This is a genomic window from Streptomyces sp. NPDC029139 (genome assembly GCF_055564335.1).
Genome location: NZ_JBVHWN010000006.1, coordinates 1 through 375,208, shown reverse-complemented (window position 1 = coordinate 375,208; position 375,208 = coordinate 1). Strand labels below are relative to the sequence as shown.

The 375,208-nt window shown below is 72.6% G+C and carries 347 protein-coding genes, 6 pseudogenes and 1 riboswitch; of the genes and pseudogenes, 167 read left to right on the top strand and 186 right to left on the bottom strand.

Going from position 1 to position 375,208, the window contains the following annotated elements:
- Positions 1 to 190: 190 nt before the first annotated feature.
- Complete coding sequence (yicI, locus tag ACZ4VW_RS17540; protein WP_467963167.1) at positions 191 to 2,452, bottom strand: alpha-xylosidase; 2,262 nt, start codon at positions 2,450 to 2,452, stop codon at positions 191 to 193.
- Positions 2,453 to 2,543: 91 nt separating this feature from the next.
- Positions 2,544 to 4,067 carry a xylulokinase gene (gene xylB / locus ACZ4VW_RS17535; protein WP_467963165.1) on the bottom strand — a complete coding sequence of 508 codons (1,524 nt, stop codon included), beginning with the start codon at positions 4,065 to 4,067 and terminating at the stop codon, positions 2,544 to 2,546.
- A gap of 382 nt (positions 4,068 to 4,449) precedes the next feature.
- Here xylB and xylA point away from each other — a divergent pair, with 382 nt between their 5' ends.
- The 13 genes from xylA (at position 4,450) to ACZ4VW_RS17470 (ending at position 19,511) form a co-directional block, all read left to right on the top strand.
- The gene (gene xylA, locus ACZ4VW_RS17530; RefSeq protein WP_467963163.1) at positions 4,450 to 5,619 is read left to right on the top strand and encodes a xylose isomerase; all 1,170 of its coding nucleotides are present in this window, start codon (positions 4,450 to 4,452) and stop codon (positions 5,617 to 5,619) included.
- Between the two features lie 215 nt (positions 5,620 to 5,834).
- Complete coding sequence (locus ACZ4VW_RS17525; RefSeq protein ID WP_467963161.1) at positions 5,835 to 6,476, top strand: GntR family transcriptional regulator; 642 nt, start codon at positions 5,835 to 5,837, stop codon at positions 6,474 to 6,476.
- Positions 6,477 to 6,492: 16 nt separating this feature from the next.
- Positions 6,493 to 7,401 (top strand): dihydrodipicolinate synthase family protein, encoded by a 909-nt coding sequence (locus ACZ4VW_RS17520; RefSeq protein WP_467963205.1) that lies wholly within the window; start codon positions 6,493 to 6,495, stop codon positions 7,399 to 7,401.
- Positions 7,389 to 9,236 (top strand): L-arabinonate dehydratase, encoded by a 1,848-nt coding sequence (gene araD / locus ACZ4VW_RS17515; RefSeq protein ID WP_467963159.1) that lies wholly within the window; start codon positions 7,389 to 7,391, stop codon positions 9,234 to 9,236. The genes ACZ4VW_RS17520 and araD overlap by 13 nt, the downstream gene beginning before the upstream one ends.
- Before the next feature lie 89 nt (positions 9,237 to 9,325).
- A complete protein-coding gene (locus ACZ4VW_RS17510) occupies positions 9,326 to 10,273 on the top strand; it encodes a carbohydrate ABC transporter permease (protein ID WP_467963157.1) in 948 nt (315 codons plus the stop codon).
- Positions 10,273 to 11,181, top strand: coding sequence for a carbohydrate ABC transporter permease (locus ACZ4VW_RS17505; protein ID WP_467963203.1), 909 nt, complete (start codon positions 10,273 to 10,275; stop codon positions 11,179 to 11,181). Before ACZ4VW_RS17510 ends, ACZ4VW_RS17505 begins: the two co-directional genes overlap by 1 nt.
- Positions 11,178 to 12,341 carry a Gfo/Idh/MocA family protein gene (locus ACZ4VW_RS17500; RefSeq protein WP_467963155.1) on the top strand — a complete coding sequence of 388 codons (1,164 nt, stop codon included), beginning with the start codon at positions 11,178 to 11,180 and terminating at the stop codon, positions 12,339 to 12,341. Before ACZ4VW_RS17505 ends, ACZ4VW_RS17500 begins: the two co-directional genes overlap by 4 nt.
- Positions 12,338 to 13,177, top strand: coding sequence for a DUF6807 domain-containing protein (locus ACZ4VW_RS17495; protein WP_467963153.1), 840 nt, complete (start codon positions 12,338 to 12,340; stop codon positions 13,175 to 13,177). The genes ACZ4VW_RS17500 and ACZ4VW_RS17495 overlap by 4 nt, the downstream gene beginning before the upstream one ends.
- Positions 13,174 to 14,850 (top strand): glycoside hydrolase family 43 protein, encoded by a 1,677-nt coding sequence (locus ACZ4VW_RS17490; protein WP_467963151.1) that lies wholly within the window; start codon positions 13,174 to 13,176, stop codon positions 14,848 to 14,850. Before ACZ4VW_RS17495 ends, ACZ4VW_RS17490 begins: the two co-directional genes overlap by 4 nt.
- Complete coding sequence (locus ACZ4VW_RS17485) at positions 14,847 to 16,187, top strand: ABC transporter substrate-binding protein (protein ID WP_467963148.1); 1,341 nt, start codon at positions 14,847 to 14,849, stop codon at positions 16,185 to 16,187. The genes ACZ4VW_RS17490 and ACZ4VW_RS17485 overlap by 4 nt, the downstream gene beginning before the upstream one ends.
- Complete coding sequence (locus tag ACZ4VW_RS17480) at positions 16,184 to 17,002, top strand: rhamnogalacturonan acetylesterase (protein WP_467963146.1); 819 nt, start codon at positions 16,184 to 16,186, stop codon at positions 17,000 to 17,002. The genes ACZ4VW_RS17485 and ACZ4VW_RS17480 overlap by 4 nt, the downstream gene beginning before the upstream one ends.
- Positions 16,999 to 18,288, top strand: coding sequence for a pectate lyase family protein (locus ACZ4VW_RS17475; protein WP_467963145.1), 1,290 nt, complete (start codon positions 16,999 to 17,001; stop codon positions 18,286 to 18,288). The genes ACZ4VW_RS17480 and ACZ4VW_RS17475 overlap by 4 nt, the downstream gene beginning before the upstream one ends.
- Positions 18,289 to 18,389: 101 nt before the next feature.
- Positions 18,390 to 19,511 carry a pectinesterase family protein gene (locus ACZ4VW_RS17470; RefSeq protein ID WP_467963144.1) on the top strand — a complete coding sequence of 374 codons (1,122 nt, stop codon included), beginning with the start codon at positions 18,390 to 18,392 and terminating at the stop codon, positions 19,509 to 19,511.
- A 44-nt stretch (positions 19,512 to 19,555) separates the two neighbouring features.
- On the opposite strand, the gene ACZ4VW_RS17465 is transcribed toward ACZ4VW_RS17470, so the two are convergent.
- From ACZ4VW_RS17465 to ACZ4VW_RS17445, 5 genes are all read right to left on the bottom strand, one after another.
- On the bottom strand, positions 19,556 to 20,197 hold the full coding sequence (locus ACZ4VW_RS17465; protein WP_467963142.1) for a hypothetical protein: 642 nt from the start codon (positions 20,195 to 20,197) through the stop codon (positions 19,556 to 19,558).
- Positions 20,197 to 20,727, bottom strand: a complete 531-nt coding sequence (locus tag ACZ4VW_RS17460) for a SigE family RNA polymerase sigma factor (RefSeq protein ID WP_467963140.1) — start codon at positions 20,725 to 20,727, stop codon at positions 20,197 to 20,199. The genes ACZ4VW_RS17465 and ACZ4VW_RS17460 overlap by 1 nt, the downstream gene beginning before the upstream one ends.
- Positions 20,708 to 21,763 (bottom strand): LacI family DNA-binding transcriptional regulator, encoded by a 1,056-nt coding sequence (locus ACZ4VW_RS17455; protein ID WP_467963138.1) that lies wholly within the window; start codon positions 21,761 to 21,763, stop codon positions 20,708 to 20,710. Before ACZ4VW_RS17455 ends, ACZ4VW_RS17460 begins: the two co-directional genes overlap by 20 nt.
- A gap of 132 nt (positions 21,764 to 21,895) precedes the next feature.
- The gene (locus tag ACZ4VW_RS17450) at positions 21,896 to 22,738 is read right to left on the bottom strand and encodes an SMP-30/gluconolactonase/LRE family protein (protein WP_467963136.1); all 843 of its coding nucleotides are present in this window, start codon (positions 22,736 to 22,738) and stop codon (positions 21,896 to 21,898) included.
- On the bottom strand, positions 22,735 to 23,505 hold the full coding sequence (locus tag ACZ4VW_RS17445) for an IclR family transcriptional regulator (protein ID WP_467963134.1): 771 nt from the start codon (positions 23,503 to 23,505) through the stop codon (positions 22,735 to 22,737). The genes ACZ4VW_RS17450 and ACZ4VW_RS17445 overlap by 4 nt, the downstream gene beginning before the upstream one ends.
- 189 nt (positions 23,506 to 23,694) lie before the next feature.
- Between ACZ4VW_RS17445 and ACZ4VW_RS17440 the strand changes: the two genes are divergently transcribed.
- The 6 genes from ACZ4VW_RS17440 (at position 23,695) to mmsB (ending at position 30,915) form a co-directional block, all read left to right on the top strand.
- Positions 23,695 to 24,849: a mandelate racemase/muconate lactonizing enzyme family protein gene (locus ACZ4VW_RS17440; protein WP_467963132.1), complete on the top strand. Its 1,155-nt coding sequence runs from the start codon at positions 23,695 to 23,697 to the stop codon at positions 24,847 to 24,849.
- Positions 24,846 to 25,856 carry a zinc-dependent alcohol dehydrogenase gene (locus ACZ4VW_RS17435; RefSeq protein ID WP_467963130.1) on the top strand — a complete coding sequence of 337 codons (1,011 nt, stop codon included), beginning with the start codon at positions 24,846 to 24,848 and terminating at the stop codon, positions 25,854 to 25,856. The genes ACZ4VW_RS17440 and ACZ4VW_RS17435 overlap by 4 nt, the downstream gene beginning before the upstream one ends.
- Positions 25,857 to 26,040: 184 nt before the next feature.
- Entirely contained in the window at positions 26,041 to 27,009 is a 969-nt protein-coding gene (locus tag ACZ4VW_RS17430; RefSeq protein WP_467963128.1) for a hypothetical protein, read from the top strand.
- 2 nt (positions 27,010 to 27,011) lie between these two features.
- A complete protein-coding gene (gene chvE / locus ACZ4VW_RS17425; RefSeq protein ID WP_467963126.1) occupies positions 27,012 to 28,121 on the top strand; it encodes a multiple monosaccharide ABC transporter substrate-binding protein in 1,110 nt (369 codons plus the stop codon).
- A complete protein-coding gene (gene mmsA, locus ACZ4VW_RS17420) occupies positions 28,118 to 29,677 on the top strand; it encodes a multiple monosaccharide ABC transporter ATP-binding protein (RefSeq protein ID WP_467963124.1) in 1,560 nt (519 codons plus the stop codon). The genes chvE and mmsA overlap by 4 nt, the downstream gene beginning before the upstream one ends.
- A gap of 8 nt (positions 29,678 to 29,685) precedes the next feature.
- A complete protein-coding gene (gene mmsB / locus ACZ4VW_RS17415; RefSeq protein ID WP_467963122.1) occupies positions 29,686 to 30,915 on the top strand; it encodes a multiple monosaccharide ABC transporter permease in 1,230 nt (409 codons plus the stop codon).
- Positions 30,916 to 30,991: 76 nt separating this feature from the next.
- On the opposite strand, the gene ACZ4VW_RS17410 is transcribed toward mmsB, so the two are convergent.
- The 8 genes from ACZ4VW_RS17410 to ACZ4VW_RS17375 form a co-directional block, all read right to left on the bottom strand.
- Complete coding sequence (locus ACZ4VW_RS17410) at positions 30,992 to 32,038, bottom strand: rhamnogalacturonan acetylesterase (protein ID WP_467963120.1); 1,047 nt, start codon at positions 32,036 to 32,038, stop codon at positions 30,992 to 30,994.
- Positions 32,039 to 32,051: 13 nt separating this feature from the next.
- Complete coding sequence (locus tag ACZ4VW_RS17405; protein ID WP_467963119.1) at positions 32,052 to 34,787, bottom strand: exo-rhamnogalacturonan lyase family protein; 2,736 nt, start codon at positions 34,785 to 34,787, stop codon at positions 32,052 to 32,054.
- A gap of 113 nt (positions 34,788 to 34,900) precedes the next feature.
- Positions 34,901 to 35,467, bottom strand: coding sequence for a hypothetical protein (locus tag ACZ4VW_RS17400; RefSeq protein ID WP_467963117.1), 567 nt, complete (start codon positions 35,465 to 35,467; stop codon positions 34,901 to 34,903).
- Positions 35,468 to 35,471: 4 nt separating this feature from the next.
- Positions 35,472 to 36,362: a carbohydrate ABC transporter permease gene (locus ACZ4VW_RS17395; RefSeq protein ID WP_467963201.1), complete on the bottom strand. Its 891-nt coding sequence runs from the start codon at positions 36,360 to 36,362 to the stop codon at positions 35,472 to 35,474.
- A 17-nt stretch (positions 36,363 to 36,379) separates the two neighbouring features.
- Positions 36,380 to 37,393: a carbohydrate ABC transporter permease gene (locus ACZ4VW_RS17390; RefSeq protein WP_467963115.1), complete on the bottom strand. Its 1,014-nt coding sequence runs from the start codon at positions 37,391 to 37,393 to the stop codon at positions 36,380 to 36,382.
- Positions 37,394 to 37,404: 11 nt separating this feature from the next.
- A complete protein-coding gene (locus ACZ4VW_RS17385) occupies positions 37,405 to 38,658 on the bottom strand; it encodes an ABC transporter substrate-binding protein (protein WP_467963199.1) in 1,254 nt (417 codons plus the stop codon).
- A gap of 190 nt (positions 38,659 to 38,848) precedes the next feature.
- Positions 38,849 to 40,357 carry an arabinosylfuranosidase ArfA gene (gene arfA / locus ACZ4VW_RS17380; protein WP_467963113.1) on the bottom strand — a complete coding sequence of 503 codons (1,509 nt, stop codon included), beginning with the start codon at positions 40,355 to 40,357 and terminating at the stop codon, positions 38,849 to 38,851.
- Between the two features lie 219 nt (positions 40,358 to 40,576).
- Positions 40,577 to 43,480, bottom strand: a complete 2,904-nt coding sequence (locus tag ACZ4VW_RS17375) for a glycoside hydrolase family 48 protein (RefSeq protein WP_467963111.1) — start codon at positions 43,478 to 43,480, stop codon at positions 40,577 to 40,579.
- 265 nt (positions 43,481 to 43,745) lie between these two features.
- Between ACZ4VW_RS17375 and ACZ4VW_RS17370 the strand changes: the two genes are divergently transcribed.
- The 4 genes from ACZ4VW_RS17370 (at position 43,746) to ACZ4VW_RS17355 (ending at position 49,337) form a co-directional block, all read left to right on the top strand.
- Complete coding sequence (locus tag ACZ4VW_RS17370; protein ID WP_467963110.1) at positions 43,746 to 45,275, top strand: cellulase family glycosylhydrolase; 1,530 nt, start codon at positions 43,746 to 43,748, stop codon at positions 45,273 to 45,275.
- Positions 45,276 to 45,290: 15 nt separating this feature from the next.
- Positions 45,291 to 47,018 carry a glycoside hydrolase family 6 protein gene (locus ACZ4VW_RS17365; protein ID WP_467963108.1) on the top strand — a complete coding sequence of 576 codons (1,728 nt, stop codon included), beginning with the start codon at positions 45,291 to 45,293 and terminating at the stop codon, positions 47,016 to 47,018.
- Positions 47,019 to 47,173: 155 nt separating this feature from the next.
- Positions 47,174 to 47,386, top strand: coding sequence for a DUF4287 domain-containing protein (locus ACZ4VW_RS17360; RefSeq protein ID WP_467963106.1), 213 nt, complete (start codon positions 47,174 to 47,176; stop codon positions 47,384 to 47,386).
- Between the two features lie 100 nt (positions 47,387 to 47,486).
- Positions 47,487 to 49,337, top strand: coding sequence for a hypothetical protein (locus tag ACZ4VW_RS17355; protein ID WP_467963105.1), 1,851 nt, complete (start codon positions 47,487 to 47,489; stop codon positions 49,335 to 49,337).
- 174 nt (positions 49,338 to 49,511) lie between these two features.
- On the opposite strand, the gene ACZ4VW_RS17350 is transcribed toward ACZ4VW_RS17355, so the two are convergent.
- The 5 genes from ACZ4VW_RS17350 to ACZ4VW_RS17330 form a co-directional block, all read right to left on the bottom strand.
- Positions 49,512 to 49,778, bottom strand: a complete 267-nt coding sequence (locus ACZ4VW_RS17350; protein WP_467963103.1) for a hypothetical protein — start codon at positions 49,776 to 49,778, stop codon at positions 49,512 to 49,514.
- Between the two features lie 53 nt (positions 49,779 to 49,831).
- Positions 49,832 to 51,235 (bottom strand): FAD-binding oxidoreductase, encoded by a 1,404-nt coding sequence (locus ACZ4VW_RS17345; protein ID WP_467963101.1) that lies wholly within the window; start codon positions 51,233 to 51,235, stop codon positions 49,832 to 49,834.
- Between the two features lie 180 nt (positions 51,236 to 51,415).
- Positions 51,416 to 51,925, bottom strand: a complete 510-nt coding sequence (locus ACZ4VW_RS17340; RefSeq protein WP_467963099.1) for a DinB family protein — start codon at positions 51,923 to 51,925, stop codon at positions 51,416 to 51,418.
- A gap of 72 nt (positions 51,926 to 51,997) precedes the next feature.
- The gene (locus ACZ4VW_RS17335) at positions 51,998 to 52,264 is read right to left on the bottom strand and encodes a hypothetical protein (RefSeq protein WP_467963097.1); all 267 of its coding nucleotides are present in this window, start codon (positions 52,262 to 52,264) and stop codon (positions 51,998 to 52,000) included.
- Between the two features lie 68 nt (positions 52,265 to 52,332).
- Positions 52,333 to 53,097, bottom strand: a complete 765-nt coding sequence (locus ACZ4VW_RS17330) for an alpha/beta fold hydrolase (RefSeq protein ID WP_467963095.1) — start codon at positions 53,095 to 53,097, stop codon at positions 52,333 to 52,335.
- 255 nt (positions 53,098 to 53,352) lie between these two features.
- Here ACZ4VW_RS17330 and ACZ4VW_RS17325 point away from each other — a divergent pair, with 255 nt between their 5' ends.
- On the top strand, positions 53,353 to 55,851 hold the full coding sequence (locus ACZ4VW_RS17325) for a SpoIIE family protein phosphatase (protein WP_467963093.1): 2,499 nt from the start codon (positions 53,353 to 53,355) through the stop codon (positions 55,849 to 55,851).
- 43 nt (positions 55,852 to 55,894) lie between these two features.
- On the opposite strand, the gene ACZ4VW_RS17320 is transcribed toward ACZ4VW_RS17325, so the two are convergent.
- Positions 55,895 to 56,113 (bottom strand): hypothetical protein, encoded by a 219-nt coding sequence (locus tag ACZ4VW_RS17320; RefSeq protein ID WP_467963091.1) that lies wholly within the window; start codon positions 56,111 to 56,113, stop codon positions 55,895 to 55,897.
- 188 nt (positions 56,114 to 56,301) lie between these two features.
- Between ACZ4VW_RS17320 and ACZ4VW_RS17315 the strand changes: the two genes are divergently transcribed.
- Positions 56,302 to 56,559 carry a type B 50S ribosomal protein L31 gene (locus ACZ4VW_RS17315; RefSeq protein ID WP_467963089.1) on the top strand — a complete coding sequence of 86 codons (258 nt, stop codon included), beginning with the start codon at positions 56,302 to 56,304 and terminating at the stop codon, positions 56,557 to 56,559.
- A 181-nt stretch (positions 56,560 to 56,740) separates the two neighbouring features.
- On the opposite strand, the gene ACZ4VW_RS17310 is transcribed toward ACZ4VW_RS17315, so the two are convergent.
- Both ACZ4VW_RS17310 and ACZ4VW_RS17305 read right to left on the bottom strand, forming a co-directional pair.
- Entirely contained in the window at positions 56,741 to 57,238 is a 498-nt protein-coding gene (locus tag ACZ4VW_RS17310) for a peptidylprolyl isomerase (RefSeq protein ID WP_467963083.1), read from the bottom strand.
- Positions 57,239 to 57,296: 58 nt separating this feature from the next.
- A complete protein-coding gene (locus ACZ4VW_RS17305; protein ID WP_467963081.1) occupies positions 57,297 to 57,515 on the bottom strand; it encodes a hypothetical protein in 219 nt (72 codons plus the stop codon).
- A gap of 172 nt (positions 57,516 to 57,687) precedes the next feature.
- On the opposite strand from ACZ4VW_RS17305, the gene ACZ4VW_RS17300 reads away from it, so the two are divergent.
- Positions 57,688 to 58,209 carry an AMIN-like domain-containing (lipo)protein gene (locus ACZ4VW_RS17300; RefSeq protein ID WP_467963197.1) on the top strand — a complete coding sequence of 174 codons (522 nt, stop codon included), beginning with the start codon at positions 57,688 to 57,690 and terminating at the stop codon, positions 58,207 to 58,209.
- A 110-nt stretch (positions 58,210 to 58,319) separates the two neighbouring features.
- Here ACZ4VW_RS17300 and ACZ4VW_RS17295 read toward each other — a convergent pair whose 3' ends face one another.
- The 7 genes from ACZ4VW_RS17295 to ACZ4VW_RS17265 form a co-directional block, all read right to left on the bottom strand.
- A complete protein-coding gene (locus ACZ4VW_RS17295; protein ID WP_467963079.1) occupies positions 58,320 to 58,820 on the bottom strand; it encodes an NUDIX domain-containing protein in 501 nt (166 codons plus the stop codon).
- 140 nt (positions 58,821 to 58,960) lie between these two features.
- The gene (locus ACZ4VW_RS17290; protein ID WP_467963077.1) at positions 58,961 to 59,854 is read right to left on the bottom strand and encodes a YhjD/YihY/BrkB family envelope integrity protein; all 894 of its coding nucleotides are present in this window, start codon (positions 59,852 to 59,854) and stop codon (positions 58,961 to 58,963) included.
- A gap of 160 nt (positions 59,855 to 60,014) precedes the next feature.
- The gene (locus ACZ4VW_RS17285) at positions 60,015 to 60,383 is read right to left on the bottom strand and encodes a luciferase domain-containing protein (RefSeq protein WP_467963075.1); all 369 of its coding nucleotides are present in this window, start codon (positions 60,381 to 60,383) and stop codon (positions 60,015 to 60,017) included.
- A gap of 134 nt (positions 60,384 to 60,517) precedes the next feature.
- A complete protein-coding gene (locus ACZ4VW_RS17280) occupies positions 60,518 to 61,717 on the bottom strand; it encodes a PP2C family protein-serine/threonine phosphatase (protein WP_467963073.1) in 1,200 nt (399 codons plus the stop codon).
- A 149-nt stretch (positions 61,718 to 61,866) separates the two neighbouring features.
- Positions 61,867 to 62,904 carry a glycoside hydrolase family 43 protein gene (locus ACZ4VW_RS17275; RefSeq protein ID WP_467963071.1) on the bottom strand — a complete coding sequence of 346 codons (1,038 nt, stop codon included), beginning with the start codon at positions 62,902 to 62,904 and terminating at the stop codon, positions 61,867 to 61,869.
- Between the two features lie 92 nt (positions 62,905 to 62,996).
- Entirely contained in the window at positions 62,997 to 63,308 is a 312-nt protein-coding gene (locus ACZ4VW_RS17270) for a hypothetical protein (RefSeq protein WP_467963069.1), read from the bottom strand.
- 316 nt (positions 63,309 to 63,624) lie between these two features.
- Positions 63,625 to 64,491 carry a helix-turn-helix domain-containing protein gene (locus tag ACZ4VW_RS17265; RefSeq protein ID WP_467963067.1) on the bottom strand — a complete coding sequence of 289 codons (867 nt, stop codon included), beginning with the start codon at positions 64,489 to 64,491 and terminating at the stop codon, positions 63,625 to 63,627.
- Between the two features lie 320 nt (positions 64,492 to 64,811).
- Here ACZ4VW_RS17265 and ACZ4VW_RS17260 point away from each other — a divergent pair, with 320 nt between their 5' ends.
- The 3 genes from ACZ4VW_RS17260 to ACZ4VW_RS17250 are packed head-to-tail and all read left to right on the top strand — an operon-like array spanning position 64,812 to position 67,281.
- Complete coding sequence (locus tag ACZ4VW_RS17260) at positions 64,812 to 65,681, top strand: AAA family ATPase (RefSeq protein ID WP_467963066.1); 870 nt, start codon at positions 64,812 to 64,814, stop codon at positions 65,679 to 65,681.
- On the top strand, positions 65,678 to 67,054 hold the full coding sequence (locus tag ACZ4VW_RS17255; RefSeq protein WP_467963064.1) for a vWA domain-containing protein: 1,377 nt from the start codon (positions 65,678 to 65,680) through the stop codon (positions 67,052 to 67,054). Before ACZ4VW_RS17260 ends, ACZ4VW_RS17255 begins: the two co-directional genes overlap by 4 nt.
- 17 nt (positions 67,055 to 67,071) lie before the next feature.
- Positions 67,072 to 67,281 carry a helix-hairpin-helix domain-containing protein gene (locus tag ACZ4VW_RS17250; protein ID WP_467963062.1) on the top strand — a complete coding sequence of 70 codons (210 nt, stop codon included), beginning with the start codon at positions 67,072 to 67,074 and terminating at the stop codon, positions 67,279 to 67,281.
- Positions 67,282 to 67,285: 4 nt separating this feature from the next.
- Here ACZ4VW_RS17250 and dnaK read toward each other — a convergent pair whose 3' ends face one another.
- A complete protein-coding gene (gene dnaK / locus ACZ4VW_RS17245; protein ID WP_467963060.1) occupies positions 67,286 to 69,178 on the bottom strand; it encodes a molecular chaperone DnaK in 1,893 nt (630 codons plus the stop codon).
- A gap of 247 nt (positions 69,179 to 69,425) precedes the next feature.
- On the opposite strand from dnaK, the gene ACZ4VW_RS17240 reads away from it, so the two are divergent.
- Positions 69,426 to 70,574 carry a baeRF2 domain-containing protein gene (locus tag ACZ4VW_RS17240; protein ID WP_467963059.1) on the top strand — a complete coding sequence of 383 codons (1,149 nt, stop codon included), beginning with the start codon at positions 69,426 to 69,428 and terminating at the stop codon, positions 70,572 to 70,574.
- 375 nt (positions 70,575 to 70,949) lie between these two features.
- Here ACZ4VW_RS17240 and ACZ4VW_RS17235 read toward each other — a convergent pair whose 3' ends face one another.
- Positions 70,950 to 71,153, bottom strand: coding sequence for a cold-shock protein (locus tag ACZ4VW_RS17235; RefSeq protein ID WP_467963057.1), 204 nt, complete (start codon positions 71,151 to 71,153; stop codon positions 70,950 to 70,952).
- 78 nt (positions 71,154 to 71,231) lie between these two features.
- Between ACZ4VW_RS17235 and ACZ4VW_RS17230 the strand changes: the two genes are divergently transcribed.
- Positions 71,232 to 71,816, top strand: coding sequence for a nucleosidase (locus ACZ4VW_RS17230; RefSeq protein WP_467963055.1), 585 nt, complete (start codon positions 71,232 to 71,234; stop codon positions 71,814 to 71,816).
- A gap of 40 nt (positions 71,817 to 71,856) precedes the next feature.
- Here the strand turns inward: ACZ4VW_RS17230 and ACZ4VW_RS17225 are convergent, their stop codons facing one another.
- Complete coding sequence (locus ACZ4VW_RS17225; protein WP_467963053.1) at positions 71,857 to 72,837, bottom strand: GlxA family transcriptional regulator; 981 nt, start codon at positions 72,835 to 72,837, stop codon at positions 71,857 to 71,859.
- A 52-nt stretch (positions 72,838 to 72,889) separates the two neighbouring features.
- Between ACZ4VW_RS17225 and ACZ4VW_RS17220 the strand changes: the two genes are divergently transcribed.
- Positions 72,890 to 73,303 carry a cupin domain-containing protein gene (locus ACZ4VW_RS17220; protein ID WP_467963052.1) on the top strand — a complete coding sequence of 138 codons (414 nt, stop codon included), beginning with the start codon at positions 72,890 to 72,892 and terminating at the stop codon, positions 73,301 to 73,303.
- Positions 73,304 to 73,325: 22 nt separating this feature from the next.
- On the opposite strand, the gene ACZ4VW_RS17215 is transcribed toward ACZ4VW_RS17220, so the two are convergent.
- Positions 73,326 to 74,516, bottom strand: coding sequence for an alpha/beta hydrolase family protein (locus ACZ4VW_RS17215; RefSeq protein WP_467963050.1), 1,191 nt, complete (start codon positions 74,514 to 74,516; stop codon positions 73,326 to 73,328).
- A 161-nt stretch (positions 74,517 to 74,677) separates the two neighbouring features.
- Between ACZ4VW_RS17215 and ACZ4VW_RS17210 the strand changes: the two genes are divergently transcribed.
- The 4 genes from ACZ4VW_RS17210 to ACZ4VW_RS17195 all read left to right on the top strand — a co-directional run bounded on the left by ACZ4VW_RS17210 (position 74,678) and on the right by ACZ4VW_RS17195 (position 77,776).
- A complete protein-coding gene (locus ACZ4VW_RS17210) occupies positions 74,678 to 75,463 on the top strand; it encodes a DeoR/GlpR family DNA-binding transcription regulator (RefSeq protein WP_467963048.1) in 786 nt (261 codons plus the stop codon).
- An 82-nt stretch (positions 75,464 to 75,545) separates the two neighbouring features.
- Positions 75,546 to 75,923 (top strand): DUF4406 domain-containing protein, encoded by a 378-nt coding sequence (locus tag ACZ4VW_RS17205; RefSeq protein WP_467963046.1) that lies wholly within the window; start codon positions 75,546 to 75,548, stop codon positions 75,921 to 75,923.
- Complete coding sequence (locus ACZ4VW_RS17200) at positions 75,920 to 76,615, top strand: NUDIX domain-containing protein (protein WP_467963045.1); 696 nt, start codon at positions 75,920 to 75,922, stop codon at positions 76,613 to 76,615. The genes ACZ4VW_RS17205 and ACZ4VW_RS17200 overlap by 4 nt, the downstream gene beginning before the upstream one ends.
- A gap of 330 nt (positions 76,616 to 76,945) precedes the next feature.
- Complete coding sequence (locus ACZ4VW_RS17195) at positions 76,946 to 77,776, top strand: hypothetical protein (RefSeq protein WP_467963043.1); 831 nt, start codon at positions 76,946 to 76,948, stop codon at positions 77,774 to 77,776.
- A gap of 31 nt (positions 77,777 to 77,807) precedes the next feature.
- On the opposite strand, the gene ACZ4VW_RS17190 is transcribed toward ACZ4VW_RS17195, so the two are convergent.
- From ACZ4VW_RS17190 to ACZ4VW_RS17175, 4 genes are all read right to left on the bottom strand, one after another.
- Entirely contained in the window at positions 77,808 to 78,380 is a 573-nt protein-coding gene (locus ACZ4VW_RS17190) for a dihydrofolate reductase family protein (RefSeq protein WP_467963042.1), read from the bottom strand.
- Between the two features lie 139 nt (positions 78,381 to 78,519).
- Positions 78,520 to 79,629: a PP2C family protein-serine/threonine phosphatase gene (locus ACZ4VW_RS17185; RefSeq protein ID WP_467963040.1), complete on the bottom strand. Its 1,110-nt coding sequence runs from the start codon at positions 79,627 to 79,629 to the stop codon at positions 78,520 to 78,522.
- Positions 79,630 to 79,716: 87 nt separating this feature from the next.
- The gene (locus tag ACZ4VW_RS17180) at positions 79,717 to 81,234 is read right to left on the bottom strand and encodes an MFS transporter (protein WP_467963039.1); all 1,518 of its coding nucleotides are present in this window, start codon (positions 81,232 to 81,234) and stop codon (positions 79,717 to 79,719) included.
- Positions 81,231 to 81,908, bottom strand: coding sequence for a TetR/AcrR family transcriptional regulator (locus ACZ4VW_RS17175; RefSeq protein ID WP_467963038.1), 678 nt, complete (start codon positions 81,906 to 81,908; stop codon positions 81,231 to 81,233). The genes ACZ4VW_RS17180 and ACZ4VW_RS17175 overlap by 4 nt, the downstream gene beginning before the upstream one ends.
- A 298-nt stretch (positions 81,909 to 82,206) precedes the next feature.
- Between ACZ4VW_RS17175 and ACZ4VW_RS17170 the strand changes: the two genes are divergently transcribed.
- On the top strand, positions 82,207 to 82,791 hold the full coding sequence (locus tag ACZ4VW_RS17170; RefSeq protein WP_467963037.1) for a TMEM165/GDT1 family protein: 585 nt from the start codon (positions 82,207 to 82,209) through the stop codon (positions 82,789 to 82,791).
- 86 nt (positions 82,792 to 82,877) lie between these two features.
- On the opposite strand, the gene ACZ4VW_RS17165 is transcribed toward ACZ4VW_RS17170, so the two are convergent.
- Complete coding sequence (locus ACZ4VW_RS17165) at positions 82,878 to 84,074, bottom strand: DUF6924 domain-containing protein (protein ID WP_467963036.1); 1,197 nt, start codon at positions 84,072 to 84,074, stop codon at positions 82,878 to 82,880.
- Between the two features lie 97 nt (positions 84,075 to 84,171).
- Here ACZ4VW_RS17165 and ACZ4VW_RS17160 point away from each other — a divergent pair, with 97 nt between their 5' ends.
- Together ACZ4VW_RS17160 and ACZ4VW_RS17155 are read left to right on the top strand one after the other, a co-directional pair.
- Positions 84,172 to 84,789 (top strand): TetR/AcrR family transcriptional regulator, encoded by a 618-nt coding sequence (locus ACZ4VW_RS17160; RefSeq protein ID WP_467963034.1) that lies wholly within the window; start codon positions 84,172 to 84,174, stop codon positions 84,787 to 84,789.
- Positions 84,773 to 86,428, top strand: a complete 1,656-nt coding sequence (locus tag ACZ4VW_RS17155) for an acyl-CoA dehydrogenase family protein (RefSeq protein ID WP_467963033.1) — start codon at positions 84,773 to 84,775, stop codon at positions 86,426 to 86,428. The genes ACZ4VW_RS17160 and ACZ4VW_RS17155 overlap by 17 nt, the downstream gene beginning before the upstream one ends.
- Before the next feature lie 45 nt (positions 86,429 to 86,473).
- Here the strand turns inward: ACZ4VW_RS17155 and ACZ4VW_RS17150 are convergent, their stop codons facing one another.
- Entirely contained in the window at positions 86,474 to 87,349 is an 876-nt protein-coding gene (locus ACZ4VW_RS17150; RefSeq protein WP_467963031.1) for a DMT family transporter, read from the bottom strand.
- Positions 87,350 to 87,708: 359 nt separating this feature from the next.
- Between ACZ4VW_RS17150 and ACZ4VW_RS17145 the strand changes: the two genes are divergently transcribed.
- Complete coding sequence (locus ACZ4VW_RS17145) at positions 87,709 to 88,026, top strand: cupin domain-containing protein (RefSeq protein WP_467963029.1); 318 nt, start codon at positions 87,709 to 87,711, stop codon at positions 88,024 to 88,026.
- 103 nt (positions 88,027 to 88,129) lie between these two features.
- Here the strand turns inward: ACZ4VW_RS17145 and ACZ4VW_RS17140 are convergent, their stop codons facing one another.
- Positions 88,130 to 88,651 (bottom strand): nuclear transport factor 2 family protein, encoded by a 522-nt coding sequence (locus tag ACZ4VW_RS17140; protein ID WP_467963028.1) that lies wholly within the window; start codon positions 88,649 to 88,651, stop codon positions 88,130 to 88,132.
- 65 nt (positions 88,652 to 88,716) lie between these two features.
- The gene (locus ACZ4VW_RS17135; protein ID WP_467963026.1) at positions 88,717 to 89,223 is read right to left on the bottom strand and encodes a tetratricopeptide repeat protein; all 507 of its coding nucleotides are present in this window, start codon (positions 89,221 to 89,223) and stop codon (positions 88,717 to 88,719) included.
- A 169-nt stretch (positions 89,224 to 89,392) separates the two neighbouring features.
- Between ACZ4VW_RS17135 and ACZ4VW_RS17130 the strand changes: the two genes are divergently transcribed.
- Positions 89,393 to 91,009, top strand: a complete 1,617-nt coding sequence (locus ACZ4VW_RS17130) for an extracellular catalytic domain type 2 short-chain-length polyhydroxyalkanoate depolymerase (RefSeq protein ID WP_467963024.1) — start codon at positions 89,393 to 89,395, stop codon at positions 91,007 to 91,009.
- A gap of 258 nt (positions 91,010 to 91,267) precedes the next feature.
- On the top strand, positions 91,268 to 93,772 hold the full coding sequence (locus tag ACZ4VW_RS17125) for an ATP-dependent Clp protease ATP-binding subunit (protein WP_467963022.1): 2,505 nt from the start codon (positions 91,268 to 91,270) through the stop codon (positions 93,770 to 93,772).
- Between the two features lie 324 nt (positions 93,773 to 94,096).
- Here the strand turns inward: ACZ4VW_RS17125 and ACZ4VW_RS17120 are convergent, their stop codons facing one another.
- Both ACZ4VW_RS17120 and ACZ4VW_RS17115 read right to left on the bottom strand, forming a co-directional pair.
- Positions 94,097 to 94,660 carry an MBL fold metallo-hydrolase gene (locus tag ACZ4VW_RS17120; protein ID WP_467963021.1) on the bottom strand — a complete coding sequence of 188 codons (564 nt, stop codon included), beginning with the start codon at positions 94,658 to 94,660 and terminating at the stop codon, positions 94,097 to 94,099.
- Between the two features lie 227 nt (positions 94,661 to 94,887).
- Positions 94,888 to 95,682: an ArsR/SmtB family transcription factor gene (locus tag ACZ4VW_RS17115; protein WP_467963019.1), complete on the bottom strand. Its 795-nt coding sequence runs from the start codon at positions 95,680 to 95,682 to the stop codon at positions 94,888 to 94,890.
- 139 nt (positions 95,683 to 95,821) lie between these two features.
- Between ACZ4VW_RS17115 and ACZ4VW_RS17110 the strand changes: the two are divergent.
- The 4 genes and pseudogenes from ACZ4VW_RS17110 to ACZ4VW_RS17095 all read left to right on the top strand — a co-directional run.
- Positions 95,822 to 96,957: pseudogene (locus ACZ4VW_RS17110) on the top strand (FAD-dependent monooxygenase); the annotation flags it as partial.
- Positions 96,958 to 96,998: 41 nt separating this feature from the next.
- Positions 96,999 to 97,568 (top strand): PadR family transcriptional regulator, encoded by a 570-nt coding sequence (locus tag ACZ4VW_RS17105; protein ID WP_467963017.1) that lies wholly within the window; start codon positions 96,999 to 97,001, stop codon positions 97,566 to 97,568.
- A gap of 256 nt (positions 97,569 to 97,824) precedes the next feature.
- Positions 97,825 to 98,280, top strand: coding sequence for a peroxiredoxin (locus tag ACZ4VW_RS17100; protein ID WP_467963015.1), 456 nt, complete (start codon positions 97,825 to 97,827; stop codon positions 98,278 to 98,280).
- Between the two features lie 102 nt (positions 98,281 to 98,382).
- The gene (locus ACZ4VW_RS17095) at positions 98,383 to 98,787 is read left to right on the top strand and encodes an SHOCT domain-containing protein (protein WP_467963013.1); all 405 of its coding nucleotides are present in this window, start codon (positions 98,383 to 98,385) and stop codon (positions 98,785 to 98,787) included.
- 180 nt (positions 98,788 to 98,967) lie between these two features.
- Here ACZ4VW_RS17095 and ACZ4VW_RS17090 read toward each other — a convergent pair whose 3' ends face one another.
- The 4 genes from ACZ4VW_RS17090 to ACZ4VW_RS17075 form a co-directional block, all read right to left on the bottom strand.
- On the bottom strand, positions 98,968 to 99,339 hold the full coding sequence (locus tag ACZ4VW_RS17090; RefSeq protein ID WP_467963011.1) for a peptidase inhibitor family I36 protein: 372 nt from the start codon (positions 99,337 to 99,339) through the stop codon (positions 98,968 to 98,970).
- Complete coding sequence (locus tag ACZ4VW_RS17085; RefSeq protein WP_467963009.1) at positions 99,339 to 100,037, bottom strand: hypothetical protein; 699 nt, start codon at positions 100,035 to 100,037, stop codon at positions 99,339 to 99,341. The genes ACZ4VW_RS17090 and ACZ4VW_RS17085 overlap by 1 nt, the downstream gene beginning before the upstream one ends.
- Positions 100,038 to 100,423: 386 nt before the next feature.
- Positions 100,424 to 101,200: a polysaccharide deacetylase family protein gene (locus tag ACZ4VW_RS17080; protein WP_467963007.1), complete on the bottom strand. Its 777-nt coding sequence runs from the start codon at positions 101,198 to 101,200 to the stop codon at positions 100,424 to 100,426.
- 228 nt (positions 101,201 to 101,428) lie between these two features.
- Entirely contained in the window at positions 101,429 to 101,788 is a 360-nt protein-coding gene (locus ACZ4VW_RS17075; RefSeq protein ID WP_467963195.1) for a hypothetical protein, read from the bottom strand.
- A 188-nt stretch (positions 101,789 to 101,976) separates the two neighbouring features.
- Here ACZ4VW_RS17075 and ACZ4VW_RS17070 point away from each other — a divergent pair, with 188 nt between their 5' ends.
- Entirely contained in the window at positions 101,977 to 102,498 is a 522-nt protein-coding gene (locus ACZ4VW_RS17070) for a DUF6328 family protein (RefSeq protein ID WP_467963005.1), read from the top strand.
- Between the two features lie 9 nt (positions 102,499 to 102,507).
- Here ACZ4VW_RS17070 and ACZ4VW_RS17065 read toward each other — a convergent pair whose 3' ends face one another.
- From ACZ4VW_RS17065 to ACZ4VW_RS17055, 3 genes are all read right to left on the bottom strand, one after another.
- Positions 102,508 to 104,055, bottom strand: a complete 1,548-nt coding sequence (locus ACZ4VW_RS17065) for an ATP-dependent DNA ligase (RefSeq protein ID WP_467963003.1) — start codon at positions 104,053 to 104,055, stop codon at positions 102,508 to 102,510.
- A 179-nt stretch (positions 104,056 to 104,234) separates the two neighbouring features.
- Positions 104,235 to 105,218: a DUF6397 family protein gene (locus ACZ4VW_RS17060; protein WP_467963001.1), complete on the bottom strand. Its 984-nt coding sequence runs from the start codon at positions 105,216 to 105,218 to the stop codon at positions 104,235 to 104,237.
- Between the two features lie 129 nt (positions 105,219 to 105,347).
- A complete protein-coding gene (locus ACZ4VW_RS17055) occupies positions 105,348 to 105,761 on the bottom strand; it encodes a roadblock/LC7 domain-containing protein (protein WP_467962999.1) in 414 nt (137 codons plus the stop codon).
- A gap of 137 nt (positions 105,762 to 105,898) precedes the next feature.
- Between ACZ4VW_RS17055 and ACZ4VW_RS17050 the strand changes: the two genes are divergently transcribed.
- The gene (locus ACZ4VW_RS17050; protein ID WP_467962997.1) at positions 105,899 to 106,324 is read left to right on the top strand and encodes a PPOX class F420-dependent oxidoreductase; all 426 of its coding nucleotides are present in this window, start codon (positions 105,899 to 105,901) and stop codon (positions 106,322 to 106,324) included.
- 65 nt (positions 106,325 to 106,389) lie between these two features.
- On the opposite strand, the gene ACZ4VW_RS17045 is transcribed toward ACZ4VW_RS17050, so the two are convergent.
- From ACZ4VW_RS17045 to ACZ4VW_RS17025, 5 genes are all read right to left on the bottom strand, one after another.
- Positions 106,390 to 107,025, bottom strand: coding sequence for a GTP-binding protein (locus ACZ4VW_RS17045; RefSeq protein ID WP_467962995.1), 636 nt, complete (start codon positions 107,023 to 107,025; stop codon positions 106,390 to 106,392).
- Positions 107,006 to 107,422, bottom strand: coding sequence for a DUF742 domain-containing protein (locus ACZ4VW_RS17040; RefSeq protein WP_467962993.1), 417 nt, complete (start codon positions 107,420 to 107,422; stop codon positions 107,006 to 107,008). The genes ACZ4VW_RS17045 and ACZ4VW_RS17040 overlap by 20 nt, the downstream gene beginning before the upstream one ends.
- 28 nt (positions 107,423 to 107,450) lie before the next feature.
- Positions 107,451 to 107,885, bottom strand: a complete 435-nt coding sequence (locus ACZ4VW_RS17035) for a roadblock/LC7 domain-containing protein (protein ID WP_467962991.1) — start codon at positions 107,883 to 107,885, stop codon at positions 107,451 to 107,453.
- The gene (locus ACZ4VW_RS17030; RefSeq protein WP_467962989.1) at positions 107,882 to 110,911 is read right to left on the bottom strand and encodes a sensor histidine kinase; all 3,030 of its coding nucleotides are present in this window, start codon (positions 110,909 to 110,911) and stop codon (positions 107,882 to 107,884) included. Before ACZ4VW_RS17030 ends, ACZ4VW_RS17035 begins: the two co-directional genes overlap by 4 nt.
- 120 nt (positions 110,912 to 111,031) lie before the next feature.
- On the bottom strand, positions 111,032 to 111,901 hold the full coding sequence (locus ACZ4VW_RS17025) for an MHYT domain-containing protein (protein ID WP_467962987.1): 870 nt from the start codon (positions 111,899 to 111,901) through the stop codon (positions 111,032 to 111,034).
- A gap of 151 nt (positions 111,902 to 112,052) precedes the next feature.
- On the opposite strand from ACZ4VW_RS17025, the gene ACZ4VW_RS17020 reads away from it, so the two are divergent.
- From ACZ4VW_RS17020 to ACZ4VW_RS17005, 4 genes are all read left to right on the top strand, one after another.
- Positions 112,053 to 112,649, top strand: coding sequence for a class I SAM-dependent methyltransferase (locus ACZ4VW_RS17020; RefSeq protein ID WP_467962985.1), 597 nt, complete (start codon positions 112,053 to 112,055; stop codon positions 112,647 to 112,649).
- A gap of 190 nt (positions 112,650 to 112,839) precedes the next feature.
- Positions 112,840 to 113,145 carry a hypothetical protein gene (locus tag ACZ4VW_RS17015; RefSeq protein WP_467962983.1) on the top strand — a complete coding sequence of 102 codons (306 nt, stop codon included), beginning with the start codon at positions 112,840 to 112,842 and terminating at the stop codon, positions 113,143 to 113,145.
- Positions 113,146 to 113,244: 99 nt separating this feature from the next.
- Positions 113,245 to 114,168 carry a hypothetical protein gene (locus ACZ4VW_RS17010; protein WP_467962981.1) on the top strand — a complete coding sequence of 308 codons (924 nt, stop codon included), beginning with the start codon at positions 113,245 to 113,247 and terminating at the stop codon, positions 114,166 to 114,168.
- Between the two features lie 132 nt (positions 114,169 to 114,300).
- The gene (locus tag ACZ4VW_RS17005; protein ID WP_467962979.1) at positions 114,301 to 115,707 is read left to right on the top strand and encodes a tannase/feruloyl esterase family alpha/beta hydrolase; all 1,407 of its coding nucleotides are present in this window, start codon (positions 114,301 to 114,303) and stop codon (positions 115,705 to 115,707) included.
- A gap of 21 nt (positions 115,708 to 115,728) precedes the next feature.
- Here the strand turns inward: ACZ4VW_RS17005 and ACZ4VW_RS17000 are convergent, their stop codons facing one another.
- The 3 genes from ACZ4VW_RS17000 to ACZ4VW_RS16990 form a co-directional block, all read right to left on the bottom strand.
- Entirely contained in the window at positions 115,729 to 116,274 is a 546-nt protein-coding gene (locus tag ACZ4VW_RS17000; protein ID WP_467962977.1) for an MOSC domain-containing protein, read from the bottom strand.
- Between the two features lie 145 nt (positions 116,275 to 116,419).
- Positions 116,420 to 116,602: a hypothetical protein gene (locus ACZ4VW_RS16995; RefSeq protein ID WP_355114793.1), complete on the bottom strand. Its 183-nt coding sequence runs from the start codon at positions 116,600 to 116,602 to the stop codon at positions 116,420 to 116,422.
- Between the two features lie 16 nt (positions 116,603 to 116,618).
- A complete protein-coding gene (locus ACZ4VW_RS16990) occupies positions 116,619 to 117,698 on the bottom strand; it encodes a fatty acid desaturase family protein (protein WP_467962975.1) in 1,080 nt (359 codons plus the stop codon).
- 276 nt (positions 117,699 to 117,974) lie between these two features.
- Between ACZ4VW_RS16990 and ACZ4VW_RS16985 the strand changes: the two genes are divergently transcribed.
- Together ACZ4VW_RS16985 and ACZ4VW_RS16980 are read left to right on the top strand one after the other, a co-directional pair.
- A complete protein-coding gene (locus tag ACZ4VW_RS16985; RefSeq protein WP_467962973.1) occupies positions 117,975 to 121,004 on the top strand; it encodes a DEAD/DEAH box helicase in 3,030 nt (1,009 codons plus the stop codon).
- Positions 121,001 to 122,296: an SWIM zinc finger family protein gene (locus ACZ4VW_RS16980; RefSeq protein ID WP_467962971.1), complete on the top strand. Its 1,296-nt coding sequence runs from the start codon at positions 121,001 to 121,003 to the stop codon at positions 122,294 to 122,296. The genes ACZ4VW_RS16985 and ACZ4VW_RS16980 overlap by 4 nt, the downstream gene beginning before the upstream one ends.
- 53 nt (positions 122,297 to 122,349) lie before the next feature.
- On the opposite strand, the gene ACZ4VW_RS16975 is transcribed toward ACZ4VW_RS16980, so the two are convergent.
- Positions 122,350 to 123,042, bottom strand: coding sequence for a hypothetical protein (locus ACZ4VW_RS16975; protein WP_467962969.1), 693 nt, complete (start codon positions 123,040 to 123,042; stop codon positions 122,350 to 122,352).
- 213 nt (positions 123,043 to 123,255) lie between these two features.
- Positions 123,256 to 124,110 (bottom strand): bifunctional 5,10-methylenetetrahydrofolate dehydrogenase/5,10-methenyltetrahydrofolate cyclohydrolase, encoded by an 855-nt coding sequence (locus ACZ4VW_RS16970; protein ID WP_467962967.1) that lies wholly within the window; start codon positions 124,108 to 124,110, stop codon positions 123,256 to 123,258.
- Positions 124,111 to 124,137: 27 nt separating this feature from the next.
- Positions 124,138 to 124,244, bottom strand: a riboswitch (ZMP/ZTP riboswitch).
- Positions 124,245 to 124,374: 130 nt separating this feature from the next.
- Here ACZ4VW_RS16970 and ACZ4VW_RS16965 point away from each other — a divergent pair.
- Entirely contained in the window at positions 124,375 to 125,679 is a 1,305-nt protein-coding gene (locus ACZ4VW_RS16965; protein WP_467962966.1) for a GAF domain-containing protein, read from the top strand.
- A 46-nt stretch (positions 125,680 to 125,725) separates the two neighbouring features.
- Positions 125,726 to 127,249, top strand: coding sequence for an acetaldehyde dehydrogenase ExaC (exaC, locus tag ACZ4VW_RS16960; protein ID WP_467962964.1), 1,524 nt, complete (start codon positions 125,726 to 125,728; stop codon positions 127,247 to 127,249).
- Between the two features lie 4 nt (positions 127,250 to 127,253).
- Here exaC and ACZ4VW_RS16955 read toward each other — a convergent pair whose 3' ends face one another.
- Positions 127,254 to 127,787, bottom strand: a complete 534-nt coding sequence (locus tag ACZ4VW_RS16955; RefSeq protein ID WP_467962962.1) for a hypothetical protein — start codon at positions 127,785 to 127,787, stop codon at positions 127,254 to 127,256.
- A 225-nt stretch (positions 127,788 to 128,012) separates the two neighbouring features.
- Here ACZ4VW_RS16955 and ACZ4VW_RS16950 point away from each other — a divergent pair, with 225 nt between their 5' ends.
- Positions 128,013 to 128,390 (top strand): FKBP-type peptidyl-prolyl cis-trans isomerase, encoded by a 378-nt coding sequence (locus ACZ4VW_RS16950; RefSeq protein ID WP_467962961.1) that lies wholly within the window; start codon positions 128,013 to 128,015, stop codon positions 128,388 to 128,390.
- Positions 128,391 to 128,406: 16 nt separating this feature from the next.
- On the opposite strand, the gene ACZ4VW_RS16945 is transcribed toward ACZ4VW_RS16950, so the two are convergent.
- The 9 genes and pseudogenes from ACZ4VW_RS16945 to ACZ4VW_RS16905 form a co-directional block, all read right to left on the bottom strand.
- Entirely contained in the window at positions 128,407 to 129,234 is an 828-nt protein-coding gene (locus ACZ4VW_RS16945; RefSeq protein WP_467962959.1) for a PaaX family transcriptional regulator, read from the bottom strand.
- 60 nt (positions 129,235 to 129,294) lie between these two features.
- Positions 129,295 to 130,002, bottom strand: coding sequence for a maleate cis-trans isomerase family protein (locus tag ACZ4VW_RS16940; protein ID WP_467963193.1), 708 nt, complete (start codon positions 130,000 to 130,002; stop codon positions 129,295 to 129,297).
- A 167-nt stretch (positions 130,003 to 130,169) separates the two neighbouring features.
- Positions 130,170 to 131,069 carry a fumarylacetoacetate hydrolase family protein gene (locus tag ACZ4VW_RS16935; protein ID WP_467962957.1) on the bottom strand — a complete coding sequence of 300 codons (900 nt, stop codon included), beginning with the start codon at positions 131,067 to 131,069 and terminating at the stop codon, positions 130,170 to 130,172.
- Positions 131,070 to 131,085: 16 nt separating this feature from the next.
- The gene (locus tag ACZ4VW_RS16930) at positions 131,086 to 132,204 is read right to left on the bottom strand and encodes a cupin domain-containing protein (RefSeq protein WP_467962955.1); all 1,119 of its coding nucleotides are present in this window, start codon (positions 132,202 to 132,204) and stop codon (positions 131,086 to 131,088) included.
- Complete coding sequence (locus tag ACZ4VW_RS16925; protein ID WP_467962953.1) at positions 132,201 to 133,229, bottom strand: carbon-nitrogen hydrolase family protein; 1,029 nt, start codon at positions 133,227 to 133,229, stop codon at positions 132,201 to 132,203. Before ACZ4VW_RS16925 ends, ACZ4VW_RS16930 begins: the two co-directional genes overlap by 4 nt.
- Positions 133,230 to 133,243: 14 nt before the next feature.
- Positions 133,244 to 135,610 (bottom strand): oxidoreductase, encoded by a 2,367-nt coding sequence (locus ACZ4VW_RS16920; protein WP_467962951.1) that lies wholly within the window; start codon positions 135,608 to 135,610, stop codon positions 133,244 to 133,246.
- Positions 135,601 to 136,278, bottom strand: a complete 678-nt coding sequence (locus ACZ4VW_RS16915) for an acyl-CoA thioesterase (RefSeq protein ID WP_467963191.1) — start codon at positions 136,276 to 136,278, stop codon at positions 135,601 to 135,603. The genes ACZ4VW_RS16920 and ACZ4VW_RS16915 overlap by 10 nt, the downstream gene beginning before the upstream one ends.
- Positions 136,264 to 137,898 (bottom strand): annotated as a pseudogene (locus ACZ4VW_RS16910) (AMP-binding protein); the annotation flags it as partial. The gene ACZ4VW_RS16915 and the pseudogene ACZ4VW_RS16910, both read right to left, overlap by 15 nt.
- A gap of 112 nt (positions 137,899 to 138,010) precedes the next feature.
- Positions 138,011 to 138,394: an ATP-binding protein gene (locus ACZ4VW_RS16905; RefSeq protein ID WP_467962949.1), complete on the bottom strand. Its 384-nt coding sequence runs from the start codon at positions 138,392 to 138,394 to the stop codon at positions 138,011 to 138,013.
- A 353-nt stretch (positions 138,395 to 138,747) separates the two neighbouring features.
- Between ACZ4VW_RS16905 and ACZ4VW_RS16900 the strand changes: the two genes are divergently transcribed.
- Positions 138,748 to 139,701 carry an alpha/beta hydrolase fold domain-containing protein gene (locus ACZ4VW_RS16900; RefSeq protein WP_467962947.1) on the top strand — a complete coding sequence of 318 codons (954 nt, stop codon included), beginning with the start codon at positions 138,748 to 138,750 and terminating at the stop codon, positions 139,699 to 139,701.
- Between the two features lie 226 nt (positions 139,702 to 139,927).
- Complete coding sequence (locus ACZ4VW_RS16895) at positions 139,928 to 140,671, top strand: phosphatase PAP2 family protein (protein ID WP_467962945.1); 744 nt, start codon at positions 139,928 to 139,930, stop codon at positions 140,669 to 140,671.
- 227 nt (positions 140,672 to 140,898) lie between these two features.
- Here ACZ4VW_RS16895 and ACZ4VW_RS16890 read toward each other — a convergent pair whose 3' ends face one another.
- The 3 genes from ACZ4VW_RS16890 to ACZ4VW_RS16880 form a co-directional block, all read right to left on the bottom strand.
- On the bottom strand, positions 140,899 to 141,906 hold the full coding sequence (locus tag ACZ4VW_RS16890) for a LacI family DNA-binding transcriptional regulator (protein ID WP_467962943.1): 1,008 nt from the start codon (positions 141,904 to 141,906) through the stop codon (positions 140,899 to 140,901).
- A 160-nt stretch (positions 141,907 to 142,066) separates the two neighbouring features.
- The gene (locus tag ACZ4VW_RS16885; protein ID WP_467962941.1) at positions 142,067 to 143,620 is read right to left on the bottom strand and encodes a carboxylesterase/lipase family protein; all 1,554 of its coding nucleotides are present in this window, start codon (positions 143,618 to 143,620) and stop codon (positions 142,067 to 142,069) included.
- Between the two features lie 98 nt (positions 143,621 to 143,718).
- Complete coding sequence (locus ACZ4VW_RS16880) at positions 143,719 to 144,444, bottom strand: phosphatase PAP2 family protein (RefSeq protein ID WP_467962939.1); 726 nt, start codon at positions 144,442 to 144,444, stop codon at positions 143,719 to 143,721.
- A 584-nt stretch (positions 144,445 to 145,028) separates the two neighbouring features.
- Here ACZ4VW_RS16880 and ACZ4VW_RS16875 point away from each other — a divergent pair.
- The 3 genes from ACZ4VW_RS16875 to ACZ4VW_RS16865 all read left to right on the top strand — a co-directional run bounded on the left by ACZ4VW_RS16875 (position 145,029) and on the right by ACZ4VW_RS16865 (position 149,167).
- Complete coding sequence (locus ACZ4VW_RS16875) at positions 145,029 to 146,306, top strand: MFS transporter (protein ID WP_467962937.1); 1,278 nt, start codon at positions 145,029 to 145,031, stop codon at positions 146,304 to 146,306.
- A 254-nt stretch (positions 146,307 to 146,560) separates the two neighbouring features.
- Positions 146,561 to 147,481 carry a 5'/3'-nucleotidase SurE gene (gene surE, locus ACZ4VW_RS16870; RefSeq protein ID WP_467962934.1) on the top strand — a complete coding sequence of 307 codons (921 nt, stop codon included), beginning with the start codon at positions 146,561 to 146,563 and terminating at the stop codon, positions 147,479 to 147,481.
- A 102-nt stretch (positions 147,482 to 147,583) separates the two neighbouring features.
- Positions 147,584 to 149,167, top strand: a complete 1,584-nt coding sequence (locus ACZ4VW_RS16865; RefSeq protein WP_467962932.1) for a carboxylesterase/lipase family protein — start codon at positions 147,584 to 147,586, stop codon at positions 149,165 to 149,167.
- 62 nt (positions 149,168 to 149,229) lie between these two features.
- On the opposite strand, the gene ACZ4VW_RS16860 is transcribed toward ACZ4VW_RS16865, so the two are convergent.
- Entirely contained in the window at positions 149,230 to 150,438 is a 1,209-nt protein-coding gene (locus ACZ4VW_RS16860; protein WP_467962930.1) for a PucR-like N-terminal domain-containing protein, read from the bottom strand.
- On the bottom strand, positions 150,435 to 150,587 hold the full coding sequence (locus ACZ4VW_RS16855) for a hypothetical protein (RefSeq protein ID WP_467962928.1): 153 nt from the start codon (positions 150,585 to 150,587) through the stop codon (positions 150,435 to 150,437). Before ACZ4VW_RS16855 ends, ACZ4VW_RS16860 begins: the two co-directional genes overlap by 4 nt.
- Before the next feature lie 184 nt (positions 150,588 to 150,771).
- Here ACZ4VW_RS16855 and pgfA point away from each other — a divergent pair, with 184 nt between their 5' ends.
- The 8 genes from pgfA to ACZ4VW_RS16815 all read left to right on the top strand — a co-directional run bounded on the left by pgfA (position 150,772) and on the right by ACZ4VW_RS16815 (position 161,583).
- Entirely contained in the window at positions 150,772 to 151,758 is a 987-nt protein-coding gene (gene pgfA, locus ACZ4VW_RS16850; protein ID WP_467962926.1) for a cell envelope lipid trafficking protein PgfA, read from the top strand.
- A 191-nt stretch (positions 151,759 to 151,949) separates the two neighbouring features.
- Positions 151,950 to 153,212, top strand: a complete 1,263-nt coding sequence (locus tag ACZ4VW_RS16845; protein ID WP_467962924.1) for a glycosyltransferase family 4 protein — start codon at positions 151,950 to 151,952, stop codon at positions 153,210 to 153,212.
- Complete coding sequence (locus tag ACZ4VW_RS16840) at positions 153,209 to 153,928, top strand: class I SAM-dependent methyltransferase (RefSeq protein WP_467962922.1); 720 nt, start codon at positions 153,209 to 153,211, stop codon at positions 153,926 to 153,928. Before ACZ4VW_RS16845 ends, ACZ4VW_RS16840 begins: the two co-directional genes overlap by 4 nt.
- On the top strand, positions 153,925 to 158,229 hold the full coding sequence (locus tag ACZ4VW_RS16835) for an alpha-(1->3)-arabinofuranosyltransferase domain-containing protein (RefSeq protein ID WP_467962920.1): 4,305 nt from the start codon (positions 153,925 to 153,927) through the stop codon (positions 158,227 to 158,229). Before ACZ4VW_RS16840 ends, ACZ4VW_RS16835 begins: the two co-directional genes overlap by 4 nt.
- Positions 158,229 to 159,539 (top strand): condensation protein, encoded by a 1,311-nt coding sequence (locus tag ACZ4VW_RS16830; RefSeq protein ID WP_467962918.1) that lies wholly within the window; start codon positions 158,229 to 158,231, stop codon positions 159,537 to 159,539. The genes ACZ4VW_RS16835 and ACZ4VW_RS16830 overlap by 1 nt, the downstream gene beginning before the upstream one ends.
- A gap of 206 nt (positions 159,540 to 159,745) precedes the next feature.
- Complete coding sequence (locus ACZ4VW_RS16825) at positions 159,746 to 160,441, top strand: class I SAM-dependent methyltransferase (protein ID WP_467963189.1); 696 nt, start codon at positions 159,746 to 159,748, stop codon at positions 160,439 to 160,441.
- 4 nt (positions 160,442 to 160,445) lie between these two features.
- Positions 160,446 to 161,327, top strand: a complete 882-nt coding sequence (locus tag ACZ4VW_RS16820) for a hypothetical protein (RefSeq protein WP_467962916.1) — start codon at positions 160,446 to 160,448, stop codon at positions 161,325 to 161,327.
- A 49-nt stretch (positions 161,328 to 161,376) separates the two neighbouring features.
- Positions 161,377 to 161,583 (top strand): Trm112 family protein, encoded by a 207-nt coding sequence (locus ACZ4VW_RS16815; RefSeq protein WP_467962914.1) that lies wholly within the window; start codon positions 161,377 to 161,379, stop codon positions 161,581 to 161,583.
- Between the two features lie 58 nt (positions 161,584 to 161,641).
- Here the strand turns inward: ACZ4VW_RS16815 and ACZ4VW_RS16810 are convergent, their stop codons facing one another.
- From ACZ4VW_RS16810 to ACZ4VW_RS16800, 3 genes are read right to left on the bottom strand one after another with little or no spacing between them, the layout of a single operon-like run.
- Positions 161,642 to 163,954 (bottom strand): ABC transporter permease, encoded by a 2,313-nt coding sequence (locus ACZ4VW_RS16810; RefSeq protein WP_467962912.1) that lies wholly within the window; start codon positions 163,952 to 163,954, stop codon positions 161,642 to 161,644.
- Positions 163,955 to 163,957: 3 nt separating this feature from the next.
- Positions 163,958 to 164,716 carry an ABC transporter ATP-binding protein gene (locus ACZ4VW_RS16805; protein WP_467962910.1) on the bottom strand — a complete coding sequence of 253 codons (759 nt, stop codon included), beginning with the start codon at positions 164,714 to 164,716 and terminating at the stop codon, positions 163,958 to 163,960.
- Entirely contained in the window at positions 164,713 to 165,228 is a 516-nt protein-coding gene (locus ACZ4VW_RS16800) for a PadR family transcriptional regulator (RefSeq protein WP_467962908.1), read from the bottom strand. Before ACZ4VW_RS16800 ends, ACZ4VW_RS16805 begins: the two co-directional genes overlap by 4 nt.
- 124 nt (positions 165,229 to 165,352) lie before the next feature.
- On the opposite strand from ACZ4VW_RS16800, the gene ACZ4VW_RS16795 reads away from it, so the two are divergent.
- The 11 genes from ACZ4VW_RS16795 to ACZ4VW_RS16745 all read left to right on the top strand — a co-directional run bounded on the left by ACZ4VW_RS16795 (position 165,353) and on the right by ACZ4VW_RS16745 (position 179,340).
- Positions 165,353 to 166,627 (top strand): ABC transporter substrate-binding protein, encoded by a 1,275-nt coding sequence (locus tag ACZ4VW_RS16795; protein WP_467962906.1) that lies wholly within the window; start codon positions 165,353 to 165,355, stop codon positions 166,625 to 166,627.
- A gap of 230 nt (positions 166,628 to 166,857) precedes the next feature.
- On the top strand, positions 166,858 to 168,513 hold the full coding sequence (locus ACZ4VW_RS16790; RefSeq protein ID WP_467962904.1) for a glycoside hydrolase family 13 protein: 1,656 nt from the start codon (positions 166,858 to 166,860) through the stop codon (positions 168,511 to 168,513).
- On the top strand, positions 168,510 to 169,832 hold the full coding sequence (locus tag ACZ4VW_RS16785; RefSeq protein ID WP_467962902.1) for an ABC transporter substrate-binding protein: 1,323 nt from the start codon (positions 168,510 to 168,512) through the stop codon (positions 169,830 to 169,832). Before ACZ4VW_RS16790 ends, ACZ4VW_RS16785 begins: the two co-directional genes overlap by 4 nt.
- Positions 169,833 to 169,842: 10 nt before the next feature.
- Positions 169,843 to 171,207, top strand: coding sequence for a carbohydrate ABC transporter permease (locus tag ACZ4VW_RS16780; RefSeq protein ID WP_467962900.1), 1,365 nt, complete (start codon positions 169,843 to 169,845; stop codon positions 171,205 to 171,207).
- Positions 171,204 to 172,067 (top strand): carbohydrate ABC transporter permease, encoded by an 864-nt coding sequence (locus ACZ4VW_RS16775; RefSeq protein ID WP_467962898.1) that lies wholly within the window; start codon positions 171,204 to 171,206, stop codon positions 172,065 to 172,067. Before ACZ4VW_RS16780 ends, ACZ4VW_RS16775 begins: the two co-directional genes overlap by 4 nt.
- Before the next feature lie 408 nt (positions 172,068 to 172,475).
- Positions 172,476 to 173,243 (top strand): GntR family transcriptional regulator, encoded by a 768-nt coding sequence (locus ACZ4VW_RS16770; RefSeq protein WP_467962896.1) that lies wholly within the window; start codon positions 172,476 to 172,478, stop codon positions 173,241 to 173,243.
- Between the two features lie 59 nt (positions 173,244 to 173,302).
- Complete coding sequence (locus tag ACZ4VW_RS16765) at positions 173,303 to 173,530, top strand: 4Fe-4S dicluster domain-containing protein (RefSeq protein WP_125741086.1); 228 nt, start codon at positions 173,303 to 173,305, stop codon at positions 173,528 to 173,530.
- Between the two features lie 14 nt (positions 173,531 to 173,544).
- Positions 173,545 to 174,897, top strand: a complete 1,353-nt coding sequence (locus ACZ4VW_RS16760; protein ID WP_467962894.1) for an ABC transporter substrate-binding protein — start codon at positions 173,545 to 173,547, stop codon at positions 174,895 to 174,897.
- Positions 174,894 to 175,805, top strand: a complete 912-nt coding sequence (locus ACZ4VW_RS16755; RefSeq protein WP_467962892.1) for an ABC transporter permease — start codon at positions 174,894 to 174,896, stop codon at positions 175,803 to 175,805. The genes ACZ4VW_RS16760 and ACZ4VW_RS16755 overlap by 4 nt, the downstream gene beginning before the upstream one ends.
- Positions 175,802 to 176,557: an ABC transporter ATP-binding protein gene (locus ACZ4VW_RS16750; protein ID WP_467962890.1), complete on the top strand. Its 756-nt coding sequence runs from the start codon at positions 175,802 to 175,804 to the stop codon at positions 176,555 to 176,557. Before ACZ4VW_RS16755 ends, ACZ4VW_RS16750 begins: the two co-directional genes overlap by 4 nt.
- Positions 176,558 to 176,580: 23 nt before the next feature.
- Positions 176,581 to 179,340 (top strand): fumarate reductase/succinate dehydrogenase flavoprotein subunit, encoded by a 2,760-nt coding sequence (locus ACZ4VW_RS16745; protein WP_467962888.1) that lies wholly within the window; start codon positions 176,581 to 176,583, stop codon positions 179,338 to 179,340.
- Positions 179,341 to 179,360: 20 nt separating this feature from the next.
- Here the strand turns inward: ACZ4VW_RS16745 and ACZ4VW_RS16740 are convergent, their stop codons facing one another.
- The 5 genes from ACZ4VW_RS16740 to ACZ4VW_RS16720 all read right to left on the bottom strand — a co-directional run bounded on the left by ACZ4VW_RS16740 (position 179,361) and on the right by ACZ4VW_RS16720 (position 184,045).
- Positions 179,361 to 179,702, bottom strand: coding sequence for an alpha-amylase (locus ACZ4VW_RS16740; RefSeq protein ID WP_467962886.1), 342 nt, complete (start codon positions 179,700 to 179,702; stop codon positions 179,361 to 179,363).
- A 135-nt stretch (positions 179,703 to 179,837) separates the two neighbouring features.
- Complete coding sequence (locus ACZ4VW_RS16735; protein WP_467962885.1) at positions 179,838 to 180,398, bottom strand: GNAT family N-acetyltransferase; 561 nt, start codon at positions 180,396 to 180,398, stop codon at positions 179,838 to 179,840.
- 53 nt (positions 180,399 to 180,451) lie between these two features.
- Complete coding sequence (locus ACZ4VW_RS16730) at positions 180,452 to 180,844, bottom strand: DUF2267 domain-containing protein (RefSeq protein ID WP_467963187.1); 393 nt, start codon at positions 180,842 to 180,844, stop codon at positions 180,452 to 180,454.
- A 338-nt stretch (positions 180,845 to 181,182) separates the two neighbouring features.
- Positions 181,183 to 181,617 carry an Hsp20/alpha crystallin family protein gene (locus ACZ4VW_RS16725; protein WP_467962883.1) on the bottom strand — a complete coding sequence of 145 codons (435 nt, stop codon included), beginning with the start codon at positions 181,615 to 181,617 and terminating at the stop codon, positions 181,183 to 181,185.
- Between the two features lie 187 nt (positions 181,618 to 181,804).
- Positions 181,805 to 184,045, bottom strand: coding sequence for a glycoside hydrolase family 9 protein (locus ACZ4VW_RS16720; RefSeq protein ID WP_467962881.1), 2,241 nt, complete (start codon positions 184,043 to 184,045; stop codon positions 181,805 to 181,807).
- Positions 184,046 to 184,315: 270 nt separating this feature from the next.
- Here ACZ4VW_RS16720 and ACZ4VW_RS16715 point away from each other — a divergent pair, with 270 nt between their 5' ends.
- Both ACZ4VW_RS16715 and ACZ4VW_RS16710 read left to right on the top strand, forming a co-directional pair.
- Positions 184,316 to 185,452: a glycoside hydrolase family 12 protein gene (locus ACZ4VW_RS16715; protein WP_467962879.1), complete on the top strand. Its 1,137-nt coding sequence runs from the start codon at positions 184,316 to 184,318 to the stop codon at positions 185,450 to 185,452.
- Between the two features lie 155 nt (positions 185,453 to 185,607).
- The gene (locus ACZ4VW_RS16710) at positions 185,608 to 186,750 is read left to right on the top strand and encodes a lytic polysaccharide monooxygenase (protein WP_467962877.1); all 1,143 of its coding nucleotides are present in this window, start codon (positions 185,608 to 185,610) and stop codon (positions 186,748 to 186,750) included.
- 97 nt (positions 186,751 to 186,847) lie between these two features.
- Here the strand turns inward: ACZ4VW_RS16710 and ACZ4VW_RS16705 are convergent, their stop codons facing one another.
- Complete coding sequence (locus ACZ4VW_RS16705; protein WP_467962875.1) at positions 186,848 to 187,906, bottom strand: hypothetical protein; 1,059 nt, start codon at positions 187,904 to 187,906, stop codon at positions 186,848 to 186,850.
- A gap of 198 nt (positions 187,907 to 188,104) precedes the next feature.
- Here ACZ4VW_RS16705 and ACZ4VW_RS16700 point away from each other — a divergent pair, with 198 nt between their 5' ends.
- Positions 188,105 to 188,560 (top strand): SsgA family sporulation/cell division regulator, encoded by a 456-nt coding sequence (locus ACZ4VW_RS16700; protein WP_467962874.1) that lies wholly within the window; start codon positions 188,105 to 188,107, stop codon positions 188,558 to 188,560.
- 112 nt (positions 188,561 to 188,672) lie between these two features.
- Here ACZ4VW_RS16700 and ACZ4VW_RS16695 read toward each other — a convergent pair whose 3' ends face one another.
- The 5 genes from ACZ4VW_RS16695 to ACZ4VW_RS16675 form a co-directional block, all read right to left on the bottom strand.
- Complete coding sequence (locus ACZ4VW_RS16695) at positions 188,673 to 189,626, bottom strand: aldo/keto reductase (protein ID WP_467962872.1); 954 nt, start codon at positions 189,624 to 189,626, stop codon at positions 188,673 to 188,675.
- A 52-nt stretch (positions 189,627 to 189,678) separates the two neighbouring features.
- On the bottom strand, positions 189,679 to 190,191 hold the full coding sequence (locus tag ACZ4VW_RS16690) for a DUF6328 family protein (protein WP_467962871.1): 513 nt from the start codon (positions 190,189 to 190,191) through the stop codon (positions 189,679 to 189,681).
- 53 nt (positions 190,192 to 190,244) lie between these two features.
- Positions 190,245 to 190,928 carry a DUF4230 domain-containing protein gene (locus ACZ4VW_RS16685; protein WP_467962869.1) on the bottom strand — a complete coding sequence of 228 codons (684 nt, stop codon included), beginning with the start codon at positions 190,926 to 190,928 and terminating at the stop codon, positions 190,245 to 190,247.
- Positions 190,929 to 191,050: 122 nt separating this feature from the next.
- Positions 191,051 to 191,494, bottom strand: coding sequence for a hypothetical protein (locus ACZ4VW_RS16680; RefSeq protein ID WP_467962867.1), 444 nt, complete (start codon positions 191,492 to 191,494; stop codon positions 191,051 to 191,053).
- A gap of 326 nt (positions 191,495 to 191,820) precedes the next feature.
- On the bottom strand, positions 191,821 to 192,450 hold the full coding sequence (locus ACZ4VW_RS16675; RefSeq protein ID WP_467962865.1) for a hypothetical protein: 630 nt from the start codon (positions 192,448 to 192,450) through the stop codon (positions 191,821 to 191,823).
- Positions 192,451 to 192,611: 161 nt separating this feature from the next.
- On the opposite strand from ACZ4VW_RS16675, the gene ACZ4VW_RS16670 reads away from it, so the two are divergent.
- Positions 192,612 to 192,953 carry a YkvA family protein gene (locus ACZ4VW_RS16670; RefSeq protein ID WP_467962863.1) on the top strand — a complete coding sequence of 114 codons (342 nt, stop codon included), beginning with the start codon at positions 192,612 to 192,614 and terminating at the stop codon, positions 192,951 to 192,953.
- A 72-nt stretch (positions 192,954 to 193,025) separates the two neighbouring features.
- Here ACZ4VW_RS16670 and ACZ4VW_RS16665 read toward each other — a convergent pair whose 3' ends face one another.
- A complete protein-coding gene (locus ACZ4VW_RS16665; protein ID WP_467962861.1) occupies positions 193,026 to 194,837 on the bottom strand; it encodes an ATP-binding SpoIIE family protein phosphatase in 1,812 nt (603 codons plus the stop codon).
- Positions 194,838 to 195,280: 443 nt separating this feature from the next.
- On the opposite strand from ACZ4VW_RS16665, the gene ACZ4VW_RS16660 reads away from it, so the two are divergent.
- On the top strand, positions 195,281 to 195,847 hold the full coding sequence (locus ACZ4VW_RS16660) for an LppU/SCO3897 family protein (protein ID WP_467962859.1): 567 nt from the start codon (positions 195,281 to 195,283) through the stop codon (positions 195,845 to 195,847).
- A 126-nt stretch (positions 195,848 to 195,973) separates the two neighbouring features.
- Positions 195,974 to 197,440 (top strand): aminotransferase class I/II-fold pyridoxal phosphate-dependent enzyme, encoded by a 1,467-nt coding sequence (locus ACZ4VW_RS16655; RefSeq protein ID WP_467962857.1) that lies wholly within the window; start codon positions 195,974 to 195,976, stop codon positions 197,438 to 197,440.
- Here ACZ4VW_RS16655 and ACZ4VW_RS16650 read toward each other — a convergent pair.
- The 5 genes from ACZ4VW_RS16650 to ACZ4VW_RS16630 form a co-directional block, all read right to left on the bottom strand.
- Positions 197,350 to 197,745: a hypothetical protein gene (locus ACZ4VW_RS16650; RefSeq protein ID WP_467962855.1), complete on the bottom strand. Its 396-nt coding sequence runs from the start codon at positions 197,743 to 197,745 to the stop codon at positions 197,350 to 197,352. The two genes, ACZ4VW_RS16655 and ACZ4VW_RS16650, sit on opposite strands and share 91 nt — an antisense overlap.
- Positions 197,717 to 198,295 (bottom strand): RNA polymerase sigma factor, encoded by a 579-nt coding sequence (locus ACZ4VW_RS16645; RefSeq protein ID WP_467962853.1) that lies wholly within the window; start codon positions 198,293 to 198,295, stop codon positions 197,717 to 197,719. Before ACZ4VW_RS16645 ends, ACZ4VW_RS16650 begins: the two co-directional genes overlap by 29 nt.
- 197 nt (positions 198,296 to 198,492) lie before the next feature.
- Positions 198,493 to 199,971 (bottom strand): glutamate-cysteine ligase family protein, encoded by a 1,479-nt coding sequence (locus ACZ4VW_RS16640; RefSeq protein ID WP_467962851.1) that lies wholly within the window; start codon positions 199,969 to 199,971, stop codon positions 198,493 to 198,495.
- 131 nt (positions 199,972 to 200,102) lie between these two features.
- Positions 200,103 to 201,173 (bottom strand): hypothetical protein, encoded by a 1,071-nt coding sequence (locus ACZ4VW_RS16635; protein WP_467962849.1) that lies wholly within the window; start codon positions 201,171 to 201,173, stop codon positions 200,103 to 200,105.
- A 3-nt stretch (positions 201,174 to 201,176) separates the two neighbouring features.
- The gene (locus tag ACZ4VW_RS16630) at positions 201,177 to 202,112 is read right to left on the bottom strand and encodes a serine/threonine-protein kinase (RefSeq protein ID WP_467962847.1); all 936 of its coding nucleotides are present in this window, start codon (positions 202,110 to 202,112) and stop codon (positions 201,177 to 201,179) included.
- 311 nt (positions 202,113 to 202,423) lie between these two features.
- On the opposite strand from ACZ4VW_RS16630, the gene ACZ4VW_RS16625 reads away from it, so the two are divergent.
- The gene (locus ACZ4VW_RS16625) at positions 202,424 to 202,816 is read left to right on the top strand and encodes a hypothetical protein (protein WP_467962845.1); all 393 of its coding nucleotides are present in this window, start codon (positions 202,424 to 202,426) and stop codon (positions 202,814 to 202,816) included.
- 69 nt (positions 202,817 to 202,885) lie between these two features.
- Here ACZ4VW_RS16625 and ACZ4VW_RS16620 read toward each other — a convergent pair whose 3' ends face one another.
- Together ACZ4VW_RS16620 and ACZ4VW_RS16615 are read right to left on the bottom strand one after the other, a co-directional pair.
- Entirely contained in the window at positions 202,886 to 203,512 is a 627-nt protein-coding gene (locus ACZ4VW_RS16620; RefSeq protein ID WP_467962843.1) for a flavodoxin family protein, read from the bottom strand.
- A 33-nt stretch (positions 203,513 to 203,545) separates the two neighbouring features.
- Complete coding sequence (locus ACZ4VW_RS16615) at positions 203,546 to 204,019, bottom strand: hemerythrin domain-containing protein (RefSeq protein ID WP_467962841.1); 474 nt, start codon at positions 204,017 to 204,019, stop codon at positions 203,546 to 203,548.
- A gap of 217 nt (positions 204,020 to 204,236) precedes the next feature.
- On the opposite strand from ACZ4VW_RS16615, the gene ACZ4VW_RS16610 reads away from it, so the two are divergent.
- The 3 genes from ACZ4VW_RS16610 (at position 204,237) to ACZ4VW_RS16600 (ending at position 205,589) form a co-directional block, all read left to right on the top strand.
- Positions 204,237 to 204,722 (top strand): flavin reductase family protein, encoded by a 486-nt coding sequence (locus ACZ4VW_RS16610; RefSeq protein ID WP_467962839.1) that lies wholly within the window; start codon positions 204,237 to 204,239, stop codon positions 204,720 to 204,722.
- A gap of 86 nt (positions 204,723 to 204,808) precedes the next feature.
- On the top strand, positions 204,809 to 204,964 hold the full coding sequence (locus tag ACZ4VW_RS16605; protein WP_467962837.1) for a hypothetical protein: 156 nt from the start codon (positions 204,809 to 204,811) through the stop codon (positions 204,962 to 204,964).
- A gap of 169 nt (positions 204,965 to 205,133) precedes the next feature.
- Positions 205,134 to 205,589, top strand: coding sequence for a VOC family protein (locus ACZ4VW_RS16600; protein WP_467962835.1), 456 nt, complete (start codon positions 205,134 to 205,136; stop codon positions 205,587 to 205,589).
- Positions 205,590 to 205,662: 73 nt separating this feature from the next.
- Here the strand turns inward: ACZ4VW_RS16600 and ACZ4VW_RS16595 are convergent, their stop codons facing one another.
- Positions 205,663 to 205,854, bottom strand: coding sequence for a CsbD family protein (locus tag ACZ4VW_RS16595; RefSeq protein ID WP_467962833.1), 192 nt, complete (start codon positions 205,852 to 205,854; stop codon positions 205,663 to 205,665).
- Positions 205,855 to 206,235: 381 nt separating this feature from the next.
- Between ACZ4VW_RS16595 and ACZ4VW_RS16590 the strand changes: the two genes are divergently transcribed.
- The 15 genes from ACZ4VW_RS16590 (at position 206,236) to thpR (ending at position 215,180) form a co-directional block, all read left to right on the top strand.
- On the top strand, positions 206,236 to 206,499 hold the full coding sequence (locus ACZ4VW_RS16590) for a GlsB/YeaQ/YmgE family stress response membrane protein (protein ID WP_467962831.1): 264 nt from the start codon (positions 206,236 to 206,238) through the stop codon (positions 206,497 to 206,499).
- A 90-nt stretch (positions 206,500 to 206,589) separates the two neighbouring features.
- Positions 206,590 to 206,922 (top strand): gas vesicle protein GvpO, encoded by a 333-nt coding sequence (gene gvpO / locus ACZ4VW_RS16585; protein WP_467962829.1) that lies wholly within the window; start codon positions 206,590 to 206,592, stop codon positions 206,920 to 206,922.
- A gap of 65 nt (positions 206,923 to 206,987) precedes the next feature.
- Positions 206,988 to 207,428, top strand: coding sequence for a gas vesicle structural protein GvpA (locus ACZ4VW_RS16580; RefSeq protein WP_467962827.1), 441 nt, complete (start codon positions 206,988 to 206,990; stop codon positions 207,426 to 207,428).
- A complete protein-coding gene (locus tag ACZ4VW_RS16575; RefSeq protein WP_467962825.1) occupies positions 207,425 to 208,144 on the top strand; it encodes a GvpL/GvpF family gas vesicle protein in 720 nt (239 codons plus the stop codon). Before ACZ4VW_RS16580 ends, ACZ4VW_RS16575 begins: the two co-directional genes overlap by 4 nt.
- A 5-nt stretch (positions 208,145 to 208,149) precedes the next feature.
- Positions 208,150 to 208,416, top strand: coding sequence for a gas vesicle protein GvpG (locus ACZ4VW_RS16570; protein WP_467962823.1), 267 nt, complete (start codon positions 208,150 to 208,152; stop codon positions 208,414 to 208,416).
- Complete coding sequence (locus ACZ4VW_RS16565; protein ID WP_467962821.1) at positions 208,413 to 208,727, top strand: gas vesicle protein; 315 nt, start codon at positions 208,413 to 208,415, stop codon at positions 208,725 to 208,727. Before ACZ4VW_RS16570 ends, ACZ4VW_RS16565 begins: the two co-directional genes overlap by 4 nt.
- The gene (locus ACZ4VW_RS16560) at positions 208,724 to 209,581 is read left to right on the top strand and encodes a GvpL/GvpF family gas vesicle protein (protein ID WP_467962819.1); all 858 of its coding nucleotides are present in this window, start codon (positions 208,724 to 208,726) and stop codon (positions 209,579 to 209,581) included. Before ACZ4VW_RS16565 ends, ACZ4VW_RS16560 begins: the two co-directional genes overlap by 4 nt.
- The gene (locus ACZ4VW_RS16555) at positions 209,578 to 209,799 is read left to right on the top strand and encodes a gas vesicle protein (protein ID WP_467962817.1); all 222 of its coding nucleotides are present in this window, start codon (positions 209,578 to 209,580) and stop codon (positions 209,797 to 209,799) included. Before ACZ4VW_RS16560 ends, ACZ4VW_RS16555 begins: the two co-directional genes overlap by 4 nt.
- Before the next feature lie 20 nt (positions 209,800 to 209,819).
- On the top strand, positions 209,820 to 210,161 hold the full coding sequence (locus ACZ4VW_RS16550; protein WP_467963185.1) for a gas vesicle protein K: 342 nt from the start codon (positions 209,820 to 209,822) through the stop codon (positions 210,159 to 210,161).
- Between the two features lie 39 nt (positions 210,162 to 210,200).
- Positions 210,201 to 210,584, top strand: a complete 384-nt coding sequence (locus tag ACZ4VW_RS16545) for a hypothetical protein (RefSeq protein WP_467962815.1) — start codon at positions 210,201 to 210,203, stop codon at positions 210,582 to 210,584.
- A 49-nt stretch (positions 210,585 to 210,633) separates the two neighbouring features.
- Entirely contained in the window at positions 210,634 to 210,891 is a 258-nt protein-coding gene (locus ACZ4VW_RS16540; RefSeq protein WP_467962813.1) for a WhiB family transcriptional regulator, read from the top strand.
- Between the two features lie 267 nt (positions 210,892 to 211,158).
- A complete protein-coding gene (locus ACZ4VW_RS16535; protein ID WP_467962811.1) occupies positions 211,159 to 211,419 on the top strand; it encodes a DUF6479 family protein in 261 nt (86 codons plus the stop codon).
- 259 nt (positions 211,420 to 211,678) lie between these two features.
- Positions 211,679 to 213,055, top strand: a complete 1,377-nt coding sequence (locus ACZ4VW_RS16530) for an AMP-binding protein (RefSeq protein WP_467962808.1) — start codon at positions 211,679 to 211,681, stop codon at positions 213,053 to 213,055.
- 150 nt (positions 213,056 to 213,205) lie between these two features.
- Positions 213,206 to 214,090 (top strand): DUF2382 domain-containing protein, encoded by an 885-nt coding sequence (locus tag ACZ4VW_RS16525; protein ID WP_467962806.1) that lies wholly within the window; start codon positions 213,206 to 213,208, stop codon positions 214,088 to 214,090.
- Positions 214,091 to 214,559: 469 nt separating this feature from the next.
- A complete protein-coding gene (gene thpR / locus ACZ4VW_RS16520) occupies positions 214,560 to 215,180 on the top strand; it encodes an RNA 2',3'-cyclic phosphodiesterase (RefSeq protein ID WP_467962804.1) in 621 nt (206 codons plus the stop codon).
- A gap of 27 nt (positions 215,181 to 215,207) precedes the next feature.
- Here the strand turns inward: thpR and ACZ4VW_RS16515 are convergent, their stop codons facing one another.
- Entirely contained in the window at positions 215,208 to 216,659 is a 1,452-nt protein-coding gene (locus ACZ4VW_RS16515) for an amidase (RefSeq protein WP_467962802.1), read from the bottom strand.
- 189 nt (positions 216,660 to 216,848) lie between these two features.
- On the opposite strand from ACZ4VW_RS16515, the pseudogene ACZ4VW_RS16510 reads away from it, so the two are divergent.
- The 5 genes and pseudogenes from ACZ4VW_RS16510 to ACZ4VW_RS16490 all read left to right on the top strand — a co-directional run bounded on the left by ACZ4VW_RS16510 (position 216,849) and on the right by ACZ4VW_RS16490 (position 222,479).
- Positions 216,849 to 216,921 (top strand): annotated as a pseudogene (locus tag ACZ4VW_RS16510).
- A 57-nt stretch (positions 216,922 to 216,978) separates the two neighbouring features.
- Positions 216,979 to 218,133, top strand: a complete 1,155-nt coding sequence (locus ACZ4VW_RS16505; RefSeq protein WP_467962800.1) for a leucine-rich repeat domain-containing protein — start codon at positions 216,979 to 216,981, stop codon at positions 218,131 to 218,133.
- The gene (locus tag ACZ4VW_RS16500; RefSeq protein WP_467962798.1) at positions 218,130 to 220,064 is read left to right on the top strand and encodes an ankyrin repeat domain-containing protein; all 1,935 of its coding nucleotides are present in this window, start codon (positions 218,130 to 218,132) and stop codon (positions 220,062 to 220,064) included. The genes ACZ4VW_RS16505 and ACZ4VW_RS16500 overlap by 4 nt, the downstream gene beginning before the upstream one ends.
- A complete protein-coding gene (locus tag ACZ4VW_RS16495; protein ID WP_467962796.1) occupies positions 220,061 to 221,257 on the top strand; it encodes an AAA family ATPase in 1,197 nt (398 codons plus the stop codon). The genes ACZ4VW_RS16500 and ACZ4VW_RS16495 overlap by 4 nt, the downstream gene beginning before the upstream one ends.
- A 13-nt stretch (positions 221,258 to 221,270) precedes the next feature.
- Complete coding sequence (locus ACZ4VW_RS16490; RefSeq protein ID WP_467962794.1) at positions 221,271 to 222,479, top strand: vWA domain-containing protein; 1,209 nt, start codon at positions 221,271 to 221,273, stop codon at positions 222,477 to 222,479.
- Between the two features lie 144 nt (positions 222,480 to 222,623).
- On the opposite strand, the gene ACZ4VW_RS16485 is transcribed toward ACZ4VW_RS16490, so the two are convergent.
- Positions 222,624 to 223,817 (bottom strand): hypothetical protein, encoded by a 1,194-nt coding sequence (locus tag ACZ4VW_RS16485; RefSeq protein ID WP_467962792.1) that lies wholly within the window; start codon positions 223,815 to 223,817, stop codon positions 222,624 to 222,626.
- A 734-nt stretch (positions 223,818 to 224,551) separates the two neighbouring features.
- Here ACZ4VW_RS16485 and ACZ4VW_RS16480 point away from each other — a divergent pair.
- From ACZ4VW_RS16480 to ACZ4VW_RS16465, 4 genes are all read left to right on the top strand, one after another.
- The gene (locus ACZ4VW_RS16480; protein WP_467962790.1) at positions 224,552 to 225,355 is read left to right on the top strand and encodes an endonuclease I family protein; all 804 of its coding nucleotides are present in this window, start codon (positions 224,552 to 224,554) and stop codon (positions 225,353 to 225,355) included.
- Positions 225,356 to 225,656: 301 nt separating this feature from the next.
- Positions 225,657 to 226,388 (top strand): hypothetical protein, encoded by a 732-nt coding sequence (locus ACZ4VW_RS16475; protein ID WP_467962788.1) that lies wholly within the window; start codon positions 225,657 to 225,659, stop codon positions 226,386 to 226,388.
- Positions 226,389 to 226,519: 131 nt separating this feature from the next.
- Positions 226,520 to 227,314 carry an SDR family NAD(P)-dependent oxidoreductase gene (locus ACZ4VW_RS16470; RefSeq protein WP_467962786.1) on the top strand — a complete coding sequence of 265 codons (795 nt, stop codon included), beginning with the start codon at positions 226,520 to 226,522 and terminating at the stop codon, positions 227,312 to 227,314.
- 109 nt (positions 227,315 to 227,423) lie between these two features.
- The gene (locus ACZ4VW_RS16465) at positions 227,424 to 227,738 is read left to right on the top strand and encodes a hypothetical protein (protein ID WP_467962784.1); all 315 of its coding nucleotides are present in this window, start codon (positions 227,424 to 227,426) and stop codon (positions 227,736 to 227,738) included.
- Between the two features lie 93 nt (positions 227,739 to 227,831).
- Here ACZ4VW_RS16465 and ACZ4VW_RS16460 read toward each other — a convergent pair whose 3' ends face one another.
- Together ACZ4VW_RS16460 and ACZ4VW_RS16455 are read right to left on the bottom strand one after the other, a co-directional pair.
- The gene (locus tag ACZ4VW_RS16460; RefSeq protein ID WP_467963183.1) at positions 227,832 to 228,641 is read right to left on the bottom strand and encodes a VOC family protein; all 810 of its coding nucleotides are present in this window, start codon (positions 228,639 to 228,641) and stop codon (positions 227,832 to 227,834) included.
- Between the two features lie 131 nt (positions 228,642 to 228,772).
- Positions 228,773 to 229,453: a type III effector protein gene (locus ACZ4VW_RS16455; protein WP_467963181.1), complete on the bottom strand. Its 681-nt coding sequence runs from the start codon at positions 229,451 to 229,453 to the stop codon at positions 228,773 to 228,775.
- A 380-nt stretch (positions 229,454 to 229,833) separates the two neighbouring features.
- Here ACZ4VW_RS16455 and ACZ4VW_RS16450 point away from each other — a divergent pair, with 380 nt between their 5' ends.
- Entirely contained in the window at positions 229,834 to 230,223 is a 390-nt protein-coding gene (locus ACZ4VW_RS16450; RefSeq protein WP_467962782.1) for a DUF2267 domain-containing protein, read from the top strand.
- Positions 230,224 to 230,336: 113 nt separating this feature from the next.
- On the opposite strand, the gene ACZ4VW_RS16445 is transcribed toward ACZ4VW_RS16450, so the two are convergent.
- From ACZ4VW_RS16445 to ACZ4VW_RS16435, 3 genes are all read right to left on the bottom strand, one after another.
- Positions 230,337 to 230,801, bottom strand: a complete 465-nt coding sequence (locus ACZ4VW_RS16445) for a hypothetical protein (protein ID WP_467962780.1) — start codon at positions 230,799 to 230,801, stop codon at positions 230,337 to 230,339.
- A gap of 83 nt (positions 230,802 to 230,884) precedes the next feature.
- On the bottom strand, positions 230,885 to 231,499 hold the full coding sequence (locus tag ACZ4VW_RS16440) for a class F sortase (protein WP_467962778.1): 615 nt from the start codon (positions 231,497 to 231,499) through the stop codon (positions 230,885 to 230,887).
- A gap of 5 nt (positions 231,500 to 231,504) precedes the next feature.
- Complete coding sequence (locus tag ACZ4VW_RS16435; protein ID WP_467962776.1) at positions 231,505 to 232,191, bottom strand: DUF4142 domain-containing protein; 687 nt, start codon at positions 232,189 to 232,191, stop codon at positions 231,505 to 231,507.
- A 302-nt stretch (positions 232,192 to 232,493) separates the two neighbouring features.
- On the opposite strand from ACZ4VW_RS16435, the gene ACZ4VW_RS16430 reads away from it, so the two are divergent.
- From ACZ4VW_RS16430 to ACZ4VW_RS16395, 8 genes are all read left to right on the top strand, one after another.
- On the top strand, positions 232,494 to 232,760 hold the full coding sequence (locus ACZ4VW_RS16430; RefSeq protein WP_467962774.1) for a BON domain-containing protein: 267 nt from the start codon (positions 232,494 to 232,496) through the stop codon (positions 232,758 to 232,760).
- Positions 232,757 to 233,533, top strand: coding sequence for a metallophosphoesterase family protein (locus ACZ4VW_RS16425; RefSeq protein WP_467962772.1), 777 nt, complete (start codon positions 232,757 to 232,759; stop codon positions 233,531 to 233,533). Before ACZ4VW_RS16430 ends, ACZ4VW_RS16425 begins: the two co-directional genes overlap by 4 nt.
- A 50-nt stretch (positions 233,534 to 233,583) precedes the next feature.
- On the top strand, positions 233,584 to 234,249 hold the full coding sequence (locus ACZ4VW_RS16420; RefSeq protein WP_467962770.1) for a UdgX family uracil-DNA binding protein: 666 nt from the start codon (positions 233,584 to 233,586) through the stop codon (positions 234,247 to 234,249).
- A 155-nt stretch (positions 234,250 to 234,404) separates the two neighbouring features.
- The gene (locus ACZ4VW_RS16415) at positions 234,405 to 234,974 is read left to right on the top strand and encodes a 2Fe-2S iron-sulfur cluster-binding protein (RefSeq protein WP_467962768.1); all 570 of its coding nucleotides are present in this window, start codon (positions 234,405 to 234,407) and stop codon (positions 234,972 to 234,974) included.
- Positions 234,971 to 235,978, top strand: a complete 1,008-nt coding sequence (locus tag ACZ4VW_RS16410) for an FAD binding domain-containing protein (protein ID WP_467962766.1) — start codon at positions 234,971 to 234,973, stop codon at positions 235,976 to 235,978. The genes ACZ4VW_RS16415 and ACZ4VW_RS16410 overlap by 4 nt, the downstream gene beginning before the upstream one ends.
- Complete coding sequence (locus ACZ4VW_RS16405) at positions 235,975 to 238,083, top strand: xanthine dehydrogenase family protein molybdopterin-binding subunit (protein ID WP_467962764.1); 2,109 nt, start codon at positions 235,975 to 235,977, stop codon at positions 238,081 to 238,083. The genes ACZ4VW_RS16410 and ACZ4VW_RS16405 overlap by 4 nt, the downstream gene beginning before the upstream one ends.
- 99 nt (positions 238,084 to 238,182) lie before the next feature.
- On the top strand, positions 238,183 to 238,743 hold the full coding sequence (locus tag ACZ4VW_RS16400; RefSeq protein WP_467962762.1) for a hypothetical protein: 561 nt from the start codon (positions 238,183 to 238,185) through the stop codon (positions 238,741 to 238,743).
- A 24-nt stretch (positions 238,744 to 238,767) separates the two neighbouring features.
- Complete coding sequence (locus ACZ4VW_RS16395; RefSeq protein WP_467962760.1) at positions 238,768 to 239,352, top strand: hypothetical protein; 585 nt, start codon at positions 238,768 to 238,770, stop codon at positions 239,350 to 239,352.
- A 73-nt stretch (positions 239,353 to 239,425) separates the two neighbouring features.
- Here the strand turns inward: ACZ4VW_RS16395 and ACZ4VW_RS16390 are convergent, their stop codons facing one another.
- Positions 239,426 to 239,767 carry a GNAT family N-acetyltransferase gene (locus ACZ4VW_RS16390; RefSeq protein ID WP_467962758.1) on the bottom strand — a complete coding sequence of 114 codons (342 nt, stop codon included), beginning with the start codon at positions 239,765 to 239,767 and terminating at the stop codon, positions 239,426 to 239,428.
- Positions 239,768 to 240,874: 1,107 nt separating this feature from the next.
- Here ACZ4VW_RS16390 and ACZ4VW_RS16385 point away from each other — a divergent pair.
- Positions 240,875 to 242,857, top strand: a complete 1,983-nt coding sequence (locus ACZ4VW_RS16385) for an APC family permease (RefSeq protein ID WP_467962756.1) — start codon at positions 240,875 to 240,877, stop codon at positions 242,855 to 242,857.
- 135 nt (positions 242,858 to 242,992) lie between these two features.
- On the opposite strand, the gene ACZ4VW_RS16380 is transcribed toward ACZ4VW_RS16385, so the two are convergent.
- The 4 genes from ACZ4VW_RS16380 to ACZ4VW_RS16365 form a co-directional block, all read right to left on the bottom strand.
- Positions 242,993 to 243,784, bottom strand: coding sequence for an ABC transporter permease (locus tag ACZ4VW_RS16380; RefSeq protein WP_467962754.1), 792 nt, complete (start codon positions 243,782 to 243,784; stop codon positions 242,993 to 242,995).
- A complete protein-coding gene (locus ACZ4VW_RS16375) occupies positions 243,781 to 244,782 on the bottom strand; it encodes an ATP-binding cassette domain-containing protein (protein ID WP_467962752.1) in 1,002 nt (333 codons plus the stop codon). The genes ACZ4VW_RS16380 and ACZ4VW_RS16375 overlap by 4 nt, the downstream gene beginning before the upstream one ends.
- A gap of 58 nt (positions 244,783 to 244,840) precedes the next feature.
- Positions 244,841 to 245,686 (bottom strand): DUF4097 family beta strand repeat-containing protein, encoded by an 846-nt coding sequence (locus tag ACZ4VW_RS16370; protein ID WP_467962750.1) that lies wholly within the window; start codon positions 245,684 to 245,686, stop codon positions 244,841 to 244,843.
- A 100-nt stretch (positions 245,687 to 245,786) separates the two neighbouring features.
- Positions 245,787 to 246,305: a hypothetical protein gene (locus ACZ4VW_RS16365; RefSeq protein ID WP_467962749.1), complete on the bottom strand. Its 519-nt coding sequence runs from the start codon at positions 246,303 to 246,305 to the stop codon at positions 245,787 to 245,789.
- Positions 246,306 to 246,693: 388 nt separating this feature from the next.
- Between ACZ4VW_RS16365 and ACZ4VW_RS16360 the strand changes: the two genes are divergently transcribed.
- The gene (locus ACZ4VW_RS16360; RefSeq protein ID WP_467962747.1) at positions 246,694 to 247,218 is read left to right on the top strand and encodes a GtrA family protein; all 525 of its coding nucleotides are present in this window, start codon (positions 246,694 to 246,696) and stop codon (positions 247,216 to 247,218) included.
- Between the two features lie 174 nt (positions 247,219 to 247,392).
- Here the strand turns inward: ACZ4VW_RS16360 and ACZ4VW_RS16355 are convergent, their stop codons facing one another.
- Both ACZ4VW_RS16355 and ACZ4VW_RS16350 read right to left on the bottom strand, forming a co-directional pair.
- Complete coding sequence (locus ACZ4VW_RS16355; protein WP_467962746.1) at positions 247,393 to 247,659, bottom strand: DUF6213 family protein; 267 nt, start codon at positions 247,657 to 247,659, stop codon at positions 247,393 to 247,395.
- A 173-nt stretch (positions 247,660 to 247,832) separates the two neighbouring features.
- Positions 247,833 to 248,288, bottom strand: a pseudogene (locus tag ACZ4VW_RS16350) (universal stress protein); the annotation flags it as partial.
- Positions 248,289 to 248,808: 520 nt separating this feature from the next.
- On the opposite strand from ACZ4VW_RS16350, the gene ACZ4VW_RS16345 reads away from it, so the two are divergent.
- Positions 248,809 to 249,492 carry a HEAT repeat domain-containing protein gene (locus ACZ4VW_RS16345; RefSeq protein WP_467962744.1) on the top strand — a complete coding sequence of 228 codons (684 nt, stop codon included), beginning with the start codon at positions 248,809 to 248,811 and terminating at the stop codon, positions 249,490 to 249,492.
- Positions 249,493 to 249,495: 3 nt separating this feature from the next.
- Positions 249,496 to 250,500 carry a MerR family transcriptional regulator gene (locus ACZ4VW_RS16340; RefSeq protein WP_467962742.1) on the top strand — a complete coding sequence of 335 codons (1,005 nt, stop codon included), beginning with the start codon at positions 249,496 to 249,498 and terminating at the stop codon, positions 250,498 to 250,500.
- Positions 250,501 to 250,509: 9 nt separating this feature from the next.
- Here the strand turns inward: ACZ4VW_RS16340 and ACZ4VW_RS16335 are convergent, their stop codons facing one another.
- From ACZ4VW_RS16335 to ACZ4VW_RS16315, 5 genes are all read right to left on the bottom strand, one after another.
- Positions 250,510 to 251,103: a DUF998 domain-containing protein gene (locus ACZ4VW_RS16335; RefSeq protein WP_467962740.1), complete on the bottom strand. Its 594-nt coding sequence runs from the start codon at positions 251,101 to 251,103 to the stop codon at positions 250,510 to 250,512.
- Positions 251,104 to 251,190: 87 nt separating this feature from the next.
- Positions 251,191 to 253,614 carry a polysaccharide lyase 8 family protein gene (locus ACZ4VW_RS16330; protein ID WP_467962738.1) on the bottom strand — a complete coding sequence of 808 codons (2,424 nt, stop codon included), beginning with the start codon at positions 253,612 to 253,614 and terminating at the stop codon, positions 251,191 to 251,193.
- A gap of 214 nt (positions 253,615 to 253,828) precedes the next feature.
- Positions 253,829 to 254,629, bottom strand: coding sequence for a pyridoxamine 5'-phosphate oxidase family protein (locus ACZ4VW_RS16325; RefSeq protein WP_467962737.1), 801 nt, complete (start codon positions 254,627 to 254,629; stop codon positions 253,829 to 253,831).
- Positions 254,626 to 256,185, bottom strand: a complete 1,560-nt coding sequence (locus ACZ4VW_RS16320) for a globin domain-containing protein (RefSeq protein WP_467962735.1) — start codon at positions 256,183 to 256,185, stop codon at positions 254,626 to 254,628. The genes ACZ4VW_RS16325 and ACZ4VW_RS16320 overlap by 4 nt, the downstream gene beginning before the upstream one ends.
- A gap of 409 nt (positions 256,186 to 256,594) precedes the next feature.
- The gene (locus ACZ4VW_RS16315; RefSeq protein WP_467962733.1) at positions 256,595 to 258,616 is read right to left on the bottom strand and encodes a prolyl oligopeptidase family serine peptidase; all 2,022 of its coding nucleotides are present in this window, start codon (positions 258,614 to 258,616) and stop codon (positions 256,595 to 256,597) included.
- Positions 258,617 to 259,169: 553 nt separating this feature from the next.
- On the opposite strand from ACZ4VW_RS16315, the gene ACZ4VW_RS16310 reads away from it, so the two are divergent.
- The 4 genes from ACZ4VW_RS16310 (at position 259,170) to ACZ4VW_RS16295 (ending at position 265,620) form a co-directional block, all read left to right on the top strand.
- Positions 259,170 to 259,421 (top strand): hypothetical protein, encoded by a 252-nt coding sequence (locus ACZ4VW_RS16310; RefSeq protein ID WP_467962731.1) that lies wholly within the window; start codon positions 259,170 to 259,172, stop codon positions 259,419 to 259,421.
- A gap of 97 nt (positions 259,422 to 259,518) precedes the next feature.
- Positions 259,519 to 260,325, top strand: a complete 807-nt coding sequence (locus ACZ4VW_RS16305; RefSeq protein WP_467962729.1) for a biotin/lipoyl-containing protein — start codon at positions 259,519 to 259,521, stop codon at positions 260,323 to 260,325.
- A 149-nt stretch (positions 260,326 to 260,474) separates the two neighbouring features.
- The gene (locus ACZ4VW_RS16300) at positions 260,475 to 262,592 is read left to right on the top strand and encodes an NHLP family bacteriocin export ABC transporter peptidase/permease/ATPase subunit (protein ID WP_467963179.1); all 2,118 of its coding nucleotides are present in this window, start codon (positions 260,475 to 260,477) and stop codon (positions 262,590 to 262,592) included.
- 97 nt (positions 262,593 to 262,689) lie between these two features.
- Positions 262,690 to 265,620, top strand: coding sequence for an NHLP bacteriocin export ABC transporter permease/ATPase subunit (locus tag ACZ4VW_RS16295; RefSeq protein ID WP_467963177.1), 2,931 nt, complete (start codon positions 262,690 to 262,692; stop codon positions 265,618 to 265,620).
- Positions 265,621 to 265,652: 32 nt separating this feature from the next.
- Here ACZ4VW_RS16295 and ACZ4VW_RS16290 read toward each other — a convergent pair whose 3' ends face one another.
- A complete protein-coding gene (locus ACZ4VW_RS16290; RefSeq protein ID WP_467962727.1) occupies positions 265,653 to 266,237 on the bottom strand; it encodes a helix-turn-helix domain-containing protein in 585 nt (194 codons plus the stop codon).
- Positions 266,238 to 266,359: 122 nt separating this feature from the next.
- Between ACZ4VW_RS16290 and ACZ4VW_RS16285 the strand changes: the two genes are divergently transcribed.
- Together ACZ4VW_RS16285 and ACZ4VW_RS16280 are read left to right on the top strand one after the other, a co-directional pair.
- Positions 266,360 to 267,196, top strand: a complete 837-nt coding sequence (locus ACZ4VW_RS16285) for an EamA family transporter (protein ID WP_467962725.1) — start codon at positions 266,360 to 266,362, stop codon at positions 267,194 to 267,196.
- Between the two features lie 48 nt (positions 267,197 to 267,244).
- On the top strand, positions 267,245 to 267,892 hold the full coding sequence (locus ACZ4VW_RS16280) for an FMN-binding negative transcriptional regulator (RefSeq protein WP_467962723.1): 648 nt from the start codon (positions 267,245 to 267,247) through the stop codon (positions 267,890 to 267,892).
- A 28-nt stretch (positions 267,893 to 267,920) separates the two neighbouring features.
- Here the strand turns inward: ACZ4VW_RS16280 and ACZ4VW_RS16275 are convergent, their stop codons facing one another.
- The 3 genes from ACZ4VW_RS16275 to ACZ4VW_RS16265 form a co-directional block, all read right to left on the bottom strand.
- On the bottom strand, positions 267,921 to 268,490 hold the full coding sequence (locus ACZ4VW_RS16275) for an HPP family protein (protein WP_467962721.1): 570 nt from the start codon (positions 268,488 to 268,490) through the stop codon (positions 267,921 to 267,923).
- A gap of 203 nt (positions 268,491 to 268,693) precedes the next feature.
- Positions 268,694 to 269,890, bottom strand: coding sequence for an MFS transporter (locus tag ACZ4VW_RS16270; RefSeq protein WP_467962719.1), 1,197 nt, complete (start codon positions 269,888 to 269,890; stop codon positions 268,694 to 268,696).
- A complete protein-coding gene (locus tag ACZ4VW_RS16265) occupies positions 269,887 to 270,741 on the bottom strand; it encodes a DMT family transporter (RefSeq protein WP_467962717.1) in 855 nt (284 codons plus the stop codon). The genes ACZ4VW_RS16270 and ACZ4VW_RS16265 overlap by 4 nt, the downstream gene beginning before the upstream one ends.
- A gap of 162 nt (positions 270,742 to 270,903) precedes the next feature.
- On the opposite strand from ACZ4VW_RS16265, the gene ACZ4VW_RS16260 reads away from it, so the two are divergent.
- Positions 270,904 to 271,968: an AI-2E family transporter gene (locus ACZ4VW_RS16260; RefSeq protein ID WP_467963175.1), complete on the top strand. Its 1,065-nt coding sequence runs from the start codon at positions 270,904 to 270,906 to the stop codon at positions 271,966 to 271,968.
- Positions 271,969 to 272,012: 44 nt separating this feature from the next.
- Here ACZ4VW_RS16260 and ACZ4VW_RS16255 read toward each other — a convergent pair whose 3' ends face one another.
- Both ACZ4VW_RS16255 and ACZ4VW_RS16250 read right to left on the bottom strand, forming a co-directional pair.
- A complete protein-coding gene (locus ACZ4VW_RS16255; protein ID WP_467962715.1) occupies positions 272,013 to 272,849 on the bottom strand; it encodes an N-formylglutamate amidohydrolase in 837 nt (278 codons plus the stop codon).
- Positions 272,850 to 272,992: 143 nt separating this feature from the next.
- A complete protein-coding gene (locus ACZ4VW_RS16250; RefSeq protein ID WP_467962713.1) occupies positions 272,993 to 275,776 on the bottom strand; it encodes a hypothetical protein in 2,784 nt (927 codons plus the stop codon).
- A gap of 323 nt (positions 275,777 to 276,099) precedes the next feature.
- Here ACZ4VW_RS16250 and ACZ4VW_RS16245 point away from each other — a divergent pair, with 323 nt between their 5' ends.
- The gene (locus ACZ4VW_RS16245) at positions 276,100 to 277,014 is read left to right on the top strand and encodes an AurF N-oxygenase family protein (protein WP_467962711.1); all 915 of its coding nucleotides are present in this window, start codon (positions 276,100 to 276,102) and stop codon (positions 277,012 to 277,014) included.
- Positions 277,015 to 277,152: 138 nt separating this feature from the next.
- On the top strand, positions 277,153 to 278,802 hold the full coding sequence (locus ACZ4VW_RS16240; RefSeq protein ID WP_467962709.1) for an FAD-dependent oxidoreductase: 1,650 nt from the start codon (positions 277,153 to 277,155) through the stop codon (positions 278,800 to 278,802).
- A gap of 156 nt (positions 278,803 to 278,958) precedes the next feature.
- Here ACZ4VW_RS16240 and ACZ4VW_RS16235 read toward each other — a convergent pair whose 3' ends face one another.
- From ACZ4VW_RS16235 to ACZ4VW_RS16225, 3 genes are all read right to left on the bottom strand, one after another.
- Positions 278,959 to 279,582: a DUF4232 domain-containing protein gene (locus tag ACZ4VW_RS16235; protein WP_467962707.1), complete on the bottom strand. Its 624-nt coding sequence runs from the start codon at positions 279,580 to 279,582 to the stop codon at positions 278,959 to 278,961.
- Positions 279,583 to 279,611: 29 nt separating this feature from the next.
- Positions 279,612 to 280,232 (bottom strand): L-threonylcarbamoyladenylate synthase, encoded by a 621-nt coding sequence (locus ACZ4VW_RS16230; RefSeq protein ID WP_467962705.1) that lies wholly within the window; start codon positions 280,230 to 280,232, stop codon positions 279,612 to 279,614.
- Positions 280,233 to 280,307: 75 nt separating this feature from the next.
- Complete coding sequence (locus ACZ4VW_RS16225; protein ID WP_467962703.1) at positions 280,308 to 280,886, bottom strand: Type-2Aa cytolytic delta-endotoxin; 579 nt, start codon at positions 280,884 to 280,886, stop codon at positions 280,308 to 280,310.
- Positions 280,887 to 281,005: 119 nt separating this feature from the next.
- On the opposite strand from ACZ4VW_RS16225, the gene ACZ4VW_RS16220 reads away from it, so the two are divergent.
- Positions 281,006 to 282,232 (top strand): Tm-1-like ATP-binding domain-containing protein, encoded by a 1,227-nt coding sequence (locus tag ACZ4VW_RS16220; RefSeq protein WP_467962701.1) that lies wholly within the window; start codon positions 281,006 to 281,008, stop codon positions 282,230 to 282,232.
- Between the two features lie 25 nt (positions 282,233 to 282,257).
- Here the strand turns inward: ACZ4VW_RS16220 and ACZ4VW_RS16215 are convergent, their stop codons facing one another.
- The gene (locus ACZ4VW_RS16215) at positions 282,258 to 285,041 is read right to left on the bottom strand and encodes an FAD/NAD(P)-binding protein (RefSeq protein ID WP_467962699.1); all 2,784 of its coding nucleotides are present in this window, start codon (positions 285,039 to 285,041) and stop codon (positions 282,258 to 282,260) included.
- A gap of 150 nt (positions 285,042 to 285,191) precedes the next feature.
- On the opposite strand from ACZ4VW_RS16215, the gene ACZ4VW_RS16210 reads away from it, so the two are divergent.
- Positions 285,192 to 285,653: an RrF2 family transcriptional regulator gene (locus ACZ4VW_RS16210; RefSeq protein ID WP_329112882.1), complete on the top strand. Its 462-nt coding sequence runs from the start codon at positions 285,192 to 285,194 to the stop codon at positions 285,651 to 285,653.
- Between the two features lie 71 nt (positions 285,654 to 285,724).
- On the opposite strand, the gene ACZ4VW_RS16205 is transcribed toward ACZ4VW_RS16210, so the two are convergent.
- Complete coding sequence (locus ACZ4VW_RS16205; RefSeq protein WP_467962697.1) at positions 285,725 to 286,021, bottom strand: hypothetical protein; 297 nt, start codon at positions 286,019 to 286,021, stop codon at positions 285,725 to 285,727.
- A 209-nt stretch (positions 286,022 to 286,230) separates the two neighbouring features.
- On the opposite strand from ACZ4VW_RS16205, the gene ACZ4VW_RS16200 reads away from it, so the two are divergent.
- From ACZ4VW_RS16200 to ACZ4VW_RS16180, 5 genes are all read left to right on the top strand, one after another.
- Positions 286,231 to 286,776 (top strand): EF-hand domain-containing protein, encoded by a 546-nt coding sequence (locus tag ACZ4VW_RS16200; protein ID WP_467962695.1) that lies wholly within the window; start codon positions 286,231 to 286,233, stop codon positions 286,774 to 286,776.
- A gap of 104 nt (positions 286,777 to 286,880) precedes the next feature.
- On the top strand, positions 286,881 to 287,111 hold the full coding sequence (locus ACZ4VW_RS16195; protein ID WP_467962692.1) for a hypothetical protein: 231 nt from the start codon (positions 286,881 to 286,883) through the stop codon (positions 287,109 to 287,111).
- Between the two features lie 558 nt (positions 287,112 to 287,669).
- The gene (locus tag ACZ4VW_RS16190; protein ID WP_467962690.1) at positions 287,670 to 289,142 is read left to right on the top strand and encodes an aldehyde dehydrogenase family protein; all 1,473 of its coding nucleotides are present in this window, start codon (positions 287,670 to 287,672) and stop codon (positions 289,140 to 289,142) included.
- 29 nt (positions 289,143 to 289,171) lie between these two features.
- A complete protein-coding gene (locus ACZ4VW_RS16185) occupies positions 289,172 to 290,725 on the top strand; it encodes an APC family permease (RefSeq protein WP_467962688.1) in 1,554 nt (517 codons plus the stop codon).
- Positions 290,722 to 292,284: a GMC family oxidoreductase gene (locus tag ACZ4VW_RS16180; RefSeq protein ID WP_467962686.1), complete on the top strand. Its 1,563-nt coding sequence runs from the start codon at positions 290,722 to 290,724 to the stop codon at positions 292,282 to 292,284. The genes ACZ4VW_RS16185 and ACZ4VW_RS16180 overlap by 4 nt, the downstream gene beginning before the upstream one ends.
- Before the next feature lie 61 nt (positions 292,285 to 292,345).
- Here the strand turns inward: ACZ4VW_RS16180 and ACZ4VW_RS16175 are convergent, their stop codons facing one another.
- Both ACZ4VW_RS16175 and ACZ4VW_RS16170 read right to left on the bottom strand, forming a co-directional pair.
- Positions 292,346 to 294,145 carry a S8 family serine peptidase gene (locus ACZ4VW_RS16175; RefSeq protein ID WP_467962684.1) on the bottom strand — a complete coding sequence of 600 codons (1,800 nt, stop codon included), beginning with the start codon at positions 294,143 to 294,145 and terminating at the stop codon, positions 292,346 to 292,348.
- Between the two features lie 312 nt (positions 294,146 to 294,457).
- Entirely contained in the window at positions 294,458 to 294,736 is a 279-nt protein-coding gene (locus ACZ4VW_RS16170; RefSeq protein ID WP_467962682.1) for a hypothetical protein, read from the bottom strand.
- 180 nt (positions 294,737 to 294,916) lie between these two features.
- Between ACZ4VW_RS16170 and ACZ4VW_RS16165 the strand changes: the two genes are divergently transcribed.
- Positions 294,917 to 295,108 carry a hypothetical protein gene (locus tag ACZ4VW_RS16165; protein WP_355109417.1) on the top strand — a complete coding sequence of 64 codons (192 nt, stop codon included), beginning with the start codon at positions 294,917 to 294,919 and terminating at the stop codon, positions 295,106 to 295,108.
- A 2-nt stretch (positions 295,109 to 295,110) separates the two neighbouring features.
- On the opposite strand, the gene ACZ4VW_RS16160 is transcribed toward ACZ4VW_RS16165, so the two are convergent.
- Positions 295,111 to 296,301, bottom strand: coding sequence for an FUSC family protein (locus ACZ4VW_RS16160; RefSeq protein ID WP_467962680.1), 1,191 nt, complete (start codon positions 296,299 to 296,301; stop codon positions 295,111 to 295,113).
- A gap of 212 nt (positions 296,302 to 296,513) precedes the next feature.
- Between ACZ4VW_RS16160 and ACZ4VW_RS16155 the strand changes: the two genes are divergently transcribed.
- Positions 296,514 to 297,242 carry a VOC family protein gene (locus tag ACZ4VW_RS16155; RefSeq protein ID WP_467962678.1) on the top strand — a complete coding sequence of 243 codons (729 nt, stop codon included), beginning with the start codon at positions 296,514 to 296,516 and terminating at the stop codon, positions 297,240 to 297,242.
- A gap of 39 nt (positions 297,243 to 297,281) precedes the next feature.
- Here ACZ4VW_RS16155 and ACZ4VW_RS16150 read toward each other — a convergent pair whose 3' ends face one another.
- Positions 297,282 to 297,917, bottom strand: a complete 636-nt coding sequence (locus ACZ4VW_RS16150) for a DUF6197 family protein (RefSeq protein ID WP_467962676.1) — start codon at positions 297,915 to 297,917, stop codon at positions 297,282 to 297,284.
- 160 nt (positions 297,918 to 298,077) lie between these two features.
- On the opposite strand from ACZ4VW_RS16150, the gene ACZ4VW_RS16145 reads away from it, so the two are divergent.
- Positions 298,078 to 299,655 (top strand): GMC oxidoreductase, encoded by a 1,578-nt coding sequence (locus ACZ4VW_RS16145; RefSeq protein WP_467962674.1) that lies wholly within the window; start codon positions 298,078 to 298,080, stop codon positions 299,653 to 299,655.
- Between the two features lie 40 nt (positions 299,656 to 299,695).
- Here the strand turns inward: ACZ4VW_RS16145 and ACZ4VW_RS16140 are convergent, their stop codons facing one another.
- Positions 299,696 to 300,175 carry a carboxymuconolactone decarboxylase family protein gene (locus ACZ4VW_RS16140; RefSeq protein WP_467962672.1) on the bottom strand — a complete coding sequence of 160 codons (480 nt, stop codon included), beginning with the start codon at positions 300,173 to 300,175 and terminating at the stop codon, positions 299,696 to 299,698.
- The gene (locus tag ACZ4VW_RS16135; protein ID WP_467962670.1) at positions 300,172 to 301,251 is read right to left on the bottom strand and encodes an NAD(P)H-dependent amine dehydrogenase family protein; all 1,080 of its coding nucleotides are present in this window, start codon (positions 301,249 to 301,251) and stop codon (positions 300,172 to 300,174) included. Before ACZ4VW_RS16135 ends, ACZ4VW_RS16140 begins: the two co-directional genes overlap by 4 nt.
- A gap of 230 nt (positions 301,252 to 301,481) precedes the next feature.
- Here ACZ4VW_RS16135 and ACZ4VW_RS16130 point away from each other — a divergent pair, with 230 nt between their 5' ends.
- Entirely contained in the window at positions 301,482 to 302,282 is an 801-nt protein-coding gene (locus ACZ4VW_RS16130) for a VOC family protein (RefSeq protein WP_467962668.1), read from the top strand.
- Between the two features lie 52 nt (positions 302,283 to 302,334).
- Here the strand turns inward: ACZ4VW_RS16130 and ACZ4VW_RS16125 are convergent, their stop codons facing one another.
- From ACZ4VW_RS16125 to ACZ4VW_RS16060, 14 genes are all read right to left on the bottom strand, one after another.
- Positions 302,335 to 303,918, bottom strand: a complete 1,584-nt coding sequence (locus ACZ4VW_RS16125) for a hypothetical protein (protein ID WP_467962666.1) — start codon at positions 303,916 to 303,918, stop codon at positions 302,335 to 302,337.
- Between the two features lie 128 nt (positions 303,919 to 304,046).
- Positions 304,047 to 304,241: a hypothetical protein gene (locus ACZ4VW_RS16120; protein ID WP_467962664.1), complete on the bottom strand. Its 195-nt coding sequence runs from the start codon at positions 304,239 to 304,241 to the stop codon at positions 304,047 to 304,049.
- A 154-nt stretch (positions 304,242 to 304,395) separates the two neighbouring features.
- The gene (locus tag ACZ4VW_RS16115) at positions 304,396 to 305,769 is read right to left on the bottom strand and encodes an extracellular solute-binding protein (protein WP_467962662.1); all 1,374 of its coding nucleotides are present in this window, start codon (positions 305,767 to 305,769) and stop codon (positions 304,396 to 304,398) included.
- Positions 305,766 to 308,297 (bottom strand): substrate-binding domain-containing protein, encoded by a 2,532-nt coding sequence (locus ACZ4VW_RS16110; RefSeq protein WP_467962660.1) that lies wholly within the window; start codon positions 308,295 to 308,297, stop codon positions 305,766 to 305,768. Before ACZ4VW_RS16110 ends, ACZ4VW_RS16115 begins: the two co-directional genes overlap by 4 nt.
- A 4-nt stretch (positions 308,298 to 308,301) precedes the next feature.
- On the bottom strand, positions 308,302 to 308,643 hold the full coding sequence (locus ACZ4VW_RS16105; protein WP_467962658.1) for a hypothetical protein: 342 nt from the start codon (positions 308,641 to 308,643) through the stop codon (positions 308,302 to 308,304).
- Positions 308,644 to 308,721: 78 nt separating this feature from the next.
- Positions 308,722 to 309,381: an ABC transporter ATP-binding protein gene (locus ACZ4VW_RS16100; protein ID WP_467962656.1), complete on the bottom strand. Its 660-nt coding sequence runs from the start codon at positions 309,379 to 309,381 to the stop codon at positions 308,722 to 308,724.
- Positions 309,374 to 310,270, bottom strand: coding sequence for an ABC transporter ATP-binding protein (locus tag ACZ4VW_RS16095; RefSeq protein WP_467963173.1), 897 nt, complete (start codon positions 310,268 to 310,270; stop codon positions 309,374 to 309,376). Before ACZ4VW_RS16095 ends, ACZ4VW_RS16100 begins: the two co-directional genes overlap by 8 nt.
- A gap of 116 nt (positions 310,271 to 310,386) precedes the next feature.
- Entirely contained in the window at positions 310,387 to 311,223 is an 837-nt protein-coding gene (locus tag ACZ4VW_RS16090) for an ABC transporter permease (RefSeq protein WP_467962654.1), read from the bottom strand.
- On the bottom strand, positions 311,216 to 312,181 hold the full coding sequence (locus ACZ4VW_RS16085; protein WP_467962652.1) for an ABC transporter permease: 966 nt from the start codon (positions 312,179 to 312,181) through the stop codon (positions 311,216 to 311,218). Before ACZ4VW_RS16085 ends, ACZ4VW_RS16090 begins: the two co-directional genes overlap by 8 nt.
- A 23-nt stretch (positions 312,182 to 312,204) precedes the next feature.
- On the bottom strand, positions 312,205 to 313,812 hold the full coding sequence (locus ACZ4VW_RS16080) for an ABC transporter substrate-binding protein (protein WP_467962649.1): 1,608 nt from the start codon (positions 313,810 to 313,812) through the stop codon (positions 312,205 to 312,207).
- A gap of 98 nt (positions 313,813 to 313,910) precedes the next feature.
- A complete protein-coding gene (locus ACZ4VW_RS16075) occupies positions 313,911 to 314,987 on the bottom strand; it encodes an acyl-CoA dehydrogenase family protein (RefSeq protein ID WP_467962647.1) in 1,077 nt (358 codons plus the stop codon).
- Positions 314,984 to 316,165, bottom strand: coding sequence for an acyl-CoA dehydrogenase family protein (locus tag ACZ4VW_RS16070; RefSeq protein WP_467962645.1), 1,182 nt, complete (start codon positions 316,163 to 316,165; stop codon positions 314,984 to 314,986). Before ACZ4VW_RS16070 ends, ACZ4VW_RS16075 begins: the two co-directional genes overlap by 4 nt.
- Positions 316,162 to 317,130, bottom strand: a complete 969-nt coding sequence (locus tag ACZ4VW_RS16065; protein WP_467962643.1) for an NADPH:quinone oxidoreductase family protein — start codon at positions 317,128 to 317,130, stop codon at positions 316,162 to 316,164. Before ACZ4VW_RS16065 ends, ACZ4VW_RS16070 begins: the two co-directional genes overlap by 4 nt.
- Before the next feature lie 111 nt (positions 317,131 to 317,241).
- Positions 317,242 to 317,826, bottom strand: a complete 585-nt coding sequence (locus ACZ4VW_RS16060; RefSeq protein WP_467962641.1) for a helix-turn-helix domain-containing protein — start codon at positions 317,824 to 317,826, stop codon at positions 317,242 to 317,244.
- Positions 317,827 to 317,891: 65 nt separating this feature from the next.
- Here ACZ4VW_RS16060 and ACZ4VW_RS16055 point away from each other — a divergent pair, with 65 nt between their 5' ends.
- The 3 genes from ACZ4VW_RS16055 to ACZ4VW_RS16045 all read left to right on the top strand — a co-directional run bounded on the left by ACZ4VW_RS16055 (position 317,892) and on the right by ACZ4VW_RS16045 (position 320,710).
- The gene (locus ACZ4VW_RS16055) at positions 317,892 to 318,869 is read left to right on the top strand and encodes an NAD(P)/FAD-dependent oxidoreductase (protein WP_467962639.1); all 978 of its coding nucleotides are present in this window, start codon (positions 317,892 to 317,894) and stop codon (positions 318,867 to 318,869) included.
- Between the two features lie 41 nt (positions 318,870 to 318,910).
- Complete coding sequence (locus tag ACZ4VW_RS16050) at positions 318,911 to 319,810, top strand: SDR family oxidoreductase (RefSeq protein WP_467962637.1); 900 nt, start codon at positions 318,911 to 318,913, stop codon at positions 319,808 to 319,810.
- Positions 319,811 to 319,930: 120 nt separating this feature from the next.
- Entirely contained in the window at positions 319,931 to 320,710 is a 780-nt protein-coding gene (locus ACZ4VW_RS16045; RefSeq protein ID WP_467962635.1) for a VOC family protein, read from the top strand.
- Positions 320,711 to 320,729: 19 nt separating this feature from the next.
- On the opposite strand, the gene ACZ4VW_RS16040 is transcribed toward ACZ4VW_RS16045, so the two are convergent.
- The 7 genes from ACZ4VW_RS16040 to ACZ4VW_RS16010 form a co-directional block, all read right to left on the bottom strand.
- Entirely contained in the window at positions 320,730 to 321,563 is an 834-nt protein-coding gene (locus ACZ4VW_RS16040) for an enoyl-CoA hydratase/isomerase family protein (protein ID WP_467962633.1), read from the bottom strand.
- 77 nt (positions 321,564 to 321,640) lie between these two features.
- Positions 321,641 to 322,393 (bottom strand): PIG-L deacetylase family protein, encoded by a 753-nt coding sequence (locus ACZ4VW_RS16035; RefSeq protein ID WP_467962631.1) that lies wholly within the window; start codon positions 322,391 to 322,393, stop codon positions 321,641 to 321,643.
- Between the two features lie 19 nt (positions 322,394 to 322,412).
- A complete protein-coding gene (locus ACZ4VW_RS16030; RefSeq protein WP_467962629.1) occupies positions 322,413 to 323,312 on the bottom strand; it encodes an SIS domain-containing protein in 900 nt (299 codons plus the stop codon).
- A 71-nt stretch (positions 323,313 to 323,383) separates the two neighbouring features.
- On the bottom strand, positions 323,384 to 324,535 hold the full coding sequence (locus tag ACZ4VW_RS16025; RefSeq protein WP_467962627.1) for a GntR family transcriptional regulator: 1,152 nt from the start codon (positions 324,533 to 324,535) through the stop codon (positions 323,384 to 323,386).
- 194 nt (positions 324,536 to 324,729) lie between these two features.
- On the bottom strand, positions 324,730 to 326,037 hold the full coding sequence (locus ACZ4VW_RS16020; protein ID WP_467962625.1) for an alpha/beta fold hydrolase: 1,308 nt from the start codon (positions 326,035 to 326,037) through the stop codon (positions 324,730 to 324,732).
- A 174-nt stretch (positions 326,038 to 326,211) separates the two neighbouring features.
- Positions 326,212 to 326,385: a CsbD family protein gene (locus ACZ4VW_RS16015; RefSeq protein ID WP_467962623.1), complete on the bottom strand. Its 174-nt coding sequence runs from the start codon at positions 326,383 to 326,385 to the stop codon at positions 326,212 to 326,214.
- A 131-nt stretch (positions 326,386 to 326,516) separates the two neighbouring features.
- Complete coding sequence (locus tag ACZ4VW_RS16010) at positions 326,517 to 327,908, bottom strand: cellulase family glycosylhydrolase (RefSeq protein WP_467962621.1); 1,392 nt, start codon at positions 327,906 to 327,908, stop codon at positions 326,517 to 326,519.
- A 245-nt stretch (positions 327,909 to 328,153) separates the two neighbouring features.
- Here ACZ4VW_RS16010 and ACZ4VW_RS16005 point away from each other — a divergent pair, with 245 nt between their 5' ends.
- Entirely contained in the window at positions 328,154 to 329,317 is a 1,164-nt protein-coding gene (locus tag ACZ4VW_RS16005; RefSeq protein WP_467962619.1) for an ABC transporter ATP-binding protein, read from the top strand.
- 122 nt (positions 329,318 to 329,439) lie between these two features.
- Positions 329,440 to 330,429 carry an acetylxylan esterase gene (locus ACZ4VW_RS16000; protein ID WP_467962617.1) on the top strand — a complete coding sequence of 330 codons (990 nt, stop codon included), beginning with the start codon at positions 329,440 to 329,442 and terminating at the stop codon, positions 330,427 to 330,429.
- A 150-nt stretch (positions 330,430 to 330,579) separates the two neighbouring features.
- Here ACZ4VW_RS16000 and ACZ4VW_RS15995 read toward each other — a convergent pair whose 3' ends face one another.
- Entirely contained in the window at positions 330,580 to 331,947 is a 1,368-nt protein-coding gene (locus ACZ4VW_RS15995) for an outer membrane protein assembly factor BamB family protein (RefSeq protein WP_467962615.1), read from the bottom strand.
- Positions 331,948 to 332,087: 140 nt separating this feature from the next.
- Here ACZ4VW_RS15995 and ACZ4VW_RS15990 point away from each other — a divergent pair.
- Positions 332,088 to 332,841: pseudogene (locus tag ACZ4VW_RS15990) on the top strand (transposase).
- Here ACZ4VW_RS15990 and ACZ4VW_RS15985 read toward each other — a convergent pair.
- The 9 genes from ACZ4VW_RS15985 to nadE all read right to left on the bottom strand — a co-directional run bounded on the left by ACZ4VW_RS15985 (position 332,774) and on the right by nadE (position 339,230).
- Entirely contained in the window at positions 332,774 to 333,169 is a 396-nt protein-coding gene (locus ACZ4VW_RS15985) for a hypothetical protein (RefSeq protein ID WP_467962613.1), read from the bottom strand. The pseudogene ACZ4VW_RS15990 and the gene ACZ4VW_RS15985 overlap by 68 nt on opposite strands.
- A 68-nt stretch (positions 333,170 to 333,237) precedes the next feature.
- Positions 333,238 to 334,188 (bottom strand): ABC transporter substrate-binding protein, encoded by a 951-nt coding sequence (locus tag ACZ4VW_RS15980; protein ID WP_467962611.1) that lies wholly within the window; start codon positions 334,186 to 334,188, stop codon positions 333,238 to 333,240.
- The gene (locus tag ACZ4VW_RS15975; RefSeq protein ID WP_467962610.1) at positions 334,185 to 334,859 is read right to left on the bottom strand and encodes an ABC transporter permease; all 675 of its coding nucleotides are present in this window, start codon (positions 334,857 to 334,859) and stop codon (positions 334,185 to 334,187) included. The genes ACZ4VW_RS15980 and ACZ4VW_RS15975 overlap by 4 nt, the downstream gene beginning before the upstream one ends.
- Positions 334,856 to 335,545, bottom strand: coding sequence for an ABC transporter permease (locus ACZ4VW_RS15970; protein WP_467962608.1), 690 nt, complete (start codon positions 335,543 to 335,545; stop codon positions 334,856 to 334,858). The genes ACZ4VW_RS15975 and ACZ4VW_RS15970 overlap by 4 nt, the downstream gene beginning before the upstream one ends.
- Positions 335,546 to 335,662: 117 nt before the next feature.
- A complete protein-coding gene (locus ACZ4VW_RS15965; RefSeq protein ID WP_467962606.1) occupies positions 335,663 to 336,943 on the bottom strand; it encodes a cytochrome P450 in 1,281 nt (426 codons plus the stop codon).
- A gap of 99 nt (positions 336,944 to 337,042) precedes the next feature.
- Positions 337,043 to 337,492: a hypothetical protein gene (locus tag ACZ4VW_RS15960; RefSeq protein WP_467962604.1), complete on the bottom strand. Its 450-nt coding sequence runs from the start codon at positions 337,490 to 337,492 to the stop codon at positions 337,043 to 337,045.
- A gap of 30 nt (positions 337,493 to 337,522) precedes the next feature.
- The gene (locus tag ACZ4VW_RS15955) at positions 337,523 to 337,789 is read right to left on the bottom strand and encodes a DUF6381 family protein (protein ID WP_467962602.1); all 267 of its coding nucleotides are present in this window, start codon (positions 337,787 to 337,789) and stop codon (positions 337,523 to 337,525) included.
- Positions 337,790 to 337,896: 107 nt separating this feature from the next.
- Positions 337,897 to 338,286 carry a VOC family protein gene (locus ACZ4VW_RS15950; protein WP_467962598.1) on the bottom strand — a complete coding sequence of 130 codons (390 nt, stop codon included), beginning with the start codon at positions 338,284 to 338,286 and terminating at the stop codon, positions 337,897 to 337,899.
- A gap of 113 nt (positions 338,287 to 338,399) precedes the next feature.
- Positions 338,400 to 339,230: an ammonia-dependent NAD(+) synthetase gene (gene nadE / locus ACZ4VW_RS15945; protein ID WP_467962596.1), complete on the bottom strand. Its 831-nt coding sequence runs from the start codon at positions 339,228 to 339,230 to the stop codon at positions 338,400 to 338,402.
- A gap of 280 nt (positions 339,231 to 339,510) precedes the next feature.
- On the opposite strand from nadE, the gene ACZ4VW_RS15940 reads away from it, so the two are divergent.
- The gene (locus ACZ4VW_RS15940) at positions 339,511 to 342,501 is read left to right on the top strand and encodes a carbohydrate binding domain-containing protein (protein WP_467962594.1); all 2,991 of its coding nucleotides are present in this window, start codon (positions 339,511 to 339,513) and stop codon (positions 342,499 to 342,501) included.
- Between the two features lie 76 nt (positions 342,502 to 342,577).
- Here ACZ4VW_RS15940 and ACZ4VW_RS15935 read toward each other — a convergent pair whose 3' ends face one another.
- The 3 genes from ACZ4VW_RS15935 to ACZ4VW_RS15925 all read right to left on the bottom strand — a co-directional run bounded on the left by ACZ4VW_RS15935 (position 342,578) and on the right by ACZ4VW_RS15925 (position 346,792).
- On the bottom strand, positions 342,578 to 342,937 hold the full coding sequence (locus tag ACZ4VW_RS15935; protein WP_467962592.1) for an STAS domain-containing protein: 360 nt from the start codon (positions 342,935 to 342,937) through the stop codon (positions 342,578 to 342,580).
- A gap of 139 nt (positions 342,938 to 343,076) precedes the next feature.
- Positions 343,077 to 345,176, bottom strand: a complete 2,100-nt coding sequence (locus ACZ4VW_RS15930; RefSeq protein WP_467962590.1) for an ATP-binding protein — start codon at positions 345,174 to 345,176, stop codon at positions 343,077 to 343,079.
- A 29-nt stretch (positions 345,177 to 345,205) separates the two neighbouring features.
- Positions 345,206 to 346,792, bottom strand: a complete 1,587-nt coding sequence (locus tag ACZ4VW_RS15925) for a sulfite oxidase (RefSeq protein WP_467962588.1) — start codon at positions 346,790 to 346,792, stop codon at positions 345,206 to 345,208.
- Between the two features lie 121 nt (positions 346,793 to 346,913).
- On the opposite strand from ACZ4VW_RS15925, the gene ACZ4VW_RS15920 reads away from it, so the two are divergent.
- Positions 346,914 to 347,408: a MarR family winged helix-turn-helix transcriptional regulator gene (locus ACZ4VW_RS15920; RefSeq protein WP_467962586.1), complete on the top strand. Its 495-nt coding sequence runs from the start codon at positions 346,914 to 346,916 to the stop codon at positions 347,406 to 347,408.
- A 73-nt stretch (positions 347,409 to 347,481) separates the two neighbouring features.
- The gene (locus ACZ4VW_RS15915; protein ID WP_467962584.1) at positions 347,482 to 349,572 is read left to right on the top strand and encodes an MMPL family transporter; all 2,091 of its coding nucleotides are present in this window, start codon (positions 347,482 to 347,484) and stop codon (positions 349,570 to 349,572) included.
- A 21-nt stretch (positions 349,573 to 349,593) separates the two neighbouring features.
- On the opposite strand, the gene ACZ4VW_RS15910 is transcribed toward ACZ4VW_RS15915, so the two are convergent.
- The 4 genes from ACZ4VW_RS15910 to ACZ4VW_RS15895 are packed head-to-tail and all read right to left on the bottom strand — an operon-like array spanning position 349,594 to position 352,806.
- The gene (locus ACZ4VW_RS15910) at positions 349,594 to 350,508 is read right to left on the bottom strand and encodes an amino acid ABC transporter permease (protein WP_467962582.1); all 915 of its coding nucleotides are present in this window, start codon (positions 350,506 to 350,508) and stop codon (positions 349,594 to 349,596) included.
- Entirely contained in the window at positions 350,505 to 351,170 is a 666-nt protein-coding gene (locus ACZ4VW_RS15905) for an amino acid ABC transporter permease (protein ID WP_467962580.1), read from the bottom strand. The genes ACZ4VW_RS15910 and ACZ4VW_RS15905 overlap by 4 nt, the downstream gene beginning before the upstream one ends.
- Before the next feature lie 10 nt (positions 351,171 to 351,180).
- On the bottom strand, positions 351,181 to 352,023 hold the full coding sequence (locus ACZ4VW_RS15900; protein WP_467962578.1) for a glutamate ABC transporter substrate-binding protein: 843 nt from the start codon (positions 352,021 to 352,023) through the stop codon (positions 351,181 to 351,183).
- A 42-nt stretch (positions 352,024 to 352,065) separates the two neighbouring features.
- Positions 352,066 to 352,806, bottom strand: a complete 741-nt coding sequence (locus ACZ4VW_RS15895; RefSeq protein WP_467962576.1) for an amino acid ABC transporter ATP-binding protein — start codon at positions 352,804 to 352,806, stop codon at positions 352,066 to 352,068.
- Positions 352,807 to 353,018: 212 nt separating this feature from the next.
- Here ACZ4VW_RS15895 and ACZ4VW_RS15890 point away from each other — a divergent pair, with 212 nt between their 5' ends.
- The 5 genes from ACZ4VW_RS15890 to ACZ4VW_RS15870 are packed head-to-tail and all read left to right on the top strand — an operon-like array spanning position 353,019 to position 359,073.
- Entirely contained in the window at positions 353,019 to 354,527 is a 1,509-nt protein-coding gene (locus ACZ4VW_RS15890) for an ABC transporter substrate-binding protein (RefSeq protein WP_467963171.1), read from the top strand.
- A complete protein-coding gene (locus tag ACZ4VW_RS15885; protein ID WP_467962574.1) occupies positions 354,524 to 356,269 on the top strand; it encodes an ABC transporter permease subunit in 1,746 nt (581 codons plus the stop codon). The genes ACZ4VW_RS15890 and ACZ4VW_RS15885 overlap by 4 nt, the downstream gene beginning before the upstream one ends.
- Positions 356,256 to 357,197, top strand: a complete 942-nt coding sequence (locus ACZ4VW_RS15880) for an ABC transporter ATP-binding protein (RefSeq protein WP_467962572.1) — start codon at positions 356,256 to 356,258, stop codon at positions 357,195 to 357,197. Before ACZ4VW_RS15885 ends, ACZ4VW_RS15880 begins: the two co-directional genes overlap by 14 nt.
- A complete protein-coding gene (locus tag ACZ4VW_RS15875) occupies positions 357,194 to 357,868 on the top strand; it encodes an ATP-binding cassette domain-containing protein (protein WP_467962570.1) in 675 nt (224 codons plus the stop codon). Before ACZ4VW_RS15880 ends, ACZ4VW_RS15875 begins: the two co-directional genes overlap by 4 nt.
- A complete protein-coding gene (locus tag ACZ4VW_RS15870; protein ID WP_467962568.1) occupies positions 357,781 to 359,073 on the top strand; it encodes an MFS transporter in 1,293 nt (430 codons plus the stop codon). The genes ACZ4VW_RS15875 and ACZ4VW_RS15870 overlap by 88 nt, the downstream gene beginning before the upstream one ends.
- A gap of 124 nt (positions 359,074 to 359,197) precedes the next feature.
- Here the strand turns inward: ACZ4VW_RS15870 and pcaDC are convergent, their stop codons facing one another.
- The 6 genes from pcaDC to ACZ4VW_RS15840 are packed head-to-tail and all read right to left on the bottom strand — an operon-like array spanning position 359,198 to position 364,465.
- On the bottom strand, positions 359,198 to 360,346 hold the full coding sequence (gene pcaDC, locus ACZ4VW_RS15865; RefSeq protein ID WP_467962566.1) for a bifunctional 3-oxoadipate enol-lactonase/4-carboxymuconolactone decarboxylase PcaDC: 1,149 nt from the start codon (positions 360,344 to 360,346) through the stop codon (positions 359,198 to 359,200).
- Complete coding sequence (gene pcaB, locus ACZ4VW_RS15860) at positions 360,343 to 361,683, bottom strand: 3-carboxy-cis,cis-muconate cycloisomerase (RefSeq protein ID WP_467962564.1); 1,341 nt, start codon at positions 361,681 to 361,683, stop codon at positions 360,343 to 360,345. Before pcaB ends, pcaDC begins: the two co-directional genes overlap by 4 nt.
- Positions 361,680 to 362,243: a protocatechuate 3,4-dioxygenase subunit alpha gene (pcaG, locus tag ACZ4VW_RS15855; protein ID WP_467962562.1), complete on the bottom strand. Its 564-nt coding sequence runs from the start codon at positions 362,241 to 362,243 to the stop codon at positions 361,680 to 361,682. Before pcaG ends, pcaB begins: the two co-directional genes overlap by 4 nt.
- A gap of 6 nt (positions 362,244 to 362,249) precedes the next feature.
- Positions 362,250 to 363,020 carry a protocatechuate 3,4-dioxygenase subunit beta gene (gene pcaH / locus ACZ4VW_RS15850; protein WP_467962560.1) on the bottom strand — a complete coding sequence of 257 codons (771 nt, stop codon included), beginning with the start codon at positions 363,018 to 363,020 and terminating at the stop codon, positions 362,250 to 362,252.
- Between the two features lie 18 nt (positions 363,021 to 363,038).
- Entirely contained in the window at positions 363,039 to 363,689 is a 651-nt protein-coding gene (locus ACZ4VW_RS15845; RefSeq protein WP_467962558.1) for a CoA transferase subunit B, read from the bottom strand.
- A complete protein-coding gene (locus ACZ4VW_RS15840; RefSeq protein ID WP_467962556.1) occupies positions 363,686 to 364,465 on the bottom strand; it encodes a CoA transferase subunit A in 780 nt (259 codons plus the stop codon). Before ACZ4VW_RS15840 ends, ACZ4VW_RS15845 begins: the two co-directional genes overlap by 4 nt.
- Before the next feature lie 175 nt (positions 364,466 to 364,640).
- On the opposite strand from ACZ4VW_RS15840, the gene ACZ4VW_RS15835 reads away from it, so the two are divergent.
- Complete coding sequence (locus ACZ4VW_RS15835; protein WP_467962554.1) at positions 364,641 to 365,102, top strand: MarR family winged helix-turn-helix transcriptional regulator; 462 nt, start codon at positions 364,641 to 364,643, stop codon at positions 365,100 to 365,102.
- 189 nt (positions 365,103 to 365,291) lie between these two features.
- Here ACZ4VW_RS15835 and ACZ4VW_RS15830 read toward each other — a convergent pair whose 3' ends face one another.
- Positions 365,292 to 367,085: an IclR family transcriptional regulator domain-containing protein gene (locus ACZ4VW_RS15830; RefSeq protein WP_467962552.1), complete on the bottom strand. Its 1,794-nt coding sequence runs from the start codon at positions 367,083 to 367,085 to the stop codon at positions 365,292 to 365,294.
- Positions 367,086 to 367,241: 156 nt separating this feature from the next.
- Here ACZ4VW_RS15830 and ACZ4VW_RS15825 point away from each other — a divergent pair, with 156 nt between their 5' ends.
- Together ACZ4VW_RS15825 and ACZ4VW_RS15820 are read left to right on the top strand one after the other, a co-directional pair.
- Positions 367,242 to 368,420: a 4-hydroxybenzoate 3-monooxygenase gene (locus ACZ4VW_RS15825; RefSeq protein WP_467962550.1), complete on the top strand. Its 1,179-nt coding sequence runs from the start codon at positions 367,242 to 367,244 to the stop codon at positions 368,418 to 368,420.
- Positions 368,421 to 368,599: 179 nt separating this feature from the next.
- Positions 368,600 to 369,031 (top strand): protein-tyrosine phosphatase family protein, encoded by a 432-nt coding sequence (locus tag ACZ4VW_RS15820; protein WP_467962548.1) that lies wholly within the window; start codon positions 368,600 to 368,602, stop codon positions 369,029 to 369,031.
- A 102-nt stretch (positions 369,032 to 369,133) separates the two neighbouring features.
- On the opposite strand, the gene ACZ4VW_RS15815 is transcribed toward ACZ4VW_RS15820, so the two are convergent.
- The 3 genes from ACZ4VW_RS15815 to ACZ4VW_RS15805 form a co-directional block, all read right to left on the bottom strand.
- Positions 369,134 to 369,298, bottom strand: a complete 165-nt coding sequence (locus ACZ4VW_RS15815) for a hypothetical protein (RefSeq protein WP_467962546.1) — start codon at positions 369,296 to 369,298, stop codon at positions 369,134 to 369,136.
- 60 nt (positions 369,299 to 369,358) lie between these two features.
- Entirely contained in the window at positions 369,359 to 369,712 is a 354-nt protein-coding gene (locus ACZ4VW_RS15810) for a hypothetical protein (protein WP_467962544.1), read from the bottom strand.
- Positions 369,713 to 369,851: 139 nt separating this feature from the next.
- Entirely contained in the window at positions 369,852 to 370,268 is a 417-nt protein-coding gene (locus tag ACZ4VW_RS15805; protein WP_467963169.1) for a cupin domain-containing protein, read from the bottom strand.
- A 404-nt stretch (positions 370,269 to 370,672) separates the two neighbouring features.
- Between ACZ4VW_RS15805 and ACZ4VW_RS15800 the strand changes: the two genes are divergently transcribed.
- Complete coding sequence (locus ACZ4VW_RS15800) at positions 370,673 to 371,410, top strand: VOC family protein (RefSeq protein ID WP_467962542.1); 738 nt, start codon at positions 370,673 to 370,675, stop codon at positions 371,408 to 371,410.
- A gap of 242 nt (positions 371,411 to 371,652) precedes the next feature.
- Here the strand turns inward: ACZ4VW_RS15800 and ACZ4VW_RS15795 are convergent, their stop codons facing one another.
- A complete protein-coding gene (locus ACZ4VW_RS15795; RefSeq protein WP_467962540.1) occupies positions 371,653 to 372,561 on the bottom strand; it encodes a helix-turn-helix domain-containing protein in 909 nt (302 codons plus the stop codon).
- 216 nt (positions 372,562 to 372,777) lie between these two features.
- Here ACZ4VW_RS15795 and ACZ4VW_RS15790 point away from each other — a divergent pair, with 216 nt between their 5' ends.
- The gene (locus ACZ4VW_RS15790) at positions 372,778 to 373,671 is read left to right on the top strand and encodes an NAD(P)-dependent oxidoreductase (protein WP_467962538.1); all 894 of its coding nucleotides are present in this window, start codon (positions 372,778 to 372,780) and stop codon (positions 373,669 to 373,671) included.
- A gap of 63 nt (positions 373,672 to 373,734) precedes the next feature.
- On the opposite strand, the pseudogene ACZ4VW_RS15785 reads toward ACZ4VW_RS15790, so the two are convergent.
- A pseudogene (locus ACZ4VW_RS15785) lies at positions 373,735 to 374,596 on the bottom strand (GNAT family N-acetyltransferase).
- Between the two features lie 98 nt (positions 374,597 to 374,694).
- Positions 374,695 to 375,012 carry a DUF6980 family protein gene (locus ACZ4VW_RS15780; protein ID WP_467962536.1) on the bottom strand — a complete coding sequence of 106 codons (318 nt, stop codon included), beginning with the start codon at positions 375,010 to 375,012 and terminating at the stop codon, positions 374,695 to 374,697.
- Positions 375,013 to 375,208 lie beyond the last annotated feature (196 nt).

Here is a 375,208-nt window from a genome sequence, read left to right as displayed (position 1 = left end):
CCGGTCGACCTCGAACCGGTCGACCTCGACCCCTTCGACCTCCACCCCCCACCCCCCCAACCCCCCCCCCCCCCACCCCCCCCCCCCCCCCCCACCCCCCCCCCCCCCCCCACTCCCCCTCCCCCCCCCCCCCCCCCTCCCCCCCCCCCCCCCGGGCCCGGTCGGCGCCGGGTCGGCCGGCCGGCCGTCGTCAAGCGCCGGGAACCGTCACCTCACCGCTGCCGTGGGCCGAACCTCCGCCCACGACCCGGAGTCCGAAGGAGCGGTCCGTGTCGGTGGTCACCGCGCGTACGGTCCCCCCGGAGCGGATCACGCGGAACGTCGCCGCCGGATCGCCGCGGAGATCCGGGATCGTGATGGTCCGGTCGGTCGCGCCCGGGGTCGCCAGCAGGGTGAGCCGGTCGAGCCAGTCGCCGTCCGGTCGCTCCTCGTCCGCTCCGAGGGGAAGGGCGGTGCCGGGACGGACGTATAGCGGCAGGCTGTCGAAGCCGTGGACCTCGCGGCGCCAGCCCGGGCCGGTGACCGTCTCGCCGCTGAGGAGGTGCGTCCACTCCCCCGCCGGGAGGTACACCTCCACCTCACCGTCGGCGGTGAAGACCGGGGCGACGAGCAGATCGGGGCCGAGCATGTACTGCCGGTCGAGGGTCCGGCAGGTCGGGTCGTCGGGGAACTCGAGCAGCATGGGGCGCATGGCGGGGACGCCCGTACGGTGGGCGTCGACGGCGACCCCGTACAGGTACGGCATCAGCCGGTGCTTGAGCCGCGTGAAGCTCCGCGCCACGTCGACGGCCTCCTCGCCGAACTCCCACGGCACCCGGTAGGACTCGTTGCCGTGCAGCCGGCTGTGCGAGGAGAGCAGTCCGAAGGCGAGCCAGCGCTTGAAGACGTCGGGGTCGGGCGTGCCCTCGAAGCCGCCGATGTCATGGCTCCAGAAACCGAAGCCGCTCAGGGAGAGGGACAGCCCGGCGCGCAGCGATTCGGCCATGGCCTCGAAGGAGGCCCAGCAGTCGCCTCCCCAGTGGACCGGGAACTGCTGGCCCCCCGCGGTCGCCGAGCGGGCGAAGAGAACGGCCTCGCCGGTTCCCCGCTCCTTCTCCAGGAGCTCGAAGACGGCCTGGTTGTACAGGAGGGTGTAGTAGTTGTGCATCCGCTCCGGGTCCGAGCCGTCGTGCCAGACCACATCGGTGGGCACGCGCTCGCCGAAGTCGGTCTTGAAGCAGTCGACACCCTGCGCGAGGAGCGGCTTCAGCCGCTCCTGGAACCAGGCGCGGGCGGCCGGGTTGGTGAAGTCGACCAGCGCCATGCCGGGCTGCCACAGGTCCCACTGCCAGACGTCGCCGCCCGGCCGCTTCACGAGGTAACCGCTCGCCATCCCCTCGGCGAAGAGCGTGGACTTCTGGGCGATGTACGGGTTGATCCACATGCTCACGCGCAGTCCCCGCCCCTTCAGGCGCGCGAGCATCCCGTCCGGGTCGGGGAAGGTCTCCGGATCCCATTGGAAGTCGGACCACTGGTAGCCGCGCATCCAGAAGCAGTCGAAGTGGAAGACGGAGAGCGGGATGCCGCGCTCGGCCATGCCGTCGACGAAGGAGGTGACGGTGTCCTCGTCGTAGGGCGTGGTGAAGGAGGTGGTGAGCCAGAGTCCGAAGGACCAGGCGGGGGGCAGCGCCGGGCGGCCGGTGAGGGCCGTGTAGCGGGTGAGGACGTCCTTGGGGGTGGGGCCGGCGACGACGTAGTACTCCAGCGTCTGGTCCTCGACGCTGAACTGCACCTGGCCGACGGACTCGGAGCCGACCTCGAAGGACACCTTGCCCGGGTGGTTGACGAAGACGCCGTAACCGCGGGAGGAGAGGTAGAACGGGACGTTCTTGTACGCCTGTTCGCTGCTGGTCCCGCCGTCGGCCTGCCACATGTCGACGACCTGGCCGTTCTTGACGAACGGGGTGAAGCGTTCGCCGAGCCCGTAGACGTTCTCGCCGACCCCGAGGGCGAGCTGGGCCATCATGTGGTGGGCTCCGTCGCCGGTGGTGACGAAGGCGGTGCCCTTGCGGCCGGCCGAGGTCAGGGTGCGGCCGTCGGCGTCGAGGAAGTCCAGGGACCACGGCCCGGAGGTGTCCAGGCGCAGGGCGAGCGGGCCGGAGGTCAGCTCGGTGACCGTCCCCTCCTGGCGTACGGACGCGGTCCCCTGGCCGTCCCCGGGGAGGGCGAAGTCCGGTCCGTGGTGGACCTTTCCCGCGTGATGGGTGAGGCGGACGCCGATCACACCCTCCGCGGGCGAGAAGCACTCGACCGTGAGCAGGGCGGAGTTCAGGGTGTCGCCACGCGTCTCGACCCTCTTGACGGACGCGTACGCCGTGAAGTGGTCGGCGCTCAGGTGCAGGTCGCGTACTTCGGTGGCGTACGAGGCGCGAACGCCTTCGCGCATCAGCCAGAAGCCGTCGGTGAACTTCATCGTGGTCCTCGGAAGGGGTGCGAAGGTGAACGGGGTCAGGCGAACGGGGCCAGGTGAGCGGGGTCAGGCGAACGGGGTCAGGTGAAGGGGGTCAGGCGAGCAGGCTCGGTGCGGCGCGGTCCAGGACGCCGGCGATCCGGCGCCAGGTCTCCTCGTCCCGGTCGACGGACGGAAGGGTCTCGCCGTTCCCCGTGCCCCAGGCGGTGGCGATGGCGACCGGGTCCTCGCCGGTCACGGCGGCCGCGGCGAGGGCCGCGGCGCCGAGGGCGACGAGTTCGCCGGCGGCGGGGACGACCACGGGGCGGCCGGAGAGCCGGCGGACGGTGTCGGTCCAGGCGCGGCCCTGGGCGCCGCCGCCGACGAGGCGCAGGGGCCGGCCCCGCACCTCCGGGTCGGCGGGGTCGAGGCCGCAGGCGGTCAGCAGTTCGTCGAGGGCGCGCAGGATGGTGAAGACGGCGCCCTCGTAGGCCGCGCCGAGGATCGCGCGCGGGGTGGTGGTGTGGCGCAGTCCGGTGACGAGCCCCGTGGCGTGCGGCAGGTCGGGGGTGCGTTCGCCGTCGAGGTACGGAAGCACGACCACGCCGTCGCCCGGTGCGGTGTCCTCGCGGTCGAGGCCGAGCAGCGTGGCGAAGCGGTCGACGGCGAGGGTGCAGTTCAGGGTGCAGCCGAGCGGCAGGTACGTGCCGTCGGCTGCGGCGAAGCCGGCCAGCCCGGCGGCGGCGGGGCGGGTGCGGGTGGCGGCGAACACGGTGCCGGAGGTGCCGAGGCTCACGACCGGGTGGTCCAGGAGGCCCGCGCCGCCGAGGCCGAGGCCGACGGCGGCCGCCATGTTGTCCCCGGTGCCCGCGGCGACGGCGACGGTGTCCGGGAGGCCGAGCGCGCGGGCGGCGGCCGGGGTGAGCGTGCCGGCACGCGTGCCGCCGGTCGGGGCGACGGAGGGCAGGAGGCCGGGGTCCAGGGCGAGGAGCCGGAGGATCTCGGGCTCGTAGGCGGCGGCCTCCGGGTCGTACCAGCAGGTGCCGGAGGCGTCGCCCGGGTCGGTCACGGCGACGCCGGACAGGCGCTCGGTGAGGAAGTCGTGGGGCAGCCGGACACCGGCGGTGGCGGCGACGGTCTCCGGTTCGTGGTCGCGCAGCCACTGCCATTTCGCGGCGGTCATGGAGGCGACCGGCACCGAGCCGGTCCTGGCGAGCCAGGCACCGGGGCCGCCGAGCGCGGCGGTGAGGGCGGTGGCCTGCGGCGCGGAGCGGGTGTCGTTCCAGAGCAGGGCGGGGCGCAGCGGGCGGCCGGCGGCATCGAGGACGACCAGGCCGTGCTGCTGGCCGGCGACCGCGATGCCGGTGACGGCGGAGGGCGGAACGGCCGCCTGCTCCAGGGCCGCGGCAACCGCCTCGCGCAGGGCGCTCCACCAGGTCTCCGGGGCGCTCTCCCTGGCTCCGTCCGTCCCCGTGACGCTGTGCGGGGCACGGCCGACGGCGAGCAGGGTGCCGGTGGCGGCGTGGACGACGGCCGCCTTCGTGGACTGCGTGGAGCTGTCCACGCCGATCACGACTGCGTCCGCCGGTCGCCCTCGTAGACCGGGTGACACCCGGTCCTCCGATCGGGCCTCGTCCATCGGTCGGGGCTCGTCCACCGGTCGGGCCCGGTCCGCGGGTCGCCCATCGTCCACCGGCCGTGTCCCGGCCTCCGCCGGCGACCGGCGGTCCGGTCGCGCCGAACGCGCCGAACGCGCCGAACGCGCCGAGTCGACCGGTCGCGCCGGTCGCGCCGGTCGCGCCGATTGCGTCTCCGCCATGGGCCTCACCTTTCCTCGGGTCTCCTCGCACCGGAAGACGCCGGTCCGGCGCGGACTCCGCGCGGACTTCGGGCGCGGACCCTGGCGCGGTGCCGCACGTTGCCGTATTAGTTATCGCAGAAAACAAATACGCCGACCAGACCTGGCCGCGTGTCGATTCCCCTGCAGGCTCTCCCTGCAATCACCCAAAGAGGGACAGACCATGTCGGAACGCTTCACCCCCACCCCCGAGGACCGCTTCACCTTCGGCCTGTGGACCGTCGGCTGGCAGGGCCGCGACCCTTTCGGCGACGCCACGCGTCCGGCGCTCGACCCGGTCGAGTCGGTCGAGCGGCTCGCCGGACTCGGGGCGTACGGCGTGACCTTCCACGACGACGACCTCATCCCCTTCGGCGCCTCGGACAGTGAGCGGGAGGCGGCGATCAAGCGCTTCAGGGGCGCCCTGGAGCGCACCGGCCTCAAGGTGCCGATGGCCACCACGAACCTCTTCACCCACCCCGTCTTCAAGGACGGCGGCTTCACCGCCAACGACCGTGACGTGCGCCGCTACGCGCTGCGCAAGACGATCCGCAACATCGACCTCGCCGTCGAACTCGGCGCGACCACCTATGTGGCCTGGGGCGGCCGCGAAGGCGCCGAGTCGGGCGCGGCCAAGGACGTCGGCGTGGCCCTGGACCGCATGAAGGAGGCTTTCGACCTGCTCGGACAGTACGTCACCGAGCAGGGATACGACCTGCGTTTCGCCATCGAGCCGAAGCCGAACGAGCCGCGAGGCGACATCCTCCTGCCCACGATCGGCCACGCGCTCGCGTTCATCGAGCGGCTGGAGCGCCCCGAGCTGGTGGGCGTGAACCCGGAGACGGGCCACGAGCAGATGGCCGGGCTCAACTTCCCGCACGGTATCGCCCAGGCGCTGTGGGCGGGCAAGCTCTTCCACATCGACCTCAACGGCCAGTCCGGCATCAAGTACGACCAGGACTTCCGCTTCGGCGCGGGCGATCTGCGCCAGGCGTTCTGGCTGGTGGACCTGCTGGAGACGGCCGGATACGACGGCCCCCGGCACTTCGACTTCAAGCCGGTGCGGACCGACGGCTTCGACGGCGTCTGGGAGTCCGCGAAGAACTGCATGCGGAACTACCTGATCCTCAAGGAGCGCGCCGCCGCGTTCCGCGCGGATCCCGAGGTCGGGGCGGCCCTGGCCGCCTCCCGCCTCGACGAGCTGGCCACCCCCACGGCCCCCGACGGGCTTGCCGGCCTGCTCGCGGACCGTGCCGCGTTCGAGGAGTTCGACGTGACCGCGGCGGCCGAGCGTTCCATGGCCTTCGAGCGACTGGACCAGCTGGCGCTCGAACACCTGCTGGCGGTCCGCTGACCAGCACTTTCGGGCGACACCGAGGGGCGTCCGCCCCGGGCCACGACGGCCCGGGACGGGCGCCCTCGCGCATGCCGCGACCACCTCCGACAGCAAGCGCTTTCTAAGAATCCTGCGCGAAGCATTGACGAAACATGAACGCCCCCCTAGCTTCAACCGCGTTGCACTTCGTACGTCATATATGAGACGCGATACACGAGATCTGAGAGTGCGTCATGGCCTTCGCCCCCAGCCCGATCCCGTCCCGCACCCAGTACGTCCTGGAGGCGATCAAACACGACATACTCACCGGCGGTCTGAGCCCCGGCCAGGCCCTGGTGGAGACCGAGCTCGCCGCTCGCTTCGGGGTGTCGAAGACTCCGGTGCGCGAGGCCCTGAAGACCCTGGCCGGCAGCGGTCTCGTGGTGATGAGCCAGTACAAGGGCGCCACGGTCCGGATGGTCGACGCCGACATGGCCCGCTCCGTCTACGACGTACGGCTGCTCCTGGAGCCGGAGGCGGTCCGCCGTACGGTCGCCGCCGGAGCCGGCCTGGACGAGGCGCGGAACGCCCTGCGCCGGGCCGCGACCGCCGAGGACCCGGCCGAACGCTCCCTGGCCAACCGTGACTTCCACCGGGCCCTGTACCTGCCCTGCGGCAACCCGCTGCTCGGCCTGATGCTCGACGAGGTCCGCGACCAGGCCGCCCTCGTCTCGACGGTGGCCTGGGCCGCGACGCCCTCCTGGGAGCGCGAGGCCGCCGAGCACGAGGAGATCCTGCGGCTCGCGGTCGCCGGTGACTCCGCCGGCGCCGGCCTCGCCGTGCACGACCACATCGCCTCGTTCGTCGAGCGCGCCTTTCCCGAAGACAGTGAGTGACCCTGTGAGTGACCGAGTGACCAAGACCTTCGAGTCCGAGAAGACGGCGCTCGCCGACGTGGTGGCGATCCCCGTGACCCCGTTCGCCGAGGACGGCTCCGTGGACACCGCCGCGCACCGCGCGCTGTTGCGCCGGCTGCTCGACGCCGGCGTCCGCACCCTGACCCCGAACGGGAACACCGGCGAGTTCTACGCGCTGACCCCCGAGGAGCGCCGCCTGGTCACCGAGCTGACCGTCGAGGAGGCCGGCGACCGCGCCCTCGTGCTGGTCGGCGTCGGCCACGACGTGCCGACCGCCGTGGCGGCAGCCCGCCACGCCCGGGAGACCGGCGCCCAGATGCTGATGGTCCATCAGCCGGTCCACCCGTACGTCTCCGAGAGCGGCTGGGTCGACTACCACCGGGCCATCGCCGAGGCGGTTCCCGAGCTCGGCGTCGTCCCCTACCTCCGTAACCCGCTGCTCGGCGGAGCGCGGCTGGCCGAGCTCGGCGCCGCCTGCCCGAACGTCATCGGGGTCAAGTACGCCGTCCCGGACGCCTCGCGCTTCGCCGCGTTCGCCCGCGACGCCGGTCTCGACCGCTTCGTCTGGGTGGCCGGGCTCGCGGAGCCGTACGCCCCCTCCTACTTCGCGAGCGGCGCCACCGGCTTCACCTCGGGTCTGGTCAACGTCGCCCCGTCGGTCTCCCTGGAGATGCTCACCGCGCTGCGGGCCGGCGACTTCCCCACCGCGATGAAGGTCTGGGAGCGGATCCGCCGCTTCGAGGAGCTGCGGGCCGCCAACGGCAACGCCGACAACGTCACCGTCGTCAAGGAGGCGCTGGCCGCCCTGGGCCTGTGCCGCCGCGACATCCGTCCGCCGAGCCGCGAGCTGCCGGAGGCGGACCGCGCCGAGGTCGCCGCGATAGCCGCCGGATGGCAGGCGTGAACGCCGGCGGCGAGGCACGGATGGATCCCGCGAGCGAGGCTCACGTGGACGCCGGCAGCGCGGCAGGTGCCGACGCCGGGGGCGTGACGGCCACGGACGTCCCGGAGGCGTCCGGGCGCCGCGGGCCCGAGGAACTGCGCAGCCACCGCTGGTACGGCACGGACGGGCTGCGCTCGTTCAGCCACCGTGCCCGCACCCGGCAGCTGGGCTACCTGCCGGAGGAGCACCTGGGCAAGCCGGTCATCGCCATCCTCAACACCTGGTCGGACATCAACCCCTGCCACGTCCATCTGCGCGACCGCGCGCAGGCGGTGAAGCGGGGGGTGTGGCAGGCCGGCGGGTTCCCGCTCGAGTTCCCCGTCTCCACCCTGTCCGAGACCTTCCAGAAGCCGACCCCGATGCTCTACCGCAACCTCCTCGCGATGGAGACGGAGGAGCTGCTGCGCTCCTATCCCGTCGACGGGGCGGTGCTGATGGGCGGCTGCGACAAGTCGACCCCGGCGCTGCTGATGGGCGCGGCGACGGTGGACCTGCCGGCCGTGTTCGTCCCCGCGGGACCGATGCTGCCGGGTCACTGGCGCGGCGAGACCCTCGGCTCCGGCACCGACATGTGGAAGTACTGGGACGACAAGCGGGCCGGTCTGATCGGCGACTGTGAGATGGCGGAGCTGGAGAACGGGCTCGCCCGTTCCCCCGGCCACTGCATGACGATGGGTACGGCCTCGACGCTCACCGCCGCGGCGGAGACGCTCGGGGTGACGATGCCGGGAGCGTCCTCGATCCCGGCCGTCGAGTCGGGGCACGACCGGATGGCGGCCGCCTCGGGGATGCGGATCGTGGAGCTCGTACGGCAGGACCTGCGGCTCTCGCGGATCCTGACGCGTGAGGCGTACGAGGACGCGGTCGCCGCCGTCCTGTCGCTCGGCGGGTCGACGAACGCCGTCATCCATCTGATCGCCATGGCCGGGCGCTCCGGGGTGAAGCTGGCCCTGGACGACTTCGACCGGATCGCCCGTACGGTTCCGGTGCTGGCCGACCTCCGGCCCGGCGGCCGGTACCTGATGGAGGACTTCCACTTCGCGGGCGGTATGCCGGGCTTCCTCTCCCGGCTCACGGACCTGCTGCATCTGGACCGTCCGACGGTCGCGCACGCGACGCTGCGCGAGCAGCTCGACGGGGCGCTGGTCCACAACGACGAGGTCATCCGGGTGCGTTCGCGTCCGCTGGCGGACGAGGGCGGGGTGGCGGTGCTGCGCGGCAATCTGTGTCCGGACGGCGCGGTCATCAAGCACATCGCCGCCGAGCCGGGGCTGCTCAAGCACACCGGGCCGGCCGTGGTCTTCGACGACTACCGCACCATGCAGCGGACGATCGACGACCCGGACCTCGGCATCACTCCCGAGCACGTCCTGGTCCTGCGCAACGCGGGCCCCAAGGGCGGTCCGGGGATGCCGGAGTACGGAATGCTGCCGATCCCCCGCCACCTGCTCGAACAGGGGGTGCGGGACATGGTCCGGATCTCCGACGCCCGGATGAGCGGGACGAGTTACGGCACCTGTGTGCTGCACGTGGCGCCCGAGTCGTACGTCGGCGGCCCGCTGGCGCTGGTGCGTACCGGCGACCTGATCACCCTGGACGTCGAGGCGAGGACGCTGCATCTGGACGTCACGGACGAGGAGCTGGCACGGCGCCGGGCCGCGTGGACTCCCCCGCCCACCCGGTACGAACGCGGCTACGGCGCGCTGTACTCCGAGCAGATCTCCCAGGCCGACACCGGCTGTGACTTCGAGTTCCTGGCCAGGCCGGGAACGACCCCGGATCCCTACGCGGGCTGACGTCCGGGCCGATCCGTCCCAGTTCCACCTGTTCGCGATTTCGAACACCGTCTGCGAAGCGCTTCGCGCCCGAGAACGGAGCCGCCGTCATGGCCACAGCCGTGACCCCACCGCCCCAGGCACCCGAGTCACCGACAGCACGCGGCCCCCGCCGCACGGGTGCGACACCACGCCGTCTGCCGTACCTGCTGATCGCGCCCGCCGGGCTGCTGATGCTGGGCTTCATCGCGTACCCCGTGCTCAGCGTCTTCTACTACAGCCTGCAGCACTACAACCCCACGAAGCCCTGGCGGAACGGATTCGCGGGCTTCGACAACTTCACCCGGATCTTCACCGACGACCCGCACTTCTGGGGGACGCTGACCTTCAGCCTGAAGTGGGTCGCCGTGGAGGTGACCCTGCAGCTGCTGTTCGGGCTGGCGCTGGCCCTGATCGTCAACCAGACGTTCGTCGGCCGGGCGCTCGGGCGGGCGCTGGTCTTCTCGCCGTGGGCCGTGTCCGGGGTGCTGACCTCGGCGATCTGGGTGCTGCTCTACAACTCCCAGACGGGTATCACCCGTTATCTCGCGGACATGGGCATCGGGGAGTACGGCACGTCCTTGCTCTCGGACACCGCCACGGTCTTCCCGGCCGTCGTCGTGGCCGACCTCTGGCGCGGTGTGCCGTTCTTCGCGATCCTCATCCTCGCCGACCTCCAGTCCGTGCCGAAGGACCTGTACGAGGCGGCCGAGGTCGACGGGGCCGGCCGGCTGCGTCAGTTCCTCCACATCACGCTGCCGCACCTCAAGGACGCGATCATCCTTTCCACCCTGCTGCGGGCGGTGTGGGAGTTCAACAACGTGGACCTGCTCTACACCCTGACGGGCGGCGGCCCGGCGGGCGAGACCACGACCCTCCCGCTCTACATCGCCAACACCAGTGTCGACGCCCACAACTTCGGCTACGCGTCCGCCCTCACGACGGTGGCCTTCGTGATTCTTCTCTTCTGCTCGATGGTCTATCTGCGCCTGAGCAAGTTCGGAGGCGAGAGCAAGTGATCGTCCAGGACACCCCCACGGCGTCCGCCCGGCCCCAGGCCGAGGCCGCACCGCCCCCGCAGACGCCCTTCCGTGCCGCCGCCAGGCGCCGGCGCGCCTGGGACGAGGTCCCGCGCTGGCAGATCTATCTGCCGCTCGGTGTCTATCTCGTCTTCACCCTCGTCCCCTTCTACTGGATCCTGCTCTTCGCGCTCCGCCCGTCGGGCTCGACCTCACTCGTGCCGTGGCCGATGACCACGGAGCACTTCGAGAAGGTGTGGACCGAGCGCAGCTTCGCGACGTTCTTCGAGAACAGTCTGCTCATCGGTCTCGCGACGCTGGTGATGACGACGGTGGTCGCGCTCGCCGGCGGCTACGCCCTGGCCCGCTTCGACTTCCGGATCAAGAAGGGCTTCATGCTGGCCCTGCTGTGCTCCCAGTTCGTCCCGGGCGCGCTGCTGCTGGTCCCGCTGTTCCAGATCTTCGCCAACCTCAGCATGATCAACTCGCTGGGCAGCGTCATCATCGCGGAGACCGTCTTCCAGCTGCCGCTGTCCATGATCCTGATCAGCGGGTTCATCAAGAACGTGCCGTACTCGCTGGAGGAGGCCGCCTGGGTCGACGGCTGCAGCCGCTTCACCGCGTTCCGCATCGTCGTCCTGCCGCTGCTGCGCCCCGGTCTGGTCGCCGTCGGTTCCTTCGCCTTCGTCCACTCCTGGAACCACTTCCTGTTCGCGCTGATGTTCCTCAGCAGCCAGGAGAAGCAGACGATTCCGGTCGGCCTGAACACCCTGATGGGCGCGGACAGCGTCGACCTGGGCGCGCTCGCCGCGGGTGGTGTCATCGCGGCCCTGCCCGTCGTGATCGTCTTCGCCTTCATCCAGAAGTGGCTCGTCACCGGATTCAGCGCCGGGGCGGTGAAGGGGTGAGCACGCCGACCACTCCCTTCCCCGTCGTCCTCGCGGGCGCCCGCGGCCACGGCCGCTCCCACCTGCTCAACATCCGCCGGCTGGAGCGGATGGGCCTCGTACGCCTCGCCGGGATATGCGAACTGCGGCCGCTCGACGCCGAGGAGCTGGAGGGCTTCGGCACGCCCGAGCAGTCCGCCGACTTCGACGCGCTGCTCGCCTCGACGGGCGCCCGGATCGCGGTCGTGTGCACACCGATCCAGACGCACACCGACCTGGCCCTGATCGCCGCCCGGCACGGAGCGCATCTGCTGCTGGAGAAGCCCCCGGCGCCCTCGTTCGCGGAGTTCCGGCGGATGGCCGACGGGGTGGCCGCCGCCGGGGTGGCCTGCCAGATCGGCTTCCAGTCGCTCGGCTCGCACGCCGTGCCCGCCGTACGGCGGCTCGTCGAGGAGGGCGCGATCGGTGAGCTGCTCGGGGTCGGCGGGGCCGGCGCCTGGGTCCGGGACGAGGCGTACTTCCGCCGCGCGCCCTGGGCGGGCCGCCGTCGCCTGGACGGGGTGGACGTCGTCGACGGCGCCCTGACCAATCCGCTCGCCCATGCCGTCGCCACCGCGCTCGCCCTGGCCGGCAGCACGCGTGCCGAGGACGTGGAGCACATCGAGACGGAGCTGCTGCGGGCGAACGCGATCGAGTCCGACGACACCTCGTGCGTCCGGGTGCTCACGACCCGGGGCACCCAGGTCAGCGTGGCCGCGACGCTCTGTGCCGAGAGGCCCTCGGATCCGTACGTCGTCGTGCACGGCAGCCGGGGCCGGATCACCTTCTGGTACAAGCAGGACCGCGTGCTGCTCCAGCGGGCCGGACACGGCCCGGAGGAGTCGGTCCACGGGCTGACCAACCTCCTGGAGAACCTCGTCTCCCATCTCACGGACGGCACGGAGCTGCTCGTACCGCCGGAGGCGACCGGCGCGTTCATGCGGGTCGTCGAGGCCGTCCGGCTGGCGCCCGCCCCGGTCGAACTCCCGGCCGAGGCATGGCGCACCGAGCCGGGCGAGAGCGCGCCGCGCCGGGTCGTGCCCGGCGTCGACGGGATGGTCGCGGCGAGCGCCGACACCCTCAGCCTCTACTCCGAGCTCGGTGCCCCCTGGGCCCTGACCCCGAAGGTGGACTCCCGATGAATCCCGCGATGGTCCTGCGCATCGCCAGCCACACGGTGGCGCGGTACGTGCTCCACCCCGAGCTGGCCCCCGGCCACTCCCCCCGCCCCTATCTGCATCCGGTCTCCACCCTGTCCGGCGTCCCCGTCACCGAGCAGCTGCCGGAGGACCATCCGCACCACCTCGGTGCGGGGGTCGCCGTCCCCGACGTGGCCGGCTTCAACTTCTGGGGCGGCCGCACCTTCGTCCGGGACCAGGGGCCCACCGCGCTCGACAACCACGGCGTCCAGCGGCACGAGGGCTTCAAACTGCGTGACCCGGACGGGTTCGTGGAGGAGCTGAGCTGGGTCGCCGGCGAGCGCGTCCTGCTCCGTGAGCACCGCACGGTCGCCGCCGTCCCGCTCACGGACGGCGCCTGGGGCCTGGACCTCACCTTCTCGCTGACGAACGCGACGGACGAGGAGCTGTCCATCGGCAGCCCGGCCACCAACGGCCGGCCGGGCGCGGCCTACGGCGGCTTCTTCTGGCGGGCCCCGCTGGAGAGCGCGCCGCCGGAGGTCTTCGGCGCGGACGCGGAGGGCGAGCGGGCCGTGCACGGTGCCCGGGCCGACTGGGTCGCGCTCGCGGGTCAGGGCTGGACGCTGGTCTTCGCCGGCGCCACCGAGGAGACCCGCCGGGACCCGTGGTTCGTGCGCGCCGCCGAGTACCCGGGGGTGGGCTCCTCGCTCGCCTCCGCGGAGCGGCTGCGCGTCGCGGCCGGCGGGACGGTCGTACGCCGGGTGGTCACCGTCGTCGCCGACGGCCGGCTCGACCGGGACGCGGCAGCGGCCCTGGTACGCAAGGCGGTGACGGGATGACGGGCCGTGAAAGCGCCTGGCCGAGCGGCGACCTGGGGGACGGGACGTACCGCAACCCGGTCCTGGCCGCCGACTGGTCCGACCCGGACGTGGTGCGGGTCGGGGAGGACTACTACCTGACCGCCTCCAGCTTCGGCCGCGCGCCGGGACTGCCGCTCCTCCACTCCCGCGACCTCGTCAACTGGCGGCTGGTCGGGCACGCCCTGGAGCGTCTGCTGCCGGAGGCCTCCTACGCCTCTCCCCGGCACGACGGGGGCGTCTGGGCTCCGTCGCTGCGCCACCACGACGGCCGGTTCTGGATCTTCTGGGGCGACCCCGACCACGGCATCTGGCAGACCAACTCCCCTTCCGTACGCGGCGAGTGGACCACCCCTCATCTGGTGAAGGCGGGCCGGGGGCTGATCGACCCCTGTCCGCTGTGGGACGAGGAGACGGGCGAGGCGTACCTCGTGCACGCCTGGGCCAAATCCCGCTCGGGGATCAACAACCGGCTGACCGGTCACCGGATGAGCGCCGACGGCACCGAGCTCCTCGACGAGGGGAAGACGATCGTCGACGCGGACCGCGTCCCCGGCTGGTTCACCCTCGAAGGTCCGAAGGCGTACCGGCACGACGGCTGGTTCTGGATCCTCGCTCCCGCCGGCGGCGTGGCCACGGGCTGGCAGGGCGCCTTCCGGTCCCGTGACTTCTTCGGACCGTACGAGGAGCGGGTCGTCCTGGAGCAGGGCGGGACGGACGTCAACGGGCCGCATCAGGGCGGCTGGGTGCGCACCGGGCCGGGCGAGGACTGGTTCCTGCACTTCCAGCAGCGCGGAGCGTACGGCCGGGTGGTCCATCTGCAGCCGATGCGCTGGGACGAGGAGGGCTGGCCGGTCCTCGGCGACGAGGGCGTCCCGGTCCTCGTCCATCCGAAGCCGGCGCTGCCCCGGCAGGCGCCGTCCGTTCCCGCGGCCGACGACGACTTCCCCGGAGGCCGGTTCGGGCGCCAGTGGCAGTGGACGGCCAACCCGCGGGAGGGGTGGACGACCCAGCACTCCTCCGACGGCCTGCGGCTGAACTGCGGCCGCGCGGAGGACGCCGACGATCTGCGCGCCCTCCCGCACGTCCTGACCCAGCGGCTGCCCGCCCACCCGTGCGCCGTCGAGGTCGAGCTGCGGCTCGACAGCGAGGAGCCGGGCGCCCGCGCGGGGCTCGCGGTGCTGGGTGACGCCTACACCTGGATCGGGCTGGAGCGCGGGCCGGACGGCGCCGTCCGGCTGGTGCACCGGTTCGCGCCCGTCTCGGCCGAGCGGGAACGGGACGCGGCCCCTCCGCGGCCCGCCCCCGAGGGACAGGCCCGGCTGAGGATCGAGATCGGCCCGGGAGCCCGCTGCCGCTTCTCGTACCGCACGAGCGACACGGACGCCCCGAGCGCCACGGGCGCGGCAAGCGCCACGGGCGCGGCAAGCGTCCCGGGCGCCACGGCCGGTGGGTCCGTGTCCCCCGACCGGCCGGCCGACGGGTTCACGCCCTCCGGCCAGGTCTTCGCCGCCACGCCCTGGCGCTGGGTCGGCGCCCTGCTCGGCCTGTTCGCCACCGCTCCGACGGGCACGGGCCCCGCCGGAACGGCCGTCTTCACCACCTTCCGTATCACCCCGAGTGAGATCCCCCCGAGAGAAGAGAGCCGACGATGACCATCTTCCGCAACGGCAGGCGCAGAGCCGCCGCCGCCCTCGCCCTGACCACCGTCCTCGCGCTGACCGTCACCGCCTGCGGCGACGACGGCAGCGGCGCCGCAGGCGACAAGGGCAACGAGGGCTCGGGCAAGGGAGAGATCACCTTCTGGGACAACAACGGCGGTGTCCGCACCGACGTCTGGAAGGAGATCATCAAGGACTTCGAGAAGGCGAACCCCGACATCAAGGTGACGTACGTCGGGATCGCCTCCACCGAGGTGCAGTCCAAGTACGACACCGCCATCCAGGGCGGCGGCCTGCCGGACGTCGGCGGCGTCGGGGCCGCGATGCTCGCCGGCATCGCCGCGCAGAACGCCCTGGAGCCCCTCGACGCGCGGCTGGAGTCCAGCACGCTGAAGGGCAAGCTGAACGCGGGCATGGTCGAGAGCGTGAAGTCGGCCGGCGGGCAGGGCAAGCTGTTCACCGTTCCCACCTCGGCGAGCAACGGCGTCCTCTACTACCGCACCGACCTGTTCGAGGCGGCCGGTCTGGAGGAGCCCACCACCTGGTCGAAGTTCTACACCGCCGCGGACAAGCTCACCGCCAAGGACAAGAACCGGTTCGGCTACACCATCCGCGGCGGCTCGGGCTCCATCGCCCAGGCCCTCGACGCGATGTACGGCCAGAGCGGCATCACCAGCTTCTGGAACGGCGACAAGACCACTGTCAACGACCCGAAGAACGTGGCGGCCCTGGAGAAGTACGTCGGTCTCTTCAAGAAGAACACCCCGGCGGCCGACGTCAACAACGACTTCACCAAGATGGTCGCCCAGTGGGACAGCGGCGAGATCGGCATGCTCAACCACAACCTGGGTTCGTACAAGGACCATGTGAAGGCCCTGGGAACCGAGAAGTTCCGCGGCATCCCGAACCCGACGACCGACGACGGCACCCGCGTCCAGGTGTCCAACCCGGTGGACGGCCTGGGGCTGTTCTCCTCCAGCAAGAACAAGGCCGCGGCCTGGAAGTTCATCGAGTTCGCCGCCTCGCACCAGTCCAACAGCAAGTGGAACGAGTCGGCGGGTGCCATCCCGGCCAACACGGAGGCGGCGAAGGACGCCTGGATCCAGAAGGCCGAGCCCACCAAGCTCGCCGCCGAGGTGCTGTTCAGCGGCAAGGCGCAGATCGTGCAGCTGCCGTACTACCTGCCGGACTGGAACACCATCTCCAAGGCCGACAACGAGCCGGCCTTCCAGAAGGTGCTGCTGGGCAAGTCCACCGCCAAGGAGTTCCTGGACAGCCTGGCCGAGCAGCTCAACACGGCGCAGGCCGAGTGGAAGTCGCAGAAGAAGTGACGACCGGTCCGACCCGCCGTCAGGTGGTCGCGGCCGGGGCGGGCCTCGCGCTCGCCCTGGGCGCGGCCCCCGCCGCGGCGGCTTTCCCCCGAGGACACCACGGCATGCGCACGCTGTACATCGCCGGTGATTCCACCGCCGCCCAGAAGTACGCCGACGCCGCGCCCGAGACGGGGTGGGGCATGGCGCTCCCCTTCTTCCTCCACCGGGACCTCGCGGTCGCCAACCACGCGATCAACGGCCGCAGCACGAAGAGCTTCCTCGACGAGGGCCGTCTGGACGCGATCCTGGAGGAGATCCGGCCCGGCGACCTCCTGCTGATCCAGTTCGGTCACAACGACCAGAAGATCACCGACCCGACCCGCTACACCGAGCCCTGGACCACCTACCAGGACAATCTGCGCCGGTACATCGCCGGGGCGCGGGAACGGGGCGCGGTGCCCGTGCTCGCCACCTCCGTCGAGCGGCGGAAGTTCGACCCGAACGGCACGGCCCTGAAGACCCTCGGCGAGTACCCGGCCTCGATGCGGGAGGTGGCCCGGGACGAGGGGGTCGCGCTCCTCGACATCCAGGAACTCTCCCTGGCGCTGTGGCAGAAGCTCGGTCCGGAGACGACGAAGACGTACTTCAACTGGACGCCGGCCGAGCAGGACAACACGCACTTCAACCCGCCGGGCGCGATCGCCGTGGCCCGGCTGGTCGCGGCCGAGCTGCTGCACACCCGCGTCCTCGCGCCGGGCGACACGCGCCGGCTCGACGACGAGATCCCCACGCGGTGGATCACCTGGCCCGTATCCGAGGAGACCCGAACATGAGACACACGCGTCTGTGGGCGTTGGGCGCCACCGCCCTCGTCCTGAGCGTGACCGCTCCCACCGCGGCGGCCGACGCCGCCCACGCCGTACCCGATCCGGCCCGCCGGACGCTGCCGGCCGGTGACGGCTGGGGGTCCGACGGTACGGGCACGAGCGGCGGGGCGGCGGCCGACGCCTCCCGCGTCTTCACCGTGACGACCTGGGAGGAGTTCCGCGCGGCGCTCGCCGTCGAGGGCACCGAGCCCCGGATCGTCAGGGTCGTCGGCACGCTGAACGCCACGGCCGCGGGCTGCGCGGCCTTCGCCGCCCCCGGCTACGACTTCGGCCGGTACCTCGCCGACTACGACCCGGCGGTCTGGGGCTACGAGAAGGAGGTCAGCGGCCCTCAGGAGGACCTGCGGGCGGCGTCCGCCACCGCCCAGGGCAAGGCGATCAAGGCGTACGTCCCCGCCAACACCACCGTCATCGGGGTCGGCAGGAACGCCGGCATCACCGGCGGCAGCCTGCAGATACAGGGCGTCGACAACGTCATCGTCCGGAATCTGACCATGGAGAGCCCGCTCGACTGCTTCCCGCAGTGGGACCCGACGGACGGGGCGACGGGCGCGTGGAACTCCGAGTACGACAGCATGGTCGTGTACGGCTCCACCCATGTGTGGATCGACCACAACACGTTCACGGACGGCGCCCACCCGGACAGCTCCCTGCCCCGGCACTACGGCGAGATCTACCAGCAGCACGACGGTGAACTGGACATCGTGCGCGGCGCGGACCTCGTCACCGCGTCGTGGAACGTCTTCGCCGACCACGACAAGACGCTGATGATCGGCAACAGCGACAGCGCGGGCGCGACCGACCGCGGCAAGCTGCGGGTCACGCTGCACCACAACCTCTTCAAGAACGTGATCGAGCGGGCCCCCCGGGTGCGCTTCGGCAAGGTCGACGCGTACAACAACCACTTCGTCGTCCCCCGTTCGGGATACGCGTACAGCCTCGGCATCGGGCAGGAGTCCCAACTCGTCGCGGAGAAGAACACGTTCACGCTGCCGGCGGGCGTCTCCGCCGGGGCGATCCTGAAGAAGTGGAAGGACGCCCCGGTCACGACGGCGGGCAACCTCGTCAACGGCCGGGCCGTCGATCTGCTCGCGGTCCACAACGCCGAGTTCCCGGGCGAGATCCTGCGTGACGGCGCCGGCTGGACGCCGGTGCTGCGCGGCCGGGTCGACGTCCCGCAGGCCGTGCCGGGCCTGGTCGGCCACCGCGCGGGCGCGGGCCGACTGCGCTGACGTTCCGCACCGGAGGCGGGGGCGGGCCCACCCGTACGGGCGTGTCCGCCCCGTCTCCTGTCCCTCCCTCCGTACCCCCTCCCCAGCGAAGGATTGTTGTCATGTCTCCATCACACCCCTCGATCGGGCGCCGGGCGCTGCTCGTCGCGGGCGCCGGCGCGGCCCTGTCCGCCGGCCTGGCCTCCACACCTTCGGCGGCGAGGCCCCGCGCGCCTTTCGGCCGGTTCGGGTCGCCCGCCGCCCGGCGCGACGCGCGCACGCTGTACGTCCACCCAGGCGGCCTCGGCGATCACACCAGCGTCCAGGCGGCGGTGAACGCCGCGAGCGGCGGCGGCTGGACGCTGGTCATCGCGCCCGGCACCTACCGGGAGACCGTCGCCGTCAGCGCGGCCCGCACCGGGATGACCTGGATCGGCGCGAGCGAGGAACCGCGTGATGTCGTCGTCGTGTACGACAACGCGGCCGGTACGCCCCGCCCGGACGGCGGCACCTACGGCACGAGCGGCTCGGCGACCACCACCGTCCAGGCGGACGGCTTCACCGCCCGGTGGATCACCTTCGCCAACGACTTCCTCCGCACGGACCTGCCGGGGAACCCCGGCACCCAGGCCGTCGCCCTCAAGGTCCAGGGCGACCGGTCCGCCTTCTTCCACTGCCGGTTCCTCGGCCATCAGGACACGCTCTACGCCGACTCGACGGCCCTGTCCGCCTTCGCCCGCCAGTACTTCGCGCACTGCTACGTCGAGGGTGACGTCGACTTCGTCTTCGGCCGGGCGACCGCGGTCTTCGAGCACTGCCACTTCCGTACGCTGCTGCGCACCGACCTCGCGTCCGCCCCGCACGGCTTCGTCTTCGCCCCGTCCACGGCCGGCGCCAACCCCCACGGCTTCCTGGCCGTCCGCTGCCGGGTGACCAGCGAGGCACCCGACGGCTACTACAAGCTCGCCCGCCCCTGGGTCCCGAGCTCGGACACGACCGCCTGGCCGTCCCTGGTCGTACGCGACAGCGTGCTCGGCCCGGGGATCGACGCCGCAGCGCCGTACGCGAACATGCGGGACGCCTACCCGTGGCAGTCCCAGCGCTTCGCCGAACACCACAACACGGGCCCCGGCGCGCGGATCCTCGTCCCGGAGAACCGGCCCCAGCTCAGCGTCTCCGAGGCCGCCTCGGCGACCAAGGCGACCTACCTCGCCGGCTGGACCCCCTCCCCCGCCTGCTCCTAGGTGTATTGCGAAAGTCCCGCCCGGCCCTGCTTTCGTTACACGCCTCAGGGCGCGAAGTCGCCGCGCACGGTGCTCTCCTCGCCGTGGGCGTCCGTCGCCGTGATCATGTACGCGTCCCCGGAGGCGTCCCGGGCACCCTCGGCGTGGTTGTACTGTCCGGCGAAGACGTGGCTGCCGGGCGGGACCGTGCGGCCCGCGGCGAGGGTCCAGCGGTAGACGAGTGCCGTGGGCTCCTCCCGTACCGAGACCGTGAAGTCCTGGGCGGGGCGGGTGCGCCAGTGACCCGTGCTCGCGACGCCGCCGGTGCGGGCGATGCGGAGTTCCACGACGAGGGCCGTCAGCGGGGCGGACGCGGTGACGGTGACATTGCTCTGCGCCCACCAGCGGTTGCTGCCCGGATCGATCGTGCCGGCGGCCCGGAGGGGGTGCGGCGACGGCGTGGTGGCGGCCGGGGCGGGGCTGCGGTGGAGGACGGTCGCGGTGACCGCACCGAGGGTGAGGACGCCGGCGACGGCGCACGCCACCGCGACGCTCCTCGCCCACCGGCTCATCGGCCGCCGGCGGCGGACGGGGGCGGGGGCTGGCTCCGCCATGCCGCGTTCGACGCGGGCGAGGATACGGGCGCGGTCCGGCCGGTGGGCGTCGGCCGCCTCGCGCAGCTGCCGGCGCAGCCCGGCGTCGTCCATCACTTCCTCCCTCCGAGCAGCTCGGTGGCGGCCCGCGGGCCGAGGAGCGACTGCAGTTCCGCCATACCCTTGGACGTCTGGCTCTTGACCGTACCGACCGAGACGCCGAGGGCGAGCGCGGTGTCCCGTTCCGACAGGTCGAAGGCGTGGCGCAGGACGACACAGGCGCGTTTGCGGAACGGCAGGGCGCGCAGCGCGGTCTGGACGTCGACGACGACGGGGACGTCCGGGTCGTCGACGCGCTCGGAGCGCCGGTCCCAGAAGAGCGCGATGCGGCGGCGCTCGCGTACGGCGCCCCGGATGCGGCTGCGGACGAGGTTGGCGACGACGCCCCGGGCGTAGGCGACGGGGTGGTCCGCGGCGCGCACCCGGTCCCAGCGGTGCCAGAGCGCGACCATCGCGTCGGCCGCGAGATCGTCGGCGACGTCCGGCTCTCCGGTCAGCATGTGAGCGAGCCGGGCGAGTTCGGCGTAGTGGCGCTCGAAGAATGCGTGGAACTCCGTGGCGGGGTCATCGACGGTTATGCCCACGGCGTGCTCCATCGGTGCGGGCGGGCGGCGTGGCGGCGGCCTGGCCCGAGCTGCCCCGGACGGTCAGTTCCGGGGCGATCAGAACGGTGCCGGGGGGTTCCTGGCCGTCGAGGTGGGCGACGAGGCGTTCGACCGCGCGCCGCCCCATCTCCTGGGCGGGGATACCGACGGCGGTGAGGGGTACGGACGCCTGGGCGGCCACCTGGCCGGCGCAGACGGCGACGACGGAGATGTCCTCCGGTACGGCGAGGCCCTGTTGGCGCAGCACGGCGAGGAGGGGTTCCACGGCGGCCTCGTTCTGCACGACGAGGGCGGTGGTGGCGGGGCGTTCCTCGAAGATCCGGCCGAGGGTGGCGGCGACGGCCGCGTACGTGCCGTCGCAGGGGCGGTGGAGCAGGCCGACGTCGTGCTTCGCCGCCGCCGCGCGCAGCCCGGTCAGGGTGCGCTCCGCGAAGCCGGTTCCCCGTGCGTAGACGGCGGGGGGTTCACCGAGCACGGCGATCTGCCGGTGGCCGAGGGCGGCGAGGTGGTCGACGCAGCGGGCGCCGGCCGCCGCGAAGTCGAGGTCGACGCAGCTCAGTCCGGTGGGATCGGCGGGCAGTCCGACGAGCACGGCGGGCCGTTCGGCCTGCCGCAGGTGGGGCAGTCGGGGGTCGTCGAGTTCCACGTCCATCACGATCATGGCGTCGGCGAGGGCGCTGCCCTCGACCCGGCGGACGGCCTCGGGTCCCTCCTCGCCGGTGAGGAGCAGGACGTCGTAGCCGTGTGTGCGGGCCGTGGTGGTGACGGCCATGGCGATCTCCATCATCACCGGCAGGTACAGGTCGGTGCGCAGCGGCATCATCAGGGCGAGGATCTGGGTGCGGCTGCTCGCCAGGGCCCGGGCGCCGGCGTGCGGCCGGTAGCCCAGTTCCTCGATGCTCCGCTGGATGCGTTCGCGGGTGGTCGTGGAGATGGACCGCTTGCCGCTGAGCACGTAGCTGACGGTGCTGGCCGACACTCCGGCGTGGCGGGCGACATCGGCGAGGGTGACCATTGACTTCTCCGCGGCAGTTTCCGGGCGCGACGACGATGTCTGCCCGACGCTTGGCCTCCGACCCTAAGCGGCAGCTCAGCGGCGTGTCCAGACGGCTGGGGGCGGGGGGGCGGGCACCCCGAGGACACCCTCTCAGCCGGCGAAGGGCGTGCCGGGCAGCCCCTGGCCGGCGTCGGGCAGGACGAGGAGGGATCCGGAGAGCGGGGCCGGGTCCGTGAGGCCGGTGCGGGCCGTCGTGATGTAGAGGTCGCGCAGGCCGGGTCCGCCGAAGGCGCACGCGGTGGGGCGGGGCACCGGCAGGTGGACGGTGCGGTCGAGGGTGCCGCGTGGCGTGTAGCGGCGGAGCTGTCCGCCGTCCCAGAGGGCGACCCAGACGCAGCCCTCGGCGTCGACGGTGAGTCCGTCGGGGAAGCCGGCGCCGGGCTCGACGGTGGCGAACTCCGCGCGTTCGACGACCTGTCCGTCCTCGACGCGCAGGGTGTCGATCCGTCGGGTGGGGGTGTCGATGTAGTACGTGAGGGCGGCGTCGGCCGTCCATCCGATGCCGTTGCTGACGGTGACGGAGCCGAGGAGCGTGGTGGCGGTGCCGTCGGGGGCCACACGGACGAGGTTCCCGCCGCCGGGTGCCTCGTCGTACCGCATGGTGCCCGCCCACAGGCTGCCGTCCGGGGCGACGGCCGCGTCGTTGCCCCGGCGGCCCGGCAGGGGGTCGTGGCGCAGCCAGGAGAACGCGCCGTCGGGTGCGTACAGACCTATGCCGTCCCTGAGGTTGGCCACGAGGCCGCCGTCCGCGCGGGGTTTGGCCGCGCCGATGTGCTGGTCGACGGAGGTGAGGGAGCGACGGCCGCTGTCGGGCTCGTAGGTGTGGAGCCGGCGGCCGAGGATGTCGACCCAGATCAGCCGGGCGCCGGCCGGGTCCCAGGTGGGCCCTTCGCCGAGCTGGGCGCTCTCCCGTACGGCGATCTCGGGTGTCATCGGGCGGTCCGGTGGCCGAGCCGCAGCGACAGGTCGTCCGCTCCCTTCGCGGCGAGCGCGGCCAGTTCGCGCTCGCGCTCCTCGCTCCAGCGGATGACGGGAACGGAGACGGACAGGGCGGCGACGACCCGGCCGGAGCTGTCCCGTACGGGTGCGGCGACGCAGCTGACGTCGGGGTTGGACTCGCGGTGCTCGGTGGCGCTGCCCCGGGCGCGGATCGCGGCCAGGGCGGTGCGCAGGGCGTCGGGGTCGGTGATGCTGTGGGGTGTCATACGGGCCAGCTCGCGGCCGTCGACGCGGGCGTCGAACTCCTCCTCGGGGAGGTGGGCGAGCAGCAGCTTGCCGACGGCGGTGCAGTGGGCGGGCAGGCGGCGGCCCGCCGCGGAGACCATGCGGACGGCGTGGGTGGAGTCGACCTTGGCGATGTAGATGACGTCCAGGTCCTCCAGGAGGGCGACGTGGACGGTCTCGTCGCAGGTGTCGGCGATCTCGCGGGCGACGGCCTGGCCTTCGGCGGCGAGGTCGAGCTGTTCGGCGTAGCGGCTTCCGAGCTGGTAGGTGCGCACGCCGAGCCGGTAGCGGCCGGGCTGCTGCGGCACCGGCGTCAGGTAGTTGCGCGCGGCGAGGGTGGTGATCAGTTCGTGCGTGGTGGTGCGCGGGAGCTGGAGCTTGCGGGTGATCTCGGGGGCGGAAAGTGATCCGTCGCCCTCCAGGAACAGTTCCAGGATGTCGAAGGCCCTGGTCACCGCGGGAACGAGACGTCCCATGCCGTCCACCCACCCCTCTTCGTTCGAGATCCCGATCAGTGATCGGTATGGCGAACACAGGCTAACCACACGGTCGTTCGCGCGGCAATGGGGGTGCACGGCCATTGACAGCCGGCGAGGCGCTGTTTACGGTCACGCCACCATTTCGAACATGTGACGAAATCTCGAACGAGACAGGGAGCACCCGCCGTGCGCATCACGGGAATCACCACTCATGTCGTCGGCACCCCCTGGCGCAATCTCACCTATGTCCTGGTCCACACCGACGAGGGCCTCACGGGCGTCGGCGAGACACGCATGCTGGGCCGCACCGACGCCCTGGTCGGCTATCTCCGGGAGGCCGAGGCCAACCACATCGCGGGTTCCGACCCGTTCGCGGTCGAGGACCTCGTCCGGCGGATGAAGTACGGCGACTACGGGCGGGCCGGCGAGATCGTGATGTCCGGCATCGCGGTCGTCGAGATGGCCTGCTGGGACATCAAGGGCAAGGCGCTGGGCGTGCCGGTCTGGCAGCTGCTCGGCGGCAAGGTCACGGACCGCGTCAAGGCGTACGCCAACGGCTGGTACACCACCGAGCGGACGCCGGAGGCGTACCACAAGGCGGCACAGGAGGTGGTGGCCCGGGGCTACCGCGCACTGAAGATCGACCCGTTCGGCACGGGTCATCTGGAACTGGACGCCGGGGGAACGCGGTACGCGGTGTCGCTGATCGAGGCGGTGCGTGACGCGATCGGACCGGACACGGAACTGATGCTGGAGATGCACGGCCGGTTCTCACCCTCCACGGCGGTCCGGCTGGCGCGCGAGCTGGCGCCCTTCCGTCCGGCGTGGCTGGAGGAGCCGGTTCCGCCGGAGAACCTGAAGGCGCTGGAGAAGGTCGCCGCCAAGGTCGACATGCCGATCGCCACCGGCGAGCGCATCCACGACCGGATCGAGTTCCGGGAGCTGTTCGAGTCGCAGGCGGCCGACATCATCCAGCCGGATCTCGGGCACATCGGCGGCATTCTGGAGACCCGCAAGCTCGCGGCCACCGCCGAGACGCACTACATGCTCGTCGCACCGCACAACGTGGGCGGTTCGGTCCTCACCGCCGCCTCGCTGCAACTCGCCGCCTGTACGCCGAACTTCAAGATCCTGGAGCACTTCAACGACTTCGCGGACGCGGAGATCAAGAAGGTCGTGCGCGGCGCGCCCCAGGTCGACCCGGAGACGGGCTGCTTCGAGGTGTCGCACGCGCCGGGCCTCGGGGTGGAACTGGACGTGGACGCGGCGGCCGAATTCCCCCAGCAGCGGGCCCGTTTCGACCTCTGGGCCGAGGGCTGGGAGCGGAGGGCACCGAAGTGAGCCGCGCGATCGTCGTCGGGAAACCGGGCGAACACCATCTGGTGGTACGGGAGACGCCCGAGCCGGGCCCCGGCGAGGTGCGCGTCCGGGTGGCCGCGGCCGGTGTCTGCATGAGCGACCGGGAGGTGTACGACGGCCACCGCGACCCCGCCTATGTCCGCTACCCCGTCACCCCCGGCCATGAATGGTCCGGCACCGTGGAGGCGGTCGGCCCGGGTGTCGACGTCTCTCTGCTGGGGCGCGGATGCGTGGCGGAGGGCTTCCGCGCCTGCGGGACCTGCGAGCGGTGCCGTTGCGGCGAGACGAGCCTGTGCACGGCCGGGTACGCCGAGACCGGTTTCACCGAGCCGGGCGCGTTCGCCGACCATGTGGTCGTGCCGGCACGGCTGTTGCACCTTCTGCGCGAGGACGCGGATCTGCGCGCCGCCGCGCTCCTCGAGCCGGCGGCCGTGGTGGCCGCCGCCGTCCGCGCCGGGCGGCCCCGCCCCGGCGAGCGGGTGGCCGTCGTCGGCGCCGGCACGCTGGGGCTGCTCGCGGTGCAGTGGCTCGCCGCGTCCTCGCCGGCCGAACTGACCGTCGTCGACCCGCGCGGCGCGCGAGGCGAGCAGGCGTTGCGGCACGGGGCGAGCGAGGCGCTGACCCCGGAGCAGGCCGAGGCGGCGGCCGGCCGCTTCGACCTGGTGGTGGAGACGGCCGGGGCGTCGTCCACGGCCGCCGCCTCCTGCCTGCTGGCCCGCAGGGGAGGCCGGGTCGTCCTGACGGGGATGTTCACGCCCGGGGCGATCGGTATCGATCCCGTCCATCTCTCGCTCAGCCAGCTGGAGATCCGGAGCGTCTTCGGGGCGCCGTCCGCCGCCTGGGCGGACGCGGTACGGGCCTTCGGTCTCGGGCTGCTCGATCCGGCGCCGCTGATCAGCCATGAGTTCCCGCTCGAACGGTTCGAGGAGGCCGTCGCCCTGGTCGGCGGCGGCGATCCCCGGACCGGCAAGGTGCTGCTGCGCCCCTGACCGGGCGCCGCGACGACCCGTACGGCGGTACGGAAGCCCCGCTCGGACCCGCACCGCGGGTGCCGAGCCACTCCGCACCACGGAGGTCCCCGGTGACTCCGCACCACGGAAGCCCCCGGTGACCCCGTACCGCCGTACACCCCACGTTCCGGACGTCGTCCGGTATTTCGAACAGAGGAGTCCTGTGCCCACGTCCTCCGCCCCCCGCCGCCCCGGCGCCGCCGCGCTCGCCGGGATCGGACATCCCGTGCCGCCGTCGGACCCGGCCGAGACCTCGCCGCACACCTTTCCGGACGGCGGCGCCTGGCGGACCGAGATCCCCTCCGTCGAAGGGCCGGAGGCGCTGGCTGCCGTCCTGAAGGAGAGCTCCCGGCTCGACGTGCCCGTCCACCGCATCAGCCAGGGCAGCGGCGTCTGGATGCTCACGGACGACGAGATCACCGAGATGGTGGGTGCCTGCGCCGAACGGAACGTCGAACTCTGCCTGTTCACCGGGCCGCGCGGCAGCTGGGACATCGGCGCCGCCACCCGCACCGACTCCGGCGGAGCCGGGCTGCGCGCCCGGGGGCACGACGCGCTCGCCGGCTGCGTGGAGGACGCCCTGCGCGCCACGGGTCTGGGGGTCCGCTGTCTCCTGGTCGCCGACGAGGGCGTGCTGTGGACGCTGCACCGGCTGCGGGCCGCGGGCCTGCTGCCGGCCGACACCACACTCAAGGTCTCCGCGCTCATCGGCCCGGTCAACCCGGCCGCGTACGCGGTCCACGAGCACCTCGGGGCGGACTCCCTCAACATCCCCTCCGACCTCACCCTCACCCACCTCACCGAGATCCGCCGGGTCAGCCGCGCCCCGATGGACCTCTACATCGAGGCGCCCGACGACCTCGGCGGCTTCGTCCGGATGTACGAGACCGCCGAGCTGATCCGGCGCGGCGCCCCGCTCTACCTCAAGTTCGGCCTCAGCAGGTCCCCCGGCATCTACCCGTACGGGGCCCACCTGCGCGAGCACGCCCTGGCCACCGCACGCGAGCGGGTCCGGCGCGGGCGGCTCGTCCTCGATCTGCTGGCCCGGCACGGCGCCGACGGGGGCATGTCCCCGCTCGGCTCCCGGCTGCCGGGCGAGCTCCGGCGCTTCCCCACCCCCGAAGGGAACTGACCATGCGCACCCGCACCCTGCGCGCCGCGGCCGCGGCCGCGTTGCTCACCACCCTGCTGACCGCCTGCGGCCAGGAGGCCCGCGGCGGCAGCCGCTACCAGCCCGACGCCGGCAAGGGCGGCACCATCGGGCTCGCCATGCCGACCAAGGCCTCGGAGCGGTGGATCGCCGACGGCGAGAACATGGCGAAGCAGTTCCGGCAGGCCGGCTACGACACCGATCTGCAGTACGGCGACGACAAGGTCGAGAACCAGATCGCCCAGATCGAGAACATGATCACCAAGGGGCGCCGGCTCCTGGTGATCGCCGCCATCGACGGCTCCGCCCTCACCGAGGTCCTCCAGCGCGCCCATGACGCGGGCATCCCGGTGATCTCCTACGACCGGCTCATCATGGGCACCGAGCACGTCGACTACTACGCCTCCTTCGACAACGAACGGGTCGGCGAGCTGGAGGCCCGGTACATCGTCGAGCGGCTGAAGCTGGGCGCGCCCGCCAAGGGCGCGGGCAAGCCGTACGACATCGAGCTGTTCGCCGGGTCGCCGGACGACAACAACACCCGGTACTTCTGGAACGGCGCCCTCAAGGTGCTGCGGCCGTACCTCGACAGCGGGCAGCTCGTCGTCCGCAGCGGCCAGACGAAGATGAACCAGGCGACCACGCTGCGCTGGGACGGTGGCACCGCGCAGAAGCGGATGGACGACCTGATCAGCAAGAACTACGGCGAGGAGAGCGTCGACGCGGTCCTCTCGCCGTACGACGGCATCTCCATCGGCATCATCTCCGCCCTCAAGAGCGCGGGTTACGGCACCGCGAGCCGGCCCCTGCCGATCGTGACCGGCCAGGACGCCGAGCTGGCCTCGGTCAAGTCCATCATCCGCGGGGAACAGACCCAGACCGTCTTCAAGGACACCCGCAAGCTGGCCGCGCGAGCGGTCGCCATGGGCGACGCCGTGCTGAACGGCAAGAAGCCCGAGGTCAACAACGTCAAGGACTACGACAACGGCAAGAAGACCGTACCGTCGTACCTGCTCGACCCGGTCAGCATCGACCGGTCGAACACCCAGCTGCTGGTCCGCGAGGGGTACTTCACCGCGGGACAGCTCTCGTGACCCGGCCGCCCGTGCTCGAGATGCGCGGCATCACCAAGACCTTCCCGGGCGTCACCGCGCTCAGCGACGTCGACCTGATCGTCCGCCCCGGCGAGATACACGCCCTGTGCGGGGAGAACGGTGCGGGCAAGTCGACTCTGATGAAGGTGCTCAGCGGCGTCCACCCGCACGGCAGTTACGCGGGAGAGATCCGCTTCGAGGGCGAACAGGTGTCCTTCAAGGACATCCGGGCCGGCGAGCGCCGGGGCATCGTGATTATCCATCAGGAGCTCGCGCTGGTCCCCCACCTGTCGATCGCCGAGAACATCTTCCTCGGCAACGAGCAGGCCCGGCGCGGCATCGTCGACTGGAACGACACCCTGCGCAGCGCCAAGCGCCTCCTCGAACGGGTCGGACTGCGCGAGAACCCGCACACCCCCGTCGCGGACCTCGGCGTCGGCAAGCAGCAGCTGGTGGAGATCGCCAAGGCGCTGTCCAAGGAGGTGAGGCTGCTCATCCTCGACGAGCCGACGGCGGCGCTCAACGACGAGGACAGCGCGAAGCTGCTCGAACTGATCCTGGAGCTGCGCGCGGAGGGCATCGCCTCCGTCGTCATCTCCCACAAGCTGAACGAGATCCGGCGGATCGCCGACACGGTGACCGTCCTCCGCGACGGCCGCACCATCGAGACCCTGCCCGTCCGGCCTGCCCCCGGCGCCGATCCGGACCTGTCGGAGGACCGGATCATCCGCGGCATGGTCGGCCGCGACCTCGACCACCGCTTCCCCGAACGGACCGTCTACGAGGGCGAGGACGCGGGCCGGGTGGCGCTGGAGGTGCGGGGCTGGACCGTACGCCATCCGGTCGACCACCGGCGCACGGTCGTCGACGACGTCTCGCTGACGGTGCGCCGGGGCGAGATCGTCGGGATCGCCGGTCTCATGGGGGCCGGGCGCACCGAACTCGCGATGTCGGTCTTCGGCCGTTCCTACGGACGGTACGTCGCGGGGACGGTGGAGATCGACGGCCGGGAGGCGTCGACCGGTGACGTCCCGGCCGCGATCGAGGCGGGTCTCGCCTACGTGACCGAGGACCGCAAGCGGTACGGGCTGCATCTGGACGACACCGTGCACCGCAACGTCTCGTTGCCCTCCCTCGCCGGGATGCGGCGGCGCGGAGCCGTCGACGAGCACCTCGAGCGCAAGGTCGCCGAGCGGTACCGCACCACCCTGAACATCCGGACGCCCACCGTGTTCGAGCAGGTCGGGCGGTTGTCCGGAGGCAATCAGCAGAAGGTCGTGCTGAGCAAGTGGATCCACGCCGACCCGCGCGTGCTCATCCTCGACGAGCCGACGCGGGGTATCGACGTCGGCGCCAAGTACGAGATCTACACCGTCATCGACCGGCTCGCGGCACAGGGCAAGGCCGTGCTGTTCATCTCCTCGGAGCTGCCGGAGCTCCTCGGGATGTGCGACCGGATCTACACGATGGCCGAGGGCCGGCTGACCGGTGAGGTCGCCCGCGCCGAGGCCACCCAGGAAACCTTGATGCGTCACATGACCATGAGCAGGAGCTGAGGCCCGCCATGACCACCACGACCCCCTCCGCGCAGGACACGGTGCCGCCGCGTCCGGCGCCCCCGTCGGCCGGCGCCCTGCTCGTGCGGACCCTGCGGGCGAACATGCGCCAGTACGGGATGCTCGTCGCGCTCGTCTTCCTCGTCGTCCTGTTCCAGATCTGGACCGACGGCACGCTGCTGCTGCCGAACAACGTCTCCAACCTCATCCAGCAGAACAGCTACATCCTCATCCTTGCCATGGGCATGATGATCGTCATCATCTCCGGGCACATCGATCTCTCCGTGGGCTCGCTGGCCGCCTTCGTGGGAGCGCTGTCCGCGGTGATGATGGTCCGCCACGACATGCCCTGGGTGCTGGCCCTCATCCTCTCCCTGCTGGTCGGAGCGGCCGCGGGCGCGTGGCAGGGGTACTTCATCGCGTATCTCGGCATCCCGTCGTTCATCGTGACCCTCGCGGGGATGCTCCTCTTCCGCGGCCTGACCCAGATCTTCCTCGAAGGCCGCTCCCTGGCGCCGTTCCCCGAGGGCTTCCAGAACCTCGCCAAGGGCTTCATCCCGGAGATGGGGCCGTACACCCAGTACCACAACCCGACCCTGCTCATCGGGCTCGTCACGGTCGTCTTCCTGCTGCTGCGGGAGTGGCGCGACCGGCGGCGGCAGACGGCGTACGAGCTCGACGTGCTGCCGACCGGCCTGTGGGTGCTGAAGTGCGTGGCCATGACGGCGGCGATCGTGGCCTTCACCCTCACCCTGGCGAGCTTCCACGGCGTCCCCGTCGTGATGCTCGTGCTGTGCGTGCTCCTGATCGGCCTGGGCTATGTGATGCGCAACGCGGTCGTCGGACGCCATGTGTACGCGCTCGGCGGCAACAAGGCGGCGGCGAAGCTCTCGGGCGTCAAGGACAAGCGCGTCACCTTCCTGGTCTTCGTGAACATGGGGGCCCTGGCGGCCCTGGCCGGCTGCGTGTACGCGGCGCGGCTGAACGCGGGCACGCCGCAGGCCGGCCTGAACTTCGAACTGGAGGCGATCGCGGCGGCGTTCATCGGCGGCGCCTCGATGAGCGGCGGCGTGGGCACGGTGACGGGCGCGGTGATCGGCGGGCTGGTGCTCGGCGTCCTGAACAACGGCATGTCGCTGGTCGGTATCGGCACGGACTACCAGCAGGTCATCAAGGGGCTCGTGCTGCTCGCGGCGGTCGGTTTCGACGTGTGGAACAAGCGCCGCGCGGGCCGCTAGGAAAGTCGGGTGACGTTCGCCCTGTCGACGGCGGCGCGTGGGCGCCGGTCGTCGACAGGGCTCGGCGCGTCCGGTCTCAGCGGATCAGGCGCTCCGGGACGATCCCCTGGGCGCGCAGCTCGGTGAGGACCAGGGCCGCGTACTCGGTGGCCCCGCGGACCGAGGTGTGGGTGTTGTCCCGCTTCTCGGTCGTCAGGTAGAGCGCCGTGGACGCCTGGGGGCCGAGTTCCTCGACGCGCGCCTTGGTCAGGGCCGTCAGGTCGATCAGCGGGGTGCCGAGGCCGGCCGCGAGGCGTCTGATCTCGGCCGGGTGGTCCACTCCGAGGGCGTTGACGAGCAAGGCGGTGCCGTTGTCCAGGGTGCCGTCGGCGTTGAACCAGCGGCGCACGATCGGTGTGACGAGGACGGGCCGTCCGCCCCGTTCCCGTACCCCTTCGACGAGGGTGGTGAGGTTCGCCCGGTAGGTCTCGGCGTCCGTCTGCTTGTCGTTGTGGGCGAGCTGGATCAGGACCGGGTCCCCGGGCCTGATCAGGGGCCGGACGGTCGGGAAGAGGGCGGGGTTCGCCAGGTAACTGACGGTGCTCTCGCCGGAGTCGGCGTGGTTGGCGACGGCGATGCCGCGCTTCAGGTACCGCGGCAGCTGTTGTCCCCAGCCGGCGTACGGCTCCCCCGGCTGGTCGCACACGGTCGAGTCCCCGACGACGAAGATCCGGGGAGCGGCGGGGGCCGGAGTGACCCGCACGCCGGCCACCTGCGGCGCCGTGCCGCCGAAGGCGAGGTCCAGCCCCGGGTTTCCGGCGGGGCCGGTCGGCTGGCCCTCGGGCTCACGGACGTCCACGGTGAAGGAGCGCCGGATCCGCTCCCCGGCCCCGGTGGGAGTCTCGGCCAGCAGGGCGCGGCGGGTCTCACCGGTGACGGAGGTCGCCCCGGCGGTGTCCCCGCCGAGGGTGACCTCGACGTCGTACGTTCCGGGCGCCACGTCGAAGTGGCAGACGAGCGGGCCCGACCCGGAGGGCGCGCAGTGGTCGAGGCCCTGGCCGTACGGGCTGTCGGCGTGGGCCGGGGCGCCGCTCAGGGCGGTGACGGCGATCGCGGCGGCGACGAGCAGGGGGGTGCGTCTCATCGTTCCTTCTTCTCTACGCGGGGAGGCTGTCGCCGACGAGGGCGAGGTTCTGGATGGCGGCGAGCCCGAACAGGGCCGTGGTGTTGGTGCTGATCCACAGGTGTTCGTAGCCCGGTTCGAGGGCGGCGGGCCCCTGGACCGGCGTCTTGTCCCACACCATCGCCGAGGTGTAGCCGTCGCTCGCCAGGAACTTGGCCCAGGCGCGCCGGGCGAGGGCGGGGTCGTTCAGCTGGGCAGCAGCGTAGGCGTCCTGACGGGAATGGCCCTGGAAGAGGAGCAGCGTGCCGAAGTTCTTTCCGTACCGGGCGGCCTGTTCGGCCTTGGTGGCGTTGAAGTAGCGGCAGTAGTCGAGCCAGGCGTTCTTGAACGCGGGCATGTCGACGAGGTCGATGAGCTCGGCGCACATCTCGACCAGCCCGAACATCGCGGAGAGGTGGGAGACACCGACGACGGGTTCGGTGGCGACGGCGAAGCGGCCGGTGTCGAGGTCGTAGAGACCGGTGCCCTGGACGAACCCGTTGGGCTGGGCGGCGATGGTCTCCATGGTGGAGCGCAGCCGGGCCTCGGCCTTCGCCGCCTTGGGGCCGCCGCGCTCCCACTCGGTGAGCCAGGCCGCGGCGAGGCCGCTCCAGTCCGTGCCGAAGCCGATGGAGAGGGCGTGGCGGTCCGGGGTGTACGGCTCGGTGCGGATCTTTCGGATCGGGTCGAGGACGAGGAAGGTCTCGTCGGAGTCGACGAGGGCGTGCATGAGGTCGCCGACGCGTTCGTCGGCGGTGAGGAAGTAGTAGGGCCGTCGGTAGACGGCCGTGGAGATGCGCTGCTGCTTGGCGCTGCACGCGAAGTGCTGGACGCCGTGGCGGGTGCCGAGGCCGGCCCAGGTGCCGAGGTGGTAGACGTCGACCTCGCCGGTGTGGCGGGTCATCGCCTCGGCGAAGCGGAAGATGTCGGAGCGGCCGGAGCGCAGGTAGGCGTACCAGAGCCACAGGTCGGGCGAGAGTTCGGAGTTGTCCCAGGCGTAGCCGCCGACGTCGTACCGCCACTGGTGCCGGTCCTCGTCGTAGGTGTGCATGATGTCGCCGTAGTCCCAGAAGCCGTACCAGCGGCGCTGCTCGGCCTGGTCCTTGTAGTAGGTGAAGAGGTAGTCGAGGTGGTCCTCGATCGTCGCCTTGGCGGCGGTGGAGCGGTCCACGGGGGCGAAGAGGCCGCCGAAGACACCCGCCCGGCTGAGGTCCTCGGGGCTCGCGGCGAGTTGCGGCGGCGTGGAGACGGCGGCGGCCTGGGCGACGAGCGTGTCGGCGGTGGGGGTGGACGCGTTGGCCCAGAACATCAGCTCGCTGGTGCGGGCGATGCCGTAGGGGGTGCCGAAGCCGGGCTCGTAGTCCTCGTAGGTGATGTTGAGGCCCTCGAGCTGCTCGGGGAAGGTGTCCTGTCCCATACCGTCGTGGTAGAAGCGCAGGTCCATGGGCTGGGCCTCGGGCGACCAGAGCCAGAGCGTCACCTCGGCGGCGTCGCCGGCGGCGCCGCGGATGTCGAGCTGGGCGGGGTGCTTCTGCCAGAAGTCCCGCAGGCCGAAGGAGAGCCCGCCGGTGACGCCGCCGACGTAGCCGAAGCCGTTCGCCCGTCCACCGCCGCCGGCCGGGATCCAGCCGTGTCCGGCCTTGGTGCGCTTGCGCAGGGTGAAGCCGTCGGCGGAGAGCTGGGAGAGGGTGTAGTCGCCCCAGGTGAGGATGTACCGCAGCCGGCTGGTGACCCGCTGGTCCCAGGTGGCCGGGTCGGGCAGCCTCGCGCCCGCGACCTGGGCCTTGCGGACGGCGGCGCCGGGGTCGCGGCGCAGGCCGGTGATGCCCTGGACGGCCTCGGTGAGGAACCCCTTGCCCTCGCCGGCGATGCGGATGTGACGGTCGTAGGCGGCGTCACGCATCGGGACGGTGAACCGGACGCCGAGGCCGCGGATGAAGTCCTTGTTCTGGTCTCCGTCGTACGTGATGGTGTGCACCATACGGAAGGACTCGGCACCGGCGTAGAAGTAGAGGCGCACGGAGAAGGGCAGCCAGCTGCGTCCGGCCTTGCGGTGCTTGCCGTCGATCCGGACCACGGCTCGGACGGGTCCGCGCTGTTCGACGGTGGCGCCGGCGATCTCGCCGTCGAACCGCTCCCATTTCGCGTTGCCCTGGTCGCCGTCGTCGAGGTCGCTCTGGCGCAGCAGCACCAGCCGCCCGTCGGTGGCGATCCGCACTCCGTCGCGTACCACCGACTCGACGAGCTTCTCGCCGTCGCGGGAGATCACCGCCCTGATCGTGCCGGTGTCGACGGTGATCCGCCGGTCGGACTCGGTGACGGTGATCTGCCGGTTCGCGGTCGCCGGGGTGCCCGGGGCGAGCGTGAACCTCTCCGCCCCGGCGGCCTCCGGCCCGACGGCGTGCGCGGTCCACTTGAGCGAGCCGTCGGGCCAGCGGGCGGTGGTCCAGGTCTGTACGGGGACCTCCTTGCCGTCGGCCGTGGTGAGCGCGAAGGTCCGGTCGGCGGGGTGCGCGCCCTTGGGCCAGGGCACGCCGAAGGTGGAGCCGGGCGCGGCGCCCAGTCCGCCGTTCTCCAACCAGGTGACGGTCGCGGGCCGGTCGGCGGCCGCGGCCCCGGCGGTGGTGGTGGCGGCTCGCGCGTCGCCCCGCCCGAGCGCCCAGCTGAACTGGGCGGCGGCACCGGCGACGGCGGCGGCCTTGAGCAGAGACCTGCGAGGAAGGGAGGACATGCGAATCCTTTCATGAGCATGACATTCGAGGGCTCGACGGAGACTCCGCGAGCCGCACGACCGACCGGGTGAGACAGGGCCGGCCGGGTCGGAACCGGCCGGCCGGTGCGTTCCTACGAGGCGACGGCGCGCCGTTCCACCGCCAGCGTCGCGGCCACGAGCATCCCCAGCGCCGGAGCCGCCAGCGGCGCCGCGAACCACGCCGAGGCCGCGATCACGGCGCATCCGCAGACGACGAGGAGCGAGCCCGCGGGGTCCACGACCGTGCGGCGGCCCGCGCCCCGCAGGAGCGCGCGCCACGACGCCCCCGGCCGCCACGCCACGCTCGCGCGCAGGACGGTGACGGCCAGTCCGATCATCACCAGGACCCCGACCGCGCCGATGAGGCGGCCCCCCGGCAGCCCCGCCCGTACGATCGCGAGGTCCGCCCAGAACAGCGCGAGTGCCGCCCATGCCCCGATCCCCACGAGCCAGCCTCGGCGCGCGGCGGAACGCAGGTCGGCGACGAAGGACCGCCAGCCGCTCTCCTCGTCGCCGGTCCAGCGGCGCAGATGCGCCGCGCCGGCGGCCAGCGCCGCCGGCAGGGTGACCACCGGCAGGGCCGCGAGCGCGATCCACACCCCGACGAGCAGGCACTCGGCGAAGACACCGAACCTGGTCAGGGTCCGCGGCTTGAGCATCCCCTCAGCCCTTCAGTCCCGACGTGGCCATGCCGTCGATCAGATACCGCTGGAAGGCGAGGAAGAAGAGCAGTACGGGCAGCAGCGCCACCAGTGACATGGCGATCATTCCGCCGTAGTTGGCCAGCCCGTCCTGGTCGACGAACATCTTCAGGCCGAGGGACACGGTGTACTTCTCGGGTTCGTTGAGATAGATCAACGGCCCCATGAAGTCGTTCCAGGCGTTGATGAAGGTGAAGATCGCGCTGGTGATCAGCGCGGGCCGGCACAGCGGCAGCACGATCGACCAGTAGATCCGCAGATGCCCGCAGCCGTCCAGGCGGGCCGCCTCGTCCAGCTCCTTCGGCAGGTTGCGCATGAACTGCATCATCAGGAAGACGAAGAAGGCGTCCGTCGCCAGGTACTTGCCGAGCAGCAGCGGCGTGTAGGTGTTGACGAGCTCCAGCTTCTGGAACAGCACGTACTGCGGGATGAGCAGCACGTGGTACGGCAGCAGCAGCGTGCCGATCATCACCGAGAAGAGCACCCCGCGCCCGGCGAACCCGATCCGGGCGAAGGCGTAGGCCGCCAGCGAGCAGGACAGGAGCACGCCGACCACCGAGCCGACGGCCAGGAAGAGCGAGTTGACGAAGAACGTGGAGATCGGGATGTCCGCGATGCCGTCGGCGAGCCGGCTGTAGTTCTCCAGGACCGGATCGGCGGGGAACAGCTCCAGACTGCCCACGATGTCGGCGTTCGGTTTGAACGAGCCGCCGATCACCCACACGACCGGGTACAGCACCACCGCGAGAGCGGCCAGCGCCCCCAGGTGCCAGGCGACCGAACCCGTACGCCTCGACGCGTGCGTGATCGTCGGCGGCGGGGTCGTCGGGGTCGGGGGCGGGGTCGGGGTCATCGGCGTCGTCGGGGTCCTCATCGAGCCGCCTCCTCGTAGTGCACCCAGCGCCGCTGGGACCAGAACAGCACCGCGGTCACCAGACCGACGGCGAGCAGCAGCATCCAGGCCATCGCGGAGGCCAGGCCCATGCGGCTGTTCTCGAAGCCCTGGATGTAGAGGTAACAGGTGTAGACGAGCGTGGCGTCGGCCGGTCCACAGGTGTTGCCCTGCCCGCCGAGGATGTAGGCGGAGCCGAAGATCTGGAAGGAGTGGATGGTCTCCAGGAGCACGTTGAAGAAGAGCACCGGCGAGATCATCGGCAGGGTGATGCTCCAGAACCGGCGCCAGGGGCCGGCCCCGTCCATCTCGGCCGCCTCGTACAGCTCGCGCGGCACCTGCTTGAGTCCGGCGAGGAAGATCACCATCGGGGCGCCGAACTGCCAGACGGTCAGGGCCACCAGGCTGTAGACGATCCGCTCCGGGTCGCCGATCCAGCCGCCGGGGTCCATGCCGAACAGCTGCTGGGTCCGGTCGACCACGGCGTCGTCGGAGAAGATCGCCCGCCAGACGATGGCGATGGAGACGCTCGCGCCGATCAGCGAGGGCGCGTAGAACGCGGCACGGTAGAAGCCCTGCCCCTTGCGGTTCTGGTTGAGCAGCAGGGCGACGCCGAGCGCGGCGGCCAGCTTGAGCGGGGTGCCGATGACGACGTACCAGCTCGTCACCTCCACCGAGGTGCGCCAGCGCGGGTCGGCGAACATCTCGGTGAAGTTCCGCAGGCCGATCCACCGCGGGGCGTCGAAGAGGTTGTAGTCGGTGAAGGCGAAGTAGAGGGAGGCGACCATCGGTCCCGCGGTGAGCAGGAGGAATCCGGCGATCCACGGGGACATGAAGAGGTATCCGGCCAGGTTGTCCCGGCGTGCCCGGCGGGGGCCGGTGTTCCGTGCGGGGGCCGTCGCGCCGCCCCCGCGCGCGGAGCCCGGGGTGCCGGGTTCCGTTCGCGGGCACGGGGGCGACTCCGTCGAGGGTGTCGTCGGTACGTGTGTCACGGCGGATCCCATCAAGAACCGAGCGCCGTCTTGGCCTCGGTGAAGTACTGCTTCACCGCGTCTCCCACGGAGCGCCTGCCCAGCGCCATCTCCTCCGCGAGACGCAGGAAGGCCGACTCGCAGACGTCTGCGCCCGCCGGATGCGGGGTGATCGTCTCCAGGACGCCGGTGTCCACCAGTTGCTGTTCGTACGCGGCGATCTGCTGGGCCACCGGGTCGGTCGGCTCGAACGCCTCGTACTGGGCGGTGGTGGCCGGGACCCCGCGGTCGAAGCCCATGATCGTGGCGACCTCCGGGTCATGGACCATGAAGTCGATGAACTGGGCCACTTCGGCAGGGTGCTTGGTGCGCCTGGAGCCGCTGAGCATGAGCGATCCCAGGTACTGGCCGGTCTTCTTGCCGTCGGTCGTCGGGATGGGCGCGAGCCCGTACTGGCTCTTGCCCTCGGCGGAGTACCGCACGGCGAAGTTGTCCCAGGTGAACTCGGCGGCGGCGAGCTCGGCGGTGACGGCCGACTTCGGCTTGACCTGGGCGACCTTGCCGGGGGCCGCGTGGATGCCCGACCGCACCCCGGCGTACGCCGTGGTCCACCATTCGGTGAGATCGGCCTCGGTGAAGCCGAGCCCGTCCTTGGTGAAGAACGCCTTGCCGTGCTGGCGCAGGTGGAGGTCGTACAGGTACATCACGCCGTACATCCCGCTGTCTCCGGCCCTGCCCTGGGTGTCCCGGATCTTGGCGAGCGCGGCGTGGAACTCGCCCCAGGTCCAGCCCGGGCGCGGGGTGATGCCGGCCCGGGCGAACAGAGCCTTGTCGATGACCAGGGCCATGGAGTTGCTGCCCACCGGCACGCCCAGCAGCTTGCCGTCGACCTCGCCGAACTTCTCCAGACCGGCCCGGAAGCCGTCCAGCCTCAGGTTTCCGGCCCTGGCCTGCTCGGTGAGGTCGAGCAGCACGTTCTTCTCGTCGTACTTGCGCAGGAAGCCGATGGCGTTCTGGAAGACGTCCGGCGGGTTGCCGCCCGAGGCCTGGGTGTTGAACTTCTTCCAGAAGTCGGCGTAGGGCTGGAAGTCTGTCTTGATCTTGATCTTCGGGTGCTTCTTCTCGAAGAGCGCGATCGTCCGGTTGATCCGCTTGGCGCGGTCGTCGGACCCCCACCAGGCGTACCTGAGGGTGACGGTCCCTCCGCCGGCCCCGCTGCCACCACCGCCACACCCCGCCGCGGTCAGGCCGAGAGCGGCCAGTGAGCCCCCCGCGAGCTTGAGCATCCCCCGTCGGTCGACCGTCCCTCGAGTACGCACCGTTCGTCCTCCTGCGCGATTGAAACGTTTTAGGAAAGCGCTTGCTGGGTCAAGGTAGGGATGCCTGCAGCGGACGTCAATGGTTCTGACAGGATCGGTCGACGCGCCGCGAGGGCGCCATCGCTGAATGCATTCAACTCCGCCTGGGCAGACGGCCTCAGGCCAGGCGTACGACGTTCCAGGACATCGGCTCCAGCACCACGCGCAGTGTGCCGTCCGTGAGGGTGCCGCCGTCCACACGATGCGGGAGGACCCGGTCGGGGTGGTCGAGCGTGTTGCACGCCTCCGGGTCCGCGTCGGCGAGCGCGCTGTGCTCGACGATCCGGTGCGGGCCGAGCCCGTGGAGGGTCACCTCGAGCGGCAGCGACGCGTGACGGTCCCGGTTGACGGCGAAGACGGTCACGCCGCCGCCCTGGTCGCGCACGGCGGTGGCGTGCAGCAACGGCACCTCGCCGAACCTCTCGGTCCGGTACGTCGGCGCGTCGACGCGCACGTCGAGAACCTCGCCGCGCCCGTACCGGGACGCCTGGGCGAAGGGGAAGAAGGTCGTCTGCCGCCAGGCGGGGCCGCCGGGTTCGGTCATGATCGGCGCGATGACGTTGACGAGCTGGGCGAGACAGGCCACGGCCACCCGGTCGGCGTGACGGAGCAGGGTGATGAGGAGCGAGCCGAGGACCACGGCGTCGGTGACGGTGTAGACGTCCTCCAGGAGACGCGGAGCCTCCTGCCAGTCCTCGACGGGGTGCGGGTTGGGCCGGCGCTGGTACCAGACGTTCCACTCGTCGAAGGAGAGAGTGATCTTCTTCGAGGACTTGAGACGGGCGCCGACGTGATCGCACGTGGCGACCACGTCGGCGATGAAGGTCTCCATGTCGACGGCCGAGGCGAGGAAGGAGTCCCGGTCCCCGTCGGTCTCCTCGTAGTACGCGTGCAGGGAGATGTGGTCGACGACCTCGTACGTCTCCGCCAGGACGGTCGCCTCCCAGGCGGCGAACGTCTCCATGGACCGGTGTGAGCTTCCGCAGGCCACGAGTTCGAGCCCGGGCTCGAACTGGCGCATGGCCCGAGCGGTCTCGGCCGCCAGCCGGCCGTACTCGGCGGCGGTCTTGTGGCCGGTCTGCCAGGGTCCGTCCATCTCGTTGCCCAGGCACCACAGCCGGATGCCGAAGGGGTCCTTGTCGCCATGGGCGACGCGGCGCTCGGAGAGCTCGGTGCCGCCGGGGTGTTCGGCGTACTCCAGGAGCTCCAGCGCTTCGGACACGCCCCGTGTGCCGAGGTTCAGGGCGAGCACGGGTTCGGCCCGCGGGCCGAGCTTCCGGAGGAAGCCGATGAACTCGCCGAGCCCGAACCGGTTGGTCTCGGTGGACCGCCAGGCGAGGTCGAGGCGCCGGGGGCGTGCCTCGACCGGCCCGACCCCGTCCTCCCACTTGAAGCCGGAGACGAAGTTGCCGCCGGGGTAACGGACGGCGGTCACACCGAGTTCACGAACCAGCTCCAGGACGTCGGTGCGCAGCCCGGCCTCGTCGGCCGCTGGATGTCCGGGCTCGTATATGCCGGTGTAGACGCAGCGGCCCAGATGCTCGACGAAGGACCCGAACAGACGCGGATCCACGGTGCCCACCGTGAAAGCCGGATCGAGGGTGAAGCGGGCAGGGGTGCGGGACATGCGGTTCCTTTCCAACAGGCAAGGCCCTCGCGGGATTCAGCGGCCCAGCGGTTCGATATGTCGAACGGCTATCGCGTTCTCGAACGGGACCGTAGGGTCGGGCCTCGTGCGCGTCAATGCCGCGATCGGCGGCCGGACAGACCGAAGGCCGGGCGGACCCGGGGAAGCGGGTCTGCCCGGCCTCGTCGTACGCGGAGCCGTCTTTCTGCGGGGCGGCTGTTATTCGAGCAGCTCCGCGTACGCGCCCATGGCCAGGGCGATGTCCGCCTGGGCCCAGAACCGGTGGTACGTGAAGACGGGCGCGGCGCCGCCCGCCAGATAGGCCTCGATCTTCGGCCAGGCCGGGTCGTCCTGGTAGAAGGAGCGGATCGAGGAGAAGGTGGAGGCGCCGTTCACCACGTCGCCGTTGGGCATGGTTCCGGTCCAGCCGCTCGGCACGTACACGGCGTCGTCGAAGCGGCTGTAGTCGGCGCGGGTCTCCGGGACGGCGACGCCCAGCGGGTCCTGGTGGTGGGTCCACATGCCGTCGAGGAGGGCCTTGGCGACCCGCTTCGCCTCGGCGTGACCGGACTTGGCCGCGTAGTAGGTGAGCGTCTTGGCGTAGGCGGCCGCCACGCCGACGTCGTCGGTGTAGTCGGTGACGGTGACGTGCAGGCCGGCGTTGGCGCCGGGGTTCGCGGCGTTCCAGGTGTCGGGGGCGCCGGACCACTGGAGGGTGGAGGGGATGCGGTAGGTGCCGTCGGGGTTGATCGTGGTCTTCGACAGCGCCCAGCCGACCCACTTGTCGAGGACCGTCTTGGCGGCGGCGTCACCGGTCTGCCGGTAGTACTCGGCGACCCGCTCCATGGACCATGCCTGGAAGCCGAACCACTGGTTGGACGCCGGGTCGTGGTAGACGGGCTTCTCGTCGTAGAAGAGGCCGTGGAAGGTGGGGGTTCCGGCCGGCGGCTGCGCGTAGCGGCCCTGCCAGCTGTTGGTGGCGCCGCCGGCGATGGCGCCCTCGGAGGACTGGAGCCAGCGGTAGAACTCCAGCTGACGGTCGAGGCTGGTCGCCCAGTCCGCCGCGCCCGTGGCCGACTTGGGCCTCAGGGGGGCGTACTCGCTGAGCGCGTAGGCGGCGAGCGGGTTCTGGTAGCCGCCGTGGGCGTGGCTGGAGCCGATGCGCCAGGACCAGCCGGCGCTGGTGTCGGTGGCGCCGCCCCAGGCGTAGTACCAGGACATCAGGTAGTGGGCGCTGTCCTTGCCGGTGCCGGCGGGGCAGGCGGTCGGCCCGACGCAGTTCCCGGACTTCTTGAAGTACTTGTCGAACATGGCGTAGCGCAGGTAGTCGCCCATCTTGGCGGCCTTGGCGACGGTCGCGGTGACCTGGGCTCCCTTGCCCTGCTCCTTGGCCCAGATGTCGGCCCAGTAGGCGGCCTGCACGGCGCGGGCGTCGGCGTCGGGGGCGTTGGTGAACTTCCACTGCTTGGCGTAGGAGGCGTCCCCGGTGAAGAGGTCGAGGTAGCCGTTCCTGCCGCCGAAGGTGAAGTTGTCGCAGGTGGGATGGGGGACGGTCTCCCAGACGGACTCCTGCGGGCCGCGCTGGAAGGTGTTGATGTACGAGGGTCCGGTCGCGGTGGGTCCGGCGGAGCAGGAGCCGGGCTCGTTGCCGTAGCCGTAGACGTTGTCGACGTCCTGGAGCCAGTGCATCCCGTAGATGTCGTCGGTGCCGTAGGCGCTCTTCAGCTCGGCGGCGATCGGGTCGGAGCCGGCGGTGACGCCGCCGTCGAGCCGGGCCGGATACTGCGACGGGAGATCGTGCTCGGGTGCGTACGTGGCGGGCTTGGAGGCGTTGTAGCTGCCGGTGGTGGGCTGGTCGGCGTGGGTGGGGATCATGAACTTCTCCATGGTGTCCCACGCGCCGTTGAACTTGGTCCAGTCACCGGTGATCTTGCCGTACATCGCCTGGAGCCAGATCAGGTAGCTGTACGCCTCCGAGGTCGTCTCGTGCCCGTGGTCGGGGGCCTCGACGATGAGTGTTTCGACGGAGTGGTACGGGACGCCCTCGGGCGAGAAGTAGCCGTTGGCCGGGTTCGTGATCTTCCCGTGGAGGTCGAGGAAGCGGGCGTCGTAGGTGGAGTCGGCGGCCAGTTGGGTGACGGTGACCTCGGCCTTGGCGTGGCCGGGGGCGGTCGCGGTGAGGACGGCCGAGCCGGTTCCGGTGGCAGCGGCGGCGACGGTCACCTTCTGGGCGGTGTTCCAGTTCGCCGGGGTGAAGGTGAGGGTTTGGCCGCCGGAGACCGTGAGGTTGCTGTTGCCCGAGGTCCGCGCGGTGGTCACGGTGACGTTCGCGGAGGGCTGCGTGGAGAGCTTGAGGTCGAAGGTGCCGGTGGCCCCCTGGCGTACCGCGAGCTGGGCCGGCGCGGCGACGAGGGCCGGACCCGCGGCGACGGTGATCCCGACCGGGGCCGACTCTGCGGAGGCGCCGAGGCTGTCGTACGCCTTGGCGTAGAGCGAGTGCGGGCCGGCGGCGAGGCCCGTGGCAGCGAGGGAGAACGGGGCGGTGGTGTCGGTACCGAGCAGCGTGGTGTCGCTGTAGAACTCGACCTTGCTGATGGTCGCCTGGTCGGCGGCGGCCGCGGTGGCGGCGAGCGGGACCGGGTTCCCCTCGGTGAAGACGGCTCCGGGCGCGGGGCTCGTGAGCACGGCGACCGGGGGCTGGTGGGCGCCCGTGCAGGGGGTGCCGTTGACGGCGAAGGCGGTCGGGGCGGTGTTCGTCCCGCTGTACGTGAACTGGGCGCCGGTCGTGACGGCGGCGCCCGCCGCGATCGTCCGGTTCCAGGAGGCGTTGGTGACCGTGACGTTCTTGCCCGACTGGGACCAGACGCCGCTCCAGCCGTTGGTGAGCTTCTGATCGCCGCTGTGGGCGTAGGTGAGGGTCCAGCCGTCGAGCGGGGTGGTGGCGCGGTTGGTGAGGGTCAGCTCGGCGGTGAAGCCGGACCCCCAGTCGTTCGTCCGGTGGTCGACGCTGCACTGCACCGCCGCGGCGTGGGCGGTGGTGCCGTTGACGGCGGTCAGGCCGAGGGGCAGGGAGAGCGTGGCGGCCAGCGCGGTCAGCAGCCTGCGGGATCTTCCTGGTGGCATGGGGGTGGATCTCCTCGCGGCTCGGGGAGGTGGGGGTGTGCGAAGACATGGGCACAAGCTCTGAACCAGTGGGAGCGCTCCCACTGTGCCGACGGGGTGGAACGGCGTCAAGGTGCGCGAAGAGTCGAAGGAATTCGACAGAGAAAGTTGACAACTCCTCTTTTACTTGGGGCCGGTTGCCGCTACGGTCGGGCCCCACCAGTGGGAGCGATTCCAGTCAGTCGGCGCGTCGTCAGGTACGCGCCCTCGCTGCAAGGAGTCGCTCATGCGACATCCCCCGCGTTTGTCCGCGCTGCTCGCGGGAGCAGCGCTCACCATGGCGAGCACCGCCTTAGCCGTGGTCGGTACGGCCTCAGGAGCCGCGGCCGCACCTCTCTGCACCGTTCAGTACTCCGTCGTCGGCTCATGGGCCGGCGGCTTCCAGGGGTCGGTGACCCTCACGAACAACAGTTCCGCGCTGACGGGTTGGAGCCTCGGCTTCGACTTCCCCGCCGGTCAGCGGGTGAGCCAGGGCTGGGCGGGAAAGTGGTCCCAGTCCGGGTCGGCCGTGACCGTCGTCAACGAGAACTGGAACGGCGCTCTCGGCACGGGAGCGAGCGTCACGGCCGGGTTCATCGCCTCCTGGTCGGGTGCCAACACCGCGCCCGCGTCCTTCACGCTCAACGGGACGGCCTGCGCTGTCGACCCCGGCCCGAACCCGACCACCCCCACACCGACCCCGACTCCCACTCCCACTCCCACTCCTACGCCCACCGATCCCAGCGACCCGCCCGACCCCGTCCCCGGCGCGCCCGAACTGAGCGTCGCCGGCAACCGGCTCACCGATCAGAACGGCGCGACCCGCCGTCTGCTCGGCGTCAACCGCTCCGGCGGTGAGTTCATGTGCGTGCAGGGCCACGGCATCTGGGACGGCCCTGTCGACGACGCCTCGGTCCGCGCCATCGCCGACTGGAAGGCCAACACCGTCCGCATCCCTCTGAACGAGGAGTGCTGGCTGGGCCTGGACAACATCAAGCCCGAGTACCGTGGCGCGCACTACGTCGACGCGGTCAAGGACCTGGTGACGCGCGTCCTCGCGCACGGCATGACCCCGATCGTCGAACTCCACTGGACGTACGGCCAGTACACCGGCAACTCGGCGGGCTGCGCCGACGTCCACGCCTCCTGCCAGAAGCCGATGCCCAACGCGCGCTACACCCCGGCCTTCTGGACCTCGGTCGCCGACACGTTCAAGAACGACCGCCGTGTCGTCTTCGACCTGTTCAACGAGCCCTACCCGGACCGGGCGACCTCCACCACCGCGCAGGCGTGGACCTGCTGGCGCGACGGCGGCACCTGCCCCGGCATCGGTTACGAGGTCGCCGGCATGCAGGACCTGCTCGACGCGGTGCGCGCGACCGGCGCCCGCAACCTGGTCCTCGTACCCGGCATCGCGTACGCGAACGACCTCAGCCAGTGGCTCGCGCACCGCCCCACCGACCCGGCGGGCAATCTGGCCGCCGCCTGGCACGTCTACAACTTCAACACCTGCTCGAACGAGGCGTGCTGGGACAGCACCCTCGCACCGGTCGCCGCCCAGGTCCCCCTCGTCGCGGGCGAGATCGGTGAGAACACCTGCGGGCACGCCTTCGTCGACCGCGTCATGAAGTGGTTCGACGACCGCGGGCTCTCCTACCTCGGCTGGACCTGGAACACCTGGAACTGCTCCTCGGGACCGGCCCTGATCACCGCGTACGACGGCACACCCACCGCATTCGGCATCGGGCTGCGCGACCATCTGCGCGCCCTGAACTGAAAGGCACACCACGACATGAGCCGCACCACGAGCCGCACCGCCCTTCTGGCGGCCCTCGGCCTGATCACGGCCACCGGCGCCACGGCCACCGTCATGACCAGTACGGCCGGAGCAGCCGCGGCCGGCTGCCGGGTCGACTACCAGGTCACCAACCAGTGGAACAACGGCTTCGGGGCCAACGTCACGGTCACCAACACCGGTGACCCGCTGAGCTCCTGGACGCTGGAGTGGTCCTACGCGGGCGGCCAGCAGGTCACCCAGGGCTGGAACGCCACCCTCACCCAGTCCGGCGCAGCCGTGACCGCGAAGAACCTCTCGTACAACGGAAACCTCACCACGGGCGGTTCGACCTCCTTCGGCTTCAACGGCTCCCACACGGGCACGAACGCCGTCCCGGCGACGTTCACGCTCAACGGAGTCGTCTGCAACGGCGCCACGCAGCCGCCGACGACGCCGCCCACCACTCCCCCGACCACGCCGCCGCCCGCGGGCACGAAGGCCGACAACCCGTACGCCGGCGCCCGGGTCTATGTGAACCCCGAGTGGTCGGCGAAGGCGGCGGCCGAGCCCGGCGGCACCAGGATCTCCAACCAGCCCACCGGTGTGTGGCTGGACCGTACCGCCGCCATCGCCGGGGTGAACGGCGGCATGGGCCTGCGCGACCACCTCGACCGCGCCCTCACCCAGAAGGGCAGCGGCGAACTCGTCGTGCAGCTGGTCATCTACAACCTGCCGGGCCGCGACTGCGCCGCGCTCGCCTCCAACGGTGAGCTCGGACCGACCGAGATCGACAAGTACAAGACGCAGTACATCGACCCGATCGCCGCGATCCTCGCCGACCCGAAGTACGCGGGCCTGCGCATCGTCACCACCGTCGAGATCGACTCCCTGCCGAACCTGGTCACCAATGTGTCCGGGCGCCCGACGGCCACCGCGAACTGTGACGTGATGAAGGCCAACGGCAACTACATCAAGGGCGTCGGCTACGCCCTGAACAAGCTGGGCTCGATCCCGAACGTCTACAACTACGTGGACGCGGGCCACCACGGCTGGCTCGGCTGGGACGACAACTTCGGCGCGTCCGCCGAACTGTTCAAGACGGCCGCGACCGCCGAGGGCTCCACGGTCGCCAACGTGCACGGCTTCATCGTCAACACGGCCAATTACAGCGCGCTGAAGGAGGACCACTTCAAGATCGGGGACTCGGTCAACGGCGTCTCCGTGCGTCAGTCGAAGTGGGTGGACTGGAACCGGTACACGGACGAGCTGTCGTACGCCCAGGCCATGCGCGACAAGCTGGTCTCGCTCGGCTTCGACTCGAAGCTCGGCATGCTGATCGACACCTCCCGCAACGGCTGGGGCGGTACGGCCCGGCCGGCCGGGCCCGGGGCGCTGACGAACGTCGACACCTACGTCAACGGCGGCCGCTACGACCGGCGCATCCACCTCGGCAACTGGTGCAACCAGTCGGGCGCGGGGCTCGGCGAGCGGCCGCAGGCCGCGCCGGCCGCCGGAATCGACGCGTACGTCTGGATGAAGCCCCCGGGCGAGTCGGACGGCGCCAGCAAGGAGATCCCGAACGACGAGGGCAAGGGCTTCGACCGGATGTGCGACCCGACGTACACGGGCAACGCGCGCAACGGGAACAGCATGTCGGGCGCGCTGCCGGACGCGCCGCTGTCCGGGAAGTGGTTCTCGGCCCAGTTCCAGGAGCTCATGAAGAACGCCCACCCGGCGCTCTGACCCCTGCTCGCCCCCGCGCCGGCCGGAACCCGCGTTCCGGCCGGCGCGCCACGCTCATGTGATCCACCGCACAGCCCCGAACCGCTCACTTCGCAGGTCCCGTCCGGTCATACGTACAAGAACACTCCGCACCGACAGGACAGGACACCGACGCCATGGCCGACGCCGTGAAGGGCCCCGCGAGCTACTTCCCCTCGATCGAGAAGAAGTACGGCCGCCCCATCGACGCGTGGAAGGACCTCATCCGCTCCTCGCCCCTGACCAAGCACATGGAACTCGTCGCCTGGCTCAAGGCGGAGCACGGGCTCGGGCACGGCCACGCCAACGCCCTCGTCGCGCACACGCTCGCGGAGGACAGCGGCAGGTGATCCCATGTCAGCGCCCCGCCCGGTCAATTCGCTCGCACATGACCGGCCGGGCCTGGCAGGATCGCCGCATGACCTACGGAATCGAGTATCACTCCGCCCTGTGAGCGCCCCGGACGAGCGCGGAGCGCTCACCCCTCGGCCCTCCCTGTACGACTACGCGCTGCGGCTGTCCGCCGCGGAGTCCGACGGCCGCCCACCCGGACGCGGCCACCCCCTCCCCGAGCAGCCTCCACGGCCCGAGCGGCGCTCCCCTCACGGCTGGAGGGAGACCCACGAGGCGCTCGTGGACGCCCTCACCCCCCTCCTCTCCGATCCGCGCACCGGGTGGGCCGCCGAGGAGGTGCACCGGTGTCTGCGTGAGCTGAACGTACGGGTGCATCACGTCCGCCGCGCCGTCGCCGGTCTGCCGCCGGCGGACGAGGCGGCCGCGCGGGCACTCGGCCGCCGTCTGACCCGTACGGGAACGAGTGCCGAGGCCGTCGGCGTGGGCCTCTGCCTCCTGGCGCGGCTCGGCGAGCCGGAGGACGTCCCGTGCCTTCGGACGCTCGGCCTGCTCCGCGAGTTCACGGGGACGGCCGTCCAGGCGCTGGACGCTCTCGACCGCCCCGCGGCCGCCCTCCTGAGGCTCACCGTGAGCGTCACTCGCCCCGGACTCCGCCCGCTGGTCGACGCGCTCGCCGTGCACGACGACACGGCCGCCCGCGCCGCCCTGGTGGCGATGGACCCCCACCCGCGCGCCCTGGGACCGGAGACGGCTCGCAGGATCGCGGAGGCCATGGGACTCGTCGACATCCTGCGCGAGGAGCCGGTCGACACCCGTGTCCTGGCCCAGGCGGCGAGGCTGCTGTCACGGATGACGAGCCAGCGCGACTACCGGCCCGAGATCCTCTCCTACGAACAGGCCGTCAGCGCCTTCGAGGCCGTCGCCGCCCGTGCCTCCCTCCTCTCCCCGACGCTGGACCACTGCGCGACCCTGCTCTCGCTCGCCCTCGACCTGTACTGCGGCCCGAGCCGCCTGCTCCCGTGGCCGCCCGGCCGGCGGGAGGCGCTCCTCGACTCGCTGGAGTGCGTCCTGCGGGACCCGGCCTGGGCCGTCGTGGCCGACCGCGAGCCGGAGGACGCCGCCGAACGCCGCCGCGCCGCATGGGTCCGGCGTACGGTGCGGCAGCCGTTCGTCCGCCGTCCGGCGGACGAGCCCCGGCTCCGGATCGTCGTCGCCGTCCGGGACCCGGCGGACCCCGACTGCGCCGAGACGCGCCTGCTGATCGACGGACGTCCCCTCGTGCCGGAGGTGTTCGGCCGGGGCCCCGGGCACGCTCCGGAGTACCTGCTCGACAGTGGACGTCTGCGGGCGACGGCCGAGCCACGGGAGGTGCAGCTCGCCGAGGCGTACTGCACCGAAGGCTGCTGCGGGGCTCTCTACGTCACCGTGCAGCGGGACGGGAGCCACGTCGTGTGGCGCGACTGGCGCAGCACGGCCTCCGGCCGACGGGGACAGCCGCGACTCCCCGCGTACCGCTTCGACGCCACCGCCTACGACACCGAGATCACGCGCGCCGAGAACGACCACTCCTGGGCGTGGCCGGCCCGGATCACCGCGCGCCTGCTCGCCGCGGGACTGCGCGACCGGCCGGATCTCCTGACCCGCTGGGACGCCCGGTTCGGATGGGTCGGCACCGACTACAACGATCCGGACACCACGGTGCTGTCCTTCACGTTCCGGCCGGGCCTCGCCGCCGGGCGGCAGGACGCGAACGGGGCGTGGCTGCAGTTCCTCTGGCGGCTGCCGGACGACGGCGCGCCCCCGGATCTCCGGGCGGCCGCCGCGCTCCGGCTCCTGGAAACCACCGACCCGAAGACGTGCGCACGGGTCGGAGGCGGGAGCCAGGAGCACGCGAGCGAACTCGGCTACCCCTGGCCCCCGGGCGAAGAGGGCGTGTTGCGAACGTAGCGCCGTCCGCCCCTAGGGGGTGTCTTGTCGATCAGGCCGGCTGAGGGAGCGGAGTCTGGTGCGTGCGATCGTAGGGCGGAGGAGGGAGTCAACGCGGAGCGTTGGCGACCGACGACAACGCGGCGAGCGTGCGTGCCAGACTCCGCGAGCCCGGCAAGATCGGCAAGACACCCCCTAGCGGGTGTCGCCCTCCCAGTCCCAGTGCGCGTCGTCGCCCTCGCGCGGCCCGTACCGGGCGTGGCCCCCCGGGCCGTAGCAGCCGATCTCCGTGGCGAGGGCGGCCCCCTCCTCGAGCTGTCGCGCGGTCCATCCGGTGACGTCGAGCAGGAGGCCGTCCAAGGGGCCCGCCACCAGCTCGCGGTAGACGCGCCCGGGTCGTGGGCCCGGATCGGGATCGTCGTGGTCGGCGCCGTACACACGCCCTCTCATCAGCTCGTCCATACCCGGCAGCATGGCACCCGGCACTGACAATCGCCCGGCCACGAGGGTCCCGGTCAGGCCGCTGGAGCGATGTTCTGGTTGGAGCGGAAGACGTTGCCGGGGTCGTACTCCTTCTTGAGGGCGCGCAGTCGGCGGAGCTTGTCGGCCCCGTACGCCTGCTGGACGCGGTCCGCGCCCTCCTCCATGAGGAAGTTGACGTAGACACCGGCGTGGTACGGCTCGAGCGCGGACCACCAGGCGCGTGCCCAGGCGCGCGCCTCGTCGAAGCCCTCGGCGTCGACGCAGTTGCCGTTGATGTTCAGGGTGTGTACCACATTGCGCCCGCTGCACGCGGTCTCGTCCTCGCCCACGCGGGCGACCGCACCACCCAGATGGAAGATGTTACACGTCGAGAGCGGGGAGGTGATCCGCTGTGCGTGCGCCGCGCTGATGTCGATGACCTCGTCGTCGAGTCGCTCGATGTCGCAGGACCGCACGTAGTACCACCAGCCGGGGCGGAACGACGGGTCGAACATGGACTGGTGCTGCAGATAGGGCTTGGGCGCGCACAGGTCGAGCAGGGGTGTCCCGAACTCCCGCAGCGGCCGGAGGACGCGCTCACCCGTCTCGATGTCCCCGGCGTAGCAGCTGATCACCGCGATGACCGGCCGGCCGTGCAGCGCGGGCGGAATCGAGGGGAGGGGCGGGGCCTTGCGGTGGACGACGATGGTGGTGAGCTCGTCGGGCACGTCGGTGATCCAGTCCCGGTAGAAGCGCAGCACCTGCGGTGCCTCTTCCAGGGGCCACAGGATGGGTCCGGCGAGCACGACGGGTCCCACGGGGTGGAGCCGGAACTCGAACTCGGTGACGATGCCGAAGTTGCTGCCCGCGCCCCGAAGGCCCCAGAAGAGTTCGGGCTCCTGGTGTTCGTTCGCCGTGACGAAGGTGCCGTCGGCCGTGACGACGTCGGCGGAGACCAGCTGGTCCACGGTGAGCCCGTGCTTGCGCATCAGCCAGCCGATCCCTCCGCCGAGGGTGAGTCCGGCGAGGCCGGTGTGCGTGACGATGCCCGCGGGCACGGCCGCCCCGAAGTGCTGCGTCTCGCGGTCCAGCGCCCCGAGCAGGACTCCGGCCTGGGCCCTGACCGTGTGGTTCACCGGATCGACGCGGATTCCGCTCATGGCCGACAGGTCGATGACGATGCCGCCCTCACACAGCGACTGCCCGGGGAAGCTGTGCCCGCCGCTCCGCACCGCGACGGGCAGGCCGCTGTGCCTCGCGCTCCGCAGCGCGGCGACGACGTCGGCGACGCCGGTGCAGTACGCGAGGAGGGCGGGGAACTTGCTGATGGATCCGTTCCAGATGCGCCGTGCCTCGTCGTAGGCGGGGTCGCCGGGTCGGACGAGCCTGCCGGAGAAGGATCGTTCCAGCTCCTGGAAGGCCACCTCGTCCACCTGCGCGGCGGGGACTGTGCCCATTGCTCACTCCTGCGCGGATTCGGCCCCTCTGGCCAGCGTCCCACCGGCCGGTGACCGCTGCCAGCGGGCCGTGGGAGGGGCGGGAGGTCGTCGCCGTGGTCGTCGTCCGCCTGCGCGACCTGTGAGCCGGCCCGCAGGGCGTGTTGGCGGCGGCGTACGGGGGATCGGGTGGCGGCGGGCTCAGGCGCCCACGGTGCCGTCGACACCCTCGCGCAGGAAGTCCGCGTGTCCGTTGTGGCGGCCGTACTCGAGCAGGACGTGCACCATCACCATCCGCAGCGACACGTCCTCGCCCCACCTCGGCTGGTGCCCGACGAGGTCGAGGGAGGCGGCCTCGCGCTCGATCCGCCGGGAGTTCTCCACCTCGGCCTCCCAGGCGGCGAAGGCCTCGGCGCGGGTCGACCGGCTCGCGTCGTACGCGGCCTGGAAGTCGATCCGGTCCGACCAGACCATCGGCGCCTCGCCGTCCTCGAAGACCCGGCGGAACCAGGCGCGTTCCACCTCTGCCATGTGCCGGACCAGGCCGAGCAGGGACAGGGTCGACGGGGGCATGGACCGCTCGCGCAGCTGGTCGTCGCTGAGCCCCGCGCACTTCATCGCGAGCGTCGCGCGGTGGTGGTCGAGGAAGGCCCGCAGGGTGTCGCGTTCACTTCCGAGGCGCGGCGGTCCGGTGCGGGGGTCGTCGGTCACGGTCTCTGCTCCTCGTCACGATCCGGTGCGGGAACCGAACCTACTTCCTTCCGCCCCTCCCCCGCCCGGCACTCACCTCTCCGGTGGGCGCCGCTCGGCCGTCAAGGACGCGACGAGGATCCCGGCGAGGCCCGCCCACACCACCGTCTCCGCCCCGACGGTCAGCCAGCCGGTCGCGCCGAGCGCGAGCGCGGCACCGAGTCCCGCGCCCAGCGCCCTCCGGTCGGTGGTGAAGGCCCAGGCCCGGCGGCCCGTGCCGGGCTCGCGCAGTTCGAGCACCGCGGCCCGGCACACCAGCGCGGCCGCCGCGACCACGGCTGTCAGCACGGACGTCTCCATGGCACCGCCTCTCCCCGTCCATGCTGACGCACCGCCCCGGGCCCCGCACCGGCCCGGCGGGCCGGTCATCAGCCGGCGAGGAAGTCCTCGATCGCCGCGGCCAGCGCCTGCGGGGTCTCCTCCGGGGCGTAGTGGCCCGCCTCCGGGAGGACTTCGAGGCGGGCGTTCGGGTACCAGCGGAGCCAGCCGGCCGCCATCGCCTCGGCGCCGAGCGCCGGATCGTGGGCGCCGACGACGAGGAGGACCGGGGCCGGGTTGTCCTTGACGCGCCGGTGGAAGTCGGTGCGGGACCACGAGTCGAGATAGGCCCGGAAGGCCCGGGCGGAGGAGCGCTCCACCGAACGTTTCACGACGGGGTCCAGCCAGGCGTCGTCGTACCGGCCGCCCGTGGTCGTGTCGATGATGATCCGTCGGTTCGCGGGGTCCTCCGCGGCCCCCGCGAACAGCGCCCAGCCGGCGTCGTCGAGGGGGAAGCCGGCGGCGGACACCGGCGAGATGCCGATGAGGGAGCGGACCCGCTCGGGCGCGTCGAGCAGCATCAGCTGCGCCGCCTTGCCGCCCATCGAATGGCCGATCACGCTGAAGGAGTCCCAGCCGAGGTCGTCGGCGACGGCGAGCGCGTCCGCGGCGACCTCCTCCATCGTGAACGCGCCTTCGGTGTCGATCGCCTCCCCGTAGCCCCGGCAGTCGAGGAAGGCGTACGTGCCGGTGACCCCGTTCAGATGGGCCCGCAGCGGGTCGAAGCTGGTGCGGTCGCCGAACCAGTTGTGCAGCACGAGCGCCCGCCGGGGGCCGTCGCCCTCTACGTCGTACGGAAGAACCTGGCCCGTCATCACGCCCCCTGGTCACGAGGTGGTGGAAGTGCTCCGGCACCTGCGTGTCGGCGCTCCCGACCGGCCGCCGACGATCGAGTGTCGCGAGCCGCGGCGGCCCGGTCAACCGTCCGGGCGGGGGCGCACCGCGGCGCACGGGGGCGACCGGGCGCTTCCGGGGCGCGCTCCGGAGTGACCCGATACGTGTCCGGCCGGTCACGCTTCGCGGCCGGTTTCGAGATGCGAGGGCCCACGGCCGGGGAGCATGCTGGCTGTGTGACGTCGCACGGCGAGGCCGGCCCTGCCCCGTCGGCCGGGGCCGGGGAGGCTCCCGCGAGTACGCGGACCGACGGGCAGCCGCTCGACGCGCTTCCGCTGGTCCTGGCCGAGAGCGCGCTCCGGACGATCGAGGCGGTCGGCGGTTACGCGGGCGTGGTCTATCTCCGGTCCGGGACGCCGGGGCTGCTTCGCATGGCCGTGTTGGCCGGACTGCCGGGCCGATTGTTCCGTCCCTGGTGGCGGATGCATGTGAACCGGCCGTTCCCGGTGGCCGAGGCTCACCGCTCGGGCCAGCCGGTGCACCTGGCGGACGTCGAGGAGGCCATGCGGCAGTTCCCGCAACTGGTGGCGAGCCTCCCCTTCCCCTTCGCCTCGCTGTACGAGCCGATCGTGCACGGCCGGGAACGCTTCGGGGTGCTCGTGGTGCTGCGTACGCCGAGCCCCGGCGTCCCGGTGAACTCCAGGGACCGGATGCGGATGGCGCGGGAGGCGCGCCGGCTCGGGGAGACGCTCTGGGGGCTCATGGAGGACGGCACGCCCGTCGAATGGCCCGAGGAACCGGTGTGTGTCCAGCTGCCCTCGGGCGGCACGAAGCCGGTCCGGATCGGCTACTTCGACTGGGACCTGACCAGCGGCACGGTGACCGCCGACGCAGGGCTGCGGGCGATCATCGGGGACGATGACACCTTCCCCGGGACCATCGAGGCGCTGACCGCCCGCCTCGCTCCGGAGGACAGCTACGCGCTGTGGACGATGGCCCGCCGAGCGGCCGAGTCCGGTGCGCAGGTGGCACGCCGGATCCGGCTCAAGGGGCCCGACGGCGGGCTCCACCTCCTGGAGGTCTCGGCCCGCGCGGCGAGCGACCGTCCGGGCCGGCTGACGGGCTCGCTGGTCGACCTGGGCACCGGCCTGGTCGGCTCCGACGCCACCGACCGGCTGCCGCGGGCGATCCTCGCGATCGACCGTCTGGCGCGCATCTCGTACGTGAACCATCTGGCCGAGGCGCTGCTCGGCCGTCCGCGCTCGACACTCGCCGGGCGGACCGTGTTCGAGGTCCTGCCGTGGCTCGAGCATCCCGCGTACGAGGAGCACCTGCGGGCCTCGCTGCTCTCGGACGAGCCCGTGCACTTCCTGGCCCACACCACCGAGGCGGAGTGGTTGTCGGTCTCGCTCTATCCCGGCCACGACGGCGTCACCCTGGTGCTGCTGCCCGAGAGGGGCCCCTCCTACAAGCCCGGGTCCGTCTCCCGGCCGGACGCCGGCATCGGCTCTCCCGCGGACCGGGCGTCGGCGCTGTACCGGCCGGTGGCGCTCGCCATCGCGCTGACCGAGGCGGTGACGGCCCGTCAGGTCTCGGCGGTTGTGACGGACGAGCTGCTACCGGCCTTCGGCGGGCGGCAGTTGGCGATCTATCTGCTGAGCGAACGGCATCTCTATCTCGCGTGGGAGACCGGTTTTCCGCCCGGCTTCCTGGAGCCGTTCGACGGGGTGGGGCTCGACGCCCATCTGCCGGGGGTCGAGGCGCTCACGACCGGCCGGCCGCTGTTCTTCGAATCGATCGAGCAGATGAGCCAGGCCTATCCGGATCTCCCGCTGGACGCCCTCACCGGGGCCCGGGCCTTCCTGCCGCTGATCGCCTCGGGCCGGCCCGTCGGCTCGTGCATCCTCGGCTTCGACCGGCCGCGCGGCTTCAGCCCGGAGGAGCGTACGGTCCTCACCGCCCTCGCCGGTCTCATCGCCCAGGCGCTGGAGCGGGCGCGGCGGTACGACAGCGAGGCCGCCCTGGCCCGCGGGCTGCAGGACGCGCTGCTTCCCCGCCGGCTGCCGGTCCGCGAGCAGGTCGACACGGTGGCGCGGTATCTGCCCGGCACGCAGGGCATGGACGTCGGCGGTGACTGGTACGACGTGATCGAGACGGGGCGCGGTCTGCTGGCGCTGGTGATCGGCGACGTCCAGGGCCATGGTGTCGCGGCCGCGGCCACGATGGGGCAACTGCGCAGCGCGGTGAGGGCGTTCGCCCTCGGCGGCCATCCGCCGCAGGAAGTGGTCCAGGGCACCAACCGGCTGTTGATCGACCTCGATCCGGGGCAGTTCGCCAGCTGCTGCTACGTCGTCCTCGATCCGGCGACCGGCGTCACGCAGGCCGTCCGGGCCGGACATCCCCAGCCCTTGCTGCGCCTGCCGGACGGCAGGACGGAGGTACTGGACCTGCCGGGCGGACTGGTCCTGGGAATCGACAGCGACGCCGCGTACCCGGTCACCGAGCTGCGTCTGGACCCGGGCGCCGTCCTCGCCCTGTACACGGACGGACTGGTGGAGCGCCCGGGCGTCGACATCGACGAGGGGGTCGAGTGGCTGCGCCGCACTTTCTCGGTGACGGGTTCGATTCCGCTCACGGAGACCGCGGACCGGCTGATCCGTGACGCCCGTCAGGCCACGGACCGCCCGGACGACATCGCCCTGCTCCTGGCCGCCCGCTGGGCCCATCACCACTGAGCCCCGAGCCCGCCCGAGCCCGTCGGTGTCCCCCGACAGCCTTTCAGGGGCGGCGGTAGCTGTCGGTCATGGTCGGCGGCGCGTTGTGCGCCGAGAAGGACGAGAACGACGTCCGGTCACTGCTCGCCTGCACACGCCGGGCCTGCTCGATGAGGAGGCCGTCGGCGTTCTCGGTGCGCCCGCTCCCGCGCCGCAGCAGCTTCACGACGAGCAGCAGGACGAGCGCGCCCAGCACACCGAAGAAGACAAGGATCGAAGTCATGACGGGCCCCCACGTCGTCGCACCGTCACGGGTTCCGCTCCGGTTCGAGCCCACGGTATCCCGGCAACGATCTGTGCGGAACGGTGTCGTACTGTCCGGCGTCCTCACCCGGTCGGCCCCGTGGCACTGGTCGACCGGGCCCGGTCCGGCGAGGCTGGGCCCAGCAGCAGGCAGCCCGAGGAGGAACAGTGCAGCAGGACAAGCAGCCGGAATACGCCCCGGTGGTCTTCCGCGACCGCTCCGCGGGGTTCGCCTTCCTGACCCGGTCCACGGCGACCAGCGAGCAGACCATCGAGTGGGACGACGGCCGGACCTATCCGGTCGTCGATGTCGAGATCTCCTCCGAGAGCCATCCGTTCTACACGGGCAAGGCGCGGACGGTGGACACCGAGGGCCGGATCGCGAAGTTCGAGCGCCGCTACGGCGAGGGCGGCGAGGAGTCCTGATCGGGCCCTGCCCGTGGACCTGCTCGGCCACGGAGTGGGCTGGACCCGGTGCTCGATGTCTGCACCGGAACGCTGGTCGTACGACGTCCCCTCATACGACGTCCGGCCGCCTCCGCGACATGGTGCGCGGGGGCGGCCGGACCTGTTCCCGTCATGGGGGTGGTACGCGGACCGGTGCTGCTCAGGCCTCGACGACGCCGGAGGCGGAAACAGCGATCTTGGCGCTGGTGGCGCCGGACCGGGAGCCGAGGCCCTCGATCTTCTTGACCAGGTCCTGACCCTCGACGACCTCGCCGAAGACGACGTGCTTGCCGTCCAGCCAGTCGGTCACGATGGTGGTGATGAAGAACTGGGAGCCGTTGCTGTTCGGGCCCGCGTTCGCCATCGACAGCAGGAACGGCCGGTCGTGCTTCAGCGTGAAGTTCTCGTCCGCGAACTTCTCGCCGTAGATGCTCTTGCCACCGGTGCCGTTGCCCCGGGTGAAGTCGCCACCCTGGAGCATGAACTGCGGGATGACGCGGTGGAACGGGGAGCCGGCGTAGCCGAAACCGTGCTCGCCGGTGGCGAGCTCACGGAAGTTCTTCGCCGTCTTGGGGACGACGTCGTCGAACAGCTTGAAGACGATACGGCCCGCGGGCTCTTCGTTGATCGTGATGTCGAAGTAAACGTTGTTGCTCATGAGGACATCCTGTCATTCCCGCTCACGCAGGGCGCACACGGGCTGCCCCATCGGAGCGTCACACCAGGCCGCCGGTGTCCGGGGTCTGGGGGAGGGTGTCGGTCACGAGAGGGGCGGTGTCCTCCAGGAGGGGGGCGACCGGGTTGTCGTTCTGCAGGAGACCGGTGGCTCCACCGACGCCGTGGTCAGCCGCGGACGCGTGCGGCGGCGGGCTGACGAGGGCCGTGACGACACCGGCGGCGAGGGAGGCGATGGCGAGCATGCTGCGCTTCTTCATGCCCTGGTCAACTGCCGAGGAGCCCGGGGGTTACGGCCTGCGCTCCATGTGAACAGATCACCCTGCGCAAATCACCTCTATTCCTTGCAAAACCCCCGGAACCGTATGGTTGTGGTGGATGTCTCACTTAATGACACCACTGTCCCCGGAGCAGCAGGAATTGGGGGACGTCATGCTTCACCGTCAGAGCCTCGCGGCTGTGGCCGCCGGCATCCTTCTCGCCGCCGGGATCGGTTCCACGATCCCCGCCGGCGCCTCCACGGAACGGTCCCGGGCTGCGGCACCGCCCTCGACCGCCCTGGTGGTCAACGCCCGCTGGGGCGGGCACGCCTCCTTCGACCGCCTGGTCGTCGACGTCCGGGGCGCGATGCCCCCGGTCACGGTGACACCGGTCACGGCACTTCACTACGACGGCTCGGGCGAGCGGGTTCCGCTGGCCGGGAAGCACTTCCTGGAGATCAGGCTCTCCCCCGCCGCCGCCCACGACGAGTCCGGCGGGTCCGTCTACCAGGGCCCCCGGCTCCTGAAGATCCATCTGCCCACGCTCAAGGGCGTCGCCCTCACCGGCGACTTCGAGGGTGTGGTGACCATCGGAGCGGCCTTCGACAGCAAACCGAGCTACAAGACCTTCCGGCTCCACTCCCCCGAGCGCCTCGTGCTGGACATCGCCCACCCGGTGGGCTGCCGGGCCTGAAGAGGTGAGCCGCGGGGGCCGTCCCGCCGACGGCCCCCGCGGTGCAACCCCTCTCGCCGTGCGACCCCTCTCGCGCAGGAGGCCCCCGCCGTACGGCGCCCCCGGGCCGCTCAGGGCTCGGGCACCGTCTCCACGTACACCGTCGTACCGGAGCGGCGGGCGCGGTCGATCTCGGCGAGCCGGGCGAAGTTCCCGGGCGTCATCTCCCGCCGCCACTCCGCCAGGGTGCGGACGCGGAACTCGCTGTGCTCGTCCGGGTCGAGGACGATGCCCGCGAGCTGTTCCTCCGTCAGGAGGCCACCGTCGAAGATGAACCCGATGTGGTTGGCCGGCCACTCCTCCCCGCGGGCGGAGACGAAATGGGTGCCGAGGAGCCGCGGCTCGCCCTCGAAGACGATCCCCGTCTCCTCGTGGCACTCGCGTACGGCCGTCTCCCACGGGGTCTCGCCCGGGTCCATGTTGCCGCCCGGCCACTGCCAGAGATCGGTGCTGTAGGTGGCGCGCAACTGGAACGGCCGACCGTCGCTGTCGGTGAAGTACAGACAGGCGTACGCCGTCGCCCTCGGCAGCGTCGCGATGTACTCGGCGGGCGGCAGCCAGGTGTTCGCCATGGGTCAGCTCTCTTTCGACGGGCCGGTGGGTCACCCCATCCAACCGGTCCCGGCGCCCCCGTCCCGCGCTCCGCGATCACGTCCACCGGATCGTGTGATCACGGGGGCACGGGTGAGCAGCCGGCCCGTGGGCCTCGGCGTCAGGATGCGTCGTCCGGAGACTCGTCCGGCAGCTCGGCCGGGAGCCGGTCGATCCGGCGCAGGACCAGGTGCTCGTGGATGAGGCGCCCGACCAGGGCGGCGCCGTAGACGACGAAGCCGACGCCGACGAGCCAGGACTGCAGCACGAGGACCGTACCGAACTGACCGTACGTCACCGCGTTGGCGGCGATCAGCGGGGAGAAGACGAACTGGGAGAAGATCCGCAGCCCGAAGAGCCCCACTGCCGTGCAGACGGCGCCCGGGGCGAGCGCGCGCCAGCGGATGCGCCCGCACAGCAGGAATCGCTGGGACCACCAGAAGAAGAAGAACGCACCGACGACGTCGCCGAGGGCGACGAGGTAGGTGACGGTGGCGGAGGACTCGTGGCGTTCGGGGGCCGCGACGAAGAGCAGCAGGGCGACGACGAGGACGCCCAGCCAGACGACGTGGCGCCACATGGTGTGCCAGCGGGCGGTGGGGAGGTCCCAGACCCGTTCGTATCCGGTCTGCACGGCGGATCCGAAGGTCACACCGAACGCGGCGAGGGCGGCGAGACCGAAGGCGGTGGTGCGCTGCAGTGCCGCCCCCGGCTTGCCGAAGAGCCGCTCGACCTCCTCCTGCGACACCTCGGAGACCCCGAGGCCCTGGATGAGCCAGCGGGCGAAGCCCTGGCCGCTGGCGAGGTCAGCGGCGGCGACGACGATGAGCAGGGGGACGAGGGTGAGCAGGCTGAGCGCCGCGAAGCCCATCGCGCGGTGCATGAGCTCCACCTCGCGCCCGCGGTTCCAGGCGAGTCCGACGACCGAGACCAGGACGGACCGGTGGAGCCGGCGGAACCAGTGGCCGTGTTCGGCGGGGGCACCGTCGTGGGGCGCGCCGGGAGTGGGGGGCATGCCACGGGGAGTACCCGCCGGACGCCGGTACGCCTCCGTCGTGCCGCCGAACGGGGGGTACGTGACGGCGCGTCGGGGGCGTTCGGCGGCGGGGAACCTCGGGAGCGTCCGCGGCGGGGCGCGCGGTGCGGGTCCCGGCCGGTGCTCGGTCCGGGCGCCCTCAGTGCCGTAGGGGTGTGAGGCAGGTGCGGGTGCAGCCGTCCGGCACGGCGTCCGGGCCCCGGGTGGAGGCCTGGAGCGCGGCGCTCACCAGAGTCGTCAGCAGGTCGATGTCGGAGCCCATGTCCAGACGGACCGTCACCCAGCCCGATCCGGCTCGGAGTCGGACGGCGCTCGAGCCCAGCAGGGCGGGGCGCAGTTTCGCGATCATGGCCCGAGTGAGGTGGACGTCGGCCTCGTGCTCGCCGTGGAAGTGCACGATGTCGTGCGTCGCGGTGCTCAGACCGAGCTCGGCGCCGCACTGGGCGCGGGCGGGGGCCAACGAAGGCCAACTCATCAGACGTTCACCGGCGAGCCGGGCTGTGTTCATACCCAGGAGCGTGCCGGTCGGAAGGCCCCTGCACAAGCGTCCGGGGGAAAGAATCGCGCCGAGGCGTGAAACCGACCTGTCCCTGGTCACACAGGGCGCGCGGGGTCTCACGAAGAGCCCCCGTCGAGGGGTGTCTACGGGGCCGCCGGGCGCTCGCGGAGGCGGGCCGCGAGGACGGCGACGTCGTCCTCGGCGTCGTGCGCCCCGAGCCGCTCGATGACCTCCTCCACGATTTCCTCGGGCCCGGAGCCGGGGCGCACGCGGAGCGAGGCCAGCCGGGCGAGCGAGACGTCGATGTCCTCGCCGCGCCGCTCCACCAGTCCGTCGGTGAAGAGCACGAGGGTGTCGGAGGGGGCGAGGCCGCGGTTCACGGATTCGTACCCGCCGACACCCGTCCCCAGCGGCGGGCCGACGGGGAGCTCGACCAGGTCCGCGGAACCGTCGGCGGCGAAGATCACGGGCGGCAGGTGCCCGGCGCCGGCGATGGTGGCCGTGCCGCGCGCGGGGTCGACCCGGACGAGCAGACAGGTCGCGGGCCGCCGCCCGCCGTCGTCCGCGACGACGGAGTCGAGATGGCGCAGGACCCGGTGGGGCGGCAGGTCCGTGGAGGCCACGTCCCGCAGCGCCGAGCGGTACGCGTTCATGTCGACGGCGGCGTCGAGGCCGTGCCCCATCACGTCGCCGACGACGAGGAGGCTGCGGCCGAAGTGGAGCCGTACGGTCTCGAACCAGTCGCCGCCCACCAGCGTCCTGGCGCCGGCGGGCAGGTAGCGTCCGGCGATCTCCAGGTTGGGGTGCGGCCGGCCCGGCTCCGCGACGAGCGCCTGCTGGAGGTGGAAGGCGGTCCGCTCGGTGGCGGTGAGCCGGCGGGCGTGGTCCAGGTGGACCGCGGCGAGCCGTGCCGCGTCGTGGACGACGGCCGTCTCGTGCTCGCCGAGGGCGGCCGTCCGCACGCTGACGGCGCTCACGCACCCCATGATCCGGCCCCGGCACTCCAGGGGCGCCGACACGACCTGCACGGGGCCGCCGTCGGGGCCCACGTCCCGGTAGGTCCAGGGCGCCTCCTTCTCGCGCCGCGGCTCCAGCCGGTGGACGAGCCCGGCGTCGCCGGCCACGGCGGTACGTGTCCAGCCGGGCCCGTCCTCGGGCCGGAGGTCCACGGCAGCGGCCTCGTAGCCGTGCCGGCAGAGGAACCCCGCCAGGTCCTCGCAGACGCTCGCCTCGCCGGGGCGTGCGCCGATCTCGCCGATCGCGGCCGAGGTGGCCCGCAGCCGGGCCAGGACCGCCGCATGGTCCTCGGCCGGGGAGGTCCGTTCCCCCGCTCGCTCCGACAAGACACCTCCTCCGCGGCCATGGTTCCGACCGGCGCGCTGATCCCATTGGACCAGCGCCACGACGTGCCTGCCACGGAGGGGGTGTCTGGGAGGGGGTGCCGGGAAGTGGTGCTGGGCGAGGTTGCCGGGAATGTGCCGACCGGCGGGCGCTAGCGCGTCCCGTGGTCTCCGACCACGGGGTGGCCGTGGGTGAAGCGGAGGTCGGCGAGGTGCATCGCGCGCAGGGTGCGGTCGGCGTTCCAGGCGTGGAAGACGATGTGGTCGCGGCCGTCCGGGCCGGTGACGACGTCCTGGCCTCCGGGGCCGATCGCCTGGCCGGCGAAGGTCTCCGTCGTCATGAGGGGTGCGGCCGCCTTGGTGTACGGGCCGTGGAGGCTCGTGGCCACGGCGTACCCGGTCTTGTATCTCCGACCGCCTTCGATTTCGCGGGCGTAGGCGTCGGCGGAGTAGAGGAGGACGTACCGTCCGTCGCGCTTGACGAGGGTGGGGGCCTCGACGAGTTCGCCCTCCCAGTCCCGGTCCTGCTTGATCAGGGGGGTGGCCTCTCCGGTGAGGGCGGTGCCGTCCCAGGAGACGGGCTGGAGGTGGATCCAGGTGTCCATGCGGCAGCAGTTCCCGTCGCTCTTCCAGAGGAGGTACCGCCGGCCGCGCTCCGTGTAGGAGGCCGCGTCGATGGCACCGCCCTGTGCGGTGGGGCAGACGAGGGGGCCTTCGCCGACCGGGGTGAACGGTCCGTTCGCGGAGGTGGCCAGCGCGACGCCGATGCACTGCCTGCCGCCGGCCCGGTCGTGGGCGGTGTAGTGCAGGGTGAAGCCGTTGCCGTTGTCGAACACCTCGGGGGCCCACACCCGCGGCTTCTCGGGGTCCGCCCAGGCGCCGAGCCGCGGCAAGGGGTCGGTGTCCGCGACGGACCAGTGGGTCAGGTCGGCTGAGGTCGCGTGCTGGACGTTCCTGCCGATGTCGCTGGTGGCATAGGCGTGGTACGTCCTGCCCGCCTTCACGATGTCCGGGTCGGGGAAGTTGCGGTCGAGGACCGGGGCGCGCACGGTGGCGGCGGTGCCGCCGGGCGCGAGGGCGGGCGGGCCGGTGACGCCGGCCGCGCGGGCGGGCGGGCCGGTGACGCCGGCCGCGCCGGCGAGGGCGACGAGAAGGCATCCGAGCAGGCTCGCGAGGCGCTGACGGGGCATGAAGTGGTGCTCCCTGCTGGTGGAGGAGGCGGAGGCCGGCCGCCGACGAAGCGGTGTCCGCGCGTCGGCGGCCGGCCGGTGGGGTGGTGTGATCAGCGGTTGGTCCACAGGTTCCAGAGCCAGAAGGAGCCCTGGGCGCACTGGTACCGGTCCCAGTGGCCTCGCTCGATCCCCTGCTGACCGGCCGTCTGGCAGCCACCGAGCGAGAGGTACTTGCCGCGGTGGACGTCCAGGCCCTCCGCCGCCGGCGCCTCGGCGACGGAGGCCGGCTGTCCCACGGCGGTGGCGGCGACAACGGCGGCGGTGGGGGTCGGAGCGGCGACCGCGGGAGCGGCGGCGCACAGACCGAGGGCGATCACCGCGGCTGCGGCGAGGGCGGGCAGAGCAATGCGTACACGGTTCATGGGAGTGCCTTTCGCAGAGTGGATCGGTGCAGGATCCGCGTCGGCCGGGTGCGGCGGTGCCGTCGGCCGCGGAGCGTCGGGTCGCTCACCCCGAGAGGTGCTGTGCGAGCCGATGTGAGGAGCTTGTTCCGGTGCCCGGCCCGGCACAATCCGGTCCCGGCCGCTTCATGGATCTCGGGACATCCACGTCTGTGACCTGCGGGGACGTGCCCGTCCCGGGACAGGCGGAAGCACTGGCGGGACGCGGTGGCGGCCTGCGGTCCGGCCGTCGGGACGCGCCCGGGGTCGGTCTCGCCCAGTGGCCGAGGCGAGCGCTTCAGGCCCACTTCTGGGCGGCCGCCCGGTTGCAGGGCCGTGCGCGCAGGCCGGCGGCGCTGTCGTCCAGGCAGGCACCCGTGGAGGTGTTCCTCAGCTCGGCGGCGTGGTCGGGCGTCGAGGTGTAGGACCACTTCTGGGTCACGGCGGTGGTCCGGCATTCCACGGCCCGCAGTCCCGCTCTCCCGTGTTCCAGGCAGGAGCCGGTGGCATGGTTCCTGAGCTGCCAGGTGCCGTCCGCTCCTCGGCGTAGGGTCCACCTCTGATAGCTGAGCGCGTTGCACTTGAAGGAGCGCAGTCCCTCGTCGAGGCTGTGGTCCAGGCATCCCCCGGTGGCGCGGTTGACCAGGAGTTGGCCGGCGGCAGCGGCCTGGGCGCCGGGCGGAGGAGGCTGTGGGGAGGCCGCGGCCGGCGCGAGCGGAGCGGAGGGGGCGGGCGGTGGCAGGACGAGCGCGGTGAGCGCGCTGCCGACGACGAGGCCGATCAGCGCTCCTGCCGAGGCACACATCCTCCGGCTGCTCAGCAGTCGCCCTGACGCGCGCCTCCACCGGGGCGTGGCGACGGCGGGTTCGGGGTACCCGGGCGCGGGGCCGGCGGTGCGGCCCGTCTGTGGTACGGACTGGGCCCGGTCCGCCGCTTCCCACAACAGCCGGTACTCGGCCGGATCGGCTTTCAGGGCCCGGCACAGGTCGCGGACCGTGCTCCAGGGCGGCACCGTACTGCCGCGGAGATAGCGCGACAGCGACGAGTCGCTGATCGCCACCTCGGTTTCCAGCGAGCGCAAAGTGCGCCCCGACCGCTGCTGAAGCGCCCGCAACCGGCCGGCCAGCTCCTGGGCCGCGGTCCGCTGCCCCTCACCCCCAGGCACCACGTGTCTCCCCCTCGATCCAGCGGGTCCGGCTCGACGGAGCGGTCCGGCGGGTCGATTCCGCAGCCCGGGACGGACCCTCCCCAACAGGCGAGAAACATAGGGATCTCCATGCAAGGCAGGCAAACAAGCACACACCGGAGAGTGAACACACATGGCCGAGCCGCCTGCCCACGGATCGAAGGCTCCCCGGCATGGGCGGGGTGACATTGCCCGCAATCACGGTCGGGCGGTTGTGGGGTGGTGCCGGAGCTGATCGAGTACGCACGTGGCCTGCTACTGGCCAGTACGGAATTCTGCCGCTCCGGGGAGAACAACCGATGACGACCGGGTACTTCACCTCCGTCGACGACGTCGCCGCGCGGCTCGCCGCCACCGGCTATCTGGCCTCGCACGCCGTCGCCACCACCGTCTTCCTCGCCGACCGGCTCGGCAAGCCGCTCCTCGTCGAGGGCCCGGCGGGGGTCGGCAAGACCGAGCTGGCCAAGGCCGTCGCGCGCGTCGCGGACGCCCGGCTCGTCCGGCTCCAGTGCTACGAGGGCGTCGACGAGTCCCGCGCCCTGTACGAGTGGAACCACGCCAAGCAGCTGCTGCGCATCACGGCGGGCCGTGACGAGACCTGGGACGAGGCGCGCACGGACATCTTCGGCGAGGAGTTCCTGCTCCCCCGCCCGCTCCTCACCGCGATCCGGTCCGCCGACCCGACGGTGCTCCTCATCGACGAGACCGACAAGGCCGACATCGAGATCGAGGGGCTGCTCCTGGAGGTCCTCAGCGACTTCCAGATCACCGTCCCCGAGCTGGGCACGATCACCGCGACCCGGCGCCCGTTCGTCGTGCTCACCTCCAACGCGGGGCGGGAGCTCTCCGAGGCGTTGCGCCGGCGCTGTCTCTTCCTGCACATCGGTTTCCCCGACGAGGAGTTGGAGCGGCGGATCGTCACGGAGAAGGTGCCGGGTCTCGGCCAGGAGCTCGCCGCCTCCGTCGTACGGGTCGTCGGCGCGCTGCGCGCGATGGACCTGCGGAAGGTGCCGTCGGTCGCCGAGACGATCGACTGGGCCCGCACGCTGCTCGCCCTGGGCGCCGACACGCTCGACGAGAAAGTGGTGCGCGACAGTCTGGGCGTGCTCCTCAAGCACCAGGACGACATCCAGAGGGCGGCGGCCAAGCTCGACCTGGACGCGGTGTGAGCACGCCGGGGGCCGCGGTGACGGAACGGCTCACCGGTCTGGTGCACGCGCTGCGGGACCACGGCTTCTCCATCGGCACGGGCGAGAGCGTGGACGCGGGCCGCGCACTGGAGGCGGTGGGATTCACCGACCGGGAACGGATGCGGGAGGCACTCGCCGCCACCCTGCTCCACAAGGAGGGGCAACGCACGCTCTTCGACAGCGTCTTCGACCTGTACTTTCCGCTGACCCCGGCCCGGAGGGAAGGGGCCGACGCCGCCGGGGAGTTCGACACGGCGGCGCTGCGGGACCGGCTGGCCGCCGCTCTGGCCGCGGACGACCGGCCGGCCCTGACACGACTCGCGGGCGAGGCGGTGGGCGGCCTCGGCGGCTACGGCTCCTCACCGGACTCGGACGGCTGGTCCTCGTACCAGACCCTTGCCCGGCTCCGTCCCGAGACGCTGCTCGCGCGCGTGCGGGGCCTGCTCCGGGCTGCCGCCGCGGACGGCCCCGACTTCACCGACCGGCTCACGGACGACGAGATCCGGCGGCGCATCGAGACCTTCCGGGAGCGGGTACGGGCCGAGGCGAGGGCGCGGGTCGCCGAGCGCCAGGGCCGGGACCGGGTGGCGCGGCGTGCCGTGGCCGGCACGGCGGACGAGGTGGACTTCCTGCTCGCGGGCCGGGCCCAGCTGGCCGAACTGCGCACGGTCGTACGGCCGCTGGCGCGGAAGCTCGCCACGCGCCTGGCGGCCCGGCGGCGGCGCGCCGCACGCGGGCGGATCGATCTGCGGCGGACGCTGCGCGGTTCGCTGTCGACCGGGGGCGTCCCGATGCGTCCGGTGCTGCGGCGGCGTCGGCCCGCGCGACCCGAACTGGTGCTGCTCTGCGACGTGTCGGGGTCCGTCGCCGGGTTCGCCGGCTTCACCATGCTGCTGGTCCAGGCGCTGCACGACCAGTTCAGCCGGGTACGGGTGTTCGCCTTCGTCAACAGGACCGACGAGGTGACCGATCTGATCACGCGGGGCTCGGCGGACCCCGCCGGGCTCGGCGCGCGCATCCTCGACGAGGCCGAACTGACCGGCTGGCACGGGCAGAGCGACTACGGGACGTCTCTGGGCGAGTTCGCCGAGCGGTACGCCGACGCCGTCGGCCCGCGCTCGGTCGTCTTCGTCCTCGGTGACGCCCGGACCAACGGGAGCGACCCGAACCTTCCGGCGCTGAGACTGATCGCCGACCGGGCCCGCCGGGTCTACTGGCTGAACCCCGAGCAGCCCTCGCTCTGGTCGACGGGCGACTCCGTGGCGCTCGCCTACGCGGAGCTGGTCGAGATGTACCCGTGTCGCAACGCGCGCCGGCTGGGCGAGCTCGTCGCGCGTCTCATGCCCGTGTGACGTGGCACCATCACGCCATGACGAAGCCGAACGAGTCACCGGGTACGGACCTTCCGCGCGGCATCGGCGCGCCCGCCACCCGGGCGCTCACCGCCGCCGGGTACACCTCGCTCGACCAGCTCGCCGGAGTGCCTGAATCGGAGCTGTCGGCCCTCCACGGCGTGGGGCCCAAGGCACTGAAGGTGCTCCGGGAGGTCATGGGGGAACGAGGGCTGTCCCTCGGCTGACGGCTCAGGAACCGCCCTTCTTCCGTTCGTCCTCGTCGTCGACGATCTCGGCGTCGACGACGTCGTCCTCGCCGCCTCCACCGCCGGCTCCGGCCTCGCCCCGCGGGGCGTCGGCGCCGGGGGTCTCGCCGCCCGCGGCTTGGGCGGCCTGGGCGTCGGCGTACATCGCCTGGCCGAGCTTCTGGGAGACGGCCGCGACCTTCTCGGTGGCGGTACGGATCTCCGCGGTGTCGTCGCCCTTGAGCTTCTCCTTCAGCTCCGCGACAGCGGTCTCGACCTCGGTCCTGACCTCGCCCGGGACCTTGTCCTCGTTGTCCTTGAGGAACTTCTCCGTCTGGTAGACCAGCTGCTCGCCCTGGTTACGGGTCTCGGCGGCCTCGCGACGACGGTGGTCCTCGTCCGCGTACTGCTCGGCCTCCTGGCGCATCCGGTCGACCTCGTCCTTCGGCAGCGAGGAGCCACCGGTGACGGTCATCTTCTGCTCCTTGCCCGTGCCCAGGTCCTTCGCGGTCACGTGCATGATGCCGTTGGCGTCGATGTCGAACGCGACCTCGATCTGCGGGACACCACGCGGCGCCGGCGGCAGACCGGTCAGCTCGAACATGCCGAGCTTCTTGTTGTACGCCGCGATCTCGCGCTCGCCCTGGTAGACCTGGATCTGCACCGACGGCTGGTTGTCCTCGGCCGTCGTGAAGATCTCCGAACGCTTCGTCGGGATCGTCGTGTTGCGCTCGATCAGCTTGGTCATGATGCCGCCCTTGGTCTCGATACCCAGGGACAGCGGGGTCACGTCGAGGAGCAGAACGTCCTTGACCTCACCCTTCAGGACACCGGCCTGCAGCGCCGCGCCGATGGCGACGACCTCGTCCGGGTTCACACCCTTGTGCGGATCCTTGCCCGTCAGCTCCCGCACCAGCTCCGTCACGGCCGGCATACGGGTCGAACCGCCCACGAGGATCACGTGGTCGACGTCGGACACCTTGATCCGGGCGTCCCGCACCGCCTGGTGGAACGGCGTCTTGCAGCGCTCCAGGAGGTCCGCGGTCAGCTGCTGGAACTGAGCCCGGGTGAGCTTCTCCTCCAGGTGCAGAGGCCCCTCGGCGGAAGCCGTCACATACGGCAGGTTGATCGACGTCTCCGTCGCCGCCGACAGCTCGATCTTCGCCTTCTCCGCGGCCTCGCGCAGCCGTTGGACAGCCATCTTGTCCTTGGCCAGGTCGACACCGTGGCCGTTCTGGAACTGCTTCACCAGATGGTCGACGACACGCTGGTCCCAGTCGTCACCACCCAGGTGCGTGTCACCGTTGGTGGCCTTCACCTCGACCAGGCCCTCACCGATCTCCAGGAGCGACACGTCGAAGGTGCCGCCACCGAGGTCGAAGACGAGGATCGTCTGGTCGTTCTCCTTGTCGAGGCCATAGGCCAGCGCCGCCGACGTCGGCTCGTTGATGATCCGCAGCACCTTCAGGCCCGCGATCTCACCGGCCTCCTTCGTCGCCGTGCGCTGGCTGTCGTTGAAGTACGCGGGCACGGTGATCACCGCGTCCGTCACGTCCTCCCCCAGATACGCCTCGGCATCCCGCTTCAGCTTCTGCAGCACCCGCGCCGAGATCTCCTGCGCGGTGTAGCGCCGCCCGTCGATGTCGCCGGACTCCGGGAAACGCCACCGCGTGTCCCCGACGTGCCGCTTCACGGACCGCACCGTGCGCTCCACATTGGTCACGGCCTGGCGCTTGGCCACCTCACCGACCAGCACCTCACCCTTCTTGGCGAAGGCGACCACGGACGGCGTCGTCCTGGCGCCCTCGGCGTTCATGACGACCGTGGGCTCGCCACCCTCCAGCACGGCCACCACCGAGTTCGTCGTTCCGAGGTCGATACCGACAGCGCGTGACATGGCGTTCTCCTCACCCGGTCCCGTCCGGCGGCTACCCACAACGCGCCCGATCATGGAAGGAAATGTGCCGTCGTCGGCGGCGGTGAGGCCGGGACGGGCCGTCCGGTTTGCCGGGGTCGCCCATGGGCACCCGTGGGGTGCGCGAGGGGGAGACCCCTTCGCCACGCTCCGCATCCGGGAGGACACGCCGGGCACGACATGCCGCGTGGCCGCTCGCCCGTCGGAAACCCATGTCCTGGGGGACATCATGGAACTCGCTTTCCTCAAACCTCTCTTCGCCCGTCCGGGGCCCTGGGCCTCGGTCTACATCGAGACCACCCGTGCCACGGAGGACGGAGCGAAGATCCAGAAGCTCCGCGAGCGCTCCATCGCCGCACAGCTCATCGACGCGGGTGCCGACGGCTACACCACCAAGGTGGTCATGGAGCGGCTGGCGCACGAGCCCGTGGCGGGTACGCCACCCGGCCGGGCGCTGTTCGCCGCGGGTGCCGAGGTGGTCCTGGACGTTCCGCTCACCCAGCCCCCGCCCGTCGGTGAGGCGACCTGGTCGATGCTGCCGCACGTGGCGCCGCTGGCGACGCTGCGTGGGGACACGCCCAGCTGCCTGGTGGCGTACATCGACCGTACGGGCGCGGATCTGGAGCTGCGCGAGGGTCACCGCCGGACGGCGCTGGGCGAGGCCCGCGGGGCGGAGTGGCAGGGTCGTGGGCATCGAGGCGTCCCCGCCGACCGGTACGAATGGCACTACCGCAACAGGGTCGAGAACGGCTGGAACGAAACCGCCGACCTCATCGCCGGCGAGCTGGCCCGGCAGTGGCCGGAGAGCGGCGCCGAGCTGCTGGTCCTGGCCGGGGACGCCCGGGAGCGCAGGGCCGTGCACAACCGGCTGCCCGAGCGGATGCGGGACGTCACCGTGGAGGCGGAGAGCGGCGGCCGGTCGGCCGGTGCCGGCACGGCGGCGCTCGACAACGAGATCAGGCAGGCGTGCGAGGTGTACGCGCAGGACCGGCTCCGCCGGACGCTCGAACGGTTCCACCGGGGCCGGGGCAAGCCGGGAGAGCACCGGGAGTCCTCCGTCGACACCGGCCCCGGCGAGGCGGCGGAGGGGATCCCGGCGGTCGTGGACGCCGCGCGCAAGCACCAGGTGGCCACCCTGCTGCTCACCCCGGCGGCCGCCGACGGGGGCCGTCAGGTCTGGATCGGCCCCGGCGTCGACGAGGTGGCCGTCCAGCGCGGTGAGGCACGCGCGATGGGCGTACCCCGGCCCGAGCAGGCGCGCGCGGACGACGCGCTGCTGCGGGCGGCCGCGGCGGCCGACTGCGAGGTGCTCGTGGTGCCGGAGGGTATGCGGGGTCCGGCGGGCGGGCTGGGGGCCGTACTCCGCTGGAGCATGTGACCGGCGTGGAAAGCAGGTACCGGCGTGGGATGCAGGTACCGGCGTGGAAAGCAGGTGACGGGCGTCCGGTCCGCCGGGTGGCCCGGCGGGCCGGGGCAGCCGGGACCTGGTCCGGAGGCGACCGTGGCCGGAACCCGCCCCGTGAAGCCTCGGCGTGACACCTGGCCGTGAATCCTCGGCATGACGTCTGGCCGTGGATCCTCGGCATGACGCCTGGCCGGCGCTCGACCCCGCCCGCGTGACGCGCGGCGCCGGGCGCTTCGGCCTTCGCGGCACTCGGCGCCCGGCGCGTGGCTTTGGTGACGCGGCGCTTCGGCCCGGAGCCTCAGCCGTTGTACGGCGCTGCAGGCCGGGCGTTCAGCCGCTTCAGCCGCTTCAGCCCGGGGTGACGTTCTCGGCCTGGGGCCCCTTCGGGCCCTGGACGACGTCGAACTCGACCTTCTGTCCTTCCGTGAGTTCGCGGTAGCCGGTACTGGCGATGGCCGAGTAGTGGACGAAAACGTCCGGGCCGCCACCGTCCTGGGCGATGAAGCCGAAGCCCTTCTCCGCGTTGAACCATTTCACTGTTCCGGTTGCCATGGTGATCTCCTTGGCGCATACGGACACTTCCATGGTCCCTCGGCGCGGCCCGGAAGTCCCGGCGGGTAGCGTGGCCGCATGGAACTCATCGGAGAGATCACCGCCGACCGGCCGCTCCTCGTCCTGGCCGTCAAGGAGGAGGCGCAGTTCCTCGACACGGACCTGCCGGTCCTGCTCACCGGTATGGGCAAGGTGAACGCGGCGACCGCGCTCGCGACCGTGCTGGGCCGCGGCACGCGCCCCTCCGGGGTCGTGAATCTGGGGACCGCGGGGGCGCTGCGGCCCGGGTGGACGGGAACGCACGTGGTGGGGACGGTGCTCCAGCACGATCTCGACAGCGAGCTGCTGGCGACGCTGACCGGTGAGACCTACGGAGCGCCGCTGGCCCTGCCGGACGGCGGTGACGTGATCCTGGCGACCGGCGACGCCTTCATCTCCGACGAGGCCGCCCGGGCCCGGCTGGCCGCGCGGGCGCCGCTGGTCGACATGGAGGGTTACGCCCTGGCCGCCGCCGCCGGACTGGCCGGGGTGCCGATCCGGATCGTCAAGCACGTGAGCGACGAGGCGGGCGACGGCGCCGCCCGCACGTGGCGGGAGTCGGTCGCGGACTGTGCCCGGGCGCTGGCGGACTGGGCCGCCGCCCACACCCCGTACCGCTCCTGAAGACCTCCCGACCCCCCGGCGGCCGGCCGGGCGCCGGGCCTCAGCCGGGCGCCGGGCCGAAGCGGCGGCGGTACGCGGACGGGGAGAGGCCCGTCCGGCTCTTCATCAGAGCGCGCAGGTTGGCCGCGGTGCCCAGGCCGCTGGTGCGGGCGACGACGTCGAGGCGGGACTCCCCCCGCTCGATCAGACGGCAGGCCAGGGCCACCCGCTCACCGGTGAGCCAGGCCAGCGGGGTCGTACCGAGCTGGGCCCGGAACCGGCGGTGGAGCGTCGCCGGGCTCACGGCGGCGCGGGCGGCGAGACCGGCGACGGTCAGTGGTGAGCCGAGGCGTTCCTGAACCCAGGCGAGCAGCGGGGCGAGCGACTCGTCGGGCGGGTCGGGGACCGGCCGCTCCACGAACTGACGCTGCCCTCCGTCCCGGTGGGCCGCGAAGACGAGCCGTCGGCTGACGGCGTTCGCGACCTCCGCGCCGTGGTCGCGCCGGACCACGTGGAGTCCGAGATCGAGGGCGGCGGCGCTGCCCGCGGCGGTGAGGATGTCGCCGTCGTCGACGAACAGGACATCGGGTTCGAGGTGTACGGAGGGGAAGCGGGCGCGGAAGGAGTCGGCCCACTGCCAGTGGGCGGTGGCTCGGCGGCCGTCGAGGACTCCGGCCTCGGCGAGGGTGAAGGCGCCGCTGCAGAAGCCGATGAGGCGTGTGCCGCGCGCGTGGGCGCGCCGGATCGCGGCGAGCACGGCGGGCCTGCGGGGCACCTCGACGTCGGGGCGGTTGGGGACGATCAGGGTGTCGGCGGTGTCGGCCGCGGCGAGCCCCGCCACTCCGGTGAGGGTGAAGAATCCGTCCCTCATGGGCGTGCGGGGGTCGGGCGAGCAGAGCCGGAAGTCGTACAGGTCACGGCCGAGTTCGGGGCGGCGCAGACCGAAGACCTCGGTGGCGCAGCCCAGCTCGAAGGGGTTGGAGTTCGCGTCGACGATGACGACGACACGGTGTGCCGGCGCGTGCGAGGATCCTTGCGGCATGTGCTCTTTCTAGCACTCACGCCGGGCGGTCGGGACTGCTGAGATGGGTCCCATGAGCCGACAGACCTCTGTGAACAGCGATCCCCTCGCCCTCGCCACGGCGCTCGCCTCCTTCGACGACCTGTGGAGTCCGCGGGTCGTGACGCGGGTCAACGACTACGACGTACGCGTGGCGAAGGTGGCGGGTGAGCATGTGTGGCACGCGCACGACCACACCGACGAGTTCTTCCTCGTGATCGAGGGCGAGTTGTCCATCTCGCTGCGGGAGGAGGGGCGCGAGCGGACGGTGTCGCTCCCCCGGGGCTCGGTGTTCACCGTGCCCCGGGGCGTGGAGCACCGCCCGTACGCTCCGTCCGGCGCGTCGATCCTGATGTTCGAACCGACGGGGACGCTGTCGGTCGGGGATCGCCACGAGGAGATCCCCGACCATGTCGACGTGACGACGGGCCACGCCCTGGGCGAGTGAGCCCCGGGCGGGTGCGGGGTGCTCAGGGCGCGTGGAACCGCACCTCGGGGTGGGCGGCGTCCGGGCCGTCCAGCAGCGGGCGCGGGAGACCGCGCAGGTGCTGGTCGAAGAAGGCGGCGACGTAGGTGCGGGTGACGGCGACCGCGCGCCGCGGGGGCAGCGGGGGCCGGGGCAGCCCGAAGTGGTGTTGCAGGACCGGGCTGTCGGAGAAGGTGAAGTGTTCCGAGCCCGCCACGGTCAGCCAGCGCTTCCATCCGTCGAGCGCGGGCCAGGTGCGGTCCCAGGTCCTGTCGGTGCCGCCGGGCCGGTGGACCTCGTCGTCGGTCCCGAGCAGCATGAAGGGCCGGCCGCGCAGTCCCTCGGCCGGAAGCCGGCCATGGAAGGCGCCGTCCATGTTGATCCCGGCGTCGACGCGGGTGTCGGCGGCCATCGTCGTGGCCGCGCTCGCGCCGCCGATCGAGTGGCCGGCCATCCCGATCCTCGTAGCGTCGATCACGCGGGAGTAGCGCCAGGCCGGTGCGCCGCCCGTCAGCCGGTCCACGACGAACCGCATGTCGGCCGCTCGGGCCGCCGTCACCAGGCCGGGGTCGGCCCCGTTCTCGTCGACCGTCGTACAGGCCACGCAGGTGAGCATCCGCCCGCCGGGCACGGCGGTGCCGAAGGACTCGTAGGCGTGGTCGACGGAGGCGACGACGTAGCCGCGGGAGGCGAGATCCTCGGCGAGGTGGGTGAGGGTGTAGCGGGCGACGCCGAAGCCGGGCGAGAGGAGGATGAGGGGGTGCCGGCCCGGCGCGGGGCGGGCGTCGACCCGGCTGTGGGTGTGCATGCCGGCCAACTCTCGGGCGGGTACGGCGGATCCGATGCCGAGCCCGTCGACCAGAAGGCGCGTCTCGGCCTCGGTGGCGTACCGCGCGGGAGGGCCGGCGCCGTGGCGGGCGGCCGGGTAGTGGACGGTGACCATGAGTTCCCGCGCCTCGGCCTCGGGCACCCAGGGATCCGTACGGGAGCGGTCGACGAGGTGCAGCACGGAGCTTCCGACGGCGTGCGGGCCGGTGGGGGCGGGCAGCTCGGCGCGGGAGACGGCGGCGGTGGGCGTGCCCTCCGGCGAGAGGGCGGAGGTGGCGGAAGCCGGGCCGGCGGCGGCCGTGGTGAGGGGTAAGGCGAGGGCGCAGGCCAGTGCGGCGGCCGTGGCCGCCCGAGTGATTCGCGACATGGCAGGAGGCTAACGACGCGCCTTGCCGTCCGGCGTCAGCCCACGGGAGCACCTTCCCGCCCCCTTTCGTCAGCCCTGAGTCGCAGGTTCCGGAGTCGCACCGGCTTCCCGATTCTCACAGCGCCATGTTCATTCACACATCGCCATGGTAGAACTGGGTCATGGGTGTCGCGAATCGTCTGGACCTGACCCTGCGCCTGGTGCAGGGATCCGACCGGGTCTCCGTGTCGGAGCTGTCCCGGCGGCTGGGCGTGTCGGAGATGACCGTGCGCAGGGACCTGGACGCGCTGGAGGGCCAGGGGCTGGTGCGCCGGGTGCACGGCGGGGCCGTGGCGACGCGCCGGCGGGCCGAGGAGGCCGGGTTCCGGGCGCGGGAGCCGTGGCAGGCCGCCACCAAGGACCGCCTGGGCGCTGCCACGGCCGCGCTGGTGGAGCCCGGGTCCCGGGTGCTGCTGGACGCGGGGACCACGACGGTGCACGTGGCCGAGCATCTGGCGGCCCGGGCTCCGCTGACGGTCGCCGTGCTGAGCCTTCAAGCCGCGGTGTGCCTGGCCGACCGGCCCGGGATCGAGCTCCTGGTGGTCGGCGGCCGATCCCGGCCCGGCGAGCGTTCCCTCGTCGGTCCGCTGGCGCTGCGCACGCTGGAGTCGCTGGCCTTCGACTGTTTCGTGATGTCGATCGGCGGTGTGCACGCGGAACACGGCTGGTCGGAGTTCTCCCTGGACGACGCCGCCGTCAAGCAGGCCGGACTGGCCCGCGCCGCCCACACCGTCGCGGTGGCGGACGCGACCAAGCTCGGCGTGCGCGCCTTCAGCCGGGTCGCGTCCCTCGACGCCGTGGACCGTTTCGTCACCGACACCGCGGCCGAGGACGGCGGCACACACCCGAGCGGTCCGCGGACGCTGGAGGCGTTGCGCGAGGCGGGTGTCGAGACCGTCCTGGCCTGAACGCCGTCCCGGGAGCCACCGTCCTGGCCTGAACGCCGTCCCGGGCCACCGTCCTGTCCCCACCCCACTTCCGAGGAGTGACATGACCGCCGAACCACGGTCGCTGATGATTCTTGTCGCCGGCCCCTACCGGTCGGGTACCGGTGACGACCCGCGGAAGCTCGAAGCCAACGTCCGGGCGATGAACCGCGCCTCTCTGGCCCTCTTCCGCGCCGGGCACCTGCCCGTCACCGGTGAGGCTCTCGCCCTGCCGCTCCTGGAGACGGCGGGCAGCACCCGGCCGGGCGACCCCCTCTTCGACGAGATCTTCCACCCCGTCGCCGAGCGCCTGCTCAGCCGCTGCGACGCCGTGCTGCGGATCGGCGGCCCCTCCGAGGGGGCGGACCGGATGGCCGGCCGGGCCCGTGCCGAGGGCAAGGACGTCTACACCGACCTCGCCGACGTGCCGGCCGCCCGGTGACCGCCGGGATCGACACCCCCGACCGCCGCGGCCGCACCGGCCTGGACCGCCAGGGGCGCGACCTGGCCGGCAACCCCCGTGTGCGGATCCGCGACGTGGAGGTGCTGTCCTGCGACTGGTACGTGCTGCGCAGGACCACGTTCGACTACCGGCACAGCGACGGACACGTCAGCCGTGAGCAGCGCGAGACCTACGACCGCGGCGACGGGGCGACGGTCCTGCTCCACAACACCGAGCACGGCACCGTGCTGCTCACCCGCCAGTTCCGCCTCCCCGCGTACGTGAACGGGCATCCCGACGGCATGCTCCTGGAGACCGCCGCCGGTCTCCTCGACGGCGACAGCCCGCACGAGGCGATCCGCCGCGAGGCGGCCGAGGAGACCGGGCACGTCATCGGCACCCCCGAGCACGTCTTCGACGTCTACATGAGCCCCGGCTCCGTCACCGAGCGCCTGCACTTCTACGCCGCGCCCTACGACCCGGCGGACACCGTGGCCGGGCCGACCGGCGTGGCCGCCGAGGGCGAGGACATCACGACCGTCGAACTGCCCTTCGCCGACGCACTCGCCATGGTGCGCAGCGGTGAGATCGCCGATGCCAAGACCATCATGCTGCTCCAATGGGCGGCCCTCGACGGCCCCTTCCGCCACGACCGGCAGGGCCCGCGGGGCCGGCAGGCCGGGGAAGAGTGACACCGGAGAACGCATGAACGGCGCACGCGGCATCGACTCCGGGGAGGAGCGACACCGACTGCCCGGAAGTGCACGTTTGGGACGGGTGCTGCCCGTGGCCACCCGTGTGTTCCCGCGCGCTCCCCCGTGCGGTCGGCCGGAGGCGAGACCATCCTGGAGGGGTGGGCCCCTCCCGCGAACCGCCCCGCGGTGCGGGCGGAGCCTTGTGCGCCCCCGATGCGGACGTGAGCGCCGGGTCGCGTTCCGAGCAGGATGCGCACCGGATGCGCGGTGCCTGTGGCGCGAGTCGCGTAGGGGGCGGGTGCCGCCGGTTCGAGGGAGGCGGGACGGATGAGCGGGTCCGGGTCGGTCACGGGCGGCAAGGCACGGTTCGACGACATCTACGACCAGCCGGACCCACGGGCGTACTTCCTGCGGCTGGCGCCGCTGGAGTACGAGATTCCGCAGCAGGCCCAGGCCGCGTTCCGGCGCGCGGCGGCCGAGCGGGGCGGCGGAACGGTGCTCGACCTGTGCTGTTCGTACGGGATCAACGCCGCGCTGCTGAACCACGACGTCACTCTGGCGGAGCTGTACGCGCGCTACACCGATCCTGCGGTCCGCGGGCTGACGTCCGCGGAACTCGCCGTACGGGACAAGGAGTTCTACGCCACCCGGCGCCGCGACGACGCCGCGCCGGTCATCGGGCTCGACGTGGCGGGCCATGCCCTGCGCTACGCCCGCGCGGTCGGGCTCCTCGACGACGCCTTCGCGGAGAACCTGGAGGAGGGCACGCCGCCGAGCCCCCGGCTGCGGGCGGCCATGGCCGGCGTCGGGTTGATCACGCTCACGGGTGGTGGCAGCTACCTCACCCACCGCACCTTCGCCGCGCTCCTCGAATGCGCCGGGCGGCCGGTGCGGGTGAGCGCGTTCGTGCTGCGCACGGTCTCGTACGCGCCGATCGCCGCGTGCCTGGCGGCCCACGGCCTGCGGACCGTCGCCGATCCGTCACGGACGTATCCGCAGCGGCTCTTCACGGACGAGCGTGAGCAACGCTTCGCCGTCGAGGCGGTGCGGGCGCTGGGCGGAGACCCGGCGGGGCGCGAGTCGGAGGGGCGCTTCCACACGGTGCTGTACGAATCGGTGCCGGCTGACGCGCCCGGGCGGCCTCCCCGGGAAGGGTGACCGCCCGGGCGGGGACACGGCCGCGGGCGGGTCAGCGCACGACGTCGAAGACGTTCAGCTGCAGGCCGTTGGCGTACGCCGCGTGCTCGACGAGCTTCAGCTTCTGCGTGTCCTTGTCCGTGGCGCTGAAGAGGCGCTTGCCCGCGCCGAGCAGCAGCGGGAAGACGAGCAGGTGGTAGCGGTCGATCAGGCCGGCGTCGGAGAGGGCCTGGTTCAGGGAGGCGCTGCCGTGGACGATGATCGGGCCGCCCTCCGTCTCCTTCAGCGCGGCCACCTCGTCGAGGGAGCGCAGGATCGTCGTCTCGCCCCAGTGCGGCACCAGGTCGTCCTCGGCGAGGGTGGTGGAGACGACGTACTTCGGCATCGCCTTGTAGTCGGCGAAGTCCTCCATGTCGGGCCACACCGCGCTGAACGCCTCGTAGCTGGTCCGGCCCAGCAGCATCGCGGTGGCTTCCTTCTGCTCCCGGCCCTTGATCTCGAACGCCTCGGGGAGAAAGTCGACGTCCTTGAAGGTCCACCCCGAGTTCCGGTAGCCGGGCTCGCCGCCGGGGGCCTCCACGACGCCGTCGAGGGACATGAAGGCAGTGCTGATCAGGGTACGCATCTCGGGATCCTCGGTGTCTCGTGTCGGGTTCTCGGCCGGGCGGTCGGTGCCCGCTTCGTCCACGCTCGTGGCCGCGCCGCACCAACCATGATCTCTGACCGTGGATCATGGGGAAACTCATCGGTCCCCGGCCGTTTCTTCACGACCGCGGCCGCCGGACGACGAGGACCGCCGCCACGTCGTCCTCGAGCCCGCCCGCGCCGTAGGCGGTCAAGTCGCCGTGCAGAAGGGCCGGGAGGCGTTCGCCCGGCTCCGCCGCCCAGCGGGACATCCGTTCCTCCAGGGGGTAGAAGGTGCCGGCGCGGTCGCGGGTCTCGCTCACGCCGTCGGTGAACAGCAGCATCCGGTCCCCGGGTCCGAAGGGGACCTCCTCCACCTGGTGGCGGGAGTCGACCAGACCGGCCAGGTTGACCGGCAGGGACGGATCGGGAAAGTCGACGGGGCGGACACGCGCGGCGTGCTGCAGCAGCGGGGCGGGGTGGCCGCAGCTGAGGAGCCGTGCGACGTCCTGCTCCTCGGGGATCTCGACGAGGACGACGGTGGCGAAGCGTTCGGCCGCGTCGGAGTCGGGGTCCCAGGCGCCGTAGCGTTCGAGGCCCTCCTCGAGCCGGTCGGCCAGGGCGGGCAGGTCCGGGGCGTCGTTGACGGCCGCGCGGAAGGAGCCGAGCAGGACGGAGGCGGTCTCCACCGCGCCGAGCCCCTTGCCCTGGACGTCGCCGAGCATCAGCCGTACGGCACCGGGCACGTGCACGGCTTCGTAGAAGTCGCCGCCGATCCGGGCCTTCGCCGCGGCGGCGACGTACAGCAGGTGCAGGTCGACGGGGCCGAGCCGGGGCGGCAGCGGCCGGAGCACGACCCGCTGCACCACCTCGGCGACGGCGGTGACCTCGCGCAGGTCCCGTTCGTAGCGCAGCCGGACCCGGCTCACCCAGACGGCGACACCGGTCACCCCCGCCAGGACCACCTCGTTGGCCAGGATGTCGGGGACGAACGGCTCGCCCCTGTCCACGCCGAGCAGCCCGCCCAGCACCATGGCGGTCAGTCCGATGACGATGGTGCCGCGGACGCTCCAGGTGACGGCCGCGAGGGCCGGCGCGGCGGCCAGGAGCCGGTCGTAGCGTTCCACGTCGGAGGTGAGGACATCGGCGAGCACTGTCAGGACCATGGCCAGGACCGGCAGGGCCCGGCCGATGGTGATCTGCGTGTGCGACCGGTACGCGGGACGGCCGCGGTGATCACCTGAGGGCATCTGGTGATCGTACGCAGAGGTGTGGCGGCGGCCGGGCGCCCGACGCGGGCGTGTCCGCGACCGGGCCGGAACACCGGCCCGGGCGGCTCAGGGTCGTGACGCGGGGCGGGACGCCGGCCGGGGCGCGGAGCGGCGGGCCTCCGGGCGTGTGACGACGGGGGCGGTGCGGCCCGGCAGTCCGAGTGCCGCGACGGCGCCGACCACCGCGACGGCGGTGAGCACCAGGAGGGTGCTCCTCATCGCGGGGACGAAACCCGTGGACGCGCCGAGCGTCATCAGCAGGGTCGCGGTGGCGACGCCGAGCGCGGGGCCGACGTTCATGGCGGTCTGCTGGAGTCCGCCGGCGACTCCGGCGTCCGCGACGGCCGCCCGGTGCACGACTGCGGTGGTGGCGGTGGCCATGACGGTGCCGAAGCCGGCGCCGAGCAGGGCGAAGCAGGCTCCGGTCGACAGCGCCGTCGCCGAGGCGTCGAGCCGGGACAGCAGCAGTATGCCGAGGGCCAGCAGGGCGCTTCCCCCGACTGTCGTACGGCGGGCGCCGAAACGGCGTTGCAGCAGGGCCGCGGTGGGTGCGCCGACCACCATCAGGACGGCGAGGGGCAGGACCCACAGGGCGCTCGTCAGCGGGTCGAGGCCGCGGACGTCCTGGAGGAAGTACGTCGCCACGAAGAGCGAGCCGAAGAGGGTGGCCGACGCGGTCAGGAGCGTGACGAGGCCCGCCACGACGGCCCGGGACCGCAGGAGGGCCGGGGGCAGGAGGGGACGGGCGGTGCGTCGTTCGTGCCGGGCGAAGGCCGCTCCGGCCGTGACGGCGGCGCCGAGGGCCAGTGCGGTCGGCAGGGTCCAGCCCGAATCGGGGCTTCCCACGAGCACCTGCACCAGACAGCCCAGGGTGACGGCGAGCAGGCAGGCACCGGGCAGGTCGAGAGGAGTGCGGGCACCGGCGTCACCGCCGAGGGCGGTACGGGCGTCGGTGTCCCGGTCCGGGAGCGTACGGGCGCCGACGGCTGGAGCGGACGGGCCGGCCCCGCTGGGGCGCGGCGCGGGGACCATGAGCGCGAGGAGGCCGATCGCGAAGGCCGGGATCGCCGTGAGGACGAAGACGGAGCGCCAGCCGTGGGCCGTGACGAGCGCGCCGCCGACGAGTGGCCCGGCCGCTGCGGCGAGACCGATCGCGCTGGTGCGCAGGGCGATCGGCATGGCCAGCCGGTCGGCCGGGAAGGCGGCGCGGAGCATCCCCAGGGTGGCAGGCTGCAGGAGGGCCCCGCACACGCCTTGGAGGACGCGGAGGCCGATCACCCACCCGATCCCGGGCGCGAGGGCGATGCCGGCCGACGCGGCGGCGAAGCCGAGTGTCCCGAGGGCGAAGAGCCGCCGGTGGCCGTAGCGGTCACCGAGCCTTCCGGCGAGGACGAGAAGGCCCGCGACGGCGACGAGGTATCCGGTGCTGGTCCACTGGACCTCGGCGAAGCTCGCGTGCAGGTCGCGCTGGAGGGTGGGCTGCGCGAGGGTGAGCACGGTGCCGTCGAGGGCGACGACCGCGGCGCCGACGACGCTGCAGGCGAGGGTGAGACGCCGTTGCCGCACCACCGGTCGTCGTGTCACCGTTCGCGTCCCGCCGGGCCGAGATGGGCGTCGAGCGCGGCCCGGAGCAGCGGCTCCACGTCGTCCGTACGGGCGGCCAGCTGGAGGCTGCCCCAGCCCCAGAGCTGGGCGATGCCGTGCAGGTTCGCCCAGAGCGCGGCAGCCACCGCCGCCGGTTCGGGACCGGCCTCGGGGCGGGCCCGGGCGACGAGCCGGGCGAGGAGGTCGAACAGCGGCAGGCTGGTCTCCCGGAGCCCGAGCCGTCCGCTCTCGAGCAGGTCGTGCCGGAACATCAGCTCGTACATGCCGCGCCGGGTCAGCGCGAAGTCGAGGTAGACGCGGGCGAGGGCGTCGAGTTCGGCGCGGGCGGAGTCGGGGCCGCCCGATCCATCGGGTACGCCGGGGGCCGCCGCGGTCGCGGCGGCGACGCGGTCCGCGAGTTCGGTGAAGCCCTCGCGGGCGATGGCCGACAGCAAATCGAGGTGGGTCGGGAAGTAGCGACGGGGCGCCCCGTGGGAGACCCCGGCGCGGCGGGCGATCTCCCGCAGGGAGAGCGACGGCGCTCCTTCCGCGTGCACCAGCTCGACCCCGGCCTCGATCAGCCGTCCGCGTAGCCCGGAGGAGTCGAAGTCCGTCTCGGTGGACCCGGGGTACGTCGCGGTGGACTCGGTGTCCGTCTCGGTCTCTTCCGTCATGGACACTGTCTACCAGGAGGGCGTAGACAGTGTCTACCAAGATCGACGAAGTGCTCCGCTACACTGTTCGACAGCGAAGGGGAGTAGCCCCGCGAACCGGTCGTCGACACACTGGAACCCTCGGGTTCCCGGTGGCCGGGTCCGTGCGGAAGCACGGACGGGCGAGACCTTCGGCCAGGCATTCGCCATGTCCGCGTCCCGTGGGCGTGGTCCGTCATGCCGGGCCGAGTGGTTCTTCCCGTCGCCCTCCGCGGTGCCGTGCTGATCCCGGGCCCGGACCGAGCAGAGAGCCCCCGGTATGCACCTCGACCCCTTGGCGATCCTCACCGCCTTCGGGCTGATCTTCCTCGCCGAGCTTCCCGACAAGACGATGTTCGCGTCCCTCGCCATGGGCACGCGCATGCGTCCGCTGTACGTCTGGTTCGGCACCTCGACCGCCTTCGTCGCGCACGTCGCCATCGCCGTGGGCGCGGGCAGCCTCATCGGCCTGCTGCCCGACTGGATCGTCAAGCTCATCTCCGCCCTGCTGTTCGGCTTCGGCGCGTTCATGCTGCTGCGCGGCGGGGGCGACGACGACGGGGACGAGGCCGGCGGCCGGCCGGTGACCGGCTTCTGGCCCGTCTACTCGACCGCGTTCATGGCCGTCTTCATCAGCGAGTGGGGCGACCTGACGCAGATCACCACGGCCAACCTCGCCGCCACTAACGGCACCTGGTCGACGGCGATCGGCTCCGCCGCGGCGCTGATGAGCGTCTCCGCCCTGGCCCTGGTCGCGGGCCGCTTCATCGCCAAGCGCGTACCGCTCAAGACGGTCCAGCGCATCGGCGGCGTCTGCATGGCGGGCCTGGCGATCTGGTCGCTCACCGAGGTCTTCGTCGGCTGACGCCCGAGGCGTGCCCGCCCGTCGACAGGCGGGCACGCCTCACCTGCGACGCCGGGCACGCCTCACCTCCGACGGCCGGGCACGCCTCACCGGAAGTCCCGGAAGACCCCTTCCGGGTCGCCCTGCGCCTCCGCGGCGAACTCCTCGAAACCCATGTTCGCGATCGCCAGGTTGGCGTGGATGCTGTGGACCGCCGCCGGGACGGTACGAAAGCGCGTCCCGAACTCCGTCAGCCGGGCGTAGTCCTCCTCGTCCTCGCAATCGTCCCGGGTGATCGTGGACACCGCGAGAAGAGCGTGCCGGGCCGAGGTCATGGTCGTCCGGTCGGCCAGGAACACCACGCCCAGGTCCTCGTCCCCCGCGACCGCGGCCAGCACCTCGTCCACGCCCGCCCCGGCCCAGGCCGGGTCGTCGACGATCCGCGCGGAGAGGTCCGGCTCCTGGGCGAGCGCGGACCGGACCGGCTGCCACGCGCCGTCGTCCGCGTAGTCGGTACGAACGACCAGGGCGTCGAACTCGTCCCGCCCGGTCACCGGTGGACGCGGCCGCGGACGCCGCCCCGACGGAAGGGTTCGCGGACGGGCGAAGTCCGTGTTGTCTACCACCACGTCCATCCGGGGCAGGGGGTCGACCTCGTCGAGGTAGATCCGCTGCGCCACCCCGTACCTGTCCCGGTGGAGGGCCTCCGCGTCGGAACCCGCCCAGTCCTGGTCCCGCTCCGCGCCGCGCCGCACCGACAGCTCGGCGTCCACGTCGAGCCAGACGCGGTAGTCCCAGTAGTCGTCGATCTCCGGCCGGAAGGCGAAGACGCCGTCCACGACGATCACGGCGCCGGGGGCGAGCGGGGTCCGCCGCGTGGAGTGGTCGAGCTGGGTGAGCGGGTCGATGCCGCACAGCGCGCAGGCGTCGGCCCCGGGCGACCGGGCGGGGTCCAGGAGGAGACCCCGGACCAGCTCGTAGTCGTACGCGTTGCGGTAGTAGCCCTCCCCCGACTCGCGGTCGTAGAGGTGCCGGTCCTTCCATGGCCTCTTGAAGTCGTCGAGCGTCGCGCGGAGCACGGGCCGTCCCGCGCCCGCCATCCACTCGGCCAGCTCGTGCCCGAAACTCGTCTTGCCGGCCGCGGTGAATCCGTCGATCCCGACGAGGAGACGGCCAGGGCCTCGGGCCAGGACCGCCCGGGCGATCTCGCCGATCAGGGCGGCCCGTTCCGCGGAGGGCGCGGGCGGGACCGGCTGCTGCCAGGTCGAGGGCGAGTGGTGGACGTCGGCTCGCTGCGCGGTCATGGGCCGAACCTATCCACAGCGCCCGCGCGCCGGACCGCCGGGTGCCTCCCCCGCGCCGACCCTTGTTGAAGGAATGAATCACTGCTTCACTTCTTCCATGCCCTACCGCCGCACGCCCGCTGTCCAGGCGAGGTTCGACGACCGGCGCGCCGTCGTCGTGGACGCCGCCCTCGGCCTCCTCGCCGAGCACGGCTACGCCGGCTGCACGATGGCCGCCGTCGCCGCGCGCGCCGGGATCGCCACCGGCAGCGTCTACCGCCACTTCCCCAGCAAGGCCGAGCTGGCCGTCGAGCTGTTCCGGACCGTGGTCTCCCGCGAGGTGGCAGCGGTGTCCGAGGCGGCGCGCCGCGCCGAGCACGCGGGGGCCGCCGAGCAGGTCGTCGCCGTGATCGAGACCTTCGCCCAGCGCGCCCTGAAGTCGCCGCGCCTCGCGTACGCGCTGCTCGCCGAACCCGTCGACCCGGCCGTGGACGCCGAACGGCTGGTCTTCCGGCGGGCGTTCCGCGACGTGTTCGCCGAGCGGATCGCCGAGGGGGTGCGCTCCGGGGAGCTTCCGGCCCAGGACGCCGCGCTGACGGCTGCCGCGCTGGTCGGGGCGGGGGCGGAGGCGCTCGTCGGGCCGCTGGCGGACGGGGCCGTGGGGCCCGACACCGTACCCGCCCTGGTCACCTTCACCCTGAGAGCCCTGGGAGTTCCCGATGCCGCGCACGCATGAGGTCACCAACCAAGTCCCGCCGCTCGCCGGTCACGACGTGTCGGCCGACCCCGCCCTTCTGGAGGGTCTGCGCCGGGAGGGCGCGGGCTGGGCCGAGGAGGAGGTGCGCGAACTGGGCGTGCTGGCCGGCGGCGAGCAGGCCCAGGAGTGGGGGCGGCTGGCCGAGCGGAACTCTCCCGTCCTGCACACGCACGACCGCTACGGACACCGCGTCGACGAGGTGGAGTTCCATCCGTACTGGCACGAGCTGATGACCGTCGCGGTGCGCCACGGACTGCACGGGGCGCCGTGGCGCGACGACCGGCCGGGGTCGCACGTGGCGCGGGCGGCCAAGGTGTTCGTGTGGGGCCAGGCGGACCCGGGGCATCTGTGCCCGATCTCGATGACGTACGCGGCGGTGCCCGCCCTGCGCGCCCAGCCGGACCTCGCCGAGGTGTACGAGCCGCTTCTGACCTCCCCTTTCTACGACTTCGGGCTGCGCGAGCCGACGTCGAAGCGCGGCCTCATCGCGGGGATGTCCATGACCGAGAAGCAGGGCGGCTCCGACGTGCGCGCGAACACCACGCGGGCGGAGCCGACCGGAGAGGACGGCTTCTACGCGCTGACCGGGCACAAGTGGTTCACCTCGGCGCCGATGTCGGACGTGTTCCTCACGCTGGCGCAGGCGCCCGGGGGCCTGTCCTGTTTCCTGGTGCCTCGGGTGCTGCCCGACGGCACGCGCAACGCGATCCGGCTGCAGCGGCTGAAGGACAAGCTCGGCAACCGCTCCAACGCCTCTTCCGAGATCGAGTACGAGGGCGCGCTCGGCCGTCTGGTCGGCGAGGAGGGCCGCGGGGTCGCGACCATCATCCGGATGGTGAACATGACCCGCCTGGACTGCGCCGTCAGTTCGGCGTCCGGGATGCGCCAGGGTCTGGTGCAGGCCGTCCACCACGCCACGCACCGCAGCGCGTTCGGTGCCCGGCTGGTCGACCAGCCGCTGATGACGAACGTCCTGGCCGACCTGGCGGTGGAGGCGGAGGCGGCCACGATCGCGGCCCTGCGGCTCGCCGGGGCGGTGGACCGGGCGGCGGCCGGTGACGCGGAGGAGGAACTGCTGCGCCGGATCGGTCTGGCCGTCACCAAGTACTGGGTGTGCAAGCGGGCTCCCGCGCATGCCGCCGAGGCGCTGGAGTGCCTGGGCGGCAACGGCTACGTCGAGGACTCGGGCCTGCCGCGTCTCTACCGCGAGTCCCCGCTGCCCTCGATCTGGGAGGGCTCGGGCAATGTGGCCGCGCTCGACGTGCTGCGTGCCATGGGGCGTCAGCCGCAGGCCGTCGAGGCGTTCTTCGCGGAGGTGGACCGCGCGGCGGGCGCCGACCACCGGCTCGACGCGGCGACCGCGCGACTCCGCAAGGACCTGGGCGATCTCGGTGACGCCGCCGCGCTCCAGTACCGGGCCCGCCGGCTGGTCGAGCACATGGCTCTGGTCCTCCAGGGCTCCTTGCTCGTCCGGCACGGCCATCCGGCGGTCGCGGACGCGTTCTGCGCCTCCCGCCTGGACGGCGACCGGGGCATCGCCTTCGGTACGCTGCCGCCCGGTCTGGACACGGCGGCGATCATCGAACGGGGCAGTCCGGCCGCGACCGTGACGGCCTGACCGTGCGCCCGCGCCCTGCCCGGGCTCCGTCGGGTGGGGCGCCTCTCAGCCGGGGCGCCTGCGCAGGGCGCCCAGGTAGACCCCGATCAGGATGAGCGGTGTGCCGAGGAGCAGCGAGGCCGTGAGCGGCTCGTCGTCCAGCCAGGCGGACAGCACGATCGTGACGACGGGGACGACGACGAAGACGTACGCCGCCCGCGACGCGTCCCAGCGGTGCACCACGAACAGGAAGAGGACGAAGGTGAGGACGGAGCCGGCCACCACCAGATAGGCCAGCGCCCACCACGTCGCGGCGCGGTCCGGCAGCCGCCAGGTGTCGCCGGCTGCGAGCGACCCGGCGAACAGCAGGACGGAAGCGGCTGTCATGCCCACCGCGTTCATCGTGACCGCGTGCACCGTCGGCAGGCGCCGTACCAGCACGGTGGCCTGGGCGAACGCCAGCATGCTGCCCAGGATCGCCAGCAGGGACAGGACGGGCACGCCGCCCCCCAGCGGGTCGCGCGAGATGACGGCGACCCCGGCCGTGGCGAAGACGGTGCCGACGGCCGCCATGAGCCGGAGGCGTTCGAGACGCTGCGCCACCGCGAGCAGCAGGGTGGCGAGCGGGACCAGGGACAGGATGGTCTGACCGAGCCCGGCATGGATGTGGACCAGGGCGTAGTACGCGAGCGCGAAGGTCACCCCGAAGTTGAGGACGCCGAAGAGGACCGACCCGGCGAGCGCCCGGCCACGGGGGAACTCCAGTCCGCGGACGGCCATCACGGCCAGCAGGAGCAGCGAGGCGGCGCCGAACCGCAGGGCCGCGCCCCACAGCGGGTCGAGTTCACGGTTGCTGAAGCGGACGCCGACCGCGTTCCCGCCCGCGAGGACCGCGGCGGCCAGGAACGCTGCGGGCGTCACGCGGTCCTCGGCACGCTGCACCGGCCCACCGTAGCCTCGCCGTCACCGTGCCCGTACGGGACACACCGCCGCGCGCGGAGCGCTCCGATCCGCGCCGGGAGCACCGCCCCGCGCGGGGGCACCGCCCGTGCGAGGCGCCGCGCCGCGTGCGGGGCTCCGCACGGGCGGTGCCCCCGCGCGGGGCGGCGCGCTGGGCTCGCTCACGGCGGTGTGGCCCTACGGGGCGTACGGCTGGACGGTGACGATCGGGGCCGCCCTGGGCTTCACGGCCGTGGCCGCTCTGGTGGTCGCGGCGACACGCCGTACCTCCCCGAGTTGCGTACCGGGCGACACGCGCGAGGCTGGGAGCCACCACCCGCGCACCCTCGCAGGGAGAGACGATGCATGACCTCGCGGCCCTCGCCGACGAACATCTGTCCAAGGCGCATGCCGACGCGCACGGCAGGAGCGCCCACCTGCTGGTCCACGACGGGGTGCTCCGGCAGAGTGTCATCGCCCTGGTCTCCGGCGCGGCGCTCGACGAGCACAACGCCCCGCCGGCCGCGAGCCTGCAGGTGCTGCGCGGCCGGGTCCGCCTGACGGCGGCGGACCGGTCCGAGGACCTGTCGGTGGGCCAGCTGCGGATGATCCCGAAGGAACGCCACGGGCTCACGGCCCTGGACGACGCGGTCGTCCTGCTGACCGCCGTCAACGACTAGAGCCGTATCCGGGATCAGGCCGCTCGCTCGGCACGATCCGGGAAACAGGCCCTTCGCCGGACGCGGCCGAGGCCGTGTCCGGCGAGCCTCGCCGCGGCGGGGCTCAGTCCCGTGCCTGGGCTCCCGTCAGCTCCGCGACCCGGTCGGCGGTCGCCTCCGGCAGGAGGGGCGGTTCGCCCGTGATCCAGACGGCCCGGACCGACATCCGGCTGACGCGCCAGCCGCTGTCCGTGCGCCGGAGCTCCCCTTCGTAGACGCCTCCCACCGTGAAGAGCGGGTCGGCTCCCTCGCCGCGTGCCTGGAGTGTGGAGTCCAGGTGGACGTGGGTCATATGGGCGTTCCAGGAGACCTCGGCCGTCCGCGCGCCCGGTTCGGCGCGGACGAGGACGTCGGAGGAGAGGTGCAGGGTGGCGGCGAACCGGCCGATGGCCTCCTCCACGTGACGTATCGCTTCGGCGCCCTCGGCCACCCCGAGCGGGGTCGTCGTCCGCAGGTCGTCGGTGAAGTAAGCGTCGGCCCAGCCCTCGTCGAACCGCCGCTCGTCCATGGCGCGGAAGAAGCCGCTGATGAGGGTGGTGATCTCGAAGTGGTCCTGAAGACTCGTCGTGCTGCTCGTCGCGTTCATGGCTCGATCATTCGACCTCGACCGCACTTGAGGTCAAGCGGTTCCCTCGTTCCGTCCTCCGGCGTTCACACGGTCTCGTTCAGGTCCCGCGCGTAGTACTCGATGGCGGCCCGGTACCGGCGTACGTACGGGTCCTCGCTCGTGGTCGCGACCAGGCGCAGGAGCAGCTGCGCCGACTCGTGGTGCTCGCCCGTATTGAACAGCGCCATCGCCAGGAAGGTGCGCAGCGCCCCGTCGGCCGGGAACTCCTCGACGGCCGCCCGCAGGGTGGCGACGGCCTCCTCGTACCGGCCGAGGACGCGGAAGGTGCTTCCGAGCCCGAGCAGCGCGCCCCTGCGGTCGTCCTCCGTGAGCCCGGTGCCGGGCTCCTTCAGCGCGCGCTCGTAGAAGGGGACCGCCTCGGCCTCCAGACCGAGGACGTCGTGGGCCCACGCGGCCTGGTACGCCACCTCGGCGTCGTCCGGGTACCGCGCGGCGAGTTCCAGCAGGCGCTCCCGCGCCTGCTCCTGGCGGCCCTGCTCGCGCAGTCCGACCGCTTCGGCCAGCAGTCCGTCTCGCTCGTCGTCGTTCATGGTGAGCATCGTCGCAGCTCGCCCCGGAGTGCGGGGCGCTGCCTGCCAGATGACGGAGCGCCATACTCCGGCCCGTCGGTTGTGGCGGCCGGCCCCATAGAGACCGGCGCGGCCCGCGCCTAGCCTTCCCGGCCATCACCCCCACACGACCGAGCCGCCCGGAGATTCCATGCGCCCATTCCGCTCACTCGCCTCTCTCCGCCCGCGCGGGCCACGCCGGCCGACAGCGCTGCTGCTGTTCGCCGCCGCGTCCCTCCTCCCCGTCACGACACCGGCGGCCGCGGCCGCACCCGCGCCCGTGCCGGGCACCCTCCGGCCGTACAACGTCGACGCCGTCCTCAGCTCCGGGATCTCGTCGGGCGGCTACATGGCCACCCAGCTCCATGTGGCGTACTCCGGCACGTTCAGCGGATCTGCCGTGTTCGCCTCCGGCCCGTACGGCTGTGCCCAGAACTCGCTCCCCACCGCCCTCAACGCCTGTATGAACACCACGCAGGACCTTCAGCTCGCGAAGCTGGAGCAGACCACGCGGGACTGGTCGGCGCAGGGGCTCGTCGACCCTCTCGCGAACCTCGCGGGCGACCCCGTGTACGTCTTCAGCGGCTCCAACGACACGACCGTGAAGCGACCCGTGGCCGACGCGCTGGCCGACTCCTACGGCCGGTTCGGCGCGCGGGTCCTCCACAACCGCGCCACGGCGGCCGGCCATGCCTGGATCAGCCCGCTCGGACCCAACTCCTGCACGGTCACGCAGAGCCCGTGGATCAACAATTGCGGCATCGACGCGGAGCGCGAACTGCTCGGTCATCTGCTGGGATCCGTGGCCGCGCCCAGCGCCTCGCCCGGCGGGACGCTGGTCCAGTTCGACCAGAACGCCTACGCGCCGGGCGGCGCGGCGGCGCCGCTGTCGATGGACGACAAGGGGTTCGTCTACGTGCCGACGTCGTGCGCCGGCGGCGCGTCGTGCACGCTCATGGTGGCGCTGCACGGCTGCAAGCAGGGGTACGGGTACCAGGGCTTCGGGACCCGGTTCATCGACCGGGCGTACCTGAACGAGTACGCCGACACCAACGACATGATCGTGCTGTACCCGCAGGCCGTCCCGACGGCCACGCTGGAGAACCCCAACGGCTGCTGGAACTGGTGGGGTTACCTCGGTGACACGTCGTACGCGCGGCACGGCGGCAAGCAGATCGAGGCGATCATGGGGATGGTCCGGGCGCTGCGCGGCTCCGCTCCCCCGCCCGCGGCCGACCGGATGACGCTGCCGAGCGTGGACGCGCAGGACGGGTACGTGAAGGCGGCCGCCGACGGATCGGGGCCCGCGGTGGGCACCCTGGAGGACACGTACGGTCTGGCGCTCGGCCGTGGTACCGACGGCAAGGTGAACCGGACGCTGTTGTCCTTCGACACGTCGAGGATCCCGGCGGGCAAGGAGATCACCCGCGCCTATCTGACGGTGAACCGCAGCAGCGGCTCGGGCGATCCGTGGGCGTCCCCGGCGGGCAATCGGCTCCTCGTGGACGTCACCACGGGCTGCTTCGGCGCGTGCGCCGTCGAGCCCTCGGACTGGTCGGCCGCGGCCACCGCCGCGGGCGGGGCGCACATCGCCCCGTTCTCCACGGGCTCCGCCTCCTCCACGGACCTGTCGGCGGCAGCGCGCGCGGCCCTCGACCGGGCCGGTACGACGCAGATGCGGCTCCGCTTCGAGGCCGCCCCGGCCTCGACGGCGTACCTCTTCGTCAACCAGGCCACTCCGGTGACGCTGACGGTCGAGTACCGCTGACCCGTCCCCGGACCGGGGACGGGCGGGGCGCGGCGGGACGAGGTCCCGTCACGGCCCGCCCGCCCGCGCGGTCACCCGTCCGGAGGACGGGGTGGCGGGCGCTTCCCGCGCGGCGGGAAGCACCGAGCACCGTGTGAGCGGGCGGGTGGTGTGCGTCACGGCCACTGTGCGTCACCGCGTCCGCCGGGTGGGAAGCGGCGTCTGCTGCTCCTGTGGAAGGAGTACTGGCCGGACGTCGACGCACCTGGACGGCACCACATGACCATGTCCCCCTTCGGTTCCTTCGGTGGACCGGACCCGTTCAACGAACTGCTCAACCGCTTCTTCGGCATGTCGCCCGCGGCCTCTCCGCCGGCCGTCCAGCGGGTTCCGATCGGAAGGCTGCTGACGGATTCGGCGCGGCAGCTGCTCGACCGGGCCACCACGCGGGCCGCCGAGGACGGCAGCGCCGACCTGGACACCGAGCATCTGCTCTGGGCCTGCACGCAGATCGGCCCCACCCGCGCGCTGCTCGCCGGGTCGGGTGCCGATCCCGACCAGCTGGGCAAGGCGATCGCGGAGGTCCTGCCGGGCGCGAGCGCCGTTCCGTCCGCCGAGCCGGGGCTCACGCCGTCGGCCAAGCGGGTCCTGCTGCGCGCGTACGAGCGTTCGCGGGCGTCGGGCGTCTCGTACATCGGCCCGGAGCACATCCTCGGCGCGCTCCTCGACGACCCCGACGCGGCGGCGGAGAAGCTGTTGAGCACGAACGGCACGGATGTCGACGGTCTGCGGGCCGTCCCCGAGCGGGCGGGGCGGGCGGAGGGCACGCCGGCGGCCGCTCCCGAGAGCAGGACGCCCACGCTCGACGCGTACGGGCGGGACCTGACCGAGGAGGCGCGGGCCGGCAGGCTCGATCCGGTGGTGGGGCGGGCCGAGGAGATCGAGCAGACCGTCGAGATCCTCTCCCGCCGTTCGAAGAACAACCCGGTCCTCATCGGTGAGCCGGGCGTGGGCAAGACCGCGATCGTGGAGGGGCTCGCCCAGCGGATCGTGGCGGGCGAGGTGCCGAAGACGCTGGAGGGCAGGAGGGTCGTCGCCCTGGACCTGTCCGGGCTCGTCGCCGGGGCGCAGTACCGCGGCCAGTTCGAGGAGCGGCTCAAGAACGTCATCGACGAGGTGAAGGCGGACGCGGACTCGACGGTGCTGTTCATCGACGAACTGCACACCGTGGTGGGCGCGGGCGCGACCGGCGAGGGCGCGATGGACGCGGGCAACATGCTCAAGCCGGCCCTGGCCCGCGGTGAGCTCCATGTGGTGGGCGCGACCACGATCGAGGAGTACCGGCGGTACGTGGAGAAGGACGCCGCGCTGGAGCGGCGCTTCCAGCCCGTGATGATCCCGGAGCCCTCGGTGGAGGAGACGATCCTGATCCTGGAGGGGTTGCGGGACTCCTACGAGGCGCACCACCAGGTGCGTTACAGCGACGCCGCGCTGGTGGCGGCCGCGGAGCTCTCCGACCGCTACGTCTCCGACCGGTTCCTGCCCGACAAGGCCATCGACCTGCTGGACCAGACGGGGGCGCGCGTGCGGCTGCGTTCCCTGGGCAGGTCGACCGAGGTGGTCGGCCGCGAGGACCGGCTGGCCAAGCTGCGCCGCGAGAAGGACGAGGCCGTGGCGGCGGAGGACTTCGAGAAGGCGAACGAGCTGAAACAGGAGATCTCCCGTCTGGAGGGCGAGCTGGCGGGGGTCGCGGAGCGGCGGGAGGGCGTGCGGGAGGTGACGGGCGACGACATCGCGGAGGTGCTGTCGCGCCGCACCGGCATCCCCGTCGCGCAGATGACGCAGAGCGAGAAGGAGAGGCTCCTCGGACTCGAGGACGCCCTGCACAGCCGGGTGGTGGGCCAGGACGAGGCGGTCACCGCCCTCGCCCAGGCCGTGCGCCGCAACCGGGCGGGCATGGGTGACCCGAACCGTCCGGTGGGCTCGTTCCTCTTCCTCGGGCCGACCGGTGTCGGCAAGACGGAGCTGGCGAAGGCGCTCGCGGAGCTGCTGTTCGGTGACGAGAACCGCATGGTCCGCTTCGACATGAGCGAGTTCCAGGAGAAGCACACGGTCTCCCGGCTGGTCGGCGCCCCGCCCGGATACGTCGGTCACGAGGAGGCGGGTCAGCTCACCGAGCGGGTGCGCCGGCAGCCGTACAGCGTCCTGCTCTTCGACGAGGTGGAGAAGGCGCACGCCGATGTCTTCCACACCCTGCTCCAGGTGCTGGACGACGGGCGTCTGACGGACGCCCAGGGCCGGACGGTCGACTTCCGCAACTGCGTGATCATCATGACGTCGAACATCGGCGCCCGGCGGATCCTGGCCCACCACGGTGACGTCTCGGAGATCCGTGACGAGCTGAAGGACGATCTGCGCGGGCACTTCGCGCCCGAGTTCCTCAACCGCGTCGACGAGACGATCGTCTTCCACGGTCTCGCCGAGGACGACCTGGGCCGGATCCTCGACCTGCTGCTGCGCCGGAGCGAGCACCGGGTCCGGGCGCAGGGGCTGGAGCTGGAGGTGACGGAGGCGGCGAAGAAGCTGCTCGTCGCCCACGGCCACCAGTTGGAGTTCGGTGCGCGGCCGTTGCGCCGCACGATCCGGACGGAGCTGGACAACAGGATCGCGGACCTGCTCCTGGGCGGTGAGGCCGATCCCGGCGACCGGATCGTGACGGACGTCCAGAACGACTCTCTGGTGTGCCGCGTGGAGAAGCCGGAGACGGACTCGACCGCCGCGTGACACGCCCCCTCAGCCCGCGGGGCCCGGAAGTGTCGTCTCCCCTTTCCGGCCCCGCGGTTCCATCCGCCCCTTCCCGGGCACGCCGGCGCCCGCCCGGGCGGGCGGGACACGATGCCGCCGTACGCCTGGGCGGATCAGAAGGACGTGACCCATTCGGGGGTCGCCCGCGGGTTCCCGCTGCCGCGCTCGACGATGAGGGCGGTCAGGTCGGACGCGTCCAGGCCGCGCGCGGCCGACCTTCACGGTCGCCCGGTCCGGCGCCGCCTGCCGCGGCGGGTGGCCGAACCGGCCGGCGAACGACGTGGAGACCTCACGGGGGGTGACCTAGCTCGGGGTCCCGGCGGTCGGGACGAAGGCCGTGCCGTGGCCGGGGACGACCAGGGCGGGGTTGAGACCGAGGATCGCGCGGCGCGAGGCGTGCAGGGCGGCGGGGTCGGTGGCGTAGGGGTCTTCGACGGGGCCCTCCGCGGACCACCACAGGTGGGTGAGCACCACCAGGCCGTCCGCGGTCTCCGCGAGCGTGCTGATGTCCTCCGGTGTGTGGCCGGGTGTGGCCGCGAGCCGTATGGAGGGCGAGAGCGCGAAGCCGTCGGCGGGGCGGTCGGTCCAGAGGTCGTCCTCGTAGATGGCCCAGTGGTCGTGGTAGCGGGCGGCCGGGAAGAGCGCCGCGTTCAGGGTGTGGTCCGGGTGGTGGTGGCTGAACACCACGTCGGTGACCTGCTCCGGCGCCAGACCCGCGTCGGCCAGCGGCCCGAGGATGAGCCGGCGGTCGGCGACCATGCCCGGGTCGACGACCACCACGGTGTCTCCGTCACGGAGAAGGCTGACGGTGGACGCGGTGCGCGGGCCGACGTACCCCGCGGTGAGAACGGTCAAGGCGGCGGTCATGGGCGCACGCTAGCGTGATCGATTGTGCCTCACGCGCGGTTTCCGGCCAGAGCGCGGTGCATTTTCCGGCCAGAGTGCGGGCGCGGCGATCAGAGGCGACCGACGGCGGCCGGGGCCGCCCGACCGCCGTGGACGCGGAGGCGCCGAGGGCCGCCCGCGCCCCTGGACACCGAGGGCGGGGGCCCCATGGCCCGGCGCGACCGCAGCGGGTCCGACCCCCGCGCGAGTCAGCGCGGCGGCTCAGGCAGCTCCTCACCCGTCTCCAGGAGGGACTTGAGGCTGGAGAGCAGCGCCGGCCAGCCCTCCCCGATCAGCCCGCGGATCGTGCCGTCGGGCTCCAGGTCGTCGTGCACGACGGTGAGCTTGACCATGTCACCGGCCGGCTCGATCTCGAAGGTCACCTTCGAGCGGCGTTCCTTCGCCAGCTTCACGTACACCTCGTCCCCGATGCCGACCGCCTCGGCCCACTCCGGCGTGAAGGTGTGCCAGGTGTACGAGAGCCGCCGGCCGGGCTCCGCCGCGAGGACCACCTGCTCCGGGTCGCTGGTCCTGCGACCGCCCTCCTCCCAGACCATCGGAGATCCGGCGGTCCAGGTGGTCTCGAAGGTGACGCCCCAGTAGCGCCGGGTGAAGGACGGGTCGGTGAGGGCCTGCCACAGCCCGTCGGGGGTGGTGCGGATGTAGGTGGTGTAGACGAACGCGTTGCTGTCCATCGGGCTCTGCTCCAATGCTGACTTCAGGTCGGCGAGCGCACGGACGCGCTCGCGGGCGTACTGACTGACCCAGCGGTCCGCGACGGCGTGGATCGGAGCGGCGTTCAGATAGTGCAGCTTCTCGCGTCCCCGCCGCACCGTGACCACCAGACCCGCCGCCTCCAGGAGCGCCAGATGCTTGCTGACGGACTGCCGTGCCATGTCCAGCCCCGCGCAGAGCTCACGCAGGGTCTGACCGTTGCGGGCGTTCAGGCTGTCGAGCAGCCGTCGCCGGCTGGCATCGGCCAGCGCCTTGAACACCTCATCCATCGCCCCACCTCAACATGCAGCCTTTTAGCTGCCTCTACGGTAGGCAGCCGCGAGGTTGCATGTCAACGACCGTCCGCTCCGGCGGGCCGGAGAGCCGCCGCCACGAGCCCTTCGGTCGGCGAGCTGCGACCTCCTCGACGGCGACGCGCCCGCCGCCCACGGCATCCGCGCCCTCGACGCCCTCGGTGTCGGTGCGGCCGTCCGGGCCACCGGCCGCGGCCAGTACACCGGCGGCACCCGCACGCCGGACGGATCCTGGCTCGCCCGCATGGACGGCGCCGCCCTCGAACGGGCCCTGGGCCCCCATCGTGGGCATTCCGCGCACGCCTGCACCGCCTGGCGCACGCCTGCACCGCCTGCTGCGTGCCGCGCTGCCGCCGGGGAGCGTGAGCGTCGGTCTGGAGGTGACCGCCGTCGACCGCGCGGCACCGGACCGCGTCCGCGTCCGCACGCGAGCCGCGCCGTTCTCGGCCTCTCCGGCTTCCCCGGCCGTCGAGGCCGGCGCCCACGCCGACACCGGCCTCGATGCCGACCTGGTGGTGGCGGCCGACGGCCTGAACAGCCGTACGCGGGCCACCCTCTTCCCCGACCATCCCGGCCCCGCCCACAGCGGCTCGACCGTGCTCCGCGCCGTGACGGAAGAGGCGCTGGACCTGGCCATCGACTTCGAGATCAGGTGGGGGCACGGCGCCGAGTTCGGGCACACCACGTTCGTGGACGGCCGCGCGGAGTGGCACGCCGTCCTCGACTCGCCCGCAGGGGCACGGCATGCGGATCCGCTCGACGAGGTCCGCAGGCGTTTCGCCGACTGGCACCAGCCCGTCGCGCGACTGCTCGACGCGACCCGACCGGAGGCCGTCCTCCACCACGACATCCATGAACTGGCCGTCCCACTCCCCTCCTTCGTCTCCGGCCGGGTCGCCCTGCTCGGCGACAAACGGCCCACGCGATGACCCCGAACCTCGGGCAGGCGCCTGTCAGGCCCTGGAGGACGCCGTCGTGCTCGCCGCCGCCCTGGCCGACAACCCCGACCCCGCCGCCGCGCTCGCCGCCTACGACGCCGAGCGCCGTCCACGGGCCCAGTCCGTCACCGTCGCCGCCCGCACGGCAGGTCGCATGGGACAGCAGCTCTCCGGCCCGGCGGCCGTCGCCCCGCGGAACGCGGCCCTGCGCCTGGCTCCGTCGGGCATGGCGGTACGCATGATCCCGCGGCACGCCGACTGGTCACCGCCCATGCTTCCCGGCCCGTCTTCGGGTGCCTCGCCCGGTGAATAGGTGCGGACAAACCTAGTCAACGAGGCTGCTACGTTGTCCGGATGTCCCTCAAGCACGCGGTCCTGGCAGCCCTCCTGGAGGGTGAGGCGTCCGGATACGACCTGGCCAAGATCTTCGACGTGTCGGTGGCCAACTTCTGGGCCGCCACGCCGCAGCAGCTCTATCGGGAGCTGGACCGGCTCTCCGAGGCCGGTCTGATCGCCGCCCGCGTCGTCCAGCAGGAACGGCGCCCGAACAAGCGCATGTTCTCGCTCACGGACGCGGGGCGGCAGGACCTCATGGCGTACACGGCCCAGCCACCGCGTCCGACCGCCATCCGTGACGAGCTGATGGTCCAGGTCCAGGCGTGCGACGCGGGCGACACCGACGCTGTGCGCGGCTTCGTCGAGGAGCGGATGGAGTGGGCGCGGGGCAAGCTCGCGCGGTGGGAGCGGCTGCGGGAATGGATGCTCGACGGCCGGGACGAGGCCACGTACCTCCGCGAGGCGGAGCGGATCGGCCCGTATCTCACGCTGATGCGCGGACGGTCACTCGAGGAGGAGAACCTGCGCTGGGGCGAGCAGGTGCTCGCGATCCTGGACGAGCGCCGGGCCGTACGACAGCGGGCCTGAGCCGCTGTTGCGCCCCGGCCGACCGGCCTGGCGCGGCGCCGGCCTTCCCGCCTGGGCAATTCACTCGAGCGCCACCTCGGCCACCACAGTGCGCGCGGCTTCCACATGGCGTGGTACCGACGTCGTACCCGGTGAGGCGGCCGAGCCGGTGGCCGGACGGACCACCGTCGACACCCTGGTGACGCACCTTCTTACCCTGCGGTAACGTCACCGGTCGTCGACCGGAGGCGCCGGTCGCGGACAAGGGGCGGACCGGATGAACGTCGGTGACATCGTCGAGGACTTCACTCTCCCGGACGAGACGGGCACTCCTCGCTCGCTGGTCGGCCTGCTCGCGGACGGGCCGGTCGTGCTGTTCTTCTACCCGGCGGCTCTCACGGCCGGCTGCACCGCCGAAGCCTGCCACTTCCGGGACCTCGCGGGCGAGTTCCGGGCCGCCGGAGCGCTCCCGGTCGGCATCAGTTCCGACGTGGTGGAGCGGCAGCAGGAGTTCGCCGACCGTCATTCGCTCGGCTATCCGCTGCTGTCCGACCCCGAAGGCGCGATCCGCGACCGGTTCGGAGTGACGCGCGGTTTCTCCCTCGCTCCGACGAAGAGGGTCACGTTCGTCATCGCCGAGGACCGCCGGATACTGGAGGTCGTCCGCAGCGAGCTGCGGATGAGCGCGCACGCCGACCGCGCGCTGGCGGCCCTGCGGGCGCGCACGGCCTGACGTCCCCGGCGATCCGCCTCGACATGCGGGCGAGCGATGGTTGGAGAAAACTCGTTCCTACGCACGGCCCATCGGCGGCCGCGGCCGGAACGGAGCGCAGGTATGGACGACTACCCTCTCCTCAACCTCTTCTGGACCATGCTCTGGTTCTTCCTCTGGATCATGTGGCTGTTCCTTCTGTTCAAGGTCATCACGGACATCTTCCGGGACCATGAGCTGAACGGCTGGGCCAAGGCGGGATGGCTGGTCCTGTGCATCCTGCTCCCCTACCTCGGTGTGCTGATCTACGTGATCGCCCGCGGCAAGGGCATGAGCCGGCGTGACATCAAGCAGGCCGAGGACACCGAGGCCGCGTTCCAGTCGTACATCCGCCGGACGGCCGGTACGGCCCCGGCCGACGGCAAGGGCGGCAGCGTCGAGGAACTGGCCCGGCTGGCCGAGCTCAAGGACAAGGGCGCCATCACGGCCGAGGAGTTCGACAAGGCGAAGGCCAAGATCCTGGCCTGACCGCGTGGCCTGCGCGATCGGGCGTCGCAGGGCTGCCGTCCGCCCGCAGTGAGCGGACGGCGGCCCTGGTGCATCGGCCTTCCGCCGCTCGTCCGCTCCGGTCGCCGGCCTACCCGCCGGTCCTGGACCCGACCGGCCCCGCACCGTCGGCGGTGCGGGGCCGCCCGGGCGGCGGGGGGTTCAGCAGCTCATCGCCCAGGTGTGGGAGTCGCCTCGGTCGTTGGCGGCGCCGTTGTAGGCGACCTCCTGACCGGGCGACAGGCAGATGGTCATGGCGCCGCCCTGCCAGGCGCTCTCGTACACGCGGACGTGGTCCTTGACGCCCGGTCCGGAGATGCCGTGGTTGGCCCAGGAGGAGTCGGTGTCGGCGATCCAGTTCTCCCACCAGCCGTCGTCGCCGCTCCAGTTGGCGCGCTGGCCGCCGAAGTGGGAGTCCTGCCAGGCGCAGAAGTGGCCGCTCGGACACTCGGCCGCCTGGACCGGCGTGGTCAGGGCGAGTCCGCCGGCGAGGGCGAGCAGGGCCGCGGCGGCGGTGATGAGCATGCGCTTCATCAGGTGTGGGTGCCTTTCCGTGGGGTGGTGGTCGCGGACAGCTCGGCTGCCCGCCGCAGTGCGCGGCTGCGCAGCTGCCGGTAGGTGGTGAGCTGGTCGGCGCGCAGGGCGCGTACCTTCGCCAGCTCGGCGGGCTCCAGCCGGGCGCGTACGTCGGCGAGTCCGCTCGCGCTCTCGCACCGGGCGGCGAGGGCGGGGTCCGGTCGGTCGGGGCGCGTGGCGCCGGGCGGGGCGGCGCACCGGGTCCAGCGCTCGTGCGCCGCGCGGTGGGCGGGATCGTCCTTCATCCGCGCCTGGGCCTCGGCGCGGAGGTTGTCGACGGTCACCTGGGCGCGGAACCAGCGGGTCTGGTCGCCGTAGAGCGTCTGCCGGGCGGTGGCGAGGCAGCCGTCGGTGTGGGCGGTGACGGTGTGACCGGTGGCGAGCCTGAGGGACAGCTCATGGGGACCGGTGCCGAAGAGGGTGGCCTGGAGGCGGCGGTCTTCACCGTCCGTGCGGGTCCGGACGGCGAGGGTGAGTCCACGGGTGTCGAGGCAGCGGTCGACGAGGGTGCGCTCGACGGCCTTGAGCAGCTGGTCCTGAGCGTGGGGTGTCGGCGGGACGGTCGGGCCCGGCGTGGTGGTGACGCAGCCCGTGAGGAGCAGCGCGATGATCGCGGTCCCGACGGCACTGCGGACATGCGCGGTCCTGTGGAACATGGCGATCCCCCTCGCGACGTACCTGCTCAGCGGGCATCGTGGTGGTCGTCACGGCCCGGGGCGATCACTGCCCGGGCGGGTGCGGCCCATGCCGGAGGTCACTCGAAGGGGTCGAACGCGCCGGAGCGCGCGCCGCCAAGGAGGCGGTGCGCCTGCGGGCGGACTCAGCGCCTCCGGAAACGACACAGCCCCGGTTGGACGGGGGATTCCAACCGGGGCTGTTTGCCGTGACGACGAAGAGCGGTCACCTCTGGGGGGGACCTGGGGACCGGACCTCTTCGCGGTCACATATGTATGAACGATAAACCTTCGCGGGGTGTTCCGCGGCCTCCGGGATGACCGATGTGAGACACCTCACCCCGTTTTCGCCACTCGTCGATCTCAGCCTACGGACGGTAGACCTCGCCGGGCTCGGCCCTGCCGGGGGCCAGCAGCTGGGGCACGGTCACGAATGTGAATCCCCGCCTCTTCAGCTCGTCGATGATCCCCGGGACCGCGGGAACGGTCCCGTCGTATATGTCGTGCAGGAGGATGATCCCGTCCCCCTCGGCGCCGTCGAGTACGCGCTGCCGTATGAGGGTGGAGTCGGTGGTGGCGTAGTCCTTGGCCGTGACGCTCCACAGGATCTGCGCGAGACCCAGTTCGCGGCTCACCTCGGCCACCGTGCCGTCGGTGCGCCCCTGCGGCGGGCGCATCAGGGTGGGCTTGCGCCCTGTGATCTTCTCGATCGCGTCCTGGGTGCGGGAGAGCTCGTCGCGCACCTCATCGGCCTCCAGGTCGGTGAGGATGCGATGCGTCCAGGTGTGATTGGCGACTTCGTGCCCCTCGTCGGCGATGCGCTTGACCACCTCGGGGTAGCGGTCCACGTGCTTCTTGCCGAGCAGGAAGAAGGTGGCGGGGACCTGCTTCTCCTCGAGGACGTCGAGGAGGTGCGGCGTGTCCTTTCCGGGGCCGGCGTCGAAGGTCAGCGCGATGCACTTGGCCTTGGCGCAGTCGACCGCTCCGCCCACGCCCCCCTTGCCGTCCGAGTCCGCGGCCTCTTCCCTGGCGTCCCGCGGGGTGAGGGGGTCGACCCCGCAGCCTCCGAGCGCCAGCATGAGAGAGGCCGCCGCCAGAAGGGCGACGGCCGGTCCACGGCGCTTTCCCGGCTTGGATCGGAACATGCTGCAACCCGCTTTCCCCGTAGACGACTCGAAGAGCCACTTCGCGCCTGGTCAGGGCGGTGAGGCGTGGCTCGCCGAGCACTCTACACACGGTGTATACGCAGCCGGCCCAGGGGGTGGTGGGCCGGGCTCCGGCCCGGGGCCGACGGCCTGCCGGGCACACCCGTGCCCCGGGCGGCGCCCGTCCGCTCCGCCCGGGGCGTCCTGTGTGCCGGCGGGGCCGGCCCGTCAGCGGGAGGCGAGCAGCAGCCTGGCCTCGGTCTCCTGGTCGCCGGAGACCGACTGCAGCGACCGGACGTCGAACGTGGCCGCGAGCGTCTTCTCCATCTCGTCGACAGCGTGGTAGCCGCCGGTCAACGTCGCTCCGACCAGGCCGTTCAGATGCACGGGAGTGATCTCCTCGCGGCGGCCCGCGGCCGTGTCGAAGGTGGCCATCCAGACCGTCGCCTCGGACGTCGTGGCCCCTCGTGGGCCGGGCGGTGTCATGTCTTCCAGCTCGTAGAAGTGGTCGAGGGCATCGAAGACCGCCTGGGCGTCCTCGCGGTTGCAGTCGCTCAGCTGCACCGTGACGTCGGTGTCGATGTGCATGTCGTACACGTCCCTCATCTCCTCGCGGCCAGACGGGCCGGTGGTCCCGCCAACGCTTCCAGCATCCCTCGCACGCGGGGGTCCCGCGAGGTTCCGAGGGCGCTCCGGAAACGTTTCCCCGTACGCGGTTGAGGATGCGCCCGTGCGGTTATCCGCCAGAAGGGGACGCGGCGACGGCGGGAGGTTCCGTGTCCACACGACCAGGCCAGGACAACGCGGACTCCGACGGTCTCAACCGTGGGCGTCACGAGACGCCGGAGGAACGCGCGGACCGGCAGTGGGGCGAACTGATCCAGGAGATCAGGGTCGCCCAGACGGGTGTCCAGATCCTGTTCGGCTTCCTCCTCACCGTCGTCTTCACCCCCCGCTTCCCCGAACTGTCGACGGCCGACCGGACCATCTACATCATCACCGTCTCGCTCGGCGCCGCGGCCACCGGCGCTCTCATCGGTCCCGTGTCCTTCCACCGCCTGGTGGCGGGGCGGCGGATCAAGCCGCAGGCCGTGGAGTGGGCGTCCCGTCTGACGTTCATCGGGCTTCTGCTGCTGGTCGCGACGCTGGCCTCGGCGCTCCTGCTGGTCCTGCGGGTGGCCACGGCGGCACCGCACGTGCCCTGGCTGGTGACGGCTCTCGTCGCGTGGTACCTGCTGTGCTGGTACGTGCTGCCCCTCTGGGTGCGCCACCGGTACACCAACGGAAACGGTTCGTGACCGCCGGGCTCACGCCTCGCCGGTCACCTGCTCCACGGTGTCGGCCTCGGCCGCGGCTTTGTCGGGACGGTGACGTACGACCCGGGCGAAGCGCAGGGTCACGCCCGCCGGGTAGCGGGTGGAGCGCTGGAGACCGTCGTAGGCGATCTCGACGACGAGTTCGGGCCGTACGCGTACGGTGAACCCGTCGTCCTCCAGGGCCAGTTCGCCCAGCTTCTCGGTCTGCCAGCGCAGCATCTCGTCGGTGAGGCCCTTGAACGTCTTGCCCAGCATCACGAACGTGCCGTCGGCGGCTCGGGCGCCGAGGTGGAGGTTCGACAGGAGTCCGGTGCGACGGCCGTGGCCCCACTCGGCGGCGAGGACGACGAGATCGAGGGTGTGCACGGGTTTGACCTTGAGCCAGGTACGGCCCCGCCTGCCTGCCACATAGGGCGCGTCCAGCGCTTTGACCAGGACTCCTTCGTGCCCGCGCGCCAGGGTGTCGGTGAAGAACCGCTCCGCCGCCTCGACCTGGGCGGGGGAGCCGGGATCGTCGACGACGCACCGTCGCACGCGCAGGGGCTCGGGCAGCAGGCCGGCCAGGGCGGCATGACGCTCCTGGCCCGGGTGGTCGATGAGGGCCTCGTCGGCCACGGCGAGCACGTCGAAGAAGACGGGCGAGAGCGGCAGCGCCGCGCTGGCCGTCTCCACGTCGACGCGAGAGCCGACCCGCGAGGCGATGTCCTGGAACGCCATCGGCCTCCCGGTGGCCGGATCCAGGGCGATGACCTCCCCGTCCAGGATGAACGACTCGGCCGGCAGCTCCCGGGCACGGGCGACGACCTCCGGCAGCCGCCCGGTGATGTCGTCGAGGGAACGGGTGAACACCCGGACCTCGTCCCGCCGCCGGTGCACCTGGATACGGAAGCCGTCGAGCTTCTCCTCCACGACGCAGGCCCCGAGCGCGGCGACGGCCTCGGTCACGGAGCCGGCGGTGTGGGCGAGCATCGGCAGGACGGGGGTGCCGACCCGCAGATCGAAGGCGCCGAGTGCGGCCGGGCCGTCGGCGAGCACGGCCTGGGCGACGCGGGGCAGGGAACCTTCCAGCATCACGGCCCGGCGAAGGTCGGCGGAGGGGACGGTGGCGGCCCGCGCGACACCCTCCAGCGCGATGGCGTCCAGGGCGCCCTGGCGCACCTCGCCGGAGAGCAGGCGGAGCAGGAACTCCTGCTCCGGCAGGGTGGCGGCGGCCATCAGCTCGTGGACCAGCCGGGCCCGCTCCGCCTGCGAACCGGCGCCCGACACGGCCGCGAGCGCGGTCATGGCGGCATCGGCACCGGCGAGCGTGAGGGTGGGCTGCTCGGCGGGCGCCACGGCCGGCGGGAGCACGGCCTTGAGCACGCTCCAGCCGACCCCGATCCGCCCCTGCGGAAGCCTGCCGGAGAGATACGCGATCACGAGCGGGCTCTCCTCGGGCGCGGCCTCCGAGAAGAGTTCGGCCAGCACGGCGATCTTCCGCGAGCGGGCGGAGGTGGCGGCGACCTGCTGGGAAGCGTCCGCGACTCGGGCCAGAAGCATGGCCCCATCCTCTCCCGCGCCCCCGCGGGGCCGCACGTCGGAAAAGCGTCTCCCGCACCCCCCTGATCCGGCCGGACACCTCAGGCGCGGCCCCTCCACGCGCCGCCCGGAGGGCGCCGATCGCCGCACGCTCCCGCCGAACGCCCTGCCGGCGTGAGGGGACCGCCTGCGGTGAACGGTCATCCGGGGGTGGCCACCGCCTCCTTGTCGTCGACGGTCGCCGACCTCCGGCGGCGGAGGCGGTCGAGCAGGCCCCGCCGAGTGCGGACGAGGCTTTCGGTCCCGCGAGTGGCCGGGCGCCGGAGGACGGCCGGGCGGGGTGGCCGAGCGGTGCCCGGGGTGGCTTCCCCGTCCGGACGCGGGGCCGGGTGGTCCGCGCGGGCCTCGTCGAGGGCGAGGGACAGGCTCATGCGGTGCCAGAGGATCTCGTCCGGGTCGTCCGCGAGCATCAGCCGGTCCGCGATCTCGCGGGAGGCCACCGACTCCGGCCGTCCCGAGGGCGGTTCCGGACGCAGCCGGTCCAGATGCGTCCGCTCGTAGGGGTCGTCCACGACCTCGGCCAGCTGGACCGGGTCGAGGAGCGAGGCGATCGCCGCTGCCCGCACCCAGGGGTCCTCGGTCGCACGGAGCAACAGGCCCAGACGCCGGGCCCGCCAGTTCCGGGGCCGCCGGTCCTCCCCTCCGTCGATCCGCTCGCGCAGCTCCTGCGGGAGCCTGCCGGTCAACAGACCCCGCCGCGTCAGGGCGAACTCGCTCAGCTCACCGGCGAGATAGAGCCAGACCACCGCGCGATAGCGGTTCAGGTAGAACCGCACCGGGCTGAAGTGCCCCGTCCTGGCCAGCTTGGTGAAGCGGTCCGGTGTCACGGAGAGCAGCACGGCCGCCTCCGACGTGCCGACCGTGCGGACGCGCTCCCGCAGTCCGCACGGGAAGTCCGGTGCGGCTCTGAGCCGGTCGATCTCGGCCTGCTCCACCCGGCGCCGCACACCCGGTGCGCCGAGGACGCCGACGGCTCCCGGCCCCCTCGACGCCCCCGGCGCCGCTCCCGGCACCGTCCTCACCAGCCCCAACTGAACGGCGAGCTGGAACTCGTCGCGCCTCAGTTCCAGTTCCCGCGCGGCCCGCGTCGGTGCCAGTGCGCGCATGCCTTCATCCACCGTCATGACGGTCTCCCCCGTGAGCGACGAATACTCTCGGTGACGACCGTAGCCCGCAGCGCCCCGCTCCCGCTCGGCCTGTGGACAACCGTGGAGAGCGTCGTCAGGCGGTGGCAACTCGCCCTGTGGACAACCTCAGAGCTCGGCGACGCCCGCCCGTCCCGGCTGCCGCGCCGCCACTCCGAGGTGCTCACCGACCCGGTTCACCAGCAGCGTCATCTCGTACGCGACCTGGCCGACATCCGCCTCCGCCGCGCTCAGCACGCACAGGCAGCTCCCCTCCCCCGCCGCCGTGACGAAGAGCAGAGCCTCGTCGAACTCGACCATCGTCTGCCGGGCGCGACCGGCCTGGAAATGCCGGCCCGAGCCTCGGGCCAGACTGTGCAGTCCGGAGGACACCGCGGCGAGATGCTCGGCGTCCTCCCGCTTCAGGCCGCTGCTCGCGCCCGTCACGAGCCCGTCGTTCGACAGCACCAGCGCGTGCCGTATGTACTCGACCCGCTGGGTCAAGTCGTCAAGGAGCCAGTCCAGTCCCTTGTCCAGCGCCATGTGTCGGTCCTTCCCCCTGTGTGTTGCGTCCCCGTCGACCCGAAGTCCCCGTGGTCCGCGTGTCGCGCGCAAGCCTTACGCACTGTCGTGGACAGAGCAAGCACCCCTCGGCGCCTTGCGTGCCGCACCATGGGGCCATGGCGAAGATGACCGAGGAACAGTGGCGGGCGTTCGTGTCCGCGGGAACGCGCACCGGCAAGCTGGCGACCGTGCGCGACGACGGCAGTCCGCACGTCGTCCCGATCTGGTTCGTGCTCGACGGGGACGGCTTCCTCTTCACCACCGGCAAGGACACGGTGAAGGGGCGCAATCTGGCGCGGGACGGGCGGGTGGCCCTGTGCGTCGACGACGACCGGCCGCCGTTCGCCTACGTCACGATCCAGGGCCGCGCCGAGATCAGCGAGGAAGCGGTCGACCTGCGGCACTGGGCCGCCCGCATCGGCGGCCGCTACATGGGCGACGACCGCGCCGAGGAGTTCGGCGAGCGCAACGGCGTCCCCGGCGAACTGCTGGTGCGGGTACGGATCGAGAAGGTGGTCGCCGAGAGCGGCGTCTCCGACTGACCCCGTCACTCACCCCCCGCTCCGCGCCGGCGCAGCCCGCCGGCCGCGCCCGAGGCGCCCGTGCCTCACCCGACGGAATCCAGCAGCCGCGCCGTGTGCATGCGTCCGGCGTACTCGACCAGCCGGATCAGCACCTCCTTGCCCGAGTCACGGTCCCGCGCGTCGCACAGCACGACGGGCGTGCCGCGGTCCAGGTCCAGCGCGCGGGAGACCTCGTGCGCGCCGTAGTTCCGCGCGCCGACGAAGCAGTTGACCGCGACGACGAAGGGGATCTTGCGGTGCTCGAAGTAGTCCACCGCGGGGAAGCAGTCCTCCAGTCGTCGCGTGTCGGCGAGCACGACGGCGCCGAGCGCCCCTTGGGACAGCTCGTCCCAGAGGAACCAGAACCGGTCCTGTCCCGGTGTGCCGAAGAGGTAGAGGGAGAGGCCGGAGCGGATCGTGATGCGGCCGAAGTCCATCGCCACGGTGGTGGTGGTCTTCTGGTCGACGCCTCCGGTGTCGTCGACGGTCTCACCGGCCCGGCTGAGCTGTTCCTCGGTGCGCAGCGGACGGATCTCGCTGACCGCGCCCACCAGGGTGGTCTTGCCGACGCCGAATCCGCCGGCGACCAGGATCTTCAGGGCGAGCGACGTGGTGTCCACGCCGCCGTCCGCACCGCTGCTGCCGCTGCTGCCGCTGCTGTCAGAGCGCTCGTAGGCCATCGATGACTTCCCTCAGGATCCGTTCGTCGGGGAGCTGTGCGGGCGGGACCGGTCGGCTGACCTTGACGAAGCCCGCTTCGAGGAGGTCGCCGAGGAGGACTCGGACGACCCCGACGGGCAGATCGGCGTCGGCGGCGAGCTCGGCGACCGACTGCGTCTCGGCCCGGCACAGCGTGAGCAGGGCCCGGTGCTCCGGCCCGAGGAGCGACTCCTCGGCCGGGCCGGGCGGGTCGTCGTCGACGACGACGAGTGCGATGAGGTCGAACCGTACGTTGCTGGGTCCCGGTTTCGTTCGGCCACCGGTCATGGCGTACGGCCGGACGAGCGGCCCCGCGTCCGCGTCGAACCACCGACTGCCCGGCCCGGCCGGATCGGCGCCGGCGCTGTCCTCGTTCATGAAATCTCCGGTCTCTCCGGTGCTCCGGTCAGCCGGCGGCCGGTGGGGTCACGGTGAGCCGCGGCGGGGTGTGCAGGTGCTCGCCGACGCGCTTCACCAGGCGGGCCATCTCGTAGGCGATGAGCCCGATGTCCGCGCTCACCGAGCTGAGGACGGCGAGACACGAGCCGTCGCCCGCGGCGGCGACGAACAGGAAGCCGTCGTCCATCTCCACCATCGTCTGGCGGACGCCCCCGGTGTGGAACTGGCGGCCCGCGCCCTTGGCGAGGCTGTGGAACCCGGAGGCGATGGCGGCCAGGTGCTCGGCGTCCTCCCTGCTGAGCCCGCTGGAGGCGCCGACGGCCAGACCGTCGTTGGACAGCACGACCGTGTGCCGGACTTCGCGGACCCGGACGACGAGGTCGTCGAGGAGCCAGTCGAGCTCACCGGAACGGTGGTGGGGCATCCTCTCGTGGTCGATCATGCCTGGTCTCCTTCACTGCCGAAGTCACTGCCGAAGTCACTGCCGAAGTCACTGCCGAAGTCGCTGCCGGAGCCGCTGCCGATGTCATGACGGAAGCCACCGCCGAAGTCGCGGCCGTGGCCATGGTCGAGGTCGTTGCCCCGGCCGGTGCCGGGGTCGTTGTCGAAGACGCGGCCGGAGCCGGTGCCCAGGGGGCGCCGGGTGCCGGGAGCCTCGCCGCCGCCTCGCGTCCAGCCGTCGCGGTAGGCGGTCATACGGTCCCTGACCTGTTCGGGGGTGCGTTCGCCGGCGCCCTGGACGGCCGGGGCGGGTGGGACGTCGGACGGCGCCTCGCGCAGCTGCGGGACGAGGCTGGCCTGCCGTACGCGGCGGGGCAGGTCACCGGATTCGTCGACGGAGCCGGGGGCCTCCGAGCCGCGGAAGTCGGCCGGCCCCCCGCCGGTTGGAACGGACGGGGCGTGCGGGGGCGGGCCGTGCGGCGCCGGAGAGTGCGAAGACGACGCAGGCGGGGACGAGGCAGGCAGGGTCGAGGGGGGCGGGGTCGAGGAGGGCGGGGTCGAGGCAGACGAGGTCGGCACCCGGGGCGCCGGAGCCGAACGGCCGCGCTGCCGCAGGGTGGTGACGCCGGCAGGCGGCTGTTCGGGGGTTTCCGCCCCCGAGCCCTCCGGCTGCCCCGCCAGGGCGGGGATCCGTGGCGCGCGCGGCAGGGGCTGTGCCTGCGACGGTACGGGAGCCACCGCTCCCGGCTGCTGCTGCCGGTGGTACGGGAAGGGGCTCTCCGGCCCGTTCCCGGCGCGCCCGCGCTCCCCGTGCGTGCCGCCGGGCTGTGCGTAGCCGTGCGTCGAGTCGGCGGGCGTGCTGCCGGCGGGCGTCCTGCCGGCAGCGGGTGTTCCCTCGGACTCCGGGGGGTTCGATGTGCTCCGCCCGGGCGGGAGGGCGCTCTGCAACACGTCGTTGGGGAGCAGCACGACCGCTGTCGTGCCTCCGTACGGCGAGGTCCGCAGATGGACCTTGATGTCGTGGCGGGAGGAGAGCCGGCTGACCACGAACAGGCCGAGCCGGTCGCTGTCGAACAGGTCGAGGGCCTCGGACTGCTCGATCCTCGTATTGGCCTCGGCGAGGCTCTCCTTGCCCATGCCGAGGCCCCGGTCCTCGATCTCGAGGGCATAGCCGTTGCCGACGGGTTCCCCGCTGATCCGTACCTTGGTGTGGGGCGGGGAGAACTGGGCCGCGTTCTCGATGAGTTCGGCCAGCAGGTGGGTGAGGTCCGCGACGGCGCCGCCGACGACGGCCGTCTCCGGGAGTCGGCGCACCTCCACGCGCGCGTAGTCCTCGATCTCGGAGACAGCGGCCCGTACGACGTTTGTCAGCGGGACCGGCACGCGCCAGGCCCTGCCGGGAGCGGCGCCGGAGAGGATGATCAAGCTCTCGGCGTGACGCCGCATGCGGGTCGTGAGGTGGTCGAGCCGGAAGAGGTCACCGAGTTCGTTCGGGTCGTCGACCCGGCGCTCCATGCTGTCGAGCAGGTTGAGCTGGCGGTGGACCAGGACCTGGCTGCGCCGGGCGAGGTTGACGAACACGCCGGAGATGCCGCTGGCCAGTTCGGCGCGCTCCACGGCGGCGGAGAGCGCGGCCCGGTGGACGGTGGTGAGAGCCTCCCCGACCTGGCCGATCTCGTCCCCCGGGGCGGGTCCCGGCGGGGCCTCGGCGTGCACGTCGATCTCCTCGCCGCCGCGCAGCCGCCGCATGGCGGCGGGGAGTTTGCGCCGGGCGATCTCCAGAGCGGTGTTGCGCAGGCTGATCAGCTCGATGACCAGGGCCCGGCCGATGCGTACGGAGATGACGAGGGAGGCGGCGACGGCTGCGAGGCCGAGCAGGACCGCGGCGCCGCCGGCGGACAGCACGCCGCCGGCGAACGGGTCCGCGCGGACGGTCGCGGCTCGCCGGGCGTCCGTCTCGAGGGCGGTGAGTCCGCCGCGTACGACGGCCATGGCGTCGTCCCAGGTGGCGGCGGACACGGCCTGGGCGGCCTGTCGGCCCGGGGCCGCGGCACGGACCAGGTCCTCCGCCGCGGTGAGCTGCTGGTAGCCGCGCTGGGCGGCCAGCTTCTTCCAGGCGGCCCGCTCGGGGGCGCGCAGGTCGGCGGTGGCGGACTCGGTGAGGACGCGGCGGGTCTCGACGGCCCCGGTGAACTGCCGAAGCCTGTCGGCTCCGAACTCGCCGCCGAGGTGGGCGGAGCCGAGCAGGGCGTCCTCGCGGGCGAGCATCTCCCCGGCTCGGCCCAGTTCGAGCAGCACGCGCGCGTCGGCACCGATCTCCGCGTCCTGGATGCCGGTCAGCGCACCGTCGACGGCGAAGGCGGCGGTGATCGCGGCGGTGTACTCGGTGTACACCCGGTCCCAGTCGGCGGTGCCGGCGGTCGCGGCGGCACGGAGCCGGCCGAGTCCCTCCGCCTTGGTGACGAACTGCCCCACCCTGTCGGCGACCTCTCGGGGAAGGTCACCCGTGTCGCCCACGGTGTGCCCGCCGCCGAGGCGGAGGCGGGCGACGGCGGCGTCGGTGCGCCGCCCCTGCTCCTTGAGCTCCGAGACACGTCCGGCCCCGGGCGTGGTGACCTGGCGTACGGCGGCGCGCCGTTCGGCCTGCAGCGCGGTGACGGCGGCGGCGACGGGTTCGCGGATCTCGGCGTCGACCCGTTGGAGCTGACGGAGGCGTGCGATGTCCTGAGCGGTGGTGACGGTGGCGAATCCCCAGAGGGCCAGCAGCGACACGACGGGGACCATCAGCAGCGAGACGATCTTCGCCCGGACGGTCCGCGGCCGCAGACCACGGCGGCGGGGCGGGGCGGCCTGCCGGGCCGGGGCGGCCGGGCCCTCCGAGGCGGCCTGTGCGTCGGGGGCCGCCTGTGCGTGGGAAGCGCGCTCCGGGGGTTCGTCGGCGGGCGGCCCCGCGTGCGCGCGCCGTCCGCGCGCCGCGTGCGGCGGCGCGGGGGTGTCGGCGTTCTGGGTCCTGCGGGGAGTTCGCATGGCCTCCTCGTTCCGGCTGCGTCGGTCCTGGTGCGGTGGTACGTCCCTGGCGGCTGCCCGCCTGCCGCCAGTGCGTCAAGCGCGGGGATCTCGCCCCGGGGTTCGGCCCGATGGCCCGGGCTAGGGGTGGGCCGGTCCCCTGTCCACGGGACCCACCGGGTACGCGCGGGAGGCGGCGGGCGGCTGGGGGCGGTAGCCGGGGGGCGCCACGTCCACCGCGCGCTCGTCGGGCTCGCCGAGCCGCCCGGCCGAGGCGTACGCGGCGCGTTCCCCGGCCGTCGGGGAGAGGGCGACGAAGGCCGAGGTGATGAAGAGGTAGGAGCCGAGGCCCACGGCGAGGGGGAAGATGAACTGCATGGCCGTGGCGCCGGGCAGGGACGCGGCGGAGGGAACGACCTCGACGCGGACGGCGAACATGCCGGTGTAGTGCATGCTGCTGACGGCGGCGCCCATGACGAGCGAGGCGACCGCCACGGCGGCCGGTGCGTGGATGTTGAGGGCCGCCCACAGCGCCGCCGTGGCGGCGACGACCGCGATGACGACGGAGAGCGCGACGAGCAGGGGGTCGTACGTCACGTGCCCGTGCAGTCGGAGGGCGGCCATGCCCATGTAGTGCATGCTCGCGACGCCGACGCCGGTCGTGAGACCGCCGGTCAGGAGGGAGCGGACCCGGTCACGGCCGTAACCGACGGCGAAGACGCCGACCCCGACGACCACCATGGCGATGAGCAGGCTGAGAACGGTCAGTGGGACGCTGTAGCGGATGTCGGTCCCTGTGACGCCGAAGCCGAGCATGGCGACGAAGTGCATGGTCCAGATGCCGGTGCCGATGGCGGACGCGGCGGTGAGCAGCCAGTTGCGTCGCGATCGGCCGGTCGCTTCCAGCGCTCGTACGGTGCAGCGCAGCCCGAGGGCGGCGCCGGTGCAGGCCATCGCGTACGACAGCGCGGGTGTCAGCCAGCCGAAGGTGGCGTGGTCCAGGTGTCCCATGACTCGGGGACGCTAGTCCGGGCAAGGGGGCGCATCGGGGGCGCATTTCGAAACCTGATGGAATATGACATAGAGATGTTCCAGAACGATCGTGCCGCGCTCGAACGTGCGCGCAGAGCGTTCACCCCTGAGGCTGAGGCATCATGCACGCATGAGCGATGACCCCACCCATGTCCAGGAGTTCTTCGGCTCCCGCGCCGCCGGCTGGGAGGCCCGCTTCCCCGACGACGGTCCCGCCTACGCCGCGGCCGTCGCCGATCTCGCACTGCGCCCCGGTGACGCGGTGCTCGACGCGGGCTGCGGCACCGGCCGGGCCCTGCCCGCGCTGCGGGCGGCCGTGGGTCCGGCGGGGACCGTCATCGGCGCCGACCTGACTCCGGAGATGCTCGCCCAGGCGGTGCGGGCGGGGCGCGACGGATCCGCCGTACTGCTCCTGACGGACGTCGCCCGGCTGCCGCTGCGCGACGCGGCGCTCGACGCGGTGTTCGGGGCGGGCCTCATCTCCCACCTGGCGGACCCCGCGGAGAACCTGCGGGAGCTGGCCCGCGTGGTCCGCCCCGGCGGGCAGCTCGCTCTCTTCCATCCCATCGGCCGGGCCGCCCTCGCCGCCCGCCACGGCCGGCGGATCACGGACGACGATCTGCGCGCGGAACCCCGTCTGCGCCCGCTGCTCTCCGGTTCCGGATGGCGGATGGTCAGCTACGTGGACAAGGAGGACCGCTATCTCGTGCGCGCCATTCGTCAGTGACCCGAGGACCATCGGTGACCGCCGGGAGCGCCGGGGCGGTGGGACCGCGGGCCGCTTCGGTGAGCGGGGCCGTGCCCTGACGGCGGTCTCCGGCCGGGCGTGACGCGAACTCGACGCGCCCTTCTGTCCCGGCACTTCGCTGTCTACGGTGGAGAGGCCGGACAACCGTGTCCGGGGAAGGCGGCAGGCCATGGCCCGTGTGCGAGCGATACTCAACGCCCTTCTGCCGACCGCGCGACGTGCGTCCCAGCAGCCGCCCCGGCCGCCCCGGGAACGACGCCGGCACAACCTCTTCGAAGCCGCCGCGGTCTATGTGGTCGGCTGCGTGGAGGACGATCAGGACCGGATGGACGAGGCCGCCGGCTGGGTCTCCCCCGAGGCCCTCTCCTTCGGCGTCAACGAGCTCGCCTGCCGCGCCGTCCTCGCCCTCGCCCGGGAGCGAGACGAATCCCCGCAGACCGTGGCCCGGTCGCTGCTGGGACTGCCGGTGGCCTGAGCCGTACGGAATCGACCGCGCCACTTTCCTTCCGGGGACTCTCGACGCGCGGGTTACCCACTGGTTAAGGTGCGCCGACGACCAGATGGGGAGGCTGATGTGGCTACCGCCGACGACGACGCGCTGTACGTGCTGACCGCGGTGCTGCTCACGCCCGCCCAGTTCCCGAGCGTGCTGGGGGACGACTATCCGGCGGCCTGCGCGGCACTGGGGCTCGAACCGTACGCCGAGGGGTACGGGCTCGTCCTCGGCCAGGACGGCGAGGGCGCCCGGTGGACCGTGATCATCGACGACGTGTCGCTGGTCGCGGTGGCCATCGCCTCCTGGGACTGCGGGATGGAGTACGACCTCTCTCCCGACGAGCGCTCGGTCGTGGCCGCGCTTCCCGGCTGGCCGCTCGCCGTGGCCACGGCCGCCCCCGGACTCCCGGCCCCGCACGACCCGGAGCCGGAGGAGGGCGACCGCGCGCCGCTGACCCCGCCGGACGGCACCACCTGGGGACCGGCGCAGCGCAGGCTCGGCGCGGACGAGGTGGCGCTGCAGTGGGCGTCCTGGCGGGCGGAGATGGACGGCGAAGGCGGCGGCGAGGGCGCCGCGGCGGAGGCGGGCGACGGCACGGAGGACTCTGCCGACCCGGGGAACCGGGCCGAGGCCGCCCCGCCCGCACCGGGCGCGGACCCGGGGGCCGCGGCTGCGCCCGCCGAGACCACGGCCACCCTCGTCGCCGACCCAAAGGACGATCAGGACCGCGATCCCTACGACGGTGTCCGTCGCGCGCTCGCCGAGCTGCGCGGCTATCTGGAGGACGCGCCGCCGGTCGGTCGCGTGCGCTCCAGCTTCGCCGCCGGTGGGGCCCGGATGCTGCGGGCCGACGGCCCTGGCTGGTCACTGGTCGCGCGAACCGACGACATGGCTTTCGTCCTCCTGGACGACGAGCCCCACGAGGTCCTGCCCGTGGCCCGCGGCCCGAAGCTGCCGGGCCTTCTGGAGGCCCTGGACGCGATGGCGGTACGTCCCTCCTGACGCCCCGGTGCCTCGGCGGGCCCACATGGGCCGACGGCCCGAGGTGTGGCCCCGGACCATGGCCGCGCGGGAAGAGGGCGCCGCACGATGTGGCGGCGCACTCCCGACCCGTCGTCCCACCGGAGGCCGTCCATGCCGTCCACACGCCTGAACCGAGGCGTCCCGCTGCTCGCCGTGCTCCTGACCGCGCTGACCGTCGCCGGTCCCGCCGCGCCCGCCGGAGCCTCCGTACCCGACGGGGCCCGGCCCGGTCCTCCGCCCACCTGTGCGCAGCACCACCGGATCGGCGTCCCGGGCGCCGAGCACCGGCGGACGGCGTGCCTCGGGGATCTGACGACGGCCGGTCTGGCCGGCTCCCCGTACACGGACATGGCCGACCAGGCGGGCCTCTCCGCGAAGGGCACCAGGAATCCCTCCGGCGTCCCCGGGATCCAGATCGACGGCTACTTCCCCGACGACTCTCGGCTGAACGCGACGCACGGCTGGGCCCACGACGCGCAGTTCGTGATCAGGCTCCCCGAGAACTGGAACGGCGGGCTCGTCGTCACCGGGGCCCCCGGCACCCGACGCCAGTACTCCACGGACACGCTCATCTCCGACCATGTGCTGGCCCAGGGCTTCGCCTACGCCGCCACCGACAAGGGCAACACCGGACCTGACTTCTTCACCGACGGGCGCGAGCCGGGCGACGCGGTCGCCGAGTGGAACCACCGGGTGACCGAGCTGACGAGGGCCGCGAAGAAGGTGGTACGGCAGCGCTACGGCCGGGCGCCGCACCGCACGTACATGACGGGGATCTCCAACGCCGGATATCTGACCCGCTGGCAGCTGGAGAACCGACCGGAGCTGTACGACGGCGGCGTCGACTGGGAGGGGGTGCTCTGGACGACGCGGGGACCCAACCTGCTCACCAGTCTGCCGGTCACCGTGGCCCGCTCCCTCGGCCGGGCCTCCGACCAGGACCTGCTCGACGCCGGTTTCGCCCCCGGTTCGCGCTTCCTGTGGCCATACCACGAGAAGGCGTACTGGGGGCTGACCCAGAAGATCTTCCGAGCCGAGTTCGATCCGTCGTACGACCCCGGCTGCCCGGGCTCCACGGCCGGCTCGACGATCGAGCAGATCCTCGCCCCGTGCGCCTCGGACGCCTCGTACGACTACGCCTCCCGGCCCGCCTCCGTGCGCCGGGCCGTCGCCGAGGTCGCGCTGACCGGGCGCATCGGCAAGCCGATGATCACCCTCCACGGCGATCTGGACACCCTGCTGCCCATCGCGACCGACTCCGACGTGTACGCGGGGATGGTCGAGGCGCGGGGCCGGGCCGGCCTGCACCGGTACTACACGGTCCAGGACGGCACGCACACGGACGGTCTGTACGACACCTATCCGGACCGGCTGCGTCCGATCCTGCCCTGCCACCGCTCGGCGTTCGCGGCGCTGAGGGAGTGGGTCGAGGCGGGCACGGCTCCGCCCGCGGACCGTACGATCCCACGGCCGGCGAACGGTGACGTGGTCAACTCCTGTGAGCTGGCGGCCCCTTAGGGGTGCCCCTGAGGCCGGGGCTCAGACCTTCTCCAGGGGGCGGTGCGGCTCGGCGGGCAGCTCGACCCGGATCGGGTCGCCGGGTCGCACCTCGCCGCCGGTCAGCACGATGCTCATGATCCCGGCCTTGCGGACGAGCTGTCCGTTCTCGTCCCGGCCGAGGACCTGCTTCAGCAGACCGTGCCGGTAGGTGTCGATCTGGGCGCAGGGGTTGCGCAGGCCCGTGACCTCGACGACGGCTTCGGCACCGATACGCAGCAGAGTGCCGGTCGGCAGGCCGAGGAGGTCGATGCCCCGCGTGGTGATGTTCTCTCCGAGAGCGCCCGGTGCGACCTGGAACCCGGCTCGGGCGACCTCGTCGAAGAGCTCCGCGTGCATCAGGTGCACCTGGCGCAGGTTCGGCACGGTCGGGTCCTTGGCCACGCGCGAACGGTGCTTGACCGTGACGCCGGCGTGCACGTCGCCCTCCACTCCGAGGCCGGCGAGCAGCGTGACGCTGTCCCGGTTCGGCTTGGTGAACGAGTACACGCCGTTGCTGCTGACCGTCGTGACGGTAGCGCTGCTCATGGTGGAGTTCCCCTTCTCCGGTCCGATGATCACATGCGGGTGATCATCGCCGAGCCTACGCCAGACGTCACCCGCGGCCGGCAGTCACGATCAACCGTCCGGGTTCAGCGGGCGACGGTCAGCCGTGCGCGGCCGGACGCCGAGATCAGCGGTGGAGTTCCTTGCGGGAGATCCGGCGCACTCGGCGCCGCTGGCCGGGGTCGAGCGCCAGGTAGGCGACGGCCGGTACGCCGAGGACCACCAGCAGGGACATCCAGAACCCGATGAGGGGCATGAGGAGGAGGCCGACGGCCACTCCCCCGATCACGATCTTCGTCCGTGTCGACATGTCCGACGCCTCCTTGTCACGCTGCCGAGCGCAGCGGCTCCCCGACCTCGTGCAGATGTCCGAGCGCCTGTCGGTAGGACTCGACGAAACCGGTCTCTGTGTAGGGGATACCCACCGTACGGCAGTGCGCACGCACGGCGGGCTGGGCGAGTCGCAGATGCGGCCTCGGCATGCTCGGGAAGAGGTGGTGCTCGATCTGGTAGTTCAGGCCGCCGAGGAACCAGTCGGTCAGAACCCCGCCCCGGATGTTGCGCGAGGTGAGCACCTGGCGCCGCAGATGACCCCAGCTGTCGCCGTCCGGGTGGGCGTCGGGCATTTCCATGCCCTTGTGGTTGGGGGCGAAGGCCATGCCCAGGTGCAGCCCGAGGAGCATCTGGTGGATCAGGGCGAAGACGAGGGCCTGACCGGGACCGAGGGTGGTGAGCAGCAGGGTGGCGTAACCGGCGACGTGCGCGAGGAGCAGTGCCCCTTCGACGAGCCGCTCGCGCCGGTTCTTGTACGGGCCGTCCTTGGAGAACAGCGCCTGGAATCCGTAGACCTTGAGCGCGATGCCCTCCAGGGTGGTCAACGGGAAGAACAGCCAGGCCTGGTGGCGGGTGAGCCAGCCGCGGAAGCCGGCGCGTCCGGTGGTCTGGTGCTGGGCGAAGACGAGGATGTCGGCCGCGACGTCCGGGTCCTTGTCGAGATGGTTGGGGTTGGCGTGGTGGCGGTTGTGCTTGTCGTTCCACCACTCCTGGCTCATCCCGAGCAGGAGATTGGCGTGGACCAGCTGGATGAGCCGGTTGCGGCGCCGGTCGGCACAGATCTGGGCGTGTCCGGCGTCATGGCCGACGAAGGCGGCCCGGGCGGAGAGCAGGGCGAGCGGTACGGCCAGCGGCAGCGCCCACCAGGACGGGCCGAGCAGCACCAGGCCCGCGACCACCGCGGCGAGTCCGAGGAAGTTGACGGCGATGCCGCGGGCGTACCAGCCGGTCCTGCGTTCCAGCAGCCCCTGCTCCCTGACGGTGCGCAGCAACGGGGCGAACTCGCTGGCGCCGCCCCTTCTGGTGGCGACGTCCGGCGCGGGCGCCGTGAGCGTTGCTGTGGCCTGGGGCATGGCGGTCTCCGGTGTCCGTGGGAGGGGGCCCGGACGCGGGCCGCCCGGTCTCCTTCGAACGTACGGATCGCGGGGCGTCCGCAGCCATGGCGGCATCCCCCGGCGGTCCGGGGGGATGGCCCGGGGGCGGGGGTGGGGCTGGCTGCACCCTCCCGGTCCGTGGCCGGTCCGCGCGAGCCCCCGACGTGATCCAGATCACGGCGTTTCCGCTCACGAGTGTCCGGCGGTTCGAGTACCCTCGGCCGCTCACCCCGGTAGTCAAATTTGAGGAATGTGTTGTCGTCGTCCCGGACACTCGATGAACTCGCCCGCTGCTCCGCCGTGTTCCTCCCCGCCGACCCGCCTCGCGCCGGCCGGATCGCCTTCCTGCCCACGGCGCCGGGAGCGACGGCGGTCGCCGACGCGCTGACGGAAGTGACGGGGGTGACGGCGGTCGCCGACGAACTGACGGTGGTGACGGCCGGCGCCGACGACGTCCTTCCGCACACCGTTCCCGCCCTCCTCCTTCCGGTACGGGACGCCCTGCCGGCCCTCACCCGGGCCCGCTTCTCCGACGTGGCCTCGTCCTCGGCCGCCTTCTGGGGGGCCGCCGCCCTCTTCGGCCTGCACCTCGCGGCCAAGGGGCTGTTCCTGCCCGGGCTCACGGCCACCGACCGGGACGCGTGGCGGGCCGGTCCCCTCGGCCCCGAGGAGCTGGCCGATCTGCGGGCGCTCGCCGCCTCGATGCCGCCCACCGCCCATGCCGTACCGCTGACCGCCGCCACCCCCACCTCCGACATCTCCCACTCCATCCACACCTCCGGCTCCACCTCCGGATCCACCTCGCCCTCCGGCTCCGGTCCGCTGCTGCTCCCCGAGCCCGAGGGGCTGCTACGCGCCTTCGTGGACGCGGTGGCGGACGGGCTGCCGCGTACGCCGGCCGCGCCGCTCGCCGCCGGCGGGCCCGCGTTCGCGGCCGACGAACCGCAGACGCTGCCCGCGCAGCGGGCCTGGGCGGCGGACGTGGCGGCCGGCCACGACGCGGGCGTACGCCTCTCGCTGCGTCTGGAACTGCCGGGCCTGGTTGCCGAGGAGGCTCCGGCCTTCCGGGCCGTCCTGCAGATCCACAGCGTCGCCGACCCGACGCTGGTCGCCGACGCGGCGGAGGTCTGGGCCGGCTCGGGTCCGGCCGGTGGGGCGTTCGGGCCTCGGGCGCGGATGGACGCCCTTCTCGCGCTGCGCCGCGCCGCCCGCGCCTGGGCACCGCTGGCGCCGCTGCTCTCGGCCGCCGTCCCGGATGTCGTCGAGCTGGCGGACGAGGAGGTCACCGAGCTGCTCGGGCCGGCGGCCCGGGCGCTCGCCGCGACGGGCGTACAGGTCCACTGGCCGCGCGACCTGGCGCACCGGCTCACCGTCCGCGCGGTGATCGGCCCGCCGGACGGCGATGCCACTGAGACCGGGCGACCGGGCACCAAGGCCCCGCCCGTCGCGGGCTCCCCGTACGCCGCCCCGCACGCCGACTCCGCGTCGGGCCCGGCCGAGGCCGGCCACCGCTCCTCCGCGCTCCCCTCCTTCCTGTCCGCCGACGCCCTCCTCGCCTTCAACTGGCGTTTCGCGATCGGCGACCAGGAGTTGACCCGGGCCGAGCTCGACCAGCTCGCCGAGGCCGGTCGCCCGGTGGTCCGGCTGCGCGACCAGTGGGTGCTCGTCGATCCGGCCGAGGTGCGTCGCGCCCGCGCCGCGCAGGACCGCAAGGTCACGCCCGTGGACGCGCTCGGCGCGGTCCTCACCGGTACCACCGAGGCGGACGGCCGCCGGGTCGAGGTCCAGGCGACCGGCTGGCTGGAGCAGTTGCGCGCCCGCCTCGCCGACCCGGAGGGCGGGCCCCAGGAGGTCCCCCAGCCCGCCGCGCTCGCCGCGACGCTCCGCGACTACCAGCTGCGCGGCCTCAACTGGCTGCACCGGATGACCTCCCTCGGCCTCGGCGGCTGTCTCGCCGACGACATGGGCCTGGGCAAGACGATCACGCTCATCGCGCTGCACCTCCACCGGCAGAGCGAGCCCGCCGCCGCGGGCCCCACGCTCGTCGTCTGTCCGACCTCGCTCATGGGCAACTGGCAGCGCGAGATCGAGAGGTTCGCGCCGGGCACACCCGTGCGCCGCTTCCACGGCCCCTCCCGGAGTCTGGAGGACCTGGCCGACGGCGAGTTCGTGCTCACCACGTACGGCACCATGCGGCTGGACACCGAGCCGCTGGCCGGAACGGCCTGGGGCATGGTCGTCGCCGACGAGGCCCAGCACGTCAAGAACCCGTACTCGGCCACCGCCAAGCAGCTGCGCACCATCGGGGCCAAGGCGCGCGTCGCCCTGTCCGGTACTCCCGTCGAGAACAACCTCTCCGAGCTGTGGGCGATCCTCGACTGGACGACGCCCGGGCTCCTCGGCCGGCTCGGCACCTTCCGCTCCCGATACGCCTCGGCCGTCGAGGGCGGCGAGGACCCGGCCGCCGCCGAACGGCTCGCCGCGCTGGTCCGTCCGTTCCTGCTGCGGCGCCGCAAGTCCGACCCCGGGATCGCTCCCGAGCTGCCGCCGAAGACCGAGACCGACCGGGCCGTCTCCCTGACGAAGGAACAGGCGGGTCTCTACGAGGCGGTGGCGCGGGAGACCCTCGCGGCCATCGCCGAGGCCGACGGCATGGAGCGGCGTGGCCTGGTGGTGAAGCTGCTGACCGGCCTCAAGCAGATCTGCAACCACCCCGCCCAGTACCTGAAGGAGGAGCGGCCGCGCGTCGAAGGCCGTTCGGGGAAGCTGGAACTCCTGGACGAACTCCTCGACACCATCCTCGCCGAGGACGCGAGCGTCCTGGTCTTCACGCAGTACGTGCAGATGGCGCGGCTGCTCGAACGGCATCTGGCGGCACGGGGGGTGCGGACGCAGTTCCTGCACGGCGGCACGCCCGTCGCCGAGCGCGAGTCGATGGTCGCGCGCTTCCAGGACGGCGAGGTCCCGGTCTTCCTCCTGTCGCTGAAGGCGGCGGGCACCGGGCTCAACCTCACCCGCGCCGGTCATGTCGTGCACTACGACCGCTGGTGGAATCCCGCCGTGGAGGCCCAGGCCACGGACCGCGCGTACCGCATCGGACAGACCCAGCCGGTGCAGGTGCACCGGCTGATCGCCGAAGGGACGATCGAGGACCGGATCGCGGACATGCTGCTGCGCAAGCGGGCGCTGGCGGACGCCGTGCTCGGCTCGGGCGAGGCGGCCCTGACGGAACTGACGGATGCCGAGCTGGCGGATCTGGTCCAGCTGCGAGGGGACGGACGATGAGCGGGTACGACGGAATGAACGACGCCGAGCGGACCTTCGCCGCGCTGCCGCCGGCCGGCGGTTCCGGCTTCGCCCGCACCTGGTGGGGCCGGGCCTGGCTGAAGGCGCTCGAGGACACGGCTCTCGACGGCCGGCAGCTGAAGAAGGGGCGCAGGCACGCCCGCGCGGGCGCGGTGGGCGCGGTCTCGGTGCGGCCCGGGCGGATCACGGCGGTCGTACGGGACCAGGACGGCTCGTCGCACCGCAGTGACGTGCTCCTGCAGGAGCTGTCGGAGGACGAGTGGGACCGGCTTCTCGACCTCGCGGTGGACAGCGCGGGCCACATCGCGGCCCTGCTCGACCACGAGATGCCACCGCATCTGGTGGAGGACGCGGCGGCGGCCGGGCTCGAACTGCTGCCGGGCATCGGAGATCTGGATCCGGAGTGCGGCTGCGAGGCGTGGGACCACTGCCCGCACACGGCGGCGCTCTGCTACCAGGTGGCGCGGCTGCTCGACGAGGATCCGTTCGTGCTGCTGCTGATGCGGGGGCGTGGCGAGCGTGCGCTCCTGGACGAGTTGCAGGAGCGCAGCGCCGCGCGCGCGGCACCGGCTGCCCCGGACGCGGACGCGGAGGACGCGGAGGCGACGGTCGTGGGCGTACCGGCCGAGGAGGCGTTCGCCGCGCGGGACATCCTGCCTCCGCTGCCGGCCCCGCCGGTGCTCCCTGCGGCGCCGGGCACGCCACCGTCCCTGGACACCGAGACGGACCCGGCACCCGGCCTCGACCCGGCGGCGCTGGAGTTCCTGGCGGCGGACGCGGCCGGGCGGGCCCACCGGCTGCTGGCCGAGGCGCTCGGCCCGGCGCGTGAACGGACGGCGGTGGAGCCGCCCCTGACGACCGGGCAGGACGCGGTGCGCCTGGCGGCCGGGTCCGCCCCTCCGGGGATCACGTCCCGGCTCGCCGCCGGGTCCGGTCGGCGGCGGGCGGAGCTGGACCTGGCCACGCGCGCGTGGCGGTTCGGGGGCGCGGCCGCCCTGTCCGTGCTGGAGGAGGAGTGGACGCCGGGACCTGAGGCGCTGGCCCGGGCGAGGACGCTGCTCGCGGAGGCCTGGGAGGACAGCGACCGTCCGGTGCTGCGGCCGGCCGGGGCGGCGCGCTGGACGGTGGTCGGCGCGGAGGCGCAGCTACGGCTGGGCGAGGACGGCCGCTGGTGGCCCTACCGCAAGGAGCGCGGCCAGTGGGCCCCGGCCGGCCCGGCGGACCAGGATCCGGCCGCCGCGCTCGCGGGTCTGTCGACGGGTGACGCCTGAGGCGTCGGCCGGAGCGCCCGGGGGACGCGCCGGCCGAGGTGTCGGCCGATACGTCACCGCAGCGGCGCGGTGAGTTTGCGGGCGGCGCCGCCCGCGCCGGCGTCGGGGGTGTACGCGGCGAGGCTGCAGGCCACGGTGTCGGAGCCGAGGAGGTAGCCGCTGCGGTAGGGGTACTGGACGAAGGTGGTCCAGCGCGTACCGTACGGCTGCTCCGCGGCCTTGCGGCGCAGCGGCTCGCGGCAGAGCGCCGCGGCCCCCTCGCGTACGTCCCGGTCGGTGCGGTGCTCGCCGGTGAGCCGGAGCACGGCGACGAGTTGGGCGTCGTGCGGCCGGCCGCAGCGGCGCCGTACGACCGTGCCCGGCGCCTCCCGGTCGATGTCGAAGCACTCCCCCGGCCGGAGCCGCTGGAACGGCACGGACGTGGCCGGTCCGGGAGTGGTGGCGGCGGGCGCCGGAGCGGGAGCGGCAGTGGCGGGCGCCGCCGGGCCGGTCGAGGTGGGGGCCTGGGAGCCGGCGCGGGGAGCGGGATCCTCCGCGGGCTCCCCGCCCTGGGGGGCGAGCTGCCGGTCCCCGGGCTCGGCGGTCGGCCCGGTCGTACCGTCCGCCGAGTCCGCCGGCGCCGCCGAGAACCGGCCCGCGTTCCCGCCCGCGTGGCAGCTGCCGGCCACGAGGGCGGCCACCACGAGCAGGACGGGCACGACGAGGTGCCGTAGCGGCGACAACAGGTCGGCGAAGAGCGTGGACATGATGCCCAGGGTCGCTCATGGCCCGTCAGCTCTCGCACCCCGGGGCTACGTTGCGGCACATTGTGTACGGAACCGTGACCGACTCGTTCTCGCATGCCGCGCGCGCGGCCCCATCCGTGTGCTACCGGGTGTCTTGTCGATCGGGCCGGATCAGTGAGCGGGATCTGGTGCACGGGACCTCCCCAGGCCCGCCAGGGCCGAAAAAGACGCCGCCTACAGGCCGAGCTGGCGCTCCGCACCCTCGACGGTCTGCGCGAGGAGCACGGCGATGGTCATCGGGCCCACGCCGCCGGGTACGGGCGTGATCAGCGAGGCGCGCTCGGCGGCGGTCTCGAAGTCGACGTCACCGATGTTGCCCGGGTTGTAGCCGGCGTCCATCACGACCGCGCCGGGCTTGATGTCCTCGCCCTTGATGAAACGGGGCCTGCCGACGGCGGCCACGAGGATGTCGGCCTCCCGCACGATGGAGGAGAGTTCGGTGGTGCGCGAGTGGCAGTACGTGACGGTGGCGTCGCGACCGAGCAGGAGCAGGCCGGCCGGCTTGCCGAGGATCGCGGAGCGGCCGACGACGACGGCGCGCTTGCCGCTCGGGTCGACGTCGTACGCGTCGAGCAGGCGCATGATGCCGCCGGGCGTGCAGGAGACGAAGCCGGGAAGGCCGAAGCCCATGGCGGCGAAGGAGGTCATGGTGACGCCGTCGACGTCCTTCTCCGGGGCGATCGCCTCGAAGGCGGCGCGTTCGTCGATGTGCGGTCCGACGGGGTGCTGGAGCAGGATGCCGTGGACCTCGGGGTCCTTGGAGAGCGCGGTGATCGCGGCGACGAGCTCCTCGGTGGTCGTGGAGGCGGGCAGCTCCACGTGCCGGGAACGGATTCCGGCCTTCGCGCAGCGGTTCTGCTTCATCTTCACGTACGTCACGGAGGCCGGGTCGGAGCCGACGAGCACCGTGGCGAGACAGGGCGTGACGCCGGTGCGGCGGGTGATCTCGGCGGCGCGGGCGGCGGTCTCCCCGACCGTGCGTCGAGCGAGCGCGGTGCCGTCCATGAGGGAAGCGGTGCTGGTGGACATGGGCCACTCCTGGGCGTGGTGGAGACAGGTGATCGCCCAGGCGCACGGCGGCGGCGGGTCCGCGCGGGTGCGTGGAGTCCGCCGGGCCGCTCCCCGGTGGTGATCCACCTCAAGCGCCAGTCACGGCCCGGGCCCCACTCTACGTGAGGCCCTGCGGCACGCGGGGTCCTGGATCCGGACAGTGCGCGTCCGCCGCCCGGTCCGGACGGTTGTGGGCGGCCTCCGCGCGGACGACGATGACGGCCATGACCACGGACGGAAACGGTGGACCTCGACGGGGAGGCCGAGTTGATCGATGCGTGGGCGAACTCGGAGCCTGACGCGGGAGCGCTGCGGCGGGCGCACGATGCCTTCACCGGCGGAGCCCGCCTACCGCTCCTCCCGGTACGCCCGCTGGTCGCCGACTCCTGGCGGCGCTCGGCCCGGGCCCGGGTGAGCCCGGACGGCGCGGCCTGCGTGGAACTGGCCGACGAGGAGCTCGCCGGGCACCGCGAGGAGCATCCGCTGGCCGCCGCCATGCCGGTGATCCGGGAGCTGGTGGGCGCGTACGCGACCGATGGCGAGCACTTGCTCGCGGTCTGCGACGCGGCGGGGCGGATGCTGTGGGTGGAGGGCCACCCCGGGACCCTGCGACGGGCCCGTGCGATGAACTTCGTCGCCGGGGCGCGTTGGTCGGAGTCGGTGGCAGGGACGAACGCGCCGGGCACCGCGATCGCCGTGGACCGACCGGTGCAGGTGTTCGGCGCCGAGCACTTCCAGCGGCCTGTGCAGGCGTGGACCTGCGCCGCGGCGCCGGTCCACGATCCGCACACCGGCCGCCTGCTCGGTGCGGTCGACATCACCGGCGGGGACCGGCTGGCCCATCCGCACAGCCTGGCGTTCGTGCAGGCGGTGGCGCGGGCGGCCGAGTCCCACCTTGCCCTGCTCGCGCCCGCGCCGGCCGGGGACGGGGTCCGGCTGACCGCGCTCGGCCGGGACGAGGCGCTGCTCGGTCTGGCCGGCCGCCGGCTGCGTCTGAGCCGGCGGCACAGCGAGATCCTGGTCGTCCTCGCCCACCGCCCGGACGGGGTGAGCGGCGACGAACTCCTCACGCTGCTGTACGAGGACGAGTCGGTCACCCCGGTCACGCTGCGGGCGGAGCTGTCCCGGCTGCGCGGGCTGCTCGGCGGGGACCTGCTGCGCTCGCGACCGTACCGGCTCGGCGCGGTGGTGGACACGGACTTCGGCACGGTGGACCGGAGGCTCGGCTCGGGCGCGCTGTCGGCGGCGGTCGGCGCGTACGCGGGGCCGCTCCTGCCCGGTTCGCGCGCGCCGGGGGTCGTACGGCTGCGCGAGCGGCTCGCGGACCGCCTGCGGGCGGCGCTGGTGGACCGGGGCGACCCCGGGCTGCTCGCGGACTGGACGTACAGCGCGTGGGGCGAGGACGACGTGGAGATGTGGCGGGCGCTGTCCGAGGTGGTGCCGGCTTCCGGGCTGCCCCCCGTGCTGGCCCGGCTGCGGACCCTGGACGCGGAACTGTCGGCGGGCGCAACGGACTTGCAACGTAGGGCCGCGCAGACTCGGCGGTGAGCGCCGGCCAGGGACGGCCGGCGCGGTCCCGAGGGAGGCCATGTCCATGACCCGTTACGCCGCACCCGGTACCGAGGGCGCGCTCCTGTCGTTCCAGGCCCGCTACGACCACTGGATCGGCGGGGAGTACGTCGCCCCTGCCCGGGGCCGGTACTTCGAGAACCCGAGCCCCGTCGACGGCCGCCCCTTCACCGAGGTCGCGCGCGGCACGGCCGAGGACGTGGAGCGCGCCCTTGACGCGGCGCACGCGGCCGCGCCGGCGTGGGGCCGTACGGCGCCCGCCGAACGGGCGGGGGTCCTGCTGCGGATCGCTGACCGGATGGAGGAGCATCTTGAGGCGCTGGCGGTCGCGGAGAGCTGGGAGAACGGCAAGCCGGTCCGCGAGACCCTGGCCGCCGACATCCCGCTGGCGATCGACCACTTCCGCTACTTCGCGGGGGCGCTGCGCGGGCAGGAGGGCGCGCTGAGCGAGATCGACGACGACACCGTCGCGTACCACTTCCACGAGCCGCTGGGCGTGGTCGCGCAGATCATCCCCTGGAACTTCCCGATCCTCATGGCGGTCTGGAAGCTGGCCCCGGCGCTGGCCGCGGGCAACGCGGTGGTCCTCAAGCCGGCCGAACAGACGCCGGTGTCCGTGCACTTCTGGATGAGTCTGATCGCCGATCTGCTGCCGCCGGGTGTGGTGAACATCGTCAACGGCTTCGGCGAGGAGGCCGGCAAGCCGCTCGCGTCCTCGCCGCGCGTGGCGAAGATCGCCTTCACGGGTGAGACGACGACGGGCCGGCTGATCATGCGGTACGCCTCCGAGAACCTCAAGCCGGTCACGCTGGAGCTGGGCGGCAAGTCGCCGAACATCTTCTTCGACGACGTGTGGGCGGCGGACGACGACTTCCGCGACAAGGCGCTCGAGGGTTTCACGATGTTCGCCCTCAACCAGGGCGAGGTCTGTACCTGCCCGTCCAGGGCCCTGATCCAGCGCGGCCACTACAGCGAGTTCCTGGACGCCGCGGTGGCCCGCACGGAACAGATCGTCCCGGGCCACCCGCTGGACACGGCGACGATGATCGGCGCCCAGGCGTCGGACGACCAGCTCCAGAAGATCCTGTCGTACCTGGACATCGGCCTGCAGGAGGGCGCGAAGATCCTCACCGGCGGCCGGCGCGTCGAGCACGGCGGGGAGTTGGCGGGCGGCTTCTACGTGGAGCCGACGATCTTCGAGGGGGACAACCGCATGCGGGTCTTCCAGGAGGAGATCTTCGGCCCGGTCGTCGCGGTCACGTCCTTCACGGACTTCGACGACGCGATCCGCACGGCGAACGACACCCTCTACGGCCTCGGCGCGGGCGTCTGGACCCGCGACGGCAACACGGCCTACCGCGCGGGCCGCGCGATCCAGGCGGGTCGCGTCTGGACGAACTGCTACCACGCGTACCCGGCACACGCGGCGTTCGGCGGCTACAAGCAGTCGGGCATCGGCCGGGAGACCCACAAGATGATGCTGGACCACTACCAGCAGACGAAGAACCTGCTGGTGAGCTACTCGCCGAAGAAGCTCGGCTTCTTCTGAGGACTCAGGGCAGCCGTTTCCGGACCGACAGCCACTCCAGGACAACGTCATGGAGTGGACCGGGCGGGAGGTGGTGCCGGAGCTGTTCGAGCGGAGCGGTGACGTTCTTGACGCGGCGCAGCAGACCGATCCGCTCGATCGGCCGGTCCTGCCACCGCGTACTCATCTCGTCGGCCTGCGCCGGCGTCAGAGCCACCGCACTCACGACGTCCGAGACGACAGCAGCGGCGTCCCAGGCCGAGTCGTGGGGATCCGAACCGAATTCCTCGATCATCAGGGTCCGGAGCATGAAGCTGTTCCTGGCCATGCGTGCCTGATCCCACGGGCCGTCGCCATGCATGCGGGCGTTGACCTGCAACGACAGCTTGGCCCACTCCTTCCTCAACTCCGCGGGGAGCCGCCCGTCCTCGGCACGGGACAGCGCCACCACACGGATGTGCTCCATCTCCTGGCCATCGGCACCGGCACGATCCGCCCACTCGCGGACCTCCTCGATGGAGTTCCGTGACCATCCGCCGGTGCTCGCTCCGCTCTCCATCCACCCAGAATCTCCCACGGCTCGCACCGCGCCTCGGGCACCCCTGGCCTCGGTCGATCGCCTCGCGCCAAGCCCAGGAACCACCACTCGGCGGACTCGGCTCGAGCCTCGCCATGGCCGTACCGCAGACGGAGCTGGGGTTTGATGTACTTCGGTCGATCAGCGCTCCGGGCGTGATCCGGCTGCGCTGTTCGAGGGATTCCGGTGGAGAGTGGTGAGGCTGCGATGAGTGAACCGACAAAGCCCGTGGTCGAACTTCCGGAGGGTGAGCCTCCGCAGGAGCTGACGATCCGGGACCTCGTCGTCGGGGACGGGCCCGAGGCGAGGCCGGGCAGGGTGGTGCGGGTTCACTACGTCGGGGTCACCTTCGAGTCCGGGAGGGAGTTCGACGCCTCCTGGGACCGGGGCCGGCCGTTCAAGTTCGCCGTGGGCGGCGGCAGGGTCATCAAGGGCTGGGACCGGGGACTCAGGGGGATGAGGGTCGGCGGCCGGCGGGAGATCATCGTTCCCCCGCGCCTCGGCTACGGCAACCAGTCCCCCACGCCGTTGATCCCGGCGGGTTCCACGCTCGTCTTCGTGGTGGACCTGCTCTCCGTGGTCTGAGGCAGGTTCCCGCCGCTCAGGCTCGTAGCCCCGTGACCTCGCCGACGTGGCGCAGGCTCGGGTCGAGCAGGATGCCGTGCAGCTGCTGGAAGACCTGACGGGCCGCCACCGCGTTCCAGTCAGGCGGAAGCAGCTCGGTGGGCAGACCCGGGTCCAGGTACGGGAGGCGGCGCCATTGGGTGAGCAGCGGGACGTAGTGGCGGAAGGCCTCGGCCGGTTCGGGTTCCGATCCGGTCGTGGTCAGGCGGGTGGCCACCTCCGCGTAGGTGTCGGTGAACTCCGCGTACTGCTTCTGGATCGCCGGGAAGTCCCACCACGAGCTCACCGTGCCCGGAAGATCGCTGAAGGCCGCGTACTCGGCGGCGAACAGGTGGACGTACTCGCTGAGGCCGAGCCGGACCAGCATGCTCCGGGCGTCCTCCAGCAGCCGGCCCGGTGCCAGCCACACGCCCGGGGCGATGTTGCCGAAGCCGAGCCAGGTCAGCCGGGTGCGCAGCTGGTAGCGGTGGGAGCGTTCCGACTCCGGTACGGAGAACACGGCCATGGCCCAGCCGTCCGCCAGGTCGGCGGGTTCCAGGCTGGCGAAGATCCGGCGGTCGCCCTCGTCGAAGACGGGCAGGACGGCGGGGCTGAGCCGGTAGCCGGTGGCACCTCGGCGTTCCGGTTCGAGGACTCCGCGCTTCTTCAGCCGGGAGATCGCCGAGCGCACCGCGGGGCCGTCGACGCCCAGCTCCCCCATCAGCGTGATCAGGTCCGCGATGGAGATCCAGCCGTCGAGGCGGCGCAGGAACGCCCCGTAGACCGTGTTGATCAATGAGCTGGGCCTGAGGGGGCTGTCCGACATGATCGCCTTCCGTTGTACGCGGTCGCGATCATATCGGGGCCCCCTTCAGGCCCCGTCGGGTCAGGCGTACGCCCCCGACAGCAGGTGCCCGGCGCCGGGAGCCACGGCCGGGAGGTCCAGGGCGCGCAGCATCTGGTGGGCGGTGCACACGGCCGCCGACACGACCGGCTTCCCCAGGAGCTGTTCGGCCTCCTCGATGACGCCGAGCGAGGGCATCTGCACGCAGGCGGAGAGCACGACCGCGTCCGCCTCCGAGTGGTCCAGCGCGCGGGCGAGGCCGGGCAGCCTGGCCGGGTCGTGGGCGGCCACGTCCAGGTTGTTCGGGATCTCCAGGGCCCGGTGGTCGAGCACTTCGATGCCCTCCCGGGTGAGGTAGTCCACGACCGTCCGGGTCAGGGGGCGCATGTACGGGGCGAGCAGCGCGATCCTCCTGGCACCGATGGTGTTCAGTCCGTGGACGAGCGCGCCCGCGCTGGTGACGACCGGCGCGGGGGCGCCGTTCTCGACCGTACGCAGGTGCAGCCGCTCCTCGGAGACCCGGTGGTAGCCAGGTCCCATGCTCATGATGGCGACGAGGCAGGCGTAGCCGAGGACGTCGACGCGCGCGTCGGAGAGCTCGACGGCGCAGCGGTCGGAGTCGGCGTCCATCGCCTTGAGCTGCTCGGGGGTCACATGGGTCATGCGCATCCGGCTGGAGTGGAAGGTGAAGCGCTCGTCGGGTGCGACGGCCGCGCGGGCGCGCAGGATCGCGGGGACCTCGGTCTCCATGGTGACGTTGGAGCTCGGCACGATCTGGCCGATGCGGTAGGTGCGGTGGTCGCGGGGTGGGGACACGGGTGCTCCTCGGTTCTCGTACGGGGGCGGGTGCGGGACGGTCGGGCGGGGACGGTGCCGCTCGGGGCGGGGCCCGGCGCTCACGGGGATCCGCCCACGGGTCAGCGGGCGTCGATCACCGGGTTGGTCAGGGTGCCGATCAACTCGACCGTCGCCTCCACCGTGTCCCCGGGCACGAGGAACTCGGGCGGGACCATGCCGGCCCCTACCCCGGACGGCGAGCCCGTCGCGATGACGTCGCCGGGCTCCAGGGTGACTCCGGAGCTGATGTCGGCGATCAGGCGGGCGATGGGGAAGAGCATGTGCCGGGTGTTCGACTTCTGCTTCGTGACGCCGTTGACGCGCAGCGAGAGGTCCAGGGCCATGGGATCCGGGACGGCGTCGGCGGTGACGACCACCGGGCCGAAAGGCGCGTACGAGTCCTGCCCCTTGGAGAAGAACCACTGCCCGGAGCGGCGCTGGTCACGGGCGCTGATGTCGTTGACGATGCTGAAGCCGAAGATGTGGTCGTACGCGTCCTCCTCGCACACCCGGGAGGCGGTGCGGCCGATGACGACGGCGAGTTCGCACTCCCAGTCCAGCCGGGTGGTGAGGTCGGCGTTGTGCAGGATGGGCGCGCCGGGGCCGGTGACGGCGGTGGCGGGCTTGCTGAACAGGACCGGGCGGGGCGGGAGTTCCTTGGCGGTGTCGAGGCTGCGGCTGGACTCCTCGACGTGTTCCACGTAGTTGAGCCCGACCCCGATGATCTTGCCGGGGCGGAAGGGGGCGCCGAGGCGGACGTCACCGGGCCGGTGGACGGCGTGGGCGGGGCGGGTCCCTTCGAGCAGCAGGCGCACGGCGTCCAGGGTGGCCGGCCCCGCCTGGACCAGGCCGAGCAGGTCGTGCGGGAGGGGGACGCCCGCGTGGTCGGCGAGGGCGGTGAGGTCGAGGACCTGGTCGTCGGTCTCGACACCCGGCCGTGGTGCGGCATCGGCCGCCGTCGTGAAGGTCAGCAAACGCATGGGGACTCCTCGTGGGTCAGGCGGGGGTGACGGGCTGGTGGCCGCCGTTGTCGGGGTACGCCTCTTCGCGGTGGAAGCCGAGCGAGCGCATGACGGGGAAGTCGTCGAAGGAGAAGAGGCAGGCGTCCTCGGACGGGTCGAGGTTGTGGTGCTCGTGCCAGGCCCAGGACGGGACGCAGAAGATGTCCCCCTCGGTCCACTCGAAGCGCCGTCCGGCGATCACCGACGCACCCCTGCCCTTGGCGACGGTGTAGATCACGGAGCCGGTGTGCCGGTGGGCCGCGGTGGCCTGTCCGAGGCGCAGGAGCTGCATGTGGGCGCCCATGGTCGGCATCACCGAGCCGCCGGTCACCGGGTTGGTGTACTCGGCGATGACCCCGTCGTACGGGGAGCCCTCGGTCGCCCTGGCGAGGCCGCGCAGGGCCTCGTACGTCGGCTCCCACGGATAGGCGAGCAGCGGCGAGTAGGGCCGGGTCCACTTCTCCGTCCCGTACGGGAGCAGGGTGCCGGAGTAGGTGAGGACGGAGGAGTTCACCACCTTTCCGGGGGTCTGACGGAGCTCGGGGTGTACCTCGTAGAACCCGGCGTCCAGGGCGTTGACCAGGGGAATGTCCAGGCCGTCCTGCCAGATCACCGAGGCGTCGGTCCCGTCGTTGCCGTGCTCGTGCCAGGTGCCGTTCGGGGTGATGGCGAAGTCGCGCGGGCCGACCTTCAGCTTCTGGCCGTCGACGATCGTCCAGGCGCCGTTGCCCTCGTGGACGAAGCGCAGGGCGGCGGCCTGGTGGCGGTGGGCGGTCATGGCCTCCCCCGGGCCCATGATCTGGAGGCCGGTGTAGAGGAGCCCGGCGGCGGCGCTGACGTCCCTGCGGCCGGGGTTGACGAGCATGACGACGCGACGGCCCGCGTCGTCCGCATTCACCAGACCGAGGGCCTTGTGGACGAGTGGCCGCAGGTCCGCGTAACGCCACAGCACGGGCACGGACCTGGGCTGCGGATACCACGGCTCGATGTCGTTGGCGACGGTCCACAGGGCGCCGGCGTCCAGCGCTTCGAGTTCGCCGTAGTACGCGGTGAGTTCGGGGGTGTCGGAGACCCGGGCACGGCCGAGCATGCTGTCGTCCTGCTCCATGGTCATACGTCCTCCTCGGATGCGGTGGCGGTCAGGGGGCCCGTCGGCGGCGCGGTGAAGGTCACCGGCGGGCGTGGGGTGTTGTCGACTTCGAGGCGGAAGATGTCGAAGCGGTTGTAGTGGCCGGTGATGTCGTGCATCTGCTTGGGCTGGATGCAGCGGCGGAGGTCGATCTCGCCGTAGACGATGCCCTCGTCGTCGACGAGCGGTTCGGTGACGGGGCGGCCGTCGGGGCCGAAGATGCCGGACAGTGCGCTGCGCGGCCGCCGGAACCGGGCGCGGAGGTCCTCGTCGTCGCCGGCGAGGGTGTCGACGATCTCCGGTGAGACGGTGGAGCAGGCGACGACGGAGAAGACCTTGCCCTCGAAGCTGTGGGCGGCGGTGCGTACGGCGATGGCGTCGGCCATGTCGTAGTCGGCCGGGGCGACGGGCAGCGCGATGTAGCAGGAGGCGTGGACGAGTTCGCCCTGGGCGAGGAGGGTGAACCGGGCCAGGGTGTTGGTGTTCTCGCCACAGGCGAGGGCGCCGAGCGGGCCGACCGGGGTCCGGTGGACGCGCAGCGAGCTGCCGTCGCCACCGGTCCAGGTGAGCTTCTCGGCCCAGGTGGGCACCAGTTTGCGGTGCACTCCGAGGAGTTCGCCGTCCGGTCCGATGGTGAGCAGGGTGTTGTAGAGGACACCGAGGCTGTGGGCGGCCCGCTCGTTGACGCCGATGACCAGGACGACGCCGTGCCGGCGGGCCGCGGCGCACAGGGCGTCGACGTACGGTCCGGGGATGTCGACCGAGGCACGCTGCAGTCGCTCGAACCAGGGTGAGCCCTGGACCGGGTTCATCGTCCAGTTCCAGTACGGGTATCCGGGAACGAACACCTCCGGGAAGACGACCAGTTCGGCCCCGTTCCCGGCCGCCTCGGCGATCAGGGCGACGGCCTTGTCGACGGTGGCGCCGGGGTCGAGGTAGACGGGTGCGGCCTGGACGGCGGCGGCCGTGAAACGGGGCAGCGTGTGGAGGGCCGGCGGCGGTGGTGGCACGGGATTGTCCCCTTTCATCGCGCGCGTTTCATCGCGCGCGGGCGGGTGGCGCCCTCGGCGGGCGCCGCGGCGGGGGCGGCTTCAGCGGGCGCGGCGATGGTGGCCCCGCGCGGCAGCCAGCGCTGGTGCACGGGGGCGGCGGGCTGCCGCAGGAGTTCGAGGCGCGGAGGCACGCGGTCCGTGCGCGTACCGGGCGGGCGGCCGCTGCCTGCCTTCCAGCACGGTGCCCAGGGAGCGGCCGGGCCGCGATAGCCCTGGGCGGCGGCGGCGTGCAGGGTCCACAGCGGGTCGTGGAGCTGGGCACGGCCGACGCCGCACAGGTCGGCACGGCCCGCCAGGATGATGGAGTTCACGTCGTCGTACGTGGAGATGGCGCCGACGGCGATGGTGGGGACCCCGGTGGCGTTGCGGATCAGATCGGCGTACGGCGTCTGGTAGCTGCGGCCGAAGCGGGGCCGCTCGTGCGCGACGACCTCGCCGGTGGAGACGTCGATGGCGTCGGCGCCCGCCTCGGCGAGGGCTCGGGCGATGCCCACGGCGTCGGCCTCGCTCAGGCCGCCCTCCGCCCAGTCGGCGGCGGAGATCCGGACCAGCAGCGCCTTGCCCGCGGGCCATGACTCCCGTACGGCGCGCAGCACTTCCAGGGGGAAGCGCAGCCGCCCGGCCAGGCTGCCGCCGTACTCGTCGGCGCGCCGGTTGGTCAGCGGCGAGAGGAACCCGGAGAGCAGGTGCCCGTGCCCGTACTGGAGTTCCAGCGCGTCGAATCCGGCCCGGTCGGCGCGTTGGGCCGCCCGTACGAAGTCCCGTACGACCAGGTCCATGTCGGCACGGGTGGCCTCGCGCGGCGCCGTGCTGTTCTCGTCCCAGGGGAGCGGGGAGGCGGCGATCAGGGGTCCGGTGGCCGCGCGGCGGCCCGCGTGGGTGAGCTGAATGCCGAGGCAGGTGTCGCTCTGGCCGTGGACGAAGGTGGTGATGCGTCGCCAGGCGGCCTCGTGAGCGTCGTTCCACAGGCCCGGGCAGCCGAGGTCGGGGCGGGCGTCGGCTCCGACCGCGGTCATGCCGGCGACGACCAGGCCGGCCCCGCCGAGGGCCTGGGTGCTCAGGTGGACGAGGTCGAAGTCGCCCGGGACTCCGTCACGGGCGGTGGAGAGGGCGGTGGGCGGGACGACGACCCGGTTGCGCAGGTACAGGCCGCCGATCCGGAAGGGCCGGAACATCGGCGGGACGGGCTCGGTGGTGTTGACGGCGGTGGTGAAGGCCTCGTCGCGGAGGCGCAGATTGCCGTAGGTGACGCGGCGACTGCGGGTCAGCAGGTTGAAGGCGAACTGATGGGGGTCCTGGCCGGTGTAGCGGTCGATGTTCTCGAACCATTCGAGGCTGGCCTGGGCGGCCCGCTGGGTGGACTCCACGACCGGCCGGCGTTCGTCCTCGTAGGCGGCGAGCGCGCCCGGGACGTCGTCCGGATGCTCGTGCAGGCAGGCCGCGAGGGCGAGTGCGTCCTCCATGGCGAGCTTGGTGCCGGAGCCGATGGAGAAGTGGGCGGTGTGGGCCGCGTCCCCGAGGAGCACCACGTTCTCGTGCCGCCAGGTGCGGTTGCGCACCGTCGTGAAGCGGAGCCACTTGGAGTTGTTGGGCAGGAGCCGGTGGCCGTCCAGGTGCCCGGCGAGGATCTCCTCGCAGCGCCGGATGCTCTCCTCGTCGCTGGCGCCGGGCGGGTACTCCCGGTCGGCGCGGTCCGCGAAACCGGCGCGACGCCAGGTGTCCTCGTCCAGCTCCACGATGAAGGTCGAGCGGGAGTCGTCGTACGGGTACGCGTGTACCTGGAGGGTGCCGAAGTCCCGCTCCTCGACGATGAAGGTGAAGGCCTCGAAGACCTTGTCGGTGCCGAGCCACATGTAGCGGCCGGCACGTTCGTCGAGGTCGGGGCCGAAGGTGTCGGCGTAGGCGGCGCGGGTGGCCGACCGGACGCCGTCGCACGCGACCACCAGGTCGTACTCGGCGGCGAGCCGGTCCACGGGCGGGGCCTGCGTGCGGTAGCGGACGTCCACGGCGAGGGCCGCGCAGCGGTCCTGGAGGATCCGCAGCAGGCTCCGGCGGCCGAGGGCCGCGAAGCCGTGTCCGCCGGAGGTGAGGGTCCGCCCCCGGTAGCGGACGTCGATGTCGCTCCAGCGGGCGAACTGCGCCGACATCGACGCGTGGACGACCGGGTCGGCGGCCGCGATGCCGTCGAGGGTCTCGTCGGAGAAGACGACCCCGAAACCGAACGTGTCGTCGGGGGCGTTGCGTTCCCACACGGTGACCTCCCAGTCCGGGGAGAGCTGCTTGGCCAGGGCCGCGAAGTACAGGCCGCCGGGCCCTCCTCCGATGACTGCTACGCGCACGGGGTGCCTCCTGTGGTTCTGTGGATCAGTTCGGGGGCCTGCGGGCCCGCCGTGGTGAGGACCTCGCGGACATCGGCGGGCCAGGGAGTGGTCCCGGTGGCGCGGGCCGCCGAATGGGCGATGACCATGCGGCCGGTGGCGGCCTTCGTGCCCTCCTCGCCGAGGACGGTGAAGGCGTAGTGCAGGGAGCTCGCGCCGACCTCGGTGACGCGCAGCTCGGTGCGGACGGCCTCGCCGAACCAGAGCCGAGCGCGGTAGTCGGCCTCGAAGTGGACGCGGGGCGTGCTGCCGAAGAGGTGGGAGAGTCCCAGGCGGCGCAGCAGCACGGCCTCGGCGGCCTCGACCCAGCGGACGACGGTCGAATGGTGGTAGTGGCCGGCGGCGTCCGTGTCCGGCCACTCGACGCGGCGTTCGACGGTGACGCTGGGCAGGCACGGCACCAGGGCCTCGGAGGCGCCGTCGGCGCGGCTGCTCGCGTGTGCGTCGGCCTCGGTGCGGATGCCGTCGATTCCGCGGGCCTCGGTGCGGACACCGTCGATCCCGCCGGCCTCGGGGGTGTTCTCGGGTGCGGCGGCCGCTGTACGGGTGTCGCCGGGTCCGGCGGCCGTGGGGTCGCCGCCCGTGCGAGTGTCCTCGGCCCGGGCCGCGGCCCGGGCGAGTCGGCGCAGTTCGCCGCGCTGCAGCTTGCCGTTGGCGGTCTTCGGGAGCTCCGCGACGAACTCCACGGCCCTCGGGTACTTGTACGGTGCGATGGCCTGTTTGACGTGGGCCTGGAGCTCGCGGACGGTGGCCTCGGTCGCCGGCATGCCGTCGCTCAGGACGACGTACGCCTTGACGACCATGCCGCGCCGCTCGTCCGGGGCGCCGACGACGCCGCAGTCCTCGACGTACGGGTGGGCGGCGAGCGCCTTCTCGACCTCCGGGCCGGCGATGTTGTAGCCGGAGGAGACGATCATGTCGTCGCTGCGGGCGACGTACCAGAAGTAGCCTTCGGCGTCCCGTATGTAGGTGTCGCCGGTGATGTTCCAGCCGTTCCTGACGTACGTGGTCTGGCGCCGGTCGGACAGATAACGGCAGCCCGTGGGGCCGGTGACGGCCAGCAGGCCGGGCTGTCCGTCGGGCACCGGATCGCCCTGGTCGTCGACCACCGCGGCGCGGTACCCGGGGACGGGCCGGCCCGTGGACCCGGGGCGGATGTCCTCGTCGGCCGCGGAGATGAAGACGTGCAGCATCTCGGTGGCGCCGATGCCGTCGATGATGCGCAGGCCCGTGGCGGCGTGGAACTCCTCCCAGACGGAGGCCGGCAGGGGTTCCCCCGCGGACACGCAGCGGCGGAGGCCGGACAACTGCCCGGTCGCCCCGGCGGCCATGATCGCCCGGTAGGCGGTCGGCGCGGTGAACAGGACGGTCACGCCGTGCGCCGCGACGAGATCCGCCAGTTGCCGAGGGGTGGCCTGCTCGATCAGCAGGGTCGCGGCGCCGGTGTGCAGAGGGAAGACCACGAGCCCGCCGAGCCCGAAGGTGAACGCGAGCGGCGGTGTGCCGGTGAAGACGTCGTCGGGGCGGGGTTTGAGGATGTGCCGCGAGAACGTGTCGGCGTTGGCGAGGACGTCCCGGTGGAAGTGGAGTGTCGCCTTGGGGCGCCCTGTCGTCCCCGAGGTGAAGGCGATCAGCGCCACGTCGTCGGCCGCGGTCTCGACGGCGGTGAACCGGCCCTCCTTCGTGGCGCAGCGGGCGGTCAGATCGGTCTCGCCCGGGCCCCCGTACGGGATGACCGGCAGGCCGGGCGGGCCGGGGCTTCCTGGCGGGCCCGGAGGGGCCGCCGCGTCGAGTTCCGCGAGGTATCTGTGGTCGCACACGGCGACCGTCGGTCGGCTGATCTCGCACAGCTCGGCGAGTTCGGCGGAACGCAGGAGCGGCATCGTGGTGACGGCCACACCGCCGGCCTTGAGGACGCCGAACCACGCGGCGACGAGCCAGGGGTTGTTGGGGCCGCGCAGCAGCACGCGGTTTCCGGGCCGGATCCCATGGTCCTCGGTGAGCACCTGGGCGACCTGGTCGGCGCGCTGCCGGAGCTCGCCGTAGGTCCAGCGCTCGGTCGGGGTCAGCAGACAGGGACGGTCCGGGCCCCAGCGCTCGACGGCGTCGTCGAGCAGGCGGCGGGCGCAGTTGAGCCGGTCGGGGTAGTTCAACTCCGGTAGGTCGAAGTGGAGTTGAGGCCAGAGGGAGAAGTCGGGCAGCCGGTCGCGGCAGAAGGGATCGGCATGTGCCGAGGGGGAGAGCTCCATGGGGCGGCACCTCAATCAGGGAGCAGCGGGGAGATGGGGCAAGTATCTCGATAATTTGGCGGCCGTCAACTTTCCGCAATATCTTGAAGCCCCGCCGCACCGCCCGAGCGACTCAGGCGAGAGGGACCCGCACCCGCACGCACTTGCCCAACTCATGCACGACGACGGCGAGTTCGCCTCCCACCTCGGCGGTCATCAGCTCGATCAGAAGCAGACCTCGCCCGCCCTCGGCATCCGGATCCACCTCGGCGGCAGGATCGGGCAGCCGAGGCAGTCCGGCCGCCCCGTCGGCGACCCGCAGGCACAGCCAGCCCCCGCCGCAGGAGACGCCGACGCCTATCCGGCCGGTCGCGGCGTGCTGGACGACATTGCCGACGAGCTCACTGACCGCCAGGAGGAGGGTGTCCGCGAGGTCGGCGGCGATCCTCCAGCCCTCGAGCAGGGCGCGGACGCGAGAGCGGACCAGCGGAACGGTCGCCGGGGTGGGCTCGGACACCCAGCGAACGAAGGCCCGCGTGAGGGCGGGGCCCGGAGCGTGCTCCGGAGCGCGCCCCAGGGCGTGACCGGGGGCAGACCCATGCCCGGAAGCCGGGTGCGCCGGGGCCGGAACGGGGGATGCGGGATGAGCGGCGGCGGTGAGCATGACGTGCTCCCAGGGGGACATGCGACGCCACCGCCGGGTCACTCGTGTAACTGACCCAAAAATCAGACAGCTACTGGGCTTGTCGGCAGCGGAAATGCGTCGCTAGAGTTTTGATAACACGTGTAACACGTTACGTCTCCCCAGGTCCGGCGCGCAAGCATTTCGGACAAAGCGTTACGAACCCTGGGGCCGGCAGAAGGGCCGCAATGACGCAATCCCACCCGGCCGAGCTCGACCTGGCCGACATGACCTGGCCGCCCCCGCCCTACCACCCCCCGGCACCGCCTGTGACGGACGAGAACGGGGTGCGCCGCTTCGACGGGGTCACCTACGCCACCACACCCGGCTACCGTCCCCGGCTTCTCGACGTCCAAGTCCCGGCCGGTGAAGGCCCGTTCGCTGCGGTCGTGTGGATCCACGGCGGCGGCTGGCTGGACGGTGACCGTCGCTATCCGCCGCCGACCGTGCCGGCCGCGCTGCTGCACGGATCGGTCGTGGCCGCCGGGCTCGCGCTCGTCTCCGTCGACTACCGGCACAGCCTCGAATCCCCCTTCCCGGCCCAGCTGCATGACGTGAAGGCCGCGATCCGGTACATCCGCCGGTTCGCCGGCGACCTCGGCATCGACCCGCACCGGATCGCCGTCTGGGGCGAGTCGGCGGGCGGGCACCTGGCGGCACTGGCGGGCCTCGTCGGCCCGGGCAGTGCGAACGCGGAAGCGCTGGAGGGCGCCCACGGGGTGGCCACCGGAGACACCGGCGTCCGGGCCGTCGTCGACTGGTACGGGGTCTCCGACCTGCCCGCCCTGGTCGGTCACCCTCTGCCGGGGTTGCCCCCGGGCGGCGAGTTCCCCGACCCGTACGAGGCTCTGCTCGGCGGCACCGAGGCGGAGCGCCCGGCGCTCGCCCTGGCCGCGAGCCCGGTGACGTACGCGCGGGACTCCACCCCGCCGCCGTTCCTGCTGATCCACGGCACGCGGGACGGCCTGGTCCCGTTCAGCCAGAGCGAGGCGCTCGCCGAAGCCCTGGCGGGCGCGGGCGGAGACGTGACCCTGCGGCCCGTCGAGGGCGCCGACCACATTTTCCTGGGCTCCGCCGACATCCCGGAGATCGTCGCGGAGAGCGTCGCGTTCCTGGCCCGGCATCTGAACCCAGGGGCCTGAGGCCCCCACCCGGCCCTGCGCCCCGCTCCCCCGCCCACCCGCGCCGCCGCTCACCCAACCGCGCCGCCGCTCACCCAACCGCGCCGCCGCTCCCTTCCGACGCGCTTCCGTTCCCGACGCGGTCATGTTCCGTCGCAGTCCTGTTCCGCCCGGGGGGCCCGGTCCTTCCGAGCCCCCCGGCCACCCAAGGGCCGCGGGCCCACCCCCGCGGTCACGAGAGGCACCCATGTCCACGAAATCGGCCGCCCCCTCCCCCGTCGTCGAAAGACCGCCCGCCCACGCGGCGGCCCCGCGCCGCCGCGCCGGTCTCCTGATGGCGGGGCTCCTGCTGCTCGGCGCCGCCGCACTGCCGGCCTTCGTCGTCCGACCCGACCCGACGAACCCGCCGTTCCAGGGTCTGGACGACCAGTGGCTGGCCTGGATGGGCGGCCCGCACGACGGGCCGTACGCCGTACTGGCCACGGCCCTGGACTGGTTCGGCGGCCCGCTGGGCGTCGTCGTACCGCTCGCCCTGCTCCTCCTCCTGCTGCTGCGCCGGCGCTGGACCTCGGTCGGCTTCCTGCTCGGCGTCTACTTCGCCGGCCATCTGCTCGTCGTCCAGGGGCTCAAGCACCTGGTGGACCGGCCGCGTCCGGCGAACCCGCTGGTCCGGGTCGACCACGGCTCGTTCCCGTCCGGCCATGCGGCCGGGGCGGCACTGCTCGTCGTCCTCATCGGGGTACTGCTGATCCCGGCCGCGCGGCGACGAGCCTGGTGGCTCGGGGGCATCCTCTTCACGCTGGCCATGATGTGGAGCCGTACCTGGCTGCACGCGCACTGGCTCACCGACACGGCGGCCGGAGCGGCCGCCGGTGCGGGCGCGGGTCTCCTGGCGTGGTGGCTCTGCGCCCCCGCGCTCGCCCGGGAGTCGCTCCGCGAGCGCCGGGGGCCGGCCGCGAGCACGCCGGTCGCGGCACCTGTGGTGCCGTAGGGGCCGTAGGTGAAGGCGGCGTCTCCCGGCCGGTGAACCGTACGGGCCGGGGGCCGCCGCCGTCGTGAGCGAACGTCGCCCCGGGCCCCGGGCCCCGCGAAGCGGTCGACGACACGGCTCTCGTACTCCCGCTCGGCGGCCACGCTCGCCCTCGGGCCGCTCCGTGGGCCGGCGCGCACGGGGCGGCTGACGCGTGGCGCAGCCGTTGGGGCGGGCGGGGAGGTGGCTCAGGAGGTCTGGCGGTGGACGAGTACGGCCTCTATGGCGGGGAGCGGCGCGGTCGAGCCGGTCTCGATCAGCTCGTGCAGGGCGTCCGCGATCTGGGCCGGTGACGCCAGGTCCAGGCGGATCGTGCTGAGCGCGGGCTGCTGGAACGCCGAGAGGACGAGGTCGTCGGAGCCGACGATCGCCACCTCGTCCGGCACCGCGATGCCCTCGGCCTTGAGGGCGTGCAGGAGAAGTGCGGCGTACTCGTCGTTGTAGGCGAAGACGGAGTCGAGGTCCAGGCCCGCCCAGCGGCCGGCGAGCGCGGCCGCGGACTCCCTGGTGTAGGCGAGCTCCACCGGAGTGACGGTGGCCATGTGCCGGGCCGCGACCGATTCGGCTCCCGCGAGGCGCGGTCGGGCGAAGGCGTCGAGGCCGCGCTCCTGGGGCATGACGACGCCGATACGGCTCCGGCCGCGGGCGATCAGGTGCTCGGCGGCCGTGGCGCCGATACGGGCGTGATCGAAGCCGATGGTGTGGACCCCGGGCACGGGGCGGGACGCGAAAGCCAGCAAGCCGCGCACTCCGGCGCGGCGCAGCAACTCGGCGGCCTGCGCGGTCAGGCTGTCACCGTCGAGCGCGACGACCGCCGCCGGGCGCAGTTCCGCCCAGGCGCGGGCGGCGTCGAGGGGGTTGCCGAAGCGGCCCGCGTGGAGGACGGCCGTGTAGCCGTGACGGTCGAGTTCGCTGTGCAGGTCGTCGACCCAGTCGCTGACGAGCCGGCCGATCGCGGAGATCGAGGCGGGCATCAGGACGAGATTGCTCCGCCCGGCACGCAGGGACCGGGCGGCGGCGTGCGGGACGTAACCGAGCCGGTCCGCCGCGTCGAGGACGCGGACGCGGGTGGTCTCGCTGACCCGATGGCCCGGGGTGTTGTTGAGTACGAAGGAGACGGTGGCGCGGGACACCCCGGCGAGGCGGGCCACATCGGCGCTCGTGATCGAGGCGGGGACGGGGGTTTCTTCTGCCATGACGTCCCTTGACACTCCTTGCGCTGGGTTCGGCCTGCGTCGTACCTTCTTCCACCTCCGAGGTTACACGAGTTAGATCACGACTGTGGTGGTCCGCGCGCGACAGCGCCCGGACCACCACTGTTCCGCCGCTCCCGCTGACACGCCGGGGGCGTTCGCGTTACGCCGTGAGGGGTCGCGCCACCGCGGCGTGCAGGCGACGCGAGTCACCGGCGAGGTCTCCGAGAGCGGTCACCACCGAGTCGAAGCGCATCGTGGTGCGTGTGTGCGCGCCGTACGGGTCCCACGTCGGCATCGCGGCGTGGTTCGGGTCGCCGGTGCGAGCGAACGCGATCCACGCCTGATGCATGGTGTGCGCGAGCCCGTCGCGGACCGCGGGGTCGAGCCCGGCCAGGAAGGGCGCGTGCGCCCACCGGTCGAAGTTGGCGAAGGCGAAGGGGAGTTCGAGGCAGTGGGCGGCGCCGAGGCGACCGTCGTGCGCCGGCGTGGGGAGGTCGAACTGGTAAGCCCGGACGGGGCGCCCCACGTCCGCCCTGGCCTCGGCGAGTCGCACGGCGGGGACGCGGAAGAGTTCGTCCGTGATCAGGTCCATCAGCACATCGGCGGGGCGCGCGCCGGGCCGGGTCCGTTCGTACTCCGCGTACACCCCGGGCGCGGCTTCGGACCCGAAGGTCTCGGCGATGCGGGCGATCACCCGGTCCCGGTCGGCGGCGGCGTACGCCGGGTCGAGGGCGAAGCCGAAGTTGGACTCCTCGCGGGTCCAGCCGATCATCACGTCGATGCCGGTCGCGGCCCCGTGCAGCAGTGCCTCCACCGGGTGGCGCGTCAGGGTGACCCCGTCGATGACGGGCAGGAACGGGGTCGGCCAGTAGCCCCAGCTCGACGTACGGGCGAACAACCCGCCGGCCGCGCCGATCAGTGCGGGCCAGGGCAGTTCGCGCAGTTCCGCGACGGTCTTGACGCCGGCCAGCTCCAGGTAGGCGGCCGTCCGTTCCAGGGCCGCGTCCGGGTCGGGGAGGTCGAGACCGAAGGGCGGGCTCTGCAGGATCACGCGCCTGATCAGCCCTTGAGTCTCGGGGAGTCCGGCCAGGGCGGCCGCGGACAGGGCGCCGCCCGACTGCCCGGCGACGGTGATGTTCTCCGGGTCACCGCCGAACGAGGCGATGTGCGCCACGGTCCAGCGGAGGGCGGCGAGCTGGTCGCTGAGCCACGGGTTGCCGGCTCCTTCGGGGTTGCCGTCCTCGGGGCCGGTGTAGAGGTAGCCCAACGGCCCGATGCGGTAGTTGATGCTCACCACCACGAGGTCGCCGTCGCGGGCGAAGGTCTCGCCCGAGTAGTTCGGCATCGATCCGGAGCCCGAGACGAAGCCGCCGCCGTGGATCCAGAGGAGCACCGGGCGGCGGGCCTCGTCGGCCGCCGGGGTCCAGACGTCGAGGGTCAGGCTGTCCTCGTCGAAGGGTGGCGATCCATGGCCGCCGAGGACCGGGTCCCCGCCCTCCATGTACAGCTGCGGCACGCTGGGGCCGTCGACGGTCGCGTCCCGGGTTCCGCTCCAGCCCGGGTGCGGCTGGGCGGGGCGCCAGCGCAGGCCGCCGACCGGGGGTGCGGCGTAGGGCACGGCGCGGAACACGGTGACCCCGCTTTCGATCGCGCCGCGCAGGCGTCCTGCGGGGAGGTCGACCAGCGTGCGATCCGGGCCTGGGGTGAGAGCCATGAGCCGATCCTTCCTGGGTCGGGCGCCGAACGCGCACCGACCCGGCGAGAGTATGGCGCAAATTCTTCGACCGTCAATGATTCGCTATACAACCACCTTCACAGCCAGAGGCTGTTGGCCGCCGTGCGTTCCGCCTCCGTCGTCAGCAGGGGCTCGAAGACCCGCCACAGGAGCAGGCAGGCTCCGGCTCCGGCCAGCGCGCCGGCCAGGGTGTCGCTGAGCCACTGGGCGTGCAGCCAGGTGCGGCTCCACATCATCGCGACGACGTACAGGGCGCCGAACAGCCACCACCAGCGTCGCGCACGGGGCGGGAACACCACCACCGCTGCCGCGACGACCAAGGTCACGGCAGTGAAGACCTGGCCGGAGGGGTACGAGCCGTCGTTGACGAGGACCCAGGGAAACGGCGGGCGCGGACGGTCGACGAACTGCTTGAGGGGCAGCACCACGGCCATGTTGGCGAGAACGTCGGCCGCGAACACGTACAGGCCGGAGCGCCAGCGCCCGTAGACGCACAGGCAGCCGCACAGCATCAGCGGCAGGATCATGCCGAGCGGACCACCGAGCCGGTCGAGGACGGTGGCGAAGCCGGTGGCCGCGCCGGCGGGCGAGCCGTCCATCGAGGCCGCCCACCGATCGTCGAGCCCCTGGAAGAACGGGCGGTCGACGACCCGGAGCAACAGCCCGACCAGGAGCGGCGCGAGGAGGAGCGCGCTGCCGGCGGCGAGCGCGTGGCGCGGCGGAGCGGCCGGGAGATGGTGGCGGGGAGGGTGTACGGGACGCGGGGGCGGGGGCGGCACGGCGTCGGGTGGGCACGGCAGCATGGCGGGCCTTTCACGGTGTTTCACCCGGAGCGGTGGGGCGCGCGGGAGGACGGGCGCGGGGATGCGGAAGGGAGAACGCGAAAGCGGAGGCGCTGAGCCGCGGAAGGGGGGTCGCGGCGGAGGCCCCGTACGGCCGCACGGGCCGGCCGGAGCACCGGAGCCGTGGGGCGGTCGTCGCGGTGCGGCACGGAGTATGGCGGATGCTTGACCGCTGCCACAAGGGCAAGAGGGTGACGAGACACGACGGCCCAGGTCAGCACCGGGCCCGAGTGGTTACACGTGCCCGACATGCGGTTCTCGCCTCGGTCACGATCTGCGCAGCGACCGGGCACAGGCACTGGCGGGACGCGGGATTGGGTGCTACACAGTCTCCAAGCCCTGCGGGTGACACGTGTAACAACACCTTGTCGGCCACAGCCGTCCGCAACGGCTTCCGGTGACACCGCCACCCCCGCGACCGCTCACGCGGCGTCTCCCGTGTACCGCCCCCGCGTGTACCGGAAGCGATGTCCCACGGCCCGCACCCCGGCCGACCCCCGGTCCCGCACCGCTCCAGCTCCCACTCCGTCCTCCCAGGAGTCGTCATGGCCACGAACGAGCTCACCGATCCGATCGACCCACCCGCCACGGGCACCGACAGCGCCGTCACCACCGCGGAACCGGAAGCTCCACGCCAGCGCGGGCTCATGCTCCTGCTGCTGGTCGCCAACTCCGCCATGATGGCGGTCTACCTGGGCGTCGGCTCCGTCCTCCTGCCGACCCAGGTCGCCGCGATCGCCCCCGACGACAAGGTCGCCGTCCTGGGCCTGATCGGCGGCATCAGCGCCATCTTCGCGACCGCCTTCAATCCGATCGCCGGCGCCCTCTCCGACCGCAGCGGCCGCCGCAACCCCTGGATCCTCGGCGGTGCGCTCGGCGCCCTGCTCGCCCTGGCCCTGCTCGGCAGTGTCACCACCGCGCTGCTCGTCGGCATCGGCTGGTGCCTGGTCCAGGCGACGATGAACACCTACCAGGCGGCGGTCACCGCGATCGTCCCCGACCGCGTCCCCGCGGCCCGCCGCGGCACGGCGTCCGCGCTGGTGGGACTGGGCATGCCGATCGGCGGTACCGTCGGCGTCCTCATCGCCTCGCAGACGGCGACGCATCTGCGTACCGGATACCTGGTCTTCGGCGCGATCGTCGCCGTGGCCGCCCTGCTCCTCTCCGTCTTCTGCCGTGACACCCCCCGTACCGAGCCCGCGCCGAAGGCGGCCAAGGGGTCTCAACTCGCGGCGTTCCTCTCCGCGCTGGCCAACCACGACTTCCGCTGGGCCTTCATCGGCCGCGCCCTGATGGTGCTGGGCTACTTCTCCGTCGTCGGCTACCAGCTCTACATCCTGGGCGACCACATCTCCCTGCCCGCCGGAATGACGCCGCCCGCGGCGATCGCCATCCTCACCCCGGTGTCGATGGTCGCGGTGGCGCTGTCCACCGTCGTCGGCGGCCTGCTGTCCGATCGCTGGAACCGTCGCAAGGTGTTCGTCGGCGTCTCGGCGGCGCTGGCCGGGCTGGTCATGGCGGTGCCCGTCATCAGCCCGACCTGGACCGGAATGCTCGTGTTCAGTGCGCTCAACGGGCTCGCCTTCGGCTGCTTCATGGCCGTCGACACCGCGCTCGTCACCCTGGTCCTCCCCCGCGCGGAGGACGCGGCCCGCGACATGGGCGTCCTGAACATCGCGAACGCCGGTCCGCAGATCGTCGCTCCCTTCGTCGCCTCCGCCATCGTCACCGCGCTGGGCGGGTACACCCCGCTGTTCCTGGCCGGCGGCGCGCTGTCGCTGATCGGCGCGCTCGCCATCCTCCCGATCCGCAGCGTGCGCTGAGCCACGCTGGGCCCTCCGCGGCGGACCGGGCGCCGGTGCCATGTCCTGTCATACCGACAGGGCCGGGCGATCCGGCGATCCGGCGAAGAGGCCGGGGCCCTGTCGGCCGCGTCCCGCACCGACGCCGCCCGACCCGTACTCCGGCGGGCACACGCCAGGGTCACGTGTCCGCCGGCCCCGCACCACCTCATCGCGCCACCACACCCTCGTACCACCACATCGTCACCCCCTCCCCCCTCTTCCTAGGAGCCCCTGTGAGAAGCAAGCGAGTTCTGCCGCCGGCCACGCTGATCCTGTGCACCGCGGCCCTCGTGGGAACGGCACCCGCGCTCGCCTCGTCCGGGACCGCCCCGGCGCCCGCGGCCCCCGCCGCTCCGCTGCGGATCCTGCTCACCAACGACGACGGCTACAACGCGCCGGGCATCCGCAAGGCGTTCGAGCGGCTGACCGCCGCCGGGCACGACGTCACGATCGTCGCCCCGCTCACCAACCAGAGCGGTACCGGCACGAAGATGTCGAGCGCCCCCACCATCACGGTGAAGCACCCCGAACCGAAGGTGTGGGCCGTCGACGGCAGCCCGGGCGACTCGGTGGCCTTCGGTCTCTCCGAGGTGTTCGAGGACCGCGCCCCGGACCTGGTGGTGTCCGGCACCAACTTCGGGCCGAACGTGGCCGGTCTCGCCAGCCACTCCGGCACGGTCGGCGGCGCCGTCGCGGCGGTGGAGTCCGGCGTACCCGCCATCGCACTGAGCACGGGCGGCCTCTCGGTGCCCGATCCGGTCACCACCGTCAACGCGATGGGCCCGACGCTCGACTTCGCCGTCAAGCTCATCGACCGGCTGCGTACGCGGGCGAAGTCCGGGCCGCTGCTGCCGAAGGGCGTCGGCCTGAACGTGAACCACCCGGTCGTCGGCGCTGACGGCAAGGGCACCGCCTCCGGCGTGTCGACCACGTTCCAGGATCCGCAGACGATCCTCGAACCGGACTTCACCGACTCCGGGGACGGCACCTGGAAGGTCGGGGTGACCGTGGACTTGCGTCCGCCGGCGAAGGGCGGAGACGTGGAAGCCGTCAGCGCGGGCCGGATCGCCGTCAGCCCGATGAGTGCCGACTGGAACACCGGCCCCGCCGACCACGCCGTCACGTCCACCCTGATCGCCGGTCTGCGTCCCTGACCCCCGCTCCACCCACCCCAGCCCACGTCAGGAGGACGGATGAAGCGGTCCGGAAATCGGCCCACTTCGGCAAGACCCCTGCTCAGCACGGCCCTCGCTCTGGTGGCACTGCTCACGTCGGCCGTCCCGGCCGTGGCCGCGACGCCCGGGACCCGCTCGGCCTCCGCCTCCGCCTCGGCTTCCGCTTCGGCGGGCGGCCCGCACCGCCCGGTGGTGACGGTCGCGCAGGGCGCGCTGCGCGGACAGAACCGCGACGGGGCGCAGGAGTTCCTCGGTGTCCCCTATGCCGCTCCCCCGGTCGGGGAGGACCGTCTGCGGGCGCCGCGGGAGCCTCGCCGCTGGAGCGGCGTGAGAGAGGCGGACCGGCAAGCGCCGGCCTGTGTGCAGTTCATGCCGTTCGGGATCGCGGACCCCTCGGCCGCCAGCGAGGACTGCCTCTACCTGGACGTGTACCGCCCGAGGGGAGCCCGGGCCGGGTCCCGGCTCCCGGTGATCCTCTGGATCCACGGGGGCGCGTACACCATGGGCACGGGCACCCAGTTCGGCGGCCGGACGATGGCCGATCTCACGGACAGCGTCGTGGTCAGCGTCAACTACCGGCTCGGCCGGCTGGGTTATCTGGCGCTTCCGGAGCTGGCGCGCGAGAACGCATGGGGTACCGGCTCCTTCGGCCTGCTGGACCAGGTCGAAGCGCTGCGCTGGACGCGGCAGAACATCGCGGCGTTCGGCGGGAACCCCGGCAACGTGACGGTCTCCGGGCAGTCGGCGGGCAGCGCTTCGGTCTGCGGGCTGCTGGCCGCGCCCTCGGCGTCCGGGCTGTTCCACCGCGCCGTGTTGCAGAGCGGGCCGTGCACGCTGATCGGTACGCCCGACCTCGCGCGGGCCGAGTCACAGGCTCGCGAGGTCGCCGGGCGGGCGGGCTGCGACGATCCGGGCACGGTCGCCGCCTGTCTGCGTGCCGCCCCGGCGGCGGCGCTGGTCGAGGCGGCGCGCACGGTGCCGACGCCGGGGCCGGCCTCGGGTGACGGGCTGTTGCCCGTGGATCCGGCCACCGCGATCGGCAGCGGGAAGTGGAACAAGGTGCCGGTGATGATCGGGAGCACCCGCGCCGAGTCGCGGCTGTTCGTGGCGCTGTCGCAGCCGAGGCTGACGGAGGCGGAGTACGAGGCGCAGGTCCTGGCGGCGTACGGAACGGCGGGCCCGAAGGTGCTCGCCCGCTATCCGGTCCCGGTGTACGGGTCGCCGTACCTGGCGCTGTCGGCGGTCATGACCGACTCCTCCTTCGCCTGCCACACCGCGTGGACGGCGCGGCTCTTCGCCTCCCAGGTGCCGACGTACGTCTACGAGTTCGACGACCCGGAGTCCCCGACGTTGGCGGGTGCGCAGGTTCCGGGGCTGGACATGTCGAACGCGCACAGTGCCGAGCTCGCCTATCTGCACGACTTCACGGCGGGCGACCGGCCGCTGACCTCGATCCAGGTGGCGCTCGCGACGCGGATGAAGCGCTACTGGGCTGCCTTCGCCCGCTTCGGCTCGCCGGCGGTACCGGGGCAGACGGTCTGGCCCGCGACCGGAAGCGGGACGGTCCTCACGCTGCACCCGACGTCGACGCGGACGAGTACGTCGTTCCTGGCGGACCATCAGTGCGGCTTCTGGGGGAACCGACCGCCTCGTTCGCCGCTGTGACGGTGTGACGACGCCGGGCCACCGCCCACCTGCCGGTGTGCGGTGGCCCGGCGTCGCCCGCGTCAGTCGGGACCCGTGGACAGTTCGCCGCGCAGGCGTCGGGCGCGGAGGACCAGGAGCATCTCGAAGCGGCGGTCCGGGTCGTCGAGGGCGTCACCCCACAGTTCACGGATCTGCCGCAGCCGGTAGCGGGCCGTCTGGGGGTGCACGCCGAGGCGGTTCGCGACCTCCGGGGCGCCGCCGGAGGTCTCGATCCAGGCGAGCAGGGTCGCGGCGAGGCGGCGGGCCTGCGCCGGGCCGACGTCCTGAAGCGGGGTCAGGCAGCGCGGGGCCGCGGCATCGATCAGCTCCCGGGAGGGCAGCAGGACGAGTTCCTCGGTGCGATCGGTGCAGTACTGCACCTCACCCCGGGGCAGGAGACCGTCCTCGATCAACCGCACGGCGGTCTCCGCCCACCGCAGGGACGTCGCCGCGGCCGCGAGCGGCACCGACGGCCCGATCGCGCCGGACCAGCCGGTGGTGGCCCTGCGCACCAGGTCCGCGCGGCCCCCGGCGTCCGGCTCGGGGATGACCATGCGGGGCTGTTCGCTCTCCATGTCGAGGAGGATGCCCTGGCCCACGGCGGGGGCGACGGCCTCCCTCGCCGGCCGGATCAGTACGCCCACGGCGATGGTGGCGGGCAGCTCCCAGCCGATGCGGGCAGCTCGTTCGCCGAGGGTGTGCGCAGCGTCACCGCGCTGCCCGGACAGCAGGAGGTCGATCAACTGCCGTTGCAGCCGCAGGCGTTCGCTCGCCTGCCGGGCGGCCGCCTCCGCGTATCCGCGCACCGACTGCTCGACGAGCCCGTCCAGGTACTCGAAACCGGATTCGGCGAGTTCGTACATGGCGGGCGCGGCGATGTCGACCTGCTGACCGATCTCGGCGAACCTTCGCCAGGCGAGGCGCACCCCGAGTCGGTAGACGGCCTGAAGGGAGTCGAGACTGCGGCCGTTCAGCCCCTCTCCTCTGCCGAACTCCTGGAAGACCGCGGGTGGCACCCGGGGATCGGCCGCCCCGGAGGCCAGGTGCTGGACGAATCCCTCGATGGCACGCCGGATGCCCACGAGCGCCATCGGCTCACCCGACTCGCCCTCCACGAGCCGTAGTTCGGGGAAGTCGCTCCGGATCTCCCGCAGGATGGCCTGGGCCAGATCCGCCGCCCCGGCCAGGGCGATCGCGGCGAACCGCTCCACCTTCGGCCGGGGCACCTCACTCCAGGAAGGACAGTTCATCGGAGCGGCTGGGCCGTGTCGTAGGTGATCAGGGGGACGTTGGGCTGCTCGGGGGTGGCATCCAGCAGTGCCACGATCCCGAAGGCGGTGCCCACGGCGAGTGCCGCGGCGATCACAACGGTCGTCGATGCGGCGAGCAGTCTGCGCATTGTGTCGGGTCAGCTCCTCGTTGGAGACGATCCCACCCCGGCCGGCCCCCGCCGGTCGAGCGTCAGTCTTGACGGGTCATTGACAATCCGTCAAGGGGCTCCCTACCGTCTCCAGCCACAAGGGCTCGACCGGCCCTGGGGTCCGTGCGTCTCCGTGCGAGTTTCTCGAAACAGGAGTGCCCGGATGCGTCGTACCGCTTCACCCATGTCCCTGATCCTGCTGGGAGCAGGGGTGTTCCTGCTGGTCCTGGCCCCGTTGCTGGTGACGTACGTCCAGCCGCACGCCAAGCGCACCCCGGTCGACGTCGACACGACCACCGTCTTCACCGGCACCGGCAGCTACTTCGACACCTCGCTGCTCAAGACGGTGCACGACCGGCGGATCACCATCACACGCCAGGTCCGCGGCGATGTCGCGGACAGCGTGCGGAGCGGCAACGCGGTGTGGGACGTGTCCACCTCGGTCGACACCGACGCCACACTGCCGGCCGCCGACACCCGCGACTCGCTCCAGTGGACGCTCGAGCGCTGGGTGACCGACCGGCGGACGAATGAACCGGTGCACTGCTGCCGCGAGTCGCCCGTCTTCGACGGCGAGGCGTACCTGAAGTTCCCCTTCGACGTCGAGGAGCGCGGCTACCGCTGGTGGGACGGCACCCTCGGCGGTGTCGTACGACTCCGCTACGCGGGCCCCAGCACCGTGCGGGGCTACGAGGGTCTGCGCTTCACCGGCAGTGTCCCGCCCACCAGGACGGGCGTGCGGCAGGTGCCGGGGCGGCTGGTCGGCAGGCCGAAGACACCCCAGGTGCTCGCCGAGGAGTGGTACTCCAACAGCAGGATCGAGCTGGTCGCGGACCGGCGCACCGGACGCATCGTCTACGCGGCCATCGGACCGCGGAAGACGCTGCGCGCTCCAGGAGCGCGGAAGGACGCGGTCGTCCTGTTGTCGAGCGACAAGATCGCCTTCACGGACCGCACCCAGCGGCAGCAGGTGGAGCTGGCCTCGGCGGACAGCAGGAAGCTGGAGCTGCTCGGCAGCACGGCGCCCCTGGGGGCCGGGGTGCTCGGTCTGGTGCTCGCGCTGGTCGGCGGGGCACTTGTCGTCCGGGGGCGCCGGACCGAACCGGACGTTCCGCCGAGCGCTCACTTGATGACGAATCAGTCCACCTGAGCAAGGCGGAAGTTGTCATACCGGTGAGTAGCCCCAGATCGAGCACGTACCGAAGACTGGCGTACCCAACCGAGCACGGCCCCTCCCGGTCACCCCCACCGTTCCCCGCAGTCCCCCTCACGTCCCCACCTCACGTCCCCCTCGCTCGTATCTCCCCCCACCCTCGCAACCTGACACGAGTTGGAGCACGCATGCCCCAGCACGTTCCTCCCCCACGGCTCGACCTGGTGCCGCATCCGGTCCCGCGGCCCCTGACCAGCCACAACCCCGCTCGTGCGCGCGGGGCCGAAGCGCCCCGGCGCATCACCTTTCTCGCCCATCGCGACCTCGGCAACCCGGCCGCGGGAGGCTCGGAGCTCCTGGTCGACCGGCTGGCCGCCGGACTGACCGAGCTCGGCCACGACGTCACGCTGCTGTGCGGCGGCCCCGCGGCGCACCGGCCGTACCGCGTCGTGTCGGCCGGTGGCGCGCTCGGCCACTTCGTCGGCGCGCGCTCCGCCTTCGCCCGCCGGGTCGGCGACTGTGACCTGCTCGTCGAGGTGTGCAACGGGATGCCGTACCTGTCCCCGCTGTGGCATCGCGGTCCCACGGTGTGCCTGGTCAACCATGTGCACACCGAACTGTGGGACATGCGCTTCCCCGGGCCGGTCGCCCGCGCCGGGCGACTGCTCGAGCACTGGGCCCTGGCCCGGGCCCACCGCGGCAATCTGCTGGTGGCCGTGTCGCCCTCGACCGCCGGCGCGCTCCGCGCGATCGGCGTGCCGCAGGAGCAGATCCGCGTGGTGCACAACGGTGTCCACGAGCCGGGGCCGCGCACCCCCCGGTCGACGACGCCGATGTTCGTCGCCCTCGGCCGACTGGTCGACTACAAGCGGATCGATCTGCTGCTACGGCTGTGGGAGCGGGTCCGGCCCGTCACCGGCGGTCGGCTCGTCATCGTCGGTGACGGACCCGAGCGCGAGCGGCTCGAACGGCTCGCGGGGCCCGGTGTGGAGTTCCGAGGACATGTGTCCGAGGAGGAGAAGCACCGGCTGCTCTGCGAGGCGTGGCTTCTGCTGCATCCCGCGGCCGTCGAGGGCTGGGGGCTCGTGGTGACCGAGGCGGGTGCCCGCGGCACGCCGACGCTCGGGTTCGACGTGCCGGGGCTGCGTGATTCGGTCCAGGACGGTGTCACCGGCCTCCTGGCCCGCGGGGACTCGTCGTTCGCCGCCGCCTGGTGCACGCTGGCGCTGGACGACGGCCGGCGCGAGGCCATGGGCAGGGCCGCCACCGAACACGCCGCCGAGTTCCGCTGGAGCGGCACCGTGCGGCGGTTCCGCGCCGTCGCCGCGGAGGCGGTGACCCGCGCGCGCCCGCAGAGCGTGGTCGCGCCGACGGAGGCCATGCAGGCGAAGGCACCACAGGCGCAGGCACCGCACGCGGAGGCCATGCAGGCGAAGGGCCCGCTCACGTGAAGGACCCGTCGCTCCGCCGCTCCCTCACCCTCTTCCGGGCGTTCCTGCGCGAGCAGGACGATCCGCACACCGCGTACGAACTCCTGGCCCGCGACGCGGTCGACCAGGTCGAACGCCATGTCCGGCTGGACGGCCGGGTCGTCGTCGACGTCGGCGGCGGACGCGGCTACTTCACCCGGGAGTTCCGCCGCCGCGGCGCCCACGGCTACCTCTTCGAGCCGGACCTGGCCGAACTCGCCCCCGCGCCGGGGGCGGGGACGGTCGTCGCCGACGGCTATCTGCTGCCGCTCGCCGACGGCGCCGCCGACGTGTGCTTCTCGTCCAACGTGCTGGAGCACGTCCGGGATCCCGGCACCTTCCTCAGCGAGATGGTCCGGGTCACCCGGCCGGGCGGGCTGATCTACGTCTCCTTCACCAACTGGCTCTCGCCGTGGGGCGGCCACGAATGGGCGCCCTGGCACTACCTGGGCGCCGAGCGGGCCCGGGCCCGCTACGAGCGGCGCACCGGCCGGGCCGCCAAGCACCGGCTCGGCGAGAACCTGTTCGCCATCGGGGTCGGTCCGACCCTGCGCCACGTCAGGAGCCGGGACGACGTGGAGATCGTCTCCGCCCGCTCCCGCTACTGGCCGGTCCTCCCGGAGATCGTTCCGCGCGTGCCGGGGCTGCGGGAAGTCGCGACGTGGAACCTCCTCCTCATCCTCCGGCGGTGTCCATGACCAGCACCATCCATGCCCGTCCGCCGGCCTCCCCGGCCGCGCCCGGGCCCATGCCCGGGGCGCCGGAGCCGCGGCGGCGCTCCCGGCGCTGGCTGCTCGGCTTCTGGGCGGCCGTGTTCGCGGCGTTCCTCGCCGTGTCTCCGGGGCGGATGACGTTCGAGACCAAGTTGGGGGTCGTCGCCGATCCGTGGCGGTTCCTGCGCGACCTGGGCCGGCTGTGGCACGACAGGGACGGTTTCGGCGGCATCGCCGACCAGTACGTCGGCTACGCGATCCCGATGCTGCCGTTCCACGCGGCCGCCGACCTCGCGCGGCTGCCCGTCTGGCTGGCCGAACGGCTCTGGCTCTCGCTCGTGGTCACCACCGCGTTCTGGGGCGCCCTGCGACTCGCCGAGCGCCTGGGTGTCGGCTCGTCCACGTCGCGGCTCGCCGGCTCGGCGGTGTACGCCCTGTGGCCGACGTACACGATCGTCGTCGGCTCCACGTCCGCCGCCGCCCTGCCCGGCGCCGTCCTGCCCTGGGTGCTGCTGCCGCTGACGGACCCGCGGACCAGTCCGCGCCTGGCCGCCGCCCGCTCCGCGCTGGTCATCCCGCTGATGGGCGGCGTGAACGCCGCCTCGACGCTCGCGTCGCTGCTGCCCGTCGGCCTGTATCTGCTGTCCCGTCCGGGCGGCCCCCGCAAGCGCGCCCTGATCGCGTGGTGGACGCCGTGCGTGATCCTCGCGACCGCCTGGTGGGTCGTCCCCCTGCTGCTCCTGGGGACGTACGGCGAGAACTTCATGCCGTACGTGGAGTCCTCGCAGACCACCACGGCGACGATGTCGGCGGCGGAGGTGCTGCGCGGGGCCGGCAACTGGGTGGGCTACCTGCACTTCGGCGAGGCCTGGCTGCCCGCCGGCTGGACCGTCGCCACGTCGGCCGTCGTGATCGCCTGCTCGGCCCTCGCGGCGGCACTCGGACTCGCCGGGCTCGCCCGGCGGGACCTGCCCGAGCGGCGCTGGCTGGTGCTGACCGTCACCGTCGCCGCGCTGGTCACACTCGCCGGGTACGGCGGCGCGCTGGGCGGCCCGTTCCACGAGACGGTGCAGGACTGGCTGAACGGGCCGCTGGTGCCGTTCCGGAACATCTACAAGTTCCAGACGGGGCTCGCCCTCGCGCTCGCGCTCGGCTTCACGCACCTGACGGCCGCAGCCCTCCTCCCCCGGTCCGTACCGGCCCGCTTGCGCCGCTTCGCGCCCGCCGTGGCCACCGTGCTCGTCCTGCCCGGCCTGGCCTGGCCGTACGTCAACGGCTCGATCCTCCAGCCCGGTTCGTTCCGGCAGCTGCCCGGGTACTGGGAGGCGACCGCGGACTGGCTGGCCGAGCACGCGCCCGACGACCGTGCCCTCGTCGTCCCGGCGACCGCGCACGGCATCTACACCTGGGGCTCGCCGATCGACCAGCCCCTCGACGTCCTCGCCCGGTCCCCTTGGGCGCAGCGCGACTACGTGCCGTTCGGGACTCCGGGCAACCGGCGTGCGATGGACGCCGTGGAGCAGGCCCTGACGTCGGGCCGCGAGGTTCCGGGGCTCTCGGCGTACCTCTCCCGGGCCGGGCTGTACCACGTCGTCGTACGCAACGACCTGGACCCGGACCAGCTCGGGCACATCCCCACCGCGACCGTGAAGCGGACGCTGGAGGCTTCCGGTTACCGGCGCGTGACCGGCTTCGGCCCCCTGCTGACCGACGGCCGGATCGCGGACGACACCCCGGTCCAGGTCGAGGGCCTCTACCCGCGCCAGCGCGCGGTCGAGATCTACGCGCCGCCGTCCGGCTCCGCGCGCCCCGGCCGGGCGCGCATGACGCCCGTCTCCGCCACAGCGGTCGTCAGCGGCGGTCCCGAGTCGCTGCTGCCGCTGTCCGCTTCGGGCGCCCTCGCCGGCCGGCCCGCGGTGCTCGCGGGCGACGCGCACCCGGGTGTGGACCGGGCGTCGCTGTACGCGTCCGGCGACGGGATGCGCCGGGCCGACACCCGGTTCGGTCTGGTGAACTCGGGCACCTCGCACACGTACACCCGCGAGGAGCGCAACGCGGAGCGGGCGGTCCAGGACCCCGGGGACGAGCCACGGCAGATCCTGCCCCTGACCGGGACCCGGCACCAGACGACCGCGGTGCTGCGCGGCGCGGCGTCCGTGACCGCCTCTTCGGTGGGCAACTGGCTGTTCCACCTCCCGCAGTACGACCCCGTCAACGCCGTCGACGGCAATCCGGACACCGGCTGGGCCGAGGGCTCCCCCGGCTCCCCCGAGGGCGAGTGGCTGCGGATCGGCTTCACCGGCCCGACCCGTGTCCCCGGGACGCTGGACCTGACACCGCTGCCCAGCGGCGATGTACGCGCCGCGCCCACGCTGGTGCGGGTGGAGACCGAACGGGGCAGCCGGATCGGCCCGCTGCGGCCCGACGGCAGCACCCAGCAGGTCGCCGCGCCGGAGGGCGAGACGACCTGGCTGAAGGTGACGATCCTCGAGTCGCAGCAGGGCCGCCCGGGGCTGACCGGCGCCGGGTTCACCGAGATCTCCGTCCCGGGCGTGCGGGTGACCCGGATGCTGGAACTGCCCGCCGACGCGCCGCGCGACGTCGCCGGCCCGGTCGTGTACACGCTGTCGCGGGGCAGCGATCCCGGCGGGCTGTCCGCCGTCTCCGCCGAGGTGGGGCTGCACCGGCAGTTCGAGGCCGCCCGGACCGGTGACTACACCGTGCGCGCGACGGCTCTGCCCGTGCCGGGCAAGGAGCTCGACGACCTGCTGTTCGACCTCACCGGACGGCGGGAGAAGATCGTCGTGAGCGCGGACTCGACCGCGCGGCTGGGGACGAACCTCACCCCCCGCAATCTGACGGACGGCGACCTGACCACGGCCTGGGTCGCGGGCGAACGGCCCGTGCTGCGTCTGACCTGGCCCGAGAAGACCGCGGTCGGCGAGATCGTCCTCGCCGCCGCCGGCGGGCTCGCGACCCGGCCGGAGCAGGTGCAGATCAGCTCACCGGACGGGACGGCGATCGCGGCGGTCGACGAGAACGGCCTGGCCCGGTTCTCCCCCCTCACGACCGACCGGATGGACATCACGATCTCCCGTGTCGCGCCGCTGACCCTGCACAACCCGGTCGCCGACGAGCAGTTGCAGCTGCCGGTCGGGCTGAGCGAGCTGCACATCCCGGCGCTGGAGAAGTACCGGGCGCCGCAGCCTGACCCGGCGAAGAGGTTCACGCTGCCGTGCGGCAAGGGACCGGTCGTGTCGGTCGACGGCCGGTTCCTCGAGACCCGTGCCGAAGGACTGGTACGGGACCTGACGGAACGCCGGCCGGTCACCGTCTCGCTGTGCACCGACGGCAGCCGTGTCTCCCTCGACCGCCGCACGCACACCGTCGAGGCCGGCGACACCGGACCGCTCGCGGTCACCGGCATCGAGCTCACGGTCGGAGAAGCGCGGGCCGCCGCGTCCGACTCCCGCGCGGTGCAGGTCGTCTCGGGCGGCGGCGACCGGCGGACCCTCCGGGTCGGCGCGGGCGACGCCTCGTACCTGCAGCTCCACGAGAACCACAACGCCGGCTGGAAGGCCACCCTCGACGGCGAGGAGCTGCGCCCGCTGCGTATCGACGGCTGGCAGCAGGGCTGGCTCGTCCCCGCCGGCGAGGGTGGGACGGTGACGCTGCTGTACGAGCCGTCCCGGGTGTACGTCAACGGGCTGATCGCCGCCGGGGCGATGCTGGTGGTGCTCGCCGGGCTCGCGCTCGTCGGCCGCCGCCGGTCCGGCCCGAGGGCCGACGGAGCGGGCGTGGCGTCGGGCGCAGCCGGTGCGGGGGCGGGCACGGACGGGCGCCCGCCCGCACCGGGGCTGCTGCTCGGAACGGTCGCGCTGACGGTGGTCGGCGGGGTGATCGCGGGCCCTGTCGCGGTGGCCGTACCCGTGCTCGCGGCGATCGCCTGGTGGCGCCCGGCGCTGCTCGGCCCGATCTCGTTCACGGCGATGGCGGGTGCGGGAGTCGTCACCCTCACCGGCAGCGGCGAGGCGGCGGCGCTCGGCCGGGGCGCCTACGGATCGGCGGCCCAGCTCCTGGCCGTGACGGCACTGTTCGCGGCGCTGGTGACGGTGCGTCGTGGGCACGGCGTCCGGGCGGGCGCGCACCGCGCCGCCGGCCGGGGCGCGCCGAGCGGGGTGCCGGAGCCGTACGGGCCCGGCGAATCGAACGGGTCGAACGGGTCGGACGGACGGGGACGGCCGCCGGGCGGCCGTCCGGGGCGGACCGAGAGAAGGGGTGTCTGATGGCAACCGATCAGGGCGCGGCCGTCGCGCACGCCGGCCCGGGGCGGGAGTCGCAGCGTGTGCCGTTCGCCGTCGCGGACGAGATCGCCCGGCACTGCGCCGACGACCGAGAGCCGAACACGGTGCACATCGAGATCCATGTGCCGGGGCGGGTCCGACCGGACCGGCTGCGCGACGCGTTCGCGCGGGCCCTCGCCCGGCATCCCCGGGTGTTGATGCGGGAACGGGGCCGCGGACCGTTCGCGCGGCGCTACGAGTGGGAGCTGACCGGCGCTCCCGGCACCGATGCGGTCTCCTTCCCGCCCCGCGCGGACGGCGCCCTCGCGCGGGCCCGGCGACGCGCCCTCACCGAGGCCCCGTCGCTGTTCAGCGCGCCACCCCTGCGCCTGGAGGTGGTGGAGGAGCCCGCGTCGGAGGGGTGCGTCCTGCTGTTCACGGTCCATCACACGGCGCTCGACGGTCCCGCCTGTTTGCGGATCGCCGCGACCGCCGCGGAGATCTACAGCGGACGCTCCGCGCCCCCCGTCCCCGCGCCGGTCCGCCCGTCGGCCGGACCGGCGCTCCCGCCGGGGGGCGCGCCGGCCAGGGCGCGGCCCGCGCGCGTCGCCGCGGGAAGCCCCGGACCGACGCCCGGAAACGCGATGCTGGTCACCGAACTCCCCCTGCCCCGCCGGGAGTCAGGGGCGCCGTACACCGTGAACGACCAGTTGATGGTGGCCACGGCGTTGACCGTCGCCGACTGGAACCGGCAAAAGGGCGCTCCCGACCGGCCGCTGCGCATCACCATGCCCGTCGACGACCGCACCCGTGGGCCCGCGATGCCGATCGGCAACGGCACCCGTCTGGTCGAGGTCGGGTTCGCGCCCGCCGAGACCGGCCCCGACGCCGACCTCGGCGCGCTGCTGCGGGGCACCGCGGAGCGCACGCGCGCCCTGAAGGCGCGTGATCGCCCCCCGCTGGGGCGTGGTGCCGCCGTGCTGACCGCTCCGGTTCTGCCGGTCGCCGCCCGGGCGGTGCTGACGCGGGGGGCGCGGCGGCTGGCGGCGCCGTGGACGTCCACGACCTTGCTCAGCAACATCGGGCGGATCCCGTATCCGCTGGACTTCGGTCACGCGGGCCGCGCGCACGCGGTCTGGTTCTCGGCGCCGGCCGGGATGCCGCGCGGGCTGACGTTCACGACGGCGTCGACCGGAGGCCGGCTCCATCTGGTGCTGCGCTGGTCCCGCGCCCTCTTGGGCGACGAGGACGGCGTCCGGCTGAGCGAGATGTTCGCCGGCCGGCTGGCGGCGACCGATGCGGAGGCGCTGTGAACAGGCGGGCCCCGGAAGCGACCGCGGAGGAAAGCGGTGCGGAGGCGAGCGGTGTGAAGGGGAGCGGTGGGCGGGGAGGCGCCGTGGAGGACGGCCGGAAGCGGGCCGTGCCCGGGGCCGGGCGGCCCGGCCGTACGGGCACGGCAGCAGCCGTCGCCCCGGCTCCCGAGGCGGGGCCGGCGGGCGCTCCCGATTCCGCGCCGGGGCTGCGGGACTTCTACGAGGACCCCTCCGTGCCCGTGGCGTCCGGAGACGCCCGGAGTCTGCGGCAGGCGCGGCTGCTGGCCGCCGCCCTCGGGGCGCCGGGCGCGCTCGTCGTCGACGTCGGCTGCGGGGACGGCAGCGCGGCCGCGATCGCGGGGCCGATTCTCGCCGGGCACCGGATCGTGGGGGTCGACTGGTCGCAGGACGCGCTGCGCCGCGCCCGGCCGCGCCTGGCCCATGTGGTGCGCGGTGAACTGGACCACGGCGGGCTGCCGTTCGCGGGCGGATGCGCGGACGCGGTGCTGTTCAGCGAGGTGATCGAGCATCTCGTCGACCCCGACCGGGCTCTGGACGAACTGCGGCGCATCCTGCGGCCGGGAGGTCATCTGATGCTCTCCACCCCCAACCTCGCCGCCTGGTACAACCGCGGGCTGCTGCTCGCCGGCCGGCAGCCGGTGTTCTCCGAGGTGAGTCTGCGCGGCATCCACGGCCGGCCGGGTTCCGAAGTGGTGGGTCATCTCCGCCTGTTCACGGCGCGGGCGCTGCGTTCGTTCCTGCTCTCGGCCGGATTCGAGGACGTACGGATCACCGGGGCGCCGTTCCACGGGGTGCCGCGCGGCCTGCGATCGATCGACCGGGCCATGTGCGCCGTGCCGTCGGCGGCGTCCATTCTGCTGGCGCACGCCCGGCGGAGGTGACGGGATGTGGTGGGGTGTGGGCGCGGCGCTGCTTGCCAACCTCCTCTACAGCGTCGGCTTCGTCCTGGAGAAGCGGGCCCTCGGCGCGCTGCCCGCGCTCTCCGCCGGGCGGCCGCTGCGCGTGGTCGGAGTGCTGATGACCAGCCCGCTGTGGATGGCCGGTTCCCTCGCGCTCGCCGCCGGCTTCGCGGCCCAGCTGATCGTGTACCGGGCGCTGCCGATCGCCGCCGCGCAGGGCATCTTCGTCTCGGGCCTCGTCCTGCTTCTGCTGCTGTCGTCGGCGGTGCTCGGCGAACGGTCCTCGGGCCGGGAGCGCCACGCGCTCGGGGCGGTGCTCGTCGCGCTGCTCATGGTCGTGGCGTCGGTGCGCGAGGGCGACGACGCGGTGAGCACGGGGGCGCCGTGGGCGCTGGTGCTCGTCGTCTGTGTGCCGACGCTCGTGGCCGGACTGCTGCTGTACGGGCAGGTCGAGCGGCGCGGCCGCAGACGCCACCGGATGCCGAGCAGCGGCATCGGTTACGGCGTGGCCGTGGGGCTGCTCTACGGCGTCAGCTCGCTGGCCATCAAGGGGGCGTCGGGCCGTCTCACCGCCGAGAGCGCGGGCGCGGCGGTGAGCGCGCTGCTCGGCTCCCCGTACCCGTACCTGCTTCTGTTCACCGCCGGAGCCGGCCTCGTCATGTCCCAGACGGCACTGCAACGGTGCCGTGCCTCCTTGATCGTGCCGGTCTGTACGACGGTGACGTGCCTGTTCACGGCGGTGGTCGGGACGCTGACGTTCGGCGAGAGGCTTCCGGACGATCCGCTGCTGCTGACCCTGCGCGTCGCCGGCACGGCTCTGGCCCTGTCCGTCCTGCTGATCATGCCGCGCCACGATCCGCGGACCTGACGTACCGCCTGAACCACATCACCACCGACCACCGACCTCGAGGATCTTCATGAACTCCGACGACCCGCTCCTGCGCATCCTGGTCTGCCCGCTCGACAAGGGGCCGCTGACACTGCCGGCCGGTCAGAACGTGCTCTACAACCCGCGGCTGCACCTGCGCTACCCGATCGTGGACGGCATTCCGCAGCTCCTCCCCTCCTCGGGCCGCCGGATCTCCCCCGAGGAGCACGAGCGGTACATGAGCTCGTCGGACTAGGACCTGTGGATTCCGGGGCGACCGGGCGGTCGGCCCGCCCGCCGCGCACGGCAGGAGGTCAGGCGACCGCGCTCAGGGTGTCCGCGAGACGACGGCGGGCCGCGCGGGCGGCGGGGAGGGCCGTCAGGGCGATCGCGCCCAGAACGGCGGCGGCGCACATGGACGCGAGGTACCCGACGGGCGGAGCCTGGGCGATGCCGGACCCGATGCCCGAGGTGTGGGCCTCGTGGTCGACCAGCCAGTGGGCGAAGGGAACGCCGACGGCCGTCGCGGCGAGGGCGGCGGCCAGCGCGGTGCAGCCGATGGCCGTCAGGGTGACGGCGGTGATCTGACGCGGGGAGAGGCCGATGGCCTTCAGGGCCAGCAGGTCACGTTCGCCGTCGCGGATGCGGCCGCCGATCGCCGTGGACAGTTCGGTCAGGCCGATCAGGGCGAGCACGGTGATCAGGCCGACGACGACGCCGCGCAGGGTGGAGAGCCGGTCGGCGGGGGTGGTGACCTCGTGCAGGTCGAGGTGGCCCCCGGAGGCGTCGGCGAGGGCGGCGCGGACGGCGCCCGGGTCGGAGAAGGGCTCGAGACGGAGCCGGTAGAGGGTGGGGTTCAGGGCGGGATCGTTCTCGCGCAGGGTGTCGAGCGAGGTGGAGATGACCCTGCCGCCGTTCTCCGGTTCGATGCTGCGGCCGACGAGGTGCAGCACCTGCGGGTGGCCGCCGACCGTGACGCGGACCCAGTCCCCGACGCGTACGTCCAGCAGGTCGAGCAGGCCCTGGCCGGCGACGGCCTCGTCGGGCCCGTGGGCGGGGCGGCCCTCGGCGATCGTGTACGGGTAGGGCTCGGCGCGCGTTCCGAGGCCGCGCAGCGCGATGGTGCCGGTCTGGCCCGGGACCAGGGCGGCGACCTCCAGGCCGGGGTGGGCGGCGGTGATCCTGTCGTCGGCCTCGAACAGCGCGGCGGCCTCCCGGCCGGTGAGCGTGGTGTCGGGGCGGGCGGTGAGCGCGGCGGCGTGGCCGAGCTGCTGGGGGTGACGGTCGAAGCGTTCGATCGTGGTCCAGGCGCCGAGCGCCACGGTGATCAGCAGCAGCGGCAGGGCGAGGCGGACGATGGTGGCCGGCGCGCGCCGGCCGCTGCCGAAAGCCTGGTGCCAGCCGAGGACCAGGGCCGCCGGCAGGCCCAGGCCGAGCGCGCCCCGGGCGGCCCGGGACAGTCCTGCGCCGGCCGTCGTCCGGGGGCCCCGGCCCGGTGCCGCGGCGGTGGGAAGGCCGGGTACGGGCTCCACGCGTCCGGCCCGCCACGCGGCGAGGCAGGTGGCCACCGCGATGAAGAGCACCGCCGCGACGGGGACCGCGAGCAGCGCCGCCGTGTGGCCCTGGAGTCCCTGCCACACGCCGACGGCGTCGCCGAGCCGGCCGGGCAGGCGGTTGCCGAGCGTCTGGACGGCCGCCGCGGCGAGCGTCGCCCCGAGGACGGCGAAGGCGAGGTGCTGGACGAGGAAGACGCGTACGACCTGGCCGGGTGTGAAACCGATGGCCTTGAGGACGGAGATGTCCCGCAGGTGGCCGCGCACCCGGGTGCTGATCGCGCCGAACACCGCGAGGGCGGCGGCGATCAGCGCGCCGAGCCCGAAGAGTCCGAGGACCTGGCCGAGCAGCCTGGTGTCGCCCTGGGCCTCGGCGCGGGCCTGCTGCCAGGTGGAGACGTCGGTGACGGCGCCGGAGCCGAGTGTGGTGACGGCGCGCTGGACGGCGTAGTCGGTGTCGTCCGGGTCGGTGAGGCGCAGTCCGACGACCTGGCCCGCGCCGCGTTCGTCCGGGACCGCCCACGGCAGGGCCCAGACGGTGCCGGGCCGCTCGCCGGAGCGGTACCGGGGCTCCGCGCTGTCGGCGACGCCGAGGACGGCCAGGGTGCGGCCGTTCGGCAGGGTGAGGCGGTCGCCGGGTTCGGCCCACAGGGCCCGGGCGAGGCCGGATTCAAGGACGACGCCGTCGGGGACGGCGTCGTCGAGCCAGCGGCCCGAGGTCAGCACCGGACGGCCGGTGGCCGGGGGCTCCGTGCCGGTGGCGCGCAGTTCCACGCCGGCGCGGGCGCCCCGGGAGGCGACGGTGCCGGCGGCGGTGCGGGAGGGGCCGGAGAGTTGTTCGACGCCGTCCAGCGCGGCGAGGGATCCGGTGTCGGCGCCGGGGCCGGTGTGGATCCACACGTGCGCGCCGCGCGACTGGGCGAAGACCCGTTGCCAGGGGTTGGTGGCGTAGCCGAAGAGGGCCGTGGCCAGCAGCAGCGAGGCGACGATCCCGGCGGTGGCGGCGACCATGAACAGCGCCTCGCCCCGGTGGGTGCGCAGATCGGCGTACGCCCAGCGCAGCATGGCCCGCACGGGTCAGTCCCTCAGTTCCAGTACGCCGGCGAGGCCGGTGCCGCGCGGCGGCGTGCCGCCCAGTTCGGCGTCGTCGGCTATCCGGCCGTCGAAGAAGCTGATCACCCGGTCCGCGGCGCTGGCGAGCCGTGCGTCGTGGGTGACGAGCACGATGGTCTGGCCGCCTTGGTGGAAGCGGGTGAGCTGCCGCATCACCTCGCGGGTGCCCTTGCTGTCGAGGCTGCCGGCCGGTTCGTCGGCGAGGAGCAGCCGCGGCTGGTTGACCAGGGCGCGGGCGAGGGCGACTCGCTGCTGTTCGCCGCCGGACAGCTCGCCGGGCATGCTGCGGGCCTTGGCGCCGAGGCCCAGTTCGGCGAGGAGCTTCTCCCGTTCGGCGCGGGCCCGTCGGACGGAGGTGCCGGCGAGCAGGGCGGGCAGTTCGACGTTGTCGGCGACGGTGAGGTTGGAGACGAGGTTGAAGAACTGGAAGACGATGCCGATGCGGCGGCGCCGCTCCACCGCCCAGCGCGCCTCGGTCCAGCCGTCGGTGTCCTCGCCGTCGAGCCGGAGCGATCCGCTGTCGGGGCGCTGGAGGCCGCCGAGCAGATGCAGCAGGGTGGATTTGCCGGCGCCGGAGGGGCCGGTGACGGCGACGAATTCGCCGCGCCGCACGGTCAGGTCGACGCCACGCACGGCGTGGGCGGGCGCGCCCTCACCGTGGTGGGTCTTGACGAGACCCTCGGCACGCAGCAGCGGCACGGGTGGTGCGGCGGAGTCCGTCACTGCAGCTCCTCCAGTTCCTCCTGGCAGCGCTCCAGCCAGTCGAGGTCGGCCTGGAGGTGCAGCATGGCGCCCTCGATCAGCAGGTGGGCGATGCGGTTGTCCCGGTTCTCGACGGCGGCCAGCTTGGACAAATTGCGCATGGTGGTGAGGTACTCGCGTCGCTGTTTGTTGATGAGGGCGATCTGGTCGGCGAGACCGGTGCGCGGGGCGAGGGCGAGCTTCATGAAGAACTCGTCCCGGACCCTCGGTTCGTCCGCCGTCTCGTCGAACCAGGCGCGCAGTGCTTCCTGCCCGGCTTCGGTGAGGCGGTAGATCTTCTTGTTGGGCCGGCTCTCCTGGGCGATCTCCTCGCCCTCGATCAGCCCGGACTTCTCCAGCCGGCCGAGCGTGACGTAGATCTGACCGACGTTGGTGGGAGGGTACGCGGCGCCCAGCAGTTGCTCAAGGTCCTGCTTGAGCTCGTAGCCGTGGGCGGGGCCCCTGGCCAGGAGGGCGAGGAGGGGATGGCGCACCCGTGCTGTCCTCCCTTGCCGTGCTCCCGGTGTGATGTGGGCTCTAGTATCGCCCATGCCTAACGGGTATACATGCCCCTGTCGCTGAACGAAGGTGTACGGCGCGGTGCTCCGGGAGGAACCTATGCGGTGGATACGGGCCGCGGGTAGGGGTTTCCTGGCTCTCGCGGTCGTACTGACGGGTTACATGGCCTCCGGCGTCCCGTCGGGCGGCGCGGAGCGCGCGGGCGGACGCGGCCCCATGACGCTGGCCACGGCCGGTGATCTCACCGGCTATCTCGGCTCGGTCCTGGACGGCTGGAACCGCGCGCATCCGGCGGAGAGGGTCACCCTGGTCGAGCTGCCGGATTCGGCCGACGAGACCCGGGCCCAGATGATCACCGATCTGCGGTCGGGCGAGGGCAGGTTCGATCTGCTCAACATCGATGTCGCGTGGACGTCGGAGTTCGCCGCGGCCGGATGGATCGCGCCGCTGGAGCGGGGCCGGTTCCCTCTGGAGAGCTTCCTGCCGCCGGTGGTGGACACCGCGACGTACGACGGGCGGCTGTACGCCGTGCCGTACGTGACGAACGCCGGGATGCTCTTCTACCGCAAGGACGTGCTCGACCGCGAGGGGCAGCGACCGCCGCGGACCTGGGCCGAGCTGGAGCGACAGGCCCGCTCCCTCGCCCCGAAGCACGGCCTGGGCGGGTACGCGGGCCAGTTCCTGCCGTACGAGGGACTGACGGTCAACGCCGCGGAGGCGGTGTACTCGGCGGGCGGGACGATCCTGGGCGACGAGGGCGAGCGGGTGACGGTCGACTCGGCGGCCGCCCGCGAGGGGCTGGGGTTCCTCGCCCGTGGCGTGCGGGACGGCTGGATACCGAAGGAAGCCCTGACGTACAAGGAGGAGGAGTCCCGGCAGGCGTTCCAGGACGGCCGGATGCTCTTCCTGCGCAACTGGCCGTACGCGTACGCCGGTGCCTCCGGTGCGGAGTCGAGGGTCGCGGGGAAGTTCGGCGCCGTGCCGTTGCCGGGCCCCGGGGGGCCGGGCGCGAGTGTGCTGGGCGGCTCCAATCTGGCCGTGAGCAGCCATGCCCGACACCCGGAATCGGCGCGTGACCTGATCGCGTACCTCACGAGCGAGCAGGTGCAGCGCCGTGTGCTGAGCGAGGGTGCCCTCCCGCCGGTGCGGGCCGCCCTGTACGAGGATCCGGCGCTGGTGGCGCGCTTCCCGTACCTGCCCGCGCTGCGGGCGAGCGTGCTCGCGGCCGCGCCGCGCCCCAAGAGCCCGCACTACGAGCAGGTCAGCCTCGCCGTGCAGGCCGTGGTGCATGACGCGATGGCGCAGCACCAGACGCCCGAGGCGGCGGTGCGCCGGCTCGCGGACGAACTCGCGGCCATCGCCCGTCGTCGCTGACGCCTCCGCTGTCACTTCGCCGCCCCTTCGCATACTTACCTGTTAGGTATCAGCATGCGGACCGGCACGCCCTGACGACCCCGCAAATCCGGATGTATGACCCCAACCTGCGCCGATTTTCGGCAGCTTCGTTGACACCCTCTCGTCATCCCTACTTAACATGCATGCATAACCGCTACCCGCTCTGGGTGGCGCGCACCCTCTCACGCAGAAATACAGGTCAACGGGTGATGCTCACAGCCCCAAGCCGCCGTCACTGGTGGCGCGACGCGGTGATCTACCAGGTCTACGTCCGCAGCTTCCTGGACAGCACCGGTGACGGGATCGGCGACCTCGCCGGTGTCCGGGCCGGCCTGCCGTACCTCAAGAAGCTCGGCGTCGACGGCATCTGGCTGAGCCCCTTCTACCCGTCGCCGCAGCACGACCACGGATACGACGTCGCCGACTACTGCGACGTGGACCCCGTCTTCGGCGACCTCGCCGAATTCGGCCAGCTGGTCGCCGACGCCCACCGACTGGGCATCAAGGTGCTGCTGGACATCGTCCCCAACCACTGCTCCAGCGAACACGCCTGGTTCCGGGAGGCACTGGCGGCCGGCCCCGGCAGCGAGGCCCGGGCCCGCTTCCACTTCGCCGACGGCCGCGGCCCGGACGGCGCCGCGCCGCCCAACAACTGGCACGCCATGTTCGGCGGCCCGGCCTGGAGCCGGGTCACCGAGCCGGACGGCACCCCCGGGCAGTGGTACCTGCACATGTTCACCCCCGAGCAGCCGGACCTGAACTGGCGCAACCCCGAGGTCGGCGCCCACTTCGACCACGCCCTGCGCTTCTGGCTGGACCGGGGCGTCGACGGCTTCCGCATCGACGTGGCGGCCGGGCTGTTCAAACACCCCGACCTGCCGGACTCCCCCGACCCGGAGGCCGACGCCCGCACCCGCGACTCGGTCAACCCGCTCGCCTGGAACCAGCCCGAGGTGCACGACGTGTGGCGCCACTGGCGGTCGGTGTGCGAGGAGTACACGGCCCGGGACGGGCGCGAGCGGCTGCTGGTCGGCGAGGTGTCGGTACCGACCGCCCGCGAGCATGCCCTGTACGTCCGCCCCGACGAGCTGCACCAGGCGTTCTTCTTCGACCTGCTGGGCGCGCCCTGGGACTCCGACACCTTCCGCAAGGTGATCGACGAGGCGATGCGTGACATCGCGGGCACCGGATCCACCGTCACCTGGGTGCTCAACAACCACGACCAGGTGCGCACGGTGACCCGGTACGGCGAGTCCGGCACCGAGGGCAGCGGGCTCGGCGCCGCCCGGGCGCGCGCGGCCGCCCTGCTGATGCTGGCCCTGCCCGGCGCCGCGTACATCTACCAGGGCGAGGAACTGGGCCTGCCGGAGGTCGTCGACCTGCCGGACGAGGTGCTCACCGACCCGATATTCCGGCGCACCGGCAGCCGGGCCCGGATCCGCGACGGCTGCCGCGTGCCGCTGCCGTGGTCGGGGCACGCCTCCCCGTTCGGCTTCAGCACCGGGGCGGAAGGCGCCAAGCCGTGGCTGCCGCAGCCCGGCTGGTTCGCCGAGCACGCGACCGACCGGGCGCTGGCCGACACCCGCTCGTTCTGGCACCTGTACCGCGAGGGCCTGCAGCTGCGGCACGGACTGCCGCAGCTGGGCGAGGGCACCTTGCGCTGGCTGGAGACGCCGCCCGGCGTGCTGGCCTTCTCGCGCGGCGACGGGCTCGTCTGCGCCGTCAATTTCGGCACCGCTCCGGTGCCCGCCCCGGTCTCCGGCGCCCCGCTGCTGGCCAGCGGACCGTGCCCGACCGGCGCACTGCCCGGATCCACCGCCGCCTGGTGGATCAGTGACGACACCACCCTGGAGGGACTGCGATGACCATGCGACGGATGACGATGGCCTGCTGCTCCGCACTCACCCTGGCGCTCGGCGCCACCGCGTGCGGCGGTGGTCCGGTGAGCGCCGGCGGCGGAAGCAAGGAGCTGTCCGGCCAGACCCTCACCGTGGCCGGTGTGTGGTCGGGCGCCGAGCAGAAGAACTTCCAGAAGGTGCTGGACGCCTTCACCGAGAAGACCGGCGCCACGACCCAGTTCGTGTCCACCGGCGACAATGTCTCCACGGTCGTCGGCAGCAAGATCGAGGGCGGCAACGCCCCCGACGTCGTGATGGTCCCGCAGGTGGGCGTGCTCCAGCAGTTCGCCCGCCAGAAGTGGCTCAAGCCGCTGTCCGAGACCACGAGGAAGTCCGTCGACGCCAACTACGCGCCGGTGTGGAAGAACTACGGCTCCGTCGACGGCACCCTGTACGGCCTGTACTTCAAGGCCGCCCACAAGTCGACCGTCTGGTACAGCCCGGAGGCGTTCGACCAGGCCGGCGTGAAGCCGCCGAAGACGTACGAGGACATGCTCAAGAGCGGACAGACGGTGTCCGACTCCGGTCTGCCGGCCTTCGCGGTCGCCGGTGAGGACGGCTGGACGCTCACCGACTGGTTCGAGAACATCTACCTCTCCCAGGCCGGCCCCGAGAAGTACGACCGGCTCGCCCGGCACGAGCTGGCGTGGACGGACCCGACCGTGGTGAAGGCGCTGACCACCCTCGGCGCGCTCTTCTCCGACAAGAAGCTCATCGCGGGCGGCCGGCAGGGCGCGCTGGGCACCGACTTCCCCGGCTCCGTCGAGAAGGTCTTCGGCCCGAAGCCCGAAGCCGCGATGGTGTACGAAGGCGACTTCGTCGCCGGTATCGCCAAGGACCAGTTCGGCAAGAAGATCGGCGAGGACGCCGCCTTCTTCCCCTTCCCCGCGGTCGCGGGCGGCGAGGCGCCGGTGGTCAGCGGCGGCGACGCGGCCGTCGTGCTGAAGGACGGCAGGAACCAGAAGGCCGCGACGGCGTTCCTGGAGTACCTCGCGACGCCGGAGGCCGCCGCCGTGTGGGCCGAGGCGGGCGGCTTCCTGTCGCCGAACAAGAAGCTCGACCTCTCCTCCTACGGCGGCGACACGCTGCGCGAGACGGCCAAGTCGCTGATCGACGCGGGTGATTCGGTGCGCTTCGACATGTCGGACCAGGCTCCGGCGGCGTTCGGCGGCACCAAGGGCGTGGGCGAGTGGAAGATCCTCCAGGACTTCCTGCGCGACCCGTCGAACCCGGCCGCCACGGCCGCGGCGCTGGAGGGCGCGGCGGCCAAGGCGTACAAGAGCTGAGGCGCCGGTCATGACCACAGTCACCGCTCCCCCGCCACCCCGGGCCGACACCGCGCGAGGCGGCCGCCGCGACAACGGCCCGCGAGACCGGGCCCGGCGGCGCCGGCGGATCATCGCCGTGGCGTTCGTCCTGCCGGCACTGCTGCTGCTCGGCGCGCTGGTCGTCTACCCAGTGCTGTTCTCCGTGGGCCGCAGCTTCTTCGACGCGGCCGGCACACGGTTCCTCGGCGGGGACAACTACGCGGAGATCTTCCGCGACCCGGCCACCCTGACCGCCGTCCGCAACAGCGCCATCTGGGTGGTCGTCGCGCCGACGCTGCTCACCGGGCTGGGACTGATCCTCGCGGTACTGGTGGAGAAGGTCCGCTGGGCGACCGCGTTCAAGCTGCTGCTGTTCATGCCGATGGCCGTGTCCTTCCTGGCGGCGGGCATCATCTTCCGCCTCGCGTACGAGGAGGACCCGGACAAGGGCGTGCTGAACGCGGCCGCGGTCGGTGTGCACGACGTGTTCCGGGATTCCTCGTCGTACCCGACGGCCCGGGCCCGCGACGGCCAGGGACTCGACAAGCGGGCGGACGGCTCGTACGGCACGGCCGACGCGGTCTCTCCGGGACAGAGCGTCGCTCTCGGCCTCGTCGGAGTGGCGCCCAGGGAACTGCCCGCCGACGCGAAGCCGGCCCTCGCCGGCGAGGCCGGCCCGAAGGACCTGGCCGGCGCCGTGTTCCTGGACTTCACGCCCGGTGGCGGGGGGCGGCCTGGCGCGATCGACGCCGGGGAGCGGGGGCTGCCCGGCATGACGGTGGAGGCGGTGCGCGGCGGGAAGACGGTCGCCGCCACCACCACGGCGGCCGACGGGTCGTTCCGCTTCACCGGCCTCGGGGCCGGCGCGTACACGGTCCGGCTGCCGGCGGAGAACTTCGCGCCGCCCTACGAGGGTGTGTCCTGGCTCGGCCCCGCCCTGGTCACGCCGGCGATCATCGGTGCGTACCTGTGGATCTGGACGGGTTTCGCGATGGTGCTCATCGGCGCCGGTCTGTCGTCCCTGCCGCGCGACGCGCTGGAGGCGGCGCGGATGGACGGGGCGAACGAGTGGCAGGTCTTCCGCCGGATCACCGTGCCGCTCCTCGGCCCGGTGCTGACGGTCGTCTTCGTGACGCTGGTGATCAATGTGATGAAGGTCTTCGACCTGATCTACATCATCGCGCCGGGGCCCGTGCAGGAGGACGCCACCGTGCTGGCCACCCAGATGTGGCTGGTGTCCTTCGGTGGCGGCAACGACCAGGGGCTCGGCAGCGCGCTCGGTGTGCTGCTCCTGCTGCTGGTGATCCCCGCGATGGTGTTCAACGTCCGCCGCTTCCACAGGAGTCAGTCATGAGTGCGACCACAGCGATGCCGGGCGGCCGGCTGCGCCGCTGGCTGGGCCACGGCCTGGTCCAGGCGTTCCTGGCGGTGGTCGGCCTGATCTGGGTGACCCCGGTCGCCGGACTGCTGCTGTCCTCGCTGCGCTCGGCGAGCGACAACGCGGCGAGCGGCTGGTGGACGGCGCTGACCGCTCCCGGCCAGCTGTCCCTGGACAACTACGCCGCCCTGCTGGGCAACGCGGGCATCACCCGGGCCTTCTGGAACACGGTGCTGATCTCGGTGCCGACGACCGTCCTGGTCGTCGTCGTCGCGGCGCTCGCCGGATACGCCTTCGCCTGGCTGGAGTTCCCCGGCCGGGACTGGATCTTCCTGGGCGTGGTGGCGCTGCTCGTGGTGCCGGTGCAGGTGGGTCTGCTACCGGTGGCGAAGCTGTTCGGGCAACTGGGGCTGTTCGGCACGATCCCGGGCGTGGTGCTCTTCCACGTCGCCTACGGATTGCCGTTCGCGGTGTTCCTGCTGCGCAACTACTTCGCCGACATCCCCCGCGAGATGCTGGAGGCGGCGCGGATGGACGGGGGCGGCGAGTGGCGGATCTTCACGCGGCTGGTGCTGCCGGTGGGCCGCCCGGCGATCGCCAGCCTGGCGATCTTCCAGTTCCTCTGGGTGTGGAACGACATGCTCGTGGCGCTGCTCTTCGCCGACAGCTCCTCGCAGCCGCTGACGGTGGAGCTGCAGTCGCAGGTCCGGCAGTTCGGCAGCAACATCGACGTGCTGGCGCCGGGGGCCTTTCTCTCGCTGATCGTCCCGGTGGTGGTCTTCTTCGCCTTCCAGCGTCACTTCGTGCAGGGGGTGATGGCGGGTTCGGTGAAGTGACCGCCTGGACGGGGGCGGCGTCTGCCGCCCCGGTCCAGGACGGGGGCCCTCGCTCGCAGGGGTGAGGCCAGGGGTGCCTCTCCGGCGAACACGTCGAGGCGGACACGGTTCGAGCCGTGGTCCGCCTCGACGTCGTGTGCGGGCCGATGGATTCGGCGCCGCGTCTCCTCCATGACGTCTTCGCTCCGGGGCCCGCCCCGCGGGAGGCACCGGGCGAGGGAGAGGGCGGCGCCGGCCGCCGTCAACGACCACATCGTGGGCGTCCCGCGTCCACCTTGTGGGCGGCGGAGTGGCGGATCTCGCCACTCCACCCATGGAACCGCAGGTCAGGAGGGTGTTCACGGGCCGTCAGGTGGCGCAATACAGCGGCAACACCACCGGGCGGGTTCTCCTTGTACGTTCCCTGTCATGTCAGCCGAACCCGCCCCCGCAGCCCGCCCGGTCGCCGCAGCGCGCCGTCGGCGGCCGCGTGCGGACCGGGCCCGGCAGCTCGCCGACCTGCTGCGGCACCAGATCCTGACCGGCGGCTTCACCGACGGGGTCCTGCCCCACGAGGACGTCATCGCCGCCGACCACCGGGCCAGCCGCAACACCGTCCGACAGGCCCTGGACCTGCTGCGCGGCGAGCGACTCGTCGACCGGCAGCCAGGCGTCGGCACCGTGGTCGTCTGCGAGAAGTACGCGCACGGGCTCGACCGCCTCCAGGGCCTGGCCGAGACCCTGCACGAGCACGGCCGGGTCACCAACGAGGTCCGTACCGTCGGGCCGGTCACCGCCCCCGGCCCGGTGGCGCATCGGCTGGGCCTGCCCGAGCACACCGACGTGCTGTGTATCGAGCGGCTCCGCCGGCTGAACGGACTGCCGCTCTCCCTGGACCTGTCCTACCTGCCCATGGACGTGGGCGGTGAACTGCTCCGCTGCGACCTGGAGAACACGGACGTGTTCCGGCTCCTGGAGTCGCTGACCGGCGGCCCGCTCGGCCATGCCGAGATCACCCTGGAGGCCGTCAACGCCGACGCGCACTCCGCCGCCGTTCTGCAGGCCCCGCGCGGAGCCGCCGTGCTGATGCTGGAACGACTGACCTGTCTGCCCGACGGGCGCCCGGTGGATCTGGAGTTCATCCGGTTCCGCGGCGACCGCATCACCATGAGCGGCGTGCTGCACCGCTCCGTCTGATCCCGAGCCCCCTTCCGTCCCCGCCGTTCCCTGCCCTCCCGGGCCCCTTGGAGACCACCATGCCTCTCGTTCCGCAGCGCGCCGACGTGCCCGTGACCATCGACGAATCCAAGTGCATCGACGGCTGCACCCTCTGCGTCGACATGTGTCCGCTCGATTCGCTCGCGATCCGCGAGGACAACGGCAAGGCGTACATGCACGTGGACGAGTGCTGGTACTGCGGCCCGTGCGCCGCCCGCTGCCCCACCGGCGCGGTCACCGTCAACATGCCCTACCTGCTCCGGTGAAAGGCAGAACTCCCATGCTCCGCAAGAGAATTCCTCTCCAACCGCTTCTCCCGGTCGCCCTGCTGCTCCCCCTGGCCACCGCCTGCGGCGGCTCGGCCGGCGCCGACGGCGCCACCGACGCGAAGACGGTCACCGTGACCGTCGGCTACCAGTCCAAGACCATCAACACCGTCACCGCCGGCACCCTGCTGCGCTCCCTCGGCTACTTCGAGGAGGAGCTCGCGGCCCGCGGAAGGAAGGACGGCGTCACCTACAAGGTCGCCTGGCAGGACTACGCGACCGGCGCCCCGATCACCGCCCAGATGACCGCCGGGAAGATCGACATCGGTTCGATGGGAGACTTCCCGCTGCTGATCAACGCGGCCCGGGGCAAGCAGCTGGGGCAGCCGACCCGGCTCGTCGCGGCCACCGGCTACAACCTGCGCGGCGGTCTGAACACCGTGGTCACCGCGCCCGGTTCGCCGCTGCGTTCCCTGGCAGACCTGCGCGGCAGGAAGGTGTCCACCAGCATCGGGTCGGCGGCCGACGGCACCCTCGTCCGGGCTCTACAGCGGGCCGGCATCGACCCGGACAAGGGCATCCAGAAGCTCAACCAGCAGCCCAGCGTGGGCGCTTCGGCCCTCGCCGCCGGCAATGTCGACGCGCTCTCCCAGTTCGTCGCGTGGCCCGGCAAGCTGGCCTTCGAGGGCAAGGCCACCGCCCTGTACGACGGGGCCGAACTGAACCTGCCGACCTTCCACGGTGTCACGGTCCGGCAGAAGTTCGCCGAGGAACGGGCCGGGATCCTCGACGACTTCCTCAGGGCCCAGCGGCGTGCCACCGATCACCTGCGGGCCCGCCCCGTGGCGGCCGCCGAGTCGGTGGCGAAGGTGACCGGGCTGCCGGCCGAGGTGGTCTACCTGTACAACGGCGCCCACGGCATCGCCACCTTCGACCCCGAGCTCCGCCCGGAGCTGATCGCCGCGCTCAAGAAGGACGTGCCGGTCCTGAACGCCGCGGGTCTCGTCGGCGACGTCGATGTGGACGCCTTCGTCGACCCCGCGCCGCTGGCGCGAGCCGTGCGATCCCCCTCGTACCCGGAGGCGAGCGCCGCCAAGCCCGAACTGTGGCTGAAGGGAGCGACCACCACCCGCTCCTTCGACAGCCCCGAGGAGCTGCTCAAGGCCGCGGCGGGCGCCGACGTACGGGCCGCGTACGTGCCGGACGCGGTGACCGGCACCCTGTGGTTCGCCGACAAGGCGGTGTGGGTCGCGGACGGCACCGAGCTGCGCGCCTTCGTCACCCCGGCCGGTGCGCGGAGGTACGTCGACGGTCACGCCGGGGCCCGGATCATCCGCTACGCGGACGCCGTGAGGCTGGCGTCATGAGCGTGGGCCGCCGCCTGCTGCGCGTGGGCTCGCTGGCCGCCGCCCTCGGGGTGTGGCAGCTGCTGACCTCTCTGGACGTCAACCTGTGGCTGCGGTTCGAGCAGTTCCCCACGGTGGGCGAGGTGGCCTCCGCCTTCGCGGACCGGGTGGGCACCGCCTCGTACCGGCAGGACCTGGGCCACAGCCTGCGCCGGATCGTGGTGGGCTTCCTGCTGGCCGCGGCGGCGGGGGTGTCGGTCGGAACGGCCGTCGCCCGTTCCCGCTGGGCCGCCGACCTGCTGGGCCCGCTGGTGGAGGTGGTGCGACCGGTGCCGGCCATCGCGCTCGTTCCGGTCGCCATCCTGCTGCTGCCGACCAATGAGCAGGGCATCGTCTTCATCACCTTCACCGCCGCCTTCTTCCCCGTGGTGGTGTCGACCCGGCACGCGGTCCGGGCGCTCACCCCGGTCTGGGAGGAGGCCGTGCTCACCATGGGCGGCGGCCGGCTGCGGGTGTTGTTCTCGGTGGTGCTGCCGGGAGCCCTGCCGGGCATCTTCGGCGGCCTGTCGGTGGGCATCGGCGTCTCGTGGATCTGTGTGATCTCGGCGGAGATGATCTCCGGCGAGTACGGAGTGGGCTACCGCACCTGGCAGGACTACACGATCGTCGACTACCCCGGGGTCTTCGTCGGCATGGCCACCATCGGCGCTCTCGGCTGGCTGACCTCGACCGCGGTGGAACTCCTGGGCCGCCGCGCCACCTCCTGGCTCCCCCGCCCGGCCGCCCGCGGAGCCGCCGGCGCGCCGCGTCCGGCGTTCCGCAGGACCGGGCGCGCCGGTGCGAACGCCACCGGACCCGTCACCGGATCCGCCACCGGACCCACCACCGCCCTCCACACCGCTGTCCCCCGGAAGGAACCGGTCCCATGAGCATCACGACCCTTCCCGCCGCCCTCTCGACCGCAGGCGCCGAACTCGCCCTGAAGGACGCCCGGTTCGGGCACGCGGACGGCGCCGCACTCCCCGGCACGGTGACGCTGCGGATCGCGCCGGGGGAACTGCTCGCCGTGGTCGGGCCCTCCGGCTGCGGCAAGTCCACCCTGCTGCGCACGCTCGCCGGGCTGCTGCCCCCGCTGGGCGGGCGGGTCACCCAGGACGGAGAGCCGATCGCACGGCCGACCGCCGACCGGGCGCTCGTCTTCCAGCACGACGCCCTGCTGCCCTGGCGGTCCGTCCGCGCCAACGTCGAACTCCCGCTGGCGATCCGGCGGGTACCCCGGGCCGGGCGGCGGCGGTCCGCCGACGAGTGGCTGGACCGGGTCGGTCTGGCCGGGCACGCCCACAGACTCCCCCACCAGCTGTCCGGCGGGCAGCGGCAGCGCGTCCAGCTGGCCCGCGCCCTGGCCGGCCGGCCCCGCGCCGTCCTGATGGACGAACCCTTCGGCGCGCTCGACGCGCACACGCGGGCCGAGATGCAGGACCTGCTCGTCGACATCCTGCGGGACACCGGCGCCACCGTCGTCTTCGTCACCCACGACGTGGACGAGGCCCTGCATCTCGGCGACCGGGTCCTGCTGCTCGGCTCCGGGCAGGTGCTCGACGTACCGCATCCGCGTGAGCGCGGCTCCCGGCACGCGCCCGGCACCGCCGAACTGCACCGCCGCATCCTCGAATCCCTCTGAAAGCCACCTCGAAAGGCACCTCCGTGGACACCCTGGTGGACACCCCGACGGCCATCCCCGCCCTCGCCGACGCGACCGAACTGTCCTGTGACGTCCTGGTCATCGGCGGCGGCACCGCCGGCACCATGGCCGCGCTGACCGCCGCCGGACGCGGCGCACAGGTGCTGCTTCTGGAGAAGGCGCACGTCCGGCACTCCGGCGCCCTCGCCATGGGCATGGACGGGGTCAACAACGCGATCATCCCGGGCCGGGCCGAACCCGACGACTACGTCGCCGAGATCACCCGTGCCAACGACGGCGTCGTCGACCAGTCCACCGTCCGGCAGACCGCGACCCGCGGCTTCGCGATGGTCCAGCGGCTGGAGTCGTACGGGGTGAAGTTCGAGAAGGACGAGCACGGCGAGTACGCGGTGCGGCAGGTGCACCGGTCCGGTTCGTACGTGCTGCCGATGCCGGAGGGCAAGGACGTCAAGAAGGTCCTCTACCGGCAGCTGCGGCGGCGCGAGATGAGGGAGCGGATCCGCATCGAGAACCGGGTCATGCCGGTCAGGGTGCTGACCCACCCGGACGACGGCCGGGCCATCGGCGCGGCCGGCTTCGACACCCGCACCGGCGCGTTCGTCACCGTGCGGGCGGGCGCGGTGATCCTGGCCACCGGGGCGTGCGGCCGGCTCGGTCTGCCCGCCTCCGGCTATCTCTACGGGACGTACGAGAACCCGACGAACGCGGGCGACGGGTACGCGATGGCCTACCACGCGGGGGCCGCGCTGACCGGGATCGAGTGCTTCCAGATCAACCCGCTGATCAAGGACTACAACGGGCCGGCGTGCGCGTACGTCGCGAATCCCTTCGGCGGGTACCAGGTCAACCGGCACGGCGAGCGGTTCGTGGAGTCCGACTACTGGTCGGGGCAGATGATGGCCGAGTTCGCGGCCGAACTCGCCTCCGACCGGGGTCCGGTGTACCTCAAGCTCAGTCATCTGCCGGACGAGACCATCGCCTCGGTCGAATCGATTCTGCACACGACGGAGCGGCCCACCCGCAGCACGTTCCACCAGAACCGCGGCCACGACTACCGCACGCATGACATCGAGATGCACATCTCGGAGATCGGACTCTGCGGCGGGCACTCGGCGTCCGGGGTCCGGGTGGACGCGCACGCCCGCACCACCGTGCCCCGGCTGTACGCGGCCGGCGACCTGGCCTGCGTACCCCACAACTACATGATCGGCGCGTTCGTCTACGGCGATCTGGCCGGTGAGGACGCCTCGCGGTACCGGGCGTACGAGGGCGTGCTGCCCTCCGACCAGCTGGCCGCCGCCCACGACCTCGTCTACCGGCCGTTGCGCCACCCCGACGGGCCGCCGCAGCCGCAGGTGGAGTACAAGCTGCGGCGGTTCGTCAACGACTACGTGGCACCGCCGAAGACGGGCGCGAAGCTGTCGCTGGCGGTGGAGGCGTTCACCCGGATGTCACAGGAGATCGCCGGGATGGGCGCGCGCACGCCGCACGAGCTGATGCGGTGCGCGGAGGTGACCTTCATCCGGGACTGCGCGGAGATGGCCGCCCGGGCCTCGCTGGCCCGGACCGAGTCCCGGTGGGGCCTGTACCACGAGCGGCTGGACCACCCGGGGCGGGACGACACCGGCTGGCTGCACCACCTCGACCTGCGCAAGTCCGCTTCCGGAGCGATGGAGTTCACCGCGCGGCCGGTCGAACCGTATGTGGTCCCGGTGCCGGAGTTCACGCCGGAGCAGGGGCCGGAGAGGTGGCTCGGCGAGGTGGCGCTGGTGCCGGTGGCCACGGCCGGCCCGCGGGAGGCCGCCCCGGCGGCCCGCCCCGCCACGCCCCCGACGGGGCCGGACGACGCGGCACCGGCCACGGACGAGGCGTTCGACGTCACCGCGCCCAGCCCCGCCCTCCTCCGTCTCCTCTCCCTGGCCGAGGAGTCCCCCGACCTGGAGGCCCTCCGCCCCTACCTCGTGGACGCCGACCCGGCGGTGCGGGTGGCCGCCGTGGCCGCCCTCGGCGAGACGGTGCCGGCCGGCGCGGGTCCCGCGCTCGCCGAGCGCCTGCGGGACACCGCTCCGCAGGTCCGGGCCGCCGCCGCGGCAGCGCTGCGCGAACTGGTCGAGGTGCTGCCCGCGGATTCGCGGTTGGGCGCGGCGCTCCAGGAAGCTCTGGACGTCGCCGACCCGGCCGTCCGCACCGCCGCGCTCGACGTGCTGCGGGCCCTGCGGCTGGGCGACGCCGGGGTGTACGCCGCCGCGCTGGCCGACGGCGACGTCGAGGTCCGCATCACCGCCGTCCGGGCCCTGGTCTCGGTGGACGCGGTACCGCAACTGGCGGGGGCCGCAACCGATCCGGCCCGCGAGGTACGGGTCGCGGTGGCCCGCGGCCTGGCGGCCGTGCGCTCCCCGGCGTCCGCGCCGCTCGAGCCGCTGCTGGACGACGCCGACTCGCTCGTCCGCGCCGCCGCCCTCGCCGCGCTGGCCGCCACCGGCTGCCCGGTCCCGTACGCGGCGCGGGCCGTGGCCGCCCTGGCGGATCCCGCCTGGCAGGTCCGGGCCGGCGCGGCGACCGGCCTCCGCTCGGCCTCGACCGCGCAGGCCGTCCCCGCTCTGGCCAAAACCCTGGACGACCTCAACGCCGATGTGCGGAAGGCCGCCGTCCTCTCCCTCCTCGCCCACCGCGCCGACGCCGAAGCCCGCGCCGCCCTCGCGACGGCCATCACCGATCCCGACGCCGACATCCGCGCCTACGCGTCGCGCGCGGTGTCGTGAGCGGGGTCAGGTGTGGATCGTCAGGACGGAAGGGGATCGGGTTCGCAGGTCCGCAGTGCCGTCACCTGGTTGAGCTGCGGCCCGTATCCGGCGAAGGTCGCCGCCGCTCCGGGTTCGATGACGCGGCAGGGGGCGGTCTGGCCGTCCGCGTACGCCACCGTGACGGCGACGGTGCTGTCACAGCTGTTGACGACCGTGGTGTAGCGCCAGCTCGAGTAGAGCTGCACGCACTCGGGGGGCTCCGAACCGGTGACCGCCGCGGCGGGCGGAACGGCGGTCAGAGCGGCCAGGAGACCGACGGCGGCCGTGGCCGCGAGGGCGACGGGCCGTGACATGCGGGGCATGGAGAACGAGTTCGTCATGCCCCGCATCCTGGCGACCCGGTAAGAACTTGCGCAAACACTTGAATGTATTTTCAGTCACTGATCAGCAAAGAGTAGGAACACCCAGGTCACCGTACATTTTCCGAGCTGAAAGTTCCTGCAAGCCCTTGCTGACTACGTCCGCACCGGCGCCTGGGCCGTCGCGTGCGCCTTCCACTCGTGGACGAGGAGCCCGAGCAGCACCTCGTCCAGGAATTCACCCAGCACCCAGGCCGAGGAGCGCAGCACGCCCTCACGGACGAAGCCGTTGCGCTCTGCGGAGCGCAGCATCCCGGTATTGTCCGAAAGCGTCTCGATCTGCAGCCGTTGCAGGCCGCGCACGATGAACCCGTAGTGGCACAGCACCGCGACCACGTCGGTTCCGTAGCCCTTGCCGCGGGCGGACGGCAGCAGTCCGAGGCCGATGTGCGCGGACCGGTGATGGTTGTCGATGCCCCACAGCGTCGCGGTGCCGACCAGGGTGCCGCCCTCCAACTCCACCACGGAGAACGGGACGGAGCCCTGGTTCGTGTCGTCCACCACGAGCCGCGGATCCTTCGAGCCCGGCGCGATGGGCCGCCACGGCGCGGCTTCGGCCCGCGAGCCGTTGACCACATCGTCGTAGAGCTCGGTCCGCAGGATCGGAATGTCGTCCTCGTGCCGGGCCCTGAGCCCGACCGTGCTGCCTCTCAACATGTGAGCTTCCTATCCGACCGGCTCGGTCGGCGGCAAACGGATAAGGCAGAAGCTCACGCGGCCCGGTACCTGGGCTGATGAAGTTCGGCCTTGCCGAAGAGGAGGGCGTAGCCGGAGGGGAGTTGGCCGATGATGCGGTCGATGAGTTCCGGTCCGGCGAGCTGGGACACGGCGGCGAGGACCGCGCCGACGTTCCAGCGGGCGGTGGCGGGAGTGCCGCCGGTGCGCTGGGCGAGGTCCTTGACGAACTCCCAGCCGGTCAGCGGTGTGGTCGCGGGGATCTGGGCGGTGAGGACCAGGGCGGCCTCGACGGGGAGGCGAGCGGCGAGGTCGACCCGCTCGTCACCGACGAGCTGCCGTCCCAGAGCGGCGAGTACGGAGTGGACGACTTCCTCGGCGCGCTCACGCGTCGGATAGGCGCCTTCGTAGCGCACACGCTCGATCATGCCGGAGTAGGACGCAGCGCCGGTGACGGTTCCGGTTCCGGTTCCGGAGACGGGGGCTGCCATGGTCTCGGTCTGAAGAGTCATGCTGGGAGAGATCGCCGTTCTCTTCGGCGCCCGGTTCGTGGAATCCGTGGACCGGGCGGAGCGGACACATTTCCAGAGGCGCCGGCCGACCGGGGGTCGTAGCCGGGCGCGGGGTGAAGGTGTGCAGGGCCGCGGTCAGCAGGTCCTCGTCCGCCGCGCCGGTGACGACGCCGAGGACCGCGCGGCCGGGGCGGGGAGGGGAGGACGGAGGAGGGGGAGGACTTCCGCCCCCCGCTCCCGGCGTTCGTGACGGTTCAGCCGCTGATCTGCTTGCGGTCGTCGCCCCGGTTGATGGTGATCTTGCGGGGCTTGGCGCGCTCGGCGATCGGAATACGCAGAGTGAGCACGCCCGCCTCGTAGTCGGCGGCGATGGCCTCGGTGTCGAGGGTGTCGGCCAGCATCAGCTGCCGGGAGAAGACTCCGAGGGGCCTCTCGGACAGCTCCATCTGGACGTCGTCGGCCTTCGCGACCGGTCGGCGCTCGGCCTTGACCGTCAGCATGTTCCGCTCCACGTCGATGTCGATCGCTTCCGGCGCGACACCGGGCAGATCGAGGGCGATGACGTAGACGTCGCCCTCGCGGTAGGCGTCCATCGGCATCGCCGACGGCCGCGACCAGGTCCCCGTGGAGCCCAGCATCTGCTGGGTGAGGCGGTCGAGCTCGCGGAACGGGTCGGTGCGCATCAACATCGCGAAACACCTCCAATGGGATCAGGCAGTGACTGCCAATGCGCTTCACCTGACACCTTTGTAACATGTCATCCGAACGACGACAAGTCTCATGTCAACGGATCGATGACGACGCGGGGGCGGGACCGAAACCGGCCCCGCCCCCGCTCGCCACGGTCAGCAGCCGGCCCGCCCCGGCCGGTCCCGGTCAGCCCTGATCGGCCACGAAGGAGGCCATCCAGGTCAGTGCGGAGTTCCAGTTGATCGTGAGCTCGTTGGTCGACCAGGACTGGATGTCGTCGATGTAGCAGAACTGACCGACACACCCCTGGAGCCTGCTCTGGGCGAGCGGGTCCTGGATGCTCGAGTTCGGGCCGCCGGAGAGCGAGCCGACGGGCGGGCGCGGCAGCCTCGGGTCGAGCTGGCGGGCGTACCAGCGGCTGTGCTGGTTCTGCGCGCTGACCTCGCCGAAGCCGGTGACGTACGAGATGTTCAGGGCGTTGCGGCCCAGGACGGAGTCCATCGCCTGCACGGCCCCGTCGCGGTACTTCGCGCCGCCGGTGAGGTCGTAGGCGGTGGCCAGGACGACGGCGTTGTTCAGGATCTGGTGGGTGGAGCCCCAGTCGTACCGGTGGCCTTCGGGGGCGTACGGCATGCCGTAGGGGTGGGCGTTCAGTGTGGCGAGGTAGCGGTCGGCTCCCTTGCGCACGGACTGGCGGACCTTGTCGCGGCCGGGCAGCCGGTTCGGGACCGTGGCCAGGTCGAGCCGGGCGGGGACGGCCGTGCGCGCCCAGTCGAAGCCGATCGGCCCGAAGATGTCGGCGGTGTGGACCGGGGAGTTCAGGATGTGGTCCTGGAACTCCTTCCCGCCCGTGGTCAGGTACAGCTCGGCGGCCGCCCAGTAGAACTCGTCGGTGACGTCGCGGTCGGCGTAGCTGCCGCCGCCGATGCCGTCGCTCTCCGAGGCGAGGACGTCGGGGTGGGCGAGGGCCGCGGCCCAGGCCGTGCGGGCGGCCGCGAGCGCGCCGGCGGCGAACCCCGGGTCGTACGGCTTGTAGAGGCGGGCCGCCTGGGCCGCGGTGGCCGCGAGGTTCAGGGTGGCCGCGGTGGTCGGCGGGTGCAGTTCACGCTTCTGCGGGTCGTCGGAGGGCATCAGCGGCAGGCCGGTCCACTGCTCGTCGTGGATCTTGTGGTGGACCATGCCGGCGAGCGGCTTGCCGTCCGGCACCTGCATCTTGAGCAGGAACTCCAGCTCCCAGCGGGCCTCGTCGAGGATGTCCGGGACCTTGTTGCCGCTCTCGGGGATGTTCAGCGTGCCGTCGCCCAGCTTTCCTGCCTGCCCGGTGCGGGCGAGCCGGGCTCGCTCGTAGGTGCTGAGCAGCTGCCAGACCGAGATGCCGCCGTTGACGACGTACTTGCCGTGGTCACCGGCGTCGTACCAGCCGCCGGTGACGTCGAGCGTGTAGTCGCACACGCCGGGCTGACAGGGCACGTTCCCGTCCCCCTGGTTGGGGGCGACGTCGACGTGACCGGCCTCGCGGCCGTAACCGGGCCGCAGGTCGTCCCGGATCTCCACCCCGCTGCGCTGGGTGTAGTAGAACTTCCCCGCGTCCAGGCGCAGTTTCTCGTAGGCGGCGGTGCCGATGTCGAAGGGGCGGCTGGTCTCGCCGTCGGCGACCAGCGTGAGACCCTCCCCCACGCCACGGTGATCACTGAAGTGGATCGAGTGGACGTTCTGCCCTGAGGACGGGTCGACGCCGCGCGGCACGGTCCAGCCGCGCGCGACGACGGTGCCGGTGGCGTTCTTCAGCTCCCACGGCAGCCGTGCGGTCGCGTCGGTGACGAGGGTGGCGTTCTTCGGCCCGCGGGGCAGGTAGGCGACCTGGTTGACCCGGACGCGAGGGCCGGTGTCGGGCTCGTACCGCTGCGGGGGCACGCCGCCCAGCAGGGACACGTCGTCGAGGCAGAACCGCCAGGGCTCGGCGCCGCCGCCGAGCTGGAAGGCGACCTGGCCCTGGGTGGTGTCGACGGGTGAGGCGAACGTGTAGGTGTACGTGTTGCCGGAGACGCTCAGTTGCGGAGTGACCTCGTGGTACGCGTCGTACGGCGACACCTGGAGGCCCACGACCGCGCGGACGGAATTGCCTTCGGGGGCGCCCGTCGCGGTGAAGCTGAACCGGTACGACTCTCCCTTCACGAGGCTGATGTCGTTCTGGCCGACGGCGGCGTCCCAGCGGTTCGCCGTGCCACCCGGCACGTCGGCGCAGAGCCTGCCGTCGGACGGCCCGACGGTGACGTTGTCCGTCCACCACGCGTCGGTCGCCGCGTCGAAGGTGCCGTTTCTGATCTGCTCGGTCTCGTCCGCCCCCGCTGGGCCGGCGGGCACCGCGGCGAGACCCGTCGCCAGCAGGGCGGACAGGGTCAGCAAGGCGGTTCTACGACTGTTCACGTCTGGGCTCCTCGTAGGGGGGCGGAGCGGAACACCACTATGGGAGCGCTCCCATACCGGCGGTGGCCATCGTCGCGGCCGGACCGGTCGACGTCAACGGCCAGGACGGCACGGGATCGAACAACCGGGGCCCAGGGGCACGCAGTTCGCCCCTCCGCCCGATGGGTTGTCAGGGGCATCTCAGCCTTTTACAGTGCCCAGTCGTGGGAGCGCTCCCAGCGGACAGTCGGGCCGCTCCCTTCGATCACCGTCCCCAGAGAGGCCCCCCACATGCGAGCGTCACCGCATCGCCCCACCACCACGCGCGGCATGCTCGGCGCGCTGCTCCTCGTCCTCGCCACCGTCGCGGCTCTCGTGACCGCCGCGCCCGCGGCCCGGGCCGACACCCTGATCTGCGAACAGTACGGTTCCACGACGATCCAGGGCCGTTACGTCATCCAGAACAACCGCTGGGGCACCAGCGCTCCCCAGTGCGTCACCGCCACCGACACCGGTTTCCGGGTGACCAGGGCCGACGGCGCCGTGCCCACCAACGGCGCCCCGAAGTCCTATCCGTCGGTCTTCAACGGCTGCCACTACACCAACTGTTCGCCCGGAACCAGCCTCCCGGCGCAGGTCAGCAAGATCGCGAGCGCCCCCAGCAGCATCTCGTACGGCTATGTCGGCGACGCGGTGTACAACGCCTCGTACGACATCTGGCTGGACCCGACACCCAGGACGGACGGGGTGAACCGGACCGAGATCATGATCTGGTTCCACAAGGCCGGTCCCGTCCAGCCGATCGGCTCACCGGTCGGCACCGCCACCGTGGCCGGGCGCACCTGGCAGGTGTGGACGGGCAGCAACGGTTCCAACGACGTCATCTCCTTCGTCGCCCCGGCGGCCATCCCCGGCTGGAGCTTCGACGTCATGGACTTCGTCCGGGAGACCGTCTCCCGTGGCATGGCTCAGAACAACTGGTATCTGACCAGTGTTCAGGCCGGTTTCGAGCCGTGGGAGAACGGCGCCGGGCTGGCGGTGCACTCCTTCTCCTCCGCCGTGAACCTCGGTGGCCCAGGCACCGGTGAACCCGGCCCCGGTGAACCCGGCCCGTCGACGGCCTGCAAGGTGACGTACGCGACCAACGTCTGGGCCGGCGGCTTCACCGCCGACGTCACCGTCGCCAACACCGGATCGGTCCCCGTCGATCCGTGGAAGCTGTCGTTCACCCTCCCCTCGGGGCAGCGCATCACCCAGGCGTGGAACGCCTCCGTCACAGCTGCCTCGGGGCCCGTGACGGCGACCGGCCTCGCGCACAACGCGCGGATCGCGCCCGGCGCCACCCAGACGTTCGGCTTCCAGGGCACCTACAGCGGCACGTTCGCGCCGCCCTCAGGGTTCAGCCTCAACGGCGCCGTCTGTACGTGACCCGATCCGCCGACCGACCCCGACCGACCCACGACCGACCCGGGGCCCCGGGGCCCCGGGGCCCCGGCGCCCCGCGGGAGGGCTCTCCACCGCACCGTCACCGCACGAGGAGCACACCGACCGGAGAACAGTTCACCCCACGCACAGGAGACATCATGGCTGGACGGAAGAAACGACTCGCCTCCCTGTTGGCGGTACTCGCGACGCTGCTCGGCGGCCTCGGCCTGACCTTGCTGGGCCAGGGCAGCGCGCAGGCGCACGGCGTCACGATGACGCCGGGGTCGCGCACCTACCTCTGCTGGCTGGACGCCAGAACGGCCACCGGCGCCCTGGACCCCACCAACCCGGCGTGCAGGGCGGCTCTCGACGAGAGCGGCGCGAACTCCCTGTACAACTGGTTCGCCGTGCTCGACTCCCAGGCGGGCGGGCGCGGGCCCGGTTACGTCCCGGACGCAACTCTGTGCAGCGCCGGTGACCGGTCTCCGTACGACTTCACCGGATACAACGCCGCCCGGACCGACTGGCCCCGAACGCACCTGACGTCCGGGAAGACGGTCCAGGTCAGGCACAGCAACTGGGCCGCGCACCCGGGCTCCTTCCGGGTGTACCTGTCGAAGCCCGGCTACTCGCCCGCCTCCGCACTGGGCTGGGACGACCTGGAGCTGATCCAGACCGTCACCGACCCACCGCAGTCGGGCTCACCGGGCACGGACGGCGGCCACTACCACTGGGATCTGAACCTGCCGGCGGGCCGCTCGGGTGACGCGGTGCTGTTCATCCAGTGGGTGCGCTCGGACAGCCAGGAGAACTTCTTCTCCTGCTCCGACATCGTCTTCGACGGCGGCAACGGCGAGGTCACCGGCATCCGCGGCTCGGGCGGCACCCCGACACCCACGCCCACACCGACACCCACCCCGACACCCACCCCGACGCCGACGCCGACGCCCACCCCTACCCCGGATCCGACGCCCACGCCGACCGACCCGCACACCGGGTGCATGGCCGTCTACAGGGTCACGAACGCCTGGAACGGCGGCTTCCAGGGTTCCGTCGAGGTCATGAACCACGCCACGACAGCCCGTGACGGCTGGGCCGTGAAGTGGACGCCCGGCGCGGGAACCCGGATCAGCAGCCTGTGGAACGGCGCGCCGAGCACCGGCCCCGACGGCACGCTCACGGTCAGGAACCTCGACTACAACCGGACCATCCCGCCGGACGGCAGCGTCACCTTCGGGTTCACCGCGACGTCGACCGGCAACAATTTTCCGGTCGGCTCCCTCGTGTGCGTCGATCCGTAGCCCCTGAGACAGGCGCCGGTTCCCGCGTCGGCGGGAACCGGCATTCTCCGGCGCTCAGCGGGGCTCCTCCCCACGGGGTGCGCGCCGCGGGAGAAGGTCAGCCGGTCGGCAGGCCCAGGCCGTAGTAGGTGATGTGGTAGCCGTCCACGTACTCCGCCTCGCCGCCGACGATCAGGTCGGTGGGCTCGCTCACGCCCGCCGCCCTGGCCGTCGCCACGAGCATCTCCGCGAGTGCGCGGCCCTTCGGCTCGCCGGGGCCTCCGGCGTCCACCCGCCACACCGGATCGTCGTCGCTGAAGACCGAGGCCGTGTGCGGGTGTTCGGCGACCGTGCCCCAGCCGAGTGCGGCCGGGTCGACCTCGTCCGGAGGGAAGCAGCCGATCGAGAGCCGGTCGCCGCACGCCACCTCGAAGAGGAGGGGCGCGCTGCGGCTGTTGCGTCCGTAGAGCGGCATCGCGATCCGGATGCCCAGGGCCGTGGTCTCGGCGGGCAGCGTTCCGAGGAAATCCCCCAGCGAGCGCGTGACGGTCTCCCAGCTCCGGGCGGTCCAGCCGCCGGGGAAGCCGAGGCCGATGTTGGCCTCGTCGCGGTTGCTGCCGAAGAAACCGCTGATCGAGTGCTCCTCACCGATGCCTTGACGCCAGAACCAGTTCTCCGCCGGGTCGGTGGGCTGCAGGACCAGTTCCGGTCCCGTCCTCCCGGCGCGCAGTTCGAGGGTGTTCGGCCTGCCGCGCCAGCGCAGGAAGGGTGCGCCCCAGAGCGGGCCGCTGTCGTAGAAGGGGCCCAGGTCGCCGTGCGAGCCCATGACGGACGGTTCGCCCAGCACCGCGGTCACGTCCTCCTTGGCGGCGCGGAAGGCTGCTGCCTGCGCCGCGGCGTCCGGCGCGGGGGCCGCCACCGGAACCGCGATCTCCACGTACGACTCACCGCCGACGTACCGCTTCTCGTACTCGCCGACCGGGCGGAGCCGGGCATCGCCCGTGGACCGACCGGTGATCAACACCGGCGCGTCCGAGGTGTCCTGCCACGTCCAGCCCAGCTCCGCCGCCACGGCCCTCACCCCCTCCGGCGCCCAGCCGTCGGTGTCGGCCGCGACGAGCCGCAGGGCGAGTTCCTGGACAAATTCCTTTGCGTTGCTTCCCCGTTGTGCGTTCATCCGGCCATGATCGCGTATCCCGGAGCGGACCCTTGCGGCGGGGCGGGCCTCCGTGAACCCGTCACGGCCCTGCGAGGAGGGCACTCTTTCAGGCCCCTCGCACCGAAAGCATGCGTGAAATCCTGATCCGGGGTTACGAGCGAGGGGTACGGCGCCGCTCAGCCAGCGGCGCGATCTCCCCCGACGGAACGGGTGACGATGTCTGATTCGAGCCGGCACGAGACCACCCAGAGGCCCCCGGCACCTCCGGTGCGGGCGTGGCACACCACCGCCCGCCAGGTCCACGGAGCGACCGCCCTGCCCATCGGGGCCACGTTCCACTACGACCCGGACGACCCCTGGGCCGTACGCATCGCCTTCCGGCTTCCGATGGGCAGGGTCGTCGACTGGACCTTCTCCCGTGAGCTGCTGCGCTCCGGGACCCGTGTCCTGAGCGGGGAGGGCGACGTCCGGCTGTGGCCGCTGCGCTGCGGTGGCAGGGAAGGACGCGTCCGCATGCGGCTGGGCGAGGCCGGCGCGTGCGCCGTGGTCGACGTCGACCGCGCGGGCCTGCGGAACTGGCTGGGCGAGACGTACGGTGCCGTGCCCGAGGGCGAGGAGTCGGCGCGGATCGACTGGGCGGCCGAGACCTCTCAGCTCTTCGCGCGGCCGTAGGGGTGTCCGGTCGATCAGCCGCGGCGAGGCGCGGTGCCAGGGCGCGCGGGCCCGGCACGATCGGCCGGACGCCCCCGAGCGGCACACCCGCATCGGCGCCGCCCGGACACGGCTACGGCAGCGCGGCGCCGCGCGCGGAGACCCACAGGGTGTACCACTCCTCGTGGCTCAGGTCGGGCTCCCCCATGGCCGCGTCCCTGCACGCGCGGATCCGTTCCGGGTTCGACGTACCGATGACGGGCGTGATGGCGGCCGGGTGCCGCCGGAGCCACCAGAGGACGATCGTCTCGGGCGTGGTGCCCTTGGCCTCGGCGAGCGAGGCCACCAGAGCGGCCGTGGCCGTCTCCCGCGCCGTCTGCTGTGCCCCGGTGTAGCGTCCCTGGGCCAGTGCGCCCCACGCCTGGAGCCCGATGCCGTGGGTCAGACAGTGCTCGACGGTACCGGCGGGGAAGCCGTTGGCCGCGGACTCCGGAGTGTTGACGAGGACGCCGTCCTCGAGCCACGCGCGCCGGTGCAGGCTCATCTCCAGCTGGTCGGCCACGAGCGGCAGGTCCATGTGGGCCTGGAGCCGGGCGATCTGCGCCGCGTTCATGTTCGAGACGCCGAACCGGCGGACCAGGCCCTGACGGTGGAGCGACGTCAGGGCCTCACCGATGTCGGCGGGGTCGGCCAGCGGGTCGGGGCGGTGCAGCAGGAGGACGTCGAGGACGTCGGTGCGCAGCCGCTCCAGGCTCTCCTCGACCCTGCGGACGAGGGAGGAGCCCCGCAGGTCGTACAGGCCGGGCCGGTCCCCTTCCGCCAGGCGAATGCCGCATTTGGTCTGCAGGGTGATCCGCTCACGCAGCCCGGCCGAGCGGGCCAGGACCTCGCCGAAGACCGCTTCGGACTTTCCGTGCCGGTAGATGTCGGCATGGTCGAAGGCGGTGATGCCGCTGTCCAGCGCCGCCTCGACGGCGGTCTCCGCCGCGGCGATGTCGGCGGCCGTGTGGGGCATCGTGTCCCAGCCTCCCCCCAGGCCCATACAGCCGAGGAGGAGGCGGTGGTCGGTCTTCTCGGGCGTGCTCACCGGGTCACCTTCGCACACGTACGCGACACGGCGCCCGGGGCCGCGTGCGGGGTCAGCCGGCGCCGGCCCCGCTGGTGTACCGGGTACGGACCCACAGGGGCAGAACGAACCAGCAGGACAGGTACCAGACCAGGACGCCGGAGACGAGCCAGGGCACGTACGGGTCGTGGGTGGCCACCCTCAGGATGAGGAACAGCGCCGACGTCAGCGTCGCGAGGAGCAGCAGGATGCCGGTGAAGGTGAGCCGCGACGCCCAGACGACCGCCTGCGGTTTGATCCGCCGTCCGGACACGATCCGGTGGAAGGAGACCGGTCCTATCAGCGCACCTGTGGCGAGGGACCCCAGGACGACGGTGATGATGTAGATCGTCTTGTCCGTCTGGTCCAAGTCCTGGAAGAGCGGGGTGAAGACCACCGTGAGAAGGAAGCCGAGAAGGATCTGCACGCCGGTCTGGGCGACCCTTATCTCCTGGATGAGTTCCTGCCAGCGCCGGTCGGCGCGCTCCTCCTCCGTCTCGGCCCGACCGCCCGACCGAGCCGTCGCCCCGTCCTGTCGTTCGTCCATGAAAGCTTCCTCCTGGGAAATAGTGCGTCAGGTGTGGATGTCGGCCGGAGGTGTCAGGCGTACGTGACCGTGACCCGCTCGAAGCCGAGGGCGCGGAGCAGACCTTGCAGCATCGACGTGGTGTTCTTCTCTGCCCGCTGCGTCAGGTCGCTCTCCTCCGCGGCGTCGCCGATGCGCTCGGCGGCGAGGATGTGGACGGCGCGCTCGTCGGCCGGGTTGTCGGAGAAGAGGTCGCCCAGTCGGTCGACCAGGCCGCGCTGCTTCGAGACGGTGTAGGAGCGCTTGGGGTCCATGGCCGGTTCGGCGAGCCGCGCGTGCGGCAGACGGAGCGTGGCGGTGGTACGCGTCTCGTCGACGGTGACGCTGCCCTGACCGATGCCGCCGAAGTCGACGTACGCGGCGACGCTCCCGCTCGCGACGAAGAGCGTACGGGTCCCGCGGATCGAGTCGGGCAGCAGTCGGGCGTCCTTCTCCAGGTCGACGACGACCTGGTAGCTGCCGGCGGCGCCCTCGTAGCGGTGCATGTCCTGGATGGACTTGAGCACGGCCGGGCCGGAACGGTCCTGCGTGTCGACGCCGAACACGTCGTCGAGGCCGGGCACATGGACGAACCGCCCCAGGAGGAAGAGAACGAGGGACAGCGCGACGAGCCCGACGGCGACGACGGGCCATCTGCGCGGGGCCCGTTCGCGTCTCGGCGTTCTGTGCGGAGGTATGTCTTCTGCGTCATCTCGCATGGGTTCCTGGTGCCCCGTGACCGGGTCGCCACTCCCCCATGAACCTCGGCTCCGGGGCCCGGCGTGACGGAAGCCCCCAGGGGATCCTGAGGGCTTCCGTCACGCGCGAGGGTGGTGCCGGGTCACGCCCGGAGCAGCCGTTCCGTCACCTCGCGGTAGGTCCGCAGGGTGAGCCGGAGCTGTTCGGTGTCGGGGCCCGGGCCGTCCGGGTCTCCGTTCTCCTGCCAGCCCGCCCGCAACGCGGCACGACGGTCCCTCAGGGAGGCGATGAGCTGCTGCTCCGCCTCGGCGAGGACATCGGCCGCCTCGGCGACCGCGTCGTGCGGCGAGTCGACGAACCCCGCGAGCGCGTGGTGCAGGCGCTGTCCGAGACGGTCGCGTTCCCCGTCGCCGAGCAGCTGCCCGGCCGGGCCGTCGCCGCCGCCGGCGGCGGGCTCGTGGCCCGTACCGGTGGCGGAGCCGCCCGCACCGCTGACGTCGTGCCCGCCGCCGTCACCCGGCCCCGGGCCGCTCCCGTCGCCCGGCCGGTCCGTCGTGTCACGTCCGCGCGGCGCGGCGGGGGGCACGGCGGGAGCGTGCGTGCGGCTCCCACCGCTCCGGCCCGTGGCACCGGGGTCGTCGAACGGGACGGCGGACTGCGGCGACTGCGTCACCGGAGGCGGGGTGGGCGGCGGGGGCGCGCCGACCGGCGGTGCGGGAGGCGGTGTAGCGGGACGGCCGGCGCGCTGGGCGGGTACGGCCGGGGAAGGGACTCCCCGGCTTCCGGTGGGCGACGGCCCCTTGGCGCCGCCCGCGCCGCGCGCACCCTCAGGGGTGTCCGGCGGCGTGGATGCGCGCCGTGCGTCTCCCTCGGTACCGCTCGCCGACCACTGATCCCGGTTCTCGCGTGCCATCACGCGCCACTTCCCTTCGGCTTGAGGAGATGCCCGCGGTGTCGCCCGGACTCCGTGCGCGTCCGGGCGGCTTCGGCGCCGGCCGGACCCCCGGCCGCCGTCAGGTCCTCGAACAGGGCACGGGCGTGCACCAGTGCGTCCCGCAGCTCCTCGGTGGAGGCGGACGGGGAGTTCACGACGCGGCGGACCGTGCGCAGCCCCTCCACGTGGCGCGGATGGTGCACCGACAGGGCGGCGAGCTGCTCCTCGCGCCGCTGGGGGTCCGGGAAGCCCCGGGCCGCGGCGATCCGCGTGACGAGCTCGTCGGCATCGGCGACGGCCTGCCTCGGCGCGTCGACGAAGCGCTCCTGGAGCATGGTCCATTGAGCGACGTAGTGCTCGCGGATCGCCGGCTCCAGGGGCAGGGGGCGGATGCCGCCGTGCCGCTCGACCCGCTCGCGCAGGTCGTGGTGGGCGGACTCGCTGTCGCCGCCGTGCCGTTCGAGCGTGCGGTCGTACTCGGGGCCGAAGCGTCGCTTGAGGGAGCGTGTGCCGCTGCCCCTGCCCGTACGGGCCCGGAGCATGACACCGGCCACCAGTAGCGCGGCGACCAGCACCGCGAGGATGAGAACTGCGGTCAGGGTCGACATGGTTGCCTTCCTGGACGGTGACTCCTGGCTGGCTGTTCGTCACTGTTTGCTGGGCACCCGTCGATTCGCCTTGCCGCTTGTCGCGCCGTCAAACCCCCACCGCCGCGGTGGCCTCGGCGCGGCGGGGCCGTCACGGGCGCGAAAGCGGGTAGGAGACCGGGATGGACAGCACCCTCTGGCTCATCGTCGCCGCGGTTCTCCTGCTCGTGGTGGCGGGATACGCGGCCGTTCTGCTCGTACGCGTCTTCCGGGCGCGCAAGCTGCTGCTGGACGCCGGTGTCCCGCTGCGGTCCAAGGCCCTGTTCTGGGCGGCGGTGGTCTACACGGTCTCGCCGGTCGACCTGATCCCGGACCCGGTCTACCTGGACGACATCGGCGTCCTGCTCGTCGCCCTGCGGGCGTTGCATGCGGCGGCCGCCCGCAGCGGGGTGGATCGCGAGCGGCTGCCCGCGGGCTCGAAGGCCGCGGCCGGCGGTCCGTCGAGGGTGCCGCCGACGCGGTGAGGGCGGTCGCGGTCCCGGCCGTCCTGAGGGGGCGGGTTCCGCACCCTCAGGGCGGGCGCGTTCCGCGCGTCCTCAGGAGGGCAGGTTCTGTTCCGCCCACACCACCTTGCCGGTGACGGTGCGGCAGGAGCCCCATCGGCGGCACAGCATGTTGATGAGCTGAAGCCCCCGGCCGCCCTCGTCGCTGAGATCCGCGTGCTGGATCTGGGGCAGGTCGGGGCCGGTGTCCGAGACCTCCACGACGAGGCGCTCGCCGCGCAGCAGCCGGAGCCGGCCGGGGCCGTTGCCGTACCGCAGGGCGTTGCCGACGAGTTCGGAGACGACGAGTTCGCACACATCGGCGAGCTCCGCCAGGTCCCACGCGGCGAGCTGGTCCGTGACCAGGCCGCGGGCGACGGACGCCGCGCGTCCTTCCCTCGGCAGCTGCCACTCGCGCAGGTCGGCCGGGTCGTCGGGGCCGGCAGAGTCGGTCGTCGTCGCGATGAGGAGCACGGCCTCGTCGAAGCGGGCGGCGTCGGCCGGTGCGCACGTGATCAAGCCGCCGCCCTGGAGGGACTCGGGTGTCAGGCCGCGTGCCGCCGAGCGCAGACAGTCCAGCTGGTGCTCCAGGTCCTCGTGGCGGGACTTCACGAGACCGTCCGTGTACATGACCAGATTGCCGCCCGCGGGGACTTTCAGCCGGATCGGGTCGTACGGAATCACTCCCGCGCCGAGCGGCGCGCCGATCGGTACGTCCGCGAACTCGGCGGAGCCCTGTCCGTCGAGCAGCAGCGGCGGCAGGTGACCGGCGCTGGCCAGGGTGTAGGTGGAGTCGGCCGGGTCGAACACGGCGCAGAGGAAGGTGGCGACCTGCTCGTCCTCCAGGTCACGCGTGGCGAGGTCGAGCCGGGCCAGGACGCGCTCGGGAGCCATGTCCAGCGTCATGAGGGTGCGGGCCACCGTCCGCAGACGCCCCATCGTGGCGGCCGCGGGCAGCCCGTGGCCCATGACGTCGCCCACCATGAGCGCCGTCCGTCCCCCCGGCAGGGCCATGACGTCGTACCAGTCCCCGCCCACTCCGTGGTGGGCCGTCGAGGGAGCGTAGTCGGCCTGCACGCGCAGGCCGGGCGTCACCGGGGTCACCCTGGGGAGCAGCGTGCGCTGCAGCGAGACGACGTGCTCGCGCTCGCGCCCGTAGAGGCGGGCGTTGTCGATGTAGACGGCGGCCTGGGAGGCCAGCTGTTCCGCCAGAGCGAGGTCGGTGGAGGAGAACGGCGGTCTGCCGGGGCCGCGGACGAAGTCCGCGCTGCCGAGCAGCAGTCCACGGGCGATGAGCGGCACCGCGAGGTAGCTGTGCACGCCGGCGGCCCGCATCTTCGCCGCGGCGCTCTCCGTGGGCGCGACCCTGATGAAGTCGTCGTTCCTCATGCGGCTCACGAGCACCGGCTTGCCCTGCCGCAGGCAGTAGCGGTGGAGGAGCGTCTCGTGCGCCTCTTCGGGGCGGGAGAAGGTCTCGCCCACCGGCGTGGGCTCGAGGGAGGAGAGCGACTCGATCGCGCACAGCGCGGTGGCCCGCATGAGCGGGACGCCCGTACCCGTCCACCGGGAGCCCTCGTCGCCCCGCAGGACGCTTTCCAGGATGTCGACGGCGGCGCCGTCGGCGAAGGCGGGCACGGTGAACTCGGCCAGCTCCTGCGCCGTGCGCTCCAGGTCGAGCGTGGTGCCGATCCTGGATCCCGCGGAGTTCAGCCAGGCCAGCCGACCACGCGTGGTGATCCGGTCGAAAGGGACCCCGCCGCCGCTCCGGCCGATCCGCCCGCGGGCACCGGCCGAGCGGTGCGCGGTGGCGCCCCTTCCGGCCGAGGCGCGGCCGACCAGGCGCCGTCTCCCCTTGCCGCCGTTCAATCTTCCGGCCTCCAAACAGGAACTCGACCGCTGTTGGTGCCCAGCATGCACCTCTTTCCGGCCGATCGGGGCGATGCCGACCGGGCAGCCGGTGAGGAACCCGGCCGGATCGGCGCGACGGGCGGGGAGGCGGGAGGCCGCGGCCCCGGTGGAACGCGGCCACCGGGACGGGACCGGAGTCGGCCGGGCCTCCGACCCGAACCCGCATGGCTGCCGTTTCCACAGGTCAAGCCGCACACGGCTGGCGTACCACCAGCATACGAAGAACCTTCTTGTCGCGCGCTCCCCGAGGAGGCCCGCGTTTCCTCGTCGCTCCGGCGCCACACCGGGTGAGGAGGAGAGGCGCAGCCCGTCGACACCGCCGGTTTAGGGAGTGGTGATCGTTTCCTATAGCGTGCACGCGTCAAAAGGACACGTCACACGCACTCACGGGGGACTCCCGCATGACCTTTCCGCCGCAGCAAGGGCCCGGCCCGTACGGTCAGCCCGGCGCTCACGCGCAGCAGCCGCCGCAGGGCTACCCGCCCCAGCCGGGGTACGGGTACCCGCAGCAGCAGCCTTACCCGCCGCAGCAGCACATGCCCATGCAGCCGCCGCCCCAGCCCCAGCCCCAGCCCCAGCCCCAGCAGCAGTGGAACGCACCGCCGCAGCAGCCGGCGCCGCCGTCCCGGCGCGGGGGCATCGGCATCATGAAGATCCTCAAGGGCGTCGCCGTCGTGGTCGTCCTCATCATGTGCGTGGTGGGCTATTTCGCGAGCCAGGACGACGCCGATCACGCGAAGGCCGGAGACTGCCTCAAGAACACCGGGTCCACGGTGACTCCTGACCTGGAGGTGGTGGAGTGCGGTGACACCGCGGCCACCTACAAGGTCGTCGAGGTGATCCCCGACACCCTGGACACCACCAAGTGCGAGGGCAAGTCGGACGCCGGCTACCTGGAGGAGACCCGCGGCGGGCGGCGCAGCTCGGGCAAGCAGTTCGTACTCTGCCTCGACGAGCTGAAGCAGTAGCCGGGAGGACGAACGCCCCGGGCCCACGTGGTCCGGGGCTTTCTCGGTTCCACCGGGGTGCCGAGCGCACCGGCGCGCCCCTCGGAGGCGGTGTTTTTGTGCCGGTTCGCGGGGCAGCCGAGTGCCATGGACCACTCTGAGGCACCTGTACTCGACGCACTGGCCGCGTATCACGCGGAGAACCAGATCCCCTTCACCCCGCCCGGTCACAAGCAGGGGCGTGGCGCGGACGCGCGCGTGCGCGCGGTTCTCGGCGAGGCCGTCTTCCGGTCGGACATGCTGGCCACCAGTGGCCTGGACGACCGGACCTCGTCGAAGGGTGTGCTCTCCCGGGCCCAGGAGCTGATGGCGGATGCCGTCGGGGCGGAGCACACCTTCTTCTCGACCTGCGGCAGTTCCCTGTCGGTCAAGGCCGCCATGCTGTCCGTCGCCGGGCCCCACGAGAAGCTGCTCGTGGGGCGGGACGCCCACAAGTCCGTGGTGTCGGGGCTCGTCCTCGCCGGCATCGTGCCGATCTGGGTGGACCCCCAGTGGGACGCCGAGCGCCATCTCGCGCACCCGCCGTCGGCCGAAGCCTTCCGGGCCGCCCTCGCCGAGCATCCCGATGCCCGCGGTGCCCTGGTCACGACGCCGACACCGTACGGGACCTGCTCCGACCTGCCCGGCATCGCCGAGGCGTGCCATGAGCACGGTGTGCCGCTCATCGTGGACGAGGCGTGGGGAGCCCATCTTCCGTTCCACCCGGATCTGCCGACCTGGGCCATGGACGCCGGCGCGGACGTGTGTGTCACGTCCGTCCACAAGATGGGCTCCGGTCTGGAGCAGGGCTCGGTCTTCCACCTCCAGGGCGACCTGATCGAGCCCGAGGTGCTCAAGAACCGCGAGGACCTCCTCGGCACCACCAGCCCCTCCGTGCTCGTCTACGCGGCCCTCGACGGCTGGCGCCGTCAGATGGCCCAGCACGGGCATGCCCTGTACGAGGAGGCGCTGGCCCTCGCCAGGACGGTCCGGGGCCGGATCGCCGAGATCGACGGGCTCCGCGTCCATGGGCGCGACGACTTCTGCGGCCCCGGACGCGCTGCCGACCTCGACCCCCTTCAGGTCATCGTCGACACCAGCGCCCTCGGCACCACCGGCTACCGGATCGCCGACTGGATCCGGGAACATCACCGGGTCAACCTCCACCTCTCCGACCATCGCCGCACCAGCGCCCAGCTCACGCACGCCGACGACGCCCACACCGCCGCGGTGCTCGTCACCGCACTGCGCGATGTCGTCGACCACGCCGACGAACTGCGCCCGGCGCCCCAGGTGGAGGTCCCGGACCCGGCCCAACTCCGCCTGGAGCAGGTCATGCTGCCGCGTGACGCCTTCTTCGGGCGGGTCGAGCAGGTGCCGTGGGAGAAGGCCGTCGGCCGTGTCAGCGCCGAGATGCTGACGCCGTACCCGCCCGGCATCCCGGCCGTGGTGCCGGGCGAGAAGCTCAACTCGGAGGTCCTGCACTACCTGCGCAGCGGCGTGGACGCGGGCATGGTCGTACCGGACGCGGCGGACACCGAGGTGATGACCGTACGGGTGACGGTCGAGGACTGACGCCCGGAGTCGGCCGGGCGTGCTTCCCCGTCCCGCTCCGCGACGGTCAGCTTGCACTGACCGTCCTCGCAGGTGCGCTGCAGGCGACCGCGCGAGAGGGTCTGCATCAGACCGATGGTCCAGCACATCGGGCAACCGCGCAGAGCCAGCACGCCGACCGGCAGGAGCAGCAGGCTGACCGGGCCGACGGCCGGGATGAGCGCGACCGAGCCGATCAGACCGCCGAATCCGATCACGCCCCGGATCAGGTGACGGGGCAGGGACGCACTCGCGAAGTCAGGACCGTCGGTCGTGGGTGTCGTCATGGGTGTCTCCAGGTGCGGCTTCGGAGGGGGCACGGAGGGACTGCTGAACGGCGGTGCGGGCGCGGTGCAGCCGGGACTTCATCGCCGCGGTGCTGAGGCCGAGTGCTTCGGCGGCCATGCGACCGCTGTAACCCTGGATGTCCCGCATGATGAGCACGCGACGCTGCTCGGCCGGCAGGGCGGCGATGGCGGCCGCCACCTTGCCCGCCTCGATGCGCTGCAGCACCACGTCCTCGGCCGAGCGCACGGCGGCGTCCGGCAGGGGCGCGTCGGCGCGCAACCCCCGCGCGCGCCGCAGGCACTCGTTGCGGACGATGCGGAACATCCACGACGCCAGAGCGCCGGAAGCCCGCAGCATCCCGATCTTCCGGTAGAGGATGATCAGGGCTTCCTGGGCCGCGTCCTCGGCGTCCTCCGGGGTGGCACAGAGCGAGCGGGCGAATCGCCGCACGTTGGGGTGCGCGCCCGACACCACCGCGGTGATCGAGTCGACGTCGCCGTTCTGGGCGGCGAGAATCAGCTGTTCACCCGGCCAGGACGAGTCAGCCACGGGCTTGCTTTCGCTTGCGCAGGACGACGTAGCTGCACGTGCAGAGCAGCACGGCTCCGGCGACGATGGCGATTCCTACGATCATGACGACCTCCCGATGTGGTCCCGACGTCTGTCGGCACATGTATAGGAGGCGCGGGGCCGCCGAAAGGATTCGGGCTGCGTCCGGAAAATCGTGTGCGGAAGGACGACGCGGGTCAGTCGACCGGCCAGGTGTGTGCCGGAGCGTTCAAGTGCATGTAGTCGATGTACTGCTGGGTCATCCGCCGCAGCGCCTCGTGGCGGTCCATGTGGGCGTCGTCGTGGAGGTGGTGGAACATCTCGGCCTGCCACACCGCGCCGTTGCGACCGGTGACACACCGCTGCTCGATGATGCCCAGCAGCGGCTCCCGCCAGGCGGCGTCCATGCCCAGCCGCTCGAGCCCCCGTTCGGCCAGCGGCAGCAGGCGGCGCAGTACGAGCTCGGTCACCGGTACCTGGCCCGTCCCGGGCCAGTACAGCTGCGCGTCGATGCCGTGCCGTGCGGCGGCGTGCAGATTGTCCTCCGCGGCCGAGAACGACATCCGCGACCAGACGGGCCGGTCCTCGTCGACCAGGGCGCGGACCAGCCCGTAGTAGAAGGCCCCGTTGGACAGGACGTCGGCCACGGTGGGCCCGGCGGGCAGGACCCGGTTCTCCACCCGAAGATGCGGTACGCCGTCGACGACGGCGTAGACGGGGCGGTTCCAGCGGTACACCGTCCCGTTGTGCAGGGTGAGTTCGGCCAGTGCGGGGGTCTCACCGCGGGCGAGCGTCTCCTCGGGGTCCTCCTCCTCGCACACCGGCAACAGTGCCGGGAAGTACCGGGTGTTCTCCTCGAAGAGGTCGAAGACGGAGGTGATCCACCGCTCGCCGAACCAGACCCGGGGACGTACGCCCTGGACCTTGATCTCGTCCGGCCGGGTGTCGGTGGCCTGCTCGAACAGCGGAATACGCGTCTCGCGCCACAGTTCCTTGCCGAAGAAGAACGGAGAGTTCGCGGCCAGGGCCACCTGCACGCCGGCGATGGCCTGCGCGGCGTTCCAGTAGTCCGCGAACTCGTTCGGCGAGACCTGCAGATGGAACTGGGTGCTCGTACAGGCCGCCTCCGGTGTGATCGTGTCCGCGTAGGTCCGCAGGCGCTCCACCCCGTCCACCGCGATCAGCAGGTCCTCGCCCCGGGCGGCGAAGATCTGTTCGTTCAGGAGGTGGTACCGCGGATTCTCCGACAGCGACGCGGGGCCGGCGTCCCGCTGCTCCAGCGTCGGCAGAATGCCGATCATGACCAGGTGCGCGCCGATGGCGGCGGCCTTCTCCTCGGCGTGGTTGAGCGCGTCGCGGATCTCCTGCTCCCAGGAGTCGGGGCCGCCGGCGGTGAGCCGTCGCGGGGCGATGTTGATCTCCAGGTTGAACCGGCCCAGCTCGGTCGACCAGATGGGATCCGCGATGGCGTCCAGGACCTCGGTGCTGCGCATGGTGGGCTCGGCGGCGGGGTCCACGATGTTCAGTTCGATCTCCAGGCCCACCTGCGGGCGCTCGAAGTCGAACCGCGACTCCCGCAGCATCCGCGCGAGCACGTCGAGGCAACTGTGCATCTTGTTCCGGAACCGGCGACGGTCGTCACGGGTGAACTCCAGCGCCGGGACATCCCGTCCCATCGGGCCTCCCGGGTCTCGTCGGCACGGCCCCTCCTCTCAGCGTCCCACTCCGGAGGCGGCGCAACCACACAAGCCGTCCGTGGCCGCCGGGCCTGGCGGCCTCGCGCGGCGTGCGGCTCGCTCACGCGCGCTCACGTCGCGTGGTGACCTGTGCCGCCGTCCCCGGCCGGCGCCGGTGGGACTCCGGGCGGTCCGGCTCGGAAGACGTCCAGGCCCGCCGCACGTTCATGGTGCGGCAGCCGCGACATCTTGGAGACCAGGGCCCACATCTCCCGTTCGCGGGCGAGCTCGCCCGGCAGGACGAGGCCGAGGGACTCGGCGAGCGGTCCGCGTCCGGTGTTCACGAGGGCCCTGACGGCGGCGGACCATTCGTCGGTCGCCGACACGGCCGCGCGGTACCAGACCGGGATCAGCACGCCCGGCACGGCCATGGCCGTGATCAGCACCGGGACATCGGGGCGAGCCGTGGCCAGGGCCACCGCCGCGCTGAGGACGACCGCGCAGTGGCCGTAGAGCAGGGCGACGAAGAAGTCGACGTTGGCGCGGGCGAGATCGACCTGCCGACGGATCTGCTCCGGCGCGTTCCCCGCCAGCTCGTTCCACATCACCTGGGTGTCGAGGCGGAAGCGGTCGTAGCCGTACTCCTCCAACCGCCGGATCGCGTTCCCCAGGGTCGTCGGTGCCACCTGCGCGGGGTCGACCGGGTAGCGGGCGAGCCGCTCGCGGAGCAGCGCGCGGTGTACGGCTGTACGCCGCCGGTCCTTGCGGGCTGCCCGGGCGATCCGGGGGTCGGCGCGCAGGGAGGTCAGCCGTTCGGTGTCGGCCGGCGTCGGGGTGCCCTCCCGCTCCTGGCGTTCCAGCCGCATCAGCGTGAGCCGGTCCTGCAGATCCTGCCTGGCCTGCCGCCGGCGGGCGCAGCCGCGCGCGTAGAGCGCGCTCGGCCAGAGGGCGTACCCCTCGATCACGCGGTAGAGGGGGTTGCGCAGGGCACTGAGGGCCAGCCCGAGGAGCACCGAGACGCTCAGCATTCCGACGGACAGGGATGTGGCACCCTCCGACCACGGCGCCGCGCGGCGGCCGGTATGCCGAAGGCTCGGCCAGACAGCGACGGCGAAGAGGCTGACGTTCAACGCGGTCGGCAGGAGCCACCCCACCAGCACCGTCCACGCTCCGCCGAGAGCGCTCCTGGCGATGTCACCCACGCGTCACCACTCGTCGTCGTCGTCGCCGAAGGGCGGTCCCGGCGGTGTGCTCTCGACCGACCCGGCGGCCGGTGGCGGAAGGGCGCCCGGCGGCGGGCCGGGGGGCGCCTGCGGCATCGGTGCGCTGCCGGTGGCGGAGCGCACGGCGGAGCGCAGGGCGGCCACGAACTCCTGGCACGAGGTGTACCGATCCCCGGGGGACTTGGCCAGCGCCTTCGCCATCACGGCGTCCGCTGCGGAGGTGATTCCCGGACGGGCCGCGGAGAGCGCGGGCGGCGGATCGTGCTGGTGCGCCCACAGCAGCGCCATGCCTTCCTCGCGCCGGAACGGCGGTTTCCCCGCCAGGGATTCGTGGACGACGCAGGCCAGGCTGTACAGATCGCTCCGGCCGTCTCCGGGGTGCCCGGAGATGCGCTCGGGCGCCCTGTACTCCAGCGTGCCCATGAACTCGCCCGCCGGCTCCGCCAGCCCGAAGTCCGTCACGTACGCGGAGGGCGAATCCTCACCGGCGCGCTCGGTGACCAGGATGTTCCCGGGCTTCACATCCCCGTGGACGACGCCGTGCGCGTGCGCCGCGTCGAGCGCCGACGCCGCCTGCGCGGCGATGATCAGCGCGGTCGTCACGGGCAGCGGCCCGTCCCTGCGCAGGAGTGTCCCCAGGTCCGGCCCGGGGATGTAGGGCATGGCGAGGTACAGGAGGCCGTCGGTGTCCCCGGCTTCGATGATCGGCACGATGTGCGGGTGACCGAGCTGGGCGACGATCCGTGAGTCATGGACGAGACGTCGGCGGAAGCCCTGCTCACGCGCCAGTTCGGGGGCGAACACCTTCAGGGCCACGGCACCCTCCCGCCGCGGGTCCATCGCGAGGTAGACGACGGCCATCGCGCCGCGGCCGATCTCGCGCCGCACCTGATAGCCCGCGATCTGTGCCCCGGTCAATCGCCCACCACCTTCCTGCCGGAGGCCGCTTCCGGATCGCCTCGGAGGTCGTCACCGCAGCACCGATCCACCGGCCGTGGGGAGGCGACGTGCCCGATGAGTCGCTCCTTCGCACCGAAAACTAGCCACATGGGCTAATTCCCGTGATCGCGTCGCGTGAGAAGAGCACGAGACGGCGGCGCCCCCGGACATCACCGGACGGGGAGGGGCGGATAATGGCACGCCCGGAGCCACGTCGCGCGGGTGCGCGGTCGCGGCCCGACCGACCGGCCAGGAGACGAAGGACCGATGACCGCGGAGGCGAACGACCGATGACGTGGACAGAGGGCCGGCGGGTGAAGCTGGTGGCGGACCTCAGACTGGCGGAGCTCGTCGCCCCGGCCGACGCGTCGTCGACGGAGACGGAGACCGGGGCGGGGTTCCTGACCCTGCCGGCGGGCGCCGAGGGCACCGTCGAGCGCGTCGAGGAACACCGGCCCCGGAGCCAGGAGGTACGCGAGTACGAACGGCTCGCGTCCCTCCTCGACGACTTCGGTCACCAGATGCCACCGGGCAGCCGGAAGCAGCTCGAGGAGCAGGTCGGCGCTCTGGAGCCCGCCTGGACCGCCTACCAGGAAGGGAAGCTCCGGGTGAGGGTCCGGGTCCGCCTCGACAACGGATTCGTCCTCGACGACGTGCCCGGGGACGTCTTCGTCCTGGCCTGACGCCGTTCCACGGACTGATCCTGTTCTTCGCCCGTGGCCGTTTCGTACGCGCCCCGGCGTCGATCGCTCTCAGGACGAGGCCGGGTACGGCGCCGACTTGAGGCGACGGGCGAGGTGGGCGGTGTTGGCGGCCAGGGTCGCGGTGGTGGCCGCGGTCGCCTCCGGGGTCTTCTCCAGGTCCCTGTAGTCGGTCTTCTGCATCGCTTCGCCGACCCAGTAGGTGACGGCGTTCGGGGCAAGGGAGAAGCCGACGTCGTTCAGCCCCTGGAACAGGTCGGCGCTCACCTTGTGCGCCCCGTCCTCGTTGCCGACGACGCAGACCGCGGCGACCTTGCCGTACGTCAGCATCCGGCCTTCCTCATCCGTTTCGGAGAGTTCGGCGTCCAGTCGCTCCATCACCCGCTGAGCGGTACTCGCGGGATGTCCGAGCCAGATCGGGGTCGACAGGATGAGGATGTCGCAGCCGAGAATCGTGTCACGGATCTCGGGCCAGGCGTCGCCGTCGCCCATGTCGGTCTTCACGCCGGGGCGCACGTCGTGGTCGGCGATCCTGATGACCTTGCCGGTCACGCCGTGGTCGCTCAGAGCGTCCATCGTCTGTTCCGCCAACAGCTGCGAGCTGGACGGAGTCGGGGAGGGGGACAGAGTGCAGACCAGCGCGACTGCACGCAGGGGTGTGGTCTCAGTGGCGTCCATGACCACCCCCTACCCTCGCGCCGCGTGCGTATCTCACTGGTCCGAGCTGGGGACGGCGAGGGGGTCTTCGGGGGCGTTCTTCTTCTCCTGCTCCATCCGCTCGCCGAGTTCGGTGAGGCGCTTGCGGCCCATGGCCTTGCGGACGGTGGGGAACCACTCCTGTTCCTCTTCCTCGACGTGGTGGCGCACGTTCTCCATCAGGACCGACATCTTGGCGTCGAACCGCTCATCGCTCGCGTCGAGTCCCTTGAGCTCGGAGAGCATCCACAGCACGACATGGTGCTCCTCGACACTCTCCAGGACGTGGTCCTTCGTGTCGGGGGCCGCCTCCCGCGCGGCGGGATAGAAGATCTTCTCCTCGATCCAGGCGTGGGTGGTGAGTTCCTCGATCACCTGGTCGGCGATCTTCCGCTTCTCCGCGTGAGCGTCCTCGCCGGCCTTCTCGAACTTCTTGAACAGCTTCTCCACGGTCTTGTGGTCGTCCTTGAGGAGCACGATTCCGTCCACAGGGCTTCTCCCTCCGCAGTGCCTCGCGAGCTGTGACCACAGCCCGTGGCCCATGTACCCCCTGCGCGGCGCGCCACAACGGTCAAGGTGCCCGGTTGCGCCCGGAAGGGCGACGCGTCTGAGCCGTACGCAGGCCGCGGGGGTTGCCGAGTGGTGCCGCGCGGGACGGGTAATCGGGCTCTCGTCCCTCCCTGTCCCCCAGCCGAAGGAGCTGACCGTGGCCGGTTTCGACGCCTTCACCGAGGTGCTCGACTACCCGATGTACGTCGTGACGACGGCGGTCGAGGGTCGGCAGGCCGGCTGCCTGGTGGGCTTCGCCTCGCAGTGCTCGATCGCCCCGCCCCGCTTCATGACGTGGCTCTCCACCGCCAATCGCACGAGCCGCGTCGCGCGCGGCGCCTCCCACCTCGCGGTGCACACCCTGCGGCGCGACCAGGGGCGGACGGCCGAGCTGTTCGGCGGGCGGACCGGCGACGACATCGACAAGTTCGACCGGGTGGCCTGGCAGCCGGGGGAGGGCGGGGTGCCGGTCCTGTCCGACTGCTGCGCCTGGTTCGTGGGCCGGGTGGAACGGCTCGTCGACGGGGGCGACCACGTCGGCTTCCTGCTCGCGCCCGTCGCGGAGAGCGGACCGGGGGTGACCCGACCGCCGCTCCTCCGGTTCGGTGACGTGGTGGACCTCTCCCCCGGGCACCCGGCGTGAGGCGGCCCACGGCCCGCTCCGGAGGCCGCGAGCTGCGCGGACGCCTACTCTGAAGGGGAAGCGTCACGGCGGAACCGGAGGGCACCATGATCGTCCTCGGCATCATCCTGCTCGTCATCGGCTTCGTGGCGGGCATCAGCATTCTCTGGACCATCGGTCTGATCCTCGTGGTCCTCGGCGCCGTCTTCTGGATTCTCGGGGCGGTCGGTCGCGGAGTCGGCGGACGGCGGCACTACTGGTAGAGGGTCCTGAGCGGCTCCACCGGTCGACAGTCCGGGACGGCTCCACCGGTGCACGGTCCCGGGCCGTGGGCGTGGACAGCCCCGTCGTCGGGCTTGGCCGGGCACGTCGTCAGGCTTGGCCGGGCACGTCGTCAGGCTTGGCCGGGCACGCAGAGGGCAAGCGGGACACATGACTGCGCCCAAATCCCCGGTCCTCGTCCTCGACACCACCGATCCCGAGCCTCTCGCGCGCTTCTACGCCGCCCTCCTGGGCGCCGCCGTCGAACCCGACGGCAGCGATCCCGACATCCTGCTCGTCCGCGGGCCCTCCGGTGTGGCACTGGGGGTACGTCGTGACCTCGGGCAAGCACCGCCGAGCTGGCCCCGCCCGGAGGACTCCCAGCAGGCACACCTGCGGATCCTCGTGCCTCCGCACGCTCTCGACGAGGCGGAACGCGAGGCGGTCTCCCTGGGCGCACGGCCCGTCGCGGCCGTGCGCGACGGCACCCGGACCGACCTGCGTACGGATCTGCGCCGCTACATGGACCCGGCCGGCCACTCCTTCGTCCTCGCCCCTACCTCTCCGGCTTCCGCGGCCTCCCCGGCCGATGCCGACCGGCCCGCCTCTCCCCCGCGGCAGCCCTGACGCCGGGCGACAGCACGACGCCCCTGCCTCCTGAAGGAGGCCGGGGCGCTCGGCTCGACGCCGCGATCACTCGTCAGGCCTTCTTGTCACGGTCCAGGGAGTCGCGGACGCCTTCGGCACGCTCACGTGCCGCATCGCCCGTCTGCCGGGCCTTGCCCTTCATCTGGTCCGTCTTGCCCTCCGCCTCCATGCGCTTGTTGCCCATGGCCTTTCCGGCGGCCTCCTTCAGCTTGCCCTTCGCCTTCTCCGTACCCTTACCAGCCATGACGGTTCTGCCCCTTTCCTAGGGATTGGTTCCAGAGGCCACGGTAGGCACACTCCCGGCATCCCGCCCGTCGACGGACCGCTCCCCCACCAGGCCGGCGGCGCCTCATGCGGAGTTCCCCGGCGGGACCGGGTTCGCCCCGGGCACGGGCGGTGGCGGCCGGGTGGACCGGTGGCGGCGGATCGGGGCGGGGTGACGGGCGGCGTGGACCACGGGACCATCCGCCGTCGAAGGTCAACACCCGGTCGGATCGCGGTTGTTGGCATGCTCCGGAGCTTTCCTGCCCGGCGCGGCGCGTGCCTGCCGCCGATGCGGGCAGGCGAGGAGCTACGCATCCGGGACAGAAGCAGTGCGGACGAAGCAGAGAGGGAGGGTCTCCCCGTGGAAATCTCGGGCATCATCAGCGCGCTGGTCATTGGAGTGATCATCGGTCTCCTCGGCCGACTGGTTCTGCCGGGCCGGCAGCACATCGGGCTGCTGTGGACCATCGTGGTCGGCATCGCGGCAGCCCTGATCGGCACGGTGATCGCCCGCGCGACGGGGCTCGCCGACACCGACGGCGTGGACTGGACGGAGTGGGCGGTGCAGATCGCCCTGGCGGCGCTCGGCGTGGCCGCACTCTCCAGGATCGAGGGCCTGCGGTGACCCGCCCCGCCCGGCCGTTCCGCCGGATCTCGCTTGTCCCACAAGGAGTTTGAGGCCGCATCCGACGGTCATACGCCCCAGGAGGAAAACATGGCCGACACATCCGAGCACGAAACGGAGAGGCCGGACCGGTCCACCCGGGACCGGGGCAAGCCGCTCCACGTCGCCGGGGCGATCCGGGCGGCGACCGAGCAGTTGACGGAGCTGCTGGCTCAGCCGGTCGAGGCGGTCAGCGCCTGCGAGCGCCACGACGACGGCGGAAGCAGCGTCTGGCGCCTGTCGGTCGAAGTCCTCGAACTGCCCCGGGTCCCGGACACGATGAGCCTCCTGGCCTCGTACGAGGTGGAGGTCGACGACCAGGGCGTGCTCACCGGCTACCGACGCGCCCGGCGGTACGAGAGGGGCCGCGTGGACCGCCGCTGATCGAGCGGTCTCCCGGCCCACGTCCCCGAGGCAAGACGAAATCCGACGAAAGGGACCGGAAAACCATGACTGTCGTTCCTGCCCAACCCGCGCCCGCCGCCTCCGGAGGTGGCTCCAGCGGCCTGTACGACGTCCTCGAACTGGTACTGGACCGCGGCCTGGTGATCGACGCGTTCGTGCGCGTCTCGCTGGTCGGCATCGAGATCCTGAAGATCGACATACGTGTCGTCGTCGCCAGCGTGGACACCTATCTGAGGTTCGCCGAGGCCTGTAACCGGCTCGACCTCGAGGCCGGCCCGCGCAAGAACCCGGGCCTGCCCGAACTCGTGGGCCAGGCGACCGAATCGGGCGCCCAGCGCAAGACCAAAGGCGCCCTGAGCGGCGTCTCCCAGACCATCTCGGACGCCTTCAACCAGGTGCGCGGCGACGACACCGAGGAGAAGGAAGAGGCGGCCCCGGCCAAGTCCCGGAGGCGTACCAGCACCCGTGGGGAGGAGAAGGAATGAGCACCTACGTCTACGGCATCACCCGCGCGGATCAGCGGCTGCCGGAAGGAGCCGAGGGCATCGGCGAGCCTCCGATGCCGGTGCGGACCGTCCGCAGCGGTGATCTGGTGGCGCTCGTGAGCGACGCGCCGACGGAGCTGAAGCCCAAGCGACGCGACCTGCTGGCCCATCAGCGTGTGGTGATCAGCGCCGCGACCGAGGGGCCCGTGCTGCCGCTCAGGTTCGGCGGGGTGTCCCCCGACGACGACACCGTCGCCTCGATCCTCGGTGAGCACCACGACCGCTACCTCGGGTGCCTCGAAACGCTCGAGGGCAAGGACGAGTTCAACGTGAAGGCGTCCCACCACGAGGAAGCCGTGCTGTCCGTCGTGCTGGCCGCGGACCCCGACCTCCTGGCGCGGCACGCCGCCAACCGCGCGGCGGGCGGCGGCGACCAGGCGGAGAAGCTGGCGTTCGGCGAGGCGGTGGCCCGGGCGGTCGCCGAGCGGGAGAAGGCCGACGCCGCCCTCGTCGAGCAGACGCTCGATCCGCACGCGGCCGGGACGCGTCAGGGCCCGGAGGGCACCGGCTGGCTGGCCAACCTGTCGTTCCTCGTGGAACGGGAACGACGCGAGGAGTTCCTGGAGGCCGTCCGGCGCCTCCACGAGGAGCACGAGCACCTCCAGGTGCAGGTGACCGGTCCTCTGCCGGCGTACAGCTTCGTCACCGCGGGCTGAGCGCCATGGGTCTGCTCAAGGAGGTGCTGCTGCTGCCCGCCGCGCCGATCAGGGGCACCGCGTGGGTGCTCGAACAGGTCGTCGCGGAGGCGGAGCGGCAGTACTACGACCCGGCCGTGATCCAGCGGGAGCTGGCGCGGCTCGTCGCCGCCTACGAGGCGGGCGAGATGGACGCGGCGGAGTTCGACCGCCGGGAGGACGAGCTGCTGGCCAGGCTGGAGAGCGCGGGCCGTGGCGGCCTCGCCGGCGGCGGATGGGGGGCCGGACCATGACGACACCCTCGGGCCTCCCCCGCCCCTACGAGGACCAGTCCGGCGCCAACCTCGCCGACATCCTCGAGCGCGTCCTCGACAAGGGTGTCGTCATCGCCGGGGACATCCGCGTCAACCTCCTCGACATCGAACTGCTCACGATCAAGCTGCGGCTCGTCGTCGCCTCCGTCGAGCGGGCGAAGGAGATGGGGATCGACTGGTGGGAGCGGGACCCGGCGCTCTCGTCCCGGGCCAGGCAGGGCGAGCTGGGCCGGGAGAACGAGGAACTGCGCCGCCGCGTCGCCGAGTTGGAAGCCAGGACGGAGACATGATCCCGGAACCCCTGCTGTACGTGTACGGCGTCCTCCCCTCCTCCCCCGCGTCGGCCCCGCCGGTCACGGCGGAGGAGCTTCCCGACGCCCCGCTCGGCTCGGGACTCGCCCTGGTCGAACACCGGGGGCTCGCCGCCGTCGTCGAGCCGGTCGACGCGGGCGAGTTCGACGAGAGCCCGCTGCGGGAGCACCTGGAGGACCTCGACTGGCTGGCGTCGGTCGCCCGCGCCCATCACCGTGTGGTGGACGCGGTCGGGAGCCGTACCACGACCGTCCCGATGCGGCTGGCGACCGTCTGCCGCGGCGAGGCCGGCGTACGCCGGCTGCTGGAGAGGGGTCACGACCGTATCCGCGCGAGTCTCGACCGGGTCGCCGGCAAGGAGGAATGGGGCATCAAGCTGTACGTGGACGACGACGCGGCCACGTCCGCCCCGTCCGCCCCTTCGGACCCGTCCGGCCGGACGGGTCCGAAGGGGGCCGCCGGCCCGGCCCGCCCGGCGCGTGCCGGCGATTCGGCCGGACGCGACTATCTGCGTCGGCGGCTGGGCGACCGCAAGGCCCGGCAGGACCGCTCCGTGCGGGTGTCCGACACCGTGGAACGCCTCCATGCCGCGCTCGCGTCGCGCACCACCGACGCCGTACGGCAGCCGCCGCAGGACGCGCGGCTCTCCCGCGTACCGGGGCGGAACGTGCTCAACGCCGCCTACCTCGTCCCGGTCGAGGGACGACAGGCCTTCCTGGACGCGATACCGGCACCGGACCGCCTCCCCGAGGGCGTACGCGTGGACGTGACCGGCCCCTGGGTGCCGTACACCTTCACCCAGAGCGCCCCCGAACCGGACACGCCGCGATGACGGCGCGCGATCCGGCGGCGCGCGAGGCGTCGGCGGTCGCCGGCGAGGAGATCGCGCTGGTGGACCTCCTGGACCGGCTCCTGGCCGGCGGTGTGGTCCTGGGCGGAGACATCACCCTGCGCATCGCCGACATCGATCTCGTACGCATCGACCTGAAGGCGCTCATCAGCTCCGTCGGCGACTCCGTTCCGTCCCCGTGGAACCAGGAGGAGCCGTGACCTCACCCGACCCGCGCCCGATGCCACGTCCCTGCTCCTGTTCGTGCTCCTGTTGCCCGGCCGATCCGGCCCCCGGGGACTCCGGTTCCGCGCCCCGCTCCCGGCGGGTCGAGCTGGACCCGGACACCGTCGAACGGGACCTGGCGCGCCTGGTACTGACCGTCATCGAGCTGCTGCGGGAACTGATGGAGCGTCAAGCGCTGCGCCGGGTCGAGGTCGGGGACCTCACCGAGGAGCAGGAGGAGCGGCTGGGACTGACTCTGATGCTCCTCGAGGACCGGATGGGGGTGCTCCGGGACCGGTTCGGCCTGGAACCCGGCGATCTCAACATCGACCTGGGCCCTTTGGGCAAACTGCTCTGAACGGAGTTTGACATGACAGAACGGGAACAGAAGCGAAGCATGAGTGCTTCCGAGAAGACCAACAGCAATGCCCGTAGCGGTGGTTCGCGTGCCGGCTCCAACGGTTCCGGCACTCGTGAGCGAGCCACCCGTGCGGCCGGCAACGCCACCAAGGCCGTGTCGGACGCCAAGGACGAGACGACCGGCGTGCTGACCGCGCTCCCCGCCCCCGTGGCGGAGAAGACACTGGCCGCCGCCCATGCCGTGCGCGGGGTCGTGGGCCCCGGCGGATGGCTGTGGGGCACCCTGCGCGCCCGCAAGGGCCTCGCCGGCGGCACGGTGGCGAGCACGGCCGCGCTCGCGACCGGGGCGTACGCCCTCGGCCGACGCGCGGGCCTGCGCCGCCGCGGCCCGATCTCCCGGCTCACCGGGGGCAGGATCTGACGACCGGGACTCCGTGACCGTACGGAGTACGACACCGACGGAGAAAGCAATGGAGAGCTGGCGCCGCCACGCGGCCTGCCGGACCGAGGACCCCGATCTCTTCTTCCCCGTGGGAACCGGCGCGCCCGCGCTGGAGCAGGCCGAGGACGCGAAGCGCGTCTGCCAGGTCTGTCCGGTGCGGGAGGAGTGCCTGCGCTGGGCCATGGACGACTCGCGTCAGGTGACGGGGGTCTGGGGCGGACTGCGCGAGGACGAGCGGCGGGCCCTCAGACGGCGGTGGAGCCGCCGGGCGAGCGGCGGCTCCTGACGCACCGGCCTCTCCCCGCCCCGGGCGAGGGGCCGGCCCGGAAGCGCCGGCGCCGAAGGCACCCGCGAGGACTTCCGATGACCGACGGCCGTCGTCACCCTTCCGCGAGGAGGGGGACGACGGCCGCGGCGCGCTTCGGCGCGGCTCCCGTCGGCCCAGGTCGCAGCGACGCGTTTGAGGCGGCCGGGACGGGACACACGCAGAGCGCACCGCAGCGCCCGTGGGCTGTGGACCCGCGAGGCGTTCCGAGCCGCAAGAAAGGCGATCATGATCACCTCCACCCTGGCAGTCACATCCGCCCTCACGCCCGGGCCCGCTCTCGCGTCGCCCGGATCCAACGCCGTGTTGTTCGCCGTGCTCATCGGCCTGGTGGTGGTCGCCGTTCTCCTTGCCGCGTTCTGGTGGGGCAGTCGCCGCGCCGCTCGTCGGCGCCGCCCGGTCGGCGACCCCACGCAGGGAAGCGCCCACGGCCGCGACTCGTGGACCACGCCCGAGGACGACCCGGACCTCGGTGACTCCCGCCGCTGAGGCCACACTCCTCGGCGATGCCCCACCCCGGCGTCGCACCCCCGGCGGCGTGTGCCGCTGACGGCACACCGGAGCGCGAGGCAGTCGACGGGCTCGCGGCCGACACCGCTGGTCAGCGGCGCGCATGGGATCTTCCGCCGAGGGGGTCCGGCGCTCATGGTGCGGAAAGCGCATTGTGGTGCGGGGAGTTGACGGATTCCATGGCCGCAGGGGAGCCGGCGGACCAGCTCGCCGGCTCCGGGACGGCCGAAGGAAGCGTATGACCCCCATGCTCGACGGCTGCACGCCGTGGCCCGAGGAGTTCGTCGACCGTTACTGGACGGCCGGGCACTGGCGCGGCAACACGCTGGACAATCTGCTGCGCGGCTGGGCCCTGGACCACGGGCCGCGGACCGCGCTCGCGCACGGGAGCACGCGCGTCACGTATGCGGCGCTGAATCGGCGCGTGGACCGGATGGCCGCCGGTTTCCGGCTGCTGGGCATCCGGTCCGGGCAGCGGGTGGTCGTGCAGCTGCCGAACGTTCCCGAGTTCGTGATCACCGTGTTCGCGCTGATGCGCGCAGGCGTGGTTCCCGTGTTCTGCCCGGTCTCGTACCGCGCGGCGCGGGTGGCCCCCCTCGCGCGGGTCACCCAGGCCGTCGGTTACGTCGGCCCCTCGACGTACCAGGGCTTCGACCATACGGCGATGGCCGCCGACATCGCGGCGCGAAGCCCCTTCCTGCGAAGGGTGTTCACGCTCGATACGGCGAACGGCACGGGGAACGCCCCGTCGCCCGGCGGTGGCTTCACGGCCGATGCGTCGGGCTGCCTCTCCTTCCCCCTGAGCTCCGTCGACTCCCCGCCCGAGCCTCCCCTCGCGCGGCGCGCCGACCAGGTGGCGTTCCTCCTGCTCTCCGGTGGCGCCGCCGAGGAGTTCCGGCTCGTTCCCCGCACCCACGACGACTACGCCTACCAGGCGCGGGCCACGGCCGAGCTCGTGTCGCTCACGCGGGACGACGTGTACCTCGCCGCCCTGCCCGCGGAGTCCAACTTCGCCTTCGGCTGCCCCGGCATCATCGGCACCCTGTCCGTCGGCGGGACCGTCGTCCTGGTCGAGGACCCGGGGCCCGACGCATGCCTTCCGGTCATCGGGCGGGAGCGGGTCACCCTCACCTCGGTGGTCCCCGCCGTCGCCGAGCTCTGGCTCGACGCCCTTCCCGAGGCCCGGGCCGACGTGAGCAGTCTGCGTCTCGTGCAGATCGGCGGCGGGCCCGTGCGCCGGGCGACCGCCGAGCGGATGCGGCCCGCGATCGGCTGTGGCCTGCAGCGGGTCCACGAGATGGCCGAGGGGGCGCTCACCCTCACGCGGCCCACCGATCCGGACGAGACGGTCCTCACCACCCAGGGTCGCCCGCTCTCCCCCGACGACGAGATACGTCTCGTCGACGCCGTCGGCCGGGACGTGCCCGACGGGGAGCCCGGCGAACTCCTCTTCCGCGGCCCGTCCACCCCTCGGGGGTACTACCGCGCGCCCGGCCTCGACGCACGCTCCTTCACCCGCGAGGGCTTCTTCCGCACCGGCACCCTGGCGCGGCGTACGCCGGACGGCAACCTGGTGACGAGCGGCCGCCTCGGGGACGTCCTCCCGGCCGGCTGACCGCACGGGCTGTCCGGCCCCTGGCGGGGCCGGCCTGGTGTTGATCACTCAACCGATGAGAAATCAACCAATTACCCCGCATTTAGGGTGTTTTCATCGCCTTCAGGAGGAAAGTCGCCCGATTACCGCGACAGAATCAGGAGGGCCATCATGATTGCCCAGGAACAGATCCCCGCGGTGGTGGACCACCCGGTCTACGACGCCCAGGGCAAGAAGATCGGCGACGCCAAGCACCTCTACGTCGACGACGTCACAGGGCGCCCCGAATGGGTCACGGTCAAGACCGGCCTGTTCGGCACCAGCGAGTCGTTCGTGCCGATCAAGGACGCGTCCATGGTCGACGACCACCTGGAGGTCCCGTACCCGAAGGACCGGATCAAGGACGCCCCGCACGTCGACGTGGACGGCGGAGGCCATCTGTCCGCACACGAGGAACGGCGGCTGTACGAGCATTACGGCATCGCCTGGGACGAGTCCTGGCACCGGGCGAACCAGCCCGGCGAGGGTGGCTGGGCGTACGGCACCGGGGACGCCGCCCAGCGGGGCGACGGCACCCACGCCCAGGACCTGAGCGGCACCCGGGGCACCGGGGACACCGACATGTCGCGCACCGCCGACGACGCCATGACCCGCTCCGAGGAGGAGATGCACGTCGGCACCGAGCAGGTGGAGACGGGCCGCGTCAGGCTGCGCAAGTACGTCGTCACCGAGGACGTCCAGCAGACCATCCCCGTCAGGCACGAGGAAGTCCGCGTGGAGCGCGAGCCCATCACCGAGGCGAACCGGGACCAGGCCATGTCCGGCCCGGAGATCTCCGAGGCCGAGCACGAGGTCACCCTCCATGAGGAGCGCCCCGTCGTCGAGACCCGGGCCGTCCCCGTCGAGCGGGTGAAGCTGCGGACGGACGAGGTCACGGACGAGGAGACGGTCGGCGGCAAGGTCCGCAAGGAGCGGATCGACGTCGAGACCGATGCGGCCGAGGAGACGGACGACCTCTCCGAACGCCGCGGCCGGACGGACGAGGGTCTCTTCTGACCGACGGGCTCGACCACACCCGCAACCATGGCGCCGTCGCCGCCGAGGCCCAGGCCGAGGCCGGTGACGGCGCCGCGGCCGATGACGGCGCAGGTGTCTGAACCTGACCGGCCGTGAGGCCCGCCCGTCGGCAGACCGGCGTACGTCGTCGTCACGATCCTCGGGGCCGCGTATCTGGCCTTTCTCGGTCTTCAGGCCCTCCGGCAGAGCCGGAGGGCCTCCGCCGTCCGCTGGAACGCGTGACCGGCGGGGCGCCCCTCGGCTTCGGCGCGCGCGGGCGCCCTGGAGGCCGACCGAGGACACCGTGCGGCGAACCCCCTCGTCCGCCCCGACCGTCGGCCCGGCGGGACCGACGGGCGGCGACGCGCACCCCGTACCCTCAGGTCGGAAAGAAGGAGAAACGCGGGCCGGGCGGCGTGCCATCGGATGGTGGGCGCGGTGCCGGCCCCACGCGAGCGGGGAATTGACGATGACCGATCCGTCCGGCCGGCAGACGGAGCCCCGAGGGGACGAACAGCCGCGGGCTGCGACGACGATACGCGTGTTCATCGCCCTCGCCCCGCCCGACGAGGCGAAGGACGAGCTGGCGCGAGCGCTGGGCCCGGCGTACGAGGCGTACCCGGGCATGCGGTGGAACCGCATCGAGGACTGGCACATCACTCTGGCGTTCCTCGGTGAACTCCCGGCCGCGGCGGTGTCGTCGCTGCGGCCGCCCCTCGCGCGCCTGGCGGCGACCCGCCCGCCCCTGGAGCTGGAGCTGCGCGGCAGTGGGCATTTCGACGAGCGGGTGCTGTGGAGCGGGATCGACGGGGATCTGGAAGGGCTGCACTCGCTCGCGACCGAGGTGCGCGCCGCCGTGGCGGAGTGTGGTGTCCCCTTCGCCGGCCGTCCTCTGCGGCCGCATCTCACCCTGGCCCGCGCGCGCCGCGACGACACGGCGTGGGTGGTGGCGGCCGCCGACGGCCTCGCCGGATTCACCGGCCGGCCGTGGCGGGCGGCGCGCCTGCATCTGGTCGGCAGCGACTTCGGTCGCGGCCCGGGGCCGATCCGCTACCGCGACATCACCTCGTGGGGCTTCGAAGGGCGCTGACGGAGGCGCGCCGTGCCGCCGCCGACGTCACGGCCCCTGGATACGCCGGAACGGATGCTCGGCCTCCAGGGCGAACGCGACCTCCAGGAGTGTCCGTTCGCTCCCGGGGCGGCCGGAGAACATGACACCGACGGGCAGCCCCTCCTCGGTCGCGCTCGGGGCGGGCACCGAGATCGACGGGGTACCGACGACGTTGTTGACGGGCGTGAACGCCACGTACGAGAGGATCCGTTCGATCAACGTCGGATACGGAACGGTGGGGCTGAGTCGGCCGATCGGCGGCGTGGTCCGGGCGAGCACGGGGGTGAGGATGAGATCGAGCCCGCGGAACGCCGCCGCGTACGCCACGCTCGTACGCTTCAGCCTGCGCAACACCCCGGGCGTGCGACGCCAGTTCTCGACGTACGCCTCGCGCAGGCCCCGGCTGAGGCCGTCCATGCGGTGCCGGTCGAAGTCGCCGCCGAGGGTCCGGCCCGTGGCACCGATGAGGAACGACAGCAGTCCCCAGTAGGTCAGGAAGTCGTCGGTGAAGCGCGGGTCGAGGGCGATCTCCACCGGCTCCACGGTGTGGCCGAGCCGTTCGAGCGTGGCCACGGTCTCCATGACGGCCGCGCGGGTGGTCGCGTCGGACCGGACGCCGTTCGGCGAGTCCAGCAGGAAGCCGACGCGCAGCCGGCGCTCCGACGGGCCCTCGACCAGTCCCACGGGCGGCAGTTTCGGATGGCGCCAGTACGTCTCGGCGGCGGCCAGGAAGGCGGCGGTGTCCCGCACGGAACGGCTCACGACGCCGTCGGAGACGATGTCGAGCGGCAGCTGACGGCTCTGGGCGTTGGCCACGACCCGGCCACGGGTCGGCTTGAGACCGACGAGTCCGCAGCAGGCGGCGGGGATCCGGATCGAGCCACCGCCGTCGTTGGCGTGCGCGATCGGCACCGCGCCCGCGGCGACAAGCGCCGCGCTGCCGCCCGACGATCCCCCCGCCGAACATCCCGTGTTCCACGGGTTGCGTACGGGCTCGGCGCCCTCGAACTCCGTGGTCGGGCTGAACCCGAACTCCGGCAGCCTGGTCTTGCCCAGCACCGTGACGCCGCTGCTCAGGAACTGCCGGGTGAAAGGGGCGTGCCGCCGCGCGGGGGCCCGGGGGGTGAAGGCGGCGCTGCCGTGGCCGGTGGGAAGGCCGCGGTACTCGGTGTTGTCCTTGACGAAGGTCGGCACTCCGGCGAAAGGGCCGCCTGCGTGGGCGCCGCCGGCGTGGGCGCCGCCCGCGCCGGGGCCGGCCGACGCCGGGACGTCGGCGTACGCCTGGACCGCGTTGAGCTGTTCGTCGACCGCCCGTACCCGCTCGGCCGCGTCCCGGGCGGCCTCGGCGACACCGACCTCACCACGCCGGATCGCCGCGGCGAGACCGACGGCGTCATGCTCTCCCAGGGCGTCGTCCCGGAAGGCGTGCACCCTGGTCCGTTCCTCGAAAGTCGTCACCGCTACCTCAGCCCCGGCCGTTCGGATGGATGGCGGCCATCATTCCTTACCGGCAGGTAACACGCGAGGGTTCGCCGATCCCGGTTCGCCGATCCCGGTTCGCCGGTCACGCGAGGCCGCGCGCCCGAGCCCCGCACATCAAACTGGTGATCGAGTTCCGGCTCGGCTGTGGCTATGATCGTGCGCAGCAAGGCCGTAGCGCAGAGGTCGTCGCGCCCACGCATCGAGCTGGAGGACGTCGGTTCGAATCCGACCGGTCTTGCGCCTACGTGAAGTCGACGCGGACGCCGGGCCCCGGCGAAGGACCGGTGGAGTGGTGATGGACCAGCCGACAACGCCCGTACGCTGCCCCGCGATCGAGCACCCGGATCTGCCACTCGCCGACCCGACGGAACTGGCGCCGCTCGTGGCCCGCCTCACGGACGCGCGGCCCGTCGGCGACGACGAGACCTTCCCGCTGGGCACCCTGCGCGCCGACGGCCGGGTGGACCTGTGCAAACAGGGTCTCGGCCCCGGCGGCGCCGCCCGGCTGCTGCCCGCCGCCACCGTCTCCCCGCACGCCGCCCATTTGCTCCTCGGCACCAACTCCCTCGGTGACGAGGGGGCCCGGTCGGTCGCCGACGCCCTCGTCGCGGCGCGGGAAGCGGGCGCCTCCCACGGGATCCACACCCTCTACCTCGGCTGCAACCGCATCGGGCCGGCCGGCGTGACCGCCCTCGCCGAGGCCCTCGCCGACGACACCACGCTCCGCGCCCTGTGGCTGAAGCGCAATCCCGTCCGGGAGGCCGGTGCCCGTACCGTCGCCGGGCTGCTGCGCCGCAACACGTCCCTGCGCACCCTCGACCTCGTCAACTCCGGCATCGGCCCCGCGGGCGTACGGATCGTCCTCGACGCCCTCCTGGAGCGAGAGGCCCCGCTCGAACGTCTCTTCCTCGGCGGCAACGGCCTGACCTCCGCCGACGCGCCGCTGCTCGCCGCCCTCGTCCGCGAAGCCGGCGTCCGCGAGCTCTACCTGACGGCCAACCACCTCGGGGACGAGGGCACCGCCGTCCTGGCCGCCGCGACGGACCCCGCCCGGCCCGTACGGCTCGGCCTCGGCGGCAACGGCATCGGCCCCGCGGGAGCGCGCGCCCTCGCCGACGCCCTCGGCGGCATCGAGACCCTCGACCTGGGCCGGGCCATGTCCGAGCGCAGTCTCGGCTCCCCCGGCAACGCCACCGGCGACGACGGTGCCGGCGCCCTCGCCGCCGCCCTGCCCGGCAGCCCGCTGCGCCGCCTCGAACTGCGCCACACCGGCATCACCGGTCGCGGTGCGAAGAGCCTGCTCGCCGCCCTGCCCGAGGGACACCGCCTCGAGTACGTGGGCCTCGGCCCCGGCCTGCCCCGCCGCGTGAAGCGGTCCTTCGCCGAGCGGCTGCGCCCCGTCCGGCCGACCCACCCCGATCTGCGCGCGATCGGCAGCGTGTACCGATGATCGCGCGCCCGGCACCGCCCGGCTCCCTTCCGCCCGCCGCGCTCCCGCCCGCCGACGCCGCCACCTGGGCCCGCGTGCGCCGCTACGCCGTCCCGCGCTGGATGATCGAACGCGCCACGGAAGCCCGCCTGGCCGGCGACTGGAGGGCCGCGTGCGCCGCCGCCGCGGTGGACGTCCCGGAGGACCTCGACCCGGAGCGGATCGCCGACCGGTACGGCCCCGACGTGGCGGCCCGGGTGGCGGACGACCTGCGTCACCTGGCTCCGGACCTGCTGCGCTGGCACCTGCCGCGCGTCCTCGGCGGCCACACCACGATCGCTCCGGCCCGGCGCGTCGTTCTCGCCTCGTACGGGAGCACCGGTCCCGTCCTCTCGCTCACCACCTCCCCGATGCTGGAGGGGCCTCAGCGGCTCCCCCTGCACTTCGGCCCGGTGCGCCCGCCCGCGCGCGACAAGCTCCACGGCCTGACGTACGCCACCGAGGACTGGACCGCCGCCCGCCGCTTCTGGGACGCCCGGCACTCCGCTGAACTGCGTCACAGCGCGGGGCCGTCCACCTCCGGACGTCTTCCGTTCCTGCGGCCGGACGGCACGCCGCTATCCGCGGGGGAGCTGCCGACCGAGGACCCGGGGAGCTCCGACCCGGCCGCCCGCGCCGAGTGGGTCGCCGTTCTCCAGGCCCGCGGCGCCCATGTCGAGGCGTACGCCGCCGCCGGACTCGAGCTCGACCTCACCCCTCCGCCGCAGGTCCGGCGCATGCAACCGCTCGACGTCACCGAACTCCTCGGGTACATCGCGCCCGACCTCACCCGCCTGGCCCCCGAGATCAGGCGGCTGGGGCACGCCGGACGCGGCACGCGTTTCCACGTCCGCGTGGAGTGGCGCGGCCACCTGCTGGTCGAACTCGACCCCACGGACGCCGACGAGACCCGGGCGCGCGTCGTCGGCCGTGAGCGCCGCCGGGAGGAGGACGCCCCGCCGCTGCCCGGATACGTCTGGCAGCGACTGCCGGACATCGGTCTCCTGCGCGCGGGACGGATCCGGCCGGAGGACCTGCACCCGCTGGTCACCGCCGCGTTGTTCCCGCACGCCGGGCCGGCCGTCGGCCCGCCCGGGCCGAAGACGCCCACGCCGGTGCGCGTCCGCTGCCGCGACGGCGCCTGGCACGAGGTCGTGTCGAGGAACGGCGTGCTCGACATCCCGCACACCGAGCAGGAGCGGCAGCGCGAACTCGCCCTGCGCGCCTTCGGTGGAACCGTCACCGGCTGCTTCGCCACCCAGCACGCCTGGGCCGGCGGCGAGGGACGGCTGCCGCGCGCCCTGCGGGAGCAGCGGCGCGAGCTGTTCCAGCACGTGCAGCACGGAGACACCCCGGCCGTGCTGGCGCTGCTCGACGCCGGGACCGACCCGCACGTCCGCGACCGCATGGGACGCGGGCTGCTGCACCGTCTCCACCTGCTCGACCACCGGGAGCTGCTGCCGCGGCTGCTGGCCGCCGGGCTCGACCTGGAGGCGAAGGACAGGACGCAGCGCACGCCGCTCCAGAGCGCTGTCCAATGGGGAGGATCGGCCGCCCTGGTCAGAGACCTCCTCGACGCCGGTGCCAGGATCGACGTGACCGACGAGATGGAGCTCTCCCTCGCCCAGGTGATCCGCCGTTACGAGCGGACCGACCTGATGTTCCTGCGCCGCCGCGTGCTGAAGGAGCATCCCGGTGTCGGCCCCGAGTGGTTCGACGACTACATGAGCGAGCGGGACGCGGAGCCCGACTGGGACGAGGAGGACGGGCCCGGCCAGGAACCGGATCCGTTCGAGGAGTCCGCACCGATCGACGAAGCGGATCCGTTCGACGCATCGGAACCGTTCGGCGAGCCCGCCCCCTCCCTCGGGCCGGACCACCCCGCAGCACAGGACGAGGACGTTCGCGCATGACCGGTTCCCCTTCCGTCCCCCCGGTCCTCGCGGCCGCCGACGCCCTCAACGCCCGCCTGCGCGTCACACGCAGCGAACCGGCCGGCAATCCCCAACTGGAGGCCCTGGCCCTGGCCGTGACGGCGAACCAGCCCGTGCTGCTGTGGGGCGAGCCCGGCATCGGCAAGTCGGCGGGCATGGAGCAGCTCGCCGCCGCTCTCGGCGTCCACCTGGAGACGGTCGTCGCCAGCGTCCACGAGCCGTCCGACTTCGCCGGACTGCCGATCGTCGGTGACGACCCCGCCACCTCGGGCGTTCCGATGGCCCCGCCGGACTGGGCCGTCCGGCTCGCGCGCACCGGGCACGGACTGCTGTTCTTCGACGAGTTGTCGTCGGCGCCGCCCGCCGTGCAGGCCGCCCTGCTGCGGGTGGTCCTCGAGCGCAGGGTCGGAAGCCTGGCCCTGCCGGAGTCGGTACGGATCGTCGCTGCCGCCAACCCGCCTTCCAGCGCGGCCGACGGCTGGCACCTCAGCCCGCCGCTCGCGAACCGCTTCGTCCATCTCGACTGGACGCACGACCCGCGCACCGTGGCCCGGGGCATGGCCGGCATCTGGCCCGAGACCGTCCTGCCCGCCGTGGACCCCGGACGGGCGTCCGGCGCGGTCGCCCGGGCCCGGGGCGTCGTCTCCGGCTTCCTGACCGCCCGCCCCGGCCTGGTCCACCACATGCCGAAGGAGGCCGAGGGCCGCGGCCGCGCCTGGCCCTCGCCGCGGACCTGGGAGATGGCGCTGCGCCTGCTGGCCGCCGGGTACGCGTCGGGCGCCGGACGGGAGGCGCAGGCCGTCGCCGTGATGGGCGCCGTCGGCGAGGCGGCCGGCATCGAGCTGCTGTCGTACCTGGAGAACCTCGACCTGCCCGACCCCGACCGGGTGCTCGCCGACCCGTCCGCCTTCGCGCTGCCCGAACGCGGCGACCGCCAGCTGGCGTTCCTCATCGCCGTGGTCGCCGCCGTGCAGAGCGAACCGACCCGTCCCCGCTGGGAGGCGGGCTGGGAGGTCCTCGCCAAGGCCGTGGACGCGGGCGTCCCCGATGTGGCGGCGCGGGCCGCGCGCGACCTCGCCGTGATGCGCGAGCCCGATTGGCCGATCCCGTCCGGAATCGACGCCTTCCTGGAACTGCTCCAGCTCGCCGGCGCGCTGCCGGGCGCGCGCTGAGCGGCCGCCGCCCGTGACCGCCACCGGGGGGCCGGCCGACGGGCTGGACCGCGCGAAGCTGCTGGCCGCGCGCTACAAGGCGGCCGAGGCACGCCCGTACCTCGCCTCCGCCCTGTACGCCCTGACGGTCGTCGCCTCGGGGCAGGTGCCCACCATGGCCGTCGACCGCTACTGGCGCTGCTACGTCGCCCCGGCCTTCGTCGAGGCCACGGACATCGAGGAGCTGGCGGGGGTGTGGATCCACGAGGCGTCGCACCTGTTGCGCGACCACCACGGGCGGGCCGACCGGCTGCCCGCGGCCGACCAGCGCGACCGGCGGCGGGTCAACATCGCCCAGGACTGCGAGATCAACGACGACCTCGTCTCCGACGGACTGCGCCTGCCCGAAGGGCGGATGGAGCCGAAGCTGTTCGGTCTGGCCGCGGGCGGACTCTTCGAGGAGTATCTGCCTGGCATCCCCGCGACGCCCCACCACCACGTGGACTGCGGATCCGGCGCGCACGGTGTCCCGGCGCCCTGGGACCTGGGCGAGAACGGCGCGGGGGTGGCCCGGCTGGATCCCGTGGAGGCCGAGGCCCTGCGCCGTCAGACCGCGCAGGCCATGCGGGCCCACCAGCGGTCCCGGGGATCGCTCCCGGCGGGCTGGCGGCGCTGGGCGGAGGAGGTCCTGGAGCCGACCGTCGACTGGCGCAAGGCGCTGACGGGTGCCGTCCGTGAGGCCGCCGCCTGGGCGGGCGGTGCGGTCGACTACACGTACCGGCGCCCGTCGCGCCGTACGCCGGCCCTCGGCGGCCGGGTGGTACTGCCCAGCCTTCGCCGACCGCTGCCGCGCGTGGCGATCGTCGTCGACACCTCCGGGTCGATGGGCGAGGACGACCTCGCCGCCGCGCTCGCCGAGGTGTCGGGCGTGCTGCGCGAGGTGGGGGTCGGCGGCAACCGGGTCACCGTCCTGGCCTGTGACGCCGACGTCCACGCCGTCGCCAGGGTGACCGCTGTCGACCAGGTCGAACTGGCGGGCGGCGGCGGGACGGACATGACGGTCGGCATCCGGGCGGCGCTCGCCGCGCCGGAACCGCCGAACATCGTCGTCGTGCTCACCGACGGATGCACCCCCTGGCCCCCGGAGCCCGTCTCCTGCCGCCTCGTCGTCGCCCTCATCGGCCAGGACGCCCCTCAACCGCCCGCGTGGGCCGAGACCGTACGGATCACCCCACCGCGCTGACGCCGCCCGCTCGGGGGACACACGAGCGAACGCCGCACCGGATGCTGTTCAGCACCCGGTGCGGCGACCACATCCCCGGCGCGGCTCGGTCCCGTTCCTCCGGTGGTGGTGGGTCACTCCACCCGACCGCACTCTCACGACCCGTCAGGCACTGTCCGTCGCGCCTGCCGTCCTCGCGTAGCGCACCAGGCTCGATGCGGCCAGCAGGACCACCGACACGGCGCTCAGCAGGGCTGTCGCCTTCGCCCAGGTATAGGTGAAGGCGAGGCTGCTGCTGATCAGATCGACCGTGCCGACGCTCTCCAGCGCGTGGATCACGATGACACCGATGGCGAGCCCCACAGCGGCGGCCCAGATGATCATGGTGTCCCGGACCGCGAGCCATACGCCGCACAGCAGGCACAGCACGGTGACCACCACGGACAGCATCTCCGCGCTGCTCCCCGCGCGCATGTCCGCGAGGTCCGTCGGCACATGGACCAGGCCGCAGGCGAGCATGGCGACCGCCGCGGGCCAGCGGAGCGCCGACCGCAGCGCCGAGGAGGCGGTGTGGCTGCCGGGGCCGGCGGCCAGGGCCCCGTCCAGGGCCGATCCCGTCCACTTCGCGGATCCTCGCGACCGCTTCGGCTCGGCGGCGACGACCGGGACGGCGTCCCGGCCGGGCTTCACGCCGTCGCCCGGGACGGCCCCGGCAGTCCGCTCCTTGGCGCCGGCGGCGGAGGGGTTCCAGTCGCTGCCGTCGGTTCCGAGGATGTTGACGAGCGCCACCACGTCCTCGATCGGCCGCCCCACGGCCGCGGCACGCAGCGTGGTCTCGGCCTGGTGGAGGTCGTAGCCCGAGGCGTTGAGCAGCGCGACCAACTGTCGCACCTCGTCCAGGGGCCGGGAGACGGCGGCCGCGCGCAGCGCCACGTCCGCGGGGCTGGACAGCTCGCCGGTCTGCTGGAGGCGGGCGACCAGCGAAGCGACCTCGTCCACCGGGCGCTCGGTCGCCGCCGTGCGCAGAAGGGTGTGTATGGCCTCGTCCCCCGTCTCGGCCTTGTCCTGCGCTTCGGACGCGGCCACCGGGGCCTCCGCCCGCTCCTGTTGGGGCTCCGGCTTGCGCTGCTGCTCCGGAGCCTGCTCCGGCGCCCGCTCAGGCTCCGGCCGGGGCTCCGGCTGTCGCTGCTGCTCCGGCGTCTCCTCCGGCACTCGCTCCGGTGCCTGCTCCGGCGCCTGCTCCGGCGCCTGCTCCGGCGCCTGCACCGGTGTCGGCTCCGGCTTCCGCTCCTGCTCCGGCGGGCCCGACCGTGTCGCCTCGTCGGCGTGGTCCGGGCCGCTCGGGGCCGCCGCCACCACCGGGGCACTGTGCACTACAGGCGGTGCCGTCGGTGCCGTCGGTGCCGAGGTGGGCATGGGCGGTGCGACAGGGGCCGGGGGCGTACGAGGAGCCGGGTGCGGGGGGACGGCGAACTGGGGGGACGACGCGGGGGCGGACCCGGCGTGCGGTTCCCTGTCGTCTTCGGCCGGATTGATGTGAAAGGGGTCGGGGGTCATGTCGCGGGCTCCGTTCGTGGAACATCCGGTAGGCGTCCACCGTGGCTGTCTCGTGAGCACCAGAAGACGCGCACTCACGTACAAGTAGTGCGCGGTTCGTGACACTGCGCCATCCGGGAACGCCCCTACTGGGCCGACGGAGGGAAGGGCCCCGGGCCGCCCGCCGGGTCCCGCCCGTACGGCCCGGTGCGGACCCCGCGCCCGGAGCCCACGCACCCGACGCGGCTCGGCGGCCGGCGCGGCCCCTGGGACCCGTACGGCCGGAGCAGCCAGCGGGACTCGCAACGCCGGGGCGGGACGTGCGCACCACCACCGGGCCCCGCCTCGGACCGTCTCGCGAGGCCGGCCGGGGCCGGAGGCACCCGGGCCGTCGCACCGTATGCGAGAACGTCACAGAAATGCCTTCTTCTGGTTACACGGCACCCCCCTTCCCCATGCCACTCTCCTGCCTGCACGACATCAACACGCGTAGACCCCAACGTCGTTGAGCAGAGCGCCACTCCCCCCGCATGCCGCCTCCCGGAAAGGGACCCCCCATGTTCGCTGTGCAGATAGGCAGATGGAAGGTGCTGGCGACAGCGCTGTCCGCCGTCCTCGTCGGCCTCACCCTCCCGACGGTCGCCGCCACTCCCGCGAGCGCCACCACGAACGCGTACGACACCACGTACTACAAGAACGCGGTCGGCAAGACCGGCACCAGCCTCAAGTCCTCCCTGCACACGATCATCAGCAGCCAGACGAAGATCTCGTACGACGCGGTGTGGAACGCCCTGAAGGTCACCGATCAGGACCCGAACAACAGCGCCAACGTCATCCTTCTCTACAGCGGCACGTCACGGAGCAAGGCCCTCAGCGGCGGCGACGTGGGTGACTGGAACCGGGAGCACGTCTGGGCGCAGTCCCACGGCAGCTTCGGCACCTCGGCGGGCCCGGGCACCGACCTGCACCACCTGCGCCCCGCCGACGTCCAGGTCAACAGCATCCGCGGCAACAAGGACTTCGACCACGGCGGCAGCACGGTCAGCGGCGCGCCCGGCAGCTACACGGATTCCAACTCCTTCGAGCCGCGCGACGCGGACAAGGGTGACGTCGCCCGCATGATCCTCTACATGGCCGTGCGCTACGAGGGCGACGACGCCTGGGCCGACCTGGAGCCCAACGACTCGGTCACCAACGGCAGTGTCCCCTTCCACGGCCGCCTCTCGGTCCTGAAGCAGTGGAACGAGCTGGACCCGCCGAGTGCCTTCGAGGAGCGCCGCAACAACCTCATCCACGGCACCTACCAGGGCAACCGGAACCCGTTCATCGACCACCCGGAGTGGGTCGAGGCGATCTGGTAGCACCGCTTCCGGCCGTGCCCCCGTCGTCGGCGGGGGCACGGCCGGCAGTCACCGGGCCTGGATCTCTCCGAGCGCCCGACTCCCCCGGCCCGCTTCGGGGTTGCCGGGTGGATTTCGGGCCCGGCGTGACCGACCCCTGTCGAGGAGCAGGTCAGGGCGACGGTGGACCGGTGGCGGGAGCGACTGGGCATGGCGGAACGACGGTGGCGGCCGCGCGGAGGCGGGTGACTGACGCGGCGGGTCCGAGCCGGAGCACGGGGAACGTAGGCTGGCCTCGGCGCCCGAGCGACAAGGAGGACCCATGAACTCCGCCGATGCAGGCCGGCAGCAGCTGGACACGGTCAGCGTCCTCAACACGAAGGTCACGCTGGTCCAACTCCTCGGCAGGGCGGGGATCTTCTCCGGTGACGCGGAGGAGCTGATCGGACTCGTCGAGGCCGGGGCCCTCGGCGTCGCGCTCAGGGAGATCGTCGAGATGACGAAGAGCGCCCCTGGAGAGAAGGGCCGGCTCTACGAGGCCGGCTGGCTCGACGGGACCCGGGCCGTCACCGACGAACTCGGCGAGATCGCCGAGCGCACTCTACGGAACGCCGTCAGCTCCGGTCCGTCGGCCGCCTCCCCGGACGCCCCCACACCTGTCGGGAGGATGGAGGTGGAGCGGGCGAAGGTGGCGGTGATGTCCCTCTACCTCTCGTTCACGGCTCCCTCCGACCTCGATCCCGAGGTCTCCGAGCAGGTCCTCATCGCCGTGCTCGGCACGATGACCGCCAGGGAACGGGCCGGGTACGCGGGACAGCTGACGGACTTCGCCTCCGTCCACCGCCTCCACCTGGAGCGGCTGTACGCGGAGTACGGGCCGGGCAGCACGATCGCGATCCACGGCCGCTACTCCCTCCTGCACTCCCCCACCAGCGTCGCCGTACTGGAGCGACTCGCCACGAGGCCGTCGGAGCTACGGCAGGAGTGGGACGCCGCCGAGCTGCCGCCCGCCTGGCTGGACGGGCTGACGACGGCCTGGGCGGCGGTGCCCTGACCGCCCCCGGGGCGCGCCGCGAAGCAGGACGTCGTCCGGTACGCGGTTCCCTCCGCGTCCTTGCGGGGCGGACACGCCGGGTGTCGTACGAGGAGCCGCGTACGGTCCACGCCTCCGGGTAGCCGCCCGTCATGAACGAAACGAAACCGCTGGCCGTCGTCACGGGTGCCTCCAGCGGCATCGGTCTCGAGCTGGCCAGGCAGTTCGCCCGGCATGGCTACGACCTGCTGATCACCGCCGAGGACGCCGGGCTCGCCTCCGCCGCGGTGACGCTGCGCGAGCAGGGCACGGAGGTGCGCCCCGTACAGGCCGACCTCACCACCGCCGAGGGCGTCGAGGAGGTCTGGCGGCAGATCACGGCGACCCGGCGCCCGGTCGCCGCCGCCGTGCTCAACGCCGGCGTCGGGCAGGGCGGCGCGTTCCTCGGCACCGACCTAGACGACGACATGCGCGTCATCCATCTCAACATCGTCTCGACCGTCCACCTCGCCAAACGCCTCCTGCCCGCCATGGTCGAGGACGGCTACGGCAGGGTTCTCGTCACCTCGTCCATCGCCGCCGCGATGCCGGGCCCCTTCCAGGCCGTCTACAACGCGTCGAAGTCGTTCCTGCAGTCCTTCGCGCAAGCTCTGGGGAACGAGCTGAAGGACACGGGGGTCACCGTGACCGCCCTGATGCCCGGGCCCACGCAGACCCCGTTCTTCGCGCGTGCCGACATGCTCGACACCAAGGTCGGGACCGACCCGAAGGACGATCCGGCGCAGGTCGCGGCGCAGGCGTTCGAGGCGCTGATGGCGGGCAAGGACAAGGTCGTCGCGGGGTCGGTGAAGACCCGGCTGCAAGGGCTGGCCGATCGCGTCCTCCCGGACGGTGTGAAGGCGCAGCTCCACCGGCGCATGGCCGAGCCGGGGTCGTCGCAGCGGTGACGGACGGGCGAAGGCACACCGAGGCGACCGTCCCCGACGAGACGCTTCGGAGACGGCCCCTGGCGTGTGGGCGGCGGCGCGGCGGGGCGCGGCCTCCTAGGCTCGCCCCATGACCGAGAACGAGATCCAGCTCAAGGCCATCGCGGCTCTCACGGCCCTGCGCGGCGGCGTCGGGACCGAATACGTCTCCGACCTGCTCGGCGAAGTCATCCCCACGCGCTTCCTCATCCCCGACACCGAGGATCCGGCGGAAGTGGGTCTGGCCATGCTCAACCAGCTCTCCGCACCCCTGAGCGCCCTCATCAACGGCTTCGTGCTCGCTTTCGAGACGGTCGCCGGAGCCTACGACAGGACCGCACCGGAGATGCCCACCGACGAGATCCTGCAGGCGCTCGCCCTGGACATCGCGCGCGACTCCGACTGACCCCGCCGGAACGGTTTCCACTGACCCCGCCGGAACGGTTTCCACTGACCCCGCCGGAACGGTTTCCCGGGAGCGGCCTCGGGAGCGGGGGCATCACGCCCCTGGGGGCGTGTGGTCGCGGGGGTCCGACCGGTCGAGCGTGAAGAGGCCGCCGTCGGGGTCGCGGATCGTCACCCGGTGGTCGCCGTTCCGTTCCGGGCCGCCGGTGACGGTGGTGCCGCCGTTCTCCAGCGCGAGCGAGACCGCCCGGTGCAGGTCCGGGACCTTGAAGTGGACCAGCCAGCGGGGGCGCAGCTGCGGTTTCGGCGCGGCCTCCTCCACGGGTCCGCTGTTCAGCCTGGCGACGGGTTGGCCGCGCCGCCGGAGGACGACCTGGTCCTCCTCGTACGAGATGTCGCAGCAACCGTCCGCGGCGCCCTGGCCCCAACCCAGCACCTCGCCGTAGAAGAGCGCCGCGTCGAAGGCGTCGCCCGTGTGGAGTTCCAGCCACGCCGGTGACCGCTGTCCACCGACGCTCCATTCGACGAGGACTCCGCCGTCCCAGACGCCGAAGGTGGCGCCCTCCCGGTCGGCCACCAGCGCCGCCCGCCCTCCGGGCGGATAGGAGACGGGGCCCACGCCGACCGTGCCTCCCCGTTCGCGGACCCGCGCGACCGCCGAGTCGGCGTCGTCGACGGCGAAGTACGGCGTCCACGCCACCGGTACGGCGAACTCACCCGCCACGGCGCCGATTCCGGCGACGGGGGCCCCGTCGACCTCCGCCACCGAGAAGGCCCGGCCGAAGCGGCCCTGCCGGAACGTCCACCCCAGCACCGTTCCGTAGAAGTGCTCCGCCGCCTGGCGATCGCGCGCCGCCAGGCTCAGCCAACAGGGAGCTCCGATCACTTCCGCTGCCACCAGCACCACGGGACTCTCCCTCCGTACGCGCCTCCGGACCTCGGGGCCTCTCGCCGAGGTGCCCGCCTGCGCGTATGCCCCTCGCCCCGCGCTCTACGCGGACGGGTCGCCGGCCGGCGAAGGCGACCACTCGGGCCTCAGGTCGTGCCCCGCTGGTCGGTGCTGTCCCGGCGCAGCTGTGCCGCTCGGCGGACGAGGCGGTCGACACTCTCCGCCAGGTCCGGGCGGGCGGCCCGCACATGGTCACGGGCTCCCTCCAGGGGGGCGACGAGCGCGGCGGCGTCGTTCCCGGCGAGGGCGCGGTCGAGCTCGGTGAGGGTCGTGCGGGCCGCCTCGGGAAGATCCGTCAGAGCGGTGATCTGCCCGGCGAGCCGGCGCAGGTCGGCCGCGTGGACACGGGCCCAGCTCACGACCGCGCGATCGGCGGCGCGCCGGTCGCGGGTGGCCTTGACGCGTTCCTCGGCGGTGCTTCCGTCGGCCCCGGGGCGGAGCCTGAGATAGCGGCGCTCGGCGGCCTGGCGACTGGCGACACCCAGGGGGTGGGCGAGATCGGCCCAGCTGGCCCCGGCCTGGCGGGCGGCCTCGATGAGTCCGGACTCCCACGCGCCGAGTTCGTCCCGCACCTCGCGCAGCAGGAGCAGCGAGGCCAGGGCCAGCTCCGGTCCCGCCGCGCCCGACGGGGCCTCCCCGTCCTCCGGGTCCGCGGTGCGCGCGGCGTGGAGAGCGGCGCTGATGGCGTCGAGCGCCTCGGTGGCGGCGAGGACGGATTCCGGGGCCGTACGCGGGTCGCCGTTTCCGCCGCCCGGCTCGCCCTGGATGTTCCCGGCGTCCCGCCGACGGCTCTCACGGCTCTGCTCGTTCGCGGTCACGGACATCCTCCCCGATCTGTCATCCCTTCGACGACTTCCTCCTTGTCATCACATGGATGACATGTTACAACGGAATCAGGGAGAGCGCATGGGCACTGTCGCCCGAGCCGGCTGGAGGTGTACGTGATCTCGATGCGCGCCGATCCGTCCCGCCAACTCGACCGGCTCACCCCGCGGCTTCTCCGACCCGGCATCCGGTCACGGCCGGGCTGCTGAGACAAGGCCGGCACGGTCCGGCTCCACGGCGGAGGACGGGGCACGGCCCCTCCCCTTCCCGGGCCCTCGTCCTCCGCACTCCACCCTCCGCCTCTCACGAGGGGACAGCAGCGATGCTCACCGAAGTGTTCCTCAAGGAAGTGCGGGAACGCGGGAGGTACGACAGCACCCAGGAGGCCGATCGTGCCGCCCGTGTCGTCCTGGCCCTCCTCGGCGCCCATCTGGTCGGCGGCGAGCGGGCCGAACTAGCCGCCCGGCTGCCCGAGACGTACGCGTTGATCCTGCTCAACCCGCTGCACGCGGCTGAGCCGCTGTCAGCCGAACGGTTCGTACGCGCCACGGCCGCGTGGATCGAGGGAGCCACGGAGGAGACCGCGAAGTGGGACGTCGGCGCCGTGCTCAGCGCGACGGCGGACGCCGCCGGCGAAGAGCTCATGCGGCACGTCCTGATGCAGCTTCCCCCCGGATACGACGTGCTCTTCGGTCGGCCGACGTCACTGTGACAGCGCGGCCGGGCGGGCGGTGACCCGAGCGCCGCCCGGCCGGCCGGGCGGCGACGCGTCGGACGCGTCGGCAGGGTGCCGTGCGCCGACGGGTCAGCAGGAGGCCGTGCGCTTCAGCAGGAGGCCGTGCGCTCGAAGTCGGCGATGGCCTTGTTCAGGGTGGCGAGAGGCGGCCGGACCTGGTCGAGGGCCGTCTCACCCTTCATGGTGTCGTCGTCCAGGTTCGTGATGGTCGTGTCGAGCCGGTCGAAGGCCTGCTGCACGCGGCTGGTGTCCATGCCCCCCGCGTCATCGGCGGCCTCACGGACGTCCTGCAGGTCGTCCTTCATGTCCTCTCGCACGTCCTCGATCTCGGTGACCGTGCTCGCGGAGGTGAGCCCGGACATCTCCGCCGTGTGCTCCTTGAGGTCGGTGACCCTCTCGCACACCGTGGAGGCCGCGGCGGCGCCCGTGTCCTGCGGCTCCTCCTCGTCGCCGCAGCCGGTCACCGTCAGTGCGGCGACCGCCGCCATGGCCGGCAGGGCGGCCCACGTCCACGGGCGACGTCGAGCGGAGTGGTGCGTCCTGGTCCTGGTCATGGCGGCCACCTCGGTCGGGTCGGTGCGTTTCTCCCGCCGCGAGTTTCCTCTCGCCGCGGCGCCAAACGCGCGTCGCGGCCGGCCTACCGGGGCGGCCGGCCGTCGGTGGGCGCCGCGTACAGAACGAGGTTCTCGTCGTAGCGACCTGTGCTCCGGTCGTAGTCACCGGCGCAGGTGACAAGGGCGAGGCGGGGCGCGCCCTCGGTCGAGAAGAGATCGCGGGGAAGCTCTGTGCGGTCGTACGTGCGGCGAGCCGTGACGCGATACCGGTGGACGCGGCCGTCGGCGCCCCGCACCTCGACCCGCGCCCCGATGTCGAGGCGGTGGAGCTCCGCGAACGCGCCCAGCCCCTCGTCCGTGTCCACGTGCCCGGCGATCAGTACGGTGCCGCGGGCTGCGCCCGGAGGGGCGCCCATGGCCCACCAGCCGGCGACGTCGCCGTCCCGGGGCAGGGCCAGGTCGCCGTCCCGAGCGGCCATGACGGCCCGGACGGTCGCGTGGAGCCGCCGCGGTCCGCCGACGGTGACGGACACGGGCGGCGCCGAAGGGCCGGCCGAGAGGTCCGGAGACGGGGCGGCGGGCAGGGTTCCCTCGTCCGCGCGGGTGGGGGCGCGGTCGAGCAGCGTCCAGCCCGCCGCCATCAGCACGCCACCCAACGCGACGGCCGTGACCGGGCCGGCCAGGTGGCGGCTTCGCACGTCGGTCAGCTCTCGGTGGAGCGGCGACGGTGGCCGCGCGCGATCAGGAACCCGGCTCCCGCCGCAAGGAGACCGCCGCACGCCAGAGCCGCGACGCCCAGCGCGGCCCGGTCGTCGGCCCGGGCCGCCAGCTGCCCGCCGGTACCGGCGCTCACCGTCCGGGGAGCCTTGGCGGCGTGGCAGGTACCTCCGCGGACCATGTCGAGATGCATGGCGACGACGGGACGGGCGGACTTCGCCGCGGCGACGACCTCGGCGTGGTGACCGGCCGCGATCTCCTGGTCGATCAGGACGAGGGTCTTCTCGTGCGCGGCGTCCTGCTCGGCGAGCCAGGCCGCGTCGTACGTGGGTGTTCCGGCCTTCGCCCGCAGCGCCGCCAGCTTGTGCCGGTCCGCCGGCGTGGGAGAGGCGGGCAGCGAGACGCCGAGCTTGCGCGCCAGCGCCTTCACGTCGGCGTCCAGCTTTCCGTGGTCACGGACCAGCGAGCTGCCGACGGCCTTCACGCAGGCGGTGGTCGCGTTCTTCTGCGCGTCGTGTCCCGCGGCGATCTCGGCGAGGTTGCCCTGGTGTGCCGCCTTCATGAACGAGCGGTCCTGGCTGCTGAGGTCCGCGGCGAGCGCGGGGGACGCGCCGAGACCGGTGGCGGCGGCGGTGGCTATGAGGGCAGTCGTCGTCAGGAGTGCGATCCGCATGGGAATCCTTTCTTCCGCCCCCGGCGGTGAGACCGGCGGCGCAACGGACGGGCACCTAAGGGCACCCCAGGGATGTGTGTCGCGCCGACACGCCGTAGCTGTCGCGGGAGTCCCGGATTCACTACAAAGGGTGACGCGAAGGGCTGTTCGGTGGGCCGGAAGCCGGTGCACGCGCGCCCGGCGATCACGCTGAGTGAACGGGGCATGCCCGGCGGGCCAGCGGGTAGTCGCAGGACTCGCCGACCCCGGCGTGCGGCCGGGGGCGGAACGACCGCGGCGAGAGCCCGAGGAAGGAGCCCCCGATGGTCCACGGTGTCCCGGGCGCCGGTTCGGAGGAGTACCGGATCGCCCATTTCCGAGAGCACCTCGCACGCGGTGAAACGGCCGAACTGGGCGTGCGGGTGGAGCTGCACGGCGGAGCGGTGACGCTGACCGGCACGGTGGCCACGGCGGATCGCCGGGACGAGATCCTCCGGCTCGCGCGGAGCGAGCTCGTCGGCCTCACCGTGCACGAGGACGTGGTCGTCGCCTGCGCGGACGCCCCCGATCAGTACGAGGAGCTGTCGTGACCTCTCTCCCCTCGACCCCCGCTGTCCGGGTGGCGGCCGTCGGTGACATCCATCTGGGCCCCGACTCGCGGGGCACCCTGCGACCGGCCTTCGCGACCCTGCACGAGTCCGCCGACGTCCTTCTGCTCGCCGGAGACCTGACCCGGCACGGCACCGTGGCCGAGGCGGAGGTGGTGGCGAGCGAGGTGGAGGGTGTCGGCATCCCGGTGGTGGCGGTCCTGGGCAACCACGACTACCACTCGGGCGAGGAGGAGGCGGTGACCCGCACGCTGACCGAGGCCGGTGTCTCGGTACTCGAGGGCGACGCCGTACGGCTCACCGTGTCGGGGATCAGCGTCGGCATCGCCGGCGCCAAGGGGTTCTGCGGCGGGTTCGCGGGCCGCAGCGCGGGTGAGTTCGGGGAACCGGAGATGAAGGCCTTCGTACGCACCGCCCGGCACAGCGCGCAGCGACTGCGCAAGGCTCTTGCGGAGCTGCGGGCGGAGGAGTGCGCCGTACGCGTCGCGCTCACGCACTTCGCTCCGGTGCCGGACACGCTGGCGGGAGAGCCGCTGGAGCTCTATCCCTTCCTCGGAAGCTACCTGCTCGCGGAGGCCATCGACGACGAGGGCGCCGACCTCGCCGTCCACGGTCACGCACACCTCGGCACGGAGCACGGCATGACCGGCGGAGGCGTCCGCGTCCGTAACGTGGCCCAGCCGGTCCTCGGCCGTGCCTTCGCGCTCTACGTCCTGCATCCGACGGCGCAGGAACAGCCTGCCCCCGCCGTGTGAACCGCGCGGGGTGCGGGGCCTCGCGCATCGTCCCGGGAGGAGGGTTCGTGATGACCACCACCCCCAGCAAGGCCGGTTCCGCCGTCACGGAGCCGTACGACGCCACACCCTTCCTGCCCACGCGAGGCGGGCTGCCGGCCCATCGGCGCGCCGCCGCGGACTGCCAGGGGTGTCCGCTGCACCGGGACGCGTCGGCGACCGTCTTCGGCAGGGGCAACGCGCACGCCCGCATCCTGCTCGTCGGGGAGCAGCCGGGTGATCAGGAGGACCGTGAGGGCGAGCCGTTCGTCGGGCCCGCCGGGCGCCTGTTGTCCAAGGCGCTCCGGGAGGCGGAGATCGACGAGGAGGACACCTACCTCACCAACGCGGTGAAGCACTTCAAGTTCACCGTCAAGGCCCCCGGCAAGCGCCGGATCCACAAGGCGCCGAGTCTCCGCGAGACGCTCGCCTGCCGCCCCTGGCTCGAGGCCGAGCTGCGGCTCGTCGACCCCGCCGTGGTCGTGGTGCTGGGCGCGACGGCGGGCCGTTCGCTGCTCGGCCCGTCCTTCCGCGTGGGCGCGGACCGCGGAGTGCCGCGTGCCCTTCCCGACGCCGACGGCACCCAGGTCGTCGCCACCGTGCACCCTTCGGCGGTGCTGCGCTCGGACGACCGCGAGGCCGCGTACGCCGGTCTGGTCGCCGATCTCCGCGTCGCGGCGCGGGCCGCCGCTCGATGACGCGGGCCCGTGAGGGCCGGGGCCCGCCATTCGGCGGACGGCGGATGTTCCCGGAGGAGCATTCCGGGAAGGGAGCACCTCATCAGTGATCACCGCAGCGCACACGCCCACCCATACGCCGCACGCCGCACGCCGTACGTAAAGGAGCGCACTTCGTGGACGGGACCGCGCCCACGGGCGAGGAGTTCGCCTCCGTCGTCTCCCTTCAGGTCAACGGGACGACCCACAGCCTGACCGTCGACAACCGCACGACCGTCCTGGACGCCCTGCGCGAACAGCTCGGTCTCACCGGAACGAAGAAGGGCTGCGACCACGGGCAGTGCGGTGCGTGCACCGTCCTCGTCGGCGGACGACGCGTCAACAGCTGCCTGCTGCTCGCCGTCGCCTGCGAGGGCGAGGCGGTCACCACGGTGGAGGGCCTGGCCGACGGTGACCGGCTGCACCCGCTCCAGGAGGCGTTCGTCGCCCGCGACGCCCTGCAGTGCGGGTACTGCACCCCGGGGCAGATCTGTTCGGCCGTGGGCATGCTCGACGAAGCGGCCCACGGGCACCCCTCGCACGTGACCCCGCCGCCGCCCGCCGGGGAGGCCGGCGGCGACGGAGCGGGGCACGGCGGTCCGGTTCCCCTCACTGCGTCGGAGATCCGGGAGCGAATGAGCGGGAACATCTGCCGGTGCGGCGCCTACCCCAACATCGTGGACGCGATCGCGGAGGTGGCACCGTGAAGCCCTTCGCCTACCTCCGTGCCGAACGGGCCGAGGACGCCCTCGAAGCCCTCGCCGCCCGCCCCGGCGCGCACTTCCTCGCCGGCGGCACCAACCTGATCGATCTGATGAAGCTCGGCGTCACCGCGCCCGACGCCCTCGTCGACATCCGACGGCTCCCGCTGGACGCCATCGACGAGACCCCCGAGGGCGGCCTCCTCGTCGGGGCCACGGTGCGCAACAGCGACCTGGCCGCGCATCCGGGCGTCCGCACCCAGTGGACCGCCCTCTCGCAGGCCCTGCTCGCCGGTGCCTCCGCCCAGCTGCGCAACACGGCGACCACCGGTGGCAATCTGCTCCAGCGCACCCGCTGCCCGTACTTCCAGGACACCTCCAAGCCCTGCAACAAACGGGCGCCCGGCACGGGCTGCCCGGCGCGCGAGGGCGCCCATCGCGATCTCGCGGTGCTCGGCCACTCGCCCCACTGCGTCGCCACGCACCCCTCCGACATGGCCGTCGCGCTCGCGGCGTTCGACGCGAGGGTGCACCTGCTCGGGCCGGCGGGCCCGCGGACGGTGCCCGTCACGGACTTCCACCGGCTCCCTGGCGACCGCCCCGAGCAGGACACCGTGATCCGGCCGGGTGAACTCGTCACCGGCGTCACCCTTCCGCCGGCTCCGGCCGGCAGCCGCAGCGGCTACCGCAAGGCGCGTGACCGCGCCTCGTACGCCTTCGCCCTCGCCTCCGTCGCGGCGGTCCTCCGCGTCGAGGACGGTGTCGTCCGGCACGCGGCACTGGCTTTCGGGGGCCTCGCGCACAAGCCCTGGCGTGCCCGCGTCGCAGAGGAGCTGCTGACCGGCGCGCCGGCCCGCCCGGAGACGTACGCGCGGGCGGTCGAGGCGGAACTCGCCGCGGCCGAGCCGCTGCGCGACAACGCCTTCAAGGTCCCGCTCGCCCGGAACCTCGCCGTCAGCGTGCTGACCGATCTCTCCTCGCCCTCCGAAGGAGGACCGACCCCGTCATGACGTCCGTTTCGGTGCACCCGGCCGCCGCCGTCCGTCGCGACGCCCGGGAGAAGGTGACAGGCGCGGCCCGCTACGCCGCCGAGCACACCCCTCCCGGCTGCGCCCACGCCTGTCCCGTGCCCGCCACCGTCGCGTGCGGCCGGGTCACCGCCGTCCACGCCGACGAGGTGCTGCGGATGCCCGGTGTCCTCGCGGTGGTCAGTCATGAGAACGCGCCCCGCCTCGGCGAGGCCGACGACCCGACGCTGTCGCTGCTCCAGGACGACCGCGTCCCGCACCGCGGCTGGTACGTGGCCGTCGTGGTCGCCGACACCCCGGAGAACGCCCGCGCGGGGGCGGACGCCCTGCGGATCTCGTACGCGCCCGAGGAGCACGACGTACGGCTGAGCGGCGATCACCCCCGCCTCCGCGTCCCGGAGGAGGTCAACGGCGGACAGCCGGCGGTGCGGGAGCGCGGCGACTTCGACGCGGCCTTCGACGCCTCCGCCGTACGCGTCGACGCGACCTACACCATGACCGCCCTGCACAACCACCCCATGGAACCGCACGCCGCCACCGTGTGGTGGGACGGGGAGGACCGGCTGACCGCGCACGACTCGAGTCAGGGGTCGACGACCGTACGGGACACGCTGGCCCAGCTGTTCCGGCTGTCGCGGGCTGACGTCACCGTCGTCTCCGAGTACGTCGGCGGCGGCTTCGGCTCCAAGGGCACCCCCCGGCCGCACGTCGTCCTCGCGGCGATGGCCGCCCGGCACACCGGGCGGCCGGTCAAGCTGGCACTCCCCCGACGTGAGCTCGCCGCGGTCGTGGGGCACCGCGCCCCCACCCTGCAGCGGGTCCGGATCGGGGCGGGGACCGACGGTGTCATCCGGGCGCTCGCGCACGAGGTCGTCACCCGGACCTCGACGGTCACGGAGTTCGTGGAGCAGGCCGCCGTCCCCGCCCGCACCATGTACACCTCTCCCCACAGCCGCACGAGCCACCGGGTGGTGGCGCTCGACGTGCCGTCCCCTTCGTGGATGCGCGCCCCGGGGGAGGCGTCCGGCATGTACGCCCTCGAGTCGGCCATGGACGAACTCGCCGTCGCGACGGGGATCGACCCGGTGGAGCTGCGGCTGCGCAACGAACCCGACCGGGAACCCGACAGCGGAAAGCCCTTCAGCAGCAGGAACCTGGCCGCGTGTCTGCGCGAAGGAGCGCGGCGCTTCGACTGGGAGGGGCGGGACCCCCGGCCGGGTGTCCGCCGGGACGGGACCCGGTCGCTCGGCACGGGTGTGGCGGCGGCCACCTATCCCGTCCTCGTCAGTCCCTCCACGGCCGAGGCACACGCCGGGCCGGACGGACGCTATGCCGTACGGCTCAACGCCACCGACATCGGCACCGGGGCGCGGACCGTGCTCGCGCAGATCGCGGCCGACGCGCTCGGCGCCCCTCTGGACGCGGTGCGTATCGACATCGGCAGCAGCTCGTTGCCCGACGCTCCGCTGGCGGGCGGTTCCTCGGGGACGGCGTCCTGGGGCTGGTCCGTGCACAAGGCCTGCACCGCCCTGGCCGGGAAGTTGCGCGCCCACTCCGGTCCCCTGCCGTCCGAGGGGGTGTCGGCGTTCGCCGACACCGAGGAGGAGGTGGCGCAGGAGTCGCTGTACGCACGCCACGCGTTCGGCGCGCATTTCGCGGAGGTCGCGGTGGACACCGTGACCGGTGAGGTACGGGTGACCCGGCTGCTCGGGGTCTACGCGGCGGGTCGCATCCTCAATGCGCGTACGGCGCGGTCCCAGTTCATCGGCGGGATGACCATGGGGCTCGGCATGGCGCTCACGGAGGGCAGCTCGATGGATCTCGCCTTCGGCGACCACACGGAGCGCGACCTGGCGTCCTACCACGTTCCCGTCTGCGCCGACGTGCCGGCCGTCGAGGCCCACTGGCTGGAGGAGGAGGACCCCCATCTCAATCCGATGGGCAGCAAGGGCATCGGGGAGATCGGCATCGTGGGCACGGCGGCGGCCGTGGCCAACGCCGTCCACCACGCGGTGGGGGTACGGCTGCGGGACCTTCCCCTGACACCCGACCGGATCCTGCCGCACCTGCCGCCCCCGCCGTCCTGAGCGCGGACGGAGTGCTCCGGGGTGCTCGTTTCAGGAGGACCCCGTTGGGCACCCGCCCCGCGCAGGGACGACGACGAACGGAGAAGGGGGTCCGGCGCGATGTCGACAGGAACTCTTCTGGCCATCATCATTCCCATCGCGGTGGTGATCGCCCTGATCGCGGTGGCCGTGGTCATGGACAGGCGCCGCCGGAGCCGGCTGCGCGACCGTTTCGGCCCGGAGTACGACCGCATGGTCGACGACGCGGGTGGCAGGCGGGCCGCCGAGCGCGACCTCGAGAGCCGCGAGAAGCGTCACGACTCCCTCGACATCCAGCCGCTTGCGAGCGGGACGAGGGAGCGCTACGCCCAGGAGTGGAGCGGTGTGCAGGAGGAGTTCGTGGACCGGCCGGAGGACGCGGTCCACGACGCCGACCGGCTGGTGACGGCGCTCATGCGGGAGCGGGGCTACCCGACGGAAGGGTACGAGCAGCAGATGCGGGACCTCTCCGTGGAGCACGGACGCACGCTGGAGCACTACCGGGCGGCCCACGAGGTCAACGAGCTCAGCACGTCGCGGCGGGCCACCACCGAGCAGTTGCGCGGGGCGATGGTGCACTACCGCGTCCTCTTCGACGAACTGCTCTCCAACGGCAACCAGTCGGGCCCGGCACGGGCCTGACCCGGATGCGGAGGCCAGGAACACATGCGTGACCACGACATACCCGAGCCGTCCGAGAGCGGCCTGTCGACCGAGGACATCGTCCGCGCCCACGACCGCGGAGGAGCCGAAGAGCCGGGATCGGAGCCGACCCCGCCCATGTACCCGGGCGAGAGCACCGGGACCGCCGGCGCGGCAGCCCCGGAGGACATCACACCCACGGACGAGCCTCCGGCGGACGGAGCGACGGGGACCCTGCCCCCGGTGGACGAACCACCGGCGGCGGAGCCACGGGCAGCGGAACCACCGGCGACCGGACCGGGGGGAGCGGAGCCAGGGGCCGCGGAGCCGGAGGCGGACGACTCCCCCGCGCTGCTGAACGCGGAGGACGAGCAGGGCTTCCGTACCCGCTGGCACGACATCCAGAGCCTGTTCGTCGACGACCCCCGCGAGGCGGTGCAGGCGGCCGACGGACTGGTCGCCGACGTGATGCAGACGCTCGCGGCCACCTTCGCCGACCACCGGCAGAGCCTCGAGGGCCGGTGGAACAAGGGCGAGAGCGACACGGAGAGCCTGCGCGTGGCGCTGCGCCAGTACCGCTCGTTCTTCAACCGTCTGCTGACCCGATGACGGCGTCGTCGCCCGGGCGGCCGGCGCGGTCGCCCGGGCGACGGCTGTCGACGTGGTCCGGCGTGGCGGGCGGTCAGCGCCCCAGTACGCCGTCCAGCCACTGGACGACCTCGGGAGTCGCCGGGTCGGTGATGTCGCCGAACTCCTCGTGCTTCTTCAGGAACTTCGCCACGTAGGGGCAGACCGGGACGATACGCATCCCGGAGGCGCGCACGTCGGTCAGGGCCTGCTCGACGAGGATCGAGGCCAGCCCCTGCCCGGCATACGCGTCGTCGATCTCGGTGTGGAAGAAGACGCGCTGCCCCTCGCGGTCGCGGTAGGCCGTCAGGCCCGCGCGCTTGTCGTCGACGAGGATCTCGTACCGGTGCCGGGGGTCCACGCGGAGGACGGTGGGAAGGGTCGTCTGCTCGGTCATGGTGTGCCTTTCGCGTGGTGCCTCGCTGGCGTGCCGAATTCTTTCAGACCGCGTGCGCGCCCGGGCCTCGGGGCCCGCATCCGCGTGCGGGGGGGGTGACCATCGCGAAGTCCGGGTCGGATTGTGCGAGGTGGCCCAGCAGCTCGGCCACCTTCCCGAGGTCGCCCTCCGTGCCTCCAGGGCCCCTTGCCGCAGCGGGTGGGCAGCGTCCGCCTGGCCGAGCAGCAGGGCTCGCAGGTCGGGCTTCGCCGAGCGTCAGCTCCGCGTCGGGCGCCGATTCCGCGGGGCAACTGCCGGTGACGTGCGGGAGCACGCCGTCGCGGACCCGGAGGGTGACGGCGTCCTGTGCGGCATGGCCGCTCCCCCTTTCACGCGCTTCCCCATGCGCGCCGTCGGGGCGACGCGTCACCGTCACCCTCCACCGATGACCGGCCCGGTACGAGCAGGCGTGATCCATCCGGGCGAGGCGGCCCGAGCGGAGGCGGGAGGGCCCGGCGTTAAGAAAGCGCCAGGAATCGCGTCGGGAGATGCCGCGCGGACGGCGGCCGCCGTCGTCTGCTCACGGGGGTGATTCCCCTCGTGCCGGCCCTCGCGTTCGACGTGGTGTGGACGCGCCGGCCGGGGCCGGCGTGAGCGTGATCGCGTACGGACGCGCTCTCTGCGCCTTGCGACGGCCGGGAACAGGTGGTGGTGGTCGCCGGCCGCCGTCGTGGCCGATCCGTTCTGCTGCCCGTTGTCCCGTGGCGGGGCAACACCCCAGGTGGGACGCGCTGTTGGCGGCGGAGTGCGTGCCGCGTCGCCCGGCCGCCGCCGTACGTCGCTCGTGGGCGGTCGCTCGCGTTGAGCGGCCCGACCCGGTGTCGTGGGGAGGGGCGGTCCGGCCGTCTCGCCCGCCGGTGGACCAGCGGGCACCGCGCGCGTGACAAGCCGCCCGGCGCGTCTTCCGGCGCGACCTCGGGCGTGTCAGGGCACGCCCCGAGGGGCCGGCACCACGCGTTCCGCGCCGGTCATCCGTGTCGCCGGAAGGTCCCATACTCGGTGATCGCGTTGCCGCGCGGGCGGTGACCGACACACCTGACGGTGGGAGCGAGAAAGTCGATGGGAGACATGAAGGACACGAAGGGCCCGACGGTGCCCGCGGTGGTGGACAGCCCCGCTCTCCGGCCGCAGCCGACCGGGCGGCTGGCGCGGTGGATGCTGCGCCACCAGGTGCAGCCCGTCGGACCGGCGGCGGGCGGAGGTCACACCGAGCCGCACGCCTGGTGGAAGGTGATGTGCCTGACCGGGGTCGACTACTTCTCCAGTCTCGCCTACGTGCCGGCCATCGCCGCGCTCGCGGCGGGCGCGGTCTCCCCGCTGGCGACCCTGCTGATCGTGGCCCTGACCCTGCTGGGGATGCTGCCGATGTACCGGCGGGTGGCCGAGGAGAGCCCGCACGGGGCGGGGTCGGTGGCGATGCTGGAGGACCTGCTGCCGTTCTGGCGGGGCAAGCTCTTCGTCCTGGTCCTGCTCGGGTTCGTCGCCACGTCGTGGATCATCACCATCACCCTGTCGACCGCGGACGCCTCCGTCCACGTGGTGGAGAACCCATTCTTCCCCGAGGCGCTGCACGGCCACGAGGTGGCCCTCACCGTGGCCCTGCTCCTGGTGCTCGGCGGTGTGTTCCTCCTCGGCTTCAGCGAAGCGGTCAGTGTCGCCATCCCCCTGGTCGCGATCTTCCTGGCACTCAACGCCGTGGTCATCGCCGTCGGCCTGGTCCATGTCATCACCACCCCAGGCGCGTTCTCGGCCTGGACCGACGCGCTCGTCGGGGGCGGCTCGGGGTTCGGCGACCTGATATCTCCCGCGCTTCTCGCGTTCCCGCTGCTCGTGCTTGGCCTCTCGGGGTTCGAGACCGGTGTGAGCATGATGCCCCTGGTGTCCGCCGACGGTGCCGACGACGAGGAACGGCTGCGCTCGCGTATCCGCAACACCCGCAAGCTCCTGACGACCGCCGCGCTCGTCATGAGCGTCTACCTGCTGGCCTCCAGCTTCGTCACCACCGTCCTCATCCCCGAGAAGGAGTTCCAGGCCGGCGGCGCCGCCAAAGGCCGTGCCCTGGCCTGGCTGGCCCATGAGCACGTCGGGGAGGCGTTCGGCACCGTCTACGACATCAGCACCATCCTGATCCTGTGGTTCGCCGGCGCGTCCGCCATGGCCGGTCTGATCAACATCGTGCCCCGCTATCTGCCCGACTACGGCATGGCCCCCGAATGGGGCCGCGCCGTACGGCCCGTGGTCCTCGTCTACACCGCCCTGTGCGTCCTCATCACGATCGCCTTCGACGCCGACGTCGACGCCCAGGCCGGCGCGTACGCCACGGGCATCCTCGCCATGATGGTGTCCGGCGCCTTCGCCGTCACCGTCTCCACGGCACGCCACGGGCGCCGGGCGGCCGCCGCCGCCTTCACGCTGCTCACCCTGGTTCTGCTCTACGCCCTGGTCCACAACATCGTCGACAAGCCCGACGGCATCACCATCTCCGGCTTCTTCATCGCCGGCATCGTCGCCGTGTCGCTGATCTCCCGCGTGTCGCGTACGACCGAGCTGCGGGCCGACCGCCTCGTCTTCGACGAGGCGGCCCGCCGGTTCATCGCCGACACCCTCGCCCATGACAACTCGATCAACATCATCGCCAACCGCCGCCAGGCCGGCGACAGCGCCGAGTACCGCGACAAGGAACGGGAGCAGCGCGGTACCAATCCGGTGCCCGGCCCGGCGGACGTGCTGTTCCTGGAGATCGATGTGGTCGATCCGTCCGACTTCAGCGAGGTCCTCGCCGTCCGTGGGGTCGAGGTCGACGGATACCGGATCCTGCGAGCGGAGGCCCCGGCCGCCCCCAACGCCATCGCGGCGATCCTGCTGGCCCTGCGCGACACCACCGGCATCCTGCCGCACTGTTACTTCGCCTGGGCCGAAGGAAGCCCTCTGAAGCACATGTTCCGCTACTTCCTCCTCGGCCGGGGAGACACCGCACCCGTCACCCGCGAGATCATCCGCAAGCACGAGCCCGAGCCCGGCCGCCGCCCCGGCATCCACGTCGGCGGCTGACCGGCACGGCCACACCGGGCAGCGGGGCGCTCCGGTGCCGCGTCGGACGGACCGGGGACACCGACGGGCGGCGTACTCCGACGTGGTGTCGGGGTACGCCGCCCTCGGCGTTCGGGCGGAGGCCGGCCCTTCCGGCTACTTGGGGTCGCGGTTGAAGATCGACTTGGACCAGATGTAGCCGAGTGCGGTGAGCGCCAGGCACCAGGCGACGGCGAGCCAGCCGTTGTGGCCGATCTCGGTGCCGAGCAGCAGGCCCCGCAGGGTCTCGATGACCGGCGTGAAGGGCTGGTACTCGGCGATCGGCTGGAACCAGCCCGGCATCGTGTCGGCCGGGATGAAGGCGCTGGAGATCAGCGGCAGGAGGATCAGCGGCATGGCCATGTTGCTGGCCGCCTCCGGGTTCGGGCTCGCCATGCCCATCCCGACGGCGATCCAGGTCAGGGCCAGGGCGAAGAGCGCGAGCAGCCCGATTGCGGCGAGCCATTCGAGGGCGGTGGCGTCGGTGGAGCGGAAGCCGATGGCCACCGCGACGGCGCCGACGAGGATGAGGCTGGCGAGCACCTGCAGCACGCTGCCGACGACGTGCCCGATGAGCAGGGAGCCGCGGTGGATCGCCATGGTGCGGAAACGGGCGATCAGACCCTCCGTCATGTCCATGCAGACGGCGATCGCGGCCCCGATCACGGTGCTGGCGATGGTCATCACCAGCAGACCCGGAACGATGTAGGCGATGTAGTCGGAGCGGTCCGCCCCGCCGCCACCGATGCCCGCGCTCATCACGTCGCCGAAGACGTAGACGAAGAGCAGCAGCAGCATGATCGGCGTCAGCAGAAGGTTCAGCGTCATGGACGGGTAGCGGCGCGCGTGCAGGAGGTTGCGGCGCAGCATCGTGGTCGAGTCGCGCACGGCGAGGGACAGAGTGCTCATCGGACGGACTCCTTGGACTGGTGGGGAACGTTGCTGCTGGTGAGGGCGAAGAAGACGTCGTCGAGGTCGGGGGTGTGGACGGTGAGTTCGTCGGCCTCGACGCCGGCGGCGTCCAGTCCGTCGAGGAGGGAGCGCAGTTCGCGCTGGCTGCCGTCGCTGGGAATCTGTACGGTCAGCGCCTCGTCGTCACTCGTCACCTCCCGCAGTACGGCGACGGCGCCGCGGTAGGCGGCCGGGTCGGTGAAGCGGAGCCGGACATGCCCGCCGGGAACCAGCCGCTTGAGCTCTTCGGCGGTGCCGTCGGCGGCGATCTTCCCGTCGTTGAGCACGGCGATACGGTCGGCGAGCTGATCGGCCTCCTCCAGGTACTGGGTGGTGAGGAAGACCGTCACCCCCTGGTCGGCGACCAGTTCACGGATGATCTGCCACATCGTGTGCCGCGAGCGCGGGTCCAGACCGGTGGTCGGCTCGTCGAGGAAGATGACTCTCGGAGCGCCGACCAGGGTCATGGCGATGTCCAGACGCCGCTTCATCCCGCCGGAGTAGGTCGACGCGGGCTTCGACGCCGCCTCGGTCAGGTCGAACCGCTCCAGGAGTTCACCGGCCACCCGCCGCCCCTCCCTCTTGGACAGGTGGTGCAGATCCGCCATGAGCAGCATGTTCTCCCTGCCGGTGATCAGATGGTCGACGGCGGAGAACTGCCCCGTCACACCGATCGCGGCGCGCACCGCCTGCGGGCTGCCGTTGAGATCGTGCCCGGCGACCTGCGCCTGGCCGCCGTCGGCCGTGATCAGGGTGGAAAGGATCTTCACGGCGGTGGTCTTGCCGGCGCCGTTCGGACCGAGCAGCGCGAACACCGAACCGGCCGGGACACGCAGATCGATCCCGTCGAGCACGCTCTTGTCGCCGTAGGACTTGCGCAGCCCGGCGGCGGAGATGGCGACAGGCGACGCGGGACCGCCCGCCATGCTGGACGTGGACATGACAGAAGAAGGCATGGAGCCCTCCATTCGAAGGCTGAAGGTGAAGGGGATGGAGCGGTGAGGGCGGGGGTACTCAGGCGGTCTTGGCGCGGCGGATGTCGATGTTGCCGTGGCGGGTACGGGCGCGGATCCTGACGGTGTTCTCGCTCTGCCCCGGGGCGTCGGAGGCGGTGAGGGTGTTGCGGACCTGGCCGGAGCCGGCGTGGACGTCGAGCCAGGCGGCGGTTCCCTCGCGGATGCCGACCTCGATGGCGCCGTAGGCGGTCTCCAGCTGGATGGTGCCGCCGGCCACCTCGCCCACCCGCAGGGTGCCGTGGGCGGTGGTGGCGGCGACCGAACCCCCGGCCCGGCCGATCTCGATGTCACCGTTGGCGCCGCTCACCTTCAGGTCGCCGGTCGCGGCGCCGAGGGTCGTGGTGCCGTGCGAGTTCTTCAGGACGGCGGAGCCGTCGACGAGACCGACGCGCAGACTGCCGGAGCTGGTGGTGATGTCGGCCTTGCCCTCGACCCGGTCCACGGTGATCGAGCCGTGCGACGCGGTGAGGTCCAGCGGGCCGGTGGTGTCGAGACGGACGTCGCCGGACGAGGTCTTCACACGGACCTCGCCGAGGCGGCCCTCGCCGAGCACCTGGGTCCAGGCGCCGGTCAGGTCGATCCGCGAGTCCGAGGGCAGTTCGACGATCACATCGACGACGCCGGTACGGCCGAACAGGTTGGACTTGGGTGTCCTGATGGTCAGCGTGCCGCTCGCACAGGTGACCTCGGTCTGGCCGGCGGTCCGCACGTCCAGGTCCTTCTTCGGGTTGCGCGGCCGCACCTCGACGACGGTGTCGGAACGGTCACCCGCGACGAACTGGATGGAACCGGCCTCCACGCGGGCCGTGGCCGTGATCGGTGCCGGAGTGTCGAAAGAAGGCATGGCTGTCCCGTCCTCTTGAGTCCTGGGGACGTCCCCGCTGGTGGGACGTGGTGTGAGTGAAGTGGTGCGGTGGTCCTGCGGTGCCGTGACCCGGGCCGGGTCAGCGCACCCAGCCTGTGATGCTCTGCCCGATGGTCGGAGGCTTCTCCGCCGTACGCTGCGGGGTCCCGCCGCCGACCGCGGCCGACACGGCCCGCACCAACCACGCGTTGACCGACAGACCCTCGCGGGCCGCGGCCTCCTCGGCGCGGACCTTGAGGTGGGCGGGGAGGCGGAGGTTGACGCGGGCGGTGCCGCCCTCATCCCCCTCGGCGGGAGCCGAGGCCGTGAACACCTCGGCGGACGGGGCCGGTTCGACGGGCGTGGCACCGCCGGTCGACGGCAGCGCCACCACGAAGTCGGGGTCCAGGCCGCGCAGCCGTACGTCGACCGAGCCGGGAGCGAGCTCGCGGGTGATCTCGGCCGTCGCGGCGGAGAGCACATTGAGCAGGGTCAGCCGTGTCGCCGACTCCAGAGGAGCAGTGAGCCTCTCGGCCAGCTCGCGTGCTTCATCGCCGCCGGCTTCGGCGGCCACCGCGAGTTCGCGGCGGAGGGTGTCGACATACGGGGTGAGGTCCATGACGCCATAATGGCGCCATCGTGGCGCCAAATGCAAGCGGCCGGGCCACATCGATGACTCTCTTTTTCGCAACACCCCTCTGACCTGCACAGATACAGAGACGCCACCGGGGCGATCGTGGCGCCGCACACCGAACTCCAGGGGAGCGCCGCGAAGAGGCGACCCATCCCCCACCCCATGAGTGGGAGGCCGACGGCTCCCACCTGGGCCTTTTCGGTCGCCGCCAGGCGGGCGGCACGTGGCGCCGCAGGTGACATCAGAAAGTGGCTCGCCATGACGCCATTCATGCGCCACAATGGCGTCATCGATGGCGCAGCGCCTACGCGGCGCGACCTTTCCGGTCGCGTGGGCGCTGCGCACGTGTGAGACATCAAGAAGGGGTCGCGTCATGGAGCGAGGGCACAGCCGGCGACGGGCGGCATCCGGCCCCTTGAGTTCCTTCGCCCGCTTCGTGGTCTGCGGCGGCGGAGTGGGGCTCGCCTCCAGCTTCGCCGTGGCGGCTCTCGGCTCCTGGGTCCCGTGGGTTCTGGCCAACGCCGTGATCACCGCGGTCTCGACGCTCCTCGCCACCGAACTGCACGCCCGTTTCACCTTCGGCGTGGGCGGGCGCGCGACCTGGCGCCAGCACGCGCAGTCCGCCGGCTCCGCCGCGGCCGCGTACGCGGTGACGTGCGGGGCGATGCTCGCCCTGCACCATCTGGTGACGTCACCCGGAGCCATCGTCGAACAGGCCGTCTATCTTTCGGCCTCCGCGCTGGCGGGTGTCGCACGGTACGCGGTGCTCCGCATCGTCGTCTTCGCACGGAACCGCTCGCAGCACGGAATCACCCCACGTGCCGCCGCCCCGTCGTACGCGAGTGTGCCCCGCCCCTCGGCCCCGAGCGCCCCCACGACGCTCTGCCGCGCCGCCTGACCGGCCGGGTCGCGGAACCCCCACGCCGAACGCTCGGCCGTCGCGAACGGCAGCCACGGCAGCACTCCGGTCAGCGTCCAGCCCAGAGCGTCGCCCATGACGCCAGCAGCCCACCGCGGGCGTTCCTGGAGCAGCCCACGGCGGGCGTTCACGGACCAGTCGGCGGCCCGCCCCTCACTGCGGAGGTGGAGCGCCGCCGCTCGGGTCGTCCTGCTCGTCCCTGACCGGCATGAGCGCGATGCACTCGGCGTCGAGCTGATCGGCCAGTTCGCTCAGCGCCTGGGCCAGGGTGAGTACGGACCGCGGGTCGAGATCGTTGTCGCCGGCCTCGGTCGAACGCAGCCAGCCGGCCGCGACGCCCCGCATCAGGCCGGTGACCTGTTCGGCGGGGATCAGCAGCGGGCCGCCCGGGGCGGAGAGCAGGGGAACCAAGGCGTTCATGGTGATCCGTCCTTCGACGAAGCGGGCGGTCAGGTGCGGTCCCGGGCTGCCGGAACATCGGTCGCGGGAAACTCGGTCGCCGGGACCCCGGCCACCGGAGCCTCGGTATTCGGAACCTCTACGGCGGGAACCTCCATCGCCGGAACCTCGGCGGCCAGAGCCTCGCCCGAGGACTCCGCGCGGACGATGACGACCGGGCAGGACGCGTGCGTGGCGCACTGCTGGCTGACGGAGCCCAGCAGGAGGCTGGCGAAGCCGCCCCGCCCCCTGCTTCCCACGACCAGCAGTTCGGCGCCGACCGACGCCGAGATCAGCACCTGGGCGGGGTTGCCCTGCACGACATGTTCCCGCACGGGTACGCCGTCGGCCTGGACGAGCACGGTGCGGATCTCCTCCGACAGGTCCTGGCGGGCCTGCTTCTCGTCGAAGCCGGCGTCCACCGCGGGTGCGGCCCACCCCGCGGCCCCTGGTACCTCGTACGCGGCCGGTCCCTCATAGGCGGCCACCGCGTCCACCGTCGCCCCGATCAGCCGCGCGTGCCGCACGGCCCACCGCAGCGCCTCGTGCGACGCGGGCGATCCGTCGACACCCACGACCACGTGAGTGGTCCGGTCGTCGCCGATGCTCATGGCCAAGTCCTCCTCGGTCGGTACGAGCGGGGCCGGACACGGGTCCGACAGTGACCGGCTACCCGGGACCGCGAGCGGTACGCACCACCGACCGGCCCGCGGCTCCCACCCCTTCCTTCCGCCCGCGCCCCTCCGTCCGCCCGCGCATGAGCCACCGTGAGCAGGGCACCCGCCCCGCGACGGGGCCGGGGTCATGTGCCCGCTGGTGACGGGGTCGCCCCCGGCGGGAACGTACGAGAACGGAGCCATGTGATGACCGACCCGACGCCCGGACCTGGGCCCGACGCCCCCGGCCCGGTGCCTTCCGAGCCGGATGCCGTGCCCCGCGACCCCCATCCCGCGGACCCGAAGCCGAAGCCGGAGCCGGACGCGAAGCCGGAGCCTGACCCGAAGCCTGATCCGGACGCCAAGCCGGAGCCGTCCGAGGAGCCTCCCGACTGAAGCGGGCATCACGCGGTCGGCCCTGCTTGACCTTGACACGGTGACAAGGACTTCACTCCGTGTCGAGGAGGTGGTCCCGATGACCATGGCACGGCAGGACATGACTCCGGCACCAGCGCTCCGAGCGCTCCAGGCACTGGAGGACGGCCGGGCGTCCGTGCGGCTTCGAGCGGCTCTGGAGGTCGGTACGACACCGGACCCGCGGTTCGTCGGCGCGCTCGTCGAGCGATCCGCCGTCGAGCCCGAGTTCTTCGTCCGCGACATGCTGACCTGGGCGCTCACCCGCCATCCGGTGTCCTTGACGCTCCCGGCGCTGGTCGGTGAGGTCGGCTCGGAGCGTACGCAGGCGCGGAGCCAGGCGCTGCACACGCTGTCCAAGATCGGGGACCGCCAGGTCTGGCCGGCGATCACACGGACGGTGTTGTGCGATGCCGACGACGAGGTCGCGCGGGCCGCCTGGCGCGCAGCCGTCGTACTCGTACCGGAAGGCGAGGAGTCCGCGTTGGCGGAGGTGCTGGCGACGCAGCTCGGGCGCGGTGGGCGGGAGACACGGCTGAGTCTCAGCCGGGCGCTGATCGCTCTGGGCGAGGTCGCCCTGCCGGCTCTGCGTGCCGCCGCGGCGACGGCTCGCGACGGGCGCGTCCGCACGCACGCGCTCGCGACCGAACGGCTGTTGGGCGACCCGGAGGCCGGATTCGACTTCGCGATCGAGGAGGCGAAACGCGTCGTGGCCCTCGGCGGCTCCCCCCTCGGGGGACGATAGGGCGTGTATATCGGTGAGGTGGCGCGACGGTCCGGGGTCAGTGCCCGCATGCTCAGGCATTACGAGTCGCTCGGCCTGATCCGGCCTTCGGGCCGTTCGGGATCCGGCTATCGGGAGTACTCCGGCGAGGACATCCGGCGGATCTTCCATGTCGAGAGCCTGCGGTCGCTGGGTCTGTCGCTGCGCGAGATCGGGCGGGCGCTGGACGAGCCCGGCTTCACGCCCTCGGCGCTCGTCGACGACCTCATCCGCCAGACGCGCGAACGCATCGCGGCCGAGACGGAGCTGCTGACGCGCCTGCGCCGGATCGACGCCGCGGAACCGGCCGGCTGGGAGGATGTCCTCCAGGTCGTCGCGCTCCTGCAGGCGCTGGGGTCGAAGAGCGCCGACGCACGCCAGCGCGCCGCCCTGGCGTCGGCCGACGAGGCGACGGTGCCGGTGGAGGCCCTGGTCGAGGCGGTACTGAGCGAGACGGACCCGAACGTCGCCGGGGCCCTTCGGTGGGCGCTGGCGCGCTCGGGCGGCAGCGGTACGGCGCTGCTGGCGGAGGGGCTCGGCTCACCGGCGGCCGCGGTACGGGAGCGTGCGGTGCGGTCCCTCGCCGAGATGCCCGGCGAAGAGGCCACCGTGTGGCTGCGGCAGGCCCTCGCGCACCCCGATGCCGCGGTTCGCGGGTACGCGGCTCTGGCGCTCGGGACACGTGGAGTGGCCGATGCGGTCCCGGCGCTCATCGACATGATCGTGGAGGGACGGAACGACACCGACGCGGCCGATGCGCTGAGCGTGCTGGCGTGCGACACCGCGAGGGCGGACGAGTTCGCGGCCTTCCTCGTCGGCCGCCTCGCCGACGACACCATCGGGGCCCCGGCGCGCGGACGGCTGACCCAGGCGCTGGCCGCCGTACCGGGCGCGACGGCGACACGCGCCCTGACAGAGCTGGCGCAGGACGGGGACCGCGCCGTCGCGCTGACCGCGGTGTACCTCCTCCAGCCGCGCGAGGCACGGTGACGGCTCTTCTCAGATCGTCGATCGGACGGGGCGGCGGAGGCAGGAGGCGACGACCAGGAAGGGCCACAGGGACTGGACGCACGTCACCAGCCGTTCGGCGACCCCCGCGGCGCCCCGGCGGTTCATCTCGAACATGAACCAGGCCGCGCCGAGGCCCATCACCATGGTCGCCGCGAAGGAGGGCGCGGGGCGCAGGCCCCATGGTGCGGATGTGTCCCGATCGGCGGCCAGCACGGGCCACACCGCCAGGAGCGCGAAGCCGATCGCCACCACCGCACCGTGGCGCAGGGAACCTCCGCTGCTCGGCACCGGGACCAGCGCCACCATCAACGCCGCGACTCCACCGCCGGCCAGCGCCACGCGTCCGGCGCGTGCGGCCGGGCGCAGGCCCCAGGCGGTCAGCAGGTGGCAGACGCCCAGGGCGAAGAACGCTCCCGTCATCACCCAGAACCCCGAGGCCCCGTAGGCCGCCAGGACGCTGATCGTCTGCGTCACCGGATCGTAGGCGGGGCCCTCCAGCACGGCCGCGATCGTCCAGCCTCCGGCCAGCAGGACAGGGGCGCACCCCGATGAGAGGAGGGCCCACCTGGGAACAGGTCGCATCGGCCCACCGTAGAGCCCGGTCCCCCTCCCCCGCGTGCACACGGGCCGCGTCGCGCCGGGTTTCGCGGGTGCCGTCGGCCACGGCTGTCAGGCGAGCCCGACCACCGCCTTGTGGGTGGCGGCGAGCGTTCCCGGCGTGATCCGGAGCCGGAGCGCGGAGCCCGTGCCCACCACCTGGACGGTCGCGTCCTTGGACAGTACGGCCGACACGGGGCGGTTCCAGGTGAGGTCGATCGTCGCGCCGTCGCGCAGCGGACCGGAGACGCACACGGTGGCGGTGGTGCCGGACTCCCGGATCAGTACGGAGGCGGGGGCGGCGGCCGTGACGTCGCCGACCGTGCCGGCGAGCCAGAAGTTGATCCCCGTGAGGCCGAGCGAGGGGACGCGTACGCCCTGCCGCTCGTTGGTGTTGGCGAGGACGGTGAGCCAGCCGGTGTCGGCCGCGCGGGCCGCCGTCTGTGCCTGACTCGCGCCGGGCATCAGGACGTAGGAGTACGCGGCCCAGGTCGGATCCGTGCCGTGGTCGAACAAGAGGGTCAGGTACCGGCGGGTGACCGGATCGGTCACGGCGCCCTTGTTGATGTCCGACCAGGCGCCCGTCCGGGCCGTGCGCAGGGCCTTCGACGAGGGGGCGCCGCCGGGGAAGACGTACCCGGCGTGGCCGGCGAGGTGTGCCCAGCGCGCGCCGGTGAGGGTGGCGCTCCAGCCCAGCGTGGTCGGCTGGGCCGTGCCGTCGACGGTGAAGGAGTGGGTGCCGGTCTCGCCGAGGTTGCGGTTCTCCACGATCGTTTCGACGCCCGTGCCGTCGCGCCCGTGGATCCCCGCGCCCAGGCAGACGATCGCGTCGTCGAGGAAGAACCAGGACTTCTTGGCCAGGAGCGTGGAGGACAGGCCCTTGAGGTACTGGCCCACGGCGGCGTACGTCCCGTCGGTGGTCCCGCCCACCCAGCGGGCGTCGGGCCGGGCCGCGCCCCACGTGCCGCCTTCGCCGTCGGTGAGGAGCTTGCGGGAGGCGGTGGTGCCCGGGAGCCGGTAGGGGTCGACCGTCGGCCAGAAGTGGTCGCTGTACTGGCCGTTGGCGAAGGTGTCGCCCCACCAGTAGAGCATGCCGGAACCGCTGTGCCAGGCGCGAAGGTTCTCGCCGTTGCCGTTCTCGTAGTACGTGATCCGGTTCGACGCCATGGAGAGCGAGGCCGCCCAGCCGGGACGGCGGTGCGCGGCCCGGTCCATGCCGGAGAAGAGGCGGTGGCCGGACGGTTCGGGGCTCGCCGCGGCCGTACCGTCGGCGACGGTCTTGAGGCGGGCGAGCGCGGCGACCCCGAGCGCGGGGCTGACGAGCAGCGGGCTGTAGTAGTCGCGGGCGATCCAGCCCTTGACCATTCCCTCCCAGCGGGCCTTCTCCGCCGCCGACGCGCTCTGCGCGAGCAGCGCGACGCACGCGATGACCGAGTGACCGCGCAGGTGGTCGTCCTGTCGGACGCTCCGGGTGTCCGACTTCTGTATGCCCCGGCTGATCGCCCGTCCGGAGACGGCGTCCATGGCGAGACCGTTGAAGAGGAAGGGCGCGTACGCCTTCTCCACCGAGTCGAACACCACCTGTCGGCCGCCGTCGGTGACCTCCCACGGCGAGCTCTTGAGCAGAGCGAACAGCAGCGAGAGACCGCCGAGCATGACCGCGCCGTACGAGCCGGCGTAGGGGACGTAGGTGTGCTGGATGAAACTCCCGTCGGCGTAGAGCCCGTCCCCGCTGGTGACGTACGGGAAGACCGGTGAGAGCGCGTCGCGGGCCAGGGTCAGTTTCGCGGAGGACCTGCCGATGACGCCCCGCAGGGCGAGGACCCGGCACAGGTCGACGCGGTTGGCGCCGGTGGAGGTGCCGGTGTAGCCGGCCACGGCGCTGTCGGGGACGAAGTGGTCGACGGCGGCGCAGTGTTCGGCGATGCGGGTCGGCCCGAGGTGGTCGTACAGCAGGACGTCGGTGTCGAGGAGCGCCTGCGGGATGCCGATCTGCCAGTTGTACCAGTTGCCGTAGCGGGCCCGGGCCGCGTTGTACGCCTGGTCGTGGAGGTGGTCGAGTCCGGCGAGGATCTCGGCCCGCAGGATGGTGTCGCCGGTGAGGCCGGTGCCGGGCTGGGCGTACGCCTCGGCGAGGGTGCGCAGCCGGTGGTAACTGGTGTTGAGATTGCCGGAGTACGTGTACGACTCGGCGTCCGTGTCCGGTTCGGGGTCCGCGTACGGCAGGTCGGGCCAGAGGGAGCCGTTCGCCCGCGCCATCGAGGAGCGCAGACCGCGGGCGGTGTCGCCGAGCGCGGCGAGCTTGGAGGCGAAGGGCTCGGCGGTCGGCGTGACGTTCGTGCCGAGGAGCAGGTCCCGCCATGTGAGGCGCAGCGCGTCGTACGCGTCGGCGGCGTGCGCGGGCGTCGCGGCGAGCGGCACCGCGAGGGGTGCGACGGCGGCGACGCCCAGCGCGGCACGCAGCAGACCGCGTCGGGACAGCGGGGAAGCGGGCACGGAGGGGTGCATGGCGGGGCGGACCTCCCGGGGAAGAGCGCCCGGCGGTGGCGCTGTGGCCGACAGCATGCCCGCGACAGAAAGCGATTGCTACCCCCTGGGGCTGGGATTTCCCCCTGCGCACGCCGAATCGGAGCCCGAGCCTCCGCGGCGCGCGGTCATGCCCCCGCGCCACCATGCGCCCACCCGGTCGAGCGGTCGCCCGTTCACGCGTTCACGCGTTCACGCTGCGGCGGAACCAGCCGCTGAACACCTGCTCCCCCGCCGCGGCCGAGCGCTGCTCGGCCCGCTCCAGGACCCTCTCGGCCTCCGCCCGCCAGGTCGCCGCGTCCGCGCGCGGCGGTGGCAGGAACGGGCCGCGCTCCGGCGCTTCCGCTGCGGCTCCGAAGAAGTCGCCGCCCTTGCGCTTGAAGTCGTCCGTTCCCCACGCGCGGCCGGAGCCGTCGCGAGGCACCTTCCGCAGGTGCGGGATGTGCTTGGCGCAGTGGATGTACGCCTCCTCCACCTCGACCTCCACCCATACCTGGGCCCGGCGGCCCGGCACGGGGTCGAACGCGAGCCCGGCGTGGGCGCGGCGCATCTCGTCGTCGGCCACGACCCGGGCCGTGCCGTTGACGTGGAGCCCGATGCGGTCCTGGAGGAAGTCCATCAGCAGCAGGCCGACATGGGGGTTCTCCTCGATGTTGCCGAGGCTGGCCTGGACTCCGTTGCCCCGGTACTCGGGGTAGGCCAGGGTCCGGTCGTCGAGGACGTGGAGGAAGCCGGGCGGGCCGGCGCGGAAGGTGTTGTCGCATGCGCCGTGCCGGTCGGCGGTCGCCAGGAAGAACATCTCCTGGCGCGCCACGAACTCCCGCATCCGGGTGTTGAGCCGGTCGAGAACCTGCTCGGCGTAGAACTTGTCGGCGCGCTCGGTGGTGCCCGTGCGCTGCTGGACCAGATGTTCGCCGTCGCTTCCCGGGCGCGCGGTGCGCAGCGGCGCCGCCCGCCGGTGCCCGGTCTGTTCGAATGTGCTCAATTTCTCGCCCCGACCAGTTCATCGATGGAGTCGTGCCGTATGCGGTGGGTGGGGATGCCGATGCCCACCAGGGTGTCGACGCCGCGGCGGATCATGCCGGGCGGGCCGGACAGGTACGCGTCGTAGGTGTGCCAGGGGCCGTACTCGCACACGGCTTCCGGGAGCCGGTCGCCGAGGGTGCCGCCGGGGCCGTCGTCGACGACCGGTCGGACCGAGAGCCACGGGTGCGACTGCTGCATGCGGAGCATGGTCTCGATGTCGTAGAGGTCGTGGTCACGCCGCGCTCCGTAGAACACCTGGACGGTACGGCGGCGGCCGTGCTGGGCGACGTCCTCGACGAGGGCCTTGATGGGCGCGATGCCGGTGCCGCCGCCGAGGCACAGCAGCCCGTTGTCGGTGCTGTGGTCCACGGTCATGGATCCGGCGGGGGCTCCGAGACGGATCACGTCTCCCGGACGGGCGCGGTGCACGAGGGCGTTGGAGACCCAGCCCGCCGGCACGGCCTTGACGTGGAACGAGAGCAGCCCGTCGGAGCGGGGCGCGGAGGCGAAGGAGTAGTGCCGCCAGACCCGCGGCCACCAGGGCGTCTCCAGGGCGGTGTACTGGCCGGCGAGGAAGGGATAGGGCTGGTCGGGACGGACCGTCACGACCGCGATGTCCGGCGTCCGCATCTCGTGCGCGACGACCTCCGCCTGCCACCAGGCGGGGGCGCGCAGCTCGTCCTCGGCCGCCGCGTCGATCATGATCTGGGAGATCGTGGTGTAGGCGCCGACCCAGGCGGCCTCGGTTCGCGGGCCCCAGCTCCGCGGGGCGTAGGAGGCGAGGGCGCCGATCAGGCACTCGCCGACGGCGGGGTAGTGCTCGGGGAGGGTGCCGTACTTCCGGTGCCCGCGGCCGAGGTGGGACAGGTACGTCGTCAGCGTCTCGGTGTCCTCCGCATGGGTCGCGGCGGTGAGCAGCGCCCTGAAGAGGCGGTCGCGCTGGGCGTCCATCGCCGCGGGGAAGAGGGCCCGCAGGTCGGGGTGGCGGAGGAAGAGCAGGGCGTAGAAGTGCGAGGTGACCTTGTCGGCGATCGGCTCGATCTCGGCCATGGTGCGGCGCAGGAGAGCGGCGTCGGACATGTCCTCGGGGGCGGGCTCGGGAGCGGGTGCCGGGGCGGACTCGGGAGCCGGGGCCTGGGCCGGGTTCGGCGGCTCGGGGGCCTGGGTCCGGTGCGGCTCGGGATCCGCGACGCGGGTCCGGTGCGGCGCAGGGGCTTGAGCCTGGGGCGGCACCCGTTCCGAGGTCAGGGTCTGCGCCGGGGCCTGTGCCCGGTCGGGGGCCGCGGCGCCGGTGCGGTCCGGTGACTCGTGTGCCGTACGCATCCGGTCGGTGCCGCTGCCCACCGGGCGTATCGGTGTGACCGGGCGGCTGGGTATCCGGCCCTCCGCGTCCCGGGGTCCTTCTCCCGGGTGCTGCTGGGGGCTTCGACCGAACCAGCCCGCGTCCCGACTGCCGCCGCCGGTGCTGTCGCCGGCCCTGTCTCCGTCGGCCGACGTGGTGGTCGGAGCATCCATCGGTTCGCCTCGCCTCGAACTTCTTTCGGTCGGTCTTCGTACGCGGGGTCCGAGTGTGCCCCGTTTTCCCTCTCCTCATCGGAATTCCCGGCGATTTACCCCCATCCCTTCAAATCCGGTGGTATACACCGCACTTGGTGCGCGAGGGCATCCGGGTGTTCGAACGAGATCGACCATACCCCGCCGTCATGAATCCATGAACGGGAACTTCGACCATGTCGTCGGCATTGCGTTCCGGCTGGTCAGCGCCGTGCAAGGGCTCAGGAACTCGGCCTTCGTCGCGAGTTACCGACGAGTTCGACCGATGTGACAAGACGTTCACCGGGCGATTATGAGGAATTCACCGACGAGAAACACGCGACGGGATCCGAACTCCTCACAGAGGGCGCGCCGGTCCTTCACCGTTCCCTCACGTGAGGTGCTGCCACAGGAAGGTGTGGAGCAGAGCCTCGTTGTGGGCGGCCTGTTCGTTGTCCCCGGCGCCCGCATGGCCGCCGCCGCGGTTCTCGTGGAAGAGCACCCGATGGCCGAGTTCGCGCAGCCGCGCGGCCGTCTTGCGGGCATGGCCGGGATGGACGCGGTCGTCACGGGTGGAGGTCATCAGGAGGACGGGCGGACAGGGGCGGTCGGCGGCGAGCCGGTGATAGGGCGAGAGCGCGCGCAGGTGCGGGAGGTCGGCCTCGTCGTCCGGGTCGCCGTACTCGGCGATCCAGGACGCGCCGGCGAGCAGTGTGTGGAAGCGGCACATGTCGAGGAGCGGTACCTGGGCGACGATCGCGCCGAACAGCTCGGGATACCGCGTGAGCATCGCGCCCATGAGCAGGCCGCCGTTGCTCGCCCCGACCGCCCCCAGGGCGGCGGGCGTCGTGATCTCCCGCGCGACCAGGTCCGCGGCGACGGCCGCGAAGTCCTCGAAGGCCCGCGGCCGGTGGGCGCCGAGCGCGGCCTGGTGCCACTCGGGGCCGTACTCGCCGCCGCCCCGGATGTTCGCGATCACGTAGGTGCCGCCGCGCTCCAGCCAGGCCCGGCCGGTCACCGCCCCGTAGAAGGGGGTGAGGGAGACCTCGAAGCCCCCGTAGCCGTAGAGGAGGGTGGGGCCTGGGCCGGTGGTGGACGGGTCGGGGCCGATGACGAAGTAGGGCACCCGTGCGCCGTCCGGGGAGGCCGCGAAGAACTGGCGCACCGTCAGGCCGGTGGCGTCGAACCGGGCGGGCGCCTGCTTGAGGACCTCCGAGTCGGCGCCGATCCGCCCTCGGTGGAGGGTGGAGGGCTGCAGGAACCCCGACACGTCCAGGAAGTACTCGTCGGAGACGTCCGGGTCCGTGTCGACCACGGAGACCGCGGACAGGGCCGGCACGTCGGCGAGCGGCGTGCGCGTCCACGCGCCGTCCGAGGCGGGGGTGAGGACCTCGACGTGCGTGCTGACGTCACGCATCGTCTCCAGGATCAGATGGTGGCGGGTCCACGCGTGCCCGGCCAGGGCGGTCCGCTCGTCCGGGGTGAACAGCACCGTCGCGGTCCGGTCGCCCGCCAGGAAGTCGTCGAAGTCGAACGCCAGCAGGGAGCCCTTCGGCCGGCCGAGCCAGTCGGACTTCAGGGTGACGATCAGATGGCGGCGGTGGACATAGGCGTCGGCGTCGTCGGGGACATCGATCCGTACGAGCGTGCCGTCAGGGGTGAGGAGGTACGTCTCGTCACGGAAGAAGTCGAGGGAACGGGCGACGAAGTCCCGCTCGTACCCGGGCGTGGTGTCGCGCCAGCCCGAGGCCGACACGTCGTCCGCCTCGGCCTCGTAGACCAGCTCGGACTCCTCCAGGGGCGTGCCGCGCCGCCACCGCCGAACGGTGCGGGGATAGCCGGCGTGGGTCAGCGAGCCCGGTCCGAGGTCCGTACCGATGAAGACGGTGTCGGCGTCGGTCCAGCCGATCCGCGTCTTCGCCTCCTCCACGCGGAAGCCGCCCTCGACGAAGGTCCGGGTGGCGAGGTCGAACTCGCGGACCACGACCGCGTCGCCGCCGTCGCGCGAGAGGGACACCAGCGCCAGGTCGTGGTCGGGGTGGCGGACCCGGGCCCCGGCCCACACCCATTTCTCGTCCTCCGCGGCCGCGAGCGCGTCGAGGTCGAGGAGCACCTGCCACTCAGGAGCGTCCTTGCGGTACTGCTCCAGCGTCGTGCGCCGCCACACGCCGCGCACGTGCGCGGCGTCCCGCCAGAAGTTGTAGAGGAACGCCCCGCGACGGACGGTGTAGGGAATGCGGTCCGAGGCGTCCAGCACCTCGCGCAGGCGTTCCTTCAGGGCGGCGAAGCCGGGATCGGCGACCAGCGCGGCCGCGGTCTCGGCGTTCCGCGCGGCCACCCATTCCAGCGCGGCCTCGCCCTCGACCTCTTCCAGCCACAGATACGGGTCGGCGTCGTCGTTCGGTGTCGTCATGGGAGGAGTGTCAGCCGGGCCATGACGCCACCCTACGGCCCGACGGACGGAAAGATCTCGCGGATGGCCGAGGTGGAGGTGCGGACCTGAGGCTCCCTCACGTGCCGTGTCGGGAACGGGCGCACCGGGCAGGCGCATCGAGGCGCGCCACGGTCTCGTGGGGCGCAAGCCTCCATCGGATCATCGCACCTTCCGGGAATCTGCACATCGTGGGCGTGACCTGGACGCGCACTCCTCATTGCTCCTCGATCCGCCGGGCGGATCCCGCCCGTCTGCTGCGGCTCTGTCCGATTGATTCCCCGCGCGCGACGGCACCCCGGAATCTGTTACTCGATCCTGCGAAGAAGCTGTCACCGTTCGGTGAATTTAGCTGCACGGCTGCCGTCCGAGGTACACAACCGCATCCGTGGAGGCGTCAACCTAATTGGCCGGGTAGCCCGTTCGCGTGCTTGGATCATCCGCGCTGCGGCAGTCGTGAGAAGTACGGCCGTTTCCTGGCCTGCCGAATCGCCGCAGAAATGGATTCCCCCCCAACAAATGAAGGGTGCGCATCATGCGTAACGACCTGGAGACCCGCGAGATCGCCGACACCGAGCTGGACGCCGTTTCCGGCGGTCTCGTCAGCGTCTCCGGCGGCCTCGCCGGCGCCGCGACCAGCGACGTCACCAACGTTCTCGGCGCCGTCGGCTCCCTGCAGACCGTTCAGGCCGTCGAGGGCCTCGCGGGTGGCGTCCCCGGCCTGGCCATGGGCGTCACCGGCGTCTCGGTCAACACCTCCGCCGTCGCCGGTATCGCCGGTCTCTGAGTGGAATATCTCCCGTGAACCCCGGAACCCTCCCGGTTCCGGGGTTCACGGGATCCTTCACGCCCCGCCGGAACGAATGCAGTTGAAGGAATAGTCCGTGCAGTTCCGCCAAAAGGCGCTTTCCAAGCTGCAATCGCCCGAAGAACTCGACGTGCCCGTACGCTTCGCGCGCCCGCAGGGCCGCCTCGTGCTCGCCGTCACGGTCGTCGTCATGGCCGTCGCGGGTTTCTGGGCGCTCACCGGCACCGTGTCGTCCAAGGTGAGCGCGCCCGGCATCCTCACCCGCGCCGAGGGCAGTTATCTGCTGCAGAGTCCGGTCGCCGGGCAGGTGACCGACGTCCTCGTCGAGGAGGGCCGGCCGGTGTCCGCCGGCACCCCCCTCCTCACCGTCCGCACGGACCAGGGCGACCGGCCCGTGCGCGCGGTCGCCGACGGCCGGGTGACCACGCTCTTCGCCAGGATGGGTTCGGTCGTCACGACCGGCGCCGACGTGGCGACGGTGGAGCGCGTGACCCATCCCGAGGACCCTCTGGTGGCCATGCTCTATCTCCCCGGCGACAGCGCGTCGGCGATCCAGGTGGGCGCCTCTGTCGATCTGAGCGTCCAGTCCGTGCCCCGGGACCGCTTCGGCGTGCTGCGGGGCCGGGTGAAGGCCGTGGGCCGCGCGCCCCAGACACAGGCGCAGATCGGCAACTTCCTCGGTGACAGCGGGCTCGCCGCCCAGTTCTCCCGGCAGGGCAACCCCATCGCGGTGCTCGTGACGCTGGAGCGCTCCTCCGCCACCCGGTCCGGCTACGCCTGGTCCACCACCGACGGCCCGCCGAACACCGTCGACTCCGGTACGCCGGTCACCGGCGCCGTCCGTCTCAGCGCGCAGCGCCCCGTCGACTGGCTGCTGCCGTGAGCGCGCGCAGGGAACGCGGGCGGGAGCCCGCGCCGACCCGCGCCCGCTCCCGCTCCTCCTCCCGGCGGCTCCCGCCGCCCGGGCGCCGGCACCGTCCGGCCCCCAGGGGCAGGAAGCCCCGCACCGTCCGCACCCCCACCGTGCTGCAGATGGAGGCGGTGGAGTGCGGCGCCGCCGCGCTGGCCATGGTGCTCGGGCACTACGACCGCTTCGTCCCGCTGGAGGAGCTGCGGATCGCCTGCGGCGTCTCCCGCGACGGTTCGCGGGCGAGCAACCTCCTGAAGGCGGCGCGGGGTTACGGGCTGCAGGCCAAGGGCATGCAGATGGACCTGGCCGCGCTGGCGGAGGTCAGCGCCCCGGCCATCCTGTTCTGGGAGTTCAACCACTACGTCGTCTACGACGGCATGGGCCGGCGCTTCGGCCGCAGGGGCGTGTACGTCAACGACCCGGGCAAGGGGCGCCGGTTCGTCCCCATGGAGGAGTTCGACACGAGCTTCACCGGCATCGTGCTCACCTTCGAGCCGGGGGCGGGCTTCCGCCGGGGCGGGCGGAAGCCGGGCGTCATGAGCGCCATGCCGGCCCGCCTGCGCGGGACGTCCGGAACGATGGCCGCCGCCGTGGTCTCCAGCCTCCTGCTGGTGGCCGTCGGCGCGTGGGTGCCCGCGCTGAGCCGTACGTACATCGACATGTTCCTCATCGGGAGCCAGACCTCCCTGCTGGGGGTCCTCTTCGCCGCCATGGCGACCACCCTCGTCCTCACGGCGACGCTCACCGCGGTGCAGCAGGCCAATCTGCTGCGCGGGCGGATCATCTCCTCGACGCTGGGCAGCGCCCGCTTCCTGCGGCACCTGCTGAGGTTGCCCGTCACCTTCTACGCGCAGCGCAACCCGGCCGATCTGGTCCAGCGCCTGCAGTCGAACGACGCGGTCGCCGAGACCCTCGCCCGCGACCTCGCCGCCGCGGGCGTGGACGCCGTCGTCGTCCTGCTCTACGCGGTGCTGCTGTGGACGTACGATCCGCAGCTCACCGTCGTCGGCGTGGCGGTGGCGCTGCTCAATGTGGTGGCCATGCGGATCGTGATCCACCTGCGGGCCACCAACACCCAGAAGCTGCGCGCCGAGAGTGCCCGGCTGACCAACACCTCGTACAGCGGTCTCCAGCTCATCGAGACGATGAAGGCCACCGGCGGCGAGAACGGCTTCTTCCGCCGCTGGGCGGGGCAGCACGCCACGACCCTCGACGTGCAGCAGCGGCTCGGCGTGCCCAGCGCGTGGCTGGCGGTGGTCGCGCCGACCCTGGCGGCGCTCAACAGCGCGCTCATCCTGATGATCGGCGGGATGCGGGCGGTGGAGGGGCATCTCTCCGTCGGCCTGCTCGTGGCCTTCCAGGCGCTGGTGACCAGCTTCACCGCGCCGATCACGCGCCTCAACGGCGTGGCCGGACGGATCCAGGACTTCGCGGCCGACGTCGCCCGTCTGAAGGACGTGGAGAACTTCCCCGTCGACCCGCTCTACACGCGGCGCGAGCCCGCCGCCCGCACCCGGCGCCTCAAGGGCCATGTGGAGCTGGACGACATCACCTTCGGCTACAGCCCTCTGGACGCCCCGCTGCTGCAGGGCTTCTCGCTCTCGGTCGGCCCCGGGCAGCAGGTCGCGCTCGTCGGCGGCTCCGGCAGCGGCAAGTCCACCGTCTCCCGGCTGATATCCGGCCTGTACGCCCCCTGGGAGGGCACCATCCGCATCGACGGGATGCGCCTGGAGGACATCCCGCGCAGCGCGCTGGCCGCCTCCGTCTCCTTCGTCGACCAGGATGTCTTCCTCTTCGAGGGGACCGTCCGTGACAACGTCGCGCTGTGGGACCCCTCCGTCCCCGACGAGGCCGTGGTCGCCGCCCTCGAGGACGCCGCCGTGTACGACGTGGTCGCCCGGCGCCCCGGCGGCATCCACAGCCGTGTGGAGCAGGACGGCCGCAACTTCTCCGGCGGTCAGCGCCAGCGTCTGGAGATCGCCAGGGCGCTGGTGCGTCGGCCCAGCGTCATGGTCCTCGACGAGGTGACGAGCGCACTGGACGCGGCGACGGAGCAGGTCATCATCGACAACCTGCGGCGCCGCGGCTGCGCCTGCGTGGTCATCGCGCACCGGCTGAGCACGGTGCGCGACAGCGACGAGATCGTCGTGCTCGACCGGGGCACGGTCGTGGAGCGCGGACGGCACGAGTACCTCGTCGCGGCGCGGGGCGCGTACGCCGAACTGGTCAAGGAGCACTGAGGTGACGTTCCCTCACCACCCGGCGGTGGACGGTCACGACGCGATGGCGGTCCCCTACGACGGAGCCGCGGCCGGTACGTCCGGCGCCCACGCCCACATGGCCGGAGGCACCGGCGGACCGCAGGGCGTCGGCGTCGGCGTCGGCGTCGGCGTCCATGATCCGGTCGTCGCGGCGCTGGGCGGGCTGGGTGCGGAGGTCGACTGCACCGGCCTGCGCAGCCTCTCCCTCGAAGGCCCGCACGTGCTGTGGCTCGTCGTCGACGGCGCCATGGACCTGTTCGCCGTCGACAGCGCCCAGCTCGGCCCCTGGCACTTCCTGGGCCGGCTGGAGACGGGCACGCTGCTGCTCGGTCCGGTCGAAGGGCCGGAACACACGCTGATCGGCCGCCCGCTGCAGGGCTGTCGCCTGCGCCGTGTCGAACTGCGGGAGCTGTACCGGCCGGAGTACGGGGAGCAGGCGGAGACGCAGCAGTGGGCGACCGGCCAGTGGGCCGCGAACCAGTGGTACGGCGAGCAGGGGCGATACGAAGTCCCCGAGCCCCGATTGAGCCCTCTGGAGAACGCCTTCGCGCTCGGCGTCGGCCGCGGTCTGCGCGTGCTGTACCAGGCCCCGCTGGACGGCCGGGCCACCACCACCGGCGGGGGCGGGGCGGACGACGACATCCTCTGGATGCAGATCGCCCCCGGCAGCGTGCGGTACGGCGCGGCGTACGAGGGGTACGGGGAGGACACCGCCGGCACCCTGCTCGTCGACCAGACGATGTGGCACGGCATGGTCGACCAGCAATACCGGCTGCTGTACGCCCTGGACGCCTGGATCGAGCAGCTGGAGCGGGCCCACGAGGACCGTACGGCCGCCGGGATCGAGGCCGGCGAGGCCGCCCGTACGCGGGCGGACCAGGCGCTCCTCGACTCCATCGGCCGCTCCCGCGCCTCGGGTGCAACCGGCGGCGCGCGGCGCGCGAGTCACGACGCGACGTACGCCGTGTGCAGGCTGGTCGCCGACGAGGCCCGGATCACGCTCTGCGAACCGACCGGGGCGGTCGCCGTCTCCGCCCGTCTCGACCCGGTCGAACGCATCGCGCTCGCCTCGCGGATCCGTACGCGTGTCGTCAGGCTCAGCGGGCGATGGTGGCGGGAGTACAGCGGGCCGCTCGTCGGGCACCGCGAGGAGGACGCGGCCCCGGTGGCGCTGCTGTGGCGGCGCGGCCGCTACGAAGCGGTCGATCCGGCCACCGGGGAGCGCGAGCGCGTCGGCAGGGCCAACGAGGCGGCCTTCGCACCGCGCGCCGTCATGCTCTACCGTCCGCTGCCCGACCGGCCGCTGGGTCTGCCGGCGCTGCTGCGCTTCAGCGTGCGGGGCACCCGCACGGAGCTGCGGAGTCTCCTGGTGGGCGGTCTCGTCGCGGTCGGCCTGGGTGCGCTGGTGCCGATCGCCACCGGCAAGGTCCTCGGCGAGTACGTGCCCAACGCCGAGACCGGTCTCATCGTGCAGACCGCGCTCGCGATCGTCGCGACCAGCGTCGTGTCCGCCGCGTTCATGCTGATGCAGAACGTCTCCATCCTGCGCATGGAGGGCCGGATCGAGGCCACGCTGCAACCCGCGGTGTGGGACCGGCTGCTGCGGCTGCCGACGACGTTCTTCACGGGCCGGTCCACCGGCGAGCTGGCCAGTGCGGCCATGGGCATCAGCGCCATCCGCCGGGTGCTGTCCGGCATCGGGCCGGTCGTCGTCCAGGCGGGCACCGTCGGCGCGATGAATCTCGTCCTGCTGCTCGTCTACAGCGTGCCGCTCGCCCTGGTCGCGCTCGCGATGCTGTTCGTCATCGCGGCGGTGTTCCTGGCTCTGGGACTGTGGCAGCTGCGCTACCAGCGGCAGCTGATCAAGCTGGGCAACAAGCTCAACAACCAGGCGTTCCAGACCTTGCGGGGCCTGCCCAAGCTGCGCGTCGCCGCGGCCGAGAGCTTCGCCTACGCCGCGTGGGCCGGCCAGTTCGCCCGCACCCGTGAGCTGCAGCAGCGGGTCGGCCGGCTCAAGAACGTCGTGACCGTGCTCAACGCGGTCTGCCTGCCGCTGTGCAGTCTCGTGATGTTCATGCTGCTGGCCGGCCCGGCCCGGGGCTCGATGTCCGCGGCCGAGTTCCTCACCTTCAGCACCGCCGTGACGATGATGCTGTCCTCGGTCACGCAGCTGACCGGCGCGCTGCTGTCGGCCGCCGCCGTGCAGCCGATGTTCGAGCAGGTCAAGCCGGTCTTCGAGGAGACCCCCGAGGTACGTGGCTCCAGCACGCCACCGGGCGAGCTGAGCGGTGCCGTCGAGGCGCAGAACCTGTCCTACCGGTACACCGACGACGGTCCCCTCGTCCTGGACGACGTCAGTTTCCAGGTGCGGCCGGGCGAGTTCGTCGCGATCGTGGGCGCCAGCGGCTGCGGCAAGTCGACGCTGCTCAGGCTGCTCATCGGCTTCGACAAGCCGGCTTCCGGCACGGTGCGGTACGACGGCCAGGACCTGGCGGCGCTCGACCAGGCGGCCGTGCGCCGCCAGTGCGGCGTCGTCCTGCAGAACGCCCAGCCCTTCTCGGGCACCATCCTCGACTGCATCTGCGGCACCGAGGCGTACCCGCTCGAGGACGCGTGGGCGGCGGCCGCGATGGCGGGCCTGGCCGAGGACATCAAGGCCATGCCGATGGGCATGCACACCATGCTGTCCGACGGCGGGGGCACCATCTCGGGAGGCCAGCGTCAGCGGCTGATGATCGCCCAGGCCCTCATCCGCAGGCCCCGCGTCCTCTTCTTCGACGAGGCGACCAGCGCGCTGGACAACGAGGCCCAGCGCGTGGTGATCGAGTCCACCCGCGCCCTGCACGCGACCCGCGTCGTGATCGCCCACCGGCTGTCCACGATCATGGACGCCGACCGTGTGATCGCCATGGCGGACGGCCGGATCGTCCAGCAGGGCACGCCCGCCGAACTGCTCGCCGACACGGGCGGCCTCTTCCACGAACTGGTCCGCCGCCAGCTGCGCTGAGCCCGGCGCGTTCTCTGGCGGGACCCACCGGTTCAGGTCAGCGAGGTCGGACCGGGCGGCAGGTGGACGGTCATGATCAGGTGGCAGGTGGTGGTGCCGGCGCCTCGGTAGGTGTGGGGCGCGTCGCCTTCGAAGGTGGCGGTCTGGCCCGCTTCCACGGTGTGCTCGACGCCGTCGACGACCAGGGTCATGCGGCCGGAGGTGACGCTGACGGTCTCGACGACTCCCACCTGGTGGGGGTGGCTGGGGTATTCCTCGCCCGGTTCGAGTGTCCAGCGCCAGACCTCGACCGGCGCCGGGCCCGAGGTGGTCAGCATCAGCCGCGCCTCGCCGCCCCGGCCACCGGTCCACAGGGGCATCACGGCGTCCGCCGCCACGACCCGGACGCGGCCTTCGGCGGGCCCTTCCATCAGGGCCGAGACGGAGACCCCGAGGGTGTCGGCCAGCCGGACGAGGGTGGCGAAGTTGGGGTTGCCCTGCGCCTTCTCGAGCCCCACCAGGGCGCCCTTGCTGACCTTGGCACGTCGGCCGAGTTCGTCCAGGGACAGGCCGGCGCGGGTGCGGGCCGCCCTGACGTTGTGCGCGAGCGTCCGCAGCGCTTCCTCTGTCTCGGCCATCTCATCGCCCTTCTCGCGGTCGGACCATTCTGATGCACCGTGCGGTCGGTTGGTTGACACACCACGGTCGGTTCGTTGTACCGTTTAGTCGTTCCGTTGCAATAGTAAGGGATGGACGAACCGTGATCGCTCTGCTGCTGGCCCTTGGCAGCTCTCTGGCCTACGGATGCGCCGACTTCCTCGGCGGCCTCGGCGCCCGCAAGGCGCACGTGCTGCGCACCGTGATGATCGCGGCCCCGGCCTCGCTCGCGGTGGAGCTGCTGCTGTGGCCGTTCCTCGGCGCCTCGTTCAGCACCGCCACCCTCGGCTGGGGCGCCGCCTCCGGAGTCGCCTCGGCCGCCGCGTTCGCCCTGCTCTACCGCACCCTGGCGATCGGCCCGATGAACGTGCTCTCGCCCGTCACCGCCCTGGTCTCCGCCATGCTCCCCGTCGGGGTGGGTCTGATCCAGGGCGAACACCTGGGAATGGCCGGGCTGATCGGGCTGCCGCTCGCCCTGGCCGCGGTCGTCCTGGTCAGCGCCGGACACGGCGCGGGATCGGCCCGACCGTCCCGCACCGCGCTGCTGCTGGCCCTCGGCGCGGGCGGGGCGATCGCCCTGCAGCTGATCTTCCTGCACCAGGCGCCGTCCGACAGCGGCGTGGGCCCGCTGATCGTGGGCCGGGCGGTCTCCTCGGCCGTCACCCTGGCCGCGGCGGGGCTGATGTACCGCAGGCTGGGCCCGGAGAAGCCCGCGTACGCGATGTCGGCCACCGCGGGCGTCCTGGACTCGGTCGCGAACCTGCTGTTCCTGCTCGCCGCCCGCGGCGGCGACCTCGCGGTGGTCGCGGTGATCACCGCGCTCTACCCGGCCGGCACCGTGCTGCTCGCCCGCGGCGTGCTCGCCGAACGCATCCACCGCGGCCAGCTCGTCGGCCTGGGCACCGCGGCCGTCGCCGTCAGCCTCCTCGCCCTCACCTGACCGCCCCCTCCCGTACGAACACGCCACCGCACCGCAAGGAGACCCCTCATGTTCATCCAGCCCTGGGACGCCGCCCTGGACGAAGCCGAATGGCAGACCTGGATCGCCGAGGGCCACGACTTCGGCCTCCTGAGCGTCAACGGCCCGCCCGGTCGTGCGCCCCTCGCCGTCCCCACCCACTTCACGAGCGACCCCGGCCATCTCCTGGTCCATCTCGCCCGCCCCAACCCCGTCTGGAAGGCGATCGAGGACGATCCGAACGTCCTGTTCAGCGTCTTCGGCGACTACACCTTCGTCCCCGGCACATGGCGCGCCCAGCCCGGCACCCCGCCCACCGACGGCGTCCCCACCAGCTACTACACCGCCGTCCAGTTCACCTGCCGCGCCCACGTCGTCGACGACCCCGAGGCCAAGGCCGAGCTGTTGCGCCGCCAGCTGGCCCACTTCCAGCCCGCCGGCGACCACGCCCCCGTCGCCGTCGACCAGCCGCCCTACGGGCGGATGCTGCCCGGCATCCGCGGCCTGCGCCTGGAGGTCACCGACGTACGGGCCAAGTTCAAGTACGACGACCACAAGCCCGTCGACCACCGCACCGGCGTCGCGGACCGTCTCGCCGAACGCGGCCAGGCCCTCGACCTCTCCGCCGCGCGGCAGCAGCGCCGCCGCCTGGACCGCGTCGGCCCCTGGAAGCGCTGATCCCCGCGACCGGAGCCGGCGGCCCGCGTCACCACCAGTAGGCCGGGTACCTCGTCGCCCTGCGTCGCATCCGCGAGGCGGCGTAGCCCGTCAGGACGAGAAGGACGGACGCTCCCAGGAGGAGCGGCAGGAACCGGACGAGGTCGGGGGTCTGGAGCACGATGACCACCGCGGTGGCGCACGCCGGGGAGTGCGGCGTGCGGGCCATGATGTTGCCGGCCAGGGTGATGCCGGCCGCGACGGCCGCGGCCCACGCGCTGCTGCCCACGGCCGCGAGTACGCCGAAGCCGACCGCGCCGCCCAGCAGGTGGCCGATGATCACGCTGCGCGGCTGGGCCAGGGGCAGGCTCGGGGCGCTGTGCACCAGAGCGGCGCTCGCGGCCAGCGGCGGTATCAGCACGGGCTCGTGGATGAGGGCGCCGATGGCGACGAGCCCGAGGAGGACGGCGGTCGCGGCGCTGATGCTGTGCAGAGCGGCGACCGGCGCGGGCCGGGCCGGAGGCCGGGGGATCAGAGGGGGGCGAGCCGTCTTCGGCTCGGACGCGTCGACGTCGGGGTGCAGAGCGACGTCGGGGTGCAGAGCGGCGTCGGTACTCATGTGCGGCGTTTCCTGGTGCGGGCGACTGTGATCAGGGAAGACGCGAGGGCGGGTCCTCGCACGGCTCACTGTGGTCGACAGCCGGCCAGGCCGGTGCACGCCTCGATGGGGCGGGCACGGACGGGAACGATTTTATACAGCTTGTTGAAGACGACGGCTGTCGGGGTCCCAGACGGGCGTCGCCGCCTTCCCGCGCCGCACGGCTAGGCGGCGGGGCGGCGGGCCAGGTAGAGGCCGGTGGTCGCGGCGAGCACGGTGACGCAGGCGGTGAAGGTCAGGCCCGCGGGGTCGAGGCCCAGCCACATCGTCAACGCGCCCACGCCCACGACCGGCAGGGAGATGCCCGTGTAGGCGACGACGAAGAACGACGAGACCGTCGCCGCCCGGTGCGCGGGCGGGGCCGCCTCGCCGACGGCGATCAGCCCGGCGCGGAAGGAGAGGCCCTGGCCGAGTCCGCCGAAGGCCGCGCCGGCCACCAGCAGGGGCAGCGCCTGGGCCCAGAGGGAGGCGCCGACGAGGAGGAGACCGACCACGAGGACCAGACAGCCCAGTGGCAGGGCGGTGCGCGTGGGCAGCTTCCCCGTCAGCGACTGGCCCGCGGTCGAGGCGAGGAAGACCGAGAAGACCACGAGGCCCGTGACGGCCAGGTTGGTGATGCCGAGGGTCTGGGAGACGAAGCTGGGCGCCACCGCGGTGAACAGGCCGAGGAGCGCGAATCCGGCGAAGGCGGCGAGCGCCGAGGGGGTGAAGACGCCCCGTACCTGCGGCGGTACGTACAGGCCCTGTGGCCGCGGCCGGGTCCGCAGGCGGGCGTCGGCGACCGTCTCCGGCAGGAGCAGTACGAGGACGCAGGCGACGCACACCAGCCCGATGTGGGTCAGGAAGGGCAGGGTCAGCGGCATCGGGGCGTACTCGGCCAGCAGCCCCGCCAGCAGCGGTCCGCAGCCGAGCCCGCCCATGTTCGCGGCGGTCGCGGCGAACCCGGCGCGCGACCTCCGCTCCGGACGCGCCAGCTCAAGGACGGTGACGGTGCCCGCGCCGCTCAGCAGCCCGGCGGAGAAGCCCGACAGCAGCCGGCCCGCGAAGAGGAAGGGCAGACCCCCCTCCAGGAGGAAGCACACCGCGCTGGCCGCGGCGAGGCCCAGCGCGACCAGCAGGACGGGACGGCGCCCCACCACGTCCGAGTGGTTGCCGACCAGCAGCAGGGTGGCGATCACCCCCACGGCGTAGCTGGCGAAGATGACCGTCACCATCAGCTCCGAGAAGCCGAGTTCCGCGCGGTACAGCCCGTAGAGCGGTGTGGGCAGCGTCGTTCCGGCCATGCCGATGGCGAAGACGGCCGCGGCCGCGCCGTAGCCGAGGCGCCGTACACGGTGGGGTGCTGTGCGGGGTGTGCTCACGCCGTGCTCACCCCGCCCCGCGCCAGCGCGAACACGCCGAAGACGATCAGGCAGACGCCCACGAGTTCCGGCACGAGCCACCATCCGGTGCGTACGTGTTCCTCGTACAGCAGGACGCCCAGGGCGAGGCTCACCGTGGCGTCCCCCAGGGTCAGCGCGGGCTGCGAGGCGACCAGCGGTCCGCCCTGCATGGCGTGTCCGAGCAGGACGAGGGCGGCGATCCCGGTCAGGGCGAAGGCGTACGTCTGCCAGGCCGTCAGGAAGGCGTCGATGCCGCCCTCGTCGAGGATGTTCATGGACGTCTTCATCAGGGCGGCGGTGAACGCGTAGCAGACGGCGGTGGCGCCGCCGAGGCATCCGGCGCGGGCACGGCCGACCGGCCGGCGCAGGCCGGCCGCGGTCAGTGCCACGACCGCGCCACCGCACACCGCGAGCGCCGGGATCCAGCGGCTCAGTTCCAGATGCGTGCGGTTGCCGCTGGGCGAGGCCGCCGCGAGCGCGATCCCGAGTCCCACCACGACCGCCGCGACGGCCGGCCACAGCGACGCGGGCAGCCGCTCCCGCGTCATCAGTGTGGCGATCAGCAGGGCGAGCGGCAGCTCCAGCACGAAGAGCGGCTGTACGAGTGCCAGCGGGCCGGTCGCCAGGGCGACGGCCTGACCCACCCCGGCGGCGATGACGGCGAGGATGCCGGCCAGGAAGAGCGGGCGCCGCAGCAGATCGAGCATCAGGCCGGGGCGGAAGGAGTCGGTCTGGGGAACGGTGAGCGCGGCGCGGCGTTGCAGCACCGTGGCGAGCGCATTGCTGAACGCGGCGAACAGCGCGAACAGGACCGGCAGGACGATGCCCATCCCTCGATCCTCACCGGCGCGGTGCGCGTCCGCCGTGACGACACCGGCCGGCGCCGGGGATTCACCCGGTATTCGCCCGTCCGGACCCCCGTCGCGGCGATCTCGGGCGAATGTGCGGGCGCGCGGGTGGTCCGCCGGGCTCGTGGTGGTACGTGGTTGGCCATGCAGCCAGGCACGCCACCGCAGGTGGCCCCGTTCCTCCGTACCGCCGCCGCCTACGCATGGCGTCTGCTCGTGGTCGGAGCCGCGGTGTACAGCCTGTTCGCGCTGCTCGGGCGCTTCCACGAGATCGGGGTGGCGGTGTTCCTCGGGCTCGTGATCACCGCGCTGCTGCGCCCGGTGGCCGATCTGACCGCCAGGGGGCTGCCCCGTCCCCTCGCGGTCGCCCTCACCCTCCTCGGCGGCATCGCGCTCGTCCTCGGGGTGCTCGCGCTGGTCGGCGAGGCGGTGGAGGGGGAGCGGACGACGCTGGTGCGGGAGTTCCGGGACGGCATCGGCCGGATCGAGGACTGGCTGGAACGGCCGCCGTTCCGGCTGAACCCGGAGGCGCTGTCGGACGTCCAGTCCAGGATCGGGCAGTTCCTGTCGAGTCACCGGTCCACGCTCGTCAGCGAGGCGGTGAGCGGTGCTCACCGGCTGGTCGCGGTGCTCACGACGCTGGCTCTGGCGCTGTTCTGTTCGGTGTTCTTCATCCACTCCGGCGACCGGCAGTGGAGCTGGCTCCAGGAGCAGCTACCGACGACCGTGCGCGGCCGGATGGCGATCGGCGGACGAGCGGCCTGGCGGACGTTCACGGGCTACACCCACGGGATCGTCCTGGTGGCCGCGGTGAACGCGGTGCTCGTCGGGGTCGCGCTGTGGCTGCTCGGGGTCCCGTTGGCGGTCCCGCTGGCCCTGCTGGAGTTCATGGCCGCCTTCGTCCCGCTGATCGGGTCCCCGGTGGCGCTCGCGGTCGCCGCCGTCGTCGCCCTGGCGTCGCAGGGCCCGTGGGTGGCGGCGATCGTGATCGCCCTGATCGTGGTGATCGGCCAGATCGAAGGACATCTGCTGCACCCGCTCGTCATGAGCTGGGCCGTGCGCCTGCACCCCCTGGTGGTGGCGATCTCGGTGATCGCGGGAGCGATCGCGGCGGGCGTGGTGGGGGCCGTGGTGGCGGTGCCGCTGGTGTCGGTGATCTGGTCGGTCCGCACGGCGCTCCGCGAGGCACGTGTGCCGGAGAACGGCTGAGCGCGCCGGCTCCAGCGTCGGCGCCCGCTCCCGCTCCCGGGGTTTCACTGGCTGCGCCGGGCGGCCCCACCGGGACCGGCGGCGACGGTGCCCACCGCGTCGACCAGCTCGGCCAGCGCCGCGGCGAGCGCGTCGAGGCCCGGTCCGGCGGGGCCGCCCGGCTCCTTCATGTAGACGTCGCGGCGGATCTCGACCATCAGCGCGCTGACGCGCGTGTCCCTGCCGTAGTGCTCCAGCGGCACGTACGTACCCGCGAAGGGACTGTCCGTGCCGACCCCGCCGAAGCCGGCGAACGCAGCGCGCGCGGCCTCGAGCAGCGCGGGCGGGGTGTGGTGGCGGTCCGTGCCGAGACAGACCGGCGGGCGTGGTCCGTCGCCGTGCAGCTCGTACGGCAGGGGATCGGTCGGGTACGAGTGCACGTCGATGATCACGGCACTGCCCACGGCGGCGAGACGGTCGGCGACGGCGGCGGTCATGGCCCGCGCGTACGGTGCGAAGTAGTGGTCGAGGAGCGGCCGCGGGTCGAAGCCGGCCGGCCGGAGCTCGGCGCGGTGCGTGGTGCGGGTGTACACCGCGCCCATCCCGACGGCGGTCATCTCCTCGCGTTCGTCGGGGAAGCGTTCGGGGTCGACGACCAGCCGCGAGAGCCGGTTGACGAACCGCCAGGGGGTCGCGCCCGCGGCCCGCGCCGCCAGGTCGGCGATCCGCTCCGTGTGGGAGTCGGTGATGTGGTCCAGCTCCCGTGCCAGTTCCTCGTCGCCCAGCACGATGTCCGCGCGCACGGCCGGGGGCACTTCGCGGGAGGAGTGCGGCACATGGAGGAGGACCGGGGAGCCGGGGTCCCCGGGGAGGAGATGGAAGGAGGGCGCTGAGTCGGTCATCCGTCGCTCCCGGTGGTGCGGTCCGGCCCCGAGGGTATCCCAGCGGCCCGCCCCGGCCTTCTGCCCGGCTGCCCAGGGCGTGCGGTCCCCGGTCCGAGGACCCGGGACCGCACGTCGGCCCTGCGTACCGGTGAGCGGACGCGTTACGGGACGTCCCGCACCGTGCCCGTGAACTCCGGGCCGGGCACGGGCTCCCCGGCCTCGTCCCACGTCACCGGTCGGACCCTGACGGCCTCGCTCGGCTCGCTCAGCCCGTCCGTGACGGTGGGGACGGTCACCTCGGCGCTCGTCCGCCCGGCCGGCACGTTCGTCCAGAGGTGCGGTTCCTCCCCGGCCACGGACAGCGGCGTGACCGGTTCGGGCGTCCGGCCGAAATTCTCCCCGAGCCAGGCCGGATCGACGTCCGCCGTGGACAGCTCGGCCCTGTCCGTGACCGGCAGGAGCGCGATCGCGGCGTGGACGTCGGCGTCGGCGACCGCGGACAGGGTGAGCCGCCAGGTCAGCGCCCTGCCCTCGGTGACATCGGCCGCCACCGGTGTCATGGTGACGGTCGGCATCGCGTCGTCGTTCGTGGCGGTGACACCGCCACGGTGGGAGCCGACGACCGCGCCCCGGACCGCCTTGACGAACACCTCGTGCGAAGTGTCGTAGCCGTAGCGGGTGTTGCCGCGCACCACGACCGGCACGTCGATGGCTCCGCTGCCCGGGCGGACCGTCACGGTGCGGTACGTGGCCTCGCCGGTGTCCGGTGCGGCGACGAACACGCGGACCTGGCCACTGCCCTTGCCCGAGACACGGACCGGAACGCGATAGGTCCGGACGCCGGAGTCCCCCTCCTGGACGGTCAGCCGGCCGATGTCGACGCGCGGCATCGGGGCCGGGCGAACCGCCGGGGTGCCGGGGCGCCAGCCCCAGGCGTCCATGAGCCACGCCTGTCCGGAGCCGCCGCGCGGCGTCAGTTCGAGGGTCGTGACGCGCTTCGGATCGAGGCCGGACAGGGCGGCGGCGGAGAGCGGTACGCGGAGCTCGCGGCCCCAGTACGAGGCGGTCCGGTCGCTGCCCGGCAGTCCGTCGACGCGGGCCTGTCCGAGGCGGGCGCGGCGGCCCGAGGCGTCGACGAGCGCGACGTCGAGGCGTGTGCCGGAGGTGCCGGGCGGGACGATCACCCGCAGCGCCAGGGCTTCGGAACCCACCAGGGAGACCGGCCGCGCCGAACGCACCGCGACCTTGGTGCCGGCGCTGGACCAGCGCAGGGCGACCGCGTCGCGGCCGGGCTCCGGCGAGGTCTCCCAGAAGGCGAAGTGCGGGGACCGTCCGCTCGTGTCGGGCGGCAGACAGGCGCGGGCCGGGTCCGGATCGATCTGTGCGCACAGGCGGCCGCCGGAGACGGTGATCGACGGTCCGGGCAGGAACGCCGCGGTGCGGTGCCCGCCGACGGCGTGGGTGAGGACACGCGCGGGTCCGGCCGAGGGCGCGCGCCGGCCGGAGCCGTCGACCAGCGGGCGTACGCGGTCGTCGCCGGCGACGAACAGCCGGGCCGCCGCCGCGATGTAGGTGGCGCCCGCGGTCTGCTGCTGCGCTGCCGTCAGCCGGGTGCTCGTGCCGGGCGAGCACACGGGGTCCGGTCCGTCCTCGGTGAAGAAGTCGTCGTGGGCCGGCGCCTCGGCCTGGCCCGGGGTCCACTCACTGTTGAAGAAGTTGTGGTTCGCGCCGACCATGTACACCGCGCTCTGCAGGGCGGAGCCGCGGCTCACGCCGCGTGTGCCGTCGACGTACATCTGGCCCTGCAGGTCGGACACGTCTCCGTCGCAGCCGGGCAGGATCGTCAGGGAGGGCACGTCGGGGGCGGGGTTCTGCCCGAAGAGCGTCGGACCTATCAGGACGTTGCCGCGGATGGTCCACCGCACCGGGCCCCGGTGGCCGTCCTGGTCGGCGGGGGGACGGTGAAGAGTGTCGAGGGCCGCCCGGTTGACGCCCTCGCCGCCGCGGGAGTGGCCGACCAGCAGGACGCGGGACAGGTCGGCCGGGGCCAAGGCGCGGACGGCTGCGGGCGCACCGGCCCGGTTCGCCGCCCAGTCCGCCCAGTGGGCGAGGTGCCGGCGCACCAGGGAGGAGCGGGCCTGCGCGCCGCCGTCCTCCGCGTCCGCGTCCTGCCCGTTGATGCCGTTCGCGGAGATGGACACGGTCACGTAGCCCTGGGAGGCGAGCAGCCGCTGGGCGTTCAGGTAGCCCCGGTGGCTCGGGACGGGCCGTGTGCCGGGCTCGCAGGGCCACGCGCCGGTCAGCTCCTCCCCGGCGCCGTAGCAGGTGGCGTGACGTCCGTGCAGGAACAGCGCGAGGGGGCGCTTGCCCGGCGCACCGGCCGGTCCCACGACCGCGGCGCGCATCTCGACCGGTTCGCGGTATCCGGGCAACCGGACGGAGGGCAGGGCGTATTCGCCGCTGACGGTGCGGAAGCCGCCGGGCCTTCCGGGATCGACCCCGTTCACCGGGAGCGGGGTCTCCGTCACCGGCGCCAGGGTGTGCGGCGGGGTGTTCCGAGCGGCCGTGGCGGGGGCTGCCGCGTCCAGGCGGCGACCGCCGGCGAACGCCTTCAGCCCGGCCGGCGGGCCGATCCGCAGACCGTCGGCCCGCAGCCGGTACGCGCGGCCGTCCGCCGCCGCCGTCGGGCGGCCGAGCAGCCGGTTCCCCGCGTAGAACTCGACCCGCGCGTCGCCCATCGGTACGGGGACGGGGGGCGTCCAGACCAGTTCCCTGTCGGCGCCGGTGCCGGTGAACCGCCAGCCCTCCGGCAGGTTTCCGTCGCCCCCTCGTGGCGCCTGCGACGTGTATCCGGGCCCCGGGTCGCCGTAGGCGGTCGCGGGCGCCGCGGCCGTCAGCGCGAGTAACGCCACGGCTGTGGCGACCGCGCGTGTGACACGTATCAAAACGGACTTCCTCCCCCTCGGTCTCGGGGTCGCCCCGGAAGGCCCGGGCACCCCTCTCGCCCCCGGAGGACGGCACCTGGTGGGCTCGGGTTGCCTCCTGGGGCGTGCGCGAGCGAAAGGGCATGGAGATCGCGTGGATTTTGCCGCACGGGTCTAGGCCCGCACGGGGCTCTTGTTATACGTTCCGTCTAACAGCTTGCTAGACGTCGCGTCTAACAAGCGTGGGTGGCGCTCGGTGGCCTTCGGTCTCGTCACGCGGGAACGGGAGGGCTCGAAGGACGGCCGGCGTCGGGTCGATCTCTCTCGATTCAAGGAGCCGCACCATGGCAAGCAGCACCGTCCGGCCGGAGAGCCAGGACCGGCGCGCCGAGCAGGACGTCGCCCGGCGGCTGCTCGACTCCGCCGCGAAGCTGTCGTACGACCCCGCCGTCGAGGTGGACTGGGACACCCCGCTGGACAAGGACTTCCACGGCGCGAGCCCGGAGTGGAGCACGCTCTACGGCACGGCGTACTGGAACGAACTGACCGACGCCCAGCGCAAGGAGCTGACGCGGCAGGAAGCCGCGTCGGTGGCCAGTACGGGCATCTGGTTCGAGATGATCCTGCAGCAGATGGTGCTGCGGGACATCTACGCCAAGGACCCGACCTCCGCCCGGTTCCAGTGGGCGCTCACCGAGATCGCCGACGAGTGCCGACACTCGATCATGTTCGCCCGCGGCGCCGCGAAGCTCGGCGCCCCCGCCTACCGTCCACGCCGGGCCGTGGTCGAACTGGGCCGCGCCTTCAAGACGCTCGCCTTCGGCGAGGCGGCCTACGCGGCGATCCTGGTCGCCGAGGAGGTCCTCGACGTCATGCAGCGGGACTGGATGCGGGACGAGCGGGTCGTGCCCTTCGTCCGCACCATCAACAACATCCATGTCGTCGAGGAGTCGCGGCACATGAAGTTCGCCCGCGACGAGACCCGTAAGCGGCTGCGGCACGCGGGGCCGCTGCGCCGGCAGCTCAACGCGTTCGTCATCGCCATCGCCTCGTACTTCATCGTCACCAGCATGGTGAACCGCGACGTCTACGCGAACGCCGGCCTCGACACGCGGCGCGCCCTCACCGAGGCGCGGGCGAACGAGCACCACCGCTCCCTGATGCGGTCCAGCTGCTCGGGCCTCATGGAGTTCCTGGCCTCGGCCCGCCTCCTCACCGGGCCCGCGCTCTTCTTCTACAAGCGCGCCCATCTGATCTGACACGCGCGGCCCGGCTCGCCCACCGGGCCGCCCGCCGCACCGTTCCGCCTGACGATCCGCCGCCCCGCCGAACCGCCGTCCCGCCGTCCCGCCGTCCCGCCGTCCCGCCGTCCCGCCGAACCGAGCTGAGCCGACGCCATGACCTACGCCATCACACAGACGTGCTGCAGCGACGCCACCTGCGTCGCCGTCTGCCCTGTCAACTGCATCCATCCGACACCCGAGGAGCGGGCGTTCGGCAGCACGGAGATGCTGCACATCGACCCGAAGGCCTGCATCGACTGCGGTGCCTGCGCCGACGCCTGCCCCGTCGACGCGATCTTCCCGGTGGACAGCCTCGCCCCCGCCCAGCGGGAGTACGCGGCCATCAACGCGGCGTACTACGCCGATGAGGAGCCCGAACCGGTGGCCACGGGACCGAACTTCCACACCTGGGGCGCGCCGGTCTTCGAGCGCGGCCTGCCGTCCGACTTCGCCCCGCTCCGGATCGCGGTCGTCGGCACCGGCCCGGCCGGGATGTACGCCGCCGAGGACCTCCTCCTGAACACCAACGCGGAGGTGACCCTGGTCGACCGGCTGCCGGTGGCCGGCGGTCTCGTCCGGTACGGCGTGGCGCCGGACCACCCCTCGACCAAGAAGGTGGGCGAGACCTTCGCCCGCTTCCACCGCCACCCGCGGGTCCGGATGCACCTCGGTGTCGAGATCGGCAAGGACGTGACGGCCGAGGAACTCGCCGCGCACCACGACGCGGTCGTCTACGCGGTGGGCGCCTCCGCCGACCGGCGGCTCGGCATCCCGGGCGAGGACCTGCCGGGCAGCGTCGCGGCGACGGCCTTCGTGTCCTGGTACAACGCCCATCCCGAGGCCGCGCCGGACGGGATCGACCTGTCGGCCGAGCGGGTCGTGGTGGTCGGCAACGGGAACGTCGCCCTCGATGTCGCCCGCATCCTCGTCATGGATCCGGAGACGCTGGCCGGCACCGACATCGCCGACCACGCGCTCGCCGCCCTGCGCGCCTCGAAGGTGCGCGAGGTGGTCGTGCTCGGCCGGCGCGGCCCCGAGGACGCCGCGTACACCGCGTCCGAACTGCTCGCGCTCACCCACCTGCCCGGGGTCCGGCTGGTCGTCGACGACCACGATCCGCGGACCGGTGAGGCGATCGACGGCGCGGGGGCGCGCGAGAAGGCCGCGCTGCTCCGGCCGGTGGCCCGGGAGACCGTGGACTGGTCGTCTCCGCCGGCCCCGGAGCGGCGCATCGTCCTCCGCTTCCACTCGGCGCCGGTGGCCGTGCTCGGCGAGGGCTCCGTGCGGGGCGCGCGGGTGACGGAGGGTCCGCAGGAGCGGGAGATCCCGGCCGGCCTGGTGCTGCGGGCGGTCGGCTACCGCGGAGTGGCGGTCCCGGGGCTGCCCTTCGACGAGGCCACCGGCACCGTGCCGCACGAGGGCGGCCGGGTGGCGGGGACGCCCGGAACGTACGTGGTCGGCTGGATCAAGCGCGGCCCCTCGGGAGGCATCGGGGCCAACCGCACGTGCGCCGCCGAGACGATCGGCACGCTCCTCACCGACGCCGTGGCGGGCGCCCTGCCCACGCCCTCGGGTACGGGCAGGGCGTTCGAGCGACTCGTACGCCGGCGCGGCCGCCATGTCGTCGACGCCCGGGGGCTGGCCGCCATCGAGCGGGCCGAAGTGGCCCGCGGCCGTGACGCCGGCCGCCCGCGCGTCAAACTCGGCACGGTGCCCGAGCTGGTCGCGGCGGCGAAGGGGGGCCGCCTGCGGCTCGTCAGGTGACGCGAGCGGGTGCCGTGACGGCCACGGGACGGGACGGGCACGGCCCGTGAGCGGGTGCCGTGACGGCCACGGGACGGGACGGGCACGGCCCGTGAGCGGGTGCCGTGACGGCCACGGGACGGGCCCGGCCGGTCGTCCGGCCCGGCCGGCCGCCCCTCAGTCCACGACCTTCTGCCACGCCGTCGTGCCGAGCAGGCCCGTCTCGCCGATGTCCAGCCCGCCGTCCGGCTCCACCGTCCGGCGGGCCGCGCCGGCGGACGGGCCGATCTCCACGTACACGCCACTCCCCCGCCGGGTCGCCGCGTCGACGGCCGAGTAGCGCCAGACGAACACGCTGTTCGCGGACTCCCCGGGCAGCAGCGTCACCGGATGGGGCCCCGGGTCGTCGAGGGTGGTGATCGGTCCCGGGCCCTTGAGCACCGTGACGTCCATGCGCTCGCGGTCCACGTCCCGTACCCGTACGTCCGGGTAGCCGTTCAACCGCCGTTCGCGCGCCCCGCAGTTGGTGAGCGTCACGGTCATGGCCCGCAGCCCCATGGCGGCGCTCACCATGCCGGTCGACACCGTCACGCCGTCGGCCGGGCAGCCCTCCGGGGTCTGCCGGGCCGGCGGCCGCGCCAGGGGCGGCACGCCGCTCGCCGCGGGCTCCGGCGAGGCCGCGTGCGCTCCGGTCCGCTCGGGATCGACCTCGCGGTCGAGCTCGGCCGCGAGGCCGCATCCGGCGGTCAGGACCGCCGCCACGGCCAGGGTCAGCGCATGCCTCACAGGTATGACGGTCATGCCGCGATCATCACACGCCGGGCCGGGGACTACTCGAACCGCGTCGGGTCGCCCGCGCCGCGCCGTACGATCTCGGGCTCGCCGCCGGAGAAGTCGACGACCGTCGTGGGCTCCGTGCCGCAGTCGCCGGAGTCGACGACGGCGTCCACGAGGTGGTCGAGCCGTTCCTTGATCTCCCAGCCCTGCGTCAACGGCTCGTCCTCACCGGGCAGGAGCAGCGTGCTGGACAGGAGCGGTTCGCCGAGTTCGGCGAGGAGGGCCTGCGCGACGCCGTGGTCGGGGATGCGGACCCCGACCGTCTTCTTCTTGGGGTGCATCAACTGCCGGGGCACCTCCTTCGTCGCGGGGAGGATGAAGGTGTAACTGCCGGGGGTGGCCGCCTTGATCGCGCGGAACACGTCGTTGTCGATGTGCACGAACTGGCCGAGCTGCGCGAAGTTCTGGCACACCAGGGTGAAGTGGTGCCGGTCGTCGAGGTCGCGGATCGTGCGGATCCGGCCGATGCCGTCGCGGCTGCCGAGCCGGCAACCCAGCGCGTAGCAGGAGTCCGTGGGGTACGCGACGAGGGCACCGGAGCGGATGCTGTCGGCCACGCTGCTGATGGTGCGCCGCTGAGGGTTCTCGGGGTGCACGTCGAAGTACTTCGCCATGCGGGCAGTCTAGGTTCCCGGCGGGGTCGGCCCGGGACGGCGGGCCGGTGCGGGTCACCGCGGTGCGGGCGACGGTCAGGCCGCGAGGCCCAGTCGCTGGCGCAGGACGATCGCGTTCAGCCGGATCGTGTAGGGCGCGATGTCGGAGATCTCCAGGGCGGCGGCCTTCTCCTTCTCCAGGCCGACGGTCACGTCGATGCAGAAGGCGATGGCGTACATGTGGTCGCCGGTCTCCTCGTCCTGCAGCGCGAAGAACAGATCCCGGTAGTAGCGGGTGCGGTCCGGCCCCTCCTCGTAGTACGAAAGCCCTGGCTCGCCCTCCTGGGCGGCGAGCCCGGTGAACGCGGCGGCGAGTTCCTTCTCGACGGTGTCCCAGAACGATGCCTCGGCGAACTCTCCGGGCAGGGCCTGGCGCACGGCCTCCTTGAGGGAGAGCACCATGACCATCACCGGGGCGTACTCCTGGAGTCCCCAGCCGCGGACCATCTTCACGACGGTGCTGTCGGGGATGGCGGCGGCGGCCCGGTGGATGTTCTCGAAGTCGAAGTTGACGGTCGCCGGTGCGATCGCCTCCTGGAACAGCCGGTCGATGGCCCGGGCCTGTTCGAGATGGTCGGGACCCACCTCGATGACGGTCTTGAAACTGGCGGTCATGACTCCTCCTGATGCGTGGTGGTGATCAAGGGGGGTCAGTATGCCGTCCGCCGTCGGGCCGCTCGGCGTCGGGCCGCCACGCTCTTGTCGATCAGCCGACTTCGTCGGACAGTACGGGCATGGCGATCGTTGTGCTGGTGGGCACGTTGGACACGAAGGGCCTGGAGTACGGATGGCTGCGCGAGCGGCTGTCGCACCACGGGGTCGAGGTCATCGTCGTCGACGCCGGCGTGGTCGGGACGGCGCGGATACCCGCCGACGTGCCGCGCGCCGAGGTGGCCCGGGCGGCGGGTGCGGACCTGGGTCGGTTACGGGACGAGGGGGACCGCGGCGCGGCCGTCACGGCGATGGCGCGCGGTGCGGTGGAGATCGTGCGCGGGCTGTACGAGCAGGGCAGGCTCCACGGAGTGCTCGCCCTCGGCGGCAGCGGGGGCACGTCGATCGCGACACGGGCGATGCGGGAACTGCCGCTCGGGGTGCCGAAGGTGATGGTCTCCTCGATGGCCTCCGGCGATGTCGCACCGTACGTCGGCTCGACGGACATCACCATGATGTACAGCGTGGTCGACATCGCCGGGATCAACAGGGTGTCGGCTCCCATCCTGGCGAACGCGGTCGACGCCGTCGCCGGGATGGCGCGGGGTTTCGCGGCCGGGCGGCCGCCGGAGGCCGGGGGCGGCCGGCCGCTGATCGCGGCGAGCATGGCGGGGGTGACGACCCCGGGCGTCGACGCGGCGCGCGAGCGGCTGACCGAGCTCGGCTACGAGGTGCTGGTGTTCCATGCCAGCGGGGCCGGTGGACGGACGCTCGAAGCGCTGGCGGATCAGCGGGTGTTCGCGGGCGTCCTCGACCTGACGCTGTGCGAGCTCGCCGACGATCTGTTCGGCGGCATCCTGACGGCGGGCCCGGACCGTCTGCTCGCCGCGGGGCGCCGGGGCGTGCCGCAGGTCGTGGGCCCGGGCGCGCTGGACCTGGTGAAGTTCGGCCCGATCGACACGGTCCCGGAGCGGATGCGCGACCGGGACGTGCGGGTGCACAACCCGTCGATCACGGTCGTGCGGACGACGGCCGGGGAGTGCGCCGAGCTCGGTGCCCGGGTCGCGACGAAGCTGCGGACGGCCACCGGCCCCACGGCGGTGTGCCTGCCGCTGCGGGGCCTGTCCACACTGGGCGCGCCGGGTGGGCCGTACCACGCTCCGGAGGTGGACGCGGCGCTGTTCGCGGCACTCCGGCACGGTCTCACGGGCAGCGCCGTGGACGTCGTGGAGGTCGACACGCATCTGAACGACCCGTCGTTCGGCCGCGCCGCCGCGGACCTGCTGCACCGCATGATCGTCGGCGGTTGATGTCCGCTTCGGCGCGTGGGTCCGCTCACGCGCGCAGGGTCGGCTCGGGCAGCGGGGTCGGCTCAGGCAGCAGGGTCGGCTCAGGCAGCAGGTCGGCCAGGCGGCGGCGGTCGAGGGGCGAGGCGCGGCGGTCGAGGCGCTGTTCCAGGAGGTGGCGGGCCGCGTCGCTGTGGCCCGCCTCCATCAGCGCGTACAGCAGGGTCTCCTCGACGACCTCGCGCTGCGCTGCGCTGCCGCCCACCCGGCGCAGGGAGGGCAGCAGGCCGCGCAGCCCCTCGACCGCGGTGGTCCACTGCTCCTCCAGGACGGCCTCCAGCGCGCGGCAGAGCGGAGCGATGACCTCCCGCTGGACGGCGTCCGCCCCGGCGGCGTGGGTGCGCAGGCGCCGCAGCGCGGGGAGGTCGCCCGCGGCCGTCAGGGCGACGGCGCTGTGGAGGGCGGTGAACGCGGTGGCGGGCCGTTCGACGAGGTCGCGGGCGACCGCGTCGAGCACCCCGTCGACGGGTACGCGGCCCGTCCAGTTCCGCGCCATCCTGGCCCGCCACAGGAGGGATCCGGAGTCGACCAGCGCCCGTACGCCGTTGACCTGGCGGGGCGCGAGCTGGGCGAACCAGCGGCGGCGTACGGCCTCGGCGTCGTCCAGCGCGAGTTCGTGCAGCGCCACGTGCCAGGAGAAGTGGGCCCGGTGCACGGCGCCCCGGCCCTGGCCGCCGATCCAGCCGTCGAGCCAGTCGCGGCCGGCGCGGTGCTCCCCGGACTCGTAGTGGACGTGGGCGAGGGCGTGGACGGCGTGTCCGGACGCGGGCTCGGCCGCCAGGGCCACCCGCGCGAGGGCGCCCGCCTCGTCGACGCGCCCCTGCTCCTGGCGGAGGAAGGCGAGGAGCGAGGTGTGGAACCAGTGGCCGTCGTAGGCGGGGGCCGTGCGCTCCACGAGCCGTTGGGCCAGGGTGCCGTCGAGGTCGCCGACGCCGGCGAACGCGATCGTGGGCACGGCGATGGACAGGGCGAAGGCATCGCCGGGGAAGCGGTCGAGGTGGTCGATGAGCGCCCGGTCGCCGTCTTCGCCTTCCTCACCACCGGTCCCGCCGTGCGCCCGGACCCGGCGGGTGACGACGTCGACGAAGGAGCGTTCCCGCTCGTCGCCGCGTTCGGCCACGCTGCGCTGGGCGTCGGCGAGTTCGCGGTCCACGTCGACGTCCGCGCCGCACTCGTGGCCGAGCAGGGCGAGCGCCGCGTGGCCGAGGGCGAAGCCGGGGTCGAGTTCGGTGGCCCGGGCGAACGCCTCGGCCGCCTTCGCACGTACCGTGACGACCCGGGCGAGGCCGCCGCGGAAGGAGGCCGCCGCGGCGGCGTGGGTCGACAGCGGCAGCCCGAACTGGTCGGTGGGCCGGCGGCGGGTGGGCCGGGGCGTGCGGGCGAGCGGGGCGAGCACGGCCTCGGCGATGGACCGGGCCTGCGCCCTGATCTCGGGGATCGCGGTGGTCTCCCACAGCTCGCCGCGCCGGGGCGCGCCGAGGGTGAACAGCGGTCGCCCCGTGCGGCCGTGGGTGTCGCGCAGCCGGCCGTCCTCGGTGGCGACGCCGATGCCGAGCGGTCCGGGGGCCGCGAGGCCGTCCGCGAGCAGCCCGCCCCACAGCGGGTCCCCCGCGGCGTCCATCCGGAGTCCGGGGCCCGTGCAGTCCACGACCCGGCCCACCGTCAGTTCCCGCCCCTCCGCGAGCCGGACGGTGAGCCGGCCGTCCTCGCGCGGCGTGGCCGAGGCGATCCGGCCGGCGTGGATCCGCAGCCTGCGGGCGGCGCGGGCGCGGGCGATGGTCTCGGCGGTGGCCGGGGCCATCCGGTGCCGGTGGACGTTCCACCGGGTGGCGTCGCGGTCGAGGAATTCGGCCCGCTCCTCGTCGGTGAGTCCCTGCCAGAGCGCCACGATGCCGGGGCGCAGCCCGTCGAGGGCGGGACGCCAGTCGCCGTGGTCCCGCATCGAGGCGGCCAGATGGCGTCGCAGCTCGGTACGGAGCCGGTGGAGCGGCAGGGCCGCGAGACCCGGCGGGGGCGGTACGGGCGGGAGCGGGGCGACGGCGTGGGGCTGGGGCAGCAGGCCGCTTCGGGAGAGGGCGTGCACGGTGCGGCCGGGCCGGTCGAGGACGAGCGCGAGGTCGATGGCGGTCAGCCCGGTGCCGACCAGCAGCACGTCGTCGCTCGGGCCCACCGCGTCGAGGGCGCCGGGCGCCCAGGGGCGGGCGATGAAGCGGTCGGAGCCGCGCAGCCCGTCCGGGGCCCAGCCGGCGGTTCCGGCGGCGGGTCCGGTGGCCAGGACGACGGTGTCGGCGGCAACCGTCCCGCCGTCGGAGAGCCGGAGCTCCATGCGCCCCTCGGCCCCTTCGGCGCAGCGGACGGCCTTCGCGCGCAGGCGGCGTACGGCGACCGTGCCGTGGGCGGTGATGATGGCGCGGCCGAGGGTGTCGGCGAGGTACGAGCCGAAGCGGTAGCGGGACGCGAAGTCGGTGGCCGTGACGGCGGATTCGCCGTGGCGGCAGAGCCAGCGCAGGAAGTGCCCGGGATCGTCGGGGTAACAGCTCATCCCGCCCACGGGCACGTTGAGCCGGTGGGCGGTGACCTCGGTGGCGTACGCCGTGCCGCGTCCCGCCTCGGCGGCCGGGTCGATAAGGACCAGGTCGAGAGGGGTGCGGCGGCGCGCCGCGGCTTCGCACAGCTGGACGGCGACGAGTGCTCCGGCCGCGCCCGCGCCGACGACCGCCACGGTGGGACGCGGACGATCGGACCTCGCCGACTTCTGGGACACCACGGACACGACGGAACCTCCGAGCCAGGCGGACGCCGCGCGGTCGGATGCCGCGCCGTGAAGTGCACTATGTCGATGAACAATGTGCACTGACAAGGCCGCCACGTCCTCGCGGCCCGCGCCGGATCGCTTTCGCGCCAACCGTGAGACATTGAGGCGGTGAGGATCTCAGCAAGAACGGACTACGCGGTCCGGGCCATGGCGGAGCTGGCCTGCTCCCCCGACCGGCCCCTGAAGGCGGAGGACATCGCGGGCCGTCAGGACATCCCCGTCCGCTTCCTCTTCGTCGTCCTCAGCGAGTTGCGGCAGGCACGGCTGGTACGGAGCGTGCGCGGGCCGGACGGCGGGTACACCCTCGCCAGACCCCCCGCGGAGATCACCCTCGCCGACGTCGTCCGCGCGATGGACGGACCCCTCGTGAGCGTGCGCGACCTGAAGCTGACCGGTCTGGAGTACCAGGGCGCCGCCGCGCCGATGCCGGACGTGTGGCGGGCGGTGCGGACGAGTCTGCGCCAGGTCCTGGAGGGCACCACCCTGGCGGACCTGGCGTCGGGAACGCTGCCCGCGCTCGTACGGGAACGGGCACGGGAGTACAACGACGACGTGCGGACGTATCCGTAGCCGCCCTGTGCGGGGCGAGGCGGTGCGGGCACTGCCCGGAGTCGCTCCGCGCGGCCGGTCCCGCGCGGTCGTCACCTGGAGGGCAGGGTGAGTTCGCCGCCCCGGTAGAAGCCCTCGCTCTCCTGGACGACGTACGGCGCCATGACCTCGCGCCGTTCCCGCTCCGCGTCGGAGGTCCGCCAGGCGTCGCACGCCTCCCGCGAGGCCCAGATCGAGACGCCGGTGATCTCCTGTCCGTCCTCGGACCAGTAGGCCAGGGCCCGGATCATTCCGGTGGGAGCGAAGCCCGGACGCCAGGCCCGCTCAAAGTCCTCCAGGGTGCCCGGCTCGATGCGGCGCGTGGTCACCCAGACAAAGTGCCGCTCCATCGCAGCCTCCTCGGAAACGGGGATCGGCTTGATCGCGCTCTTCGACCACCGTAGGTCCGTGGTCCCGATTCCGCTCCTCAACGGGGGCGCGACGGGGACAGGGCGCGGTCCGGCGCGGGGCCGTGTTGTGCGTGGGGCCTCCGCCGACGCGGCCGAGCGGCGACACTGGGACGTCCGCACTCCCACTCTCCCGGAAGGACACGGAACGAATGGCGACGTTCGACCCGCTCACCCGTAGGCTTCGGCGGCTCTTCGAGGTCCTGGACACCGACGGGGACGGATTCGTCACCTGGGCCGACCACCGCCGCATCGTGGAGGGTTACGCCGCCGCGTACGGGCTGGCGCAGGACGATCCCCGGATCCAGGCGCTCGGCCGTGCCTACTGGGCGCAGTGGCTGGGGCTGCTCGCCCAGTCGGTGCCCGGGCAGGAGCGACTGGGCCAGGACGAGTTCGTCGCGGCCCATCGCGCCGTGGGCTATGACACGGACCGGCCCGACCTGCTCGAGAACCTCGCGGAGGCGATCTTCCGCATCATGGACACGAAGGGGGACAAGCGGGTCAGCAGGGAGGAGTTCGCCGCCTACCTCTCCGTCTGGGGGCTGTCGGACGAGGAGGGCTCGGCCGTCTTCGACCGGCTGGACCTGGACCGCGACGCCTATGTCTCCCAGCGGGAGATCGCCCGGTCGCTGCGCGCGTTCCACCTCCACAACGACGACCTCGACACGCCGGGCAGCGTCTTCCTCGGCATGCGCTGAGGGTACGGGCTCGGTGGGTGGCCGATCCCGTGCCGGCCCTGCGCGCCTGCGGGTCCGCGGGGTGGGTGATGCGGAGCGGGCCGGGGTGTGGTCGGATCGGCGTCATGGACCTCACAGAGGAGAACGACGGCTCGCCGGGGCCGGATCCCGGTGAGCGCCGCCGTGCCGCCCGGCGGGTCGTCGCGAGCCGGACGACCGACCTGGCCGAGCTCGCGGAGCTCCTCGACATACTGGACCTCCGGCCCGAGGTCGATCACCTCTACCCCGGTTCGGGGACCGGGGCCAGGAACTCTCTCCGGCCCGCGCGCAAGGGCAGGGGCCGCCCGGCCGGCTGAGCGGCCGCCGGCTCCCCTCGGGCCCCTGTGTGGGCGCGCGGGCGGTCGACGGCCAGAGTCTGCGACGGTACGGCCTCCCGCGCGTACACGGCCCTCCCGCTCGTCCAGGGCGAGAAATCCGTCCTCCGCCGCCCCCTCGCGGTGTCGTCCCGCGACATGAAGGCGCGCCGGACTCTCGGCAGCGCGCGCGCTTCTGTTCCTCTGGCACGGCCGGTACGGCAGCGTCCGGGCGCTTCTGTTCTTCGTACGGCGGCGCGCCGTGCGGCCCGGCCACTCCGCGCCGGTGATCAGTCCGCCGCCGCGCCGGTGCGGCGGCACACGGTTGCCGTCTCGGGGCCGATGAGCGCGGCCGAGGCCCCTCCACCGGGCCCCGTGGCGCCCCCGAGTGCACCGGTCAGCACCTCGGCGCCTTCTCTGCGTGCTGCTCGAAAATCCGGGTTCCTACCCTCCCGACCAGGCGTGAGAGCCGTCACATTCGGCATGGAACCCGCTCCTCCGGTGAGACACCAAGCTGCCAGGGCGCCGTCGACACGGCGCTGACCAGGAGGAACGAGAATCATGCCCGAACTCTTCATCGGCGGTGCGTGGCGATCCGCGCTCGACGAGCGCACCCGTGAGATCCGCTGCCCGGCCGACGGCACCCTGGTGGCGGTGGTCGACGAGGCCGGCGGCAAGGACACCGTCGAGGCCATCGCGGCCGCCCGCCGTGCCTTCGACGAGGGCCCCTGGCCGTCGACCCCGGCCGCGGAGCGCGGTGATCTGCTGCTGCGCGTCGCCGACCTCCTCGTCCGCGACAAGGACGCGCTTGCCCGCGCCGAGTCGCTCGACACCGGCAAGCGGCTGGTGGAGAGCGCGTACGACATGGACGACATCGCGAACTGCTTCCGCTACTTCGGCCGGGTGGCCGGCGAGGAGGCGGGCCGGGTCGTCGAGACCGGCACGCCGGCGGTGGACAGCCGGGTCGTGTACGAGCCCGTCGGAGTGTGCGGGCTGATCACGCCCTGGAACTACCCGCTGCTCCAGACCGCGTGGAAGGTCGCCCCGGCGCTCGCGGCGGGCAACACCTTCGTCCTGAAGCCGAGCGAGCTGACTCCGCACACCGCGATCCACCTGATGCGCCTGCTGCAGGAGGCCGGGCTGCCGGACGGCGTGGCGAACCTCGTGCTCGGCGCCGGCCCGGAGGCGGGCGCGCCGCTCGCCGACCATCCCGACGTCGACCTGCTCTCCTTCACCGGCGGGCTGCAGACCGGCCGCCGGCTCATGGCCGCGGCCGCGGGGACGGTGAAGAAGGTCGCGCTCGAACTCGGCGGGAAGAACCCGAACATCGTCTTCGCGGACGCGGATTTCGAGGCCGCCGTGGACATGGCGCTGACCGCGGTGTTCCTGCACTCGGGTCAGGTCTGTTCGGCGGGGGCCCGCCTTCTCGTCGAGGACTCGCTGCACGACCGGTTCGTCGACGAGGTCGTGCGCCGGGCCGGGGAGATCCGGCTCGGCGGGCCCTTCGACGAGCGGGCCCAGACCGGTCCGCTGGTCTCGGCCGCCCACCGGGCCAAGGTCGAGGCGTACGTCGAGCGGGGGCTGGCGGAGGGCGCGGTGCTGCGCTGCGGCGGCGCCCGGCCCGAAGGGCCCGCGTACGACCAGGGCTTCTACTACCTGCCGACCGTGCTCGACGGCTGTGACGCCGGGATGTCGGTGGTACGGGAGGAGTCCTTCGGGCCCGTCCTGACGGTGGAGCGTTTCCGCGACGGGGACGAGGACGAGGCGGTCCGGCTCGCGAACGACACGATCTACGGGCTCGCGGGCGCGGTCTGGACGAGCGACGAGGCCCGGGCGCGCCGCATGGCGGCGCGGCTGCGCCTGGGCACCGTGTGGATCAACGACTACCACCCCTATGTGCCGCAGGCCGAGTGGGGCGGGTTCAAGCAGTCCGGCACCGGGCGGGAGCTCGGGCCGGCCGGTCTCGCCGAGTACCGCGAGGCGAAGCACATCTGGCGCAACACCGCACCGGAGCCGCAGGGCTGGTTCGCCTGACCGACCTCTATCCGTTCAGGAGTCACACCATGACCATCGCTCCACCCTCCCCTGCCTCCGACGACGCCGAGCTGGCCGAGTTCGGCTACCGGCCGGAACTCAAACGGACGCTCGGCAACTTCCATACGTTCGCGGCCGGCATCTCGTACATCTCGATCCTCACCGGCACCTTCCAGCTCTTCTACTTCGGCTTCGCCAGCGGCGGTCCCGCCTACTGGTGGTCCTGGCCGATGGTGTTCGCCGGGCAGTTCATGGTCGCGCTCTGCTTCGCGGAGCTGGCGGCCCGCTATCCGGTCGCGGGTTCCATCTACAACTGGGCGAAGAAGGTGGGAAATCCGCACGTCGGCTGGCTGGCCGGCTGGATGATGCTCATCGCCTCGGTCGTGTCCATCGCCGCCGTGGCCCTCGCCTACCAGCTGACGCTCCCTCAGATATCCTCGTTCTTCCAGTTCGTCGGTGACGGCACCGGGACGTACGACGTGGCGACCAACGCGGTGATCCTCGCCGCCGGTCTGATCCTCTTCACCACCGTCGTCAACGCCTTCGGGGTGAAGCTGATGGCGCGGATCAACACCGCCGGGGTCTTCCTCGAACTCATCGCCACGGTCGTGCTGATCGTGCTCCTCGCGGTGAACGTCGTCCGCGGCCCGCAGGTCGTCACGGAGACGGCCGGCACGGGCGACGGCCAGTCCTTCGGCTACCTCGGGGCGTTCCTGATCGCCTCGCTCGCCTCGGCCTACGTCATGTACGGCTTCGACACCGCGGCCTCGCTCGGCGAGGAGTCCCTGGACCCGTCGCGCAACGCACCGCGCGCGATCATCCGCGCGATCGTCGCCTCGTTCGTCCTGGGCGGCCTCATCCTGATCCTCGCGCTGATGAGCGTGTCGAACCTGCGGGGCGAGAAGCTGTCCTCCGACGGGCTGCAGTACGTCGTCCTGGACGTCCTCGGCCCGACGGCCGGCAAGGCCATGCTGTGGTGCGTGCTGATCGCGGTCACCGTCTGCGCCCTCGCGGTGCACACGGCGGCGGTGCGGCTCGCGTTCGCCATGTCCCGGGACAACACCCTGCCCGCGTCCGGCCGGCTCGCGAAGGTCAGCCCGCGGTTCGGGACCCCGATCCTGCCGACCGTGATCATCGGCGTCCTGGCGCTGGCCATCCTGCTGGTCAACATCCGCCAGCCGCAGATCTTCACCGTGGTGACCAGCATCGGCATCGTGATGATCTACGTCGCCTACCTCCTGGTCACCGTGCCGATGCTGGTCGCCCGGCTGCGCGGGCGGTGGCAGCCCGCCGAGGGCAAGTTCTCGCTCGGCCGCTGGGGGCTGCCCGTCAACATCCTGGCCGTGCTGTGGGGCGGGGCGATGACGCTCAACCTCATCTGGCCGCGCGCGGCCGTCTACAACGCCGCCGCCCCCTACCACTGGTACCTGCGCTGGGGCGCCGTCCTCTTCGTCGGCGCGATCGCCCTGGGCGGCTTCGCCTACTACTGGTTCGTCCAGCGGCACCGTACGGGAGTGCTGACGGAACACGCCGCCGTCGCACCCCCCGAGCCCGCCGCACTGAAGGAGGTCACCCCCTCATGACCGAAGCGTTCGACAGCAACGAGTTCGACTATGTCGTCGTCGGCGGCGGAACCGCCGGCAACGTCGTCGCGGCCCGGCTCAGCGAGGACCCGTCCGTGACGGTCTGCGTCCTGGAGGCGGGGCCGAGCGACGTCGGGGACGACAACGTCCTCAGACTCGAACGGTGGATGGGCCTGCTGGACTCCGGCTACGACTGGGACTACCCGGTCGAGCCCCAGGACAGCGGCAACAGCTTCATGCGGCACGCCCGCGCCAAGGTGCTCGGCGGCTGTTCCTCGCACAACTCCTGCATCGCCTTCTGGGCACCGGCCGAGGACCTGGACGACTGGGCGCGCGCCGGCTGTACGGGCTGGAGCGCGGCGGACCTCTTCCCGCTGTACCGGCGTCTGGAGAACAACGACGCCCCCGGTGACCACCACGGCCGCACCGGACCCGTCAAGCTGCGGACGCTCAAGGGCGAGGACCCGTGCGGCGAGGCGCTGCTCAAGGCCTGCGCGCAGGCCGGCATCCCGACGACCCCGTTCAACAGCGGTGCGACGGTCGTGCGGGGCGCGAACTGGTTCCAGATCAACTCGGACGAGAACAACATCCGCCAGTCGTCGTCGGTGGCCTATCTGCACCCGGTCATGGGCAAGCGCCCCAACCTGGAGATACGCACCGGTGTGCGGGCGAAGAAGCTGGTCCTGGACGGCCGCCGCTGTGTCGGCGCCGAGTACCTGGACCCGGACCTGATCCACACGCGGACGGTCCGTGCCCGGCGGGAGGTGATCGTCTCCTGCGGTTCCATCGACACGCCGAAGCTGCTGATGCTGTCCGGCATCGGACCGGCGGAGCACCTGCGGGAGACGGGCGTCGAGGTCGTCGTGGACTCCGCGGGCGTCGGCGAGAACCTCCAGGACCATCCCGAGGGCGTCATCATGTGGGAGGCGAAGCAGCCGATGACCACCACGTCCAGCCAGTGGTGGGAGGCGGGCATCTTCTACGACACGGAGCCGGGTCTCGACCGGCCGGACCTGATGTTCCACTACGGGTCGGTGCCCTTCGACATGAACACCGCCCGGCACGGATACCCGACGTCCGAGAACGCCTTCTGTCTGACCCCCAACGTCACCCGGGCCAGGTCCCGGGGGACGGTGCGGCTGCGGAGCCGTGACTACCGCGACAAGCCGAAGGTCGACCCCCGGTACTTCACGCACGAGCACGACCGTCGCGTGATGACGTACGGCCTCAAGCTCGCGCGGCGCATCGCCGAGCAGCCCGCGCTCGCGGGATGGGCGGGCGCCGAGCTCGCGCCGGGACCGGACGTCCGCACCGACGACGAGTTGCTCGACTACATCGAGAAGACGCACAACACCGTCTACCACCCGGCGTGCACGGTGAAGATGGGCGCGGACGACGATCCGCTGGCACCCCTCGACGCGCGGCTGCGGGTCAAGGGGGTGCGGGGGCTGCGGGTCGCGGACGGGTCGGTCATGCCGGACCTCGTCACCGTCAACCCGTGCATCACGACGATGATGATCGGCGAGAAGTGCGCGGACATGCTCCGCGAGGACGCCTGACCAGGACGAGGCGCCCGGAAAGGCGCCCGACGCGGCAGCTGCCGCGTCGGGCGCCTTCGGCCTAGAAGGTCAGGTTCCAGGCGTCGATCCTGCCGGTGTCCTGGGCGGCGTTGTCGTTCACACGGAGCTTCCAGACGCCGTTCGCGACCTCGGCCGAGGCGTTGACGGTGTAGGTCTGGGCGATGTTGTCCGTGCCGCTGCCGGTCCGGTTGTGCAGGGTGTAGACCGTGCCGTCGGGGGCCACCAGGTCGACCTTCAGGTCACCGATGTACGTGTGCTTGATGTCCACGCCCACCTTGAGGGTGGCCGGCGCGTTGCCGGTCACACCGCTCACCGTGATCGGGCTCTCGACCGTGGTGTTGTCGGCGACGGTGACGTCGGTGAGGTTCTCGAAGAACTTCCCGGGCGGCGGGGTGGTACCGCCGACGGCCTTCAGCGCGTCGGTCTGGCCCTCGCCGAAGAAGCCGTTGTTGGCGGTGGTGCCCGTGCAGCGGCTGTCGGAGGGGCAGGCCGTGTCGTTGGCCTGGGTGGCCAGCCGGGCCCGCAGGTCCGCCGGGGTGAGCGCCGGGTTGACGCTCACCATGAGCGCGGCCACGCCCGCGACGTGCGGGGAGGCCATCGACGTACCGCTCTTGCTGCCGTACTTGCCGCCGGGGAGCGTCGAGTACACGCCGGAGGCGCCGTCGCCGCCGGGGGCCGCGATGTCGATGACGCCGTTGCCGAAGTTGGAGTACGAGGCCTTGACGCCCCCGTTGCCCTGTGCGGCGACGGTCACGACGCCCGGGAGCTCGGTCGGGATGTCGATGCAGGCGTTGGTGATCGTGCGGGTGACCGGCGTGGAGTCGTTGGGGCTCTCGGAGTCGGTCGTCTTGTTGGCCAGGTCGTAGTTGGAGTTGCCGGCCGCGGCGACCTGGAGGGAACCCTTGCTCTCGGCGTACGCCTGGGCGCGCTTGACGCCCTCGATGATGGCGGCCTGGTCCACGTTGTCGGGGCAGTTGAACTGCCAAGGGTCCGTGTAATAGCTGTTGTTGGTGACCTTGAAGCCGTGGTCGCCGGACCACATGAAGCCGCAGATCGTGTTCTCGGCGAAGAAGAGGCTGCTGGTCGGCTCGGCGATGCGCACGGAGGAGATCTTCACGCCGGGCGCGACGCCGATGACGCCCTTGCCGTTCTTGGCGGCGGCGACGGTGCCGGCGACATGGGTGCCGTGGGTGCCGACGTCCCGCCAGGCGCCGGCGCGGGTGTCCGCCTTGCCGTAGGCGCAGGAGACGGAGTCGGCCGCGTTGAAGTTGGGCGCGATGTCCTGGTGCTGGTCGTCGACGCCGGTGTCGAGGATGCCGACCTTGACGGAGGCCGAACCGGTGGTGACGGCCCAGGCCTGGTCGGCCTTGATCTGCGTCATGTCCCAGCGGTTGGACTCGGTCAGCGTGGTCGGCGACTGTGCCGGGTTCGCGGGGAGCGCCGGGTTGTAGGCGTCGGCGGGGACGTCGGAGGTGCGGGTGGCGCCGACCTGCTGGACGCCGGTGACCGTACGCATCGTCGAGGCGAAGCCCGTGGACGTCGAGTGGGCGACGATGACGCCGATGGCGTCGTACGAGGCGAAGACCGAACCGCCGTTGGTGGCGATGGCGGTGCGCACGGCGGTGGTGTCACCGGGGGCGGTGATGACCAGGTAGGCGCGGGTGCCGGCGGCCCAGGCGGCCGGGGCCGCGACGCTCGCCGTGCTCGTCACCGAGGCGCCGGAGGGCTCCGGCGTGGTCGACTCCACCGCCTGCGCGGGTGCGGCGAGGGCGACGGCGGCGCCGAGGGCGGCGGCGGTCGCGACGGAGAGTCTCAGCCGGCTTGATATGTGGGAAAACAATGCGTCCTCCGATGGCCCGGAGGCGCGGGTGGCGCCGACCGGACCGTGTGATGTGTGGGGTGGACGCAAGATCCCAGACGATGCCGTGCGGAAGGAAGCCTTCTGTCCGACAAGCCTGTTGGCGTTACAGAGTGTTGACCTGACGCAGTGCCGGTCAGGGCGGGTTTCCGCCGCGATGGACCGCTTCGTTCCGGGCGGTTCCGGCCTCGACGGGCCGGTCACGCGGGTGAGCCCGCCGACGTCCGGATCGAGGTGACGCGGCACGGCAGGGCGACGGTCGAGGACGCCGCTCCCGGGCCGTCGGCCGGCCCGTCAGTAGGGGCGCGGGGACATGACCTGCGGCTCCGCTCCCGGCGCTTCGAGGACGCACCGGGGGATGCCGGGGCCGGCCGCGGCCCGGACGGTCGCCGGGGTCGGGGGGTCGGTCGGCAGTTCGATGTGCACGCTCACGGGACGGTCGCCGTGGGTGGTGGCGTACCCCATCACGTGGCCGTCGACGAGGACCTCCACCACGGCGGTGTGACCGGTCTCGACGGTGACGCTGACCGAGTGTCCCGCGTGATCGATGTGGAAGTGATGGCGTCGTCTCATCGGGTCGCCTCCGGCCGTCTCGCCTGCCACGCCCCCAGGACCAGCGTAGCCATTCGGCACCTGCGGAGCGGGGGCTGCGGTCCGGGCGGCGTCACCCGAACAGTCGTCTTCCAGGCGTGCAAACACCCCTGCGTCCGGTGCACTGGAGGGGCACACGTCCGCCGAGCATGGAGAACGACCATGTACGAAATGCACGTCGGCATAGCGCCCCGAGACGGGGTCTTCGTCTGGCACGTGGCCGCCATGGGCACCGCGACCGCCCTCTGCGGGCAGTCGCTGCACGAGGAGCCCCTCGAGGAGCGCGAGAGGACCGACCGTCACTGCACCCCCTGCATGAGCTCCTTCCAGGAGCTGATGAACGACCGGAACTAGTGCTACACCCCGAGGCGGTCCCGCATCTTGGCCAGTGTGGGGCGTTTCCCGGCGCGCTCGCGGGAGTGGCGGTCGAGTTCCTCCATCAGGCGCCGGCCGCGGTGGTCGAGATCCAGTTCGTCGAGGATCCGGTCGATCTCCGCGAGCAGGGCGCCGTGGAGCTGCCACTGCCGGGGGTCCCGCTGGACCTCCTGGAGCAGCAGGTCCGCCGCGTGGTCACGGACCGCGCGGGCCGCGACGAGCTCGCCCGCGAGGCGTTCCTCCGCGGCGTCGGCGTGCGCGCTGACCCGCGACGTGACGAGGACGGCGTAGCTCACGAGCGTGTCGGCGACGCGCGCGAGGAGGTCTTCGAGCGCGATCGCCACGTCGTTCGGGAAGAGTTCCTCGTCCTCGCGTTCCTTGGCGAGGTCGGTGAGCGTGCGGGCCAGGACGCGCAGGACGACGGCGCAGATCTCCAGCGTGTCGAGTCCGGTGCGCAGGACGACGCGGTGCAGCAGCCCCTCCTTGACGCGCGGATTGAGCCGGAGGCTGTCCTCCGCCTGCCGCAGCGCCGCGTCGACGTCGGCCACGTCGTTGTCGAGCCGGCGCGCTTCGTGCAGCCGCTCCTCGTGCCCGCGTGCGGCGGCGTGGGCGGCCGAGGTGGGGTTGGTGAGCTCCTCGCCCATGCTCAGCATGAGCTGCCGCATCCGCCGTGCCAGGTCCTCGATGGACTCGCCCGCCGACCCCACCCAGACCGGTGGGGCGAGCAGCACGTTGAACAGCAGGCCCACCACCGCGCCGATCAGCGTCTCCAGGACCCGGTCCCAGGCCGTGTCGGTGACCTGGGTGACGCCGAGGACGAGCATCGCGCTGATCGCGACCTCGGGGACGAACTCGTCGACCCGTACGAACCGGCCCACCACCAGTGAGGCCAGGATGATCAGCCCGAGGCTCCACCAGGTCAGCCCGACCAGGGCGCTGAACCCGATGGCGATGATCACGCCGACGACGACGGAGTTGACCCGGCGGATGCCGGTGGTGAGCGTGGAGTAGAGGGTCACCTGGACGACGAGCAGGGCGGTGAGCGGCGCGGTCAGGGGCGCCGCCTCGCTGCTCAGCTGGAGGGCGACGGCGTACGAGATCACCGCCGCGGCCGTGGACCTGAGGGTCTGCACGACGACCGGGTCCCTGCGCCGGGCGAGCAGATCGGCCATCGGTTGTCGAAGCGCTCCGTGCACGAACATCATTTGTCAGACCTTCCCACCCGTGGCGGCTTTGCACGCCCGTACCGGGACGGCGCGCCGGAATGGCGGTTCCGTCGGGGGTACGGTGGGATGGAGAACGATCACGCGTCCACGACGGATGGATGAAGGTTGTGTCGACCTCGAGCCACGCGGTGTCCGGTGCCCCTTGCTGGGTCAGTCTCATGGCCCGCGACCTGGGCGCCGCGGAGACCTTCTACGGTGCCGTCTTCGGCTGGGAGTTCCGGCCCACCCGCCTGGGTGAGGAGTTCTCCGTCGCCCTCGCCGACGGCGCGCCGGTCGCCGGGATCGGCGCGCTGGCGCCGCGTCTGGCCGTGGCCGTCGCCTGGACCCCGTACTTCGCCGTCGACGACGCGGATCTGACCGCCTCCCGCATTCGCGAGCGGAGTGCCACGGTGGCCGTGGGGCCCCTGCGGTTCGGTACCGGGCGCGCGGCGCTCGCGTCCGATCGTGAGGGCGCCGTCTTCGGCATCTGGGAGGGCGAGGTGATCCCCGACTGGAGTGTCGGCAAGGGGGGCGCCCCGGCCTGGCTGGAGCTGCGGACGAGGAACGCCTTCGACGCGGCCATCTTCTACGCCGAGGTCCTGGAGTGGGCCGGCGAGCGGCCCGGCTGCTGCCAGGTCTCGTACGAGGACGACCACGTCGTGCTCAGCCATGGCAACGTCACCGTGGCGCGGCTGTACGGCGGCGCGGTGGAGGCTGCGCCCGATCCGCAGATCAGGCCGCGGTGGCACGTGCATTTCCGCGTGCCGGACGTGGAGGTCGCGCTCGAAGCCGCCCTCCGGGCGGGCGGGACCACCACGTCGGCCGTCCTCCCGTCGGGGAACGGCCGCTGCGTCACGCTGCGCGACCCGGACGGTGGGCTCTTCACGGTGGCCGACAGCGTGGAGTGACCGCCGGACGCGCCGCCGGGCAGGTCACCCTGCGGCAGGTCACTCTCCCACGTGCGCGGCCCGCCGGATCGTGGCGTCGAGGAGGGCGAGGGCCTGGTCGCGGTCTCGTCCCGGTGCGCGGTTCCAGGGGCCGATCAGGCCGTTCCAGCCCTGGGCACGCAGCTCGGTGACGATCCAGGCGGCCGAGCGGTTCATGGTGTCGGCGCTGCCGTAGCCGAGTCGGTGGGCGGTGAGCAGCGCGCCGCAGAGGCAGCGGGCGCCGCGGGCGTCGCGCAGGCGATACGGGCGGTTCTGCCAGCCCCATTCGACCAGGATTCGGCGGGCGTGCGCGAGGTGGGTCGAGGGGCGCAGGTCGCCCTGTCCGACGCGGCGCCAGGCGTGCAGCCGGTCGGGCAGGACGGCGCCGAGCCGGCCGGGGAGCGGCCGTTCGACGGGCGGGGGCGCGGTGAGGCCGGCGAGGGCGGTGGCGACGAGCTGGTCGACGGGTACGGAGAGCAGCCGGCGCCAGTCTCCGGGCGCGGCGCCGACGCGGGCGGGCGCGGCTTCGGCGGGAGCGGGGGGCGGGCCGCCGGGGGTGTCCCAGTTCCGGACGATCTCCTGCCAGGCGGCGGTGTCGTACAGCCGCGCCGCGGCGCGGTCCACGGTGTCGATGTCGGGGGCGGGCGGCAGGGGCATGGTCGCTCCGGGCTCGGGGGATCTCTCACTCCTGAGAATGTCGGCTTTGCCCGGATCATCCTTGAGCGATCCACCCAAAAGTTACCAATCGGTATGCCGTGACTTCCCATGCGGGCGGCAGTAGAACTCGTTCCCATTCCACCCACAGTGAGGAACGAACATGGCTGTTTCACGCCGTGGATTCATCACGGGAACAGGTTCTCTTCTCGGCGCCCTGGCCCTCCCCGGAAACGCCTTCGCCTCGACCCCGCAGGCCCGTGTCCCCGCCCTGGTCATCGGCACCGGTTACGGGGGCTCCGTCGCCGCGTTGCGCCTCGCCGAGGCGGGCGTCGACGTGCACATGGTCGAGATGGGCATGGCCTGGGACACCCCGGGCCCCGACGGAAAGATCTTCGCCAACACGACGACCCCCGACCACCGCTCCTTCTGGCTCCGCACCCGGACCAAGCAGCCCCTGAGCCAGTTCCTCGGATTCCCGCTCGACAAGGACGTTCCCCGGCACACCGGCATCCTGGACGCCGAGGAGTTCGGTGGCATCACGGTCTACCAGGGCCGGGGCGTCGGCGGCGGTTCACTGGTGAACGGCGGCATGGCGGTCACCCCGCGCAGGGAGAACTTCGCGGACGTCCTGCCCTCCGTGAACGCCGACGAGATGTACGGGGTCTACTACCCCCGCGCCAACGCCGGCCTCGGGGTGAACCACGTCGACCCGTCCTGGTGGGAGAGCGCCGCCTGCTACCAGTACGCCCGGGTGGGCCGTAAGCACGCCCAGCGCTCCGGCTTCCCCTTCGTCTTCGTGCCCAACGTGTACGACTGGGAGTACATGAAGCAGGAGGCGGCCGGGACCGTCCCCGCCTCAGCGCTCGCCGGCGAGGTGCTCTACGGCAACAATCACGGCAAGAAGACCCTGCGGCAGACCTATCTCGCGCGGGCCAGGGCGACCGGCCGGGTCACGGTCGCGCCGCTGCACAGGGTGACATCGGTCTCCCCGGCGTCCGGCGGCGGCTACACGGTCGTCATGGACCGGCTCGACACCGGCGGGAACACCACGGCCACCACGTCCGTCGTCGCGGACCGGGTGTTCTTCGCGGCCGGCAGCGTCGGCACCAGCAAGCTGCTGACCATGCTGAGGGCGACGGGCGCGCTGCCCCGCCTCAACGGCGAGGTCGGCCAGGGCTGGGGCGACAACGGCAACGTGATGTGCGGCCGCGCGAACCACATGTGGGACGCGACGGGGAAGCTCCAGTCGTCCATGCCGACGGCCGGGATCGACAACTGGGCCGCGGGCGGGGCGTTCGCCGAGGTCGCGCCGCTGCCCACCGGCATCGAGACGTACGCCTCGTTCTACCTCTCGATCACCAAGAACCCGCACCGCGCCGCCTTCTCGTGGAACCCGGCGGCCGGCCGCGTCGAGCTGAACTGGCAGACCGCCTGGAAGCAGCCGTCCATCGACGCGGCCAGAACCATCTTCGACAGGATCAACGCGAAGGAGGGCACGATCTACCGCACCGACCTGTTCGGCGCGCACAAGATCTGGGGCGACCATCTCACGTACCACCCGCTCGGCGGCGCGGTGCTCAACCGGGCCACCGACAACTACGGACGCCTCCACGGCCATCCCGGCCTCTATGTGATCGACGGCGCGCTGATCCCCGGCAACGCCGGCGTCAACCCGTTCGTCACCATCACCGCGCTCGCCGAACGGAACATCGAGAAGATCATCGCCACCGACCTCTGAGGGCCTCCACCTCCGAGGTCTCCGATGTCCTGCCCTCCGGTCACTGTGTGGGCAGCACACACACCGCATCGAGACCCAGCACCCGGTTGAGCCGCCCGAACGCCAGCCACGAGCCGATGCTCATCGTCAGCTCCACGATCTCGGCCTGGCTGTAGTGCGCGGCCATACGACTCCAGAACTCATCATCGAGACCATGATGGTCCAGGGCGTACCGCTCGGCGTACTCCGCGGCCAGTCGCGTGCGGTCGTCGAAGGCATCGGTGGTGCGCCACCGGGTCACCGCGTCCGCGAACGACTCCTCGACCTTCGCGCCGTCGCGTTCGGTCCGCCAGTCGAGGCAGAACAGGCAGCCGTTGATCTGCGCGACGCGCAGGCGCGCGGCCTCGAACTCGCGCAGCCCCAGGGTCGTGTGGGCGTACACGGACAGGGAGAACTGGGAGGCGGCCGTCCCGATCTCGGGGACGATCTCGCCCCACACGTACTCGATCGGATGCCTGCCCTCGGGGACGTCGATCCTCATGCCTGCTTCCTTCCCAGTGTGCCGACCGCGGGCCGCAGCGGGACGTCCAGTGCGTCGTAGAGGCCGGGCTCGGCGTCCACGAGCCAGTCGACGGCGTTCACGAGCCGCCCGACGGCGGTGGCGTTCCCGCCCGCGGAACGGTTCTCGCCCTCGTCGCTCGCCTCCACCGTGACCTCGATACGCGGGCGCCCCTCGATGACCACCCGGTGCGCTCCGGTGCCGTCGGGAGGCGTCGGCCAGTCGGGGGCGCAGGAGGGGTGGATCCGGGTCACGTGCTCGATGACGATGCGGGGCTCTCCCCCGACGATGCCCTGCACCTCGAAGCGGACGGCGCCCTGGGTGCCGGCCTCGAACGCGCCCATCGTCCGGGTCGTCACGGTGGTGTCGAGGGCGCGCCGCTCCAGGGTCTCGCGGATCTCGTCGAGCTCGACGCCGAGGGCCCGGGCCATGAGGCGTATCTGGCCGCCCCAGACCATGGTCGGGACCGAGGGGGCGAGCATCAGCGGCTCGTAGGCCATCGGGTGGCCCATGCCGATGAGGTGGCGGACCGAGTCCTCCTGCTCGTAGGTCGAGTAGTCGAAGATCTCCTGGCAGCGGATCGCGTCCACGGTGGTGCCGAGTCCGCTGATCAGCAGGGGCAGCACGTCGTTGCCCCACCCGGGGTCGACGCCGGAGACGAACAGCGAGCCGCCGCCCTCCGCGACGGCGGCGAGCACCGGGTCCCGGAACTCCGGCGGGGCGCCCCGCGGATCGTAGAGCGGGTAGAGGGCGGGGGTCACGACCACCGCTCCCCCGCGGACGGCCCGGACGACGTCGGCGAGCGCCTCGTCCGGGCGGATGTCGCCGGACGCGGCGTACACCACCGCACGCGGGCGGGCGCCGAGCACGGCGTCGACGTCGTCGGTGGCCGCGACTCCGAGGGCGCGGTCGAGGCCGGCGAGCTCGCCCGCGTCACGGCCGACCTTGGCGGGGTCGTGGACGAGGACGGCGGTGAGCGTGAGCGCGGGGTGGGCGTCGACGGCCCGCAGGGCCGCGCGGCCGACGTTGCCGGTGCCCCAGACGACGGTCGGAATCATGCGCGGAGACTAACCTGACGAGCCGTCAGTTCCTAGGGTCGTGAACGGACCGATCCCCCGTCGGTTCCGGCGCCCCTCCGGCTCCGGGACGATCCGGGAGGCACATCCCGGCCGTCCGGCCGCCCGGGCCCCGCCGTCACGGTGCGTCACCGAGCGCGGCCCGCTCGCCCTGGCTAGCGTGGGTCACGGCAACCCCATCGAGAATCATCGATCGGAAGAGAGTCACCGTCATGGCCGCACGACCTGAAGGCACGCCGGTCTGGACCGACGCGATGTTCACCGACGTCGAAGGAGCCAAGAACTTCTACGGCGAGGTGCTGGGCTGGACCTTCGGCGAAACCTCCTCGGAATTCGGCAACTACACCCAGGCACTCCGGAACGGCAAGGCGGTCGCGGCCGTGGTCCCGCCCATGCCGGGGCAGGACACCCCGCCGCAGTCCGCCTGGTGTCTGTACTTCTCCTCGCCCGATGTCGCCGCCACGGCCGAGAAGATCAGGAACAGCGGCGGCACCCTGCTGATGGAGCCGATGGCCGTCGGCGACTTCGGTTCGATGTGCCTGGCGCAGGACCCCGCGGGGGTTCTCTTCGGCGTGTGGCAGCCCGGCACGCACGAGGGCTTCGAGCTGGAGGGCGAGACCGGCAGCTACGCCTGGAGCGAGGTCTTCACCCGGGAGCCGGCGAAGTCGGACGCCTTCTTCACCTCGGTCTTCGGCTACGACGCGAAGACGATGAAGGACGAGCAGGTCGACTACAAGGTCTTCGACCTGGGCGGCGAGATGCCGGTCCTCGGCCGGATGACGATGACGCCGGAGGACTTCCCGGCCGAGATCCCGCCGTACATCCAGATCTACTTCGCCGTCGACAACTGCGACCGGGCCGTCGAGACGGCGGAGAAGCTCGGCGGACGGAAGCTCTTCGGCCCGATGGGCAGCCCCTTCGGGCGCTTCGCGTCGATCATCGACCCGCAGGGCGCGGCCTTCGCGGTGATCGACCTGACGACCACCGAGGGTGAGATGCCCGAGATGGTGTGAGCCGCAGGCGCGATGGTGCCCGGGGCCGCACGGCTCCGGGCACCGTCGCGTCTCAGTCCGCGTCGCGGACGGCGACGATCCCGTTGAACACGCCGATGTACGCGGTGCCGTCCGGTCCGATGGTGATCGGGGCCCAGTTGTTGTCGTAGGCCGCGCCGGTGCCGGTGAACCGCTTCCAGGCGCGCTGCCCGGTGCGGAAGTCGACGGCCGTCAGGTACCAGGCGTCGATGCCGAGGGCATGGGGCTGCTTCTCGTAGAAGTACAGCAGGCCGTTGGCGGTGGACAGCTTGGGCACGGTGGAGGGCGAGCGGACGTCGCTCTCCCAGACGGTGTCACAGCCGCTGCCGTCGGGCCGGACGTCGATCCGGGTCGCCCCGCCGACGACGCTGCGGCCGAAGGTCAGCGTGGTGGGGTTCTCGTAGCCGTAGTTGTTCTCGACGACGAGGCTGTTGCCCCAGCTGATCAGGGAGTTGTCGGTGGTGGAGGCGCCGGAGCCGAAGACGGGGACCGTGCAGACCAGACGCTCGGCCGCGGGGACGCCGGCCCCGCGCCGGTAGACGAGGACGTTCATCCGGTCGTCGGCGTTGTCGGTGATGGCGACGTACTCCGCGCCGGCGCCGAAGAGGTCGGGGGTGGTGCCCGAACCCTGGTTCACGGAGCCGGGTTTGGTCCCCGTCCCGCGGTCGTACGTCTGACGCCACTGGATCCGCGGGGTGCCGTCGGGGTCGGCGCGGAAGCTGTACAGGGCGTGGTCGGAGACGATGGAGACGCCGTCCTCGGCCACCGAGAAGGAGTTCTGGATCTCCTCACCGGCGAGCCGGATCGATCGGAGTGCGCCGGTGGCGGGGTCGACCGTGCCGACGCGGCCGAGCCGGGTCACCCACCAGACGCGGCCGTCCCAGTCGGGCATGACGGAGGTGACGGGGTCGCAGACGCCGCTCGGGAAGAGGTTCGTCCAGCTGACGCAGTCGTGCGGGACGAGCGAGGTGAGGTCCCAGTCGTCCTCGACGGTGAACTGCCATCCCCCGTCGGCCTTCCGGCTGTGTGCGACGCGGAGGATGTGCCCGCGGGAGTCGGCGAGGACGACCCGGTCCCGGTGGTCGAGGTAGAAGTAGGCGCCGCCGGAGGTGTCTTTGAAGATCTTCTCGAAGTCGAGGCGGGTGACGGCCTCGACGGTGGAGGACCGCTGGGGCAGGCGGTACTCGGCGAGCGTGTCCAGGGTGCGGGGGTCGAGCAGCTTGAGCAGGAAGCCGGAGAAGGTGCCGCAGACGGTGAGGAGGCGGCCGGCCGAGTCGAAGGTGACGGTGGCGCACTCGCCGCCGAGGGCGGCGATCCGCTCGCTGGAGACCCTCGGGTCGCGCCCGAGCGGCCCGGGGTGGGGATGGGTGCCGCTGCCCGCGCCGTCCGCGTGCATCCCGCTGCGCCCGTTGGGGGCGAGATACGGATGCTGGGCGGGTGCCTCACCCGGCACCGGCCGCGCGGTCGCGGGGGCACCGTCGTAGTGGTCGACGAGCCGGTGGCCCGGGGCGAGCGGTATGTCGTCGGCGAGGGCGACGGGTGCGGCGAAAGCGAGGACGGTCGCGCTCACCACGGCGATCAGGGCGAGCGCGCGGGCTCGTCGGCTGGGGGTGGTCAAGAGGGCTCCTCGGGTGCGTGCGTCGGTCGCGCCGGCGGCCGACGTTAGGCCCGAGTCCATGAGATGTACATGCAACTGCCCGTGGTTTCATGAGCAGTTCGCGAAGCCGAAACATGCCGGCGACCGCGTCAGGGCCTGAGGCTGCTGACCACATCGGCGGTGGCGGCGACCCCGTTCTGGATGGTCGGCGCCATGCTCGTGCCGGCGAGGAAGAAGCCGAGCAGCGCGCAGACCAGCGCGTGGGACAGCTTGAGACCGCCGCTGCGGAGGAAGATCACCGCCAGAACGAGCAGCAGCAGCACGACAGAAATGGATACGGCCATCGCCCACACCCTCCTTGCGCCGCGCCGGAATCGCGGCGTTCGGCGGCCAGTGTGGCGCAGTGAGGGCGCCGTCCGGCCGTACGGCATGCCTGCCGAACGGGTGACGTTCACCCGGCGGGGGTTCCACCACGGCGGTCGGCCTCCCGGGGAGGCGTCACGGAGAGGGTTCGGGCAGGGCGCGCCTCAGCGCCTTGTCCAGGCTCTGCGCGAGTTCCTCGTCCGAGGGTGGGCTGTCGTCGAACAGCCGGCTCAGATGGGTGGTGAAGGTCTGGGTGAAGGCTCCGTAGTGCGGTGTGCGGGGGCGTTCGACCGTCTCGCCGCGCAGCGCCCGGAGCAGGGTGGTGCGCGCGTACAGCGGGCGGCCGTCCTCACGGGGCATACGGTCCGCACTCTCCGCCGACGACGAGGGAGCGGAGGCCGCCGGGAGCCGGCAGGAGACCGTGTCGTCCTCGTACGCCGACGTGCGTGTGGCGGCGAACCCCTCGTCCAGCAGGCAGCGTTCGCTGGCCGGGTCGGTGAGGAACGCGACCAGGTCCTGGGCCGCCTCCCGGCGCTCGCCCGAGACCGCCGTCGTCAGGGCGAGGTTCTGGCCGCCCAGTACCGCCTTGCCGGGCAAGGGGGCGACGCCGAGCCGCTGGGGCGGGAGAGCCTGGTGGAGGGTGCGGTAGGCGTAGGGCCAGTGGCGCAGGAAGGTGGCCTTGCCGTCGATGAAGTCGGTGAGGGACGCGGCTTCGTCGGAGCCGGCGGCGTCCGGGAGGAGGTACGCCTTCTCCGTGCGGGCGCGCAGCTCCTCCAGTCCGTCCTCCAGAGCGTTCACGCTCCCCGTGTAGCGGCCCTGTTCGTCGGTCAGACCGCCCGTGACCGAGGCGAACGCCTCCATGCCGCTGACCGTGAGACCTTCGTACGGGGCGAGTTGGGCGGTCCAGCCCGCCTCGACGCCGGGGAGGTCGGCCTGCTCGACGGTCCTGATGAGGTCACGTACCTGCTCCCACGTGGTGTTCTCGTCCAGGCGGATGTCCCCGCGCACTCCGGCCTGTTCCAGGTGGTCGCGGCGGTAGTAGAGCAGTCCGACATCGGTGTTGAAGGGGACGGCGTAGGTCTTGTCGTCCCAGCGAGCCGTACGGGCGACGGAGGTGATGACGTCGGTGTCGACGAGGCTCGCGTCGAGTTCCTGGATGAGCTCCGCCTCGGCGAACTCCGGTACCCACGTGACGTCCAGGTTGACCACGTCGTACCGGGCGCTGCCCGACTGCAGGGCGCCGAGCAGCTGGCTGCGCTGCTGGTCGGCGGAGCCCGGCAGCTCGACCAGGCGTGCCTGGTGGGTGTTGCCGGGCCGCTCGTTCCACTCCTTGATCAGCTTCTCGCGGATGCCGCCCTTGCCGGTCACGTCCCGGCCGCTGGCGATCACGAGCGGCGCGCCGGGGTCGGTCGTCCGCTCGGGTGGCGTGCCGCCCTCTTCCGTGCAGCCGCCGAGCGCGAGGAGAAAGGCGAGGAGGAGGGTGACGCGTCGCGGGCCCCGGGCCCTCATGTCGCCTCCCCCGTACCGGTCCTGGCGACCTCGTCGCGCAGTCCGGCGATGAGGTCGCCCGAGCTGTCCAGACACCGGCCACCGCTCGCCGCGGCGATCCGCTCGCCGGCCCGTCCCCCGGCGCAGCCGCCGACGTCCAGGGACGCCATGACGACCGGGACCCCGCCCTGTCGCAGGGAGGTGAGCAGTCCGTCCATCCTGTCGCCGATGCGGCTGTTGTCCTCGTCGTCCGTGACGAAGACGATCAGCCGGGGCCGGCTGTCGTCCCCCTCGTCCTCGGTGGCCATGGCGGTGGAGGCGGCCCGCAGCGCCTGGAAGGGGTCGGCCTCGTTGCCCGCGAGCCGGGCACCGCCGACGGTCTTCCTGGCCGCGTCGCGGTCCTTGTGCCGACCGAGGTCCAGCAGCGGGGTGTACGGGCGGGCTGCTCCGGGCGCCGACGAGACCGACCACACGCCGTACTCGTCCTGGCCGCCGAGACCGGCGAGCGCCTGCTGGACGATTCCGGGCGCGCCTCCCGGCCCGTCCCACACGTCCTTCATGGAACCGGAGTTGTCCAGCAGGAACAGCACCCGGCCCGGGCCGTCGGCCTTGCGGTAGCCCTCCAGAGCGGCGTTCATCGTCCTGGCCTCCCCCGCGTCCGGCAGCCGTCCGGGATCGGCGAGGGCGCCGGCGGCCGGCGGGGACGCGGCCGGCGAGGCCGAGTGGGTGTCGCCCGGCCCGGCGCGGTAGCCGTCCGCGGTGAACACCGCCACCCCGGTCGGGCCGGTCAGCCAGGCGCGGAACCGTTCGACGGCGCTGTCCCGGGAGTCCTCGTCCCGGTCGCCGCCGTCCCACACGACGTGCACGAAGGGCAGTGCGAGCCGGGGTACGTCGGAGGGGTACTCGGCCACGCGGGGAGTCCGGGTCTGCCGCCCGCAGCCCACGCCCGTCCGCAGTAGATGTTCCGGTACGAGCGCGGCGGTCCTGGTGTCGACGGCGGCCGCCTTGGGCAGGTCGCAGAGCAGCGCGCGGCCGTCGGGCAGCGGACGTCCGGGCGCCAGTCCTCGTTCGACGGCCGCCGCGGCTCCGGGCCGGTTCCCGTACAGGCCCACGGTGGCGAGCAGCCCGGAGTCGGTGTGCTCCGGGTCCGTCCGGGCGACGACCGCGTCGGCGGCCCGCGCGCGCAGCGCCTCGGTGAACTGGCCGAGGGTGCGGCCGGACCGGTCCTTCTCCGAGCCCTCGGCCAGGTGCGCGGGGACGGCGAGGACCATCGGCGAGTGGACGAACGGGTCGTGCCGCGTCAGTTTCACCGACGATCCTCCGCCGCCGTAGGACCGGGCGCGTTCGACGGCGGCGGCCGAGCCGGGGATCCAGATGTCCGGCTGGGGTCCGACGTCCCGCTGGGGGTTGGTCTCGGGGTCGGGGTCCTGCCAGAAGCGGGAGGAGTCCCGGAAGGCGGCGACGGCGTCGGTGGCCTTGGCGCTGTAGACGGTGATGCCGCTGCGCCGGCAGTCGCCGTCCCGGTTGGCGTCGGACTCCAGATAGGCGTTGACCGCCTTGCGTACGGTCGGCTCGGCATCCGCGTCGGTGAGCAGCCTCAGCTCCAGCGGTGTCGTGCACGCGCCTTCCGGCAGGGCTTGGAAGAGGGTGTACCCGAGCAGGGCGACCAGAGCCAGCCCGAGGGCCGCCCAGGCCAGGACGGGGAGGCGGCGCCATCGGGGGGCGCGCCGTGGCGGGTCCGGCGGAGGGGGCGGAGGAGGAGGCGCGATGTCGGGTCGCGGCACGGCCAGGACGACGTCGGCGCCGTCGGCCGGGCAGCTCTGCGGCACCCACGGGGTCGGCTTCTTCCGCAGGGTGGTGTGGTGCGCGGACATGTGCGTCCTGAGCGCGTCGGCGAGCGCGCCGAAGCGCACCTCGCCGCCCTCGCCGTCGGCGCCCTGTTCGAGCACGCGTACCAGGTGGGCGGTGAAGGGCGTGGGGGTGTCCGAGTCCCCCGCGTCGATCCTGTCGTTCGCCTGGACGCAGGCGAGCAGCGAGACGCGCCCGCGCTGGTCCGCCGGCAGCCTGTTCCAGGCCGCCGAGGCGTTGCCCGCGTGGCAGCAGTCGAGGACGACCACGACCTGTTCCGCTCGCGCCTGGCACAGGGCCGGGAGCACCTCGCTCCAGCGCACGGCCTGCAGGAACGTCGGAGGGTCCCCCGGCACGATCGTCGTACGGGGCATGCCGAGCCACAGTTCGTCCGGCTCGTTGTAGCTGGACACCAGCCCGTGCCCGGCGAAGTAGAGCAGGAGCAGCCCGTCCGCGCGGTCCCGGGCGTCCAAGAGGTCCCGGAAGAACCGGTCGGAGCCCGTCGGGCTGCTGGTGGTGATGTCCTCCTCGCGGAACACCCCGCCCGCTCGCAGCGCTCTCTTCAGCTCCGTGCTGTTGTGCCGGACGGCGGCGATGTCGCCCAGTACACCGGACGGGTCCGGGGGCATGTCGGAGGTGTAGGCGTGCACCGTGACGAGCAGGGCGTGGTTCACCTTTCCGCGCGGGTCGAAGCGCGCCACCGGGCTACCTCGCGTCGCCGTCCGAGGTGACGTCGAAGTCGGGAGGATCGTCCTCGCCGACCGACCGGCGGTTCTCCCGCCACTCCCGCACCGCGGACTTCGCCTGCTCCAGGAGCTCGACCAGGACGACGCCGGTCACCCCTTGGAGGACGACGAGGGCGATCTCGGTCCCCATGCCCATGGGGGTGCCGTGGTCGTCCGGCGTGGCCCGCTGTTCGACCCGTAACTCCCCCTTCTCCAGATGCTCCTTCACGAACCGCTCGCGGTTGAGCCAGGTCAGCAGTGCGTCGATGTCACTGCGTGATGTCTCCTGGACCGGCCTGATGCGGATCTCGTGCCTCGTCACACCCTCCCCTGGCGTCATAACACACCATCATGGCACGGTAGTTGCCTCCACACGATCCACTGACGCGGAAATTCGAGGTCAGGGCGGTGCGCAGTCGGTCCAGTCGACGGTGCGGTCGCACCAGCGGTTCAGCAGGACGCGGTCGTGACCGACGGCGAGGAGGCCCGCGCCCGACGCGGCGCGATACGCCTCCACCGCCGCGACCAGGGCCGCGGTGGTCGAGGCGTCGAGCATGGCCGTCATCTCGTCGCAGACCAGCCAGCGCGGGCGCAGCACCAACGCCCGCGCCAGACAGGCGCGTTGCAGCTGGCCGTCGCTGACCTCGTGCGGACGGCGCGCGAGCAGGTCGTCCGTGAGACCGACGGCCGGGGCGAGGGCGGCGAGCCGTTCGGGGACCTCCGCGCGGCGGCCGCCCGCCCGCAGCGGCTCCGCGATGAGATCGCGCAGGCGCAGTCTCGGGTCGGCGGACATCCGGGGCTGCTGGAACACCACGCCCACCGCCGTCCGCGAGGACCGCGGCGCCCGGTGGCGCCAGGCCCGTACCTCCTCCCCGTCGATCACGACACGACCGGACTCCGGGCGGTGGAGCAGCGCGGCGACCCGGGCGAGCGTGGACTTGCCGCACCCGCTGGGCCCGAGCAGGCCGACCGACTCGCCGGGCGCGATGGTCAGCGACGCGCCCCGGAAGACCGGCGCGCGACGGTCGTAGCCGGCGGTGATGGCGTCGAGTTCAAGCACGGGGGCCCTCCGGGTGGTGGCAGGCGACGTCGGCGAGCGGCTGCGGAAGCGTGTCGCACGCCTCCGTCGCCCGCGCGCACCGCGGGGCGAACGCGCAGCCGGAGGGCAGCGCGGTCAGCTCGGGCGGCATGCCGGCGATCGGGGTGAACGCCCGCTCGGGCAGGGCGTTCAGCAGCCCGCGGGCGTACGGATGGCGCGGGCCCGGTTCGCCGAAGAACCGGTGGGCGTCCGTCGTCTCGACGATCCGGCCCGCGTACATCACCGCGACCCGGTCAGCGACGCGTTCCGCCGCGGCCAGGTCGTGGGTGATCAGGAGTAGGGCCCGGCCCTCGTCGGCGTGGCGGCGCAGCGCGTCGACGGTCCGTTCGACCAGGTCGCGGTCGAGGCCGGTGGTCGGCTCGTCCGCGAGGAGCAGCGGGGCGTCGCCGATCAGGGCGAGGGCGGTGGCCGCGCGCTGGGCGAGTCCGCCGGAGAGCTCGTGCGGGTAGCGGTCGAGGTGCCCGGCAGGGAAAGACACCCGTTCGGCGGCCGCCTCGGCGGCGGCACGGCGCTCCCCTCGCGGGACGCCGGTCAGCTCGCGGACGGTCTCCTCCAGGTGGGAGCGCACGGTCCGCACGGGCGTGAGGTGGGCGGCCGGGCTCTGCGGTACGAGGCCGACGCGCCGTCCTCGTACCGTGCGGGCCAGGGTCCGCTCGTCGGCGGCGAGCAGGTCGACGCCGTCGAGGTGGGCCGTGCCGGAGGTCTCCGCGTTGCCCGGCAGGAGTCCGAGGAGCGCGGAGGCGAGGACGGACTTGCCGCAGCCGCTCTCGCCGACGAGGGCGAGGCACTCCCCCGCCGCCAGGTCGAAGTCCGCGTCGGTGACGGCGGCGACGTGGCGGCCGCCGCGCATCCGGAAGCGGACGGAGAGCCCGCGCACGCTGAGCACGGCCTGGTCGGCCCTCCCCCTGCCCGCGGCGGGGGGACTCCCGGCGGTGACGGCCGCCGGGGGCCGTACGGCACGCGGGTTCACAGCATCAGCTCCGATCGGCGGCGCGGATTGAGCCGGTCGCGCCATACTCCGGCGAGCCCGGCGATCGCGAGGGTCGGCACGATGAGCAGCAGTCCGGGGAAGAGGGTGGGCCACCAGTCACCGGCGAGCAACGAGGAGCGGGCCGACTGGACGAGGTTGCCGAGGCTGGCCTGGTGGCTGGGCAGGCCGAGGCCGAGGAAGGAGAGCGCGGACTCGTGCCACATGGCGTGCGGCACCATGAGGACGGCCGCGAGTCCGGCCTGCGGCAGGACGGCGGGCAGCAGATGGCGCGTGGCCACCCGCCACCGCGAGGCGCCGCCGGAGATCGCCGCGTCGATGTAGGGGCGTGAGCGCAGGGAGAGCACCTCGGAGCGGACGATCCGGGCGGTCGAGAGCCAGTGGGTGAGGGCGACGGAGACGATGACCGGCCATACGCCCGGCCGGAACATCGCCACGATGAAGATCCCGAGCAGCAGGTGCGGCACGGAGGAGAAGGCGTCGACGATCCGCATCACGACCCGGTCGGTCCAGCCGCCGAGGGCGGCGGCCGCCGCTCCGACGGCGGTGCCGATGACGGTGGCGACGAGCGCGGCGACCAGGCCGACGAGCAGCGAGACGCGCAGCCCGTACACGCAGCGCAGCAGCAGGTCGCGGCCGACGTCGTCGGTTCCGAAGGGGTGCTCCCACGACGGTGGGAGGAGTTTCAGGGAGAGGTCGACGGCCTGTTCGTCGAGCTGGACGACCGGCGGTACGAGCAGCACGGCGAGGACGACCGCGCCGACGATGCCGGCGGAGGACCACAGCCGTACGCGTCGGGCCCGGAGGTCAGCCATCGAAGCCCACCCTCGGGTCGGCGAGCCCGTACAGCAGGTCGGAGAGGAGGTTGCCGAGGAGCACGGCGGCGGTGGCGAGCACGGTCAGCGCGGCGAGCAGCGGGAAGTCCCCGGAGGTCGCGGCCTGGACGGTCGCCGCGGCGATGCCGGGCCAGCTGAAGACGGTCTCCACGAGGAGGGCCCCGGTGATGAGTTCGGGGACGCGGGAGCCGACCAGGGTGAGCATGGGCAGCATGCCGGAGCGCAGGGCGTGTCCGAGCAGGACGGTCCTCTCCCGCAGGCCACGCGCGCGTGCCCCGCGTACGGGGTCCTCGTCCAGGGCGTCGCCGACGCCCTGCCTGACGTACAGGAAGAACCAGGGCAGTTGGGAGACGCCGAGGACGAGCGCGGGCAGCACCAGGTGGCTCGCCACCTGGTCGAAGGTGACGGTGGGGCTGGCGGTGTCGGTGAGTCCGCCGGCCGGCAGCGCCCCGAGCTTCAGCGCGAAGAACCAGATGGCGAGCAGCCCGAGCCAGAAGGCGGGTGCGGCTTCCAGGGTGTACGCGGCGGAGCTGACGGTCCGGTCGAGCCGGCCGCCGCGGCGGCGGCCGGCGAGGACGCCGAGGGCGGTGCCGAGCAGGATGGCGACGAGGAAGGCGGTGGTGGCCAGGAGCACGGACCAGCCGACGCGTTCGGCGATGACGTCGGCGACGGGCTGCCGCATGACGCTGGAGTCGCCGAGGTCGCCGTGGAGCGCGGAGGTGAGCCAGTCCCACCAGCGGGTGACGAGGGGCTGGTCGACGCCGAGGTTGGCGCGGAGCTGGTCGAGGTTCTCCTGCGAGGCGGTGAGTCCGGCGGTGCCGGCGTACGCCTTGACGGGGTCGAAGGGGGAGGCCGCGGCGACGGCGAAGACCGCGAAGGTGACCGCGAGGAGGACGGGGACGGCGAACAGGGCCCGCCGTCCCGTCATCCGTGCCATGGCCCCCCAGGGGAGGCGTCGGCTCACTTCTTCGCGTCCTTGGGGATCCAGCGCTCGACGTTCCACCAGGGCCCGGCGGCGAGGCCGTGGTCGTGCGGCTCGGTCTGGGTGGACAGGCCGTCCCAACTGTCGTTCACCACGTAGAGGTGGTCGATGTGGGTGAGGAAGGTGTAGCCAGGGTTCTTCACGAGCTCGCGCTGGACGATGTCGTACGCGGCCCTCCGCTTGACGGGGTCGTCGGTGCGGCGGCCGTCCTCCAGTGCCTTGTCGACGGTCTTGTTGTCGTACCGGGCCATGTTGTTGAAGCCGTCGCCGCCGAGGGAGGACTTCAGCAGGAGGTACTGGTCGAAGTCGGGGTCGCCGGGCGAGCCGCCGCCGGCGAGGACCGCGTCGGTCTTCATCCGGGGCTCGATGACCTCCCAGGTGCCGCCCTGGGTCTTGACGGAGATGCCGGCCTTCTTGGCGTCGGAGGCGTACGCGAGGGCGTGGTCCTGGCGCAGCTTGTCGCCGGAGAGGTACCACAGCGGGAACTCGGCCCGTACGCCGTTCTTCACGCGGACACCGTCGGGGCCGGGCTTCCAGCCGGCCTCGTCGAGGATCTTCTCGGCGCCGGCGAGGTCGTGGCGGCGCTCGGTGCCCTTGGCGAACCACTCGCTGTCCGTGGGGACGGGTCCGTAGGCGGGCTTGCCGGCGCCTTCCAGGATCTTGTCGACCATGGCCCGCCGGTCGACGGCGATGTCGAGGGCGCGGCGGACGGCGGTGTCCCCGGTGACCCGGTGGTGGGTCGGGAGGGTGACGGTCCGGTAGTCGTACGTCGTGGCGGTGTACGTCTTCCTGGCCGGGTCGTTCTTGAACCCGGCGGCCAGGTTGGGCGGCAGGATCGCGCCGTCGAGATCTCCGGAGCGCAGGCGGGTGGCGCGGACGTCGTCGTCCTTGATGATCGCCATGGTGAACTTCTTCACCCTGGGCGCCCCGCCCCAGTAGGTGGGGTTGGCCTCGAAGCTGAGCTTCTCACCCTTCGACCAGCCGGTCAGGACGTACGGTCCGGTGCCGATGGGACGGGTGGTGAAGGCGCCGGTGTTGACGTCCTGCTTCGCCGCGATGTGCTCGGGGGCGATGGCGAGGACGGTCCGCTGGGCGAAGGGCGCGTAGGGGTACTTCAGGGTGAAGACGACCCTGTCCTCGCCGACAGCCTTGACGTCCTTCACGGCGTCGAGCTCGGTCCGGGAGGGGTTGTTGGTCCGCGGGTCGAGCACCGCCTTGTAGGTGAAGACGACGTCCTTGGCGGAGAAGGGCTTGCCGTCGCTGAACGTCACGCCCTTGCGGAGCGTGTAGGTGTAGGTCATGCCGTCGGCGCTGACCTGGGGAAGGGCCGTGGCGAGGGCCGGCTGGAGCTTCATCTCGGCGTCGAAGGCGAGCAGCCCGTCGAAGATCTTGGAGTTGCCGTCCTTGCCGTAGCCGAGGAGCGGGCTGAGGGTGTCGGGCTCGTAGGCGATGCCGACGACCGCGGAGTCGCGGGGGCCGCCGGAGCCGGCGGCGGTCCCGCCGGGGTGGGAACAGGCCGCCGCGGTGAGGGCCAGAGTTCCGGCCAGTGTCGCGGCGGCCGCGCCGCGTATGGATCGGGCGGTCATCGTGTCCACACCCCTCTTGAAGATCAACTGTTATTGCGAACAGCATGCAATTAAACAGGATGTAAAGGGGTGTGGACACATGGGCCCCTTACTTCGCCCTACACCGGGGCGGGGAGGCCGACCAGGGCGGCGATCGCGTCCTGGTGCCGGCCCGCCGAACCCAGGGCGATCTGGTCGGCCTTCGCCCGCTTGAGCGCGAGGTGCGCGGGGTGCTCCCAGGTCATGCCGATCCCGCCGTGCAGCTGCACGCACTCCTCGGCCGCGTGGACCGCGACCTTCGAGCAGTACGCCTGGGCCACGGCCACCGTCAGCGGGGCCTCGGGACTGCCGGTGGCCAGCGCGTCGGCGGCGGCGCGGGCCGCCGCCCGGGCGTTGACGACCTCCAGCCAGAGCTGCGCCATCCGGTGCTTGAGCGCCTGGAAGGAACCGACGGGCCGGTTGAACTGGTGGCGTTCTCGGGTGTGACGGACCGTCTCCTCCAGGCACCACTCGGCGAGCCCGAGCTGCTCGGAGGCGAGCAGGCCGGCTCCCGCGAGCAGTCCGCGCCGGATCGCCGCCGCTGCCGTCTCCGCGTCGGCGAGGCGGGTGCCGCTCGCCCCGTCCGTGGTCACCCGGGCGAGCGGCCGGGTCAGATCGAGCGGGGTCTGCGGCACGACCGTGGCATCGGCGGCCGGAACCGCGTGGAGTCCGTCCGCGCGCGGCACGAGGAACACGTCCGCGGCGACGGCGTCGGCGACACCGGTCACGGTGCCGGTGGTGGGCGGCTGCGCGTCGGGGGCCGCGGACAGGGGCAGGGCGAGCACCGCCACCGTGCGGCCGGCCGCGAGACCGGTGAGCAGCTCGGCGACGGGGGCACTCGCCGTGTCGAGCGCGAGGAGGATCTCGGTCGCCACGACCGCGCTGGTGAGGAACGGCGCCGGGGTCACCGCGCGACCCAGTTCCTCCAGGACCACGGCCGCCTCGCGGTGGCTCGCGCCCTGGCCGCCGAGCTTCTCGGGTACGAGGAGTCCGGCCGCGCCCATGTCACCGGCGAGGGACTTCCAGAGGCCGGGGACGTACGGGTCGTCGCCCTCGATCCGGCCGAGCACCACGGTCGAATCGGCCCGGTCGGTGAGCAGGGAGCGGACCGCCGCCCGCAGGTCGTTCTCGGTCTCCGAGTAGAGCAGGTCCGTCATCGCGCGAGGTCCTTCCAGGCGACGTCCTTGTCGTTGCGGGGCTCGGCCGGCAGACCGAGGACGCGTTCGGCGACGATGTTGAGCAGGACCTCGGTCGTGCCGCCCTCGATCGAGTTGCCCTTGGAACGCAGATAGCGATAGCCGGCGTCGCGGCCGGTGAAGTCGACGAGCTCGGGTCGGCGCATGGTCCAGTCCCCGTACAGCAGACCTTCCTCGCCGAGGAGTTCGACCTCCAGTCCGCTGATGGCCTGGTTGAGGCGGGCGAAGCCCAGCTTCATCGCGCTGCCCTCGGGACCGGGCTGTCCGGCGACGAGCTGCTGGCGCAGCCGTTCGCCGGTGAGGCGGGCCACCTCGGAGTCGACCCACAGCTCGAGCAGGCGCCGGTGCAGATCGTGCGTGCGCAGCTCGGGGCGTTCGCGCCAGGTCGTGGAGACCGGACCGATCATCCCGCCCTCGCGGGGGATGCGGGCGCCGCCGATGGTGACCCGCTCGTTCATGAGCGTGGTCTGGGCGACCCGCCAGCCGTCGCCGATCTCACCGAGGCGGTGGGCGTCGGGGATGCGGACGTCGGTCAGGAAGACCTCGTTGAACTCGGCCTCTCCGGTGATCTGGCGCAGCGGCCGGACCTCCACACCGGGGTCGGTCATGTCGCAGATGAAGTAGGTGATGCCCCGGTGCTTGGGGAGGTCCGGGTCGGTGCGGGCGATGAGGATGGCCCAGCGCGCCACGTGCGCGCTGGAGGTCCACACCTTCTGGCCGTTCACCACCCAACCGTCACCGTCGCGTACGGCGCGGGTGCCGAGCGCGGCGAGGTCGGAGCCGGCGCCCGGCTCGCTGAAGAGCTGGCACCAGACCTCCTCGCCGACCCAGAGCGGCTTGAGGAAGCGCTGCTTGACCTCCTCGGAGCCGTAGGCCAGGACGGTCGGCGCGGCCATGCCGAGGCCGATGCCGATCCGCCGCGGATCGTTGTCGGGGGCACCGGCGGCGGCCAGTTCGGCGTCGACGACGGCCTGCAGGGAGCGCGGGGCGCCGAGCCCGCCGAGACCGACGGGGTAGTGCACCCAGGCGAGTCCGGCGTCGAAGCGGGCCTTGAGGAAGTCCGCGCGGTCGGTGGTGGCGGGCGGGTGCTCGGCGAGCAACCGCTGCGTACGGGTGCGCAGTTCTGCGGCGTCCGTCATGCGAGGGCTCCTTCCGGGAGGACGACGAGACGGCCGGTGGTGACGCCCTCGGAGACGCGCTGCACGGCGTCCGCCGCGCCCGCGAAGGGCACCCGCTCGCTCACCAGCGGCTTGATGAGCCCCTTGGCGGCGTACTCGGTGAGGGTCTCGTGGCAGCGCAGGATCGCGGCCGGGTCCTTCATGTTGTAGAGGCCCCAGTGCAGTCCGACGATCGAGTAGTTCTTCACCAGGGCGTGGTTGAGGGCGGGTGAGGGGATGGATCCGCTCGCGAAGCCGACGATCACGATCCGGCCCTCGAAGGCGACCACCTTGGCGGACTGGGCGTAGGCGGCGCCGCCGACGGGGTCGTAGATCACGTCGGCGCCGCGCCCGCCGGTGGCTTCCTTGACAGCGGCGATGACGTCCTCGGAGTGCCGGTCGACGACGACGTCGCAGCCGAGCGCGCGGGCGACCTCGGCCTTCTCGGCTCCGCCGACGACGCCGATGACGGTGGCGCCGGCCGCCTTGCCGAGCTGGACGGCGGCGCTGCCGACACCGCCCGCGGCGGCGTGGACGAGGAGCGTCTCGCCCTCCCGCAGCGCGGCGCGGCGGTGCAGGCCGAACCAGCCGGTCTGGTAGCCGATGTGGAGCGCGGCCGCTTCGGCGTCGTCGAGGGCCTCGGGCGCCGGGAGCACGGCGGCGGCGTCCGCCACCGCGTACTCGGCGAGGCCGCCGTGCGGGAGGACCGGGGTGGCGATGACCCGGCGGCCGTCCTCGGTCTCGCCGCAGATCTCCACGCCGGGGGTGAAGGGCAGCGGGGGCCGGACCTGGTACTGGCCCCGGCAGAGCAGGGCGTCGGGGAAGTTGATGTCGGCGGCGCGCACCTTGAGGAGGAGCTGTCCTTCGCCTGGTGTCGGCGTGTCGACCTCGTCGAGCTGCATCACCTCGCCCGGCTCGCCGTTCTCGTGCACTCGCCATGCCTGCATCGCGGTCCTCCACCAGCCGTCGTCCGTACTGCGCGGTCGGTCGCATACTAAGCGGTCGCTTGTGGCTGGTGGAACCATGCACCGCCCACTTCTTCGGCCCAGGTTCCTCGGTCAGGACTTCTTCGGCCGCGCCCTGACATGCATCCGCTCGCCCTGGGGCCCGAACAGGCTCAGGAACTCCACCGGCCCGTCGGGCGTCGGCCCGAACCAGTGCGGCACGCGCGTGTCGAATTCGGCCGCCTCTCCCGCGCCGATGATCACATCGTGCTCGCCGAGGACGAGCCGCAGCTTCCCGGAGAGCACGTAGAGCCATTCGTACCCCTCGTGGACACGCTGCTCCACGCGCCCGTCGCCCTTCTCCTGCACGATCTTGTACGCCTGGAGGCCGCCCGGCTGGCGGGTGAGCGGGTACATGGTCCGGCCGTGTCGCACGATCGGCTTGGCCCGCACCCGGGGATCGCCGGCCGGCGGGGCGCCGACCAGCTCGTCGAGCGGCACCTGGTGGGCGCGGGCGATGGGCAGCAGCAGTTCGAGGCTCGGCTTGCGCTGCCCGGACTCCAGGCGGGAGAGCGTGCTCACCGAGATCCCGGTCGAGGCCGACAGATCGCCCAGGGTGGCGCCGCGCTCCCGCCGGATGCGGCGCAGCCGAGGGCCGACCTCGTTCAGGACGGAGTCGATGCGTTCGTCTTCGGTCATGAGTCCATTTTGCGGAACCGGCAAGAACATTTGTCAAGCAGGGAAGGCGGCGGCAAGGTCGTCGCATGGACGCGAACACTTTTGAGCAGCAGCGCGACGAGCGCTACGGCGCCGACGGTTACGACGTGGTGGTGGTCGGCGGCGGCGCGGCCGGCCTGAGCGCGGCCCTGATCCTCGGCCGGTCACGCCGACGGACACTGGTGATCGACGCCGGCGAGCCACGCAACGCCCCGGCCGCCCACATGCAGGGGTTCCTCTCCCGGGACGGGATGAGCCCGGCGGACTTCCTGGAGGTGGGACGCCGGGAGATCACCGCGTACGGCGTGGAGTGGACGGCCGGACGCGTCACGGCGGCGGTCCCGGACGGCGCCGACGGCTTCGTGGTGACCGTGGACGACGGCCGTCGGGTCGAAGCGCGCCGGCTCGTCGTCACCACGGGTCTGGTCGACGAGCTCCCGGAGATCGACGGCGTCGCCGAGCGGTGGGGTCGTGAGGTGATGCACTGCCCGTACTGCCACGGCTGGGAGGTCCGCGACCGCGCCTTCGGGGTGATCGCGCATCCGATGCTGAGCGCCCATCAGGCTCTGATCGTCTCGCAGTGGTCCGACGACGTGACGCTCTTCCTGCACACCGCCGCCGGTCTCTCGGCGGAGGACCGGGCGCGGGTGGCGGCGGCGGGCGTGGAGGTGGTGACGGGCGAGGTGGCCGGTCTGGTCGTCGAGGACGACCGGTTCACCGGCGTACGGATGGCGGACGGGCGTGTCGTCGAACGGGACGTGCTCTTCGTCGGGCCCCGCCCGGCGCCCCGGGACGACCTGCTCACCATGCTGGGGGCCGCGACGCGGGAGACCCCGTTCGGCCCGTTCGTGGCGGTGGACGAGACGGGGCGGACCAGCGTGCCCGGCGTCTGGGCCGCGGGGAACGCGATCGGCGCCCAGGAACAGGTGATCAACGCGGCGAGCGGCGGCTACCGGGCGGGGGTGGCGATCAACATGGAGCTGATCATGACCGACCTGGACCGCAAGGTCGCGGCCACCGGCTGACGGAGCTTCAGTTCTCGGCCCGGGCGCGCTATCGATGCGGCATGACGGAAGAAGCACGGGACCTGCCCGGACTGCCCGCCCCTCCCCCGCTCGGCGCCGCCGCGCTGCCACCGGGGACGTACGAGGGGAGGGTGGTCCTGGTCACCGGGGGCGGCTCGGGCCTGGGGAAGGCCATCGCGGCCGAGTTCGCCCGGCTCGGGGCGGAGCTGCTGATCGTCGGGCGCTCGGCGGCCCGTCTTGAGGCGGCACGGGAGGAGCTGGCGGGGATCGGCGGGACGCGGGTGGCGTCCGCGGTCTGTGACATCCGCGCGCCGGAGGCGGTCGCGGCGGCCTTCGACGTCTGCGAGACGGTGCTCGGCTCCCGCCCGGACGTCCTGGTCAACAACGCGGCGGCCAACTTCCCCGTGCCGGCGGAGGAGTTGTCGCCGAACGGCTGGCGGGCGGTCGTCGACATCACGCTGACGGGCACCTGGTTCATGACCCGGGAGTTCGCCCGTCGCCATCTCGTGGCGCGGACCCCGGGGTCCGTCGTCAACGTGGGGGCCTCGTACGCCTGGACCGGCGGCCCGGGCTTCGCCCACTCGGCGGCGGCGAAGGCCGGGGTGAAGAACCTGGTGGAGACGCTGGCCGTGGAGTGGGGTCCGTACGGGATCCAGGTCAACGGACTGGTGCCGGGCCTGATGCCGCACGAGGACATGACGCCGGACGTCCGGGGCGCTCTCGACCGGGCGTCCCGCCACGACGCCCGGCAGCCCGCCCTGCGGGTGGGCCACCCCCGCGAGCTGGGCTGGGCGGCGACCTTCCTGGCCTCCCCCTACGCCCGCTTCGTCTCGGGGCACACGCTCGTCGTGGACGGCGCGAACTGGCAGCGCCGGGCCCTGGTCAACGACCCGGTGGTGCCGGTGCGTGAGCAGCTGGGACGGGGGCGGTTCGGAGAGTGACGCGCACTGGTCCACGCGGATGAACCGCGGCGCCCGCGGCTGCGGGGGGCCGGGCCGCGCGGTGCGGATCGGCGAGGGTGGCCGGACGACCTCCCGAAGCGGAAAGGCAGGGCACACCACATGCTCGGTACGGACTTCACCAAGGGCTCCCCCAACTGGATCGACCTGGGCAGTCCCGACACGGCGGTCGCCGCCGCGTTCTACACCGCCGTCTTCGGCTGGGAGTTCGTCTCGGCCGGCCCGGACGCCGGCGGCTACGGCTTCTTCCAGCAGGACGGCGGCACGGTCGCCGCCCTCGGACCGCTCACCGAGGAGGGGGCGACCTCCGCCTGGATGGTGTACTTCCAGACGCCCGACGCGGACGCCACGGTCACGACCGCGCGCGGCGCCGGCGCCACGGTGCGCGCCGAGCCCTTCGACATCATGGACACCGGTCGGATCGCCCAGCTGACCGACCCGGCCGGCGCCGAGTTCGCGGTGCGGAGGCCGGGCTCGGTGAAGGGTCTGGACAAGGCGTCCGAGGACAACGCCCTGTGCTGGGTGGAGCTGCACGTCCCGGACCCCGCTGCCGCTCTGGACTTCTACGGCAGGCTGTTCGGCTGGCGCTCGCAGGAGATGGAGGCGCCGGGGATGACCTACCGGGTGCTGTCCACCGCGGAGGGCGACCAGGAGGACGCCTCGTTCGGCGGGGTCGCCGAGCTCCAGGCGGGCGCGGACCACGCGCGATGGATCCCCTACTTCGCCGTGGCGGACGTGGACGACCTCGCCGTGCGCGCCCAGGGCAACGGCGGCTCGGTCCTCATGCCGGCGGCGGACATCCCGGACGTGGGCCGGATCGCGTGGCTGGCCGACCCGTTCGGCGCCACCTTCGCCCTCCTCAAGCCCGCGCCGCAGGGGTAGTCGGTCAGCCGCACGGGGTTCATCGGCCCTCGAAGTGCGGGGGACGGCGGGCGGCCTTGGCCGCGTAGCCCTCGCGGGCGTCCTCGGAAGAGAGGGTGAGCGCCGCGCCGAGGGCCGTGCGGTCGAGGGCCGCCGGCAGGGCGTGGTCGACGTAGGCATCGATGTTCCGTTTGATCGCGCGGACGGCGAGCGGCGCGTTCGCCGCGATGGCGTCCGCCGTCTCGCGGGCGGTGCGCTCCAGCGTGTCGCGGGGCGTGACGAGCTGGACGAGGCCGAGCCGTCCCGCGGTGCCGGCGTCGATGCGGCGGCCGGTGAGGGCGAGGTACTTGGCCCAGCCGGCGCCCGCCTCGCGGGCGATCCTCAGGTCGCCGCCCGCGTCCACGGCCACGCCGATGCCCGCCTCGGGCAGGGCGAAGACCGCGTCGTCGGCGGCGATCCGGATGTCCGCCATGAGCGCGAGCTCGAATCCGAAGCCCAGGCAGTAGCCCTGGACGGCGGCCACGACCGGCTGGGGCAGCCGGGCGAAGGCGGCGAAGCGCTCGTGGACCCAGCGGATGCCCTCGTCGTACCGCTGGATCCGCTCGGCGACCGTACGGCCGGTGATGCCCCCGCCGGGCGCGGTGACGTCGATGCCCGCGCAGAACGCGCGTCCCTCGGCCCGCAGCAGCACGACCCGCACGTCCTCGTCGAAGCGGATCCGGTCGGCCATCAGCCCGAGCTGCCGGCTCGCCTCCCAGCTCCAGCCGTTGAGCCGCTCGGGACGGCAGAGGGTGAGCACCCCGACCCCGCCCTCGACGGCGAGCGTGAGCCGCTCCTCGCCCTCCGGGATCTCCCTGTCGAGCGTGTCGATCACCGTGACCCCCTCGATTTCTGACGCTCCGTCAGGCTAGGGGGCCGGCGCCGAGGGCGGAAGCGCCCCGGCGGGTCGCCTCAGCGCGGGAACAGCTCGAAGGCGACGGTCGGCCGGTCGCCGTACCGGGCGGCGAAGCGCTCGTTGTTGCCCGCGAGGAACGTGCGGACGTACTCCTCCGGGTCCTGGTCCGTCAGGGCCTCGAGGTACGCGCGGTGGGCCAGCAGGGACTGGACGGACCGCTCCGTCCCGGGCGTGGCGTCGACGGCGTGGGTCGGAGTGTTCGATCCGGCGACCGCCACCCAGCGGACGCCGCCCCACGGCTCCAGGCCGCGCTCGGTCAGTTCGGGGAAGATCCACCGGTTGCCGGCGTCCCCCGCCGCGTCCAGCGTCGCCCGGCCGACCGCCACGTGGTCCGGGGTGTTCCAGAACCCGCCCACGCCCGGACCCCAGGTGTCCCGGTGGTTCAGGGTGATGACCAGCTCGGGACGGTGGCGGCGGATGGCCGCGGCGATGTCGCGGCGCAGACCGGGTCCGTACTCGATCACGCCGTCCCGGTGGTCCATGAACTCCACCGTCCGCACCCCGACGACGGCCGCGCTCGCCCGCTGCTCCTGTTCGCGCAGCGGTCCGCAGAGGGCCGGTGCGAGCGAGTCGATACCGGCCTCGCCCCGGGTGGCGAGGACGTAGACCACCTCCTTGCCGGCATCCGTCCAGCCCGCGACGGCGGCGGCGCAGCCGTACTCGAGGTCGTCCGGGTGGGCCACGACGGCGAGCGCGCGCTGCCAGTCGTCGGGCATGTCGTCGAGTTGCGGAGTGCTCGTGTCGATCATGAGCCGCAGGATACGGCCCTCACGCGTGAATCGCTCCGGAGAGGATCACCGAACGCGAGGCGTGACGGGGGCGGTCCGGGTTGAGCCCACGCCGCACCGCGAGCGTCACGGCGAGCCGCTGGGCGCGCACCAGCGCCGCCACCGGATCGATCGCGTCGGCGGCGAACAGCGCCCCGGTGGCCTCCACTTCGTCGCGCAGACCGGCCGGTTCCGGCCCCAGGCAGCAGACGAGACTGGAGCGGTCGCTGATGACGATCGGCCCGTGCCGGTACTCCATCGCCGCGTACGACTCCGTCCAGGCGCGGGCCACTCCACGGAGCTTGTGCGCGGCCTCGTCGGCGAGTCCGACCGTCCAGCCGGTGCCGAGGAAGGTGAACTGGCCGCGCTGCTCCCAGGCCGCGGGCAGCGGTTCGTACAGGGCGAGTTCGGCGTCGGCGATCGAGGGGGTCAGGTCCACCCCGAGGCCGGCCCGCAGCAGTTGGAGGGCGGTGGTGGCGAACCGGGTCTGGACCACGGAGCGTTCGTCGGCGTAGCCGAGCCCGATCACCTGGTCCGCGTGGTGCGCGGCGCGGCTGTCCGGGACGCTGGTCAGCACGAGGGTCGGGATGCGGCCGGCGGCCCGGGCGAGCAGCGTGGCCACCTCCGTCGTGGCGCCGGAGCGGGTGAGGGCGACGATCCGGTCGTAGCCACGGCCCAGCGGTGTCTCGTCGGAGGCCGGGAAGGCGTCGGTCTCGCCCGCGCCGAGGGATTCTCGCAGGGCCGCGTAGGCGCGGGCGATGAAGTACGACGTGCCGCAGCCGACGATGGCGATCCGCTCACCTGGCTGGGGCAGCAGGGCCGCGTGGTCGGCGGCCGTGTCGGCGGCGCGGCGCCAGCACTCGGGCTGGCCGGCGATCTCGGCACTGACGTGGGTGGTCATGTCCGGGTCCTCTCGTCGAAAGCGCTCCGGACGAGTTCTATACGCCCCGGGCAAGGGCGCACCATGAGCAATCAGTACGCACTGCTTGGACTTTTGCGCGCGGCGGCTGCGGCGGGCGGCGCGCCGCAGGAGGCCCGGACCACCAGCCGCGGCCGCAGCTGCACCTGGTGCAGCGGGGAGGCGTCGCCGTCGGCGAGCCGCCGCAGCAGGATCTGCGCGGCGAGCCTGCCGACCTGGAACTTGGGCGGTGAGACGGCGGTCAGCGGTGTCTCGGCGACGTCGGCGAACTCGTTGTCGTAGCTGATCAGGGCGAGGTCCTCGGGCACCCGCAGCCCCGCCCGGCGGGCGGCGGCGAGCACCAGGGCGGCTTCGCGGTCGCCGAAGCAGAGCCCGGCGGTGACCCGCGCGGTCCTCAGCTCGGCGATGGCCCGGTCCGCCCGGCCGGGGTTCCAGCCGTCCCGCTCGTCCCGTACGCGCAGCGGCTCGGCGAGGCCGAGGTCGGCGACGGCCCGGGCGAAGCCGGACTCGATGGGCGCGGTGGTCGGCGCGTCGGTGCGTACGAGGAGGGCGAGCCGTTCGTGGCCGAGGGCCCGCAGATGGCGTACGGCGTCGTAGGCGCCGCCCTCGTGGTCGGTGCAGACGTGCTCGGTGGGGTCGCCGGGGCCGTACGCGGCGAGCCGGCGCTCGACGAGCACGGCCGGCACGGGCAGCGCGAGAAGTTCGTCGGCGCGCCGACCGGGGTCGGTGGCGGTGTGCAGGGAAGGGACGAGCAGCAGCCCGTGGACGCCGGAGGAGAGCAGCCGCCGGAGGGCGGCGTCCTCCTCGTCGGGGTCGTAGTGCGAGCAGGCGAGGACGAGCCGGGCGCCGGCCGCGGCGAGCTCCCGTTCGATGCCCTGGAGGACGCGGGGGTAGTAGAAGGCGGTGTCGGGGACGAGGACGCCGACGACCCGGCGGTCACCGCCGGCCGTCCCGTCGCTCTCGGGTCGCTGGGCGGCGAAGGTCCCCGCGCCCTGTCGGCGCTCGACGAGACCGAGGGCGACGAGGTCCTCGTACGCGCGGCGGACCGTGGTCACCGAGAGGCCGGTCTCGGTGGCCAGGGCCCGCTCGGTGGGGAGCTTGGAGCCGGGGGGCCAGGTGCCGTCGAGGATGCCGCGCCGCAGTTCGGCCATGAGGGTCCGGAACTTCAGCTCCCGCCCGGATGCCGGTACCTCGCTGTGCGCCACCCCGGCTCCTTCGTGAACTCGCCCCGACCGCTGCCCGATTGCTGACCGATTGCGCGCTGACCGATTGCGCGGCGAATCCTATCCCCGGCCGGGCGGTCGGCTCTCGGCCTGAGCGGTTGCCCCCGCCCCGGGCGGTCGGCTCTCGGCCTGAGCGGTAGCCCCCACCCCGAGCCGTCGGCTCTCGACGCGAGCGGTCAGATCTCGCCCCGGGCGAGGGCGAGCAGCCGGTCGAGCACGCGGGGGCCGCCGGCCCGTACGCCGTCGTGCTCGAACTCGTCGGTCACCCAGGTCCGCAGGCCCCGGATCGCGCGCGCGGTCTCCAGGGAATGGGCGGTGTCCACGTACAGGTCGTCGTGGTAGACGGCGGCGGCGACCGGGACCTCGTTGGCCGCGAGACGGGCGGGGTCGTAGAGCGGGGGCCAGTCCTCCCGCTCGGCGAGCAGGTGGGCGGTCTCCCGCAGCGGGCGCAGGGCCGGGTCGGTCTCGAAGTGCCAGGGGTGGACGGTCTCGCCGGTGAAGAGGAGCGGTTCGTCACCGGCCAGCGTCTTCCCGGCGTCGAAGCCGGGGAACTCGGCCCGGACGCGCTCGGCGGCCCAGGCGGTGGGGCCCTCCCCCTGGGCGTAGATCGCCTCGTGGAGCACGGCGTACAGCGGGTGTCCGGCGTACGAGAGAACGGCCTGGACGTTTTCGAGGAAGGCGTCCGCGAGGGCGGGGCCCGCGGGCGTGGGGACGAAGGCGTCCTCCAGGAGGAGGTGGAGCTGGTGGGTGCCCTCTCCGCCGCCGAGAAGGATGCCGAGGGACTGGAAGGCGGCGGGGGTGAGCGCTCCGCCGGACGGCAGGGTGACCTCGTGCGCGTGGAGGTGGGCGGCGATCCGGCGCGCACGCTCGACGTCCTGCGGGTAGCGGGCGTAGTGGGCCTCGACCTTGCGGCGCATCCGGGGGAAGGCGGCCCGGTAGACCTCGTCGGCGGTGGCGTGCAGGGAGGGCAGTCCGCCGGTGATCAGGACGGTGCGCAGGCCCTCGGGGGCGGTGGACAGGTAGTGGGTGGCGCAGAAACCGCCGAAGCTCTGGCCGAGGACGGTCCAGGGGGCGCCGCCGGTGAGGCGCCTGCGGATCAGCTCGCAGTCCTTGACGATCGCGTCGGCGCGGAAGTGCGCCAGATGGTCGGCCTGCTGCCGCGGAGTGCCGCGCAGGGGCAGCGTCTGCCGGTTGGCGGGGGTGGAGTTGCCGGTGCCGCGCTGGTCCAGGAGGAGGACGCGGAACTCCCGCACGGCCCGGCCGAGCCATGCCTGGCGGCCGATGAAGCGGCGGGCGCCGAAGCCGGGCCCGCCCTCCAGGTACAGCAGCCACGGCAGGTCTCGCCCGTCGGTTTCCGCTGTGTCGCCGGCGACGACCTCGCGGCCGTAGACCTCGATCTGTTCGCCTCCCGGGTCCCGGTGGTCGAGCGGGACGCCGAAGCGGTGGTCGGTGAGGACGAGGCCGGGCTGGCGGTAGCTGGTCAATGCTGCTCCTGGTCGATGGCGCCCCCGCCCTGCCAGTGGATCACATGGCGGCGCCTGCCCTCACGCTTCGGTGGCCGACGGTACGTTCACCACCGGCCACCGAGTTGGCACGAACGGTCACGGAATTCCCGGGAGAATCCTCGGGGAATTGCGCGGAGAACCGACGCGACAGCGCTAGTGCTTGAGCGTGTCCTTGCCTTTCTGGGCCGTCTGCTTCGCGTCGCCCTTGATCTGCTCCGCGCGGCCCTTCATTTCCAGGCTCTCGTTCCCGACGGCCTTGCCCGTCGCCTCCTTGGCCTTGCCCTTCACGGTCTTTCCGACGTTCTTGGACTTCTTGCCGGCACCCATGGGACACCTCTCTCCGGGGTGACCGCGCGGCCTTTTCCGGGCCGCGAAACCAGTTCTCTTCTCTGCTTCCCTCTCCGGCACGAATTACTCGGCGTGCGCCATGACCACGAGTGAGCCCCGGACGGCCCCGGTCAGGAGGTCGGGAAGGAGTCGGGGGTCCTGATCCGGTCGCGGATCCAGACACCGGCCGGCTTGAGGGAGCCCGTCCCGGCCCACGGACCGTTGGCGGCGCAGGTGCCGACGCGGAAGACGGCACCGCTGCGGTGGTCGTCGGAGAAGTTCCAGTTGACCCAGCTGATCTTCTTGGCGGCCATGAGGTCGATGAACCGCTGGGTCATCGCGAAGTCGTCGGCGCCCTCACCGGCATAGTTCTGGGTGCCGAATTCTGTGACGAAGACGGGCAGCTTGTCGGCGGCGCGGGAGAGGGTGTTCAGATACGCGTCGCGGTGCGAGTACGCGTAGAAGTGGAAGGTGTACATGATGTTGGTGGCGTTCACCGGGTTCGCGACGACCTCGGACTCGTCGGCGCCCTCGGACACGCCGAACGAGGACCACGCGCGCGTGCCGACGAGGATCGGGGTCTCGGCGTCCTGGGCGCGGATGACGGGGATCAGCTGCTCGGCGTAGCTCTTGATCCGGGACCAGGCGACACCGCTGGGCTCGTTGGCGATCTCGTAGAGCAGGTTGGTCTTGGCACCGTGGCGCTGGGCGATCTCGGTGAAGAAGGTCTTGGCGCGGGCGAGGTTGTAGTGCGGGTCGCCCGGGTCGAGCATGTGCCAGTCGACGATCACGTACATGCCGCGGGCGGTGGCCTGTTCGATGAGCGAGTGGGCCAGGTCGGTGTACTTGCGCGGGTCGGTCTCGTAGCCCTCCTCCTGGACATAGGTGGACACGCGCAGGACGTCGGCGTTCCAGTCCTTGGCGAGTGCGTCGAGCGAGCCGCCGGTCAGACACTGGCTGTACCACTGGGTGCCGTGGCTGGACATCCCGCGCAGCTGGACGGGCTTGCCGTACCGGTTGCAGAGCTTGGTGCCGCAGACCTTCAGCTGACCGTTGACGGCGGCCGGGGTGTCGACGACGGGGGTGGCGGTGTCGACCTTGAGGTGGTCCACGTTGGGGCCGCCGTTGGCGGTGGTGGCGGTGGCGCGGATGGTGTTGGCGCCGGCCTTGAGGTTCGCGGTGACGGTGGTGGTGGCCCAGCTGGTCCAGGCTCCGGTGCCCGCGAAGGCCTTGCCTGGGGCCGTGACCGCGCCGTTGACGCTGATGTCCATGGGGCGGTTGGTGGCGGTGCCGTTGGCGTAGCGCAGGGTCAGGGTCGCGGTGCCGGCCTGGGCGGCGTCGACGGTCCACTGGACGTGGCTGCCGGCGACGTTGTCGTAGTTGACGAATCCCGTGCCGGTGAACCCGCTGTGGTTGGATTCGGCCGCGCCCTGGGACACGGTGGCGGTCTCCGCCTCGTGGGTGACGGGGGCGGCGACCGCGGTGGTGGGCGCCGCGGCCAGGCCCAGGACCAGGGCGGCCATCGCGGTACCGGCGGCCCCGAGGGATCGCGGGCGGAGGCGTGGACGTGGGGGGCGTGCCGATCGTGCCGATGTCATGGGGGTCTCCCGGAACGATGGATTGAAAGGAAAGTTTCCTAACGGATGAATAGCAGCCCGACGGAGAGCCTCGCAAGGGTCATGACAAGAGACAAGGTTCGACAGGCTGCCCGCCCCCGGACGGTCCCGGCCCCCGTGCGGGCCGCGCGAGCGCCTCCTAGCGTGGGCCCATGATCCGGTTCGAGCAGGTCAGCAAGGTGTACGCGGACGGGACCACGGCCGTCGACGGTCTCTCCTTCGACGTCGCCGAGGGCGAACTGGTCACCCTGGTCGGGCCGTCCGGTTGCGGCAAGACGACCACCATGATGATGGTGAACCGGCTCATCGAGCCGACCGCCGGCCGGATCCTGGTCGGTGGGAAGGACATCGCGACGGTCGATCCGGTGGCGCTGCGCAGGACCATCGGCTACGTGATCCAACAGGTCGGGCTCTTTCCGCACCGGACGATTCTCGACAACACCGCGACCGTTCCCTCACTGCTCGGCTGGAAGAAGACCAGGGCCCGCGCACGCGCCGCCGAACTTCTCGAGCTGGTCGGCCTCGACCCCGCGGTCCACGGCGGCCGCTACCCGGCGCAGCTCTCGGGCGGGCAGCGCCAGCGGGTGGGCGTGGCCCGCGCCCTGGCCGCCGATCCTCCGGTGCTCCTCATGGACGAGCCCTTCGGCGCGGTCGACCCCGTCGTCCGCGAGCACCTCCAGAACGAGTTCCTGAACCTGCAGGCCACCGTGCGCAAGACGGTCCTCCTGGTCACCCACGACATCGAGGAGGCGGTCCGGATGGGCGACCGGATCGCCGTGTACGGGCAGGGCCGGATCGAGCAGTTCGACACCCCGGCGGCCGTGCTGGGCACACCCGCCACGCCGTACGTGGCCCAGTTCGTCGGCGCCGACCGGGGCCTCAAGCGCCTCTCGGTCACCGCGGTCGAGCCGGCCGACCTCGAGCAGCCGCCGGTCGCCCGCCTCGACGAGCCGGCCGGGATCGCGGCGGCCCGGCTGCGCGCCGAGGGGGCTCGCTGGGCGGTGGTCCTCGGCGGCGAGGGCGACCTGCACGGCTGGGTGGCCACCGACGCCCTCGGCCTCGTGGGTCCGGCGGGGACGGTCGGCGACACGGCCCGCCGCATGGAGGCGTGGGTGCCGGTCGGCGCCCCGCTGAAGCAGGCGTTCAGCGAGATGCTCCAGCACGACGCGGGCTGGGTGGCGGTCCTCGACGGCGCCCGCTTCCTCGGCGTCCTCACACCCGCCAGGCTGCACGAGGCGCTGCGCCGTTCGGTGGACGCCGATGCCCGGGGCGTGACACGGGGCGAGGTCGCGTTCGACTCCGTCGCGGACGCCTGAGGTTCCCGCGCACTGATTCTTGTTCACAGCTATGAATGGCGCGTAGGGCGGCCGTACCGTGATCTCGGCCGGAGCGACCGGCCAGGAGGCCGGGCGCGGCCTCACACGGAAAGGCGGCGTTCATGGCCCAGTTCGACCTCCCGCTCGACCAACTCCGCACGTACCGGAGCCTGTCCGAGGAGCCGGAGGACTTCGACGCCTTCTGGTCCAAGACCCTCGACGAGGCGCGCGACCACGAACTCGGCGCGCGCTTCGACCCGGTGGGGACCGGGCTCGCGACGGTCGAGGTGTACGACGTGACCTTCGCCGGGTTCGGCGGTCATCCCGTCAAGGGGTGGTTCGTCCTGCCGGCCGGAACGCGCGCGCCCCTGCCGGTGGTCGTCGAGTTCCTCGGGTACGGAGGCGGGCGCGGCCTGCCCCACTCGCATCTGCTCTGGGCCTCGGCCGGGTTCGCGCACTTCGTGATGGACACCCGGGGCCAGGGCAGCGGCTGGGCGACCGGTGACACCCCCGACCCCGTGGGCAGCGCGCCCGCGTTCCCCGGGTTCATGACCCGCGGTGTCGAGGATCCGTACGCGTTCTACTACCGCCGTCTCTTCACCGACGCGGTGCGGGCCGTGGAGGCGGCCCGCTCGCATCCGCTGGTGGACGCGGCGCGCACGGCCGTGACCGGGGTGAGCCAGGGCGGCGGCATCACGCTGGCGGTCGCGGGGCTCGTACGGGGCCTGGTCGCCGTGGCGCCGGACGTGCCGTTCCTGTGCGACTTCCCGCGCGCGACGACGATCACGGACCGGCAGCCGTACCGCGAGATCGGCAGCTATCTGAAGACCCACCGGGGCCGGACCGAGCAGGTGCGCCGGACCCTCGCCTACTTCGACGGGGTCCACTTCGCGGCACGCGCCACGGCTCCGGCGCTCTTCTCGACCGGCCTGGAGGACCTGACCTGTCCGCCGTCGACGGTCTTCGCGGCCTTCAACGCGTACGCCCACGAGGAGAAGGGCATCGAGGTCTACGACTTCAACGACCACGAGGGCGGCGCGACCTTCCAGCAGGCGGCCCAACTCCGCTGGCTCCCCCGGAAACTGCGCGAGGGGGTGCCCGCCCGCGACTGAGTCCGCGGCAGGACACGAGGGCGGTCCCCCCCGGGCGCGGCCGATCGTGCGGGAGGAGGCGGGGTACTCCGGGGGTGCTCGGGGCGATCGTCCGAGGGACCCGGCGGTCAGCCCTGGGGCGTGTCCGACGATTCCCGCCGGCCCGGCCCGTCAGTCGCGCGTGTACGCCGAGAAGGGGCGCACTCCCGAGCCCCAGCGCACGGCGACGACCAGGTCCTCGTACACGCGCACGCCCGCCAGTTCGCCCTTGTGCCCGTCCACGTCGCTGCCGGTGTCGACGCTCTCCTTCTCCTCACCGGTGGCGGCGTCGAGCACCACCAGTTCGTCGAGGCTGTCCTGCCGGGAGCCGCGGTCGGCGAGGACGGTCACCCGGCCGCCGGTCACGTCGAGGGCGCGCAGGCCGCCCGCGACGGCCACGTTCTCCAGCCAGACCTGGCTGCCGCTCGCGAGGTCGAAGGCGACCACCCGGTCCCGGTACGACTTGCGCTCTCTGATCTCGGCGCCGGCGTAGAGCCGCCCGTCCGCGACGGTCACGAGGGCCGGCGCATGCGCGTGGATGGTTCCGTATCCGCCGGTGGTCTCGATCCGGCCGGCCGCCTTCCCGTCCTCTCCGAAGAGGAGGAAGGCGCCCTGCCCGCCCTCCGTCGTCCCGCCGTTCTGCACGACCGGCGGCTCGGCCGACAGCAGGGCCACCTGCCCGTCCGGTGCGGGCGCCGTCCGCCCGCCGAGGGAAGCGGTCCACCGCAGCCCGCCGCCGGCCGGGTCGAACGCGGCCAGCCGCAGTTCGGTGCGGCCACAGGCGAGTACGGCGACGACCTGCCGCTCCCCGGCGGCGACCTGCTCGGGCACACAGTCCTCGGGGACGGCGGCCGTCCAGCGCGGGGCGCCGGTCCGCAGGTCGAAGGCGCGCAGCGCCTTCGTTCCGGAGACGGCGGGCCGGGAGTCGGGGGTCCACAGGTCGTCGTCGAGGGTCCACATCTCGTCGGCGTCCCGCAGGACGGCGACCCCGCCACCGACGGCGACCATGTCCGTGAACGTCTCGGTCAGGTCTCCCCCGGGGGTGCGGGACGTGTGCCACCGCTCGCGGCCGCTCATGAGGTCGAGCGCGGCGACCGTCGAGCATCCCGCGTTCATCACGTCCCCCCGGGCGATCAGGAGGACGGAGCCGGCCGTGCGGCGGCTGACGGCGCAGATGTGCTCCTGCCCGGGCGGGGCGTACTCCCAGCGGACCTTGCCCGTCCTCGCGTCGAAGGCGCCGACCGCGTCGTACCGGCTGCGGACGAGCGTCTCGCCGACCAGCCAGGCCCCGTTGCCGTAGTCCCTGGCGCCGTTGTCGACCGGGGCCTCCCAGACGAGGCGCAGCGAACTCCCCAGGGCGGAGCAGCCCGTGACAAGTCCGAGGGCGCACAGCGCGGTGACGGCCGCGAGCAGGGGGCGGAGCCCGCGCCCCGATCCCCGGCGGCCCGACGGCCACCGCCCCCGCCCGCGTCCCGTGTCGTCGGTCGTGCGCGCTGCCATGCGGATCCCCACCCCTGGCTCGAACGGTCGAATCCCCGTCAGGCTAGAGCACACCTGATCAGCGCCCCGCGGGCACCGGCCCGCCAAGCCATGTCCGATGGGACGAGTGACGCTGTCGCTGGGAACTCGTGCCCGGGGACATGGGGCGGGGAGATCTTTCGGATGAAGAGTGGCCTCGGCTGGAGCCGCACCTGCCGACCAATCGTGGACGGGGCGACGCCGGCGATGCCACCGCCGGGTGATCAACGGGATTCTGTTCCGGCATCGAACCGGCCTGCCCTGGCGGGACCTGCCCCCCTGCTTCGGCAGCTGGAAGACGGTCCACGACCGTCATCGAAGGTGGTCGGCGGACGGCACGTGGGAGAGGATTCTGCGGGCCGTCCAGGCGGACGCCGATGCCGAGGGCCGGGTTTGTCGTGACGCCCGGCCGGTGGGGGGACGCACCGCAGATGATTCCCGTCCTGGAAGAGATCCGGGCACCCCGACAGGCTGGTGGACGACCGCGCACCCGGCCCGACCATGTCGGGGGAGATGAAGTCATTCGTCACACCGCAACCAACCTCACCTGCGCAGACGCCAGATCAAGCACACTGTCCCCGCGCCGAGAGACCAGCGGGCCAACCGCCGACGCCGCGGCAGCCAGGGCGGCCCACAGGGTTCGACAAGACCGTCTACCGCCGCCGCAACGAAGTCGAGCGGACCATCAACCGGCTCAAGAACTTCCGAGCCATCGCCACGCGCTTCGACGAACGGGCGTACGTCTTCCATGGAACGGTCACCGTGGCGGCGATCCGCCTGTGGCTCGTCCGGAGTGAAGGGCCCCCGCTCAGAGGTCCTTGGCATCCGGGTAGTGGTGGCGAAGTTCGTCGAGTACGCGCTCGTCGACAGCCCTGACGTCCCACGAGGAGCTGTCGAATTCGGTCAGGACGAGCACCAACTCGTCCCCGGCGAACCCCCGCGCTTCGGCATCGATCAACTGAAGGAAGGGGGTCGTCAGCGACAGCAGTGTCAGTGTGTCCATGCCGGCGTCGGCCGACCGTTTTTCCATCTCGACACAGCGAGGATCGACGATCGCGTCGAATTCGACGCGCCACGTCAGGTCCAGCCCGAAGCTGCCGAGGCGAACCAGTAGCTCAGCCAAGGTCACGTAGTGCTTTCCGTGCCAGGCAGGAAACGTGATCCCCTTCATCCTCGCCTCTGCTTCGGCTGTATCGCGCGCCATGTGCCCCCTTCGTTCAGCGAACACCAGGCCACAGCCCTGTTCAGCTCACACGACCCATCGGACACGACCTAGCCCCCCGCGATCAACCCCTTGGCGCGGAGGTAGTTCCGCGCGACGTCCTCGGGGAGCCGGCGCCAGCTGTCCACCTGCTCGTTCATCCGGGCGAGATCGGCCGTCGTCAGGACCGTGTTGAGACGGTCGAGGGCGGTGGTGACGCCCTTGCCGCCGGCCCGTGAGCGGTTGACGACCGGGACGATGTGGTCGGCGTTCTGAAGGTTCTTGTCGTCGGCGAGCAGGACGAGACCGAAGTCGTCGAGCGTGGCGTCGGTGGTGGTCGTCAGGGCCATCTGGTCCCGGCCGCTCTGCACGGCCTGTTTGGCCTGTGTGGTGCCCACGCCCTTCGGATCGACGGCGATGACGTCGATGCCGTACGTCTTCTTCAGGCCGGGCGCGCAGTACGGCCGCTGGACGCACTCGTCGCCCGCCGCGAGCCGTACCGGCAGCTTCGCCCCGCCCAGGTCGCTGAGGGTTCTGAGCCGGTGCTCGGTGGCGTACGCGGCGGTGACGGCGAAGGCGTTCTGGTCGACGGCCTTCCCCGCGTCGAGGACGGACAGTCCGCGCGGGCCCGCCAGGCCGCGCAGCGCGGTCATGGTCGCGGTGAGGTCGGGTGAGCCGACGGTCGGTGCCTGGGCACCGTTGACCTTGGCGTTCAGCCAGTCGGCGAACGTGGCGGCGTACTCCGGGACGACGTCGATCCGGCCGCTCTCCAGGGCCGGTTCGTAGATCTCGCGGTTGGTGACGGAGAGAATCTGGGTGCCGTAGCCGGCCTCTTCGAGAAGCAGGGCGTACATCCGGGCGAGCAGATCGCTCTCGGTGAAGCCGGCGGAGCCGATGGTCAGATGCCGGCTGTCGCCGGGCGGCCCCGTGACCTCCCCCCGGTTCTCCAGGGAGGGGCCGGTGGCGCAGCCGGTGAGGGCGAGCAGCGCCGCCATGCCCGCGGCGGCCCTCCGCGCGCTCATCCGGCGCTCCGCCACGCCCGGCCGGGGCCGAGGCGGGCGACCCCCTCGAAGACGGCCTCGACCACGAGGGCGAAGGCGGCGACGAGGACGGCGCCCGCGACGACCTGTGGGGTGGAGGCCAGGTTGAAGCCGGCCGTGATGATGCGGCCGAGCCCGCCGCCGCCGGCGAGCGCGGCGACGGTGGCGGTGGCCACGAGCTGCACGGCGGCGATCCGGACACCGGCGAGGACCAGCGGCAGCGCGAGCGGCAGCTCGACCCGGAACAGCGTCTGGGGGCCGGTCATCCCCATCCCCCGCGCCGCCCGTACGACGTCGGCGTCGACGCCCCGCATGCCGACGTAGGCGTTGGTGAGCAGCGGTGGTACGGCGAACAGGACGAGCGCGATGATCGTGGGCCACTGCCCGTACGCGCCGACCGGGCTGAGCAGCAGCAGGACGAGGACCGCGAAGGTGGGCACGGCGCGGCCGACGTTGGAGACGTTGACGGCGAGGGCCCCGCCCTTGCCGAGGTGGCCGAGGACCAGCGCGACCGGGAGGGCGATCGCGCAGCTCAGCGCGAGGCAGACGACGGTGAGGAAGAGGTGTTCGGCGAGCCGGTGTCCGACGCCGTCGTCGCCGGACCAGTGGGCGGCGCTGGTGAGCCAGTCCCAGCCGGCGATGAGGGTGTTCACGCGGTCTGCCCGCGGGCCGGTGCCGTCCAGGGCGTGAGCAGCCGTTGCAGACCGAGCAGCAGCAGGTCGGCGACGACGGCGATGATCACGCAGAGGACGGAGGCGGTGAGGACCTGTGCCTTGAAGTAGGTGTTCATCCCGGAGTAGATGAGGTTGCCGAGTCCGCCGTGTCCGACGATCGCTCCGATGGTGACCAGGGAGACGGCGGAGACGGTGGCGATGCGCAGCCCCGCCATCGCGGCGGGGAGGGCGAGCGGGAGTTCGACGGCGAACAGCAGCCGGAGGGGGCCGTACCCCATGCCGCGCGCGGCCTGCCGGGTGTCCTCGGGAACGGCACGGAGGCCGGCCAGGATGTTCCGTACGAGCAGGGTGAGGGAGTACAGCACGAGCCCGGCGACGACGAGCGAGGCACTGAGTCCGTAGACCGGCAGGAGCAGCGAGAACATCGCGAGGGACGGGATCGTGTACAGGATCGTGGTGATCCCGAGGACCGGGGCGGCCGTCCAGCGCAGACGGCGGGCCAGCACGGCGAGGGGCACGGCGAGCAGCAGCCCGAGGGCGACGGAGACCGCGGTGAGCTGGACGTGCTGGACGACGGCGTCGCCGAGGATCTCCCTCCGGGAGGAGAGATAGGCGCCGCAGATCCACTCGTTGCGCGCGAGGCAGTCGTCCGGAGGCGCGGTCATCCTCCCATTCCAGGCGGCGGCCGGGCCCGGTGCACGCCGGACCGGGCCGTTCGGGCCACCGCGTCGCGGCCGTCATGGCCGTTCAGGCGACCGTCCGGCCGGTCGAGGTGCGGCGGGTCAGGCGGGGCGGGGGACGAAACGGAAGCCGCTGCGGGGGCGGGTCGGGATGCGGTGGAGAGGGATGCGCAGGTCCTGCTCCGGCACGGTGTACTCCATCCCGGCCAGTTCCGTCGCCAGGGCGGAGAGGACGGCGATGGTGATGTCCTCGCCGGGGCAGCGGTGGCCGTTCTTGACGTGGCCGCCGCCCTGGGGGATCAGCTCGTCGGGCAGCGGCGGCCGCCGCAGGAACCGCTCGGGGTCGAAGCGGTAGGGGTCGTGCCACAGTTCGGGGTCGTGGTTCTGCCCGTAGACGTCGAGCAGGACGAGGGTGCCCCCGGCGATGTCCTGGCCTTCCCGGTGCAGGTCGGCCGCGGCCAGACCGCCGAGGAACGGCGCGAAGGGGTAGAAGCGGCGGACCTCGTGCGCGAAGGGTTCGGCGTAGGAACCGGGCTGGGTCCCGGTGTACGTCTCGGAGTACGGCTCCCCGAGCGGGCCGGCGTCCTCGCGCAGCATCCGGCGCTGACCGGGCCAGCGGTCCATGGCGTGGGCGGCGAACGCGACGAACCAGGCGATGGCGACGGTGGGCCGCACGATGTTGAGGAGCTCCACGGCGGCCGTCCGCGGGTCCAGTGGCGTGCCGTCGGCGTCGTGGTGGCGCACGACGGCGTCGAACGGGGTGCCGGGGGCGTGGGGCGCCCCGCCACGGGCCGCCTCGACCAGGCGGGCGAGGGTCTCTTCCTGGCGGGCGCGGGCACGCCGGGCCCGCAGGTGGCGGGGGCCGGGGGTGGCGAAACCGTCGACCATGGCGACGCAGTCCCGGGCCATGCTGACGGTCTGCCGCTCCGTCAGCGCCAGGCCGGCCCAGGCACACACCGCGCGGGCCAGGACGAGCGCGGCCTCGTCGAAGAGCACCACCTCGCGGCCGTGCGGCGGCGCGAAGGCCCGCTGCCACTCGGCCCGGACGCGGTCGACCAGCTCGGCGACGGCGGCGGGCTCCGTGAGTTGGTGGACGAAGAGCGCCTTGCGCACCCGGTGCTCCTCGCCGTCCAGGGTGTGGACGGCGCCGCGGCCGAAGAGCGTGTCGAGGACGGGGCCGGGGAGGGCTCCGTGGCGCCGTACGTGCCGTGCGTCGTAGAAGAAGGCGACGGCGTCGGGGCCGTGCAGGACGACCGCCGGCTTCCCCAGGAGCCGGATCCGCACCGGCGCGCCGTCGGCGCCGCGACGGCGGCGAAGGTCGGGGAGCCAGGCGTAGCCCTTGAGGAGCAGGGCGGCGGTGCTGTCGGGAGTGATGGGGGCCATGTCGGCCGGGTGCCCGTGGGAACGACGGGTCACACCTGAGGACCGGACTTTCACCCGCCTGCCGCCGCCGCGCGGCCTACGCCTCGCGCGGCGCGTGGCTCACAGCCTGTACGTCACTCCCCGCCAGGTCCATCCGGCGCCGAGGACCGCGTCCCGCAGGGGGTTCTTCATCTCCCGTGAGTCGAAGCGGAACGTCTCCACCCTGCGCCTGCGCCCGTCCGGGCCCCGCTCGTAGGTCCACTGCCGCGACACCCTGGGGGCGTTCCCGCGGCCGTACTCACGCTGCCGCGCGTCCCACTGCTCGTCCAGGGCGCGCACCTCGCGGTCCGCCGGGACCAGGCGCATCCGCGTCCGCAGCGTCAGGCTCAGCTCCCGGACCCGCCACTGGGCCACCAGGTCGGCGCGCTCCGCGGGGGTGGCGTCGCGCACGACGAAGGGCACGGCGGGTCCGTTGATCGCGAGCAGCGCCGCCCGGACGTCCTCGGCGGAACGCGGTACGACACCGGCGTCGGGATACCTGGTTCCGGTCAGTCGGTCGAAGAGGCCCATCGGACGACCCTAGGCCATGTGCGGACACCCCTAGCCGGGATACTCCTCGTGGAGGTCGCCGGGCGTGGGCTCGTGTTCCTCGCTGAGGGCCCGTTCGCTGCGCTCCTTGAGCTGTTCGCCCTGCTCCCGCAGGCGCGCGGCCTCCTCCGGGTCGGTGCTGCGGCGGGCGCGCTGCAGGAGGTGTTCGGCCTTGTCGCGCTGGTGCTGGGCACGGGCGTGCGCGCCCTCGCCCTCGCGTCGGGCTGCTTCCCGCCCCCCGGCCCCGGTGCCGTACGGCTCGTTCTCTCGTGCGGTCATGATGCGCCTCCTCGGGCGGCTGCTTCCCGCACGGCGGGCGGGGAAACTCCGGCTGCGGGCGAGGACGGGGCCGGCGCCGCGCCCCGCACCGCGCCGAGCCCGCGCGGTCAGCTCTCCTGGAGGACGGACAGGATGTTGCCGGCCGGGTCCGTGAACCAGGCGATCGCCGCCGGGCCCTCCGGGGTCCGGACGATGCCCTTCTCGTCGGCGTCGAACTCGGCGTAGCGCTCGAAGGTCACCCCGCGCCGGGTCAGCTCGTCGACGGCGGCGTCGATGTCGTCCACGGGGAAGTTCAGGATCGTGAAGGACGCGGGCGTGTGCGTCTCCTTGGGGTAGACGAAGACGCTGGCGCCGGTGCCCAGCTTGAGGGTGAGCATCCTCATGTCGCCCTCGCCGCTCTCCTCGACCGGGAGGCCGAGGGTCTCGCCGTAGAACCGGCGGGCCTTGCCGAGGTCGTCGACCGAGAAGCCACTGAACGCCTTCGACTGTCCGAGCATGCCGCTGTCTCCTTCGTGTGGGGCCCGTCGGAACTCCGGGGGCACCCCCAGCGGACCACCGTCCGGACGCTCGCCACGCGGGCTCGCGTCCGGATGGTCGCCGCACATCACCCTCAGGGAGCGATCGGCAGCCGGCGCTTGTGGTCGGTGAGCTCGTAGCGGCGGACGATCGAGGCGAAGGCGGCCTCTCCCACCGGCTTGCCCTCCAGGAAGTCGTCGATGTCGTCGTACGTCACGCCGAGCGCGTCCTCGTCGGGCTTGCCCGGGTCGAGGGTCTCCAGGTCGGCCGTGGGCGTCTTCCAGACCAGCTCGGCGGGGGCGCCCAGGGCCTCCGCGACGGCTCGCACGCGGCGCTTGGTCAGGCCGGTCAGCGGGACGAGGTCGGCCGCGCCGTCGCCGTACTTGGTGAAGAAGCCGGAGACGGCCTCCGCGGCGTGGTCGGTGCCGACGACGAGGCCGTCGTGGGCGCCCGCGACGGCGTACTGCGCGATCATCCGCTGCCGGGCCTTGATGTTGCCCTGGACGAAGTCCTGGTGGTGGGCGTCCCGGAAGGTCAGGCCACCGGCGAGCGCGGCGTCGAGGGCCGCGTCGCTCGCCGGCCTGACGTCCACGGTCAGGACCCGGTCGGCGGCGATGAAGCCCAGGGCGAGCTGGGCGTCCTGCTCGTCGGCCTGGACGCCGTAGGGCAGGCGCATCGCGTAGAAGGTGGCGTCGTGTCCGGCGGCCCTGGCCCGCTCGACGGCCAGCTGGCAGAGCCGGCCCGCGGTCGTGGAGTCGACGCCGCCGCTGATGCCGAGCACGAGGCTGCGCAGCCCCGTGGAGGTGAGGCGCTCGGTGAGGAAGGCGACCCGGCGCTCGATCTCGGCGAGCGGGTCGAACGACGGGGAAACCTCGAGTTCCCTGGCGATCTGCTGCTGCAGGGCGGTGGACACCGCGTCGGTCACGGAGTGCTCCTCGGGCTGGTTCGGCGGTACGGGGCGGGCGCGGGTCCGGTGCGCCGGTCAGGCGCCGGGCCGCGAGCCGAGTCGACTCTATGCGGCGCGGCGCGCGGGCAGCGCACAGGGCCTCGATGCTCCCGGCCTCCGGGGGATCGTGTCCGGACTCTTTACGCGCCTGTCATGCACGGGTAACTTGCGGGCCGCAAACGCTTGCTGCAAGTTGCCGGTCACTCTTTCACCTTCGCCGTGACTCTTTCGGCCACGGCCCCCTCCGGAGAAGAGACGCATGCGACGCACACCCTTACGGCGCTTCGGACGCGCCCCGGCGGCCGCGACGGCCGCCGCCTGTCTGCTCGGCCTGCTCGCCGCCGCCCCGCCGGCCGAACCGGCCGCCGTCCCCCGGGCGCCCGCCACGGCAGCCGAGAACACCGCCACGGTCTTCTACTTCACGAAGACGAAGAACTGGTCGGCCTACCGCCTCCACTACGCGCCCGACGGCGGTGCCTGGACCACCGTCCCCGGCGTGACGATGGAGGCGGCCTGCACGGACTGGGTGAAGAAGACCGTCACCCTGGGCACGGCGGAGGGGCTGCAGGCCACCTTCACCGACGGCGCCGGCACCTGGGACAACAACGGCGGAGGCAACTACGACCTGGGGACGGGCACCGTCACGGTCAAGGACGGCGTGGTCGCCCACTCCGACCCGTGCGCCGGCGCCCCGGGCGGACCCACCGACCCCGGCAACCGGGCCACCGTCTACTACTCCACCGCCGCCCTCGGCTGGTCCACCGTCAACCTGCACTACGCCCCGGCCGGCCGAGCCTGGACCACCGTCCCGGGCGTCGGCATGGAGGCCGCCTGCCCCGGCTGGTGGAAGCGGACCGTCGACCTGGGCTCGGCCACCACCATGAGCGCCGTCTTCAACAACGGCAACGGGATCTGGGACAACAACAACGGCGTGAACTACGCGCTTCCCGCCGGCTCGACCACGGTCGAGAACCGGGTCGTCACCCCGGGCGCCGCCGATCCCTGCGCCGCCGAGGTCCCGGACACGCGGGCGCCGACCGTCCCCACCGGCGTCGCCGCGCGCGCCGACGGCACCTCGATCGTCCTCACCTGGCAGCCCGCCACCGACGACAAAGGGGTGACGGGCTACCAGGTGACCCGCACCGGCGGCACGCGCGGCACGGTGGTCACGGACGTCGGCTCCACCGTGTTCTCCGACACCGGCCTGGAGGAGAGCACCGCCTACACCTACACCGTCAGGGCCCTCGACGCCGCCGGCAACGCCTCCGCCGCCTCGGCGCCCGCCCGGGCGACCACCGGGACGGCGCCCCCGGCGCCGCCCACGGGCCGACCGCTCGGCACCGACCCGCGCAAGGACCCGATCTACTTCGTCCTGACCGCGCGCTTCAACGACGGCGACCCGGCCAACAACCGGGGCGGGAGCCAGCACACCAGGTCGGGCAACGCCGCCGCCGGGGACCCCATGTTCCGGGGGGACTTCAAGGGCCTGGTGGACAAGCTCGACTACATCAAGGGCCTCGGCTTCTCCGCCGTGTGGATCACCCCCGTGGTGCTCAACCGGTCCGACTACGACTACCACGGGTACCACGGCTACGACTTCTACAGGGTGGACGCCCGTCTGGAGTCGGCCGGCGCCTCCTACCAGGACCTCATCGACGCCGCCCACGCCAAGGGCATGAAGATCTACCAGGACGTCGTCTACAACCACTCCTCCCGCTGGGGCGCCAAGGGCCTGTTCACCCCCAAGGCGTACGGCGTCCGCGACAGCCAGTGGGGCGGGCACTACGACGAGCCGAACTCCTCCTTCGAGTACGACGGCCTGACCGTCGAGCCGAAGTCCGGGAAGTCGTACTACAACGGCGACCTGTGGTCGACGGCCGAACCGGCCGGCAACACCTGTGTCAACTGGGGTGTGCCGACCCCGTACACGTCCCCGGAGGGCTACCGGATCTACAACTGCCAGTGGCCCAACCCCACCTCGGGGATGTTCCCGAAGTCGCTGTACCACCAGTGCTGGATCGGCAACTGGGAGGGCGAGGACTCCCGCTCCTGCTGGCTGCACGACGATCTCGCCGACTTCGACACCGAGTCCGCGCCCGTGCAGAACTATCTGATCGGCGCGTACGACAAGTACATCGACATGGGGGTCGACGGCTTCCGCGTCGACACCGCCGTCCACATCCCGCGCACCACCTGGAACCGGCGGTTCCTGCCCGCCATCCAGGAGCGGGTCAGCCAGAAGTTCGGTGCGGAGGCCGCGAAGAACTTCTTCGTCTTCGGCGAGGTCGCCGCCTTCGTCAACGACAAGTGGAACCGCGGCTCGGTCAACCACTCCGCCCAGTTCTACACCTGGAAGGAGCGCAAGGAGTACGCCCTCGACGACGCCCGGGCGGCGCTGGAGATGTACGACCACGAGCAGCGGCTCGGCCCGGCCGGCCAGCCGACGTCGACCAACGCCTTTCTGAACGGCAACAGCTACCACGCGCCGGACCACAGCCGGTTCTCCGGGATGAACGTCATCGACATGCGCATGCACATGAACTTCGGTGACGCGCTGAACGCCTTCGGCAACGGCAAGGACTCCGACGACAGCTACAACGACGCCACCTACAACGTCGTCTACGTCGACAGCCACGACTACGGCCCCAACAAGAGCAGTGAGCGCTACGCGGGCGGCACGGACGCCTGGGCCGAGAACATGGCGCTGATGTGGACCTTCCGCGGCATCCCGACGCTGTACTACGGCTCCGAGATCGAGTTCCAGAAGGGCAGGAAGATCGACTGCGGGCCCAGCTGCCCGCTCTCGACCACGGGCCGCGCCTATTTCGGCGACCATCTCGCGGGAGACGTGAAGGCATCGGACTTCTCCGCCGTCGAGTCGGCGAGCGGCGCGGTGGCGCAGACCCTCGCGCAGCCGCTGGCGCGGCACGTCCAGCGGCTCAACCAGATCCGCCGGGCGGTGCCCGCCCTGCAGACGGGCCAGTACTCCACCGAGGGCATCAGCGGACCGATGGCGTTCAAGCGGCGGTGGACCAGCGGGAGCACGGACAGCTTCGCCCTGGTCACCGTCACGCACGCGGCCGGCTTCACCGGCATCCCGAACGGCACCTACACCGACGCCGTCAGCGGCGAGCGGCGGGTCGTCACCGACGGCACGCTGAACGTCGCGGCCCCCGGGAAGGGCAACCTGCGGGTGTTCGTACTGAACGGGCCGGGCCGGATCGGCACGGCGGGGCCGTATCTGAGGTAGCGCCTCCCCGAACGGGCCGGGAGGGGCGGGCGGGCCGCGGCGTCGGGCGCCGCGGCCCGCTCACGTCACCGCCCCCTCACCGCTCCCGGCGGCGCGGCGGGCTGTGCAGGGTGCCCGCCGCGACCCGCAGCAGCCTGAGGACGACGGGCGGGGGCGCGTCGATGCGGTAGCGGCGGCCCAGCCGGGTCCACTGGTCCAGGACGGCGAGGAGGCCGGAGTCGCAGAAGGTGACGCGGGAGGCGTCCAGGATCAGGTCGGTGCAGCCGTCCGCCGCGGCGGAGGCGAGTATGGCCCGCAGGGGTGCGGCGCTGTAGTGGTCGACTTCTCCGGCCAGCCGGACCAGAAGGGTCGCGGGGCCGGCGTGGGCGCAGGAGTGGACGACTATGCCGCCGGGCGCGGTGTCCGCGCCCGGGTCACGCACGGGGCGACGGTGCATCTCGGTCAGTATCGGTGCGGTGCTCGCGGTACTCACCCCTCCATGAACACCGGCCGCCCCGCTCAGCGGAACACGGCGCGCCGCCTCGTCACTCCGCAGGGCACCAGTGATCCACTTCCGGGGGACACCCGACCGTGGGTCAGCGGTGCCGGGAGCCGCCGCGCAGGGCGCGGTCGAGGCCCTCCTGCGGCTGTCCGGACAGAGCGCGCAGGAAGATCTGCTCGTAGGTGGGTGAGCCGATCGTCTCGCGCGCCTCGTGTTCGTACTTCCGGCGCAGGGCGTGCAGTTCGGGCATGCCCCGCTGCGGATGGCCGGTGGATCGCCAGTATGCCTCGCCCGTGCCGGAGACGTCGGCGGCGAGTTCGCCGTCGCCGGAGGCGGCGAGTGCGGCGGCCAGGAGGTCGAGGCCGAGGGCCACCCCGAAGCCGTCGCCGAGCTTGCGTTTGCCCTCCAGCATGGCCCTGGCGTGGTCGGCGGCGGACTCGGGCTCTCCTTCGAGCAGTCCGATCAGGGCGAGCTGGTAGTCGAGGTAGGCACGGGTCCAGTGCTCCCCCAGCTCGGCGCACGTCCGCCGCAGGGAGACCGCTTCCACGCGGGCCTCGTCGAGGCGGCGGAGGCCGGTCAGCGCGAAGACCCGTACGAGGAGGCAGCGCAGGCGCTCGGCGGAGTCGGCCGGGCCGCCGGGGGCGGCGTCCAGGACGTGCCCCACCACGACGAGCGCCGCCATGGGACGGCCGGTCATGAGGGCGAGCAGACCCGCGAGGTAGGCGGCGTCCAGTGTCCTCGCTCCCAGGGCGACGGTGTCGCCGCTCCGGTCCGGCGGCGCCGTCATGTACGCGGCGTGGCGGGCCTCGCGCGCGCAGCGCTCGCTCACCTCCTGGGCCGGGGCGAAGTCGCCCTGGAGCGTGAGCGACACTCCCAGCGCCCACAGCGCCCGGGCCCGTTCGGCGCCCCGGTCCTCGCTGAGCACCAGCGCCTGTTCCAGGTAGTCGCGGGCCTCGCGCAGCCGGCCGGAGCAGGACCAGAAGAAGCCGACCGCCCCGGCGAGCGCGAGCGCGCCGTCGGGGTCGGTACGCAGCAGCCGGTCCAGCGCGGTGCACAGATCCGTGTGGCGCTCGTCGATCGTGGTGTACCAGTGCAGTTGATCGGGTCCCAGCCAGCCGGCGGCGGCCCGCCGGGCCAGGTCCAGACAGAAGGCGGCGTGCCGGTCGGCCACGGCCTCCGTCTCGCCGAGCGCGGCCAGCCACCCCGCCCCGTACTCGCGGATGGTGTCGAGGAGCCGGTAGCGGTGGCCCTCCTGGTGGACCACGGACATGCGGACCAGCGCGTCGAGGGCGGCCGGCAGGCTCTCGGGGGTCAGCGCGCCGCCCTCGCACACGAAGACGGCCGAGGCGAGGTCGAACGGGCCCCGGAACACGGTCAGCCGTGCCCACAGGAGCCGTTCGAGGGGTTCGCACAGCTCGTGGCTCCAGCCGATGGCCGCGCGCAGGGTCTGGTGCCGCTGCGGCCAGACGCGTTCGTGGTGGACGAGGAGGTCGAAGCGCGAGCCGAGCTGGGTGCGGACCGCCTCGACTCCCTGGAGGCGGATCTGCGCCGCGGCCAGTTCGAGTGCGAGGGGGATGCCCTCCAGCCGGGCGCAGATCTCGGTGGCGGGGCCGGCCTGCCGCTGCGCGGGGATGCGGGGGCCGCGCAGCCGGCCCGTGTCGACGCGCTGTCGCAGCAGGTCCATGGCGTCGCGGCCCGTGGCCGCGAAGGGTTCGAGGGCGTACACCCGCTCCTGCGGCAGGCCGAGGGGGCGCCGGCTGGTGGCGAGCACGGTGAGGCCGGGCGCGGCGGCCAGAAGCTCGCTGATCAGCCGGGCGCAGGGGTCCGCGAGATGGTCGCAGGAGTCGAGGACGAGCAGCAGCCGCTTCTCGGCGAGCCACTGCCCCAGGAGGGTGGTGGGCATACCAGGGGTGTGGAAGGACAGGTCGACGGCGTCGGCGACGCTCGCCACGAGGAGCCGGTCCCCCTGGAGCGGGGTCAGGTCGGCCCACCACGCGCCGTCGGGGTAGCCGGCGGCGAGGCGCTTCGCGGTGTGGAGGGCGAGCCGCGTCTTGCCGACGCCTCCGACCCCGGTGACCGTGACCAGACGGTGGTCCGTCAACTCCACGTTCAGCCGGTCCAGTTCTCTGCCGCGCCCCACGAAACCGTTGTTCTCGTCGGGTAGATGTCCACGCACGGGAGCAGTCTCCCTCATCACGCGTGCGAACGGACCCCTCGGTCGGGTCATTCGACGGTGACGACGACGGTGTGCCATCCGCTCGCCCCGTCCGGCATGGTGTCCGTGCGCCGCTCGGTCTGTACGGCTCCGGTGCCGTCCGTGGCGCGGACCGTGAGGGTGTGGCGGCCGGGGGTGGCCTCCCAGCGGTACACCCACTGGCGCCAGGTGTCCCGGCTGTCCTCGGCGCCGAGTTCGGCCTCCCGCCAGGGGCCCTCGTCGACGCGTACCTCGACGCGCTCGATGCCCCGGTGCTGGGCCCAGGCGACCCCGGCGACCGGGACGGTTCCGGCCTTCGGCCGGGCGAGCGGGCGAGGGGTGTCGATCCGGGACTGGGTCTTCACCGGTGCCTCGCGGGCCCAGCCGCGGGGCACCCAGTAGGCGTCGTAGGCGTCGAACGTGGTGACCTCGATCTCCTCGATCCACTTGCAGGCGGAGACGTAGCCGTAGAGGCCCGGGACGAGCATCCGGACGGGGAAGCCGTGGTCGAAGGGGAGCGGCGTGCCGTTCATGCCGAAGGCGAGGAGGGCGTCGCGGCCGTCCATCACCTCCTCGACCGGGGTGCCGATGGTCATGCCGTCGACCGAGCGGGCCACGAGCTGGTCGGCCCTGCCGCCGGCGGAGGGCGGCTTCACGCCCGCCTCCCGCAGGAGGTCGGCCAGCCGGACGCCGAGCCAGCGGGCGTTGCCGACGTAGGGTCCGCCGACCTCGTTGGAGACGCAGGCGAGGGTGAGGTCCCGCTCGACCACCTCACGGCCCATCAGGTCGTCGAGGGTGAGGGTCAGCTCCCGGGTGACTCCGGGCCCGTGGATCCGCAGCCGCCACCCGTCGGCGTCGACCTTGGGGACGACGAGCGCGGTGTCGACGCGGTAGAAGTCCTTGTTCGGGGTGATGAACGGGCTGATGCCCGGCACGGGAAGCTGGGCGCCGGGCGGCACGGCGGGCGCGGGCAACGCGGGCCGCGGCAGCTGGAGTGCGTCGCGGGAGGCGACGGCGCCCTGGCTGCGGGTGCCGCCGAGCGCCCTGCCCAGCGCCGCGGCGCCCGTGGCGGCGACGGCGGTGGAGGCGGCGACGAGGAGGAAGCTCCGGCGGCCCGGGACGCCGATACGGCCGGGCGGGGACGCGACCTCGGGGGCGAGCAGCCGGCCGATCAGGACGTACAGCAGGAGGGCGCCCACCGCCGCGCCGACCAGCGAGGGCAGCGCGTCCGCCGGCGATGCGGAGTCCGGGCGGCCCACGGCGGCGAGGGCGCCGATCACGCCGAAGGCGAGGACCGCGGCGGCTCCGGCACGCCGGTGCCGGAGCGCGAGGAGCCCGACGGCCGCCGCCAGGACCGCGAGGACGACGAGGATTCCCAGCTGGAGGACGAGCTTGTCGCTCGCGCCGAAGGTCCGGATCGCCCAGTTCTTGATCTCCGCCGGAGTCCAGTCGATGACCGCTCCGCCGACCGCCGTGACGGGGCCCGCTTCGGGACGCACGGCCGCCGCGACGAGTTCGGCGACGGCGAGGGAGACGTATGCGCAGACCAGGCCGCCGAGGGCGGCCAGGAGGCGGTCCGTCCGCGTGGGTTCGCGCGGGGAATCTGAGAGGGTCATGCTTCTCATTCGGCATCGACGCCCTGGAGGATGGGTCGTTTCACCTGGAAGACGGAGCGTATCCGGTGCCGGGGCCGGGCGCGCGCCGCGACGCCGCGCCCGGCTTCTATAGGCTGATCGTGTGGCCAGCACCGAGGAACCCGAGACCCGCGACGCCGCGCCCGAGCGCGCGCCGGGAGATCTGCAGCGCTTCGCCGTCGAGCTTCGGCGGACGAACGGCGAGATCAACCGGCTGGTTCACGGTTTCGCCCTCGCTCAGGGGCTGCACCCCACGGACGTACAGGCGCTGTCGGTCGTCCTGGACAGTCCGGAGCCGCTGACGCCGGGCCGTCTGCGGGAGCATCTGGGGCTGACGTCGGGGGCCGTCACGGCCTGCCTGGACCGGCTCGAGAGGGCCGGGCACATCCGCCGCTCCCGGGAGAGCGCGGACCGCAGGGTCGTCCACGTGCACTACGTGGAGGGGGCTCGGGCCGCTGCCCGCAGCTATTTCATGCCGTTGGCGCAGGCGGCGGAGCGGGCCCTGCTCCGGTTCGACGAGGAGGAACTGGACGCGGCCCTGCGGTTCCTGGGTGCCCTGAACGAGGAGCTCGGCGAGCTGCGCGTCCCGCGGCGCTGACCGTCGGCGGGTCGTGGTTCAATCTCTCTCAATCATTGAGATTCTTTTCTGTTGAGAGACCTCTGGAGCGCCCATGTCCGGCCCCACGCGATGGGCAGGCCGTCTGCTGCCCCTCGTCCTGCTCGTCCTCTGGCTCGCCGTCGGCGGCGGCCTCGGTCCCTACGCCGGGAAACTCGGTGAGGTCGCCACCAACGACCAGGCCGCCTTCCTTCCCCGCAGCGCCGAGTCCACACGCGTGATCGAGGCGCAACGCGCCTTCCGGCAGGACGAGACGCTGCCCGCGCTCGTCGTCTGGACCTCATCCGACGGCGGCTCGCGCGACGCGGGCGAGCAGATGGCGGGGAAGCAGGCCGCGGCGACGCGGGCGCTCGCCTCGCTCGCGGGGTCGCCCGGCGTCGTGGGCGCGCCGTCCCCGGCCCTTCCCTCCGACGACGGGGAGGCGTTGCGGGGAGTCGTCCAGCTCCGCCCCGACCTCGGTGACGAGCTCACCCCTACTCTTCAGAGGATCGAACAGGCGGCCTCCTCCGTCCCTGGGACGGCCGTATGGCTCGCCGGACCGGCGGCCGCCCAGGCCGATCTGTCCGACGCCTTCGCCGGCATCGACGGGCTGCTGCTCGCGGTCGCCCTGGTCACGGTGCTGCTGATCCTGCTGCTCGTGTACCGCAGCGTGCTGCTGCCGCTGGTGATCATCGTGGGCGCGGTGTTCTCGCTCGGGCTGGCCTGTGCCGTGGTGTACGTCCTCGCCGACCGCGACGTCCTCCGTGTGGACGGCCAGGTGCAGGGCATCCTGTCGATCCTCGTCATCGGTGCGGCCACCGACTACGCGCTGCTGCTGGCCGCCCGCTACCGGGAGGAGCTCGCCCGCCGTGAGGGAGACCGCGTCCCGGCCATGCGCGCCGCGCTGAGGCAGTCCGTCGGGCCGATCACCGCCAGCGCGGCCACGGTCGCGCTCGGCCTGCTCGCCCTGCTGTTCAGCGATCTGACGAACAACCGGGCCCTCGGCCCGGTGGGCGCCATCGGCATCGTCTGCGCCGTGCTGAGCGCTCTGACCTTCCTGCCGGCGGTCCTGGTCCTGCTCGGCCGCGCCGCCTTCTGGCCCGCCCGGCCGCGGTCGGCGGAGGCCGGGGGCGGCCACGGCGTCTGGCGGCGTATCGCCGCACTGGTGGACCGCGCGCCCCGCAAGGTGTGGGCGGGGACCCTCGCCGGCCTCCTCGCCTGTGCCGCCTTCGCCCCGGCCCTCGAGTCCAAGGGCGTGCCGCTCGACGAGATCTTCGTCAACGACGCCCCCTCCGTCGCGGCGCAGGAGACGCTCGGGCGCCACTTCCCCGGCGGGTCCGGCAACCCGGCCGTCGTCATCGCCCGGGCCGACGCCCTGACCCGGGTGACCTCCGCCGCGGAGGACGTCGACGGTGTCGACTCCGCCGCCGCGGTCACCTCCTCCGGGCGGCCGGGCGCGGGGGCGCCGCTCGTCGTCGACGGGCGGGTCCGGGTCGACGTCACCCTGGCGGACGCGGCGGACAGCGACGCGGCCAAGGCCACCGTCGCCCGGCTCCGCGCGGCGATGCACGCGGTGCCCGGGGCCGACGCCCTGGTCGGCGGCTACACCGCGCAGCAGTACGACACCCAGCGGACGGCCGAGCACGACCGGATGCTCATCGTGCCGGTGGTGCTCGCCGTCATCCTGGTCATCCTCGTCGGCCTGCTCCGCTCGCTGCTGCTCCCGCTCCTGCTGGTCGCCACCGTGGCGCTGAACTTCGTGGCCACGCTCGGGGTGTCCGCCCTGGTCTTCGAGCACGTCTTCGGCTTCACGGGGACGGACTCGTCGGTTCCGCTGTACGGGTTCGTGTTCCTGGTGGCACTCGGGGTGGACTACAACATCTTCCTGATGTCCCGGGTCCGCGAGGAGTCCCTGCGCCACGGGGTCCGCGAGGGAGTCCTGCGCGGCCTGACCGCGACCGGCGGGGTCATCACCTCCGCCGGTGTCGTGCTGGCCGCCACGTTCGCGGCCCTCGGGGTCGTTCCGCTGGCGTTCCTCGCACAGATCGCCTTCATCGTCGCGTTCGGCGTCCTCCTGGACACCCTCGTCGTCCGCTCGCTGCTCGTGCCGGCCCTCGTACGGGACCTGGGCCGTAGGGCCTGGTGGCCCGGGGCGCTCAGCCGCTGACGGACACCTCGGACCCGGCCGTCACCGGTCGCCGTCGGCCGGGCCGATGTGTTCGCCGGGCCGCGCGAGATCCTCGACCGCGCCGGCGCCGACCACGGCGCCCGTGGACTTCTTCGCGCGCCGCAGCCTGCGTTCCAGCCGGCCGGCGAAGGTCGTGAGCGCGAAGTTCAGGAGCACGAAGATGACGGCCACGATCGTGAAGCTGGCGATGGTGTTGGCTCCGTAGTTCGCGCTCATCGGGCGTACGGAGGCGAGGAGCTCGGAGAAGCCGAGCATCGCGCCGCCGAGCGCGGTGTCCTTGACGATGACGACGAGCTGGCTGACGAGCGCGGGGAGCATCGCGGTGACCGACTGGGGCAGCAGGACGTACGTCATGGTCTGGCCCTTGCGCATCCCGATCGCCTTGGCGGCGTCGGTCTGGCCGCTGGGCAGGGAGAGGATGCCGGCCCGGACCACCTCGGCGAGGACCGAGGCGTTGTAGAGGACGAGGCCGGTGACGACCGCGTAGAGCGGGCGGTTCTCCGGGCTGATGTCGGTGAACTCGGAGTAGGCGGCGTTGGCGAAGAGCATCAGGATCAGCACGGGGATGGCGCGGAAGAACTCCACGACCGTGCCGGCCGCGCCGCGCACCCACGCGTGCTCGGAGAGCCGCCCGATACCGAGGAGAGCACCGACGGGCAGGGCGATGACCATGGCCAGGGCGGCGGCTATCAGGGTGTTCTTCAGGGCGGGCAGGAGGAAGGTCGTCCAGGTGCGGGAGTCCGTGAAGAACGGGGACCACTTGGCCCATTCCAGCTGGCCCTGGTCGGCGAGGGTCGCCAGGACCCACCAGATCAGCAGGCCGAGCCCGACCAGGAACACGACGGTGTAGAGCACGTTGCGGCGCTTCGCGCGCGGGCCGGGGACGTCGTAGAGGACGGTGGGCCTGACCTTCATCGCTTCACCGCCACCTTCTTGGCCAGCCAGCCGAGGAAGAGGCCGGTGGGGAGCGTGAGACAGATGAAACCGAAGGCGAAGATCGCGGAGATGAGGATCAGCTGGGCCTCGTTCTCGATCATCTCGCGCATGAGCAGCGCGGCTTCGGCGACACCGATCGCGGCGGCGACGGTGGTGTTCTTGGTGAGGGCGATCAGCACGTTGGCCAGCGGTCCGACGACCGAGCGGAAGGCCTGGGGCAGCACGATCAGCCGCAGGATCTGGGGAAAGCTCAGGCCGATGGCGCGCGCCGCCTCGACCTGGCCGAGGGGGACCGTGTTGATGCCGGACCTGAGCGCCTCGCAGACGAAGGCGGAGGTGTAGGCGATCAGTCCGAGGACGGCGAGCCGGAAGTTGATCGTCGTGAAGTCCTGGGCGCCCATGTTGACGCCGAGCGTCTGGAAGAGGCCCAGCGAGGTGAAGACGATGATCACCGTGAGGGGGATGTTACGGACGATGTTGACGTAGGCGGAGCCGAAGCCCCGCATCAGGGGGACGGGGCTGACGCGCATGGCGGCCAGCAGCGTCCCCCAGATCAGGGAACCGATCGCGGAGTAGACGGTGAGCTGCACCGTCACCCAGAACGCTCCCAGCAGGTCGTAGCCTTCGAGGAAGTCGAACACGGGGGCCCACTCACTTGACGACGACACCGATCTTCGGCGCGGGCTCGTTCTGGTACCCGGCCGGGCCGAAGTTCTTCTTCACCGCCGCGTCCCAGGAGCCGTCCGCGACCATCTTCTCCAGAGCCTCGTTGATCTGCTGCTTGAGTTCGCTGCCCTTCTGGACTCCGATTCCGTAGTTCTCGTTGCTCATCTTGAAGCCGGCGAGCTTGAACTTGCCCTGGAACTCGGGCTGCGAGGCGTAACCGGCCAGGATCGAGTCGTCGGTGGTCAGCGCGTCGATGACGCCGTTCTCCAGACCGGTGAGGCACTCCGAGTAACCGCCGTACTCCTGGAGTTGGGCGTCCGGCGCGATCCTCGCCTTGACGTTCTGCGCGGACGTGGAGCCGGTGACCGAGCAGAGCTTCTTGTTGTTCAGGTCCTCGGGCTTGGTGATGGAGTTGTCGTCCGCGCGGATCAGCACGTCCTGGTGCGCCAGGAGGTACGGACCGGCGAAGTCGACCTTCTTGGACCGCTCGTCGTTGATCGAGTACGAGGCCGCGATGAAGTCGACGTCACCGCGCTGGAGCAGCGTCTCGCGGTCGGCGCTCTTCGCCTCCTTCCACTCGATGTCCCCGGGATCGTGGCCGAGCTGCTTGGCGACGTACGTCGCCACGTCGACGTCGAAGCCGGTGTAGGTGCCGTCCGGGGTCTTGAGCCCGATGCCGGGCTGGTCGTACTTGATGCCGACGGTGATCTTGTCCTCGCCGCCGGAGCCGCCTCCCCCGTCGTCGTCGCCGCAGGCGACCAGGGAGAAGGAGAGGGCGAGGGCGGCGGCCGCGGCGACGCCGGCCTGGGTGAGCTTGCGCGGATTCATGGGATCACCCCTGGGGGCTGCTGTGCGCGCTGCGGTCACGGTTCAGTGGTGCAGGATCTTCGACAGGAAGTCCTTGGCGCGGTCGCTGCGCGGGTTGCTGAAGAACTGGTCGGGTGTGGTCTCCTCCACGATCCTGCCGTCCGCCATGAACACCACGCGGTTGGCGGCGGAGCGCGCGAAGCCCATCTCGTGCGTGACGACGACCATGGTCATGCCGTCACGGGCGAGTTGCTGCATGACCTCCAGAACCTCGTTGATCATCTCGGGGTCGAGGGCCGACGTCGGTTCGTCGAAGAGCATCACCTTCGGGTCCATGGCCAGTGCCCGGGCGATCGCGACGCGCTGCTGCTGGCCGCCGGAGAGCTGGGCGGGGTACTTGTCGGCCTGGTTCGCGACCCCGACGCGGTCGAGCAGCTGACGGGCCCGCTGTTCGGCGGCCTTCTTGTCCTTCTTGCGGACCTTGATCTGGCCGAGGGTGACGTTCTCGAGGACGGTCTTGTGCGCGAAGAGGTTGAAGGACTGGAAGACCATGCCGACGTCGGCACGGAGCGCGGCGAGGGCGCGGCCCTCGTCGGGCAGCGGTTTGCCGTCGATGCGGATCTCGCCGGAGTCGATGGTCTCCAGCCGGTTGATGGCCCGGCAGAGGGTCGACTTCCCGCCGCCGGACGGGCCGATGACGACCACGACCTCACCCCGGCCGACGGTCATGTCGATGGACTGGAGCACATGGAGCGCTCCGAAGTGCTTGTCGACGTTCTTCAGTTCGACGAGCGCGTCGGGCATGGCAGCCTCCTGGTTCGCCGCCCCCGCCGTCCACTCTTCTCACGTTCATGCTCCGCCTTCGGCCGAGGTACTGCACGCCGGAGGGCGAGCGGACCGTCGGCCGGGCGCCGGTCCGCCGGGGCAGCGGCCCCTTTGATGAAAACGATTGTCATGATGCTAGGGTCGGTGCACCGTCCACCCTTCGCACCTCCCGTTGGGGCCCTCCCTTGCGCCTGCCCGAAAACCCCCGCATACCCCGTCGCCGCACCCTCTCGGCCCCCCTCGCCGCGGTCACCGCCGCCACCCTGCTGACCGGCTGTTTCGCCGCCTCCGGCACCTCCGCGGACGGCTCCGCCGACGGCCGGCTGCGGCTCGCGATGATGCAGCCGCCGCGCTCCGGCCTCTCGCCCCTGTCGGACGACGCCTTCAAGCTCTCGCGCTGGTCCGCCGCCGAGACGCTCGTCCGCCTGGACCGGGACGGGAACGCCGTCCCCGCCCTCGCCACCGCCTGGAAGCGGACCGACCGGACGTGGACGTTCACGCTCCGCCGGGGCGTCACCTTCCACGACGGCACGGCGCTCACCGCCGCGTCCGTGGTGACCTCGCTGACCGCCGCCGCCGGCGCCTCCCCCAAACCGCGCATCCTCGACGGCGTCGACCTCACCGTCCGCGCCACCGGCCCGCACACGGCCACCGTCACGACGGCCTCGGCGGATCCGCTCGTACCGCAGCGTCTCAGCTCGCCGCAGCTGGCGATTTTGGCCGCCAAGGCGTACCGGGGAAAGACCGTCAGCCCGGTCGGCGCCGGCACGGGACCCTTCGAGCTGGTCAAGGTCGACGGCACCGCCTCCGCGACGCTCGACCGCTACGACGGCTACTGGGGCGGGAAGGCCAAGGCCGCCGGGATCGACGTGAAGTTCGTCCCCGACGGCACCGCACGCGCCGCGGCCCTGCGCAGCGGCGAGGCCGACATCGTCGAGGCGGTCCCGGTCTCCCAGGCCGCGCTGCTCGACCGGAAGCTGATCACCGAGGTGCCGATGCCGCGCACCAACACCCTCTACCTCAACACCGCGTCGGGACCCTTCAAGGATGCCCGGCTGCGCGCGGCGGCCCGCGAGGCGATCGACGCCGGGAAGATCGTCGAGGGCGTGTACGAGGGCCGGGCCGACGTCGCCCGGGGGCTCCTCGGCCCGGCGCTTCCCTGGGCCGCGAAGCTGCGCGGGACCGTGCCCCGCGCCGCGGCGTCCGATCCCGAGGGCGCCCGGATCACCATCGGCACCTTCACCGACCGCGCCGAGCTGCCTGAGGTCGCCCAGGTCCTCCAGCAGCAGCTGCGGGCGGCCGGCTTCACCGTGACCCTCGACGTCCGCGAGTACGCCCACATCGAGGCGGACGCGCTGGCCGGGAAGTTCGACGCCTTCATCCTGTCCCGGGCGACCGTCCTCGACTCCGGAGACCCGGCCGCGTACCTGTTCAGCGACTTCGCGAGCAAGGGGTCCTTCAACCTCTCCCAGCTCTCCGACCCCGCGGTCGACCGGGCGCTGACCACCGCCTCGGGGACCGCGACGGGTGACGCCCGGCGCCGGGCCGTCATGAACGCGGAGGCCGCGGTCCTCGCCACCGACGCCGCCGTGCCCATGCTCCACGAGCGGGTCGTCCAGGGGGACGCGGCCAACGTCAGGGGCGCCGCGCACGACCCGCGCGAGCGCGAGCTCGTCACGCTCGACACCCACGTCGAGTGAGGGCCGCCCTCGCACGCACGGCCGGCCTGGCCGCCGTGCTGACCGTGACGGGACTGCTGCCCTGGCTGTCCGGCAAGGACCCCGCGCTCAGCCTGCTGCGCGCGCGGTCCGCCGAACAGGAACCGACGCCCGAGGCGCTGGCCGCCATCCGCGCCGACCTCGGCCTGGACACCGGACCGCTCGGACTGCTCGGCCGGTGGGCCACCGGTCTGTTCCGGGGCGATCTCGGAACCTCCTGGGTGTCGGGCACGGACGTCCTGCCGTCGGTGACCGCCGGGCTCCAGGTCTCGCTGACCCTCATGGGCACCGCCCTCGCCGTGGCGCTCGTCGTGGGCGGCGCGCTCGCCGCGCCCGTCCTCGTACGGGGCCGGGGCACCGCGGGGACCCTGGCGGCGGTCCTCGGCGCCGTGCCCGAGTTCCTGCTGTCGCTCGGGCTGTTGATCGTGGCGGGCGTGTGGCTCGGCTGGTTCCCCACCTCCGGGTGGGCGGGACCGTCGCACCTCGTCCTGCCTGCGCTCGCCCTCGGCGTCCCCGCCGGCGCGCTGCTCGGCCGGCTGGTCGCCGACGCCCTGCCGTCCGTGCTCGAGGAGCGCTGGGTGGAGCTGTGGCGCGGGGCGGGTGTCGGCAGGGCGTGGATCGCCACCGCCGCCGTCCGCCGTGCGCTCCCGCCGCTGGTGCCACAGTTCGGGATGGTCGCGGTCGGTCTGACCGGCGGCGCGGTCGCCGTCGAGACGGTCTTCGCGATCCCCGGCCTCGGTCGTACGGCTCTGGGGGCGGCCAAGTCCCAGGACCTGCCGCTGCTCCAGGGCACCGTCCTGGCCCTGCTCGCGCTCGGGCTCCTGTCGGGGGCCCTCGCGGCCGCCGTGCGCCGCAGGCTGCTCGGTCCCGCCCTGCGGGACGCGGGCCTCACCCTCCCCGCCGCCCGGCCGGCCATGGTCTCCCCGGCCGTTCCGCTGGTGCTCGGCGCGGTCCTCCTCGCCGTGATCGGCTGGGGGCTGCTGCGCGAGCCGTACGCGATCGACACCGCCGCCCGGCTCGCGGCGCCCTCGTCGGCGCACCCGCTCGGCACCGACGCCCTGGGCCGCGACGTCCTGGCCCGGCTCGGGCACGGCGCCGCCACGACGGTCGGCACGGCCGCCGGCGTATGCCTGCTGGGGTATCTGCTCGCACTCGCGCTCGGCTTCCTGCCGCACCTTGCCTCGGGGCTCGCCGACATCGCGAACGCCGTGCCGCCGGTCGTCGCGGGGATCCTCGTCGCCGCCGCGACGGGCCCGGGCACGGGCGCGGCGGCGCTCGCCGTCACGGTCGTCTCCTGGCCGCCGCTCGCGGCCCATGCCGCCGCCCTGACCCAGGAGATACGCGCCTCCGGCTTCCTCATGGCCCAGCGGGCGATGGGCGCGAGCCCGTTGTGGATCCTCGGCCGGCACGTCCTGCCGTCGGTGGCCGCCCCGGTCGCCCGGCACGCCGTCCTGCGGCTGCCCGGCATCGCGCTGGCCCTGGCCTCGCTCGGCTTCCTCGGGCTCGGCGCCCAGCCGCCGTCCCCCGAGTGGGGGCTGCTGCTCGACGAGTCCGCCGACTACGTCGAGCGGGCTCCGGTGGCCGCGCTGGCCCCGGCGGTCGCGCTCGCGCTCCTCGCCGCGCTCGCCGTCGCCCTGTCGGGGACGACCTGGCGCCGCACACGCGCCCGCGTCCTCACCCGTTCCGTACCACTGCGAAGGAAGGCCACCCGTGTCGCGGTCTGACACCCTGCTCTCCGTGCGCGGGCTGCGCGTCGGGTTCGACGGCGTGGAGGTCGTCCGCGGTGTCTCCTTCGAGGTCCGCGCGGGCGAGGTCCTGGCCCTGGTCGGCGAGTCGGGGGCGGGAAAGTCCCTGACCGCCCGCGCCCTGCTCGGCATGGTTCCGCGTGGGGCGACGGTCTCCGGCGACGTCCTGCTCGGAGGTTCCGCGGTCACCCCGGCCGACTGGGGCCGGCGCATCGCGCTCGTGCCGCAGGACGCCCTCTCCGCGCTCTCCCCCGTCCACCCGGTCGGCGACCAACTCGCGCTCGCCCTCAGGTCGGTGCGGGGCCTGTCGAGGAAGGACGCCCGGCGCCGGGCCGCCGCCGCGCTCGAGGAGGTCGGCATCCCGGGCGCCGCCTCCGGGGCCCATCCCCACGAGTTCTCGGGCGGGATGAGGCAACGCGCCGTGCTCGCCATGGCGTTGGTCAACGAACCGGAGGTGGTCGTCGCCGACGAACCGACCACCGCCCTCGACCCCGGGACGCAGGACAAGGTCCTCGGTCTGCTGCGCGAGCGCTGCGGTGCGCGGGGCGCCTCACTCGTCCTGGTCACCCACGCACTCGACGTCGTCCGGGAGCACGCCGACCGCATGGCGGTCATGTACGCGGGTTCCCTCGCCGAGTACGGGCCGGTGGACCGGGTGCTGGCCCGGCCCCTCGCGCCGTACACCGCCGGGCTGCTGGCCTCCCTCCCCACCGCCCACGGTGTTCCCCGGACGCGGCTGCCCGCCCTCCCCGGCCGGCCGCCGGCACCCGGCGAGCTGCCGCACGGCTGCGCCTTCACCCCCCGCTGCGCGCGGGCCACCGACCACTGCCGCACCGCCCGCCCCGAACCCCGCTCGCTCGACGGGCGCGAGGTCTCCTGCCACCACGCCTCCCCGGAGTCCGCATGAACCCGCTGCTCGACGTCCACGACCTGGTCGTGCGGTACGGGGCGGCCACCGCCGTCGACGGCGTCTCCTTCCACGTGGACGCCGGTGAGACGGTCGGGCTCGTCGGGCCGTCCGGCTGCGGAAAGTCCTCCACGGCGGCGGCCGTCCTGCGGCTGCGCCGGCCGCACAGCGGCACTGTCCGCTTCGACGGGATGGATCTCGCCACGCTCGGCGAGCGGCGGCTGCGCGCGGTGCGGCCACGCTTCCAGCCGGTGTTCCAGGACCCGTACGGCTCCCTCAGCCCCCGGCGGCGGATCCGCGAGCAGATCGCCGAGCCGCTGCGCGTCCAGGGACGCTGGTCGCGTCCCGCGGGACCGGAACGGGTCGCGGAACTCCTCGACATGGTGGGCCTGGACGCCGCCCTCGGGGACCGGCTCCCGCACGAGCTGTCCGGCGGACAGTGCCAGCGCGCGGGAATCGCCCGTGCGCTGGCGAGCTCGCCCGAACTGCTCGTCCTCGACGAACCGGTGTCGGCCCTGGACCCGTCCCTGCGAGCGGGCGTCCTCAATCTGCTGCTCGATCTCCAGGACCGCCTCGGCCTCGGATGTCTGTTCATCTCCCACGACATGGCGGCGGTCCGGCATCTGAGCGATCGCGTGCTCACCATGCGGCGCGGGAAGATCGTTCCGTGACCCCTCTGGCCCGGCTGCTGATCACCAGCCAGTTCGCCTTCAACGTGGGCTTCTTCGCCGTACTTCCCTATCTCGCCGACCATCTGGGCGGGGCCCTCGGGCTGGGTGGCTGGCTGGTCGGGCTGATCCTGGGGCTGCGCACCTTCAGTCAGCAGGGCCTCTTCGTCGTCGGTGGCGCGCTGACGGACCGTTATGGAGCGCGGCCGGTCGTCCTCACCGGCTGCGCCCTGCGGGTGGCGGGCTTCTGCTGGCTCGCCTTCGCCACGTCCACCTGGTCGGTGATGGGGGCCGTGGTCCTGGTCGGCTTCGCCGCGGCCCTGTTCTCGCCGGCCGTGGAGACGGAGATGGCGCGCGAGGCGGTGCGGATGGAGGACGAGGGCGGTCCGGCCCGCACGCGGGGGCTCGCCCTGTTCTCGGCGGGCGGGCAGGCGGGCGCGCTGCTCGGGCCGGTGCTGGGCGCGCTGGCGCTGTACGGGGCGGGGGACGGGGCGGGGGGCGGGCACTTCCGGGCCGCGTGCGCGGCGGGGGCCGTCGTCTTCGGCCTCGTCCTGGCCGGGCACTGGTTCCTGATGCCGGGGGCGGAGCCCACGCGGCGACGGGCCCGGACCGAGTGGCGCCCGCTGGTGCGCAACCGCCGTTTCCTCGGCCTCGCCCTCGCGTACGCGACCTACCTGCTCGCGTACAACCAGCTCTATCTCGCGCTGCCGGCCGAGCTGGACCGCGCCACCGGCTCGCAGCGGGCGCTCGGCTGGCTCTTCGCGCTCTCCTCCGCGCTGGTCGTCGTCGGTCAGCTGCCGCTGGAGCGGTGGGCGGCGGCACGACTGAGCGCGCCGGGCATGGTCCGCGCCGGCCTCGCCCTGATCGCGGGCGCGTTCGCGGCGACCGGCGCGCTGCTGCCGCTGGGCGGCCTGTGGCCCGCGCTCTGCTTCACGGTGCTGCTGACCCTCGGTCAGATGCTGGTGGTGCCGGCGACCCGGGCGTACGTTCCCGACCTCGTCGACGCCGAGCGGCTCGGTCTGTTCACCGGCGCGCTCTCGTCGGTCTCCGGTCTGGTCGTCCTCGCGGGCGCGGCCCCCGCCGGCGCCCTCCTGGAGCACCGGGGTCCGCTGCCCTGGCTGGTCCTGGGCGCGGTGCCGCTCCTCGGGCTGCTGCTCGTCCCGCGCGCGGGGTCCCCCGCCGCCTTCCCGTCGACAGCGCGCGGGTGACCCGCCGCCTTCCCTCGGAAGTGGGCGGGTGACCGCCGCCTGTCCGTCAGACATGCGGGTGGCTCCGCCTGTTTCTCGCGAGCGCGCAGGTGGGCGCCGGACCACCGGACCGGGCGCCGCGCCGTCACTCCACCGGCCCGTCCTCCTCCGCGAGGACCCGCTGGGCCACGGCGAAGGCGGCGTTGGCGGCCGGGACGCCGCAGTACACCGCGGTCTGGAGCAGGACGGCGCCGATCTCGTCGGGGCGCAGCCCGTTGCGGCGGGCCGCGCGCACGTGCAGGGCCAGCTCCTCGAGGTGGCCGTGGGCGACGAGCGCGGTGAGGGTGATCAGGCTCCGCTCGCGCCGCGACAGGGTGGGATCGGTCCAGATCTCGCCCCAGGCGTAGCGGGAGATGAGGTCCTGGAAGGGGGCCGTGAAGGGCGTCTGGCGCGCCTGGGCGCGGTCGACGTGCGCGTCGCCGAGGACCTGACGGCGGACTTCCATGCCCCGCCGCGCTCCACCGTCGGTGAAGTGGCCGCGCAGCGCGGCCAGCACGGCTTCGGGCTGCTCGGCCGGCGCGAGGTGGGAGGCGCCCGCGAGCTCGGTGAGCGTCGCGCCGGGCACCGCGTCCGCGATCTCCCGCAGATGGGCCGGCGGGGTCGCCGGGTCCTCGCGGCCCGCGACGAGCAGTGTGGGCGCGGTGATCGACGCCAGCCGGTCCCGCAGGTCGAAGGCGGCGAGGGCGTCGCAGCAGGCGGCGTACGCGTCCGGGTCGGCCTTCCGGTGGTCGTCGACCAGGGCGGGCACGGTGAAGCCGGGGGTGAACCAGCGGGCGTCGGCGGTTTCGGCGAGTGCGGCCAGTCCCTCGCGCCGGACGGTCGCGGCGCGCTCCTCCCACGGCGCGGAGCCGCCGAAGTGGGCGGAGGAGCACAGGGCCGCGAGGCGCTCCACCCGCTCGGGGTGGTGGGCGGCGAGGTGCAGGCCGACGGCGCCGCCGAGGGAGACGCCCGCGTACGAGAAGCGCTCGGCGCCGAGTGCGTCGGCGAGGGCGAGGACGAGGTCCGCGAGGTCGGCCACCGTCGCCCCGGGGCCGATGAGCGAGGCGGGCGAGCCGCCGTGGCCGGGCAGGTCCCATCGGACGACCCGGTGGGTGACGGACAGTTCGGGGGCGACCGCGTCCCACAGAGCGGTGGAGGTGCCCAGCGAGGGGCCGAGGATCAGCACCGGCGCGGAGGGCGGCCCCTCGACGCGGTGGTGCGGTACCTCGTACGGCGGCGGTGCGGCGGTGGTCACGATCGCTCCAGGGCGCGGTCGGTCAGGGCGCCGGCGGATCCGGTGCCCCGGGCGGGGTCGGTGAGATCGCCCAGGTCCACACCCCGCAACTCCGGCACCTGAGCGAGGAGTTCGGAGAGCGAGGAGCCTTCGGCGGGGACGCGCCGGGCGAGTTCCGTGAGGAGTTCCCTGGCGCGGTCCCGGCCGAGGAGGGGCGAGAGGGCGACGGAGAGCCGCTCGGCGGCGATCAACCCGCCGGTGAGGCCGAGGTGTTCCCGCATGACGTCGGCGTGCACGCGCAGCCCCTCCGCCAGCTCCGCAGTGCCCCGGGCGGCGCCTCCGACGAGGCGGAGCAGGTCGCGCAGGGACTCCCACTCGGCGTGCCAGGCGCCGGCCGGCCGTTCGTCCTCGGCGGCCATCGAGGCGTACAGGACGGCCGCCAGGTGCGGGGCGCGGCGCGCGGCCGAGGCGACGAGCGTCGCACGGACGGGGTTCGCCTTGTGCGGCATGGCGGAGGATCCGCCGCCCGCCCCCTCCGCCACTTCCCCGATCTCGGTGCGGGAAAGGGTGAGGACGTCGACGGCGGTCTTGCCGAGCGCCCCGGCCGTGAAGGCGAGGGCGCCGGCGAGGTCGGCGATCGGGGTGCGCAGGACGTGCCAGGGCAGCGCGGGCGCCGCGAGACCGGTCTCCTGCGCGTAGGCCGCGACGAGCCGTTCGGCGCCGTCGGCCGCCTGGTTCCCGTACGTCGCGAAGGCGGCCAGTGTCCCTGCCGCGCCGCCGAGTTGGGCAGGCAGGCCGTCACGTACGGTACGGAGCCGGTCCCGGGCGTCGAGGATCAGGGAGCGCCAGCCGGCCGCCTTCAGCCCGAAGGTGGTGGGTACGGCGTGCTGGGTGAGGGTCCGGCCGGGCATGGCCGTGTCCCGGTGGGCGGCGGCCTGGGCCGCCAGTGCCCGCTCCGTGCGGGCGAGGTCGTCGAGGACCAGGTTCAGCGTGCGGCGCGCGACGAGCATCGTCGCGGTGTCCAGGATGTCCTGGCTGGTCGCTCCGCGGTGGACGTACGCCCGCCACTCCCCCGGCACGGCCGCGGTGAGGTCGGCGACCAGCGGAATGACGGGGTTGCCGCCGGAGCGGGCGCGCAGGGCGAGGTCGCGGACGTCGAAGCGGGTGGCGTCGGCGGCGGCCGTGACCGCGCGGCCGGCCTCGGCCGGCGCCTGACCGGTGGCCGACTGGGCGCGGGCGAGGGCCGCCTCCGCGTCGAGCAGCGCCTGCAGGAACGCGGCGTCGGCGGTCGCGGCCTCGGCCGGGCCGCCGGCCCGTCCGGGGGCGAGCAGGCCGGCGTCGATGGGCTCGGGTGTCACATGAACTCCAGGAAGACCGTCTCGTCCTCGCCCTGCAGGCGGATGTCGAAGCGGTGGGTGCGGTGCGCGTCGTCGTCGGGCCGTGCCACCAGCGTGGCCCGGCGTGCGGCCGGCAGCGAGTCGAGCAGCGGGTCGGAGCCGTCGCGGAGGTACGCGCGGGTGAAGAGGTGGTGCAGGAGGCCACGGGCGAAGACGCAGACGCTGATGTACGGGAGTCCCGCGTTGCCGGGCGGGAGGGTGTGGAGCGCGTAATGGCCGTCGGCGTCCGTGGCGACCCGCCCGAAGCCGGTGAAGTCGGTGCCGTTGCGGCCGAGGTGGCCGCCGGTCACGGGGTCGCGGCGCATGGAGCCCGGGGCTCCGGTCAGCGAGCCGTCGGGGGCGGCCTGCCAGAACTCGAGGATCGCGTCGGGCACGGGGACGCCTCGGCCGTCGTACACATGACCGTGCAGGACGATCTGCTCCGGGTGTCCGTGCGGCGCTATCCGCTCGCCTTCGGGGAAGGGCAGGGCGAAGCCGTAGAACGGGCCGACGGTGTGGGACGGGGTGGGAAGCAGCGTCATCTCGGGTCAGCGTCCTTCTTCGATCCAGGTGGCGGAGGGGCCGTCGAGGACGATGTCCCAGGCGTAGCCGAGCGAGAAATCGGGCCGCGACAGCGCGTGGTCGTAGGTGGCGACGAGCCGCTCGCGGGCGGCGCGGTCGGTGACCGAACGCAGGATGGGGTCGTGGGCGAAGAGCGGGTCGCCGGGGAAGTACATCTGCGTCACGAGCCGCTGGGTGAACGCCGTGCCGAACACGGAGAAGTGGATGTGGGCGGGGCGCCACGCGTTGGTGTGGTTCCGCCAGGGGTACGCGCCCGGCTTGATCGTCGTGAAGGTGTAGCGGCCCTCGTCGTCGGTGAGGGTACGGCCGACGCCGGTGAAGTTGGGGTCGAGCGGGGCCGGGTGCTGGTCGCGCAGATGGGCGTACCGGCCGGAGGCGTTGGCCTGCCACAGCTCGATGAGCTGACCGCGTACGGGGCGGCCGGCCCGGTCGAGGAGGCGGCCGGAGACGGTGATCCGTTCGCCGAGCGGCTCGCCGGGGTGCTGCCGGGTGAGGTCGTTGTCGATCTCGGTGATGTCGGTCGGTCCGAAGACGGGGCCGGAGAGCTCCACCGTCTCGGGGTCGCCGCCGTTCACGGCCACCAGCGGCTGGTGGGGGTGGCGGAGCAGCGAGCTGCGGTACGGGGCGTAGTCGCGGGCCGGATGGCTGCGGGGCGCCGCGCCGGCGGCCAGCTCCTTGTCGTACGCGTCCTGGAGGTCGTCGATCTCGGTGTCGATGTCCGACTGGGTGAGGGCCATGGGGATTCCCGGGGTGTGTCAGCGGGTGGGGGCGCCGAGGACGTGGTGGACCGTGGCGGCCGTCCTGGCGAGGAGTTCGGCGGGGTCGACGCCGGGTGCCGTCTCGACGAGGACGAGTCCGTCGTCGGTGACGTCGAGGACCCCGAGGTCGGTGACGATCAGGTCGACACAGCCCCGGCCGGTCAGGGGGAGGGTGCACTCCTCCACGATCTTCGGGGTGCCGTCCTTGGCGGTGTGGGTCATCACGACGATGACCTTCCGGGCGCCGTGGACCAGGTCCATCGCCCCACCGATGCCGGTGATCAGCTTGCCGGGTACGGCCCAGTTGGCGAGGTCACCGCGCGCCGAGACCTGCATGGCGCCGAGTACGGCGACGTCGATGTGCCCGCCCCGGATCATCCCGAAGGAGAGCGCGGAGTCGAAGAAGGAGGCCCCGGGAAGGACGGTGACGGTCTCCTTGCCGGCGTTGATGAGATCGGGGTCGACCTGGTCCTCGGCCGGGTAGGGGCCGGTGCCCAGGATGCCGTTCTCCGACTCCAGGATCACCTCCACGCCCTCGGGGAGGTGGTTGGGGATCAGGGTGGGCAGTCCGATGCCCAGGTTGACGTATTGGCCGTCCTCCAGCTCGCGCGCGGCGCGGGCGGCCATCTGCTCACGGGTCCAGCTCATCGCGTGGTCCCTCCTTCCGACGGCGCGGAGACCGTACGCCGTTCGATGCGCTTCGCCCGCGCCTGTCCGGGGGTCAGGGCCACCACGCGCTGGACGAAGACACCGGGCAGATGCACCTCGTCGGGATCGAGCCCGCCCGGTTCGACGAGCTCCTCGACCTCGGCGACCGTCACCTTTCCGGCCATCGCGGCGAGGGGGTTGAAGTTCCGTGCCGACTTGTTGAAGACGAGGTTGCCGTGGCGGTCGCCGCGGGCGGCCCGGACGAGAGCGAAGTCCGTGCGGATGCCGTGCTCGAGGACGTACTCGGTCCCGTCGAAGGCCCGTACCTCCTTGGGCGGCGAGGCCAGCGCGACCCCTCCGGCGCCGTCGTAGCGCCAGGGCAGACCGCCCTCGGCGACCTGGGTGCCCACGCCGGCGGGGGTGTAGAAGGCGGGGATGCCGCAGCCGCCGGCGCGCAGCCGCTCCGCGAGCGTGCCCTGGGGGATCAGTTCGACCTCCAGCTCGCCGGCGAGGTACTGCCGCGCGAACTCCTTGTTCGAGCCGATGTACGAGCCCGTGACCCGGGCGATCCGGCCGGCGGCCAGGAGCACGGCGAGACCGGAGTCCATGGCCCCGCAGTTGTTCGAGACCACGCTCAGGCCACTGGTCCCCTGCCCGTACAGGGCCTCGATGAGTACGTTCGGCACTCCGCTGAGGCCGAAGCCGCCGACGGCGAGCGACGCTCCGTCCCCGATGTCGGCCACCGCCTCGGCGGCGGTGGCGACCACCTTGTCCATTCGAGAAGCCTCCGCGTCGTGAAAGAGTGCCGTCGACAATTAGTCAGTGCACTGAGTATTTGCTTCAACGCGGTCATGCTGGCATCGCGTTTCCCGGCCGTCAAGAGCCGCCCGGGGCGGTGAGCGGCGGGAGCGTATCGTTCCGTACACCGATGAAATCAACCGGAGGCAGACGATGGCCGCGGTGGATCTGACCACCCATCCCGGGCACCTGGCCCGGCGGCTCCAGCAGGCGCACCACCTGCTGTGGACGACGATGGTCTCGGAGGAGATCACCTCCCCGCAGTTCGGCGTCCTCAACGCCCTGAGGGCCGAGCCCGGCCTCGACCAGCGGACCGTGGGCGAGCGCGTGGGCCTGGACCGCTCGACCATCGCCGAGGTCGTCAGCCGGCTCACCCGCCGCGGGCTGCTCGACAAGGTGCGCGACCGGGAGGACGGCCGCCGGTTCCTGCTGCGGCTGACCGAGGACGGGGAGCGGACGCACCGCGGGCTGACCGTACGGACGGCTCGGATGAACCAGGTCTTCCTCGCCCCCCTCTCGCCCGAGGAACAAACGCAGTTCATGAGCCTGCTGCTACGGGTCTCCGACGCGGCGGAACAGCTCCGCGCCCCGGGGGAGCCGCTCGCCTCGGCGTGAGGTCGGCGAAGGCGGGGGCCAGGGGCGGGACCGGCGTGGGCTGGCCGGGGCGGGGCCGACTGGGCTGCACGGGGGCGGGTGCCGGGAAGACGGCCGGCCTCGGGCCCGCGCGGGATCGGACGTGCGGCACACGCACCGGGCCGGACGGGCGAGCCGGAGAGCCCGCTCGGCCGTCGGGCCCGCGCGGAATCAGACCTCCGGCACGTGGGCGAACCGCCCCGCCGTCCGCAGATCCTCCTCGACGCGGGCGACCGCGGCGCGCAGCTCCGGCAGGACGTCGTCGACGCACTCCTCGACGCTGCGACGGCTGCTGTGCATGGCCACGTTGACGGCGGCCACGACGGCGCCCGCCCGATCGCGCACCGGCACGGCGATCGACCGGAGCCCCTGCTCCAGCTCCTCGTCGACGAGGGCGTAACCCTGCTGCCGCACCCGCTCCAGGATCGCGGCGAGCTCAGCGCGGGAGGTGACCGTGTACGGGGTCAGGGCCTCAGGCTCGACGGACTCCAGCCACGCGGTGCGCTCCTCGGGCGGCAGGTCCGCGAGCATCACCCGGCCCAGGGAGGTGGCGTGGGCGGGGAAGCGGGTGCCGACGGTGATGTGGACGCTCATGACGCGACGGGTGGCGACCCGGCCCGTGTAGCGGACGTCGGCGCCGGCAAGCACCGCGAGGGAGGCGGAGTCGTGGACGCGGCGGGACAGTTCGGCGAGATGCGGCGCCGCGATCTGCGGGAGCGACAGCCGTGAGAGGTGGGGGAAGCCGAGCGCGAGCACCTGGGGCGTCAGCCGGAACAGCCGCCCCGCGGCACTGACGTACCCCAGGTGCTCGAGGGTGATCAGGGCCCGCCGGGCGGTGGCCCGGGCCAGCCCGGTCGCCTCGGCCACAGCGGTCAGCGGGAGCGCGGAACGGCCCTCGCCGAAGGCGGTGAGGACCGTGAGCCCGCGGGCCAGGGACTCGATGAAGCCGCGGCCGAGTTCCTGCTTCGAGGCATGGGTCCAGTCGGCGAGACCGGGGCCCGTGGGGGCGGCCGCGGAGTCCCGCGCCCCGCCCGTGCCGCCCGCCGGTGCGCGAGGTGCGACGTCCGCGGTCCCGCCGGAGTGGTCCCGCAGCAGCAGCTCCCAGGACGCCACGGCGGCGCGCAGCCGGGGCAGCATGGCCTCGCGGAGCGAGTCGGCGGTGTGGCGGCTGGTGTGGCTGACCACGCTGACCACACAGGCCACGACGCCCGCCGCGTCCCGTACGGGCAGGGACAGGGCGACCAGGCCGGGTTCGATGAGCTGGTCGTCCAGGGCCCAGCCCCGCTCCCCCGCCCGCGCCGCGCGGGCCGCGAACTCCCGCTCGTCCGGCCCGCCTCCGGGCGGTACGGCGGGGAAGCCGGCGCTCCGGGGGTCGGCCGCCCTGCGGTCGCGCCAGCGATCCCACTCCGTCCCGGTCCAGTCGGCGGCGAACAACGCCCCCGGGGCGGTACGTTCGGCGGGGAGCAGGTCGCCGATGCGGAAGCTGAGGGACATGGCACGCCGGCGGGTGGCCTGATGGACGAAGCGGATGCCGTCGCCGTCGGCGACCGCGAGGGAGACCGACTCGTCGAGCTCGTCCGCGAGCGCGTCGGCGCGGCCGCCCAGCAGGCGCGGAAGGCCGAGGGCGGCGAGATAGGCGTTGCCGAGTTCCATCAACCGGGGGGCGAGGAAGACGTCGCGGCCGTCGAGACGGACGTACCCCATGCGGGCGAGCGTGCCGGTCACGCGGTCCACGGTGGAGCGGGCCAGACCGGTGGTGCGCTCCAGCTCGCTGAGACTGAGCGCCCCGTCGGCGTCGGTGAGCCGGCGCAGGACGGTGAGGCCGCGCATCAGGGGGGCGACGGCCTCTTGCGGCACACCCCGCTCGTGCGGTGCGTGCGGAGCGGCCCGCTCGGGCTGCGGGTGCTGCGGCGCGTCCCGCTCGTGCGGTGCGTCCGGCGCCGGAGCGGTTTCGGTCGGTGGCATGGACTCTCCCTGACGGATCTCGGGGACACCGTAATGAATGGAGACGGAAGGGGCCCGGCGTGTCCGCGCCGGGGCGTTGACAGCCGCGTGTCACGGGGCGCAGACTCGGCCCGCTCTTGAGTGAAGTTTATTTCACCATACGAACATGGAGAGACGATGCACACCACCGTGGGGATCATCGGTGGCGGCCCCTCCGGGCTGCTGCTCGCCCGCCTGCTGCACAACGCCGGGGTCGACTGCGTGGTCCTGGAGTCCCGCGACCGCGCCTATGTGGAGCGCCGCCAACGCGCCGGGATCCTCGAACAGGCCACCGTCGACGCCCTGCGGGCGGCCGGGGCCGGGGCGCGGCTGGACGCCGAGGGCCTGCCCCACGACGGCATCGAGCTCCGCTTCGACGGACGCGCCCACCGGGTCCACTTCCCCTCGCTCACCGACGGCCGCCGGGTGTGGGTCTACGCGCAGACCGAGGTGGTCAAGGACCTGATCGCCCTGCAACTCGCCGACGGCGGACCGCTGCTGTTCGACGCGGAGGTGCGCGCGGTGGAGGGCGTCGACACCGACCGTCCGTCGATCCGCTACACCCACGAGGGCCGCGAGCAGACCCTGACCTGCGACTACGTCGTGGGCTGCGACGGATACCACGGCGTGGCGCGCACGGCGGTCCCGGAGGCGGAGCGCACGACGTACGAGCGGACGTATCCGTACTCCTGGCTCGGTATCCTCGCGGACGCCGCGCCCGTGTACGACGAGTTGATCTACGCGCACTCGGAGCGCGGGTTCGCGCTGGCCAGCATGCGGTCGCCGAGCGTGAGCCGGCTCTACCTCCAGGTGCCGAACGGCACGGACCCGGCCGACTGGTCCGACGAGCGCATATGGGACGAGCTGGACGCCCGCTTCTCGCTCGGCACGGAGCCCGGGTGGCGGCTCGAGCGCGGCCCGGTCACACAGAAGTCGGTGCTGCCGATGCGCAGTTCGGTGACGGAGCCGATGCGGTACGGGCGGCTGCTCCTCGCCGGGGACGCGGCGCACATCGTCCCGCCGACCGGCGCGAAGGGCCTCAATCTCGCCGCGGCCGACGTGATCGTCCTCGCCCGTGCGCTCGCCCGGTGGTCCACCACCGGCTCCACGGACCTGCTCGACGCGTACTCCGACACCTGCCTGCGCCGGGTCTGGCGCGCCGAGCACTTCTCGTACTTCATGACGACGACACTGCACACCGATCCCGGGCAGTCGGCCTTCGACACCCGGCTCCAGCTCTCCCAGCTCGACCGGATCGCGACCTCACCGCATGCGGCGGCCGAACTGGCGCAGAACTACGCGGGGTTGCCGCTCTGAGCGGAGGGTCCACCGGGTACATCCGACGGACCGCACATCGAGCGGCGCGCGTCATCGGCGGCCCGGTGCCTCGACGGCGATGGGGCATCGCGACGGCGGTGGGGCGGGTGTGAAACCCGCAGGGGCCGAGGCCGTCAGGAGCCCGGCCACGGGGGACAGCGGCCCGTTACGGTGGGCGGGTGACGAACCTCTGGAATCCGACGGACGCCGGTGTACTGGAGTTGCCCTCCGGGCGTGTGGTACGGGGGCGCGGGCTCCGGCACCCGCTGCCACCGGGACAGACCCCCGACTTCGCCGTCCATCTGCTCGGCAAGCGCCCGCCGGAGGTCTCCTGGGAGGCACGGTGGCTGCGCTGGCCGGACTTCCGCCTGCCGGCCGACCCCACGGAGACGCGGACCGTCCTGGCCGAGGCGTGGGCCCGGGCCGAGACGGAGCGGGTCGAGTTCGCCTGCGGGGGCGGCGTCGGCCGGACCGGTACGGCCCTGGCGTGTCTCGCCGTCCTCGACGGCGTACCGGCCGACCGTGCCGTGGAGTTCGTCCGCCGCGCGTACCATCCGCGCGCGGTCGAGACCCCGTGGCAGAAGCGCTACGTACGGCGGTTCGCCGCCTAGGCGGCGGCCCCGGTGGTGGACCGAGGTGGCCGGTGGTGGACCCCTCCGACGACGCCTCCGGGCGGCCCTCGGTCCCCGTCCCCCTCGCACGGGGCGCGTCGGTCACGACGGGTGGAGCGCCACCCCACACAGGCCGAGCCCGCTCTGCGCGGCCGCGCGCCAGACCCTCAGAGGCCCGTCCAGAGGCCCGTCCAGGACACTCTCCTCGCCCGGCGCGTACGGCAGCCAGTCCTGGGCGTCCGCGTCGGCGCGCTCCGCCGCGCCCAAGGACGGAGCAGCGGCCCGGCTGGTTCGACGTGCGCTGGAGCGGGCTCGATCCACCCCGCCTCAGCGGAACGCGTGGACCACCTCGATCTCGCCGACGATGTGGGCGTTGAAGTCGTCCAGCTCCTCGGCCGGAACCCAGAGCTCGAGGATCGTCCGCCCGCCCGCCTGCTGGACGGGATACCGGCTCAAGAACTCCGACTCGACCTCGAAGCGAGTGACGAAACCGGCGCCACTGTGCTTCACGTTCCAGTCCCGTGCGATCTTGATCGCGTAGTCCTCGTCGAGAACCGGGTAGAAGATCGGCTGCTCGGGCAGCCTGGGCGGCCACGCACGCCAATTCAGCTCCCGCACCAGATCCAGCTCCTCGGGGCCGGTGGGGCGCCACAGGGTCGTCGTCGCTCGTCGGCTGGTCATGTACGTCGCTCTCTGGACAGGGGCCGCAGGCCGCTTGGTACGGCAGGCCGGGAGAGCGGACGTTACCGGCACCGCGGACGCGGCAGCCACGCGATATCGATCGGTTGGTGCGGGCGTCAGGACGTGTCGCCGCGAGCGTTCACGGCATCGGGTCCCTGTTCGCGGCGGGTTGGACCCGCATACCCGGCCGGCGCCGGTGGACGGTCAGGTACGCCAGGCCGCGTGGGCCGGCGACGAGCCCGCGGGTGGAGCCGCGGGGCAGCCAGACGAGGCTGCCTCCTCCCAGGGAGCGCGGTCCTTCGGAGGTGGTCAACGTGCCGTCCCCGGCCACGACCAGCAGGAGGACGTCCAGGTCCGGCTCGGCATGGGGGTCGACACGTCGACCGGGCGGGACGCGTACGACATTGGCGTCGAGCTGGCGACCGGGTTCCGCAAGCCGCCACACGGCACCGGCCGTTTCCGGACCGAGCGTCTCCAGTGTTCCGGTGTCGAACAGAACCCGAGGCACCGGCGCCCCGTCCGCCGCGTCCGAAGAGTCGCCGTCCGCCACTGTCACCACCGCAACCCTCCGTTGTGCTTGTCCGTCCGCCCGCCACGCTTCGCGCCGGCGCTCCACCGCGGTAACGCCTCGAGCCGCCGATTCGTGACGCACTCCAGTGGCCGGAGCCGCCGCATGGAGCACTACCATCGCGCGTTCGCGGGCCTGCTGCTGGAGAACCCGACGCCCGCCCGCCCGCACTCCTGGCCCGGATCGCACACCAGCACGCCTCCACCCCTAAGCGGCCGCCGCAAGAGGTGCAGGGCGTTCGACCGGTCCATGGCGTCGCGTCGGGGCTTGCCTCTGTTCACCAGGACTCGCCCCGGCCGGAAGGGCCGGTACGCGCGGCCGCGGTCAGCGCCTGGCCGAGCACATGTCCGATCACGGCCACCTGGGGCGGTGGAGCTTCTAGGATCTGCGGCATGTCAACAAGGCTCGTACAGATCAACATGAAGGCTCAGGACGACTCCGTGCTCGGCCGGTTCTGGGCGGAGGCACTCGGTTGGGGTGTCGACAGCGAGGGACCCGGCGTGACCAACCTCGAACCCGTGGGCTTCAGCTACCCCGATCCTGGGGCCGTCTGCATCGACATCATCGCCCGCCCGGAACCCAAAACGGTCAAGAACCGGGTGCACCTCGATCTGGCCACCACCTCCACCGCCCATCAGGCGGAGTTGGTCGCGCGCCTGAAGGACCTCGGCGCGACGCCCGCCGACGTCGGTCAGGGCGACGTCCCCCGGACGGTCATGGCCGACCCGGAGGGCAACGAGTTCTGCGTCCTGGAGCCCCGTCCGCGCTACCAGGACACCGGGCCGATCGCCGCGGTGGTGGTCGACTGCACCGACCCGCGAAGGATGGCCCGGTTCTGGGGCCAGGCGATGGACTGGACCGTGCACGAGGTCACCGACGACCACGCGACCATGCGCTCCGCCAAAGACGTCGGCCCCTACCTGGAGTTCCTCCACACCCCCGACACCAAGAGCGGGTGGAACCGCGTCCACCTCGACGTCCGCCCCTACCCCGGTGACGACCTGGCCGCGGAGGCGGCCCGCCTGCGCGCCCTGGGCGCCACCGACCCCGATATCGATCAGTCCGCAATCTCCTGGACGGTTCTGGCCGACCCCGAAGGCAACGAGTTCTGCCTCCTCACCCCTCGCTGACCAGGCAACGACTCCGGCGGGGTCCGGGGCATGGGTGAAGACCGCGCGGCGTCAGCCCATGCCACCGGAGACGGGGAGGGCGTCACCTGTCAGCCGGCGTGCGTCAGAACGCCCTACGCGCGGGCCATGGTCGCCGGCGGTGCCCGTCCTGAGGCCGGACACGTCCCGGCATCGCGAGGTCGGCGACCGGGCCTGCTCGGTCGGCCCTGCTCGGCCGCCCCGCGCCGAGACCGCGCACCGGGTCAGGTCCGGTCCGCGGCGCGCAGGGCCCGCGCCAGCCATTCCAGCTCCTCCGTCGCGTCGGGCGACGAAGCCTGCCCGCGCACACGGGCGACGAGGCCCCGGTAGTGCTCCGCTCCTGCCTCGATCCCGGCCTCGAGGCTGCGCAGCACGGCGGCCCGATCGGCGTCACCGAACATCCCGGACAGCATCTCCGCCGCTTCCGGTCCCTCGGGAGCGACCCCGGCCTTTCTGACTTCCGCGACGGTCTGCACGATCTGCCTGGCCCACCAGATGGACGCCCCGGGGGGACGGCTCTGCCCGGGTACGGGCGTGTTGAGCTCCATCCATGAGCGCATCCGGGCACGGAAGCCAGGATTCCGCACCCATTCGGCCAGTTCGATCCAGGCGTCGACCTGCTCAGGTGTGGGATCGTCGGGCAATTCGACGCTGTAGGTGCGTATGCGGTCGCGCAGGCGCGGGTCGTCGAGGCCGCCGAACACCTCCTCCTTGAACTCCTCCATGATCTGCTTGCGCTCGGCGGCGGAAAGCCGCGCCAACCGGTTCATCAGTGTTGTCTCCTCAACGGTCGAACCCCGTTTCGCCACGGTGGACAGGACGGCCCGGCTCACCTTGAGGGAGCGGATCTGCGCGTCGAGAGCGGCCACATGCGTGTCGGCGACCTCGGCGACCGTGGTGCGGCCGCTCAGGACGCGGCACACGTCGTCGAGCCCGAGGCCCAGCTCGCGCAGGGTGCGGACCAGCTCGACACGGGCCACGGACTCGGCGCCGTACAACCGGTAGCCACCCGCGGAACGGCCCACAGGCGGCACCGCCCCCTCGTCCGACCAGAAGCGCAGAGTACGTACCGGCACTCCGGTGCGGCGCGCGAGCCGGCCAATGGTGAGCAGGTCGGGGTTTTCGTCGTCCATGAGGAAGATCCTGAACCCTCCTCCGGCTGGAGACTCAAGGGCCCGCTCGCCGGGCGGCGAGATGCAGCGCGGCCTGGCCCACGCCCGCTGACCGGATGTTGCAGATCCGCGTTGACCTCAACCTTGGTTCACGTTCTAGCGTGACGTTCCGTGCGACGCCGGTGGCGGCGGCCCTGGAGGGGCTGCGCCACTGCTACCCGAGAGAGAGCGGACCCGATGAACACTGCCTCAGCACGAAACGACGCCCTGCCGCCCGTGACCGTGATCGGTCTCGGCGAGATGGGCTCGGCCCTCGCCGGGGCCTTCCTGGACGCCGGGCACCCGACCACGGTGTGGAACCGTACGCCGGAGAAGGCCGACCCGCTCGTCACCAAGGGGGCCCTGGCGTCCGCGTCGGTGCGCGACGCCGTGGTCGCCAGTCCTCTGGTGGTCGTCAGCGTGAAGGGCAACGCGACGGCTCGCGACCTACTGGGATCCGCGGGTGACGCCCTGTCCGGCCGCTCCGTCCTCAATCTCACGGACGGGACATCCGAAGAGGCCAGGGCCGTGGCCGAATGGGTCAGGGGCCGAGGCGCGCAGTATCTCCATGGGCAGATCATGACGATCGCTCCGGGCATCGGAAGCGCGGAGACGGTGATTTTCTACGGCGGTTCCGACACCGTCTTCCACCGGTTCAAGCCCACACTTCAGCTCCTCGGCGGCCGGGGAACGCTGGTCTCGGCCGACGCCGGCCTCCCGGCCCTGTACGGAATGGCCGTTCACGGCACCATGTGGGGCGCGCTCAACGGATTCCTGCACGCGGCCGCGTTGTTGACCAGCGAGGGCGTCGAGGTGAAGCGGTTCCTGGACGACGCCGGCCCGTCGGTCGCCGCGTTACTGGGATCCTTCCCGATGATCGCCGACGAGGTCGACCGTGGTGAGTACGCGACGCGGTACGGGGCGCTCCAGCATCACCTGCCTTCGGTCGAGGACCTGATCCGCGAGAGCGCGGCACGGAACATCGACGTCGAATTGCCCGGTTACACCCTCGGCCTGGTGACCAAGGCCGTGGAGGAGGGCCATGCCGACGACAGCTACTCGCGCCTCATCGAGTACTTCCGGAAGGGGTGACGACGGGGTGCGAGGCCGTCTCCTGACCGAGGCGGCCGCCGGCCCCCGAGACGCCCGTGCCACTCAGGCGTCCCGGCATCGGTCCCTGGCCTCCGGGCGTAGCCGGAAGCCGGCCGACTCGTAGGTGGCGACGGCGCCGACGTCGGAGCTCGGGGTGCAGACGAGCGCGCTCGACGCGCCCAGTTCCTGGAGCGCGGCCGCCGCGGCGAGGGTGATCGCCTTGCCGTAGCCGTGCGGCGGTGGTCGCGGACGCCCATCGGTTCGAGCAATCCGGGCCGGCCGGGACCGGCCGACCACACGGTCACCGCCGCCGCCGCGTTGCCTTGGTCGTCGTACGCGACGAGGCTTCGCGCGTCGGCGTACGGCAACCCGGTCGACATCGCGTGCCGGCGCTCCTCCGTGAACCGCGACCCGTCGAACGCCGTGCGGAGCACGGCGGCGAACACGTGCGCCCGCTCCCGTCCGACCTCCTCGACGCGGACGCCGGGGTCGTTCACCGGCTCCGTGAGGTCGCGGCGCAGCGGAGTCCACGGCTCGTCGTCGTTCCAGCCGGTCGCGGACAACAGATCGTGCACCAGCGCACCCGTCGGCGCCTCGACGCTCGCCCTGCCTTCGGGCAGCACACCGTGGTCCGGCTCGGTCACGTCGCCGACCAACCGCTGGGCCAGCTCCTCGTCGATCTGAGCGTCCGGCGCGATCGTCAGCCTCAACAGTCCGGGTCCGTCCAGCAGTCCGACGGCGAGGATCCGCCCGTCACGGCTCCATGTCCTGACCGCCGCGGCGGTCGCCTCCGCACCCGAGCGCCAGAACCAGCCCAGGTCACCCGGATGCAGCTGCGTCGGGGCCCCCTCGTACTGCCCCTCCCGCAGCGCCCCCCAGCCTCGCTCAGCCCGTCGACTCCCGGCTTGCTCAACACGATCGCCATGGCCGATCACACACCACCGCAGCGAGGGTCCGCACCAGGTTTCCGACGGTACGGACTCAGAGCTCAGGGCGTGTCGAAAGAGGCGCGGAACGCGTGGTTCACCCCTCCTGAGACAGCGAGTTGAGCCAGCCGGCGTCCAGGAACTCGGCGGGTACCTCGTCCTCCCACGGATCGATCCCGCGACGTTCCAGCTCGTCGAACCACCGGTCCCGCTGTGAATCAGGGAGGCGCTGACCGCACCAGGGGCAGAAGTCGATCCCGATGCTCGATGTGCCGCCGTCATGGATGATCAGGCCGTACTCCTGGAACTTGGCGCTGAAGCCGACCAACACGTCCGGGCAGTCGAAGGGGTCATCGTGCTGGTCGCAGGGAGCGTTCACGCGGCTGCTCATGGCCTCGCAGCAGTGGGTGGTCATGACCTCGGCTTCTCGTCGGATCGGTATCAGGACGAGCAGTAGATCATGGACCTGTGATGATCACCGAGGGGCCGGTGCCGCAAGGTGCTCCGGAAGACACGGGCTAGGTGTATTGACCCGCAGGGTTGTTGACGCGGGTGATGGGTGGGTGTCCGTCGAGTGCGGTGTGGCAGCGGTGGTGGTTGTAGGTGTGGAG

What these genes read in the sequence shown, in the direction of transcription:
- chvE (WP_467963126.1), top strand. Translation starts at nt 27,012, where the DNA reads ATGCGCACCCGCACCCTGCGCGCCGCGGCCGCGGCCGCGTTGCTCACC.
- ACZ4VW_RS16050 (WP_467962637.1), top strand. Translation starts at nt 318,911, where the DNA reads ATGACGGAAGAAGCACGGGACCTGCCCGGACTGCCCGCCCCTCCCCCG.
- ACZ4VW_RS16260 (WP_467963175.1), top strand. Translation starts at nt 270,904, where the DNA reads ATGCAGCCAGGCACGCCACCGCAGGTGGCCCCGTTCCTCCGTACCGCC.
- ACZ4VW_RS17330 (WP_467963095.1), bottom strand. Translation starts at nt 53,097, where the DNA reads ATGACGGGCCAGGTTCTTCCGTACGACGTAGAGGGCGACGGCCCCCGG.
- ACZ4VW_RS17125 (WP_467963022.1), top strand. Translation starts at nt 91,268, where the DNA reads ATGACCATGTCCCCCTTCGGTTCCTTCGGTGGACCGGACCCGTTCAAC.
- ACZ4VW_RS17385 (WP_467963199.1), bottom strand. Translation starts at nt 38,658, where the DNA reads ATGCTCAAGCTCGCGGGGGGCTCACTGGCCGCTCTCGGCCTGACCGCG.
- xylB (WP_467963165.1), bottom strand. Translation starts at nt 4,067, where the DNA reads ATGGACGAGGCCCGATCGGAGGACCGGGTGTCACCCGGTCTACGAGGG.
- ACZ4VW_RS16255 (WP_467962715.1), bottom strand. Translation starts at nt 272,849, where the DNA reads ATGACCGACTCAGCGCCCTCCTTCCATCTCCTCCCCGGGGACCCCGGC.
- ACZ4VW_RS16385 (WP_467962756.1), top strand. Translation starts at nt 240,875, where the DNA reads ATGAAGGACACGAAGGGCCCGACGGTGCCCGCGGTGGTGGACAGCCCC.
- ACZ4VW_RS16160 (WP_467962680.1), bottom strand. Translation starts at nt 296,301, where the DNA reads ATGGCCGATCTGCTCGCCCGGCGCAGGGACCCGGTCGTCGTGCAGACC.
- ACZ4VW_RS16240 (WP_467962709.1), top strand. Translation starts at nt 277,153, where the DNA reads ATGACCTACGCCATCACACAGACGTGCTGCAGCGACGCCACCTGCGTC.
- ACZ4VW_RS17100 (WP_467963015.1), top strand. Translation starts at nt 97,825, where the DNA reads ATGAACGTCGGTGACATCGTCGAGGACTTCACTCTCCCGGACGAGACG.
- ACZ4VW_RS15985 (WP_467962613.1), bottom strand. Translation starts at nt 333,169, where the DNA reads ATGGCGCGCGATACAGCCGAAGCAGAGGCGAGGATGAAGGGGATCACG.
- ACZ4VW_RS15930 (WP_467962590.1), bottom strand. Translation starts at nt 345,176, where the DNA reads ATGAGGGAGACTGCTCCCGTGCGTGGACATCTACCCGACGAGAACAAC.
- ACZ4VW_RS16710 (WP_467962877.1), top strand. Translation starts at nt 185,608, where the DNA reads ATGGCTGGACGGAAGAAACGACTCGCCTCCCTGTTGGCGGTACTCGCG.
- ACZ4VW_RS16310 (WP_467962731.1), top strand. Translation starts at nt 259,170, where the DNA reads ATGCGTAACGACCTGGAGACCCGCGAGATCGCCGACACCGAGCTGGAC.
- ACZ4VW_RS15875 (WP_467962570.1), top strand. Translation starts at nt 357,194, where the DNA reads ATGAACCCGCTGCTCGACGTCCACGACCTGGTCGTGCGGTACGGGGCG.
- ACZ4VW_RS17190 (WP_467963042.1), bottom strand. Translation starts at nt 78,380, where the DNA reads ATGCGTACCCTGATCAGCACTGCCTTCATGTCCCTCGACGGCGTCGTG.
- ACZ4VW_RS16890 (WP_467962943.1), bottom strand. Translation starts at nt 141,906, where the DNA reads ATGGCAGAAGAAACCCCCGTCCCCGCCTCGATCACGAGCGCCGATGTG.
- ACZ4VW_RS16060 (WP_467962641.1), bottom strand. Translation starts at nt 317,826, where the DNA reads ATGACCGAAGACGAACGCATCGACTCCGTCCTGAACGAGGTCGGCCCT.
- ACZ4VW_RS17165 (WP_467963036.1), bottom strand. Translation starts at nt 84,074, where the DNA reads ATGACCGCGCAGCGAGCCGACGTCCACCACTCGCCCTCGACCTGGCAG.
- ACZ4VW_RS15940 (WP_467962594.1), top strand. Translation starts at nt 339,511, where the DNA reads ATGCGACGCACACCCTTACGGCGCTTCGGACGCGCCCCGGCGGCCGCG.
- ACZ4VW_RS15895 (WP_467962576.1), bottom strand. Translation starts at nt 352,806, where the DNA reads ATGCCCGACGCGCTCGTCGAACTGAAGAACGTCGACAAGCACTTCGGA.
- ACZ4VW_RS16140 (WP_467962672.1), bottom strand. Translation starts at nt 300,175, where the DNA reads ATGAGGATCGACGTCCCCGAGGGCAGGCATCCGATCGAGTACGTGTGG.
- arfA (WP_467963113.1), bottom strand. Translation starts at nt 40,357, where the DNA reads ATGTCCCGCACCCCTGCCCGCTTCACCCTCGATCCGGCTTTCACGGTG.
- ACZ4VW_RS16180 (WP_467962686.1), top strand. Translation starts at nt 290,722, where the DNA reads ATGACCGAAGCGTTCGACAGCAACGAGTTCGACTATGTCGTCGTCGGC.
- ACZ4VW_RS16405 (WP_467962764.1), top strand. Translation starts at nt 235,975, where the DNA reads ATGACGTCCGTTTCGGTGCACCCGGCCGCCGCCGTCCGTCGCGACGCC.
- ACZ4VW_RS17295 (WP_467963079.1), bottom strand. Translation starts at nt 58,820, where the DNA reads ATGGCGAACACCTGGCTGCCGCCCGCCGAGTACATCGCGACGCTGCCG.
- ACZ4VW_RS17230 (WP_467963055.1), top strand. Translation starts at nt 71,232, where the DNA reads ATGGAACTCATCGGAGAGATCACCGCCGACCGGCCGCTCCTCGTCCTG.
- ACZ4VW_RS17445 (WP_467963134.1), bottom strand. Translation starts at nt 23,505, where the DNA reads ATGGGACGTCTCGTTCCCGCGGTGACCAGGGCCTTCGACATCCTGGAA.
- ACZ4VW_RS15800 (WP_467962542.1), top strand. Translation starts at nt 370,673, where the DNA reads ATGTCAACAAGGCTCGTACAGATCAACATGAAGGCTCAGGACGACTCC.
- ACZ4VW_RS16265 (WP_467962717.1), bottom strand. Translation starts at nt 270,741, where the DNA reads ATGGGCATCGTCCTGCCGGTCCTGTTCGCGCTGTTCGCCGCGTTCAGC.
- ACZ4VW_RS16370 (WP_467962750.1), bottom strand. Translation starts at nt 245,686, where the DNA reads ATGCCTTCTTTCGACACTCCGGCACCGATCACGGCCACGGCCCGCGTG.
- ACZ4VW_RS16390 (WP_467962758.1), bottom strand. Translation starts at nt 239,767, where the DNA reads ATGACCGAGCAGACGACCCTTCCCACCGTCCTCCGCGTGGACCCCCGG.
- ACZ4VW_RS17405 (WP_467963119.1), bottom strand. Translation starts at nt 34,787, where the DNA reads ATGTCCTCCCTTCCTCGCAGGTCTCTGCTCAAGGCCGCCGCCGTCGCC.
- ACZ4VW_RS16055 (WP_467962639.1), top strand. Translation starts at nt 317,892, where the DNA reads ATGGACGCGAACACTTTTGAGCAGCAGCGCGACGAGCGCTACGGCGCC.
- ACZ4VW_RS17050 (WP_467962997.1), top strand. Translation starts at nt 105,899, where the DNA reads ATGGCGAAGATGACCGAGGAACAGTGGCGGGCGTTCGTGTCCGCGGGA.
- ACZ4VW_RS16200 (WP_467962695.1), top strand. Translation starts at nt 286,231, where the DNA reads ATGGCGACGTTCGACCCGCTCACCCGTAGGCTTCGGCGGCTCTTCGAG.
- ACZ4VW_RS16935 (WP_467962957.1), bottom strand. Translation starts at nt 131,069, where the DNA reads ATGCGTTTGCTGACCTTCACGACGGCGGCCGATGCCGCACCACGGCCG.
- ACZ4VW_RS16030 (WP_467962629.1), bottom strand. Translation starts at nt 323,312, where the DNA reads ATGACCACCCACGTCAGTGCCGAGATCGCCGGCCAGCCCGAGTGCTGG.
- ACZ4VW_RS16730 (WP_467963187.1), bottom strand. Translation starts at nt 180,844, where the DNA reads ATGATCGAGCGTGTGCGCTACGAAGGCGCCTATCCGACGCGTGAGCGC.
- ACZ4VW_RS16480 (WP_467962790.1), top strand. Translation starts at nt 224,552, where the DNA reads ATGTTCGCTGTGCAGATAGGCAGATGGAAGGTGCTGGCGACAGCGCTG.
- ACZ4VW_RS16995 (WP_355114793.1), bottom strand. Translation starts at nt 116,602, where the DNA reads ATGTCGACACGGACGAAGATCGTGATCGGGGGAGTGGCCGTCGGCCTC.
- ACZ4VW_RS16845 (WP_467962924.1), top strand. Translation starts at nt 151,950, where the DNA reads ATGCCCCAGCACGTTCCTCCCCCACGGCTCGACCTGGTGCCGCATCCG.
- ACZ4VW_RS17185 (WP_467963040.1), bottom strand. Translation starts at nt 79,629, where the DNA reads ATGCCCTCAGGTGATCACCGCGGCCGTCCCGCGTACCGGTCGCACACG.
- ACZ4VW_RS17455 (WP_467963138.1), bottom strand. Translation starts at nt 21,763, where the DNA reads ATGGTCACCCTCGCCGATGTCGCCCGCCACGCCGGAGTGTCGGCCAGC.
- ACZ4VW_RS16795 (WP_467962906.1), top strand. Translation starts at nt 165,353, where the DNA reads ATGCGGTGGATACGGGCCGCGGGTAGGGGTTTCCTGGCTCTCGCGGTC.
- ACZ4VW_RS16980 (WP_467962971.1), top strand. Translation starts at nt 121,001, where the DNA reads ATGAGCGGGTACGACGGAATGAACGACGCCGAGCGGACCTTCGCCGCG.
- ACZ4VW_RS16470 (WP_467962786.1), top strand. Translation starts at nt 226,520, where the DNA reads ATGAACGAAACGAAACCGCTGGCCGTCGTCACGGGTGCCTCCAGCGGC.
- ACZ4VW_RS17155 (WP_467963033.1), top strand. Translation starts at nt 84,773, where the DNA reads ATGCCGCGCACGCATGAGGTCACCAACCAAGTCCCGCCGCTCGCCGGT.
- ACZ4VW_RS16525 (WP_467962806.1), top strand. Translation starts at nt 213,206, where the DNA reads ATGATTGCCCAGGAACAGATCCCCGCGGTGGTGGACCACCCGGTCTAC.
- ACZ4VW_RS16170 (WP_467962682.1), bottom strand. Translation starts at nt 294,736, where the DNA reads ATGAGACGACGCCATCACTTCCACATCGATCACGCGGGACACTCGGTC.
- ACZ4VW_RS16835 (WP_467962920.1), top strand. Translation starts at nt 153,925, where the DNA reads ATGACCAGCACCATCCATGCCCGTCCGCCGGCCTCCCCGGCCGCGCCC.
- ACZ4VW_RS16445 (WP_467962780.1), bottom strand. Translation starts at nt 230,801, where the DNA reads ATGACCAGGACCAGGACGCACCACTCCGCTCGACGTCGCCCGTGGACG.
- ACZ4VW_RS16535 (WP_467962811.1), top strand. Translation starts at nt 211,159, where the DNA reads ATGATCACCTCCACCCTGGCAGTCACATCCGCCCTCACGCCCGGGCCC.
- ACZ4VW_RS16095 (WP_467963173.1), bottom strand. Translation starts at nt 310,270, where the DNA reads ATGCGCGGCGGCCGCCACGTCGCCGCCGTCACCGACGCGGACTTCGAC.
- ACZ4VW_RS16365 (WP_467962749.1), bottom strand. Translation starts at nt 246,305, where the DNA reads ATGGACCTCACCCCGTATGTCGACACCCTCCGCCGCGAACTCGCGGTG.
- ACZ4VW_RS17300 (WP_467963197.1), top strand. Translation starts at nt 57,688, where the DNA reads ATGCTTCACCGTCAGAGCCTCGCGGCTGTGGCCGCCGGCATCCTTCTC.
- ACZ4VW_RS16010 (WP_467962621.1), bottom strand. Translation starts at nt 327,908, where the DNA reads ATGGCCGCCCTGGTCCTGGGCCTGGCCGCGGCGCCCACCACCGCGGTC.
- ACZ4VW_RS16775 (WP_467962898.1), top strand. Translation starts at nt 171,204, where the DNA reads ATGAGTGCGACCACAGCGATGCCGGGCGGCCGGCTGCGCCGCTGGCTG.
- ACZ4VW_RS16940 (WP_467963193.1), bottom strand. Translation starts at nt 130,002, where the DNA reads ATGGAGACCGAGGTCCCCGCGATCCTGCGCGCCCGCGCGGCCGTCGCA.
- ACZ4VW_RS16435 (WP_467962776.1), bottom strand. Translation starts at nt 232,191, where the DNA reads ATGCGGATCGCACTCCTGACGACGACTGCCCTCATAGCCACCGCCGCC.
- ACZ4VW_RS17220 (WP_467963052.1), top strand. Translation starts at nt 72,890, where the DNA reads ATGAGCCGACAGACCTCTGTGAACAGCGATCCCCTCGCCCTCGCCACG.
- ACZ4VW_RS16715 (WP_467962879.1), top strand. Translation starts at nt 184,316, where the DNA reads ATGCGAGCGTCACCGCATCGCCCCACCACCACGCGCGGCATGCTCGGC.
- ACZ4VW_RS16770 (WP_467962896.1), top strand. Translation starts at nt 172,476, where the DNA reads ATGTCAGCCGAACCCGCCCCCGCAGCCCGCCCGGTCGCCGCAGCGCGC.
- ACZ4VW_RS16855 (WP_467962928.1), bottom strand. Translation starts at nt 150,587, where the DNA reads ATGCGCAGACTGCTCGCCGCATCGACGACCGTTGTGATCGCCGCGGCA.
- ACZ4VW_RS16600 (WP_467962835.1), top strand. Translation starts at nt 205,134, where the DNA reads ATGACTGCGCCCAAATCCCCGGTCCTCGTCCTCGACACCACCGATCCC.
- ACZ4VW_RS16070 (WP_467962645.1), bottom strand. Translation starts at nt 316,165, where the DNA reads ATGACGGACGCCGCAGAACTGCGCACCCGTACGCAGCGGTTGCTCGCC.
- ACZ4VW_RS16860 (WP_467962930.1), bottom strand. Translation starts at nt 150,438, where the DNA reads ATGAACTGTCCTTCCTGGAGTGAGGTGCCCCGGCCGAAGGTGGAGCGG.
- ACZ4VW_RS17135 (WP_467963026.1), bottom strand. Translation starts at nt 89,223, where the DNA reads ATGAACGACGACGAGCGAGACGGACTGCTGGCCGAAGCGGTCGGACTG.
- ACZ4VW_RS15825 (WP_467962550.1), top strand. Translation starts at nt 367,242, where the DNA reads ATGCACACCACCGTGGGGATCATCGGTGGCGGCCCCTCCGGGCTGCTG.
- ACZ4VW_RS17285 (WP_467963075.1), bottom strand. Translation starts at nt 60,383, where the DNA reads ATGAACACAGCCCGGCTCGCCGGTGAACGTCTGATGAGTTGGCCTTCG.
- ACZ4VW_RS17130 (WP_467963024.1), top strand. Translation starts at nt 89,393, where the DNA reads ATGCGCCCATTCCGCTCACTCGCCTCTCTCCGCCCGCGCGGGCCACGC.
- ACZ4VW_RS15840 (WP_467962556.1), bottom strand. Translation starts at nt 364,465, where the DNA reads ATGGACAAGGTGGTCGCCACCGCCGCCGAGGCGGTGGCCGACATCGGG.
- ACZ4VW_RS16075 (WP_467962647.1), bottom strand. Translation starts at nt 314,987, where the DNA reads ATGACGGACCTGCTCTACTCGGAGACCGAGAACGACCTGCGGGCGGCG.
- ACZ4VW_RS16955 (WP_467962962.1), bottom strand. Translation starts at nt 127,787, where the DNA reads ATGGAGAGCGGAGCGAGCACCGGCGGATGGTCACGGAACTCCATCGAG.
- ACZ4VW_RS16670 (WP_467962863.1), top strand. Translation starts at nt 192,612, where the DNA reads ATGGACAGCACCCTCTGGCTCATCGTCGCCGCGGTTCTCCTGCTCGTG.
- ACZ4VW_RS16290 (WP_467962727.1), bottom strand. Translation starts at nt 266,237, where the DNA reads ATGGCCGAGACAGAGGAAGCGCTGCGGACGCTCGCGCACAACGTCAGG.
- yicI (WP_467963167.1), bottom strand. Translation starts at nt 2,452, where the DNA reads ATGAAGTTCACCGACGGCTTCTGGCTGATGCGCGAAGGCGTTCGCGCC.
- ACZ4VW_RS16225 (WP_467962703.1), bottom strand. Translation starts at nt 280,886, where the DNA reads ATGACCGCCAGTTTCAAGACCGTCATCGAGGTGGGTCCCGACCATCTC.
- ACZ4VW_RS16065 (WP_467962643.1), bottom strand. Translation starts at nt 317,130, where the DNA reads ATGCAGGCATGGCGAGTGCACGAGAACGGCGAGCCGGGCGAGGTGATG.
- ACZ4VW_RS16705 (WP_467962875.1), bottom strand. Translation starts at nt 187,906, where the DNA reads ATGAACGCACAACGGGGAAGCAACGCAAAGGAATTTGTCCAGGAACTC.
- ACZ4VW_RS17055 (WP_467962999.1), bottom strand. Translation starts at nt 105,761, where the DNA reads ATGGCGCTGGACAAGGGACTGGACTGGCTCCTTGACGACTTGACCCAG.
- ACZ4VW_RS17485 (WP_467963148.1), top strand. Translation starts at nt 14,847, where the DNA reads ATGACCATCTTCCGCAACGGCAGGCGCAGAGCCGCCGCCGCCCTCGCC.
- ACZ4VW_RS16620 (WP_467962843.1), bottom strand. Translation starts at nt 203,512, where the DNA reads ATGGACGCCACTGAGACCACACCCCTGCGTGCAGTCGCGCTGGTCTGC.
- ACZ4VW_RS17260 (WP_467963066.1), top strand. Translation starts at nt 64,812, where the DNA reads ATGACGACCGGGTACTTCACCTCCGTCGACGACGTCGCCGCGCGGCTC.
- ACZ4VW_RS15835 (WP_467962554.1), top strand. Translation starts at nt 364,641, where the DNA reads ATGGCCGCGGTGGATCTGACCACCCATCCCGGGCACCTGGCCCGGCGG.
- ACZ4VW_RS16295 (WP_467963177.1), top strand. Translation starts at nt 262,690, where the DNA reads ATGGCCGGAGGCACCGGCGGACCGCAGGGCGTCGGCGTCGGCGTCGGC.
- ACZ4VW_RS16360 (WP_467962747.1), top strand. Translation starts at nt 246,694, where the DNA reads ATGGAGCGAGGGCACAGCCGGCGACGGGCGGCATCCGGCCCCTTGAGT.
- ACZ4VW_RS17060 (WP_467963001.1), bottom strand. Translation starts at nt 105,218, where the DNA reads ATGACGGTGGATGAAGGCATGCGCGCACTGGCACCGACGCGGGCCGCG.
- ACZ4VW_RS17065 (WP_467963003.1), bottom strand. Translation starts at nt 104,055, where the DNA reads ATGCTTCTGGCCCGAGTCGCGGACGCTTCCCAGCAGGTCGCCGCCACC.
- ACZ4VW_RS16875 (WP_467962937.1), top strand. Translation starts at nt 145,029, where the DNA reads ATGGCCACGAACGAGCTCACCGATCCGATCGACCCACCCGCCACGGGC.
- ACZ4VW_RS17085 (WP_467963009.1), bottom strand. Translation starts at nt 100,037, where the DNA reads ATGTTCCACAGGACCGCGCATGTCCGCAGTGCCGTCGGGACCGCGATC.
- ACZ4VW_RS17350 (WP_467963103.1), bottom strand. Translation starts at nt 49,778, where the DNA reads ATGGACGAGCTGATGAGAGGGCGTGTGTACGGCGCCGACCACGACGAT.
- ACZ4VW_RS15910 (WP_467962582.1), bottom strand. Translation starts at nt 350,508, where the DNA reads ATGAAGGTCAGGCCCACCGTCCTCTACGACGTCCCCGGCCCGCGCGCG.
- ACZ4VW_RS15870 (WP_467962568.1), top strand. Translation starts at nt 357,781, where the DNA reads ATGTCTGTTCATCTCCCACGACATGGCGGCGGTCCGGCATCTGAGCGA.
- ACZ4VW_RS15915 (WP_467962584.1), top strand. Translation starts at nt 347,482, where the DNA reads ATGTCCGGCCCCACGCGATGGGCAGGCCGTCTGCTGCCCCTCGTCCTG.
- ACZ4VW_RS17160 (WP_467963034.1), top strand. Translation starts at nt 84,172, where the DNA reads ATGCCCTACCGCCGCACGCCCGCTGTCCAGGCGAGGTTCGACGACCGG.
- araD (WP_467963159.1), top strand. Translation starts at nt 7,389, where the DNA reads ATGGCAGGCGTGAACGCCGGCGGCGAGGCACGGATGGATCCCGCGAGC.
- ACZ4VW_RS16765 (WP_125741086.1), top strand. Translation starts at nt 173,303, where the DNA reads ATGCCTCTCGTTCCGCAGCGCGCCGACGTGCCCGTGACCATCGACGAA.
- ACZ4VW_RS16735 (WP_467962885.1), bottom strand. Translation starts at nt 180,398, where the DNA reads ATGTTGAGAGGCAGCACGGTCGGGCTCAGGGCCCGGCACGAGGACGAC.
- ACZ4VW_RS15995 (WP_467962615.1), bottom strand. Translation starts at nt 331,947, where the DNA reads ATGGCAGCGCGCACGACCGACGACACGGGACGCGGGCGGGGGCGGTGG.
- ACZ4VW_RS16230 (WP_467962705.1), bottom strand. Translation starts at nt 280,232, where the DNA reads ATGGCGAAGTACTTCGACGTGCACCCCGAGAACCCTCAGCGGCGCACC.
- ACZ4VW_RS16005 (WP_467962619.1), top strand. Translation starts at nt 328,154, where the DNA reads ATGATCCGGTTCGAGCAGGTCAGCAAGGTGTACGCGGACGGGACCACG.
- ACZ4VW_RS16750 (WP_467962890.1), top strand. Translation starts at nt 175,802, where the DNA reads ATGAGCATCACGACCCTTCCCGCCGCCCTCTCGACCGCAGGCGCCGAA.
- ACZ4VW_RS17275 (WP_467963071.1), bottom strand. Translation starts at nt 62,904, where the DNA reads ATGCCCCGTCAGCGCCTCGCGAGCCTGCTCGGATGCCTTCTCGTCGCC.
- ACZ4VW_RS17465 (WP_467963142.1), bottom strand. Translation starts at nt 20,197, where the DNA reads ATGGACGACGCCGGGCTGCGCCGGCAGCTGCGCGAGGCGGCCGACGCC.
- ACZ4VW_RS17305 (WP_467963081.1), bottom strand. Translation starts at nt 57,515, where the DNA reads ATGAAGAAGCGCAGCATGCTCGCCATCGCCTCCCTCGCCGCCGGTGTC.
- ACZ4VW_RS16605 (WP_467962837.1), top strand. Translation starts at nt 204,809, where the DNA reads ATGATCGTCCTCGGCATCATCCTGCTCGTCATCGGCTTCGTGGCGGGC.
- ACZ4VW_RS15955 (WP_467962602.1), bottom strand. Translation starts at nt 337,789, where the DNA reads ATGACCGCACGAGAGAACGAGCCGTACGGCACCGGGGCCGGGGGGCGG.
- ACZ4VW_RS16650 (WP_467962855.1), bottom strand. Translation starts at nt 197,745, where the DNA reads ATGACGACACCCACGACCGACGGTCCTGACTTCGCGAGTGCGTCCCTG.
- ACZ4VW_RS16475 (WP_467962788.1), top strand. Translation starts at nt 225,657, where the DNA reads ATGAACTCCGCCGATGCAGGCCGGCAGCAGCTGGACACGGTCAGCGTC.
- ACZ4VW_RS16880 (WP_467962939.1), bottom strand. Translation starts at nt 144,444, where the DNA reads ATGCTGCCGTGCCCACCCGACGCCGTGCCGCCCCCGCCCCCGCGTCCC.
- ACZ4VW_RS17225 (WP_467963053.1), bottom strand. Translation starts at nt 72,837, where the DNA reads ATGCCGCAAGGATCCTCGCACGCGCCGGCACACCGTGTCGTCGTCATC.
- ACZ4VW_RS16120 (WP_467962664.1), bottom strand. Translation starts at nt 304,241, where the DNA reads ATGGCCGTATCCATTTCTGTCGTGCTGCTGCTGCTCGTTCTGGCGGTG.
- ACZ4VW_RS16580 (WP_467962827.1), top strand. Translation starts at nt 206,988, where the DNA reads ATGACTGTCGTTCCTGCCCAACCCGCGCCCGCCGCCTCCGGAGGTGGC.
- ACZ4VW_RS16760 (WP_467962894.1), top strand. Translation starts at nt 173,545, where the DNA reads ATGCTCCGCAAGAGAATTCCTCTCCAACCGCTTCTCCCGGTCGCCCTG.
- ACZ4VW_RS16930 (WP_467962955.1), bottom strand. Translation starts at nt 132,204, where the DNA reads ATGACCATGGAGCAGGACGACAGCATGCTCGGCCGTGCCCGGGTCTCC.
- ACZ4VW_RS16205 (WP_467962697.1), bottom strand. Translation starts at nt 286,021, where the DNA reads ATGGAGCGGCACTTTGTCTGGGTGACCACGCGCCGCATCGAGCCGGGC.
- ACZ4VW_RS16530 (WP_467962808.1), top strand. Translation starts at nt 211,679, where the DNA reads ATGACCCCCATGCTCGACGGCTGCACGCCGTGGCCCGAGGAGTTCGTC.
- ACZ4VW_RS16245 (WP_467962711.1), top strand. Translation starts at nt 276,100, where the DNA reads ATGGCAAGCAGCACCGTCCGGCCGGAGAGCCAGGACCGGCGCGCCGAG.
- ACZ4VW_RS17410 (WP_467963120.1), bottom strand. Translation starts at nt 32,038, where the DNA reads ATGAGACGCACCCCCCTGCTCGTCGCCGCCGCGATCGCCGTCACCGCC.
- ACZ4VW_RS17175 (WP_467963038.1), bottom strand. Translation starts at nt 81,908, where the DNA reads ATGACGGAAGAGACCGAGACGGACACCGAGTCCACCGCGACGTACCCC.
- ACZ4VW_RS16990 (WP_467962975.1), bottom strand. Translation starts at nt 117,698, where the DNA reads ATGCCCCAGGCCACAGCAACGCTCACGGCGCCCGCGCCGGACGTCGCC.
- dnaK (WP_467963060.1), bottom strand. Translation starts at nt 69,178, where the DNA reads ATGTCACGCGCTGTCGGTATCGACCTCGGAACGACGAACTCGGTGGTG.
- ACZ4VW_RS17195 (WP_467963043.1), top strand. Translation starts at nt 76,946, where the DNA reads ATGAGCGGGTCCGGGTCGGTCACGGGCGGCAAGGCACGGTTCGACGAC.
- mmsB (WP_467963122.1), top strand. Translation starts at nt 29,686, where the DNA reads ATGACCACCACGACCCCCTCCGCGCAGGACACGGTGCCGCCGCGTCCG.
- ACZ4VW_RS15780 (WP_467962536.1), bottom strand. Translation starts at nt 375,012, where the DNA reads ATGACCACCCACTGCTGCGAGGCCATGAGCAGCCGCGTGAACGCTCCC.
- ACZ4VW_RS16190 (WP_467962690.1), top strand. Translation starts at nt 287,670, where the DNA reads ATGCCCGAACTCTTCATCGGCGGTGCGTGGCGATCCGCGCTCGACGAG.
- ACZ4VW_RS16555 (WP_467962817.1), top strand. Translation starts at nt 209,578, where the DNA reads ATGACGGCGCGCGATCCGGCGGCGCGCGAGGCGTCGGCGGTCGCCGGC.
- ACZ4VW_RS17365 (WP_467963108.1), top strand. Translation starts at nt 45,291, where the DNA reads ATGAGCCGCACCACGAGCCGCACCGCCCTTCTGGCGGCCCTCGGCCTG.
- ACZ4VW_RS16155 (WP_467962678.1), top strand. Translation starts at nt 296,514, where the DNA reads ATGGCCCGCGACCTGGGCGCCGCGGAGACCTTCTACGGTGCCGTCTTC.
- ACZ4VW_RS16315 (WP_467962733.1), bottom strand. Translation starts at nt 258,616, where the DNA reads ATGACGACACCGAACGACGACGCCGACCCGTATCTGTGGCTGGAAGAG.
- ACZ4VW_RS16975 (WP_467962969.1), bottom strand. Translation starts at nt 123,042, where the DNA reads ATGTCCACGCTCTTCGCCGACCTGTTGTCGCCGCTACGGCACCTCGTC.
- ACZ4VW_RS15935 (WP_467962592.1), bottom strand. Translation starts at nt 342,937, where the DNA reads ATGCACCGTCGCCCCGTGCGTGACCCGGGCGCGGACACCGCGCCCGGC.
- ACZ4VW_RS16815 (WP_467962914.1), top strand. Translation starts at nt 161,377, where the DNA reads ATGAACTCCGACGACCCGCTCCTGCGCATCCTGGTCTGCCCGCTCGAC.
- ACZ4VW_RS17095 (WP_467963013.1), top strand. Translation starts at nt 98,383, where the DNA reads ATGGACGACTACCCTCTCCTCAACCTCTTCTGGACCATGCTCTGGTTC.
- ACZ4VW_RS17115 (WP_467963019.1), bottom strand. Translation starts at nt 95,682, where the DNA reads ATGGATGAGGTGTTCAAGGCGCTGGCCGATGCCAGCCGGCGACGGCTG.
- ACZ4VW_RS16545 (WP_467962815.1), top strand. Translation starts at nt 210,201, where the DNA reads ATGAGTGCTTCCGAGAAGACCAACAGCAATGCCCGTAGCGGTGGTTCG.
- ACZ4VW_RS17475 (WP_467963145.1), top strand. Translation starts at nt 16,999, where the DNA reads ATGAGACACACGCGTCTGTGGGCGTTGGGCGCCACCGCCCTCGTCCTG.
- ACZ4VW_RS16790 (WP_467962904.1), top strand. Translation starts at nt 166,858, where the DNA reads ATGCTCACAGCCCCAAGCCGCCGTCACTGGTGGCGCGACGCGGTGATC.
- ACZ4VW_RS17450 (WP_467963136.1), bottom strand. Translation starts at nt 22,738, where the DNA reads ATGACACCCGAGATCGCCGTACGGGAGAGCGCCCAGCTCGGCGAAGGG.
- ACZ4VW_RS16015 (WP_467962623.1), bottom strand. Translation starts at nt 326,385, where the DNA reads ATGGGTGCCGGCAAGAAGTCCAAGAACGTCGGAAAGACCGTGAAGGGC.
- ACZ4VW_RS16970 (WP_467962967.1), bottom strand. Translation starts at nt 124,110, where the DNA reads ATGTCCACCAGCACCGCTTCCCTCATGGACGGCACCGCGCTCGCTCGA.
- ACZ4VW_RS16145 (WP_467962674.1), top strand. Translation starts at nt 298,078, where the DNA reads ATGGCTGTTTCACGCCGTGGATTCATCACGGGAACAGGTTCTCTTCTC.
- ACZ4VW_RS16950 (WP_467962961.1), top strand. Translation starts at nt 128,013, where the DNA reads ATGAGTGAACCGACAAAGCCCGTGGTCGAACTTCCGGAGGGTGAGCCT.
- xylA (WP_467963163.1), top strand. Translation starts at nt 4,450, where the DNA reads ATGTCGGAACGCTTCACCCCCACCCCCGAGGACCGCTTCACCTTCGGC.
- ACZ4VW_RS17250 (WP_467963062.1), top strand. Translation starts at nt 67,072, where the DNA reads ATGACGAAGCCGAACGAGTCACCGGGTACGGACCTTCCGCGCGGCATC.
- ACZ4VW_RS16505 (WP_467962800.1), top strand. Translation starts at nt 216,979, where the DNA reads ATGGACCAGCCGACAACGCCCGTACGCTGCCCCGCGATCGAGCACCCG.
- ACZ4VW_RS17290 (WP_467963077.1), bottom strand. Translation starts at nt 59,854, where the DNA reads ATGCCCCCCACTCCCGGCGCGCCCCACGACGGTGCCCCCGCCGAACAC.
- ACZ4VW_RS17170 (WP_467963037.1), top strand. Translation starts at nt 82,207, where the DNA reads ATGCACCTCGACCCCTTGGCGATCCTCACCGCCTTCGGGCTGATCTTC.
- ACZ4VW_RS16700 (WP_467962874.1), top strand. Translation starts at nt 188,105, where the DNA reads ATGTCTGATTCGAGCCGGCACGAGACCACCCAGAGGCCCCCGGCACCT.
- ACZ4VW_RS17235 (WP_467963057.1), bottom strand. Translation starts at nt 71,153, where the DNA reads ATGGCAACCGGAACAGTGAAATGGTTCAACGCGGAGAAGGGCTTCGGC.
- ACZ4VW_RS16465 (WP_467962784.1), top strand. Translation starts at nt 227,424, where the DNA reads ATGACCGAGAACGAGATCCAGCTCAAGGCCATCGCGGCTCTCACGGCC.
- ACZ4VW_RS15830 (WP_467962552.1), bottom strand. Translation starts at nt 367,085, where the DNA reads ATGCCACCGACCGAAACCGCTCCGGCGCCGGACGCACCGCACGAGCGG.
- ACZ4VW_RS15960 (WP_467962604.1), bottom strand. Translation starts at nt 337,492, where the DNA reads ATGGGCCTCTTCGACCGACTGACCGGAACCAGGTATCCCGACGCCGGT.
- ACZ4VW_RS16945 (WP_467962959.1), bottom strand. Translation starts at nt 129,234, where the DNA reads ATGTCGGACAGCCCCCTCAGGCCCAGCTCATTGATCAACACGGTCTAC.
- pcaH (WP_467962560.1), bottom strand. Translation starts at nt 363,020, where the DNA reads ATGGCCCTCACCCAGTCGGACATCGACACCGAGATCGACGACCTCCAG.
- ACZ4VW_RS16335 (WP_467962740.1), bottom strand. Translation starts at nt 251,103, where the DNA reads ATGCGACCTGTTCCCAGGTGGGCCCTCCTCTCATCGGGGTGCGCCCCT.
- ACZ4VW_RS16355 (WP_467962746.1), bottom strand. Translation starts at nt 247,659, where the DNA reads ATGAACGCCTTGGTTCCCCTGCTCTCCGCCCCGGGCGGCCCGCTGCTG.
- ACZ4VW_RS16830 (WP_467962918.1), top strand. Translation starts at nt 158,229, where the DNA reads ATGGCAACCGATCAGGGCGCGGCCGTCGCGCACGCCGGCCCGGGGCGG.
- ACZ4VW_RS16755 (WP_467962892.1), top strand. Translation starts at nt 174,894, where the DNA reads ATGAGCGTGGGCCGCCGCCTGCTGCGCGTGGGCTCGCTGGCCGCCGCC.
- ACZ4VW_RS17215 (WP_467963050.1), bottom strand. Translation starts at nt 74,516, where the DNA reads ATGTCGCGAATCACTCGGGCGGCCACGGCCGCCGCACTGGCCTGCGCC.
- ACZ4VW_RS16570 (WP_467962823.1), top strand. Translation starts at nt 208,150, where the DNA reads ATGGGTCTGCTCAAGGAGGTGCTGCTGCTGCCCGCCGCGCCGATCAGG.
- ACZ4VW_RS17375 (WP_467963111.1), bottom strand. Translation starts at nt 43,480, where the DNA reads ATGCCACCAGGAAGATCCCGCAGGCTGCTGACCGCGCTGGCCGCCACG.
- ACZ4VW_RS17335 (WP_467963097.1), bottom strand. Translation starts at nt 52,264, where the DNA reads ATGGAGACGTCCGTGCTGACAGCCGTGGTCGCGGCGGCCGCGCTGGTG.
- ACZ4VW_RS17320 (WP_467963091.1), bottom strand. Translation starts at nt 56,113, where the DNA reads ATGACTTCGATCCTTGTCTTCTTCGGTGTGCTGGGCGCGCTCGTCCTG.
- ACZ4VW_RS17210 (WP_467963048.1), top strand. Translation starts at nt 74,678, where the DNA reads ATGGGTGTCGCGAATCGTCTGGACCTGACCCTGCGCCTGGTGCAGGGA.
- ACZ4VW_RS17075 (WP_467963195.1), bottom strand. Translation starts at nt 101,788, where the DNA reads ATGCACATCGACACCGACGTCACGGTGCAGCTGAGCGACTGCAACCGC.
- ACZ4VW_RS17140 (WP_467963028.1), bottom strand. Translation starts at nt 88,651, where the DNA reads ATGAACGCGACGAGCAGCACGACGAGTCTTCAGGACCACTTCGAGATC.
- ACZ4VW_RS16320 (WP_467962735.1), bottom strand. Translation starts at nt 256,185, where the DNA reads ATGGATGCTCCGACCACCACGTCGGCCGACGGAGACAGGGCCGGCGAC.
- ACZ4VW_RS16220 (WP_467962701.1), top strand. Translation starts at nt 281,006, where the DNA reads ATGGCGATCGTTGTGCTGGTGGGCACGTTGGACACGAAGGGCCTGGAG.
- thpR (WP_467962804.1), top strand. Translation starts at nt 214,560, where the DNA reads ATGACCGATCCGTCCGGCCGGCAGACGGAGCCCCGAGGGGACGAACAG.
- ACZ4VW_RS16275 (WP_467962721.1), bottom strand. Translation starts at nt 268,490, where the DNA reads ATGAGTACCGACGCCGCTCTGCACCCCGACGTCGCTCTGCACCCCGAC.
- ACZ4VW_RS16625 (WP_467962845.1), top strand. Translation starts at nt 202,424, where the DNA reads ATGACGTGGACAGAGGGCCGGCGGGTGAAGCTGGTGGCGGACCTCAGA.
- ACZ4VW_RS15790 (WP_467962538.1), top strand. Translation starts at nt 372,778, where the DNA reads ATGAACACTGCCTCAGCACGAAACGACGCCCTGCCGCCCGTGACCGTG.
- ACZ4VW_RS16045 (WP_467962635.1), top strand. Translation starts at nt 319,931, where the DNA reads ATGCTCGGTACGGACTTCACCAAGGGCTCCCCCAACTGGATCGACCTG.
- ACZ4VW_RS17495 (WP_467963153.1), top strand. Translation starts at nt 12,338, where the DNA reads ATGAATCCCGCGATGGTCCTGCGCATCGCCAGCCACACGGTGGCGCGG.
- ACZ4VW_RS16500 (WP_467962798.1), top strand. Translation starts at nt 218,130, where the DNA reads ATGATCGCGCGCCCGGCACCGCCCGGCTCCCTTCCGCCCGCCGCGCTC.
- ACZ4VW_RS16185 (WP_467962688.1), top strand. Translation starts at nt 289,172, where the DNA reads ATGACCATCGCTCCACCCTCCCCTGCCTCCGACGACGCCGAGCTGGCC.
- ACZ4VW_RS17090 (WP_467963011.1), bottom strand. Translation starts at nt 99,339, where the DNA reads ATGAAGCGCATGCTCATCACCGCCGCCGCGGCCCTGCTCGCCCTCGCC.
- ACZ4VW_RS17310 (WP_467963083.1), bottom strand. Translation starts at nt 57,238, where the DNA reads ATGAGCAACAACGTTTACTTCGACATCACGATCAACGAAGAGCCCGCG.
- ACZ4VW_RS17105 (WP_467963017.1), top strand. Translation starts at nt 96,999, where the DNA reads ATGTCCCTCAAGCACGCGGTCCTGGCAGCCCTCCTGGAGGGTGAGGCG.
- ACZ4VW_RS16895 (WP_467962945.1), top strand. Translation starts at nt 139,928, where the DNA reads ATGTCCACGAAATCGGCCGCCCCCTCCCCCGTCGTCGAAAGACCGCCC.
- ACZ4VW_RS15845 (WP_467962558.1), bottom strand. Translation starts at nt 363,689, where the DNA reads ATGAGCTGGACCCGTGAGCAGATGGCCGCCCGCGCCGCGCGCGAGCTG.
- ACZ4VW_RS16900 (WP_467962947.1), top strand. Translation starts at nt 138,748, where the DNA reads ATGACGCAATCCCACCCGGCCGAGCTCGACCTGGCCGACATGACCTGG.
- exaC (WP_467962964.1), top strand. Translation starts at nt 125,726, where the DNA reads ATGACCCGTTACGCCGCACCCGGTACCGAGGGCGCGCTCCTGTCGTTC.
- ACZ4VW_RS16080 (WP_467962649.1), bottom strand. Translation starts at nt 313,812, where the DNA reads ATGACCGCCCGATCCATACGCGGCGCGGCCGCCGCGACACTGGCCGGA.
- ACZ4VW_RS17205 (WP_467963046.1), top strand. Translation starts at nt 75,546, where the DNA reads ATGACCGCCGAACCACGGTCGCTGATGATTCTTGTCGCCGGCCCCTAC.
- ACZ4VW_RS16400 (WP_467962762.1), top strand. Translation starts at nt 238,183, where the DNA reads ATGTCGACAGGAACTCTTCTGGCCATCATCATTCCCATCGCGGTGGTG.
- ACZ4VW_RS16740 (WP_467962886.1), bottom strand. Translation starts at nt 179,702, where the DNA reads ATGACGAACTCGTTCTCCATGCCCCGCATGTCACGGCCCGTCGCCCTC.
- ACZ4VW_RS15950 (WP_467962598.1), bottom strand. Translation starts at nt 338,286, where the DNA reads ATGCTCGGACAGTCGAAGGCGTTCAGTGGCTTCTCGGTCGACGACCTC.
- ACZ4VW_RS16135 (WP_467962670.1), bottom strand. Translation starts at nt 301,251, where the DNA reads ATGATTCCGACCGTCGTCTGGGGCACCGGCAACGTCGGCCGCGCGGCC.
- ACZ4VW_RS16820 (WP_467962916.1), top strand. Translation starts at nt 160,446, where the DNA reads ATGTGGTGGGGTGTGGGCGCGGCGCTGCTTGCCAACCTCCTCTACAGC.
- ACZ4VW_RS15965 (WP_467962606.1), bottom strand. Translation starts at nt 336,943, where the DNA reads ATGGCCCCCATCACTCCCGACAGCACCGCCGCCCTGCTCCTCAAGGGC.
- ACZ4VW_RS16375 (WP_467962752.1), bottom strand. Translation starts at nt 244,782, where the DNA reads ATGCCTTCTTCTGTCATGTCCACGTCCAGCATGGCGGGCGGTCCCGCG.
- ACZ4VW_RS17045 (WP_467962995.1), bottom strand. Translation starts at nt 107,025, where the DNA reads ATGGCCTACGAGCGCTCTGACAGCAGCGGCAGCAGCGGCAGCAGCGGT.
- ACZ4VW_RS16235 (WP_467962707.1), bottom strand. Translation starts at nt 279,582, where the DNA reads ATGACCGTCATACCTGTGAGGCATGCGCTGACCCTGGCCGTGGCGGCG.
- ACZ4VW_RS16085 (WP_467962652.1), bottom strand. Translation starts at nt 312,181, where the DNA reads ATGGCACGGATGACGGGACGGCGGGCCCTGTTCGCCGTCCCCGTCCTC.
- ACZ4VW_RS16395 (WP_467962760.1), top strand. Translation starts at nt 238,768, where the DNA reads ATGCGTGACCACGACATACCCGAGCCGTCCGAGAGCGGCCTGTCGACC.
- ACZ4VW_RS16115 (WP_467962662.1), bottom strand. Translation starts at nt 305,769, where the DNA reads ATGAGGGCCCGGGGCCCGCGACGCGTCACCCTCCTCCTCGCCTTTCTC.
- ACZ4VW_RS16090 (WP_467962654.1), bottom strand. Translation starts at nt 311,223, where the DNA reads ATGGCTGACCTCCGGGCCCGACGCGTACGGCTGTGGTCCTCCGCCGGC.
- ACZ4VW_RS16780 (WP_467962900.1), top strand. Translation starts at nt 169,843, where the DNA reads ATGACCACAGTCACCGCTCCCCCGCCACCCCGGGCCGACACCGCGCGA.
- ACZ4VW_RS17370 (WP_467963110.1), top strand. Translation starts at nt 43,746, where the DNA reads ATGCGACATCCCCCGCGTTTGTCCGCGCTGCTCGCGGGAGCAGCGCTC.
- pcaG (WP_467962562.1), bottom strand. Translation starts at nt 362,243, where the DNA reads ATGACGCTGCTTCCCACCCCGTCCCACACCGTCGGCCCGTTCTACGGC.
- ACZ4VW_RS17025 (WP_467962987.1), bottom strand. Translation starts at nt 111,901, where the DNA reads ATGGGACACCTGGACCACGCCACCTTCGGCTGGCTGACACCCGCGCTG.
- ACZ4VW_RS17000 (WP_467962977.1), bottom strand. Translation starts at nt 116,274, where the DNA reads ATGAGCAGCGCTACCGTCACGACGGTCAGCAGCAACGGCGTGTACTCG.
- ACZ4VW_RS16345 (WP_467962744.1), top strand. Translation starts at nt 248,809, where the DNA reads ATGACCATGGCACGGCAGGACATGACTCCGGCACCAGCGCTCCGAGCG.
- ACZ4VW_RS15795 (WP_467962540.1), bottom strand. Translation starts at nt 372,561, where the DNA reads ATGGACGACGAAAACCCCGACCTGCTCACCATTGGCCGGCTCGCGCGC.
- ACZ4VW_RS16450 (WP_467962782.1), top strand. Translation starts at nt 229,834, where the DNA reads ATGCTCACCGAAGTGTTCCTCAAGGAAGTGCGGGAACGCGGGAGGTAC.
- ACZ4VW_RS17395 (WP_467963201.1), bottom strand. Translation starts at nt 36,362, where the DNA reads ATGACCCCGACCCCGCCCCCGACCCCGACGACCCCGCCGCCGACGATC.
- ACZ4VW_RS17080 (WP_467963007.1), bottom strand. Translation starts at nt 101,200, where the DNA reads ATGTTCCGATCCAAGCCGGGAAAGCGCCGTGGACCGGCCGTCGCCCTT.
- ACZ4VW_RS17510 (WP_467963157.1), top strand. Translation starts at nt 9,326, where the DNA reads ATGGCCACAGCCGTGACCCCACCGCCCCAGGCACCCGAGTCACCGACA.
- ACZ4VW_RS16640 (WP_467962851.1), bottom strand. Translation starts at nt 199,971, where the DNA reads ATGGGACGGGATGTCCCGGCGCTGGAGTTCACCCGTGACGACCGTCGC.
- ACZ4VW_RS17040 (WP_467962993.1), bottom strand. Translation starts at nt 107,422, where the DNA reads ATGAACGAGGACAGCGCCGGCGCCGATCCGGCCGGGCCGGGCAGTCGG.
- ACZ4VW_RS17005 (WP_467962979.1), top strand. Translation starts at nt 114,301, where the DNA reads ATGCCGTCCACACGCCTGAACCGAGGCGTCCCGCTGCTCGCCGTGCTC.
- ACZ4VW_RS16725 (WP_467962883.1), bottom strand. Translation starts at nt 181,617, where the DNA reads ATGTTGATGCGCACCGACCCGTTCCGCGAGCTCGACCGCCTCACCCAG.
- ACZ4VW_RS17030 (WP_467962989.1), bottom strand. Translation starts at nt 110,911, where the DNA reads ATGCGAACTCCCCGCAGGACCCAGAACGCCGACACCCCCGCGCCGCCG.
- ACZ4VW_RS16560 (WP_467962819.1), top strand. Translation starts at nt 208,724, where the DNA reads ATGATCCCGGAACCCCTGCTGTACGTGTACGGCGTCCTCCCCTCCTCC.
- ACZ4VW_RS16300 (WP_467963179.1), top strand. Translation starts at nt 260,475, where the DNA reads ATGGAGGCGGTGGAGTGCGGCGCCGCCGCGCTGGCCATGGTGCTCGGG.
- ACZ4VW_RS17525 (WP_467963161.1), top strand. Translation starts at nt 5,835, where the DNA reads ATGGCCTTCGCCCCCAGCCCGATCCCGTCCCGCACCCAGTACGTCCTG.
- ACZ4VW_RS16565 (WP_467962821.1), top strand. Translation starts at nt 208,413, where the DNA reads ATGACGACACCCTCGGGCCTCCCCCGCCCCTACGAGGACCAGTCCGGC.
- ACZ4VW_RS16685 (WP_467962869.1), bottom strand. Translation starts at nt 190,928, where the DNA reads ATGCGAGATGACGCAGAAGACATACCTCCGCACAGAACGCCGAGACGC.
- ACZ4VW_RS16540 (WP_467962813.1), top strand. Translation starts at nt 210,634, where the DNA reads ATGGAGAGCTGGCGCCGCCACGCGGCCTGCCGGACCGAGGACCCCGAT.
- ACZ4VW_RS17035 (WP_467962991.1), bottom strand. Translation starts at nt 107,885, where the DNA reads ATGATCGACCACGAGAGGATGCCCCACCACCGTTCCGGTGAGCTCGAC.
- pgfA (WP_467962926.1), top strand. Translation starts at nt 150,772, where the DNA reads ATGCGTCGTACCGCTTCACCCATGTCCCTGATCCTGCTGGGAGCAGGG.
- ACZ4VW_RS16165 (WP_355109417.1), top strand. Translation starts at nt 294,917, where the DNA reads ATGTACGAAATGCACGTCGGCATAGCGCCCCGAGACGGGGTCTTCGTC.
- ACZ4VW_RS16420 (WP_467962770.1), top strand. Translation starts at nt 233,584, where the DNA reads ATGACCACCACCCCCAGCAAGGCCGGTTCCGCCGTCACGGAGCCGTAC.
- ACZ4VW_RS16885 (WP_467962941.1), bottom strand. Translation starts at nt 143,620, where the DNA reads ATGGCTCTCACCCCAGGCCCGGATCGCACGCTGGTCGACCTCCCCGCA.
- ACZ4VW_RS16000 (WP_467962617.1), top strand. Translation starts at nt 329,440, where the DNA reads ATGGCCCAGTTCGACCTCCCGCTCGACCAACTCCGCACGTACCGGAGC.
- ACZ4VW_RS16495 (WP_467962796.1), top strand. Translation starts at nt 220,061, where the DNA reads ATGACCGGTTCCCCTTCCGTCCCCCCGGTCCTCGCGGCCGCCGACGCC.
- ACZ4VW_RS16785 (WP_467962902.1), top strand. Translation starts at nt 168,510, where the DNA reads ATGACCATGCGACGGATGACGATGGCCTGCTGCTCCGCACTCACCCTG.
- ACZ4VW_RS16595 (WP_467962833.1), bottom strand. Translation starts at nt 205,854, where the DNA reads ATGGCTGGTAAGGGTACGGAGAAGGCGAAGGGCAAGCTGAAGGAGGCC.
- ACZ4VW_RS16280 (WP_467962723.1), top strand. Translation starts at nt 267,245, where the DNA reads ATGTTCATCCAGCCCTGGGACGCCGCCCTGGACGAAGCCGAATGGCAG.
- ACZ4VW_RS16675 (WP_467962865.1), bottom strand. Translation starts at nt 192,450, where the DNA reads ATGTCGACCCTGACCGCAGTTCTCATCCTCGCGGTGCTGGTCGCCGCG.
- gvpO (WP_467962829.1), top strand. Translation starts at nt 206,590, where the DNA reads ATGGCCGACACATCCGAGCACGAAACGGAGAGGCCGGACCGGTCCACC.
- ACZ4VW_RS17345 (WP_467963101.1), bottom strand. Translation starts at nt 51,235, where the DNA reads ATGGGCACAGTCCCCGCCGCGCAGGTGGACGAGGTGGCCTTCCAGGAG.
- ACZ4VW_RS16130 (WP_467962668.1), top strand. Translation starts at nt 301,482, where the DNA reads ATGGCCGCACGACCTGAAGGCACGCCGGTCTGGACCGACGCGATGTTC.
- ACZ4VW_RS16430 (WP_467962774.1), top strand. Translation starts at nt 232,494, where the DNA reads ATGGTCCACGGTGTCCCGGGCGCCGGTTCGGAGGAGTACCGGATCGCC.
- ACZ4VW_RS17360 (WP_467963106.1), top strand. Translation starts at nt 47,174, where the DNA reads ATGGCCGACGCCGTGAAGGGCCCCGCGAGCTACTTCCCCTCGATCGAG.
- ACZ4VW_RS17120 (WP_467963021.1), bottom strand. Translation starts at nt 94,660, where the DNA reads ATGACCGCCGCCTTGACCGTTCTCACCGCGGGGTACGTCGGCCCGCGC.
- ACZ4VW_RS17490 (WP_467963151.1), top strand. Translation starts at nt 13,174, where the DNA reads ATGACGGGCCGTGAAAGCGCCTGGCCGAGCGGCGACCTGGGGGACGGG.
- ACZ4VW_RS17470 (WP_467963144.1), top strand. Translation starts at nt 18,390, where the DNA reads ATGTCTCCATCACACCCCTCGATCGGGCGCCGGGCGCTGCTCGTCGCG.
- ACZ4VW_RS16660 (WP_467962859.1), top strand. Translation starts at nt 195,281, where the DNA reads ATGACCTTTCCGCCGCAGCAAGGGCCCGGCCCGTACGGTCAGCCCGGC.
- ACZ4VW_RS15810 (WP_467962544.1), bottom strand. Translation starts at nt 369,712, where the DNA reads ATGACCAGCCGACGAGCGACGACGACCCTGTGGCGCCCCACCGGCCCC.
- ACZ4VW_RS16380 (WP_467962754.1), bottom strand. Translation starts at nt 243,784, where the DNA reads ATGAGCACTCTGTCCCTCGCCGTGCGCGACTCGACCACGATGCTGCGC.
- ACZ4VW_RS16690 (WP_467962871.1), bottom strand. Translation starts at nt 190,191, where the DNA reads ATGGACGAACGACAGGACGGGGCGACGGCTCGGTCGGGCGGTCGGGCC.
- ACZ4VW_RS16150 (WP_467962676.1), bottom strand. Translation starts at nt 297,917, where the DNA reads ATGCCCCTGCCGCCCGCCCCCGACATCGACACCGTGGACCGCGCCGCG.
- ACZ4VW_RS15970 (WP_467962608.1), bottom strand. Translation starts at nt 335,545, where the DNA reads ATGACCGCGCCTCCGGACGACTGCCTCGCGCGCAACGAGTGGATCTGC.
- ACZ4VW_RS17020 (WP_467962985.1), top strand. Translation starts at nt 112,053, where the DNA reads ATGAGCGATGACCCCACCCATGTCCAGGAGTTCTTCGGCTCCCGCGCC.
- ACZ4VW_RS16655 (WP_467962857.1), top strand. Translation starts at nt 195,974, where the DNA reads ATGGACCACTCTGAGGCACCTGTACTCGACGCACTGGCCGCGTATCAC.
- ACZ4VW_RS17400 (WP_467963117.1), bottom strand. Translation starts at nt 35,467, where the DNA reads ATGCTCAAGCCGCGGACCCTGACCAGGTTCGGTGTCTTCGCCGAGTGC.
- ACZ4VW_RS17240 (WP_467963059.1), top strand. Translation starts at nt 69,426, where the DNA reads ATGGAACTCGCTTTCCTCAAACCTCTCTTCGCCCGTCCGGGGCCCTGG.
- ACZ4VW_RS16195 (WP_467962692.1), top strand. Translation starts at nt 286,881, where the DNA reads ATGGACCTCACAGAGGAGAACGACGGCTCGCCGGGGCCGGATCCCGGT.
- ACZ4VW_RS16575 (WP_467962825.1), top strand. Translation starts at nt 207,425, where the DNA reads ATGAGCACCTACGTCTACGGCATCACCCGCGCGGATCAGCGGCTGCCG.
- ACZ4VW_RS17145 (WP_467963029.1), top strand. Translation starts at nt 87,709, where the DNA reads ATGCATGACCTCGCGGCCCTCGCCGACGAACATCTGTCCAAGGCGCAT.
- ACZ4VW_RS15925 (WP_467962588.1), bottom strand. Translation starts at nt 346,792, where the DNA reads ATGACCCTCTCAGATTCCCCGCGCGAACCCACGCGGACGGACCGCCTC.
- ACZ4VW_RS16035 (WP_467962631.1), bottom strand. Translation starts at nt 322,393, where the DNA reads ATGATCGACACGAGCACTCCGCAACTCGACGACATGCCCGACGACTGG.
- ACZ4VW_RS17270 (WP_467963069.1), bottom strand. Translation starts at nt 63,308, where the DNA reads ATGAACCGTGTACGCATTGCTCTGCCCGCCCTCGCCGCAGCCGCGGTG.
- ACZ4VW_RS17015 (WP_467962983.1), top strand. Translation starts at nt 112,840, where the DNA reads ATGGCCCGTGTGCGAGCGATACTCAACGCCCTTCTGCCGACCGCGCGA.
- ACZ4VW_RS15900 (WP_467962578.1), bottom strand. Translation starts at nt 352,023, where the DNA reads ATGAATCCGCGCAAGCTCACCCAGGCCGGCGTCGCCGCGGCCGCCGCC.
- ACZ4VW_RS16550 (WP_467963185.1), top strand. Translation starts at nt 209,820, where the DNA reads ATGCCACGTCCCTGCTCCTGTTCGTGCTCCTGTTGCCCGGCCGATCCG.
- ACZ4VW_RS15980 (WP_467962611.1), bottom strand. Translation starts at nt 334,188, where the DNA reads ATGAGCGCGCGGAGGGCCGCCGCGGGCATGGCGGCGCTGCTCGCCCTC.